Raw genomic sequence first — 456,467 nt, forward strand, 5'->3', positions numbered from 1 at the left:
CTGGCCCTTGCCGGCGATGATCTGGCCGTCGTTGCCCACCTCGCTGCCCAGCAACAGCACGTAGCCGCCACCGCTGGTGGAGCTGCTCGGCGCCTGGGTACGAATCTGCGCGCCGCGCTCGACCAGCACCTTGCCGGCGGCATTGGTGAAGGTGGCCTGGCTGGCGCTGCTGTCGACGTAGAGCCCGCGCTGGGTGAACTGCTCGTCACTGACCTGGGCGGCGGCGGCCACCAGGTTGCGCACGTTGACCTGGCTGGTGCCGTTGAACACCACACCGTTGCGGTTGATCAGCATCACCGTGCCGGGCGCCTCGATCTGACCATGGATCTGGCTCGGACGGGCGGCGGGGTCGTTGACCCGGTTGAGCACGGCCCAGTCCGCCTGCTGCTCGAAACGCACGGTGGTGTCGCGCCCGACGTTGAAGGTCTCCCAGTTGAGGATGGCCTTGTCGGCGGTCTGTTCGATGCGCACCTGGGTCTTGCCATCGGCCTGGCTCTGCTGCGGTGCCTTGGCATTGAGCCAGCCCTGGGTCAGCGGGTTCTCGTCGACCTTCAGGCCACCCTCGCCCAGGCCGTTGGGCACAACCTGCGGCTGCACCTGGGCCAGGGTCCGGCCATTGGCCTGGGCCGCCTGCTGGGCGGCGATGGCCGCCACCGTGTTGTTGAGGTTGTTCACCGAACGCTGGAACTGCTGGTTCAGGCGCTGCTGCTGGGCCAGCGGTGGTGGCGATCCCGGCAGCACCTGCCCTGCCCCCCCGGCACCGGCGGCGCCGCTCGGAGCATTGGAGGCGCCCTTGGCGGCGAACCAGCCCGAGCTGAACGGCTGCGCCGCGTGGGCGCTGCCCGCCAGCATCAGCAAGGCGATGGCCTGGGCCAGTGGCTTGAGCCGCGGCGGCTCGCCGCGACGCTGGATGGCGGAGGCTGAAAGGGCTGGCTTGGGCATGCCGCGCGACATCGCAGGGTTCCTTGTGCTGGTTCTCGAGATCAGGGGATGGCGGTCGTGATGCCGCTTTGCCATAAGGCGCTCCGGCGACCGGGGGACCGAAGCTTTGTCATGCAAAGTTCATGGGGCTGGGGTATGGCGAACGCCTGCACCCGGCGCAATGCCGGTGCTCGTGCTGCCAGGTCGACGCAAAATGAAAAAAGCCCCGGCGTCACCCACGGGTGCCGCCAGGGCCCATGCCCACGTCCGAGGACGCGGGCCACCGGGGTTTTGCCTGTTACGAGCGACCGATACCGTTGCACACGTTGGTGTTGGCGATATCCAGGCCTTCGTTGCCTGCGTTGGTCAGGAAGGCCTTCTTGATTTCATCGGCGAAGGCGACCGGAACCGGCACGAAGGAGTGGATACCGATGGCCAGGTCGTGGTTGCCGCTGTACAGGTCGTTGAGGAAGCCACGAACAGCGGTGGCGTCGGCGGCGTCCTTGTAGCACTGGCCAACCAGCAGGTTGGTGTAGCCGACGATCGGGTAGCCAGTGGTTGGGACCGGCTTGTCGCTGGCGCCACGGCCGAAGGTGACAGCCCAGCTGGCCGGGTTGGCGCGGTTGGCGGTCGGGGCGGTGGCGCTGGCCAGGGCGGCCTGGGCGTTGTCGACGGTCGGCAGTACGGCGGTGCCGCTGGCCAGCTTGCTGACACGGGCCACCTGGGCGTTGTTGGCGGTATCGACGAAGTCAGGGCTGACGTAGCCGATGGCGCCGTCGGTGGCATTGACCGCATTGATCACGTCAGCGCTGCCGGCCACGCCCTGCCAGGTGCTCGGCTCGGTGCCGACGTTGGCGCTGGTGAAGGTGCTGCTGACCGAGAAGGCGGTCGGGCAGCTGTCGTTGAGGAAGCGCGCCAGCAGCTCGGTGGTGCCGCTGCTGCCGTTGCGGTAGATCACCTTGATCGGGGTGGTGTCGGCGGTGCCGAGCAGTTGGCCCCAGGTGGAGATGCTGCCGGAGAACACGCCGCACAGCTGCGAAGCGTTGACCTGCAGATCGCTGACACCATTGCGGTGGTAAGGGATGGTGACGGTGGTGCCGACGGCCGGGATCTGGATCAGTTTGCCCCAAGTCGCGGCGCGGTTGGTGTCGTAGGTCGACAGTTCGCTGGCGCTGAGCACCGAGTCGGAACCGGCGAAGTCGACGTTGGTGCCGGCCGGCTGGTTGATCGACGCAGGGGCGTTGGTCAGGAAAGCGGTCTTGCCACCGCCGCTGCCCACGCCGGTGTAGCTGAAGCCGCTTGGCAGGATGCCTTCCCAGGTGGCGTTGCCGTTGTACAGCGGCTCAGGCAGGGTGGCGCCGCCACCGACAACAGCAGCCATGGATTGGGCCGAAGCCAGGGTAGCAGCCACCAGGGAGGCGGCGATCACAGTACGCTTAAACATGAAGCAATCTCCTATCGTCGTGTTCGTACGTTGAGTGGGTCGCGCATTGCTGTGGCCACAGGCTGCATACCCTGATCCAGAGGGGCTGGCGGCCTGTCCACGGAGGCAACATTCGCAGCTTGTGGTGACAGGCAGAGGAAAAAACATCGGGAGTTCGGCGGGGAAAAGCTCGGGTGTCGGGGGGCGTTTTTTGCGCTCGCGGCTGGGCAGACAGTGAACAGGGCAAACGGTACCGGAGGGATCGATCAGGAGGATGGCGGATCAGGCACTCGGGAGTTTGTAGCAGGTGAGAAAAAAGATTTTTCCAGTGCGACCACTTCACAGTGGCCGGTGGCTCATGTTGGGGGGAACCCGCTCCCGCAGCGCCCGGCTGCGGGAGCGATCACTTAGGGCGCGGCAACCTCGCTGGGCGTCGCCAGTTGCAGGATCTCGCTGGTGTAGGCCCACTCTTGCTGGACCTTGTCCGGGTGCTCGTTCAGGCGGATGCCGTAGGACGGAATGATCTGCTTGATCTTCGCCTGCCACTCGGGCGTGGCCACCTTGTCCTTGAACACCTTGTTCAGCAGGTCGAGCATGATCGGCGGCGCGGTCGAGGCGCCCGGCGAGGCACCGAGCAGCCCGGCGATGCTGCCATCCTTGGATGTCACCACTTCGGTGCCCAGCTTCAGCACCCCGCCCTGGTTCTCGTCCTTCTTGATGATCTGCACCCGCTGGCCGGCCTGCCACAGGCGCCAGTCGGCCTTCTTCGCCTCGGGGAAGTAGGTCTGCAGCGCGGCGAAGCGGTCATCGTCGGACTGCATCAGCTGGCCGATCAGGTACTGCACCAGGTCGAACTCGCGCACCCCGACCCGCACCATCGGCCAGGTGTTGTGCAACGACATGCTGGCGAACAGGTCGAGCAGCGAACCTTCCTTGAGGAACTTGGTGGAGAAGGTGGCGAACGGCCCGAACAGGATCATGCGCTTGCCGTCGAGCACCCGGGTGTCCAGGTGCGGCACCGACATCGGCGGCGCGCCGGTGGCGGCGATGCCGTAGGCCTTGGCCATGTGGCGCTGGGCGATGGCCGGGTTGTCGGTGACCAGGAACGAGCCGCCCACCGGGAAGCCGGCATAGTCCTTGGCCTCGTCGATGCCGGACTTCTGCAGCAACGGCAGTGCCGCGCCGCCGGCGCCGATGAACAGGAATTTGGCGTCGGTGGTCGAGGTGCTGCCGTCCTTGAGGTTCTTGTACTCGACGTGCCAACTGCCGTCGTCGTTGCGGGTGATGTCCTGCACCTCGCTGGACAGCTTGAGGTCGAAGTTGGGCCGGGTCTGCAGGTAGCCGACGTACTGGCGGGTGATCTCGCCGAAGTTGACGTCGGTGCCGATGGGCGTCCAGGTGACGGCGAGCTTCTGGTTCGGGTCGCGCCCCTCCATCATCAGCGGCACCCACTTGGCGATCTGCGCATGGTCCTCGGAATACTGCATGGGTTTGAACAATGGGCTGGCCTGCAGCGCCTCGTAGCGCTTCTTGAGGAAGCGGATGTTGTCGTCGCCCCAGACGAAGCTCATGTGCGGTGTGGTGTTGATGAACGAGCGCGGATTCTTCAGCACCCCCTGCTTCACTTGCCAGGCGAGGAACTGGCGGGTGACCTGAAACGACTCGTTGATCTCCACCGCCTTGCTGATGTCGATCTTGCCGTCCTTCTCCGGGGTGTAGTTGAGTTCGGCCAGCGCCGAGTGGCCGGTGCCGGCGTTGTTCCAGCCGTTGGAGCTTTCCTCGGCGACCTTGTCCAGGCGCTCGACCATCTCCATCGACCAGCCCGGCTCCAGCTCGTTGAGCCAGACCGCCAGCGTGGAACTCATGATGCCGCCGCCCACCAGCAGCACATCTACCCGCTTGCCTTCGGCGGCGTGGGCGTGAAGGCCCAGGGCCAGGACCAGTGCCGCGACTGCCCACCTGGGCGTTTTGCTGATGTTCATGTGCTCTCCCGTGTTGGTCGTTCCGTGCGTCTGCGGAAACAAGCTTAGCCGACTGATTTAATCGGGTATGGTCAGGATGCTGGTTATCACCTGTACCGGCCCTATCGCGGGGCAAGCCCGCTCCCACGCTGGAACACTGTTCCCTGCGCGACAGCGCAGCCCGGAAGGGCTGTGTGATCTCCTACAGGGAGCAGAGTTGCAGGCATCACCAGCGTGGGAGCGGGCTTGCCCCGCGATAGGGCCGGTACAGGCAGCCGATAATCGCACGCTTTATACCGCTCAACATTTGACCAAACTAACCAGATAGTACAATTATCGAGGTATCCAAAAACAACAAAGCGATGCCCCGTCATGACACCCCGAATCCTCGTGCTCAACGGCCCCAATCTCAACCTGCTGGGCACCCGCGAACCCGCCCAGTACGGCCATGAAACCCTTGCCGACCTGGCCCGACTGTGCGCCGACAGCGCCAGCGAACTGGGCCTGGAACTGGAGTTTCGCCAGACCAACCACGAAGGCGAGCTGCTCGACTGGATCCATGCCGCCCGTGGCCGCTGCCACGGCATCCTGATCAACCCCGCCGCCTGGACCCACACCTCGGTGGCCATCCGCGACGCCCTGGTGGCCAGCGAACTGCCGGTGATCGAGGTGCACCTGTCCAACGTGCACAAGCGCGAGCCGTTCCGCCATCTGTCGTTCGTCTCCAGCATCGCCGTGGGGGTGATCTGCGGCCTCGGCAGCCAGGGCTATTGCATGGCCCTGGGCTACTTCAGCAAATACCTGCGCGAGCACGCGGCATGAACGGCGCGGGTATCCTCGCCGGCCTCATCGGCCGTGGCATCCAGGCCTCGCGCACCCCGGCGCTGCACGAGCATGAAGGCGACGCCCAGGGGCTGCGCTACCTGTACCGGCTGATCGACGCCGACCAGCTGGGCCTGGACGACAGCGCCCTGCCCGCGCTGCTCGATGCCGCCGAGCGCACCGGTTTCACCGGGCTCAACATCACCTTCCCGTTCAAGCAGGCGATCCTGCCGTTGCTCGACGAGCTGTCGGACGAAGCCCGTGGCATTGGCGCGGTGAACACCGTGGTACTGCGCGATGGCCGGCGGGTGGGCCACAACACCGACTGCCTGGGTTTCGCCGAGGGCTTGCGGCGCGGCCTGCCTGGGGTCGCGCGGCAGCACGTCGTACAGATGGGTGCTGGCGGCGCCGGCGCGGCAGTGGCCCATGCGCTGCTGGCCGAAGGCGTCGAGCGGTTGCAGCTGTTCGAGGTGGACCGGGCCCGTGCCCAGGCACTGGTGGACAATCTCACTGAGCGTTTCGGCGCCGGTCGTGCCGTGCTCGGCGAAGACCTGGCTGGCGCGGTGGCCGACGCCGATGGCCTGGTCAACACCACGCCCGTGGGCATGGCCAAGCTACCCGGCACCCCGTTGCCGCCCGCACTGCTGCACCCTCGACTATGGGTGGCGGAGATCATCTACTTCCCCCTGCAGACCGAGCTGTTGCGCCATGCCCGCGCCTTGGGCTGCCGCACCCTGGATGGCGGCACCATGGCGGTGTTCCAGGCGGTCAAGGCCTTCGAGCTGTTCAGCGGACGCCCGGCCGATGCCGAGCGCATGCAGGCGCACTTCGCCAGCTTCTGACCACCAGGAGGTCCATCGCGGGTCTGTCGACTTGCCCGCGATCGCCCGTCAGGCCTTGATGTAGCGCATCACCGCTTCGCAGATCACCTGCTTGTGACGCTGCTTGACCTGTTCGTCGGCCAGGTCGATCTGGAAGATATCGCCGAAGGTATGGCGGTTCGACACCCGGTAGAAGCAGAAAGAGCTCATCAGCATGTGCAGGTCGATCACCTCGATCCCCGGGCGGAACACGCCCTGCTCCACGCCACGGGCGAGGATCTTGCCCAGCGCATCGAGCACCATGCTGCTCATTTCGCGGATCACCGGCGACTGCTTGACGTACTCGCCGTAATGGATGTTCTCGGTGCAGACGATGCGCACGAAGTCGACGTTGTTGGCGTGGTGATCGAAGGTGAACTCCACCAGGCGCTGGATCGCCTGCTCGGGCGCAAGCGAGTCGAGGTCCAGGCTGTGCTCGGTCTTGCGGATGTCGCCGTAGAGCTTGACCAGGCATTCGACGTAGAGCTGCTCCTTGCTGCCGAAGTAGTAGTAGATCATGCGCTTGGAGGTGGCGGTGCGCTCGGCGATGGCGTCGACCCGGGCGCCGGCCAGGCCCTGCTGGACAAACTCGGTGATGGCGGCCTGGAGAATGTTCTCGCGGGTCTTTTCCGGGTTGTTCTTGCGCGATCTGCGCAGCCCTTCGACTTCAGGCTTGGCTACCGAATCACTCATACCGACTCACAGGCTCGTTATAGGAATCCGGGCGATTATCCGTGAGCCGGGCGGTGCAGGGAAGCGTGGTGTTGGTCGAGAGTGCGCGGTCCCTGTAGGAGCGGCCTTGTGCCGCGAAAGGGCCGCAAAGCGGCCCCGGCGATCCTTGCTTGAACGCTGAAATCCTGGGGCTGCTACGCAGCCCATTCGCGGCACAAGGCCGCTCCTACAGCTACAGCACCGACTTGCGCGCCTTGGCCATCGCCGCCAGGCGCACCGCCACGTTGGCCGCGCCATACCCGGCGTAACCGCCCTTGCGCTGCAGGATCTCGAAGAAGAAGCGCCCCTCGAACGGTTCGGTGTACACATGGAACAGCTCGCCGCCCTGGGCATCGCGGTCGTACAGCACGTTGTAATACGCCAGCTCGCTGAGGAACTCGTCATCGAAGTCGAAGCGCGCCGCCAGGTCGTCGTAGTAGTTCAGCGGGATCTCCAGCAACGGCACGCCGGCCTCCTTGGCCCTGGCCACCTCGCGGAAGATATCGTCGCAGTCGAAGGCGACATGGTGCACGCCCGAGCCGCGATAACTGTCCAGGGCATGGGCGATGGCGGTGTTGCGGTTCTCCGAAATGTTCAACGGCAGGCGCAGGCTGCCGCACTGACTGCGCAGGGCACGGCTCTTGACCAGGCCATAGGGGTCGGGCAGCACCACCTCGTCGTCGGCGGTGAAATCGAACAGGCTCTTGTAGAACAGCACCCAGCTGTCCAGCGCCTCGGCCGGCAGCGCCAGGGCCATGTGGTCGATGCGCTTGAGCCCGCCGCTGGCCTGGGCGTTCCGGTCCAGGTGGAAGTCGGTGTCGTAGAGGGTCGGGCCATCGCTGTCCGGCTCTACCAGGTACAACAGACTGCCGTCGGGGGCGCGCACCGCCGGGATCTCGCGCTCATTGGGGCCGACCAGGCCACGGAACGGCTGGCCACGGTAGGCGGTGGCGCGCCGCAGCGCGGCCTGGCCGTCGTTCACCCGCAGGGCCGTGGCACACAACGACGGGCCATGGGCCTCGAAGAAGTTGTGGGCGAACGAGTAAGGCTCGGCGTTGAGCACGATATTGATATCGCCCTGGCGCAGCAGGCGCACCGCCTTGCTGCGGTGTTCGCCGACCTCGGCGAAGCCCAGGCGCTTGAGCCACACACCCAGGCGCGCGCCTACCGCCTCGTCGACGGCGAATTCAAGGAACTCCACGCCGTCGTAGCGGCTCGCGGGCGGCGGCGCGAACAGCACGCCAGGCTCGGCAGCCCGCGCCTCACGCTCCAACTGAAGGCGGGTCTTCTCCTCCAGATACAGCAGCGAACGCAAGCCGTCGGCGGCATTCTGCCGGGGCGGTGCCGCACGGAAACCGTCGTTGAAAATCTCCAGCGACAGCGGACCGCGATAGCCGGTGGCCAGAATCGGCGCGAGGAAACCCGCCAGGTCCATCTCGCCCTGCCCCGGGAAGCAGCGGAAGTGGCGACTCCACTCCAGCACATCCATGGCCAGGATCGGTGCGTCGGCCATCTGCACGAAGAAGATCTTCTCGCCGGGAATATCGCGGATACCGCTGGGGTCGCCCTTGATCGACAAGGTGTGGAAGCTGTCGAGGATCACCCCCAGCGCCGGATGATCGGCCTGGCGCACCAGGCTCCACACCTGCTGCCAGGTGTTGACGTGGCGGCCCCAAGCCAAGGCCTCGTAGCCGATACGCAGGCCGCGGTCACCGGCATGTTCGGCAAGCAGGCGCAGGTCGTCCACCAGCAGTTGCTCATCGCCCAGGGCGTCGGGCTGGACATTGCTGCACAGCAGCACCAGGTCGGTGCCCAGCTCCTGCATCAGATCGAACTTGCGCTCGGCGCGGTCGAGGTTCTTGTGCAGGCGGTCGCGGCGGCAGCCTTCAAAGTCGCGAAACGGCTGGAACAGGGTGATCGCCAACCCCAGGTCCGCGCACAGCTGGCGGATCTCGCGGGGGCTGCCGGCGTAGTACAGCAGGTCGTTCTCGAAGATCTCGACGCCGTCGAAACCCGCGGCGGCAATGGCTTCGAGTTTTTCCGGCAGGGTGCCGCTCAAGGAAACGGTGGCGATCGAACGGTGCATGGCGGGTGTTCCTTGTTATTGAGGGAGGCCAGGGCAGGTCCGGCCCTATCGCGGGGCAAGCCCGCTCCCACAGGTGTTGCGTTGTTCCCTGTAGGAGCGGGCTTGCCCCGCGAAAGGGCCAGTCCCGACAGCATCTGTCTGGCACGATCGATTATTCGCAGGTAAAGTCGCCCCGGCAATGCACTTTGTACGAAACAGTTAGTTTTCGTTCGATTACCGAACAAAACCCGTTCCGGCGAATTGATTCACCCACCCCCGTGAACAACCATGAACACCAGTCGCAGGCCCCGCCGGCCCTTCTCGCTGCCACGCCGGTCGTTCGGCGGGCCCCGCGCTGCAACGCCCAACGTCACCACATAATAAGTTCAAGAAAACGGGTACCGACCTATGCATACCTTGCTCGCCCTGCGATCCGCGCCGCCGCGTTCGTCTTCTCCCTACAGCCCCGTTGCCGTGCCCCGCGCGCGCTGACCATCCGGCCCCTGACAAGAACAACGGAGACAACATGGCCCGCTCAAGCTCCCAAGCCAAGAAAGCCACCGCCAGCGGATGGATCGGCTCTGCCCTCGAGTACTACGACTTCTTCATCTATGCCCAGGCCGCAGCGCTGATCTTCCCGCAGATCTTCTTCCCCTCCGCCGACCCGAAAATGGCCATCATCGCCTCGCTGGCCACCTACGGCGTGGGCTATCTGGCGCGCCCGATCGGCGCCTGCGTGCTCGGCCACTGGGGCGACACTCGCGGGCGCAAGAACGTGCTGCTGCTGTGCATGTTCCTGATGGGCCTGTCGACCATGGCCGTGGGCCTGCTGCCCACCTACCACGACATCGGCCTGCTGGCCCCGGCGCTGCTGGTGGTGCTGCGCCTGGTCCAGGGCTTCGCCGTGGCCGGCGAAATCTCCGGAGCCAGCTCGATGATCATGGAGCACGCGCCGTTCGGCCGCCGCGGCTACTACGCCAGCTACACCCTGCAAGGCGTGCAGGCCGGCCAGGTGATGGCGGCGGCGGTGTTCCTGCCGCTGGCCTACTTCATGCCCAGCGAGGCCTTCAACGAGTGGGGCTGGCGCATCCCGTTCCTGATGAGCGCGGTAGTGCTGATCGCCGGTTTCATCATCCGCAAGGAAGTGCACGAGACCCCGGCTTTCGTCCAGGAGGAGAAACAGGACAAGGTCGCCAAGTCGCCGATCAGCGAAGCCTTCCGCCACAGCTGGAAGCACATGGTGCTGGTGATGTTCATGGCGCTGATGAACGTGATTCCGGTGGTCGCCACCATCTTCGGCGCGGCCTACGCGGTGCAGCCGGCCTACGGCATCGGCTTCGACAAGAGCGTGTACCTGTGGATCCCGGTGGTGGGCAACATCGTCGCGGTGCTGGTGATCCCCTTCGTCGGCAACCTGTCCGACCGGATCGGCCGTCGCCCGACCATGATCGCCGGCTGCCTGGGCTCGGGCCTGCTGGCCTTCGCCTACCTGTACGCGATCAGCATCCAGAACGTGCCGCTGGCCTTCGCCGCTTCGATTCTCATGTGGGGCATGGTCTACCAGGGTTACAACGCGGTGTTCCCAAGCTTCTACCCCGAGCTGTTCCACACCCGCTACCGCGTCTCTGCCATGGCCATCGCGCAGAACATCGGCACCATGATCACCGCCATGCTGCCGGCGCTGTTCGCCGCCGTGGCGCCACCGGGTTCGGAGCATATCTGGCTGGTGGTCGGCGGGCTGGCGTTCCTGGTCACCTGCGTGTGCGCGTTCGCCGCGTACCTGGCGCCGGAGACCCATCGACTGGCCATGGAAGACCTGGGCAACCCACAGGCGCGGCCGATGGATCGCGAGGTCTATGAATCCGGCCGCAAGGCCACCGCGAAAGTGATGAGCCACTGAGGGCCCGGCCAGTCACCTGACATTATTGCCAGGTGACTGGTATTTCACAAACTGCTCTGCTGTGGGCGAGGGTTAAACCACAGGAGCAATCCGATGAACGTGCGCAATTGGAAAACAGCGTGGGCGGGGGTATTACTGGCGATGGTCACGGTAATTTCCGCGCAAGCGGCCACGCCACTGTTTACTGTAGAAACCGGGCAGGATACCGCCCAGTTGAAGAAGACCGCGACAGGTTACCTGGCCAGGTTGTTGGCTGAACCTGCCAACGTCGAGATCAAGCTGGTCAAGGTGGATACGAAGTTGGTCGATCCACAGACTCAGGCTATCGCCGTCTCGACACCTGATGGCAAAACCGTAGAGTTCCACTTGCGCCCCTCCAAGCCCCTGGCCAGCGGATTTGACAGTTGGGTAGGTTACAAGGCCTCCGAGTGGAAGAAAAAACCCGCCAGCCAAGCGAAGAACGAAATCGATTACGATCCGCGCTACTATCTTTCCCTTGTACGCCAACAGGACAAGGTCGTCGGTAGACTGATCGTCGATGGGCAGCTCTATCGTCTTGACTACATAAACCCTGGCCAGCAGGCACTCATTAAGGTTGATGAGTCGAAACTACCGCCGGAATCCAAACCGTTGCCGACCCCAGGGGCCAGCGAAAAAATCCCACCCTCCGATAAGACCAAACGCCCTGACTACTACTTCGTTCGTGTGCTGCTGGTATCGACCAAGCCTGTGCGCGAGAGCAAGCCAAACTACAAAGAGGAACTGATTGGTGCGTTACAGGATGCCAACCAGTACTTTGCAAACAGCAAGATGAACGTCATCTATGAACTTGCCGCTATCTACGACTCCAACTACGAAGGCGACGGTAGTGACCTGGACGAGCTGAAAAGCAAGGACACCGAGCTGGGCAAGATGGTCTGGAAAAACCGCGGCGCGCTGGGCGCAGACCTGGTCTCGCTGTATGGCACCTTCACCGAGTTCTGTGGGGTCGCGTACAGCTGGTCGACCAAGGAGACCGCGTACAGCGCCATCAGTTGCCCTTCGTCACTGGCCCATGTACTTGGCCAGAACTATGGCGGCACCGTTGGTTGGGACCCTGCGCCTTCCAATCCACTCAACCATGGCTACAAACACGAGACCGCCCCTGAGTTCCATACCCAGATGGTCACCGCCCACGGCGCCCTGCCCAACTTCTCCAACCCCAGGGTGGAATATCAGGGCAAGCCCATGGGGGACGCGCTGCATGACATGGCGCAGTTCATTGAGGACAAGAGGGCCGAGTATGTGAGCAGTTTCTACGGCCCGCTCAATGCAATCAGTCTGTCGCTATTTGAACAACCGGACTCCCAGGGAAAGGAATGCTACCTTCAGATTCGTTCCGGGCAACCCATGAATATTTCCAGCGCGTGCGATGAGCAACCTGTGCGGTCCTTCAGACTGACCAATATCGGCATCGCACAGCGACTTTGCCTCTATGATGGACCAGGAGAACGCCACGTGTGCTACACGAGAACCGCCGAAGGTGCAGATGATGTCAGCGTCAAGAATATTGACGACGCAAAAGATGTGCCCACCGGTTACACTCGTACGCAGAAAGGCGGAGCACTGAATGGCGCCGTTGTAGATGCCCTGCATGGAGGTAATGCTGTCCTGCTGTTTGCTGAGAAAAACTTCAAAAGCCCGATGTGTGGCTTTAGCACTTCCTTTGCCGAATACCTGATAACTGAAGAAGTCGGCTGCCCTCACGACGCCGGTGGTAAAGCGCGTTCCGCACGGATTTTTACTGACTCATCAGATAGCAGCACTTACTACTGGAGTTTCTACAACGAAGATCGTAGTCGGAAATTAAACTTCAAAGGTCCGCTTTATGGGAAGTTTGGGATAGCCGACTTCGATTCCCCCGATGGTATTCCAGCCACTATCGAGAGGACTCAGACAGGCGGTGCCATGAACGGTAACGTATTCCGCTTCCGGTTCAACAATGGCCCGTCCAGATGAGTGAACCTCTGAGCACGTTCAGTCATTGAAGTCGGCGGGGCCGCAATGCGGCCTCCTGCCTTCAATCAGGCAACCGATACCGTTCGGCAAAATACTGCCGAAAGAACTCCACCGCCACCCGCACCTTGGCCGAGCCGGCCAAGGGCGCGGTGTACACCGCCCAGATGTCCGCCGCCTGCTGGTAATCCGGCAGCACCTGCACCAGCCGTCCCTCGGCGATGCTGTCGTGCACGTCCCACCACGAGCGCAGCAGGATCCCCCGCCCGTCCAGGCACCACTGGTGCGCCACCTCGCCATGGTTACTCGACAGCCCGCCGGTCACCCGCACGCTCTCCTCGCCCTGCGGCCCTTCCAGGTGCCATAGCCCGAACGGGTGGTCGCGCTCCTTGATCACCAGGCAGTCATGGCTGGCCAGGTCCGCCAGCACCCGCGGCGTACCATGCTCGGCCAGGTACGCAGGCGCCGCGCACAACACCCGGCGGTTGCGCGCCAGGGGCTTGGCGATCAGGTGCGGGGCGATGACGTTGCCCACGCGGATATCCAGGTCGACGCCTTCGGCGATCAGGTCCACCAGGCGGTCGTGTACATCCAGGCGGATGTCCAGACGCGGGTAGCGCGCCGCCAGTTCCGACAGCGCCGGGGCGACGAAGCGCCGGCCCAGGCCCAGGCTGCTGGCGATGCGCAACTGCCCGACCGGCTCGCGCTGGCCGGCGTTGAGATCGTCGTCCATGCGCTGCAGGGTCTCGAAGATCTGCTGCGCCCACTGGTATACCCGCTCGCCCTCCTCGCTCACCGTCACCCGCCGGGTGGTGCGATGCAGCAGACGCACGCCAAGGCTGTCCTCCAGCAGACGGATGCGCTTGCTGACGAACGCCGCCGACATGCCGCGCTCGTCGGCCACCGCGGCGAAGCTGGCGCGGCGGGCCACCTGCAGGAAGATATCGAGGTCGTCCAGATTCGGCAGATTATTCACGATTCGTGCACCAAGAATTGATGGATTGCCGGATTATCTCCGAAGCACAGCCTTATAGCATGACCGCATCTTCCCTGAACACGAGAGGCGCCCCATGACAAAGACCTTCAAGATCGCCGCCATCCCCGGTGACGGCATCGGCAACGAAGTCCTCCCCGAAGGCCTGCGCGTGGTCGAGGCCGCCGCCCGCAAGCACGGCCTGAACCTTGAGTTCGAGTTCTTCGAGTGGGCCAGCTGCGACTACTACCTGGCCCACGGCAAGATGATGCCCGACGACTGGTTCGACCAGCTCAAGGGCTTCGACGCCCTGTACTTCGGCGCCGTCGGCTGGCCGGACAAGGTCCCGGACCACATCTCGCTGTGGGGATCCTTGCTCAAGTTCCGCCGCGATTTCGACCAGTACGTGAACATCCGCCCGGTGCGCCTGTTCCCCGGCGTGCCCTGCCCGCTGGCAAACAAGCAGCCCGGCGACATCGACTTCGTGGTGATCCGCGAGAACACCGAGGGTGAATATTCGTCCCTGGGCGGACGCATGTTCGAAGGCACCGACAACGAGTTCGTGCTGCAGGAGTCGGTGTTCACCCGCCGTGGCGTGGACCGCATCCTCAAGTACGCCTTCGACGTGGCGCAGACCCGCGAGCGCAAGCACGTCACCTCGGCGACCAAGTCCAACGGCATGGCCGTCAGCATGCCCTACTGGGACGAGCGCACCGCCGCCATGGCCGCCCACTACCCCGAGATCAGCTGGGACAAGCAGCACATCGACATCCTCTGCGCCCGTTTCGTGCTGCAGCCGGAGCGCTTCGACGTGGTGGTGGCCTCCAACCTGTTCGGCGACATCCTCTCCGACCTCGGCCCGGCCTGCGCCGGCACCATCGGCATCGCGCCGTCGGCCAACCTCAACCCCGAGCGCAAGTTCCCGTCGCTGTTCGAGCCGGTGCACGGTTCGGCGCCGGACATCCATGGCCAGAACATTGCCAACCCGATCGCGATGATCTGGTCCGGCGCGCTGATGCTCGAGTTCCTCGGCCAGGCCGACAATGACGCCCGCTACCAGGCGGCCCATGACGACATCCTCAAGGCCATCGAGACAGTGATCGCCAACGGCGACACCACCCGCGACATGGGCGGCAGCCGCTCGACCCAGGAAGTGGGCAAGGCCATCGCCGAGCTGCTCGGGGCCTGAGTCGGCGTCAGGTCATCGCGGGGCAAGCCCGCTCCCACAAAGAAGCGATGCGTCTTACTGTACGTGGGAGCGGGCTTGCCCCGCGATAGCGCCAGCCCAGACAACACCCAACCATCCGGATTGTCCGACGATCCTATTGCCACCCACTTCGATTCAATGCAGAATCTGTAAACCAAAAGATACTTGTTATCCATCGGTTAACAGAAAGGAAAACCCAGCCTCGATACGGACTTCCCCAACGCCTGACGCCTACTACAAAAAAAATGCTCCAGGAGACAATTGATGTCCCCCAATAACAAAAAGATCGACGTGTTCCTGATCGCCGTGAGCCTGTTGGCCGTGCTGCTCACCGTGATCGGCCTTGCTGCCTTCCCCGCCCAGGCCGAAAGCCTGGCCAACCAGCTGTTCGAGGTGGCCACCCGCACCTTCGGCACCAGCGTCCAGGTCCTGGTGTTCGGCAGTTCCCTGGCCGTGCTGTACCTGGCCTTCAGCAAGTACGGCAACATCCGCCTGGGCGCCGGCAAGCCGGAGTATTCCACCACCACCTGGGTGTTCATGTTCATCTGCGCCGGCATGGGTTCCTCGACCCTGTACTGGGGCGTGATGGAGTGGGCCTACTACTACCAGACCCCGGGCCTGAACATCGCGCCGATGTCGGCCAAGGCCCTGGAGTACAGCGTTAGCTACTCGTTCTTCCACTGGGGCATCAGCGCCTGGTCGATCTACGCCCTGGCCTCCTTGGCCATGGCCTATCACTTCCATGTGCGCAAGAAGAGCGGCCTGAACCTGGCCTCGATCATCGAGGCGGTCACCGGCTTCAAGGCCACCGGCCCCGTCGGGCGCGCCGTCGACCTGATCTTCCTGCTGACCATGATGGGCGCGCTGACCGTGTCGCTGGCGCTCACCGCCTCGACCCTGACCCGCGGCCTTGCCGACCTGGCCGGCACCCCCAACACCTTCACCGTGCAACTGCTGGTGATCGGTGCAGTGGCGCTGCTGTTCTCGCTGAGTTCGTACATCGGCATCGACGGCGGCCTGCAGCGCCTGTCGAAGATGGTCTGCATCGGCGCCCTGGTATTCGCGGCCATTGTCCTGCTGGTCGGCCCGACCCAGTTCACCCTGAACAACACCGCCAATTCCATCGGCCTGATGCTGCAACATTACGTGCAGATGAGCCTGTTCACCGACCCGGCCGGCGACGGTGCCTTCACCCGCAACTGGACGGTGTTCTACTGGCTGTGGTGGGTGTCCTACGCGCCGGGCGTGGCCATGTTCGTCGCCCGCGTCTCGCGTGGCCGGCTGATCAAGGAAGTGGTGTTCGCCCTGCTGCTGGGCGGCAGCTTCGGTTGCTGGTTCTTCTTCGGCGCGCTGGAAAGCTACAGCATGCACCAGTTCATCAACGGCCAGATCGACGTGCCCAAGCTGCTCGGCACCCTCGGTGGCGAAGCGGCGGTGACTGATCTCTTGCTGGCCCTGCCATGGGGCACGCTGTTCCTCGCCGCGTACCTGTTCATCATGGCGGTGTTCTGCGCCTCGCACATGGATGCCGCCGCCTACGCCGTGGCCGCCACCAGCACCCGTAACCTGCGCGAGGGCGAGGACCCGAGCCCGACCCTGCGCCTGTTCTGGTGCGTGGTGCTGACCCTGGTGCCGCTGGCCATGCTGTTCGCCAAGGCCTCGCTGTCGACCATGAAGACCGCCGTGGTGCTCACCGCGATCCCGTTCATGGTGATCCTGCTAGTGAAGATCTACGGCTTCTTCAAGTGGCTGGCGGCCGACTACGGCCAGGTGCCGGCGTACCGCATCGAGGAAGAGGCCACCCGCCTGGCCGGCGAAGAGCCCCAAGCGCAAGCGCCTCGCAGCGCGGCAGTGGTGCACTGAGTCTGGATTTGTCGTGGGAGCGGGCTTGCCCCGCGATATGGGCTGCCATCGCTATCGCGGGGCAAGCCCGCTCCCACGCCAGCAAAACCTGACACAAATTTTTTTGCCCAGATTGTTAACCAACAGATACGCGTTAACCAATAAGAACCGAGATAGAGCCATGAACGATTTCAAACGCCTGCCCGCCGACTTCTGCGCCAACCCCGAAGAGGCCTTCACCCTCCCGGCAAAGTTCTACACCCAGGCCGCCGTCTTCGAGCACGAGAAGGAAGCGATCTTCGCCCGCAGTTGGATCTGCGTCGGCCACCGCAGCGAAGTCGCCGAAAAAAACGCCTACATCACTCGCCAGGTGATCGGCGAAAGCATCATCGTCGTGCGTGGCCGCGACGACGTGCTGCGCGCGTTCTACAACGTCTGCCCGCACCGCGGCCACCAGCTGCTCGAAGGCAGCGGCAAGGCCAAGAACGTCATCACCTGCCCGTACCACGCCTGGACCTTCAAGCTCGACGGCGAACTGGCCCACGCGCGCAACTGCGAGAACGTGGCCAACTTCGACAAGGACAACTCCACCCTGGTGCAGCTGCGCGTCGAAGAGTACGCCGGCTTCATCTTCATCAACATGGACAACGACGCCGGTTCCGTCGAAGACCAGCTGCCCGGCATGCAAAAACGCATGCGCGAGGCCTGCGCGGTGATCGACGACCTGCACCTGGCCGCACGCTTCGTCAGCGACACCCCGGCCAACTGGAAGTCGATCGTCGACAACTACCTCGAGTGCTACCACTGCGCCCCGGCCCACCCCGGCTTCTCCGACTCGGTGGACGTCGGCCAGTACAGCCATAGCCTGCACGGCAACTGGACCTTGCAGTACGGCCTGGCCAAGCCGTCGGAGCAGTCGTTCAAGTTCGATGAAACGGTCAAGGATCCGTCCTTCGCCGGCTTCTGGGCCTGGCCGTGCACCATGTTCAACGTACCGCCAGGGGCCAACTTCATGACCGTGATCTACGAGTTCCCGGTCGATGCCGAAACCACCCTGCAGCACTACGACATCTACTTCCTCAACAAGGACCTCAGCGAGGAGCAGCACAAGCTGATCGACTGGTACCGCGAGGTGTTCCGTCCCGAGGACCTGCGCCTGGTCGAGAGCGTGCAGAAGGGCCTGAAGTCCCGCGGCTACCGCGGCCAGGGCCGGATCATGGTCGATTCGCAGCGCAGCGGCGTGAGCGAGCACGGCATCGCCCACTTCCACAACCTGATCGCCGTCGCCCACCTGGACGACTGAACACGCTCCCCGCCCCGCGCCAGGGCCTGGCGCGGGGCTTCGTTGTCGAGGTACGCCATGGCCAAGCAATACGAAATGTTCAAGGTGCGCGTGACCGACGTGGAACAGGCCACGCCGCAGATCAAGCGCTTCACCCTGGCCCGCGCCGACGGCGCCGCCCTGCCCGCCTTCAGCGGCGGCAGCCACGTCATCGTGCAGATGCAGTCGGCCTGCGGCAGCCAGTTCAGCAATGCCTACTCGCTGATGAGCGACCCGCGCCAGTTGCACAGCTACCAGATCGGCGTGCGCCTGGAGGAGCAGTCCAAGGGCGGTTCGGCGTTCATGCACCAGCAGGTCGAGGTGGGCAGCGAGCTGACCATTTCCACCCCCAACAACCTGTTCGCCCTCGACCCCAAGGCGGGACGTCACGTGCTGATCGCCGGCGGCATCGGCATCACCCCGTTCCTGGCGCAGTTGCACGAGCTCGAAGGCAGCACTACCCCCTACGAGCTGCACTACGCCTTCCGCGCCCCCGAGCACGGCGCCTTCCAGGGCGACCTGGCGCAAGGCCCGCATGCTGGCAACACCCGCTTCTATATCGACAGCCTGGAGCGCAAGCTCGACCTCGCCGCGCTCTGCGCGGGGCTGGCCGATGACGCCCATCTCTATGTGTGCGGGCCCAAGCCGCTGATCGACGCGGTGATCGCCAGCGCCGCCGCCGCCGGCATCGCCGAGTCCCGCGTGCATTGGGAACAGTTCGCCGCCGCCGCGCCGACCGCAGGCTCGGCGTTCACCGTGGTACTGGCGCGCTCCGGTACCGAACTGGCCGTCGAAGAAGGCATGACCATTCTCCAGGCCATCGAGAAATCCAAGGCCGCCAAGGTCGAGTGCCTGTGCCGCGAAGGCGTGTGCGGCACCTGCGAGACGGCGATCCTCGAAGGCGAGGCCGAGCATTTCGACCAGTACCTGAGCGACGAGGAGAAAGCCTCGCAGCAGACCATGATGCTGTGCGTCTCGCGGGCGCGCTCGGCGCGGTTGGTGCTGGATCTCTGAACCTTGGCGGCGGATCGCCTGCCCGCGCGGATTCGCCGGTGAGATGTAACTGAATAGTGCCGATAAGCGCTGAAAAGGAAAATCAGAGAAACGTCCTACGCGGATTTGGGAAGCACTGTCGACCACCCACAATCCGTTCCTCGCTAGTGTTTCAGGTCTGCGTAACGTCGCCCGTGGCTGGCTTCAACAGCCAGCCACGGGCCTGCACGACGGTACGGCCATTGCCAGCGAGGACCTTATGCGAAATTCCCCCGGACCACTTCAGCAGGTAATCAACAGCCCCGACGAGGCTCTCGGCCATCAGCTCGACAAACCGGCCATCCAGCACGACTGCTCCAAAGTCGTCGCCGCGCTGCCCCAGTCTCGGAGCTATCCATGACCCTCAGCCTCAGTCAATCCATCCTGGACGCACAACGCCAAGCCATCCCCGTCCCCAAGCCCCGCTGTTCCGCCTGCCAGCGTATCGGCTTGCCCATCCTCCTGCTGCGGACCGCCTACGCCCCCAGCCCCAAGACCCTGAGCACGCGCAACCTGCCCAACTACAACGGTATCGCCGGCATCCCCATGCACAACGAACAGTTGCGCATCCTGCGCCAGGGCTATGTCTACGTGCTGCTCGACCAACGGGTCTGGCACGCCTACCAGGTCACCCCCGAAGGGGCACTGCGCCAGTTCCCGGCCTTCCAGCCACCCCCGCAAGCCGGCAACCCCTTGTCCACGGCCTGCCGGCAAGAACATCACGATGTCATCGCGTCGTTCATCAACATCAACACCCTGCTGTACTCGACCGCCTGGATCGCCTTCGCCAACGACCCCTGGCCCAAGCCCGTGCTGGACCAGTACAAACATGCCATCGCGAACAACGACCCCGAGCTCACCAGCCGCTTCCAGGCTCTCGACCTTAAAGCGGCCCGCGAAGCGCCCGGCAGCGTGGGACGGGCCATGCACGCAGACCGCCTGCAACTCGACGAGGTCCTGGAATATGCCGTGCCAAGCACCGGCCCCTTCACCAGCGTCCATGGCTTCTACCCTCGCCTCGAGCGCCTGGCGGCCACACGCACGTACATCGCTGCCCTGATACAACGCGAAGAGCTCGCCGATGGCGTGCTCGCGCTGACGGTGCCAGACCCCGTCGGCATGGTCCAGGAGTGCAACGCGCAACGCCTCGCCTGGGTCCAGGCCCTGCAGGTCTGGCGCGCCGAGCCGCAACGGCACTTTGAGCATTTCACCTCCCTGGCCCTGCTCGGCATCCGCGAGCTGAACGCCACGCTGGCCGCCGGCGAGGCCGCCGCCGAAGTCGAGCGAGAAGCACGCGAGGTCGAGCGCTGGAACAGCAGGCCCCTGCTCGCCGCCAAGGCCCCCCTCCCCGCCGTGGATGTCGAGGCCCAGTTGCCGCGCCGGATCGAACGCAAGCAGCAGGAGGCACGGGAGCGCTTCGAGGAACGCTACGACGAGGGCGAACGCAGCGCCTTCGCCAGCGCCTACGAGACCGAACTGCACAACCGCCAACAGCTGATCGACCAGCTGGCCACCTTGTATGCCGAGCTCTACGCCGCCCCGGCGTTTCAACGCATCGCCTACAACGACTACAGCGCCATCGACTGGCGCTCGACGGAGTACTTCGTGCGCATGATGGGCACCTGCCTGTATGGAGGTCCCAGCGAAAACCAACCACAGGACGGCGCCGCGCTCGGCGCGAGCCAACGGCTGTGGCAACAGGAACTGGAAAACCCCGACAGCCTGCTGTACCAGGCCCTGGTCGCCAAGCACCAAGGGCTGCTCCGGCAACTGCTGGAGGCCTTGACCAGCCAGGACCTGAGCAAGGTCTACGACACGGTCAAGGGCCTTACCACCAGCTATGAGGGCCAGCAGTTGATGGTCAAGCCGGTGCGCGACGCCATCGGCCAGCTGCTCGCCGCCACCGCCAATGCCGGCAACACCCTCCACCAACACCTGTCCGCCGGCGCCCGGCAGATGATCGGCTACGTGCACAGCGCGGCGCTGCTGCGTTTTGCCGGGCAGCACATGACGCAACTCGTCGTGCCGCTCAGGGCAGGCGAATACCTGAAGCTGCTCAACGAAGGCCTGCAGGCGCGCACCGATGCGCTGCTGGGCCAGCTGGACCAGGCCTTTCGCAAACCCGCCGCGCACAAGGTCAACGCCATGCTGCTCAGCGGCGCCATCACCGCGGCGGTGTCCGGCAAGCACGGCAAGGTCGTGGAGCTGGTGCTCTGGACTATGGAGAGCGCCGAGGACCTGCAGGCCCGGTTGCAGCACCTGCAGGCCAGCGCGGGTACCGGCGCTGGCGAGGCGTTGCGCAGCGTGCGCATAGGGGCAGACAGCCTGCAATACCAGGCCGCCCACAGCCTGCGCCTGCTCAGCCTGAGCGCGGAGCAGACCCGCGCCCTGGCCCGTGAAGCCATGGGCAATCTGCGCAGTGGCTTGTCTGGCCTGGGGCCGGGCCGCGCGGACTTGATGTTGAGCCTGGGTGGGTTGTGGTTCCAGCAGGACAGCCTGCGCAGGAATCATGACGCGCTGAACGCGACCCCAGGCAATGCGGAGGCCGAAGCGCTGGCAGCGGTGTGGTCGTCGTCCATTGGGGTTTTGGGGTTGAGTATTGAAGCGACAGGGAAAGCGATCGAGATATTGCGGCCTGCCCGGGCCGCCGTGACGGCGGGTTCGACATTGATGCAGGGGACGCAACTGGTGAAGTACGGTGGTGCCATTGCTGCCGTGGCCGGTATTGCAGATGGGGCTAATTATTTATTAGCCGCTCAACGAACAGCTTCCCAGAAAGACAAACCATCGAAGAATTTCTATACCGCAGCTGGATTTATTTCACTCCTATCAGCAGGAGCAGGAGTAAGCACGCTTATATTCGGATCTGGTTTCCTAGGGCCTGTAGGAATAGCACTAGCACTTTCACTAACGGCCTACACGTTTGCAACAATCGCTAAAAAAAACGAATCGTCCCCACTGGAAATCTGGGCACGCCAGTCCAGGTGGGGGCTGCCGGTGTCACATCGTGAATGGCAAGTAGCAGAAGACAACGACAACGCTATAGGTGCTCTCAACGCAGCCTTATTAGGCATCACTGCGCATGCCTCAATAGACATAACATTCAAAGAAACACACCCTCCGAAAACGATAGAGCCGTTCGTTACGCTCAGGGACAGCTTCTCGGTCCCACTCGAAACACGCCTGAACTACACAATCACCATTCCTAACTTTGTTCACGGACAGGCAAGATACGAATGGAAGCTGATAGTTTATTCACCGGGTAGAAACACAGTACCGACCGTGTACTCAGGAGACAGCGATAAGGAAAAAACCGAGTCATATGAGAACACTGGCAACCCAGAGGATAGTTCTCAACAAGGAAAGACCCTAAGAATAGAAGGAAGCACATCAACTGCGAACTCAAAAACCATCGACGCTTTTGAGTTAACAGTCAGCTATTGGCCTGACAAGAACGACAGCACAAACCTAGCGAGACTAGTAAAAAAACAAGACAAACTAGATACAAGGAGATAAAAATGAAACGACCCGCCCTAATTCCTCCATGCCCAGGCTGGAAAGAGGACTTCAATCGTCCAAACGACCTTCCCAAGGTCAAGCCTAACCCCGGATTAGTAAATGCAAACCACCAGGAAGACACTTATTTAGAAACTTCCCGACACTCCCTAAACATGCGAGGATTGCTATTCATATGCATCCCAACAAGCCTCCCTGCGTTAATACTACTCCCAGACATACTACTGGAAAGCCTGACCGATAGAAATTACACATTTTTTCTCATCGGGCTAATCATACTATTGATTGCAATCTGGCAAACAACTCTATTTCTACGCCTACTTCGCCTCACTCCACGTGATGAACCGATACGATTTAACCGCGCCCGACAAAGAATCTACGCTTACAATTTTTCTTACTGCTGGTGGAACCCTTTCATTCCATGGCCAGTAAAAACAGTCAGCTACGATTGGAAAGATGTACGCGCTGAGCGCTGGAAAAAGCAGGGCGTCACGCATCAGGGTTCGCACGTCGTAAAGGTCGGGATCATGCTGTCAATCGTGGAGTCGGGCACAAACAAAGTCATCGACCGATTCCCTTTAACCAACCTGGTTGATGAAGAGTCAGTTTGGGCCTATATATGCACTTACATGCAACATGGCCTCTCCGCTGTTCCACCCGCCCCTCTCAACAGAGATCACAACGATCTCCTCTGGTGCCAGTTCGCCATGCGTCTGGCGCCAGAGGTTAAGTGGCCTAAGAAGATAGACCACGAATCTCGAACCGCCCCGCAGGCCACTCCACCTGTAAAGGTGGCGTTGTCATGAAACATGCCTTTATCTGAATATTAGTTACTGGTCCGACAAAATAGCGCCAAAACCTTAGTCAACACTACAAAAAAGCACAATTGGACATAACGAGACAACCATGAAAAATAGGCCTGCCCTAGTTCCTCCGTGCTCTGGCTGGAAAGAAGACTTCAATCCTCCGGGGTCGCCCCGTAGAATCGAGCCTTCTCCCAACCTAATAATCTCCAACTATCAAGACAACATCTATCTAGAAATACCTCGAAACTCGGTCAACACAGGGGGACTGCTATTTCTATGCCTGCCGCCCAGCATACTTTCAATATTTATAGCTATAACAATAATAACAGACAGCATCCAGGACAGCGCTTACAACTTCTTACCTATTGGATTTGCAGCACTATTATTCGCAACCTGGCAGACAACCTCATTTGCTCGCCCAATCCGCTCCGCCCCCCGCGACGAACCCATACGATTCAACCGGGCCCGTCAAAAAATCTACGCTTACAACTTTACTTTCTGTTGGTGGAACCCTTTCATCCCATGGCCAATAAAAATCGTCAGCTACGACTGGAAGGATTTACGCGCCGAACGTTGGAGAAAACAGGCTGTCACCCACCAAGGCTCGCACCTCGTGAAGACAGGGATCATGTTGTCCGTCGTCGAACCGGGCACCAACAAGGTCATCGACCGGTTCTCTTTGAGTAATACGTACGGGGAAGAGTCCATCTGGGCCTACATCTGCACTTACATGCAACATGGTCTCGATGCTGTTTCACCTGCCCCACACAATGAAGATCACAACCTTCTGCTCTGGTATCAGTTCGCCAAGCGTCTGGGAGCAGAGGTCAAGTGGCCAGAAGCGATAGACCGCGAATCGCGAACGGCTCCACAAACCGCTCCACTGGCTGAGTTGCCATGAAGCCTGTCGTCTTCGTCGATCATCGAGACTGGTGCCACGCCAGGGAGACACGAGGAGCCTTGGCGGCGTCATGATAGAAGGTGATCCGAGCTGGCTAGTCGAGTCGCATCGAAGAAGCCCGCTCACCGTCAGCATTACTGGCTGCAACGCTGCCCCAGTTAAGCGGGACTACCTACCGTCAATCACAGAAAAGTAAACACCTCCGCCGCCGCCAACCGCGACTTGCTCAGCCCGGCATTGAAATCCTCCTCGCTGCGATAGCCCAGGCTCAGCAGCACCACGCTGGTGAAGCCCTGCTCGCGCAGGCCCAGTTCGGCGTCCAGGGCCTTGGCGTCGAAGCCTTCGATCGGCGTGGCGTCCAGGCCATGGGCGGCGGCGCCCAGCAGTGCGGTGCCCAGGGCCAGGTAGACCTGCTTCTCCATCCAGTGCTGCAGGTCCTTGAAGTCATGGCGGTGCAGGTCGACGTAGCCGCGGCGGGTCTGGTCCTGGCCGTCACGGGCCTGTTCGGTACGGAAGCGCCCGTCGGCGGCCTCCTGCGCCAGCACCGCCTGCAGGTGGGCTTCGGTCATGTTGGTGCGGGCGGCGAACACGATCACATGGGAGGCGTCGCGCAGCTTCGGGCTGTTGTAGGCGAAACGCTCATCGGTGGCCTTGGCCAGGCGCGCCTTGCCTTCGGCGCTGTCGGCCACGACGAAGTGCCAGGGCTGCGAGTTGACCGAGGACGGGCTGTGGCGCAGCTGCTCGAGCAACGCATCGATGGTGGCCTGGGGAATCCTGCGGCTGGCGTCGTAGGCTTTGGTGGTGTAACGGCGTTTGGCGAGGGCAACGGTATCCATCTACGGCAATTCCTCAAAGGGATCGTGAATGAGCCGCATCTTATCTTCCCGGCGGCAAAGAAAAACCAGCACAATGCAGCAACACTTTCATCCCTGGAGTGAAAATGCTGCGCATCAACGATCTCGAACTGTTCGCCCGTGCCAGCGCCCTGGGCAGCTTTACCGCTGCGGCCCACGAGGCCGACCTGCTGCCCGGCCAGGTGGCGGCTGCGATCAAGCGCCTGGAACGCGAACTGGATGTGCGCCTGTTCGCCCGCACCACCCGCAGCCTGCGCCTGACCGCCGAGGGCGAGCTGTACCTGCCCACCGCCCAGCGCGTGCTCGATGCCCTGCGCCAGGGCCGCGAGGACCTGCACGGCAGCCACAGTTGCCTGCGCGGCGTGCTGCAGGTGGCGGCACCATCAGACATGGGGCGCAACCTGCTGCGGCCCTGGCTCAGCGCGTTTCGTCGCGAGCATCCGGGGCTCGGCCTGCGCTTCTTTCTCTCCGACCAACTGGCCGACCTCTACCGCGACCCGGTGGATGTCGCTATCCGCTACGGCCAGAACGAGGACGCCAACTACATTGCCCTGCCCCTGGCACCGTGGAACCGTCGGGTGCTGGTGGCCTCGCCCGACTACCTGGCCCGCCATGGCCGGCCGGACAGCCCCGACGACCTGCAGCAGCACGACTGCCTGCTGTACCTGCAACAGAGCCGGGTCTACGACAAATGGCGGCTGGGCAACCGCACCGTGCAGGTGCGCGGGCCGCTGTTCAGCGACGACGCCGACGTGGTGCGGCGCTGGGCGCTGGAAGGCGAAGGCATCGTCTACAAGTCGTGGCTGGATGTCAGCGCCAATGTTGCCGCCGGCGAGCTGGAGGTCCTGCTGCCCGAACACCCCGGCGAGCTGACCCCGGTGACCCTGGTATGCCCGCACCGCAAGCAGCTCACCCCGGCGGTGGCCCAGCTGCACCTGTGGCTGCGCGAGCGCTTCGCCACGCTGCGCCCGGAGGGCATGTTGCAGCCGCTGTCGCCGGGCGTATAGTGCATCCACCCCCAACTGCAAGGAGCTGTCATTCATGCCGAGCCTGGAGTTTCTCGTTACCGCGCTGATCATCGTGCTGATTCCCGGCAGCGGGGTCATCCTCACCGTCTCCAGCGCCCTGGTGGCCGGGCGCCGCGCCTGCCTGTGGACCGCCACCGGCTGCACCCTGGGTATCGTCCCGCACCTGCTGGCCTCGGTGCTGGGCCTTTCGGCCTTGCTGCACACCAGCGCCCTGGCCTTCCAGGGCCTGAAGTTCGCCGGCGTCGCCTACCTGCTGTACCTGGCCTACGCCACCTGGCGCGACCGCGCGGCCTTCGCCGTGGACACCCAGGCCGCCCCAGCCAGGGCCGGCCAACTGGTGCTCAAGGCCTGCCTGCTGAACATCCTCAACCCCAAGCTGACGCTGTTCTTCCTCGCCTTCCTGCCGCAGTTCATCAGCCCCCAGGCCGGTTCCGCGACCGTGCAGATGCTCGGCCTGAGTGCGGTGTTCATGGCCATGACCTTTGTCGTCTTCGTGATCTACGGCCTGCTCGCCCACCTGTTCCGCCGCGCCGTGATCGACTCGCCCCAGGTACAGGCCTGGCTACGGCGCAGCTTCGCCGCCTCGTTCGCCGGGCTCGGCATCAACCTGGCATTCGCCCAGCGCTGACGGCTGCACAATCGTTCTAAACGCCCGGGCCGTTTCTGCGTTAAGGTCGTCTACCGACACCCACACGGCCCGCGCCCATGAGCAACTGGATCGACCTCAGACAGGACGCCGACACCGGCATCGAGTCGGTCCGCGCCCATTTCACCGGCCATGCCTACGACCCGCACTGGCACGACAGCTTCCTGGTCGGGGTGACCGAACAGGGCGTGCAGCAATTCAACTGCCGCCGCGCACGCCACAACAGCACCCCCGGCCAGGTGTTCGTGCTCGAGCCGGGCGACCTGCACGACGGCCATGCACCCACCGTTGAGGGTTTCACCTACTCGACCCTGTACCTGGATGCCAACTGGCTGGAAACCGAGCTGCGCGCCCTGTTCGAACACGCGCCCTCGGGCGCCTTGCCCAGCTTCGGCACCCTGCTGCACCAGGATCCGCGCCTGGCCGGGGCCACCGCCCGGGCCTTCGAGACGGTGCATTACAACGACCTGCGCATCGTCCGCCAGACCGCCCTGGACGACCTGCTGGCCTGCCTCACCGGCCACCTGCACTGGCGCAAGCGCCTGGACCCCGATCCACGCTTGCCGTTGTGCGCCCAGGTCGCCCGCGATTACCTGCACGCACACCTGGACCAGGACATCGGCCTGGTCGAGCTGGCGCAGGTGTGCGGCGTCGACCGCTTCCGCCTGACCCGGGCGTTCAAGGCGGCTTTCGGCCTGGCGCCGCATGCCTACCTGATCCAGCTGCGCCTGGCCCGTGCACGGCGGCGGCTGGCCCTGGGTGAAACGCCGGCCAGCGTCGCCACCTCCCTGGGCTTTGCCGACCAGAGCCACTTGGGCCGCTGGTTCCGCCGCGCCTACCGACTGACCCCGGCGGATTACCGCAAGCGCTGCTCAAACCTTCCAGACTGAACCGGCGCTCGCCGCGACCATGGCGCTTCGATCACTCGGAGCCTTGACCATGTCACACACGCTGTTGCCCTTCATCCTGTTCGCCCTGGCCGCCAGCATCAGCCCCGGGCCGACCAACCTGCTGATTCTCGCCCACGGAGCCAGGCGCGGCCTGCGCGCCAGCCTGGCGCCGATCGTGACGGCCTGCTGCGCGGCGGCGGCAGTGGTGCTGCTGGTGGGCCTGGGGCTGGGCGAGGTGCTGCTGCGCTACCCGCTGGCGCAGCAGGCCATGAGTTGGGTGGGCGCCCTGTGGCTCAGCTGGCTGGCCTGGAAGATGCTGCGCAGCGCCGGTGCGCCGCTGCAGGCGGGCAGCGATAGCGGCCTGGACCCGCTGAGCGCGGCGACCCTGCAGGTGGTCAACCCCAAGGTGTGGGTGACGGCGGTGGCAATGGTCGGCCTGTTCGCCGGCCCGGCACTGCCGATGTGGTGGTTGAGCCTGGTGTTCCTGCTGATCGCCCTGCCGAGCATGACCGCGTGGGCGCTGATGGGCATCGGCAGCGCCCGCTGGTTACGTTCGCCCCAGGCGCTGCGGGTGTTCAATCAGGGCCTCGCCGGCCTGCTGCTGGTGTCGGCGTGGTCGGCCTTGCTGGTGTGACGCGGCGGGCATCGGCCTTCAGCGCGCGGTAGCCGCGCGCAGACGCAGCCCCAGGCGCGGCCCGAACACATTGATCAGCAGCCCGAGCATCACCAGCAGCGCGCCCCAGCCCTGGGCCTCGCTCAGGCGCTCGCCCAGCAACACGGCCGAGGAGCTCAGGCCGACCACCGGCACCAGCAGCGAGAACGGCGCCACCTTGCCCGCCGGGTGGCGCGACAACAGGGTGCTCCACAGGCTGTAGCCGACCATGGTGGCGACGAAGGCCAGGTAGGCCAGGGCCAGCACCGAGCTCCAGCCGATGTTGGCCAGGGCATGGCCGATGCGCTCGGGCCCTTCCAGCCACCAGGACAGCGCCAGGAACGGCAGCGGCGGGATCAGCCCGCCCCAGATCACCAGGGCGACCAGGTCGACCTTGCCGAAGCGCCGGGTGATGATGTTGCCCATGCCCCACATGGCGCCGCCGCACAGGGTCAGCACCAGTGCGAGCAACGGCACGTGGCCGTTGTCCTCGCTGCCGATCACCGCCAGGCCGCCGGCGGCCACCAGCAGGCCCAGCACGCTGGCCAGGCGCAGCCGCTCGCCGAGGAACAGCGCGGCAAAGCCCAGGGTGAAGAACGCCTGGGACTGCAGCACCAGCGAAGCCAGCCCCGGCGGCATGCCACTGGCCATGGCCTGGAACAGAAAGGCGAACTGGCCCAGGGAGATGGTCGCGCCGTAGGCGATCAGCCAGCGCCAGGGCAGGTTCGGGCGCTTGATCAGGAACACCGCCGGGAAGGCCACCAGCAGAAAGCGCAATGCCCCCAGCAGCATCGGCGGCAGGCCGTCGAGGCCGACCTTGATGACCACAAAATTGACGCCCCAGGCGATGATCACCACCAGGGCGATCAGCAGGTCCTTGAGTGGCATGGCACGCATTCCTTCTTCAGGCTTGTTATATACATATTTGGTTACAGCATAAGGGCATCGCGCCGCCTCGGACCAGCACAGTTGCGCGCCAGCCTTGCGCAACAGTCGGCTGTGATGGCTGCGGAACACTCATGAAAACCCTGCGCAAGCTTCACTTGACCAGACTTGTATATACATGCTCATATCGGGCTTCGGCCATCCGCCCTGCGTCCCGCCGATAGCCGCCGCCTTTCACAAAAACAACGAAGCGGAGCCCTCCCCGATGTCCAGCAAACCCGTGATCGAGCGCCGCTCGATCGACTACATTCCCGAGTCTGAACGCCATGGACGCGTCTACAGCCAATTCACCCTGTGGCTGGGAGCCAACCTGCAGATCACCGCGATCGTCACCGGCGCCCTGGCCGTGGTGCTGGGCGGCGATGTGTTCTGGTCGTTGATCGGCCTGCTTCTCGGGCAACTGGTCGGCGGCGCGGTGATGGCCCTGCACGCCGCCCAGGGGCCGCGCCTGGGGCTGCCGCAGATGATCTCCAGCCGGGTGCAGTTCGGCGTGTACGGCGCGGCCATCCCCATGGCCCTGGTGTGCCTGATGTACCTGGGCTTCACCGCCACCGGCACGGTGCTGTCCGGCCAGGCCATCGGCCAGTTGCTGAGCATCAGCGACAGCGCCGGCATTCTGATCTTCGCCGGGGTGATCGTGCTGGCGACCCTGGCCGGCTACCGGGTGATTCACTGGATCGGTCGGGTGGCCAGCGTGCTGGGGATCATCGCCTTCGTCTACCTGTTCAGCCGCATCCTGATGCTCGCCGACATCGGCCAGCTGCTCGACAACCGCCACTTCAGCTGGGCCAGCTTCCTGCTGGCGGTGTCGCTGGCGGCGTCCTGGCAGATCGCCTTCGGCCCGTACGTGGCCGACTACTCGCGCTACCTGCCCAGCCATACCTCGCCGCTCAAGACCTTCCTCGCCGCCGGCCTGGGCTCGGTGATCGGCGCCCAGGCCTCGATGATCCTCGGCGTGTTCGCCGCGGCCATCGCCGGCGGCCAGTTCTCCGGGCGCGAAGTAGCCTACATCGTCGGCCTGGGCGGCGCCGGCACCACGGCGGCGCTGCTGTACTTCTGCATCGCCTTCGGCAAGGTGACCATCTCCACCCTCAACAGCTACGGCAGCTTCATGTGCATCGCCACGATCATCAGTGGTTTCCGGGGTCACCTGCAGATCAGTCGGGTACAGCGACTGGTGTTCGTGCTCGGCATCGTCGGCGCCGCGACCCTGGTCGCCCTGCTCGGCCAGCATTCGTTCCTCAGCGCGTTCAAGTCGTTCATCCTGTTCCTGCTGACCTTCTTCGTGCCGTGGAGCGCGGTGAACCTGGTGGACTACTACTTCATCACCAAGGAACGCTACGACATCCCGGCACTGGCCGACCCTGACGGCCGTTACGGGCGCTGGAACTGGCCGGGCATCGGCGTGTACACCTTCGGCGTGCTGGTGCAGATGCCGTTCATCGACACCAAGCTGTACACCGGGCCCATGGTCGCGCACCTGGGCGGCGTGGACGTGTCGTGGCTGATCGGCCTGGTGGTGCCGAGCGTGCTGTATTACTGCGTGGCCCGCCGCCGGGCGGCCGAGGCGCCGGCCGGGATCATCGTGCCGGAGGGGCGCTGAGCCGGGTTGCTCACACATATCCTGCATGAGATCGCCCAGCCCCTCGGGCTGGGCTGTCGCACATGAAATGGTGTCCCTGTGGGAGCAACTGTCTTGCTAACTTTTAGAATCTGGCGCGATCCCTGTGGGAGCGGGCTTGCCCGCGAACACGGGCGAAGCCCGTGCCATCCACCACGGTGTCGGCTTCGCGGGTAAACCCGCTCCCACAGGTTCTCTGCCCGCCGGCCCAGCCAGATAGGCTGGGCGATCTCTTACGGGACACTGTCATCTTTCGGTCAAGCAACTGTCGTAATCTGCGGCGCAACTCTGTGCCACGGGTCTTCGGCATGCCTCGCCTGCTTCTCCTTCTGCTGTGCCTGCTCCCGGGCCTGGCTTGCGCCGGGCCCGCGCAACTGCGTATCCAGGGCTCCAACACCATCGGCGCGGCCCTTGGCCCGGCCCTGGTGCAGGGGCTGCTGCAGGCTCAGGGCGCAAGCGCCATCGAGCACCGGCCCGGCGCCACGGCCAACGAGACCGAGGTCCACGCCCGCGATCCGGACGGCCAGCCCGTGCGCATCGACATTGCCGCCCACGGCACCAGCACCGGCTTTGCCGCGCTGGCCCGGGGCGAGGCCGACCTGGCCGCGGCCTCGCGGCCGATCAGCGACAGCGAGGCGCAACAGTTGCAGGCCCTGGGCAACCTGCGCAGCGCGGGCTCGGAACAGGTGATCGGCCTGGATGGCGTGGCGGTGATCGTCCACCCGAACAACCCGCTCACGCAACTGAGCACCGAGCAACTGGCCCAGGTGTTCTCCGGCCAGCTGCAGCGCTGGGAACAGCTGGGCGTGCCCGGCGGGGCGATCCACCTGTATGCCCGCGATGATCGCTCCGGCACCTTCGAAACCTTCAAGGCCCTGGTACTTGCCCCTCAGCAAGCGGCACTGACCACCCAGGCGCGGCGCTTCGAGTCCGCCGACGAACTGGCCGCCCAGGTCATGGCCGACCGCCAGGCCATCGGCTTCAGCGGCCTGGCCACGGTCCACCGGGCCAAGGCACTGGCCGTGGCCGAGGGCGATGCACCGGCGCTGCCACCCAGCCGTGCCCTGGTGGCCAGCGAGGACTACCCGCTGTCGCGTCGCCTGTTCTTCTACCTCCCCGCCCACCCCACGCCGCTGGCCAAGGCGCTCGCCGAGTTTGCCCAAAGTCCCGCCGGCCAGGCCATCGTCGCCGAGCAGGGTTTCGTTTCCCAGCAGATCAAGCCACAGCAGATCGCGGCCCAGGGCGACATGCCGCCACGCTATCGGACACTGGCCGGCGAGGCCCAGCGCCTGAGCGTGAACTTCCGCTTCCAGGAAGGCAGCGCCGGCCTCGACAACAAGGCCCTGCGCGATGTGCAGCGGGTCGGCGACTACCTGCGCCAGGCCGGCAAGCTACAGGGCAAGGTGGTGCTGGTGGGCTTCGGCGATCCCAAGGAGACACCGGGCCGCGCCGCGCTGCTGTCGCGCCTGCGGGCCATGGCGGTGCGCCGCGAGCTGGCCCGCGCCGGGGTGCAGGTCAGGGACGTGGTGGGCATGGGCGACGAACTGCCGGTGGCCGGCAACGACCTGGAGCAGGGGCGCCTGCGCAACCGCCGGGTCGAGGTCTGGGTGTACTGACCCGCTCAGCCGCCATCGGGCAGTTCGATCCGCGCCACCAGCCCACCGCCAACGCGATTGCGCAGGGTCAGCTCGCCGCCCTGCTCGCGCACGCTGGCACGGGCGGCCGAAAGGCCGAGGCCGACGCCGCCGGTATCGCGGTTGCGCGAGCCCTCCAGCCGGTAGAACGGCTCGAACACCTGCTGCAGGGCCTCCTCGGGAATACCTGGCCCGCTGTCGCGAACCTCGATGACGATCAGGTGAGCGGCGCGGCGCAGCGTTATCTGCGGATCGCGGGCATACTTCATGGCGTTTTCCACCAGGTTGACGACCACCCGCTTGGTCGCCAGCGGGCGGCCGTCATGCACCAGGTGCGCCGGGCCCTTGAAGGCGATGTCAAGGTGCTGGTCGCGGTAGTCGTCAACCAGGGTCTGCAACAGCTCCGACAAATCATAGGCCGTGCGCTGCTCCAGTTGCGTGCCCTCGCGGAAAAACGCCAGGGCCTCGTTGATCATCGTCTGCATCTCGTCGACGTCGCGGATCAGCTTGCGCTGGTGGTCCAGGTCCTCCATGAACTCGCTGCGCAGGCGCATGCGCGTCAACGGCGCGCGCAGGTCGTGGGAGATGGCCGCGAGCATGTGGGTGCGCTCGCGGAGGAAGTGCTGGATCTGCGCCTGCATGGTGTTGAAGGCGATGATTGCCTGGCGGATTTCCTCGGGGCCCTCGCTGGCGATGGGCGGCGCCTGCAGGTCACCGCCGAAACGCCGCGCCGCACTGGCGAAGCGTTGCAGCGGCGCGGCCAGCTGGCGGGTGGCGAGCCAGGCCACCAGCAACGTCGCCACCAGCCCCAGACCGATGACCACCGCCAGGCGCGCCGTCGCGCTCATGCCCCAGCTGCGCTCCGGCGGCACGAACAGCAGCCAGCTGTCATCAGCCAGCGCGACCAGCGCCACGTAGTGCGCCTCGGCGCTGCCCATGGGCCAGTCATCCGGGTTGTACACTTCGATCGGCCGCGAGGGCCCCAGCAACTGGGCCATCGCCGGCACCTGCCCGGAATTGAGCATGGTGCCCGGGCCAGGCAGGCCAAAGTCGTCACGCCGGGTACTCCAGGTCACCCGCAGCGTTGGCGTGCTCGCCGCCTCGGCCAGTTGCCCGCGCAGCGTCGCCGGCGCGGTCTCGATCACCCGGGTGGTCACGGCTATCTGCTCGAGCAGGCCGGTGCGTTCGATGGGCGGGCGTGCCCAGCTGCCGGCAACCTGGACGAACAGGGCATTGAACGCCAGCGAGGCAAGCAATGCGGTGAAAATGGTCAGGGCGATGCGCTTGCGCAGAGTGTCGCGACCCAGCAGGCGACGGATCACGAGCGGGTCACCGTGGCGCTGAACAGGTAGCCGCCATTGCGCACGGTGCGAATCAGGTCCGGGCGCTTGCTGTCGGGCTCGATCTTGCGCCGCAGACGGCTGACCTGCACGTCGATGCTGCGGTCGAAGGCGTCATGGCCGTGGCCACGGGTCAGGTCGATCAACTGCTCGCGGGTGAGGATGCGCTGCGGGTGCTCGAGAAACACCACCAGCAGGTCGAACTCGGCGCCGGACAGCGGCACCATCACCCGCTCGGGCGAGCGCAGCTCGCGGCAAGTGATGTCCAGCTGCCAACCGGCGAAACCGATCACCGGTCGCGCCGCCTCGCCCCGCGGTGGCTGTTCACCAACCCGGCGCTGCACGGCGCGCAGGCGGGCCAGCAGTTCACGTGGATCGAACGGCTTGGTCAGGTAATCGTCGGCGCCCAGTTCCAGGCCGATGATGCGGTCGCTCAGCTCGGCCATGGCGGTGAGCATGATGACCGGCACGCCAAGCTGCGCACGCAGCTTCTGACACAGGCCCAGGCCACTTTCGCCGGGCAGCATCAGGTCGAGGATGATCGCATCCGGGCGCTGCCGGGCGATGGCGGCCCACATCGCCTGCCCCTCGGCGGCCAGGTCCACCTCGTAGCCGTGCTGGACGAAGAACTGCTTCAGCAAGGCGAGGATTTCGACGTCGTCATCGACGATCAACAGTCTGCTCACGGTGATACCGATCCGGGAAAAAAGGCGTATCTAAAACCATTGCGCCACGCGGGTCATTTATTTCAATCGCGCAACATTTCGTCATGCACGACACAAAGCGGACATCACCTGGCAACGATAACCCTTCACCCTGCCAGCCTTCCATCACCGAGGGCTTCCCATGACAATAGCCGACAGCCGCAACAGCACCGATGGGCACGAAGGTTCGATGCCCCTGATCCTCAGCCAGCGCAACACCACCCGCGGGCACACCGGATCCCTGATCGTGCAGCAGGAGAGCCTGGAGCTGGCGGACAACCAGGGCTACATCACCCTGCGCCGGTACTTCGAGCATTACGACCCCGCCAGCGGCGAATGGGTCGAGTACAGCCACACCGTGCCAATTCGCGACCTGGTCCACTGGTTGATGGCCCACGGGCAACTGCGCATCCACTCCTCGCAGGAAGTCGGCACCCAGGCCTGGCAGGCGGCAATCCCGGAGGAGCGCCATCCATGAGCCGGCGTCACCTCATGGCGCTGGTGCTGACGTCCACCCTGGGCCTGTCCGCGTGCGGCAGCAACAAGCCGGCACCGACCGGCTACCTCAAGGATTACGGATTACTCACCCCGCACCAGGCGCCTTCGGGCGCAACGGTGCTCAGCTGGGCCGACCCGAAATGGCCAAAGGGCCGTTACATCGAGGTCTACCTGGCACCCAGCCGGTTCTACCCGGCTCCCGAGCCGAGCACGCGCATCCCCCAGGCCACCCTCGCCAGCATCACCCACTACTACGATGCGGTACTGCGCAACGAACTGGGCAAGGTGATGACGGTGGTCGACCGGCCCGGCCCCAACACCCTGGTGGTCAGGCCGGCCATCACCCGCATCAGCGCCGACACCCAGGGCCTGCGCTTCTACGAGTGGCTGCCGATCACCCTGGTCGCGGCCGGGGTGAGCAGCGCCACGGGCATGCGCGACCGGGACAGCGCGATTGCCAGCGAGCTGTCGTTCGAGGCGGGCGCAAGCGGCAAGGTGGTCGGCGAGGCGATGCTCACGGGTACCGGCGTACCGCTGGACAACGACCGCCAGGTGATGACCGCCGACAACGTCAAGGCCGTGCTCGACGGCTGGGCCGTGGACCTGCGCCAGGGCTATGCGGCACCGCTCAGGTAGCGTGACGCTTCACAGGACAAGCCCAGCTCGCCTGGTCAGGCCTTGAGCGTGGCCATGTCGATGACGAAGCGGTACTTCACGTCGCCGGCGATCATCCGCTCGTAGGCCTGGTTGATGTTACGGATGTCGAGCCTTTCGATATCGCAGCTGATCCCGTGCTCGGCGCAGAAGTCGAGCACCTCCTGGGTTTCGGCGATACCGCCGATCAGCGAGCCTGCCAGCACCCGGCGCTGCATCACCAGGTTGGCCGCATGTACCGGTGGATCAACCGGTTCGATCAGCCCGACCAGGATGTGCACGCCGCCAAACTTCAGGGTTTGCAGGTAGGGGTTGAGGTCGTGCTGCACCGGGATGGTATCGAGCAGGAAATCGAAGCGGCCCGCCGCACTGCGCATCTGTTCGGCATCGGTGGAGACGATCACATGGTCGGCGCCCTGGCGACGGGCTTCCTCGGCCTTGGCCGCGGAACGGGTGAACAGGGTCACTTGCGCGCCCAGGGCCTTGGCCAGCTTGATGCCCATATGGCCCAGGCCACCCATGCCCAGCACGCCCACCTTGTGCCCGGGGCCCACGCCGTGGTGCTTGAGGGGCGAATAGGTGGTGATGCCGGCGCACAGGATCGGCGCCGCGCTGGCCAGGTCCATGCCCTCGGGAATGCGCAGGACGAAATGCTCACTGACCACGATGCTGCTGGAGTAGCCGCCCATCGTGTTGCCGCCGTCGACCCGGTCGGGGGTGGCGTAGGTCATGGTCGGGCCTTCCAGGCAGTACTGTTCGACGTCCTGGCGACAGGCCTCGCACTGGCGGCAGGAATCAACCATGCAGCCGACGCCGACCAGATCACCGACCTGGTAACGGCTGACCTGCGCGCCCACCGCGCTGACCCGGCCGACGATCTCGTGGCCCGGCATCAGCGGGTAGACGGCGATGCCCCATTCATTGCGGGCCTGGTGGATATCGGAATGGCACACGCCACAGTAGAGGATCTCGATGACCACATCGTCGGGCCGCGGGCTGCGGCGCTGGAAGGTCATGGGGGCCAGGGGGCTGGCGGGGGATTGGGCGGCGTAACCGATGGCGGTGTACATGGGGCACCTCGTGCAAGTGAAACGATTCAGGCGACGCATTCTGCGCGCCGGGACCAGCCTCGCCCACCGCCGATTCTCCAGTATGCATGCCTGATTCTCCGGACCTTGCTACCAACCTCTGGCATGACCCCGCGAATCTGCGAAGATGCCAGTGTCCGATTCTCTGCCCGGGTTCACCATGCACCTGACTCACCATGTGGATGCCAATGCCACGCTCTGCTCACTGATTCGCGCCCTCGCCACAGGCCCGGGGTTCGTGCCCACCGCGCTGCCCCAAGTCCAGGTCCTGACCTGGGACCACTACGTGGCCAGCACCCCGCAGATCTACGAACCCAGCCTGATCATCCTCGCCCAGGGCAGCAAACTGGCGCGCCTGGGACCACGCACGTTGGAGTACGGTGCCGGGCATTACCTGGTGCAGGCGCTGTCGGTGCCGTTCATGTGCGAGACCTTCGCCACGCCCCAGGCGCCGCTGCTGGGCGTGGCGGTGGACATCGACCGCGCCCTGCTCGGCGAGCTGGTGCAAAGCATGGACCTGGCGCCGGATGCCGCGGTGCAGGCACAGACGCCACAGTCGATGACTTCGGCGGTGCTGGACACGGCCATGCGCGACAGCGTCGAACGCCTGCTGCAGTGCCTGCAGGACCCGCTGGACGCCAAGGTGCTGGGGCCGGCGCGGGTGCGCGAGGTGCTCTATACCGCCTTGCGCGGGCCACAGGCCGGCGTGCTGCGGGCGCTGGTCGAGCAACAGGGGCATTTCGCCCGGATCGGCGCGGCCCTGGCCTACCTGCGCGAGCACTACGCCGAACCGCTGGGGGTGGAAGAGCTGGCCAGCCGGGCGAACATGAGCGTGTCGACCTTCCACGAACACTTCAAGCGCTGCACCGACCTGGCGCCGATGCAGTACCTCAAGCGCCTGCGCCTGCTCAAGGCGCAGCAGATGCTGATCGGCGAAGGGCTGGGCGTGGCCCAGGTGGCGCATCGGGTCGGCTATCAGAGCACTTCGCAGTTCAGCCGCGAGTACAAGCGCCAGTTCGCCCGCAGTCCGGGGGAAGAGCAGCCGTACCAGAGCCTGCCGGCCTGACCGGGGCCGTCGTAGCAGACTGCAAGAGCAGGATGCGTGGGAGCGGGCTTGCCCCGCGATCACCGGCGCAGCCGGTGCCATGCCCCCCCATCGCGGGGCAAGCCCGCTCCCACGCAGGTCACGCGATCCACTACAAAAATCACTTGCAGGATGATCGCCTACTGGCGCAAAACCATCGCCACAATGGTCGCCTGCAGCTCGCGCTTGGCCACTTCTGCCGTCAGCTCCCCGGCCGCCGCCGCCAGGGACAACGCATCCGCCGCCCCCACCAGCACCCATAGCCCGGCCACGCCGATATCGCCACCCGGCGCGAACGGCAGCAGCGCTTCGCGGCACTTGTCCATGAACGGCCCGTCATAACCACGCTTGAGCGCCTCCAGCTCCGGCGAGCCGGCCAGCGCGGCGCTGACCCCGGGGATCTCCCGGCCCTGGGTCGCCACACAGTCCACATAGGCCTCGGCAATCACCCAGGCCCGCTCCGCCAGGCCGGCCGGGCAGCCGACCAGGGCCTTGTCGAGCATGGCGGTCTGGCGGGCGTCGTATTCCTGGTAAAGCGCCAGCAACAAGCCGTTGCGGGTCTCGAAATGGTCGTACACCACCGGCTTGGTCACCCCGGCCTGCTCGGCCAGATACCCCAGACTCAAGGCATCGGTGCCCTCCTCGCGTACCAGCCGCCAGGCCACATCCAGCAACTGGCGCCGGCGCTCCTCGCGGGACAGGCGTTTGCGCGGCGCGGTCTTTTCCTCGCTCGACATCGCTTACCTACCAAAAGCAACTTACTAAGCGTAACTTACCTCGAGTATATAACGCTCCCGGTGTCCCTGCATCCTGATTCTGGAGATTCCACCATGCATGCCCTGATCGTCATCGGTCACCACGACCCCGACTCCCTCACCCACGCCCTCGCCCAGCAGGTCGCCGAAGGCCTGCGCGCGGCCGGCCATACCAGCGAGTTCGCCGACCTGGCCAGCGAAGGCTTCGACCCACGCTTCAGCCTGGCCGATCACGCCGTGCATCGACGCCTGGGCAAGCCGCCGGCCGATGTGCTGGCCGAACAGGCGCGCATCGAGCGGGCCGACACCGTGGTCATGGTCTACCCCATCTACTGGTGGTCGCTGCCGGCCCTGCTCAAGGGCTGGGTCGAGCGGGTGTTCAGCAACGGCTGGGCCTTCGACCAGGCCGCCGACGGCAGCACCACCAAGCTGCTGCACGGGATGACAGCGCACCTGGTCGGCGTGGCCGGCGCCGACGCCGGCACCTTCGAGCGCCATGGCTATGGCGAGGCCATGCGCGTGCAGATCGAGCACGGCATCTTCGACTACTGTGGTGCCCGGGTCATCAGTTCGACCCTGCTCACCGACAGTGAAGGCGCAGCTCCCGCCAGCCTCCTGCCGCAAGCCCGCCAACTGGGGCTGACCCTGTTCGCAGGCCAGGAAGCTGCGGCCTGATGCGGTACCGCGCGCCGCTGCGCAGGCAGCGGCGCGAATTGTTGTGCCATGCCCCATTGCGAGGCGACGGACCTCCCGGCTACCATTGAGAACGATTCACACTCACAACTGGATAGCCACCGTTGGACAGCACCTCGACCCGCAAGCTGGGCTTCTTCTTCAGCGACCACCATCGCTGGCTGCTCCAACACATCCACAAACGCCTGCGCAACCGCGCAGACGCCGAGGACACCGCCGCCGAGGCGTTCTGCCAGATGCTCGGTGCCCAGGTCGATCCGGACAGCATCCAGCAACCTCGCGCCTACCTGTCGACCATCGCCCGGCGGCTGATCTTCGACCGCCACCGTCGCCGTCAACTGGAACTGGCCTACCTCGAGCGCCTGGCGCTGCTGCCTGAACAAGTCGCCCCATCGGCCGAAGAACAATTGCTGCTGATCGAAGCGCTGGTGACCATCGACCAGGTGCTCGACGGCCTGCCGGCCGTGGTCAAGGCCGCTTTCCTCTACAGCCAGCTCGACGGCATGAGCTATGTCGAGATCGCCGCCCGCCTGCAGATCTGCGAACGTACCGTCAGCCGCTACATGAAGCAGGCCCTGCGCCAATGCTACCTGTGCGAAGTACAACCATGAGCGCCCGCAGCCTGGACTCGATCGGCGAGCAGGCCATCGACTGGATGGTGGCGCTCAATGCCCGCACGCCAAACGATGCGCTGTTGCGCCAGCTGGAGCAGTGGCTGCGCCAGGACCCGGCGCACCAGCAGGCCTGGGACCGGCTGCAACAGCGTCTGGGCAAACCCTGCGCGGCCCTGCGCGCCCTCGAACAACGGGCCCCCGGGCAGGCCGCCGAGGTGCGCCGGGTGCTGCTGCAACCGAGCCATTCACGTCGCGAAGTACTGGGCGCCCTGGCCAGCCTCGGCCTGCTCGGCGGGGCGCTCTGGGGTGGCTGGCGCAGCGACGCCACCCAGGGCTGGCTGGCCGACCTGCACACCGCCAGCGGCGAGCGGCGCAGCTTCACCCTGGCCGACGGCAGCCGGCTGAGCCTCAACAGTGCCAGCGCCGTGGACCTGCGTTTCGATGCCCGCCAACGCCTGGTGTTGCTGCGCCATGGCGAGCTGGTCATCCAGGTCGCCGCCGACGCCGCACGACCATTGCGCGTGCGTACCGCGCAGGGCCAGGTCCAGGCCCTCGGCACGCGCTTCCTGGTCCGCCAGGAAGACACCGCCACCCGCGTGGTGGTGCTCGAACACAGCGTGCGCCTGAGCTTGCCCGACGGTCGCTGGCAAGACCTGCAACAAGGCCAGGCGGCGCTGCTGCGCAGCAACGGCATCGAGCGCCTGGGCAGCGAGCAACAACAGCGCGCGGCCTGGGTGGAGGGCCGCCTGGAAGTGCTCGACGAACCGCTGCATGTGGTGGTCGACGCCCTGCGCCCCTACCAGCGCGGCTACATGCGCCTGGCCCCGGCGGTGCGCGACTTGCGGGTACAGGGCGTGTTCCCGCTCGACCAGCCGCAACAAGCCCTGTCGGCACTGGCCGAAACCCTGCCGGTCAGCATCGAGCACTTCGGCCCCTGGCTGACCTTGATCGGCCCAAAAACGGCTGCGTGAAACTTTTTTTGAAAATCATTCGCAAAGGTGTCCGGTTTTCATTTCTCGGCCCACCTATCTCCTGACAACTCACAACATCCGGGAGATTTCCGTGCGCAACCCCTGGCCCATTGCCGCCGTCCTGACCAGCTTCAGCCTGTTCGCCCAGGCACAGACCCTGTCGTTCGACCTGCCCGCCGCGAGCCTGGCAACCACCCTCAACCGCATCGCCAGCCAGAGCGGCACCATCATCGCCCTGGAACCTGGGCTGGTACGTGGCAAGCAGGCCCCCGCGGTGGTCGGCCAGATGAGCGCCGAGCAAGCCATGCAGGCCGCGCTGGCCGGCAGTGGCCTGCAATTGCGCATCACCGGCAGCGGCCACTTCAGCGTGGCCCCCGTCAGCCAGGGCGGTGAGGCGCTGGAGCTGGGCAGCACCAGCATCACCGACAACTACCTGGACGCCACCAGCGAAGGCAGTGGCTCCTACGCGGCGCGGGCGGTGACCCTGGGCAAGGGCGTGCACACCCTCAAGGAGATCCCCCAGTCGGTGACGGTGATCACCCGCAAGCAGCTGGACGACCAGGGCTTCACCGACCTGCAGGATGCGCTCAACCACACCACCGGCCTGGTCGGCGCCCAGGGCATCGGCCCTGGCGTGGTGGTGACCTCGCGAGGCTTCCAGATCGACGACTGGCAGTACGACGGCGTGCCGATCCCGCGCAACAACTACTCGCTGGGCAACTGGGCGACCCAGGACCTGGTGTTCTTCGACCGGGTTGAAATCCTGCGCGGCGCCTCCGGCCTGCTGCAAGGCACCGGCAGCCCGGGCGGCGCGATCAACCTGGTGCGCAAGCGTGGCCAGGCCGCACCGACCGTCACCGTCACCGGCAAGGCCGGTTCCTGGGACCACTATGGCCTGCAACTGGACGCCGGCGGCCCGCTGACCGCCGATGGCCGGGTACGCGGGCGGATGGTCGCCGACGAGGACCAGAGCGACAGCTTCATCGACTATGCCTGGAGCAAGTCGCACTCCCTGTACGGAGCGCTGGATATCGACCTGAGCGACGACACCACCGTCGGCGCCGGCATCAGCTACAACCGCCAGCAGTCGCGGCCGATGCTGCGTGGTATCCCCCGCTATGCCACTGGCAAGGCGGTCGACCTGCCCCGCTCGACCTTCACCGGTGCGCGCTGGAACCGTGCGCAAACCGATGTCACCACCTACTACCTCGATCTTGAGCACCGCTTCGACGACGACTGGACGTTCAAGGCCGCCGCCGTGCGCATGGACGAGACCAACACCTCCATCCACCAGCGCACCCAGACCGTCGGCGAAGGCCTGGAAGCGGACGGCAGCGGCGTCGAGTACGCCAACTGGATCACCGATTTCCACAACACCAAGCTGGGCCTGGACATGAACCTGGTCGGCCACTTCGATACCGGTGCGGTGGCGCATGAGGTAACCGTGGGCGGCAACTACTCCAAGCTGACCTCAGATGATGAGTACTGGCGCACCTTTGGCGGCAACGACAACATCTTCGACATTGACCATGACCGCCCCGAGCCCAGTCGCGACGAGCTGCTCGCCGCGCCCACCGGTCGCCATGAGCACAGCGGATACGACATTCGCCAGAAAGGCCTGTATGGCGCCTGGCGCATCAAGCCGACCGATCGCCTGACGCTGATTCTCGGCTCGCGCGTCAGCTGGTACGACTACAGCTACGCGAGCACCACTTATCGGGGGCTCAACCCGGGCCAGGTCAATCCCACCAGCCGCATGACCGAGTCGGGCGAAGTCACACCGTACGCCGGCTTCGTCTACGACCTGACCCGCGAATGGGCCTGGTACGCCAGCTACACCGATGTGTTCGCCCCGCAGACCGAACGCGGTGTCGGCAATGTGCCGCTCAAGCCTGTGATCGGCAGCAACTACGAAACCGGCTTCAAGGGCGAGCTTCTCGATGGCCGCGTCAATGCCTCGCTGGCAGTGTTCCGCTATGACCAGGAGAACCGCGCCGTCACCGACACCGCCTCAGGTTTTGCCTGTGACGGCTGGTATTGCTCCAATGCCGCGGGCAAGGTGCGCAGCCAGGGGATCGAAGCCGAGGTCAGCGGCGAGGTGCTCAGCGGCCTGCAACTGTTCGCCGGCTACACCTACAACACCACCAAGTTCCTCGACGATCCGGAAAACGAGGGACGGGTGTTCAGCCAATGGACCCCCAAGCACATGCTGCGCGCCTGGGCCGACTACACCTTGCCCGTGGACGGCCAGCGCTGGAGCACCGGGCTGGGCTTTACCAGCCAGAGCCACACCCTGGGTTACGAGCGCACCTATGAGGTACCCGGCTACACCGTGTGGAATGCCCGCCTGGCCTACCAGCTGACACCGGAGGTAAGCCTGGCGGTCAACGCCTACAACCTGTTCGACAAGAAGTACTGGGTGGCAGGCTTCAACCAGCTCAACGGCAGCAACAACTTCGGCGAGCCGCGCAACCTGATGTTCTCGGTCAAGTACACGCCTGAGTTCTGATCGCCGCTCACGCGCTCAACGGCCATTGCGCCAAGGGCCAGTAACGGCCCTTGCGCGATTCGTAGAGCGTGAAGTGCCGCGCGGCAAGGAAGAATTCCGGTGCCGTGCCGGCCTCCGGCGGCTGGCCACGAAAGTCCCTGGCCAGGGTCAGGTGCGGGCGGTACTCACGGTTTGCCACCTCCACACCCAGGGGCAACAGTGCCTGCTGCAGGCCATACACCAGCTGCAGCAGCGCCGCAGGCGTCTGCTGCGCCTCCAGCACCAGCGCACCGGCCCGCGGCCAGACCTGCAGGCGGTCGAGCAGCAAGCGTGGTAGTGCGACCGGCCGCCTGAGCTGATCGACCGCCGCGCAGATCGCCGGCACCTGCTCGGCGTCCACGTCACCGAGGAACAACAAGGTGACGTGGAAATTCTCCGCGGGCACCGGTTTGCCGCTGCGCAGGTTCAGCCCTCGACGCCACTGCGCCAGGGCACGGCATTGTTGGTCGCTGACCGGCAAGGCGAAGAACAGCCGTTTGAACGGCGCGCCACTGGGGCGCGGATCCTGGACCATGTGAATCTCCCTGACAGCGGTTCGAGCCATCGAGTGTAGTGCTTTACCCAGTCGTAACGGCGACGCAAGCTGTTGAATCGTTTGCGCAACCTGTCAGCCATTGCACCTAAGTCGGTCAGACAAGACGTAACAATAAGTACAAACCCGCGCCACGATTGTTTATGCTGGCGGGCTTACGCCATGGCGCATGGCCATTTTTCGACAAGTAAACGTCCATGAAAATTGCACTCGTACTGATCTTCGTCCTCTCGATCGCCTATGTTCACCTGCGCGGTCGGGTTCGTCACAAGCTGACCCGCCAGCTGGGCGATCATTCCAGCTTCCTGGCCCCGGTCAACGCCTTCCTGTACCTGTTCTCCAAGCATCCGGCCAAGCCGTACCTGCCGGTCAGCGCCTTCCCCGAGCTGCAGGTGCTGCAGGACCACTGGCAGGAGATCCGCAAGGAAGGCCAGCAGCTGTTGCAGGCCGGCGAGATCAAGAAGTCCGACAACTACGACGACGTCGGTTTCAACTCGTTCTTCAAGACCGGCTGGAAGCGCTTCTACCTGAAATGGTACGGCGAGAGCCACCCGTCGGCGATGACCCTGTGCCCGCGCACCACCGAACTGCTCGCCGGCATCGGCACGGTCAAGGCGGCGATGTTCGCCACCCTGCCGCCAGGCGCCAAGCTGGTGCGCCACCGTGACCCGTACGCCGGTTCCTACCGCTACCACCTGGGCCTGGACACGCCCAACGACGATGGCTGCTACATCGACGTGGACGGTGAAAAGTACTCCTGGCGTGACGGCGAGGGCGTGGTGTTCGACGAGACCTACATCCACTACGCCGCCAACACCACCGAGCACAACCGCATCATCCTGTTCTGCGACGTTGAGCGCCCGCTCAAGTACCGCTGGGCCGCGGCGTTCAACCGCTGGTTCAGCCGCAACGTCATGGCCGCCGCCGCCGCGCCCAACGATGCCAGCGACAAGACCGGCGGCATCAACCGCCTGTTCACGCGCATCTACAAGATCCGCGAGCGCGGCAAGGCGATGAAGAAGCGTAACCGCACCCGCTACTACCTGGAGAAGTGGGCGGTGGTCGCGGCGCTGGTGCTGGTGTTCATCTACATCTGACGCCGGAGCAAACCCGCTCCCGCAATGTGCGAGCGGGTTTGCCCTGCCCCGGATACTCTGGCCCCATGAGCAACTGAATCTGGCTTGCTGTGCTGCCATCCTCGGCCATGCTGCCTGACGAAATCAGCGACAAAAAAGCCGCTTTCGATTGCTCGAAAGCGGCCCTTGCCTTGGTGCCGACAGTTCAGCTGTCGCCTTGCTCCCGCTTCACCGGCAACTGCCCATCGATCATCGCCTTGGCCATGCCGCTGAGGTAGTACGTCGCCCGCATCAGCGTCTGTGCGTCTTTCGGCTGGCTCAACGCCTGGTAGGTCAGCCCGGTGATGCAGCCCAGGATGATCGTTGTTTCCTGCAGCACGTCCTCGGTCGGCAACCCCGGGATCGCCTGTACCCAGTCACGCACCGAGTAGCGCTTGGTGCGGCCTGCCAGGCTGACGATCTTCAGATCTGCGGTGCCCTTTGCGTGTTCGTCCTTGTCCATGACCTTGCCCCCTGGAAAAAGAAAGAGCCCGTCGCGGTTCATCCCTCGGAGCCGCCAGACCAAACCGCGCGATCCCTGCGCGGTAAGCTGCCCAGTGGCCCGGTCGACCCCGGAGGGTGAAGCGCGACGAGCAGGCCGAGACTAAAGCGAGCGCCAATCCACTACAACGGGCACCGAGGGGAAAAGGTGCCTTTAGGAAAAGGACTACATAAACAACGGAAGAAAAGCTGTAGGACCTGCAATATTCTCTGCAGATGTTGTCGGCTTAAGCCCATAGCGGGGCAAGTCGCATCGACGCACCGCCGCCCCCACAAGGGCCACGTTGGTCGGCATCGCGTGGAGCCCGCTTCAAGCATCTGCCCTGCTCCAGCACTTCAGGCTACGATGACACCTCGCCCTCCAGGCCCAGCCACCGCCATGCCCAGACCGAGCAAAGTCACCGATCCGTCCTACGAGCTGATGGACGACCACGAAGGCGCCTCGCTGATCTACCGCCAGCACGGCTTCCCCAGCCCGCTGGTGCGCTGGCACTTTCACAAGGAATACGAACTGCACCTGATCGTCGCCAGCGCCGGCAAGGTGTTCATCGGCGACTATATCGGCAACTTCGCCCCCGACACGCTGTTTCTCACCGGCCCCAACCTGCCGCACAACTGGATCAGCCAGGTCGGCCCCGACGAAGTGGTGGGCAAGCGCGACATGCTGGTCAACTTCACCGACGAGGTGCTCGAGGACGGCGGCCAGGTGTTCTCCGAGCTCACCCAGCTTGCCCCGCTGCTGGCCCGGGCGCGCTATGGCATCGAGTTCCGCGACCCGGCGCTGATCCAGGAGAGCCGCCAGCTGCTGCAACGCATCGCCGACAGCCGCGGCATGACCCGCCTGGGATACTTTTTTATCCTCATGGAGCAGCTGGCCGCCTGTGACGACTACCAACTGCTGTCCACCGTCACCTCCTCGCAGCTGGCCGACGAGCACAATGTCGAGCGCATCAACCGGGCGGTTGACTACATCTTCCAGCACTACGCCCAGGACCTGAGCCAGAACGCGGTGGCCGAGCACCTGGGGATGACGCCGACGTACTTCTCGCGGTTCTTCAAGCAGGCCGCCGGGCGCGGCTTCGTCGAGTTCGTCAACCGGCTGCGGGTGAGCAAGTCGTGCGAGCTGCTGGCCAAGGGCGAGCTGCCGGTGACCGAGGTGTGCTTCGAGTCGGGGTTCAGCAACCTGTCGAACTTCAACCGGCGGTTTTTGCAGCTCAAGGGCATGACACCTTCGGACTACCGCAGCCTGGTGACCCAGCGGCTGACCGAGCAGAACCGGGGCTGAACGTCGTACGCAATCTCTTGTAGGAGCGGCCTTGTGTCGCGAAAGGGGCGCGCAGCGGCCCCAGGGTTTCGGCGCTAACGCATAAATCGCCGGGGCCGCTGCGCGGCCCTTTCGCGACACAAGGCCGCTCCTACAGGGGAATGCAGATCCGCCAAGTCACAGCAAAAAAGTATCAGTCGAGGTGCAGGCGAGGCTTTGTCGGCGTCGTCACACAACGGTGTAATCGGCAGCGAGCGACACAAAAACAATAACGTCATCCCCGAGGGAGTTCACCGATGAACGACTCGATCAAGGCCTGCCTGGCCGCCGCCTGCCTCAGCCTGCCGCTGCACGTCCAGGCCGCCGAGACCCTGACCATCGCCACGGTCAACAACAACGACATGATCCGCATGCAGCGCCTGGCCAAGGTGTTCGAGCAGCAGCACCCGGACATCCAGCTCAAGTGGGTGGTGCTCGAAGAGAACGTGCTGCGCCAGCGCCTGACCACCGATATCGCCACCCAGGGCGGCCAGTTCGACGTGCTGACCATCGGCATGTACGAAGCCGCGCTGTGGGGCGCCAAGGGCTGGCTGGCACCAATGACCGACCTGCCCGCCGACTACAACCTCGAGGATGTATTCCCCTCGGTGCGCAACGGCCTGTCGGCCAACGGCACGCTGTACGCCCTGCCCTTCTACGCCGAAGCCTCGATCACCTACTACCGCAAGGACCTGTTCGAAAAAGCCGGGCTGAGCATGCCCGAGCAACCCACCTGGACCCAGCTCGGCGAGTTCGCCGCCAAGCTCAACCACCCCGACCAGGGCCAGTACGGCATCTGCCTGCGCGGCAAGGCCGGCTGGGGCGAAAACATGGCGCTGATCGGCACCGTGGCCAACGCCTTCGGCGCGCGCTGGTTCAATGAGCAATGGCAGCCCGAGTTCAGCGGCAGCGAGTGGAAGAACGCGCTGAATTTCTATGTGAACACCCTCAAGCAATACGGCCCGCCCGGCGCCTCCAGCAACGGCTTCAACGAAAACCTCGCGCTGTTCAACAGCGGCAAGTGCGCGATGTGGGTCGATGCCAGCGTCGCTGGCTCGTTCGTCACCGACAAGACCCAGAGCAAGGTCGCCGACCAGGTCGGCTTCACCTTCGCGCCCAAGGAAGTCACCGACAAGGGCGCCACCTGGCTGTATTCCTGGGCGCTGGCGATCCCCACCAGCTCCAAGGCCAAGGACGCCGCCAGGACCTTCGCCACCTGGGCCACCTCCGAGGCCTACGGCAAGCTGGTGGCCGAGCAGGAAGGCGTGGCCAACGTGCCACCGGGCACCCGCGCCTCGACCTACAGCGACGCGTACCTGGCCGCCGCGCCGTTCGCCAAGGTCACGCTGGAATCGCTCAAGCGCGTCGACCCCAACCACCCCACCCTCAAGCCCGTGCCTTACGTGGGCATCCAGCTGGTGACCATCCCCGAGTTCCAGGCCATCGGCACCCAGGTCGGCAAGCTGTTCGCCGCCGCGCTCACCGGGCAGATGAAAGTAGACCAGGTGCTGGCCTCGGCCCAGCAGTCCACCGAACGCGAGATGAAACGCGCCGGTTACCCCAAGTAGCTCGCACCGCCGTAGACCGCGCCAGCCTGCGGCGCGGTGACCGCCCCTTTCCGAAGCACACGGAGTCGCCATGAATACCTCGGCCCTCGACACCCCGAGCCTCGCCACCGCGCGCCCCGGCAAACGCCGCGTCGGCCCCGGCTGGTTCCTGGTCAGCCCTTCGGTGGCGCTGCTGCTGTTGTGGATGATCGTGCCCCTGGGCATGACCCTGTATTTCTCGCTGATCCGCTACAACCTGCTGTACCCGGGCGAAAACCAGTTCGTGGGCCTTGAGAACTTCGCCTTCTTCGTCACCGACGCCGGCTTCATGCCCGGCGCCCTCAACACCCTGACCCTGGTCGGCAGCGTGCTGGCGATCAGCGTGGTGCTCGGCGTGCTGATCGCCGCGCTGCTGGAGGCCGGCGAGTTCTGGGGCCGCGGCGTGGTGCGGGTGCTGCTGATCTCGCCGTTCTTCATCATGCCCACGGTCAGCGCGCTGCTGTGGAAGAACCTGATCTTCCACCCGGTGTCGGGCATCCTCGCCGCCGTGTGGCGCCTGTTCGGCGCGCAACCGGTGGACTGGCTGGCGCACTACCCGCTGCTGTCGATCATCCTGATCGTGTCGTGGCAGTGGCTGCCGTTCGCCATCCTGATCCTGATGACCGCCATGCAGTCGCTGGACCAGGAACAGAAGGAAGCCGCGCGCCTGGATGGCGCAGGCCCCTTGGCGATCTTCTGGCACCTGACCCTGCCGCACCTGGCCCGGCCGATCGCCGTGGTGGTGATGATCGAGACCATCTTCCTGCTGTCGGTGTTCGCCGAGATCTTCACCACCACCAGCGGCGGCCCCGGATACGCGTCCACCAACCTCGCCTACCTGATCTACAACCAGGCGCTGCTGCAGTTCGACGTCGGCATGGCCTCGGCCGGTGGCCTGATCGCCGTGCTGATCGCCAATATCGCCGCCATCGTGCTGGTTCGCATGATCGGCAAGAACCTCACCGCGCGCAGCTGAGGAGCCCGCCATGCTGACACTCAAGCAAACCCGCACCTTGAAGAACGCGCTGCTCGGCCTGCTGTGCTGGGCCATCGCCCTGGTGATCTTCTTCCCGATCTTCTGGATGTTGCTGACCAGCTTCAAGACCGAGCTGGACGCCTTCGCCACGCCGCCGCAGTTCATCTTTGCGCCGACGCTGGAGAACTACCTGCACATCAACGAGCGCAGCGACTACTTCGCCTACGCCTGGAACTCGGTGCTGATTTCGTTCTCCGCCACCTTGCTATGCATGCTGATCGCGGTGCCTGCGGCCTACTCGATGGCCTTCTTCGAGACCCGCCACACCAAGCGCACGCTGCTGTGGATGCTGTCGACCAAGATGCTGCCGCCGGTGGGCGTCTTGATGCCGATCTACCTGCTGGCCAAGCAGTTCGGCCTGCTGGATTCGCGCCTGGCGCTGATCATCGTCTACACCCTGATCAACCTGCCGATCGTGGTGTGGATGGTGTACACCTACTTCAAGGACATCCCCGTGGACATCCTCGAGGCCGCGCGGCTGGATGGCGCCGGCACCTGGCAGGAGATCGTCCGCGTGCTGCTGCCGATTGCCCGCGGCGGGCTGGCTTCGACCTTGCTGCTGTCGCTGATTTTGTGCTGGAACGAGGCGTTCTGGTCGCTGAACCTGACCTCGTCCGCCGCCGCGCCGTTGACGGCGCTGGTGGCTTCCTATTCGAGCCCTGAAGGGCTGTTCTGGGCCAAGCTCTCGGCCGTCTCGACCCTGGCCTGCGCGCCGATCCTGATCTTTGGCTGGATCAGCCAGAAGCAGTTGGTGCGCGGGCTTTCGTTTGGGGCTGTCAAATGATCCCGAGGCCCCTGATTTTGCGTATGGCGTGGGAGCGGGGCTTGCCCCGCGATCACCGGCTACGCCGGTGCCATCCACCGCGCCGCCTGCATCGCGGGGCAAGCCCGCTCCTACGCCAGCCCTTTCCACGCCAGCCCCTTTCCACGCCTCCCTTTCCACGGCTCTGACAAGGACACCCCCCATGGCTGACCTGAAAATCCGCAACCTGCACAAAGGCTTCGATGGCCACGCCATCATCAAGGGCATTGACCTGGACGTGCGCGACCGCGAGTTCGTGGTGTTCGTCGGCCCCTCCGGCTGCGGCAAGTCCACCCTGCTGCGCCTGATCGCCGGCCTCGAGGAGGTCAGCAGCGGCAGCATCACCCTCGACGGCGCCGACATCACCGACACCGCCCCGGCCAAGCGCGACCTGGCCATGGTGTTCCAGACCTACGCCCTGTATCCGCACATGACCGTGCGCAAGAACCTGTCGTTCGCCCTGGACCTGGCCGGGGTCGGCAAGCAAGAGGTGACAGCCAAGGTCGACAACGCCGCGCGTATCCTCGAACTGCAACCGCTGCTCGAACGCAAGCCCCGCCAGCTCTCCGGCGGCCAGCGCCAGCGGGTGGCGATCGGCCGGGCGATCGTGCGCAATCCGAAGATCTTCCTGTTCGACGAGCCATTGTCCAACCTCGACGCCGCCCTGCGCGTGCAGATGCGCCTGGAACTGGCGCGGCTGCATCAGGAGCTGGCCGCGACCATGATCTACGTGACCCATGACCAGGTCGAGGCCATGACCCTGGCCGACAAGGTGGTGGTGCTCAACGGCGGGCGCATCGAGCAGGTCGGCTCGCCGCTGGAGCTGTACCACCATCCGGCCAATCTGTTTGTCGCGGGGTTTCTGGGGACGCCGAAGATGGGCTTCTTGCGTGGACACCTGAGCCGTAATCAGGGCAACCAGTGCGAGGTCGCGCTGGAGTGCGGCGCTCGCATCGCCCTGCCGTTGTGTGCGGGGGAGTTGCATACCGGTAGCCAGGTGACCCTGGGGATTCGTCCCGAGCATCTGAACATTGATCGCGCCGGGCAAGGTATCCAAGGCTCGTTGCAGGTGACTGCCGATGTCAGCGAACGACTGGGCAGCGACAGTTATTGCCATGTGCGCGCGGCCTCCGGGGAGATGCTTACCGTGCGGGTGCGCGGGGACTTTGCGCCGGGGTTTGGTGAGGGGTTGGAGCTGGGCTTTGATCCGGGCCATTGCCATTTGTTTGATAGCAATGGGCAGGCGATCGACAAGCGATTGCGGCAGGTGGCCTGAGGTGTTCGCCGAGAGGGTTGTGGCGCCTATGAGATCGAGCGCCGCGCGGGCGGCGCTCGATCTCAAGAACGCCACAAGGCTCCCGCCAAGCACCTCGCCGCCATCACGCGATCCAACATGACCTCGATAAGGAATGCCCCCAACATGAAACTCAACCACCCCAACCTCAACCACCTCCCCCCCTCCGTCGCCCGCCCCAGCTACGACCCAACCCAACTGCGCCAGGGCATCGCCCACATCGGCGTCGGCGGCTTCCACCGCGCCCACCAGGCCGCCTACACCGACGCCCTGATGAACTGCGGCGAAGGCCTTGACTGGGCCATCTGCGGCGTCGGTTTGCGCAGTGAAGACCGCGCCATGCGCGACGCCCTGGCCGGCCAGGACCACCTCTACACCCTGTTCGAACTGGGCGACCAGCCCGACACCAAGGTACGCGCAATCGCCGCCATCAACGGCATGCTGCTGGCCGAGGACGGCGCCGAACCGCTGCTCGCCAAACTGGCCGAACCCGGCATCCGCATCGTCTCGCTGACCATCACCGAAGGCGGCTACTGCATCGACGACAGCACCGGCGAGTTCCGCGCCGACCTGCCGCAGATCCAACATGACCTGGCCAACCCACAAACCCCGCAAAGCGTCTTCGGCTACCTCTGCGAAGCCCTGCGCCGCCGCCGCGAAACCGGCACCGGCCCGTTCACCGTGATGTCCTGCGACAACCTCCCGCACAACGGCGACGTCGCCCGCAAGGCCTTGCTGGCCTTCGCCCAACGCCTCGACCCCGACCTGGCCGACTGGATCGCCAGCCACGTCAGCTTCCCCAACGCCATGGTCGACCGCATCACCCCGATGACCAGCCCCGCCCACCGCCAGCAACTGCGTGAGCGCCACGGCGTCGACGATGCCTGGCCGGTGGTGTGCGAGCCGTTTTTGCAATGGGTGGTGGAAGACAACTTCGTCGCCGGCCGCCCGGCCTGGGAAAAGGTCGGCGTGCAGTTCACCCGCGACGTCACGCCCTATGAAGAAATGAAAATCAAGCTGCTCAACGGCAGCCACCTGGCCCTCACCTACCTGGGCTTCCTGCAGGGTTACCGCTTCGTCCACGAAACCCTCGCCGACCCGCTGCTGCGCCGCTACATGCACGCCTTCATGGACCAGGACGTAACCCCGCAACTGGCCCCGGTGCCCGGCATTGATCTTGAGCGCTACAAGCAAAGCCTCGGCGAACGCTTCGCCAACCGCGCCATCGCCGACCAGCTGGAGCGCGTGTGCTCCGACGGCTCGTCGAAGTTCCCCAAGTTCATCGTGCCTACCGCCAACCGCCTGATCGCCGACGGCAAGCCGCTGGAGCGCGTGGCCCTGGTGGTGGCCGCCTGGGCCCTGTACCTGCGCGGCGAAGACGAGCACGGCACCCGCTACAGCATCCCCGACCCCCGCGCCGCCGACTGCCAGGCCCGGGTGGTGCAGCGCGACGGCCTGGCCGCCCGGGTACTGGGCGACGAGGCGATCTTCGGTAGCGCCATCCCTGCGTCCAAGGCTTTTGTCAGCGCCTTCGAGCGCCTGTACGACAGCTTGCGCGAAGTCGGCGTGAGTGAAACCCTGCGCCAGGTCCTCGGCGACTGACACGGAGTGTTTCGAAATGGACGGATTGTTCCTCGGCATCGACTGCGGCACCCAGGGTACCAAGGCCCTGGTGCTGGACGCCGGCAACGGCCAGGTGCTCGGACTGGGCAGCGCCGCCCATGCGCCGCCCCAAGGCCGCGATGGCAGGCGCGAGCAGGCCCCCGCCGACTGGCTGGAGGCCCTGCGTGCGGCGGTGTCCGCTGCCTTGCGAGAAGCCGGTGTGGATGGCCAGGCGATCCGCGCACTGGCAGTGTCCGGCCAGCAGCACGGCCTGGTGATGCTCGACGCTCAAGGCCAGGTGCTGCGCCCAGCCAAGCTCTGGTGCGACACCGAGAGCGCGCCCGAGAACCAGGCACTGCTCGATGCCCTCGGCGGCGCCCTAGGCTCGCTCGAACACCTCGGGCTGGTGATCGCGCCGGGCTATACCCTGTCCAAGTTGCTGTGGACCAAGCGCCAACATCCCGAGCTGTTCGCCCGCCTCGCCCAAGTCCTGCTGCCCCACGACTACCTGAACTACTGGCTCACTGGTCGCGCCTGCACGGAGCCCGGCGACGCCTCCGGCACCGGCTATTACGATGTGCGCCGACGGACCTGGGCGCCCGATGTCCTTCAGCACATCGAGCCGGGCGAGCGTCTTTTGGCGGCGCTGCCTGAGTTGGTCGAATCCGGCGATTGCATCGGCATCCTGCGCGAACAGATCGCCACTGCACTCGGCCTGAGCCCACAGACCTGGGTGGCCACGGGCGGCGGCGACAACATGCTCGGCGCCATCGGCACCGGCAATATCGCCCCCGGCATGATCACCCTGAGCCTCGGCACCTCCGGCACCCTGGCCGCCTACGCCGACCAGCCCCACGTCAGCGCCCAGGGCGAAGTCACGACCTTCTGCGCCTCCAGCGGCGGCTGGCTGCCGTTGATCTGCACCATGAACCTCACCAGCGCCTGCGCCCTGGTGCGCGACTTGCTGGAGCTCGACCTCGACCATTTCACTGAGCTCGCCGCCCAAGCCCCGATCGGCGCCGACGGCCTGCTGATGCTGCCCTTCTTCGACGGCGAGCGCGTGCCCGCGTTGCCCGAAGCAACCGCCAGCCTGCACGGCATGACCAGCGCCAACCTGACCCGCGCCAACCTCTGCCGTGCCGTGCTCGAAGGCATCTGCTTCAGCCTGCGCCATGGCCTCGACCTGCTGCGCGCCAGCGGCCTGCCAGGCAGCGAAATCCGCCTGGTCGGCGGCGCGGCGAAAAGCCCGCTGTGGCGCCAGATACTGGCCGACCTGCTCGGCCTGCCGGTGGTATGCCCCCAACAGACCGAAGCCGCCGCCCTGGGCGCCGCGATCCAGGCTGCCTGGAGCCTCGGTCGCCAACTGGGCCAGGGCGACAGCCTCGAAACCCTGTGCAAACGCTGCGTCGCCCCCGACGAAAGCACCCGAACCCTGCCCCGCCCGGCGCAACAGGCCGAGTACGAGGTCGCTTATCAACGCTACCGGGAGCAACTGCCTGCGCGCTGAGTGCGGGTATCCTTCCCTAATCTTTCGTTCTGGAGAACTGCATGTACCTGGTGTGTGGCGAGGCCCTGTTCGATGTCTTCAGCCTGGAAAACAGCAGCCGCAGCAGCGAGCTGGGGTTTACCGCGATTGCCGGCGGATCGCCGTTCAACGTGGCCGTCGGCCTGCGCCGGTTGGGCGTGGCGTCGGCGTTGTTTGGCGGGTTGTCCAGCGACTACCTCGGTGCCCGGCTACGCCGGGTGCTGGACGAGGAACGGGTGGACTGCCGCTACGTGGTGACCAGCGATGCGCCGACCACCCTGGCCATGGTCGGGCTGGATGCCAATGGCTCGGCGCAGTATCAGTTTCGCGGTGAAGGGTGTGCGGACCGGCAGGTGACCCTGGCGCATCTGCCGGAGCTGGATGAGCGTGTGCGGGGGTTGCATGTGGGCTCCTACACCCTGGTGGTGAAGCCCGTGGCCGATACCCTGATGACGCTGGTAGAGCGCGAGCGGGACCGGCGGCTGATCAGCCTGGATCCGAATGTGCGGCTTGATCCGCAGCCGGATGTAGCGCTGTGGCGGCGGCAGGTGGAGGCTTTTGCCGGCCATGCGCATGTGATCAAGGCCAGTGAGGAAGACATCGCCTTGCTCTATCCGGGGCGGGAGACTCGTGATGTGGCGCGAGGCTGGCTTAACGAACGCTGCCGGTTGGTTTTTGTCACTCACGGTGCTGACGGTGCCAGTGTGCATTGCGCACAGGGTTCATGGCAGCGCCCGGCGGATACCTCATTGCCGGTACACGACACCGTTGGCGCCGGTGACACCTTCCAAGCCGCCGTGCTCGCCCACCTGGCTCGCCTCGGTGCAGACAGCCCGGCCGGTGTGGCGAAGCTCCCCCATGAAACCATTGATGCAATCCTCGCCTACGCGATCCGTGCCGCCGCGATCACCTGCTCACGGGCAGGCCCGGATCTGCCTTTCGAACGCGAACTGCCGCCCATGCGCTCATGATGCCAGCAGCCTGGGCTGGCCCCGCGATGAGGCACGCCCAGGCTGTCCATGAGCGCCAGCGCTCTCAGTTGTTCGGTGCGCCACTGGCGATCCAGGCCTGCACGGCCTGTATCAGCTGGGTGTCGGCTTGCGCCTGGCCGAAAGGCATCGCCACACCCTTGCCCCCCACCGACAACTGGTCGCCTGTGAGTTTGTGCAGCAGATAGCTGGCCTGCGGATCGCCGGGCACGACACGCTTGAGCGTGCTTTGTACCGAAGCGATGCCCACCAGCTGCCGATAGGCGCTACCGCGCTGCAACACCAGATCTTCCGGGGCCGAACCCTGCAGATGGCAAGACACGCAATAGGTGTCGAGCATGGGCTGGATAGTCTTCCTGAAACTCGGCACCTCGTCGGCCAGCACCGGCGAGGCAGACGTCACCAGTGCACACAGCCATGCCACGCGCCAACGCCGCGCGCAAACGCCGATGCCGTCCATTCATGCCTCCCTGATCGGTTCGCGGGCCGCGTGGTCGCCGGCCAGGCGACCGAACGTCATGGCCGTGCCAAGGGTCGCCCCCGCCGCCCAGTAGGTATCGTGGGCGGGGCTGGCGATGCAGTTGCCGGCACCATACAGGCCAGGGATGGGCTGGTCATCGTAGCCGAGCACACGGCCATGGCTGTCGATTACCGGACCGCCATTGGTATCCAGCGTCACCGGGCACATGATGATCGCGTAGTACGGCCCCTTGCCCGCCAGCGGAAACATGGTGAAGTTTTCCTTTTCGTTGGCCGGGTGGCGCGGGTCCTTGCGCGGGGGGCTGGGGTAGAAATACATGTAGTCGCGGTCGTAGGCGAACTTGCCGCGCTGGTGGTCCTCGTCGCTGCCGCTCTCGGCGAAGCGGTTGAAACGCGCCAAGGTCTCCTTCATCTGCGTGGCGAAGCCCGGGTCCAGGCGCAAGCCACCAGTGTGACTGGCCAGCGAGGCCAGGCGTTCATCGAGGGCCTTGGCCAGCTCGGCGAAAGTCTCGCCGCGCAGCACATAACGCTCGGTGGTACCCGGCGCCGGAATGGGGGGATGACCGGCAAACAGGTCGGCCGTGCGCTGGTCGTAGACCATGAACATCAGCAGGTTGGGATAGCTGGCTGTGCTCGGGTCCCAGGTGAAATGCACCTTTGAGCGGTCATGGTAGTTGCGCTTCTCGTTGACCACGCGACGCCCGTAGCGGTTGACCAGGATCATGCTGTCGCCTGGCGGTACCCAGATTTCCCGAGGTACGCTGGGGAAGGCGATGGCTTCCTCGAGCAGGGTCTGGGCACGCCAGGCGCCACCCATGTTGCCCAGCTGTGCACCGATGGCACCGCCGATGCGGATGAAATCGCCCGTGCAGGTGGGGATGCCGCAGCCACCGAACACCGGGTTGACCTGATACTGGGCGCGCAACTGGCGGTTGGCGGTATAGCCGCCCGTACCGAAGACGACCCCTCGGCGCGCGCGCAGCAGCACCTGGCGTGGCTCGTCGTTGTCGTCCAGGGTGGACACCTGCAGGCCAATGACTTCGCCACGGGCGTTGGTCAGCAGGCGTTCGGCGCTGCTGGCCAGGCGCACCGGGATTGCGCGGCTGTCGAGCGCGCCACGCAGTTGGCGCATGAGCTCCGCTCCCAGGCCGAGACTGTTGTCCGGCTGTTTCGGCCCCAGCGCCCGGCCGCGCAGGCCAACCGAGCCGGCGATGACGTCACCGTAGTCGGGCTGGTCAGGCACATCGTCCGGGAAGATCGAGTAACGCATCGACTGCAGCGCATTCATCTGCGCGAGCTTGTCGATGGTCGGCGACGCTTCGCGATAGAAGGTGCGCATCAGCTCATACGTGGCTTGCGGGATGCCCAGGGTGGGGTGATCCGGGTTGAACAGCTGGGGGTAGCTGTAGCGGGCCATGTAGGCCAGGCAGGCGGCCTCGCTGTCCGCAAGTCCCTTGGCCTTCATGTGGAAGTTGTCGGGAATCCAGTAGGCGCCGCCCGACTTGGCCGAGGTGCCACCGAAGAACGGAGCTTTCTCCAGCACCACGACCTTGGCACCGGCCTCATGGGCAAACAGTGCGGCGCTGACACCGGCGGCACCACTGCCGACGACGATGACATCGAACTCCTCGTGCCACTGCGGGGATTGTGGCGTGGCCGCCCGGGCGCTGGCGGCCATGCCCAGGGAGGAGACGGCGGCACCGGCGGCGCTGGCCTTGAGCAGCGAGCGCCGGGAAATACGCGAAGCATTCTTGGACATGCGGGTTGTTCCTTGATTCGAGAGCTGCGACGGGAGCGCGATCAGAAGCAGGCGCGTACCACACCACCGTCCACGCGCAGGGCGGATCCATTGATCGAGGCGGCCTGCTCGCTGCAGACGAAGGCCACCGCCGAGCCGATCTCGGCCGGCTCCTGGAAGCGCTGGATCAGCGAGCTGGGGCGCAGGGTGCGGAAGTATTCCTCGGTGAAGGCTTCCAGGTTGCCGCCGCCCAGGCCCTGGACGAAATCGCGCACACCGTCGGTCAGGGTCGGTCCGGGCAGCACGGAGTTGACCGTGACACCGGTGGCGGCGCAGGTCTCGGCCAGGCCGCGGGCAATGGCCAGCTGGGCGGTCTTGGTCATGCCATAGTGGATCATTTCCCTGGGAATCTGGATGGCGCTTTCACTGCTGATGAACACGATCCGCCCCCAGTTGCGCTGCTTCATGCCGGCCAGGTACTGACGCGACAGACGCACTCCGCTTAGCACGTTGATGTCGAAGATCTCCTGCCATTGCTCGTCGCTGATCTCGTCGAACTCGGCGGCTCCGTACACCCCCAGGTTGTTGACCACGATGTCGACCTGAGGATGCGCCTGGTGCAGGCGCTGAACCGCATCGGCACGACTGAGGTCCGCAACGAACGGGATCAGTTCGGCCTGGTGCTCGCCGACGCGTTGGCGAAGGCCGGCAATGGCGGTATGCACGGCATCGGCGTCACGGCCATTGATGATCACGTTGACGCCTTCGGCATACAGTGCCTCGGCAATGGCCAGGCCGATGCCTTTGCTCGATCCGGAGACGACGGCCAGGCGGGGTTGACTGAACAGTTTCATGCAAGCTCCTTGTGCAGGTGTTCGTGAGTGCTGTGGGTGCGCGCCGTGGGCAGGAGTTGCTCGAGCACCTGCGCCAGTACCTGGCGCGGCGTCCCTTCGGCCTTGGCGGCCCAGGCGACATGGCCGTCCGGGCGGACCAGGGCCAGGTCGGTGTCGGTGAAGCCCACGCGGTTACGCAGGTCGAAGTAGATATCGTCGAAGCCGTCGGCTGCGCTCAGGCGCAGCCCGTGCAGGGGTATGCCGCGCGCTCGGGCCAGCTCGCCCGCCGCCTCGACCCAGGCACCTGCCTGACTGCCGGCAATCAGGGTGAAGCGGCCCTTGCCCAGCAGGGCCAGGGTCGACACGCGCTCGCCCCGACGCGTCACCCAGGCATGGGGGAAGCGTGCGCCGGCGACCACCTGCGAATGGTAGGCGCCCGCCAGCTCGTCGAGCGGTTCGGGCGGCGCGTCGGCCGCTTCGAGGATGGCGGCGGAGCGATAACGCAGATTGCTTTCGACGCCGAGACAGTTGAACTCGTAGTTCTTCTGCCAGATGGCCTGGGCCAGCCGCTCACGGACCTGAGCACCGCCGACGTCGTCAGCGAATACCGCCTGCAGGTCCAACTGCCCCTGCTGGCCGTCCGGCTCGAGCACCGCCAGCAGCTCACGGGTCTGACCGATGCTGCGGATCGCCCGGGTGACGATCTGGCGGCCGATCGGCGCACGCTCATCACTGTAGCTGTGAAGCAGGCGTGGAGCGGCGATGCCCTTGAGCACGTAAGCAAGCTTCCAGGCCAGGTTGTAGGCGTCCTGGATCGAGGTGTTCGAGCCCAGGCCGTTGTTCGGTGGATGCCGGTGCACCGAGTCGCCGGCACAGAACACCCGCCCGCTGGCGTACTCGGTGGCATAGGCGCGGTTGACGGTCCAGGTGGAAATCGAGCTGATGTCCGGCTCGACATCGTCGGTCCCCAGGACCTTGCGAATGATGTCCGCCGCTTCGGCATTGCCCAGGCGCGGGGCCGGCTGGTTGATGTCGTAGCTCCAGACGCACAGCCATTCATTCCACGGGCGCACCATGCGCAGCAGGCCGACCCCCAGCCCGCCGATACGGGCTTCCGGGTTGAGCATCCAGAAAAGGGCGCTGGGGCGGTGGGCGACGTAGCGGCTGAGGTCGGCCTTGAACAGGATGTTGATGCTGCCGGCCAGGCCCATCTCGCCGGACATCGGTAGCCCGATGGCTTCGGCCACACGACTGCGGCCGCCATCGGCACCGATCAGGTACTTGGCGCGAATGGCGAACTGCTCGCCGGTCAGGTGGTCGAGCACCTGGGCCGTGACGCCCTCCTCGTCCTGCTCGAGCGAGAGGAACTCGCTGCTGAAACGGATTTTCGCCCCGGCCTTGACCGCGTTGGCCACCAGCACCGGCTCCAGGAAATTCTGCGGGATATCGCAGATTTCGTGGGGGCTGGTGAGGCGGTATTCCGACAGACGCTCGGGGGCCGCGCCCCAGGAGCGGATGCGTCCGATCTCGCGTCCGGTCAGCGACTCGCAGAGGATGCTGTCACCGATCAGGTGATTGGGCACGGCATCGCGCAGTGCTTCCTCGACCACTCCGGCGTCGTCGAGGATCTCCATGGTGCGCTGGTTCATGATGTGCGCGCGTGGGGTGTCGGCCAGCCAGGGGTATTTGGTCACCACCAGGGTCTGGATACCGTGGCGGGCGAGAAACAGCGCGGCCGAGGCGCCGGCCGGGCCGCTGCCGATGACGAGGACTTCGGTTTCAATCATGGTCTCTTCCTTGAACATGTGGGCACTGCCCGCACGCGACAGGCTTCAGGGGCGTGGTCAAGCGAACTTCTGTGCCAGGCGCAGGGCCAGTTCCAGCGATTGCTCACGATTCAGGCGTGGATCCACGCTGCTGCGGTAGTTGCGCGGTAGGTCGGCTTCGGTGAGGTTGCCCGCGCCGCCCAGGCATTCGGTGACGGCTTCGCCGGACATCTCCAGATGCACGCCACCCAGGTGACTGCCGTGGGCGGCATGCAACTCGGCGGCCTGTTCCAGCTCGGCGAGAATGTGCTCGAAGTAGCGGGTCTTGTAGCCGTTGCCGAGACTGCAGGTATTGCCGTGCATCGGGTCACACACCCACAACACGCGACGTCCCTCGCGACGCACCGCGTCGATCAGCGCAGGCAAGGCGTTGCCAATGGTTTGTGCGCCCATGCGGGTGATCAGGGTGAGACGGCCAGGTTCGTCGTCCGGATTGAGGCGTTCGATCAGGCGTAGCAACTGGTCGCTGCCGGTTGCCGGACCAACCTTGACCGCGATCGGGTTTTCGATGCCGCGCAGGTATTCGACATGGGCCCCCTCGAGGTCGGCGGTACGCACACCGATCCACGGGAAGTGGGTCGACAGGTTGAACCAGCCATGATGGGACGGCACATAGTGCGTCAGTGCCTGTTCATAGGGCAGCAGCAGGGCTTCATGGGAGATATGCAGGTGCGCCGATGGCTCGCTGCCGCCACCCTCCTGGCGCAAGGCCTCGAGCAGTTGCAAGGCTTCGCGCAGGGAGCCCAGCAAGCGTTCCTGGGCATCGGCCCGGGGGCTCTGGCGCAGCCAGTCGAAGGCCCAGCGCGACGGCTGGTACAGGTCGGCAAAGCCTTTGCGCATCAGCGCGCGGGCCAGGTTCAGGGTCAGTGCCGAGCGGGCATGGGCCTGCAGCATGCGCTGCGGATCGGGTTCGCGCGCACTGGCTTCGAAACGGTGCCCGTTGACGATATCGCCGCGGTACACCGGCAGTTCGACGCCATCGATGCATTCGCTGTCGGCCGAGCGTGGCTTGGCATATTGGCCTGCCAGACGCCCGACACGGATGATCGGGCGACGCAGGCCATGGGTCAGCAGCAGCCCCATTTGCTCCATATGTTCCAGGCGCGTGTGTATCGCCGCGCCGGTGCAGTCCTCGAAGCGTTCGGCACAATCGCCGCCTTGCAGCAGGAACAGCTTGCCTTCCTGGGCTCGCGCCAGCGCCTGCTTGAGCTGGACCACTTCCTCGGCCATGACCAGCGCCGGCTGCCGGGCGAGCTCCTCCAGGGCCTGCTCCATGGCCTGGCGGTCGGCATAGCGGGGTTGCTGCAGGGCGACCCGTTGTTGCCACGACGCCGGTGACCAGTCGGGATCACGGCGTGGTTCAGCGATATCGGCAGTGAACGGCACCGTTGCGCTGCGCGAAGGAGGAACAGCGTCTTGCAGATTCAGAGAAACCATGGGGATCCTGCTCTCAAGTTGGGTGGACGAAGGCACTGCACTCACAGATGTTGCGTCAGCGCTCCGGCAGGCCGGGCAAGGGGCCGTGCAGCGGGAGACGGGGCACGGCCCTCGTGGTGCCAGAAGCCTGACAGGAAGCACTCGGCAATCAGCAGCGGCGCGCCGTGACGGTGGAACAGCGAGCGTCGCGCCAGCCAAGGACCGCTGTCGTCAAGGCAGCGCGACAGCCTGCCCAAGGGCTCGTCCAGGGCCAGCACGCCCCATTCGAACGGCCCTCGGACGATGTCCGGGTCCTGATACAGCATCATGCCCAGAGGCTGGGAGCCGTAACCGTCAAGCACCGCCCAGCCCTGGTCGAGGGCACCGAGCGGAGCGATGCTGCGCGCCAGCACACAGGGGCGTTGATCAAGGCGCATCAGCACCGTGCGCACCCACAGCGGGGTGCCGGCGGCGATGCCCAACGCCTGGGCATCGGCGACGCAGGCCTGGGTCGGGTACTGATCGATCAGCTCGAGGCGATATTGGCCCAGCGCCTTGAGGTGCAGGGTCAGCGAGCCGGGCAGGAACAGCCAGTGGCATTGTTCGGTGGAAAGCCAGGGCAAGGGCGCACGCTGCCACTGGGTGCACGAGTCGGTGTTCATCACTTGAATCCCTTCAAGAGGCGCGCAAGGCGGTGGTCAGGCGCAGGTAGTCCGTGGAGTGTTCGTCTGGGTCACGCTGGCATAGTCCGGCAAGGCCAGGCGGCGGGCTTCGGCAAAACTCATCAAGGCGTCAAAGTCGGCGAACGGCAGGCCATCGGCACGCCGGTCGGCCTCGTGGATCAGTGCGTCGGGCAGCTCTTGACGGTCGCCGAGCACGATGGCCGAGGTCAGCGGTTTGCGCTGGGCCTCGTACTGCTGCAGGGCCTGCTCCAGTGAATCGCCGCTGGCCAGTGCCTCTGCCAGGCAGTGGGCATCGAGAACGGCCTGGCCGGCACCGTTGGAGCCCACCGGCACCATGGGGTGCGCGGCGTCGCCGATCAGGGTGATGCGCCCCACCGTCCAGCGTGGCAGCGGATCGCGGTCGGCCATCGGTGTCTGGATGATCGGCTGGTTGCTGCGCATGAGCAATTGCGGGATGTCCAGCCAGTCGAAACTGCGCGAAGCGAAGAAACGCGCCAGGTCCTCGAGGCGGTCGGGGGCGAACTCCGGGTCGTGCTCGAACAGCGCACGGTCCAGTTCGGCGACCCAGTTGATCAGTTGCTCGCCACGTTCGTTGACCTGGTCGCGAATGGGGTAGATCACCAGCTTGCCATGTGGCTGGCACACCGATGCGCACCATGCTGGCACCGCTCAGGAACGGCGGCGCCACCGTCACCCCGCGCCACATGTGCACGGCCCGGTCGACCGGGGCCAGGTGCTCGCCGAACAGGCTGCGACAGACCTGCGAACGCACGCCGTCCGCACCGATCAGCGCACTGCAGTGCACCTGGACCAGGGGGGCCTGCGGCCCTTGGGAAAAGGTGGCGATCACACCCTGGTCATCCTGGACGACATCGCGCAGCGTGTGCCCGGTCAGCAGGAAGTCGGCGCCCAGGCGTTGGCGGGCGGCGTCCAGCAGGGTCTGCTGAAGCACCCCGCGGTGAATGGACAGCTGCGGCACCGAGTGACCGTTGCGCAGCCCCAGCGGCAGGCTGTGCAGGCGTTGGCCATATCGGTTGAAGAACACCATCTCCTGGGTGGTGACGGCATTTTCCTGCAACTTTTCCAGCAAGCCAAGTTCGGCAAACACTTTCATCGCATAGGGCTGAAGGTTCAAACCTACGCCCAGCGGCTCAATGTTTTTTGCCGACTCGTAAACTTTTACCCGGAAGCCTCTTTTATGCAGTGAGAGTGCGAGCGTAAGCCCTGCTATCCCCGCGCCGACAATAATCATTTGATTCATGACGTGCTCTACGCGCTGTATGGAGTTTAAGTATTGAATTGTTCTATTTGTTCCCAGGAATCCTAGCATGTGCATTTTTTTATAATCAAGGCGTTGATTTCAGTTGTTTATTCCAGTGATTTTTGAATATTTTTCCACAATTTAGGCGTTTCCAGGCCGGCCGTTGCGGAAACGACAAAACTGTTTCAATTTTCAGGCAATAATTGGAAATGCAACCAAATGAGGACGCAATGAGCAGCACACACACTCAATTGCAGGCGCGGGAAAAGTGACTGAAGAGTCAGCGATAACAGGCGGGCACAAAAAAGCCAGCGGCATAACTTAAAGTTCTGGGCGCCGGCAGTAATGAAATAATTGAATTAATTATGATCGAGGAACAAGGGCGTCAAATGCCGGGAAAGAAAGCGCAGCATGATGTCGACCTTGGGCAGCAGTTGCCGACTGCGTGGCCAGATGAGGTGTACCGGCAGCCCGGGTGTCGAGAGGTGCGGCATGATTTCCACCAGATCACCGCGCTGCAGTTCGTCGCGGATCATCCAGGTCGCCAGCTGCGAAATGCCATAGCCGCCCTTCACCGCCTGCACCTGGGCCTCGCCGCTGCCGACGATGATCCTGCCATTCATGGTGCGCCGTTCGATCTGGCCATCGGGGCCACTGAACATCCAGGGGCTGACACTGCCATCGGCGCGGCCATACATCACGCAGTCGAACTGGTCGAGTTCATGTCCGTGCTGGATGTTCAGATGCTGGCGCAAGTACTGCGGCGCCCCGCAAAAGATCAGGCGCTCCTGGCCGATCTGCTGGTGCGCCAGCAAGTTCGACAGCTGGTCGACGCTGCCAATGCGCACCGCCAGGTCGATCCCCTCCTCTATCACATCGACGAAGCGGTCGGTGAACGAGGCATGCAGGCGCAAGCGTGGATTGTGCTCGGTGAAGTTCAGCAGCAACGGCAGCACATGTTGCTTGCCGAAGGTCACCGGCACATCGATGCGCAGGCGTCCGGCCGGTTCCTGGCGCTCTGCGGCCAGGACCGTCTCGGCCTCCTCCAGCTCGGCCAGGATACGTGCGCAGGTGCGATAGAAGGCCTCGCCCGTGTCGGTCAGGGAAAGGCTGCGGGTCGTGCGCTCGAACAGTCGGGTGCCCAGCCGGCCTTCAAGGCGGGCAACCCCCTTGCTCACAGCCGAGGTCGAAAGGTTGAGTTGCGCGGCGGCGGCGGTGAAGCTGCCGGCGTCCGCAGTGGTGACGAAAACTTCGATGCCTTTGAGGTGCTCGGTAAGCCTCATTGAAAGTCCTTTTACTGCCGCGCCCGCGATGGGCGCACACGCTTCATGCGTAGATTGCGAGGGGCTCGCCATCCGCCCTGCGAGGGCGGACAGCGTAGTGACGGCGGTCAGGGTAGCAGCAAGCGCAACAGGTCGAAACCGAACTGCCCTCCTCGTCAGGCGAACTGGGGCAGCACATGCTCGGCGAGTTCATCCAGAACCGCCTGTACAGGGCGTCTACTGATGCGCAGGTTCAGGGCGATGTGCGAAACGCCCTGCTCGCGCTGGCGCAGCCAGAGATCGAGCAGGGCCTGCCGTCCGCCACGCAGCCCCCGCCCCGCTCGCAAGGGTGCGCCCGGGTCCTGCTCCAGATCGAAGAACGCGCCGTAGCCATACGGCTTGAACTGCCCCGGCTCCTGGCAGGCGCGCCATTGCTCGAGGACCCAGGGCAAGGCCTGGGCATCGCTCTGGTGCCAGATCCAGCCATCGGTGTGCTGGGCCAGCCAGGAAAGCTCCTGACCGCAGCGACCCACGGCCAACGTTGGCAACCTGCCAGTGACCGGTTTGGGGACCAGGTCCAGGGTGCCGTCCAGCGTGCCATGGAAGTGCGAGTAATGCACCGGGTAGTCCTGGCTCACCACGCTCTGCAGCATCTGGTAGGCATCCCGGTAGCGCTCGGCACGCTGCTGGTAGTCCACGCCGAACGCCGGGTACTCGCTGGGTCGGTCGCCTGTGGACAAGCCCAGCAGGAAACGCCCTTGCAGCAGCTGGTCGACACTGCAGGCCTGCTTGGCGACCAGCAGCGGGTTGCGCAAGGCCAGGATGATCCCGGCAGTACCAATGGCGATGCGCTGGGTATGCGCCGCCAGCCAGCCGGCATAGACCATCGGATCATGGACCTGGGCGACGTCCCCGAAATCCGGGTCGTGAAACGGCACGTCGCGCAACCAGATGGCGGAAAAGCCCAGGGCCTCGGCATGCTGTACCAGCTGCAGGTGCTGGCGCAGCGGTGGAACGGCACTGTCGGGATAGGCCTCCAGCGGCGCGATCAGGCCGAAGGTCAGTTGTCCCGGGCGGAACACCCGGGCATACGCAGGGTGAGCAGCCAACGCAGCGTCCATTCCAGGGTACGCCGGCGTGCCGTGGGCCGGCAGGGTGTGCGGCGCGGTCATCGGCGCAGCGTCCCGGCGCGCTCGAGGCCCGCATCGGTGGCGCGGCGCTCCTTGAACTGCACCAGCAGCAGGCAGATCACCGCAGCGGCCAGGGCAATCGTGGCGGCGATGTAGCCGAGGCTGGCCAGGCCGGTCTGCTCGATGCTGTAGCCCCCGATGATGGCACCCAGGCCGATGCCGGCGTTGGCGGCAGAGACGTTCAGGGTGCCGGCAAGGGCCTGGGCGTGGCTGGCGGCTTTCATCACGCGTACCTGGCACACCGGATACAGCGCGGTGTAGGCGATGCCCCAGACGGTCAGCGCCACCGCCAGGCCGACATACGAACCGGCCAGGGGAATGCTCATTGACATGCCTGCGGCCAGGATCAACACGAACACCGCCGTGGCGCCCAGCGGGTTGCGGTCGACGAAGTGACCGCCTAGCCAGTTGCCGACCAGGCCGATGGCACCAAAGCCCATCAGCCACCAACCCACTGCCACCGGCGCGATACCGGCCAGGCGTTCGAGCATGTCAGCCAGGTAGGTGTAGGCGGTGAACATGGCGGTAAACACCACCACCGAGAGCACGATGTTGCCGATGAAGCGGCCATCGCGCAGGATGCGCATCTGCTGGCCGATGCTGCTGCGCTCCGGACGGGCCAGGGTCGGCATGTACAGCGCGAGCAACAGCAGCATCAGCAGCGACAGCGCGGACAGCCCCCAGAACGCGCCACGCCAGCCGATCAGGTTGGCGAACACCGTGCCCAGCGGGATACCGAACAGCGTGGCCGCAGCGATGCCCAGGTAGACCTGGGCGACGGCGCGACCGGCCCGATCGGGGCCAACCAGTTGGCTGGCCGTTTCACTGGCCGTGCCCCAGAACACCGGCAACAGCAGTGCCGGGATGAACCGGGCAATGCACAGCACCCAGATGTTCGGTGCCACGGCCGCCAGGGCGTTGGAGGCGGCGAAAATCAGCATGATCACCATGAACAGCCGCTTGCGCTCGAAATGGGCCAGGGCGGCAGTCAGGGGCGGGCCGAACAGCATCACGGTAAAGGCGAACAGCGTCACCAACTGGCCGGCGGCGGAAATGGAAATGTCCAGGTCCCGAGCGAGTGCCGGCAGCAGCCCGATGATCAGAAATTCGGTGGTGACGATCACGAAGGCGGCGATGGCCAGCAGCGTGATAGAGAAGGCGCTGTGTCGCGACCCCGAAGCGGACGTGGGAGACGAAGTGGCGTGTGTCATGGCAATGCGATCCAGGCAAGGTAGATCGCGCTAGTCTAGGAAAGCAAAAAATTCCTATCTCGGGTAATTATTCCTCTGATTGTTTCCCCAATTTCCACAATCTCCCTTGCCCTTGTGCAAACCTGAGCCACGCAGCACTTGCTGACCGATCACCCCAGCCAAAGCCGAACAGGGCGGCCATCCTGAGGCGGTATCAGACGCTGTTCGCTTGGCGCCGGCGTTGTCGGCGGCACAGGCGACGACTCAGTTCCGCATCAGATATCTCGATGGGCCACTGGAGCCCACTTGCTGCAAAACGGTACAGGTAGTCTCCCGCACTTGAATGATGTTCGCTGGGTTGTCCAGCAACTATCGCGGTGCCCGGCTGCGCCGGGTGCTGGAATAGGAGCAGGTGGATTGCACTAGGGGGAGCATGATCTTTCGCAATGCGCCTGAAGCCTCACCCGGCAACCCCGAGCGGCATCACCTTTTGCCCAGCAATTCAGAACGGCCAATCACCTCACCGCTGCGTTCGGGCCTGCCCGGCCCAGAAAAGCCAGCGCCCGCAATAGCGGCATCCAAACCTCGAAAATGTGGAGCCGCTTTCGGGCTGCGCAAGGCTTCCATGCCGACGTTCCAGGCATGCACCATGTTCTTGGCAACCTCACGCCACGCAGGTTCGTTTTTCGACGCTTCGATGACTTCCTTTCCAACCTCCACGGCAGACTCGCAAAGCTGCTCGATCATCGCCGCGTACTGCCGTGGCGAGATGCTCAGAACACCTTTGAAAAATGACTCCAGTGAGCGCCCAGGTGTCCAGGTCTGCCTTCCACCAACGGAGAGTCCAGGCGGATTGTTGGCGAAGCGAGGGTAGGCTTGCGTGGTAACCAGATCAAAGACTGGCGTGAATGCCACATCAGTCAGCGAGGTGTAAAGCAGCGCAATATTCTTCGAGTGGCAGTCCGCATTGCGCACCACATAGTTGGTCAATAGCTGCCAGCCACGTACCCCCCACCAAGCCCAGCATCGACAGATCGGTACCATCGAGCAGCGGGCCGAACGCTTCGCGGATGACGTTCAGCAAATACCCTTCAGGAAGGTTCTGCCGGAAGAAAGGAAACAAATCACGGGGCCAGCGCCAAGGCGCTTCACGAACAGGCAGGGCCAAGCTGACAAAGTCCTCCCGGGCTGTTCCGGGAAGATAGTGCAGTACATATTCGTCACGGTCCCGATAAAGCTTGGCCACGTGCCTTGAACGGACATGGACGTCAAGGATCATGGTCAAGCAACCCCAGACCGTTGGTCCTTGAGGATGTCCTCGACCGTACGTGCGTGACCAGCCTTCACCAGCTTCAAGTCATAGCCTGCGGCTTCCAGGAGCCGGACAAGCGCCAAGACACTCATGTCCCCCTTGGCCAGGGTCTCCATCCTCGCCACTGTAGAACGGGAAACACCCGCGCGGCTGGCCAACGCATCTTGGCTTAGCTTTGCTTCACGCCGGACGGTTTTAAGCATTTCAGCGACATCATAGAGAGAGGACATTTGTAGCTCCGGGCATCAAAAAGAAGCGTTTCTCCGAATGATGTAGCCCTTGAGCCACATAGCGACAACCTCTCATCCAGATAGCTTTGTGTCACATAGGCTACAAAATTTGTAGAGATCCTCACTTTAGTAGCTCAGGGGCCACAATATTAGAGAAACGCTCAAGATTAGCTTGCGCCCGGGCCCGAAGATGAGCCGTCCGATTCAGCAACGATGCCGGGATGGGCTGGATACGTTCCGGGTGCTCGGTCATGTCAGCGTGCACAAGCTCGAGAAAGGCTTTTTTAGCCTCCTGCGCTTCGCGCTCGGCTAGAAGAGCCACTTTCACCCTTGATTTGGACATGGTTTGCTCCTTAATCCGGCCCCTGCGACAACTGCCGCCTGTGCGGTCTGCCCAATGGAATGTACAGCAGAATCACTTGAGGGAAATGAGGCACAAGCCCACCGTTACATGTTTCAGAACGGGACTACATACCCATTGCCGATCGATGGGCACAGGCGCTTGCTCTAAACCGCACCTGAACGCCGCAGGCCTTTAGCCATTAGCACAACCGCCCTAATCGACCCTACTCACCCAGCACTCGTATAGTCCCCTCTGGCTTACAAAAACCAGGAAAGGACTCCATGGGCCACAAACTCCCACCCCTCTGCCAATGGCTGGCCATCCTGGCCCTCACCTGCAGCACCCCAGCCCTGGCCGCACCCGCCTCCGGCGACTACTGGATCATCTACGGCAAAGGCGAACGCCTGCACAACGAGGTCTACGTCGCCGATGCCGCCGGCATCCTGCAAAAGCCCGGTGGCGTGCAATCGGCCCAGGTCATGCAGCTGTTCGAAGACCCGGCCTTCCCGACCCTCGCCGCCTACGAGGTGCAGGTCAAATGCAAACAGCGCCAGATCCGCCTGGACAGCGCCCGGGCGATCCGCCGCTTCGACGGCGCAGTGAGGGATGTGAAAACCAACGCCAAAGACTGGGTCGCACCAAAGGACTACTGGTTGCAGCGCACCTTCGCCTTCGTCTGCGCCCCCGATAACCGCGCGCGCAACCAGATGCTGTCGATCGGCAAGATGCCAGCAGCGAAGATGGTCGCCACCATCCAGGCCATGTTCATCCAGTTGATCGGCATCCAGGCCAACAGCCAGGCGGTGCAGGAGCTGGACGACATGCTGGCGAACACCCCACGATGAGCACGCGCCACCTGCTGGTCCTTGGCCTGTTGCTGCCTGCGCTGGCCGGCTGCATCCCGACCCTGCCGGAGCTGATGGCGGGCAACCAATGGCAAGGGCGCGACGCCAAGCAGGCCATCGACTTCTTCAGCCCGCCCATGCGCATGGAGCCGTTGCCCGGTGGCGCTGGGGTGCAGTTGGGCTGGTACCGCGATACCACCTACGTGCAAAAGGAGGTGGTCGGCAGCACCGCCGAGATGCAAGGCAACGTGATGGTCCATACCAATTACTGGGACGACGTGGCCCATCCTGGCGGCTGCACGATACTGATGTCGGTGAACAAGGCGCGGCAGATCAACGATTTCTCCACCAAGGGCCGGTGTAACGGCGTGAACCTGGCGCCATAGCGGCTAGCCGAAACGTGGCAGCGGACTTGTTGGAGCGGGATCGTGGGAGCGGGCTTGCCCCGCGATAGCGCCCCCCCAGGCAACCAAGCCCTCAGCCAGATACCCTCCCCCTACTCAGCCCCCCGCCCAACCATCAACCCATGATTCACATCCTGGGCCAACGCCTTGGCCATGCCACTGAGGTAATGCACCGCCGTCAGCAGCGTAGGCAGATGATCAGTCTCCACCATCGCCAGATCACTGATCTTGTGCACCGCACACATCAGCACGGTCGCCTGCTCCACCGCATGGTCCACCGGATGGCCCGCCACCACGCTGAACAGCGGGTCCTGCACACTCACCTGCGCGCCTTCGCCGAAATGCCCGACGCCGGTGGTGGCGAGTTTCTTGATGCGCGGGATTTGCAATTCCTTATCCATACCATACCTCCTGCGGCCCCGCGAACGGCGCGGGGCCTGATCGGTGAACATCAAGTGCGAGCCCAGGCTCGCCAGGTCAGTGCCGGGATTGCACGCGGCTCAGCGCCACCTCCACCAGGGTGCGGGCGCTGTCGATTTCGTGCATGGCGGCGAGGGTCAGGACCTGGCCTGGGGGTTTGGCGTGGAGCAGGACAGTCTGCTGGCTGACGGTCAGGGCGCAAACGAGGTATTCGGAGATCTGGACCAGGAGGTCTTCGAGGGTGTGGGTGGTGTATTTGTCGTGTTGGGGTGGATCGGGGACTATTTTCAGCATGGTAGAGCTCCTATTTTCAAATGGAGCTACCGTTCTCTGCTGTCAAACAGAAAGGTGGCAGCTGTACGCGGGTTGACAGACCGGGAAAATAGGAAACCGGCGCACCGAGGTGCCCCACGTACAGCCACCATAGACGGCTATGCACGCGCGTTACTATCTTCCCGGTCTGTCAAAACCGGTCGCTGAATTGGCAGCGACTTGGCGAGACTAGATGGGTGATGCAGCGGCTGCAACGGGCTGTAAGGGGGTAGGAGTATGTTTCGGAAACGGACTACAAGGAAGAGGGAAAATCCGATTCCGTAGACCCTGGGCACGCCTGCTGCCACAACGAATATGAACCTGAAACGCATACGAACTCTCGCGCGGACGCTACGATCGCAGTGGCGCTTTGCCAGTTTTTCTTGAACCGTTTGATCACTTTGGCGACGATGGGGAAATTTCCTACAAACATCGGCGACAAAGGGCAGCGCACGTGGCGATCAAAGCTGTATCGAAGGAACGTATTGATGAGGCTTTGCTGGAATTTGACCGCGACTTTAGAGGAAGACGAGAGTGGCATGGTTGGGAGACGAACCCTGCCCACCGCTACGCGATTGCTGTAGGGGGTACATCGTACCCAGCAAAGAAAATAGTCTCCTTGGCTACCGGCATCGCAGTTAACCAATTCCCAGGCGGACACCTCACAAACCGCTATTTAGAAAAGCGTGGATTTTCCATCATCGAGCTGCAGAGCACTGGTCTAGAACCAGTCCTGCAGTTCGAGCCTGGGGCCATTTACGATCGCGTGAGTGAAATCAACGGACCATTCGGGGGTAGCCGGCAGAGCGGCATAGCGGCATCCGCTACCTACCCAGCGATTTTCTTGTTTACAGGCGATAGTGGCGAGCAATATGGCTATGCCGACCGCTGGGACAACGGTGCGTTTCTCTACACCGGTGAAGGGCAGCGTGGGCCTATGACATTGAATCGTGGCAACAGAGCTGTTGCTGAGCACGCGGAGACAGGTCGTGCGCTTCATCTGTTCAAATCGCTCGGCAAAGGAAAAGGTAATCGTTACATAGGTGAGTTCTGCTGCGCCGACGTCTTTGAACGAATCCAACCGGATGTTGATGGCAAGGACCGCACTGCTCTTGTATTCAGATTGGTACCTGTGAGTAGTCCAGAGCTGGATATCGAAACTGAGTTGGAGACAGCGGTTGAACTCGCAGATTCGTTAGCTGCGGCTCGGATAGCTGCTCTGGCTGCCTGTAAGCCGGTAACGAATGCAATGGACCAATCAGCACAGCGCAAAATTTACCAACGTAGCCGAAAGGTCGCTCACTACGTCCTCATGCGTGCCAAAGGCTTATGTGAAAGCTGTGACAAGCCAGCTCCTTTTTTTAAGAAAGATGGAACCCCATACCTGGAGCCGCATCATGTAAATCGGCTCTCCGACGGTGGCCTCGACCACCCTCGGTACGTAGGTGCTGTGTGCCCATCCTGTCATCGCGAGATTCACTCAGGTGTACATGGTGTGTCGCTTAATGAGCAGTTGAAGCAGCGACTTAATGCAATTGAAGGCTAAGTTGATTGACAACGCTGCCGGTACCTAGAGGCACGTGTCACTCGGCTAGATCAGCCGATAATCACGGTGCAAAACGCCAAGCTCATCCAGCCCTCGCGCGAGCATCTGACTGTACCCCTGGCGATCATGGATAAAGGGAGAAAAGAGACTGTGGCCAAGCCATTCCTCGAAGCCATTTTGAGCCACGTTTGCCAACGCCATACCCACCGAGCGCACGTCTTCGAATCTCCCGTGCTGCAGGTCATCTTGGTTGAGGTTGTCGTAGACGTACCAAGTATCGTCATCGAGCTCTGACCAACGCTTGAACGATGCTCGCCTCACTTGGCACGGAACGCAGCGACCACAATGTTTATAGCCGAACCGCTGGAAGCGCCCACAACTGGTGGATGCCACGGCATGCTGCTTGAGCAAATCCTGATTTTTGCAGCCCACCATCATTTCGCCTTTCGTGAGCAAAGCATAGGGATTGCGAATCTGAACGTTGATGCCAGCAGCATCAAATATCTGTTGGAGCCGCCCCAAGTATTCGGGATGCGCAGTGCGAGTGCTCAGGCTACCGACCCGGGACATGGTCAGCGGTGGATTGATTGCGATAAACCCGTTCTCGCAGATATACAGCGGTACGGTCTCGCCACGATGGTAGCGATCGAGCGAAGTCGCTACGGCTAGGCCAAATGCCAAAAATACGATCGAGCGCGCGCGCTGGGACGGCTCTTGCTGCCCGGGCGACCTGGCCACGTGGTTGAGACCGATCCGGTTCAAACCAAGACTCTGTGCGAACAGATCCTGCTTCTCACCATCGCCTCGAACAATCTGGCTCACTGCGTAGGGTTTCACCCCCTGTTCGACCAGGTCAATTGCGCCAATCAAGCTGTCTAGACCACCAGAGAGCAGCACCACCGAATCTTCAACAGGATGCAGTACCTGCATCTGTGCCGGCGGCCCAAAACCACCAGGGTGAAAAGCCAGTGTCCACTGATCCGTTGTGAGGAACCGCAACGCCGCCTCCAAGGCACGAGCCTGCGCATTCCAAAACACCGGATCCAGCACAGCAATTTCAAGGCTGATCTGGCGAGTCCAGGCATCAGCACTTTTTGCTCTCAGATCAGTGAAATCAGCAGCCACCACTGAAAGCGCGATACTCAGAAAGTCCCAGGCTTGAGGGCTGATTTCCAAATGGGCCCTATCCAGCAGTTCCCGAGCATAGCCACCAACGCTGACCTGCCCATCCTCCGCTTTACCGTAGATCACCACTTGCATGGCGCCATCCATACCCGGCACCGTGAATCCAACTGGACCGCACACAAACCTCATTCTACGTACCCCTCAAAGACTTCAAAGGTGTCCTGCAGCGCCTGGGTAACAACCTGAGAAATCCTCCCAGTAGTCAAGGGCGTTCTGGCGTTTGCGATCTTGCGGAACGACGCGCTCACGCATTCTTTGATGTAGTCCTTGATCTCCTTCAATCGACGCATTGCGACGGATGCTGAAGGCGCTTTTTCCTGGATCGTCTTGCACATATCGAGCTCGTACCGATGGAAGACGTCCATCGCTGTGAAACGCTCAATCGCAAACGTCCGCTGCTCGGCTGACAGGTTGAGTAGGTCAGCGTCTGGGTAACGCACAAGAACATCGGATAGCGAGCCACGGATCGAGGCACGCTCAGCCTCCGCATCCTGAGTACCGTCTACTGGGCGCACGGCTTCAACCAGTGCATCCATCACTTCGGAGGCAGAGCGACCTTGCAGAAGGACTCGGTCAAGTACACCGGGGCCGGCTTGCTGGCTGCCATCAGCGACCGACTCAAGCGCACTGCCGAAGACCCCGGCGATCGACGCGGTGCCTCCAAAGCGAGCCGTGGTGGTTTTTGATCCACCATATCCATGGCGCACATATTCCCGCAGGCTCTTGCGCAAGCTATTGCGATTACCGCTGCTTGCGAAGTCACCGAGCCCCCGCCGCGCCCCCTTGAATCGTGCAGGAGGTGCTAAGGGTGACGGTGCCTGGGGTACCTGTCCTGGGTCATCGGCTTGGTCACTACCATCCTCGGACTCGTCCTTGTCTGGCTCGTATGGCCTGTCATCTTGTGGATCTGCATCCGGTGGCTCGGGCGGCTTTGGCGGCACAGGAGGCAGCGGAGGAGTCCAAGGTGGTACGTACGGTAGGCCCTTGCCAGGCGGATCGTTATTTTGTGAGGTTCCCATCAAACTTCCTTATTGCAGCCTTCACCGGCGGACTGACTTCAGCCGTCTTCCAAAATTCGTACACTGACTTCGCCCAAACCTCGTCTGTAAGCTTCGGCACAATGCCCGCCTGGATTTGTGCCGGCGGACGAGCTTTCAGAAACGCAGCCAATCGAAGCCCCTGCTGAGCATCAAGTCGTCCGACTACGAGCAAGGCCTCCAGGATGTCAGGTACTCCCCACTCTTGCTCAGCACCTGCTTTGTCTAGCAAACGATCCATCACCACGTTGATATCGACAGGCGCTATGAGTGCCAACCTATCCTTGAGCTGCTCAGCCATGTCAGGGGTAGCGAGCAGTGCGGTAAGCAGCTCGGCAGCTTCCGAAGACAGTCGGTCTTCGTCTGTGATGATCGGAGCATGCTCACGACTGACGTAGATTGCCCCCCGCAGATCTTTGTCTGCCAACGCTGGAGGCAGGGCGAGCCACTCTTTGACGAAAGGAAGATCCCAGGGCTGCTGGAGCGCTAGGGCTTTGCCCAACTTCATATCAGCTTCCCACTCGCCAAGCAGCACGGGCTTGCCGTCCTTGTGGGATGCCACCGCCTTCATCAGTTCTTCGTAGGCCTTTGGGTTACCGCTACGCTCGAAAAGCATCAGCTTGACCAGCACCGCTTCATCGACACCCACCCCTTGGGCACGAGAGATGCTCATGCGGATAGACAGGGCGTTCAGGAAGCGCTTGATTAGTCGAGGGTTTCCCTGGATACCTGAGGCAGACGTCATGACTGCAGCCAGGCGCTCAGCGGTGTCGAACTTGCCGATCAGGTCTGTGGGGTAGTCGCTATACAAGCTCTGCATGAACGCGCGATCCACCCGGTTGCCCTGCCAGGTTGTCCGAAGCTGTCCGCGCACCTGAACCCGAATTTCTTCGACGACCTCTTTGGGCAGCTTACTGTTCTCCAGGAACAGCATCATCATGTACGCCCTGACTTCCTGGGTACCCAGGGGAGGAACACGAATCGGCACCTGAATCAGTTTGTCGAAATAGCTGGTCACCAAGACATCATCGGGCACGCCGCTAAAGTGCTTGCGCACCGCGTGCTTGATCATCTCGTTGTCCGCAGCGATAACGAACGCTGTATTGCGTAGGAACAGGAAGAGTCGAATCGCTTCCAGCGTAGAGATAGTGGTCTCGGGCAGGCAGCGATCCAGGTCGTCGATCAACACGACCAGGGTGACCCCCAGCTCTTCCAGGATGGTCTCGAAGTTATCCCTGAGTGCCTGGATTTCCTTCGGCGGAGACTTTTTGGCAGGTGCGCTACTCCATAGCTTACCGGCCTCATCCTTGGCTTTTTCGGCGGTGTCGTGCAATGTCTCGATGGCATCCTGATCAACCTGCCCAGATCGAACTCGGTCAACAAGGCCGATGATCTCGCCTAACAGGCCCGGAGCGGGTACTCCCGTAGCAAAGGACAAGGCCGTGCTGCCGGCGAGCTTCGCAGCCCGAAGCCAATTTACCCGTGAAAGCAGCTCAGAAACTTTATCTAGACCTTTCGCGCGCTTCTTGGCCTCGGCTTCCAGACGCGTGGCGATCACGTCCATCAGGGCAGCGCGGGCGTCATCGTAGCCTTGGTACAGCCAAGCGTTGAATTCGACGAATACAAAGTCCTTCGCAGGCTTCTCCTCGACTTGGGGCGGATCTTTGAGGGACGCCTGGATCAACTTGATCATGGACGACTTGCCCGCGCCCCACGCACCAGACACACCGATGGAAATTGGGCGGCCATCAGCTTGGTAGACGATCTCAGCGACTGTGTCAGCGACCCCAGAAAAATTTAGGAAGTCTGTTTCCGTCTCGTTATCTACCCACATGGAAACCCTCCCTGGACGTCTTCAGCGTGAAAGCTTTCCGAGTGAAAGTTGTCAGCGTGAAGCAATGGCCACCATGCAGCATAGTAGCCTTTGCAATTGGCCAATGGCCACCACCTAAGGTAGCAATGAGATGATGAAACATTTCGTTACGTGAAGGTTAGTCAGGAACAGGTCGCACACGACTGTTACCTGCACTCCAGCATCTATGCGTGCTGGCTCATCTATTACCTGGTGTGCTTGCCGCTGCAGCGGTGTAGGAGCACACGTGTAGCCCCGCAGTTCCGCTTACGACTCAAAGCAGCCGGTCGACGTGTCTACAAAACCAAGGGCGATTCACTCTTTACGTTACGAGTAGCCTTTCTTCCTCGAGCCCGCGATCAGATTTCTATAATCCGCCGCTCTCCTGCCTCAATCAACTTGGTGATAAAATCCGGATCGTCAGATGTCTTGGGCACGTGTGATGAGCTGTTGATACGAATCAGGTGTGCCTTGATCTCGTGAGCAATGCGCGCTGCGTCCTTTTCAGACCACCATTGGGTGAGCTGTTCAGCAATCCGATCGGCACCGTAGCCAATCTTGGCGATCTCAAGCAGAAGCCTTGTAGTGAGCCGCAGGTGGCTATCGAAGCTCGCGAACAAGTACTGCGACTCTGTCCGATCAGGATCCTGGTTGATCAGGTGGATGAATTCACTCAGGTGGGTGATGTCCCAAGCCGCGTTTCTCACCCCAGCAATTGCAGCCGCTCGATCCTTTGAGTTCTTGTCTTTGAACACATTCTTGCGTGAGGGCGAATGCGTCCCCAGGTACACACAGGCAAGCATGACCGCGGGCCCGGCGAAGACGAAGTCAGTGCGCATCCAATCCAGGAGGTGAAGCATTTTGTCCAGTGCTTTGCCCTTGGCAAAATCGAGCTCCAGGATCTTCAGCGCGGCGATGTAGTTTCTGTTCCACCGCTTGATTGGCTTGGCCATATCTTGCAGTTGAACCGGGTGAGGCTCATAAGTTCGCGATACCCCGTCACACCGTCCCAGCGCCACATTCAACATGTCCTGGGGTGGAGCGTTATCAGCGGCTCTAAACCAACCCAGCTCCTGCTCAGCCTCAGCATTGCCGGCGTGATGCGCCAGCTCATGGAATGAGATTCCTGGCTCAAACTGGATTTCCAAGAGGTGCGCAAACGACAGCAATGCAGCACAGTGTCGAAGCTGCCTATCGTTTACAGTCTTTCTGCCACGAGCCAGCTGAGCGATGCGAGAAGCGACGTTGCGATCTGGCAGAATAGCTGTTCTCACACCCTCCTGTTGGGCGTAGACATAGCCGACCGGGTCGTACAAACCGACCTCAGGAGGAATGAAGCTGGGCAACAGAAAATTTGCTTCCTGCAGCAGTGGAATGACCAACTCCAAGTCATCGAGTGGAAAATCATTAGGTACCGCCCAATAGGCGGATTGTTGATTCGACTTCATGAATTCACTGCCACCTACAACTCTAAACAATTAAGTCTCAAATAACCTTCAAGGACGTGCGCCTAATTTCAGAAGATCCCGAATCTGCGGCCCACTGGCTTAATCCTTTGGAAATTCGAACGCCTGGAACACATGAGGTCGCATTGAACGTTCTTGCAAAATACCTAGCTCATCGCACTGCTCACGCAGGATGTCGAGCTCCTCTTGGGTAGCAGGCTCGGGGAATGCCATGTAAAGCAAATCCTGAGAGGAGGCGCGGGAGGAGAAGGGTTCAGACGTGAGCCCAACTGCCTCAACGATGTCGGGATATCGCAACCGCAGGCCATTGCAGTAGGTGACAAGGAAATCAAGACGCTCTTCCCTGAAGGCCTGGTATTCCATGGCTGGATCACGAGGGACGATCGTGAAAACGTAGTACCGCCCCGGGAGCGTTGGACTCGGCATAATGCGCGTCGACTGACTACCTAGAGGCACGGACTTCCGAAGTACATCGTGAAGCGCGTCCCCTAATACACGACGCGCAAACCGGTTCTCCATCGCAAGCGCCCTCACGAGTTGCTCCTTCTCGTCAGTGGTGTAGCTCTCGCCGTCGATCGCAACGGCTTCATTAGAGCGTATGTATTTGGACTGAAACTCGATGATAACGTCCCAGAAATAACTGAGTTGGTTGGCTTCGTTTCGAGCGTTACGCTCTCCACTCGAATTGAATTTCTCCCAATCGCCCTCAGTGAGCATGATCATGGACGAGTCAGGAAAATCACGAGGCAGCGTATGCTTTCCCTGCTGCATGCTGGTTTGGTAGAGCGTGATGAGCTCTTCTTCGCCTGCAACGCTCACGCACTGAGCACTGCTGAGGAAGCGCTCTTTCTCAGAGAAGTACGCTACCAGATCCGGTACCGTGTCCAGCTCTGAGAGAAGTACATCTAGGGTCAACTCATCCAGCACATGGACGAAGCGATCCTTACCCGCCGGCCAACCCACCGTGAACGGCGTTTCCAGATGCTCCTGCTTGTCCACCAAGGTGGTGTCGATCATTAGACTGCCGCTGCTTTCCCCGCCCCAATGGGAAACCGCCGCGTCGAAAGATCCCCGCGTTACGGCAATACGGTGGAAGACTGCTTTATTCATGTCAGACAGACGGTAGGGAAAAGGTACGGTACATTGCTTATCTAGGAACAGCCGGCCGGGGTGCTCACGGATAAATTTCTCAGCGCCAAGCAGCTGGGTCACCGACGCGTGGATCGCCCGTTTGTACCAACGCCCCCATGAAACCAAAGGGTCAGGGTGGGTTGGATACTCACAATGCTTATCCGAGAAAATCAGGATGTGATCGCCGAAGACGACGAAGAGATCGCAAAGCTCCTTTCCGTCGCCCGAGGCCGTTTTCTTCCCTTCGTCGGTGTGGACGTTCCCATAGCACCAAAGACTTAGGAATGCCTTGCGCGCTAGCTTGCTTAGATAGCGTTCAGACTCGGTTTTGGGCTCAACCTCGATCGCAGCTTCCCACGGTGTTTTCACAGACATGACAGGGCTCCTGGCATAGAGAAGTGATCATAGCGTTTCGCTTGTATCGACGTCACCGATCAGTCCATAAGTCCTCCTTCCCTTTCCAGCCCTCTCATCCCGTGGAGCACCGATAACAACCCGCGAACAGAGCCACTGATACATCGGCGAGGTGAGCCCCCCCGCACGGGCTTGATCCAGTTTGAGTACACAACTCATGCTAGAAATTCACAGAGAGTGGAAAATTAAACAGCAATGCTGTTTCCCTACACAGAAAAACAGAACTCCTGTTCACGATTTGTGGAGTCAATACACGAAAAGTGTATAGCGCCATCAAAACGTGTATTTCTATACATATTGAAAAAACCTCCCACACATTGCACCCCTTGTAAATCGAGGCCTCCAGCGATTTTCTAATAAATTGCTTGCCCATCAAGATTTTCTCGCTAGAGTATTCTCCACACGAGTCAGATCCATAGGTTAGCCAAGAGGCCGGCCTCGCTACGCACTTTTTAAATCAACTGGGGAGCCCGCTAGTGGGAGAGTGGTCGAAAAGTATTGGTGAGCACGGGGAAGACATCGTCTTCTCTTTCCTTAAATTCATCGGTTGGAAAGCAGCAGTCCGGGGCATTGACGTCAGCTGCATCCACCCTGATGGGCACAAAAAGTCGGCATCAGCATCCGAGCGGACAAGCCACGGCATTGACTACGTGTACACGGGACAGTCCCCCCTAGAGGATGGCGTCCTCAAGCACCTCTGTATCTCGTCAAAATTTTCGACTAAGGCATACCTACGCCCCTTGGCGAACACCTTCAAAAGCCACTTCAGCGACCTAGCGACAGCCATTGAGTGCTTCAAACGCTCATCGCAGAAAAAAAAGCTCAACGCTGGTTATACCGGGATCGGCGCGGAGGTTGTAGCGGGCGTGTTGTTCTGGATCAACGGGGAGGACGTCAAAGATTTCGATGCCGTCTCTGAGGTTGCGTCCAGCAAGAAGCTGGACGACTCCAGTTTCGGTACCATCTATGTGGTCGACAACCGTCGCGCCTGCTTCCTGTACGAGTCCATCTCGTACATGCGCAACACATACGGCGCCGCCAACGTTAAATTCCTCTACCCCTCCACTGGCAAGAATGTTGACCCGTCCCAGCGTATAGCTGCCGGTGACGTACTGCCCGCTGAATACCTAACAAGCGGGATCATTCCCTTCTTCCTCCAAGTAGGTGATGCGAAGAGCCTGGCCATCTGCTGCGACGATGACTTTAGCGAAGAAGGTCTACGCCGGCTGATCGGCTATTTGTCCTCGGTAGCGTTGGATTTCCCGCAGAAGGTGATCATCGCGTTCCCTGATTACAATTTCGGTGATCATAGCCGCCAGGCTGCCCTGGCCAAGGGATCTATCGCCAACAAACACTTTGCCGAACTGGTTGAAGTGGTCAGCTACCGCTCGGACTTTAGGGGGATTGCGTAATGCATTTGGATGATGAAAATGCGATCTTGCCCCAAGGCGAAAATCTTAGGGCCTATCTCGTCCAACCCTTTGTGTCCAAGGGCGATCTGAAGCATCTGCTCCGCCGTCGCGGCATCTTCATGTCGCAGCAGGATAAGGAACAAAGTATCCCCTCGCTGACACTATCACTGCTCAAGCCCAGCGAATTCGTGGAACTGCAGCAGCTGTATACCGCGAAAGAAGACAACCCCAAGATCACAACGCAGATCATCGAGTGGTCAGGCACTAAAACCTTGATCAGCAGCATCCCCGACGACATCGACGTCAACAAGGTGCTGGATCTGGATTTCAAAAATTTCAAAGTCCTGAATGCACCCAGCTTCTACCCAGTTCCCAACAGCGACGATGCCATCCGAATGGATTTCGAAATCGAGCGCTTGGATCGCTCCAAGAGCTGGGCTGATTCGCATAAGCGGTTCAAAGCCTCTATCGAAATCCAGAAGAGTAAAGACAAAGACGAGCTGATCATTATCAGTACCCATACCGCCCCAGAGACGAAGCAAACGAACCGGGCCGTATCAAGGCATCTGATCAACCACTTCAAGGTCGAGGGCCAGATCGCTCAGAAGGCCAAGGTGCGGCAAATCCGTTTTCGCGACTTCACAAATGCAAAGCGGTTTGACTATTTATTGGGACTCACGCGCGACAGCAGACACTCGTCAATCACCTTTAAAGAGGTGGTGGACATCGGTCTGGTACCAGACGAAGACCACACGCTCCCAGAGCAGCTGGAATGGATGGAGGAACGAATTCGCGGACTGGATTTGCGCGGTACGGGCCTTGAGGACTCTGACTTTTTAAGCAACCTCGCCTATCGGCCTTGCCTACTGATCCACCGCTTGGACGCCAAGTTCAGGTTCAGCCTCTCCGGAATGGACGGACACTGCGTTATTTCGCTCGGCTTCCCCGACTTCAACAATGGTCATAATCGAGATAGCGAAATCGAGCTGCGTATCAAAAAAATTGACTTCGATGAGCCTCGCCGCACCTTGGATAAGAACGAAGCCAAGCAAACGATCCTCAAAGAGCTCGAATTTGAAAAGATCGAAACCTTCAAAAAACTTGCCAACCTCGAAGAGCCAGCCTAACGCGGCCAATGCACTTTCATATTAAGCAGGGTACTGGGTTATTCAGCCCAGCGCAGCCAGCAGCTGACGCCCTGCCTTACTGACTTCACGGGCACAAAAAACGGCCACTCTGGCCGTTTTTTGCCTGCGGGTCAGCGATTCATGGAATTTGAATTCAAATAACGAAATTTGCAGGTTGTTTTGATAGGCTTTCGGAAAAGCCCTGGTCGGCATCAGCCCACGCCTGTCAGTATGTGCTTGCGAAAGAGTCAAGGAATACTCACCTGATCCGCTCCTAGGCTGGGCACGTCCAGAAACTTGCAATCGAGAGCAGGCAGCTTGGAATCTCAAGCCTGTGGAGCAACGCGCTGCAGAATGAGAAATGCAAGCCAAATAAGATTTACCCAATGTTTTGGCGACATAATAGCCAACCAATCCTGGGGTTGTGACGGATGTCCGAGAGGGGGATCGACTCGTCGCCGGCTCTGCGAACTGAACAGTACCTCCTAAGGTGGAGGCAGTCTGGGGACGCCTGAGACGTCAAAATTATCGGTGGGGCAAAAATGCTAACCATCGAAAAACGTCCAAACATAAAAAAATCCAGTCACCGCTAAGTGACTGGATTTTTTGGAGTATTTTGGTCGGGACGGAGTGATTCGAACACTCGACCCCTTGCACCCCATGCAAGTGCGCTACCGGGCTGCGCTACGCCCCGACAAGGCGGTTCTCAATGTTGCCGAGAACGAGAAGAAATGTACCCTAACCTTTTGATTAATGGAAGCTTTTTTTCAAAAAACTTTCCACTCATCGGCTTTGGTCACTTCTTGAGCACCACCAACACATCCTCCAACTCCGCAATCATCTGCCGAATCAGCTGCTTGTACTGGCTGGACTCATCCTTGACCTCATCACTGGAGAGCCGTAACCGCGCCCCGCCAATGGTAAAGCCCTGGTCATACAGCAAAGCCCGGATCTGGCGGATCATCAGCACATCCTGGCGCTGATAATACCGCCGGTTGCCACGGCGCTTCACCGGGTTGAGCTGCGGAAATTCCTGCTCCCAGTAGCGCAGCACGTGCGGTTTTACCGCACAGAGCTCGCTGACTTCACCGATGGTGAAGTAGCGTTTGCCCGGGATGGGGGGCAGCTCGTCGTTATGGCTTGGTTCCAGCATAGGCCTCTACCCGGGCTTTCAGCTTCTGCCCTGGACGAAAGGTGACGACGCGGCGCGCGGTGATCGGGATCTCTTCCCCTGTTTTAGGGTTGCGGCCCGGCCGCTGGCGTTTGTCGCGAAGGTCGAAGTTGCCGAAACCGGACAACTTGACCTGCTCGTTGTCTTCAAGCGCGTGCCGAATTTCTTCGAAAAACAGCTCGACCAGCTCCTTGGCCTCACGCTTGTTAAGCCCCAGCTCCTCGTACAGCCTTTCGGCCATCTCAGCTTTCGTCAGAGCACCCATGCCGTTATTTCCTTAACGTGGTGTTCAACCTTTGTTCAAGCGAGGTGAGGATGGTTTGCAGGGTTTCATTCACCTCATCGTCGTTAAGAGTGCGCGATGGATGTTGCCAGGTCAAGCCGACGGCCAGGCTTTTTCTATCAGGATCAATGCCTTTACCCTGGTAGACGTCAAACAGCCTGAGGTCTGTGAGCCATTCGCCTGCATTGTCACGAATTACTTCAAGCACCGAGCTAGAAGCTACATCACGACCCGCGATCAAGGCCAGGTCACGGCGGGTTTCCGGGAACTTGGACAGCTCGCTGAACTTCGGCAGGCGGCCTTCCACTACGTCACCGAGCACCAGCTCGAAGACGAACACCGGGCGGTCGAGGCCGAGGGTCTTGGCCAGCTCCGGGTGGATGGCGCCGAGGTAGCCGACTTCCTTGCCGTCGCGCTCGATGCGGGCGGTTTGGCCGGGGTGCAGGGCTGGGTGCTTGCCGGCGACGAAGCTGAAGTCGCTCAGGGCGCCCGAGTAGCCCAGCAGGGCTTCCACGTCGGCTTTGACGTCGAAGAAGTCGATGCCGTCGCGACCGTTCGCCCAGCCTTCTGGCTGGCGGCTGCCGGTGACGACGCCGGCGATCATTGGCTGCTGCTTGAGGTCACCGAGCTGGCCGACGAAGCGCAGGCCGCTTTCGAACAGGCGCACGCGGTCTTGCTGGCGGTTGAGGTTGTGCTGCATCGCCTTGACCAGGCCCGGCCACAGCGAGGCGCGCATGGCGGCCATGTCGCTGGAGATGGGGTTGGCCAGCAGCAGCGGCTCGACGCCTGGGGTGAACAGCTCGAACAGTTTCGGGTCGATGAAGCTGTAGGTGATGGCTTCCTGGTAGCCGCGGGCGACCAGCAGGCGGCGCAGGTTCGGCAGCTCGCCGCGGGTTTCCGGGCGGGCTTGCGGGGCCAGGCGGGCCTGCGGGTAGCGGACCGGCAGGTTGTTGTAGCCGTACAGGCGGGCCAGCTCTTCGATCAGGTCGACTTCCAGGCTGACGTCGAAGCGGTGGCTTGGGACAGTGACCGTCCACTCCCCTGCCCCATTGGCGCTGGTTTTCAGCTCCAGGGCGTTGAGCAGCTGCTCGACCTGGGCGGCGTCCATCTGCATGCCGAGCATCTGGGTGATGCGTTCGGCGCGCAGGGTGATTGGCGCGATGTTCGGCAGGTGCTGCTCGCTCACGGTCTCGACTACGGGGCCTGCTTCGCCGCCGACGATCTCGAGGATCAGGGCGGTGGCGCGCTCCATGGCTTCACGGGCCAGTTGCGAGTCCACGCCGCGCTCGTAGCGGTGCGAGGCGTCGGTGTGCAGGCCGTAGGAACGGGCCTTGCCAGCGACGGAGATCGGCTCGAAGAAGGCGCTCTCGAGGAACAGGTCGCGGGTCTTCTCGGTGTTGACGCCGCTGTGCTCGCCACCCATCACGCCGGCAATGGCCAGGGCGCGGGTGTGGTCGGCGATCACCAGGGTGTCGGCGCGCAGGGCGACTTCCTGGCCGTCCAGCAGGACCAGCTTCTCGCCCTCCTCGGCCATGCGTACGCGGATGCCGCCGTTGATTTCGGCGAGGTCAAAGGCGTGCATCGGCTGGCCGAGCTCGAGCATCACGTAGTTGGTGATGTCGACGGCGGCGTCGATGCTGCGCACGTCGCTGCGGCGCAGGCGCTCGACCATCCACAGCGGGGTCGGCTTGCTCAGGTCGACGTTGCGGATCACGCGGCCCAGGTAGCGTGGGCAGGCGGCCGGGGCGCTGACTTCGACCGGGCGCACTTCGTCGTGGGCGGCCGGTACGGCCGGCACCACCGGGCGGGTGACCGGTACGTCGTACAGGGCGCTGACGTCACGGGCAAGGCCCGCCAGGGACAGGCAGTCGCCGCGGTTCGGGGTCAGGCCGATCTCGATGCTGGCGTCGTCCAGGTTCAGGTACTTGCGAATATCTTCGCCAACCGGGGCGTCAGCCGCCAGTTCCAGCAGGCCGTCGTTCTCTTCGCTGATCTGCAGCTCGGAAGCCGAGCAGAGCATGCCGAACGACTCGACGCCGCGCAGCTTGGCCTTCTTGATCTTGAAGTCGCCCGGCAGTTCGGCGCCGATCATGGCGAACGGGATCTTGATGCCTGGGCGGGCATTCGGGGCGCCGCAGACCACCTGGAAGGTCTCTGCGCCGTTGCTCACCTGGCACACGCGCAGCTTGTCGGCGTCCGGGTGTTGTTCGGTGGTGAGGATCTCGCCCACCACGATGCCGCTGAACTGGCCGGCAGCGGGGGTCACGCTGTCGACTTCGAGGCCGGCCATGGACAGGCGGGCGACCAGTTCGTCACGGGAGACTTGCGGGTTTACCCAACCGCGCAGCCACTGTTCACTGAATTTCATGCTGTTCTCCTGAAAGTTGCGTCGATTGGGCCTAGCGGAATTGAGCCAAGAACCGCAGGTCGTTGTCGAAGAACAGACGCAAATCGTTGACGCCATAGCGCAGCATGGCCAGGCGCTCGGCACCCATGCCGAAGGCGAAGCCCTGGAACTCTTCCGGGTCGATGCCGGACATGCGCAGCACGTTCGGGTGGACCATGCCGCAACCCATCACTTCCAGCCAGCCAGTCTGCTTGCAGACGCGGCAGCCGTTGCCGGAACACATCACGCACTGGATGTCGACTTCGGCGGAAGGCTCGGTGAAGGGGAAGAACGACGGGCGGAAGCGCACGGCCAGTTCTTTCTCGAAGAACACCCGCAGGAACTCTTCGATGGTGCCCTTGAGGTCGGCGAAGTTGATGCCACGGTCGATCAGCAGGCCTTCGACCTGGTGGAACATCGGCGAGTGGGTGATATCCGAGTCGCAACGGTACACACGGCCTGGGCAGACGATGCGGATCGGCGGCTGGGTGCTTTCCATGGTGCGCACCTGGACCGGCGAGGTGTGGGTGCGCAGCAGCATGTTGGCGTTGAAATAGAAGGTGTCGTGCATCGCCCGGGCCGGGTGGTGGCCGGGGATGTTGAGCGCTTCGAAGTTGTGGTAGTCGTCTTCGACCTCGGGGCCTTCGGCAATGCCGTAGCCGATATGGGTGAAGAACTGCTCGATGCGCTCGAGAGTACGGGTGATCGGGTGCAGCCCACCGGTGGTCTGGCCACGGCCTGGCAGGGTGACGTCGATGCATTCGGCGGCCAGGCGAGCGTTGAGCTCGGCCTCTTCAAAACCGGCCTTGCGTGCGTTGAGCACGTCGGTGACGCGTTCCTTGGCGTCGTTGATCAGCGCGCCAACCTTGGGGCGCTCTTCGGCTGGCAGGTTGCCCAGGGTCTTCATCACCTGGGTCAGCTCGCCTTTCTTGCCGAGGAATTGAACCCGGATCTGTTCCAGGGTAGTGATGTCTTCAGCGCGTTCCACGGCCTCGAGGGCTTGGGCGACCAGCGCGTCCAGGTTTTCCATGTACAGACTCCAGATACGAAAATAGGGGAAGAGCTTTTGAAGGCTCTTCCCCTATCCGATGACGTTTTACACCCGACGGCGCAGGCGCCGCCGGATGATTGTCGTGGGTACTTAAGCCAGTACGGCTTTAGCCTTCTCGACAATCGCAGCAAACGCCGCTTTTTCGTTCACTGCCAGATCGGCCAGAACCTTACGGTCGATTTCGATCGACGCCTTTTTCAGGCCAGCAATCAGACGGCTGTACGACAGACCGTTGGTGCGGGCACCGGCGTTGATACGAGCGATCCACAGTGCGCGGAACTGACGCTTCTTCTGGCGACGGTCGCGGTAGGCGTATTGGCCTGCCTTGATGACCGCTTGCTTGGCAACACGGAATACGCGCGAACGTGCACCGTAGTAACCTTTAGCCAGTTTCAGAATTTTTTTGTGACGCTTACGAGCGATAACGCCGCGCTTAACACGAGCCATGAGTAACTTCCTCTATCTTAACCAGAATTAACGAACGCGCAGCATGCGCTCGACTTTTGCCACGTCAGACGGGTGCAGCAGGCTGGCACCGCGCAGTTGACGCTTACGCTTGGTCGACATTTTGGTCAGGATGTGGCTCTTGAAAGCGTGCTTGTGCTTGAAGCCGGAAGCCGTCTTCAGGAAGCGCTTCGCAGCACCGCTCTTGGTTTTCATTTTTGGCATGTTGGAACTCCGCATTCGAATAAAAATTACACAATAATCATCAGGCCTGCCGTGCCCGGGAGATTACTTCTTCTTTTTGGGGGCGATGACCATCATAAGCTGGCGTCCTTCCATCTTCGGATGCTGCTCAACGGTGCCGTATTCCACGAGGTCAGCTTCGACCCGCTTCAACAGCTCCATGCCCAGCTCCTGGTGGGCCATCTCACGGCCGCGGAATCTCAGAGAGATCTTGGCCTTGTCCCCATCGCTAAGGAAACGTACCAGGTTGCGTAGTTTTACCTGGTAATCCCCTTCTTCCGTCCCTGGACGAAACTTGATTTCTTTGATCTGGATCTGCTTCTGGTTCTTCTTGGCTTCGTTGGCCTGCTTCTTCTTCTCGAAGAGGTGCTTGCCGTAGTCCATCACCTTGCAGACGGGCGGTACCGCGTCTGCAGAGATTTCCACCAGATCCAGCTTCGCTTCATCAGCGATACGCAGCGCTTCATCAATCGAGACGATGCCAATCTGCTCGCCGTCAGCACCAATTAACCGAACCTCGCGTGCCGAGATATTCTCGTTGATCGGGGCTTTCGGTGCAGTTCGTTTATCGTTTCTCATTTCACGCTTAATAGTCATTACTCCGATTCTTGGCGACCACGCCGGGAAACCGCTTGCGACAGCAGCTCAGCGAACTGCGCGACGGGCATCGAGCCCAGGTCTGCGCCTTCGCGGGTGCGCACAGCGACGGTTTGCGTTTCGACTTCGCGATCCCCTATAACCAAAAGATAAGGGACCCGCAGCAACGTATGCTCGCGGATTTTAAAGCCGATCTTCTCATTTCTCAAGTCCGACTTGGCACGGAATCCGCTACCGTTCAGGTCTTTTTCCACCTCGAGGGCGAAATCGGCCTGCTTGTCGGTGATGTTCATGATCACCGCCTGGGTCGGCGCGAGCCAGGCCGGGAACACGCCGGCGTAGTGCTCGATCAGCATGCCGATGAAGCGCTCGAACGAACCGAGGATGGCGCGGTGCAGCATCACCGGGCGCACGCGGCTGTTGTCTTCGGCGATGTAGCTGGCGTCCAGGCGCTCCGGCAGGTTCGGGTCGTACTGCAGGGTGCCGCACTGCCAGTTACGGCCGAGGCAGTCGCGCAGGGTGAACTCGATCTTCGGACCGTAGAACGCGCCCTCGCCCGGCTGGTATTCCCACTCCAGGCCCGATTCGTTCAGGGCGTCGGCCAGGGCGCCTTCGGCGCGGTCCCACAGCTCTTCGGAGCCCACGCGCTTGGCGGGGCGGGTCGAGAGCTTCATGGCGACGTCGGTGAAGCCGAAGTCCTTGTATACGTCCAGGGTCAGCTTGATGAAGTCGGCGGCTTCTTTCTTCACCTGGTCTTCGGTGCAGAAGATGTGCGCGTCGTCCTGCACGAAGCCACGCACGCGCATGATGCCGTGCAGGGCGCCGGACGGCTCGTTACGGTGGCAGGCACCGAACTCGGCCAGGCGCAGCGGCAGGTCGCGGTACGACTTGAGGCCCTGGTTGAACACCTGCACGTGGCACGGGCAGTTCATCGGTTTTACCGCGTAGTCGCGGTTTTCCGACGAAGTGGTGAACATGTTCTCGGCGTAGTTGGACCAGTGGCCGGAACGCTCCCAGAGGATGCGGTCGACGACCTGCGGGGTCTTGATTTCCTGGTAGCCGTTTTCACGCTGAACCTGGCGCATGTACTGCTCGAGCACCTGGTACACGGTCCAGCCGTTGGCGTGCCAGAACACCATGCCTGGTGCTTCTTCCTGCAGGTGGAACAGGTCGAGCTGCTTGCCGATCTTGCGGTGGTCGCGTTTTTCGGCTTCTTCGATGCGCTGGATGTAGGCGGCCAGCTGCTTCTTGTCAGCCCAGGCGGTGCCGTACACGCGCTGCAGCTGCTCGTTCTTGGCGTCGCCGCGCCAGTAGGCGCCGCTCAGCTTGGTCAGCTTGAACGCTTTGAGGAAACGCGTGTTCGGCACGTGCGGGCCACGGCACATGTCGACGTATTCTTCGTGGTAGTACAGGCCCATGGCCTGTTCATCCGGCATGTCCTCGACCAGGCGCAGCTTGTAGTCTTCGCCACGCTGGGTGAACACGTCGATGACTTCGGCGCGCGGGGTCATCTTCTTGACGACGTCGTAGTCCGTGTCGATCAGCTGCTGCATGCGCTTTTCGATGGCGGCGAGGTCGTCCGGGGTGAAGGGACGCTCGTAGGCGATGTCGTAATAGAAGCCTTCGTCGATCACCGGGCCGATCACCATGCGGGCGGTCGGGTACAGCTGCTTCACCGCGTGGCCGATCAGGTGGGCGCACGAGTGACGGATGATCTCCAGTCCCTCTTCATCTTTAGGGGTGATGATCTGCAGGGTGGCGTCGTGGTCGATCTTGTCGCAGGCATCGACGAGCTTGCCGTCGACCTTGCCGGCCAGGGTGGCCTTGGCCAGGCCCGCGCCAATCGAGGCGGCGACTTCGGCTACGGATACCGGCTGGTCGAACGTGCGTTGACTGCCATCGGGAAGAGTAATAACGGGCATGGCGCCTCCTCTCCTAGTGGTGACCCCTACCAAAGGTCACGTGGGTTGGGATGAGCCAGTACAAGATCCGCCCTGCCTTTCCCGCGGGAAAGCCTGCCTCACAGTGGCAGAGACCTTTCGGCCTGCCAGGGACGAACCAGAGTGACTGGAAGGTAAAAGTTGCAGGCCGCCAGTGGCGAGCCGCAAGCCGAGCATGCTAGCACGCGGGTTGCACCCGGTCGCAGAAATATTTGGAAATTACGCCGCCGGGGTGAACTTGTGCAGAAAATTTCCTATCAGACCTTCTGAAGCAACCTACTCTTGATGAGACCTTTACCCAAGGAGTGTTCGGTTATGCGACTTCAGTCCCTTCTGGCTGCCTGCGCCGCAAGCGCCCTGCTGCTGCCGCTGGCTGCCAACGCAGGCAATTTTCCCGCCGGCAAGGAGGCGCCCTACATGGCTCAATGCCAACAGGTGGCGAGCGGCCAGGGCGTGGACGCGGCGACGGCGAAGAAGCACTGCGAATGTGGCGCCAAAGTGATCAAGGAGAAATTCACCGACAAGGAAATCAATGACCTCACCACCGCGGAGGATGGCGTTGACGCCAATCTGATGCAGAAGGCCCAGCAGGCAGTACGGGCCACCTGCACCGCAAAATAGGCAGGGTTGACTGGCCATTGCACGCATCTTTTGCGCTGGATCAACATCCTGCGAAGGTAAAAGGCGCTAGATACGCAGAAATGGACTATAGTGTCGTCGGTGCTACTGAAGCTACGGCGACATTGCACCCCGATAAAAAATCATGTTTCTGGAGATTCACCCCATGTCCAATCGCCAAACCGGCACCGTCAAGTGGTTCAACGATGAGAAAGGCTTCGGCTTCATCACTCCTCAAGGCGGCGGCGACGACCTGTTCGTACACTTCAAGGCCATCGAAACCGACGGTTTCAAAAGCCTGAAAGAAGGCCAAACTGTTTCCTTCGTAGCCGAAAAAGGCCAGAAGGGCATGCAGGCCGCGCAGGTTCGTCCGGAGTAATTTTCGGATAGCTGCAAAAAAACCCGCCACTTGTGGCGGGTTTTTTATTGCCTGCGCTGCAGCCCGGCGGAATCGGCTACCTTGAACGGTCAGGTTGACCAGTCCCGTGTAGGAGCGGCCTTGTGTCGCGAAAGGGGCGCACAGCGCCCCCGGCAATTTCTGCTTTGACGCCGAGATCCCGGGGCTGCGTTGCAGCCCTTTCGCGACACAAGGCCGCTCCTACAGGGGGCCAATTCTGGGCTTGGATCAGCCGCAGTTGACCCGGGTAACCACACCCTTGTCGTCGACATTCAGGTTCAGCCGCTCGGAACGGTATTCCAGGGTGATCATGTCGTGGGGCTTGAGGATGCGCGCCATCTGCGAGCCACTGGCCTTGCGCGCCTGCTCCAGCAGCTCTGGCGAGGCCAGCTTGCCGATGGTGAAGTCGGCGCCACTGGCTTCGCAGCGGCCGTCATTGCCGGCCGGGGTGGCCTGGGCACTGCTGCCGCCCGAGGTGCCACCGGTGCTGCAACCTGCCAGAACGGAAGCCACCAGCAAGGTCGCCAGGGAAGCGCGGGTACGGAACATGAATCCTCCTAAATAAATCCGGGAACTGCCTGATGCGACAATTCCTCCAGGCATTTGTTGCACAACCGCACGATTCTGCCTGACTCGGCCACTTGACGCGAAAGGCAATCGTGACCGGATTTTGCACCGAACCGTCGGTTCGGCCAACCGCGCTCCTTATGCTTAAGTCGCAGGTCCCGTCACGCAAAGGCATGATTTACTGCAAGAAGCGGAGCGCGAAACGCCTCCCCTTCGAACGCCAGGACGCGGTATTCGACCTATCACCAGGCCCCAGCGAGAACCGCCCCATGAGCAGCCACAGCATCGACGCCGATATCAAGGTCAAGTGGGACGAGGGCCAGAGCGCCTACAGCCCGAGCACGCCCGAAGAACTGATGCTGATCGCCGTCGACCTGCTGGTGCGCGACCGCGGTGGTGACGCGGCGCGCAGCTTCATCGAGCAGCTGCTCGAGCGCCACGCGCCGCAGGGGGCTATTTCAATCGAGCCAGGCGGGCGCTGAGCAGGTCGAAGAAGCCCTGGGCGTTGCCCTCCTTGATCCACGTCACGTTGGCCGGTTGCTTGAGCACGCCATACCAGTCGGCGACGGTCTGGCCGAAGGTCGGGCCTTCGCGGCTGTCGACCACCATGTACACCTGCCGGCCTTCGAACAGATCAGGCTTGAGCAGGTAGGCAATGACGCTGGCGTCGTGCACAGGGCCGCCGGGCATGCCGTAGTTGTCCATGTCGAACTTGATGTAGGCGTTGAGGATGTCCACCACCAGCTTGCTGGCGTTGTTGTTCACTGCCGCCAGCTGCTTGAGGCGGGCGTCGCTGGTGAGCACCTTGTGGGTGACGTCCAGCGGCAGGTAGGTCAGCTTGACGCCGCTGGCCAGCACCACCTCGGCGGCGTGGGGGTCGGCGAACAGGTTGAATTCGGCAGCCGGGGTGATGTTGCCGCCGTTGAAGTGGGCACCGCCCATCACCACCACTTCCTTGATGCCGTTGACGATCTCGGGCTTCTGGATCAGCGCCAGGGCCAGGTTGGTCTGCGGGCCGAGCATGGCGATGGTGATGCTGTGGGGTTCGGCGCTGCCCAGGGTGTCGATCAGGTACTGCACGGCGTTGCCGTTGGCCAGGGGCTTTTTCGGTTCGTGGACCTTGACGCCGGTCAGGCCTTCCTCGCCGTGGACGTTGGCGGCGTAGATCGGCGTGCGTACCATCGGCCGCCCTGCCCCGGCGTACACCGGGATTTCTTCGCGGCCGGCCCATTCACGGGCCAGGCGGGCGTTGCGCGAGGTCTTTTCCAGGCGCACGTTGCCGGCCACGGTGGTGATGGCGCGGATTTTCAGCTCCTCGGGCGAGGCCATGGCCAGCAGCAGGGCCACCACGTCGTCGGCGCCGGGGTCAGTGTCGATGATCAGGTCGCGGGGCGCGGCCATGACGGCGGTGGCGGCTAGCGCGGACATGAGGACGGCTCCTTGGAGCAGGGATTTGAGGGACATTCAGCACTCCTTGTTGCTAGGGGATGGATTCAGGGGTGGCCGCTTTGTGGCCTATCGCGGGTCAAGCCCGCTCCCACGCCAGCACCGCATAAGTGTTCTGGCGTGGGAGCGGGCTTGACCCGCGATCGAGGGCAAAGCCCTCGCATTCGGTCTAGAAGGTAACGCCAGCCACCAGGGCAATATTGCTATAGGGCTTGCACTCCCCCGTACGCACCACGGCTCGAGCCTGGCGACACAGGGTCTTGAAATCGGCATGGCTGAGCACCTGGCGCTGGCCCAGCTCGCCGCCGGCATGCAGCTGCTCGACCTCGGCCAACCCCGGCGGCAAAGCCTGGAACACCTCTTCGGCCAGCACATGCCGCTCGACCTGCATCTCGCTCAGCACCACACGCAGCACGCTGGCAAAATCCGGGATGCCCGGGGTCAGCGCCAGGTCGATCAGTTCCACGCCCGGCGGCACCGGCAAACCAGCGTCGCCGATCACCAGGATGTCACCGTGGCCCAGCCCGGCGATGGTGCGCGACAGGGCGATGTTCAACAGCGGCGTCTTCTTCATGGCGTCAGCTCCCGCAGGTACGGAATCGACGGCTGGGCACCGGCGCGGGTGACGGACAACGCAGCCGCACGCTGGCCGACGATGATCGCCTGCTCTTCCGGCAGCCCCCGGGCCAGGCCCGCGGCGAACCCGCCGACAAAGGTGTCGCCGGCCGCCGTGGTGTCCACCGCTTCGACCTCCGGCGCCGGAAAGTGGCGACCCTCGCCATCATCAACCAGCAGCGCGCCCTGGGCACCGAGGGTGACGATCACCTTGCCCGCGCCCATCTTGCGCAGGCGCCGGCCAGCCCGGCGCGCGCTGTCCAGATCGTTGACCGGCAGGCCAGCCAGGGCCTCGGCCTCGCTCTCGTTGGGGATCAGGTAATCGATGTGGGCAAACCACTCCACCGGCAGCGGCCCGCTGGCCGGCGCCGGGTTGAGGATTACCTTCTTGCCCAGCTCGCGGCCACGGGCCAGGGTCCAGGCCACGGTGGCCGTCGGCACCTCCAACTGGCAGATGATCACCTCGGCCTGCTGCAGCAGGCTGTCGAACCGGCGCACCGACTCAGGCCCGAGCAGGCCATTGCCGCCCGGGATAATGACGATGGCGTTCTGGCTGGCGGCATCCACCACGATCAGCGCCACGCCACTGGAGACGCCACTGCACACACCAACGCCCTGGCAGTCGATGCCCTCCACTTCCAGGGCTCGACGCAGCTGCTGGCCATAGGCATCGTCACCGACGTTACCGACCATCGCCACGCTGGCCCCCAGGCGCGCCGCGGCCACGGCCTGGTTGGCACCCTTGCCGCCAGGCACGGTGAAGAAACTTTCGCCGGCCAGGGTCTCGCCGCCCCGGGGCAGGCGCTGGGCGCGGGCCACCAGGTCCATGTTCAGGCTGCCGACCACAACCACCTTGGCATTCATGGGTATTCCTTAACGGTAATCGTTGAACAGGTCCGGGCGCGGCCCGGTGGATTCACGCAAGACGATGCGCGGGGCGACGATGCGCTGCTCGGCGGCGCCGTCGCGCCGCGGCGTGACGATGCGCGACAGCAGCAGGCCGGCGGCGCTCTCGCCCAGCTCGCGGATCGACTGGCCGACGGTGGTCAGCGACGGGTACACGTAGCAGCTCAGCTCAATGTCGTCGAAGCCGATCACCGACAGCTCTCCAGGTACGTCGATATTGCGTTCGGCGGCGGCGCGCAACACGCCGAAGCCGATCATGTCGTTGCCGGCGAAGATCGCCGTGGGCCGCTCGCCATCGAGCAGGCGCGCCGCGGCGGCATGCCCGCCGGGGCTGGTGAAGTCGCTGTGCAGCACATGGCCTGGGGCGATGCGCACATCGGCCTCGGCCATCGCCCGGCGGAAACCGGCCAGGCGCAGCTGGCTGACACCGGTGTCCACCGGGCCGCCGATGGTGGCGATCTCGCGGTGGCCCAGCTCCAGCAGGTGGCGGGTGGCCAGGTAGGCGCCCTGCTCGTGGTCGATGCGCACCAGGTCGGCCTCGACGCCGTCCAGGGCGCGGTCGACGATGACCATCGGCGTGCGCACGCCGCCGAGGCTGTCGAGCAGGTCCTGGTCCTCGCCCACCGAGGCGACGATCAGCCCGTCGATGCGCTTTTCCAGCAGCACGCGCAGGTAGCTGCGCTGCTTCTGCGGGTTGTCGTCGGAGTTGCACAGGATCACGCAGTAGCCGTTGCGCTCGCAGGCATCCTCGATACCCCGGGCCAGCTCGGCGAAGTACGGGTTGACGCTGTTGGGCACCAGCAGGCCGATGGTGGCGGTGCTGCGCGCCTTGAGCGAGCGGGCCACGGCGCTGGGCACGTAGTCGAGCTCGGCGATCGCCGCCTCGACCTTCAGGCGCACGTGCTCGCTGACCGGGCGGGTCTTGTTCAGTACATGGGACACGGTGGTGTAGGAAATCCCCGCCAGTGCCGCGACGTCTTTGATGGTTGCCATGGTTTCAGTTCCGCCGGTTCGCGCGCCGGCTGCGGTAAGTGTCGAGTACCACGGCGATGACAATCACCGCCCCGGTGATGATGCGTTTGGTCGGCTCCGAGGCGCCGATCTGGGCCAGGCCAGCGGCCAATACCGAGATGATCAGCACGCCGAAGAAGGTGCTGATGACCGAGCCGCGCCCGCCCATCAGGCTGGTGCCGCCGATCACCACGGCGGCGATCACCTGCAGCTCGAGGCCGGAGCCGGCGTTGGGGTCGGCGGCTTCCAGACGGGATATCTGGAACAGCGCGGCGAGGCCGGCGAGCACGCCCATCAGGGCGAACACCAGGATCTTGTACGGGCGCGGGTCGATGCCAGCCAGGCGCACGGCCTCTTCGTTGGTGCCGATGCCGATCAGGTAGCGACCGAACACGGTGCGGGTCAGCACCAGCTGGGCGGCGACGATCACCAGCAAGGCAATGATGAAGGCCGGCGAGATGCCAAAGGCGATGGGGTTGGAGAACCAGGCGAAGGCATCGCCAATGTAGGCAGTGCGCGAGTCGGTGAACTGGTAGGCCAGGCCACGGGCCATCTCCAGCACGCCCAGCGAGACGATGAACGAGGGGATGCGCCAGGCCACGGTGATGCTGCCGGTGACGGTGCCGGCCAGCGCCGCCACGGCCATGCCCAGCAGCGCGGCGGGCAGCACGCTCCAGCCCCAGCCGAGGATCGCCACGCTGACCGTCGAGGCGGCCAGGGCCAGCACCGAGCCCACCGACAGGTCGATGCCGCCGATGATCAGGATGAAGGTCATGCCCACCGCCAGCACCATCAGGTCGGGGATCTGGTTGGCCAGGGTGCTGAAGGTGGCGTAGGACAGGAAGTGGCTGCTCAGCATCGAGAACAGCACGATCATCGCCAGCAAGGCGCCGGCCAGGCCCAGGTAGGTACCCAGGCCGAAATAGGTGCCGCTGCGGCGCACGGGCGCGCAGCCCGAAATGTTTGTTGTGGTTTTCATGCGTCCATCCTGGGGGCTGCGTCGTGCAGCAGGGCATCACGTTTCTGGTAGCCGGCGAAGGCGGCGGCAAGCAGTTGGTCCTGGGTCCAATGATCGCGGTCGAAGGTGTCGATCAGGCGTCCGGCGCTGAGCACGGCGATGCGGTCGCAGATCAGCATCAGCTCGCGCAGGTCGCTGGACACCACGACGATGGCCTTGCCCTGGCGGGCGAGCTCGGCGAGCAGGCCATAGATGTCGAACTTGGCGCCGACGTCGATGCCGCGGGTGGGCTCGTCGAACAGCAGCACCTGGCAGTCGCGCTCCAGCCAGCGGCCGATCACCACTTTCTGCTGGTTGCCGCCGGACAACTCGCCCACGGCCTGGGCGGGGCTGGCACTGCGGATGCGCATGGCGCCGATCTGGCGCTCGGCCAGTTCGCGCTCGGCGTCGCGGTCGAGCACGCCGGCGCGGGACACGGCGCCGAGGTTGCCCAGGGCAATGTTGGCGCTGATCGACTGGCTCAACAGCAGGCCTTCACCCTTGCGGTCCTCGGTGATCAGGGCAATACCGGCCTTGACCGCGGCCTTGGGCGAATCGATGTTCACCGGCACCGGCGGCAGGCCGAGGGCGACCTGGCCGCTGTCGGCGCGGTCGGCGCCGTAGATCAGGCGCAGCAGCTCGGTGCGCCCGGCGCCGATCAGGCCGGAGATGCCGAAGATTTCCCCTGCCCTGACCTCGAACGACACCTCGCGCACCTTGTCGCCACGGCTGAGCTTGTCGACCTTGAGCAGCGGCGCGCCGATGCTGCGCTGGCCGAGGTCGATATGCTCGCCCAGCTCGCGGCCGACCATCAGGTTGACCAGTTGCTCGCTGTTGTAGCGCTGGATCGGCTCGGCGCACACCAGCTTGCCGTCGCGCAGCACGGCGATGCGCTGGGCCACGCGCTGCAGCTCTTCGAGACGGTGGGAAATATAGACGATGGCCACGCCGCGCTGGCGCAAGCGCTCGATCTGGGTGAACAGCAGCTCCACCTCACGGGCGGTGAGCATCGCCGTGGGTTCGTCGAAGATCAACACATGGCAGTCGCCGATCAGGTTGCGGGCGATCTCGACCATCTGCTGATGGCCGATGCCCAGCTCACCCACGGGGGTATCGGGGTCGATGGCGTCCAGGCCGACCTGGGCCATGGCCGCGCTGGCCAGCTGGCGCAGGCGCTTCTGGTTGACCCAGCCGAGGCGGCTGGGCAGGTTGTCGAGGAACAGGTTCTCGGCCACGGTCAGGGTGGGCAGCAGGTTGAGCTCCTGCATCACCATGCGCACGCCGAGACGCTCGGCCTCTGCGCGATTGCCGGGGCTGTAGGGCTCGCCGCGATAGATCATCTGCCCGGTGGTGGGGATCTCCAGGCCGCTGATCAGCTTGGACAGGGTCGACTTGCCCGCGCCGTTCTCGCCGGTCAGGGCCAGCACCTCGCCGCCGCGCAGCTCGAGGGTGACGTCGCCGAGCACGGGCTGGGCGTAGGTCTTGCCCAGGCCGCTGACGGCTAGCACGGTTTCATTGGCCGGTACTGACATGGCCATTCTCTCCTAGGACGAAGCATGACGCGTTTATAAGGCGGGCTTTCGTGGGAGCGGGCTTGCCCCGCGATAGCGTCAGGGCAGATACCCTTGTTGCATCTTCCGACGCCATCGCGGGGCAAGCCCGCTCCCACGCCCCTGCGATATCACTTCACTGGGTAATCAGCTCGACCGGCGTCTGGATGACATTGTCGGCATCCACGCCCGGCTGCTCGCCCTTGAGCATCTTCAATGCCGCCTGGATGCCGAACACCGCCTGCTGGCTGGCCGCCTGGTCGAGGGTCGCGAGCACGCGGCCATCCTTGAGCATCGGCTTGATGGCATTGATGTTGTCGTAGCCGACCACCTGCACCTGGCCGGTCTTGCCGGCGGCGCGCACGGCCGAGACGGCGCCCAGGGCCATGCTGTCGTTGCCGGCCAGCAGCGCCTTCAGATCGGGGTATTCGTTGAGCATCGAGGCGGCCACGGCGTTGCCCTTGTCGATCTCCCAGTTGCCCGATTGCACCGAGACGATCTTCATCTGCGCGGCTTGCATGGCGTCCTTGAAACCGGCGGTGCGCTGCTGGGCGTTGGTGGTGGTCGGCACGCCTTCGATGATGCCGACCTGGTCACCGGCCTTGAGCTTCTTGGCCAGGTAGTCACCGACCTCACGCGCACCCTTGCGGTTGTCCGGGCCCACGAACGGCACACTGATGTTCTTGCTCTTGAGCACGGCGGGGTCGAGGCGGTTGTCGATGTTGATCACGGTGATGCCGGCGTCCATGGCCTTCTTGATCACCGGCACCAGCGCCTTGGAGTCGGCCGGGGCGATGACCAGGGCCTTGGCGCCGGTGGCGATCATCTGCTCGACGATGCGGATCTGGTTGCCGGTGTCGGTCTCGTCCTTGATGCCGTTGGCCACCAGGGTGAAATCGTTGGGGTGGTCTTTCTGGTAGGCCTTGGCGCCGTCTTCCATGGTGCGGAAGAACTCGTTGGCAAGGGACTTCATCACCAGGGCGACCTTGGGCGCTTCCTCGGCGTGGGCGGTGGACAGGGAGAAGATCAACGAGGAGAAAACGGCGAGGGCCAGCGGACGGCCGGGGAACGGCAGTTTCATGGAAATGACTCCGAATCTTGTGGTTTTTATCGGATCGCAAACGTTTGCGGTAACCAACTATGGAAACAGGCGCCGGTTTTGTCAAATCCATTGCGTAGGCAGCCACAGCTACGCGCGTCGGATTATCCGCAATTCGTCCGAAAAACCGAACACCTTTCCTGCAAAAATTCGGTCAACCGAACAAATGCACTCCCCCTGACCCTGTGGTCGCTTCGAGTACCCCCAGTCAAAACAGGGGTTTCAAGATGAAATACGACGAACGGTAGTTGCTGGTACGAAATCTGCCTTTACCCCAGTGCGACATAACGCACATCTCCTCCAGGAAGAGAGAAGCAGAAATGATGAAAACCGCTATCAAGACCTTCGCACCGAGCGCCCTGGCGCTGCTGCTGGTACTGCCGACCACCGTTTCCGCCAAGGAAGCCGCGCAACAACAGAAACTCGCCAACGTGGTGATCCTCGCCACCGGCGGCACCATCGCCGGCGCTGGCGCCAGCGCGGCCAACAGCGCCACCTACCAGGCGGCCAAGGTAGGCATCGACAAGCTGATCGCCGGCGTGCCAGAGCTGAAGGACCTGGCCAACGTGCGCGGCGAGCAGGTGATGCAGGTCGCCTCGGAAAGCATCGGCAACGATGACCTGCTCAAGCTGGGCAAGCGCGTCGCCGAACTGGCCGACAGCAAGGACGTCGATGGCATCGTCATCACCCACGGCACCGACACCCTGGAAGAGACCGCCTACTTCCTTAACCTGGTAGAGAAGACCGACAAGCCGATCATCGTGGTCGGCTCGATGCGTCCGGGCACCGCGATGTCCGCCGACGGCATGCTCAACCTGTACAACGCCGTGGCCGTGGCCAGCAGCAAGGACGCCCGCGGCAAGGGCGTGCTGGTGACCATGAACGACGAGATCCAGTCCGGTCGCGACGTGAGCAAGGCAGTCAACATCAAGACCGAAGCCTTCAAGAGCCAGTGGGGCCCGCTGGGCATGGTCGTGGAAGGCAAGTCGTACTTCTTCCGCCTGCCAGCCAAGCGCCACACGGTCAACTCCGAGTTCGACATCAAGACCATCAGCAAGCTGCCGGCCGTGGACATCGCCTACGGCTACGGCAACGTGACCGACACCGCCTACAAGGCGCTGGCCCAGGGTGGCGCCAAGGCGATCATCCACGCCGGCACCGGCAACGGTTCGGTGTCGTCGCGCGTAGTACCGGCGCTGCAGGAACTGCGCAAGGAAGGCGTGCAGATCATCCGTTCGTCCCACGTCAACCAGGGCGGCTTCGTGCTGCGCAACGCCGAACAGCCTGACGACAAGAACGACTGGGTCGTGGCCCACGACCTGAACCCGCAGAAGGCGCGGATCCTGGCCATGGTCGCGATGACCAAGACCCAGGACAGCAAGGAGCTGCAGCGGATCTTCTGGGAATACTGATCGGCATGCGCCTCGGGCTGGTGTGTTGAACATACCGGCCCTATCGCGGGGCAAGCCCGCTCCCACGAGAGCCAGACAGGCTTTGTGGGAGCGGGCTGGCCCCGCGATGCTTTCGATGGAACCAATCCCTCTACCACGGTCTTATACGGCTTTCATCCTACCTGCTGTTGCGAAACGGCTTACAGTGAAATACTGTATGCGCATACAGCAAAACAAGGAACAGCCCCGTGGCCAAACCCGCCTCCGCGTCGCCAAGCCCTTATGAACTCCTGGGTCAGCGCATCCAGAAGATCATCAACAGTCCCACCGCCCAGCGCAGCCGCGCCGCCCTGATCTTCCGCCTGGAGCACGAGTCGCCCGACGACTGGGCAACCCTGCTCGAGGAAATCGCCGAGAACGACAACGTCACCCTCGCCCACCGCGACGATGGCGGCGTGCAGATTTTCTGGACCGTGCCGAAGGAAGACTGATTGCGCATGAGAGTTTCGCTTTTCGCCGCCTGCCTGCTGCTGCTTGCCCCCCTCGCCCACGCCGACGCCCCGCGCACCTTCCAGGAGGCCAAGAAGGTCGCCTGGAAGCTGTACGCGCCGCAGTCCACGGAGTTTTATTGCGGCTGCAAGTACAAGGGCAACAAGGTCGACCTGGCCTCCTGCGGCTACGCGCCACGCAAGAACCTCAACCGCGCCTCGCGCATCGAATGGGAGCACATCGTCCCGGCCTGGCAGATCGGCCACCAGCGCCAGTGCTGGCAGGACGGCGGGCGCAAGAACTGCACGCGCCACGACAAGGTCTACCAGCGCGCCGAGGCCGACCTGCACAACCTGGTGCCGAGCATCGGCGAGGTCAACGGCGACCGCAGCAACTTCAGCTTCGGCTGGCTGCCCGAGCAGCATGGCCAGTACGGCAGCTGCCTGACCCAGGTCGACTTCAAGGCCAAGAAGGTCATGCCGCGCCCGTCGATCCGTGGGATGATCGCGCGCACCTACTTCTATATGAGCAAGCAGTACGACCTGAGGCTGTCCAGGCAGGACCGCCAGCTGTTCGAGGCCTGGAACAAGACCTACCCGCCGCAGGCCTGGGAGCTGCAGCGCAACCAGCAGGTGGCGTGCGTGATGGGGCGCGGCAATGAGTTCGTCGGGCCGGTCAACCTCAAGGCCTGCGGCTGAGGCCCCTCAGGCCAGCGTCTGCAGGTAGACGCTGGCCTGCTGGTAACGGCACAGCCGGGCCAGGTCCGCCGGGCCTGGGCAAGGGATGCGCGAGAGATCGCTGTTGTCGGCCAGGTCGGCCAGCTTGACCTGGCGCGCCAGGGGGTCGACGCCCAGGCGGATAACGAAGGCCTCGTAGCTCTCGCCTTCGCGACGGCTAAGCGCCAGCAGCGCGGCGAGGATCTTCAGCGGGAAACCTTCACGGGCGAGGTCGGACAGGGTCAGCGGGGTGTCTTCCAGCACGTCGTGCAGTACCGCGACGATGCGTTGCTCCGGGGTGATCACCCGTTCCATCACCCGCAACGGGTGAAGGATGTACGCCGCACCGCCTTTGTCGAACTGCCCTTCATGTGCCTTGATGGCCATCGCAATGGCCCGCTCCAGCGTCGCCATGAGGCGCTCCCCCATTCAACCCCCACAGTAGACAGCATAGCTGCTGCTGCACGGGCTGGCCGGGAAGCAACTCCGCCTGTTCTGACGCCATCATGGGACAAGCCCGCCGATCTAGCTGGAACAGCGTGGGAGCGGGCTTGCCCCACGATGGGTTGTATGGCACCGGCTTCGCCGGTGATCCGGGCGGTGCGGCGTTCCGACAAGCCCGCTCCCACAAGGTTACAGCCCAGCGAGCTTGCCCCCTACAGCGATCAGCGCTTGACGCCGTGCTGGATGACGATCGAGTCGGTGCCCAGCTTGGCCATTACCTCGGCCTTGCGCGCATCAGCCTCGGCCTTGGCCGGGAACGGGCCCATCAGCACCACCGGCTTGCCATCGCGGTACTCGACCCAGGACGGAATGCCCTTCTCGATCAAACGGGCAGTCATGTCGGTCAGGGCGCCCATGTTCGGCCCCTGAATCACCTCGACGTCCCAGCCCTCCGGCGCCGGCTGGTCGGCCAGCGCCTCGGCGCGGCGCTGCAGGTCGGCACCGCCGCAGATCTCGCGGATGCGCAGGTTGTTGCCGGTTTCGTCGATGAGGATTTCGTACTGGCCGTCATGCTTGATCGCCACGTAGCTGCGATAGGCCTGGTACTGCCCGGCGTCGTCCTTGCCGCGCACCTGGCCGCAGATAGAGCCCTGAGTGTCGAAACGCACGTTGGCGAACTTGGCCGTCTTGGGGTTGCTCAGGTGCTCGGCCACCTGCTTGTGCACGCCTTCGACCTCGTTGTTACAACCCGCCAGGGCCAACACCGCCATTACCACCGCCAGTTTGCGCACGCCTGTACCTCCAGATTCGAAGGGGCGGATTCTAGCATGGCCGGGAACATCCCCTCATGGCACTTCTGTCGCAGGCTTTGTCTGTTGCCTGTGGCCCTCGACCTGGCCGAAGATGTCGCCGCGCCACAATGGACAGACAGCGACACAAGGACCTCAGGTTGGAACCTTCAAACGCCACAGCCACCCCTGCCAGCACGCCCGAACTGCCGCAAGAGTGGCCCACGCACCTGCAGCCCGACGCCAGCATCAGCCCCGACACGCGCATCTACCCGCGTACGACCTTCGTGCTTGATTTCGCGATGCCGGCGGAATCCTTCGAACAGCTGTGCTGGTGGCTGCTGAGCAAGGAACAACCGCTTGGCGGCTGCCACCGTCTCGGGAAAAGCGGCACCCGGCAAGGCGGCATCGACCTGTTCGCCCATGACGAAGAAAGCCCCGACCGACTCAACGTCTTCGAATGCAAGGCCTGGAAGGACTTCACCAGCAGCGAGCTGACGGGCGCCATCGATGCCTTCCTGAATGGCCCCTGGCCTTCGCTCACGCGCTCGTTCACCCTGATCCTGGCGCAGCGCGAGATCGGCACGCTGGCCAGTCGCTGGATCAATGAGAAACAGCGCCTGAAAGCGGCAGGGATCGAAGGGCGGCTGTGGACCGCCCATGAGCTGACGCAGAAACTGCAGCATCACCCCGACGTGCTGTCGAAGTTCTTCCCAGGCGCGCATATCGAGACGTTCGGCAACCTGTGGATGGAACGCGTGGGGTTCTCAGAGCTGGTTGCCAAATCCATCTTCGACCCGCGCCCCTACGTGGCACGCAAAGCCAGGGCATTCGTCGAACGCCCCGGCAGGCTGAGCGACCACCTGGCCGCCGCCAGGCATGCGCCCGATAGCGCCTGCAGCCCCGATGCCTTCACCCGCATCGGCCATCACGGCCGCCACTGGTACTACCGCGGCCCCTGGTTTTCGCTGAGCGTGTTCCTGCCGGACCTGACCTCGTCCCGCGCCACCGCCGCCTTCGACTTCCACCAGCACGACCTGCGCGGCGTGACCATCACCGTCAGCCACGAATGGCTGCTCGAGCGCTTTCTGTTTGCCAGCGGCGCGCCACTGGACAGCCAGTCGCGCCCGTTCATCGTCGGGCTGATGCCAGGCGACAAGGACCGTTACCTGATCGACCTGCCCAACAGCCGCCTGATACTCGAAGAACCCGTGGTCCAGGCACTCGCCGATGTCGCCGACGCGCTCACGGTGGTGATGCGCGACACCTTGCAGGCACTGGAACGCAGCCTGTCCGCCAGCGGATTTGCGTTTATCGCCCACGGGGGCTCGCACCGGGTGAAGATCGGCTCGCTGCGCAAGCACGCCTGGCGCTACATCGCCCGCTTCTGCGAGGCGCACGACTACGCCGCAGGCACAAGCCCCTGGCACATGTTCGACGCCCACCCGAGCATGCTCAAGCCCTGCCACGCACAGGCAACCGACCGCCACGACAGCGGATACCACGCGCTGATCACCACCCATACGTCGACCGACGCGTTTTCCAGCGATTGGCTGGACCTGCTGTGGACGCCCCACGACCTCAGCGAACGCGAACCCTCGACCAGAGGCTGGTGGCCCTGCCAGGACACGCTGGACTGGCTCGACCAGGAACTGCTGCCCGAGGTCAGGCGCTGGACCTGGGAGCGCGAATTCGGCTCACGCTGGCGCCGATTGCGCTACGCCAGGGAGGCTCGCAACTTCGCAGGCTATCTGGATTATCTGCTGACGATCGGGGATGTGCGCGAACGAGCACTGGTAGAACAAGGCAACTGGCAGGCGGACCTGCCGCACGCCATCAACCGACTCGAGCGCTACTATGCAGGCCGCTCGGCAGGACACATCGACAAGGAAGATGTCGTCAACCTGTACCGCGCAGTCGCCATGATGGCAGGCCACAAGCGAGGGCTGCCCAGGTATCTTGCCCGGTCGCTGAGCCTGGAACCGACAGACGATCACGAAGCGCTGATGGCATCGATCCACCGCCACATCGAGACGTCACAAACCGTCGTCAACAATACAGTGGTCGAATATGCGCTGAAGGCCCTGGGCGCTCAGTTCGACGGCCCAGACTGCCCTTTGCAGCCCAATGAACGCCAGCAGATGCTGGACTGGTTGCTGCCGCTTGCCCATACGTGCGATGACGGTGCACTGGTGCGACGCCACAGCAGCAAGCGCTGAGGCCGCACCGGGGCGTCTTTTCCTGCGCAAAACAAAAAGGGCGATCCTTGCGGATCGCCCTCTTCTGATTTGGTAGGCACAATTGGACTCGAACCAACGACCCCCACCATGTCAAGGTGGTGCTCTAACCAACTGAGCTATGTGCCTGTCGTGTGGTGCGCATATTAGTGATCGAATGCGTACCTGTAAAGCGTTTTTTTCAAAAAAATCAAAAACTTTGCGAAACTGCTTAATGCCAGCCCTGCCAGGCGACGCAATCCCTGTAGGAGCGGCCTTGTGCCGCGAAAGGGCTGCGTAGCGGCCCCAGTATTTTTGCGTCAAAGCAGAAATTGCCGGGGCTGCTACGCAGCCCTTTCGCGGCACAAGGCCGCTCCTACAGGGGCCGTGCATGGCCGTAGAGCACCAGAATGCAAAAAGGGCGATCCTTGCGGATCGCCCTCTTCTGATTTGGTAGGCACAATTGGACTCGAACCAACGACCCCCACCATGTCAAGGTGGTGCTCTAACCAACTGAGCTATGTGCCTGTCGTGTGGGGCGCATTCTACCCGATCCAGATACCCTGTCAACACTTTTTTTCACGCTAAGCTACTGAATCTTAAACTATTTATAGGAAGGCCAGGTTTCAGGGGGGCGTAAAGGATTTTCACCGGACGACTAGCGGGTGTTTATTATTATTGATAGCATCGGTACATTCGTTAAAAATATAAAACACGAGGTTCCTCGAGCATGGCTAACACCCCCTACCCCCAGTCCTACTACGCCGCCTCGGCCAACCCGGTGCCGCCACGTCCGGCGCTGCAGGGTGAGGTGGAAACCGATGTGTGCATCATCGGCGCCGGCTACACCGGCCTGTCCAGCGCCCTGTTCCTGCTGGAGAACGGCTTCAAGGTGAGCATCGTCGAGGCCGCCAAGGTCGGTTTCGGCGCTTCGGGCCGCAACGGCGGCCAGATCGTCAACAGCTACAGCCGCGACATCGACGTCATCGAACGCACCGTCGGCCCCAAGCAGGCGCAACTGCTGGGCCAGATGGCCTTCGAAGGCGGGCGTATCATCCGTGAGCGCGTGGCCAAGTACGACATCCAGTGCGACCTGAAGGACGGCGGCGTGTTCGCCGCGCTGACCAGCAAGCAGATGGGCCACCTGGAATCGCAAAAACGCCTGTGGGAGCGCTTCGGCCACAACCAGCTGGAACTGATGGACCAGAAGCGCATCCGTGAAGTGGTGGCTTGCGACAGCTATATCGGCGGCATGCTCGATATGAGCGGCGGCCACATCCACCCGCTGAACCTGGCCCTGGGCGAAGCCGCCGCGGTCGAGTCGCTGGGCGGCATCATTTATGAGCAAACCCCCGCCGTGCGCATCGAGCGTGGCGCCAACCCTGTCGTGCATACCCCGCAGGGCAAGGTCCGCGCCAAGTTCATCATCGTCGCCGGCAACGCCTACCTGGGCAACCTGGTACCGGAACTGGCGGCCAAGTCGATGCCGTGCGGCACCCAGGTGATCACCACCGAGCCGCTGGGCGACGAGCTGGCGCGCACCCTGCTGCCGCAGGACTACTGTGTCGAGGATTGCAACTACCTGCTCGACTACTACCGCCTGACCAGCGACAAGCGCCTGATCTTCGGCGGTGGCGTGGTGTACGGCGCGCGCGACCCGGCGAACATCGAGGCGATCATCCGTCCGAAGATGCTCAAGGCCTTCCCGCAGCTGAAGAACGTCAAGATCGACTACGCCTGGACCGGCAACTTCCTGCTGACCCTGTCGCGTCTGCCGCAGGTCGGTCGTATCGGCGACAACATCTATTACTCCCAGGGTTGCTCGGGTCACGGCGTGACCTACACCCACCTGGCGGGCAAGGTGCTGGCCGAGGCCCTGCGCGGCCAGGCCGAGCGCTTCGACGCGTTCGCCGGCCTGCCGCACTACCCGTTCCCGGGTGGGCAGATGCTGCGCGTGCCGTTCAGCGCCATTGGTGCCTGGTACTACAGCCTGCGCGATCGTCTGGGCTTCTAAGACAGTTCGGGGCCGCTTTGCGGCCCCGGCAAGTCCAAGTCGGACGCCAATTATCAACATATTGAAAGGGCTGGGTCTCAATTCCCGAGACTGGTGACCGCCTGTTTCGCCGCGATCTCCTGCCCGGCACGGGCCAGCTCGTCCGCCGCCTGCAACCAACGCTGGCGATCCACCTGGGCCGGCAGTTGCCGTGGCGACTGCAGCAGCACCGCCCAATTGCCCTCCTTGGCCCACGCCGACTCGAAATCATCGAAGGCCATCAACTGGCGCCGATGCATCCCTGAGCGCAGCAGCACCCGCTGCTTGTAGCGGTCGTAGCCGATCAGCACCGCATAGCGCGGCTCGCTCCACCAGGCCGAACCTTCCTGATAACGCAGCAGCACCGGATAACCGGCGGCCACCTGCGCGAGCAGCGCGTCCAGGTGCTTGTCCAGCGGGTAGACCACCCGACCGTACTCGCGGGCTACCCGGGGAATGCCGGTGTCCAGCGATTCGGCGGCCTTGGGCAGGCCCAGCGCCTTGTCGAGCAGGCCCGGGGTGATCGGCGCGCCCTGTTGCGACAGCACCGCGGCCAGGGCCATCGAGCCACTGTGGTTGGCGTTGCCGCGGTAGAACGGCACGCTGCTGATCTCGACCCGCTGTGGCAGGCCCTTGAGCGCAGCCGGTGGCGTGCCGGCGCAGCCAGACAGGGTCGCCGCCACCAGGCAGGCGACCAGCAGGCGACGTGGGCCCAGGGCCCGAAACTTGGAGAGCTTTTGCAACGTGGACACTCGCTTGTTCCGCGGCCAGGCAGGCGGCGCCCGACCAAGAACCCCGATCATAGGATGCCGGCGTCCGCGGGTATAGCCCGGCGCGGTCTTGGAACGAAACGGCCCAAGGACTAGACCTTCGGTCAATGGAACGTCACAGCCGACAGGCTAGACTGAAGCTGTGTCTGGATGGCGAGCACGGCTCGCCAGAGAGAAGGAGGCACACATGAGCCTGACAATGGCAATTCTCGTGTTGGTCGGCATGTGGCTCAGCGTCGCGGCGGCCATGCTCTGGGGGGTGTTGCGCATCGTGCGCCGGCATTCCCACCCTCATCACCTGCCACCACAGGCCGTGGCCAAGGCCCCATCGGTGCGCCGTGCCAGGCGCCATGCCGGGGCGCATTGACAGCATCTACAAACTTCAAGCCATGAACGACAAGAGGGAGCCTAGGCTCCCTCTTGCTTATCACTTGCAGCTTGCGGCTCAGTTGCCCTCGGCCGCCTCACGCTTCAAGCGCGCCCGGCGCGCCAGGATGTTGAGGATCTCGATGGCCGTCGAGAACGCCATGGCCGCATACACATACCCTTTCGGTACATGGGCGCCAAAGCCTTCGGCGATCAGGGTCATGCCGATCATGATCAGGAAGCCCAGGGCCAGCATCACCACGGTCGGGTTGTCGTTGATGAACTTGGCCAGCGGGTCGGCGGCCACCAGCATCACGATCACGGCGCTGATCACGGCGATGATCATGATCGGCAGGTGCTCGGTCATGCCCACGGCGGTGATGATGCTGTCGATCGAGAAGACGATGTCCAGCAGCAGGATCTGGAAGATCGCCGCGGTGAAGCCGATGGTCACGGCGTTGCCGGCCTTGGACTCTTCCTTGGCGCCATGCGGGTCGACGCTTTCGTGGATCTCCTTGGTCGCCTTCCACAGCAGGAACAGGCCACCGGCGATGAGGATCATGTCCTTCCACGAGAACGTGTGGCCGAACACCTCGATCACCGGCTCGGTCAGCTGGACGATCCAGGCCACGGTGCTGAGCAGCGCCAGGCGCATGATCAGGGCCATGCTGATACCAATGCGGCGTGCCTTGGAACGATAGGCCTCAGGCAGCTTGTTGGTGAGGATGGAGATGAAGATCAGGTTGTCGATGCCGAGCACGACCTCCATGGCCACCAGGGTGGCGAGGGCAACCCAGGCGGTGGGGCTTGCGGCGAGTTCCAGCAAATATTCCATTGGTCAGTCCTGCTCTCAGATGTCCTGGGTGTCTTTCTTGTCGTCTTCGGCCTTGGCCTTCTCGGCATCGCTGCCGATGGCGTCGCTCAGGGCCTGCTGGGCGGCGTCGTTGGTCTTGTCGATGGCCTGCTTGGCGGTTTCGGCGGCCTGGTCGAGCATCTGCTGGGCGGATTTCTCGGCCTGGTCGCAACCGGACATGGCGAACAGGGCCAATACCAGCACCAACGGTGTACCAATGGATTTGAGTTGTAGCATGAGGTCCTCGCTTGTCGAATTCCGGGCGGCGCGTCGTGCGCCTGATGGGGAGGCATTCTAAAGAGGCTGAAACATCCGGAAAATTCGTTTTTTCGGCGTGTATACTTCGGTTTTCCCGAACTGAGACAGGCCATGCTCAACTACCGTCAGCTCCATTATTTCTGGGCCGTGGCCAAGACCGGCAGCATCGCCCGCGCCAGCGAGCAGCTGAACCTCACCCCGCAGACCATCAGTGGGCAGATCAGCCTGTTCGAGCAGACCTGGAACCTGGAGCTGTTCCAGCGCGTCGGCCGCCAGCTGGAGCTGACCGAGACCGGGCGCCAGGCACTGGTCTACGCCGAGCAGATGTTCCAGATCGGCGGCGAGCTGGAAGCCATGCTGCGGGCCGGGCCGCAGGAGCAGATCCTGTTTCGCGTGGGGGTGGCCGACGTGGTGCCCAAGTCCATCGTCTATCGCCTGCTGGCGCCGACCATGGAGCTGGACGAAGTGCTGCGCATCAGCTGCCGCGAGGACAAGCTCGAACGGCTATTGGCGGACCTGGCGATCCAGCGCCTGGACCTGGTGATCTCCGACAGCCCCATGCCCAGCCACCTGGACATCAAGGGCTACAGCCAAAAGCTCGGCGAGTGCGGCCTGAGCTTCTTCGCCACGCCCGCGCTGGCCGAACGCCTCGCCCGACCCTTCCCCGCCTGCCTGGACGACGCGCCGTTGCTGATCCCCGGCCAGGAGACCGTGGTGCGCAGCCGGCTGTTGCGCTGGTTGGCCGAGCAGCAGGTGCAGCCGCGCATCGTCGGCGAATTCGACGACAGCGCGCTGATGCAGGCCTTCGGCCAGTCGGGCAGCGGCATCTTCGTCGCCCCCAGCGTGATCGCCGAGGAAGTCTGCCGCCAGTACGGGGTGCGCCTGATCGGCCAGACCGAGGCGGTGAACGAGTCGTTCTACGCCATTTCGGTGGAGCGCAAGGTCAAGCACCCAGGGATCCTGGCGATCACCGAGGGCGCGCGGCGGGAGCTGTTCCACTGGTAACCCGACGGGTACACAGGGTACGTGGGAGCGGGCTTGACCCGCGATTCAGGCGAAACCGCTTCGGCCAGTGATCGCGGGGCAAGCCCGCTCCCGCGCTATGCCCCGCAGGTCTGTGATAAAGTCGCGCGCTTTCACGTAATCGGATTGCGCTGCACATGACCCCCATCCTCCGCCTCATCAACCGCACCGGCCTGGTGACGCAGATCTGCATCGGCCTGGTGGCCGGCATTCTCCTCGCCCTGCTCGCCCCCGCCGTGGCCCGTGACCTGGCGTTCCTCGGCAAGGTCTTCGTCAGCGCCCTGAAAGCCGTGGCGCCGGTGCTGGTGTTCATCCTGGTGATGGCCTCGATCGCCAACCACCGCCATGGCCAGGAAACCCACATCCGCCCGATCCTCTGGCTGTACCTGCTGGGCACCTTCGCTGCGGCGGTGGTGGCCGTGGCGGCGAGCATGCTGTTCCCGTCCAACCTGGCGCTGACCACCAGCGATGCCGCGCTGAGCGCCCCCGGCGGGATCGGCGAGGTGCTGCAGAACCTGCTGCTCAGCGCCGTGGACAACCCGGTCAACGCACTGCTCAACGCCAACTTCATCGGCGTGCTGACCTGGGCCATCGGCCTGGGCGTGGCCCTGCGTCATGCCAATGAAACCACCCGCACCGTGGTCGAGGACCTGTCCAACGGCGTCACCCTGATCGTGCGCGTGGTGATCCGCTTCGCCCCGCTGGGCATCTTCGGCCTGGTCAGCGCCACCCTGGCGCAATCGGGCCTGGACGCGCTGCTCGGCTACCTGCACCTGCTCGGTGTGCTGATCGGCTGCATGCTGTTCGTGGCGCTGGTGATGAACCCGCTGATCGTGTTCTGGAAGATTCGCCGCAACCCCTACCCGCTGACCCTGCTGTGCCTGCGCGAGAGCGGCATCACCGCGTTCTTCACCCGCAGCTCGGCGGCCAACATCCCGGTCAACCTGGCGCTGTCGGAAAAGCTCGGCCTGCATGAGGACACCTATTCGGTGTCGATCCCGCTGGGCGCGACCATCAACATGGCCGGCGCGGCGATCACCATCACCGTGCTGACCCTGGCCGCCGTGCACACCCTGGGCATCCCGGTGGACCTGCCGACCGCGGTGCTGCTCAGCGTGGTGGCGGCGGTCTGCGCCTGTGGCGCCTCGGGCGTGGCCGGTGGCTCGCTGCTGCTGATCCCGCTGGCCTGCAGCCTGTTCGGCATCCCCAGCGAGATTGCCATGCAGGTGGTGGCGGTCGGCTTCATCATCGGCGTGCTGCAGGATTCGGCGGAAACCGCGCTGAACTCCTCCACCGACGTGCTGTTCACTGCGGCGGCGTGCCAGGCCATGGAGCAGCGCAGCGCCTGAGGCCGCTGTCGTTGGTCAAGCCCGCTCCCACGCCCTGTGGGAGCGGGCTTGCCCCACGATGCCCCCGGTGATTGCTTAAGCTCGGCGCTTTACCTAGGCTAGTGGCCTTTTCCTCGCAATGAGACAGGGCCATGTCAGAACACGAAACCACCGGCGAAGGCCGTTTCAGCAGCATCGAGATCCGCGTGCTCGGTTCGCTGATCGAGAAGCAGGCCACCAGCCCGGAAACCTACCCCCTGACCCTCAATGCCCTGGTCCTGGCCTGCAACCAGAAGACCAGCCGCGAACCCGTCATGAACCTCTCCCCCGGCCAGGTCGGCCAGGCCCTGCGCGCCCTGGAGAACCAGGAAATGGCACGCCTGCAGATGGGCAGCCGCGCCGACCGCTGGGAGCAGCGGGTCGACAAGGCCCTGGAGCTGGTACCGGCGCAGCTGGTGCTGATGGGGCTGATGTTCCTGCGCGGCCCGCAGACCCTCAGTGAGCTGCTGACCCGCAGCAACCGCCTGCACGAGTTCGATGACACCGAACAGATCCAGCACCAGCTGGAGCGCCTGATTTCACGCGGTCTGGCCCTGCACCTGCCACGCCAGGCCGGCCAGCGCGAAGACCGTTACACCCACGCCCTGGGCGACCCGGCCGAGATCGAGGCGATTCTCGCCGCCCGCCAGCAAGACGGCGGCACCCGCTCCGCCAGCGCGGCGGACGAGCGCATCGAGGCGCTGGAAGCCCGAGTGACGGCGCTGGAGGCGCGCCTGGCCCAGCTCGAAGGTTGATTCAGGGCTTTTCGGCGTCGGGGAAATTGCGGCAACTCTTGCGTTCGGCCAGCTCCCGCTCACTGGGGCGCTGGTCGACGAACACGGTGCGGCCGTCGGCGTAGATTTCCAGGTAGCCCCAGTGCAGGTCCTGCTCGGTCTGCCCGGGCTTGGGCGGGACGAGCCACCAGGGTTCGCGGCTGATCAGGTTCATGAGTGGGCTCCAGTGGGGCTGGCGGTAACTTGTGCGGTAACTATAGACAGCCAGGCCTGGCACTCCCGCGCGGATTGTTCCTCCGAGGACAATTATGAAGTGCCCGGCGCACCGATTCTCCCTGCCCGGCGACGGGTCTAATCTCGGTCCTGCAAACCCACTTCCCGCAAGGATCGACCACGATGTCCCGCCCACCACTGCCCCCCTTTACCCGTGAAACCGCCATCGAGAAGGTGCGCCTGGCCGAAGACGGCTGGAACAGCCGCGACGCCGCCAAGGTGGCCCTGGCCTATACCCTCGACACCCACTGGCGCAACCGCGCCGAGTTCTGCAGCAGCCGCGAAGAGGCCCAGGCCTTCCTCACCCGCAAGTGGAACCGCGAACTGGAGTACCGCCTGATCAAGGAGCTCTGGGCCTTCACCGACAACCGCATCGCCGTGCGCTACGCCTATGAGTACCGCGACGACAGCGGCCAGTGGTACCGCGCCTACGGCAACGAGAACTGGGAGTTCGCCGAGGACGGCCTGATGCGCAACCGCCACGCCAGCATCAACGAGCAGCCCATCAGCGAGGCCGAGCGCAAGTTCCACTGGCCGCTGGGACGCCGCCCGGACGATCATCCTGGGCTGAGCGACTTCGGTTTCTGAGGAGCGACGCCGGATCTGCGGGGCCGCTCGACGGCCCCGTTTCAGCTTTAGGAAACGGACTACGTGAGCCTGGGAAACCGTGAGCGCAGCGTTGTGCCAGACTGCAGGGCAACTCCACTCCAGGACAGCCCGATGAGCCCTCTTGATGCCCTTGAGCAACAGATTCCTCTACTCGCCACCCTGGCCACGCACTCGGCCTACCTACGCGCCGTGCAAGACAGCCCATGCGGCATTCTGTGTGTCGACAGGGGTGAACTGGTACGTATCGAGGCTGATGGTGCCCGGACAGTACTGGGCAAGGCCAGTCCCCGACGCAAGGTCAGGGTCGGTGAAATGCTCAGCGTAAGCAGGGTCGATGGCACGACAGCCAGCAGGCGTGTAGCGGCCCCAATACATTCAAGATGCCTGTAGGAGCGGCCTTGCCGAGGCGTCGGACCGGCCGGAAAGGGGTGCGAAGCGCCCCCAGGATTTGTGCCTCAAGCTGATATCGCCGGGGCCGCTACGCGGCCCTTTCGCGACACAAGGCCGCTCCTACAGGGGAACGCGCATGGCCGTCTTTCGCCATCACTCGCTTAACGTCCCCCCAACTCCCCGATCTTCTCCAACCGTGCCCGCACGATATTGCGGCTGATGTTCAGCAACCGCCCGGTCTGCAACTGGTTGCCATGGCAATAACGGTACGCCGCACGGAACACAGTCTCTTCGATGTGCTCGTACAGGTCCGGAATATTCTGCTCGAACAATGCCAGCAAGGCGCTTTCCAGGCTCACCGGCGCCACCGCGCCCGGCGCTGGCAACCCGGTCACCTCCGGCTGCCCCAGCGCCTGTGGGCGCATGTCCACCAGGTGCAGGTCCCCCGGCGCCACCTGCTGCTGGCGGCACACCAGCAGCGCATGGTGAATGGCGTTCTCCAGTTCGCGGATGTTGCCCGGCCAGCTATGCGCCAGCAGCTTGCGCTCGGCCTCGATGCTCAGGCTGGCGCGCTCGTAACCCAGGCGCCGGCAATGCTCCTCGATGAAGAACTCGGCCAGCGGCAGGATATCCCCGGGCCGTTCGCGCAGCGGCGGCAGACGGATGGTCGCCACGTGCAGGCGGTAGAACAGGTCTTCACGAAAGTGCCCGGCCACCACGGCGTCGGCCAGGTTGACGTTGGTCGCCGCCACCAGGCGCACGTTGATCGGCACCGGGGTGCGCGAGCCGAGGCGCACCACTTCACGCTCCTGCAGCACCCGCAGCAGCTTCACCTGCATGTTCAGCGGCAGGTCGCCGATCTCGTCGAGAAACAGCGTCCCGCCGTTGGCGGCCTCGAACCAGCCGGCCTTGTTCGAGGTGGCGCCGGTGAAGGCACCCTTCTCGTGGCCGAACAGCTCGCTCTCCACCAGGGTCTCGGCGAAAGCGCCGCAGTTCACCGCGACGAAAGGCTCACTATGACGGCGACTGAGCTTGTGGATATGGCGGGCCACCAGTTCCTTGCCGGTGCCGGTCTCGCCAATGATGAGGGTGTTGGCTTCGCTGGGGGCCAGGCGCTCGATGCGGCTGAGCAGCTCCTGGGAGCGCGGATCCTTGAACACGAGCACGGTGGCGCGCACGGATTTGGTCAGCTCGCGGGCATTGGGATGGGTAATCAGCGACATGGGGGCATTCCTGGCAGTGTGTGCGCGCCCTCATAGTGCATGAAACAAGTTAGATCGAAAAATTATTAATAAATATTTATATATTCGATTAGTGAATACATAGAAAACCAATCGTTGCAGTGCTGCTGGAGCAGCAACCGGTCAGCAACGGCCTGCCTGCCGATCAGCACCCCGAACCGCGCGCCAATGCCTTCGCTGTAGCGCGTAACCCATGCCGCACAAGGGCTGCAGCCCTGCCCGCAGCGCCCTGGCATGCATTTCGCTCCTGCCTGACAAACACCTGGGCCGCACAAACACGCGGCCCGCACACTGTCGGGAGTGCAACATCATGAAAATCCTCTGGCGCCATGGCCTCGCCCTGCTCGGCCTGCTGTTGAGCCTCACCACCTGGGCCGGCGAGGCGCCCAAATCCGTGCGCATTGCCATCGTCGCCTTCACCCAGGGCGGCGTGCCGGTGTTCGGCGGCATCCCCGGGCGGGTGATCGAGGATGGCTGGCTCGCCCAGCAACTCGCCCAGCGCGGCATCAGCCTGGACTGGGTCGCCCTGCCCCACGCCGGCGCCGGTCCGCAGATCAACGAAGGCTTCAGCAACGACAGCCTGGACTTCGCCGTGCGCGGCGACCTGCCCTCGGTGATCGCCGGCGCCGGCAACGTGCCGGGCAAGCTGGTGGTGCCCGGTGGCAGCGGCAACAACGTGTACCTGGTGGTGCCGGCCAACTCCAGCGCCCGCAGCATCCAGGACCTCAAGGGCAAGCGCCTGGCCCTGCACCGTGGCCGGCCATGGGAGTTCGCCTTCAGCAACTTCCTCGTAAGCCAGGGGCTGCAACTGAACGACTTCAAGATCGCCAACCTCAACCCGCAGGTCGGCGCGGCGGCGGTGTCGGCGGGCAAGGTGGATGCGGCGGTGCTGCTGAACGAGGCCTATGCCCTGGAAGACAAGGGCGTGGCGCGCATCCTCTGGTCGACCAAGCAAGGCGCCGACGACTGGCGGCTGGTCTCGGACTTGTGGGCCACCGACCGTTTCGTCGAGCAGCACGCCGACCTCACCCAGCTGGTGGCTACCGCCTGGGTCAAGGCCGCCTGGTGGATCTCCCAGGAGCAGAACCGCGACGCCTACTACAAGCTGTCGTCCCGCGCCGGCGTGGCCGAGAGCGTGCTGCGCCGCGACGACCAGGACGACCCGGTGGCCTGGCAGGCGCGCTGGGCGCCGAAGAGCGATGCCCAGCTCAAGGCCCATTACCAGGCACTGGCCCGCTACGCCCTGGACAACCGCCTGATCCGCACGCCCTACGACATCGGCCCGGACCTGGCCACCGGTTTCACCCGCCAGGCCCTGAGCGACCTGCAGCTCACCCATTACTGGCCGTCCCTCGACGCCCAGCTCAGCCAACACTGATCAAGAGATCCGCCCATGAAACTGCCCGTTACATTCGCCCTGGGGTTGTCAGCCCTGGCCTTGTCGATCGCCGCCGTGGCCGCCGACACCTTCGCTCCCAAGCCCGACCCGCAGCAGGGCGACGGCCGGGTCTCGGCCTTCTACACCTGGAGCAAGGCCATCCCGGCCCCCCCCGGCAAGCTGCTGCGCAGCGAGCCGCTGGACAGCGCCCTGAGCCTGCCCAACGCCGCCAGCGCGCAACGCATCCTCTACACCTCGCTGGACGGCATCGACGGCAAGACGCCGATCGTGGTCTCCGGCGCGCTGTTCATCCCCAAGGGCAAGGCGCCCGCCGGCGGCTGGCCGGTGGCCAGCTGGGGCCACGGCACCGTGGGTGTCGCCGATATCTGCGCGCCGTCCTGGGCCGGCCGTTCGTACCGTGATGTGCAGTACCTCAACCGCTGGCTCGACGAGGGTTATGCCATCGTCGCCACCGATTACCAGGGCCTGGGCGTGCCCGGCGGCCACCCGCTGCTGAACAACCGCATGGCCGCCTACGGCATCCTCGACGCGGCCAGGGCCGTGGTCGCCGGCGTGCCGGGCCTGGCCAACAAGGTGCTGATCGTCGGCCAGTCGCAAGGCGGCGCCGGGGCCTTCGCTGCCGGTGCCTATGCGGCCACCTATGCGCCGGACCTGGGGGTGAAGGGCAGCATCGGCACCGGGGTGATCTACACCATCGGCGCGCAGAACGTCGGCGAGCAGGATGTGAACAAGGTCGACCCGGCGCTGGCCTACGGTTTCTACACCCTGCTGGCGGCGCAGCAGCACGACCCGAGCATCGACCCGCGCGACTTCTACACCGACAAGGCCCTGCCGCTGTTCGAGCAGGCGCGCAGCAGTTGCCTGTCCGCCCTGGTCAGCGATGTGGTCGGCAGCGGGCTGACCCCGGCCAATGCCAAGAAGGACTACCAGGGCGACCAGCTCAAGGCCTGGCTGGCCCAGGTGTCGTACCCCACCCTCAAGCTGGCGCAACCGATCTTCATCGGCACCGGCGCCGAGGACAAGACCCCCGCCGCCAGCACCCAGGTGGCGCTGATGCAGGACGCCTGCAAGGCCGGCTCCGTGGTCCAGGGCCACCTGTACAAGGGCCTGGGCCACAGCGAGACGGTCAACGCCTCGCTCAGGGACTCGATCCCGTTCGCCCGCCAGGTCATCAGCGGCCAGCCTGTCACCCCGATCTGCAACCCCAGTGTCCAGTAAGCCAGGAGCACGACCATGAGCCTTGAATTCTTCACCCGCCTGCCGCTGCACGGCGAGACCCAGTTCCTCCCGGGCGACCCGCGCAACCGCGGCGACTGGCATGCCGGCGGCCCCAGCACCGGGGCCGTCTCGGGCTTCGCCGTGGGCGATCACTTCAGCTACATCGACTACCTCGGCCAGGTGGCCCGCGCCGCCGAGATCAACGGCTTCGGCGGCGCGCTGATGGTCAACGCGCCGACCGGCGAGGAGCCGTGGACGGTGTGCTCGCTGCTGGCCCGCGAAACCCGCACGCTGAAGTTCGTCACCGCCTTCCAGCCCTACCACTACACGCCCTGGGTGGCGGTGCAGCAGGCCGCCACCTACCAGCGCGCCACCGGCAACCGGCTGGTGTGGAACATCATCAACGGCGGCTCGGACGCGATCCAGCGCCAGGTCGGCGACTTCGAAGGGCACGATGAGCGCTACGCCCGCGCCACCGAGTTCATGGACGTGGTGCGCGGTTACTGGCACAACCCCGACTTCCACTACCAGGGCCGCTACTACAGCGCCGAAGGCGGTGGCCTGCGCGGGCCGTTGAAGAAGGCCGAGCTGCCGCTGATCTGCACCGCGGGCTCGTCCGAGGCGGCGCGGGAGTTCGCCGCCCGGCACGCCGACTTCTACCTGATGCGCGCCGAGCACCCCGACGAAATCGCCGCGCTGATCGCCGACATCCGCGCACGCGCCTTGAAGCACGGGCGCCGCGATATCCGTTTCGGCCTGTCGATCGATGTCATCACCCGCGACACCGAGCACGCCGCGCTGGCCGAGGCCAAGCGCTTCTTCGACGAGGGCGTGGCCAAGGGCACGGTCAAGGCCCGCGCCGCCCATGCCGGGCTGCGCACCGCGCGCAAGCTGAGCTACGAGCACGAATACGCCGAGCAGGACGAAGCGCGTGCCTTCGACGACTTCTTCATCCATCCCAACGTGTGGACCGGTTTCGGCTACATCGGCATCCCGCCGGGCTGCGCCCTGGTCGGCAGCCACGCCAACGTGGTGGCGCGGATCCGCGAATACCATGCCATCGGCATCGACCTGTTCTTCCTCGCCGGCTACCCACACCTGGAGGAGGCCTACCGCCTCGGCGAACACATCCTGCCGCATTTCCGTGAGCAACGCGCCCCGCTCACCCGTCCGAGCCAGGCCTGACCTCGGCGCAGCCAGAGCGCTCGCTGTTCAGTGCCTGGCGCTTCGAGAATATCTGGCTAAAAGGCTGGGCACTGCCCCCTGTAGGAGCGGCCTTGTGCCGCGAAAAGGACGCGCAGCGGCCCCGCGATATTTGCGTCAACGCTGAAATCCTGGGGCTGCTGCGCAGCCCTTTCCGGCCGGTCCGACGCCTCGGCAAGGCCGCTCTCATGGAACAAAACACAACTCTTTGATTTGACTGGGGCAGCGTGGGAGCGGGCTTGCCCCGCGATGCGGCGTTTGGCACCGGCTACGCCGGTGATCGCGGGGCAAGCCCGCTCCCACGCTGGAACTCTGTTCCCTGCGCGACAGCGTAGCCCGAAGGGCTGGGCGATCTCCTACAGTGCTCGCGTCAACGCCCAACCGCAGGCGCAGGTGGCCAAGCTGGCAGTTGCAAACGTACGGAGGTCGCGGCTGGCCTGCGCAGCCTTCACCTGATGCATTGCCGCAGCGTGTCCACGGCAGGGCGGGGCGCACGCCCCAGAGGATCTTGACCTCCATGGGCGTGCTCCATGCGCGAAAGGTGGGGAATCAGTTGCGCCGGTCGATGCCGGGCACCAGGCCCAGTTCGCTGGCGCGCTCGTACAGGCCGCTCATCTTCCACTGCTGGGTGAGCACACCCGGGCCGTAAGGACGCGAGCCGCCGAGGGCGTCGGCGAGCAGCTGGATCTGCGCGCCCTCCTCCAGCAGCAGGATGAATTCGGCGGTGGCACGCAGGCCCTGCTTGCCCCACACGGTGGCGCCGCCGTTGGCCTCGAGAATGGCCAGGTTGAACGGGTTGGCGGCGATCTGCTCGAGGATGAAATCCACCTCGGCCTGGCGGCGGTCGATGTACACCGGCAGCTCGCGGGCCAGCTGGTAGCGCTGCACCGGCACGTAGTGGAACGGCAGGCTGCGGTGGGTCTGGGCCCAGGCGCCGAGGTACGGGCTGTGCACGTGGGACACGGTAGTGATGTCGGCGTGGGTCTGGAACAGCTTGGTGTAGCGGCCCAGCCCTCCCTTGCCCTTGCCGAGGATGACATTGCCGGCGAAGTCGCTGACCGTCGCCTCCAGCGGCTTGCGATAACTCCACGGGCCGCCGTAGTTCACCGACACCAGCAGTTCCTCGCCGGGTACCCGCTCGATGAAGCCGACGGTGCCGTTGGCGGTGATGGTGCGGGTTTCGCGGAACACGCTGAAGGCCGCTTCGGCCTCGGCCAGCACCTGGTCGGTGAAGGCTTGCAGCTCGGTGCTGAGGGGGCGTTCGTTGATCAGTACGGTCATGGTCGGTCTCCGGTATCAGGCGCGGCGCTGGGCCAGCAGGTCATGGGCGGCTTGCAGGGGACGGTGGTCGACCCAGTCGGCGAGGTCGAAGTCGCGTTCCAGGAAGCCATGCAGGTTGAGGAAGGTCTTCTGGGTGTCGAGGTAGGCCAGGCGCTGGGGCGACAGGTCCGGTGCCAGGGTGGTGTGGAAGTCGCCGCGATAGGCTTCGGCCACGCCCTGGCTGCCGGCGCGGGTCTCGTCCTCGAGAATGCCGTTGAGCGCGTCGCGGTTGCCGGCGGCCCAGTCGGCGGCGCGCAGGGTCTGGGCGAGGAAGCGCGTCACCAGGTCGAAATGCTCGTCGAGCAGGCGCTGGTGCACGGTGATCGGCCGCGGCGTGCCGTTGTTGATGCGGTGGCGCGGATCAGGCAGGACATCGAGGTCGATGCCCACCACCAGGCCCAGGCGGCGGGCGGCATCGGCGGCGGCGGCACCCTTGACGTACACCGCATCCACCTCGCCGCGCACCAGCGGATCCAGGCCCGACCACAGCCGTTGCAGGCCCAGTTGCGGGGTGCCGGCATCGAACTGGTCGAGCAGCGCCACCTCCACCAGGTGCACGTCATCGAAGCCCAGGCCGGCCGAGGCCAGCGCGCCTTTGTAGCCATGCAGGCTCATGGCCCGGGCGATGCTGCCGGGGCGGTTGTCGCCCCAGGCCGGCAGGGCCAGGCGCTTGCCGCGCAGGTCTTCAGGGCGGCGGATGTCGCTGTCGGGGCGGACCAGGATGGTCTGCCACTCCTCGATCCAGGTCAGGCCGATCAGCCGTGTCGGCGCACCGGCGGCGCGGGCGGCCAGGGCCGGCAGGTTGCCGCCCTCGCGGAACAGGCCGGGAAGCTGGTGATCGTAATGGTGATGGCCGAGCTGGCGGGCCTCCTGCAGGGTATCGATGGGCAGGCCGTCGGCGGCGAATTCATCTTGCAGCCAGCCGAGCTTGTAGGCGATGCCCGAGGCAGTGGGTACCGGGCAGCGGGTGAACCAGAGGCGCTCCAGGGTTTCAGGTTTGGGAGTGGCTTGTGCGAGGGTCATGGGTGGCTCCTTGGACGTCGTGCAAGGACCGTTGCAGCGCTCGTGCCAAGGGCTGGGATGCCCGGAATACCGGGCTTTTCGGTGATGGCCAGGGTGGCGACTGCTGACCAGGATGCAGGATTGCGGCGCGGGTGTTGCCTGATCAGCAGAAGCGACAATCAGAGGTGCTGCTGGAGCAGCAAGGGTGCGCTGAAAGCCCGGTACTGCGTGGACTTCAGGGCTGTGGCAAAGAAGTTGCTCTGGCGTTTGCAGGCATCGCGGGGCAAGCCCGCTCCCACACCGACCCGCGATGGGCCATACACTGCCACCGAGGTAACCCATGACCACCATCGAACACCCGCCAGCCCGGCGCATCACCCGCGAATCCGAAGCCATCGACATCGCCCGCCAGGTCGCCGGCGAAATCGCCGCCCTCGCCGCCGACCCGGGCAACAACCGGCAACTGCCCCGCCGCCAGGCCGAGCTGCTGTCGAGCAGCGGCCTCACCGCCATCGGCGTGCCCACGCAGTTCGGCGGCCTCGGCGCCTCGGTCGCGACCATCGTCGAGACCGTGCGCCTGGTCTCCACCGCCGACGGCGGCGTCGGCCAGCTGCTGCAGATCCACAACGTGATGCTGCGCGGCGTGCTCGGCGGCTACCCCGACGAGGTCCGCGACCGCGTGCTGGCCGATGTGCTGGCCGGCAAGCGCCTGGGCAATGCCCTGGCCGAGGTCGGCGGCAAGAACAAGTTCGCCCTCAAGACTCGCGTCGAACGCCGCGCCGACGGCAAGCTGGTGCTCAACGGCAGCAAGTTCTATTCGACCGGCGCCTACCTGGCCGACTGGATCTCGCTGACCGCCGCCAGCGAGGACGGTGGCGCCGGCGTGCTGCTGCACCGCGACACCCCCGGCCTGACCCTGGTCGATGACTGGGACGCCTTCGGCCAGCAGCACTCGGTGAGCGGCACGGTGAAGTTCGACGAGATCGTCCTCGACGAACGCTTCGTCACCTTCCGTAGTGGGCCGATGAAGCGCACCGGCCTGACCTTCCCGCAGATCCTTCACGCCGCCATCGACAGCGGCATCGCCGCCGGCGCCCTGCAGGCGGCGATGGACTACCTGCGCGAGCACGCCCGGGCCTGGGTCGAGAGCGGCGTCGAACGGGCCAGCGACGAGCCGCACATCATCCGCCAGGTCGGCGAATACGCCGTGGCCCTGCGCGGCGCCGAGTCGGTGCTGCGCGAGGCGGCGCGGGTGTTTGACGCCCATGAGCGCGACCCGGCGGACAAGGCGCTGGAGGATGAGCTGATCCTCTCGGTGGCCACCGCCCGGGCGCATGCCGATGGCGCCGCGCTGAAGATCGCCAGTGACCTGTTCTCACTGCTGGGGGCCAGCGCCTCGCTGAGCAAGTGGAACCTGGACCGGTTCTGGCGTGATGCCCGGGTGCACACCACCCACGACCCGATCCGCTGGCGCCTGCACAACGTCGGCAACTACTACCTCAACGGGGTGGATCCGGGGGAGTACACGGCGGTGCTCAATGCCAAGGAAGCGCAAGGCGCTACACGTCGCTGACGCCATCGCGGGGCAAGCCCGCGATGAGGCCCGCCCCACCACCAGACCCGAGCCCTGCATGACCTCCAGACACCCCCTCCTGCGCGCCCTGGCCATCTACCGCGAGATGCCCTGGCGCTTCACCCTGGTCACCACCCTGTACATCGCCGGCAACCTGGGCCTGGCCTGGCAGCAATGGCTGATCGGCCACGCGGTCGACGATGTCGGCGCCGGCCGCGCCGTGACCCGCCTGGCCGACGGCAGCCTCGACGCCAGCCTGGGCTGGCACTGGCTGTGGACCCTGCTGGCCATCGCCCTGGCCCGCGGCCTGCTGCAGTACGCCGCCGCGGTGCTGTCGCTGGTGCTCAGCCAGGCCCTGCTGACACGCCTGCGCGAACGCATTCTCGAACAGGTCCAGGCCCTGCACCTGGGCTACCACTGGCGCCATGGCATGGGCGAGCTGGTGACCCGCACCACCCGCGACGCCGACAAGGTGCGCGATGCGCTGATCACCTTCTGGCGGCAGATCGTCGAGACCCCACTGGTGCTGCTGGCGGCAGTCGGCCTGCTGGCCTGGTACGACCCGCTGCTGGGCCTGGTGCCGCTGCTGTTGACCGGTGTCGGGCTGTGGCTGTTCGTGCGCCAGACCGAACGCCTGGTCGGCCTCGACCGGGCAGTGGCCACGGCCTACGACCAGGTCAGCCAGGACCTGGCCGAAGGCATCGGCGGTGTGCGGGTGATCAAGGCGTTCGGCCTCGAGGACCGACGCATCGCCCGCTTCGCCGAGCAGGTGACGCTGTTCAGCGGCCATGCCCGCACGGCGCTGGCCTACGCCAGCTCGCGCATTCCCCTGCCTCAGGCGGTGGTCGCCCTCGGCCATGTGTGGATCCTGGTCTACGGCGCCCACCAGGTGGCCGCCGGGCGCCTGGGCATCGGCGAGCTGGTGACCTCGCTGCTGGTGGGCACCACCCTGGTGTTTCGCATCGAAGGCATCGGCCGGGTCATGCAAACCTTCGCCGACGCCCGCGCCAGCGCCGAACGCATCTGGCAACTGCTCGACGAGCACCCAGCCATCCGTAGCGGCCAGGGCGCGCTGCCAGCAGGGCCACTGGGCCTGAAGCTGGAACAGGTGCGCGTGGCCGCGCCGCAGGCCGACCGCGACCTGCTGCACGGCTGCTCGCTGCAGCTGCGCCCCGGCGAGGTGGTGGCGCTGGTCGGCGCCACCGGCAGCGGCAAGAGCCTGCTGGCCAGCCTGCTGCCGCGCCTGGCCGAAGTGGATGGCGGCAGCGTGCGGGTCGGCAGCGACACCCATGGCTGGCACGATGTGCGCGACCTCGACCTGGCGGCCTTGCGTCGCCGGGTGCAGGTGCTGCCACAGGAAAGCTTCCTGTTCAGCGACTCGCTCGCCGCCAACCTGCGCCTGGCCGCGCCCGGCGCCAGCGACAGCGAGCTGCGCGAGGCCCTGCGCCAGGCCGCCGCCGAGGACGTGCTGGAGCGCCTGCCCCACGGCCTGGATACGCCACTGGGCGACCGTGGCGTGACCCTTTCCGGCGGCCAACGCCAGCGCCTGTGCCTGGCCCGCGCCCTACTCGGCGCGCCCGACATCCTGTGCCTGGACGACGCCACCAGCGCCCTGGACGCCCAGAGCGAGCGCCGCGTGCTCGACAACCTGCACCGTCAACGCAGCCAGACCGGCCGTGCGCCGACCCTGCTGTTGATCACCAGCCGCCTGTCCACCCTGCTGCTGGCCGACCGCGTGCTGCTGCTCGACGGCGGGCGCATCAGCGCCAGCGGCAGCCACGCCGAGCTGACGGCGAACAACGCCCATTACCGCGACCTGCTGGGGATCGAGCATGGCTGAAAGCGATATCGACATCGAACAACGCCTGGCCCGCCAGGCCCTCGACCGCGGCATGCTGGGCCGTTTGCTGCCGCTGCTGCGGCCGATCCGTGGGGCGATCCTGAGCGTGATCGGCCTGGAGCTGCTGCTGGTGTTCACCGTGTTCCTGCGGCCGTGGTTCGTCCGCGAGCTGCTCGACCGCGGGCTGATCCAGAACGCCGGCCGCTGGCTGCTGGACGAGCGCCTGGTGCTGTGGCTCGGCCTGGGCCTGGCCGCCAGCTGGCTGGGCCGCTTCCTGCTGGCGGGCATCTCGCAGTTGATTGCTGGCGGTGCCGCCATCGGCGTGCTCAACACCCTGCGCGTGCAGGTGTTCGCCCATGTCCAGGCGCTGTCGGTGAGCTACTTCGACCAGACCCGCGCCGGGCGCATCATCGCCCGTGCCGACCGCGACGTCGACGCGCTGGAGCCGTTGCTGGTGCAAGGCCCGCCGGAGCTGCTGGGCGCCCTGTTGCGCTGCGGCCTGGCCGGGGTGATGCTGTGGCGCATCGAGCCGAGCTTCTTCTACAGCCTGGCGGCCACCGTGCCACTGCTGGCACTGGCCACCTGGCGCTTCAAGCGGGTGTCGCAGCGCAACTGGGCCAAGGTCGCCGAGCAGCGCAGCCGCTTCACCGCGCACCTGGTCGAAAGCGTCAGCGGCGTGCGGCTGATCCAGCAGTGCGGGCGCGAGGCCAGCAACCAGCGGCGCTACCGGCAGCTGCTGGAGGTGTTCAACCAGGCGCTGATCCGCGGCAGCCTGCGCACCGGCTGGTTCGCGCCGTTCACCGCGCTGCTGGGCACGGCGGGCATGGCCGTGCTGTTGCTGGTGGGCGCCTTCGGCCTGGCCGAAGGCCGGGTGAGCGTCGGCCAGGTGGCCGAAAGCCTGTTCTACGTGTTCCTGTTCCTCGGCCCGCTGCAGGAGCTGTCGGACCTGTTCGAGCGCTACGCCACCGGCAGCGCCTCGGCGCAGCGCATCTTCCTGCTGCTCGACACCCGCGCCCAGGTGCTCGACCCCGCGCAACCACAGGCGCTGGGCCGGGCCCGTGGCCAGGTGGACTTCGCGCAGGTCGGCTTCGCCTACAACACCAGCGCACGCCCGGTGCTCGACGGGCTCGACCTGCATATCCCGGCGGGCGAAGTGCTGGCCATCGTCGGCCCCTCGGGGCATGGCAAGAGCACCCTGGTGCAGTTGCTCACGCGCTTCTATGACGTGCAACGCGGGGCGGTGAAGCTCGACGGCATCGACCTGCGCGAGCTGGCCCAGCACGACCTGAGGCGCAACGTCGGCGTGGTGCTGCAGGACAACGTGCTGTTCAGCGGCACCCTCCTCGACAACCTGCGCCTGGCCCGGCCCGGCGCCGACGACGCCCAACTGATCGCCGCCGCCCGCGAACTGGGTGCCGACGAGGTGCTGGAGCGCCTGCCGCTGGGCTACCACACCGAAGCCGGCCCGCTGGGCAGCCACCTGAGTCACGGTCAGCGCCAGCTGGTGTGCCTGGTGCGCGCCTATCTGGCCGACCCTGCGGTGCTGGTGCTCGACGAAGCGACCTCGGCGGTCGACGTGCACACCGAGCGGCGCATCCAGCAGGCGCTGCGCCGGCTGTGCCAGGGGCGCACGGCGATCATCATCGCCCACCGCCTGGCGACCATTCGCGACGCCGACCGGATCGCCGTGGTGCGCCATGGGCGGGTGGTCGAGCTGGGCCGGCATGCCGCGCTGGTGGAGGCCGGCGGGGTGTATGCCGGGTTGTACGAGGCGTATCTGCGCAGTGCCGGGGAGGTCGCCATCGAGCACTAGGTTGCCCTTACCGGCCCCATCGCGGGGCAAGCCCGCTCCCACGCCAGACCTGCAACGACACAATTGGCGTGGGAGCGGGCTTGCCCCGCGATAGGGCCCTGCTGCTGCTCATGCAATCACTGCTGCCCGGCTGCTGCCACAGCAACACCTCACCCTCGCCATCCCTCGCAGTTCCCGCCCTGCAGCGCCATGGCACAGCCGTTGCACCACCCTCCCCATCGACCACCTCCCCTTCAGGAGCCCCCATGACCACCGAATTCTTCTGGCGCCTGCCCCTGGGCACCGACGGCCCGCAACTCTCCACCGATCGCCACACCCGTGGCAACCCGCAGCACCGCCCGGGCCACATCGCCCCCGGCCGCCTGCCCAGCGGCGAGGCCGACGGCTTCACCTACATCGACTATATCGCCCAGGTGGCCAAGGCCGCCGAGCTGGCCGGTTTCGAAGGCGCCCTGCTGCCCACCGGCCCCGAGCCGTGGATCGCCGCCGCGGCGCTGGCCCGCGAGACCCGGCGCATCCGCTTTCTGATCGCCTTCCAGGCCACCTGGACCCTGCCCGCCTACGCCGCGCAGCAGGCAGCGATCCTGCAGAACCTCAGCGGCGGGCGGCTGGACTGGAACATCATCACCGGCGGCAACCCGGCCAGCCAGCGCGCCAACGGCGACTTCCTCGAACACGACCTGCGCTACAAGCGCACCGGCGAATTCCTCGACGTGATCCAGGGCCTGTGGGCCAACGACAGCTTCTCCTACGAAGGCGACATCTACCGCCTGGAGCACGGCAGCCTGCCGCCGGGCCTGGCCCACGAGCGCAAGCCCGGGGTGTACTTCTCTGGCTTCTCCGACGCCGCGCTGGAGGTCGCCGCCCGCCACGCCGACGTCTACCTGAACTGGGCCGAGCCGATCGACAAGCTCAAGCCGCACCTTGAGCGGGTGCGCGAACTGGCCGACAAGCAGGGCCGCACGGTGCGCTTCGGCCTGCGCGTCGACCTGTTCGCCCGCGAAACCGAAGAGCAGGCCTGGCGCGAGCTGCGCCAGCAGTTCGAACGCCTCGAAGGCAAGAGCAGCGCCATCGCCAAGGGCTTCGTCACGGGCTCCGACTCGGTCGGCGGCGCCCGCCAGGCGGCCTATCACCAGCACCTGCAGGACTTCGACGAACTGAAGCTGGCGCGCAATCTCTGGGCCGGCTTCGCCAAGGCCAAGCCCGGCCCGACCGTGGGCCTGGTGGGCAGCCACCAGAACATCGCCGAGCGCCTGGCCGAATACCGCGACGCCGGCTTCTCGACCTTCATCCTGGCGGCCAACCCGCACCTGGAAGAGGCCCTGCGCATCGGTCAGGAAGTCCTGCCGCTGGTGCAGCAGGCCGCCGCCACGCCGCTCAAGGCCAGCGCCTGAGGAGAACGACCATGAGCCAACCCCTCGACACCCTCTGGTACACCCGCTGTCCGGTGCCCACCGGCCTGGGCATCGCCGTGCAGCAAGGCTGGCTGCAGCAGGACCTGTCCGCTCTGGGTACCCGCGTGCAGTCGCTGCGCGAAGCCGACGAACAGGCCGTGCGCGAATCGCACTTCGACCACACGCTGCGCAATTCGGTGCGCCACGGCGGCAGCATCCCGGCGATCTGGGCCCGCGCCCAGGGCCGCGAGACCCGCGTGATCGGCCTGTCCTGGGCCGACGAGGCGCAACTGATCCTGACCCGCCCGGACAGCGCCATCCACACGGTGCAGGACCTCAAGGGCCGGCGCTTCGGCCTGCCCGACTGGAGCGCGGCGCAGATCGACTTCACCCGCGCCCAGGCCCTGCGCGGCCTGGAAAACGCCCTGAAGCTGCACGGCCTGCAGGTGGGCGACCTGCAACTGGTCAACTACCGCTACCACGGCACCTTCAGCGACCGTCCGGTGCGCAATGTCGCCGGCACGCCGGTGTCCACCGGCCAGGGCGAGGGCCGCAACCTGGAGCTGGCCGGCCTGCTGCGCGGCGAGGTGGACGCGATCTTCCTCAAGGGCGCCAGCGCCGTGCAACTGGCCCACGCCTTCGGCCTGCGCACCGTGATCGACACCGGCAGCCACCCCGACCCGCTGATCCGCAGCAACAACGGCACGCCGCGCACGCTGGCGGTGGACAGCCATCTGCTCGAACGGCACCCGCAGGTGGCCCGCACGCTGCTGTCCAGCGTGCTGCGCGCCGAGCACTGGGCGCAGCAGCACCCGGACGAGACCCGTTGCTACCTGGCCCGCGAAACCAACAGCAGCGAATACTGGGTCGGCGTGGCCTATGGCAATGACGCCCACCTGCGCCTGCGCACCGCCCTGGACGAACAGGCCATCGACGCGCTGCAGGACTTCGTGCAGTTCCTCGCGCGCTGGCGCTTCATCCCGGCCAGCTTCGCGGTGCGCGACTGGATCGACCGGCAGCCTCTGGACGCGCTGCTTGCCGCCCCTTCTGCCATGGACAGGAAACCCGTCGCCTTATGAGCAAGCCCCTGGAAACCCTCTGGTACACCCACAGCCCGGTACCCACCGGCCTTGGCATCGCCGTGCAGTCCGGGCGCCTGGCCCAGGCCTTCGCGCCGTTCGGCACGCGCATCCAGTCGCTGCGCGAGTCCAGCGAGCGCGAGGTGCGCGAGGCCCACTACGACCACCACCTGCAGAACTCGGTGCGCCACGGCGGCAGCATCCCGGCGATCTGGGCCTACGCCAGCGGCGTCGAGACCCGGGTGCTGGGGCTGAGCTGGATCGACGAGGTACAGCTGATCCTCACCACTGAAGAAAGCGGCGTACGCGGCATCCGCGACCTGAAGAACCGCCGCTTCGGCCTGCCCAAGTGGGCCAACGTGCAGATCGATTTCACCCGCGCCCAGGCCCTGCGCGGCCTGGAGAACGCGCTCAAGCTCGAAGGCCTGAACGTGGCCGACGTCGAGCTGGTCGACTACCCCTACGGCGGCACCTACAGCGATGAACCCAAGCAGCATTTGTACGGCTCGGAGGTGGCACTGGACACCCGCCGCGTGAGTCGGCGCAACAACGAGCTGATCGGCCTGCTGCGCGGCGACATCGACGCGATCTTCCTCAAGGGCGCCCACGCGGTGCAGCTGGCCCACGAGTTCGGCCTGCGGGTGGTGGTCGACACCGGCAGCCACCCCGACCCGCTGATCCGCAGCAACAATGGCACGCCGCGCACGCTGACGGTGGACGCCCACCTGCTGCACGAGCATTTCGAGGCCAGCCGCACCCTGGTCGACACCGTGCTGCGCACCGAGCAATGGGCCTGGGCCAACCCCGAGGACACCCGGCGCTTTCTCGCCCGCGAGCTGAACACCAGCGAGTACTGGGTGGCGGCGGCCTATGGCGAGGATGCCCACCGGCGCCTGCGCACGGCGCTGGATGGCCGCTCCATCGCGGCGTTGCAGGACTTCAGCGAATTCCTTCATCGCTGGGGGTTCATCCCGCGGCGCATCGATGTGCGCGAGTGGATCGATTCGAGCGTGCTGGAGCAGGTGATCGGCTCCACCTCGCGATTGGCTGTCTGATCGCATCACGGGGGCGTGGGAGCGGGCTTGCCCCGCGATTGGGGCGGCCCTGCTGCCCCAGCAACACCCGCCAAACACCCCACTGCTGCAGCATCCGCACCGACCGCTTGAAAGACCAATAAATACGAATAAAAACAGTGTATTACGAGCTTGGCATAGTCCCTGCTCTGTCCTCCCCAACAACGCGTTCACTCGGGGAGACTCCACATGCACCAGCGCCATCCACTAGCCCGCCAGATCAGCCTCGCGCTACTGCTCGGCAGCACCGCCAGCCACACCTTCGCCGCCGACGAGAACAAGACCGAGCCGGCCCTGGAGACCGTCACCGTCACCGCCCAGCACCGCGAACAGACCCTGCAGGAAGTGCCGGTGGCCGTATCGGCGATCAAGGGCACGCAACTGGTCGCCGACGGCGTGCGCTCGATGGGCGACATCACCACCTTCGTGCCCAACGCCTCGGCCAAGAACCCCGACGGCGACGGCCGCCCGCGCTGGTACATCCGTGGCCTGGGCACCGGCGACACCGGCGCGGCGACGGTCTACCCGGTGGGCATCTACGCCGACGACATCTACCTCAACGCGCCCATCGCCGGCGGCGGGCCGCTGTTCGATCTGGAGCGCATCGAGATCCTGCGCGGCCCGCAGGGCACCCTGTACGGCAAGAACACCACCGCCGGCGCGGTCAACGTGATCTCGAAGAAACCGACCTTCGACACTGACGGCTATGGCACGGTCGGCTTCGGCAGCAAGAACGAGCGCATCCTCAACGGCGCCCTCGGCGGTACGCTGGTGGACGAGAAACTGGCCGGCCGGGTGTCGCTGTATTCCGAGGAACGCGACGGCTTCCAGCACAACGATTTCGACGGCAACAGCTACGGCGACGTCAACAAGAAGGCGGTGCGCCTGCAGTTCCTCGCCCAGCTCAACCCGGACCTGGACGCCCTGCTGAAGATCCACAGCCGCCAGTTCAAGGGCGATGGAAGCAACGGTTCGCTGCCAGTGGGCCGCTACTATAACGTCGGCTATGAGCGTCCCGGTGGTCGCGATATCTCGCTCAACATCAACGAGGACTACCGCCTCGACCACGACGGCGCCTCGCTGACCTTCAACTGGTACCTGGGCGACTACACCCTGACTTCGATCAGCGCCTACGACGACATCCGCAACCGCTCCACCACCGACGCCGACTACACCCCCTACGAGGTCAATGGCGCCTCGATTACCGACAACCGTTATCGCCAGTGGTCCCAGGAACTGCGCCTGGCCTCGCCGGAGGACCGTTCTCTGCACTGGCTGCTCGGCGCCCACTACTTCCACGAAGACCTCGACAGCGCCTCGCAGCGCATCGTCACCCCGGGCCCGACACCCAACGGCAGCGGCTCCAACCAGGTCGGCAGCACGGCGTTTCGCGACCTGGGCTTCGACCATCGCACCGACAGCTACGCGCTGTTCGGCAACCTCACCTACGACTTCACCGACGACTTCAGCGTGACCGGCGGCCTGCGCTGGACCCAGGAGAAGAAGGACATCGACCTGGACCTGGTGCAGCTGACCCGCGCCAGCGCCAACGGCCCGCTGATCCCCATCGTCGGCGTTGGCAGCAACGGCAACCGCCAGCAGGACAAGACCTGGGAAGCCTGGACCTACGACCTGACCCCGGAATACCGCATCAACGACAACCTGCGGGTGTTCTTCCGCTATGCCCATGGCTTCCGTTCCGGCGGTTTCAACACGGGGCTTTCCACCAGCCTGGCGCAGCTGACCACGGTCGATCCGGAAGAACTGGACGCCTACGAGCTGGGGCTCAAGTCCGAGTGGTTCGACCGGCGCCTGACGGTCAACGCCAACGTCTTCTACTACGACTACTCGGACATCCAGGTAAACCTGCTGACGGTCAACAACGGCGTGCTCACCACCGCCCTGACCAACGGCGCCAAGGGCAAGGTCAAGGGCGCCGAGCTTGAGATCGAGGGTCAGCCCACCGAACGCCTGCACCTGCGCGCGGCCGTGTCGTTCCTCGACACCGAGTACACCGATTTCAAGAACACCAACCCCACCACTGGCGCGGTGACCGGCGACTACAGCGGCAACAGCTTCGTGCGCTCACCACGCAACGTGGTGTCGCTGGGCGCCGATTACACCCTGCCGCTGGACGTGCCCGGCCGCGTGGTAGCCGGTGGCGATGTGAGTTTCCGCGACAAGGAGTACTTCCTCGCCGACCGCCAGAGCAGTGCCGACGAGACCCTCAGCCAGCCGCACTACACCCTGGCCAATGCGCGCCTGAGCTGGTTCAGCGCCGACGACAAGCTCAGCGTCACCGGCTTCGTCAACAACCTCACCGACCGCCGCTACCAGGTGCATGGCCGGCCCAACGGTGGTGCCGGGCAGTACGTGATCACCTACGGCGACCCGCGCACCGTGGGGATGAGCGTTACCAGCCGGTTCTAGGTCGCCCTTTACGGCCCTATCGCGGGGCAAGCCCGCTCCCACGCCAACGCTGGCGTTGCAGGTCTGGCGTGGGAGCGGGCTTGCCCCGCGATAGGGCCGGCACAGCCCACACATCTTCTCAGCAGGAATCCCCATGCCCCACCACACCCCCTTGGCCCTGAGCCTGGCCATCGGCAGCATCGCCGTGCCCGCGCTGGCCGCCGAACCCACCGACCGCCTCGACACCGTGGTCGTGGTCGGCACCCACCGCAGCGACCTCACCGCCCTGCAAAGCGCCGCCCCGGTGGACGTGCTCAGCGGCGAAAAGCTCCAGGAAACCGGCGCCCAGGACCTGTCCGGCGCCCTCACCGCGCTGTCGCCCTCGTTCAACTACCCGCAGTCGCCCCAGGGCGCCTTCGCCGGTTCCATCGCCCAGGGCGCCTCGCTGCGCGGCCTGGCCTCCGACCAGGTGCTGGTGCTGGTCAACGGCAAGCGCCGCCACACCAGCGCCAACGTCACCCGCCAGGGCCTGGCCAACGGCCGCGGCGCGGCGGCGGTGGACCTGAGCCTGATTCCGCTGGCGGCAGTCGAGCGGGTGGAGATCCTGCGCGACGGCGCCGCCGCCCAGTACGGTTCGGACGCCATCGCCGGGGTGATCAACATCGTGCTCAAGGAGCGCGACGAAGGCGGCAACCTCGGCTACCGCTTCGGCGGCTACGACAAGGGCGACGGCCTGCAGCGCAAGCTCAGCGGCTGGAAAGGCTTCGCCCTGCCCAACGACGGTTTCCTCACCCTGGCCTTCGACGCCGGCAGCCAGGACCCGGCCAGCGACACCCGCGACGACAACCGGATCTTCTACCCCGGCTCCACCAGCACCAACACTGCGCGCGAGCAGAACAACCGCTACCGCAACTGGCGCTGGGGCTCGGGCAATGTCTCGGACCAGTACAACTTCACCGCCAACGCCGAAATGGGGCTGAGCGATGGCCTGAGCGCCTACGGCCTGGCCACCTACGCGCACAAGAACACCGACGCCGAGAACTTCTTCGACCCGCCCACCACCCTGCGCAGCAACTACGGCAGCGTGGCCCTGGCGCGCTACCCGGACGGGCGCCTGCCGATCACCCGCTACGGCCTGGAGGACTACGCCGTCACCGGCGGCCTGCGCTACGAGGACGAGACCCTCGGGCACTTCGACCTGGCCCTGAACCATGGCAACAACCGCGTCGACTCCACTGACCGCGATGCCATCAACCCCAGCTGGGGCACGGCCAGCGCCTCGACGATCTACACCGGCCGGCGCGAGGCCGACCAGACCAACCTGACCCTGGACTGGACCCGCGACTTCGCCACCGACCTGCTGTTCAAGCCACTGACGGTGTCCGCCGGCCTGGCCTGGCGCGAGGAGAACTACCAGCTCAGCGCCGGTGACGCACAGGGCTGGCAGAACGGGCCGCTGTTCAACACCGTCGACCCGCTGACCGGGCGACGCATCCCCGGCTACTACTCGGGCATCACCCAGGTCGACGCCGCCTCCCTCGACCGCCGGGTGATCGGCGCCTACTTCGACCTCGAAGGGCAGATCACCGAGCAATTCCAGGCCGGTTTCGCCCTGCGCAGCGAGCACTACTCCGACTTCGGCGACACCACCAACGGCAAGCTGTCGCTGCGCTACGACTTCACCCCCGAGATCGCCGCCCGGGCCAGCGCCAGCACCGGCTACCGCGCACCGTCCCTGGTGCAGTCGGGGCTGTCGTCGTTCAGCGTGCAGGTGGTCGAGCAGCCGCCGGGCAGTGGCAACTGGGTCGAGGTGCAACAGCGCACCCTGCGCGCCGACAGCCCCGAGGCGCAACTGCTGGGCGGCAAGGCGCTCAAGCCCGAGGAGTCGACCAACTTCTCGGTCGGCCTGGTGTGGCGCCCGCTGGCCAACGCGTCGCTGACCGTCGATGCCTACCGCATCGACATCGACAACCGCATCACCCTGTCCGACCAACTGCCGGCGTCGGTGGTCGGGCCGATCTTCGCCGGCACGCCCTACGCCAATATCCAGAGCGCGGCGTTCTACAGCAACATCGCCGACACCCGCACCGACGGCATCGAACTGGCCGGGCACTACCAGCTCGACCTCGGCGCCTGGGGCCGGCTGGACCTCAACGGCGGCTATGCCCGCACCAACACCCGCATCACCGGGCTGGACGATGTCGGCGGCATTGCCGGCAACCAGATCATCGGCCGCAACACCCAGGGGCTGATCGAGGACGGCACGCCCAAGGACAAGCTGACCCTGAGCGCCAACTGGCAGTACCAGGGCTGGAGCGTGAGCGTGGCCCAGCGCCGCTACGGCCAGTGGCAGAACCGCAACGCCGCCAACCCGGCGCTGGACCAGACCTTCGGCGCGCAGTGGGTGACCGACCTGGACGTGGCCTACCGTTTCGGGCTGGGGCTGACCTTGTCGGTGGGTGCGATCAACCTGTTCGACAGCCACCCCGACAAGCTCGAGGGCGTGCAGCTGTATGGTGTGCAGAAGTATTCGATCACCAGCCCCGAAGGGGCGCAGGGGGCGTTCTACTACACCAGCTTGAGCTATGACTTTTGAGGGGGTTGGGGTGGCTTGGTGCAAGACGATAGTCTTGCAGCGTTCTCGAGATCGAGCGCCGCCCGCGCGGCGCATCGCGACGCAAGGCCGCTCCTACATCTGTTTCGGGCCAGTCAATCCTGTGCCATTACCGGGTCCGCCTTGTTGGTATGACGCGGTTTCAGCGTGGGCACCACTGGCGCCTCACCTGTCTCAAGACATGCACCAAGGCGGGCAACCATGGCCTGACAGGTTCGGCACGTTGCAACAAATAATGAAATGGCTACCCCCGCCCCACCCTGTGTCAGCCCTCTAAGCTTTCACAGGGTGCCTATCGGAGTGCAACGCCATGAACACTGTCGCCATCATCGCCATCGACCTGGGAAAGTTGAGCTTCCATGTACACGCTCAGGATGATCGGGGTCATGAGCTCTATCACCGCAGGTTCAACCGTGAGTCACTCATCCGCCACCTTGCCAATCTTGCGCCCTGTACGGTGGCGATGGAGGCCTGTGGTGGCTCTCATTTCATGGCGCGAGAGGTGACGAGACAGGGTCATACGCCCAAACTTATTCCCGCACAGTTCGTTCGCCCCTACGTGAAAAGCAACAAGAATGACTTTACCGATGCTGCCGCTATCGGTGAGGCGGCAACCCGCGATCAGATGCGCTTCGTGCCTCCCAAAACCGAGGCCCAGCAGGCGCTGGCGATGCTCAATTCACTGCGCGACAGCTTCATCAGAGACCGTACTGCCACCATGAACCGCATCCACGCTTATTTGCTCGAGGTGGGGGTCAGTTTGGCACCCACCTTCAAGGCGGTCCGGGAGCTCCCCATTCTGCTGGACGACAGTACCTTCTCACCGTTGATCAAGAAGCTGTTGCTGGACCTACATGCCCACTTCCGCTATCTCGATGATCGGATCAAGGCTCTGGACAAGGAAGTGCATAGCCAGGCCGTTAGCGATGATCTTGCTTCCCGTTTGATGTCGATACCTTGTATTGGCCCGATCACCGCTACCGCCCTGGCTGCGGAATTGGGTGATGGTAAGCAGTTCCGCTGTGGGCGAAATTATTCAGCCTCCATAGGCCTGGTTCCCAGGCAGCACACGACAGGCGGCAAACCTTGCCTGGGGCGAATCAGCAAGCGGGGCGACGGCAATCAGCGACGACTGCTGATCCAGTGCGCGAGGGTCTATCTGATTGGGCTGGAGCGCAAAACCGGCAAGCTGGCGGACTGGGTACGTGGCTTGCTACGTGTTCACCACCCCAACCTGGTGGTGTGCGCTATCGCCAACAAACTGGCCCGAATCGCCTGGGCCATCACGGCACACCACAGCGAATTTGATGCAGGGTCAAGCGCCATGAACGCTTGACCCTGCAGACACACGAGTAACAACCCACCTGGTTTTGCGATGCTGCACACAGATGACGTGAACGGTATACCGGCCTGGCGATCAACCTGAGCTCCTACTCGGCTTCAGAAGCCGAACAAATATCTAGGCTCGTCGGGCGCGATTTTCATCGAGGCGCGGGACCAACCTCCCACACGACGCCGTATAGATTGACGCAAACCAAACTCACGCACATCTCAGTACAGTATTGCAGAAATGGGGGTAACCATAGATGTAGGAGCGGCCTTGCGTCGCGATGCGCCGCGCGGGCGGCGCTCGATCGCATAGGCGCTACAACTCTCTCGCCAAACACATCGCCCTCCCTCAAGACGCGAGGATAAAGTCCGCCACCGTCACGCTGGTCGCATCCCCCACCCCGACCAGGCGGATGGAGTCAGGCCCCCCGAAACTGACCAGCGTATCGGCGCCCACATCGGCAATGCTGACACTGACGGCAAAGCTCGCCGCGGTAATGCTCAGCGCCGTGATATCCAGCCGGTCCTGCCCGCCTGCCGGAGCGGCATCGAAGCCGAACACCTGGTCGGTGCCGAAGCCTGCGGCGAACTGGAAGATATCGTTGCCGTCGTTGGCCACCAGCGAGTCGTTGCCGGCACCACCGCTGACGATGTCGTCACCGGCCCCGCCATCGACGAAGTCGTTGCCGTTGCCGCCCTGCACGACATCGTTGCCGCCACCGCCCAGCACCGTGTCGTTGCCATCGCCACCGACCACCACATCGATGCCGACGCCACCGTCGAGGTTGTCGTTGCCCGCCCCGGCCTGCAGCGTGTCGTTGCCGACACCGCCATTGAGCGTGTCATCGCCCTCCCCGCCGTCGAGACTGTCGTCACCGCCACCGCCGTTCAGGCTGTCGGCGCCGAGGCCACCGATCAGCTGGTCGTTGCCGGCATCGCCGTTGAGCGTGTCGTTGCCGGCGTTGCCGACCAGGGTGTCGTTGCCGCCGTCGCCACTGAGGGTGTCGTTGCCGGCACCACCGGTGATGACGTTGTTCAGCCCGTTGCCGCTGCCGACGAAGTTGCCGACGCCGGTGTAGGTCAGGTTCTCGACGTTGGCGCTCAGGCTGTAGCTGGCCAGCGCGGTCAGCACGGTGTCGATGCCGCCACCACCCGCCTCGACCACCACATCCGAGGTGGAGTCGACGACATAGGTGTCGTTGCCGGCCCCACCCACCATCCGGTCGCCGCCGGCGCCACCATTGAGCTGGTCGTTGCCGGCCCCACCAGTGAGGGTGTTGGCCAGCACGTTGCCGAAGCCTGTGAAATTGCCGCTGCCGGTGAAGGTGAGGTTCTCGACGTTGGCGCCAAGCTGATAGCTGAGCAGGCTGGTCTGCACCAGGTCGGTACCAGCACCGATGGCCTCGACGACACTGTCGCCGGCATTGTCGACCACGAAGGTGTCGTTGCCCAGGCCGCCGTCCATGGCATCCGCGCCAACGCCACCGTTGAGAGTGTCGTTGCCGTCCTCGCCGAACAGCAAGTCAGCGTCGTCACCGCCGTTGAGGATGTCGTTGCCCGCCCCACCAAACAGCTGGTCCACCGCGCCCAGGCCATTGAGCGTGTCGTTGCCGCCCAGACCGCGCAGTACATCGTTGCCGGCGCCGCCGGTGAGGGTGTTCGCCGCGTTGGTGCCCACCAGGGTGACGCCGGTCAGCAGGCGCACCGCCGTGGTCGCGGCGGAGGTCACGGTTTCCTGGGCGCCGAAGCCGTCGGTGTAGCGCACGATCACCCGCAGTTGCTGGTTGCCCTGGGCGAAGCCCGGGGTGTAGCTCGCCGTGGTGGCGCCGGCGATGTCGACGAAGATGCCGCCCACGCCCTGCTGCCACTGAAAGCTGAAGGCGCCCAGCCCGTCGAGGTCGGCGATGCCGGCTGTCGAGGCGGTCAGCAGTTGCCCCTGGTCCGGCGTGGTGTCGCTGATCAGCACCGTGCCGGTCGGCGCGTCGTTGACGTTGGCCACCGGGCCGAGGATGTCGGAGGCGGCGCGCTCGGCCACGCCGAAGGTGTCCACGTAGCCCACCTGCACCCGGACATGCTGGCCGACCTGGGGCTGGCCAAGGGTGAAGGTACTGGCGGTGGCACCGGCGATATCGACCCAGCCCGCGCCGTTGTTCATCTGCCACTGGAAGGTGAACGGCGCGCTGCCGATGCCGTCGGCGTCGACGATGGTCGCCGGGTTGGCGCTCAGCACCTGGTTCTGCACCAGCAGCCCGGCCACGGCGGGCCCGCTGCTGGGCGCGCTGTTGGCCGAGGAGTCGACGATCTCCAGTGTGCCCTTGGCGTCCTGGTACACCGCCCGCACGCGGATGTTCAGGCCGGCGACATCGTCCGCCACCCGGTAGGTGCTGCCGATCGCCCGCGAGACCTCGCCGGCGGCGACGAAGGTAATGTCCTCGTAGACGCCCGTGCCGGGGATGTTCTCCACCTGCCAGTAGTAGGCCACCGGCCCGCTCAGCGCGCCGCTGGGGTTGCTCGCGCCCTGGTTGTCGGCGTCATGCACCGCCAGGTCGCTGACCCGCAGCAACTGCCCGGCCACGGGCGTGTCATCGCGCAGACCGGTGGCATCGTCGACGATCGCCAGGTGGCCGCTGGGGCCGTTGTTCAGCGCGCTGCCCACGCCGGAAGCCTGGGCGCCGTCGGCGAACTGCAGACGCTCGATGCCGGTCAGGCGATCGACGCCGTCGCGTCCGACCACCGTGTCGGTGACGATCACCGTGTTGCCTTCGACGACGATGCGGTAGTCCGTGGCGATGCCGGAGAACAGCGCGGTGTCGTACTGGTCGGTACCGCTGAGGATCTCCCGCACGATCACCAGCTGGCCGGGGTTGTAGGTGCCCTTGAGCATCAGTGGCACCATCGGCTCCATGCTGTCGAACGAGGCGATCTCCGGCCCGCTGCCGTCGCTGTTGGCACGCACGCTGATGCGCACGTTCAGCCACTTGTCGCCGTCGAGGATATCGTCGCCGCCACGCCCTTCGATCAGGTCGCTGCCACTGCCGCCGAGGATGATGTTGCCACCGTCGTAGAAGGTCGCGCCAACAGGCAGCAGCCCGGCCAGGCCGTTGATCAGGCTGATGTTGGTGAGCACGCTGCCGGTGGCCCCGGCGGTCGGCAGCGAGGTGGCGTCCTCGTTGTCGCCGCGCAGGAAGTCACCGTGCGCCGAGCCCGACAGGCCTTCCATGATGTCGAAGCGCACCAGCGCCGAAGCCCCCGAGCCCGGTACCGGCGGCACATCGAAGAAGCGGTCGCTGTAGTCGACGGTCACACCCTGGGCCAGCCCCTTGAAGGTCGCCCAGTCATAGCCGGAGCCGCCGATGTAGCGATCGCCGAAGCCGAGGCTGCCGACCATGATGTCGTCGCCGCCTTCACCGTTGAACTTGTCGTTCTCGTTGCCGCCGACGAACACGTCGTTGCCGATCACCGGATCGTTGCCGAGAGGGTCGAAGTTGTCGCCGGGGGCGCCGTCCGAGGTGCCCTTCTCGATCCAGTCGTCGCCTTCGTTGCCCATGTCCTGCTCGTTGGCCTTGCTGCCGAGGATGAAGTCGTTGCCCTGGCCGCCGATGGCCTCGGAAGCATCCTCGCCGGTGACGATGAAGTCATTGCCGAAGCCGCCGATGATCAGGTTGACGCCATTGCCGCCATGCAGCACATCGTTGCCGTCGCCGCCCTGGATGTTGTCGTCGCCGCCCATGTCGCTGATGATGTCGTCGCCGGCACCGCCGCGCAGCTGGTCGTTGCCGTAGCCGCCTTCGATACGGTCGTTGCCGCCGTCGCCCCAGACCGTGTCGTCGCCTTCGCTGGAGACGAGGATGTCGTCGCCCTGGGTGCCGCCCAGCACGATGTGCTGGTCACCGGCATAGCGGATGTAGTTGCTGTCGGGCCCGACGGTCAGCGGGCTGTCGCGGAACACCACCTGCTGGCCGTTGTCGCCAAGCGGGTCGGCGTTGCCCAGGCCGTCGTTGTACTGCTTGCTGCGGTCCAGCTCCAGGTAGAACCCGGGGTCGGAGAACACCAGGCCTGGCAGGTGCGTGGCCGAAGTGTTGGCCATGATCAGCTTGGCGAACGAGTTGCTTTCCAGCTCGGCGTTCATTGACAGGCCGGCGGTGCGCTCCAGGTAGTAGAAGCGGTCACCGTCCTGCAGTTTCTCCAGCTGGTTCTCGAACACGAAGTTGAAGGTGCTGCCGAGCATGCCGCCGAACGGGGTCTTGGCCTCGGCCAGGCCGCCAATCCACAGGTCGATGGCATCGACGCCGGTCACGGTCACGCCCTTGAGGTCATCGACAGTGCCCAGCACCCCGTCCTTGCCCGCCAGCGTCACGTTGGCCCAGCTGCCGCTGCCGTTGAGGAAGTCCAGGCGGTCGGACGGCGCGTCCGCGCCACCGAACACCAGGGCCAGGGCCGCGGCGCGCTTGCCGTCGAGGGTGGTGGCCGAGGTGATGGAGCCGTGGGTGCCGTAGGCGGCGATGAAGTTGATCAAGGACTCCGGGTGCTTGAGGTGCTGCACCAGGTCGACCCAGCTGGTGTACGGCTTGAGCTGGGTATCGCCGGTCTGCCCGAAGATGTCGCGGCGCACGGCGTTGAGCGAGGGGATGCCGACATCGCGGCCACGGGCGATGTTGATCGCCGGCAGGTCCAGTGGCAGGCCGAGCAGGTTGTTGCGCAGCGCCTCGGTGACGAACTCGTCGATCTCGTTGCCGGCCTGGCGGGTCACCCCGCGCACGATGGCACTGGTTGCCTCCTCGGGGGTCACGCCGCTGGCGGCGTAGGCCAGCGGGTTGAGGAACGCCGCGATCAGGCCCATCTGCTGCTCGGGGTTGGCGCTGGCCGGGTCGCCGATCACCTTGAAGTCGATGTCGAAGCGGTCGACGGTTTCGGTCAGCATCGAGTGGCCGAAGCGGTACACGGTGTGCGCGAACTCGGCGACGATCGAGGCATCGAGGTCGACGTCGTAGACCTGGGTCGGGGCGAAGAACAGGTCGACGCGCGGCTGGATGGTGCGGGCGAATTCCTCGAACACCAGGTGCTGGTACTGCATCTCGGTGCCGAACTTGGCCGCCTGGAACAACCGCTCGCCGTTCCACACCAGGGCATCGATCTCGGCCTGGCTGGCGGGCAAGGCGCTGACCGGGGTCAGCAGCCACTCGTTGAGGAAGGCCAGGTCGCCCGAGTCGAGCACGGTGTCCTGGGTCTGCGCCACCAGCCGGTTGTGCTCTGAGTGGAAGATCGCATGCACGGCGGTCAGGCCGATGTTCTCGTTGACCCGGCCATCGCCGGCGATGTAGTGGGCGTCCAGCAGTTCGTTGTCGTAGGCCAGGTTGGCACCGGTGTGCGGATTGACCGGCACGGCGTTGCCGGTGGCGCTGTCGGCATCCGGCGCGAGCACGCCACCGATGGATACCGGCACGGCATTGTGAGCGATGTCGGCAAGGAACTGATGGCCGGTGCGCACGGCGTTGGTCAGGTCGATCGGCGCCAACGGGTTGCCTTCGACCAGCACATCATCGGCGGTGCCGCCCAAGCCGTCGGCGCCCTTCATCACCACCATCGGATAGCCATGCGGCCCCTTGATGAAGTTGCCGTAGGCATCGGTGGCCAGCAGCGGCACGTTGTCGACGTCGGCGTCGGTCAGGTGGATGCCGAGGATGTCGTTGGCCTGGGCCTTGACCACCTTCCAGGTGGCCATGCCACCGATCTCGCTGTCGTCACCACTGCCGAACTTGCCGTCGGCGCCCAGGTCGCGGTTGGTGATAAGCCGGCCGGTGGCGATGGGGCCGCTGGCGCTGAGCTGGTAGCCGCGCAGGAACACCTGGTGCGAGGGGTGCGAGCTGTAGGTCTGGTTCTGGTCGACGAACGGCGTGGTGGTGTTGGTGTGCTCGTGAATGTCGTCGGCGTTGCCGAGGATGCCGTCCGGCCCCGGCAGGTTGGTGGCCCGGGTCAGCACCATGAAGTTGGCGGCGCCGCCCGGCACGTACAGCGGGTCGTCCGGCTGCAGGGGAATGAAGATGGTTCCCGAACCGCCCTTGGTGACCAGGTCCAGGCCGTGGTCGAAGAATTGGCCGAAGAACGTCATCCAGGCGTTGAACGGCGCCGACAGCCCGGCATCCGCCGAGGTGTTCTCGAACAGGAAGACATCATGGTCGTCGCCGGTGCCGAACTGGCCGTCCATGCCGGGGCTGGCGACGACCCGCACACCGTCCTTGAGCTGGTCGTCGTTGCCCGGCGTGCCGAAGTCCAGCACGCCGTTGGCGCCGGGGTCGTAGGCGCTGGCGTAGGCCGCTGGGTTGTTCGAGGTCTGGTCGACGATCAGGTTGCTGATGGTGCGCGGCTCTGAGTCGAACACGTAACCGCTGGTCTGCTGGTACGACGAGCCGGGGATGGCCGGCGAGCCGGGGCCGAAGAACCCGGCGGGCGCGCCCTCGGCGGCATTGAACACCGGGTCGGTCAGGCGCGGGAAGACATTGTCGGCGGCGCCATACTCGGTGTGGTCATGGCCATTGAGGTTCATCAGGTTGTTGTTCGAGCCGTCGACCGCGCGCAGGCCCAAGGGCGCGCGGATGTTGGGGATCAGCGAGAGGATGTCCTGCCCGGCGGCATCCGCTTCGGCGATCTTGATCTGGGCGAGGATGAAGTTGAGGTCGGAGCGGACCATGTGCAGGCCCTCGCCCCCCGCGCTGGCATCGACCACCGGCGTGGGCGCGGTCGGCACCACCGGCGCGCCGGCCTCGACCACGGTGGTGGGCGCGCTGAACAGCACCTCGGTGGTGCCGTGGGCGTCCTGGTAGATCGCCTTGACCCGCAGCGACAGGCCGACCAGGTCCGGCGACACCTTGAACGCGGTGCCATCGGCGCTCTGGAACGCCAGGTCGCCGGCCGGCAGCAGGATGATGTCCTCGAACACACCGCTGCCGGGGTCGGCCTCGAACTGCCAGAAGTAGGACACCGAAGCATTGGCCAGGGTGCCCAGCGGGTTACCCGCCGTGACGTTGTCGCCGTCGCGCACCCCGGCCATGCTCACGCTGAGGATATCGCCCACGGTGATCGCGCCACCGTTGCCGTCACTGAGGCTCGGGCTGCCGGTCGGCTGCGCGTTCAGCCCCGGCACCAGCACGCGCTGGGCATCGGCGAACTGCAGGCGCTCGATGTGCAGCAGGGTATCGGTGCCGTCACGCCCGGCCACGGTATCGGCCACGGTCCACACATCGTCCGCCAGGTCGGCGGTGCCGCGGGTGTCCTGGGTCACCACGTACTCGGCCTGCACCCCGGAGAACACCGCGGTGTCGAAGGCCGCGCCGCCAGTCGAGGTGCCGGGCAGGATTTCCCGGATGGCCTTGAGCTGGCCGGGGTTGTAGGTGCGGTCGAGCATGAACGGGATCATCTCGACCATGCTGTCGAAGCTGGCGATCTCAGGCCCGGTGTGCTCGAGGTCATCGGCGGCGTAGACCGCGATACGCACGTTGAGCCACTTGTCGCCGTCGATCAGGTCGTCGCCGCCACGGCCCTCGATCAGGTCGCTGCCATTGCCGCCCAGCAGGATGTTGCCGGTGGCAAAGCCGGTGGTCGGCAGCCCGGCGTCGGCGAGGAACTGCGCCAGCCCGCGGATCAGCGCGACATTGCTCAGGGCGCTGCCGGTGGTGCCGCCGTGGTTGAGGATGGTGACCGCATCGACATCGTCGCCCTTGAGCACGTCGGCAAAGCGCGAACCGGATAGCCCCTCGACCTCGGCGAAGCGATCGAGGATCGACGCCGGCGAAGCGCCGACCGGGTTGAACACCCCGGCGTTCTGGTTCGGCGCGTTGCCATGGGGCTGCGCCAGCGCGGCCAGGCTCAGGTCGGCGGTGACGCCGACCTGGTCGTTCTTGTAGGTGATCCAGTCGAAGCCGGACATGCCGTCCATCTTGTCCTGGGCATCGCTGCCGACAAAGATGTCGTCGCCGCCCTCGCCGATCATTTCGTCGAAGCCGCCGCCACCGACGAAGATGTCGTTGCCCACCACTTCATCGGTAAGCAGCGGCGCGAAGTTGTCGCCCGGCGCGCCGTCCTGGGTGCCCTTCTCGATCCAGTCATCGCCTTCGTTGCCGGTGGGCGGCAGGTTGGTCTTGGCGCCGAGGATGAAGTCATCGCCCTGGCCGCCGAAGGTGGTGCTGATGTCCTCGGTGGTGATGATGAAGTCCTGGCCGTCGCCGCCGAGGATCAGGTTGCCGGCGGCAAGCATGCTGCCGGCGACGATCACGTCGTTGCCGGCGTTACCTTCCAGGCGGTTGTCGCCGAACGAATCGGTAATGATGTCGTCGCCTGCGCCACCGAGCACGGCATCGTTGCCGGCGCCGCCCTCGAGGTAGTCGTTGCCGCCATCGCCATAGAGCGTGTCGTCGCCTTCGCCGGAAAGGATGATGTCATCGCCCGAGGTACCGCCGAGCACCACGTGGTCTTCGCCGGTGTAGTGCAGGTAGTTGTCGTCCGGCCCGACGGTGTCGGGGTTGTCGCGAATGACCAGCGGCACGATCTCCACGCCGTTGATCTCGATCCCTCCGGTGGGGTCGGCGCGACCGTCGCCGCCAAGACCGGTGAACTGGTTGGCCTGGTTGACCTCGAGGGTGAAGGTCGGGGTGAGGAACACGGTGTTGGACAGGTGGGTGACATCGGAGTTGGCCATGATCAGCTTGGCGAACGAGTTGTTCTCCAGCTCAGCGCCGAAGTTAAGGCCGGCGGTACGCGACAGGTAATAGAAGCGGTCGCCGTTCTGCAGGGCCTCCAGCTGGGTCTCGAAGACGAAGTTGAAGGACGAGCCGAGCATGCCGCCGAAGGGCATCTTCTGCTCGGCCAAACCGCCGACCCAGAAGTCGATGGCGTCGACCCCGGTCACCGTCACCCCGCTCAGGTCGTCCGCGGTGCCCAGCACGCCATCCTTGCCGGCCTTGGTCACGTTGGCCCAGGCGCCGCTTCCGTTGAGGAAGTCCAGGCGGTCGGACGGCGCGCCGCTGCCGCCCAGCACCAGGGCCAGGGCGGCGGCGCGCTTGTCGGCCAGGGTGGTTGCCGAGGTGATCGAGGCGTGCGTGCCGTAGGCGGCGATGAAGTTGACCAGCGACGCGGGGTGCTTGAGGTGGTCGGCAAAGTCGACCCAGCTGATGTAGGGCTTGAGCTGGCTGTCGCCGGTCATGGCGTAGAACTCGCGGCGCGACTCGTTGAGCGAGGGGATGCCGGTGTCGCGGCCACGGGCCAGGTTCAGCGCCGGCAGGTCCAGGGGCAGGCCGAGCAGGTTGTTGCGCAGCGCCTCGGTGACGAATTCGTCGATCTCGTTGCCGAGCTGGCGGGTCACGCCACGGATGATCGCCCCGGCCGCTTCATCGGCGGTGGCGCCGCTGCCGGCGAAGGCCAGCGGGTTGAGAAAGGCGGCGATCAGGCCCAGTTGCTGGTCCGGGTTGTCCGGGTCGCTGAGGATCGGGTTGAACGCCGGGTCGAAGCGGTCGACGGTCTCGGTCAGCATCGAGTGGCCGAAGCGGTACACCACATGGGCGAACTCGGCGAGGATCGCCGGGTTGATCGAGGTGTCGTAGCCGCTGGGGGCGAGGAACTCGTCGATCTGTGGCTGGATGGTGCGGGCGAACTCCTCGAACACCAGGTGCTGGTACTGCATCTCGGTGCCGAACCTGGCCGCCTGGAACAGGCGTTCGCCATTCCACACCAGCGCCGCCACCTCGGCGGGCGTTGCGGGCAAGGCGGCCACATCGTCGATCAGCCACTCGTTGAGGAACGCCAGGTCGCCCGAGGCGAGGATAGTGTCCTTGGTCTGCTGGACCAGGCGGTTGTGCTCGGCGTGGAACACGTGGTGCACGGCGGTCAGGCCGATGTTCTCGTTGACCCGGCCGTCACCGGCAATGTAGTGGGCGTCGAGCAGTTCGTTGTCGTAGGTCAGGTTGTTGCCGCCCGGGCCCATGGGCTGGGCATTGCCCACGGCACTGTCGGCATCGGCCTGCAGCACCCCGCCGACCAGCACCGGCTCGGCGTTGTGGGCGATGTCGTCGAGAAAACCATGGCCGCTGCTCACGGCATTGACCAGGCTGATGGGCGCGGCGCGGTTGCCTTCGACCAGCTGGGTGACGTCGTCGGCGGTGCCGGCAATGCCGTCGGCGCCATTGCCCACGCGGATCACCACCTGCGGCATGCCGTTGGGTCCGCGCAGGAAGTTGCCATAGGCGTCGGTGGCCAGCAGTGGCACCCGGTGCACGTCGGCGTCGGTCAGGTTGATGCCGAGGATGTCGCGGGCCTGGGCCTTGACCACGACCCAGGTGGCCATGCCGCCGTTCTCGCCGTTGCCATCGTCGCTGGTGCCGAACTTGCCATCGGCGCCCAGGTCACGGTTGGTGATCAGCCGCCCGGTGGCCACCGGGTGACCAGCCGCGTCGAGGGCGTACTCGCGCAGGAACACCTGGTGCGAGGGGTGCGAGCTGTAGGTCTGGCTCTGGTCGACGAAGGGCGAAGTGGTGTTGGGCTGGCCGTCGTCGGCGGTACCGACCACGCCATCGGCGCCGGCAGTGCGCACGGCACGCGGCAGCACCATGAAGTTGGTCGGGCTGTTGGCCACGTACAGTGGGTCGTCCGGTTGCAGCGGGATGAACACCATCTGGCTGCTGCTCTTGGTGACCAGGTCCAGGCCGTGGTCGAAGAACTGGCCGAAAAAGGTCATCCAGGCGTTGAAGCCGGCGGTCAGGCCGACGTCCGGCGACTGGTTGGGGATGAAGAACACCTCTTTGTCATCGGCGGTGCCGAACACCCCGTCGATGCCGGGGCTGAGCACCGGAGCGGCGCCGCCGTTGGCGTCGACCGCGGCCGGGTTGTTGGCGGTCTGGTCGACGATCAGGTTGCTGATGGTGCGCGGCTGGCTGTCGCTCACCGTGCCGGTGCCGGCATACGCCGCGCGGTACTGGGCATCCATCAGGCGCAGGAAGGCGTTGTCCGAGGCGCCGAACTCACTCTGCCCGGTCACCAGGTTGTTGTAGCTGCCATCGACGGTGCGCAGGCCGAACGGCACCTGGCTGTTGGGCAGCAGGTCGATGAGGCTGGCGCCCTTGGCGTGGGCCTCGGCGATGAAAATCTGCTGGAGGATGAATTGCAGGTCGGACTTGCTGAAATTGGCCATGATGGTTGACCTCTGTCTGTCGGGAGCGAGGCGCAGGCGCCCGTCGCGCCCGGTCGGTGGCGTGCACGGTCATGCAGTTGGTTTTTTTATGGCGAATACGGGTGCGCGACAGCGTTACCCGTCGTGCGGGCTACGTGCCTCGGATTCGCGAAGGTTCAGGGCTCGCCGTCGCTCAGGCGCGGCGCTCCCGGGCCCGGGGCGGGCCATGGTTTCTCGAATGGCAGGGGAACGTCCTGTAGAGCCCATTCACTCGGTACAAGAACAGGAGACGAGTCATGTTCTGCTCCCACAGGAATGTCGACAAGGATTCGCGAGGGGTCGGGGCGACAGCTGGCCTGCGGCGAAAGTTCCCACGAACTGATTAAGACTAAAGTTGCGCGGCAAAATATTGTCAATATCTCGTCAGCAAAAAATGTCGCGCATCGATAATGCTTATCAAGCCACTGTTTTTAATAGGAACTTGAAGGAATCAATAGAGCAAAAAGATATTACAAGATATTTCTACGCAACCTACTCTGCTGTTTGTGGGCTCCCTGCAGCGTATTTGGAATAACCCGCCAAAAGAGCGACAAAACCTTCTGCAGGCCAGCAACCACAAGGCTTTTAGCCCGACCACCGCAACGGCGGCCGGCATTTTTCGCAGAGGGAGGCTCCCCCGATGACCAGGCAGACAGGTACCCGCTCCGAGCTGGCCGAGGCACTGTTTCAACTGCGACGCAGTTTCTATGCCCTGGCGGTGTTCAGCGGGGTGATAAACGTCATGATGTTGACGCCCGCCGTGTACATGCTGCAGGTATACGACCGCGCGCTGGTCAGCCGCAACCTCACGACCCTGGGCATGCTGACGGTGCTGGTGGTGGGGCTGTTCCTGCTGATGACCACCCTGGAGATGCTGCGCAGCCGGGTGCTGGTGCGGGTCGGCAACCGCCTGGACATGGCGCTCAACCGGCGCCTGTTCAGCGCCGCCTTCGAGCGCAACCTCAGCCGTGCCGGTGGCAGCCCCGGCCAGGCCCTGCAGGACCTGGCGCAGGTGCGTCAGTTCCTCACCGGCAACGGCCTGTTCGCCTTTTTCGACGCGCCCTGGACACCGATCTACCTGCTCGTCGCCTACCTGATCCACCCGCTGCTCGGCCTGGTCACGCTGGTCGGCTCGCTGATCCTCGCGGCACTGGCCTGGCTCACCGAAAAGGCCACCAAGCAGCCCCTGGGCGAGGCCAACCACGCCGCCCTCGCCTGCGCCCATTACGCCAACAACAACCTGCGCAACGCCGAGGTGATCGAGGCCATGGGCATGCTGGCGTCGATCAGCCAGCGCTGGTTCCAGAGCCACCTGCGCATCCTGCAGATGCAGACCCTGGCCTCCGACCGCGCCGCCGTCATCGGCAGCATCGGGCGCTTCGTGCGTATCACCCTGCAGTCGCTGATCCTCGGCACCGGGGCCCTGCTGGCGATCGAGGGCAAGATCACCCCGGGCATGATGATCGCCTGCTCGATCCTGACCGGCCGGGCCCTGGGCCCGGTGGAACAGGTGATCGCCGCGTGGAAGCCACTGCTCGGCTGCCGCCTGGCCTGGGGCCGGCTCAACGGCTTGCTGCAGGACTATCCGCAGCGCCCGCCGAGCATGTCGCTGCAACGGCCGCTGGGCATGCTGGCGGTGGAGAACGTGTATGCCGGCGCGCCCGGCACCGGCAGCACCATCCTGCGCGGTGTCAGCCTGGGCCTGACCCCGGGTGAAAGCCTCGGGGTGATCGGCCCGTCAGCCTCGGGCAAGTCGACCCTGGCGCGGTTGCTGGTCGGGGTGTGGCCGGCCCAGGCCGGCAAGGTGCGCCTGGACGGCGCCGACATCTTCACCTGGAACAAGCGTGAACTGGGCCCCTGGCTCGGCTACCTGCCCCAGGATGTCGAGCTGTTCGAAGGCAGCATCGCCGACAACATCGCCCGCTTCGCCGAGGTGGACAGCGAGGCGGTGATCCGCGCCGCCAAAAGCGCCGGCGTGCACGACATGATCCTGCGCTTTGCCCAAGGCTACGACACCCGCCTGGACAGCGACGGCGGCCCGCTGTCCGGCGGTCAGAAGCAGCGTATCGCCCTGGCCCGCGCGCTGTACGGCGAACCCAACCTGATCGTGCTGGACGAACCGAACGCCAACCTCGACGACCTCGGTGAGAAAGCCCTGGTCGACGCCCTGGCCGAACTCAAGGGCCGCGGCGCCACGGTGGTGCTGATCTCGCACCGCCCCAACGTGCTCTGCGCCGTCGACAAGGTGCTGATGCTGCGCGACGGCGCCGTGCAGATGCTCGGCAGCCGTGAAGAAGTGTTCGCCGCCCTGCGCACGGCCAGCGTGATCCCCGCTGGCGCCGCGACCCCGCTGGCCGCCGTCAAGGTACGGGAGTGACCGATCATGATCCATTCCATGCAAACCGAACTGCTTCCGGCCGACGCCAACCCGATCGACCTCGACGTCGGCAAACCCGTGCGCTGGGGCCTGTGGCTGATGCTCGCCGGCTTCGGCGGTTTCCTCCTGTGGTCATGGCTGGCGCCCCTGGACGCCGGCGTGGTCGCCACCGGCACGGTCAAGGTCACCAGCAACCGCAAGGCCGTGCAGCACCTGACCGGCGGCACCGTCGAGGCGATCCTGGTGCACGAGGGTGAGCGGGTGAACAAAGGCCAGGCGCTGGTGCGCCTCGACGCCCTGCATGCGCTGGCCGAGCAAGGCGCGGTCAGCGCCCAGTACATCGTCAGCAAGACCGTGGAGAATCGCCTGGAGGCCGAACGCGACGGCCACGACACGGTGACCTTCGCCCCTGCCCTGCTGCGCCAGTTCGAAGACGATCCTCGGCTGTTGGCGGCCATGGACCTGCAACAGCACCTGCTGGCGACCCGGCGCGCGGGCCTGGCCGGCGAAATCGGCATCCTCGAGGAGAACATCGCCGCCTCGGCGGTGCAGCTCAAGGGCCTGCAGCAGGTGTATGGCGCCCGCGCCTCGCAGATCGGCTTCCTCGGCCAGGAACTGCAAGGCACGCGCATGCTCGCGGCCGAAGGCTATGTACCGCGCAACCGCCTGCTGGAGCTTGAGCGCAGCAACGCCGACCTCTCCGCCGGCCAGGCCGAGAACCTCAACAACATCGCCCGGGTGCGCAGCCAGATCAACGAGCTCAGGCTGCGCGTCCTGCAGCGCCGCCACGACTACCTCAAGGAGGTGCAGTCGCAGCTGACCGACACCGCCAAGGAAAGCACCACCCTGGCCGACCGCCTGCGCGCCCTGGACTACGAAGTGACCCATACGATCATCCGCGCGCCCATCGACGGCATGGTCCAGGCCTTGAGCATCGCCACCGTCGGCGGGGTGGTCCAGCCCGGCAGCCGGATCATGGAGATCGTCCCGCTCGACGAGCCGCTGCAGGTCGACGCGATGATCCCGGTGCAGGCCATCGACCGCATGACCCCGGGCCTGGCCGTGGACATCGCCTTCCCCGCCTTCAACCACGCCAGCACGCCGAACATTCCCGGGCGCGTGCTGACCGTCTCCGCCGACCGCCTGCTCGACGAGGAGAGCAAGCAGCCGTTCTACCTGGCCCAGGTGGAAGTCACCGCCGACGGCATGGCTTTGCTCGGCAGCAACCATATCCGCCCCGGCATGCCCGCCACCGTCACCATCAAGACCGGCGAGCGCAACCTGCTGAGCTACCTGCTCAAACCCCTGCTCGAACGCGTCGACGCCGCGTTCAAGGAGCAATGAGATGAATCGCCATTGCCTTGGCCTGTGCCTGCTGACGCTGGCGTTGCCGGCCGGCGCCATGGACCTCAAGCAGGCCTGGGACCTGCTGCAGTACCAGGGGCCGATCTACCGCGCCGCGGTGCATGAACAGCAGGCCGGCCTGGAAAACCGCGCCATCGGCCAGGCCGGCCTGCTGCCGCAGGTCAACGCCTCGGCCTACGCCAACCGCATCGACGGCAGCCAGCGCCAGCACGGCATCGACAACGACCTCGACTATGACGCCACCGGCGCCAACCTGCGCCTGCGCCAGCCGCTGTTCAACAAGCAGAAGATGGCCGAATACCGCCAGGGCCAGCAACGCGCCGACTACAGCGTGGCGGTATTCGACGCCAAGAGCCAGGACGCCGCCGTGCGCCTGGCCGACAGCTACTTCGACGTGCTCCTGGCCAGCGAGACCATCACCCTGGCCCGGGCCAAGCTCGGTGCCTTCGAGGAGCAGCTCGGCTCGGCCAGGCGACGCATGCAGCTTGGAGCCGGCACCATCACCGACATCGACGAGTCCCTGGCCCGGCTCGACCTTGCCGAGGCCGAGCTGATCGAGGCCCAGGACAACCTAGCCAACGCCAGCCGCAAACTGGCCGAGTACATCGGCGAGACACCCGTGTCGCTGACCACCCTGCAGGCGGACTTCGCCACCCCGCCGCTGCTACCGGACAACCTGCATGACTGGCTGGCCAGGGCCCAGGCCGACAGCCCGGTGATCCAGGCGCGCCGGCACAGCTACGCGCTGGCCGAGGAAGAGGTCAAGCGCGCCAAGGCCGGCCACTGGCCGACCCTGGACTTCGTCGCCGGCTACACCGCTGGCAAGAGCCAGTCGATCTCCGAGCTGAACCAGCGCAACCACTACAGTTCGATCGGCCTGGAGCTGAACATCCCGCTGTACAGCGGCGGCGGCGTCAGCGCGCTGAGCCGCCAGGCCAGCGCCAACAGCGCCAAGGCCCTGGACGAGCTCGATGCCACGCGACAGGAAGTCATCACTGGCACCACCCGCGAGTTTCGCGGCGTGCAAAGCGGCGCCCTGCGCGTGCACGCGCTGGAAAAGGCGGTGGCCTCCAACGAACGCTCGCTGCTATCGGCACGCAAGGGTTTCAGTGCCGGCGGCACCAGCACCAACGCCGATGTGCTCGACGCCGAGGAGCTGCTGTTCGTGGCACGGCATGACCTGTTCGAGGCCAAGCTGCGCTACCTGATGTCGCGCCTGCGCCTGGCCTCGGCGGTGGGCAGCCTGGGGGATGACGACATCGACCAGATCAACCGGTACCTGGGGCCGGAGTTGTTGGTGAACAACTAGATTGAGATACAGCCCGCGACATCGGCCCACAGTTTGGCGATACTGCTCAGCCCTCATCCATGAAAAGGACTTCGCTGATGAAGCGACTGCTTGCCCTCACCCTCCTCACCCTGGCCATCGCCGGCTGCGACAAGGCCGACCAGACCACCGCGGCGACCGGCCAATGCGCCAAGGACACCGACTGCAAGGGTGAGCGCATCTGTGAAAGCGGCCAGTGCGTCAACCCGCAGCCTCAGGCCGCGCTATTGGCCAAGCCTACCGTCAGCGCACCGCTGGCGCCGAGCATCGCCTATGAGCCGCTGCCGATCAGCGACGAAGGTGCCGGTCCGTTCAGCGTCCAGGGCATGGAAATGGGCACCGCGTTGAACTACCAGTCCCGGGCAGGCGTGATGAACGTCATGGAGTCCGTCGTCGCCGACGCCGAAGGCACCGGCTACGTCGCCATCGAGAAAGCCTACGCCTTCGGCCCGAGCCGCTATGTGCTGGTGGTGTCCACGGGCGAAGGCGGCAATGCCTGCCCGGCGTCCACCTATGTCTTCAGCTTCGATACCAGCGGCGAGTACGTGGACGGCAAGGCTGAGGTGGACGGCTGTTCGGAAATGGTCGAAAGCATGGCCGAAGGCAACAAGCTGACCATCAAGAAGGATGGCGCCGCGACCGTGGTGTACAACGGCCAGGTGAAGTGAGTGGGCTCAGGCCGGCACCACGTTGGCCCAGTACCCCAGTACCCGCTGGATCCGAACCGGCAGGGTCTCGGTCAGCAGCATCAGGCTGGCATCCGGTTGGTCGAGGGACAATGACCTGCTGACCTGCAATCGCGCGATCTGCGGGTCGCACCTGAGCACGCCTGGGCGATAGTTGTCGAGTTCCTCGAGCACCTCGGCCAGGGGCATGCGCTCGGCCACCAGGTGTCCGTGGGTCCAGGCGCCGGCCCCGACTGGCAACGCAACACTCGGGATGCTGCCCGTGTCGCCGAACAGTTGCTGCCACCCGGCTTCCAGTGCCAGCGGAGCGGCCGAACCCCACGCGATCGATGCCACGCCATCAAGCATCTGCACCAGGGTCGCGGATGCTTGTTGCTGGACGATCAAGCGCGCCGCCTGCCCCGGCATGATCCGTACCTGGGTGGTTCGCAGGCTGACACCGGCGCCCTGTGTCACCTCCAGCAGCACCCGCCCACGTTGCAAGGTCACGGCGCGGCCAGCGTTGTCCAGTGCGCTGCGGCTGTCCAGTAGCACCGAAAGGCCCGGTGCCAGTCGCCAACCGCGTCGTTGTCCGGTGCCGGTGGCGCAATCGCTGAACAGCGTTGGCAGCGCGCCACCTTGGTTCACGCCATAGCCACTGGCGAGAAGTACGCCGGTCGCGGTCAGGCTGCCGAGCAGCGTTCGCCGCGACACCTTCGCCCGGCCACCCTGGGGCTGGGAGTCACGGTTCTGGATCAGGTCCAGTGCCGGGTCGCGGTGGGTTGAAGACATGCGGCGACTCTCTGGGGAGGGCGAAAAGGTGCTTATGATAATTCTTATCATTTACTTTTTGCCAGTTGCTTCGGCTCGCTCTGGGGGTGTTCGCCACAGCCCTTGCAGCGCCTATGAGATCGAGCGCCGCCCGCGCGGCGCATCGCGGCGCAAGGCCGCTCCTACATCTGTTTCGGGCCAGTCAATCCTGTGCCATTACCGGGTCCGCCTTGTTGGTACGACGCGGCATCAGCGTGGGCACCACTGGCGCCTCACCTGCCTCAAGACATGCACCAAGGCGGGAAACCATGGCCTGACAGGTTCGGCACGTTGCAACAAATAATGAAATGGCTACCCCCGCCCCACCCTGTGTCAGCCCTCTAAGCTTTCACAGGGTGCCTATCGGAGTGCAACGCCATGAACACTGTCGCCATCATCGCCATCGACCTGGGAAAGTTGAGCTTCCATGTACACGCTCAGGATGATCGGGGTCATGAGCTCTATCACCGCAGGTTCAACCGTGAGTCACTCATCCGCCACCTTGCCAATCTTGCGCCCTGTACGGTGGCGATGGAGGCCTGTGGTGGCTCTCATTTCATGGCGCGAGAGGTGACGAGACAGGGTCATACGCCCAAACTTATTCCCGCACAGTTCGTTCGTCCCTACGTGAAAAGCAACAAGAATGACTTTACCGATGCTGCCGCTATCGGTGAGGCGGCAACCCGCGATCAGATGCGCTTCGTGCCTCCCAAAACCGAGGCCCAGCAGGCGCTGGCGATGCTCAATTCACTGCGCGACAGCTTCATCAGAGACCGTACTGCCACCATGAACCGCATCCACGCTTATTTGCTCGAGGTGGGGGTCAGTTTGGCACCCACCTTCAAGGCGGTCCGGGAGCTCCCCATTCTGCTGGACGACAGTACCTTCTCACCGTTGATCAAGAAGCTGTTGCTGGACCTACATGCCCACTTCCGCTATCTCGATGATCGGATCAAGGCTCTGGACAAGGAAGTGCATAGCCAGGCCGTTAGCGATGATCTTGCTTCCCGTTTGATGTCGATACCTTGTATTGGCCCGATCACCGCTACCGCCCTGGCTGCGGAATTGGGTGATGGTAAGCAGTTCCGCTGTGGGCGAAATTATTCAGCCTCCATAGGCCTGGTTCCCAGGCAGCACACGACAGGCGGCAAACCTTGCCTGGGGCGAATCAGCAAGCGGGGCGACGGCAATCAGCGACGACTGCTGATCCAGTGCGCGAGGGTCTATCTGATTGGGCTGGAGCGCAAAACCGGCAAGCTGGCGGACTGGGTACGTGGCTTGCTACGTGTTCACCACCCCAACCTGGTGGTGTGCGCTATCGCCAACAAACTGGCCCGAATCGCCTGGGCCATCACGGCACACCACAGCGAATTTGATGCAGGGTCAAGCGCCATGAACGCTTGACCCTGCAGACACACGAGTAACAACCCACCTGGTTTTGCGATGCTGCACACAGATGACGTGAACGGTATACCGGCCTGGCGATCAACCTGAGCTCCTACTCGGCTTCAGAAGCCGAACAAATATCTAGGCTCGTCGGGCGCGATTTTCATCGAGGCGCGGGACCAACCTCCCACACGACGCCGTATAGATTGACGCAAACCAAACTCACGCACATCTCAGTACAGTATTGCAGAAATGGGGGTAACCATAGATGTAGGAGCGGCCTTGCGTCGCGATGCGCCGCGCGGGCGGCGCTCGATCTCATAGGCGCTGCAAGAGCTGCGGCGAACACCTCCCGAAGCAACCACCCCTCCAGAACTTTTTCCATTTTCCCGGTCTATTGGGTGAGTGCATTCCTCGGTTGCTCCAACAGCCACCGAACGCACGCTCACCTGCCATTCAGAGGTTGTCTTCTCTCATGAAATTCCCTGCCCAATGCATGCTGCTCGTTGGCCTGTTCGCACTCGCGGCCGCAGGCTCGGCATCCGCCGCACCGATGAAGACTTCGACACCTCACACCCTCGACCTGGCGGACCGCCAGGCCAGCGAAAACCCTTGGCCAAGCCTGGCCAGCGCACCCTCGGCAGCGCTGCTGGCCCATGACGACCGCTACCGGCACGACGAGCGCTGGCACGATCACCGCGACGACTGGCGTCGGGAACAGTGGCGCCGCGAACAATGGCGCCGGGAGCAGCACCGCCGGGAAATGGAACGCCAACGCTACTGGGAACGCCATCACGAGCGCGCCTTGCGTCATCGCTATGACGACGACCACCGCTACTATCGCCGCTGAACAGCCCACGCGCTGCCTGCTTCCCTCTGGAACAAAACATAACGTGCTGATTTAGCTTGCACAGCGTGGGAGCGGGCTTGCCCCGCGATGGGGTTGCGCGATACATACGGAAATACGTATATTCGATTTTCCATATGTATAGGCCATCACCATGCTCACGCCTCCCGAGGTATTCAAATGCCTCGCCGACGAGACTCGCGCCCGTGCCACCTTGCTGATCGCCCAGTCGGGCGAGCTGTGCGTCTGCGAGTTGATGTGCGCCCTCGGCGACAGCCAGCCGAAGATCAGCCGCCACCTGGCCCAACTGCGCAACTGCGGCCTGTTGCAGGACCGCCGCCAGGGCCAGTGGGTGTACTACCGCCTCGCCCCACAGCTCCCCGCCTGGGTGCATGACCTGCTGCAACTGACCCTGCGAGCCAACGAAACCTGGCTGCACGACAACACCACCCGCCTGCAGCACATGGACGGCCGCCCGCAACGCGCCGCCTGCTGCTGAACCTGCCCCCGGAAAACACCCATGCTGATCGCGATCGCGGTATTCGTCTTCACCCTGGTGCTGGTGATCTGGCAACCCCGTGGCCTGGGCGTGGGCTGGAGCGCGGCACTCGGCGCGCTGATCGCCCTGGCCGTCGGCGCGGTCTCGCTGCAGGACATCCCGGCGGTCTGGGCCATCGTCTGGAACGCCACGGCCACCTTCATCGCCATCATTATCATCAGCCTGCTGCTCGATGAAGCCGGCTTCTTCGAATGGGCCGCCCTGCATGTGGCGCGCTGGGCCAATGGCAGCGGCTACCGCCTGTTCGCCTTCTGCGTGCTGCTGGGCGCGGCGGTGTCGGCGCTGTTCGCCAACGACGGCGCCGCGCTGATCCTCACCCCCATCGTCATGTCGATGCTGCTGGCCTTGCGCTTCTCGGCCGCCACGACCCTGGCGTTCGTCATGGCCGCTGGTTTCATTGCCGACACCGCGAGCCTGCCGCTGGTGGTGTCGAACCTGGTCAATATCGTCTCGGCGGACTATTTCGGCCTGGGCTTCGGCGAGTACGCCGCGGTGATGGTCCCGGTGAACCTGGTCAGCGTCGCCGCCACCCTCGGCGTGCTGTGGCTGTTCTTCCGTCGCGACCTGCCGCGTCACTATGCCCTCGATGCGCTCAAGGCCCCCGAATCGGCGATCCATGACCGCGCCACCTTCGTGGTCGGCGGCTGGATGCTGCTGGTGCTGCTGGTCGGGCTGTTCGCCCTGGAACCGCTGGGCGTGCCGGTCAGCGCGGTGGCGGCGGTGTGCGCGGCGATGCTGTTCGCCGTCGCCGCCCGCGGCCATCGCATCTCCACCCGTCGCGTGCTGCGCGAGGCGCCCTGGCAGGTGGTGATCTTCTCGCTGGGCATGTACCTGGTGGTGTACGGACTGAAGAACGCCGGCCTCACCGACCTGCTCACGCAACTGCTCGACCGCCTGGCCGCGCACGGCCTGTGGAGCGCCACCCTCGGTACCGGCCTGCTCGCCGCCTTGCTGTCGTCGGTGATGAACAACATGCCCAGCGTGCTCATCGGCGCCTTGTCGATCCAGGCCAGCGATGCCCAGGGTCTGGTACGCGAAGCGATGATCTACGCCAACGTCATCGGCTGCGACCTGGGCCCCAAGATCACCCCCATCGGCAGCCTCGCCACCCTGCTCTGGCTGCACGTGCTGGAGCGCAAGGGCATGCGCATCACCTGGGGCTACTACTTCAAGGTCGGCATCCTGCTGACCCTGCCGGTCCTGTTGATCACCCTCTCGGCCCTGGCCTTGCGCCTGAGCCTTTGATACCCGGAGCGCCCCATGCGAGTCCTGTTCATGTGCACAGCCAACAGCTGCCGCAGCATCCTCAGCGAAGCCCTGTTCAACCACCTGGCGCCGCCGGGCTTGCAGGCCGTGAGCGCCGGCAGCTTTCCCCGGGGCCAGGTGCTGCCGCGCAGCCTGAGCACCCTGCAACAGGCCGGCATCGCCATCGAGGGGCTGAGCAGCAAAGGCAACGATGCCTTCGCGGACAACCCGCCGGACATCGTCATCACCGTGTGCGACAAGGCCGCCGGAGAAACCTGCCCGGTGTACTTCGGCCCGGCGCTGAAGTGCCACTGGGGGCTGGCGGATCCGTCCGAGGTGGTGGGCGACGAGCAGACCATCGACGCCGCCTTCCGCGCCACCCTGGCGCATATCGAACGGCGCTGCCGGGCGTTGCTTGCCCTGCCCTTGGCCAGCCTTGGGCGGGATCAGCTGGAGGGTGAGCTGGAGCGGATCGGCAGGCTTTGAGGGCTGGTCCTTTCGAGGTGTTCGACGGTAGCTTTGCAGCGCTCTTGAGATCGAGCGCCGCCCGCGCGGCGCATCGCGGCACAAGGCCGCTCCCACATCTGTTTCGGGCCAGTCAATCCTGCCCCATTACCTGGTACGCCTTGTGGGTACGCCGCGGTTTCAGCGTGGGCACTACTGCCGCCTCACCTGTCTCAAGACATGCACCAAGGCGGGCAACCATGGCCTGACAGGTTCGGCACGTTGCAACAAATAATGAAATGGCTACCCCCGCCCCACCCTGTGTCAGCCCTCTAAGCTTTCACAGGGTGCCTATCGGAGTGCAACGCCATGAACACTGTCGCCATCATCGCCATCGACCTGGGAAAGTTGAGCTTCCATGTACACGCTCAGGATGATCGGGGTCATGAGCTCTATCACCGCAGGTTCAACCGTGAGTCACTCATCCGCCACCTTGCCAATCTTGCGCCCTGTACGATGGCGATGGAGGCCTGTGGTGGCTCTCATTTCATGGCGCGAGAGGTGACGAGACAGGGTCATACGCCCAAACTTATTCCCGCACAGTTCGTTCGCCCCTACGTGAAAAGCAACAAGAATGACTTTACCGATGCTGCCGCTATCGGTGAGGCGGCAACCCGCGATCAGATGCGCTTCGTGCCTCCCAAAACCGAGGCCCAGCAGGCGCTGGCGATGCTCAATTCACTGCGCGACAGCTTCATCAGAGACCGTACTGCCACCATGAACCGCATCCACGCTTATTTGCTCGAGGTGGGGGTCAGTTTGGCACCCACCTTCAAGGCGGTCCGGGAGCTCCCCATTCTGCTGGACGACAGTACCTTCTCACCGTTGATCAAGAAGCTGTTGCTGGACCTACATGCCCACTTCCGCTATCTCGATGATCGGATCAAGGCTCTGGACAAGGAAGTGCATAGCCAGGCCGTTAGCGATGATCTTGCTTCCCGTTTGATGTCGATACCTTGTATTGGCCCGATCACCGCTACCGCCCTGGCTGCGGAATTGGGTGATGGTAAGCAGTTCCGCTGTGGGCGAAATTATTCAGCCTCCATAGGCCTGGTTCCCAGGCAGCACACGACAGGCGGCAAACCTTGCCTGGGGCGAATCAGCAAGCGGGGCGACGGCAATCAGCGACGACTGCTGATCCAGTGCGCGAGGGTCTATCTGATTGGGCTGGAGCGCAAAACCGGCAAGCTGGCGGACTGGGTACGTGGCTTGCTACGTGTTCACCACCCCAACCTGGTGGTGTGCGCTATCGCCAACAAACTGGCCCGAATCGCCTGGGCCATCACGGCACACCACAGCGAATTTGATGCAGGGTCAAGCGCCATGAACGCTTGACCCTGCAGACACACGAGTAACAACCCACCTGGTTTTGCGATGCTGCACACAGATGACGTGAACGGTATACCGGCCTGGCGATCAACCTGAGCTCCTACTCGGCTTCAGAAGCCGAACAAATATCTAGGCTCGTCGGGCGCGATTTTCATCGAGGCGCGGGACCAACCTCCCACACGACGCCGTATAGATTGACGCAAACCAAACTCACGCACATCTCAGTACAGTATTGCAGAAATGGGGGTAACCATAGATGTAGGAGCGGCCTTGCGTCGCGATGCGCCGCGCGGGCGGCGCTCGATCTCATAGGCGCCGCAACACGCTCGTCGAACCCCAGGGAAAATGGCAATCTAAGCAACAGGATGTTCAAGGGAGTCATGTCGTCATGGCAGCACTGGATCGCATATTTCATGGTCTTCACCAGTAAGGGCTGCTGCTCCTGGCCAACGTGTCAGACGCCGGCGGCGCGCGCCTGGTCGAGCGCCAGGCCAGCCAGGCCGATGGTTCCTGAACGCTAGGAAAACGCTGCACGTGTTCAAACTGACTGCGAAATACCTGGCCCTTATCGGTTCCTGTGCGCTGGCGAACGCCCTCCTCTACCTGAACAACCTGTGGGTGTTCTACAAGGAAGGGGAAGAGTTCTACTACCTTGGACTGATCATCCTCGGCCTGGCCCTCGTTGCCTTGCCGGCGTGCCTGCTCTGGGGCATCGGTGTCCTGCGCCGTGAGCCGGTGCATACGCTCCACAGCCGAGGCATAACCCGGCACCCGCCTGCGCAACAACCATCGTCGAGCTGCTGGGGCGGTTGCCGTTTCCACCCGACAGGGGCACTGAAGCAGCCGACAGTCTGCTTGCCCACAGGTAGTGTGCCGCGCCCCCGAGCCTGTGTATGCTGCACGGGCGCGGCAAGCGGCCCCCGGCGGCTTGCAGGACCTCGCGCCGCCGCCCTGCGTGATCGGACCATGACCGGGCTACCCGTATCGGACACCCCTGCCCTATGCCCGTCGACCTGCAAGCGCTCTACCCCAGGCTGATCCACCTGATGCTGGACACCGTGTTCGTGGTCGACCGGGACGACACCATCGTGTTCGTGAGCAACGCCTGCGAAGCCTTGCTCGGCTATCGCGCCGACGAACTGACCGGCACCCCGATCACCCGCTACATGCACCCGGACGATCTGGAAACCACCCGCGCCTCGATCGTCCGGGTCATGGACGGCACCCCGCACTTCGACTTTCGCAACCGCTATGTGCGCAAGGATGGCGAGATCGTGCATATCCTCTGGGCGGCCTTCTGGTCCGACGAGGTGGGCGCGCGGATCGGCGTCGCGCGCAACATCACCGCCCTCACCCAGGCCGAGCAGGAACTGCGCTTTCTCGCCCATCACGACCCGCTGACCAAGCTGACCAACCGCTCGCTGTTCAACGACCGCCTGGCCACCGCCCTGCGCGCCGCCCGTCAGCAGCAGCGACGGCTGGCCCTGCTGTTCCTGGACGTCAACGACTTCAAGGGCATCAACGATGTGCACGGCCACGCGGCCGGCGACCGCGTGCTGTGCACCATCGCCCGACGCCTGCAGGACAGCGTGCAGGAAGCAGACACCGTGGCGCGGATCGGTGGCGACGAGTTCATCGTGCTGCTGACCGATGTGCCGTCGGAGGACGCCGTGTACGAGGTGGTCGAGCAGATCGCCATGGTCATGGAGGAGCCGCTCGGGGCCGAGTTCGGCGATGTCAGGATGCCGTCCTGCAGCATCGGCGTGGCCTGCTATCCCAGCGATGGCGAGGATGCCGACACCCTGCTCAGCCATGCCGATGGCGAGATGTACCGCAAGAAGCGGCGGCGAGTGCGGGTGGGGTGATGGCCTGTTGTGGCCTCATCGCGGGGCAAGCCCGCTCCCACGCTGATGAGCACGCGCAACCACTCGTGGGAGCGGGCTTGCCCCGCGATGTGGCCCGCACACTTGCTCAGCCCTTCCAGGCCTCCACCACGATCCGCGTGGCCGCCGCGATCGTCTCGCTGTTCCACGGCGCATCCTGTTTCGTGCCTCGGCTGAACACCACCAGGATCCACGGCGCCTGGCCCTTGGGCCAGATGACCGCGACATCGTTGGCCACGCCATAGTCACCCGAGCCGGTCTTGTCGCCCACCACCCAGTCCTTCGGCAGCCCGGCACGAATGCGCGTGTCGCCGGTGGTGTTGCCCTTGAGCCAGGCCTGCAGCTGTTGTTGCGCGGCGGCGGGCAGGCCATCGGTGAGCAGCAGGCGCTGCAGGGTCATGCCCATGGCCAGGGGCGTCGTGGTGTCACGCGGATCACCCGGCAAGGCGGTGTTCAGCGTCGGCTCGTTACGGTCGAGGCGGAAGGTCGGATCGCCCAGGCCACGGACGAACGCCGTCAACCCGGGTGGACCACCGACCAGTTCGAGCAGCAGGTTGCCGGCGGTGTTGTCGCTGTACTGCACGGCGGCGGCGCACAATTCGGCAACCGTCATGCCAGGCCCGACATGTTTTTCGGTCACCGGCGAGTAGACCACCAACTGCTGGGTGCCATAGGCGATGCGCCGCGCCAGCAAGCCCGGCTCGGCCTCATTACGGTGCAGGACAGCGCCGGCGAGTACGGCCTTGAAGGTACTGCAAAAGGCGAAGCGCTCTTCGCCGCGCCAGGCCAGCTGCCGACCGCTGCCGGTGTCCAGGGCCCACAGGCCGATGGTACTGCCGCTGGCCGCCTCAAGCTTTTGCATCGCCTGGCGCAACGGATCGTCCGCCCAGGTGGGCAGGGTCAGCAGGGCCGAGCAGCCGAGCGCGCCCTGGAGCACGCGGCGGCGGCTGAGGGTGGGGATCATGCAGGCATTCCTTAAGAAAATGAGCAAAACGCGAAGGCTAGAACGTTTTAGCACCTGAGCCAAGCACCGCCTTGTCCCTCCAGCAGGACCAGCCATGCCGTGGGAAAGCGGATTCTTTTCGCGCCACTGCCCTGGCCACCCTTGCGTTGACCGGCAAAAGGCAGGACAGTAACCGGGTGTTCCCGCAATGAAACGGAGATTCGCCTTGACTACCGATCGCCTGAGCCTGCTCCAGTTCGAGCAACTCAGCCTGAAGCCCGCCGCCGCCAGCCAGTTCGCCCTCTCGCTGAAGGACCTCGAACAGCTGACACTCCCCGAGCGCTACGCCTATCGTGCTGCCCACTACCTGGGCGACATGGCCGAGGCAGAGAACAGCCAGCAGCTGGCTGTCGCCAAGGAGCAGGGCATCGGTTTCACCCAGGGCCTGCTCACCGCCGCGGCCATCGAAGACGCCCTGGCGAAAAGGCTGATCGAGGTCTTCAATAACGCGAGCGAGCGCGCCTCCAAGCTGCTGCCACAGTAACGGTAGTTGCCTTCCCGAGCCCGGCGCCTGTCCGGGCTCATGCCTGATCCTGCCCTACCAGCTTCTGCGTCTCGCCTGGCCATCGTCCAAGGAGTCCACATGCCACTGGTACGCATCGATATCAAGCGCCACCCCGACCCGGCTCATCTGCGCACACTCGGCCAGATCGTCTACGCCTGCATGCGGCGAACGATCAATGTGCCCGAACACGACAATTTCCAGATCCTTACCGAACACGACGGCGACCACCTGGTGAGCGACCCGCAGTACCTGGGCATCCAACGCTCCGACGGCCAGGTGTTCATCCAGATCACCCTCAACGAAGGCCGCACCCTGGAGCAGAAGAAGGCGCTGTACCAGGCCATCGCCGAAGGTTTCGAGCGCGAGGCCGGCGTGCGACCGGAGGATGTGTTCATCAACCTGATCGAGGTGCGCAAGGAGAACTGGTCGTTCGGCAACGGTATCGCCCAGTACGCCAGTTGACGGCAGTGGGCAGCCTGGCACCGTCCTTACCATGGCCGCAGGAGCCTCCGATGATCAGCGAACTGTCCGTTCATGTCCTGTTCCGCAGCCTGTGCTATCCGCTCGGTTGGCCACTGGTGAAGCTGGCCACGCTGGGCAGGTACCCATCCAGGGGCGCCTGGTACACCGAGCGCGCCGAGGCCGAGTGGACAGCTGCCATCGGCCTTGTCGTACTCTTGCTGCTACTGATGCTGTTGCTGGGACAATTCGACGTTGCGCCTTTCCCCTGATCCGCTGGAGCCCATCATTGACCAACACGCCCTTCTTCCCCTTGCAGACCCTCGCGGCCGAGTTGCTGCCCCACCTGCCCGCCGACAGTAACGACGGCTCCCACGACCTCGCCCATCTGCAACGGGTCTGGAGCAATGTCCGGCGTATCCAGGCCAGGGAAGGCGGCGACCTCGAAGTGCTGCTCGCCGCCACCGTGCTGCACGATTGCGTGGCAGTGGAAAAGAACTCGCCCCTGCGTGCGCAGGCCTCGACGCTGTCGGCCGAACGCGCCGCCGCGATCCTCGCCGACATGGGCTGGCCGCAACCGCGCATCGAGCAGGTGACCCATGCGGTGATGACCCACAGCTACTCGGCGGGCCTTTCGCCGCAGAGCCTGGAAGCGAAGATCCTCCAGGACAGCGATCGCCTGGACTCCATGGGCGCCGTCGGCATCGCCCGCTGCTTCTATGTGTCCGGGCGCATGGGGTCGGCGCTCTACGACGTCGAGAACCCCACTGCCGCAGGCCGGGACTATCGCGACAACCGCTTCACCATCGAGCATTTCCAGACCAAGCTGCTCAAGCTCGCCTCGGGCTTGCAGACCGGCGAAGGCGCGCGCCTGGCCGCGCTCAGGCATCAGCGGCTGGCGTCGTTCCTGGCCGAATTCATGGAGGAAATCGGGGTGGATCCAGCCTGCGCCCTGCCCACCCAGGCTTGAAGGGCACCAGCGCGCCCTTCTGCGAAAATCCGCTTTACCTGTCTATAACTTCATGGTTCATCATCGCCCCACTGCATGAGGGGAAGACCGGTGTATCGCATTTCCGAACTGGCGGCGAAGGTGGGCCTGAGCCGCTCCACGCTGCTCTATTACGAAAAAATCGGGCTGGTGTCCTCGCGGCGCCAGGCCAATGGTTATCGCACCTACAGCGAAAAGGACCTGCAGCAACTGCGGCTGTTGCAGCAACTACAGGCCGGCGGCCTGAGCCTGAAGCAATGCCAGGCCTGCCTGGAAGCTCGCCTGGACCGCGCAGCCCTGCTCGAACGCCTGCACACGCTGGACGAGGAGATCGCCGCCCGGCAACGCTCGCGTGACCTGCTGGCGGCGATGCTCGGCTTGTCGTCCATGCGCCCCTGGCACCAGGCCCTCGAGCAGCAGGCGCCCGGCGCCCACCTGGCGTGGCTGCGCCGGCAGGGATTCAATGAAAAACAGGCCCTGCGCCTGAAATGGCTGTCCCGCGACATGAACGAACACGACCGCTACATGGCCGACTTCGAACGCATTTTCGATGGCCTCGATTACCTCGGCCCGGGCTCGGCACAGGATTCACTCAAAGCACTGCACGCCCTGCCCCAAGCCCCCGCGACACTGCTGGACATCGGCTGTGGTCGTGGCGCCTCCAGCGTGCTGCTGGCCGAACACAGCCAGGCGCACATCACTGCGCTGGACAACGACGAGCACAGCCTGGGCTGCCTGCGCGCGACCCTGGTCGCCAAGGGCCTGCAGGCGCGGGTCACGCCGATTTGCGCGAGCATGACCCAGCTGCCGTTCGCGCCCCGGCACTTCGACACGATCTGGGCCGAGGGCTGCGCCTACATCATGGGCTTCGACAACGCCCTGGCGTACTGGCGCGCCTTTCTCAAACCCCAGGGTTACCTGGTGGTCAGCGACCTGGTGCGGGTGGCCGACCGGCTCACTCCCTCGGTCGAGGCGTTCTGGCAGGCCGCCTACCCCGACCTGCACAGCGTCGACACGCGCCTGGCCGCCATCGCCCGCCTGGGCTATCGCACCCTGTCGCACTTCCCCTTGAGCGAGCAGGCCTGGAGCCACTATCTGGAGCCGCTGCGCGAACGCGTGGCCAGCCTGGCGGACGAGGACTTCGCCTCCCAGGCCCTGGCCGACATCCGCCGCGAACTCAAGATCCACGAAAACCACCTGGGCGAGTACGGGTATCATCTGTTCGTCATGCAGACGCGCTGAACCCGCCCCAGGACATGGAGTCACCATGAACATCGAAAAACTGCAGAACCGCCTCGCCTTCCTGCGCCAGGCCGAACAACTCAAGAGCGTGATCCGCAGCGCCCACACCTCCAGCGGCCGCGCCGAAAGCACCGCCGAGCACACCTGGCGGCTGTGCCTGATGGCCATCACCTTCGCCGACGAACTGGGCGATCTCGACCTGCTCAAGGTGCTGAAGATGTGCCTGGTCCACGACCTGGGCGAGGCCATCAGCGGCGACGTCCCGGCCGTCAGCAAACAGGGCTTCCCCGACAAGAACCGGCAGGAACGCGAAGACCTGCTGCACCTGATGTCGAGCCTGGACGCCGCCCTGCGCGACGAGATCATGGCGTTGTGGGAGGAATACGAGGCCGCCACCTCGGCCGAGGCGCAGGCGGTCAAGGCCCTCGACAAGCTGGAAACCCTGCTGCAACACAACCAGGGCCGCAACCCGCCGGGCTTCGACTATGCCTTCAACCTCGACTACGGCAAGCGCTATACCGCCGCCACGCCGCTGTTCGAGGCCCTGCGCGGCCTGATCGACGCCGACACGCGCCGGCATCTCGACAATGACATCAGCCTGCGCGACGAGCGCCCGGAGGACACCGCCACCATCGGCCAACTGACCGAGGCCGCCTTTGCCAACGCCGAACACAGCAGCCACACCGAGCAGTTCATCGTCGCTGCCCTGCGTCAGGCCGGACAACTGACGGTGTCGCTGGTGGCGGTGGAGGCCGGCGCCATCGTCGGCCATGTGGCGATCTCCCCGGTAAGCCTGTCGTCGGGCGCCAAGGGCTGGTACGGACTGGGACCGGTCTCGGTGCTGCCGCAGCGTCAGGGCCAGGGCATCGGCTCGGCGCTGATCAACGCCGCGCTGGCCCGCCTGCACGGGCTGGGTGGCCAGGGCTGCGTGGTGCTGGGCGACCCAGGGTACTACGGCCGCTTCGGTTTCAAGGCCCAACCGGGCCTGAGCTTGCCGGGCGTGCCGGCCGAGTACTTCCAGGCCCTGGCCTTCAGCGGTGATGTGCCGAAGGGCAGCGTGCAATACTCCACGGCGTTCGAGGCAACCGCCAACGCGTAAACGCGATCACTGTAGGAGCGGGCTTGCCCCGCGACGGCGTCGGCAGCCACAACCTTGTCACCCGTGCCGACGCTATCGCGGGGCAAGCCCGCTCCCACGCTGAAACCCTGTTCCCTGCGCGACAGCGCAGCCCGGAAGGGCTGTGTGATCTCCTACAGGTTGCGCATCAGCACGCGAGCCAACGCGAACAGATGTGCTCCGCAGCCAGCAACCATCGTCTACCTGAACGTTTTCGAACGCGCCTTTCCTTCGCACCAGGTTTCCCGATGCAAGCACTCCTGCAAGAGATCCTCGACCACGTCCGCCCCCTGCTCGTCCAGGGCCAGGTGGCGCAATACATCCCCGCCCTCGCCCAGGTCGACCCGAACCAGCTGGGCATCGCCGTGCAGAGCCTGGACGGCCAGTTGCACTGCGCGGGCGATGCCCACACGCCGTTCTCGATACAGAGCATCTCCAAAGTGTTCAGCCTGGTGCAGGCGATCAACCACAGCGGCGAGGACATCTGGTCGCGGCTGGGCTACGAGCCTTCGGGCCAGGCGTTCAACTCGCTGGTGCAGTTGGAGGTGGAAAAAGGCCGGCCACGCAACCCGTTCATCAATGCCGGGGCGCTGGTGATCTGTGACATCAACCAGTCGCGCTATGCCACGCCCACCCTGTCGATGCGCGACTTCGTCCGCCGCCTGGCGGCCAACCCGCGCATCGTCAGCGACACGGTGGTGGCCGAGTCGGAATACCAGCACCGCGCGCGCAACGCGGCCATGGCCTACCTGATGCAGGCCTTCGGCAACTTCCACAACGATGTCGACGCGGTGCTGCGCAGCTACTTCCACCACTGCGCGCTGTCCATGAGCTGCGCCGACGTGGCCCGCGGCTTCGCCTTCCTGGCCAACAGCGGCTACTGCCCGCACAGCGGCGAGCAGGTGCTCAGCCCGCGCCAGGCACAGCAGGTGAATGCGATCATGGCCACCAGTGGGCTGTATGACGAGGCCGGCAACTTCGCCTACCGGGTCGGCCTGCCAGGCAAGAGCGGCGTGGGTGGCGGCATCGTCGCGGTGGTGCCAGGGCGCTACAGCATCTGCGTGTGGTCGCCAGCGCTGAACGCCTCGGGCAACTCGCTGGCGGGGCTGCGGGCGCTGGAGCTTTTGAGCGAGCGGATGACCGGGTCGGTGTTCTCGGCGGTCTGAGCGCCCCCTACAGGGTCGGGCTGTCGCGCCAGGCCGAGGGGCTCTGTCCGGTCCAGCGCTTGAACGCCCGGCGAAAGCCGCGCACATCGCTGTAGCCCAGCGCTTCGGCAATGCGTTCGATGGGCATGTTCGGGTTGCCCAGCAGGCTCGTTGCCCGCGATTGGCGCACCTGCTCCTGCAAGCCTTCGAAGGTCACGCCGTGCTCGGTCAGGTGCCGGCGCAGGGTACGGCTGCTCATGTTGAGGTCGGCGGCGACACTGTCGATCCGGCAGCCCCCGGGCAGGTCGCGGGCGATGGCGCGCTCCACGCTCTGCAGCAGGCTGGCCTTGTGCTGCAGCGGCGCGCACTCCAGCTCCAGCAGTTTGAGCGCCTGGCGCAGGGCGACCGGCTGATGCCCGGGCAACGACTGGTCGAGCCAACGGCTGGCGATCACCATGCGGTTGTGCAGGCAGCCGAACGCTACTGCCGGCCCTAACAGATGCACGTAAGTGTCCCGGTAGGCCGGCGCGGGATGGGTGAACTCGAAACGCAGCGGCTGGAACTCGGTACCGATCAGCGTCCGGCCGTAGACCATCAGGCTGGCGAAGAACTCCTCCACCGCGAACACCTGGATCTCGGCGTTGGGCAGCCGGCAGTCGACCTCGATAAAGGTCTCCCGCTCGTCCTCGTGAAGACTGTAGACCGCGATGCCGCCGCTGGCGTGCTGGTAGCGCGCGCCTACCTCGAAGGCATCGCGCAAGGTCCTGCACAACGACAGCACGTGGCCGAGCAGGCCCAGGGTGCCCAGTACATTGCGATGCCCGACCCACAGCCCCAGGCCCTGCCCGGGCAAGGCCTGCAGGGTGCGCTGGATCAGTGCCACGGCCTGGCGACAGGCGATGCGCTGGGCCGGGTCCTGCAGCTCGGCCGGGGTGAAGCCCAGGCCTCGACACAGCCGCTCGCCGTCCAGGCCACGGTCGCTGGCGAGCTGGAGCAAGGTCTGCAACATGAACGGCGAGGCCAGCGCCAGGTCGAGTTGCGGGTCAAGGGGGGTACTGGGCATGAAAGGCTGCTCCCGGGCCGAGGCGCCTGAGGTTCTTGTTGTCGGGGGCACTGCGCTCGGCGCCGTCATGATATCGCGCTGGGACGCGCCCCGACGGCGAGAGTAACAAAATATTGCAGAGTGTCCGGCAAAGCCCCCCTGCCTGTCCGGCACGGCCCTGCGCCCCCAGGCGGCCAGCGCTTATTTGTATAGGGCGGCACAACGCCGCTCGCCCACAACAATAAGAACGAGCCCGACCATGAACCCGACCCGCCTCGCCTGGCTGCCCCCGGCAGCCGCCTGCATGCTCAGCGCCAGCCTCGCCCTCCCGACCCATGCCACCGAAAACGGCGTGGACAACATCGGCCCCGGCACCGACGGTTTCTTCGTCCTGCCGCTGAACGTCGACCAGCTGCCGGCGCACATGTTCGCCTTCAATCTCTACTACAACCACTACCAGGCGCGAAAACTGGACATCAGCTCGCTCGGCGGCAAGGTCGAGCAGGTGAAGATCACCTCCGATGCGATCATCCCGCGGCTGGACTACCTCAGCCCGCTGCGCCTGTTCGGCGGGCGGGTCGGCGGCTACGTGGCGCAGCCCTACATGCGCCAGCAGGTGGCGATGTTCGGCCAGCGCAGCCGCCGCGAGAGCCAGGGCGACGTCACCATCGCACCGATCATCCTGTGGGACATGGGCGCGGACCTCACCCTGGGCGCGGCGCTGGAGATCACCCTGCCCACCGGCGACTACGAAGCCACGCGCATGGCCAACACCAGCAACAACTTCTACACCTACAAGCCGCTGCTGTCGGCGACCTGGCTGCCCAGCGAGCGTAGCGAGCTGTCGGTCAAGGCCACCTACAGCTTCAACGAAGAGAACCATGACACCGACTATCGCTCGGGGCAGCTGTTCCACTTCGACTATTCGGCCAGCTATCGGGTGACCGACAACCTGCGCCTGGGGGTCAATGGCTACTACGTGAAGCAGACCACCGACGACAAGCAGTTCGGCCGGACCGTGAGCTTCATGGGTGAGGATGTCGATGATGGGGTGCGCGGGCAGGTGTTCGCCATTGGCCCGGCGCTGCATTACACCTTTCTCGAGTACGCCAGCATCGAGGCGCGCTGGGCCAAGGAGTTCGCGGTGCGCAACAGGCCGGAGGGGGAGATGCTGTGGGTCAAGCTGAGTTTGCCGTTTAGTTTGTGAGGCCCGATCAGTTGCTAATTTCAGCGTTTACGTCTTGATCGCCGGGGCTGCTTTGCAGCCCTTTCGCGGCACAAGGCCGCTCCTACAGGGAGTGCGGTCGCCTGTAGGAGCGGCCTTGTGCCGCGAAAGGGATGGCCGCCCATTCAGGGAAATGCATGAATTTATGGACTGCGCAGCAACCCGCTACGCATACACCGGCCAGCGCTCGACAATCCGCCCATCGCGTACCGCCAGCAGGTCGCCGAACTGCAGCAGGATCGCCTCGGACTGGGTCGGGCGCAGGAACACCTGGTCGTCGACCTGCAGGCCCACCGCCGCCGAGCCGTTGAGCATTTCCTGGTTGGAGCTGCGCCCATAAAGGCCGTTGAAACGCAGTCCCCTGGGCGACTCGGGCTCGGCCAGCCAGTTGCCGCCATAAATGAAGAAGGTCTCGCGCTGATTCGGGTCCCACCAGGCGAACAACGCCGACTTGCCGTCCAGCGCCGGAATCTGCACCGCACCCGTGCGCTTGATCACCGGCGTGGCAATATAGGCCGCCGGCTGGTGGTCCTGCAGCGACGGCAGGTCATAGTGGGTGGGCTTGAGCAAAGCCGAACCCACCGATACCTCGCTACTGGTGCGCTCGTACTCGTGCATCCGGTAGCTAGGGCTGCCGGCGGTGTTGAGGGTCAGGTCCGTACGCCACAACCCGGGATAACGGCTGCGGGCGTGGTCGACGAAGCCGTCGTACAAGCCCATGACCTTGGCGAACAGCGCCTGTGGCGATCCGAGGATGCCCGGTACGCCCATGCCGACGAAGGGGTCGTAGCCCATGAAGCCGGCGAAGGCCAGGTGCCGGGGATTGGCGGCGATGATCGCCAGCATCCGCTCCAGCTGCGCCGAGTCCTTGACCCCGCCCCGGTGCAGGCCGACATCCAGCTCGATATTGATCCGCAGCCTTGTACCCAGTCCCTGGGCCAACGCCAGGTACTGTTGCAGCCGCTCGGGGGTGTCGAGCAACCATTGCAGTTGCCTGGCCGGGTCGAAAGCGCCGCGGTGCTCTTCGTAGAACAGCTGCGCCGAACGCACCGGCAGCGGCTTGCCCAGCAGGATGTCGGCATCCGGGAAGCGCAGCGCATCGTGGTTGAGAAACGGCTGGTGGAACGACATCAGCCGGCGGGTATCGGCACGCCGGGCGATGTAGTCGAGCAACTGCGGCGAGGGCAGCGACTTCTCCACCAGGCGCAGCTGCTTGCCGGCGCGGCGCACCGACTGGGTCACCACATCGATGTTGTGGTCCAGGCGGTCGAGGTCGATCAGCATCACCGGGCGCATCGGCCCGTGCTCGCGCAGCTCGCGCTGCAACCTGGCGAAATAGTCATCGTGCGGCGCCCCTTGGGCGCCAGGGCGCAGCCAGGCGCCGGCAGCGGCCAGCAGCACACCGGCGCCCGCTGCGCCGACCAGGAATTTGCGTCTGTTCATCACCTCTCCTTGTGCTCAGGCAACGCCGAGGATCGAGGCCAGGTGGCCATTGAGGAACTTGCCTGTCGGGTCCAGCGCCTGACGCACCTCGGTGAATGCCTTCCAGCGCGGATACAGCGGCTGCAGGGTGCGCGCATTGAGGGTGTGCAGCTTGCCCCAGTGCGGGCGCCCGGCGTATTTCCAGAAGATCGGCTCGATGGCGGCGAAGAAGTTGTGGTGGTCCATGCTGTAGTGCTGGTGCACCGAGATCGAGCAGCTGTCACGCCCTTCGAACATGCTCAGCGGGATATCGTCGGCCTTGACGTAGCGGTACTCGATGGGGAACCAGGTTTGCAGGTCGCGCTCACGGATCAGCGCGAGGATCTCGCGCAGGCAGGCCGGGCCGTGCTCGGCGGGCACCGAGTACTCCATCTCGTTGAAGCGCACGTTGCGCACATTGGCGAAGATCTCGTACGAGTCACCGACCCGCTCGTCGAAGCTGGCGACATGCCGCAGGCTGTTGAGCAGTACGCGCCGGGCTTCAGGAAAGTCGCTGCCGTACTTGTCGAGCTTCTCGATCAGGCTGACGAATTCGTTGCCACTGCCGCCGGCCGTATCCTGGTCAGCGGTGGCGGCATCCTTGGTTTCATTGAGGGCGATGGACAGCGCATAGTCGGAATGGGTGATCACCAGCATTTCCCAGTGCTGGTTTTCCCGGGTGTTCTTCTCCACGTCCTCCAGCAACTCGTCGGTGCGGGCGATCCATTGCCGTTCGCGCAGGCGGAAGGCCTCGCGGTTCTGCAGGCGGATCCGGGTGGCCACGCCCAGTGCGCCGAGGGACACCCGCGCCGCGGCGAACACCTCGGGGTGGCGATGGCTGTCGCAGTCGAGGACCTCGCCGCTGGCCGTGACCAGTTGCAGGCCGGTGACCTTCGAGGAATACGAGCCAAAGCCGACGCCGGTGCCATGGGTCGAGGTGGCGATCGCGCCGGCCAGGGTCTGGTAGTCGATGTCGGCCATGTTCGGCAGCGCCTGGCCGACCGCCTTGAGCGCCGCGCCCATCGCCGACATCGGCGTGCCGGCAGCGAACTCGGCCTGCAGGGTGGCGGGGTCGTGGTCGAGCAAACCGCTGAAATAGCCGAGCGACACTAGAGTGCCGTCGCTGGGCACCAGGGCGCTGAAGGAATGCCCCGAACCGACCGGACGCACCCTGCCGGGGGCCTGGAGGATGGCCTGGGCCAGTTCGTCAAGGCTCTGCGGCGCCAGCCGCGCCTCCGGCAGGCAGCTCTGCGCGCCGGACCAGTTGCGCCAGGGGATCAGCCGCGGCGCGCGCAGCAGTTGCGCCAGTGCCGGGTTGGCGGAAAGCGCGAGCAACGCGCAGGCCGCGCCGGAGTGTTGCAGCCAGCGACGACGGGAAAGGTGAATCGTCATGGGAGTACCTTGCGCTCAGTGGAGGGGCTGGCCGGACATGTAGCCGATCAGGGCAAGGAACTGCGCCTCGCTGCACTGCATGCACAGGCCCATGGGCGGCATGCCCTGGTAGCCGTTGATGCTGTGCTCCAGCAGGCGGTCGACGCCCTGGGCCAGGCGCGGGGCCCAGGCCGCCGCGTCGCCTGCCAGGGGGGCGCCGGACGCTGGGTTGGCGTGGCAGGTCTGGCAGGTGCTGGCGTACAGCGCGGCCAACGCAGGGTCCGCGGGGGGGGCCTGGGTGACGGCGGGTTTGCTGTCGTCCCGGCAACCGCCGAGTAGCAGGGCCAGGGTGGTCAGGACGGCTGCAGGTAGCAGCGGTGGGAAAAGCGCCATGGTGCTCCCCTCTTCTACCGTGCTTGGGCACGGCGTTTTCTTGTGGTGGGTAGGAAGCAACAGTAAGGCGGGGACAGGCTGGGGGTTCAGGGCAATGGCGGACAGCGAGGGGGGTGGGATCGGACAATCCTGCAAAGCGGGATTAGCCCGCTTGCAGGGGGCAGAAGATGACGAGCCTGCTCCCACGCAGACTCTCATGGAACAAAACATAATTCTTTGATTTGACTGGAGCAGCGTGGGAGCGGGCTTGCCCCGCGATTCAGGCGGTGCGGTGCATGGCACCGGCTTCGCCGGTGATCGCGGGGCTAGCCCGCTCCCACGTTGTCTCTCTTCAGGTTGGGGGCACGAGGCGCGCCCTGTCAGCCCTTGTTGGTCAGTCCGTCAACCTGGCCTTCGACCGTCACCGGCCCGACCTTCAGCTTGCCGCCCTCCAGCGACACGCTGGGTAGGCCCGCCTCCGGCAGCTTGGGCAGGTCGAGGGTGGCCTTGACCTGGTAGCCGAGCGGCTTGACCTCGGCCCCGAGCGTGGTACCGCCCTGCTCCACGCCCTTGACCTGCAGCCCCAGCCCACGCTGCGCCGCGATGCCCGACGCCTGCGTGACCCCGGCCTTGCGCACGAACTCGCCCTGGGCATTGAACGATGGCGTGTAGTCGAAGCCTGGCTTCTCCTGGCCCTCCTTCGCCTCGCCCGGCTTGCCGGCCAGGCCCGCGCCCAGGTCGACCCGCACCGAGGTGGTGGTGTCCTGGCGTTCCGCGACCGTCAACCCGCCCGCCAGCTTGCCGCCGACCTGCTGGCCGTCGACCCGTGCGCCGCTGAGTTGCGCCGCACCGTCACTGTTCAGGGTCACCTCGCCAGCGGCGATATGGCTGTTCTGCTGGGTGGTGGCCTGCAGATGATCCACCTGCACCTTGCCGCCCAGGTCGAAGTCATGGGACGAGCTGACCTGTTGCCCGGCGTCCGTCGGCGTAGTGCGGCTCAGGTTGCTCCCGGCCTTCACCTCGACGCCCCAGTTGGTACGGCCCTGGGTGGACTGCGCCGACTCCAGCGCCAGGCCACCCTCGCCTGCGCCGACGTTGACGGCCGTGGCGCCGACCTGGGTGCCCTGCAGATGCACCGACTGGCCGGCCAGGTCCACGTTGCCGCGGCTGTTCAACTGGCCGCCGGTCAGGGTCTGCGAACGTTCGTTGGTCTGGCCCACATTGAAGTTGCCGCCCAGCTTGCCGCTCAGGTCACGGCCCTGCTCACCGGTGGCGGCCTTGCCACCGAGATTGAGGCCACCGCCCAGATGGCTGCCGCTGACGGTGCGGGTGTCGCTGGCGGCCTGCAGGTCGAGGGCGCCACCGGCCTTGAGTTCGACCGGGCCGTTCGCGTCGATGCGCGTGCCCTGCAAGGTCTGGTCGCCAGCACTGCCCAGCCGCACCGGGCCGTTGCCGCTGATGCTCGCCACCTGGGCCTTGCTGTCGACACTGTGCTCGCCGGCATGGTCAAGCTGGAACCCAGCGCCCAGGTCGACCTTGTCGCCCACCGGCAAGGTGCCCACGGTCAACGAACCGCTGCCACCGAGGCTGCCGGTGTCGCGACGCGCCTGGTTGCTGGCCTGGTCCAGGGCCAGCTTGCCGCCGGTGTTGACAGCCACCGCGCCCTGGCCACCGTCGAGACGGCTGCCTTCGAAGCGGGCATCGCCACCGACCTGGATGTTCAGGCCCTGGCTGCCACTGAAAGCGCCGACCACGGCAGTGGATGCATCTTCGTTCAGGCGCTTGCTCCCGCCCGAACCATTGGCAGTCACGTTGAGGTCCTCGCCGGTCTTGGTGTAGATCCGGGCGGACACATCAGCGTTCACCTGCTGCTCGCTGCGGCTGTGGGTGTTGCTGGCCGCGTCGGCCTGCAGCGAACCGGCCTTGACCTCCAGCGCGCCGCCGTTGGCGTTGTAGCGGGTGCCCTGGTCTTTCAGCGCGCCGGCCACCTCCAGCTGGACGCCCTGGCCGTTGAACTGGCTGACCACCGCGGTGCCGGTCTGCTCGCCCTGCTGCTGGCTGGCATGGCCCACGGCCAGGTCGACGCCCAGGTTCGGCGTGCCGAGTTTGCCCAGGGCCGCGGTCAGCGAAGTCTTGCCGTCCAGCACGTCCTTGACGTCGTTGAGCGGCAGCTTGCCGTCAAGGGCATCCTTGACCGACACCTTGCCGTCCACCACGTCCTTGACCGCCCCGGCGATCGGCCGGGCGATGTCCTTGTACTCGACATTGACACCGACATCCGCCGTCCAGCTGCTCTGCTGGTGGCTGCTGTTGGTGGTGTCGCGGGCCGCGCGGTTGTCCACCTGGCCTGCGCTGATGCTCAGGGTGCCGGCGCTGTTCACCTGCGCGCCCTCGCTGGCCAGGGTATCGGCCTTGATTTTCACGCTGCCGGCGCTGTCGAGGCCGGTGGTCTTCGCCGTGGTGCTGCTCGAGGCGTCCTGCTGGGTGCCATGGGCGAAGTCGACCCCGGCGCCGGCACGGTCGAGGCCAGCGGTGAGGTAGACGCCACCGCCGGTATGGCTGCTGTCGCGGGACTCGCTGCGGCTGTCCTGCTCGGCCAGCAGCGACACCTGCTTGCCGGCCAGGGTGGCATCGCCCGCGGTGGACTTCACCGCAGCGCCCTTGACGGTCAGGTTACCACCGGCGGCCAGCTGTACTTCGCTACCGCTGAGGCTGGAACCCTGCTGGCTGACCTGGCTGCCAGCGGCGCTCTGGCGATCGCTCGCATAGCCGACGCCAGCACGATACTGCCCGGAGCCCGGCGCGGTCTCCTTGGCCGAAGCAACGAAGCCACGGCTGCTGCTGGCGCTGTTGTGTTCGCGGGTGTCCTGGGCCGAGGCGACCTTCAGATCCCCCGCCGCCTCGGCGTTCAGCGCACCGGTGGCCTTGACCGTCGAGCCGACCACGTCGATGCCCTCGGCGCTGCTCAGGCCGACGCTGCCACCGGCCACCAGCTCGCTGCGCACCGCGGTGCTTTCCCGGCTGTTCTGCTTGGCTTCGTTGTGGCTGACGCCGAAGAACTTGCTCTGCTGGTTCTGGCTGTCACGCTGGTCGGTGCGCGAGGCGTTGCTGATCTGCACCTGCTTGCCGGCGATGCGGATGTCCTGGCCACTGGTCAGCTGGGCACCTTCGGCCAGCACCGAGGCCTTGGCGTGCAGTGCGATGTCGCCACCCTTGAGCTGGCTGGTGACGCTGCGCTGGGTTTCATTGCGGTTGTCCCAGTCGGCCTTCCAGAAGCCCTTGGTGTGCTTGCCCTGGTCGGTCTGCACCTGGCGCTCGGTGGCGGCGGTCAGGCGCAGGTCGGCACCGCTGTCCAGCCGCAGTTTGCCGGGCGCCTCGAGGCTGGCGGCGCTGAGGGTGAGGTCCTGGCCGGCGTGCAGCCCGGCATCACGCTGGGCCACGACCCGGGTGGCGTGCTCGCGGGTGTCGCTGTCGGTCTGGGTGCGCTGGTAGGTCTCCCAGTCGATGCCCAGTGCGCCGCTGCGCCAGTTCTCGCGTTTTTCCTGGAGCTTGCGGCTTTGCACGGTGCTCAGGGTGAGATTGCGTCCGGCGTCGAGCTTGACGTCGCGCCCGGCCACGTCGGCAGCGGCCAGGGTCAGGTCCTGGGCACCATGCAGCTCGACATCGCCCTGGCTGCTGCGCACGCCGGCACGGGTCGCCTGCAGCGAGTCGGCCACGGCGGCGCCGCTGATATTCAGGTCACCCGCCGAGTCGATACGCACGCCGTCGCGGCCGTCGATCTGCCCCGACCCGACCCGCACACCAGCGCCCTGCGCGGTGCTGACGATATTGATGCGTCCGGCCTGCATCGCGCCGAACAGGCTGGCGTCGATACGCTGCTCGCCACTGTTCGCGCCGTGGTCGACAACCTTGGCCTGGCCGCTGGCATAGTCCACCTGATTGCGGCCCACGGTGAGGTTGAGCTGGTCACGGGCATCCAGGCGACCCTGGCTGTCGATGCGCGGGGCGATCAGGTTGACCGAACCGCCGTCGTTGCGCAGGCCGGCGCCCTGCACCTGCAACTGGCCGCTGGCGTCCTGGGTGCCCAGGGCCTTGAGCCGGCCCGCGTCCAGTTCAGGGCGGCCCACCACCAGGCTGGCATTGGGCGCGTTGATGAAGCTGGCGCCGTTGACCGAGATGCCGTTGGGGTTGGCCAGCACATAGTCGGCGGCGCGGCCGAAGATTTCCTGGGCGCCATTGATGGCGGAGGCGTTGCGGCTGACCACTTCGTTGAGGATCACGCTCGCCGCCTGGCCCTGGAACTGCGGGTTGGCCGCCAGCTCACCGGCCAGCTGCGAGTGGCCGGCCTGCAGGGCGTTGTTCAGTACCAGGCCCTGGCGGTCGACGTTGTAGTCAAGGAACTGGTTGTGCGACAGGCCCGCGCCGTTGGGCGCGACGATATTGACGATGGGCACGCCGCCCTGGGTCTGCAACTGTGCCGTGCCCCCGGGGCCGGGGGCGACCACGACGCCGCCGGCCAGCGCCTGGGGCAGGCTCGCGGCCAGGAACAGGCTGGCTATCGCCCAGCGCAGCTTGCCTTGCGGGGACAGGTTGAAGGTAAAGGGGGTCTTGGGCATAGGTCACTCTCCATGTCGGTACTGCTAATTCGGTGCGACTCAAATCTGCACGGCGGCCCTGAACAGCCAGACTTCAGGCTCGCGGTGGTAACCGCTGGGGGTGGTCAGGCTGCGCTGGTAGTCAACGTCCAGCTGCAGCGCCTTCCAGCTCAGGTTCAGGCCCAGGCTCGCGCCGCTCAGGCGCTGGCTGGCGGCGCCGTGGTCGGCCTTGATCCAGCCGTGGTCCAGCCCCAGCCGCGGGGTGATGGTCAACGGCCCCTGGGGCTGCAGCGGCAGGCGCAGGGTGTTGCGCCACACCGCCCCGCTGGCCCCGGACAGGCTGCTGAGGCGATAGCCGCGCACGGCGGAATCGTCGGTGCCGAGCAACTGCTCGATGGCTGGCAGCGGGTCGGGGCTGTACTGCAGGTTGAACTGGCTCTGCCACTGCCAGGGTTGGCCCAGCAGCTGACCATTGCGCCACTGGCCGAGGCCGGCGCGGTACTTGCGAAACTGCGCCATGGGCAGGTCGGGCACCGGCCGATCGGCATCGTCGTCGGCGCCAAACCAATGCAGTCCCTGGGCGTAGTTGAGGTCCAGATTCCACACCGCGCTGTCGAGCCAGAACAGATTGAGCCCGGCCTCGGCCACCGTCAGCGTCGGGCTCTGCACGTCCAGGCGGACCTTGGCGAATTCGCTGTCGACGTCCTTGTGCGCCAGTTGCAGGCTGGCGCTCAGCTGATGACGCTGGTCGCGCCACAGCACGCGCTCGCCGCGCAGGCTGAGCTGGTCGGTGATGCCGGTGCTGTGCAGGGTCAGGGTGCTGAGCTTGATCGGCGAGCGGTACTCGGCATGGCTGGCGAACAGGCTGAAGGTCCAGTAACCATAAGGAATCGCGTAGTACAGGCTGGCGTTGCGGCTGTAGCGATCGCCCTGGTTGAGGGTATCGCTGGCCGACAGGCTGAGCAGGTCATTGAGCGCCAGCGGGTTGTCCAGGCTCAGGCTGAGCACGCTGCGGTCACGGCCGGTGCTGGCGCTGCCGAGATTGTCCAGGCCCAGGCCCACGGAAACCCGTGGCTGGCCTGCGCTGCGCGGGCGCAGGATGATCCGCGAGGCGCCCGGCTGGCTGCCGGGGGCGATGTCGGCGGTGAGGTCGACCGAGCGCAGGCGGTTGAGCTGGTCCAGGCCCTGCTCCAGGTCGCGCAGGTTCAGCGGCTCGCCAAGCATGCCGGGGAAGGCCCCGGCCAGGGACACCGGCAGGCGCTGGTCGGCCAGCTCGATGGCCTCCAGGTAGCCTTCGTCCACCAGGATGTCCAGCGACTGCCCGGCCGCCGGGGCGCTGCTCAGGTAGGGGCGGCTGGCGATATAGCCCTTTTCCAGGTACAGCGCGGTGATGCCCGACAGCAGCTGGTTGATCTGCCCCACGCCCATGCACGCGGCCACCAGGGGGTCGATGCGGGCATCGAGGGTGGCGCGGTCGATCAGCGTGACACCGCCGATGCGCACCCCAGCCAGCGGCCAGCAGCGCGCATCCGGGGCCGAGGCCTTGGGTGTCTGTGGGGTGGTGTCGGGCGCGGTGAACGCGCCGCGTTGCAGTTGCCGGCGGCGTTGTTCCAGTTGCAGTTGCTGCAGGTCGTGTTGCTGCTGTTGCTGTTGGCGCAGCACTTCCTGGCCGGGGGTAAATGTCTCGGCATGCAGGTTGCCGGCGCACAGGCAAGCCAGTACGACAGACAGCATTAATTGACGACGATCAACAGCAGACAGGTACGACATACAACACCCATTCGCAGGCAAAGGCACAGCGAGAATCGCAGTACTTGGAACTTCCCAGCACGGTCACCGAGGGTTATCGGCACACGCGCTATAACTTTAGAAAGTTGAGCGTTGTTTGTTGAAACGCTCGCGGAAAAGTTAACGACTGCTAATTACCACATGGCTCTTGGCATGACCGTAGGGTCACTGGACAGCCTGTGGTAAAGCCGGTATATGGGTTGACGAGATCGAATTGTCCAACAATCTAACTTGATGACTGTCTGGCCCCACGGTACTTGTAGAAACGAGTGAGAGACACCGGACTTTAGTCGTACGCGACCTGCTGGTTAAACTTTCCGGCTTGCGAGCAGAAGGAAAGTCTGGCGAACATCAATAGAAAGCTCAACGTCGTATCACTGATCAAATTTTCTGTACACCGGACTACTCCACCAGATAAAGGGGGTGAGTATCACACAAGGGGTGAGCGCTATTCAGCACCCGCTCCAGCAAGCAACGTTCTAATTCGGTGAAATACGTCGCCCCGAAGTCGAAAAAGGTCCCGGCTGGATTTCGCTGTACATGGAACAAGCCGACAAGGTTATCGCCATCACGTTCGAAGATCAGTTCCAGATGCGACTCGGCTCGCGTACTACCGACAAGATAAATGTACCCCGCCACCTCTGCCCAACCGCACCAGCTCAGTTCCGCCCATAACTGCAGGCTGCCATTCTCGGTCGCTGCTTGAGGCAACGCCCAAGCCCCGGTACCGTTTGCCCATCCACACAAGGCCGGTAGCAATCGCTCCAGGGACAGAACCTCCAGCATGTGTCCGCGCAGACCGAAATGCACAGAGTCGATCGTCGATTCAGGGGCAGCATCGAGTGCAACCACCCTGGCGTGCAGCACATGGCTAAAGGCGATTTCAGAAGGTTGCTCACTCCAGCCATTGAGGTCGGAAACACTTGGGCACCAGATGAGCCGAACGGTTTCATCAACCTGAATGCGCTCATTGCGCTCGAAATAAGCGAGCGTGAACGCCCCGACAACCGGCAACAGCGCATCGAGACGCACCTGCGGGGCGCTGTGATCGACTTTGCTGTCATTGGGCCAGAACAGTGGCCAGTAAGTCTGCATCAGAGCACATCCTCAACCGCCCATGCTCTTGGTCAACGCGTCGCTCCCCTTGGGCGGGTAGACCACCTCTCGGGTATCGAGGTCGCGAATCTCGGAGGTGATGGTGATGGTCATCGTCTCTCGCCCGGGCGGGCCGTTGATGGCATCGACGGTGTCAAAATCGACGATGTAGCGCTTGCCTGCACGGAACTCGACGTCGCGCGCGGTGAAACCGCATTTGCCGCCACCGGTGCCCAGCGCGTTCATCGAGGCCCAGCACCAGCTCAGCGAGTGCTTGCCCGGCGTCAGCCGCAGCGCCTGCTTGCCCGCGATATCGAGGATCGAGCGGCGCCCGGCCCCCTCGAGCAACTGGTCATCGACATGGGTGGCCAGCAGCAGGCGATGGAACGGCACGCCCAGGGCGCGGTAGCGGATGGTGGCGAAGTACACGACCGGCGCGTCGGCCTGGTTGCCGGACAGATCATAGGGCGTCATCGTCTCAGGCGCCCAGTCACCCTGGTACTCCTTGTAGTGGTAGTTGGAGCAGGCTCCGAGCAGGGCGGCCAGTGACAGGGCGACAACCGATTTGAGGCAGGACGACAGACGCATGGTTCTTCCTTGATGAATGCGGGTGCAAGGATAGCGGCTGCGCAGGCAAAAAATCAAAATGCCATCACCCTCGTCGATCATGCACAGCAGTGTATGCTTCGCGCAAAGGTCCGCCCCTCCTGCCCCTGAAAAGGACATCGTCATGCGCCGCCTGGACTGGCTGAAACACCACATGGCCCACAGCGACACCCTTGCCCAGTGGCTGCACCAACAGTTCCACTATGAATACGCGAACGTGCCGCTGCCCGACTGGCAACGCGAGTTCGCCGAAGGCCAGCACAACGGGCAATGGCAATGCCTGGTCGCCCTGGACGGCGACCGCCTGCTGGGCAGTGCGGCCCTGGCCAGCGATGACCTGCCCGGGCGCAGCGACCTCGGTCCCTGGCTGGCCTGCGTGTTCGTCGCCCCAGAGGCGCGTGGGCAAGGCCTGGCGGAGCAACTGATCGAAGGTATCTGCGAGCATGCCCGCAGCAACGGAGTTGCCACGCTCTACCTGCATACCCATGACCAGGATGCGTATTACGCCAAGCGCGGCTGGACGCACATGGAACCGTTCGAGGCCTGGGGGCACAGCCATTGGTTGATGTCTCGCACGCTTTGACAAACAACGCCCTCAAACCTTGCGCCCTCCCCTGTAGGAGCGGCCTTGTGTCGCGAAAGGGCTGCGCAGCAGCCCCGGCGATTTATGCGTCGCCGCTGAGATCCTGGGGCTGCTTTGCAGCCCTTTCGCGACACAAGGCCGCTCCCACAGGGATAACAGTTCCCCGCGCGACAGCGCAAACGCAAAGGGCTGGGTAATCTCCTACAGGGACGCAAATGCCCTCGCAGGGAATTATTTAGCGCGCCGTTGTATCTGACCTTAGGTACAAGGCTGGCCAAACCATGGCCATGCCCCAAGCCTTCAAGGACAACGGCCCATGAAATCACGCAGGAAACCCGTCAAGCCCATCGGTTTGAAGGACATCACCATCGTCGACGACGCCAAGATGCGCAAGGCCATCACCGCCGCCGCCCTGGGCAATGCCATGGAGTGGTTCGACTTCGGTGTCTACGGCTTCGTCGCCTATGCCCTGGGCAAGGTGTTCTTCCCCAACGCCAGCCCCGGCGTGCAGATGATCGCGGCCCTGGCCACCTTCTCCGTGCCATTCCTGATCCGCCCGCTGGGCGGGCTGTTCTTCGGCGCCCTGGGCGACCGCTACGGACGCCAAAAGGTGCTGGCCGCGACCATCGTGATCATGTCGCTGAGCACCTTCGCCATCGGCCTGATCCCCTCCTACGCCAGCATCGGCATCTGGGCGCCGATCCTGCTGTTGCTGGCGAAGATGGCCCAGGGCTTCTCGGTGGGCGGCGAATACACCGGCGCGTCGATCTTTGTCGCCGAGTACGCCCCGGACCGCAAGCGCGGCTTTCTCGGCAGCTGGCTGGACTTCGGCTCGATCGCCGGCTTCGTCCTCGGCGCCGGCGTGGTGGTACTGATCTCGACGGTGCTCGGCGAGGAGCAGTTCCTCGAATGGGGCTGGCGCCTGCCGTTTTTCCTGGCCCTGCCGCTGGGCCTGATCGGCCTGTACCTGCGCCATGCACTGGAGGAAACCCCAGCGTTCCAGCAGCACGTCGACAAGCTTGAGCAAGGCGACCGCGAAGGCCTGGCCAGCGGCCCGAAAGTATCGTTCAAGGAAGTCGCCACCCAGCACTGGCGCAGCCTCCTGACCTGCATCGGCGTGGTGATCGCCACCAACGTCACCTACTACATGCTGCTCACCTACATGCCCAGCTACCTCTCGCACAACCTGCACTACAGCGAGGACCACGGTGTGCTGATCATCATCGCGATCATGGTCGGCATGCTCTTCGTGCAGCCGATCATCGGCCTGCTCAGCGACAAGTGGGGACGCAAGCCGTTCATCATCATTGGCAGCGTCGGCCTGTTCCTGCTGGCGATCCCGGCGTTCATGCTGATCACCAGCGGCAAGCTGGCGGTGATCTTCGCCGGCCTGCTGATCCTCGCCGTGCTGCTGAACTTCTTCATCGGCGTGATGGCCTCGACCCTGCCGGCGATGTTCCCCACCCATATCCGCTACAGCGCCCTGGCCAGCGCCTTCAACATCTCGGTGCTGATCGCCGGCCTCACCCCGACCTTGGCCGCCTGGCTGGTGGAGACCACCGACAACCTGTACATGCCGGCCTACTACCTGATGGTCATCGCCGTGATCGGCCTGCTCACCGGCCTGACCATGAAGGAGACCGCCAACCGCCCGCTGCGCGGCGCCGCCCCGGCCGCCTCGGATATCGAGGAAGCCCGCGAGCTGCTGCAGGAGCACCACGACAACATCGAGCAGAAGATCGAGGACATCGACGCACAGATCGCCGAGCTCGAGGCCCGGCGCCAGACCCTCGCGCAACAGCATCCGCGCATCGATTGAGGCTACTTGCGCATTCCGCCGGATTGCTTGCCTGATCCTCTGAATCTGTGGGGTGTATCGGTTGCGCAATGGGCCCCTGTGCTAGCGTTTCTGGATTGGGGAACAGCGTATTCCCCGCTTCCACAACCGATGATCAGCAGGTGAGCCCATGGAACTACGAATCAACCAGCAGACCTACCAGGTCGAGGCTGACGCCGACACGCCCTTGCTCTGGGTGATCCGCGACGACCTGGGCCTGACCGGCACCAAGTATGGCTGCGGCCTGGCCCAGTGCGGCGCCTGCTCGGTGCTGGTGGACGGCAACGTGGTGCGCGCCTGCGTCACCCCGGTGGCCGGCGTGGTCGGCCGCGAGGTCACCACCATCGAGGCCATCGAAAACGACGCGGTTGGCAAGCGCGTGGTCGCCGCCTGGGTCGAGCACCAGGTGGCCCAGTGCGGCTACTGCCAGTCCGGCCAGGTGATGGCGGCCACCGCGCTGCTCAAGCACACGCCCAAGCCCAGCGCTGCGCAGATCGACGCGGCCATGGTCAACCTGTGCCGCTGCGGCACCTACAACGCCATCCACGCCGCCGTGCACGATCTCGCCGAAGGGGGTAAAGCCTGATGAGCACACGCATCGATACCCCCGAAGACTTGCTGAAACTGCCAGCAGGCGAAACCGTCAACCTGTCGCGCCGGCGCTTTTTGGTCGGCACCACCGTGGGCGCGCTGGTGCTCGGCTTCGGCCTGCCAGTGGGTGCACCGCGCGTACAGGCCGCCAGCGCCACGGAGCGCGGTACCCAGGTGCCGGCTTTCCTGGAGCTGCGCCCGGACGGCAGCGTGCGTCTGCTCAGCCCATTCATGGAGGGTGGGCAAGGCGTCAACACCGCCATGGCGCAGATCGTCGGCGAGGAGCTGGACCTCGAGCCTGCCCGTTTCCTGGTCGAAAGCGCGCCCGCCGGCGAAGCCTACGTGGTCATGGAAAACGGCCTGCGCATCACCGGCGGCAGCATGTCGGTGCGCATGAGCTACCCGACCATGCGCCGCCTCGGCGCCCTGGCCCGGGCCATGCTGCTGCAAGCCGGCGCCCAGCAGCTGGGCGTGCCGGTGAGCGAGCTGACCACCGAGCCGGGCAAGGTGGTGCATGCCGCTTCGGGCCGTTCGCTCGGCTACGGTGAACTGGCCGAAACGGCCATGGACCTGCCGGTGCCGGACCCGGCCAGCGTCACCTTGCGCGACCCCAGCCAGTTCCGCTGGATCGGCAAGCCGGTGCAACGCCTCGACGCCTACGACAAGTCCACCGGCAAGGCCATCTACAGCATCGACATCAAGGTCGACGGCATGCTCCACGCCGCCGTGCAGCATGCGCCGCGCCTGGGCATGAGCGTCGGCGGACTGCGCAACGAGGAACAGGTCAAGGCCATGAAGGGCGTGCACTCGGTGCACCAGCTGCCCGGCGCGGTGGCCGTGGTCGCCGAACGCTGGTGGCACGCCAAGCGCGCGGTCGAAGCGCTGCAGGTGGACTGGAAGGAGGCGGCTGCCGACAGCCAGGTGCGGCCAATGCCCGCCGATTTTTCCACTGACGGCTGGCGCGACCACCTGGCCGCCCAGACCGGGCCGAGCCGCGACGAGGAAAACCAGGGCGACGTAGCTGGCGCCCTGGCCAGCGCCAAGACCACCGTCGAGGCCACCTACCACAACCAGTACCTCAACCATGCTCAGCTGGAACCGCCCTCCGCCACCGCCCGTTTCAACCCCGACGGCAGCCTGGAGGTGTGGCTGCCGAACCAGGCCCAGGACATGTTCCGCGACGACATCGCCAAGCGCACCGGCCTGGACCCTGCGCGGATCACCCTGCACTCGCCACTGCTCGGCGGCTTCTTCGGCCGCCACTTCCTGTACGACTCGGCCAACCCCTACCCGCAGGCCATCGCCCTGGCCAAGGCCGTGGGCCGGCCGGTGAAACTGATCTGGAGCCGCGAAGAGGAGTTCCTGCGCGATGCCATGCGCCCCATGGCCGTGGTCAAGTTCCGCGCCGGCCTGGACGACAAAGGCCTGCCGGTGGCCATCGAGGCGATCAGCGCCACCGAAGGTCCGACCGAGGCGCTCGCCGGCAAGCAGGGTGACAAGGTCGACCCCACCGCCCTCGAAGGGCTGTCGGGCAAGGCCTACGCCATCGCCAACAAGCGCATTGCGCAGATCTACGTCAAAGGCCCGGCCATGCTCGGCTACTGGCGCTCGGTGGGCAACTCGCTGAACGACTTCTTCTACGAGTCGTTCCTCGATGAACTGGCCGACAAGGGCGGCCATGACCCCTACGAGCTGCGCCTGCAACTGCTGCAGGGCAACCCTCGCCTGACCACCCTGCTACAGGCGGTGGCGGAATTGTCCGGCGGCTGGAAACGCGGCCCGTTCACCGCCGAGGACGGCAGCAAGCGCGCCCGTGGCGTGGCCATGGCCTCGCCGTTCGGCTCGGAGGCGGCGGTGATCGCCGAGGTATCGCTGGAGGGCGGCCAGGTCAGGGTGCACGACATCTGGCAGGCCATCGACCCAGGCAGCATCGTCAACCCGGCGATCATCGAAGCCCAGGTCAACGGCGCGGTGTCCCTCGGCTTGTCCCAGGTGCTGCTGGAGGAAGCGGTGTGGCTCAACGGCATGCCACGGGCGCGCAACTATGACCTGTACCCGGTGCTGCCGCCATCGCGCATGGCCCGGGTGCATGTGCGCATCGTCGAGAGCGGGGCGAAGATGGGCGGTATCGGTGAGCCACCGCTGCCGGCGGTGGCGCCCGCGGTGGCCAACGCCGTGGCGCAGCTCACCGGCCAGCGCGTGCGCAGCATGCCCCTGAGCCGCCATACCTTCAGCTGACACGACAAGGACAGCCCATGAACAACAGCCGATTCGCAAGAACCGCAGGCTGGCTGGCCTTGCCGTGCCTGGTCGCGGCAGGCCTGCTGGCCTGGTACGTCACCCGCGAGCCCGCCTCGCCCTTCAGCGCCACCGACAGCGCCAACGCCGCCCTGGTCAGCCGTGGCGAGTACGTCGCCCGGCTCAGCGACTGCGTGGCCTGCCACAGCCTGCCGGGCAAGGCACCGTTTGCCGGCGGCCTGGAAATGGCCACGCCGCTGGGCGCCATCCATGCCACCAATATCACCCCGGACCGCGAGCACGGCATCGGCGCCTACAGCCTGGCCGACTTCGACCGCGCGGTGCGCCAGGGCGTCGCGCCGGGTGGGCGACGGCTGTACCCGGCCATGCCCTACCCGTCCTACGTCAAGCTCAGCGACGACGATGTGCGGGCGCTCTATGCGTTCTTCATGAAGGGCGTGCAGCCGGCCGCCGAGGCCAATGTCCCCAGCGACATTCCCTGGCCGCTGAACCTGCGCTGGCCCATCGCCCTGTGGAACGGCCTGTTCGCGCCGACCAGCGCCTATGCGCAGAAGGCCGACCAGGACCCGCTGTGGAATCGCGGCGCCTACATCGTCCAGGGCCCCGGCCACTGCGGCAGTTGCCACACACCTCGGGGCCTGGCCTTCAACGAGAAGGCCCTGGACGAGAGCGGCGCACCGTTCCTCGCCGGCGCCCTGCTCGATGGCTGGTACGCGCCGAGCCTGCGCCAGGACCACAACACCGGACTCGGGCGCTGGAGCGAGCCGGAGATGGTGCAGTTCCTCAAGACCGGACGAAACAAGCACGCGGTGGTGTACGGCTCGATGACCGAGGCGTTCAACAACTCCACGCAGTTCATGAGCGACGACGACCTGAACGCGATCGCCCGCTACCTCAAGTCGCTGCCCGGCGACCCGGGGCGTGACGGCGCACCCTGGCAGTATCAGGCGGTAGCCGCGGGGCTCGACACGCCGGGGGCGCATACCTACGCGACCCGCTGCGCCAGCTGCCATGGCCTGGACGGCAAGGGCCAGGCCGAGTGGATGCCGCCGCTGGCGGGCGCCACCTCGATGCTGGCCGCGGAAAATGCCTCGGCGATCAACATCACCCTCAACGGCTCGCAGCGCATCGTTGCCGCCGGGGTGCCGGATGCCTACCGCATGCCGGCGTTCCGCGAGCAGTTATCGGACCAGGAGATCGCCCAGGTGCTGAGCTTCGCCCGCAGTGCATGGGGCAATCACGGCGGCGCGGTAGAGGCCAAGGCGGTGGGCACGTTGCGCGGGCATACCGACCCGGCCAGCAGCAGCCCGATCATCCTGCATATGCGCTGAGCAGCGCTGTGGGAGCGGGTTCACCCGCGAAGCCGGTGACGCGGTGGATGGCACCGGCTCTGCCGGTGTTCGCGGGTAAACCCGCTCCCACAGGGATCGCGCCAGATTCTAAAAATTGAGCAAGACAGTTGCTCCCACAGGGATCGTGTCAGCTTTTAGACATTGAGCAAGACCGTTGCTCCCACAGGCACTCGGCAACACGAGGTTTCATACACCATGGAAAGCATCGACCTGCTGGTCCTGCGCACCACCCATGACTGGCTCCAGGCCGGCCACCGCGTGCTGCTCGCCACCGTCGCCCGCACCTGGGGCTCGTCGCCGCGTCCGGTCGGTTCGATGATGGCCCTGCGCAACGACGGTCGGGTGGTCGGCAGTGTATCCGGCGGTTGCATCGAGGACGACCTGGTCCACCGCTACACCACCGCCTACGGCGGCCCCGGCCTGCCCGAAGGGGCACCCGAGGTGATCCGCTACGGCATCAGCGCCGACGACGCCCACCGCTTTGGCCTGCCGTGCGGCGGCACGCTGGAGCTGATCCTCGAATTCATGCCCGCCGCCGCCTCGCTGCGACAACTGCTGGAGCAGCTCGACAGCGGCCAGCTGATGCGTCGCCAACTGACCCTGGCCGACGGCGCGGTCAACCTCGAACCCACCGCCACCCCGGAACAGTTCCGTTTCGACGGCCGGCAGATGACCAACACCCTCGGCCCCGGCTACCGCATGCTGCTGATCGGCGCCGGCGCGCTGGCCGAGTACCTGGCGACCATGGCCCTGTTCAACGGCTTCAGGGTGGCGGTGTGCGACCCTCGGCCCGAGCACATGGCCACCTGGTCGGTCGCCGGCGTCGAATACCTGAAGGGCATGCCGGACGATGTGGTACGCGACTTCAAGGCCGATCTGCGCACCTGCATCATCGCCGTCAGCCACGATCCCAAGCTCGACGACCTGGCGCTGCTAGAGGCCCTGCATGGTCCGGCATTCTACATCGGCGCCATCGGCTCGCGACGTAACAGCCAGCTGCGCCGCGAACGGCTGATCGAGCACTTCGGCGAAACCGAGCAGTCGCTCGAACGGCTGCATGGGCCCATTGGCATCTACATCGGCAGCAAGACCCCGGCGGAAATCGCGGTGAGCGTGATGGCCGAAGTACTGGCGGCGAAGAACGCCGTGAGCTTGCCGGGGGCGGTGAGTGTGTCCGGGGCCAAGCGCGAGCGTGATCATCAACCTTTGTAGTGTCTGAACCGGCCTCATCGCGGGGCAAGCCCGCTCCCACGTTGGTACCGCTGCCTGACAGTCGTGGGAGCGGGCTTGCCCCGCGATGAGGCCAGCATTGGCCACACACCTGCCAACCAGTGTCTATGCTTCTTCTCGCATACACCCACCGGTATCGACCACAAGGAAGACAGGCCAATGACTGCCACCCTCGCACGCGCTGTTGCTTTCGCCTCGCTAGTGTCCGCCGCCAGCCTCACCGCCCACGCCGCCGAACTGCCCATCGCCAGCGAAGCGCTGGAAAGCCATGTCACCACTGAAGTGACCAGGATCGACCTGCCCAACCGCCAGGTCACGGTGAAGGGTCCCCACGACAAGGACGTGACCTTCCAGCTCACCGAACAGGCCAAGGCCCTGCCCAATCTCAAGGTGGGCGACCAGGTCGATATCAAAGTGACCCGTGCCATCGCCTATGTGCTCAACACCAATGTCGGCGGCGCTCCCAAGGCCTCCGAGGAATCGGGCACCATCCGCGCCACCAAGGACAACCCCAACCCGGGTGGCGAGGCGTTCCGTCAGGTCAAGGTCACCTCGCAGATCAAGAAGATCGACCTGAACACCCACGAAGTCACCCTGCTGCCACCAGAAGGCAAGCTGCAGGTGGTCAAGGTCGAGGACCCCGAACTGCAGGCACGCATGAAGAATCTCAAGCTCGACCAGACCGTAGAAGCCATCTATACCGAAGTGCTGAGCGTGGAGACCTCACGCCCAGCCCAGTAAAACCTTTGGCCGGCCCGCGCATCGAACATCATGTGAGCCCTTCCCCCCCTTCAGGAGGTTTCCCATGGCGATGCGCCTGGCCGTGCCGTTTTGCTGCTGCCTCACCCTCGTGCTCATGGGCTGCACCAGCGCCCGCGATGAGCCGCCGCCCACCACGCAGCAGGTCGAACTGCAGCGCTACCAGGGCACCTGGTACGAACTGGCGCGCCTGCCGATGTTCTTCCAGCGCCACTGCGTGCAGTCCGAGGCCCATTACGGCCTGCGCGAGGACGGCCGTATCGACGTGACCAATCGCTGCCTGGAGCAGGACGGCCAGTGGAACGAAGCCCTAGGCGTCGCCGAGCCGCAGGTGGCCGGACGCACCGACAAGCTCTGGGTGCGCTTCGACAACTGGCTCAGCCGCCTGGCACCGAACCTGACAAAGGGCGAGTATTGGGTGCTCTACCACGACCCGGACTATCGCGTGGCACTGGTCGGCCACCCGAACCGCGAGTACCTGTGGCTGCTGTCGCGCTCAGCGACCGTCAGCGCCCAGACCCGAGAACAGCTGCTGGAGCTGGCACGCCGGCAGGGCTATCCCACCGACCAACTGATCTGGCGACAACCAGCCCCCCAGTGACGGCCGCCATCCGCCCCTGTAAGGTGAGCCACCCGGCTCACCCAAAGGATTGCGTGCAATGATCACCTGCCACCTCAAGTACATCATCGACCCCTACCAGATCCCGGCCTTCGAGGCCTACGGCAAGCTGTGGATCGGCCTGGTCAACCGCATGGGCGGCACCCACCACGGCTACTTCCTGCCCAGCGAAGGCGCCAACAATGTTGCCTACGCCCTGTTCAGCTTCCCCAGCCTGGCCGCCTACGAGCAGTACCGCACAGCCTCGGAAACCGATCCGGAGTGCATCGCCGCCTTCGCCCTGGCCAACGAGCAACGCTTCATCCTCAGCTACGAACGCAACTTCCTGCGGCCAGTGCTCGATTGACCTTCACAGGCCCGCGAAAAACCTGGTACGCATCACCGGCGTGCAGGCCCGGCGCAGGGTTTCAATAACGCGCTTTCGGCTGCCAACCCTGCAGGGTCTCGATGAAACTGTCCAAAGGCAGGCGCAGCGCAGGCCAGTCCTCCCTGTAGTGGTGTTCGATCACCACGGCGTCCTCTTCGAAGGCAACGTGGTAGGCGTTGCCGCTGTAGGCCTCCACCACTCGGTTGCGACGTGCGGCCAGGGCCTTCTCGAGCAAATGCTCAAGTGCCACGGCCGTCACCTCGTCGTCGAGAAACTGCTGCAGGCCTGGGGGGCGGGGATTGGACATGAGCAGGCTCCTTTGCCAGGGATACGGAAGAGCCGGGCATGATGCCCGGCCCTGGTGAGGGTGACGCAGGATCAGTAGTCAGGATAGGCGGTGGTCACCACCGTGCCAGCCCCATTCAGATATCCGACGATGTTGAACGATGCGCCAGGGTTGCCCGCCACGCAATGCGCCCCCGACGGCCCGCGGAACTCGTTGCCGTTCAGCGAGGTGCGGTTGTTGTAGGCATTCTGGATGGCCGCCACCACATTGGCTTGCGAGCAGCTGTCCGGGAACATGGTGGAGATGGACTTGCTCGCGGTCACGCCGTTCTGGGTGATGTTGAAGCTGCGCAGGACATAGATCCCGGCCGGCCCGACCGGCGTATTGGTGGTCGCCGCGGTGAAGGCCACGGTGGCGGGCAACTGTCCGCCAGGCCTGCTGTGGAAGCCCTTGGCCCGGTTGTTGGCCACCTCGCCGCAGAACACATGCTGTTGATTGACCGCCGGCACGCCGCCCGAATTGGGCTGTGGGCATGCCACGGCGGCCTGGGCGGACGCCACCGGCACCAGGCTGAACGCCAGGCTGCCGATGACCGCCAGCCCAGCCAGCGCGACGCGTGCATGTGGGAACACGAAAGTCTTTTTCATCATGAAGCTCCTTTTTTACGGTGACAGGACGTTGTTGTCCTCGGGTTCCGCCGCTGCCGGCGAAAAGGGGGAATGGGGTTCAGCCGACCAGCAGCCACCTGGCCCGGGCGAGGTATGCGGCGCGGTCGTCCAGGCCGTTGAAACCGCCATTGACCCGGCGGGTAACCTCACGCAGGTCATCCTTGTCGGCCCAGTCGTTGAGCTTGCGGTTGGCCCAGAACCAGCCGGCGACGTCCACCGCCAGGGCCGGGTCGCTGCTGACCAGGGAGGGGTCGTCCTTGTTCTCGAAATCGCGCTTGCAGTACTGGCCGTACTGGCGGTAGTTGGCGCGACCGGTCAGCTGGATCAGCCCGCGCCCCTTGAAGCGCGGCCCGTCGCCCGGTTGCAGGTTGCCCAGGTCCTTGCGGCCCTCGTAGGCACTCCCGCTGGCCAGCTCCTCGGTGTAACGCAGGCAGCCGCTCTCATGGGCGATCTGGGCAAGGAAGTGGGCGATGCGCAGCGGCGTGTCTATGCGGTAGCGGGTCAGCACGTCGAGCACCGGCTGGTGGAAGGCATCGATACGTGTGCCGCTGGCATTGATCAGCGCCAGCCACAATTTGGGCGCGACCAGCCCACCGGGCAGGCCCACGCGCAAGGCGGCCAGGGTCGCATCGCCCGGCGCCACCGGCTTGCCCTGCGGGCTGCCGATAAGCTGCTGGAAGTTGTCCAGCGCACTGCGCGTGCCGCCCCCCCACAGGCCATCGATGCCAAGCGCGCAGCTGAAGCCGCGTTGACCGCTGTTGAGGTTGAGCAGCAGCTGCAGGCTGCGCACATCGGCGGTGGCGTTGTTGCCGCCCGTCCCTACGGTGTTGGTGATGCACATGGTCAGCTCCTTTTTTCGGGCAAGCCGCTCCCCGTGGGGCAGCGGCCAGGCCGTGCCTTGATGGCGAAGCGAATGGATGTCGGTTGCTTGTGGCGGCTACCTGGCGGGCGGCACCAGGGTGGCGCTGTAGGCGAGCTTGTTGGCCTGGGTGAACAACTGGATCTGCAGGCCGTCACTGCCCTGGCGACTCTGCAGGTAGCCCAGGGTCAGCGGCCCGCAGCGGCCCGCCCCACCGCCTTTGAGGCTGTAGCTGCGCTCCGGCCCGTCTGCGCCGTTGAACTCCAGGGCGAAATCGCACGCCCATCCCGCGCCGAAGCGCACCTTGCCGGCGTTCTTGCCCAAGCCTGCGCCAGGATCGATGTTCAGCAGCACCGGCACGTTGGTGCCGTTGTCCTTGAATGTGCCCTGGTACTCGTCGGCCCACGCCGATCCCAGGCCGGCCAGTGCAAGGGCACCGGCCAGTGCGGTTGCCAGATGTCTCATGGTGACTCTCCTTGTTGGGTGATTCATGGGTTCAGAACGCCAGCACCAGCCCCGCCCACTTGGCGATGGCCAGGGCCAGGTCGGGCTGGATCGCCCCCAACGCCACCAGCGCCGACAATGCGGCCGCGCCGATGGCGCACAGCACGCGTTTGCCGGTGGACATCCGAGCCGGTTGGCCTGGTTTGTTCTTGAGAATCGTGCGCATGGTTCGGGTCTCCTGGGTTGAAAGCAGCAAACGCATCGAGCGCTCAGTCGGCCTGGCCATCACCGGGCCTCCCGTAGTGGCCGAACAGCTCGCCATCGAGGCAAACGACAATCGCCTCACCGGCATCGCCGGGCACGTTGATACTCAGCTCATGCAAGGTTTCATTGCGCCGTGGCGCGCGACCGACACGCAGCGCCAGACTCCCCGGCGCATCGCCGGGCTCGAGGGTGGCGGCCAGCACCACCTGCATCTCTGCGATCCGGATCCCCGGCCAGCGTTGCCCGGTGGCGTGCCGCGCGCACTGCACGGCGCCGCCCAGCGCGTGGACGAACTCTGCGAAGTGGTTCATCACGAGGCCTCCTGTTCGTCGGCCAGCCAGAACGGCCGACGGGCGAAGCCCACGTGGTAGATGAGTGACTGCAGCACCACCTGGTGCTCGCCGATGTTGAGCAGGTTGAAGGTTTTCTCGATGCCGACGATGCGCCCCTTGGGCGGTTCGCTGAGGCAGCGGTTGAGCAGCGCGGTCTGCGCCTGGATCAGCTCGTGCGACGTCAGCTTCTCCGGATCGGTGCTGCCGACGACGATGCGTTTCACATATCCCACGTCCGTTAGATCGAACATCACGGAACTCCTTTCCGGAAAAGTCTGACGGCCAACCCCTGGCTAGCGCTCACACGACCACAGGGCTGGCATTGGGCCGATCACCGCTTACTGCTGGGTGATGGCTTTGGGCGCGACCGACTGCGAGATCATGTCCAGCACCCGGGCCAGTCCTTCCGGCATACCGTCGTCGGCCGCGTGGACCTCGACGTGATACTTGGCCGACTGGTCGGTCGAACGGGTGTTCTCCTTGTGCGAAGACACCGAGCCGGAGATGTTGACCTTGGCGCTGAACGGCCCCCAGCCCACGCTGGCCTCGGCCGACATCGCCGCCTGGGCGTCGGTGGCTTCGCGCGATTGCTCGGAGTTCTTCACCTCCATGTCGAAGGTGATGTCGACCTTGTTGATCGACAGGTTCGGCACCTTGACCACCGCCAGCAGCGGGACTTCGAGCTCCACCCGTTCCATCGGGATGGTGCCGTCGTCGGGCTTGCTGGTGGACGGACGGTCGAAGCGGAAGCTGACCGTGCGTACATCGCCCACCGCGTTGGGGTCGGTCGGGTTGTTGGGGTCAGGCAGGAAGCCGATTACCTTGATGAAGTCGGCGGTGGCATTGGCCAGGCGGACCTGGGCGTCGCAAGCGGCTGTGAGAGGACCGCCGATCAGGTCGCCCATAGGCAGGCCGCGGAACTGGTCACCCATCGAGAAGTTAGCCATTTGTGTTTCTCCTAGATCAATTTATCGAGGTTTTGCAGCAGCCGAGCCATCCCCTCCGAAGGGGGCTGGGTTTCGACTTTGAGGGTGACGCGCGCCAGCGGCCCGCCTTCACCATTGCGGCGAACGCCCAGGTCGACGTTCAGAGCCTTGTGGGTCTCGCTCGGCCAGCCCGAGTCGTCATCACCGGCAGTCGCCGGGCCGACGTTCGCGGCCGAACCGTCATCGGCGTTCAGCCCTACCTCGAACGAGATTTCCATGTCCTTCACGGCCATCAGCCGCGCCCCCACCAGCGACAGCAGCGGGACCCGTACCACGCGCTCCTCGCCTTCCTTCGCCTCGGGCGAATGGGACGGCAGGCGCACATCGATGCTGACCGGCCGGTTGTCCTCGTCGAAGTACTGGCGCACGGTCGACACCTGGAAGCGCTGGATCTTGTCCTGCGCCTCGGCGACCGCGCCGGCGATGCTCTGGATGAGGTGATGGAGGGATTGATTCGCCACGACCGACGCTCCTTGTCTCATGCGGTGCCGATGCCGTCCGGGTGGCTTCGGTATGCCCCACGCGTTGCAGGGTTCAGGCCCTGACGACGGCACCGGGTTGGATGGATGGTTGGGTTACCAGGTGAGCCCAGATTACGGATGGGCCTGGGGCGTGTCCGGGGGCGTGCGTCCCGGAAATCGGGTCAGCCGTCCCGAATCAATGACTGGCCAACTCGCGCAGCCAGCGCACCATCGATGGCGGCTCGCCGACCTGCGCATCCGGGCAGGCCAGCTCGCCTCGCTGCAAGGCGGTACGCGCCGCGCGTGGAGACAGGCCGAAGGCCTTGCGGAACACCTTGCGCAAGTGCGCCTCATCGGTAAAACCATGGTCGTAGGCCAGGTCGCCGATGCGCCTCCCGGCATTGCCGGGCTCGCCCAACGCTTGCAGGTAGCGGCGCAGGCGCCGTTGCAGCAGGTAGTGGCGCACCCCGCCGAATCGCTCGAATGCCCGATACAACTGACTGCGCGAGGTACCCATGGCCTTGGCCAGCACCGTCGGGGTAAGGTCGTTGCGTTGCAGGTTGCGCTCGATGTAGCTGCGCGCCCGTCGGCCGAGGTCGCCCTGTGTGGGCGAGGCCCTGACCTGGCGGCCAGCTGCCGCGCTGATCAGGCAGGCACCGATCACTCCCACCAGCGGCTGGCTCAGGTGTAGCAATTGGTCCTGGGTCAGTTGCGGCGCGGCCGTGGCGAGCGACGACAGCAGGCTGGCGAGCAGGCGCCCCATCGGGCTCTCCCGTCCCAGACGCAGCCCATGCAACTGCCATGTGGGGTGCGCCAGCGCGGTACGGGGTATCACCAGGCTCAGGCCTTCGCCGCCGGCCATGGCAAAAGCCGCCGGCTGTGTCAGGTCCAGCACCACCACATCCCGCGCCCGCACGCGCATGCCATTGCCAGCGGCCAGGCCACGTTGCAGCGGCAGGTGCAGCACATAGTGATCGAGGTCGCACCCGTCCAGACGGTGCGCGTCACGGCCATAGCGGGCTCCCTCCAGGTAACCACGGCACAACAAAAATCGCTGGCAATGAAAGACCTCGAGCGAGGCACTGAATGCATCGCCTGCCCTGGTCGCCGTGCTGAAGAGCACGTCGGCCGCCAGGCGCCAGGCACGCAAGTGCTCCGTTGTGATGTGCAGGAGGGGCAGTTGCGTGTCGCGGGGGGCGGTGCTGGTGCGCTCGGCTTGCGTTACGTGAATATCCATGTGTTTCGGCTCTTCTATCCATAGTCGAGCCGGAAAAGTGGTTCACTTCCGATTAGCCTGTAGCCTTTTGCCATTATTCGTGTCAGGTATCTGCCATCAACCTGTCGTCGAGAAACACGGCAATTTTCACAAAACAACACCTGCTCCCCGCGAAACAGATATTTTTTCTGTAACGAAAATGTAAAATTCGTTTTCGCATACCTATAACAAGTTGGGAGCTTCACATGTTTGCCTTCTTCCGCCCTGCCGCGCACCAGGCGCCGCTGCCCGACGAGCGCGTCGACAGCACCTATCGTCGCCTGCGCTGGCAAATCTTCGCCGGGATCTTTTTCGGCTATGCCGGCTACTACCTGCTGCGCAAGAACTTCTCCCTGGCCATGCCCTACCTGATCGAGGAAGAGGGCTACACCCGTGGCCAGCTGGGCGTGGCGATTTCCGCCATCGCCATCGCCTACGGCCTGTCCAAGTTCCTCATGGGCCTGGTCTCGGACCGCTCCAACCCGCGCTACTTCCTGCCCTTCGGCTTGCTGATCTCGGCCGGGGTGATGTTCATTTTCGGTTTCGCGCATTGGGCCACGTCCAGCGTGACGATCATGTTCGTGCTGCTGTTCATCAACGGCTGGGCCCAGGGCATGGGCTGGCCGCCGAGCGGGCGGACCATGGTGCACTGGTGGTCGCAGAAAGAGCGCGGTGGCGTGGTCTCGGTGTGGAACGTCGCCCACAACGTCGGCGGCGGCCTGATCGGCCCGCTGTTCCTGCTGGGCCTGGGCTGGACCAACGACTGGCACGCCGCCTTCTACGTGCCCGCCGCCGTGGCGGTGCTGGTGGCCGTGTTCGCCTTCGCCACCATGCGTGACACCCCGCAGTCGGTCGGCCTGCCGCCGGTCGAGCAGTACAAGAACGACTACCCGGAAGGCTACGACGAAAGCCACGAGCAGGAGTTCAGCGCCAAGCAGATCTTCGTCGAGTACGTGCTGCGCAACAAACTGCTGTGGTACATCGCCCTGGCCAACGTGTTCGTCTACCTGCTGCGCTACGGCGTGCTCGACTGGGCGCCGACCTACCTGAAGGAAGCCAAGCACTTCAGCGTCGACACCACCTCGTGGGCGTACTTCTTCTACGAGTGGGCCGGCATCCCCGGCACCCTGCTGTGCGGCTGGATGTCCGACAAGATCTTCCGCGGCAACCGCGGCCTGACCGGCATCGTGTTCATGGCCCTGGTGACCGTCGCCACCCTGGTGTACTGGCTCAACCCACCGGGCAACCCGACCGTCGACATGATCGCGCTGTTCTCCATCGGTTTCCTGATCTACGGACCGGTGATGCTGATCGGCCTGCAGGCGCTGGAGCTGGCGCCGAAGAAAGCCGCCGGCACCGCGGCCGGCTTCACCGGCCTGTTCGGCTACCTGGGCGGCTCGGTCGCGGCCAGCGCGGCGATGGGCTACACCGTCGACCACTTCGGCTGGGACGGCGGCTTCGTGCTGCTGGTGAGCGCGTGCGTGCTGGCGATCGCGTTCATGGTGCCGACCCTTTGGCACACCAAGGCGGCAAGTGCTGGTCGCGAGGCGGTGGCCTGACCACTGCGGGGCGCGCCTTTGAATTGGCCCGGATGAGCGGCCTTGCGCGCTTCACTTGAGAAAGGTTTGTCGTTTATCGGGGCCGCTTTGCAGCCCTTCGCGGGCAAGCCCGCTGCCACAGCGGTTCGCGCAATACCTGTGGCAGTGGGCTTGCCCGCGAAAATGATGTTTGACCGCGCTACAGGTTCGAGACGGGTAGCTTCTCGATCTCATCCAGGCTGGGGTTGCTCCGCTCGATCTCACTGCGCATCTTGTCGAAGGCCGCCTGTGTGGCTGGCGGTTGTACCTCGCGCACTTCGACCACTGCGCCTACGACCTCGTCTATCGACTCACTTGTGAACAGTCCATCCGATACGGTTCTGGATATCACTCGACCGTCACTTATCAATTCGGCCTCCTTTCCGGGCGGCAGCGCCGCTTTGAATTGCGCGAACTCAGTATCGAAGGTTGCCTTTCGTATCCTGGGGATCTTGACGAACTCCGGCTCCGCCCAGCGCGGTCCGAAGTGATACACCGCGCCATACATGACCTTGGCTTGAGTCTCGCCGATTCCAGCGGCTCTCATGCCCGTATAAAAAGCCCTATGGGTATCCTGCCAGCTCCTCGTTCGCTTCACGCACGCCACATCGTGGATGATGGCCGCCTGCCGATACTGGCCATCCAGCGGCCCCCCAACCACGCCCCAGGCTACTTTCGGTATCGAAGCGCCATCGGATACCGTGTCTTTGGGCGCCAGCCAGAACAGTTTCCCCGGCCTGGGCCCGGTATAGGTGAAGTCCTGAAGCAAGCGAATATCTCGATTGGTCTTCATTAACTCGACATTGAGGGGGCTGGAAAACTTGCCCCAATCCTGGGCGATAGCACCTGAGCTGAGCACGAGCATCACAGCCAGTAGATCCACTCTCATCTTGACACCTCCCTGTTCATGCGGACTGACAGACTCTTCCAAGCATAGAATCAAAAAGCCACTAACCACTCTGCGCCGACAGGCAACTCATGCGCACGCCCGGTCTCTGGGATCAACCAGGCATATCGGACTTCGTGACATCCGGCGCCTGCGCTGGCGCGCTGTACCAGCGCTCGGGCGGCACCCGTTTCTCCTGTGCCGGGTCGCCCAGGTAATGCGGCGACATGATCTGCACGCCGTATTCGTTGAACACATCCTGGATATTGGCGTGCAGCAGGCTCAGCAGCTCCGCCCGCGGCCTGGGCTCGCTCGGCACCGCCTGGGCGACCAGACGGTATTCCGGGTAGAAGTCCGACAGCCCGGTCTGGAACACCTGCGGCCTGGGACTGGCGAGGATGCCGTCGGTGCGCCGTGCCGCCTCGGTCAGCATCGCCTCCACCTGGCGCCAGGGCGTGTCGTAACCAATGGTGACCACGGTATCGACGATATAGCCCGCCCCCTGTACCGCCCTTGAATAGTTGCGGGTCACGGAACCTGTGATCATCGAGTTGGGCAAGGTCAGCACTTCGCCCAGCCCGGTGCGGATGGTGGTGTTGAACATCCCCACCTCGGTCACCGTCCCCTCGTGCTCGCCGACCCGCACGTACTCACCGGCCTTGAGCGTGCGCGAATAGGTGAGGATCAGCCCCGCCGCCGCTTGGCCGACCACGCTGGAGGCGCCCAGGGAAATCATCAGGCCCAGCAGCACCGACAAGCCCTTGAACGCATCGGTGCCCGAACCCGGCAGGTACGGGTAGGCCATCACCAGGGCGAACAGCCAGATGGCCAGGGAGGTCAGGCGCGTGGTCGGTTGCAGGGTCTCGCCGGTCAGCCAGGGCACGCTGCCGGGGCGCGCCAGGCGCTCCAGCAGGCGGCGACTGAAGCTGCTGATGCCACGGGCGATGAAGAAGATGGTGATCGCCACGGCGATGCCCGGGATGGCATGGACGATCCCGTCGAGCAGGTAGCGCAGCAGGTCGAGCAGGTGCAGGTTGAGGCTCTCGCCCCAGGGGCGGGTGTAGGGGAAGCGCGACAGCACGAAGCTCAGCCACTGGTAGCTGAACAGCGCCACCAGCAGCCAGTAGAACAGGCGCAGCAAGCGGTCGACCAGGGCATAGACGTACTGCATGTCGAACAACGGCAGTTGCCCCACCTTGAGCTGGTAGGCCCGGTTGCGCATCAGCCTGGGCAAGAGGCCAGTGAGCTTGCGCCGGGCAACATGAGTGGCCTTGAGCAGCGCGAGGTAGATCAGCGTGGCCAGCAGCGAGTAGCCCAGGGCCACGAACAGGAAATGCAGGCTGCGCGCCTCGCCGGTTTCGTCCACCACCTGGCGCAACACCATGGCGGCCTGCTCGGCGGCCGCCCGGGTATCGCCCGAGCCGCCCGGCAGGTCCTGCGGGGCGACGATGAAGGCGCGCCGGTCACCGATCAGGACCAGTTGGCTGTCCATCATCGGATCGACCCGCACCTGCAGCCCCTCGGCACCGCGCAGGGCCTCGTCGACCACCGCCCGGGCGCGCTGCGCACGCACTGTCGGGGGTTCGCCGAGCACACTAGCGTGGAAGGTGAAGACCGTGCGGTTGGCCACCGTCAACTGCGCCGCGACAGGTGCTGTGCCATCGGCGTCGTCGGCCATGGCGGCGGGGATCAGCGACAACAGCGACAACAGCAGGTAGTACAGGCATTTCATCAGGCAGCTCCCTGGCCTTGCGTGACCTATAGCACGCAAGCGTAGCTGCTCGTTGCGGGGGCTTCAGGCTGTCTGGTGTCCGCCGTAAGCCTTGCAGTGCCTATCAGATCGAGCGCCGCCCGCGCGGCGCATCGCGACGCAAGGCCGCTCCTACATCTATGGTTACCCCCATTTCTGCAATACTGTACTGAGATGTGCGTGAGTTTGGTTTGCGTCAATCTATACGGCGTCGTGTGGGAGGTTGGTCCCGCGCCTCGATGAAAATCGCGCCCGACGAGCCTAGATATTTGTTCGGCTTCTGAAGCCGAGTAGGAGCTCAGGTTGATCGCCAGGCCGGTATACCGTTCACGTCATCTGTGTGCAGCATCGCAAAACCAGGTGGGTTGTTACTCGTGTGTCTGCAGGGTCAAGCGTTCATGGCGCTTGACCCTGCATCAAATTCGCTGTGGTGTGCCGTGATGGCCCAGGCGATTCGGGCCAGTTTGTTGGCGATAGCGCACACCACCAGGTTGGGGTGGTGAACACGTAGCAAGCCACGTACCCAGTCCGCCAGCTTGCCGGTTTTGCGCTCCAGCCCAATCAGATAGACCCTCGCGCACTGGATCAGCAGTCGTCGCTGATTGCCGTCGCCCCGCTTGCTGATTCGCCCCAGGCAAGGTTTGCCGCCTGTCGTGTGCTGCCTGGGAACCAGGCCTATGGAGGCTGAATAATTTCGCCCACAGCGGAACTGCTTACCATCACCCAATTCCGCAGCCAGGGCGGTAGCGGTGATCGGGCCAATACAAGGTATCGACATCAAACGGGAAGCAAGATCATCGCTAACGGCCTGGCTATGCACTTCCTTGTCCAGAGCCTTGATCCGATCATCGAGATAGCGGAAGTGGGCATGTAGGTCCAGCAACAGCTTCTTGATCAACGGTGAGAAGGTACTGTCGTCCAGCAGAATGGGGAGCTCCCGGACCGCCTTGAAGGTGGGTGCCAAACTGACCCCCACCTCGAGCAAATAAGCGTGGATGCGGTTCATGGTGGCAGTACGGTCTCTGATGAAGCTGTCGCGCAGTGAATTGAGCATCGCCAGCGCCTGCTGGGCCTCGGTTTTGGGAGGCACGAAGCGCATCTGATCGCGGGTTGCCGCCTCACCGATAGCGGCAGCATCGGCAAAGTCATTCTTGTTGCTTTTCACGTAGGGGCGAACGAACTGTGCGGGAATAAGTTTGGGCGTATGACCCTGTCTCGTCACCTCTCGCGCCATGAAATGAGAGCCACCACAGGCCTCCATCGCCACCGTACAGGGCGCAAGATTGGCAAGGTGGCGAATGAGTGACTCACGGTTGAACCTGCGGTGATAGAGCTCATGACCCCGATCATCCTGAGCGTGTACATGGAAGCTCAACTTTCCCAGGTCGATGGCGATGATGGCGACAGTGTTCATGGCGTTGCACTCCGATAGGCACCCTGTGAAAGCTTAGAGGGCTGACACAGGGTGGGGCGGGGGTAGCCATTTCATTATTTGTTGCAACGTGCCGAACCTGTCAGGCCATGGTTGCCCGCCTTGGCGCATGCCTTGAGACAGGTGGGACGGCAACGATGCCCACACTGAAACCGCGTCGTGCCAACAAGGCGGCCCAGGTAATGGCACAGGATTGACTGGCCCGAAACAGATGTAGGAGCGGCCTTGCGTCGCGATGCGCCGCGCGGGCGGCGCTCGATCTCACAGGCGCTGCAAGGCTTGCGTCGGACACCTGGCGGCCCTTACTCGGTCCATGTCATAGAGCATGGCCCGCCGCAGGCGGATTGCGGCATCCATCCGTCTCAGTCCCTGCCTACCGGCCACAGCACCGCCTGGGCAGCCACTACATATCCCTTGCTGCTATCGAAGGTCACACTGGGCGAACCATAAAGCTGATAGCCCAAAGCCAGGCTCTCGGAAATACGCTGGCAGAAACTGGCGTCGTCCTTGCCGGTGATCAGGCGATAGACCGGCAGGCCGTTGGGTGGGGTCGAGGGCATCTGAGTATTCCTTTCATGGCAGGCGTCTATCGCGTGCGCGGCCGGGCATCATGCCATAGCTGCCACGTCGATTCGCCTCGGTGGGGCCTGAGCGGGCATGCTCCATACGGATGGCACCGGCTGCGCCAGTATCGCGGGACAAGCCCGCTCCTACAGGGTCTTTGCTTGGCTGGAAATCCTGTCTCAGACACTGCACAGCACCTGTACGAGATCCCAGTCCGTCGGGCTGCGCTGTCGCGCAGGGAACTGTCCCCCTGTGGGAGCGGCCTTGCGTAGCAGCCCCAGGTTCTCAGTGTTGATGCAAAGATCGCCGGGGCCGCTCTGCGGCCCTTTCGCGACGCAAGGCCGCTCCCACAGGGCCTAGAAAAATCAATAAGTTACTGTTTGTTCCATGAGGGCGGACTTGCCCCGCGATAGCGCCAACACGGCCACCCACGCAGCCAACGTCAATCATCGCCAGACATGCCCACTTCAACCACTGCATCCCACGCAGGATGCACAAACTCAATGGTGCGTCTGCACCTGCGCAGGCACTGGCACCTGCACCTGCGCCAACGCGGAGTCCAGCAACGCGCGCACGGTTTCCATCTCGTGCACCGCCGTCAGCGCCAGCGTTGCACCGAGCGAATGCGGATGTGAGGCCAGCACCGACTGATGGGCCACGATCAGGGCGCAGCGCACGTATTCCGCTGCCTGGATCAGGGTGTCTTCAAGGTGATGAGGGGAAGGATTGGATGGCGGTGGATCGGGGACGATCTTCAACATTTCGACTTCTCCTGCGGTAAGGATACGCCGCCATCCTTCCTTTGCAGTGGAGTGCACCTGGGGCCTGGCAACGGCGTCCTTCTTCTTTGGCTCGGGTTTGCAGACCCGATCGCTGAATTGGCAGCGACCGGGGGAGCCTAGGTTATGGGGAGAGCCGTAGCAATGGCTGAAAGGCGGTAAAAGGATGATTCGGAAATGGACTACAAGCAATGAGGAAAAACTGATTGCCCAGCGTCAGAAGTCGCAGGCTCAGTCACCGCCCTTCGCCCGATCCCGCACCGGACACTGCGCCCGGTGCAGGTTCAACGCCGTATTGATGATCCCGATATGGCTGAACGCCTGCGGGAAATTCCCCAGCATGCGCTTCCCCGCAGGGTCGTACTGTTCCGCCAGCAGCCCCACGTCATTGCACAAGCCCGTCAGTCGCTCATACAGCACCTGCGCCTCGTCCTGCCGCCCCAGCAGCACATACACATCCGCCAGCCAGAACGAACACACCAGGAACGTCCCCTCCCCCGGCGTCAGGCCGTCGCTGCAATTGTCGCTGTCGTAGCGCAGCAGCAGGCCGTTGCGCAGCAGGCGCCTTTCGATCTGTTCCAGGGTGCGCAGAAAGCGTGGATCGTCGGCCGGTAGAAAGCCGGTCAGGGCGATCTGCAGCAGGCTGGCGTCCAGCTCTGTCGAGCCGTAGGCCTGGACGAAGTGCCGGCCGCCGGCGTCCAGCCCGCACCGGCAGACCTCGTCACGGATCTGGTCCGCCACCTGGCGGTAATGCCGGCTGCGCTCACGCCCTTCCTCAGTGGTGTCGGCCAGGCCCGCCGCCCGGTCGAAGGCGACCCAGGCCATGACCTTGGAGTGCACGAAATGCTGGCGACCGCCCCGCACCTCCCACAGCCCCTCGTCCGGCTCGCGCCAGATGCCTTCCAGGTACGGCAGGATCGCACGGGCGATGGCCGCGCCGCGCGGGTGGCGCGGCAGGCCGCCCTTGATCGCCTGGGTCATGGCGTCGGCCAGTTCGCCGTAGATATCCAACTGCAACTGGCCGGCGGCGGCATTGCCGACCCGCACCGGCTGCGAGCCCTCGTAACCCGGTAGCCAGGGCAAGGTAAATTCGGGCAGGTCACGTTCCCCCGCCAGGCCGTACATGATCTGCATCTGCTCGGGATTGCCGGCCACCGAGCGCAGCAGCCATTCACGCCAGGCCTGGGCCTCGTCGAAATAACCCAGGTTCATCAGCGCCAGCAGGGTCATGGTGGCATCGCGCAGCCAGCAGTAGCGGTAGTCCCAGTTGCGCTCGCCGCCGACACGCTCGGGCAGCGACGTGGTGACGGCGGCGACCATGCCGCCGGTAGGCGCGTAGGTCATGGCCTTGAGGGTCAACAGCGAACGACGCACCCGGTCGGTGTAGAGCCCGACATCAGGGCAGCGGGCGGCGAAGGCCCGCCACTGCTCGAGAGTCTGTTCGAAGTCGTGGTCGATATCGCAATCAGGCTGCACGGGCAGGTGCGAGGCCTGGTGGCAGAGGCTGAACACCTGGCGCTGCCCTGCGCACACGCGAAAACGGGCGACGCTGTGGTGGTCGCGGCCATGGGTTTCGGTGCTGCTGCGCAGGATCAGCCGATCAGGACCGGCGACGGCGCTCAGGGTCAGCGGATCGATCTTTTCCACCCAGGGCACGCTGCGGCCGTAGTCGAAGCGCAGCACCAGATCCATCTCGAAGGCCGTCTCGCCGGCCAGGCCCTCGACGATGCGCAGCACGGCGTTGCGCTCGCCCAGGGGCATGCAGTCGAGCACCCGGGCGCGGCCACTGGCGGTGGTCCAGGTGGTTTCCAGTACCAGGGTGTCGTCGAGGTAGCGGCGAGTGCTGTGCTCGACGGGGTCGCTGGGGGCGATGCGCCAGCGGCCGTTTTCCTCGCTGCCCAGCAAGGCGGCGAACACCGCGGGGGCGTCGAAGCGCGGCAGGCACAGCCAGTCGAGGGCGCCGTCGCGGTTGACCAGGGCGGCGCTGCGGCAGTTGCCGATGAGGGCGTAGTCTTCGATCGGGGCAGGCATCGGGGATCCTCTGGCGGGTTGGCCTGGGTTTGGATGCTTCGCTGCGGCTGGTCGTTCCACTGAACGTTGGGGTGAAGCCCTGCGCTGCGAAAAATCCTACATGAAATCAAGACCTTTCCTGCTGATAGGTCTCCGCCCGCTTCACCCTAGAATAAGAACGCCGACGCCTAATGCCAGTCAGTTAGCGCTTCATCGCACTTGTTGGGGCTGCTTTGCAGCCCTTCGCGGGTAAACCCGCTCCCACAGGATCGCGCAAACGCTGAATCGAGCGCTGGACTTGTGGGAGCGGGTTTACCCGCGAAGGGTCGCTTAGCGACCCCAATGGCTAAACCCACTGCACTCAATTCGCCGCTTCATGGATGAGCAGACCACAGTGAGCTTCACATGGAAAAAAAACCTCAGCCGCTGCAAGGTGACCTGGCCGATATCGTACTGAACAGCGCCCACGGGTATGCCTACTTCGAGCTGCTCGAAGCACTCCATCGCCTGCACGGCGATGACCTGGAAAAGCGCCCCCTCTCACCCGAGGCACGCCGGCGCCTGCGACTGCAGGTCTCTCCCAGCCTGGCCTTCCCCGCCGCCGATGTGCAGCGTGCAGAGCGTCTCGCGCAAGATCGTTACCGCATCCAGGCCAACTTCCTGGGCCTGCACGGCACGGATTCGCCGCTGCCCAGCTACTACCTCGAACAGGTCGCCTACGAATACGTCCAGGACATCGGCCTGCGTCCGGCGTTCTTCGACTTCTTCAATCATCGCCTGCATACCCTGTTGCACCAGGGCTGGCGCAAGTACCGCTACTACCGACGCTTTCAGCCAGGCGCCCGGGACCGCTTCTCGCGCTATCTGTTTGCCCTGATCGGCCTGGACGACGCGCAACTGCGCGGCGCCACGCCGCTGCCCTGGAGCCGCTTGCTCAGTTTCGTGGGCATCGTCGCCAGCCACAACCGCTCGCCGAGCATGGTGGCCGGCATGATCGCGCACTGCTTCGACCTCAAGGAAGTCGCCATCCGTGAGTTCGAAAAGCGCACCGTGCCGATTGCGCCGAATCAACGCAACAGCCTGGGCGCGCGCAACTGTCAGCTCGGCGAAGACTTCCTGCTCGGTTCCAGCACCCAATCGCGCAGCAGCAAGTTCACCATCGTGATCGGCGGCCTGGACCAGAAGCGCTTTCGCGACTTCCTGCCCAGCGGTGATGACTTTGCCAAGCTGGGCAGCCTGGTCGACTTCCTGCTTCGGGATGCCGGTGCCTACGACCTGGAACTGCGCATGCGCGCCGAAGAAGCGCCGCCCTTCAGCCTGAGGTCCGAGCACGGTACCCACCTGGGCTGGACCAGCTTCATCGCCGATCGACATGACGCCACACCGCCACCCGTGCGCATCAGGGTACGCGCATGAGTACAAATGTACTCTTATGGAGCAAAGCACAATTCTTTGATTTGACCGGGGCAGCGTGGGAGCGGGCTTGCCCCGCGATGCGGCGTTTGGCACCAGCTACGCCGGTGATCGCGGGGCTAGCCCGCTCCCACGCTAGAACTCTGCTCCCTGCGCGATCCCCTACTCCTATGCAGCGGCAGCGCCTCTACTGTTGCACCACTTCGCTACCTGGAGCGTCACGCAACAGCCGCTGCGGCAGTGCGAACCCGGCGAACAGTGGCCGCGTGAAGGGGTTGTTGGCATCCCTGGCGTGGAATCGGTAGCGCACCACCTCACCGGCGATGTGGAAGTTCAGGTCCACGCTGGTGCGGGTCCGGGCATTGAGACTTGCGCGGCTGAGCAGGCGGTAGAACGACCACGGCCCCTGGTACCCCAGGCTGAGGCTGGTGCCTGTTCCGCGCTGCAGGGTGACGCGGCTCGACCCGTTCTCCCCGGCAGGGCCGGGCCAGGTCATGCCCATGGGGGCCCTGCTCACCCCTGCAAGCCCATGCAGTTGCCCATCCAGGTCAAAGACGCTGCCCTGCACGCCACGGCTGACCGCCAGCGCTTCCAGGGCGAAGCCCACGTTCAATTCCCCGCGATGGTCGAAGAACGCATCGCGGATTGTTTCTGCCTGCTTGAGCTGGGCCAGGACCTCGGGACGCACCAGGGAACGCTCATCGGTACTTGAGTACAAGGCATCGAGGTTGTCTTTCAGGAACAGCGTGAGGTACTGCTCCTCGAAGCGCTTGAGCTGGCCCTGCGGGCCAAGGAACGCGACAAAGTCCTTGAGCGAGACATCCGGCCCGGCAGGGTCGAACGGATAGCGCCATGCCAGGCGCTCGCGATAGATGCTGTACACCTGCGCGTCCCAGCGCCGCTCCAGTTCACGCAGGGCCATGACCATCAGCACCTGGGAGGTCTGCTCCGCCAACTGGCGAACATGCCGGTTGAGCGGCTCCGGCAGGCCGCCGGCAATGCGTTGCAGGTTGCGAATGGGGTCCGGGTCCTGCTCCGAGAAACGGCTCAAGGCCACCGCCAGGGCGGCCTTGCCGCGGTTGGGGTGGTCCTGCACCGCCTTGGCGTAGTCGTACACGGCGCCGATGGCCTGCAACGTTTCATCGTAATACGACGGCTTGTCGCCCTGCACATCGAGCAGGCCGGACAGGCCGGCAAAGGCTCGGGCGATGCCCATGGCCTGGATGCGGGCCTGCCGGTCCGCCAAGGCCTCTTCACTGCCGCCCGCTGCCGGCGGGTAGATCTGGGTATTGCCGCGCACCGTTTCCAGCAGCCTGCGCAGTGGCGCGGCAGGCCCTGTGACCTGCTCCAGCACGCTCAGGGCATGGGCAAGGTCATTGAACTGGGTCACCGAAAAGCGGTTCAGCACGCGTCGCCAGCTGTCGATGTAGTCGGCGCTGTACAAGGCCCGCAGGCGCTCCGTCAGGGCCTGGCGATCAACCTGCGAATAGTCCGCCGCCTGCCGCTCACCCAGCACCCACTGGTCGATCAAGGCCAGGTCGGCCAACTGCTCGCTGTGCTGGTCGAAGTAGTCGCGATAGCCACGCGCCGTCAGCAAGGGCGCCAGCGCCAGGTTGGCATCCACCGCTGCCTGGTGGTCACGGCCGGCCAAGGGCACATAGACGATGTCGAATGCCGGGCCGATTTCGTTGCGCAGGTCCAGCTCGCCGTGCAGTTGATCCCGCGCCTGCTGCTTGAGGGCGATGTAGACCCGCTGGGCCAGCGGCAACTTGCGCAACTGCTGCTGCGCCTCGCCGACGACCTGGCGATACGCAGGCAGCTCGACATCGGCATAGGCCAGGGCGTACTTGAGATGGCCCATCAGCGCTGCCTGCAGTTGCCCTTGCCCCGGATACGCCTTTTGCCACGCCCGCGCCATCCACTGCTCGACCAGCGCCGGCCGACGCTGGCCGCGCTCCTCGATCATGCGGTAGACGCGCAATGCCGCCAGTTGCTCGTCGCTGCCGGGCACGGCCTGCTGGATGGCCGCGGCCACGCCCCCGGCGATCGCCGGCAGGAAACGCAGGGACAGGGCATTCAGGTAGGCCTGGTCCACCTGCGGGCCGATCGCCTTGCCCTGGTACAGGCCCATGTCGGTGAGCATCGTCCAGCCCGAGCGATAATCGCCATACAGGCTCACCGCATCGCGAATCTCATCCAGTGGCAGCAGCAGGCTGCGCCCGGTCGGATCGTCCTTGGCATCCGCGTGGGTGTTGCTGAACGCCCGGCTCTTGGCCAGGACATGCTCAGCCTTGTCACGGTTGACGCCATGGAAGTAGACCCAGCCACTGCTCACGGCCAGCCCAAGGCAGCCCGCCGCCACGGCGCCGCCCTTCAACAGGCGGGCCTTGTGCTGGGTAACTTTCTGGTTGTCGCCCGCCAGCCCCGCCTCGGGGTACACCACGCGCTGCAGCAGCTGCTGCGCGAAGTACGCCACGCCAGCGCCCTGCGGCCTGCTCGACAGGGCCGGCGGGGCGAAGGCGAAAGCACGGGCCGAAGCGTCTGCCAGCAGATTGCGCACTTCACCGCGCTGGTAGACCGAGGAAAAATACACCCCCCGCACCAGGGCCGGCGTGGTGTAACGGTCACTGCCCAGCACATCGCCGAGAAAGTCCCGCAGGATGTGCTGCGCACCGCTCAACTCGCGGAGCAGCGCGTAGGCACGCTTGCGCCCGGCACGGGGCTCATCGACTGCGGCCTCCATCAGGCGCTCGCCGAGGCGGGCGAGGAAGGCCAGGTAGGCCTGGCTCAGTTCCTCCAGCCAGGCATCGAAATCGCGCACCGAATCAAGGCTGAAGGTGAAGCCCTGAGCCTGCTCGCGTTGCTGGGCCGCCATCCTGGCGAACAATGCGTCGAACCCCTCCAGCAGGTCGAACTTGCTCAGCACCACGTAAAGCGGCAGGCGTGTGCCCAGCTCGGCCCCCAGCTCCGTCAGGCGAGCCCTGAGCACGAACGCCTGGTCGCGCCGCTGCCCGGGCGTACCGGTAAACAGCCTGACCATGTCCACCACCAGCACCACGCCATTGAGCGGGCGCCGGCTGCGATTGCGCGCCAGCCAGCCGATCATGTGGCGCCACAGGCGTCGCTCGAGGTCCATCGGCAAGCCCGGCGGTTCGCCAGACCCGACTGCTGTCTGCCCGTCTTCCCCGTCCGACTCGGCATCACCGGCCATGGGTTCGACCGGCACGGGCCGCTCAGGCTGGCTGATGAACACCCCGGGAGGATCGATCAGCACGGCCTCGTCGCCGACCCACCAGTCGATGGCGAAGGCCAGGTCAGGGTCGCTGGCGGATCGCCGAGCCGCGCTGCGCTCGGTGCGGGTCAATGCGAAGCGCTGATCGCCGCGGCTGACGAAGCTTGACTTGCCGGCGTTCTCGTCACCGAGCATGAGGTACCACGGCACATCGTACAGATGGCCCCGTCCGCCCTGGCAGTCACGCAACCGGGCCAGGCTGGCGTCGAGCAAACGCTGCTGGGCCTGAAGATGTACCAGGCAGGGATCCACTTCTTCACGTGCCTGGCGCTGGCGTTCGCGGACGATCTGGCGGTTGCGGCGGTGCACCAGCACGCTCCAGGCCAGCAACGGCAACAACACCAGCGCCAGGGCCAGCGCGACACGCAGCGACAGCTCGGCCAGGGGCTGACGATCGTGCCAACGCCACGTCGGCCCCCACCACCATAACCAGACCAGCGCGGCGGCCACGCCGAGCATCAGCGTCATGACGAGCACAGGCGCGGCGTGGCGCTGCAATAACGATAAACCCCGAAGCAGACTGTCCTTTTCAACCTTCATGGCGGCAAACCCTACCCACTGCATCCTGATGAGTTCCAACGCCATTGCGGCGCATGAGCGCAAAGACAGTAACAGCACTTAAAAATACAGTTCAATCAAATTAACCGAGAAACACCAGCTAACATTTTTTATGCAGACATGTCGCACTTACTTGCAATAGAAAATATGCACAGTCATTTTCACCGCGCGCTTGCAGAACAGCAACTATCGGAAACCTCCTACAAACTTAATTCACAACCACTCAACTTTTTAAACAAACCTCCAGATAGAGCCTCAAAACAATAAACATGAAGTTTAAAGACTGGTTCATGCACGAGAAGGCAACCCTCCGCGAGCTGGGCGACGATTTCGTCGAGGACGAGCCACGGCTGGCCCCGTTCCTCGGTGCCAACAGCTCGGCGGCGGATGTCGAGCACCTGATGGAAGGCTTCGCATTCCTGACCGCACGGCAGGCGATGAAGGTCGAGGACCACCTGCCCGAGATCACCCATCCGCTGCTGCAGCGGGTCTACCCCAATGTCCTGCGGCCCTTGCCCAGCCTCACGCTGATGCAGTTCCAGCCCATCGAACACGCCTTGAGCGAGACCCAGGTGCTGGCCAGGGGCACGTCGGTGTTCTCCCGGCCGGTCGAAGGCGTGAGCTGCGAATTCCGCACCTGCTCGGAGCTGGCCTTGGCACCGCTGCGGATCAGCGCCATCACGGCACAGCGCGGCACCGATACGCCGGTGCTGCGCATCGACCTGGAGGCGTTGTCCGAGCAGCCGCTGCGGCGCATGCGCTGCGAGCACCTGTGCTTTCACCTGGCCGACGACACGCGCCATGCGTTGAGCTTGTACCTGTGGCTGGCGCGGCACCTCGACAAGCTCTACCTGCATGTCAACCAGCAGCGCCTTGCCCTGCCGCCGACGGTGGCCTTCGTGGGTTTCGAGCCGAAGGAGTCGCTGTTGCCCAGCCCGGGCGAGCAGCTGGACGGCTACCGCATCCTGCAGGAGTACTTCCTGTTCCCCGAGCGCTTCCTTGGCTTTCGCATCGACGGCCTGGCAGGCCATTGGCCCGATGAGCCGGCGCAACACCTCCAGCTGGAGCTGCGCTTCGACGCCCCCTTCCCCGCCGACCTGCGGATCGACCGAACGTCGATCCTGCTCAACTGCGTCCCCGCCATCAACCTGTTCAGCACCCCGGGCGACCCCATCGTCCTGAACGGCGAGGAAATCTGTGAGCCGCTGCGGGTGAGCCGTCGCAACGGCCCCGACCCGGAGATTTTCAGCGTCGATCGGGTCAGCAGCCGACAGCAGAACGCCAGGACCCCGCGCAGGCACTTCAAGCCTTACGAATCCCTGGAGCCCAGATTTCCGCTGGCGGAACAGGACCCTCCCCGCTACTTCAAGGTGGATATCGAGCAGGATCCGATCAGCGACCAGGTGCGCCACCAGATCCGCCTGGTGCATCACGACCTCTCGCCCTACCTCGGCCAGCTGGAAGCCCTGAGCATCGACCTGACCTGCAGCAACGGTGCCCTGGCCCGGCAACTGGACGTTGGCCAGATCGACGCCATGACCCAGGACACCCCATCGTTCGTCACCTATCGCAACCTGACCCGCCCCACCCGCAGCTACCCGCCATTGCTGCAAAGCGCCGGGCATGGCGAACAGCACTGGGCGCTGATCTCCAACCTGGCCCTGAACAACCTGTCGCTGTCCTCCCCGGCCGCCCTTGCCTCGGTGCTACGCGCCTACGACCTTGTCGCCCCGCATGACCTGCAGCAGCAACGCCGGACCGCCAGGCGCCTGGAGGCCATCCGCCAGGTAGCCAACGAACCCTGTGACTGGCTGATCAAGGGCCGTCCCGTGCGCGGCATGCGCACCACCCTGCACATCGACCCCGCAGGGTTCGACTGCGAGGGCGAGCTGCAGCTGTTCGGCAATGTGCTGTCCCACTTCATGGCGTTGTATGCCAGCGGCAATGCATTCCATCAGCTGCAGATCACCAATGCCAGCAACAACAACCGCCAGCTGTGGCCCGCCCGTACCGGGCGGCAGCCGGTGATGTGACCAGGAGGTCCGTGTATGGCTGTCAACGCACATACGTCCTATGACAAGGACAATCGAACGGTTCGTGAGTCTCCCCCGATCAGCGAACTGTTCCCCCCGGTCGACGAACTGGGTTTCGACACCTGCTCGAACACCAACAACCCGCTTCTCGACATTGCCTCGCCCCTGCTTGGCCTGGTCGTTCGCCTGGAAGGCACCGAGCGCTACGACCACGTCGAGCAGCTCTACGCCTATGTGAAGAACCAGATCCACACGATGGTCGAGCAGGTGCGTCGGCTCGAGCACCACGATGCCCGTGATCCCGTGGTGTTTTCCTACTGTCTGTGCTGCGTCGTCGATGAGGCGGTGATGGCCACGCCCTGGGGCGTCGACTCGCCGTGGAAGGCGCAGTCATTGCTCGGCGCCATCCATCAGGAAACCGGGGGCGGCGAGCGCTTCTTCAACGTCCTCGAACGGCTGCTGGAAGCACCCGAAGGGCGCCACGACCTGTTTGTCTTCCTGTTCTGGTGCCTGGCCCTGGGTTACCAGGGCAAGTACGCCAACCAGACCCGGGGCGATGACGAGCTGGACCTGTGGCTCAAGCGGCTGCATGAGCAGATCGTTGCCCAGCGCGGGGTGGCGCGCCCGTGCGAACCCTTGACCGACCCGCTGGCGAATGTCGCGCCCCGCCACTACCGAATGAAGCGCCAGGTGCCCTTGGTGGACGCCGTGGGTGGTGGTTGGGGTGTGCTGCTGCGCAATCTACCTGTACCTGGCCAGCACGCTCGACGGCATTACCCGGCAGGTACTGGCGTCGCTGGAGGCGATGTTGCCGCCTTGAGGCGGGGCACTTTCGAGGTATTGAAAATTGATGTCCGGCTTGGAATTGCCGGGGTCGCTTTGCGACCTTTTCGCGGCACAAGGCCGCTCCTACAGGTTACCGCGATCCCTGTAGAGGCGGCCTTGTGCCGCGAAAGGGCTGCAAGGCAGCCCCGACGAGTCCAAGCCAGACACCAATTTTCAAACCCTTGAAAGCACTGGCCTCGAGGGCCAGTTATTCCTGTGAATGAATCGTCGCCCGCCTTGGTGCATGTCTTCAAATAAAAGAAGGCGCACTAACGCCCGAGCTCGGGCATTGGTGTCTTATCCAGAAACATATAAGCGGCCTTTATAGAGAAACTTCCTACAGCCCTTTAGGAAGCAACTTCGGCGACACGGAACGGATTCCTCGCTACGGTCCTTCGTGCACTTACCGCACCTATCCAACAACTGCACTGGACACCACAAACCTGCCCGAAGGAATGATCAGCAGGAGTACGCATGAGCAACTTGCACGATATCCGTTTCACCTTCAGCACCCCCGCCGACGCGACGATCGCCTTCGACGTGGTCGCCTTCGAATTCACCGAAGGCGTCAGCGAGCTGTATCGCCTGGACATCGAGCTGGTCAGCGCCTCGGCCGACGCAGACTTCGCCACCCTGCTCGACCAGCCCGCCGCCCTGACCATCTGGCAGCAGGAACAGCCGGTGCGCCACATCCATGGCCTGATCAGCCGCTTCGAACAGGGCAAGACCGGCCATCGCCGTACCCGCTACCGCGCCATCATCGAACCGCAACTGGCCCGCGCCGGCCTGCAGTCGGACTGGCGCATCTTCCAGCACCGCTCGGTGCCGGAAATCCTCGAGGACCTGTTCAAGGCACGCCAGTGGGGCTCGCTTGCCCAGCGCCTGGCACACCCGCACGCGCACCGCGAATTCTGCGTCCAGGCCGGCGACCTGGACCTGGACTTCTTCTGGCGCCTCTCGGCCGAGGAAGGCCTGGTCTCGATCTTCGAGCACGAGCCCGGCGGCCACCGCGTGGTCCAGGTCGACCGCGTCAACGGCTTCGGTCGCCTCGAGGGCGAGCCGGTGCTGTTCGTCGCCAATGAAGGCGGCCAGGCCGCCCAGCCGTGCCTCAGGCAGTTCAGCTACAGCGAACAGGTGCGCAGCAGCTGCCAGGTGCAGCGCGACTACACCTTCACCCACCCGCGCTACAACCTCGAGCAGACCCAGCGTGTGCCAGACACGGGCAACCAGGGCAACGACTACGAGCGCTACGACTACCCGGGCCGCTACAAGCACGACACCCGCGGCAGGCCATTCACCCAGGTCCGCGTCGACGCCCTGTTCAGCGATGCCCGTGTCGCCGAGGTCGAAGGCGACGATGCGCGCCTGCAACCCGGCATTGCCTTCCAGATGTCCGGCCATGCCCGCGAGGACATGAACATCCTCTGGCGGCCGATACACCTCAAGCACACCGGCCGCCAGTTCACCGTGCTGGAGGAGGATGCCGCCGAGGCCGAGCAAGGCACCACCTATACCCTCACAGCCACGCTGGTGCCGGCCCAGGTCGACTGGCACGCCCCGGCCCGGCCCAAGCCGCTGATCGAAGGCCCGCAGATGGCCAAGGTGGTCGGCCCACCCGGCGAGGAAATCTACTGCGACGAACATGGCCGGGTACGCGTGCAGTTCCCCTGGGACCGCCTCGGCCAGGACAACGACGCCAGCTCGTGCTGGGTGCGGGTGACCCAGGGCTGGGCCGGCGCCACCTGGGGGCAGCTGGCGATCCCCAGGGTCGGCCAGGAAGTGCTGGTGAGTTTTCTCGACGGCGACCCCGACCAACCGATGATCACCGGGCGCAGCTACCACGTCGTCAACCGCACGCCGTATCGCCTGCCCGAGTTCAAGGCCGTGAGCCCGATCCGCAGCAAGGAGCACCACGGCCAGCGCCACAACGAGCTGCGCCTGGACGACACCACCGGGCAGATCAGCGCCGCGCTGATGAGCGACCATGACCACTGCGCCCTGCACCTGGGCTACCTGACCCACCCGCGCCACGGCGGCGGCCAGCCCCGCGGCCAGGGCTTCGAGCTGCGCAGCGACAGCCACGGCGTGGTGCGTGCCGGTGGCGGGCTGCTGCTGACCAGCGAAGCGCGCCCGCGTGCCAGCGGGCATCACACCGACCTTGCGGAAACCGCCGAGCGCCTGAAGACCGCGCAGGAATATCACCACAGCTTCGCCAGCGAAGCCCGCGAGCACCAGGCACAGGACGCCGGCGACCAGGACGAAGTGAGCCAGGCGCTAGCCGCGCAGCATGACGCCATCCGCGGCGCGGCGGGCAACCCACAGGCCAACCGCTTTCCCGAGCTGGCCGAGCCGCAGCTGGTGATCGCCAGCCCGGCCGGGATCGCCACCAGCACGCCCGGCTGCACCCATATCGCCAGCGGTGAACACCTGGGTCTGAGCAGCGGCGGCCACACCAGCCTGGCCATCGGCAAGCGCCTGCTGATCAGTGCCAGCCGGGGCGTACGGCAGTTCGTGCAGAGCATGGGCTGGCGCCTGGTGGCCGCCTCCGGCGACATCGACCTGCGCGCGCTGAAGGACAACATCAACCTGCTGGCCAAGCTCAAGGTCAGCGTCACGGCAGAGCGCATCACCCTCAGTGCCAAAGAGGAACTGGTGATCCAGGCCGGGGGCAGCAGCACCACCTACAACGCGAGCGGCATCGTGCACGCCACCGCTGGGCCGTACACCGCGCATGCGACTGACTTCATCTACAAGGGCTCGAAAAGCCAGGCATCGGCGTTTCCCGAAGACATCAAAGCGGGCAATGGCAACCTGGAACTGTTCCAGCACTACGCGAACAACCATGCATTCAAGGGTGCCAAGTACGAGGTTGAGGAGGATGCACTGGGCCAGATCGTCAAAGGCACCTTGGACGAGAATGGGTTTGCCGCGATATCCGGACTCGCATCGGGGCCAGTACTAGTCCGGTTTGGCCGTGATCAGACCAAAGCCGTTTCCGCGGCAGCCTTTGCGCAACAGCCTTCCGATCAAAGCACGCCCCTCAGCCCCGCAGCGGCGATGCAGGAAGCTGTGAGCCAACTCATCCAATCAGGCGAGATGGACGCTCACGATGCCAAGCGTTTCTTCCAATCCGCCCTGAAGACACCGCTCACTACTGCCGCCCCGTCGAAAGAGCTCCCGCTCCCCACTGCAAGGACAAACCAACATGGGTAGGTGCAGCGGGGTGGTTGCCCCTAGAGAGACCTTCGATGAAGAAGACGTAAAAGTCGGGACCGAGATGCTGGCTGAATGGCTCACGGATCTCACGGGAGACACCGTCAACTGGAGGACCGTTATTTCCGTAGGCGAGATGCTACCTGTCGCCGGGTCCATCTTTGCCGCGACAGATGCCATTGGCGACATCATCGAACTGGCCAAGGGTGACGATGCCTATCGGGCTGACCCGTTCAACTGGGTAGGCTTGGGTATCAATCTGTTTGCGCTCGCACCACTCCCTGGCGTCGGCCCCGCACGGGTGGTCATGCGCCCAGCACTGAAATCGCTGAGAACCGCATCCAGGGACGGCATTCCTCAAGCGCTTCTCAAAGCCATCGAAGGCGCACTTGCCCATGTTTGCCCGGGCGAGCTTGAAGCGTTCATCGGCGAGATCGAATCCAGGCTGCAGAGCATTCTGACCAGCTTTGCCGAGAAGATTGTCGAGGTGTGCAGGTTCCTCGCCGACTTGATCCGCTCGGTGGCAGATGGAACGGTGAAGGATGTTGCCCTGACGGCCCTGTTCCCAGGTATACGGTTGGTGGCAGAAGCCTCTGACTACTTCAAACGAAAGACCGGGTTTGGCTTCAGCAAAAATGAACTGGGCTTCGGAGAAAGCGAAAAGCTACGCGCCCTGCTTGAACCTGTCGCGCAAAGCCTCGAAAGCATCGGCCGGATGGCCGGTGACAAGATCGTTGCCATCGGTAACAAGGCGGACCCAGGCAGCATCGCCTCTATCCTGAGCGTGCTCAGCCTGGCATTGAGCAGAAGAGCGAACACACCGAGACGAAGCAACATCGCACCTGGCTCAACCAGCCAAAGCCGCAGCGTGCAGGGGCGCCAGGCCACCGAGGCGGCGCCTGGCCAGCGGGCAACCAAGGCAGACCCGAACTGCAAAAAGCGCGGGGCAAAAGCGGGTACCAACTGCAGCATCAGTTTCGCCACGGGCAGCGAAACGATCGTGCATACCGATTTCCAACTGCACGGCGTCTTCCCCATCGAGTGGAACCGCACCTACCGTTCTTCGCTTGCAGCATTTGATACCGGGCCATATGGCGCGCGCTGGATCACGCCGTTCGCTGCTCGCTTCGATCTCAACGACGACCAGCTCACCTACCATGGCACTGACGGCCGCAGTCAAACGTACTCACTGCCGAAGCTCAACGCCAGCCACTACGATGCCATCGAGAACGTGGTTATCGCTCGCATCGCCAAAGACACCCTTGCCCTGCTTCGCGGTCATGAAAGCCAGGAGATCTACCAGCGCTACGGCAACCAGTTCCGCCTGAGCGCCATCAGGAACAAGGGTGGTTCCAGCATTGCCCTGCACTACGAACATCGCGTGGCCGACATTGCCGTCCTCTCCGACCTGGTGACCTACCAACACGACACACCGCACCAGCATATTCACACGCAGGTTGATGACCAGGGCCGCATCATCGCGCTGTGGCTGATGCACGAAGGCCAGCCGCAACGCCAGCTGGCGTCCTATACCCATGACCCCCAAGGCGACCTGTGCAGCGCCAGGGACGAACATGGCGCCGAATGGACCTACCAGTACAAGCACCACCTGATAACGCGCTACACCGACCGCACCGGCCGGGGCATGAACCTCGAATGGCTCGGCGAAGGCGCTGATGCCAAAGCGGTGCGCGAGTGGGGCGACGATGGCAGCCTGGACACCCGCTTGAGCTGGGACCCGAACATCCGCCTGACCCGCATCGTGGATGCCAACGGCCATGAAACCCAGCACTTCTGCGACATTCTCGGCTACCCCTATCGCATCATCCATCCCGACAGGAACGAGGAGTGGCTTTACCGCGATGCCGCCAAGAACGTCACCCAGCACATCCATACCGATGGCAGCAGCGATGTCTATGCCTACGACGAGCGCGGTAACCTGCTCCAGCACACCCGCCCGGACGGTTCATCGATCCACCATGCCTATGACGATCTGGACCAGCGCTTCAAGACCCGCGATGCCGAGGGCGGCTTGTGGCGGTACGACTACGACCAGCGCGGCAACATCATCGAAACCCAGGACCCGCTGGAGAACAAGACCCGCTACACCTACAACAGCGACAACCTGCCCATTGCCATCACCGATGCCAATGGCGGTGAGAAGAAGCTGGCGTATAACCGTGACGGGCAGCTGACGAGCTACACCGATTGCTCAGGCAAGACCACGCAGTGGAAGTACGACGCGCTCGGGCAGCTGACCAAGCTCATCAACGCCGCCGGCGAGGTGACCGAATACCAGTACGCAGCGGGTCAGCTGGTGTCGCTAGTCCACCCCGACAAGACCATGGAACGCTTCGAGCGTGATGCCGAAGGCCGCCTGCTCAGCCACACCGATGCACTTTACCGTCGCACCGCATGGACCTACAACGAAGCCGGGTTGATCTACCAACGCCTCAACGCCAACGACACCACCCTCACCTACCACTGGGACAAGCTCGGCCAGCTCGTACGCCTGCACAACGAGAACAACAGCGAAGCCAGTTTCAAGTACGACCCCGCAGGTCGCCTGCTGAAGGAAACCGGCTTCGACAAGGAAACCACCCACTACCTCTACGACAACGGCAGCAACCTGCCCACCCGCCGCGTGGATGGCGACAGGACCACCCATTTCGAATACGACCCCATGGGCCGGCTCATCCAGCGCAAGGCCGCACGGCGTGGCGGTGAAAAGTGGGAGGTTGAAACCTTTGCCTACGATGGCAATGGCAACCTGCTGGCGGCCAACAACGGTATCTGCCGGCTGCACTGGTTCTACGACGCGGCAGGCAACAATACGCGCGAGCATCAGTGGCTGGATTACCTGGTCAAGCCACAGGTTGCCGTGTTCAGGCACGAGTACGATGCCCTCAACCAACGCATCGCCACCACACGCCCCGATGGCCACCGGGTCAGCTGGCTGACCTACGGCAGTGGCCACCTGCTCGCGCTCAAACTCGATGACCAGGAGCTGATCAGCTACGAGCGTGATGACCTGCACCGGGAGATCGGCCGCGTGCAAGGCAATGGCCTGGTCCAGCGACAAACCTGGAGCCCGAATGGCCAGTTGCTGGAGCAGACACTGGCCAGGCTAGGAGAGTCCAAACGCATCGCGGCGCGCAGCTATCACTACGACGAAGCGGGTCAGTTACACCACATCAAAGACCTGAACCGCGGCAATCTGCACTATCGCTATGACCCGGTGGGTCGCTTGCTGGAAGCCAGCCGCAACTACGAGAAAGAGACGTTCGCCTTCGACCCGGCCAGCAACCTGCTGGACCCCGAGGCACCACCGGGGCCCAATCCGCACTCGCCACGCAAGCTGATGGATAACGTGCTGCGCAGCTACTGCGGCGCGCAGTACCGGTATGACGAACGCGGCAACCTGCTGGAGCGGATTGAGAACGGCAAGACCGGCAAGTTCACCTGGGACCTCTATGACCGGCTGCGGCGGTACGAAGATGACCGGCTGATTGTCGAGTTTGGCTACGACGCGTTAGGTCGCCGTGTGTACAAGGATTCGCGCTCGAAGTACCGCAATCGGGTACAGGCAGGGACGGTCTGGAACGAGAACGCGCGGCGTGCGCTGGATGAAAAGCTGGGCTGCGATCTGACGTTGTTCATCTGGGACGGCGACACGCTGGCGTTTGAGCAGCGCGGTCGGGATGGCAAGGGGCGGACTACGCACTATGTGTTTCAGCCTGGGACCTTCGTTCCGGTCGCGCAAGGCGTGATGAATCATATTGAGGAAATGCTGTATCAACCGAGGTATGAGTTTCCGTATGACATCGATCGCGACCCGGTCTGGCAACAGCAAGCGGCACCGAGATCTATTGAGAAGGTTGACTGGTATCAATGCGATCACCTTGGAACACCTAGAGAACTCACCAATGATTTTGGACACATCGCTTGGAGCAGCGACCACAAGGCCTGGGGGCAAACAAATACAAATCTTGGCAACAGCTCTAACGGCGAGATGTACAATAGCCAATGGCGTTTCCAAGGACAATATTTTGACATCGAAACAGGCCTGCACTACAACCACCATCGATACTACAACCCCAACACAGGCAGATACATCACCAAGGATCCAATTGGATTCATAGGCGGGATTAATTTATACAACTACGCCCCAAATCCTACCGAGTGGATTGACCCATTAGGACTAGCGCGGAATTGTCAGCAGGGGAGATATGCGGACCTTACTGGACAAGGCCATGAAGGAGACAGCTTAGATGCACATGAATTCATACGACACCAAGCACTCCGGCAGATGGGAGTAACGTCTTCCGCTGCGCGAAACCCCAACAACCCCTCGATTGCCATTCCACGCTCCATGCATACAGCCGCACACAGAAATGAGTCCGCGCTGGCTGAAAAGCACTTAAACTTAGGAGTCAATCAATTCGACTTCAACAGTTCTGGCACACCCAGCAAACGACAAATGGATGTTTGGCAAGGCGCTCTTAGGCAAGCAGGCGTGCCAGCATCACAGGCAAGAAGACTTAGGGTTCAAGCCAATCAATTCATAAATTGCAATTGTTTCTGCCCATAGGAGTTTATAAATTTGAAGAAACTAACATTCTCAGTCCCTCCAAAAAAAGATGAGGCCTTCCTAGGGGGAAGTCCGCGCCTGCCCAAAAATATAGCATGGCCGCATGACTCACAAGGCTGCCCACTAATGCACCTAATCAGCCTACCCGCAAGCTTTGTTAATGATAATAGTCATGAGATCTCAGTAAATCACGAGCTTACCATCTCTGTATTCACCCCCTTCGACATTAACCCTCTAAATCACATCCATAAAGCAATGAATGAAAATGGCATTGCTATTGCCTACACAGTCGCGAACACTGAAAGAAGTGAACACCCCTTCCCCCTCAAAAAAATCCCCATTGGGACGGAGGAGACAAACGAACAAGACAGCAGTGAAAATGGGATATCGAAAGTAGGGGGAATACCATGCTGGATACAAGACGACGAGAGCAACGGATTGGTTTTCTTTATGCAAATCGATGAATACGATCTAGACGCGCTATTCCCAGACCACAGAGGTCTATTTGCAGGAGGCATGAGCTACCTGCTTTTATCTCCAAACGTCTCTGAGAACGGCATTGAAGCCGGACTCTTAAAAATACAAACTTCCTAAAATGGGAAATATTATGAGCCACATCGTTCGCCTTGGCGATAAAACAGATCATGGAGGGTACGTAGTTGAAGGTATCCCGCATACAAACCTCAACGGCAAACCAATGGTCGGCAAGGGCAACATGCTCTTCTGCCCTTTATGCAAGGGCGAGTTCCCAATCATGGAAGGCAGCGACACCTACCGCGTGAATGGCATCCCCGTTGCACTCAACGGCATGAAGACCGCGTGCGGCGCCAGCCTGATCGCCAGCGCATCACATGGCAGCGTCCATTGCTGAGCCAACCAGCCCAAGTGGGGTAAACGAACAACAGACATCCAAGCAGTATGTCTGTGGCCTCCGCTCCAAGCCTGCCCTGCTTCGCGGCCATGAAAGCCTGGAGAACTACCAGTGCTACGGCAACCAGTTCCGCCTGAGCGCCATCAAGAACAATCCCATAGGGGGCCGAAATAGAAACAAACCGACCTATATAAAATGCGCAGAAAGGCAATTGAGAAGATGAAAAAGCCTATCAAAAAGAAGCCAGCCCCAGGCGACATTTACGCAGTGCCTTTAAATGAAGGAAAGACAAAATTTGGCTACGTGCGAATGTACATCGAGCCTAATATCGCAATTTTGCCAATAATATCTATAGGTGGCCTCATTAAAATCAGCGACATAAAAAATACCGACACCCACACAGACTGCTTATCATTCCGAACGGCCATTGAAAAAAACGAATGGCCGCAAATTGGAAATATTCCTTTTAATGATACAGACTCCGCTTGGCCCGGTCCCAAAAAGCAGGTCTCAAAGATCAGGCCAGATCTTCGAATGGTCATCCATAAAGGTCATTTGATATCAGAAAAAGAATTCGGCGAATACGACTCGTTCCCAGAGTTCAAAAAATTTAACGACCTACAACTGATCAGCCAAATTTTAGTTTTAGAGAACGAATTCAGCACGATAATCGTAGCTGATTATTAATCCTCTCCAAAGAGACCTTCGACAATGACAAATATCGTGAGACTGGGGGATACAACTGACCATGGAGGAAAGGTTATCGAATCTATTTCACACACGAACCTCAATGGCAAGCCAATAGCAGGCAAAGGCAACCTTGTTCTATGCCCGCTCTGCAAAGGCGAGTTCCCAATCATCGAAGGCAGCAGCACCTACCGCATCAATGGCATCCCCGTCGCGCTCGATGGCATGAAGACCGCCTGCGGAGCGCGTCTGGTTGCAAGCGCATCCCATGGCAGTGTCGAACGCTAAGCCTCCGGGGGCGTTGCAGAGGCAACCCTCTGCCGCCCGACGCTCATCGAAGGCCCGCTCCCACGCCACGCTCAACACTTGGACTGTGCCGCTGGCGAGACGCAGGAACATTGATCCACGACATGGGTTCGCAAATGCCCTGTGCTAGAAATAGGCCGGTCAGTAGGCGTCACCGGGGCTGCTTCGCAGCCCATCGCCGGCAAGCCGGCTCCCATGGATACAGCGCAGGCTCAGGGAATGCACGCGCCCTGTGGGAGCCGGCTTGCCGGCGAAAGGCCGCAGAGCGGCCCCCTTTCGCTTGACTGACAGGCATCAGGCCAATGGCTGCTTACAAGGATGAGCACGCCTCCACTCATGCGCACATACCGCGCGGGATCAATCCCCTCAACAAGGACGTTATATGAAGATCGTCGGACTTTCCGCAATACTGCCGTCACGCCAAGTCACCAACCAGGACGTCATCAACCTGGTCGAACAACACTCCAGGGACACCTTCCAGGAGGACTTGCCGAAAACCTTGAAGACCATCGGCAAGTTGCTGGAAAAAAGCGGCAGCGACACCCGCCATTGGCTGGCAGATGACGAGACGCCGATGGCACTCATGGAAACAGCGTTCGACGCGGCGCTGGCCCAGGCCAATATCAGCAAGGCCGACCTGGACCTGCTGATCTATCCCAACGTCACCCGCGGCTTTATCGAGCCGGCCAACAGTACCTTCATCGCCAAGGCGCTGGGCCTGAACTGCCGCAACTTCGATGTGGTCGACGCCTGCAACGGCTGGGTGACGGCCATGGACGTCATCAACAGCAAGATGCAAGCCGGTGAAATCCGCTACGCCGCCATCGTCAACATGGAGTTCGGCATGTCGGAGGGCGGGCCGGTTATGCCCAAGAACTTCTCGTTGCAGTCGCCGGCCGAACTGGCCTACAAGTTCCCGAGCTTTACCATTGGCGAGGCCGCCGTCGTCACCATCCTGAGTAACGAGGCACCGGGGAACTTCAAGTTCTCCTATATCAATAGGCCCGACCTGAGTGACTTGTCGACGATCTCCTTGCCGGACTGGAAGCTGTTCTGCAACGAGGACGATATCGCCAAGATCGAGCCTACCGGTGGCCAGTACCAGTTCAACTCCTATGCCGCCGCCCTGCACGAAGACGGGCGCAACGAAGCGATCAAAGTCTTCAACCTGCAGAAACTCACCGCGGACGACGTGCACAAGGTGTTCATCCATACCGGCTCGCCAAAGATGTGGGAACACATTGGCCAGATGATCGGCGTCGATCACAAGTTGCATCACGTCGGACACAAGACCGGCAACATCATTACCGCGTCGATTCCCTTCGGCATCTTTGATGCCATGAGCCGCGGCGAAGCCGAGCCAGGCCAGTTCTGCATGGGCTGGGCGGGCAGTGGCGGGATGGTGTTCTCGGCGCTGTCGTTTACCTTGTAGGGCTGCTCTGAAGACCTGCCGCCGTGCTGCAACGGCGGCAGGTCGCTATCCCCGCTGGCGTCATCACCCCAGCGTGTGCCACTCGCGCTTGTCCCGCGCCAGCAGCTCGTCGCCGGCCTCGGGGCCATCCTCCCCCGCCGCATACCCGTGCACTTCGCCGCCCTCGGCCGCCCAGGCATCGAGGAACGGTTGCACCGCGCGCCAGCCGTTCTCGATGTTGTCGGCACGCTGGAACAGGGTCTGGTCACCGGTGAGGCAGTCGTAGATCAGCGTCTCGTAACCGGTCGCCGGGGTCATCTTGAAGAAGTCCTTGTAGGCGAAGCCCATCTCGACATTCTCCATCACCAGCTCCGGCCCCGGGCGCTTGGCCTGCAGGTCAAACCACATGCCTTCGTTGGGCTGGATCTGGATCTTCAGGTAGTTGGGCTTGGGCCGCTCCAGCTCGCTTTCGCGAAACTGCGCGTAGGGCGCCGGCTTGAAGCAGATGGCGATCTCGGTATCGCGCACGCTCATGCGCTTGCCGGTGCGCAGGTAGAACGGCACCCCGGCCCAGCGCCAGTTGTCGATCATCACCTTGAGGGCGACGTAGGTCTCGGTCTGGCTGTGCGCGGCGACGTTGGCCTCCTCGCGGTAGCCGGGCAGCTGCTTGCGGCCCTGCTTGCCGGCGCGGTACTGGCCACGCACGGAATTGCGCAGGGCCATCTTCTGCGACCAGGGGCGGATGGCGCCGATCACCTTGGCCTTTTCACCGCGCACGGCGTCGGCGCCGAAGGCCGCCGGCGGCTCCATGGCGACCATGGCCAGCAGCTGGAACAGGTGGTTGGGCACCATGTCGCGCAGGGCGCCGGTGTTGTCGTAGAACGCCCCGCGCGTCTCGACGCCGACGGTCTCGGCGGCGGTGATCTGCACGTGGTCGATGTAATGATTGTTCCAGAACGATTCGAACAGGCCGTTGGAGAAACGGCTGACCAGGATGTTCTGGACGGTCTCCTTGCCCAGGTAATGGTCGATGCGGTAGATCTGCCGCTCGTTCATCACCTTGAGCAGGCGGGCGTTGAGCGCCTCGGCGCTGGCCAGGTCAGTGCCGAAGGGCTTTTCCACCACCACCCGGCGAAAGCCCCCGCCCGACTCGTCGAGCAGGCCGGCATCGCCCAGGCGCTGGGCCACCTCGGGGAAGAAACGTGGCGAGGTGGCCAGGTAGAAGATGGCGTTGCCGTGGCGCGTCTTGTCGATGCGCCGGGCCAGGGCCTGGTAGGTCTGGGGATCGAGGAAATCGCCGGTCTGGTAGTCCAGGCGCTTGGCCAGGCGTGCCCAAAGTTTTTCGTCCAGGCACTTGCCAGCGTCGCGCTCGGCCATGAAGGCACGCAGGCGCTCGGCGAACGCCTCGGCCGTGGCGGCGTTGTGGTCGACCCCGACGATGCGCATGTTGCGATCGAGCAGGCCGTCACGGCTGAGGTTGTACAGCGCCGGCATCAGCAGGCGCTTGACCAGGTCGCCGCTGGCGCCGAACAGGAACAGGGTGCACGGCGGCGCAGCGGGGATGGTCGATTTGCTCATTCAGTCCTTCTTCTTCTCGACGTGGCCGCCAAAGCCCAGGCGCATGGCGGAAAGGATCTTGTCACCGTAGGTGCCCTGCTGCTGGCGCGAGCGGAAACGGGCGAACAGCGCGCTGGACAGCACCGGCACCGGCACCGCTTGCTCGACGGCGGCGTCGATGGTCCAGCGGCCTTCGCCGCTGTCGGACACCGAGCCGCTGAATTCGGTCAGTTGCGGGTCGGCGACCAGCGCGTCGGCGGTCAGGTCCAGCAGCCAGGAGGTGACCACGCTGCCGCGGCGCCACACTTCGGCGATCTCGGCCACATTCAGGTCGAAGCGCTGGTCCTCCGGCAGTTCCGGGCCACCCTTGCTGCGCAGCAGGTCGAAGCCTTCGGCGTAGGCCTGCATCAGGCCGTACTCGATGCCGTTGTGCACCATCTTCACGTAGTGGCCGGCACCGGGCGGGCCGGCGTGGATGTAGCCGTGCTCGGCGCGCTCGTGCTCGCCGCTGCGGCCCTGGGTGCGCGGAATGTCGCCGACGCCCGGGGCGAGGGCCTTGAACAGCGGCTCCAGGCGCTCGAACACCGCCTTCTCGCCGCCGATCATCATGCAGTAGCCACGGTCCAGGCCCCACACGCCGCCGGAGGTGCCGACGTCGAGGTAGTGCAGGCCACGCTTGCCCAGCTCGGCGGCGCGGCGCACGTCGTCCTTGTAGAAGGTGTTGCCGCCATCGATGATGGCGTCGCCCGGCTCGAGCAGGTCGGCCAGCTGGGCGATGGTCTGCTCGGTGATTTCGCCCGCCGGCAGCATGACCCACACTGCCCGCGGCGCCTTGAGTTTCTGCACCAGCGCACCCAGGTCGTGGGCGCCCACGGCACCTTCGCCTTCCAGGGTGGTGATGGCTTCGCGGTTGCGATCGTGGACCACAGTGCTGTGACCTGCGCGCATCAGGCGCCTTGCGATATTGCCGCCCATGCGGCCAAGCCCGATGATTCCCAGTTGCATGTGACGACGCTCCCGTTGGTTTTGCTTTACAACAATTGACGATTTCAGATTAGTCCAGCGTTCTGGCGTAGGGTTCACCGACGAACGGGGCGACAACGATAAACAAAAAAGTTCCCAAGGGCCTGCGAAGAATTCAGAATGCGCGCCGCGCGAAGCGACTACGCTTCAAATTGTCACCAGCCATGCGAGGTGTGCCATGGGTACCCTGATGCCAGCCACTCCCACCCAGACCCTCTACGTCACCGTGCGCCGCGACGAGCTGCGCCAGTTGAAGGACGAACGTGACCAGCTGCGCCAGCAGGTCGCCCAACTGAACCTGCTGCTGGAGCAGGCCCGCGTGCAAGGCAAGGCCGCCGGTCTCTGATTCACCCGTCCCGTGTGGGAGCACCCTGGCTCCCACCCTCTCGCTGACGCCCTTTCCTGTTGCCGTATCGCGCCCGTCGCGGGTCGAACCCGTTGCGTTGTGCTGCGACCCTCATATTTTGCAACAACTCGCCAACGTTTGCGCGGGCAAACGTCCTCGAGAAAAATGACCAACGGGTCACTTTTCTCGCATTTCGTCTCCTACACTCCAGTTTCGGCCCGCGTTTTGCTCATAAAAAAGTGACGTAAAAAAGTCGAACTTTGCAGAACACGGGCAGGTCAGGACTTAAGTGGGCCGACGCAAAAGGACTTCCTCACGTCAGGCCCGCCCACCCCAACCAGTCCATACGTCTTTCGGCCGGAATGCCGAACGTGCCGTGCCTGCGCGCACGAATCTGGGGCAAGGACCGCACTACGAAGATGCAACAACGATCAGAGAGCACACCCACGAGCCAACGTTAAGCACACACCAGAACAAGGGACGGAGAGAAGTATGATCAGTGCCGCTGTCGAACCTCACGTAGAGTCATTCAACCCGGATAACCGCGAGCCCCTGCCATCGGCGCTCGCCCCGACAGTCAAGGCACCCGGCGCCCAGCGCCAGCACAATCCGAACAAGCGCAAGATCCTGTTCGTCACCTCGGAAATCGCCGACCTGGTCAAGACCGGCGGCCTGGGCGACGTGTCCTCCGCCCTGCCCCGCGCCCTGGCGCACCTGCACGACGTGCGGGTGCTGATCCCCGGTTACCGCCAGGTCATGGAAAGCGACAACCCCATCCATATCGTCGGCGAACTGGGTGGCCACGCGGCCCTGCCGCCGTGCAGGATCGGCCGCATGGACCTGGCCGACGGCCTGGTGATCTACGTGCTGATCTGCCCCGAGCTGTACCAGCGTGACGGCACCCCCTACGGCGCCAACAACGGCCGCGACTGGCCCGACAACCATATCCGCTTCGCCCGCCTGGGCCTGGCGGCGGCGGAAATCGCCGCCGGCGAAGGCATGGCCCACTGGCGCCCCGACCTGGTGCACGCCCATGACTGGCCGGCCGGGCTGGCCCCGGCCTACATGCACTGGCGCGGCCTGAGCACGCCGACCCTGTTCACCATCCACAACCTCGCCTACCAGGGCGTGTACAGCCGCGGCTGCAGCCCGGAGCTGGCGATCCCCGACCACGCCATGCAGCAGGAAGGCATGGAGTTCTACGGCAAGCTGTCGTTCCTCAAGGCCGGGCTGGCCTACTCCAGCCACATCACCACGGTCAGCGCCACCTACGCCCGCGAGATCACCACCCCCGAGTTCGGCTGCGGCCTGGACGGTTTTCTTGCCAGCAAGGCCCAGCAAGGGCTGCTCGGCGGCATCCCCAACGGCATCGACGAAAGCTGGGACTCGGCCACCGACCAGCACCTGCACCACAACTTCAGCCTCAACGACTGGGCCGGCAAGGCGCGCAACGCCCAGCAGGTGCGCGAGCTGTTCGAACTGGAGCCGTCGGACGGGCCGCTGTTCGCCGTGGTGTCGCGGCTGGTCTACCAGAAAGGCCTGGACCTGACCCTGGGAGTGGCCGACTACATCGTCCAGCAGGGCGGCCAGATCGCCATCATCGGCCGTGGCGAACCCGAGGAGGAACAGGCCATGCGCGAGCTGGCCCTGCGTCATCCGGGCCGTATCGGCGTGCGCATCGGCTTCAACGAGACCGACGCCCGGCGCATGTTCGCAGGCAGCGATTTCCTGCTGATGCCGTCGCGCTATGAGCCCTGCGGCCTGAGCCAGATGTACGCCCAGCGCTTTGGCTCGCTGCCGGTGGCGCGCAACACCGGCGGGCTGGCCGACACCATCGAGAACGGCGTAACAGGCTTTCTGTTCGACGACTCGACCGTCGACAGCTACCGCGAGGCCCTGGCCCGCGCCTTCTATGTGTACGGCAAGAAGAACCTGCTGAACGCCATGCGCTGCCTGTCGATGACCCAACCGTTCAACTGGTGCCAGGCGGTGGAACCCTATGCCCGGCTGTACGAAGACCTGGTCAGGCAGGCACAGCACGCCCACTACTGAGCGGAGAGGCGGCGATGCACAAGCATGGCGCACAGTTGCTGGACGCCACGTCGGCGCGCTTCGCCCTCTGGGCGCCGGATGCGCGCAACGTGAGCGTGGCGATCGGGCAGCGGCCGCCTCTGGCGCTGCGGCCCGACGGCGATGGCTGGTACACCGGTGTCGGTCCCTGCCAGGCGGACGAGCACTACCACTATTGCATCGACGATGAGCTGCAGGTGCCCGACCCGGCGTCGCGCTATCAGCCCGAGGGCGTGCACGGCCCCAGCGCGCTGGTGGATGTCGGCGCTTATCCGTGGCGGCACCCGTGGCAGGGCCGACCCTGGCACGAGGCGGTGATCCAGGAGCTGCACGTGGGCCTGCTCGGCGGCTACGCTGGCGTGGCCAAGGTGCTGCCGCGCCTGGCCGAGCTGGGCATCAGCGCCATCGAACTGATGCCCCTGGGGCAGTTCCCCGGCGTGCGCAACTGGGGCTACGACGGCGTGCTGCCGTTCGCCCCGCAGCACAGCTACGGCACGCCGCAGGCGCTGTGCGGCCTGGTCGACCAGGCCCATGGCCTCGGCCTGATGGTGCTGGTGGACGTGGTCTACAACCACTTCGGCCCCGACGGCAACTACCTGCACCGCTACGCCAGCCCGTTTTTCCGCGAGGACCGGCAGACGCCCTGGGGCGCGGCCATCGATTTTCGCCGCGCCGAGGTGCGCGAGTACTTCATCCAGAACGCGCTGATGTGGTTGTGCGACTACCGCTGCGACGGCCTGCGCCTGGACGCGGTGCACGCCATCGACCAACCGGACTTTCTCGTCGAGCTGGCGCAGCGGGGTGCGCGCCGCCGTCGAGCCCGGGCGGCAGGTGTGGCTGGTGCTGGAAAACGAGCACAACCAGGCCGCGCTGCTGCAACAGGGCTTCGACGCGCAATGGAACGACGACGGCCACAACGCCCTGCATGTGCTGCTGACCGGCGAGACCGAAGGCTACTACGCCGACTACAAGGACCGACCGATCGACCAGCTGGCCCGCTGCCTGGCCGAAGGCTTCGTGTTCCAGGGCCAGCCCGACCGCCACGGCACACCCCGGGGCGAGCCCAGCGGCCACTTGCCACCGAGCGCCTTCGTGCTGTTTTTGCAGAACCACGACCAGGTCGGCAACCGCGCCCTGGGCGAACGCCTTACCCGCCTCTGCCCGCCGCCGGCCCTGCGCGCTGCCACCGCGCTGTTGCTGCTGGCACCGATGATCCCGCTGCTGTTCATGGGCGACGACGACGGCAGCCGCGAGCCGTTTCTGTTCTTCACCGATTTTCACGATGAGCTGGCCGACGCGGTGCGTGAGGGACGGCGCGGCGAGTTCGCCCATTTCGACGCTTTCGCAGACCCGCAAAAACGCGAACAGATCCCCGACCCGAATGCCGAGGCGACCTTTGCCTCGTCCCGGCCCCGGCATCAGGATGTGCTGGCCGGCTGGCACGGCCTGTACCAGCAACTGCTCGACCTGCGCCGGCGCCACGTCGTCCCGCACCTGCCCGGCACCCGCGCCCTAGGCGCCGAGGTGCTCGGCGACCAGGCGCTGACTGCCCGCTGGCGCCTGGGCAACGGCTGCGAGCTGCGCATCGACCTCAACCTCGCCGCCCAGCCCCAAGCGGTGGCGCTGCCCACCCTGCAACGGCGCCTGTACGACAGCAGCGACAACGCCCACCCCGACTCGACCCTTGCCGCGCACAGCTGCGTGGTCAGCCTGCTGCCCCCCGACCAGGAGACGCCATGAGCGAACAGCCCCTCCACCGCCTGGCCGCGCGGGTCGGCCTGGCCCGCGACTGGATCGACGCCAACAACCGCCCGCAGCAGGTCAGCGACGAGGTATTGCGCTGGGTGCTCGCAGGCCTCGGCCACCCGGCCGACGATGCCGCCGCCATCGCCGCCAGCCTGCGCGCCGTCGAGCAGGCCGAGGACAGCGAACACCTGCCGCCGCTGCTGACCGTCGATGTCGGCCAGCCCCTGGACCTGCAACGCTATTTCAGCGCCGACCGCCAGGCACTTTGCACACTGGAAGACGGCAGCCAGCGCAACCTGGCCCTGGACGCCGAGGCGCGCCTGCCGGGTGAGCTGCCGCTGGGCTACCACCGCGTGGATATCGATGGCCGCAGCTTCAGCGTGGCCGTGGCGCCGCCGCGCTGCCATGCCCTGGAGGACCGCGTCGAGCAGCAACCGCCGCGCTGCTGGGGCATCGCGGCGCAGCTGTACAGCCTGCGCCGCCCAGGCGATGGCGGCTACGGCGACTGCCTGGCCCTGGAGCAACTGGCGCGCAACGCCGCCGAGCGCGGCGCCTGATGCCCTGGCGATCAGCCCGATCCACACTCTGTCGGCATTCGACCAGCGCCACTTCAGCCCCTACTCGCCCTCCAGCCGGCTGCTGCGCAACGTGCTCTACGCCAGCCCCGGTGTCGTCTTTGGCGAGCGCGAGGTGCGCATGGCCATCGAGGCCTGCGACCTGCAGGCGACCCTCGACACGCTGGAACAGCAGGCCCTGGTGGACTGGCCACGGGCCGCCGACGCCCGCCTGCGCCTGCTCGAGACGCTCTACCGGCAGTTCAGCCAGGGCGAGCATCCGCTTCGCCAGGATTTCGACAGTTTCCGCGCCAGCGCCGGCGAGCAACTGGAGCACCATTGCCGCTTCGAAGTGCTGCATGCCGAGGCGGTCAGTACCGGCCTGGGCGCCGACTGGCGCCGCTGGCCCAAGGCCTGGCACGATCCCTACCACCCCGAGGTCGAGGCCTTCGCCAACGCCTACCCGGCGCGGGTCGAGTTCCATGCCTTCTGCCAGTGGCTGACCGAGCGCAGCCTGCAACGGGCCCAGGACGCGGCGCGCGGCAACGGCATGGCGGTGGGCCTGATCGCCGACCTGGCGGTGGGGGCCGACGGCGCCGGCAGCCAGGCCTGGAGCCGCCAGGACGAACTGCTGGCCGAGCTCAAGGTCGGCGCACCGCCGGACATCCTCAACCGCTCCGGCCAGGACTGGGGCATCTGCGCCTTCTCCCCCGAGGGCCTCAAGCGCAACGGCTACCGCGCCTTCATCGAGATGCTGCGGGCCAACCTGGCCCATGCCGGCGGCCTGCGCATCGACCATGTGATGGGCCTGCGCCGGCTGTGGCTGATCCCCCGTGGAGCCACACCCAGCGAAGGCGCCTACCTGGACTATCCGCTGGACGACCTGCTGCGCCTGCTGGCGCTGGAATCGGCGCGGCACCAGGCGATCATCCTCGGCGAGGACCTGGGCACCGTGCCCGAGGGCCTGCGCGAACGCCTGGCCGACAAGGCCGTGCTGGGCATGCGCGTGCTGCCGTTCGAGCAGGCCGCGCCCGGGCAGTTCAAGCCGATCCTCGACTGGCCGGACAACGCCCTGGCCACCACCGGCACCCATGATCTGGCGCCCCTGGCCGGCTGGCTGGTGGGTCGCGACATCGACTGGAACCATCGCCTGCAACTGATCGACGCCGCCACCGAACTGCACTGGCGCCACACCCGGGCCGTGGAGCGCGACGGCCTGCGCCGCACCCTGGAGCAGAACTACGGGCCACTGCGCGGCGACGACGCGCTGATCGACGCGGCGATCCGCTACATTGGCCATACCTGCGCGCCGCTGGTGCTGGTGCCGCTGGAGGACCTGCTGGGCTGCGACGAGCAGGCCAACCTACCCGGCACCACCGAAGGCCACCCCAACTGGCGCCGGCGCTTCCAGGCGCCGGTACGCGACCTGCTCGACGACGAGGACGCCGCCCGCCGCCTGGAGCTGCTGGCCCAGGCCCGCGAACAGGCCTGGGAGCGTGATCGATGAAACCGTTGACCGCCACCCTGCGCCTGCAGCTGCACAGCGACTTCACCCTGGATGACGCGGTGCCGCTGGTGCCCTACTTCGCCCGGCTAGGCGTCAGCCATCTGTACGCTTCGCCGATCCTCACCGCCCGCGCCGGCTCCCGGCATGGCTACGACGTGGTCGACCCGACCCGGGTCAACCCGGAGCTTGGCGGCGAAGCGGCGCTCGAACGTCTGGTGGCCGCCCTGCGCCAGCACGGCATGGGGCTGATCCTCGACACCGTGTCCAACCACATGGCCGTGGGCGGCGCCGACAATCCCTGGTGGCAGAGCCTGCTGGCCTGGGGCCGGCGCAGCCCCTATGCGGAATTCTTCGATATCCAGTGGCATTCCAGTGATCCGTTGCTGGCCGGGCAGCTGTTGCTGCCGTTCCTTGGCAGCGACTACGGCGCGGCTCTGAAGAGCGGCGAAATCCCACTGACCTTCGACGCGCCACAGGGGCGTTTCGAGGTGACCCACCATGAACATCGCTTCCCGATCTGCCCGCTGGACTACGGGCGGATCCTTGGTCAGGCCGAGGATCCGCGCCTGCAGGCACTGGCCGCGCACTTCAGTGCCCTCGGCGAGACCGGCGACCCGCTGGCCGAGGCCCTGCCCCTGCACCGCGAACTGACCCGCCTGAGCGCTGCCGGCGCGAACCTGCAACCTGCCCTCGACGCCTTCGACAGCCGCACCGAGGCCGGCTTCAAGCGCCTTCACCTGCTGCTCGAGCGCCAGACCTACCGCCTGGCCAGCTGGCGCACCGCCGCCGACGACATCAACTGGCGGCGCTTCTTCGACATCAACGAACTCGGCGGCCTGCGCGTGGAGCGCGCGGTGGTGTTCGAGGCCACCCATGCCAAGCTGTTCGAGCTGATCGAACGCGGCCTGGTGGACGGCCTGCGCATCGACCATATCGACGGCCTGGCCGACCCGCGCCGCTACTGCCGCAACCTGCGCCGCCGGGTCGACCGCTTGCTGGCGCGACGGCCACTGGATGCCGCGCTGGCACACTTCCCGATCTATGTGGAGAAGATCCTCGGCGCCGACGAACACCTGCACCGTGACTGGCTCACCGACGGCACCACCGGCTACGAGTTCATGAACCAGGTGTCGCTGCTGCAGCACGATCCCGCTGGCGAGGGGCCGCTGGGCGAGCTGTGGAGCGCCGTCAGCGAGCGACCTGAATTCACCGAGGAGGTGCGCAGCGCCCGCCACCTGGTGCTCAACGCCAGCCTGGCCGGCGACTGCGAGTCGGTGGCCCAGGCCCTGCTGCAGGTGGCCCGCGACGACCTGATGACCCGCGACCTCACCCTCGGCGCCATTCGCCGGGCGCTGCAGGCGCTGGTCGAGCACTACCCGGTGTATCGCACCTATATCAACGCCTGTGGCCGCCCCGCCGAGGACGAGGCGTTCTTCCAGCAGGCGCTGGCCGGGGCGCGCCAGTCGCTGGGCGAAGCCGACTGGCCGCTGCTCGAGCAGCTCGAGCGCTGGCTCGGTGGCCAGCCGTGGCGCCGCCTGCCACCGGGCCGACCGCGCAAGCACCTGCGCCATGCCTGCGTGCGCTTCCAGCAACTGACCGCGCCCAGCGCCGCCAAGGCCGTCGAGGACACCGCGTTCTATCGCTCGGCCCGCCTGCTGTCGCGCAACGACGTGGGCTTCGACGCCGAGCGTTTCAGCGCCGAGGCCGCCTGGTTCCACAACGGGGCCCAGCGCCGCCTGCGCGATTTTCCCGACAACCTGCTGGCCACCGCCACCCACGATCACAAGCGCGGCGAGGACTGCCGGGCGCGGTTGGCCGTGCTCAGCGAACACGGCCCCTGGCTGGCCAGCCGCGTCGAGCACTGGCGCGAACTGGCCGCGCCGCTGCGCGAGGCACTGGACGATGGCGAGGCGCCCAGCCCTGGCGACGAACTGCTGCTGTTGCAGACCCTGCTCGGCAGCTGGCCGCTGACCCTCGACCTGCAGGATCCGGCGGCCCTGCGCGCCTATGCCGAACGCATCCGCCAATGGCAGCGCAAGGCCCTGCGCGAAGCCAAGCTGCGCAGCAGCTGGGCCGCGCCGAACGAACGCTACGAGCAGGCCTGCGCAGCCTATGTCGACGGCCTGCTGCTGGACGAGGAGAACCAGCAACTGCGCCAGTCCCTGCACGAGGCGGCGCGCCGCCTGGCCTGCCCCGGCGCGTTGAACGGCCTGGCCCAGTGCCTGCTGCGCATGACCACGCCCGGCGTGCCGGACCTGTACCAGGGCAACGAGTACTGGGACTTGTCCCTGGTCGACCCGGACAACCGCCGACCGGTGGACTACCCTGCAAGACGGGCCAGCCTGGACGACGCCACGCCGCTGGCCGAGCTGCTCACCCACTGGCGCGATGGCCGTGTGAAACAAGCCCTGGTAGCCCGGGTGCTGGACGCCCGCCAGGCCCACCCTGAACTGTTCCAGCGTGGCGCCTACCTGCCGCTTGCCGTGCGCGGGCGCCATGCCGACAAGGTGCTGGCCTTCGCCCGCCTGGGCGAGGACGCCCGCGCCATCATCGTCGTACCGCGGCTGGCCAGCACCCTGCTGGGCCCGGCCGCCACCCCGTTGATCCCGGCACAGAACTGGGACGATACCCGGCTTGTCCTGCCGTTTGCCTTGTCGCCTGCCAACTGCTCGGGACTTTTCGGCGGCGGTGCTGTCACCCCTTCAAGGGAGCTGATGTTGAGCGCCGTGCTGATGGAGTTTCCAGTCAACCTGTTGATTGAACATGCCTAACTGCATTCAGGAGCGTCGAGATGAGTGTCGAAGAAAAGCGTATTCGCGAGTTTGCGTATCAGATCTGGGAGTCGGAGGGTAAGCCGGCGGGCCAAGAGGACCGTCATTGGCAGATGGCGCGCAAGCTGGCCGAGGCCGAGGCATTGGCGCCAAAGGCCGCGCCTCGCAAGAAGGCGGCGGCCAAGCCGAAGGTAGCGGCGCCGGTGGAGAAACCGGTGGCAGCCAAGAAACCGCGGGCGGTGAAAAAGCCCGCTGCCGGCTGATTACTCCACTGGCCTCTTCGCGGGTAAACCCGCTCCCACAGGGGAGTTGCATGCACCTGTGGGAGCGGGTTTACCCGCGAAGAGGCCCGCATTGACACCCAGGCAACGCCCCGGACCATGAGGACCGCCATGAGCCCCCGCACCCCGAAGAAGACCCGCTCCGTCGCCCCGTCGCGCATCCGCGAAGGCCTGCCCTTTCCGCTCGGCGCCACCTGGGACGGCCTGGGGGTCAACTTCGCGCTGTTCTCGGCCAACGCCACCAAGGTCGAGCTGTGCTTGTTCGACGCCAGCGGCGAGGAGGAAATCGAGCGCATCGAGCTGCCCGAGTACACCGACGAGATCTACCACGGCTACCTGCCCGACGCCCACCCGGGCCTGGTCTACGGCTACCGTGTGCACGGCCCCTACGAGCCCGAGAACGGCCACCGTTTCAACCCCAACAAACTGCTGATCGATCCCTATGCCAAGCAGCTGGTCGGCACGCTGCAGTGGTCCGAGGCGCTGTTCGGCTATACCATCGGCCACCCCGACGCCGACCTGTCGTTCGACGAGCGCGACAGCGCGCCGTTCGTGCCCAAGTGCAAGGTCATCGACCCGGCTTTCACCTGGGGCCGCGACCAGCGCGTGTCGATCCCCTGGGAGCGCACGATCATCTACGAGGCTCACACCCGCGGCATCAGCATGCGCCATCCGGCGGTGCCTGAGCACCTGCGCGGCACCTTCGCGGGGCTTGCCAACGACGAGCTGCTGGCGCATATCAAGGAACTCGGCGTGTCGAGCATCGAACTGCTGCCGATCCACGCCTTTGTCAACGACCAGCACCTGCTGGACAAGGGCCTGAACAACTACTGGGGCTACAACAGCATCGCCTTCTTCGCGCCCCATCCGCGCTACCTGGCCAGCGGCAAGATCGCCGAGTTCAAGGAAATGGTCGCGCACCTGCACGACGCCGGGCTCGAGGTGATCCTCGACGTGGTCTACAACCACACCGCCGAGGGCAACGAACGCGGCCCGACCCTGTCGATGCGCGGCATCGACAACGCCTCGTACTACCGCCTGATGCCCGACGACCGGCGTTTCTACATCAATGATTCGGGCACCGGCAACACCCTCGACCTGAGCCACCCCCGGGTGCTGCAACTGGTCACCGATTCGCTGCGCTACTGGGCCGGCGAGATGCACGTGGACGGCTTTCGCTTCGACCTGGCGACCATTCTCGGCCGCTATCACGACGGCTACAGCGAGCGTCACGGTTTTCTCGTCGCCTGCCGCCAGGACCCGATGCTCAGCCAGACCAAGCTGATCGCCGAACCTTGGGACTGCGGCCCGGGCGGCTACCAGGTGGGCAACTTCGCCCCCGGCTGGGCCGAGTGGAACGATCGCTTCCGCGACACCGTGCGCAGCTTCTGGAAGGGCGACGAAGGCATGCTCGCCGACTTCGCCTCGCGCATCACCGCCTCGGGCGACCTGTTCAACAACCGTGGCCGGCGCCCCTATGCCTCGGTCAACTTCGTCACCGCCCATGACGGTTTCACCCTGCGCGACCTGGTGTCGTACAACGACAAGCACAACGAGGACAACGACGAGAACAACCAGGACGGCACCAACAACAACCTGTCGTGGAACTGCGGCGTCGAAGGCCCCACCGACGACCCGGCGATCAATGCCCTGCGCATGCGCCAGATGCGCAACTACTTCGCCACCTTGCTGCTGGCCCAGGGCACGCCGATGATCGTCGCCGGCGACGAGTTCAGCCGCACCCAGCACGGCAACAACAACGCCTACTGCCAGGACAGCGAGATCGGCTGGGTGAACTGGGACCTGGATGAGGATGGCAAGGCGCTGATGGCCTTCGTCAGGCGCCTGACCCGCCTGCGCCTGGCCTACCCGATCCTGCGCCGCTCGCGCTTTCTGGTCGGCGACTACAACGAGGCGATCGGGGTCAAGGACGTCACCTGGCTGGCCCCGGATGCCAGCGAGATGACCGTCGAGCAGTGGGAGGACCCGCACGGGCGCTGCCTGGGCATGCTGATGGACGGCCGCGCCCAGGTCAGCGGCATCGCCCGGCCGGGCGCCGAGGCAACCATGCTGTTGATCGTCAACGCCTATCACGACGTGGTGCCGTTCACCTTGCCGGCGGTGCCGGAGGGCGACTACTGGAGCTGCCTGGTGGACACCGACCGGCCAGAGCTGCGCAAGCCGCAGCACCTGGCGTTCGACACGGTGTTCGAGGTCAAGGGGCGGTCGTTGCTGTTGCTGGTGCTGCAGCGGGAGGAGGACTGAACCGGCAATGGGCGTTTTCGGTCCTACACTGCGTGGGATAGGGCTTCGTGGGAGCGGGCTTGCCCCGCGATGAGGGCCGAGAAGGCCATCGAGCTGTTCAGTTGGCCCCCATCGCGGGGCAAGCCCGCTCCCACGAAACCCGCCCCCGCAACGGGATTTACCAACAGGAGCCGTCGTGAGCAGTCCAGGTTTCGCCAACGTCAACCAGGCCCCGGCCGTGCATCGGGTCAAGGTGCTGACGGTCAACACCCACAAGGGCTTCACCGCCTTCAACCGGCGCTTCATCCTGCCGGAGCTGCGCGAGGCGGTGCGCAGCACCGAGGCCGACATCGTGTTCCTCCAGGAAGTGCTCGGCAGCCACGACCGCCATGCCGCGCGCTACCCCGGCTGGCCACGGACCTCGCAGTACGAGTTCCTCGCCGACAGCATGTGGAGCGACTTCGCCTACGGCCGCAACGCAGTCTACCCAGACGGCCACCACGGCAACGCGCTGCTGTCCAAGTACCCGATCATCGAACACCGCAACCTCGACGTGTCGATCACCGGCCCCGAGCGCCGCGGCCTGCTGCACTGCGTGCTGGACCTGCCCGGGCAGCGCCAGGTGCATGCCATCTGCGTGCACCTGTCGTTGCTCGAGCGTCACCGCCAGCAACAGCTGCACCTGCTGCGCCGACTGCTCGACGCCCTGCCCGCCGACGCCCCGGTGATCATCGCCGGCGACTTCAACGACTGGCAGCTGCGCGGCAACCACACCCTCGGGCTGCAGCACGGCCTGCACGAGGCCTTCGAGCGCCACCACGGCCTGCTGGCCCGCACCTACCCCGCGCGCCTGCCGCTGCTGCGCCTGGACCGCATCTACCTGCGCAACGCCGACAGCCACGCACCAAGAATCCTTGGTAACAAGCCCTGGACCCACCTCTCCGACCATCTGCCGCTGGCGGTGGAAGTGCGGTTGTAGCAACGATTCGGCATAGCCGCGAGGCGGTAAATCACCATTATCAATATGCGCCTTTCAAAATTACGCAAATTCAACAAGTTAAATAGTCAAACAGACATTTTTCGACCTTTTCACGCTTTCTTGACGCAAGCGCCGTCCTCTCCTTAGCTGAACAGTAATCACCAGACGTAAAAACTCGTGCCGGGCCTCTAGCGCGCGCCCTCGTGCGCTCTGCAGAAGGCTGGTGCGCTGGTACCTGTCGCCCCCTGTTCTTGTCGTACAGCTCGTGACATCAGGCCAGGTCTTGGGCTGTTCACTCATACATCAACAGGAGATCCGCCATGAAAAGCACCTCGAACCCCTCGCGCTTCGACGCTTTTTTCTGTGCGGTTTCCACGTCGCTGCTCTTGGCAACCCCGGTGGAAACCTTCGCCTTCGAATCGCAGGAGGGCGAACCCTTCGCCCCTGTCCTGGCGCAGCCCGAGGTGCCGCGATTGTCGCTCGATCCGGTCAGCGCCAGCGGCCTCAACCAAGGCCTGCTCAGCGCCTTCTCCGAGCGCATGGGTGAACGTCACGGCCAGCCCGACAGCGACCATATCGCCAGCCAGTGGGCGCAGTTCTTCCCCGGCGCGCCGCGCCCGGGCGCCCAGCCGCCGGCGCAGGTGGAGGCGCCCAGCCAGCAGATGATGATCGGACCGGACTTGTTCGTGCGTGAAACCAGCGGCGGCAACGTGCACCGCGCGGGGATCTTCGTCGGCCACAACAACCTGCAGAGCACCTTCAACGGCATGCGCCCGCTTTTGGGCGACAAGCAGCGTGACGCGGTCAACCTCAGCGGCGAGAGCCTGGGCGTGTACTGGAGCATGACCCACGAGCAGGGCTGGCACGTGGACGCCGTGGCCATGGGCACGCGCATCGACGTCAATGGCCGCTCCCAGGCCGGCCAGCGGCTCGACGACAGCGGCCACGCGATGACCTTCTCGGTGGAAGGCGGCTACCCCATCGGCCTGGGCGCCGGCTGGGTGATCGAGCCCCAGGCGCAGTTGATCAACCAGCAGTTCTTCCCCGGTAGCCAGGTGCAGGAGGAAACCCTGCAGGCCTTCGACAGCCAGCCCAGCTGGAGCGGCCGGGTCGGTGCCAAGCTGTCGGCGCGCTACGAAGTGCGCGGCATGCCCATCGAACCCTATGTGCGCACCAACGTCTGGTACGACTTCAGCAACGCCGACCCGGTGAAGCTGGACCAGGTCGACAAGATCTCCAGCTCGCGCAGCGCCGCCACGGTGGAACTGGGCTTGGGCCTGGTGGCCAGGGTGACGCCGAACGTGGCGCTGTTCGTCAGTGCCGACTACAGCTCCGATGTGGATGACAATGACCTGAACGGGTTGATTGGCAGTTTGGGGGTCAGGATGCGTTGGTAAGCAGGTTCGGCCCTATCGCGGGGCAAGCCCGCTCCCACGGATGCACATCGTGGGAGCGGGCTTGCCCCGCGATAGGGCCATCAGGCCGGCTTCATCACCAACACCCCCAGCGGCGGCAGGTTCAGCGCCAGCGACAATGGCTGGCCATGGCTGGCGATCGCTTCGCTGGCTACCGCCCCCAGATTCCCCACATTCGATCCGGCATACAGCTCGGCATCGCTATTGAGCAATTCTTGCCAGTGCTCGCCAAACGGCACGCCAATGCGGTAACCCTCTCGTGGCACCGGAGTGAAGTTGGCCACTACCAGCAGTGGCTCGCCCTGGCTGCTCCAGCGCAACCAGGCATACACACTGTTGTGCGCGTCGTCGCCGATCAGCCACTGGAAGCCCTGGGGCTGGCAGTCCAGCTCGTGCAACGCCGGCAGTTCGCGGTACAGGCGGTTGAGGTCGGCCACCAGCTTCTGCACGCCCTGGTGCTCGGAGTACTGCAGCAGGTACCAGTCCAGTTGCTGGTCATGGTTCCACTCGCGCCACTGGCCGAACTCGCAGCCCATGAACAGCAGCTTCTTGCCCGGGTGGGTCCACATGAACGCCAGGTAAGCCCGCAGGTTGGCGAACTTCTGCCAACGATCGCCGGGCATCTTGTCGATCAGCGAATGCTTGCCGTGGACCACCTCGTCGTGGGAGATCGGCAGGATGAAATGCTCGGAATAGGCATAGATCAGCCCGAAGCTCATCTCGTTGTGGTGGTAGGTGCGGTGCACCGGGTCGTTCTGGATGTAATGCAAGGTGTCGTGCATCCAGCCCATGTTCCACTTGTAGGCGAAGCCCAGACCGCCCTGCTGCACCGGCTGGCTGACCCCGGGCCAGGCGGTGGACTCCTCGGCGATGATCAGCGCGCCCGGCGCTTCGTGGGCGGCGACGCCGTTGAGGTGGCGGATGAAGTCGATGGCCTCGAGGTTTTCGCGCCCGCCGTGGCGGTTGGGCACCCATTCGCCGGCCTTGCGCGAATAATCGCGGTAAAGCATCGAGGCCACCGCGTCCACGCGCAGGCCGTCGATGTGGAAGTGCTTGAGCCAGTGCAGCGCCGAGGCCAGCATGAAGCCGCGCACCTCGTTGCGACCGAGGTTGTAGATCAGCGTGTTCCAGTCCTGGTGGAAGCCTTCCAGCGGGTTGTCGTACTCGTACAGCGCGGTGCCGTCGAAGCGCGCCAGGCCATGCTCGTCGGTGGGGAAATGCGCCGGCACCCAGTCGAGGATCACACCGATGCCGCCCTGGTGGCAGGCGTCGACGAAGAAGGCAAAGTCCTCGGCGCTGCCATAGCGCGAGGTCGGCGCGAACAGCGACAGCGGCTGGTAGCCCCAGGAGCCGCCGAAGGGGTGCTCCATGATCGGCATCAGTTCGATATGGGTGAAGCCCAGCTCCTGCACGTAGGGCACCAGGCGCTCGGCCAGCTCGCGCCAGTTGTAGAAGCGCGCGACTTCGCCGGCATCGTCCAGCTCGCAGCGCCAGGAGCCGACGTGCAGTTCGTAGATCGACAGCGGCGCGCTGTAGGCATGCCGTTGGGTGCGCTGCTCCATCCACTGGCCATCGCGCCAGTCGTGGGCCAGGGCTCCGGCCACCTTCGAGGCGGTGCTCGGCGGCAGTTCGGTGGCACGGGCCAGGGGGTCGGCCTTGAGTGGCAGCACGCCGTCCGCGCCCAGTACTTCGAACTTGTAGGTTTCGCCCACGCCGAGCCTGGGCACGAACAGCTCCCACACCCCGGCACCGTGGCGCAGGCGCATGGGGTGACGGCGGCCGTCCCAGTTGTTGAAGTCGCCGACCACCGACACTCTCCGGGCATTGGGTGCCCACACCGAGAAGCACACGCCCGCGACGCCTTCGACAACGGTGGGCTGGGCGCCGAAGCGCCCGGCCAGGTCGCGGTGGTTGCCTTCGGCGAACAGATGCATGTCCATGTCGCCCAGTTGCGGGCCGAAGCTGTAGGGGTCCTCGGTCACCTGCTCGCCGCCGGCCCAGCCGATCTGCAGCAGGTAGGCCTGTGCCTCATCGAGGTGCGCGGTGAACAGCCCCGGCACGCTGCCCTGCACCATTTCGGCAAGCACTTGCCCATCCTGGCGCGTCAGCAGTCGTGCATTCAGGGCATTAGGCAGGAAAGCGCGGACGAACAGGCCGCCCGCACCGTCGCCATGGGGACCCAGCACGGCAAATGGGTCGGCGTGCTCGGCGCGGACCAGGGCGTCGAGGTCCCGTTGCCGAAGGCCGCCGTTGTCACGCGTGGTTGCATTCATCTCACTGCCCCTTATCAAATTATTCAATGCTGGCCCATCCGGGCCCCTGTGGGAGCGGGCTTGCCCGCGAAGCAGGCGTCTTGGTACATGGCACCGGGTTTGCCGGTGTTCGCGGGCAAGCCCGCTCCCACAGAGATTCGTGTTCAACCTGGAATGGCTCACCCCTCCCCCCAGGTACTGATCAGTCCATGCAGACCATGCAAAGGCACGGCCAGCCAGCTTGGCCGGTTTTCGGCTTCATAGGTGATTTCGTAGGCGGCCTTCTCCAGGCAGAACAGCTCCAGCGCGGCGCGCTCGGCCTCGGTATGCTGCCAGGCGTGGGGCATGGCGGCGGTGGCCAGCCCGTAGGCTTCGACGAAGGCGTGACGCGACTGGTGCAGGTACTGCCGGGCGACCCGCTGCCGGGCCTGGCGCGCCGCGTCGGACAGGTCGACCGCCGAGGCGCTGCGCAGGATCATCGCAGCAGCATAGTCGAAGGAACGCAGCACGCCGCTGACATCCTTGTACGGGCTGTGTTTCGCCCGGCGCTCGTCCAGCGGGCGCGCCGGCTCGCCCTCGAAATCGATCAGGTAGGCGTCGCCCTGCACCACCAGCACCTGGCCCAGGTGCAGGTCGCCGTGCACGCGCATCAGCAGGCCGCCCCGGGCCTGCCGGGCGAGGTTGTCGACGTGCTGCTGCAGGCCTTCACGCTGTTGCTGCAGGTCGTCGACCAGGGCCTGGCTGTCGTGGTCCAGGGTGTCGCGGTGCTGGGCCAGCAGGTCGAGGGCACGGGTCAGGTCGGCGCTGATCTGCCGGCTCCAGCGCCCGCTGTCCTGGGCATCGCTCGGACGAGACTGGAACGCCTTGTCGTCGCTCGGCGCGGCCAGCAGCAGATGCATCTCGCCCAGGCGTTGGCCGAGCAAGGCGGCGAAGCCGGTCAGCTCGGCCAGGGCATCGGTATGCGCCTCCTGTTCGACGCTACCCGGTTCCATCTGGTCGCGAATCGCCCGTTCCAGGGTGTTCTGCGTCCAATCCCAGGCATCGCCCTGGTTGCTCAGGTAGCCCTGGGCGATCATCAGCAGATGGGGCTGGCCACTGTCATCGACACGGCTGACCCAGGCCAGCAGGGGCGATATATTGGCAAAGCCCGCAGCGGTCAGGTAGGCGCTCATCTCAAGCTCCGGATGCACCCCCGGGTTCACCCGGCGGATCAGCTTGAGCACCAGGCTGCCGCCGACCACCACCGAGCTGTTGGACTGCTCGGCGCCCAGGTAGCGCACCTCGCTCTGCTCATCGAGCTGCAGCGCGGCCAATACCTCGGTGCGATGGAAATGCAGCTCGCCCAGGCCATCGCCACAGGGCAGGCGCAGGCCCTCCTGGCAGCCCTTGAGCACGGCGCGAATGAACGGCTCGAGCACGAAGGCGTCGGTAATCAGCCCCACCTGACGGCCACGGCGCACCCGCGACAGCGCCAGTTGCTGGGGCAGCGCGGCGTTGATCTGCTCCTCGGGTAGCAGGCCCAAGGGCAACTGGTAATGGGTGACCACACCTTCGCTGTGCACTTGCAGCTCGGAGAGCAACACTGGCAGAGCCGTGGTGACGAAGCGCACGCCATAGCTCAGGCGTACCTGGTCAATGGGCCCTTCCTTGCCGGCAAACCAGCGGCGCTTGGGCAGGTACTGCGGCAGGATCGACGCCTGCAAGGTTTCGCGCGATGGCGATTCGAGCAGCTCCTCCATGCGCTTGCGTAGCACCAGGGTGGTCAGCTCGGGCAGACCCTCGGCAGGCTGGACATGCCAGCTCGGCATGCGGTCGTGGCTGGCCAGCAGGAACCAGTAGAAACCATAGGGCGGCAGGGTCAGCAGGAACGGCAGCTGGCCGATGGGCGGGAAGGCGCTGCCGCCGAGCATTTCCACCGGCACCTTGCCGGCGTACTGCGACAACTCCAGTTCCGCCGCCTGGGCCGCCCGCGAGACATTGGCCACGCACAGCACAATCTCGCTGTTGCCGTCGGCATCGGTGTATTCGCGGATATAGGCGAGAATCCGTCGATTGCTCGGCGTCAGCATCTTCATGCTGCCCCGGCCAAAGGCTTTCTGCTGGCTGCGCACCGCCAGCAGGCGGCGGTTCCAGTTGAGCAATGAATGCGGGTCGTGGGCCTGGGCCTCGACGTTGATGGTCTGGTAGCCGTACAACGGGTCCATGATCGGCGGCAGCACCAGGCGTTGCGGATCGGCCCGGGAGAAACCGCCGTTGCGGTCCGGCGACCATTGCATGGGCGTGCGCACGCCGTCGCGATCGCCCAGGTAGATGTTGTCGCCCATGCCCAGCTCGTCGCCGTAGTACAGGGTCGGGGTGCCGGGCATCGACAGCAGCAGGCTGGTCAGCAGTTCGATGCGTCGCCGGTCGCGCTGCAGCAGCGGCGCCAGGCGCCGGCGGATGCCGAGGTTGATGCGTGCGCGGCGGTCCTCGGCGTAGTAGTTCCACAGGTAGTCGCGCTCACGGTCGGTGACCATCTCCAGGGTCAGTTCATCGTGGTTGCGCAGGAAGATCGCCCATTGGCAGTTGGCCGGGATCTCCGGGGTCTGGCGCAGGATATCGGTGATCGGGAAGCGGTCCTCCATGGCCAGGGCCATGTACATGCGCGGCATCAACGGGAAGTGGAAGGCCATGTGGCACTCGTCGCCGTCGCCCTCGCCGAAGTACGGGCGGGTGTCCTCCGGCCACTGGTTGGCCTCGGCCAGCAGCATGCGGTCGGGGTAGTTGGCGTCGATCTCGGCGCGGATGGCCTTGAGCACGGTGTGGGTTTCGGGGAGGTTCTCGTTGTTGGTGCCGTCGCGCTCGATCAGGTACGGGATGGCATCCAGGCGCAGGCCGTCGACGCCGATGTCGAGCCAATAGCGCATCACGCCGATCACCGCTTTCAACACCTGTGGGTTGTCGAAGTTCAGGTCCGGCTGGTGCGAATAGAAACGATGCCAGAAGTACTGCCCGGCGACCGGGTCCCAGGTCCAGTTGGACTTTTCGGTGTCGAGGAAGATGATCCGCGTGCCGTCGTACTTTTGCTCGTCGTCGGACCACACGTAGAAGTCCCGGGCCTTGCTGCCGCGCCTGGCGTGGCGGGCGCGCTGGAACCAGGGGTGCTGGTCGGAGGTGTGGTTGATGACAAGCTCCGTGATCACCCGCAGGCCGCGCTTGTGGGCCTCGGCGATGAAGCGCCTGGCATCGGCGAGGCTGCCGTAGTCCGGGTGCACGGCCTTGTACTCGGCGATGTCGTAGCCGTCGTCGCGCCGGGGCGAGGGGTAGAACGGCAGCAGCCAGAGGGTGTTGACGCCAAGTTCGGCGATGTAGTCGAGCTTGCCGATAAGCCCTGCGAAATCGCCGATGCCGTCGTTGTTGGAATCGAAGAACGATTTCACGTGCAACTGGTAGATCACCGCGTCCTTGTACCACAGCGGATCGTCGATGAAGGCTGCCGGGCGGGAACGCTTGGCCATGTGCGACTCCTTTCAATTGCAGATTTGCTTGCTCGGCCTTGCGCGATCACTGTGGGAGCGGGTTCACCCGCGAAACAGACACCGCGGTGCATGGCACCGGCTTTGCCGGTGTTCGCGGGTGAACCCGCTCCCACAGGGATCGCGCAAGGCCATCACTGGGCCCTTTCGATGCGCCAGATGCCAAACGGCTGGTGCCACGGTTCGATGCGCATCCACTGGGTCTTGCCATGCCAGGTCCAGCGGTGGCCATTCATCAGGTCCTCGCCCTGGGTGTCGGCGTTATCGTCCAGCCCCAGTTCCCACAATGGCAGCTCGAAACTGCCCTCCTGGGCGTTGTACGGATCGAGGCTGATGGCCACCAGGATGACGTTGTCACGCTTGGGCGTGCGCTTGGCGAAATACAGGATCTGATCGTTCCAGCAGTTGAGGAACACCACCCCCAGGTGAGTCTGCAGGGCGCGGTTCTGCCGGCGGATGCGGTTGAGCTGGGCGATCTCGGCGACGATGTTGCCGGGCTGGGTGAAATCGCGCGGGCGGATCTCGTACTTCTCCGAATCCAGGTACTCCTCCTTGCCCGGCAGCGGCGTGCCTTCGCACAGCTCGAAGCCCGAGTACATGCCCCACAGGCCCGAACCCAGGGTTGCCAGCGCGGCGCGGATGAGAAAGCCGGGGCGGCCCGAGGTCTGCAGGAAGAACGGGTTGATGTCCGGCGTGTTGACGAAGAAGTTGGGCCGGTAGCACTGGCTCCACGGCGGCTGGTTGAGCTGCTCGAAGTATTCGCGCAGCTCCTGTTTGCTGTTGCGCCAGGTGAAGTAGGTGTAACTCTGGGCGTACCCGACCTTGCCCAGGCGCGCCATCATCGCCGGGCGGGTGAAGGCCTCGGCGAGGAAGATCACCTCGGGGTGCCGGCTGCGCACATTGGCGATCAACCATTGCCAGAACGGCAGCGGCTTGGTGTGCGGGTTGTCGACGCGGAAGGTCTTCACGCCCTCCTCCACCCAGCCGACCACCACATCGCGCAAGGCCAGCCACAGGCTCGGCACCGATTCGGGGGCGTAGAAGTCGACGTTGACGATGTCCTGATACTTCTTCGGCGGGTTCTCGGCGTAGCGGATGGTGCCGTCTGGACGCCAGCTAAACCAGCCGGGGTGCTCCGTGAGCCAAGGATGGTCCTGGGAGCACTGGATGGCGAAATCCAGGGCGATCTCCAGCCCATGCTCGGCGGCGGCGGCGACCAGTCGGCGGAAGTCCTCGCGGCTGCCCAGCTGTGGGTGGATGGCATCGTGCCCGCCCTCGGGGCTGCCGATGGCGTAGGGGCTGCCGGGGTCGCCGGGCTCGGCCTGCAAGGCGTTGTTGCGGCCCTTGCGGTGCTTCATGCCGATGGGGTGGATCGGCGGGAAGTACAGCACGTCGAAGCCCATGTCGCGAATCATCGGCAGGCGCTGGTGCACGTCGTCGAAGGTGCCGTGGCGTTCGGCATCGTCGGTGATCGAACGCGGAAACAGTTCGTACCAGCTGGCGAACAGCGCCGCCTCGCGGTCCACATCCAGGGGAAACTCGCGGCTGCGGGTGAGGTAGCTGCGGTGCTCGGCCTCGGCCATCAGCTGGGCTGCGTCAGGGTGCAGCAGCAACATCACCTGTTCATCCACCGGCAAATCCGGCAGGCGCTGTTGCAAGCGTTCAAGCTGCTCGCGCAAAAGCCCGTCGCTGCGCTCGATGCCCTGGCCCAGCAGCAGCCGGCCCTCCTCCAGTTCGAGTTTCACGTCCACACCGGCGGCGTACTTCTTCTCCAGGTCATGGCAGTAGGTGGCGAAAGGGTCGATCCAGGCCTCGATGCTAAACAGGTGCAAGCCCAGATCGGTGGGGGTGAAGTCCGCCAGCCACAGGTCGTTGCCCGGCGAGTGCATCGCCACGCAGTGCCAACGCCGGCTGTGGGCCTGGCGCCAGTTCAGGCTTACCGCCAGGCGGTCGTGGCCGTCGCTGTAGACCTTGGCCGTCACCTCGACCTTGTGCCCGCGCACCGCCTTGGCGGCGAAGGTGCCGCCGTCGAGCACCGGGCTTGCGTCCTCGATCACGATGCGCGGCGCCAGCAGCGCCTGGGACAGGCTGATGGCCTGGTCCGGGTGATCGTTGGCCATGGGCACGTTTTCGAACGGCTCTTTACCAGACATCGACCTGCTCCCCTGGGCTGGTGGCGGTAAGGGTTCAGAGCCGTGATCGGGCGCGGGGGTTCAAAAAAAATGAGCGTCGGGCGCAGGCCTGGGTCAAAGCCTGAGACACCGCTTCATTCATCCCGCGAGGCCAGGCCCATGAACATTCCCATTCCACCGGAGACACCCGACCCGAACATCGACGACCCGACCTTGCCGCCGCCGGTGCCTGAAGAGGATCCGGACGAGCTGCCGATCAAGCCAACCCTGCCGCCGACCGTGGGCGATCCGCCGAGCGAGGAGCCGCCGGTGAAAGGTAGAGGATAGACAAGGTTGTGGAATATTGACCGCCTGATCCGGCCCCTTCGCGCCCACAAGTGCCGTGCCGCCTGCGTGGGAGCGGGCTTGCCCCGCGATGAGGCCGGTCCTGACAGCACAAAGCTGCGCCCGATGCACCTGGCATTTCTGCCAGTGGCGCCCGCTCACGAAGCCACGTAAAGAGAAGCACCGCCCTCTGACGGTCACCTCCGGCATGCGCTCGCGCCTCTACATCGCCTTCCACCTGCAATGGATCCTCGCCGGCTTCCTCGAACAGAGCCTGCACCGGATCCGGCCGAACATCGCCATGGACGAACTGGGCGCCGACAGTTTCGACGTGGTGGAACTGCAAGCCATCGTGGAGGAGACATTCGGCATCTTCATTCCCCATCAAGTCCAGACCTACACCACCTTTGCCGAGCTGGTCGACCTGGTCTACAAGGCGATGCCTAGCCCCCCAGCTCCTCCACGCTGATTTCGCGCATCCGGAACTTCTGCACCTTCCCCGTCACCGTCATCGGAAACTCATCGACAAAGCGGAAATGCCGCGGCGTCTTGAAATGCGCCAGTCGCGCCTTGCACCACAGCTGCAGTTCCTCGGCACTGGCACTGTGCCCGGGGTGCAGGCGAATCCACGCCACCACCTCCTCGCCATACCTGCTGCACGGAATCCCCACCACCTGCGCCTCGGCCACCGCCGGGTGGGTGTGGAAGAACTCCTCGAGCTCACGCGGATAGATGTTCTCGCCGCCGCGAATGATCATGTCCTTGTTGCGCCCGACGATGCGCACATAACCGTCATCGTCCATCACCGCCAGGTCGCCGGTGTGCATCCAGCCGGCCGGATCGATGGCGTCATGGGTGGCCTGCAGGTTGTCCCAGTAACCGAGCATCACGCTGTAGCCCCGGGTGCACAGCTCGCCGATCTCGCCCCGGGCAACGATGCGCCCGTCGGCGTCCACCAGCTTGGTCTCCAGCTGCGGCTGGGTGCGGCCCACGGTGGTCACGCGCAGCTCCAGGCCATCGTCGGGACCTGTCTGCAGCGAGACCGGGCTGGTCTCGGTCATGCCGTAGGCGATCTGCACCTCGGCCATGTGCATCTGCTCGATGACCTTGCGCATCACCTCGATCGGGCAGGTGGCGCCGGCCATGATGCCGCTGCGCAGGCTGGACAGGTCCAGCACGGGGCGGCTGGGGTGATCGAGCATGGCGATGAACATGGTCGGCACGCCATAGAGGATGCTGGCGCGCTCCTCGGCCACGGCGCGCAGGGTGAGTTCGGCGTCGAAGGCGTCGTTGGGGTAGATCAGGGTGCTGCCGTGGGTGATGCAACCGAGATTGCCCATGACCATGCCGAAACAGTGGTACAGCGGCACCGGGATCACCATGCGGTCCTGCTCGGTCAGGCCCAGACTCTCGCCGACCATGTAGCCGTTGTTGAGCAGGTTGTAGTGGCTCAGGGTCGCGCCCTTGGGCGCGCCGGTGGTGCCGGAGGTGTACTGGATGTTCACCGGCTGGTCGAACTGCAGGCCCTGTTGCCGGGCCTCGTAGGCGGTGAGTTCCACCTGCCCTGCCCGCCCGGCCAGCGCGGTCCAGGGCAGGAAGCCCGCAGGCGGCTCGGCGGCCAGGCTGATCACCCCGCGCAGGTCGGGCAGGCGTTCGCTGGCCAGCTCGCCCACGGCATGGGCCGCCAGCTCAGGTACCAGTTCCTGCACCATCGCGTGGTAGTCGGAGGTCTTGAAGGCATCGGCGCACACCAGCCAGCGGCAGCCGGACTGGCGCAGCACGTATTCCAGCTCGCCCACCCGATAGGCCGGGTTGATGTTGACCAGGATCGCGCCGACCTTGGCCGTGGCCAGTTGCAGGATGCACCACTGGGCGCAATTGGGCGCCCAGATGCCGACCCGCTCGCCCACCTCCACGCCCAGCGCCATCAAGGCCCGGGCATGCACATCGACCTCGGCGGCCAGCTCGCGCCAGCTGTAGCGCACGCCCTGGTGGCGCACCACCAGCGCCTCGCGCTCGCCGTGAAGGGCGACGGTGGCATCGAAGGCCTGGCCGATGGTCAGGGTGAGCAATGGTTTGTCTTGACGGCCGCGCGTGTAGCTTGGTTGAGGCATGGTTGTCCCTTCTTGTGGTTGTTCTGGGCATGACTGAAGCAGGCGGCAATTACTCTGGCGCAGATTTACGTTTACGTAAAGGTGACGTTCCGATTGACAGCCCCGGAAGGCAGGTTTACGTTAACGTCAACCATGCATCACGGCGTCCGGACAGGAGCGAGGTTGTGGGAGCGTGCTTGCCCCGCGATGAGGCCGGACCAGGCAATACAGCTGGCCGTTCTGACGGGCATCGCGGGGCAAGCCCGCTCCCACAACCCCGCTCCTACAACGCCGCAGCAACCGCTCCCATTTCAAGAACAAGAAGGTGCCTCCCATGCATTACCCCAGCCTGAACTTCGCCCTGGGCGAAACCATCGACATGCTCCGCGACCAGGTGCGCACCTTCGTCGCCGCTGAACTGGCCCCGCGCGCCGCGCAGATCGACCACGACAACCTGTTCCCCGCCGACATGTGGCGCAAGTTCGGCGACATGGGCCTCTTGGGCATCACCGTCCCTGAAGAATACGGCGGCGCCGGCCTGGGCTACCTGGCCCACGTGGTGTCGATGGAAGAGATCAGCCGCGCCTCGGCCTCGGTGGCGCTGTCGTACGGCGCCCACTCCAACCTGTGCGTCAACCAGATCAACCGCAACGGCACCCACGAGCAGAAGCTCAAGTACCTGCCCAAGCTGATCAGCGGCGAGCACATCGGCGCCCTGGCCATGAGCGAGCCCAACGCCGGCTCCGACGTGGTGTCGATGAAGCTGCGCGCCGAAAAACGCGGCGACCGCTACGTGCTCAACGGCAGCAAGACCTGGATCACCAACGGCCCCGACGCCAACACCTACGTGATCTACGCCAAGACCGACCTGGACAAGGGCCCCCACGGCATCACCGCGTTCATCGTCGAGCGCGACTGGAAAGGCTTCAGCCGCAGCAACAAGTTCGACAAGCTGGGCATGCGCGGTTCCAACACCTGCGAGCTGTTCTTCGATGACGTCGAAGTACCGGAAGAAAACATCCTCGGCCAGCTCAACGGCGGCGTGCGCGTGCTGATGAGCGGCCTGGACTACGAGCGCGTGGTGCTCGCCGGCGGCCCCACCGGCATCATGCAGAGCTGCATGGACCTGGTGGTGCCCTACATCCACGACCGCAAGCAGTTCGGCCAGAGCATCGGCGAGTTCCAGCTGATCCAGGGCAAGATCGCCGACATGTACACCCAGCTCAACGCCAGCCGCGCCTACCTGTACGCCGTGGCCCAGGCCTGCGACCGCAGCGAAACCACCCGCAAGGACGCCGCCGGGGTGATCCTCTACACCGCCGAGCGCGCCACGCAGATGGCCCTGGAGGCGATCCAGATCCTTGGCGGCAACGGCTATATCAATGAATTCCCGGCCGGCCGCCTGCTGCGCGACGCCAAGCTGTACGAAATCGGCGCCGGCACCAGCGAGATCCGCCGGATGCTGATCGGCCGCGAACTGTTCAACGAAACCCGCTGAGCACAAGGAACCGGCGTCCATGGCTACCTTGCATACCCAGATCAACCCGCGCTCGGCGGAATTCGCCAGCAATAGCGCGGCCATGCTCGAACAGGTCCAGGCCCTGCGCGGCCTGCTCGCCCAGGTCAGTCAGGGCGGCGGGCCGAAGGCCCAGGAGCGGCATACCTCGCGGGGCAAGCTGCTGCCCCGCGAGCGCATCGACCGCCTGCTCGACCCGGGCTCGGCGTTTCTCGAGATCGGCCAGCTGGCCGCCCATGAAGTCTACGGCGAAGACGTGCCGGCCGCCGGCGTGATCGCCGGCATCGGCCGGGTCGAAGGCGTGGAGTGCATGATCGTGGCCAACGACGCCACGGTCAAAGGCGGCTCCTACTACCCGCTGACGGTGAAAAAGCACCTGCGCGCCCAGACCATCGCCCTGCAGAACCGCCTGCCGTGCATCTACCTGGTGGACTCCGGCGGCGCCAACCTGCCGCGCCAGGACGAGGTATTCCCCGACCGCGAGCACTTCGGGCGGATCTTCTTCAACCAGGCCAACATGAGCGCCCTGGGGATACCGCAGATCGCCGTGGTGATGGGCTCGTGCACCGCCGGTGGCGCCTATGTGCCGGCCATGGCCGACGAGGCGATCATGGTGCGCCAGCAGGCGACCATCTTCCTCGCAGGCCCGCCTTTGGTGAAAGCCGCGACCGGTGAAGTGGTCAGCGCCGAGGACCTCGGTGGCGCCGACGTGCACTGCCGCACCAGCGGCGTGGCCGACCATTACGCCGATAACGACGAGCACGCCCTGGCCATCGCCCGGCGCAGCGTCGCCAACCTCAACTGGCACAAGCAGGGCAAGCTGCAGTGCCAGGCGCCGATCGCGCCGTTGTACAACGCCGAGGAGCTGTACGGTGTGGTCCCGGCCGACGCCAAGCAGCCGTTCGACGTGCGCGAGGTGATCGCCCGCCTGGTCGACGGTTCGGTGTTCGATGAATTCAAGGCGCTGTTCGGCACCACCCTGGTGTGCGGCTTCGCCCACCTGCACGGCTACCCGGTGGCGATCCTGGCCAACAACGGCATCCTCTTCGCCGAAGCTGCGCAAAAAGGCGCGCACTTCATCGAGCTGGCCTGCCAGCGCGCCATCCCGCTGCTGTTCCTGCAGAACATCACCGGCTTCATGGTCGGCAAGAAGTACGAGGAAGGCGGCATCGCCAAGCACGGCGCCAAGCTGGTGACCGCGGTGGCCTGCGCCCAGGTGCCGAAGTTCACGGTGATCATCGGCGGCAGCTTCGGCGCCGGCAACTACGGCATGTGCGGCCGCGCCTACGACCCGCGCTTCCTGTGGATGTGGCCCAACGCCCGCATCGGCGTGATGGGCGCCGAACAGGCGGCCGGCGTGCTGGCCCAGGTCAAGCGCGAACAGAGCGAGCGCAGTGGCGAGGTGTTCAGCAGCGAAGACGAGAAGAAGCTCAAGCAGCCGATCCTCGACCAGTACGAACGCCAGGGCCACCCCTACTACTCCAGCGCCCGGTTGTGGGACGACGGTGTCATCGACCCGGCGCAGACCCGCGATGTGCTCGGCCTGGCGCTGTCCGCCGCGCTGAACGCCCCGATCGAACAGAGCCGCTTCGGCATTTTCCGGATGTGACCCATGAGCGAATTCGCCACCCTTGAACTGGTCAAGGACCCTCGCGGCTTCGCCACCTTGTGGCTGAGCCGGGAAGATAAGAACAACGCCTTCAATGCGCAGATGATCCGCGAACTGATCGTCGCCCTCGACCAGCTGGCCGAAGACGCCAGCCTGCGCTTCGTGGTGCTGCGCGGCCGTGGCCGGCACTTCAGCGCCGGCGCGGACCTGGCCTGGATGCAGCAGTCGGCGCAGCTGGACTTCAACACCAACCTGGACGACGCTCACGAACTGGGCGAGCTGATGTATGCCCTGCACCGGCTCAAGACGCCGACCCTGGCCGTGGTGCAAGGCGCCGCTTTCGGTGGCGCGCTGGGGCTGATCAGCTGCTGCGACATGGCCATCGGCGCCGAGGACGCGCAGCTGTGCCTGTCGGAAGTGCGCATCGGCCTGGCCCCGGCGGTGATCAGCCCGTTCGTGGTCAAGGCCATCGGCGAGCGCGCCGCCCGCCGCTATGCCCTTACCGCCGAGCGTTTCAGCGGCGTGCGCGCCCGCGACCTGGGCCTGCTGGCCGAGGTGTACCCGGCCGCCGAGCTGGACGCCCAGGTCGAAGCCTGGGTCGACAACCTGCTGCAGAACAGCCCGCAGGCGCTGCGCGCCACCAAGGACCTGCTGCGCGAGGTGGACGCCGGCGAACTGAGCCCGGCCCTGCGCCGCTACTGCGAGAACACCATCGCCCGCATCCGCGTCAGCGCCGAAGGCCAGGAAGGCCTGCGCGCCTTCCTGGAAAAACGCCGCCCCGCCTGGCAAGACAACAAGGAGCCGCGCTCATGAGCCGACCCACGCTGACCACCCTGCTGGTCGCCAACCGCGGCGAGATCGCCTGCCGGGTGATGCGCACCGCCAAGGCCATGGGCCTGACCACCGTGGCCGTGCACAGCGCCACCGACCGCGAGGCGCGCCACAGCCGCGAGGCCGATATCCGTGTCGACCTCGGTGGCACCAAGGCCGCCGAAAGCTACCTGGTGATCGACAAGCTGCTCGCCGCCGCCAAGGCCAGCGGCGCCCAGGCGATCCACCCGGGCTATGGCTTCCTGTCGGAGAACGCCGGTTTCGCCCGCGCCATCGAGCAGGCCGGTCTGATCTTCCTCGGCCCACCGGCCAGCGCCATCGATGCCATGGGCAGCAAGTCGGCGGCCAAGGCGCTGATGGAGTCCGCCGGCGTGCCGCTGGTACCGGGCTACCACGGCGAGGCCCAGGACCTGGAGACCTTCCGCGCCGCCGCCGAGCGCATCGGCTACCCGGTGCTGCTCAAGGCCAGCGCCGGGGGCGGCGGCAAGGGCATGAAGGTGGTCGAGGACGAGAGCCAGCTGGCCGACGCCCTGGCCTCGGCGCAGCGCGAGGCGCAGTCGTCGTTCGGCGATGCGCGCATGTTGATCGAGAAGTACGTGCTCAAGCCGCGTCATGTGGAGATCCAGGTGTTCGCCGACCAGCACGGCAACTGCCTGTACCTCAACGAGCGCGACTGCTCGATCCAGCGTCGCCACCAAAAGGTGGTCGAGGAAGCCCCGGCGCCGGGCCTCTCCCCCGAGCTGCGCAAGGCCATGGGCGAGGCCGCGGTGCGCGCCGCCCAGGCCATCGGCTACGTGGGCGCCGGCACGGTCGAGTTCCTGCTCGATGCCCGCGGCGAGTTCTTCTTCATGGAGATGAACACCCGCCTGCAGGTGGAGCATCCGGTCACCGAGGCCATCACCGGGCTCGACCTGGTGGCCTGGCAGATCCGCGTGGCCTGCGGCGAGCCGCTGCCGATCACCCAGGAGCAAGTACCGCTGATCGGCCATGCCATCGAGGTGCGGCTGTACGCCGAGGATCCGGCCAACGAGTTCCTGCCGGCCACCGGCACCCTGGCGCTGTACCGCGAGTCGGCACCGGGCGAAGGCCGCCGGGTGGACAGCGGCGTCAGCGAAGGCGACGTGGTGTCGCCGTTCTATGACCCGATGCTGGGCAAGCTGATCGCCTGGGGCCAGGACCGCGAGCAGGCGCGCCTGCGGTTGCTGGCGATGCTCGATGAGTTCGCCATTGGCGGGCTGAAGACCAATATCGCCTTCCTGCGTCGCATCCTTGCGCACCCGGCGTTTGCCGAGGCGGAACTGGACACCGGGTTCATTCCGCGTCACCAGGATGTGTTGCTGCCTGCGCCCCAGGCGCTGCCGGTGCAGTTCTGGGAGGCTGCCGCCGAGGCGTGGCTGCAAAGCGAGCCTGCTTCGCAGCGCCAGGACGACCGCGCTTCGCCATGGGCGGCCCGCGATGGCCTGCGCCTGGGCTTGCCGGCGCGCAGCAGCCTGCATTTGCAGTGCGAAGGGCATGAACAGGCAGTGGCACTGGAGCGCAGTGCGCCTTCGACTTATCGCCTGGAGGGGGAGCAGCTGTGTCATGACGTGGACGGCCTGCGCCGTCGTCACCTGGCGGTGCGTCGGGGCGGCACGCTGTACCTGCAGTGGCAGGGTGAGTTGCATGCGGTCAGTGTTCATGACCCGATTGCGGCGGCGGAAGCCAGCCACAGCCATCAGGGCGGGCTGGGTGCGCCAATGAACGGGAGTATCGTGCGGGTACTGGTGGAGCCGGGGCAGGTGGTCGAGGCCGGTACCGCGCTGGTGGTGCTGGAGGCGATGAAGATGGAGCACAGCATTCGGGCGCCCCACTCCGGGACGGTGAAGGCGCTGTTCTGCCAGGAAGGGGATATGGTCAGCGAAGGGACAGTGCTGGTCGAGCTGGAGGGGGCGTAACGGCGGCAATGTGTTCGCCGAAAGGGTTGTTTCGCCTATGAGATCGAGCGCCGCCCGCGCGGCGCATCGCGACGCAAGGCCGCTCCTACATCTATGGTTATCCCCATTTCTGCAATACTGTACTGAGTTGTGCGTGAGTTTGGTTTGCGTCAATCTATACGGCGTCGTGTGGGAGGTTGGTCCCGCGCCTCGATGAAAATCGCGCCCGACGAGCCTAGATATTTGTTCGGCTTCTGAAGCCGAGTAGGAGCTCAGGTTGATCGCCAGGCCGGTATACCGTTCACGTCATCTGTGTGCAGCATCGCAAAACCAGGTGGGTTGTTACTCGTGTGTCTGCAGGGTCAAGCGTTCATGGCGCTTGACCCTGCATCAAATTCGCTGTGGTGTGCCGTGATGGCCCAGGCGATTCGGGCCAGTTTGTTGGCGATAGCGCACACCACCAGGTTGGGGTGGTGAACACGTAGCAAGCCACGTACCCAGTCCGCCAGCTTGCCGGTTTTGCGCTCCAGCCCAATCAGATAGACCCTCGCGCACTGGATCAGCAGTCGTCGCTGATTGCCGTCGCCCCGCTTGCTGATTCGCCCCAGGCAAGGTTTGCCGCCTGTCGTGTGCTGCCTGGGAACCAGGCCTATGGAGGCTGAATAATTTCGCCCACAGCGGAACTGCTTACCATCACCCAATTCCGCAGCCAGGGCGGTAGCGGTGATCGGGCCAATACAAGGTATCGACATCAAACGGGAAGCAAGATCATCGCTAACGGCCTGGCTATGCACTTCCTTGTCCAGAGCCTTGATCCGATCATCGAGATAGCGGAAGTGGGCATGTAGGTCCAGCAACAGCTTCTTGATCAACGGTGAGAAGGTACTGTCGTCCAGCAGAATGGGGAGCTCCCGGACCGCCTTGAAGGTGGGTGCCAAACTGACCCCCACCTCGAGCAAATAAGCGTGGATGCGGTTCATGGTGGCAGTACGGTCTCTGATGAAGCTGTCGCGCAGTGAATTGAGCATCGCCAGCGCCTGCTGGGCCTCGGTTTTGGGAGGCACGAAGCGCATCTGATCGCGGGTTGCCGCCTCACCGATAGCGGCAGCATCGGCAAAGTCATTCTTGTTGCTTTTCACGTAGGGGCGAACGAACTGTGCGGGAATAAGTTTGGGCGTATGACCCTGTCTCGTCACCTCTCGCGCCATGAAATGAGAGCCACCACAGGCCTCCATCGCCACCGTACAGGGCGCAAGATTGGCAAGGTGGCGGATGAGTGACTCACGGTTGAACCTGCGGTGATAGAGCTCGTGACCCCGATCATCCTGAGCGTGTACATGGAAGCTCAACTTTCCCAGGTCGATGGCGATGATGGCGACAGTGTTCATGGCGTTGCACTCCGATAGGCACCCTGTGAAAGCTTAGAGGGCTGACACAGGGTGGGGCGGGGGTAGCCATTTCATTATTTGTTGCAACGTGCCAAACCTGTCAGGCCATGGTTGCCCGCCTTGGAGCATGTCTTGAGACAGGTGAGGCGCCAGTGGTGCCCACACTGAAACCGCGTCGTACCAACAAGGCGTACCAGGTGATGGCACAGGATTGACTGGCCCGAAACAGATGTAGGAGCGGCCTTGCGTCGCGATGCGCCGCGCGGGCGGCGCTCGATCTCAAGAGCGCTGCAAGACTCCCGCCTGACACCTCGCAGCCCCAACACGATCTGCGCGCGAACCTAGAGCACCCCGTGCATCCGCACCACAACACCAAGAAACTCGCACCCGTCCTCGCACAGCACCGTCGGATACAAGGTATTGAGCGGCCTGAGCATCCGCTGCCCACCTTCCTCGATCAACTCACGCAACACCGCCGGCTTATCGGGCTGCCGAGCCACCACCAACCTGCCCGGCGTCACCTCGATCCCCGCATCCACCAACACCCGCATGCCCAGTGGCACGCTCCTGCCACTGGCGGCATTCATCGAATCGTTCTCGACCGGCAACCAGAACGCATTGCCCGCAGGCATGTAGTCGGTCAGCTCGTGAATTTCACTGGATTGCGGCAAAGGCCCGTCCAGATCGGCCCAGCCCAGCACTGGAAGGCGAAAACTGGCATGACGCAAGGCATTGACCGATTGCGGCCGCTCTACGGCATAGACACCTCTGGTCTCGCGAACCGTGGTGTCACGCTCGACCACCATCACCCGCGCTTCGAGGTAAACCAGCCCGAGCTTTTCCAGTTTCTCGTTGACTGTCACCAGGGTGGGCCTGCGCGTGCCCCGCAGCCAATGGCCCACACCGCCTTGGGTCATGCCCAGGCGCTCGGCCAGTTGATGCTGCTTGAGGTTGTGCTCGCGCTGGTAGCGCGAGAGAAATTCGATCCAGTTTTCCATGGCTGTGAACGATACGGACTGGATGAACGGCATCAATACACATTCTGAATTATCTCAGAACTCAAAAAAAATACAAATTGACCTAACATCAACGCTCATTGTCCTCGAAGGGATTTCACAGGAGCAGTCATGAGCAATTCGACAAAAGAAGAAACAGATCTCGACGAAGAAGCAGCCCGCCGCGCCCTCGATTTCTACCTCAACCCCACCCCCACGCCCCGCGACCTGGAGCGTTCGCTATGGACCCTGCGCGATGGCGTCAGCAACGCCCAGGCCTGCGACCATGCCATGGCCCTGCTGCGTTGCGCATCGGCCACGGCACAGGAAACCGGCAACCATCTGCAGGGCACGACGCGGGAAGTAGTGTTTGCGCTGATGCACATGGTCAACATGGCCCGCGCCCTGCTCGAGCAGTGCCACGCCACGGAAAAGGCATCGATCTGAAGGGCAGCCCTTTCAAGGTTTTGATAATTGGCGTCCGGCTTGGATTCGCCGGGGCTGCTTTGCAGCCTTTTCCGGCCGGTCCGACGCCTCGGCAAGGCCGCTCCTACAGGGGCGCGCGGTCTCCTGTAGGAGCGGCCTTGTGCCGCGAAAGGGTCGCAAAGCGACCCCGGCAATCTTGAATAGGAACAGCCATATCCCAAAAATCGCAAAGCTTGAAAGGGATGGCTGTGAAGGGAGAACGTGATAGCCGACGAACGGCAAAAGCCCCGATTGCCGGGGACGAGGTGTGCGTCAGTTAGATATTTTTTGCCAATCGAAGAAAAATCATTTGACTGGCAAATGATAACGATTATTATTGCACTCAGCAGGTCGCGAGACCCGCTGGATAACCTGCAACGTCCTCAGGTCGGACGCTCAGATTATCTCCTCATCAGGCTAATCACGGTTTTTGACCCGGCTTTTTGCCGGGTCATTTTTTTTGGCTCTTCAGGCTAATGAAGATCGTTGATGGCGGCGATGATAGCAAAACTGTGTCAGGACGTGAACGCTCATTACAAATCTTTGCGGAATTAGCACTTGAGAATCAATCTCGTTTAGCTTAAGCTGATTCTGCATCAAGGAAGATGCCCCCACCCCTTTCCTTAATGAGCAAGGAGCTGTCCATGACTCGCCTGCTGCTGCCCCTCGAGCACGACCCGCGCACCGCCGAACAGCATGGCGAGGACGCGCTGCTGCATGCGCTCAAGCGCCTGCCGCGCCGGGTCCAGCAAGTCTTCCTGCTCAACCGCCTCGACCAGCAGGGCTTCGCCGCCATCGCCGAACGCCTGGACCTGCCGCTGATCAGCATCGAGCGCCATATGAACCAGGCCCTGCAGACCGCCCGCGCCCCCGGCGACGCGCTGGCCAGCATCGCCGGCCAATGGTACGTGCGCCTGCAGAGCCCGCAGGTGACAGCCAGCGAACGCATCGACTTCCGCCGCTGGCTGGATGCCGCCCCCGACCACCTGCGCGCCTTCCACGAAACCGAACTGCGCTGGCGCAGCCTGCTCGCCCCGGCGCGACAGCTCGGCCATGACGGCTGGTACCGGCAAGGCCGTGCGGCGCTGTCGCTGGGTGGCTGCTCGATTGCCGTCGGGCTTGGTGTTGCCGCCCTCGTGGCGTTGGGACTGCTGACCTGAACCCGGGGCTCAGCCCCCCGAAAATTCCTGCCCCAACCGCTCTAGCCGGTGGTTTGAAGTCATAACAGCCCCTCAAAGAGAACTTTCCTACAGCAATGTAGGAAGCCGTTGGCAAGACTTCCTCCCGCACGCCCCCTATGGTCCTAGCCTTGTGCCACGCATCGAGCGCGCTTCTCCACATTGAGGCGCCCGAGAACAATGGACAGGGACCGCCATGCTTAACCATTCCGACCTGCGCTACAGGTCAAACCCCTTCATCGCTACAACCAACTGCGAGATTGCGCCTTCCTGCTATCCGCGCCAGCGACTCATGCTGCCCCAACGATACTCAAAGGGGGTACGCCCATGACCCTCAGCAAGCGAATCGCCCATGTCATCGCCGAATCCGTCCTGCCCCACGACCAGTGCCAGGCCTGCGAACGCAAGGGCCTGCCCATCCTGCCCCTGCGTCGCGCCCTGGTCCCGGACCTGCGCCCGGCCTACCGCTACCCCTTGGCCGGCGGTGACCAGGTCGCCACCCGCATGGGGCTGCGCACCCTGCGCACCGGCTACCTGTATGTCCTGCTCGACCAGCGCATCTGGTACGCCTACGAAGTCACCGACGAGGCCCACCTGCGCCGCTTCAACCCCCTCGAGCCACCACCCGCGCCACCGCGTCTGCTCGCCCGCCAGTGCCTGGGCGAAAACCACGACATCCCCTCCTCCTTCCTCACCGTCGACACCGAGGCCTTCTCCACCGCCTGGATCGCCTTCAGCAGCGACGCCTGGCCGCCCCGCGTGCTCAATGCCTACCGCAACGCCAAGACCCCGCCCGAGCGCTTCCAGGTGCTGGACCTCGCCCTTGCCCGCAGCGCCCCCGCCCAGGTGGGCATGGCCATGACCCTCAGCGAGCTGCAGGTGGACCGCGAGGTCTTCGAGTACAACCAGCAACTGCCCGGCGCCTTCGACAGTGTCCATGGCTTTCACAGCCGCCTCCTGCGCCAGACCGCCACCCGCGGCTACCTGATCAACGCCATTGCCCGCCACCAGCTCGAACACGGCGTGCTCGCCCTGGTGCTCGACGACACCGTCGGCCTGGTCCAGGAGTACAACCACCAGCGCCTCAACTGGATCGCCCGGCGCCAGCAATGGCGCGAGGACCCGCTGCGCGCCTATCAGCTGCAGACCTCGCAGATCCTGCTGACCCTGCGCGCCATGCAATGGCCCTGGGCCGAGCAGCAGACCCCGTCCTTCGAGCCCCACAGCGGCGATGGCCCGCCGGTGTTCGTCGACCCGCAGGTCGAGCGCCAGCGCGAGGTCGAGCGCCAGCGCGAGGTCGAACGGCGCGCCCGGGACGGCGTCGCCCGGCTCGAGGAGCGCTACCACGAGCCCCTGCGCGCAGGCTTCCAGGCCGAGTACGAACGCCAGGAAGCCGAGTACCAGCGCTACATCGACCTGAACACCCAGGCCTATACCCAGCTCTGCGACAGCAGCCTGTTCCACGCCATCGAGGAACACGACTACGACGGTGACGACCGCGAATCCGGCATCGCCTACAGCAAGACCATGGCCCTGTGCCTGGCCGGTGGCGTCACCGAAGCCCCCGACGCGGACGGCGAAGCCCGCGCCCCTGCCCCGGCCAGCAGCGCGGCGCTGTGGCAGCGCTGGCTGCAGGATCCCAACAGCCCGCCCTACCGCGCCGTGCTCCTGCGCGACCGGGCCTTGCTCGCCGCGCTGCTGCCCAGTTTCTCCACCACCGACCCCACCGACTGGGGCGACAGCGAGAAGCTCTATGGGGCGCTGAGCAAGGTCATCGCCAGTGACGATGCCGGCCTGAACCTGCGTGACACCCTGCGCCAGGCCATCGCCGAGACGCAAGGCGCGATCAATGGCGCCAGCCTGCGCCTGAAGCCCCTGCTGCCGCCCGGCGTGCAGCGCGCCGTGATGCGCCTGAACAGCGCCAGCCAGTGGCTGTACAACGGCGTGCAACTGATCGAGCTACAGGTGCAGATGAAGCTCAGCGAGTACTACGCCCTGCAGAGCGCCCACCTGCGCGAGCTGCAGCACAAGGCCAGCGCGCAGACCGCCAAGGCCCGCGAGCGCATGCTCCTGGGCCTGCGCGAATTCGATGCCGAGGTGAGCGCGTCCAGACGCTGGGTGCGGCCGGTCATCCAGCACGGGCTGCTGAGCCTGGCGGTGCTCGACCCGAAGCTGGCGCACAGCGTCATCACCGTCAGCGTCTGGGTCGAGGGCACCGCCGACGTGCTGCACGAGCGCCTGGCCCAGGAAGCCGGTCTGCGCGTCAACCAGCTCAGCGACGCCGCGCAGATAAGCCTGGTCAACCTCTCGGTCGCCGCAGGAACCCTCGACGCCAACGCCCGGCAACTGCTCCACGGCATGCGCATCACCGCGAAACAGGCGGCGCAGCTGGTGCGCACCAGCTTCACCGGCATGCGCGGCGTGGCGGGCAGCTGGGAGCTCCTGCTGGCCCTGGGCGGCTTGTACCTGACCCACGACAGCCTGGCGAAGAATCTGGAAAAGGCGGAAATCGAGATCGGCGAGAAGTCCGGGGAAGCGGTGATGGCGTTGCATGGGTCCAAGCTGGCGATCCTAGGCGGCGGGATCGAGGCGCTGGGCTTGATCATCAGGACCGGCGCCACGCAGATCAACACCAGGATCCCCATGACGCCTGCGGGTACGGCACGGATGGCCACGGCCATAGAAATGGGGCGGGCAACGGTCAGGGTAGGTGCCGTCATGGGGGCCGTGGCCGGGATTTACGATACGGCACAAGCAGTGTTTGCCTCAAGGCGAACATGGGCGAATGGGGATACAACCGCTCGGAATGCTTATAGTGCGACGGCATTTATATCATTAATCGGAACAATCTATGCTATTTATGCAGTTTTCAGCCCAGCACTATTTGGCCCACTAGGTATAGCAATCACCCTCGCAATAGGTGCTTACAGCACTAAAAAGTGGGCAGAGAGCAAAGAATCAACTCCATTAGAGCGTTGGGCAAGACGGTGTTATTTCGGCAAAGCCAATGAAACCCCTGCCATCCACTGGGAGTTCCCTGAACATGCTGACATCGCCTTTGCAGCGTTAAACGCCGCCACATTGGGTGTTGAGGCGGGCGTAAAATTCGAAACCCAAAGAGCCGACCCCACGCTCACGGCTAAAATAGGATGGATTGTTCAGGCAGCCACCGAGCAAAAACTAACATTCAAGATATTGCTGCCCAATATCAATGCTTCAAGCTACAGCTATCACTGGTCCCTTACCGTTCACCGACATGGCGATGGGGTTCCGTCCAACTACACGAGCGGCGAGATCATCGCCACAGGATCCCATGCAGTTTTACATCCATTGCCAACCTCGCAGAAAAAGCCGTCGTCGCGCCCCTCTCGCAAAGTGAAAGACTACAGAGCAGATACCCTCATCCAAAACACCAGCAAAAAATCCGCAGTGTTGCACTCCGGTGATTCCACTACCACCGAGTTCATAACCGGCCACATAGAACTCACCCCAAGCCTTGGCAGGCACAGCATACAGGCTGCAACTTTAAACGTCACTTACTGGCCAGATCGTAATTCCCCAGAGGCCTATGCAAATCTGGAAATCCTGGAAACCCACAAATGACTACCTCCAATGACGACTTACCTGAGCGTATTCTAGGCTGGAAGTATGACCTACCTCTTCCCAATGAGGAGCCCACACAGAAACTCAACGCAACCTTACTACCACCCACTCCAAACAAAATAAATAATATTTATATAGAGATCCCAAGATCAACACTAAAAATCAGGGGAATCGGCCTCATCGGTGGAAGCATCGCCATGCTGCTGGGCTTACTACCAATCTTAACCTTAGTTCATACCACATTAATCGAAGGAGAGAAAATTGGATTAGACTTCGCAATAATTCTAACCATAATTACCGCTGCCTACTGGGTAACGATACCTCTCGTACGCCTGGACATTGAGCTACCGCGCGATGAGCCAATCCGTTTTAACCGGCTCCGACAAAAAGTTTATTTTTACGAGTACAGACAAGACAGGGTTCGGGTACTCAGCAAAAAGCACTGGGGGGTACGCCCTGTCGTTTATAACTGGAGCGACCTCATCGCCGAGGTCTATAGCCTTTATGCCCCGATGGGCAACGGCGGACTCGTTGAGAATATCGTCATCGCCGTACGCAAGACAGGGACCAACGAAATAATCGACCGCCTGTTCTTCAGTCATGACCTTGAGGATGGCAAGCAATACTGGGAGATCATCAGACTGTTCATGCAACAGGGCCCAGACGCACTTCCCACCTTTGTTCGCCCACCCCACGATTGGGACAATGACTTCGAACTCACCCCCATTCGCCGATTAGCCCCCAGGGTGCAATGGCCGGAAGCCATAGACCGCGAATCCCGCACCGCCCCTGAGCCCTCCACCGACTCACAGGCCACGAACAAAGTGACACCCTGAACACCTTTCGCGGTGTAGAGTACCTCCCACAACAACGCCAACAGGAGGCTGGCAATGACCGTGACGCTCTCCCCGCTGCACATCGACTGCGATTTCGACTCCGGCAATATCCTGGTCCTGGACGCCAGCAATCCTGCGCACGTCCACCTGAACATCCGCAAAGACAGCCACAGCGACCACTTCCAGTGGTTCCACTTCAAGGCCAGCGGCCTGACCCCGGGCCAGGTCCATCGCTTCAGCCTGGACAACGCCCATGAGTCCTCCTACAAGAACGCCTGGACCGGCTACCACGCCGTGGCCTCCTACGACCAGCAGACCTGGTTCCGCGTGCACAGCCAGTTCGACGGCAAGGCCCTGAGCTTCGACTTCAAGGCTGAACAGGCGCAGGCCTGGTTCGCCTACTTCGAGCCCTACCCGCGCGCCCGGCACAACCAGCTGATCGAGCGTGCCAAGCAGATCCCGGGCGTCGAGCTGCTGGCCAGCGGGCGCAGCGTGCAGGGGCGCGACATTCCGCTGCTACGCGCGGGCAATGGTGCGACCGGCAAGCGCAAGCTGTGGATCATCGCCCAGCAGCACCCGGGCGAGCACATGGCCGAGTGGTTCATGGAAGGCGTGATCGATCGCCTCGAGGCCAACGACAAGATTGTCCAGGATCTGCTGGCCAAGGCCGACCTGTACCTGATCCCCAACATGAACCCGGACGGCGCCTTCCTCGGCCACCTGCGCACCAACTTCAAGGGCAAGGACCTCAACCGCGCCTGGCAGGACGCCAGCGTCGAACTGAGCCCCGAGGTGTTTTTCGCCCAGAGCCAGATGAAACTGCATGGTGTGGATGCGTTCATCGATGCCCATGGCGATGAGGAGATCCCCCATGTGTTCACTGCGGCCTGCGAGGGCAACCCCGGCTACACGCCGCGCATCGCCAAACTGGAAGAGCAGTTCCGCAGCACCCTGTGCAGCCTGACCCCGGACTTCCAGACGAAGTACGGCTACACCCGCGACGAGCCGGGCCAGGCCAACATGACCCTGGCCTGCAATGCCGTGGGCCAGGCCCATGACTGTCTGTCGCTGACCCTGGAGATGCCGTTCAAGGACCATGACGATGCGCCGAATCCGCGTACCGGTTGGTCGGGCGAGCGGTCGAAGGCGCTGGCCGGGGCGGTGCTGGAGACGTTGCTGAAGATGGTCGGCGATCTGCGCTGAACAACACGATCTCCTATCGGAAATCGCCCTGCCCTTCAGGCTGCGCTGTCGTACAGAGAGCAATGTTGAAACATCACCAGCGTGGGAGCGGGCTTGCCCCGCGATCACCGGCGTAGCCGGTGCCATACACCACATCGCGGGGCAAGCCCGCTCCCACGCTGTCCCGGTTAAATCACAAAGTTACGTTCTGTTCCGTGGAAGGCGAGGAAGCCTACTCAAAACTGCACATCCAGAATCACACTGTCGGTATAGGTCGCCGCCGGCGGCGTGGCCTGGTCGGTGTACACCTTGGCGTTGTAGTTGAACACCTGGCTCCCGGTCCCGGTCCCCGCCCCGGGGTTCACCTCGGCATCGCTGCTCGAGCGCCGCGCCGCGCCCACCGAGCCCCAGCGCACCACGCCGGCACTCTTGAAGATGTCGTAGGCCAGGTAGTTGTTGGCGCTGGACTTCATCCGCCGGCGCCCGCCCGAGACATTCTGCCCGTCATCCAGCCCCACCGTGTAGTTGCTGCCCTTGGTGCACGACACGCTCACGCTCTGGTTCACCGTGCCAAACCCGGCCACCACCGGCGCGCTGGCGAAGCTGATGTTGGGCGTGGTGATCTGGCAGTCGTTGGTCACCGTGAGGCTGACCAGCAGGGTCTGGTTGCCGCTGCCAATGTCGCGCCCCAGGCAGATGGCACCGATACCGATGCCCGAACAGTAGTTCCAGCTCCAGGCGATATTCAGGGTTTCCTGGTACAGGCCGGCGGCGACGTTGGCGCCGACCACGGTCTTCAGGTACAGCGGCACGGTCTTGGGCGTGGTGCCGTTGAGCAGGCCGAGGGCGTCGATGATGCCGTTGCGGGCGAAGTCGAACTGTACGCCGCGGCTGATCGGGTAGCTGGTGGTATTGTTGGCGTAGAGCGTGTAGGGGATCACGTCGCCGGTCGGGCCCACCAGCCCACTGCTGGACGAGGTGAAGGTGGCATAGAAATGGTCATTGCTGGTCAACAGCGACAACAGCGAGCCGGTGCACTGCAGGCCGGCGTTGGTGGTCGAGGCATTCTGCACGGTGGTGCGCACCAGCGTCGAGTTGACCGAGCCGAAGGCCGCTGGCGCTGTGGTCACCGCCGAACACAGCGCCCAGGCCGTCCCCGGCAGCGCCAGCAGCCCCGCCAGGCAACTGCTAGCCAGTCGGTTCATTGGCACACCAGCGGGCCGATCAACGGGATCGGGCCCTGCCCTTCAGGCAGGTCAAACGCCACCTGGCACTGACCGCCATCGGCCTTGTCCACCTGCAGGCGATTGTGCGGCGCCAGGTTCTCCAGGTAGACCAGCCCATCCCAGCCCACTACCGCCTCGCCGCCGCTTTCCTGATGGCGTACCCGGCTGCCCAGCTTGAGTTCCTGCTGGTCAGCATCGACCAGCACCAGGCTCGCCGCCAGCACACGCTTGAGCGGGAACTCCAGCAGGTAGCCACTGCCACGACGCACCGCCACGCGCTGCTCCACCTGCGGCGCCAGCACATCGGCGGGCAGGTCCATCGGGTCGATCTCGTATTTGCCGCGGTAATAGCCGCTGCTGTACGGCACCAACAGGTGGCCGTTGCGATCGGTGCGGCCGATCTGCTGGTTCTCGTAGCGCACCGGCACGTCGGCGTAGCCGCTGGTGCTGACCACCACGAAGGCGTCGTCGATGCGGTTGGCGGCGAACAAACCTGCGTCCATCAGCACCAGCGAGCCACTGGCATCGGCCCAACGGGTCATCTCGCCGCTACTGCCGTAGGCGCCCACCTGCAACTGCACCGACTGCAGGCGCCAGGTCAGGTCGGCCTGGCGGTAGTCATCGCGATTGCCGCCGGTGGCGTAGCCCAGGTTGTAGCCCACCCCGCCGCCCACCGGCACCGCCTGGCTGTAGTTGACCCGCTGCAGGTCCTGGCCGTCCTTGCTGCGCTCGGCGCTGAAGGCCAGGGTGCCACGCAGGTCGAAGGGGATCACCAGCTGCGCCTGCACCGCCCACTGGCTGTCACCGACCTCGCGGTTAGCCGACAGGTACAGGCTGCTGTTGCGCCACAGCGGCTTGCTCCAGCTCAGGTTGATCAGCCGCGTGCGCGTGCCGTCGCCGGCGCGCACGTCGAAGTAGCCGGCGCCGAGGCTGCCGTAGCGGTCCAGGTTGAGGCTCAGGGTGGCCTGCTCGCTGCGCTGGCTCAGGCGGGTGAAGGGGCTGTCGACCAGCGACAGGTCGGCGTAGTCGCCGTGGCGCTGCACGCGCTGGTAGTTGAAGCCGATGCGCCGGCTGTTGTACTGGTAGCCCAGCGCCACCTGCTGCCCTGTATCGCCTTCGAAACGGCTCTGGGTCAGCGCCGCGTTGAGCACGCCGAAGGTACCCAGGCGCAGGTTGCCGCCCAGGCCGCCGAGCATCATCGACTCGGCGCTTTCGGCATGGGTTTCCAGGGTGAAGTAGTCGGACACCCCGTGGCGCAAGGTCACCGAGGCCACGCCCGGGCCATAGGCGAAATCACGCACGGCATAGTCGCGGCGCAGGCTGCCGGCGGCCACCGAGAAGTCCGACAGCCCCTTGGCCAGCAGGCTGCTGGTGACGTAGAACGGCAAGGTGGTCGACACCTGCCGGCCGAGGGCGTCGGTGGTCACCACCACGGCCTCGCCGGCGCCGTTGATGAACGGCACGTTGGTCAGTGTGTAGGGGCCCGGCTGCAGTTCGGTGCTGCTGCTCTTGTAGCCGTTGATGAACAGGTCCAGCGAGGTCGGCACGGCGGCTTCGCCGGCAAAGGCCGGCAGCGGATAGGTGACCAGGTCGGGACGGGCGCCGAAGTCGCGGGACAGTTGCAGGCCGCCCACGCGCACCGAGGTGGTCCAGGGCAGCGCGCCGGTCACCAGGTCGCCTGCCTCATAGGTGAGCAGGCGCTGCTCGTCGGTGTAGCGGAAGGTGGTGTCGTAGCGCAGGAAACCCTGGCGGCCCTGGGCCTGGGCGCCGTTGAACGACTGGCGCCACTGCCCGGTGGTCGAGAAGGTGCCCCAGTCGTCGAACAGGCGCAGCTCGTTCCAGGCGGCCAGGTAGCTGCCGCCCTCATCGGTGTCGTTGAGATAGGCGTCGTAGTTGAGCAAGGCGCCGAAGCTGCTGCGGGCGTCGCTGGCCGGGTACAGGTTGCGCTCGCCGACCTGCTGGTCGGGCAGCCAGGCCGGCGGCACCTGCAGCAGCAGGCGCTGGTTCTGGCTGTCGTAGTCGCTGTGCAGGCCGGGGATCTCGTCCAGGGCCACTTCACCCTGGGGCTCGCCCGGCAGCCTGACGCCCGCCTCGCGCAACACCTCGCTGGCCAGGTACAGGCGCCCGGCGCGCTGCTGCACCGGCACCAGCTCAGCCTTGGCCACCTGGTTCACCAGCAGGTCGAGGTACAGCGTGGCGTCGGCGATGGCGGCATGTTCCGAGGGCGGCGGCGGCAGCTCGTCGGCCACGCCCAGGCCGGGCCCCAGCACCGCCAGGCCCAGCCACAACCGGTGCGTTGCCACCCGCACCCAGCTCACACACGATTTCCAACCATTACCGGGTCCTCCCTGGCCCCTGTGATCCGTTCAAGCGCGGCTCATTGCCCCTGTTTGATGGCCTGGGCCACCTCCTGGCCGTTGACCCGCCCCTTGAGCACGCTGGCGGCGCCCGGCGTGGCCGGTGCCGGCCAGCGCATGCTGGCGCCGGGCAGCACGTAGCCAAGCAGCCCTTCGACCAGCGGCCGGTCCTGGCCGGCCTGCTGCAGTACCACATCGGTCAGCCGCGCATGCACCGGCCCCGTGTTGCGCAGCTCGACATAGGGCTTGCCCTGCACGCTCACCGCGCGCCAGCTCAACTGCGGCTTGCCCACGCCCTCGGCGCTGCGCCTGCCTTCCGGGTCGGGCTTGCCCCACAGCCCCTCGCCGTAGACGAACAGCGGCACTGAGTAGCGCATCTGCAGGCGGATCGCCGCCTTCGGCCCTTCGCTGGCGGCATCGGCCGGCAGCGGCGAAGGGATCTCGTCGATGATGATGCGGTAGGCCTGCTCCTGGCCTGCGGGCGAGCTGCCGGTGCGGGTCAGGCGGATCAGTTGCTTCTGCCCCGGCGCGATAGTGGCCACCGGCGGGCTGCCGATGATCTCGCGCTGGGCCTGGAACTGCTCCTGGTACTCGCCCTGGCGCCAGGCGAACACCCGCACCTGCAGGCTGGTCGGCGCCGAGCCGCGGTTTTCCAGCCACAGCGCGCCGGCCTTCTGGTCGGCCTCCAGCACCGGGTCGATCGGCCAGATCAGCACCGAAGTGGCCGCGAAGGCCGATGCGCAGCTGGCCAACAGCAGCAGCCCGATGATCCCACGCGCCCGTTTCGCGCCTGCCCCCATGCCCCTCTCCTTCTCGGTTATTCGCGGCGGCCTGTCACCAGGTCACCGTCACTTGCACGACATCGGTATAGGTCCCGGCCGGCAGGGTGCCGGTCAGGGTGGTACGGCCATAGACCGGCAGCTTGATCGCCGTCGGGTCGCTGTAGCTCACCGCCACGCTGCTGCCGATGCCCAGGCTCTGGCTGAACGCGGCGTCGCGGTACAGCTGGTAGGCCAGCAACTGCGTGCCCCCCGAACGCTTGAGGTTGCGCGTGCCGCTGGCGCTGTTCTGGCCGCCGTCCAGGCTCATGCTCAGGGCCACCCCGGGGGTACACTGGAAAGTCACCGTGCTGCCGCCGAGCGAGGTGCTCAGGGTGGCGGTGGACAGCGCCGAGCTGGTGCCGTAGTCGAGCACGCCATAGGCGGTCACGCCGCCGACCACCAGGCAGCCGGCGACGATCTGCGCCGTCACCTGGAAGGTGCTGGTGGTGACCGCGTGGGCACCCTGGGTCAGCGCCATGCACAGCCCGACGGCCAGCAGCCGCGCCGTGCCCGGCATGGCTCAGAAACTCAGCTCGACCGCCACCGTGTCGGTGTACACCCCGGCCGGCAGGCCGGCCTTGCCGCGGGCCTGACCGTACAGGTTGACGGTCTGCGCCACGCCGGTGCTGGTCGGCAGGGTGATGGTGCCGTCGATCGCCAGCAGCTGAGTGTGCCCAGCGTCGGTGTAGAAGTCGTAGGGCACGAAATTGCCCGCGCCATCGGCCAGGGCCCGGGTCCCGCCGGCGGACTGCGAGTCATGGGTACCGGCACGCACCTTGATCGTCGGCACCGTGCCTGCCGAGCAGAGAATGCTCATGGCCCCGCCACCGCCGCCGAGCACCTGGCCATTGGCGGTGGTGAACAGCGAGTCCTGGGTGCCGAAGTTGAGGCTGCCGAAGTTCAGCCCCGAGGTGCCGCCGCTGCCGTTGACCTGGCAGGCGGCGGTCAGCGTCAGGGTCGAGCTGATGGTGCCGGTCACGGTGGCGGCCTGGGCCTGGGCGGCCAAGGCCAGGCCAAGGCCGGCGAGGATGCAGCGGGTGAGGTGCTTGGGCATCGGAATCTCCTTGCGTGTTACCAGTCCAGGGTCACCCTGAGGGTGTCGCGATACAGCCCGGCGGGCAGCGCGCGCGGTTGCGCGACCACCACGCCATAGATGGGCACGGGCACCTGTTGGGTGCCGCTAATGGTGAAAGTACGGGCCTGGCCGATGTCGTAGCGACTGTTGCCGCCCGGGTCGATGGCCAATTGGTAGGGAATGAGTTCGCGGCCATTGCTCAGGCGGCGCACGCCGTCGTTGCCGTTCTGCCCGCCGTTGATGCGCACGCTGAAGGCGCGCACCTGCGGCGAGCAGCTGATCTGCAGGCTGCCCTCGCCGCCGGCTTCGTCGACCCGGCTGGTCAGCGGCTGGTCCCAGGTCGGCCCGCGGGCACCGAAGTCCATCAGGCCCGGGTTGCCCAGGGTGGCCGGTTGCGGGTCGCTGCTGATCTGGCAGGCGGCGCTGATCACCAGCCGTGCCTGGATGAAGCCGGTTGTGGTGCCGTGGGCCGCGCCACTGGGCAGCAGCAGCGGGCCGAGGGTCAGCAGCAGGATCGAACCACGGTGCAACGCGTCCATGAGCATGCAGCCTCCTTACCAGGTGACCGTGACTTTGAGCAAGTCGGCGTACAGCCCGGCGCGGGGCGCCCAGGCCAGCGTGTCGATCCGTGCGTAGAGGGGCAGCTCCACCGAGCCGCTGTCCGGCACCCGCGCCGATTGCGCCACGTCCACCGCCAGCGGCTGGCGCCAGGCGGCGTCACGGTAAAGGCGGTAGGGAATCGGCCGGGCCTGGGCATCGGGGCTGGCGAGGTAGCGCACTTCGCCGACGCCGCCGTGCTGGCCGCCATCGACACGCACCTGGTACGGGGTGTCCGGGTTGCATTCCAGGCGCGGCGGGCGCTGGGCGAGCAGCACGCCACTGGCCGGCGCGCCCGGGCCGTCCAGGCGCGCCACGCTGCCCAGATCGATGCGCCCCAGTGCCTGCGGGCCGGCGTCGCGCTGCTGGTTGACCAGCATGCAGCCGCGCTGCACGCGCACCTGCACTTCAACGAGAAAATCCGCTGCCATGGCGTTGCCACTCAACCACAGGCCCAACAGCATGGCCACTAAGCGCTCCGTCACCGGTCGATCCTTGTGCGTATGGGTTGAGTTTGAGCGTAGCAGCGCGATTGGATCCGGGCCGGGGTGGGCCTACCCCTCTTTGGCATTAATGAAAAGGGCTGGGTGGAGGGGTTGTCGAAAGGCCGTGGGTTGCCATGGTGTTCGCCGGGAGTGTTTTGGCGCCTGTGAGACCGAGCGCCGCCCGCGCGGCGCTCGATCTCGAGAGCGCTGCAAACCTGTCGCCAGGCACCCGGCAACCACACAGACATCCGCAGGAAAATTTCCCACCCCAGCCACGAAACCCTGGCGCCCCTCACCTTTCAAATAACCAGACCCCGGCAAAGCGGCCGCCATTCTGATACCGTTCACCAACAATATCCTGTGCATACGCATGGCCCATGCGTGGACGGACCCTAACAGGAGAGTCCCGTGACGACCGACCCGACCTCGCTCGAGCAGGCAATCGAGCGCTGTGCCCAGGAGCCGATCCAGGTTCCGGGCAGCATTCAGCCCCAGGGTTTCCTGCTGGTGCTGGACGAGACCGACCTGCGCGTGCTGCAGGCAAGCGAGAACGCCGAGCGCTGGCTGGGCGTGCCGGCCCGCGCCCTGGCCGGCCAGGCCTTCGCCGAACTGGTCGGCGAAGGCTTCGACCTGCGCCAACAGTTGGCGAACCTGCCCGACGATGAAATCTTCCCGTTCCACATCGGCGATGCGCGCCTGCACCACGGCGCGCCCTGGCCCACCGCGCTACGGGTGCTGGCCCACCGTCACGACCAGGTGCTGATCCTCGAGTTCGAGCCTCTGCGCAACCCGCCGGGCAACACCGGCAAGGACGACTACTACCCCCTGGTCCGCGCCTTCGTCAGCACCCTGCACCAGGCCACCCGGATCGACGAGCTGTTGCAGCAGTCGGTGCGGCAGATCAAGCGCATCACCGGCTTCGGCCGGGTCAAGGCCTACCGCTTCGACAGCGAGGGCACCGGCACGGTCCTGGCCGAGGACGCCGACCCTGGCTACCCCAGCTACCTGGGGCTGTGCTTCCCGGCCTCGGACATACCGCGCCAGGCCCGCGAGCTGTACCGGATCAACCGTATCCGGGTGATCGAGGACGCCAACTACCAGCCCTCGCCGCTGGTGCCGGCCGCCAACCCGCGCACCGGCAAGGCCCTGGACATGAGCTTCGCCGCGCTGCGCAGCGTCTCGCCGGTGCACCTGCAGTACATGCGCAACATGGGCACCCTGGCCTCGATGTCGCTGTCCATCGTGGTCAACGACCGGCTCTGGGGGCTGGTCTCCTGCCACCACGAGCAACCGCGCCCGGTGGACTTCAAGACCCGCACCGCCTGCGAGCTGCTGGCCAACGTGCTGTCGCTGCAGATCGAGGCCATCGAGTCGCACGACAGCACCCGCCAGCTCCTCGACCTGCGCCAGCGCATCGTGCGCATGCTCGCCGCGATGGCCGATCACGACAGCGTCAGTGACGGCCTGCTGGCCCTGCCCGAGGTGATGCTGCAGTTCGCCGGGGCCACCGGTGCGGCGATCATCAGCGCCGAACGCTGCGACCTGATCGGCGCCACGCCGCCGGCGGCGCAGGTCAACGCCCTGGCGCACTGGCTGGCGCAGCGTGGCGGCGACGCGGTATTCCATACCGACAACGTGCGGCGCGACATCGATGAGCTGCCGGAACTGGCCCGGCATGCCGCCGGCGTGCTGGCGGTGGCGATCTCGCAGATCCATTCGCATTATCTGCTGTGGTTCCGCCCCGAGCAGGCCCAAACGGTGAACTGGGCCGGCCGCCCGGAGAAGACCGTGGCCCCCCAAGGCAACCTCAACCCGCGGCACAGCTTCGAACGCTGGCAGGAGGAAGTGCGCGGCTTCAGCGCGCCCTGGGACCCGCTGATCATCGAAGGCGTGCAGGAGCTGCGCGGCGCGGTGCTCGGCATCGTCCTGCGCAAGGCCGAGGAAATGGCGCAGCTGGCCGGCGAGCTGAGACGCTCGAACAAGGAACTCGAAGCGTTCTCCTACAGCGTGTCCCATGACCTGCGCGCGCCGTTGCGGCACATCGCCGGCTACAGCGAGCTGCTCGGCGAGACCGAGGGCGCGCAGCTGTCCGAACGCGGCAAGCGCTTCCTCGGCCATATCGAGGATGCCGCGCAGTTCGCCGGCACCCTGGTGGACAACCTGCTGAACTTCTCGCAGATGGGTCGCTCAGCGCTGCGCCTGTCCGATGTCGACCTCAACACCCTGATCGATGCCATTCGCGCCGAGATGGCCCCGGACTACGCCGGCCGCGCCATCGCCTGGGAAATCGCCGAGCTGCCCAAGGTGATCGCCGACCCGGCCTTCATCAACATGGTCTTGCACAACCTGATCGCCAACGCCATCAAGTACACCCGTGGCCGCGACCCGGCGCGCATCGAGATCGGTGCCGTGCGCCACCGGCACGAGATCGAGTTCCATGTGCGCGACAATGGCGTAGGCTTCGACATGGCCTACGCCGGCAAGCTGTTCGGGGTGTTCCAGCGCCTGCACCGCATGGAAGAATTCGAGGGCACCGGCATCGGCCTGGCCAGCGTGCGGCGGATCATCGAGCGCCACGATGGCCGGGTCTGGGCCGAGGGACACATCGACCGGGGCGCCAGTTTCCACTTCACCCTACCCCTCCACCCCACGTCTGCCTGAGGCCGGACATCATGCTCAAACCCATCCTGCTGGTCGAAGACAATCCCCGAGACCTCGAACTGACCCTGCTCGCCCTGGAGCGCAGCCAACTGGCCAACGAGGTCATCGTCGTGCGCGATGGCGCCGACGCGCTGGACTACCTGTTGCGACGCAACGCCTATGCCGAACGCGATGATGGCAACCCGGCGGTGATGCTGCTGGACCTCAAGCTGCCCAAGGTCGATGGCCTGGAAGTACTCAAGGTGGTGCGCGACACCGCCGAGTTGCGCAGCATCCCCATCGTCATGCTGACCTCCTCGCGGGAAGGCCCCGACCTGCGCCGGGCCTATGAGCTGGGGGTCAACGCCTACGTGGTCAAGCCGGTGGAGTTCAAGGAGTTCGTCACTGCGATCTCCGACCTCGGCATGTTCTGGGCGGTGCTCAACGAACCACCACCCGGTTCGTTGCGCCTGAACCGACGCGGCAGCAATTGAGGCGAGCACGATGCAGCACACCCCGCTGAAGCTGTTGATGGTCGAAGACAGCGCCATGGATGCCGAGCTGATCCTGGTGCGCCTGGAGCGCAGCGGGTTGCAGGTGCAATCGCGGCTGGTGTTCGACCATGTCGGTGCCGAGCATGCCCTGCGCGAAGCCTCCTACGATTTGATCCTGTGCGACTGCGTGCTGCCGGGCTCCTCCGGCGCCGACGTGCTGGCCACCGCGCAGCGCCTGGCCCCGCACGTCCCGTTCATCTTCCTCTCGGGCATCTACGGCGAGGAGCACGCGGTGGAGATGATCCGCCTCGGCGCCACCGACTACGTACTGAAGAAGAACCTGCCGCTGCTGCCCAAGGCGGTGCGCCGGGCGCTGACCGAGGTACAGGAACGCCAGCGCCGGCGCCGCGCCGAAGAGGCCCTGGCCCAGGCCGAAGCCCGCGCGCGCATCGCCATCGACGCCGCCGGCATGGGCACCTGGGACTACCATCCGCAGGACGGGCAGATGGTCTGGGACGATCGCTGCAAGATGCTGTTCGGGCTGCCCGGCGACACCCGGATGAGCCTCGAGGTGTTCTACGCCGGCATCCATCCCGACGACCTGCCGCGCGTGCGCGACGCGGTGGAGCAGGCCATGCGCGCGGACAGCGACGGCCACTACCGCGCCGAATTCCGCATCGCCCAGACCGGCGCGCTGGAGCCACGCTGGCTGCTGTCCACCGGCCAGACCCAGTTCGTCGACGGCCTGTGCGTGCGTTTTTCCGGCGTGTTGCAGGACATCCACCAGCAGCGCCAGGCCACCCAGGCGCTGGAACAGCTCAACGAAATGCTCGGCGAGCGGGTCGAGCGCCGCACCCGCGAGCGTGACCGCGCCTGGGAGCTGTCCCAGGATCTGCTGGCAGTGCTCAACAAGGACCTGACTCCCGTGGCGTTGAACCCGGCCTGGGAGACGGCGCTGGGCTTCCCTCGCGAGCGCCTGGCGCAGATCTCGCTGCTGCATCTGCTGCCGGAGGCCGACCAGGAAAGCTTGCTCACCGAACTGGCCGCGCTGTCCCAGGGGCGCACCAGCGCCCGCTTCGTCGGCCGTATCCTGCATGCCGAAGGCCAGCAACGCTGGCTGTCATGGGTGGTGGTGCCGGACGACAACCTGCTGCACGTAGTCGCCCGCGACATCTCCAGCGAGCGCGAGGCGGTGCTGGACCTGGCCGAGGCCAACGAGCGCCTGCGCGAGCAGATTGCCGAGCGTGAACGCATCGAGGCCGCGCTGCAGCAGATGCAGCGCCTGGAAGCGGTCGGCCAGCTCACCGCCGGGGTGGCGCACGACTTCAACAACCTGCTGACGGTGATTCTCACCGGCGCCAGCTTCCTGCAGAGCGACCTGGACAAGGGATTGCTGGACAAGGCCCACAACCGCCTGCAGCACATCCGCGAGGCGGGCGAGCGCGGGGCCAAGCTGACCGCTCAGCTATTGGCGTTCTCCCGCAAGCAGCGGCTGGAGCCGGTGCCGCTGAACCTCAACCGCACGCTCTCGGGGCTGGAGGAACTGCTGCGCCGCACCCTGGGCGGCAGCATCTCGGTACGCCTGGAGCTGGACAGCGGCCTGTGGCAGGCCCTGACCGACCCGACCCAGACCGAGATGATCATTCTCAACCTGGCGATCAACGCTCGCGACGCGATGCCCGAGGGAGGCCAACTGACGTTGGCCACACGTAACACCCGGGTCAGCACTCGTGCGCAGCGCCCGGAAGAACCGGAGCCCGGTGACTATGTGGTGCTGAGCATCCGCGACAGCGGCTGCGGCATGAGCGAGGACGTGCTGGCCAAGGCGTTCGAGCCCTTCTTCACCACCAAGGACATCGGCAAGGGCTCGGGCCTGGGGCTGGCCCAGGTGTTCGGCTTCGCCAAGCAGTCCGGCGGCGGCGTGCGCATCGACACGACGCCGGGCCGCGGGACCCTGGTCAGTGTCTACCTGCCAGCGGTGAAGGCCCGCGCCGATGCCTTGACGACAGGTCAGGATGAACTGCGTCCGCCGTCCGGCCAGGGCACGGACCGGCGCATCCTGCTGGTGGACGACGACCACCTGGTGCGCGAGATGATCGGCGACCTGCTGCGCCGCCAAGGCTATGAGGTGCAGCAGGCGCATGACGGCAAGCAGGCCATGGCGCTGCTCGACGAGCGCATCGACCTGCTGCTCACCGACTTCGCCATGCCCGAGTTCAATGGTGCCCAGTTGGCCCTGGCGGCCCGCGAGCGCTACCCACGGCTGCCCGTGGTGTTCCTCACTGGCTACGCGCAGTTGCAAGGGCTGGAGTTGCCGGGGTGCCAGGTGCTGCAGAAACCGGTGCAAGAACACGCCCTCGCCCAGGCATTGGCCGAGCTGCTGGAAAACCGGTAGGCAGAAACGAAAAAATCGCCGAAAGGCGATTTAAGGAGAAGGTATAGCTTGAAAAATGGCAGGGGCGGCTGGATTCGAACCAACGCATGGCAGGATCAAAACCTGCTGCCTTACCGCTTGGCGACGCCCCTGTATCGGATCTGGCGAGTGACTGACTCACTGCCTCACTGACAACCCCCTTGCAGCGCCGTGTGTTGCTGCTTGGGAATGGCCGGCACTTTAACAACCTTTTTTCGAGGTGGAAAGCTTTTTTTTGAAAAAAACGCAGAAAAACAGCAGGTTAGTTGTACCAGCCCGAATTTGTGGGGTTTCTGCCGGCCCTCTCGCGGGGCAAGCCCGCTCCCACGCAGACGATGCTCTGCGCAATGATTTCCCAAAGGCAAAGTGTTCTGGCGTGGGAGCGGGCTTGCCCCGCGATAGTCTCCACGACAACCATTCGTCGCAATTCCCCCTCCTTGCCTCAACACAATCGCATTCCTCCCTTCCAACCAGATAGACCCCATCGGCGCATCACAAGGAGGACGCCATGCCTGTTTCCCACGACCTCTACCAGGACCTGCACTACCCCCGCGAGATCGTCCAGCAGCGACGCCAGCACGACCCGCAGCTCGACCGTCTGCTCGACGAGTACATGGACATCGACAACCAGGTGCTGGCTGCCGAGTCGATCTCGGCCGGCAACTTCCAGGACGACGACCTGCGCCATCTCAAGGAGCGCCGCCTGGCGATCAAGTACATGATCGAGCGACAGCTGGAGCACAAGGCCTGACCTATCGCATTTCACGATCATTGCCCGACAGATTCTCGATTGGTCAAAATGCCCGGCGTCGCGCAAGCTGCGCCCTGCCCCAGATCCGCCCCGAGGAGCCTGTCACTTGTCCACCTGGATTCCCGCGCCCTTGCGCCTGCTCGGCCAACGTTTGCGTCACGAGCCACCTGCGCACAGCGCCCTTGCGAACTACTTCCAGGACCGCGCGACCGAACGCGGCTACACCCTGAGTGACGGACAACGACAGGTGACCGCAGCGATGGCCACGCAGTTGGCCGCGCTCGCGACGGGCCAGGCACGCAGCCTGTACCTGCACGGTGCGGTCGGACGTGGCAAGAGCTGGCTGCTCGATGGCTTCTTCCAGGCCGTGCCGACGGCGGCCAAGCGTCGCTTGCACTTCCATGACTTCTTCGCCCGTCTGCACCAGGGGATGCATCGCCATCGGGCGCTGGACGATGCCCTGGAGGCGACCCTCGACGAACTGCTGGGGGATTGCCGGGTATTGTGTTTCGACGAGTTCCACGTCCACGACATCGGCGACGCCATGCTGCTCACCCGGTTGTTCGATGCCCTGTTCGCCCGTGGCGTGTTCCTGCTGGTCACCTCCAACTACGCCCCCGAGGGGTTGCTGCCCAACCCGCTGTACCACCAGCGCTTCCTGCCGGTGATCCGCCTGATCAACAGCCGCATGCAGGTGCTGGAAGTGAACGGGGACACGGATTTTCGCAGCCTGCCGGCCAACCATGAGCATCAGCGGTTTACCCAGGGGCATTATGTCTGGCCGGGCGACGCGCAGCAGCGCGAGCGCTTGAGGCTACCCGCGTCGCAGCCACTGCAACTGGAGGTCAACCAGCGCCCGTTGCGCGCCTTGGCCAGCGAGGGACGCCAGGTCGTATTCAGTTTTCACGACCTGTGCGAGCAGCCCACCGCGGTGATCGACTACCTGGCCCTGGCCGAACGCTATGACCACTGGATCATCGAGGGCCTGGACGACCTGGCCGAATGCTCGCAGGCGGCACAGCAGCGTTTCGTCAACCTGGTGGATGTGCTGTACGACCAGGACCGCCAGGTGACGGTGATCGGCAAGCGGCCACTGGAGCAGAGCCTGGACGGGTCGCTGGCCGACCTGATGCGCACGCGCAGCCGGTTGGGGCAGTTGCATCAGGTGGGGGCCCAACGCCCTAGCGCCTGAGCGGGCCTCTTCGCGGGTAAACCCGCTCCCACAGGGTCCGCGCAGCTCTCAAGATCGGCACCACTTCTGTGGGAGCGGGCTTGCCCCGCGATGACTTCAACCTGCCCTGGGCAGGTCCGCCAGCACCCCTTCAATCTCGCCCAGCACCGCCGGATCATCCAGTGTCGAGGGCGGCACGTAATCCTGCCCATCGGCAATCTTGCGCAGCACCGCCCGCAGGATCTTGCCCGAGCGGGTCTTGGGCAGGCGCTTGACCAGGCGCACCCGGTTGAAGCATGCCAGCGCACCAATCTGTTCCCGCACGCTGGCCACCAGCTCGCCCTGCAACTGCGCCTCGCCAATGCCCTGGCCGTCCTTGAGCACCACCAGCGCCAACGGCACCTGGCCCTTGATCTCGTCGTGCACGCCGATCACCGCGCATTCGGCCACCGCCGGATGACGCGCCACCAGGTCCTCCATTTCACCGGTCGACAACCGATGCCCGGAGACGTTGATCACGTCATCGGTGCGCCCCATGATGTAGACGAAGCCGTCCTCGTCGAGATAGCCGCCGTCGCCGGTGTGGTAATAGCCCGGATAGCTGTGCAGGTAGGCCTGCAGGTAGCGCTCGTGATCGCCCCACAGCGTCTGGCTGCAGCCCGGCGGCAACGGCAGGGTGATGACGATGGCGCCCTGCTGGTTGGGGCCCAACGGCTTGCCGTCGTCGTCCAGCACTTGCACGTGGTAGCCCGGCACCGCGCGGTTGCTCGACCCCGGCCGCGCCGCGCTGCCTTCAAGGCCAACACAGGGCGCGGTCACCGGCCAGCCGGTCTCGGTCTGCCACCAGTGGTCATGCACCGCCTTGCCGCTGACCCGCTCGAGCCATTCATGAGTACTGGAGTCGAGCTTCTCCCCGGCCAGGAACAGCTGGCGCAGCGAGCCCAGGTCGTGGCGGCGGATCAGCTCACCGTCCGGGTCTTCCTTGCGGATCGCGCGCATGGCGGTGGGCGCGCAGAACAAGCCGTTGACCTTGTACTGCTCCACCACCCGCCAGTAGGCCGAGGCATCCGGGGTGCGGATCGGCTTGCCCTCGTAGAACACCGTGGTGCAGCCGCTCATCAGCGGCCCGTAGACAATCAGCGAATGGCCGACCACCCAGCCCACATCGGAAATGCCCCACCACACATCGCCCGCCTGCATGCCGTAGACATGGCGCATGGCGTAGCACAGGGCGACCGCGTTGCCGCCGTTCTCGCGCACGATGCCCTTGGGTTTGCCGGTGGTGCCGGAGGTGTACATGATGTACAGCGGGTCACCCGCGTCCAGCGCCACCGGTGCCACCGGCTCGGCGCCGACCAGCGCATGCTGCCAGTCCAGGTCGCGCCCGGCCTGCAACTCGGCGCGCACCTGCGGGCGTTGCAGCACCAGCACATGCCGCGGCTGATGACGGGCCAGCTGCAGGGCGCGGTCGACCAGGGGCTTGTATTCGATCACCCGGTCGAACTCCATCCCGCACGAGGCCGTGAGCAGCAGCGCCGGCCGGGCATCGTCGATGCGCAGGGCCAGTTCGTTGGCGGCAAAGCCGCCGAACACCACCGAATGCACCGCGCCGATGCGGGCGCAGGCGAGCATGGCCATGGCCGCCTGGGGCACCATCGGCATATAGATGATCACCCCGTCGCCCTTGCCCACGCCCAATGAGCGCAACAAGCCGGCCAGGCGCGCGACTTCGTCACGTAGCTGGTTATAAGTGAAGGCCTGCTGTACGCCGGTCACGGGCGAATCGTAGATCAGCGCCAGTTGTTCGCCGCGGCCCTGCTCGATCTGGTGGTCGAGGGCCAGGTGGCAGCTGTTGAGGCGGCCGTCGGCGAACCAGCGGTGGGTGCCGTCGGTGTTCTGCTGCAGGATCTGGGTCGGCTTGCGCTGCCAGGCCAGCTGCTCGGCCCTGGGCCTGCCAGAAGTCGGCGGGATCGGAAATGGAATGGGCGTAGCTGTGCTGATAGGTCATTGGTTCGCAACCCGGTACTTGTTGTTATTGAAGGGCGAACCTTGAGTATGGACCGGGGTGACGGCGCCGCCATCGGACTTAAGTCGCAACCCATATGCAGATTTGCCGCACCCGAGCGCTTACAATGCTCGCCCCCGAACACAGAACAGTCCCATGCATACCCTCGACGACCTGCGCGCCGGCCGCCTGCGCGGCATCACCCGCCTGAACCTCTGCCAGGAGCTGACCGATTTCCCCCGGGAGATCTTCGACCTGGCCGACAGCCTCGAGGTACTCGACCTCACCGGCAACAGGCTGAGTGACCTGCCCGCAGACCTGCACCGCCTGACCCGGCTCAAGGTGCTGTTCTGCTCCAATAACCGGTTTACCCACCTGCCCCACGCCATCGGCCGTTGCCAGGCACTCGAGACCGCAGGTTTCAGGAGCAACCGCATCACCCGGGTCGACGCCCAGGCGCTGCCACCCGCGCTGCGTTCGCTGGTGCTCACCGACAACGCGCTGGAACAACTGCCCGAAGCCCTGGGCGACTGTGCTCAGCTGCAGAAACTGATGCTCGCCGGCAATTGCCTGCGCGCCCTGCCGCAAAGCCTGGCGCGCTGCGAGCGACTGGAGCTGATGCGCGTCGCCAGCAACCGCCTGCAAGCCCTGCCCGACTGGTTGCTGCGCATGCCACGCCTGGCCTGGCTGGCGTATGCCGACAACCCGCTGCCGCCGGGCCTGGTCGCCCCCGCCACGGACGGGCACTGCCCGGTGCTGCATTGGCAGGACATCGACCTTGAAGAAGAACTCGGCCGTGGCGCCTCCGGAGTGATTCACCGTGCCCGCCTGCGCGACCAGGATGCCCCGGTGGCGGTCAAGCTGTACAAGGGCGCGATCACCAGCGATGGCTCGCCACTGGCAGAAATGAGCGCCTGCATTGCCGCCGGTGACCACCCTCAGCTGGTGCGCCTGGCCGGACGCATCGACGACCACCCGCAACAACTGCCGGCCCTGGTGATGCAACTGATCGACGCGCACTGGTCGAACCTGGCCGGTCCGCCCAGCCTCGAAAGCTGCACCCGCGACCGCTACCCGGACAACCGCCGCCTGACCTTGCCCGCCCTGCGCCGCCTGACCGGCGGCATCGCCTCGGTCTGCGCCCACCTGCATGAGCGTGGCTTGAGCCATGGCGATCTCTATGCCCACAACATCCTGTTCGACGACGATGGCCAGTGCCTGCTGGGTGACTTCGGCGCCGCCTCGTTCCATCCGCAGGATGGCGGGGCCCAGGCCCTCGAACGCCTGGAGGTGCGCGCCTTCGGCATCCTCCTGGAGGAACTGCTGCAGCAGTGCGCCGAGCAGGAGCACGCGTTGCAGGCACTGGCGCTGCGCTGCCAACAGGCCGATGTAATGGCACGCCCGTCCTTCGCCAGCCTGGTGGCGCAATTACCCGGTTAAGCGCCCCACAACGGTGCAAAGCCTCTAGAATAGGGCACCCCTTCAGCCACAGAAGCGCCCCATGGACATCGATCAGGCCCGCACCTTCCTGGAAATCGTCCGCTGCGGCAGCCTGGTTGCCGCCGCTGAGCGCCTGTTCGTGTCACAGACCGCGATCAGCGCCCGGGTCCAGCGCCTGGAGCAGCAACTGGGCTGCCAGCTGTTCGTGCGCAGCCGCAATGGCGCCAGCCTCACCAGCGACGGCGAGGCGTTCGTCAGCTATGCCAACCAGCTGGTGCAGACCTGGGAAGCGGCGCGCCGCGACCTGCCGCTGCCCCAGGGCTGCCAGCAGGTGCTGCACGTGGGCGCCGAAGTGAGCCTGGGCAACCCGATGCTGCTCGACTGGGTCAGCGCCCTGCACCGGGAGCTGCCCGGCCACGCCATCCGCAGCGAGGTCAGCGACGGCGAATCGCTGCTGCGCAAGGTAGAGATGGGCCTGCTCGACGCCGCGCTGGTCTATCAGCCAACCTATGGCCCGGGCCTGCAGGTCGAGCAGTTGATGGAAGAGAAGCTGATCCGCGTGCGTCGGGTCGATGCGCCCGAACCGTATGTCTACATCGACTGGGGCGAGGCGTTCCGCCGCCAGCACGACGCCGCCCTGCCCGACCTGTCACGCCCGGCCCTGAGCTTCAACCTCGGGCCGCTGGCCCTGCAGTTCATCCTCGACCGCGGCGGCAGCGGCTATTTCCGCACGCGGGTGGTGCAGGCCTACCTGCAGAGCGGCGTGTTCGAGCGCGTGCCCCAGGCGCCGGAATTTACCTACCCGACCTTCCTGGTACACGCCCGCGAACGCGACAGCGAGGCTTTGCAGCAGGCCTTCAGCGTGTTGCGTCGGCTGGTGGCCGCTGGCGAAAGCGACTGGTCACAGCGCTGGGACCCGGTGATCTGAGCCCGGCGCGGCGGCGCTGAGCAGGTGTCGCTTGAGGCCGGCGATCAGGTCGGTCTGGGTGATCACTCCCACCAGGCGCTCGCCGTCGAGCACCGGCAGACAGTGCAAGCCTTGTTCACTGAGCAACGGCAGCAAGCGTTCCAGGGGCTGCGCGCCGTCGACACTGACCACCCGGCGACTCATCACCTGCTCCAGGCGCACGGTCTGGCGACGGAACAGGCCACGCCAGCTGAAACGCCCGCGGGCCATGGCGGGGCCGACCAGGTCGCTGAGGCTGACGATGCCGACCAGTCGCCCTTCCTCGAGCACCGGCAGGGTCTTCAGGTGGTGGCTGGCGAGCATCTGCCAGGCCTGCTCCAGGGTGGTGGCCGGCGTGGCGGCCTGCACGTCGCGGGACATCACCGAGCGCGCGGTGATACCGCCCAGGCTGCGCTGCAAGGCATGCTGCTCGGTGGCCAGGATGATGCGCTCCAGCTCGTCGCGGGTGACGTCGACGAACTCGCCGATCTCTGCCAGGGCCTGGTCCAGGTCTTCGCCCCGGATACCGACCCGCTCGCCCGGCAGGGGATCGTGAGTATGGTGCGGGTCCTTGCGCGGCACCGCGCCCTTCGGGTAACGCACCCCGGTCAGGCGGTTGTACAGCACCGCCACGCCCACCAGCACCAGCGCATTGAGCAGCACCGGTTCGAGCAGGTGGTCGCCCATGGCCACCAGGCCCGGATCGGCCAGTACCGCGCTCACTGCCACGCCGCCACCGGGCGGGTGCAGACAGCGCAGCAGGCACATCGCCAGGATCGCGATACCCAGCGCCGCCGCCGCGACCCACAGGCCATCACCGAAACCGTGACGCATGGCCAAGCCCACCACGCCGGCCAAGGCGTAGCTTCCCAGCACCGGCCAGGGCTGGGCCAGGGGCCCGGAGTGCACGGCGAATACCAGTACCGCCGAGGCCGCCAGCGGGCCGAGCAGGTGCAGGGCGATGGATGGGCCGTAGGCCAGGCTGCACAGATAGCCGGCGAGAAACAGGCCCAGCAGCGCGCCGACGCCGGCGCGCAGCCACTCTTTCTTGGGAATGTTCAGGGGCGCCGGAAGCAGGCGCTGAAAGCGGGATTGGGGACGCGAGGCAGACATCGAGGTATTCGGATCGTGTTCTTGTGCGGAAAAAGAAAGCCCAGCGCGACCGGCCTGGGCCCTGTGTTGCGCAATGCAGTGGCGCAAGGGGCTCCGTCCATGGAGAGATGGAAACCGCAGGGTTTCGTGGGGAGGCATTGTGCCGGGTGTGGGCAATGGCGGGCCAATTCAAAAAACTGCGGCTGAACTGCAATTTTTTTGCAGGGTTGATCCGCCTTTCTTCAGGCCATACGCCATCCCTGTAGGAGCGGCCTTGCGTCGCGAAAGGGCTGCGCAGCAGCCCCGGCAGTTTTGCATGATGTAAAGATCCTGGGGCCGCTACGCGCCCCTTTCGCGACACAAGGCCGCTCCTACAGGGGTGTGTACGCCGATCAACGCCCCTTGCGCGGCAGGTCAATGCTGACCCGCAGCCCGCCCTGTGGGCTTTCCAGCAGCGCGATGCGCCCGCCCCAGGCCTCGACGATATCGCGCACGATACCCAGCCCCAGGCCATGGCCATCGACCTGCTCGTCCAGCCGCGAGCCGCGCTCGAGCACCTGCAGGCGCTGCGCCTCAGGGATGCCCGGACCATCGTCGTCCACCCACAGCCGGTAACCCTCGGCGGTCGGCGCGATGCCCAGGCGCACCTCGCTGTCGGCCCATTTGCAGGCGTTGTCCAGCAGGTTGCCGAGCAGTTCCAGCAGGTCCTCGCGGTCCCAGGGCAGCAACAGGCCGGACGGTACATCGCGCTCAAGCAGCAGGCCTTCGCCATGGATCATGCCCAGGGTCGCCAGCAGCCCTGGCAACTCGGCATCACAGTCGAACTGCGCGCCCGGCAGCGCGTCACCGGCCAGGCGTGCGCGATTGAGCTCGCGGGCCAGGCGCTGCTGTATCTGCTCCAGTTGCTCGCGCATCTGCGCACGCACCTCCGGCAGCGCCTGCAGGCGCTCGCTGGCGGCCAGGCTGAGCAGCACCGCCAAGGGTGTCTTCAAGGCATGACCGAGGTTGCCCAGGGCATTGCGCGAGCGCCGCAGGCTGTCCTCGGTATGGGCCAGCAGATGGTTGATCTGGTCCACCAAGGGTTGCAGCTCGCTGGGGACCTCGGCGTCCAGTTGCGAACGCTGGCCCTGCTGCAGCTGGGCGATCTGCTGACGCGCCCGTTCCAGCGGGCGCAGCGAGCGGGTCACGGTGATGCGCTGCAGCACCAGCACCAGCAGCAACGCCACCAGGCCCAGGCCCAGGCCGATCTGCTGCATGTGCCGGAAGCCCTCGCGCACTGGCGAATAGTCCTGCGCCACGCTGATCGAGATGTCCTGCCCCAGGCGCCTGTAATCACCACGATAGGCCAGCAGTTGCTGGCCCTCGGGCCCCAGCTCGTGGCCGTCATCCAGCCCGGGCTTGCCGGGCTTGGGCATGTCCAGGTCCCACAGCGAACGCGAGCGCCAGGTACCCTGGTCGAAATCGATGCGGAAGTAGTAGCCCGAGAACGGCTGCTGGTAGGCCGCCGACAGCCGTCGCTCGTCCAGTTGCAAGCCGGACGGGCCGCGCACCAGCGCCACCAGCAGGTTCTCGCTCTCCTTGCGCAGGCCCGCTTCCAGGTAGCGCTGCAGACCGGCCTCGAACAGCCACAGGGTCAACTGCGCCAGGGCCAGCCCCACCACCACCAGTACCGCCACCAGGCCCAGGCTCAGGCGCGCCTGGATCGACTTCACGCGGCGCTCCCGGCGTATACGTAGCCCTGGCCGCGACGGGTCTCGATCACGCTGCGGCCGAGCTTGCGCCGCAGGTGGTTGACGTGCACTTCCAGCACGTTGGAGTCGCGCTCGGTTTCACCGTCATACAGGTGCTCGGCCAGGTGGCTCTTGGACAGCACCTGCCCCGGGTGCAGCATGAAGTAGCGCAGCAGGCGGAACTCGGCCGCGGTGAGCTGGACATCGATACCCTCGCGGCTCACGCACTGGCGCGATTCGTCCAGGTGCAAGCCGGCCGCTTCCAGCTTCGGCTGGTTGGCCAGCCCCTTGGCCCGGCGCAGCAAGGCCTGGATACGCAGTTGCAGCTCCTCGGGGTGGAAGGGCTTGCTCAGGTAATCGTCGGCGCCGGCCTTGAGCCCCTCGATCCGCTCGGCCCAGGAGCCGCGGGCGGTAAGGATCAGCACCGGGGTGGCCAGGCCGGCCGCGCGCCACTGCGCCAGCACCTCGAGCCCCGGCAGGCCGGGCAGGCCGAGGTCGAGGATGATCAGGTCGTAGGGTTCGCTCTGGCCCTGGTACACCGCGTCGCGGCCATCGGCCAGCCAGTCCACGGCGTAGCCCTGGCGGTGCAGGGCGGCGGTCAGTTCGTCGGCCAGGGGGACATTGTCCTCGACAAGCAGCAGGCGCATTCAGTCGTCTTCCTCGTCTTTGAGCAACTCGCCGGTGCGGGCGTCGAGCTTGATCTCGCGCACCACGCCGGCCGGGGTCAGTAGTTCGACCTCGTACTCGTAGCGCTCGTGCTTCTCTTCCAGCTCCGCCTCCAGCAGCCGCGCCCCGGGGTAACGCCCCAGGGCGGACTCGAGCAGTTGCTCCAGCGGCAGGATGATGCCCTTTTGCCGAAGGGCCAGGGCTTCATCCTGATCCAGGTCGCGCGCGGCGGCCAGCGAGCAGACGGTCATCAATGCGAAGGCAAGATAGCGCGTCGTTCGCGGTAGATCGCCCATCAGTTGTCCCGGGCGTCCCGCAGCACTTCACCAGTCTTGGCATCGACGTCCACGTCCCACTCGGCGTTCTGCGCATCACGCAGCTCGACCTTGAGCACGTAGCGGCCATAGGTGTTTTCCAGCTCGGAATCGGTGATGGTGGCGCCCGGGTGCTTGGCCTTGGCGATGTCTGCGATTTTTTGCAGCGACTGAACGGTACCGGCCTTTTCCAGGCCACTGATCTCGTGAGCCGGCACATCGGCCAGGGCAACGCTGGCGCCAAACGTCAGGGCAGCGGCAGTAACAAGGGCAGTCAAAGTTTTCATGAGGTTCTCTCCAGCGAGATATGTAATTTGTCTACGGGGTTAAGATTAACCACCGGTCCTTAACTCAACCTGAAAACAGCTGGCCGCATGATAGCGCAGCTCCCAGTGCCACACACATGCGCGCGGCTCTTCAGACAGTTCGCAATCCCAGCAGGTGATCGCTCAGGCAACTGTGCCCCTGTGGGAGCGGGTTTACCCGCGAAGAATCCAGCGCGGTGGATGGCACCGGCTGCGCCGGTGTTCGCGGGTAAACCCGCTCCCACAGGCACCGCGACAGTACCGGCAAAACCTCTATACTGCCCGCCTGCCCCACCCGAGACCCCGCCATGAGCGCCATCCACATCAAGTACCCCGCCCTGACCTTCAAGGCCGGCCAGCGTGCCCTGCGGCAGATCCGCGAGCGCGGCCTGCGGGCCGAAGATGTCGGTGTGCTGCCGGGCGCCGCCGGCGGCCCCAAGCCGCTGGGGATCCAGGGCCTGGACCTGGCGTTGTTCGGTGAATGGCTGCCCAGCGCGCCGCGCCAGCGTGCGCTGATCGGCGCCTCGATCGGTGCCTGGCGCTTCGCCAGCGCCTGCCTCGACGACCCGGTCGCCGGCATCCGCCGCCTGGGCGAGCTGTACACCGAGCAGGACTTCGCCAAGGGCGTGACGCCGAAAGCGATCAGCCAGAGCTGCCAGCGCATGCTCGACGACCTGCTGCAAGGCCGCGACGGGCAGGTCCTGGCCAACCCGCACTACCGCCTGAACATCCTGGTGGTGAAGAGCCATGGCCAACTCGCCCACGACCACCGCGGCCGCCTGGGCATGGGCCTGTCCTCGGTGATTGCCAGCAACCTGCTGGGGCGCTCGCGCCTGGGCCGGCATTTCGAGCGGGTCATCCTCCACGACCAACGCGCCACACCGCCGCTGGAGCCACTGACCGACTTCCCGTCGCGCAGCCTGCCGCTGGACCTGGCCAACCTGCGCCACGCCCTGCTCGCCTCGGGCTCGATCCCCATGGTCATGGAAGGCGTGCGCGACATCCCCGGCGCCGGCGCCGGCACCTACCGCGACGGCGGCCTGCTCGACTATCACCTGGACCTGCCCTACCTGGGCGACGACCTGGTGCTCTACCCGCACTTCACCGACAAGGTGGTGCCCGGCTGGTTCGACAAGGCCCTGCCCTGGCGCAAGGGCGACGCCACGCGCCTGCAGAACGTGCTGCTGATGACCCCGTCGCCGCAGTACCTGGCCGCCCTGCCCTACGGCAAGCTGCCGGACCGCAACGACTTCAAGCGCTTCATGGGCGATGCGCCGGGCCGCAGGCGCTACTGGTACCAGGCCATGGCCGAAAGCCGGCGCCTGGGCGACGAGCTGTTGGAGCTGATCGCCACCGGGCGGTTGCAGGATCGGTTGCAAGCCTTGTAGCGGGCATGCTGGTAGACTGCGCGCATCGTTGATTCACACAGAGTTATGCCAGCGTGGAAATCTTTAAGGAATTTACCTTCGAATCGGCTCACCGCCTGCCCAACGTCCCTGCCGGCCACAAGTGTGGTCGCCTGCATGGCCACTCGTTCAAGGTCGCCCTGCACCTGACCGGCCCGCTCGATCCGCACACCGGCTGGATCCGCGACTTCTCCGAGATCAAGGCGATCTTCAAGCCGATCTACGAGCAACTGGACCACAACTACCTGAACGATATTCCCGGCCTGGAAAACCCCACCAGCGAAGTGATCGCCAAGTGGATCTGGGAGCAGGTCAAGCCGCTGCTGCCGGAGTTGTCGAAGGTGCGCATCCATGAGACCTGCACCAGCGGGTGCGAGTACACCGGGGACTGATCTGCACCGGCCTTTTCGCGGGTAAATCGCAGCGGCGAACCGCCGCTGCGATTTACCCGCGAAAAGGCCAGCACTATCACCCCAGAGCTTCAGTCCTGCCCGCGATCCAGGGCATCACGCAGAAAGCTCGGCGCGATATAGCGCTGGTAATGCGCCTCCGACAACAGGAAGAATTCCCGGTCGATGGCATCGCGCAACTGCGGCAGGTCCCAGTCGCGGAACTCCGGCAGCAGCGCCATCCCGTACGCCTCCAGATCACGAATCATCCGCGCCCCACGGGCGATCAGCTGATACGCCCAGCAATACTCCGACTGCTGCGCCACGAAACGGATCGAGCGCTGCTCCAGCTGCTGGCGCAGCAGCTCTTTGTCGAACACTTCCAGCTTGGCCATCATCACCTGCACCAGCAGTTGCTCCAGGCGCAGCCACACGGCGCGCTTCTGCTCGTCGTCGTAGCCGTTCCAGTGGATCACTTCGTGGTGAAAGCGCTTGCAGCCGCGGCACACCAGGTCGCCGTAGACCGTGGAGCACAGGCCGACGCAAGGGGTCTTGATGGATTGGTTGGACATGTAGAAACAACGGCTTGGCGGTGGAACACCGGTTCATGTTAGCCCTTTGTCTAACCAGGGTCACCCGTTAAAGTCATCTTCGCCGCCTTACCTTCGGCTTATTTTTGCCGTAGAATCACTCCGCCTTTTCAAGGCAACAATGTCCGTTGGAAGCTGTTTTCAAAGCGTCACGAGCACAGTTCATCCGGTAGAACGGCGTTGGCCCTGTCCATGCAAGCGCGCATGGCCATGGCCAACCCCTCATCAGCCTTCCGTTCTACAGGCGTAAAACTTTGAAAGCAGCTTCTGTAAGGATTCTCTGCGACCCTGGCTTGCCGGCTCAAAAAGCCGTCTTGAGCGCATGGGTGCATGGAATGCTGGATGAGCGTCCCGGACTCCCTTTAGGGACCACTGATGAGGGTAATAACTGTGCTTGAAGCCTACCGCAAACACATCGAAGAGCGTGCCGCTCTGGGTATCGTGCCCCAGCCGCTGAACGCCGAACAAACTGCAGGCCTGGTCGAGCTGCTGAAAAACCCGCCGGCCGGCGAAGAAGCCTTCCTCGTAGACCTGATCACCAACCGCGTTCCGCCAGGAGTCGACGAAGCCGCCTACGTCAAGGCCGCTTTCCTCTCCGCCGTCGCCAAGGGTGAAACCAAGTCCCCGCTGATCGACCGCAAGCACGCCACCGAGCTGCTCGGCACCATGCAGGGCGGCTACAACATCGAAACGCTGGTCGCGCTGCTGGACGACGCCGAACTGGGCGCCGTCGCGGCCGAACAGCTCAAGCACACCCTGCTGATGTTCGATGCCTTCCACGATGTGGCCGAAAAAGCCAAGGCGGGCAACGCCCACGCCAAGGCCGTGCTGGAGTCCTGGGCTGCCGGTGAGTGGTTCACCAGCCGTCCGGCAATCGCCGACAAATACACCCTGACCGTGTTCAAGGTGCCTGGCGAAACCAACACCGACGACCTGTCCCCTGCCCCAGATGCCTGGTCGCGCCCTGACATCCCGCTGCACGCCCTGGCCATGCTGAAGATGGCCCGCGACGGCATCGAGCCTTCGCAGCCAGGTTCGGTCGGCCCGCTGGCCCAGATCGAAGCGGTCAAGGCCAAGGGCTTCCCGGTTGCCTACGTCGGTGACGTGGTCGGTACCGGCTCCTCGCGTAAGTCCGCCACCAACTCGGTGCTGTGGTTCTTCGGCGACGACATCCCGTTTGTTCCGAACAAGCGCGCCGGTGGTTTCTGCTTCGGCACCAAGATCGCCCCGATCTTCTACAACACCATGGAAGACGCCGGCGCCCTGCCGATCGAATTCGACTGCACCAACCTGGGCATGGGCGATGTCATCGACGTCTACCCGTTCAAAGGTGAAGTACGCCGTCATGGCAGCGACGAACTGGTCACCAGCTTCGAGCTGAAGACCGAAGTACTGCTCGACGAAGTCCGCGCCGGCGGCCGTATTCCGCTGATCGTTGGCCGTGGCCTGACCGAGAAAGCCCGTGCCGAACTCGGCCTGGGGGCTTCCGACCTGTTCAAGAAACCCGAGCAGCCAGCCGCTTCGACCAAGGGCTTCACCCTGGCGCAGAAGATGGTCGGCCGTGCCTGCGGCCTGCCGGAAGGCCAGGGCGTGCGTCCAGGTGCCTACTGCGAGCCGAAGATGACCACCGTCGGTTCCCAGGACACCACGGGCCCGATGACCCGCGACGAGCTGAAAGACCTGGCGTGCCTGGGCTTCTCCGCCGACCTGGTGATGCAGTCGTTCTGCCACACCGCGGCCTATCCGAAGCCGATCGACGTCACCACCCACCACACCCTGCCAGACTTCATCCGCACCCGTGGCGGCGTGTCGCTGCGCCCGGGCGACGGCATCATCCACAGCTGGCTGAACCGCATGCTGATGCCTGACACCGTCGGCACCGGTGGCGACTCGCACACCCGCTTCCCGATCGGCATCTCGTTCCCGGCCGGATCCGGCCTCGTGGCCTTCGCCGCCGCTACCGGCGTCATGCCGCTGGACATGCCGGAGTCGATCCTGGTTCGCTTCAAGGGCAAGCTGCAGCCTGGCATCACCCTGCGTGACCTGGTCCATGCCATCCCTTACTACGCCATCCAGAAGGGCCTGCTGACCGTCGAGAAGAAAGGCAAGAAGAACGCCTTCTCCGGCCGCATCCTGGAGATCGAAGGCCTGAACGACCTGACCGTCGAGCAAGCCTTCGAGCTGTCCGACGCCTCGGCCGAACGTTCCGCCGCCGGTTGCACCATCAAGCTGCCAGAGAAGGCCATCGCCGAGTACCTGCAGTCCAACATCACCCTGCTGCGCTGGATGATCGGCGAAGGCTACGGCGATGCCCGCACCCTGGAGCGCCGCGCCCAGGCCATGGAAGCCTGGCTGGCCAAGCCTGAGCTGCTGTCGGCCGACGCCGATGCCGAATACGCCGAGATCATCGAGATCGACCTGGCCGACGTCAAGGAGCCTGTGCTCTGCGCGCCGAACGACCCGGACGATGCCCGCCTGCTGTCCTCGGTACAGGGCGAGAAGATCGACGAAGTGTTCATCGGTTCGTGCATGACCAACATCGGTCACTTCCGCGCCGCCGGCAAGCTGCTGGACAAGGTCAAGGGCGGTATCCCGACCCGTCTGTGGCTGGCCCCGCCAACCAAGATGGACGCCCACCAGCTGACCGAAGAAGGCTACTACGGCATCTACGGCAAGGCTGGCGCGCGCATGGAAATGCCAGGCTGCTCGCTGTGCATGGGTAACCAGGCACGTGTGCAGACCGGTTCCACCGTGGTCTCCACTTCGACCCGTAACTTCCCGAACCGTCTGGGCGACGCCACCAACGTGTACCTGGCCTCGGCCGAGCTGGCTGCAGTTGCTTCGATCATCGGCAAGCTGCCGACCGTCGAAGAGTACATGCAGTACGCGAAAGACATCGACAGCATGGCTGCCGACGTTTACCGCTACCTGAGCTTCGACCAGATCGCCGAGTTCCGCGAAGCGGCGGCCAACGCCAAGATCCCGGTGGTTCAGGCGTAAGCTGAGCAGTACGCTGTAGAAGAAGACCCCGGTAGCGATACCGGGGTTTTTTTGTTGGATTTACGACCCTGTCGCGGGGCAAGCCCGCTCCCACGCCAGTATTGATCTCCACGCGTGGGAGCGGGCTTGCCCCGCGATTGTCATCAGATTATGAACAGATCGACAAACCGGTGCACCGGCATGGCCTCCAGCGCCTGCTGATCCTTGCACACGTCCAGGATCGCCTCACAGCGCTGCCGCGCAAACCGCGTCGCCAGGTTCTCGCGGAACTTGGCCTCGAGCAACGGCATCCCCTCCTCCCGCCGACGCCGATGCCCGATCGGGTACTCCACCACCACCTGGGGGGTGTGCGAACCGTCCTTGAAGAACACCTGCACGCCATTGGCGATGGAGCGCTTGTCGGCCTCCAGGTACTCGCGGCTGAAACGCGGCTCCTCGACGATCACCATCTTCTCGCGCAGTCGGTCGATGCTCGGGTGCGCGGCATGGAAGGCATCCTCGTAGTGCTCGGCCACCAGCTCGCCGAAGATCAGCGGCACGGCGGTCATGTACTGCAGGCAGTGGTCACGGTCTGCGGCGTTGGCCAGCGGGCCCTCCTTGGAAATGATGCGGATTGCCGACTCATGGGTGGTGATGACGATCCGGTCGATCTCGTGCAGGCGGTTGCGCACTTGCGGATGCAGGGTCACCGCGGCTTCGCAGGCGGTCTGGGCGTGGAACTCGGCGGGGAAACTGATCTTGAACAGCACATTTTCCATCACGTAGCTGCCCAACGGCTGCGGCAGGCGCAGTTCACGCAGCGGCTCGGGCTTGAGCGCCAGGTCCTTGTTGGTGTGGCTGAACGACACATCGTAGAAGCCCCACTGCCTGGCGGTCAGCGCGCCGGGCACGCCCATCTCGCCGCGCAGGGCGATATCGGCCAGACGCACGCCGCGGCTGGAGGCATCCCCCGCCGCCCATGACTTGCGCGAGCCGGCATTGGGCGCATGGCGGTAGGTGCGCAGGGCCTGGCCGTCGACGAAGGCGTGTGACAGCGCCGACAGCAGTTGCTCGCGATTGGCGCCCATCAGCTTGGCGCAGACCGCCGTGGAGGCGACCTTGACCAGCAGCACATGGTCCAGACCGACCCGGTTGAACGAGTTCTCCAGCGCCAGCACGCCCTGGATCTCGTGGGCCATGACCATGGCATCGAGCACCTCGCGCATGACCAGGGGCGCCTCGCCATTGGCCACGCGCTTCTGCGACAGGTGATCGGTGACCGCCAGGATGCCGCCGAGGTTGTCCGAGGGGTGGCCCCACTCCGCCGCCAACCAGGTGTCGTTGTAGTCCAGCCAGCGGACGATGCAGCCGATGTCCCAGGCGGCCTTGACCGGGTCGAGGCGGTAGCTGGTGCCAGGCACGCGGGCGCCATGTGGAACGATGGTGCCCTCGACCAGCGGGCCGAGGTGCTTGGTGCATTCGGGGAAGCGCAGGGCCAGCAGGCCGCAGCCCAGGGTGTCCATCAGGCAATGGCGGGCGGTGTCCAGGGCTTCGGGGGAATCGACTCGGTAGCCGAGCACGTAGTCGGCGAGGGTCTGCAGGACTTGGTCGTAGTCGGGGCGGGTGTTGAGGTCTACGTTTGCGCTCATTCGTGGCTCCTTGAAAAAGGGCTGCTTTGCAGCCCATCGCGGGGCAAGCCCGCTCCCACGCCAACCGTATATTTTGCGTGGGAGCGGGCTTGCCCCGCGATGGGCCAGAAAAGCCGAGCGCTGATGGTGCGTTTAGAAGCTATCACCGGGCACGCGCACCCAGCCCTCCATCAGCACCCGAGCACTTCGGCTCATGATTGCCTTGGTCACGGTCCATTGCCCGTCCACTCGACGCGCCTCGGCCCCGACCCGCAACGTCCCGGACGGATGACCGAAACGCACGGCACTTCGTTCGCCGCCACCGGCGGCAAGGTTGACCAACGTACCCGGGATCGCCGCGGCGGTGCCGATGGCGACTGCCGCGGTACCCATCATCGCGTGGTGCAGCTTGCCCATCGACAGCGCGCGCACCAGCAGGTCGACGTCCTCGGCGGCGACAACCTTGCCACTGGAGGAGGTATAGCCGGTCGGCGCCGCGACGAACGCCACCTTCGGCGTGTGCTGGCGCCCAGCGGCCTGGTCGATGTGCTCTATCAGCCCCATGCGCACCGCGCCATGGGCACGAATGGTCTCGAAACGCTGCAATGCTGCGGCATCGCTGTTGATCGCGTCCTGCAGCTCGGTACCGGTATAGCCGATATCGGCGGCGTTGACGAAGATGGTCGGGATGCCGGCGTTGATCAGGGTCGCCTTGAAGGTGCCGACGCCCGGCACCTCGAGGTCGTCGACCAGGTTGCCGGTGGGGAACATCGCCCCGCCGTCACCATCCTCGTCGGCGGCCGGATCGAGGAACTCCAGCTGCACCTCGGCGGCCGGGAAGGTCACGCCGTCGAGCTCGAAATCGCCGGTTTCCTGCACCTCGTCTTCGGTGATCGGCACATGGGCGATGATGGTCTTGCCGATGTTGGCCTGCCAGATCCGCACGGTGGCGATGCCATTGCGCGGGATGCGGCTGGCATCGACCAGCCCGCCGCTGATGGCGAACGAGCCGACCGCGGCGGACAGGTTGCCGCAGTTGCCGCTCCAGTCGACGAAGGCCTTGTCGATCGAGACCTGGCCGAACAGGTAGTCGACGTCGTGGTCGGCCTTGATGCTCTTCGACAGGATCACCGTCTTGCTGGTGCTGGAGGTGGCGCCGCCCATGCCGTCGATCTGCTTGCCGTACGGGTCGGGGCTGCCGATCACCCGCAGCAGCAGGGCGTCACGGGCCGGGCCAGGAATCTGCGCCTGCTCGGGCAGGTCCTGGAGGCGGAAGAACACGCCTTTGCTGGTGCCGCCACGGAGGTAGGTGGCGGGGATTTTTACTTGGGGTACGTGGGCCATGTTCCGATGTTCCTCTCTCGTTCGTGGGAGCGGGCTTGCCCCGCGATGAAGCCAGGCCTGCCGACAGCGTTGAGCCTGCGAATGCCATCGCGGGGCAAGCCCGCTCCCACGAGACCTATGTGCTGATGTGTATTACGCGGCGCCTTCCAGGAAGTCCTGGGCAAAGCGCTGCAACACGCCACCCGCCTCGTAGATCGACACCTCTTCGGCGGTATCCAGGCGGCAGGTCACCGGCACCTCGACACGCTCGCCGTTGCGTCGCGTCACCACCAGGGTCAGCGTCGCCCGCGGCGTGCGCTCGCCGAGCACGTCGTACGTCTCGCTGCCATCCAGGCCCAGGGTCTTGCGGTCGGTGCCCGGCTTGAACTCCAGCGGCAGCACGCCCATGCCCACCAGGTTGGTGCGGTGGATACGCTCGAAGCCTTCGGCGACGATGGCCTCGACACCAGCCAGGCGCACGCCCTTGGCCGCCCAGTCACGGGACGAGCCCTGGCCGTAGTCGGCACCGGCAACGATGATCAGTGGCTGCTTGCGCTGCATGTAGGTCTCGATGGCCTCCCACATGCGGGTCACCTTGCCTTCCGGCTCGATACGCGCCAGCGAACCCTGCTTCACACTGCCGTCGTCCTTGCGCACCATCTCGTTGAACAGCTTGGGGTTGGCGAAAGTGGCACGCTGGGCGGTCAGGTGGTCACCGCGGTGGGTGGCATAGGAGTTGAAGTCCTCCTCTGGCAGGCCCATCTTCGCCAGGTACTCACCCGCGGCGCTGTCGAGCATGATCGCATTGGACGGCGACAGGTGATCGGTGGTGATGTTGTCCGGCAGCACCGCCAGCGGGCGCATGCCGCGCAGGGTGCGCTCACCGGCCAGGGCGCCTTCCCAGTACGGCGGGCGACGGATGTAGGTGCTCATCGGGCGCCACTCATACAGCGGCGCGACCTTCGGCCCCTTGTCCTCCTCGATGGTGAACATCGGGATGTACACCTGGCGGAACTGCTCGGGCTTGACCGAGGCGCGCACCACGGCGTCGATCTCTTCATCGCTCGGCCAGATATCCTTCAGACGAATCTCCTTGCCGTCGACCACGCCCAGCACATCCTTCTCGATATCGAAGCGGATGGTGCCGGCGATGGCATAGGCCACCACCAACGGCGGCGAAGCCAGGAACGCCTGCTTGGCGTACGGGTGGATGCGCCCGTCGAAGTTGCGGTTGCCCGACAGCACGGCGGTGGCGTACAGGTCGCGGTCGATGATCTCCTGCTGGATCACCGGGTCCAGCGCGCCGGACATGCCGTTGCAGGTGGTGCAGGCGAAGGCGACGATACCAAAGCCCAGTTGCTCCAGTTCCTGCTCCAGCCCTGCTTCCTTGAGGTACAGCTGCACGGCCTTGGAGCCCGGCGCCAGCGACGACTTGACCCATGGCTTGCGGACCAGGCCGAGCTTGTTGGCGTTGCGCGCCAGCAGGCCGGCGGCGATCACGTTGCGCGGGTTGCTGGTGTTGGTGCAGCTGGTGATGGCGGCGATGATCACTGCGCCATCCGGCATCTGCCCCGGCACTTCTTCCCACTGGCCGGCGATGCCCTTGGCCGCCAGGTCGCTGGTGGCCACCCGGGCGTGCGGGTTGGACGGGCCGGCCATGTTGCGCACCACGCTCGACAGGTCGAAGCTCAGGGTACGTTCGTACTCGGCCTTGGCCAGGCTGTCGGCCCACAGGCCGGTGGCCTTGGCGTAGGTCTCCACCAGCTGCACCTGCTGGTCATCGCGGCCGGTGAGCTTGAGGTAGTCGATGGTCTGCTGGTCGATGGCGAACATCGCCGCGGTGGCGCCGTATTCCGGGGCCATGTTGGAGATGGTGGCGCGGTCGCCCAGGGTCAGCGCGCTGGCGCCGGCACCGTGGAACTCCAGGTAGGCGCCGACCACCTTCTGCTTGCGCAGGAACTCGGTGAGCGCCAGCACCAGGTCGGTGGCGGTGATGTTCGGCGCCAGGCGACCGGTCAACTCGACGCCGACGATCTCCGGCAGGCGCATCCACGAGGCGCGGCCGAGCATCACGTTCTCGGCCTCCAGGCCGCCGACGCCGATGGCGATCACACCCAGGGCATCCACGTGCGGGGTGTGGCTGTCGGTGCCGACGCAGGTGTCCGGGTAGGCCACGCCGTGATCGTTGTGGATCACCGGCGACATCTTCTCCAGGTTGATCTGGTGCATGATGCCGTTGCCCGGCTGGATCACGTCGACGTTCTTGAACGCCTGCTTGGTCCAGTTGATGAAGTGGAAACGGTCTTCATTACGGCGATCCTCGATGGCGCGGTTCTTGTCGAACGCCTGCGGGTCGAAGCCACCGCATTCCACAGCCAGCGAATGGTCGACGATCAGTTGCACCGGCACCACCGGATTGACCGCGGCCGGGTCGCCGCCTTTGTCGGCGATGGCGTCGCGCAGCCCGGCGAGGTCGACCAGGGCGGTCTGGCCAAGGATGTCGTGGCACACCACGCGGGCCGGGAACCAGGGGAAATCGAGGTCGCGCTTGCGCTCGATCAGTTGCTCGAGCGATGCGTCGAGGGTGGCCGGATCGCAGCGACGCACCAGGTTTTCGGCCAGTACGCGGGAGGTATATGGCAAGCCGTCGTAGGCGCCGGGCTTGATCGCCTCGACCGCGGCACGGGCGTCGAAGTAGTCCAGGGCGGTGCCTGGCAGGTTCTTGCGGAATGCGGTGTTCATATCGTTATCGGGCTCGGTCACGGTATGCGGACTGCAGGTCAGGCCACGGGGGGCGCTGCGCGCCCCTTTCGCGGCACAAGGCCGCTCCTACAGATGTTGCGCCGCCCCCTGTAGGAGCGGCCTTGTGCCGCGAAAGGGCTGCAAGGCAGCCCCAGCGGCTTCAGCTCAACGCTGCTCGATCGGCACGAACTGGCGCTGCTCGACGCCGACATACTCGGCGCTCGGGCGGATGATGCGGTTGTTGGCGCGCTGTTCGAACACGTGCGCGGCCCAGCCGGTCAGGCGCGAGCAGACGAAGATCGGGGTGAACAGCTTGGTCGGGATGCCCATGAAGTGGTACGCCGAGGCATGGTAGAAATCGGCGTTGGGGAACAGGCGCTTCTGTTCCCACATGGTCTTGTCGATGGCTTCGGAAACCGGGTACAGCACGGTGTCACCGACTTCGTCGGCAAGCTGCTTGGCCCAGCCCTTGATCACCTCGTTGCGCGGATCGGACTCTTTGTAGATGGCGTGGCCGAAGCCCATGATCTTGTCCTTGCGCTCGAGCATGCGCAGCAGCTCGGCGGTGGCCTCCTGCGGGGTCTGGAAGCGCTCGATCAGTTCCATCGCCGCCTCGTTGGCGCCGCCGTGCAGCGGGCCGCGCAGCGAGCCGATGGCGGCGGTAACGCAGGAGTACAGGTCGGACAGGGTCGAGGCGCAGACCCGGGCGGTGAAGGTCGAGGCGTTGAACTCGTGCTCGGCGTAGAGGATCAGCGAGACGTTCATCACCTTGACGTGCAGCGCGCTCGGTTTCTTGCCGTGCAGCAGGTGCAGGAAGTGGCCGCCGAGGGTGTCCTCGTCGCTGGTGCAGTCGATGCGCACGCCGTGGTGGGTGAAGCGGTACCAATAGCACATCACCGCCGGGAACAGCGCCAGCAGGCGGTCGGTCTTCTCGCGCTGGGCGTCGAAGGTCAGCTCCGGTTCCAGGGTGCCGAGCACCGAGCAGCCGGTGCGCATCACGTCCATCGGGTGGGCATCGCGCGGGATACGCTCGAGGACTTCCTTCAGCGCTTGCGGCAGGTCGCGCAGGCCCTTGAGCTTGCGTTTGTAGTCGGCAAGCTCGGTCTTGCTCGGCAGCTCGCCGTACAGCAGCAGGTAGGCGACTTCCTCGAACTCGGCGCCGGCGGCCAGGTCGCGCACGTCATAGCCGCGGTAGGTCAGGCCGGCGCCGGCCTGGCCGACGGTCGACAGCGCGGTCTGGCCCGCCACCTGGCCACGCAGGCCCGCGCCACTGAGTACTTTTGCTTCGGCCATGGTGTTTCTCCTTTCTTGAATTTGTTATCGAAGTCTTGCTGGCTAATCCTGGTGACTTGTACCGGCCCTATCGCGGGGCAAGCCCGCTCCCACGAAGCCGCTACAGGTGTTCGCTTACCCTTTCTTCTGGGCAAACAACGCATCGAGGCTCTGCTCGAAGGCGTGGTAGCCGATGGCATCGTAGAGCTCCATGCGGGTCTGCATGGTGTCGATCACGTTTTTCTGGGTGCCGTCGCGGCGCAGCGCGGTGTAGACGTTCTCGGCCGCCTTGTTCATGGCGCGGAAGGCCGACAGCGGGTACAGCACCAGCGACACGTCGACCGAGGCCAGTTCCTCGGTGGTGTACAGCGGCGTGGCGCCGAATTCAGTGATGTTGGCCAGGATCGGCGCCTTCACCCGGTCGGCGAAGGTCTTGTACATCGAAAGCTCGGTGATGGCTTCCGGGAAGATCATGTCGGCGCCGGCCTCGACGCAGGCGGCGGCCCGGTCCAGGGCGGCGTTCAGGCCCTCCACTGCCAGCGCGTCGGTGCGCGCCATGATCACGAAGCTGTCGTCAGTACGGGCGTCGACGGCGGCCTTGATGCGGTCGACCATCTCCTGCTGCGAGACGATCTCCTTGTTCGGGCGGTGGCCGCAACGCTTGGCGCCGACCTGGTCCTCGATATGAATGGCGGCAGCGCCGAACTTGCTCATAGACTTGACGGTGCGGGCGACGTTGAAGGCCGAGGCGCCGAAACCGGTGTCGACATCCACCAGCAGCGGCAGGTCGCAGACGTCGGTGATGCGCCGTACGTCGGTGAGCACGTCGTCCAGGCCGCTGATGCCCAGGTCCGGCAGGCCCAGGGAGCCGGCGGCGACACCGCCGCCGGACAGGTAGATGGCCTTGAAACCGGCGCGCTTGGCCAGCAAGGCGTGGTTGGCGTTGATGGTCCCGACCACCTGCAGCGGATGTTCGGCGGCGACCGCGTCACGGAAACGCTGGCCGGGCGTGCTCTTCACTGTCATGACTCACCTCGTGGGCTATTGTTGTCGGCACCTTGGTAGTGGCGCTCGATATTGCGTTTGGATGCGCCGATGTGGCGACGCATCAGGAGTTCTGCCAGTTCGCCGTCGCGAGCTTCGATGGCATCGAGGATGCGGTGGTGCTCGGCGAAGGCCTGGCGCGGACGGTTGGGCGTGCTGGAGAACTGGATGCGGTACATGCGCACCAGCTGGTACAGCTCGCCGCAGAGCATCTTGTAGAGGGTCTGGTTGCCGCTGCCCTGGATGATCCGGTAGTGGAAGTCGTAGTCGCCTTCCTGCTGGTAGTAGCCCTGCCCGGCCTGGAACGCGGCGTCGCGCTCGTGGGTGTCGAGCACGTGGCGCAGCTCGTCGATGGCCGCCTGGCTCATGCGCTCGGCGGCCAGTCGGCAGGCCATGCCTTCAAGGGATTCGCGGATTTCGTACAGTTCGATCAGCTCGGCATGGCTGAGCGACACCACCCGGGCGCCGACATGGGGCACGCGCACCAGCAGGCGCTGGCCCTCCAGGCGGTGAATCGCCTCGCGCAGCGGGCCGCGGCTGATGCCGTAGGTGCGCGCCAGCTCCGGCTCGGAGATCTTGCTGCCAGGGGCGATCTCGCCCTTGACGATGGCGGCCTGGATGCGCCGGAAGACGTGCTCCGAGAGGGTCTCGGTCTCGTCGTGGGGCAGCGTGGTGGCCGGGGCTGTGTCCAGCATGATTGTCGACACCTTCAAAATCAGTGACGCCAAAACTAGCCAAATAGAGAAGCGGAGTCAAAGACAAAAAGAATATTGTCGACAATCGTCTAATAACGAACTTACCCCGCGCTGATGCGGTCAGATCGCGGGCGCGCTGGCGTCAACACACCGGCGTGATAGAATGCCGCGCTCCTTCGGGAGCATGGATAGTGTGTCTGTCATCATTTCATGTTGTTGACAGATCAATGAGGACGCTTGGCCAGTCGCCTTGCCCTGAAACCTGCACAGCACCGCGCCAGGATTATGAGACTCAAACCCGCTTTATTGCTGCTCTGCCTGACCCTGCTGCCGGCGCTCGCGCCCGCGGCCGAAAAGACCGTGTACGGCCTGAACGAATACGCCCGCCTGGGCGACCTTGACCTGGAAGTGGCGGCCAAGCTCGACACCGGCGCCAAGACCGCCTCGCTCAGCGCCCGCGACATCAAGCGTTTCAAGCGCAACGGCGAGAGCTGGGTGCGCTTCTACCTGGCCATCGACGCCGCGCACAAGCACCCCATCGAACGCCCCCTGGCCCGCGTCAGCAAGATCAAGCGCCGCGCCGGGGACTATGATGCCGACTCGGGCAAGGCCTACACTGCCCGCCCGGTCATCGAACTCGACATCTGCATGGGCCAGACACGACGCACCATCGAGGTCAACCTCACCGACCGCAGCGCTTTCCAGTTCCCGTTGCTGATCGGTTCCGAGGCCCTCAAGCACTTCGGTGCGCTGGTCGACCCAAGCCTTAAATACGCGGCCGGCAAACCTGCCTGCGCCACCGAAGCTCCCAAAGCAGAGTAATTCCGATGCGCTCTCTTACCCTCCATCTGAAAGTCCTGATCACCGTCCTGGTAGTGCTGGGCATCGCGATCACGGCCTACCAGATCTTCGCCCTCGGCATCCCGGTGACCGAGGACGAGACCGACGACCTGTGGAACATCGACGCCAAGGTCGAGTTCGTCGCCAGCGCCAAGGATCCGGTCAAGGTGCAGATGTTCGTGCCCCCGCTGAACCGTGACTACGTGAGCCTCAACGAGAGCTTCATCTCCAACAACTACGGGGTCAGCGTCAACCGCGCCGACGGCAACCGCAAGGTGACCTGGTCGGCCCGTCGCGCCAGCGGCAACCAGACCCTCTACTACCGCTTGGTGCTGACCAAGCGCTACAGCAACGAAAAAGCCAAGATCAAGGGCCCGACCTTCCGCGACAGCCTGGCCGTCGAGGGCCCTGAGAAGATCGCCGCCGAAGCGCTGATGGCACCGATCCGCCAGCACTCGGCCGACGTCGAGACCTTCGTCAGCGAGACCATCAAGCGGGTCAACAATGCCAGCGACGACAACGCCAAGCTGCTGCTGGCCGGCGACAATTCGCCCATGAAAAAAGCCCAGGTCATCGACCTGCTGCTGTCCATTGCCCACGTGCCACTGGAGAAGGTCCACACCATCCGCCTGGTGGCCGACACCCCGCAGAGCCCCGAACTGTGGCTGCGCAGCTTCAATGGCAACGACTGGCTGTACTTCAACCCGGAGACCGGCGAGCAGGGCCTGCCCAGTGACCGCCTGCTGTGGTGGACCGGCGACGACAACCTGATCACCGTCGATGGTGGCAAGAAAGCCAACGTCACCTTCAGCATGAACAACAGCGAGATGAACGCCATCCGCCTGGCCAAGCTGACCGACGAGAACACCGACGCCGACTTCCTCGAATACTCGCTGTACGGCTTGCCGCTGCAGACCCAGCAGACCTTCATGATCATGGTGATGATCCCGATCGGCGTACTGGTGATCCTGGTGCTGCGCAACCTGATCGGCATCCAGACCCTGGGTACCTTCACCCCGGTACTGATCGCCCTGGCCTTCCGCGAGACCCAGCTGGGCTTCGGCATCATCCTGTTCACGGTGATCACCGCCCTGGGCCTGTCGTTACGCTCGTACCTGGAACACCTGAAACTGCAAATGCTGCCACGCCTGTCGGTGGTGCTGACCTTCGTCGTGGTGCTGATCGCGGCCATCAGCCTGTTCAGCCACAAGCTGGGCCTGGAGCGCGGCCTGTCGGTGGCACTGTTCCCGATGGTGATCCTGACCATGACCATCGAGCGCCTGTCGATCACCTGGGAAGAGCGTGGCGGCGGCCATGCCATGAAAGTGGCCGTCGGCACCCTGTTCGCCGCCTCTATCGCGCACCTGCTGATGACCGTGCCGGAAGCGGTGTACTTCGTCTTCACCTTCCCGGCGGTGCTGCTGATCCTGGTGGGCTTCATGCTGGCGATGGGTCGCTACCGCGGCTACCGCCTGACCGAGCTCGTGCGCTTCAAGGCATTCCTGAAGAAGGCTGACGCCTGATGTTTGGCCTGATCAAGACGTGGAAAGCCCTGGAGGCCCGGGGCATCATGGGTATCAACCGTCGCAACGCGGACTACGTGTTGAAGTACAACAAGCGCCACCTGTACCCGATCGTCGACGACAAGATCATCACCAAGGAGCGCGCCCTGGCGGCCGGCATCCATGTGCCGGAGATGTACGGCATCATCGAAACCGAGAAGCAGATCGAGAAACTCGACGAGATCATCGGCGGACGCAGCGACTTCGTCATCAAGCCGGCCCAGGGCGCCGGCGGTGACGGTATCCTGGTGATCGCCGACCGCTTCGAGGACCGCTACCGCACGGTCTCGGGCAAGATCATCAGCCACGAGGAAATCGAGCACCAGATCTCCAGCATCCTCACCGGCCTGTACTCGCTGGGCGGGCACCGCGACCGCGCGCTGATCGAGTACCGGGTCACCCCGGACCAGATCTTCAAGAGCATCAGCTACGAAGGCGTGCCGGACATCCGCATCATCGTGCTGATGGGCTACCCGGTGATGGCCATGCTGCGCCTGCCGACCCGCCAGTCCGGCGGCAAGGCCAACCTGCACCAAGGCGCCATCGGCGTGGGCGTGGACCTGGCCACCGGCCTGACCCTGCGCGGCACCTGGCTGAACAAGATCATCAGCAAGCACCCGGACACCACCAACGCGGTGGACGGCGTGCAACTGCCGAACTGGAACGGTTTCATGAAGCTCGCCGCCAGCTGCTACGAGCTGTGCGGCCTGGGCTACATCGGCGTGGACATGGTCCTGGACCAGGACAAGGGCCCGCTGATCCTCGAGCTCAACGCCCGCCCCGGCCTGAACATCCAGATCGCCAACGACTGCGGCCTGACCCAGCGCACCCACGCCATCGAGGCGCACCTGGAGATGTTGGCCAAGGAAGGTCGCAGCGAGGATGCCGAGCAGCGCGTGAAGGTCTCGCAAGGGCTGTTCGGGCACGTCAACCCACTGTAACCGCGCTCCATGTAGGAGCGGCCTTGTGCCGCGAAAGGGCCGCAAAGCGGCCCCGACAATCTCTGCATCAACGCGGAAATCCCGGGGGCTGCCTTGCAGCCCTTTCGCGACACAAGGCCGCTCCTACAGGGGAATGCGCAAATCCGGATGGCGAATGTCGCTGCCAGCGCTAGGCGCATTTCCCGCACAGGTCTACAATCGCCCACCTCGCTTGTTCATCGCCGTCCATCCTGATGCCGACCTGTACGCTCCACCCCCTGCCCTACCAGCCCGACCCTGCCTTCTACTTCGAACGCCTGCGCCGCGCGCCCGGCGCGATCCTGCTCGACAGCGCCCGCCCAGGCGCCGAACGCGGCCGCTACGACCTGCTCAGCGCCTGGCCGTTGCAGCAGTTGCAGGCACACCCCGACGAAGACGGCCGCGACTACCTGCAGCGCCTGCGCCAGGCCCTGGCCGACCTGGGGACGGCACAACTGCCCGAGGGCATCGAGCTGCCGTTCGCCGGCGGCCTGATCGGCTACCTGAGCTACGACTTCGGCCGGCGCCTGGAGCAGCTGCCGACGCATGCGGTCGACGACCTTGGCCTGCCCGACGCCCGGCTGGGGCTGTATGCCTGGGCACTGGTGTCCGACCATCGGCTGTGCAGCAGCCAGCTGGTGTTCCACCCAAGCCTGCCCGAGGACGAGCGGCAACGGCTCATCACGTTGTTCGAGGCCAGCACCCTGGGCGATAGCGGTGACTTCCACCTGCTCGCGCCGATGACCGGTGATCTTCGCCCCGAGCAATACCGGGCGGCGTTCGACCAGGTGCAGCGCTACATCCAGGCCGGCGACTGCTACCAGATCAACCTCACCCAGCGCTTTCGCGCCCCCTGCCAGGGCGACCCGTGGCACGCCTACCAGGCCCTGCGCGCCGCCTGCCCGACGCCGTTTTCCGGCTACCAGCAGCTGGATGAAGGCACGGCGCTGCTGAGTTTCTCCCCCGAACGCTTCATCCGCGTCAGCCAGGGCGCGGTCGAGACCCGCCCGATCAAAGGCACCCGCCCACGCGCCGCCGACCCGGCCGAGGACGCGCGCAACGCCGCCGAGCTGCTGGCCAGCCCCAAGGACCGCTCGGAAAACCTGATGATCGTCGACCTGCTGCGCAACGACATCGGCCGTACCTGCCAGACCGGCTCGGTGAAGGTGCCGGAGCTGTTCAGCCTGGAGAGCTACCCCAACGTTCATCACCTGGTCAGCAGCGTGGTCGGCCGCCTGGCCGCCGACAAGGACGCCCTGGACCTGATCGCCGGCAGCTTCCCCGGCGGCTCGATCACCGGCGCCCCGAAGATCCGCGCCATGCAGATCATCGACGAGCTGGAGCCGGCGCGCCGGGCGCTGTATTGCGGCTCGCTGCTGTATGTCGATGTGCGCGGCGAGATGGACAGTTCCATCGCCATCCGCAGCCTGCTGGTCAAGGATGGCCAGGCCAGTTGCTGGGGTGGCGGCGCGGTGGTGGCCGACTCGGACTGGCGGGCCGAATATGAAGAGTCGATCGCCAAGGTACGAGTGCTGATGGAGACCTTGCAGGCGCTGTGAGCCCGTGGGAGCGGGCTTGCCCCGCGATCGCCAGGCGTCTGCCCCGCCATTTTTTGTTACCATCTGACCACTACGAGCGCACAGCGCCACTCAACCGATGGAAACCGCCTGATGAGCCAACCCTTCGACGTCGCCGCCCTGGCCGCGACCTACGCCAGCAAGTCCCCGCAGGAGATCCTCAAGCTCGCCTTCGAGCATTTTGGCGATGACCTGTGGATCTCCTTCAGCGGCGCCGAGGATGTGGTGCTGGTGGACATGGCCTGGAAACTGAACAAGCAGGTCAAAGTGTTCAGCCTCGACACCGGCCGCCTGCACCCGGAGACCTACCGGTTCATCGACCAGGTGCGCGAGCAGTACAACCTGCCCATCGAGATCCTCAGCCCGGATCGCGACAAGCTCGACCCGTTCGTCAAGGAAAAAGGCCTGTTCAGCTTCTACAAGGACGGCCACGGTGAGTGCTGCGGCATCCGCAAGATCGAACCGCTGCGCCGCAAGCTGGCCACCGTCAGCGCCTGGGCCACCGGCCAGCGCCGCGACCAGAGCCCCGGCACCCGCAGCCAGGTGGCGGCGCTGGAGATCGACAGCGCCTTCTCCACCCCGGAGCGCACCCTGTACAAGTTCAACCCGCTGGCGCAGATGACCAGCGAGGAAGTCTGGGGCTACATCCGCATGCTCGAGCTGCCCTACAACAGCCTGCACGAGCGCGGTTTCATCAGCATCGGCTGCGAGCCCTGCACCCGCCCGGTGCTGCCGAACCAGCACGAGCGCGAAGGGCGTTGGTGGTGGGAAGAGTCGACGCAGAAGGAGTGCGGGTTGCACGCCGGCAACCTGATCAGCAAGGCTTGAAACAGCAGGGGCCGCTTCGCGCCCCTTTCGCGGCACAAGGCCGCTCCTACACGGAAAACGTGATCCCCATGTAGGAGCGGCCTTGTGCCGCGAAAGGGCCGCAAAGCGGCCCCAGCTATTTCAGATCAGTGCACCGGCAGCTCGACCCCTTCGAACAGCTCTTCGAGCTCCTGCTTGTTATGGCACTGGATCGCCTTGGCCATCACCTCACGAGTCAGGTGCGGCGCGAACTTCTCGATGAAGTCGCACATGAAGCCGCGCAGGAAGGTGCCGCGACGGAAGCCGATCTTGGTGATGCTGGCCTCGAACAGCTCGCTGGCGTCCAGGCACACCAAATCGCTGTCGAGCTTCGGGTCGACCGCCATCTTGGCCACGATGCCCACGCCCAGGCCCAGGCGCACATAGGTCTTGATCACGTCGGCGTCGGCGGCGGTGAATACCACCTTCGGCGTCAGGCCACGGTGATTGAACGCTTCGTCGAGCTTGGAACGGCCGGTGAAGCCGAACACGTAGGTGACGATCGGGTACTCGGCCACCGCTTCCAGGGTCAGCTTCGGCAGCTTGGTCAGCGGATGCCCCTGGGGCACCACCACGCAGCGGTTCCACTTGTAGCACGGCATCATGATCAGGTCGCCGAACAGCTCCAGCGCCTCGGTGGCGATGGCGAAGTCGACGGTACCGTCGGCCGCCATCTCGGCGATCTGCATCGGCGAACCCTGGTGCATGTGCAGGGCGACTTCCGGGTACTGCTTGATGAAGTTGCTGATCACCGGCGGCAGCGCGTAGCGCGCCTGGGTGTGGGTGGTGGCGATCGACAGGGTGCCCTTCTTCTCGTTGGAGAATTCCTGGGCGATCTGCTTGATGCTTTCGACCTTGCGCAGGATCTCGCCGGCGGTATTGATGATGCGCTCGCCCGCCGGGGTGACGCGGGTCAGATGCTTGCCGCTGCGGGCGAAGACCTCGACGCCCAGCTCGTCCTCGAGCAGGCGAATCTGCTTGCTGATACCCGGTTGGGAGGTGTACAGGCTCTGCGCCGTCGCGGAAACGTTGAGGTCATGGTGCGCCACTTCCCAGATGTAGCGCAGTTGCTGAAGCTTCATAGATATCCCTCAAAGGCGGTAGGTCACCGGCGCGCCGGCAGCGACGAGTTATAACTATATTAGTGGCTTGAGAAATAAATCTAGAACTATTTTGTTACGTTCGCTGGAAAAAGTCCTACCGCTAGGTTCACGATTTCCTACGTCCAAGATGGTGAGCCAACGGCACCATGTACACCGGCACCGGTGACAGTTGCAGCAGCCGCACCGCCGTGCGGCCGATCGGCACATCCACCCCCGCGCCGGCGCTGTGGCTGCCGAAGATCAGCAGGTCGACCGACAACCGCTGGGCCTGCTCGAGGATCACCTGGGCCGGATCGCCCTGGCGCACCCGCACCGCGCGGATCAATGCCAGGTCGGCCGGCTCGGTCATCTCGTCGCGAAAGTTCTCCAGCACCCGCTGCTCGATATTGGCCATGACCGTGTTGACGCCCTCGCTGTGCAGCGCATCGAGGGTCTGCTCATCGAGGTAGCTCTGCAGCAACGATTCGGCGAACTGGCCCATGGGCTCCACGGCATGAATCACATACAGCTCTGCGTTGAAGGTCCGCGCCAGGGCCAGGGCGTGCTGCATGATGAAGGGCGCATAGACACCGAGGTCAGTGGCAAACAGCATGGAACGGATCATTCGACCTCCTCGACTGCCGCGACGGCAGAGCAAGCTTGAGCTTAGCAGCGCCATCGGCGGTCGCCTGGCCGTCCGGCGCACAGCCGCCGCGGGCTTCAGGCCTGCCGATTACGCCGGTCGATGAACGCCAGGGCCTGGTACAACGCCTCCATGCGCGGCAACGCGCAACCGGCCGCGCGGGCCCGGGCCAGGGGCTCGGCATAGATCGCCTGCAGCTCCAGCGGCCGCTGCTGGACATGGTCGTGGTACATGCTCGGCCAGTAGTCCGGCATCTTCTCGGTGATTCGGAACAGGTGCTCGGCATAGCCCGCCGGCAGCTCGCGGCCACAGGCCTTTGCGCCCGCCACCACTTCGGCCATCAACGCCTGGATCAGCGCGCGGCTGTCGGCATCGCCCATCAAGGGCGTGGTGCTGGCCTGCAGCAACACCGAAAGGCCGTTGTAGGGCACGTTCCACACCAGCTTCTGCCAGCGCGCCTGATCGAGGTCGGCCATGGCCTGGGAATCGATGCCCGCGGCCCGGAACAGCCCGGCGCCCTCCTCCACCACGGCAGCCCCGCCGTCCTGCGCAGGACCACTGTGATAGCCCAGGTTCACCGCGCCCAGCGACTGGTGGCGGATAACACCGAGGCCCTCGCGATTGACGCAGATGAAGCACAGGCCGCCGAGCAGGTGCAGGTCCGGGCGCAAGGCCGGGCGCAACTGCTCCTCGACGCCAAGGCCGTTCTGCAGCAACACCACCCGGGCATCGGGCGCCGCGGCCTGCACGATCAAGGGCGCCAGCTCCGCGTTGCTGGTGGCCTTGGCACCCACCAGCAGCCAGTCGCAGGGCGGCATGTCGGCGGCAGAGGCGTAGGCCTGCACCGGCATGTGCACCTGGCCATGCACCGCGCTGTCCAGGCGCAGCCCCTGCTCGCGCACGGCCTGGTATTCGCTGCGCAACAGAAAGTGCACGTCGAAGCCGGCGCGGGCCAGCATCAGGCCGTAGAAGCCACCGATTGCGCCGCTGCCGATGATGCCGATGCGAGGATTGCCAATGCGAGGATCGAGGGACGCCATGCCGTGCTCCTGAGCGAGAGTCATTGTTGTGGGTCAGCCACTATACCCGCGTGCCGGCCATCGCGACCAAATCCTCCCAGCCGACATCGAACCGCCCGCAAACGCCACCCGATGGGCAAAAACCCCGTATCGACGGGCCCCAGCCCATTGTCGCGCCCCCGCTAACGCGCTAAGGTTCGGCCTCCCCGCTGCGAATAATCTGCTGCTGGGCCGCACGGGGATCGCTGGCGGCCGGCACCCGTGACCTGACGAGTAACACGATGGCTGATTTACCGATCGATGACCTTAACGTTGCCTCCAACGAGACCTTGATCACCCCCGATCAGCTCAAGAAGGAAATCCCCCTCAGCGCCAAGGCCCTGCAGACCGTGACTGCCGGCCGTGAAGTGGTGCGCAACATCCTCGACGGCAAGGATCATCGCCTGTTCGTGGTGGTCGGCCCCTGCTCGATCCACGACATCAAGGCCGCCCACGAGTACGCCGAGCGCCTGAAGGTGCTGGCCGAGGAAGTCTCCGACACCCTGTACCTGGTCATGCGCGTGTACTTCGAGAAGCCGCGGACCACCGTCGGCTGGAAAGGCCTGATCAACGACCCGTACCTGGACGACTCGTTCAAGATCCAGGACGGCCTGCACATCGGTCGCCAACTGCTGCTGGACCTGGCCGAGAAGGGCCTGCCCACCGCCACCGAAGCGCTCGACCCGATCTCCCCGCAGTACCTGCAGGACCTGATCAGCTGGTCGGCCATCGGCGCCCGCACCACCGAATCCCAGACCCACCGCGAGATGGCCTCGGGCCTGTCCTCGGCGGTCGGTTTCAAGAACGGCACCGATGGCGGCCTGACCGTGGCCATCAACGCCTTGCAGTCGGTGTCCAAGCCGCACCGATTCCTGGGCATCAACCAGGAAGGCGGCGTGTCCATCGTCACCACCAAGGGCAACGCCTATGGCCACGTGGTGCTGCGCGGCGGCAACGGCAAGCCCAACTACGACTCGGTCAGCGTCGCCCTGTGCGAGCAGGATCTGGTCAAGGCCAAGATCAAGCCCAACATCATGGTCGACTGCAGCCACGCCAACTCCAACAAGGACCCGGCCCTGCAGCCGCTGGTCATGGAGAACGTCGCCAACCAGATCCTCGAAGGCAACCAGTCGATCATCGGCCTGATGGTCGAGAGCCACCTGAACTGGGGCTGCCAGGCGATTCCGAAAAACCTCGACGAACTGCAGTACGGCGTGTCCGTCACCGATGCCTGCATCGACTGGGCGGCCACCGAGAAGACCCTGCGCAGCATGCATGCCAAGCTCAAGGATGTACTGCCCAAGCGCCAGCGCGGCTAAAAGACGTGCAAACGAAAACGCCGGGCAATGCCCGGCGTTTTCATGTGTGCCGTGTCAGGCCTTGCTCGAATGCCGCTGCTGACGCTCCATGTAGCGCTCGACGTAGGAGCACGACGGGATCACCGTGTAGCCCATCTGCTCGGCGTACTCCAGCGCCCTCTCGGTGAGTGCGGCGGCAATCCCGCGACCGCGCAGGGCATTGGGGACGAAGGTGCGATAGATGTCCAGCGTCTGCTTGCCCAGGTCCATGTACGTCAGATAGGCCCGGTGACCGTCCACGGTGGTCTCGAACTGATGACCGGCCTGGTCATGGTGGATGGTCAGCGTTTCGCTCATCACTACTCCTCGCAGGTCTTGTCGGCAGACCCTTACCTTACCGATATGGTTTATCCGGCGGAGGAACCTCTACGCCACCTGTTGCCCCTTCGACAGCAGCGCGACCGGGATCGTTCTGCATCGATGGCCCCCTCAAATAGTAGGCGGCACCAGCGAGAATGCTCAAGCTGTGCAGAATGAAAATGCTGACAGCCATCCGCCCGAGGCCCGGCAACAGCAACCGGATGTTCAAGGGCTAAGACGCCGGTCGACAGTTAAAGTCACCCTTAGTTCAACAAAAAAGTTCCTGTACTACAATCGCTTGCGAAGGCTGGCCAGGATTTTCACACTTTGTTTACAAACCCCGTCGCCGGGGCCGTCCACAGCATTTTTTTTGCAGTTCTTGCGCTCAGTCAGTTTACTTACTACAAGTAATGGGTACTATGTACGCCGGCCAGTTTCTCTTTTCCGAGAGATGGCTATTTAATAGAAAGTCCTTGAAGGGGAACACGATGAACAACGTTCTGAAATTCTCTGCTCTGGCTCTGGCCGCAGTTCTGGCTACCGGTTGCAGCAGCGTATCCAAAGAAACCGAAGCTCGCCTGACTGCTACCGAAGACGCAGCAGCTCGCGCCCAGGCTCGTGCAGACGAAGCCTACCGCAAAGCTGACGACGCTCTGGCAGCTGCTCAGAAGGCTCAGCAGACCGCTGACGAAGCCAACGAGCGCGCTCTGCGTATGCTGGACAAAGCCAGCCGCAAGTAATAATCCTCACGGATTGTTATGGAGCCGACCCACTTGTGGGTCGGCTTTTTTATTGCCTGCAAAAAAGCCAGGTGATGCCGCCCAAACAACTGGGGCCGCCTGGCGACCCACCCCGGGACAAGCCTACGCCTAAAGGCATGGCGTTTACCGTACCTGTAGGAGCGGGCTTGTCCCGCGATGGGCCGCAAGGCGGCCCCAAAGTGCCCCGCTAGTTGCCAGCGGGCAATCGCTTACTGCAGTTCTGGCGGAATGCTCGACACCATCGGCGCGCTTGCACCATTGGTTGGCACGGCGATCTCGACCGGCATGCCGTCTTCGGCCGCCACCACATCGCGAACCATGTCCCAGTTCATGCGCAAGTTGTTGGCCAGGTCTTCACGCTTGAGCAACGCATTGATGACCGCGGTGTGCTTGTCGACCACCGACGGATTGCCGTGGTCGTCCAGCGGTGTATGCGCCTCGAGATAGACCTTGCCGGCACTGATGCCGAACTTGTACGGCTCGTTGATGATGCGCACCGGGGTACCCACCGGAACCATCTTCGACAAGGTCAGCACGTTGTTGTTGAGCATGCGGAAGCAACCGTGACTGGTGCGCATGCCGATGCCGAACTTCTTGTTCGAGCCGTGGATCAGGTAGCCCGGTACACCCAGGGTGAACTTGAACGGCCCCAGCGGATTGTCCGGCCCTGCTGGCACCACCGTCGGCAGGATGTCGCCATCGGCGGCGTGCTCGGCGCGAATCGAGGCTGGCGGGGTCCAGGTCGGGTTCGGCGTCTTGGCGGTGATCTTGGTGTTGGCGATCGGCGAACCCCAGCCCTCGCGACCAATACCCAGCGGGAAGGTGTGCACCACGTTCTGCCCTTTCGGGTAGTAGTACAGGCGATATTCGGCCAGGTTGATGACGATGCCTTCACGCGGGCCCGGCGGCAGGATGTAGCGGGTCGGCAGGACGATTTCGGTACCGGCGCCCGGCAGCCAGGGATCGACGCCCGGGTTGGCGGCTATCATCTCGAGGTAGCCGAGGTCGTTGGCGGTGCCGATGTCGGCGAAGGTGTCCTCGTACTTGGCCTTGATGGTATGGACCTGGCCGACGACGTCTTCACCGGGAGCTGGCAACGGCAGTTCCAGCGCAACAGCGGGGCCTGTCGCCAGCAGGGCGGCCAGGGTCAGGCTACGGGTGACGGCGGGAAAGCGCGGCAACATCCGGGAAATCCTTCGAAAGATCAGTCAAGACAACGATTGTACACCCGCGCCCAAACGAGCGGGAGGCGCAAGCGTTTCAGATGATGAAAGGCGCTCAGAGTTCCGGCCACACCGGGCGCATGCCGCGCCGCTGGGCATCGAGGATCGCCCGGCACAGCGGGCACAGGCGCTCGTCGCGGTAGATCGCCCGCTCCACACCCGACCAGCGCGGCTGCGCCGGCAGCAGGCCACCGCACAAGGTACGGTCGACCGGCACGCCCAGCTCGAGCTGGCGGGCGGCCAGGTGGATGCGCACTTCCTGGCAGGCAAACAGGTCGAGCTGCTCATCGGGCTCGATCAGTTGATAGGCGTACAGGGACCAGGCGGGGCGCGGCATCGGGGGCACTCGAAACGGGGGGCGCAACATTAGCCGAAAGCGGCCCCCGATAAAAGCGTCACAGCAAGGGTTTTATCGCCGGCCAGGCATTTTCCAGCAGGCGCTGCTGGGCGGTCGCCGCCGGGTGGATGCCATCGGCCTGCATCAGCTCCGGCACCCCGCCCACGCCTTCGAGGAAGAACGGCACCAGCGGCACCTTTTTATCGGCGGCCAGCTGTTCATAGACCTGGGCGAATGCCGTGGTGTAGCGCACGCCATAGTTCGGCGGCAGGCGCATGCCCAGCAGCACCACCTTGGCACCGGCCTGGCGAGACTGATCGATCATCGCGGCAAGATTCTGTTGCAATTGTTGCGGCGGCTGGCCGCGCAGGCCATCGTTGCCTCCCAGCTCCAGCACCACCAGGTCCGGCTTGTGTGCCGCAAGCAGCGCCGGCAGCCGCGCCTGGCCACCTGCGCTGGTGTCGCCACTGATCGAGGCATTGACCACCTGGTCGTCGAAACCCTCTTTCTTCAACTGCTGTTGCAGCAGGTTGACCCACCCCTGGCGGGTATCCAGGCCAAAACCGGCGCTGATACTATCGCCGACAACCAGCAGCGTTCCCGCCGCCGCGCCCTGGGCCAGGCAACACAGGGCCAGGCCGGCACTCAACCACCACATTCGCATCGGATTCTCCATGGGCCCCAGCATTCTCGTTGCGCAGAACCTTAGCAAAGTGGTCCCCAGCGCGGAAGGCGACCTGACCATCCTCCACGCCCTCTCCCTCGACCTCGCCCAGGGCGACAGCCTGGCCATCGTCGGCGCCTCCGGCTCCGGCAAGTCCACGCTGCTGGGGCTGCTCGCCGGGCTCGACCGGCCCAGCGCCGGCAAGGTGATCCTCGCCGGCCACGACCTCGGCCTCCTCGACGAGGACCAGCGTGCCCGGGTGCGCGCCGAGCACGTAGGCTTCGTGTTCCAGTCGTTCCAGTTGCTCGACAGCCTCAACGCCCTGGAGAACGTCATGCTGCCGCTGGAGCTGGACGGTCGGCGCGATGCCCGCGAACACGCCCGCGACCTGCTCGAGCGGGTCGGCCTGGGCAAGCGCCTGAGCCATACCCCGCGCCAGCTCTCCGGCGGCGAGCAGCAGCGGGTGGCAATCGCCCGCGCCTTCGCCGCGCAGCCGGCGGTGCTGTTCGCCGACGAGCCCACCGGCAACCTCGACAGCCACACCGGCGAGCGCATCAGCGACCTGTTGTTCGAGCTGAACCAGGAGCGCGGCACCACCCTGGTGCTGGTGACCCACGACGAGCGCCTGGCCAAGCGCTGCCGTCGCCTGATCCGTCTGGATGCCGGTCGCCTGGTGGCGCCCCTGGAGCCCTGATGACCCGCCTATCGTTCCCGCGACTGTGTGTTCTGGCCCTGCGCCAGTTGCTGCGCGATGCCCGCGCCAGCGAAGTACGCGTGCTGTTCTTCGCCTTGCTGGTGGCGGTGGCGGCCAGTACCGCCATCGGCTACTTTGGCGCCCGCCTCAACGGCGCCATGCAGTTGCGCGCCAGCGAGTTCCTCGGCGCCGACCTGGTCCTGCAGGGCAGCGCCCCGCCCAGCGCGCAGCAGATCGCCGATGGCACGGCGCTGGGCCTGAGCCATGCGCGGGTGGTGGAATTCACCAGCGTGGTCGGCGCCGACAACGGCATCCAGCTGTCCAGCATCAAGGCCGCCGACCCCGCCTACCCCCTGCGCGGCCAGTTGCGCAGCGCGGCGGCGCCCTACGCCGAGGAAACACCTGGTGGCGGCCCCGCGCCGGGCGAAGCCTGGGTCGAGCCGCGCCTGCTCGCGGCGCTGGGCCTGGCCATCGGCGACAGCATCGACGTGGGCATGAAGACCCTGCGCATGAGCCGCGTGCTGACCTACGAGCCCGACCGCGCCAACAATTTCTACAGCCTGACGCCACGGGTGCTGATGAACCTCGCCGACCTCGACGCCACGGGGGTGATCCAGCCCGGCAGCCGGGTCAGCTACCGCGACCTGTGGCGCGGCGATATCGATGCCCTGCAACAGTACCGGCAGACAGCGGAACAAAGCCTGGCAGCCAATCAGCGCCTGCTCGACACCCGCGACGGCAACCGGCAGATCGGCGGCGCCCTGGGCAAGGCCGAGCGCTACCTGAACATGGCCAGCCTGGTGGCGGTGCTGCTGGCTGGCGTCGCCGTGGCCCTGTCGGCCAGCCGCTACGCCGCGCGGCGCCTGGACGCCAGCGCCCTGTTGCGCTGCCTGGGACTATCCCGGCACCAGGCCCTCGGCCTCTACAGCCTGCAACTGGCCATGCTCGGCGTCGTCGCAGCGCTGGCCGGCGCCCTGCTCGGCTGGCTGGCGCAGCTGGGGCTGTTCCGCCTGCTCGAAGGCCTGCTGCCCAGCCAGGTGCCACCCGGCGGCCTCACCCCGGCGCTGGCCGGCATCGGCACCGGGCTGGTGGCCCTGGCCGGCTTCGCCCTGCCGCCGCTGGCGGCCCTTGGTCGCGTGCCGCCGCTGCGTGTGCTGCGCCGCGACCTGCTGCCGCTGCCACCGAGCAGCTGGCTGGTGTATGGCGCCGCCCTGCTCGCCCTGGGTCTGATCATGTGGCGCCTGAGCCTGGACCTGCTGCTGACCTTCGCCCTGCTCGGCGGCGGGCTGATCGCCGCCTTGCTGCTGGGTGGATTGCTGTTGCTCGGCCTGCGCAGCCTGCGCCGGTTGCTGGGCGGCGCACCGCTGGCCTGGCGCCTGGGGCTCGGGCAACTGCTACGCCACCCGCTGGCCGCCGCCGGCCAGGCCCTGGCCTTCGGCCTGATCCTCCTGGCGATGGGCCTGGTCGCCCTGCTGCGCGCGGAACTGCTCGACACCTGGCAGGCGCAGTTGCCCAAGGATGCGCCCAACCATTTCGCCCTGAACATCCTGCCCGACGAGCGCCAGCCGTTCACCGAGCGCCTGGCCCAGATCAACGCCAGCGCCGCACCGCTGTACCCGGTGATTCCCGGCCGCCTGACCCATATCAACGAGCAGCCGGTGCGCCAGCTGGTCAGCAAGGAGTCCACCGGCGAGCGCGCCATCCAGCGCGATCTCAGCCTGACCTGGGCCGCCGAACTGCCCCAGGGCAATGCCCTGAGCGCCGGCCAATGGTGGCAGCAGGCGCCCGCCGGTGATGAAGTCCCCGGAGTTTCCGTGGAAGCGGAGCTGGCGCAGAGCCTGCACCTGCAACTGGGCGACCTGCTGACCTTCGACATCGGCGGCCAGCAGCGCCAGGCCCGGGTCAGCAGCCTGCGCAGCGTGCACTGGGACAGCTTCCAGCCCAACTTCTACATGATCTTCCAGCCGGGCACCCTGCAAGGCCTGCCCACCACCTACCTCACCAGCTTCTACCTGGCGCCGGGCCACGACGAGGAGATCGTCGCCCTGTCCCGGGCCTTCCCGGCGGTGACCGTGCTGCAGGTCGACGCGCTGCTGGCGCAGCTGCGCAGCATCCTCGCCCAGGTCACCCTGGCGGTGGAGTATGTGCTGCTGTTCGTGCTGGCGGCGGGGCTGGCGGTGCTGTTTGCCGGCCTGCAGGCGACCCTCGACGAGCGCATCCGCCAGGGTGCCCTGCTGCGGGCGCTGGGGGCGGCGCGCCCGTTGCTGGTCAAGGCGCGGCGCATCGAGTTCGGCCTGCTCGGCGCGGCCAGCGGTGTGCTGGCGGCACTGGGGTGCGAGCTGATCACCTGGGCGCTGTACCGCTACGCCTTCGACCTGCACTGGGCACCGCATCCGTGGCTGCTGGCGCTGCCGCTGGCCGGGGCGGTGCTGGTGGGCGCAGCCGGGGTGATCGGCACGCGTCGCGCGCTCAATGCCAGCCCGTTGGCGGTGTTGCGCGAGGGGTGAATATTCGGAGGCTTACGCTTCCCCTGTAGGAGCGGCCTTGTGTCGCGAAAGGGCCGCATAGCGGCCCCGGCAATATCAGCTTGATGCGCAGATCTGGGGGCGCTTCGCACCCCTTTCGCGACACAAGGTGAACTGGTCAAGTAATTTTGGACACCGGTTAAGGTTCATGCCGCTGCCTTGAGCTTTTCCTCCATGGCTACTGGCGTTTCATAGCCGTTGTAGCTGTGGAGGCGCTTGAGGTTGTAGCGCATCAGATAAGCCTGGATATCCACTCGTGCCTGCGCTTCGGTCTCGTAACCCTCTGCCGGCACCCATTCTGATTTCAATGCTCCGAAGAATCGCTCCATGGCAGCGTTATCCCAGCATTGGCCTCGATGGCTCATGCTCTGGTTCAAGTTGTACTCATCGAGCGCGGCTCTGAATTTATGGCTGGTGTACTGACAGCCCTGGTCTGAATGAAACATTACGCCCGCCGGCCTACCCCGCGATTCAGCGGCCATGCGCAGGGCGTTACAAGCTAAGTTGGCATCTGCAATCATCGAGAATGCCCAACCCACTACGCGACGGGCATAGAGGTCAATCACGGCGGCTAGGTACAGCCAGCGCCTGCCAACCTGGATATAGGTCACATCGCCACACCAAACCTCATTGATCGCCGAAACCTTGAAATTGCGCTTCAGCTGATTCTCGGCGATCAACGCTTCTGCCCCTGATGACCGATAGCGGTGCGGCCTGCGCTGTTTGCACTTCAGGCCAGCTTCACGCATTAGCGCACGCACCTTGTATCGTCCTATTTCATGGCCTTCGTGCCGCAATTCCTGCGCCAGGGTTCGCGAGCCAGAAGCACTTCGCGATGCGTTGAAGTGCTTGATTACCAGCAGGCGTAGCGCATCTCTTGCCGGGTTTTCACGTCCTTGCCGTTTGCGCCACGCATAGAAACTGCTGCGCTTAACCCCAAGCACGCGGCAGCAGTCGACAACAGGGTATTGCTCACTCAGCTCGTTGATCAGCGAGAACGATCTTTGGAGTCCCGAAGCAGGAGAGCACTGGCCTTTTTTAGGATTTCGATATCCCGATCCTTTTGCCGAACCAGCGCTTCGAGTTCTTCAATTCGTTGCTGCTCGGGTGTGATCGCTTTGGCTCCAGCAGGAACCTTACCGGCTCTCTCTTCACGCACCTGATCAACCCAGCGGCGAAGCGCGGTAGGGCCCAGCCCAAGGGCTGCACAGACCTCAGGAACTGACTGCCCACCATCCAGCACCATTTCGGCAGCTTGGACTTTGTATTCTCTTGAATAAGATTTACGCACTGATTTTGCCTCCAATTGGGCGCCATCATAGCGCCCGATGAAGGTGTCCAAAATCATTAGGCCAGTTCAAGGCCGCTCCTACAGGGATCGGGTATGGCCTTGAGCTCTGCGCCAGCTAGAGGTTGTAGCGGATGCTGTTCACATACCAGGTCGCCTCGCCCGTGGGCGTGTGCACCAGCACTTCGTCACCCTCCCCCTTCTTTAGCAGGGCCCGGGCCATTGGTGAGTCGATGGAGATGTAGTCGTTGCGCCCGTGGATCTCGTCATAGCCAACGATGCGAAAGCGCAGCTGCTCGCCGTCATCGTTCTCGATCTCCACCCAGGCACCGAAGAACACCTTGCCTTCCTGTTGAGGCGAGTACTCGACCACCTTGACGTCTTCCAGGCGCTTGCGCAGGTAGCGCACGCGGCGGTCGATCTCGCGCAGCAGCTTCTTGTTGTACTGGTAGTCGGCGTTCTCGCTGCGATCGCCCAGCGATGCCGCCCAGGTGACCTTCTGGGTGATTTCCGGGCGATAGACCCGCCACAGGTGGTCAAGCTCCTGCTTCAGCGCAGCATGGCCTTCAATGGTGATGATGTTGGTGCTCAACGACTGTCTCCTCAGTGCATCCGCAGCGGGCGACAGGCGCCCACCGGGAGACCGAGCTTAGCGAAAAAAGGCTGGACGCGACACGCCGCTCAACGGCGGGTGATCAACCCCTGGCGGGCAATGCGGGTGAGCTGGCCGATGACCTCGGCGGCCTCTTCTGCTGCGGGCGCCTGGATCACAGCCAGGTCGAAGCGGTCGTTGCCGTACTGGTCGAGCTGTTCACAGCTGTCGGAGAACTGGATGAGGAAGGCACAGGCCTGGCCCTTGCGTCGGGAAAAGCCATCGAGATTGCGCAAAAGCGTGGGTTGATGCTGGCCGCCGAGCAGGATGCGCGGGGTACGGGAAGCCTGGTTCTTGGCCAGGGGGGTCAAGCAGACACTGGTACGTGGGCAACTCATGGAGTCTCTCTCCGCCTCGCTGTTCCCGCTGGGCAGCGGTGGGAGGCGTCACCGAACCAGCGCTTTAGCGGTATTTCGGATGACCCGTCGGGGCCTCTCCTGCGCCCCGCAAGTAGCTGTTTAAATCGGCGCAATCGGTATGCTAGAGGCAGACGCATGAAGTTACAAGCGCTTGTGCAAAAGCAATCGCGGGGCCAGCCCGCTCCCACAAGCTTCGTGGGAGCGGGCTGGCCCCGCGATTGACGATCAGCGTGCGATCAGGCGGTCCAGCGACAGGCGACCGGCACCCTCGATCAGCACCGCCACGGTACCGGCCATCAGCGCCAGGGCGAACTCGTAGCCGTTGTTGGACATGAACAGCCCGTTGCCGATATGCACCGAGAAGATCGCCACCACCAGGGTCACGCTCAGTGCCAGCGCCGCCGGGCGGGCCAGCAGGCCGACCACCAGGGCCAGGCCGCCGAAGAACTCGGCGCTGCCGGACAGCAGGGCCATCAGGTAGCCTGGGGCCAGGCCGATGCTTTCCATCCACTGGCCGGTGCCTTCCAGGCCGTAGCCACCGAACAGGCCGAACAGTTTCTGCGCGCCATGGGCCATGAAGATGATGCCGACCAGGATACGCACGACGCTCAGGCCATAACCGGCGCGGGTGGTGAACAGGGCATTGAGGGAGTGATTCATGTTTGCTTCCTTGTTTGAGCAGGTGTGTGTTGGATGAGCGCCATCTTAATCAAATCATCGAATAAGAAAATCGCAATAATCGCGTAAATTCTATCGAGTAATTAGATTTATCTAGCGCTTCGCCACACGCTCCAGGGAAGCCCGCTCTCGGTTGAACGCGAGGAAGTACTTGTTGACGCTGTTGACGAAGTTCACCGGCCCCATGCCCACCTGCTCCATGGCGATGCGCTCGGTCTGGAAGAACCACTGGTTGCCATTGAGCCCACGCCGCCGTGCTTCGGCACGCATGGCCTGGACCCGCTCCGGCCCGAGGTTGTAGGCGGCCAGGATGAAGGCCATGCGCTCGCGCTCGTTGAGCTGCGGGCTGGCGAAGAACTTGCGGCGGATCAGTGCCAAATAACGGGCGCTGGCCTGGACATTGCCGTCCACCGTGGCGGTGTTGCTCACCCCCACCCGCTGGGCCGCCGACGGGGTGATCTGCATCAGCCCGTGGGCGCCACCGGTGCCGCGTGCCTTGGGGTCGAGGGTCGACTCCTTGAACGCCAGGGCGGCCAGATTCAGCCAGTCGAACTGCTGATCGCCACCGTGCTTCTGCAGCACCGGGCGCACCGACTCCAGGCGCTGGCGATCCTGTCGAGCCAGCGGGTTGTGCACCCGGTACTGGCGCCGGTAGATGCGTTCGAAGGCCGCGTCCTGGTTGTCCGGCGCGCGGTAGGTGGCGAGAAAGCGATCCACCGCCGCCTGCAGCATCGGCGCGTCCTGGCGCACATACCAGCGCATAGCCTGGGGCGGGGCCAGCTGCAGCTTGCTGTCCACCCGCAGGCGCGGCATCACCCGCGCCCAGCGCTGGGCGATCGGCCGCTCCACCACGGTCAACGGGTAGATGCCGGCCTGGACCATCTCCAGCACATCCTCCACCGCCAGCGTCGGGTCGACCCATTCCACCTTGATCGGTGCCCGCTTGCGCAGGACCAGCTGCTGGTTGATCGCCTGGATCGCCGCGCCCGCGGCACTGGCTGTGGTCAGGGCGACGGTGCGCCCGGACAACTGCTCGGGGCGGCTGTAGCCGCGCTCGCCCTTGCGCCCGACCAGTTGCAGCGGCACCTGGTCGACCACCGGGGCACTGACGCCAACTCCGCGCACCACGCTCGGGTCGAGCAGCTCGCCGGGGGCGGCAAGATCGCCCTCGCCGCGCTGCAATGCCGCAAGCAGCTGCTCCTTGGCGCGGGGGATGATCTTCAGGGTGATTTCCTGGCCGTCGGCGACCCGGGCATTGAGGGCATGCTCCAGGGCGCGCAAGCGGTAGTACTCGACCCCTACCGGCTCACCCTTGACCTCGCCGGAGCTGTTGCGGCTCTGGTTGACCAGCACCCGCAGCACCTTGCTCGAACGGATCTGCGCCAGGTCACGCGCCTGGCTGGCCGGCACATGCTGTTGCGGCCCGGCTTCGCCGGCAGCGGCCGGCACGGCGGCCAGCGGCCCGGACAGCAACAGGCAAGTCAAAAAGGTTCGCAACATGGGGATAAGGGTCCGAGAGCGGTTGGCGGGCACCATGTGCTGTGATCGATCCGTGATAAATGACCGCAACAGACCACGGCAAACGTTTGAAGTTCTTGGTTTTTTCTCGATATCCCGGTTTTTGCTATGCTGGCCGCCCCGCGGCACGAGGTAGCACCATGCAACTGATCGATATCGGCGTCAACCTGACCAACAGCAGTTTCCACGACCAGCAGGCCGCCATCGTCGAGCGCGCCGTGGAGGCCGGCGTGGCACAGATGGTCCTTACCGGCACCAGCCTGGACGTCAGCACCGAGGCCCTGGAACTGTGCCAGCGCCTGGACGAACCTGGCCAGCGCCTGTTCAGCACCGCCGGGGTGCACCCTCACGACGCCAGCCACTGGAGCAGCGGCAGCGAACGCCAGCTGCGCGAACTGCTCGCCCAGCCACGGGTGGTGGCCGTGGGCGAATGCGGCCTGGACTTCAATCGCGACTTTTCCCCGCGTCCGGCCCAGGAAAAAGCCCTGGAAGCGCAGTTGGCACTGGCGGTCGAACTGCGCCTGCCGGTGTTCCTCCACGAGCGAGAGGCCAGCGAGCGCCTGCTGGCAATCCTCAAGGACTACCGCGACCAGTTGCCCGCCGCCGTGGTGCACTGCTTCACCGGCGAGCGCCAGGCGCTGTTCGCCTACCTCGACCTGGACCTGCACATCGGCATCACCGGCTGGATCTGCGACGAGCGCCGCGGCACCCACCTGCATCCCCTGGTCGGCAACATCCCCGAGGGCCGCCTGATGCTCGAAAGCGACGCGCCCTACCTGCTGCCCCGCAGCCTGCGGCCCAAGCCGAAGAACGGCCGCAACGAGCCGGCCTTCCTGCCCGAGGTGCTGCGCGAGGTGGCCCTGCACCGCCATGAAACCGCAGCGCACACCGCCGCCCACACCAGTGCCTGCGCCCGCGCGTTCTTTGGCCTGCCTGGGGTTTCTTGACGCATATCAACAAGGCCCCTGGCCTTGGCGGGCACAATGATGGCACCTTGCCAATAATGTTTCCGCCAACTCAGAGAAGACCTACCATGGGTGCCTGGCTTAGCAACGTTTCCCTCAAATACAAGTTCTGGGCCGTCAATGCCGTGGCCTTCGTCACCACCCTGATGCTGGTGCTCTACGCGGTGTACCTGGAGCAGCAGGCCCGCGCCAGCGGTGCCCAGGCGCAAGCCCAGGCCCAGGCCGAACTGCTGGCGGCCTGGCCCGCCGGGCAGGCCCTGCCCGCCCAGGCCAACCTGATCACCTGGCGCAATGGCCAGACACCACAGTTCGCCGGCGAACCCCTCGAAGCCCTGCGCGACGGCCAGGGCTGGGTCGAGCTGCCCGGTGCCTGGATCCTCGGCGACAACCCGCTGCGCGGCGCCCAGGTGCTGCGCCGGGGGGATCAGCAGCTTGCGTTGATCGCCCAGTCGCCGAGCCTGCGCCAGGTCTATTTCGACCGCTTCAGCAACTACGCCGTGTGCGTGCTGATCCTGATGCTGGCGATGCTCTGCGCCTCGCAGTTGTTGATCCGTTTCCTGCTCAGCCAGCTCAACACCCTCAAGGACGTGATGCTGCACGTGGAGAAGACCGGCGACCTCTCGGCCCGGGTGCCACTGGCCTGCGGCGACGAAGTCGGGCAGATGGCCGGCGCGTTCAACGCCATGCAGACCACCTACCACCGCGTGGTCAGCACCGTGGCGCGCACCGCCGCGCAGCTGGACTCCGGTGCCGCGCGCCTGGCTGGCAGCATGGACGAGGTGCGCCACGGCATGATCGGCCAGCAGAGCGAGACCGACCAGGCGGCCACCGCGATCAACGAGATGACCGCCACCGTCCACCACATCGCCCAGCATGCCGGCGCCACCCGTGACCTGTCGCAGACCGCCGACACCCTGGCCGGCAGCGGCCAGGCCGTGGTCAGCCGCGTGCAGGACTCGATTGCCGGGCTCTCCAGCGGCGTGCAGCAGACCGCCGAGATGATCCGCCAGCTGGCCGATGACAGCCAGAAGATCAACGGTGTGGTCGGGGTCATCCACAGCATCGCCGAACAGACCAACCTGCTCGCCCTCAACGCCGCCATCGAGGCGGCCCGGGCCGGCGACCTGGGCCGCGGCTTCGCCGTGGTCGCCGATGAGGTGCGCAACCTGGCCAAGCGCGTGCAGACCTCCACCGACGAGATCACCACCATGGTTGCCGACCTGCAGGCCGGTACCCGCGACGCGGTGGATTTCATGCAGGAAAGCTCGTACAAGGCCGACGATTGCGTCAAGCAGGCCCGCGAAGCCGGCGAGGCCCTCGCCGAAATCACCAGCGCCGTGGCGCAGATGCGCGAAAGCAACACCCAGATCGCCGTGGCCGCCGAGCAGCAGAGCCAGGTGGCCGAGGAGATGAACCGCGCCGTGGTCAGTATCCGCGACGTGACCGAGGAGACCGTGCAGCAGACCGTGGGCTCGGCCACCACCAGCAGTGAACTGGCGACCCTCGCCGGCGAGCTGAACAAGGCGATCGGCCAGCTAAAGCTGTGACCCGCGCCGGCTATGGCCACCATAGCCAGCCTCGATTGGCCCCCGCCCGGGGGCCGCACTAAGCTTTGGACAGGCCCCAGAGGATCTGTCCATGAGCAAGCGACTGCCCAACCTGCCCGCCTGGCAATGGCGCGGCTACCACCATAACCATCGCCACCCCGCCAACCTGGTGCTGCACCTGATCGCCGTGCCGCTGTTCATCCTTGGCGCGCTGCTGGTGCTGTCGGGGCTGTTCGGGCTGGACCTGTCGCAGATCGCCGTGGGCATCATCGCCCTGGTGGCCGGGCTGGGTCTGCAACGCCAGGGGCACCGCCTGGAAGCCGAGCAGCCCGAGCCGTTCAGTGGCCGCAAGGACGCCGTGCAACGCCTGCTCACCGAGCAGTTCATCACCTTCCCGCGCTTCGTGCTGAGCGGTGCCTGGTGGCGGGCCTGGCGCGAGCGACACAAGCATCGCCACTGACTGAAAGACATCGCGGGGCAAGCCCGCTCCCACGCTTGAACTCTGTACCCTGCGCGCCAGGCTAGGCGATCTCCCACAAGCGCCACAGGGCGGCGTGGGAGCGGGCTTGCCCCGCGATTGGCTTGACGAAGATGGCTCAGGCGAACACAGTCACCGTCTGCCGGCTCAACGCCAGCAACTCGCCCTCTGCCGTCCACAACGCCGCGGCCGCATGCCCATAGCCATCACGGGCATACTCGGTCTCGACCACATAGCGGCACCAGTCGAGGGTCGACAGCTGCGGCGTGGGCTGCACGAACTCGATGGTCCAGGTCAGCGTGCTGCCAGCGGCGGGCTGCTTGAGATACGGCAGCAGGCTGGGCGGCCAGGCATCGACCAATGCCAGCAGGTGCGCCACCCCGACCGGCTCCTCGGCGGCATCGCGCAGGCGCACCCAACCACCCATATGGCGCGAGTCGTTGCCACTGAACGGCAGGCCGCCCACCGCCCAGCGAAACGCCACGTGCTGCATGAACTGCGGTGTAATGCCCTTGATAAAGGGCAACTCCGGCGCTGCCTCCTGCAGCGGCTTCATCGGCATCGCGGTGGGCGCGTCGACCGCCACCACGGAAGGGCGACCGGCACCGAAGCTGCCCTGCACCAGCGTCACCACCTGGCCATCCTGCACGGCGCGCCCCAGCAAGGTGCTGACCGCCTTGCCCTCGCGCAGCACCTCGACCTCCAGACTGATCGGCACATCCGGCGCCGCCGGGCCGACGAAGGTGATGGCCAGCGAACGCACCGGGCGGTCGTCGCCCAGCTTCTGGCGCATCGCTTCGTGCACCATCGCCGCCATCAGGCCGCCGAACACCGCGCGCCCCTGGGCCCAGCCGGCGGGCACGCTGATTGCCTCGGGGTGCGCGCGGGCGGCTGCCAGCAATTCTGTGAAGTTCATGTGCCAGGGCTCCTGCGCCAAAAAAACCGATAGTAACCAGCGATCACGCCAGCCACAGCCCGCATATCGGTCATTTGCCGGGACTAACGGCGCGCCAGGGCCTTTTGCAGTGCTTCGAGGGTGAGGTCGGAGCGTGCCTCGGCGGCATGCAGCTCATGCTCCCAGGCCACCTTGCAGCCGAGCAGGTCGCTGTGCTCGCGCACCTGCAGCAACCACTGCACGCGGTCATGCCAGTCGCCCAGGTCGCCCTGGGCCGCCTTGAGCAGGCGCTGCAGCTTGTTGCCGGCGTGTTCGAGTTGCGGGTAGGCCTGGTCGCCATAGCGCACCCGCTTGATCAGCAGGCGCAGGCGGTGGCGGTCGTGGGCAGGATCCGCCAGGGCCGTCTGCAGCTTGTGCCATTGCTTGTGCAGGCGCTTGTCGATGCGCTGCTCCAGCTTCGCCGCCAGCCCTTCACGGCCGGCGGCACGCAGGAACATCGGAAACGCATCGAGAATCGCCAGCACGCGGTTGAGCTGGGCGCTGGCCGCAACACCGGCATAGATGCGCGCCCTGCCCTCCTGGCGCCGCTCGCCTGCCTGTATGTGCCCGCGATGAGTCAACTGCGCCGCCAGCACCTCGCGGTCTCGCAGCGGCGTAGTCAGGGTGCCCAACGCTCCGGCCGACTGTTCGAGCTGCTCGACGCCCGGCAGGCCACGCAACGGCCGCAGCAGGCTGCGCAGACGCCGCAAGGTGATGCGCAGGTCGTGCAACGCCTCGCGGTCGGTGTCGGCGGCCAGGCGCTCGCGGCAAGCCAGCAGGCGCACCTGCAGGGCAAGGATCTGGCCGACCACATGATCGAGCATGGCGGACATGGGCAGCTCCTCGGTCAACGCCCGGCGCGGGATTCACGAATATAGAAACGGGCCTTCTCGGCCTTGCGGGTACAGCCCTCGAAGCCTTCGAACTGCTGCTGGGTCTTGGCGCCGGTCAACAACGACAGCGCCTTGGAGTAACTCACGGTGCCGGCAAAGCCTTCGGCCTTGGCCAGGTCCAGTTCCTTCCAGGCGGCATCGAGCTGGGTCGCGCAACTGTCGCGATAGGCCGTCTTGCCCGCGCAGCCGGCTAGGGCCAGGGCAATCAGAGGAAGGGTGATCCAGGCTTTCATCGGTAATACCTCGAGGGTGAAAAACTAAGGTGGCCGTTCGACGGCAAAGCAAACGAAAAGTGCCCTGCTCAGCGTAGTCCAGCGCGGACTACATTGAAGCACAGGTGGTAATGGGTGCATTGTTGGACCATGGTGGCACAGCGGCGGGGGAAAAGGTCATGGGCAAACGCGTGGCATTGGTGCTGGGCTCCGGTGGTGCCCGGGGATACGCGCACATCGGCGTGATCGAGGAAATCGAACGACGCGGCTATGAGATCGGCTGCATCGCCGGCTGCTCGATGGGCGCGGTGATCGGCGGCATCTACGCCGCCGGCAAACTCGACGAATACCGCAGCTGGATCGAGAGCCTGGACTACCTCGACGTGCTGCGCCTGGTGGACGTCAGCTTCCGCCTGGGGGCGATCCGTGGCGACAAGGTGTTCGGGCAGATCCGCAAGATCGTTGGCGAAATCAACATCGAGCAATTGCGCATCCCCTACACGGCGGTCGCCACCGACCTGACCAACCAGCAGGAGATCTGGTTCCAGGAGGGCTGCCTGCACCAGGCCATGCGCGCCTCGGCGGCCATTCCCAGCCTGTTCACCCCGGTGGTGCAAGGCAACCGCACGCTGGTCGATGGCGGCATCCTCAACCCGCTGCCGATCGTGCCGGTGGTGTCCAGCCACTGTGACCTGATCATCGCCGTCAACCTCAACGCCACCAACCAGAAGCAATACCAACTGCCGGTGATCGAGCGCCCGGCGGCATTCAAGATGCGCTTCGATGCCTTGATCAGTTCGCTCGGCTCGCGCCTGCCGTTTCGCCGCAAGCCGGCCGAACAGCTGATCCGCCTGGAGCAGGAAATCACCGCCGAGGGGCTGGCCAGCCCCAACCCGTGGCTCGCTGAAAGCGCCGCCCCCGAGGGCCAGCAGCCGGCGGCCGCGCCGCAGAGCGAGGGGGCGCCGAAATCGGCCACGGGTTCGTTCATCGTCGACAACGTCGGCCCCGCGTCCCTGCTCGACCTGATCAACCAGAGCTTCGAGGTGATGCAGACGTCATTGGCCCAGTACAAGATCGCCGGCTACCCGCCGGACATACTGATCAACGTGCCCAAGCGCGTGTGCCGGTTCTTCGAGTTCTACAAGGCGCCGGAGCTGATCGCCCTGGGGCGGGAGGTTGCGCGGGATACGCTGGACAATCATGAAGGGGTTCGGCGGTAGCTACGCGCGCGATCCCTGTAGGAGCGGCCTTGTGTCGCGAAAGGGGTGCGCAGCAGCCCCGGCGATTGCAGCGTCAACGCTGAAATCCTGGGGCCGCTTCGCGCCCCTTTCGCGGCACAAGGCCGCTCCTACAGAGGGAGAGAGAGGAGGCAGCAGAGCGTTCCGAACATCGGAAACGAAACAGGCCGCATACGCGGCCTGTTTCGTGATCAGCGCACCACTCAGTAGCGCGTGATGTCGGCACTGCCTTCAAGCAGCTTGCGATAGGCCGCGAAGTCCTGCGAACCGGCACGCGAAGCGAGGTAGCGACGGATCTGCGCCTTCTCTTCGTCGGTGGCGGCGGCGCCTTCGTTGACGCCCTTGAGCTGAAGGACCACCAGGCTGCCGTCGCCCAGGACCACGCTGCCGTAGACCGGCTTGTCCTTGGCCGCAGGCTTGCCGAGGCGGAACACCGCCTGCAGCTCGGCCGGGTCGATACCGTCCTGGCCGCGGGTGACCGCTTCGTGGACTTTCCAGCCCTGGCCTTCGGCCTTGGCCGAACCCTCACGCAGACCGGCGATCAGCTTGTCGGCCTTGGCCTTGAGTTCGGCAATCGCCTTCTCCTTGGCCAGGTGCTCGCTGATGTTCTTGGCCACGGCATCCAGCGGCAGTTGCTCAGGCTTGCGGTGTTCCTTGACGCGCAGTACCACCACGGTCTCCGGATCCAGCTCGATGGCGTTGCTGTTGGCGCCCTCTTCCAGCACCTGCTCGCCGAACGCAGCCTGGATCACCGCGCGGTTGGCGGTGATGCCTTCGCCGCCCTCGCGACCGAAGGCCGCCGAGGTGTGCACCTTCAGGCCCAGGTCCTGGGCCGGCTGGGCCAGGTCGGAGGCTTCGAAGGCGGTGTCCTCGAGCTGCTTGGTGGCCTCGACGAAGCGCTGCTCCACCTGCTGGGTCTTCAGCTCGTGGGTCAGCTTGTCCTTCAGGCTGGCGAAGCTCGGCACATCCGGCGCCTGCACGCCCAGCAGCTTGATCAGGTGGTAGCCGAACTCGGTGCGTACCGGTGCGGACACCTGGTCCTTGTTCAGCTTGTACAGCGCGTCCTCGAAGGCCGGGTCGTACACGCCAGGGCCGGCGAAGCCGAGGTCGCCACCGGTGTTGGCCGAACCCGGATCCTGGGAGAATTCCTTGGCCAGCTTGGCGAAGTCCTCACCCTTGTCCAGGCGCTGCTGGATCTCTTCGATGCGGGCCTTGGCCTTGGCATCGTCGGTCTTGTCGTTGACCTCGATCAGGATGTGCGCGGCATGGCGCTGCTCGCCCAGGTTGGCGATCTCCTTCTCGTACAGGGCCTTGAGCTCGCCGTCGTCGACCTTGACCTGGTCGAAGAAGGCCGACTTCTTCAGCTCGAGGTAGTCGATGACCACCTGATCCGGGGTCATGAATTCCTTGGCGTGCTGGTCGTAGTGCGCCTTGACCTCGTCATCGCTCACCTTGACCGCGGCCGGGTCGGCCTTGAAGGTCTGTGAAGCGAAATCGCGGGTCTGCTTCTCGAGGCGGGCGAAGGCCTCGACCTGCTTGTCGGTGACGAAGCTGCTGCCGGCAAGGCCGGTGCGCAGCTGGCCGATCAGCATTTCCTGGGCGAGCATCTCGCGGAACTGCATGCGGCCGTAGCCCATCTGGCGGATGACCGAGTCGAAGCGCTCGGCGCTGAACTTGCCATCGACCTGGAATTCAGGCGTCTGCAGGATCAGCTGATCCAGCGCGGCCTCGGAAAAAGCGAACTTGGCGTCTTCGGCACCCTGCAACAGCAGCTTGCGATCGATCAGCCCCTTGAGCGCTGCTTCGCGCAGCATCTTCTCGTCCAGCAGCGCAGGGTCGAAATCCTTGCCCAGCTGTTGCATCAGCTGGCGGCGCTGCATGTCCACGGCCTGGCTCAGCTCGTTCTGGCTGATGGTCTGGCCGTTCACCTTGGCGGCGTCCTGGCTATGGCTGGCGGCCTGGAAAATGGCCTCGAAGCCGGTCAACGCCATCAACACGACGATTAGGCCGATGATGGTCTTGGCAATCCAACCTTGTGAATTGTCCCTGATATTCTGCAGCATGCGTCCCCCAGAAACGGCTGTACCACTGCGTCGACAACCGCGGAGCGTGGGTAGAATCCTGATAGAAGAAAGGCGCATCCAGTGGATGCGCCTTCTCGAAGCGAGCGTGCCAGCGGGAACGTTTGCGACCCGCCGTCACGCGGTCGGCCCTGACGATGCCGGGCCGGCTGAAAGACGACTTAGTTGACGGCGTCTTTCAGGCCCTTGCCAGCCTTGAAGCCTGGAACCTTGGCGGCAGCGATCTTGATTGCCTTGCCGGTTTGCGGGTTGCGGCCGGTGCGCTCGGCGCGCTCCTTGACCGAGAAGGTACCGAAGCCAACCAGTACCACATCGTCACCTTGCTTCAGGGCGCCGGTGACGGATTCGATGACTGCGTCCAGCGCACGGCCGGCTACAGCTTTCGGGATGTCAGCAGATGCGGCGATAGCGTCAATCAGTTCCGACTTGTTCACTCTAAGTCCCCTTATTTCTCTATTGAGTTTGTTTCTAAGTATGTAATGAAAAGCTTAATGAAACGAGCGCTGGGTGGCCTGTTGACACTGGCGTGCCGTTTTATAGCAAGGGGCCGAAAATGCTGTCAACCAAAGCCCCCCAGCGAAATACGTACTAGTGCGTGCTGATTCTTTCCTTAGCATCGCCGTCGCGCTTCTCATCTTTCGCGACAATCTCCGGAGCCACATCTGGCAAGGGCTCCGGGGCGTATTGCAGCGCAATTTGGAGGACTTCGTCAATCCATTTGACCGGTTTGATCTGAAGATCCTGTTTGATATTTTCCGGAATCTCCTTCAGATCGCGAACATTCTCCTCTGGAATGATCACCGTCTTGATCCCGCCGCGGTGTGCCGCCAGCAGTTTTTCCTTGAGGCCACCGATGGCCAGGACCTGGCCGCGCAAGGTGATCTCACCGGTCATCGCCACGTCGGCGCGTACCGGGATCTGGGTCAGGGCCGACACCAGCGCGGTGCACATGCCGATACCGGCGCTCGGGCCATCCTTGGGCGTGGCGCCTTCGGGCATGTGGATGTGAACGTCGCGCTTCTCGTGGAAGTCTGCGGCGATCCCCAGGCTCTGGGCACGGCTGCGCACCACCGTCTGCGCGGCGGTGATCGACTCGACCATGACGTCGCCGAGCGAGCCGGTCTTGATCAACTGGCCCTTGCCCGGGATGACCACGGCCTCGATGGTCAGCAGTTCGCCGCCCACCTGGGTCCAGGCCAGGCCCGTGACCTGGCCGATCTGGTCCTGCTGCTCGGCCAGGCCGTAGCGGAACTTGCGCACCCCCAGCAGCTGCTCGAGCTGCTCGCCGCTGACCTTGACCTTCACCTGCTTGGCCCCGGTGTGCTCCTTGACCACCTTGCGGCAGACCTTGGCGATCTGGCGCTCCAGGCCACGCACGCCGGCTTCGCGGGTGTAGTAGCGGATGATATCGCGGATGGCCGAAACATCGACCTCCAGCTCGTCCTTCTTCAGGCCGTTGGCCTTGACCTGCTTGGGCACCAGGTACTTGACCGCGATGTTGATCTTCTCGTCCTCGGTGTAACCCGGCAGACGGATGACTTCCATGCGGTCGAGCAGCGCCGGCGGGATGTTCATCGAGTTCGAGGTGCACAGGAACATCACGTCCGAGAGGTCGTAGTCGACTTCCAGGTAGTGGTCGTTGAAGTTGTGGTTCTGCTCGGGGTCGAGCACCTCGAGCAACGCCGAGGCCGGATCGCCGCGCATGTCGCTGCCCATCTTGTCGATCTCGTCGAGCAGGAACAGCGGATTGCGTACACCGACCTTGGTCATTTTCTGAATCAGACGACCGGGCATCGAACCGATGTAGGTGCGACGGTGGCCACGGATCTCGGCCTCGTCACGCACGCCGCCCAGGGCCATGCGCACGAACTTGCGGTTGGTGGCGGCGGCGATCGACTCGGCCAGCGAGGTCTTGCCCACGCCGGGCGGGCCGACCAGGCACAGCACCGGACCACGGATCTTCTTCACGCGCTTCTGTACGGCGAGGTACTCGAGGATGCGTTCCTTGACCTCTTCCAGGCCGTAGTGGTCGGCATCGAGGATTTCCTCGGCCTTGGCCAGGTCCAGGCGCACCTTGCTCTGGGCCTTCCACGGCACCTGCACCAGCCAGTCGAGGTACGAACGCACCACGGTGGCCTCGGCCGACATCGGCGACATCTGCTTGAGCTTGTTCAGCTCGGCCTGGGCCTTGGCCAGGGCGTCTTTCGGCAGGCCGGCGGCGTCGATGCGCTTTTTCAGCTCCTCGACTTCGTTGTGGCCTTCGTCGCCATCGCCGAGCTCCTTCTGAATGGCCTTCATCTGCTCATTCAGGTAGTACTCGCGCTGACTGCGCTCCATCTGCTTCTTGACCCGGCCACGGATACGCTTCTCGACCTGCAGCAGGTCGATCTCGGCGTCCAGCAGCGCCAGCACGTGCTCGACGCGGGCCTGCAGGTCGACAATCTCGAGGATCTCCTGCTTCTGCTCGATCTTCAGCGCCATGTGCGCGGCCATGGTGTCGACCAGGCGACCCGGCTCCTCGATGCTGTTGAGCGAGGACAACACTTCGGCGGGGACCTTCTTGCCCAGCTGCACGTACTGCTCGAACTGCGACAGCAAGGTCCGCACGAACACTTCGGACTCGCGCTCGGCGGTCTCGGTTTCGTCGATCAGGCTGACTTCGGCGCGGATATGGCCGTCGACTTCGTTGAAACGCTCCACGGCGCCGCGCTGCTCACCCTCGACCAGCACCTTGACGGTGCCATCGGGCAGCTTGAGCAGTTGCAGCACGGTGGCGACGGTGCCCACGCGATACAGGGCGTCTTCGCCCGGATCATCGTCGGCCGGATTCTTCTGGGCCAGCAGGAGGATCTGCTTCTCGCCCGTCATCGCGGCCTCGAGGGCCTCGATAGACTTCTCACGCCCCACGAACAGTGGGATGACCATGTGCGGATAGACGACGACGTCACGCAATGGCAAAAGAGGCAAGTCGAGGGTGGTCTTCATGATTTCGCCTCTACAGCGGCCTTGGTGGCCGGAAACCGTTGGAAATGGTGCTTGGGGCTAATGTGGGGGCAGCCCTGGGAAATTACAAGCGCCCAGGCCATGAAATGCAAAAAGGGGCCTGAAAGGCCCCTTCTTGCGTGCTGCCCCTTGCCCGATCAGGCGTCGGGGGCGGCCTTGGCTTGCGGCTCGCTGTTCTCGTAGATGAGCAGCGGCTGCGACGAGCCTTCGATGACGCTCTCGTCGATCACCACCTTGCTGACATCCTTCTGCGAAGGAATCTCATACATGGTGTCGAGCAGCACGCCCTCGAGAATCGAACGCAGGCCGCGGGCGCCAGTCTTGCGCTCCAGAGCCTTGCGTGCCACGGCCTTGAGCGCATCGCTGCGGAACTCGAGGTCGACGTCTTCCATCTCGAACAGCCTGGCGTACTGCTTGGTCAGCGCGTTCTTCGGCTCGGTGAGGATCTGCATCAGCGCAGCCTCGTCCAGCTCGTCCAGGGTCGCCAGCACCGGCAAGCGGCCGACAAACTCCGGAATCAGGCCGAACTTGACCAGATCGTCCGGCTCGACCTCACGCAGCGACTCGCCGACCTTCTTGCCCTCTTCCTTGCTGCGCACTTCGGCACTGAAGCCGATGCCGCCTTTGGTCGAGCGGTTCTGGATGACCTTTTCCAGGCCCGAGAAGGCGCCACCGCAAATGAACAGGATATTGCGGGTGTCGACCTGCAGGAACTCCTGTTGCGGGTGCTTGCGGCCCCCTTGCGGCGGCACGGAGGCCACGGTGCCTTCGATCAGCTTCAGCAACGCCTGCTGCACGCCCTCGCCCGAGACATCACGGGTGATGGACGGGTTGTCCGACTTGCGCGAGATCTTGTCGATCTCGTCGATGTAGACAATGCCCATCTGGGCCTTTTCCACGTCGTAGTCGCACTTCTGCAGCAGTTTCTGAATGATGTTCTCGACGTCCTCACCGACATAACCGGCTTCGGTCAGGGTGGTGGCGTCGGCAATGGTGAACGGTACGTTCAGCAGGCGCGCGAGCGTCTCGGCGAGCAGCGTCTTGCCCGAGCCGGTCGGCCCGATCAGCAGGATGTTGCTTTTGCCCAGTTCGACTTCGTCGCCCTTCTTGTCACGCTGGTTCAGGCGCTTGTAGTGGTTGTACACCGCTACTGCCAGCACCTTTTTCGCGCGCTCCTGACCAATGACGTACTGGTCCAGGATTCCGCTGATTTCTTTCGGCGAGGGTAACTTGTGCGCGTTGCTCTCGGCCTGGGCTTCCTGCACCTCCTCACGGATGATGTCATTGCACAGGTCGACGCACTCGTCGCAAATAAATACCGAGGGGCCGGCAATCAATTTACGCACTTCATGCTGGCTTTTGCCGCAGAAAGAGCAGTAGAGCAATTTGCCGTTGTCCTCGCCGTTACGGGTGTCAGTCATTCGATCGATCCAATCCGGTAGGCTTGAAACACAAGATGAAGGCAATCGCTGGCTTTTTCAAGTCCGCGCTCGGGCGCAATCAGCGCCCGAACGCTCTGGCGCATTGCTTCAGGATGCCAGTTGCCGCTTGTCGTAGACCGAGTCGATCAGGCCGTACTCGGCCGCGCGCGCGGCGCTCATGAAGTTGTCGCGCTCGGTGTCGCGTTTGATGGTCTCGAGGTCCTGACCGGTGTGGTGGGCCAGCAGCTCGTTCAGGCGCGCCTTGATGTTGAGGATTTCCTGGGCGTGGATTTCGATGTCGGTCGCCTGGCCCTGGAAGCCGCCCAGCGGCTGGTGAATCATCACCCGCGAGTTTGGCAGGCAGTGGCGCTTGCCGGCGGCACCGGCCGCGAGCAGGAAGGCGCCCATGCTGCAGGCCTGGCCGATACAGATGGTCGAGACGTCCGGCTTGATGAACTGCATGGTGTCGTAGATCGACATGCCGGCAGTTACCGAGCCGCCCGGGGAGTTGATATAAAGATGGATATCCTTGTCCGGGTTTTCCGCCTCAAGGAACAGCAACTGCGCCACCACCAGGTTGGCCATGTAGTCTTCTACGGGGCCGACCAGGAAGATCACGCGCTCCTTCAGGAGGCGCGAATAGATGTCGTAGGCACGTTCGCCACGGGCGGACTGCTCGATAACCATCGGGACCAGACCGCCTGCGGCCTGGATGTCAGAGCTTTGCTGAATATAAGAATTGCGGGACATGTCCTGCACTCGCTCCCAAATAGTCATGGCTTGAATACGCACAAGCCAGCGCGAAGGCTGGCTTGTGGGGTTTCCTACGAGAGTAGCCTGTTACTCAGCGTCGGCAGCAGCCTGTGCTGGTTTGACGGCTTCTTCGTACGAGACCGATTTGTCGGTCACAGTCGCTTTCTGCAGGACAGTATCTACAACTTGCTCTTCCAGCACAACCGAACGGACTTCGTTCAGTTGCTGGTCGTTCTTGTAGTACCAGGCGATGACCTGCTCAGGCTCCTGGTAGGCCGAGGCCATCTCTTCGATGACTTCACGAACCTTGGCTTCGTCCGGCTTCAGGTCGAACTGCTTGACCACTTCGGCGACGATCAGGCCCAGCACGACGCGGCGCTTGGCTTGCTCTTCGAACAGCTCGGCCGGCAGTTGGTCAGGCTTGATGTTGCCACCGAACTGCTGGACAGCCTGCACGCGCAGACGGTTGACTTCGTTTTCCAGCAGGGCTTTCGGCACGTCGACCGGGTTGGCGGCCAGCAGACCGTCCATGACCTGGTTCTTGACCTTGGCCTTGATGGCCTGGCGCAGCTCACGCTCCATGTTCTTGCGAACTTCGGCGCGGAAGCCTTCCAGGGTCGATTCCTTGATGCCGAACTGGGCGAAGAAGGCTTCGTTCAGCTCTGGCAGCACAGGGGCCGATACGCTGTTGACAGTGATGGTGAACTCAGCGGCTTTGCCAGCCAGGTCGAGGTTCTGGTAGTCCTCTGGGAAGGTCACGTTGACCACGCGCTCTTCACCAGCCTTGGCGCCTACCAGGCCGTCTTCGAAGCCCGGGATCATGCGGCCGGAACCCAGCACCAGCTGGGTGCCTTTGGCCGAACCGCCGGCGAAGGCTTCACCGTCGATCTTGCCGACGAAGTCGATGTTGACCTGGTCGTCGTTTGCAGCGGCGCGCTCGACGGCCTCGAAACGGGTGTTCTGCTTGCGCAGGACTTCCAGCATGTTGTCCAGGTCGGCGTCAGCCACTTCGGCGCTCAGGCGCTCGACGGCGATCGACTCGAAACCGGCAACGGTGAATTCAGGGAAGACTTCGAAGATGGCGACGAACTCGAGGTCCTTGCCCTTCTCGAACGACTTCGGCTCGACGGCAGGCGCGCCCGCCGGGTTCAGCTTCTGCTCGACGATGGCTTCGTAGAAGGAAGCCTGGACCAGGTCACCGAAAGCCTCTTGGCGGGCATCGGCTTCGAAACGCTGGCGGATCACGCTCATTGGCACCTTGCCCGGACGGAAGCCGGCAACCTTGGCGCGCTTGGCAGTCTGCTGCAGACGCTTGTTGACTTCGTTCTCGACGCGCTCGGCCGGAACGGCGATGGTCATGCGGCGCTCGAGAGCGGAAGTGTTTTCAACAGAAACTTGCATGGATATTCCTCGTTGCACAGACGTTAGCCGGCGATAGCCCGACTCCAGAATCAAGGGCAAACATTCTAGTGACTCATCAAGCAGAAGTCACCCCACCTGGATTGTCGGCGAGCCGCGCCGGTCGATTTCCTTGAAAGGCCCGCCCGCCTTGGCGTCGAGCCTGTTTCATTCACGGCCGCGCACGCCCTTGTGGCGTGCGCGGTTGTAAAACCTTGTCAAACAAACAACAGCCAGAACGATCGTCCGCCTTACTGCGGATCGAGGTCGTTGAACTGGCAGTATTCTTCCCAGGCCATGCCCAGCGCCTCGGCCACCTCGCGATGCGTCTCCAGGCGCATGGCCTGCAGTTGCTCCGGCGACTCGGCGATCAGTTGCAAGGCATACTCCCAGGGCTCGACGCCCTGCTCCTGCGCCGCATCCTCGAACGCCCACTCGATCTGCTGGGCCTGCTCACGAGCATCCAACTCGCGGATCTCCTCGAGCAGCTGCGGATTGGCCTCGGCGAAACGTTGCAGCGCCAGGGCCTGGCGCGCTTCTTTTGCGATCATCTGCGCTATTCCTCTGCCGGCATCTCGGCCAGCCCTTCAACCGGCTGAAATCTATCAGCTTTTATCGCTCCGCCACCAGTAGCCACGAGGGCCGTACGGCAGAAACGAAAAAGGCGCCCGATCATCCGATCCGGGCGCCTTCTTCAAATATGGGGTGGACGATGGGAATCGAACCCACGACAACCGGAATCACAATCCGGCGCTCTACCAACTGAGCTACGCCCACCATAATGCAGTGTTGCGGTACAGCCTTACAGAAACATGGTGCGGACGAAGAGACTCGAACTCTTACAGCTTGCGCCGCTGGAACCTAAATCCAGTGTGTCTACCAATTTCACCACGTCCGCATGAAACTCAAAAACAAAGGCGCCGGATCATTCAATCGAGGCGCCCCTGCAGAATCTGGGGTGGACGATGGGAATCGAACCCACGACAACCGGAATCACAATCCGGCGCTCTACCAACTGAGCTACGCCCACCATATTGCGGTACTGCTTACTTGCCCAGGCCTTAATGGCGCACCCGGCAGGACTCGAACCTGCGACCATCCGCTTAGAAGGCGGATGCTCTATCCAGCTGAGCTACGGGCGCTTAAGCTTACAGTCCAGCCGAACAAACGAACCGCTTATTCTGCCCGACTTTGCCAACCCGTGCCAGGCAGTGCCCGACAAGTGCGGCGAATCTTATAGGCGACCCCGCAGGTCGTCAACACCTTTCGCAAAAAAATTTAAATTATTGAAGGGGTTAGGGGATTTGCCCGACCACCCGCCTTTGCCCTTGGGCCGTGTCGTGCGAGAATGCGCGCTTCTTATATATGTTCCCTTCTCGATGGTTAATCACGCGTCTATGACTGCACACCTAATCGATGGCAAGGCGATCGCCGCCAACCTGCGCCAGCAGATCGCCCAACGTGTCGCCGAGCGTCGCCAGCAGGGCCTGCGCACGCCAGGCCTGGCGGTGATCCTGGTCGGTACCGACCCGGCCTCCCAAGTCTATGTCTCGCACAAGCGCAAGGACTGCGAAGAGGTCGGCTTCATCTCCCAGGCGTTCGACCTGCCCAGCGAGACCACGCAGCAAGCCCTGACCGACCTGATCGATCGCCTCAACGATGACCCGGCCGTCGACGGTATCCTGCTGCAGTTGCCGCTGCCCGAGCACCTGGACGCCTCCCTGCTGCTCGAGCGCATCCGCCCGGACAAGGACGTGGACGGTTTCCACCCCTACAACATCGGCCGCCTGGCCCAGCGCATCCCGCTGCTGCGCCCGTGCACGCCGAAGGGCATCATGACCCTGCTGCACAGCACCGGCCAGGACCTGTACGGCATGAACGCGGTGATCGTCGGCGCGTCCAACATCGTCGGCCGGCCGATGGCCATGGAGCTGCTGCTGGCCGGCTGCACCGTCACCGTCTGCCACCGCTTCACCAAGGACCTGGCCGGCCACGTCGGCCGCGCCGACCTGGTGGTGGTCGCCGCCGGCAAGCCGGGCCTGGTCAAGGGTGAGTGGGTCAAGGAAGGCGCCATCGTCATCGACGTCGGCATCAACCGCCAGGACGACGGCAAGCTGGTCGGCGACGTGGTCTACGAGACTGCCCTGCCCCGCGCCGGCTGGATCACCCCAGTGCCGGGCGGCGTGGGCCCGATGACCCGTGCGTGCCTGCTGGAAAACACCCTGTACGCGGCTGAAGAGCTGCACAAGTAGGATGTTCCGGCAATGACGCAACGGCGCCTCTCGAGGCGCCGTTTTCGTTTGTGCACTTCATCCTCGTGGGAGCGGGCTTGCCCCGCGATGGCGATGGGGCTGCCGACGCCATCGCGGGGCAAGCCCGCTCCCACGAGTGCTATATCAGCCGATTCCGCTGCCAAGCTAGCCATTTCAGCTGGACCGGCTGCCCACCCTCCACGCTTCAGCCGGGATTGCCTCGCGATCCCTCTGACAATGGTCACACAGCCCACCCGTGGATGCGTGCCCAATGCAAACAACAAATACCGTCCTCATGATTCGCCCGGCGCGGTTCGCCTTCAACCCCGACACCGCCGCCAACAACCGCTTCCAGCAGGCGCCTCTGGACCCGCAGGCCGCCAGCGAAAAGGCCCTGGAGGAGTTCGACGGCTACGTCGACACCCTGCGCCAGCACGGCGTCGATGTGCTGGTGGTGCAGGACACCCCCGAACCCCATACGCCCGACTCGATCTTCCCCAACAACTGGTGGAGCAGCCACGCCGACGGCAGCCTGGTGCTGTACCCGATGGAGGGCGAGAACCGCCGCCTGGAGCGCAGCAAGGGCGTACTGGGCGTGCTGCAGGAGCGCTTCGCCATCCAGCGCACCATCGACCTGAGCCCGCTGGAACAGCAGAATCTGTTCCTCGAAGGCACCGGCAGCATGGTCCTGGACCGCGAGCACCGCATCAGCTACGCCTGCCACTCCGGGCGCACCCACGAACGCGCCCTGCGCCAGTTCGCCGAGCGCCTGGACTACCGCCTGTGCCTGTTCCACGCCATGGACCGCCGTCAGGCGCCGATCTACCACAGCAACGTGATGATGAACGTCGGCCGCCAGCTCGCCGTGGCCTGCCTCGACGCTCTGCCCCACCCCGATGAACGCCGCACCCTGGAGCATTCGCTGCGCGACACCGGCAAGCAGGTGCTGGCGCTGAACTTCGACCAGTTGGAGAACTTCGCCGGCAACATGCTCGAAGTCCACGACCGCGACGGCCGCTCCCTGCTGGTCATGTCGCGCAGCGCCTGGAAGGCGCTCGACACCGACCAGCGCCGCCAGGTCGAGCGGCACAGCCACCCATTGGTGGTGAACATCGACCATATCGAACGCATCGGTGGCGGCAGCGCGCGCTGCATGCTCGCCGAAGTCCACCTGCCCTCGCGCCACTGACTCGACAAGGAGAATCATCATGACCCGCTACATCGACGTGCACGACCTCGCCCACCTGGTCAACCGCAAGGGATTGCCCACCTGCCTGGCCGAGATGGCCGAGTACATCCGCCAGGACTACCTGCGCTGGCACGACTTCGAGAAATGCCCGCGCCTGGCCAACCACTCGGCGGACGGGGTGATCGAACTGATGCCGGTGTCCGACGCCAACCTGTACGCCTTCAAGTACGTCAACGGCCACCCGAAGAACACCCACAATGGGCTGCTCACAGTGATGGCCTTCGGCGCCCTGGGCGATGTCGACACCGGCGCGCCGGTGCTGCTCAGCGAGATGACCCTGACCACCGCCATCCGCACCGCCGCCACCTCGGCCCTGGCCGCCCGCTACCTGGCGCGCCCGGACAGCAAACGCATGGCGCTGATCGGCAACGGCTCGCAGAGCGAATTCCAGGCCATCGCGTTCCATACTTTGCTGGGCATCGAGGAGATCCGTCTGTTCGATATCGACCGCAAGGCCTCGGAGAAACTGGCGGCCAACCTGGCCGGTTTCCCGCAGCTTAAGCTGATGATTGCCGGCAGTGTGACCGAGGCGGTGCGCGGCGCCGACATCGTCACCACGGTCACCGCCGACAAGGCCTACGCCACCATCCTCACCCCACAGATGATCGAGCCGGGCATGCACCTCAATGCCGTGGGCGGCGACTGCCCGGGCAAGACCGAGCTGCACCGCGACATCGTCGAGCGGGCGCGGGTGATCGTCGAGTACGAACCGCAGAGCCGGATCGAGGGCGAGATCCAGCAGATGCCGGCGGACTCGCCGACCACCGAGTTCTGGCAGGTGGTCGAGGGGATCGCCGCCGGCCGTGAGAGTGCCGCGCAGGTGACGCTGTTCGACTCGGTCGGCTTCGCCCTGGAGGACTACTCGGCGCTGCGCTATGTGCTGGATGTGGCCAGGGCGCTGGACATCGGGCGCGACATCGCGCTGGTACCACAACTGGAGAATCCGAAGGACCTGTTTGCCCTGCTGCAGCCGAAAGCGGCGCAACGCAAGGCCAGCGCCGCCTGACAGGCCCTGCACAACCCCTGTGGGAAATCGCCCAACCCTTCGGGCCACGCTATCTCCCAGGAAGCTAAGCGGCAAGCCTCAGCAACGTGGGAGCGGGCTTGCCCCGCGATCACCGGCAACGCCGGTGCCATACACCGCATCGCGGGGCAAGCCCGCTCCCACGCAGTTCCGGTTTAATCAAAAGATTTCGTTTTGTTCCATGAGGACGATCCCCTCGCTCGGGCACCGCCATGACAGAAACCGCTGTCGCACTTCCGTAAATCTTTGTCGCAGCAGCCGATTCGGCTGCAAAAAGAATCTTTACAGCCGAATCCGGCAGCCCGCGCGCAGGCAAACGACACAAAAAACCTGTCTATCTCGCGCATTCTGAGCCCGACCCATGAGTCACCGACGGACCTACACGCGCTAATCGCCCTACTACCAATAACAACACCCAGGGACCCAAGACCATGCCCTCCATGCGAAAACGCCTCGGCGTGCTGCTGTTCTCGTTGTGCGCCACCACCCTCACCCAGGCCAAGGAGTGGACCGAAATCCGCTTCGGCGTCTTCCCCGAATACCCGCCGTTCGAATCCGTCGCCGCCGATGGCAGCCTGCAGGGCTTCGACATCGACCTGGGCAATGCCATCTGCGCCAAGCTGCAGGTCAAGTGCACCTGGGTGCACAACGAATTCGACGGCATGATCCCCGCCCTGCGCGCCCGCAAGTTCGACGCCATCATGTCGTCGATGGCCGTCACCCCGGCACGGCTGAAGCAGATCGATTTCAGCGACCGGCTGTTCCTCAGCCCCACCTCGGTGATCGTGCGCAAGTCGGCCGACTTCGGCGACAGCGCCGAATCGCTCAAGGGCAAGCAGGTCGGCGTGCTCCAGGGCTCGCTGCAGGAGGCCTACGCCCGTGCCGTGCTGGCGCCGTTGGGCGCGCAGGTCAAGGCCTACCAGGGCCAGGACCAGAACTACGCCGACCTGCTCAATGGCCGTCTCGACGCCACCGTCACCGACAAGCTCGAAGCCCAGCTGAATTTCCTTTCCAAGCCCGAAGGCGCCGATTTCAGGAGTGGCCCGGCGATCAAGGACCCGACCCTGCCGCTGGACATCGCCATGGGCCTGCGCAAGACCGACCCCGAGCTCAAGGCCCTGCTCGACAAGGGCATCGCCATGATCCACGCCGACGGCACCTACGCCGAGATCCAGAAGAAGTACGTCGGCGACCTGGATATCTATAACGAGTGAGTTCCCACCGGCCTCTTCGCGGGCAAGCCCGCTCCCACAGGTAACCACCAGCCTTCGGCCTGCGCACATCCTGTGGGAGCGGGTTCACCCGCGAAGAAACCACCGCGAGATCCCCGTCATGCACGACTTCCTCACAAGCGGCCTGCAAGGCTTCGGCCCGCTGCTGGCCCAGGGCACCTGGATGACCGTCAAGCTGGCCCTGCTGTCGCTGGCGCTGAGCCTCGCGCTCGGCCTGATCGGCGCCAGCGCCAAGCTGTCGCGATCCCGGCTGCTGCGCCTGCCAGCCACCCTGTACACCACGCTGATCCGCAGCGTCCCGGACCTGGTGCTGATCCTGCTGATCTTCTACAGCATGCAGATCTGGCTCAACGACCTGACCGAGGCGCTGGGCTGGGACTATGTCGAGATCGACCCGTTCGGCGCCGGGGTCATCACCCTGGGCTTCATCTATGGCGCGTACTTCACCGAGAACTTTCGCGGCGCCATCCTCAGCGTGCCCGCCGGCCAGCTGGAGGCCGCCACTGCCTACGGCCTGAGCCGGGCACAGCGGTTTCGGCTGGTGCTGTTCCCGCAACTGATGCGCTTCGCCCTACCGGGGCTGGGCAACAACTGGCTGGTGCTGCTCAAGTCCACCGCGCTGGTGTCGATCATCGGCCTGGCCGACCTGGTCAAGGCCGCGCAGAACGCCGGCAAGAGCACCAACGACGTGTTGTTCTTCCTGTGCCTGGCGGGCCTGGTGTACCTGCTCATCACCACCCTGTCCAACCGCCTGCTCAAGCACCTGGAGCGGCGCTACAACATCGGCATCAAGGAGCTGGCGCGATGATCGAACTCCTTCAGGAATACGGCCTGGCCTACCTGTACCACGACGGCAGCGGCCTCTCGGGCCTGGCCATGACCCTCTGGCTGTTCCTGGCCAGCATGGTGCTGGGTTTCGCCCTGTCGCTGCCCCTGGCCCTGGCACGCACCTCGCGCCACGCCTGGCTGCGCCTGCCGGTGCAGCTGTACACCTTCGTGTTCCGCGGCACGCCACTCTATATCCAGCTGCTGATCTGCTACACCGGGCTCTACGGCCTGCAGGTGGTGCGCGAGCATGCCCTGCTCGACCAGTTTTTCCGCAACGCGCTCAACTGCACCCTGCTGGCCTTTGTGCTCAACACCTGCGCCTACACCGTGGAGATCTTCGCCGGGGCCATCCGCAACTTGCCCGCCGGCGAACTGGAAGCGGCCCAGGCCTACGGCCTGCGCGGCTGGAGGCTCAACCTGTTCCTGGTCCTGCCGGCGGCCCTGCGCCGCTCGCTGCCGGCCTACAGCAACGAGCTGATCCTGATGCTGCACGCCACCTCGCTGGCCTTCACCGCCACCGTCGCCGACATCCTCAAGGTGGCCCGCGACGCCAACGCCGCGACTTTCCTGACCTTCCAGGCCTTCGGCGTGGCCGCCCTGCTGTACATGCTGCTGTCCTTCGCCCTGGTCGGCCTGTTCCGCGTGGCCGAACGGCGCTGGATGCGCTTCCTTGACCCTGTACGAGGCTGAACCCATGACCGCTACCGCACTGCCACTCACCACCTTCGAACAGGCCCCCAAGGCGCGAGCCCATGCCGGCACCCTCAAGCTCAGCGTCGACGGCCTGCACAAGCACTACGGCGAGCACCAGGTGCTCAAGGGCGTCTCGCTGCAGGCGCGCAAGGGCGACGTGATCAGCCTGATCGGCGCCAGCGGCTCGGGCAAGAGCACCTTCCTGCGCTGCATCAACTTCCTCGAAAAACCCAACGCCGGCAGCATCACCCTCGACGGCCAGACCCTCGACCTGAGCAAGGGCACCCCGCCAGCGGCCCAGCTGCAAAACCTGCGCACGCGCCTGGCCATGGTGTTCCAGCACTTCAACCTGTGGAGCCATCTGACGGTGCTGGAGAACATCTGCCTGGCGCCGCGCAAGGTGCTGGGCATCAGCGCCGGCGAAGCCGAGGCGCGGGCGCGCAAGTACCTGGACAAGGTCGGCCTGCCGGCCCGCGCCGCCGACCAGTACCCGGCGTTTCTCTCCGGCGGCCAGCAACAGCGCGTGGCCATCGCCCGGGCGCTGGCGATGGAGCCGGAAATCATCCTGTTCGACGAGCCCACCTCGGCACTGGACCCCGAGCTGGTCGGCGAAGTGCTCAAGGTGATACAGACGCTCGCCGAGGAAGGACGTACCATGCTCATGGTCACCCATGAAATGGGGTTCGCCCGCCAGGTGTCGAGCCAGGTGCTGTTCCTGCACCAGGGCCTGGTCGAGGAAAGCGGCAGCGCCGAGATCCTCGACCGGCCACAGAGCGAGCGCCTGCGGCAGTTCCTCTCCAATCGTCTGAAGTGAAGTCACGCCGCATATGGATACCAAGGCCATCACCCCCGCCGCCGCACCGCTGGATCGCATCGACGAAGCGATCATCGACGTGCTGCGACACCAAGGAAGGATCACCTACGAGAAGCTCTCCACCCTCGTGCACCTGACCCCCAGGCCCTGCCTGGAACGGGTGCGCAAGCTGGAGCGGCGCGGGGTGATCCGCGGTTACGGGGCCATCATCGACCTGCAGCAGGTCTCCCCCGGGTTGTCGTTGCTGGTGCTGGTGGCGTTGTCCAACCAGAGCGGGCGCTCGGCGCAGCGGGCCTTCGAGGCCACCGTGCGCGCCTGCCCGCAGGTCTACGAGTGCCAGCTGATCAGCGGGCATTTCGACTACAGCCTGCGCATGCGCTGCCGCGACATGGAGCACTACCGGGTGCTGACCGAGACCTGGATGAACAACGACGAGCTGCATATCGACAAGCTGGTGGCGCATCCGGAGCTGGCGGCGGTGAAAAGCACAGCGCCGCAGGCGTGAACGCTCCATTGCTCCTACAAGAGACTTCCCAGTTCTTCGGGCTGGGCGGTCACGCAGGCAACGGAGTTGCAAATCATCAGCGTGGGAGCGGCGGTGCGCCGATGCGACTTGCCCCGCGATAAGGCCTCGCCTGTGATCGCGGGGCAAGTCGCATCGGCGCACCGCCGCTCCCACGAGTTCCCCCCCGCCGGCCCTCAGCGCCACGCCTGGGGCTGCCGGTAGTCCAGCACCCACTGCGCCACCGCCTCCACCGGCATCGGCCGGGCGATGCCGTAGCCCTGCGCCAGCTCGCAGCCCAGCTCCATCAGCAGCCGCCCTTGCTCGACGGTCTCCACGCCCTCGGCCACCACTTCACGGCCGAACGCCCGCGCCAGGCCAATCACCGCACCGGTCAGGGCCAGGTCGTCATGGTCATGGAGGATGTCGCGCACGAAGGACTTGTCGATCTTGATGGTCTGCGCCGGCAGGCGCTTGAGGTAGCTCAGCGAGGAGTAGCCGGTGCCGAAGTCATCCAGCGAGAAACGCACGCCCAACGCCCGGCAGGCATCCAGGCAGCGACCGACACGAGCCAGATTGTCGATCGCCACCGATTCGACGATTTCCAGATCCAGCAGCGCCGGGGGCACGCCTGGGTGTTGCCCCAGCAGCCGTTTCAGGCGCTGGGCGAAGTCGCCGCGCTGCAGCTGGCGGGCGGCGATGTTGACGCTCAGTGACCAGTCTCGCCCGGACAGCTGCCACTGCTGCAACTGGGTCAGGGCCTGGTCGATGACCCACTCGCCCAGCTCGACGATCAGGTCGGTCTGCTCCACGAAGGGCAAAAACTCCCCCGGCGGCACCGGCCCCTTGGACGGATGCATCCAGCGCAACAAGGCTTCGAAACCGATCACCTGACCGCTGCGCATGTTCACCTTGGGCTGGTAGTGCAGGCACAGTTCGCCCTGGCGCAGGGCCTGGCGCACCCGCGCCACGGTCTGGTGGGTGGCCTTGAGCTCAAGCTCCTGGGACACGTCGAACAGGTGGTAGCGGTTGCGCCCGCGCTGCTTGGCCACGTACATGGCCTGGTCGGCATGGCGCACCAGGGTGTCGGCGTCCTCGTCATCCTGCGGGAACAGCGTCACGCCGATGCTCGCGCTCAGGCTCAGCGACTGCTCGCGCACCACATAGGGCGCGGCCAGCGCCTGGAGAATGCGCTGCAACGCCGCATGCAACTGCTGCGGGCCTTCGATATGGCGCAAGATCAGCACGAACTCGTCGCCCGACAGCCGCGCCACCGCATCGCCGCCGCGCAGGATGTTCTGCAGGCGCTGGGCGACTTCGACCAACAGCAGGTCGCCGGTGGCATGGCCGTAGCCGTCGTTGACCGCCTTGAAGCCATCGAGGTCGAGCATGCACACCGCCAACGGAATACTCTCCCGGCGGGAGAACGCCAAGGCCTGGTTGAGCAGGTCGGACAGGTAGGCGCGATTCGGCAGGCCGGTCAAAACGTCATGCCCCACCCGCCACTGCAGGGTGTGCAGCAACTGGCGCTTCTCGGTCACGTCGAAGCGGATCGACACGTACTTGCGCACCTGGCCGGTGTGCGGGTCGATCAGCGGCACCATGGTGCTGTCCACCCAGTACAACGAGCCGTCCTTGGCGCGGTTGCAGATCTCGCCCTTCCACACCCGGCCAGCAGCCAGGGCGCGCCACATCTCGAGGAAGAAGGTCGGTTCGTGCAACCCGGAATTGAGGATGCGGTGGTTGGCCCCCAGCAGTTCCTCGCGGCTGTAGCCGGAGATGCTGCAGAACTGCTGGTTGACGTAGGTGATGCAACCGCGCAGGTCGGTCTCGGAAAAGATCGCGGCCGCATCGACGGCCGCGCGGTAGTTGTCGTCCATAAGCCTCGCAACCTAGCGGTTGAAGCGCTCCACCAGGGCGCGCAGCCCGGCGCACACTTGCTCCAGTTCCGCGCCGCGCACGGCGGCGGCATTGGCGCGGCGGGCGCTCTGCTGCACCGTGCCGGCCACGCCGTTGATCTGCCGCGAGACATCCTCGGCCACGCTGGACTGCTCCTGCGAGGCCGCGGCCATCTGCTGGCTCATGTCGCTGATGCGCTGCACCGCGTGCTGGATGCCCTGCAGGGCCTCCCGGGTCAGGGCGACCTGGGTCACGCCCTGCTGCGCGCCTTCCAGGCCTTGGCTGGCGATGCTCACCGCCTGCTCGGCACCGCCGCGCAGGCTGTCGATGATCGACTGGATATGCAGGGTCGACTGGCGGGTCTTGTCGGCCAGGGCGCGCACCTCGTCGGCGACCACCGCGAAGCCGCGCCCCTGCTCGCCGGCGCGGGCCGCTTCGATGGCGGCGTTGAGCGCCAGCAGGTTGGTCTGCTCGGCGATGGCGCGGATCATTCCGGCTGCCTCGGCAATGGCGCCGGTCTGACCGGCCAGCTCGTTGACCGCCTGGTTGATCTGCCCGACCGTGCCGGCCAGGCTCTGGATCGCCGCGCCGCTGGCGTCGGCCACCTGGCTGCCCTGCCCGGCCAGCAGGTGCGCGGTGTGCGCCTGCTCGGCAGTCAGTTGCACGTGGCCGGCGACCTCGCCGATGGAGGCGGCCATCTCGGTCATGGCGGTGGCGGTCAGATCGGTTTCGGCACGCTGTTCGAGCAGTGCCGACTCGGTGCTGCGCGACAGCCGCCCGGCATCCTGGGCGGCGCCGGCCATCTGCGCGGCGAGGTCGCTCAGGCGGGTGAGCGCGGTCTTCAGGCGCGCCTCCTCGCTGATCAGGATCAGCTCCAGTTGCCCGGCGGCACCGGGCAGGTCGCTGTAGGTCAAGGCCGCGACCGGGTCGCTGAAGGTGTTGTCGGCAACCTGAACGATGCGCCGCAAGTGGCGCCCCATGCGGCTTTGCGCCCACAGGCCGACACCGGCGAACAGCGCTAGGGTCAGGCCCTGGGCGGGCAGTTCAGGCAAGATCTGGTTGGCGCCAATGGCCACGGCCCCCGCCAGCAGCGGCAGCGCCATGGCCCGCCCCAGCAGGGCCAGGCGCCGGGTCGGCGACAGCGCCGCCTTGCCGTCACGCAGCCGGGCGTACAGGGCTTCGGCGCGGGCCACCTGCTCGCGGGTCGGGCGCACGCGCACCGACTCGTAGCCGACCACCTGGCCGTTGTCGAGCATCGGCGTGACGTAGGCGTTGACCCAATAGAAGTTGCCGTTGCGGCAGCGGTTCTTGACGATGCCCATCCAGCTGCGGCCGGCCTTGAGGTACTGCCACATCAGCTCGAACACCGCCTCGGGCATGTCCGGGTGGCGCACCAGGTTGTGCGGGCTGCCGATCAGCTCGTCCTGGCTGTAGCCGCTGATGGCGGCGAACTCGGCGTTGCAGTAGGTGATCAGGCTGGCCGTGTCGGTCGCCGAAATCAGCCGCTGGTGCTCGGGAAAGCTTTGCTCGACCGGATTGACCGGCAGGTTCAGACGCACGATGAGACTCCATTCATACACGGCCCGACGCATGGCCTGACAGGAGGCCAGGGGCGCCGGAACCGTTCATCCTGGATCAGTTCCAATGTCCGACAACGCTTGCACACGGGCCGGCAAATGGCCGGATCGCCCTGGACGACTACTTGAATGACTGATCAATCAAAGCAGCGAATTCTACGAATTCCATCACATTTTGCAAATAAAGGTGACGAATCATGGCGTTGCGCCATATCGACATATATCGTTAAGTGCTTGATTCTAAATGGGAATTGAGCGATGACGAGAACAGGTCTAGGTCCAGCCCTGCGCCGCTACCGCAAACTGGCGGGCTTCACTCAGGCGCAACTGGGCGAGCGAACCGGCTTCGACCCCAAGACCATCAGCCGTTTCGAAACCGGCACCTACACCCCCAGCATCGAATCGCTGGTGAGCTTCGCCGAGGCACTGGGGATCAAGCCGAAAGTGTTCTTCAGCGACCCTGACGATGAAGACGAACAACGCGCCTACCTTTTCGGCGTGATCCACAACGCCCCTCCCAAGGACCTCGGCAAGCTGATCGCCGCCGTCGATCAGGTGCTGGCCAAGCCGTGAAATCCCCCCGTGCACCACGCTAGAGCAGAAGCACCGTCACTGCACCACAACTGGTCAGACCGGTAAGACCGAAATCACTTGCAAAGTAAAAAAAATCGGCGTTTTATGGCTCGGCAGTGAACAAACCGGTAAGACCACAATAATTAAGTCCTGCGCTCTTTCGCTCCGTGTGGCTTGGGGGGCAAGGACACCGACCAGAGACTCCTCCCATGCTCAAATGGTGTTCGCGTTCGATCTTCCTCCAGGTTGTGCTCGGCCTTGCCCTCGGCATTGTCTGCGGCCTGAGCTTCCCCGACCTGTCCCTGCAACTCAAACCCCTGGGCGACGGCTTCATCAAGCTGATCAAGATGCTCATCGGCCTGATCGTGTTCTGCGTGGTGGTCAGCGGCATTTCCGGCGCCGGCGACCTGAAGAAGGTCGGGCGCATCGGCCTGAAATCGGTGATCTACTTCGAAGTGCTGACCACCCTGGCCCTGGTGATCGGCCTGGTGTTCGCCTTCTCCACCGGCATCGGCAGCGGCGCCAACATCCACCTCGACCAGCTGTCCAGTGCCGACGCCGGCGCCCTGGCCGAGCGCGGTGCGCACATCCACGGCACCACCACCTTCCTCATGGACCTGATCCCCACCTCGGTGGTGGGCGCCTTCGCCGACAACAACATCCTCCAGGTACTGCTGTTCTCGGTGCTGTTCGGCAGCGCGCTGAACCTGGTGGGTGAGTCGGCCTCGGGCATTTCGCGGCTGATCAACGAACTCAGCCACGTGATCTTCCGCATCATGGGCATGATCGTGCGCCTGGCGCCGATCGGCGTGTTCGGCGCCATCGCCTTCACCACCAGCAAGTACGGCCTGAGCTCGCTGCAGCACCTGGGTGGCCTGGTGGCGCTGTTCTACCTGACCTGCGCCGGCTTCGTGCTGATCATCCTCGGCACGGTGATGCGCCTGTCGGGCCTGAGGCTGCTGCCGCTCATCAAGTACCTGCGCGAGGAGCTGTCCATCGTCCTCGGCACCGCCTCCTCCGACGCCGTGCTGCCCCAGGTGATGCGCAAGCTCGAGCACCTGGGCATCGGCAGTTCCACCGTCGGCCTGGTGATCCCCACCGGCTACTCGTTCAACCTCGATGGCTTCTCCATCTACCTGACCCTGGCCATCGTGTTCATCGCCAACGCCACCGGCACGCCACTGGCGATGACCGACCTGCTGACCATTCTTCTGGTGTCGCTGGTGACTTCCAAGGGTGCCCACGGCATCCCAGGCTCGGCCCTGGTGATTCTCGCCGCCACCCTCACCGCGGTACCGGCGATCCCGGTAGTAGGCCTGGTGCTGGTACTGGCCGTGGACTGGTTCATGGGCATCGGCCGGGCGCTGACCAACCTGATCGGCAACTGCGTCGCCACCGTGGCCATTGCCCGCTGGGAAAAGGACATCGACCTGGAACGCGCCCACAACGTGCTGGCCAACAAGCCTGGCTTTGCCCCGATCACCCGCAAGCAGGGCCAACCTCATCAACAGGAATTCTAAGCCCAAGGCCGCCGGCGCCCAGCGCCGGCCGGCCAAGCGCAAAGATGCCGCGTCAACCAAGGAGCGAACCGTGATCAGCTCTTCGACCGTAGTCAATTCAGTGGTGGAGAAACTCCGCCAGGCCCTGGCCCGCGGTCAGTGGCGCAGCGGCGACATGCTGCCCGGCCAGCGCGAGCTGGCCGAACAACTGGGGATCAGCCGACCGAGCCTGCGCGAGGCGGTGATCGTCCTGGAAACCCTGGGCCTGGTGCGCTCGATGCCCGGCAAGGGCGTGCTGGTGCTGGATGCCGACGCCGCCCAGTCACAGGAAGCGGACACCGTCGCCGAGGCCAGCCTGGCCGATGTGCTCGAGCTGCGCTACACCCTCGAACCCTTCATCGCCGGGCTGGTGGCGCAATCGGCCGGCAGCCAGGACATCGGCCAGCTGCGCCTGACCCTGATGGACATGCGCGAAGCCCTCGATGCCGGTGACAGCGAGGCCGGCATCAACGCCTACATCGCCTTCCATGAGGCGCTGTTCGCCCTGACCACCAACCCGATCTTCCAGAGCGTGGTGCAGCAGACCGGCAATGCCCTCAAGCAGAGCGCCGCCATGCTGCGCAACTCGCCCGAGCACCTGGCTGCGCGCCTGAGCGAGAACGAAGCGGTGGTGCGCGCGATCCGCGAGCGCAACAGCGCCAAGGCCAGCCAGCAGATGCGCCAGCACATCCTTGCCGAGGGCCAGCGCATGGGCATCGCCCTGAACATCCCGGACGACCAACCAGGCACCTGAATAAAGAAGGAGAGCGACCATGACCGCCTGCGCCCAAGCCGCCCCCCGCCTGCCTGCCCTGCTCGGTGCCGGCGAGACCCGCCTGTCGGCGGAACAGATCTACCCCCGGCTGTTCGACGCCATCCTCGAACAGCGCCTGCCCCCCGGCAGCGCCCTGCCCGAGCAGGCGCTGGGCAATGCCTTCGGCGTCAGCCGCACGGTGATCCGCCGGGTGCTCGGGCGCCTGTCCGACCAGCAGGTGGTGGTGCAGCGCCCCAGCCATACCGCGCACCTGGCCGCGCCCGACCCCGAGCAGGCGCGCCAGGTGCTCAGCGCCCGGCGCCTGGCCGAGACCACCCTGATCGGCCTGGCCACCCAGCGCGCCCGACCGGCGCAGATCCGCCAACTGCGCCAGCTGGTCGAGCGCGAGCGCCAGCACCATGAGCGCGGCGAACGCTGCACGGCGATCCGCCTGGGCGGCGAGTTCCACATGAAGCTGGCGCAGATGGCCGCCAACGCACCGCTGGCGCGCTTCCTCAACGGCCTGGTGCCAATGACCTCGCTGATCATCGCCCGCTACGAGTCGCCGTGCTGCGAGCACTGCGCGTGGCAGGAGCACGCGGCGATCATCGATGCGGTGGAAAGCGGCGACGGCCAGGCTGCGCTGAGCTTGATGCACGAGCACCTGGATCGCCTGGAGGGCAAGCTGGAACTGGACGGGCCCAGGGGAAACCGTGCCGGATGATCAGGCGGCGGGATCCGGGCGAGACTCCCGGGCATCCCGGCATCCCGTCGGGCTTGTCCTGCCGAAGGTGCCATGAACACTACTGCAACCATTCCAAAATCAGCCAGCCATTCGCTCGATAGCGTTCCCACGACCCCGCCAGAGGCCGCGCCCGCGCCAAGACCAAGCCCGGCGGGTGGCGAACTCAGCGCGGCAATGTCGCTGGACACACTGGCCAGTGACGAGTCGTATGTACTGTTCGACGAACTTGGGCGGGTCCTGTGTGCCCAGCAGCAAGGATCCTGGGGCTGGGCCTACCTGGGCGATTTCGACACCTACAACTCGGATGTGCTCTACATCGCCGTATCGGCCGCAGGCGGTGGGCGCCTTGCCACGCTGGACGTCTCGGCGAACGATCGCCCCTGGAACCTTTACGCCAATGGCCCCATCGGCAGGGACCCTTGGTTGTTCGCCTCCGGCCAAGGCTGGCCAGGTTACCCGCGGATCAACCTGTGCCCCGTAAGCAACGGCAACAACGCCCAGCAATTCACCCTGCAGGTCGAAATCGACGGCGAGCGCAAAGCCTTCAAGGCCGGCAGCAGCACCTGGGACTGGCTGTACCTGGCAAGCCCCGCAAAGGAACCCACGCGCTTCACCCTGCATCGTTACCATATCACCGGCCAACGCCTGTTCGACCTCATCAAGACGACCTGGCCGAGCGTTGCCGCCGACGCACTTTGTGAAGCCGACAGTGCCTACCAGGCCATCTCGTCACACCACGCCAGGCAGATCTGGCAGGACGCGGGCCTTGGCCGCTGCCGCTGGCGCAGCGAAAGCTTCGACTGCGACGACTTTGCCTTTGTCTACAAGGGCCAGGCCTCGCTCGACGCCTACCACGGCAATGCAACCTACCCCTACGCCGTGGGCTGGATCGCTGGCGCATGCGGCAACGAGGCGCACGCGGTGAACCTGTTCCTGGACCTGGATGGCCATCTCAAGACCCTGGAGCCGCAAACCGGCGAAATCATGCTGGCGCAAGACTGGCCCTATGCGCCGTACCAGGTACTGATCTGAGACCTGTCACTTTTCACCTGCTGCATCGACCGAGCTGAACGCCACCGAGTCGACGCCAGGCAGGATCGACACTTCGTCCCCCAACGACCATTCCGCCACCCGCGCCGCCAGGGCGGCGGGCACGCCCGGCGAGCCGCCTGGGCCGGGCGGCACGTCGTAGGTGGCGTGGGCGTCGTGCGCCAGCAACACCTCGAAGCCCCGTTGCAGCGCGGCGCGGGCGGTGGCGGCCAGGCACATTTCCGAGAGCAGGCCGCACAAGGCCAGGCACTGGACTCCCAGCTCATCCAGCAAGGCCTGCAACCCGGTCTCGACAAAGCCATCGTCCTCGGTCTTGAACAGCACGTGCTCGCCACGGGCCGCCGGGAAATACAATTGCCAGCCGGCCGTGTGCGGGGCGTCCGGGGTATCGGGGGCGCCGTCGTTCTGCAGGAAGATCACCGGCACGCCGGCCTGCCGCGCACGTGCCAGCAAGCGGGCGATGCTCGTCTGCAGGGCGAGATGAGCGGGAACGGCGTCGGGCCCTTCCATGAACGCGCATTGCACGTCCACCAGCAACAGGGCCTCGGCCTGGGGGATCGGTTCAGCGGGCATGCGACGCTCCAGTGCGAGAGATGAAAGGCCGAGCATAGCGCAGCCCCAGGGAGCGCCGTACCATGACCGCCGATTCATCACAGGGTCTTGGAGGCCAATATGAAGCACGCTATCGCGCCAGTGGGCGCGGAACATTTCGATCGGCTGGCCGATCTGTGGGAGGCCTCGGTACGGGCGACCCATGACTTTCTTCCCGATGGCTATATCGAGCGTCTGCGCCCGCTGGTGCGCGAGCAGTACCTGGGGTTTGTCGAACTGCGCGCCTGGCGGGACAGTGAAGGCCATATCCAAGGGTTTGCCGGGGTGCATGACGGCAAGCTGGAAATGCTCTTCATCGACCCCGCCTGCCGTGGCCAGGGCATCGGCAAGGCGCTGCTGGCCGGCGTGGTCGAGGAACTGGGCGTGCGTGAGGTGGACGTCAATGAACAGAACCCGCAAGCAGTGGGGTTCTACCTGAAACAGGGGTTCGTTCAGGTGGGCCGTTCCGAGGTGGATGGCCAAGGCGATCCGTATCCATTGCTGCACTTGAAGCTGGAGGGGTGAGCATGTCATTCACGCCTGCAAAGGGGGCCGCTTTGCGGCCCATCGCGGGGCAAGCCCGCTCCCACAGGTACTGCGTGGTGGTCTCTGTGGGAGCGGGCTTGCCCCGCGATGAGGCTGCCAAGACAAACCTATACTTCGGATAACCACCCAGCCTCTCGCCAAGGGGGCAATCCGCGTGAAATCAATCCTCGTGATGTTTGCGCTCTGCCTTCTGCTGGCCCTCGCCGGCTGCGCCGGCAAACGCCCCCCGGCCCCGCCGCCACCGCAGAACCTGCCCCCCGCCGTCTGGCAACGCATCGACCAGGACATCATCGAGGCCTCGGTCGCTGCCGCAGGCTCGGCCAACGACTATGCCCGACGCTCCATGCGCGTGTGGAAGGAGCAGGTGCAGCAACGCACCGAGAACGACTTCATCCCCTGGTTCACCGGCTACTGGACCCAACAATGGCTCACGCTCAAGGTGGCCTGGTACACGATGAACAGCGGCAACGGCAACGAGCCGCCGGAAAAGCGCCTGGGCTTGTACCTGCAGGCGCAATACCGCGAACGGGTGATCGACCCGGTGGCCGAGCAGATCAACCCCGAGGGCATCCGCGACCGTGCCAGCGAGCTGTACCTGCAACTGCTTGGCCAGCAACTGCCGGCGATCATCCAGCGTTACAACGCGCCGCCCGAGCAGTTCAGCCGGCGCCTGAACCGCATCCCGATCATCGCCCTGGGGCCGCCGGACGCACGCAACGCCTCGCTCTACCAGTTGCTGCGGGCCAAGTCGCTGGACCAGCAACCGGCCTGGCAGTCGCTGCGCCAGCACCTGCACCAGCAGGCCGCGAAGGGCCCTGGGCAGACCGAGGCGGGGCTGTCGTCGGTGGCCACCCAGGCCAGCGAGAAACTCGGCGCCACCCTGGCCCCGCGCGGCGCCGCCAGCGCGATCGCGGCGGCGGTGGGCAAGGCGGCGGGGGCGTTGATCTCGGTGGCGGCAACCGGCTACGGCATCATCACCCATGACCGCGAGCAGCCGCAGATGGTCGAGCAGTTGCGGGTGATCCTCAATGTGGCGCTGAACCAGGAATGGCAGGAGCTGATGGAGAACCGCCAGAGCGGGGCCATGGCCGGGGTATACTACCTGTCGGGGCAGGTGGAGGACAGTTTACTGGGTTATCGAGCGCCCTGATCCGAAGCCAACACGCTCCTACAGAAAGCTCAGGCTGGCGCCATTGCCGAGGTCGGCAGCCCAAAGATCCGGTCGAACGCCCAGTTGTAGACGAACGTGTAGCACGGCACCAGGATGATGAACGCCAGGTCCACCAACAGTGCTTCCAGCAGGGTCATGTCCAGCCACCAGGCGATCAGCGGGATCAGGTACACCACCAGGGTCAGCTGGAAGCCGATGGCATGCGCCACCCGCCGGCCCAGGCTGCGGCCGCGCTTGGCCTGGCGGCTCTCCCAACGCTCGAACAAGGTGTTGTAGATGAGGTTCCAGACCATGGCAATGGTGGTGATCATCACTGCCAGGGGGCCGGTGTGCGAGGCCTGGGTGTCGGACAGGTAGGCCAGGCCCAGGGTCGACATGCACAGGCCGATCAGTTCATAGAAAGTCACGTAGACCAGTTTGCGTTTGAGTCCTTGCACGGGATTACCTTGCTGCGGGGATGACGAAGGCGCGCAGGATGCATCAACACACTTGACAGAAAAAGTCGGCAGCTTTCAGATTTACTGAAAGGAGACTGCCATGAACTTTTCCAGCGACACCATCCTGCTGTTTCTCGCCGTGCTCGACCGCGGCTCGTTTTCCGCCGCCGCTCGGGCACTCGGGCGGGTGCCCTCGGCGGTGAGCATGGCCATCGGCAACCTCGAAGCGGAACTCGGCTACCCGTTGTTCGAGCGCGGCTCGCGCGAGGCGCGCCCGACTGCCCAGGCCCAGGCCCTGGAACCCCATGCCCGGCTGATCGCCGAACAGCTCGGGCTGCTGGAAGTGCACGCGCTGGAGCTGTCGCGCGGGCTGGAAAGCAGCCTGGCCATCGCCGTGGTCCCGGACATCGACCAGCGCCCGTTGCTCGACGCCATTACCCGCCTTGGCGAGCGCTACCCGCTGCTGGACATCGAACTGCTCGCCGCGCCCCAGGAGGAGGCCCTGCAGTTGCTCGACAGCGGTCGCGCCGGCCTGTGCCTGGCCTTCGCCGGGTTGCAGGTGGACCCGCGGCGCAGCTTCCAGCACATTGCCATGGAATCGCTGGTGGCCACGCTGTCGCCGCAGCATCCTGCCCTGCGCGAAGGGCGTATCCGCCACCTTGAAGACCTGGTCAACCTGCGCCAGATCCTGGTGCGCAGCCGTGACCTGCCGCTGTCCGACCCGCGCTCGCTGATCGGCACCTCGCACTGGCGCACCGACAGCCTGGATCTTGCCGTGCAGATGGTCGAGGCGGGCCTGGGCTGGGGCGACCTGCCACTGTCGCGGGTCGCGCCGCTGATCGACGCCGGGCGCCTGGTGCGCCTGGAATTCCACAACACCCGCAACGAACTGCAACTGCCGGTGAATGCCTTCTGGCTCAAGCAGCAACCCCTCGGCCAAGCGGCGAGGGCCTTGGTGAGCCTGTTGGCTTCGAAATGATTTGTCACCCTGTTAGGGCAATTGCGCCAAGCACTGCGACATTTAGTCTTTCAACATTTTTCAGATTCGGCCGATAGCGTTGCAACAGGCTCCGCCATTCGTGCCACAAGCACGCGGCGCCCTCCTTTCACTGGCTCAAGGTCTCGAAACATGAACCTGAAATTCCGCCACAAGATCCTGCTCAGTGCCTGCGCCGTCGTCGTACTGGCCTTTGCGCTGTTCACCCTCTACAACGACTACCTGCAACGCAACACCATCCGCCAGAACATCGAATCCTCGGTGCGCCAGGCCGGCGCGCAGACCGCCAGCAGCGTGCAGAACTGGATGAGCGGACGCATCCTGGTGCTGGAGAACCTGGCCCAGGACATCGCCCAGCAAGGTGCCGGCAGCAACGTGCCGGGCCTGGTCGACCAGCCGTCGTACACCAGCAACTTCCAGTTCACCTACTTCGGCCAGAACACCGGTCTGTTCACCCAGCGCCCCGACGCCAAGATGCCCGATGGCTATGACCCGCGCCAGCGTCCCTGGTACACCCAGGCCGTGGCCGCCAACCAGACCATGCTGACCCCGCCCTACATGGCGGCGGTAGGTGGCCTGGTGGTGACCATCGCCATGCCGGTCAAGGCCAAGGGTAGCGGCGAGCTGATCGGTGTGGTCGGCGGTGACCTGAGCCTGAACACCCTGGTCGACATCATCAACGCCGTCGACTTCGGCGGTATCGGCCACGCCTTCCTGGTCGACCGCAATGGCCAGGTGATCGTCAGCCCGGACAAGGACCGGGTGATGAAGAACCTCAAGGACATCTACCCGGGCTCGCCGCTGCGCGTGGAAACCGGCATCCAGGAAGTGAGCCTCGATGGCAAGGAGCGCATCATCTCCTTCGCCCCGGTCGACGGCCTGCCGTCGGCGCAGTGGTACATCGGCCTGTCGATCGACAAAGAAAAAGCCTACGCCCCGCTGAGCCAGTTCCGCACCTCGGCCATCATCGCCATGCTCATTGCCGTGGCCGTCATCGCCGGCCTGCTGGGCCTGCTGATCCCGGTGCTGATGAGCCCGCTGACCACCATGGGCCGCGCCATGCAGGACATCGCCGAAGGCGAAGGCGACCTGACCCGCCGCCTGGCCGTGCAGCAGAAGGACGAGTTCGGCGAGCTGGCCACCTCGTTCAACCGCTTCGTCGAGCGTATCCACGCCTCGATCAGCGAAGTGTCGTCGGCCACCCGCCTGGTGCATGACCTGTCGGAAAAAGTCGTTGGCGCCTCCAACGCCTCGCTCTCCGGCTCCGAAGAGCAGAGCATGCGCACCAACAGCGTCGCCGCCGCCATCAACGAATTGGGCGCCGCCACCCAGGAGATCGCCCGCAACGCCGCCGATGCCTCGCAGCATGCCAGCGGCGCCAGCGAGCAGGCCAACGGTGGCCGCCAGGTGGTCGAAGAGGCCATCAGCGCCATGACCGCCCTGTCCGAGCGCATCAGCGAGTCCTGCGAGCAGATCGAGACCCTCAACGCCAGCACCGACGAGATCGGCAAGATCCTCGACGTGATCAAGGGCATCTCTCAGCAGACCAACCTGCTGGCGCTCAACGCCGCCATCGAGGCCGCCCGTGCCGGTGAAGCCGGCCGTGGCTTCGCCGTGGTCGCCGACGAAGTGCGCAACCTGGCCCACCGCACCCAGGAGTCGGCCGAAGAGATCCACCGCATGATCACCAGCCTGCAGGTCGGCTCGCGCGAGGCAGTGCACACCATGAACACCAGCCAGGTCTCCAGCGAAGAGACCGTGCAGGTGGCCAACGAGGCCGGCGAGCGCCTGGCCAGCGTCACCCAGCGCATCGGCGAGATCGACGGCATGAACCAGTCGGTGGCCACCGCCACCGAAGAGCAGACCGCCGTGGTCGAGAGCCTGAACCTGGACATCACCCAGATCAACGCGCTGAACCAGCAAGGGGTGGAGAACCTCAACGAAACCCTGCGCCACTGTGACGCCCTGAGCCAGCAGGCCGGGCGCCTGAAGCAACTGGTCGGCAGCTTCCGCATCTGACCTGCCGCCCGCTCCCGCATGCACTGCGGGAGCGGGCTTGCCTCAGGCCACCACCACCTTCGCCCCCCTGCCCCGCCGCAACCACCCCACCAGCACCGCCGTCATCAGCACGAACCCCAGGTAGCCGAACAGCGGATACACCTGTCCTACCAGGCTGATGAACCCCACCAGGCTGCAGACGAACCCCACCCCACCGGCCACCACCGCCCCCCAGCGAAACTTCACCGTGCCCGCCGGCAGCAATCGCGACAGGAACGAGAACAGCGTCCCCACCGCCGTGTTGACGATCATCCCGAAGATGATCAGGCACATCACCAGCCCGAGCAGCGGCGACACCTCGCTGGCAATCGACAGCATCGGCATCGGCAGCGCGGCCACGCTGTCCAGGCGCGACAGCAGCCCCGCGCTCATCACCAGCATCAGCCCGCCCAGCGCCGCGCCGCCCAGCAGGCCGCCGACCACGGCAACCCGTCCATTGCGTGCCGAGCCGCCGAGGATCGCCAGGATCGGCGCGCCGGCAACGATGTTGTAGGAGACATACAGGAACGCCCCAAGCAACCAGTGATGGGTGCCCGCCTTCTGCTGGCTGGCCACCTGGTCGAGCGCCACGAAACTTAAGCTGCGGGTACACACCGCATACAGTGCGATGGCCGAGGCCACCAGGATCAGCAACGGGGTGATCGCGCCGATGGCCACCATCACCTTCTGCACATCCAGGCAGACGATGGCCACCACCAGCACGGTAACCAGCACGCTGCCGGCCAGCGCCGGAATGCCGAACTGCTGTTCAAGCAGTGCACCGCCACCGGCGAGCATGACCACGGTCACGCCGAACATGAAGAAGGTAATGAGCCAGTCGACCAGCACGCCCAGGTGGCGACCGCAGATGGCCTGGATCACCTCCTTGTGCGAGGTGGCCTTCAGGCGGTTGCCCAGCCCCGCCAGGGCCATGCCGAGAAACGTGAACAGCGCGGCGCTGACCAGCGCGCCGACCAGTCCCCAGACGCCGAAATCGACGAAGAACAACAGCAGTTCCCGCCCGGACGCAAAGCCCGCCCCCACGATCACGCCGACGAATGCGCCGGCGATCTTCAGCTGCTCTTGCATGTGCACCTCTGGTTTTTATTGTTGTGTCGGGTCGTTGCAGGGGTTGTTGTGGGAGCGGGCTTGCCCCGCGATGGCTGTATCGCGGGACAAGCCCGCTCCCACAGTGTCAGTTGTCCTGACCGATGTAGGCCTGCACCTCGATCTCCACATCCACCCCCAGCGCCAGTGCCGAGGCCACCGTCGAACGCACCGGCAGCGCCGCGCCGAAGAATTCCTTGTAGACCTCGTTGAAACCGGCGAAATGGCTCATGTCCGACAGCCACACGGTGCACTTCACCACCTGGTCGAAGCGCGCACCGCACGCCGCCAGGCTCTCGGCGATGCGCTCACAGGCTGCTCGGGTCTGTGCCTGGATATCGCCACGCACCACCTCACCGCCCGGGCTCATCGGCACCTGCCCAGACAGGAACAGAAAGCCCCCGGCCTTCACCGCACGGGAGAAGGGAAACGGCAGGCTGCTGGGGAAACGCTGGATTTCATTGCTCATGGGATGCTCCATTCAGGGTTGGATGAAACGGGCCGGGGACAGCCGTGCTGGCTCGACCCCTTGGCTGTCAAGGCTGGCGCACAGCGGCAGGCCCAGCAACAGGTCGGCTGCCAGGCGCGAGGCCCCGGCGGCGGACTGGATACCATAGCCGCCCTGGGCCGCCAGCCAGAAGAACGCGGGTGAAACCGGGTCGAAGCCGATCACCAGGTCGCCATCGGCGACGAACGAACGCAGCCCCGCCCAGCTGTGGCTGGGCCGGCGGATCTCGAGGGTGGTCATCGCCTCGATGTTGTAGATCCCCAGCGCCAGGTCCAGCTCTTCGGGCGCGGCGTCCTGGGGTTCGACCGGGTCGGCGTTGGCGGGCGAGCCCAGCAACTGGCCAGCATCGGGCTTGAAGTAGAAGCTCTCGTCGACGCCAATCACCGCCGGCCAGCGGGCGAAGTCGTGCTGCGCCGGGCCGGGGAAGGTGAACGCGCTGCGCCGGCACGGCTGCAGACCGACCTTGCCGACCCCGCACTGCTCGGCCACCCGATCGGCCCAGGCGCCGGCGGCATTGACCAGCAGCCGCGCCCGCAGGCGACTGCCGTCGGCCAGCTCGACATGCCACAGGTCATCCAGATAGTACGCCTGCACCAGCTCGGCATTGCAGCGCAGCTCGCCACCGGCCTGGCGCAGGCCGCGCAGGAAGCCCTGGTGCAGGGCGTGCACATCGAGGTCCATCGCCCCGGTCTCGTGCACGGCGCCGGCCAGCAGCTCGCCGCGCAGGCTCGGCACCAGCTCGAGCGCCGCCGCGCTGTCGAGCAGGCTGACGGCGGTGCCATTGGCCAGGTTCTGGGCGTAGGTGCTTTCCAGCAGGTCGTGCTGCTCATGGCTGGCGACATACAGGCAGCCACGGGGTTCGAGCAGCGGGTGTTCGCAGAAGCCCGCAGGCGGCTGCTCGTAGAACGCCCGGCTGGCGCGGGTCAGGGCCTGGATCTGCGGGGTGCCGTAGGCCTCCATGAACATCGCCGCCGAGCGCCCGGTGGCGTGATAGCCCGGCTGCGTCTCGCGTTCGAGCAGCAGCACCTGGCGCTGGCCGGCCAGTCGGTAACCCAGGGAAGCGCCAGCGATGCCGGCGCCAATGATCAGAATATCGTGGACCTGTCCCATGCACGCTCCTGCGGCGCTAATTATCATTTGTGAGAATTCTAATATATGAGAATTTAGAAATACGCAAGGCACCAAGGTAAGATGCCCGACCACAGCATAGCCCGAGAGCCCCGATGCCCGACGCCCCCACCACCCGCACCCCGCTCGATCGCAGTGAAGTCGGCGCGCGCCTGCGCCAGGTGCGCAAGGCCCGGCAGATGACGCTCAAGCAGCTGTCGGCGCTCAGCGGCGTGCCGCTGTCCACCTTGTCGAAAATGGAGCTGGCGCAGGTCTCGGTGAGCTACGAAAAACTGGCCGCCGCCGCCCGCGCCCTGAACCTGGACATCGCCCAGCTGTTCCGCGCCAGCGGGCCGGTGGGCGAACCGCAGCCGGCCACCGTGGTGGTCGATTCGCTGGCGACGGTGGCGGGCTATTCCACCGGCACCTACGACTACTACCCGATTGCCGGCGCCTTCCCCGAGCGGCGCATGACCCCGGCCTATGCCCGCATCATCGCCCGTGAACGCGGCCAGTTCGACGATTTTATCCGCCACCCCGGCCAGGAGTTCGCCATGGTCATCAGCGGGCGCGTGCGCATCGAGTTCGAGACCGGCGAGGCAGTCAGCATCGGCCCGCGGGAGACGGCGTATTTCGACAGCCAGGTGGGGCATATCTACCTGTCGGAGAGCGAGGATGGCGGCGATGCGCAGGTGATGGTGGTGATGACTGATCGTTAGTGCAGTTCCTCTGAAATCCCCCTGTCGTCGACAACCCGATGAAAGTTCAACACGAATGATGCAAGTGATGGTGCCTCGACCGAATGGCGCCATCAGGCCCCGACCGAAGATGTGTTGAACCGATTGTAATACATATGGTGTTAGTCAGATCCGTCGCTACCCTACCTGGTAATTTTATCAGGTTACAGCTTGGTACAATTAAGCGACTATCGCCTGGCGATCATAAGAAACAACAAGAGCAGAACGGTCAATAGAAGCCTCCCGAGTGAAGATGAAGGTTTTTGTATTTAGATTGTTCTGAAAATCCCAGGAGAAGAATCATGTCAAAAGCTGACACCAGCAAGAAAACTTTGCCAGAAGGGCGATACAGCCCAATGCCGGAAAACGGAAGATTCACCGTAGCCTTCATCATGGAACATGAGGTCGAATTTATCGCACCTCCATACCCAGGCATAAAGGTGGGTGATCAGTTAAAGCTCCGACAGGTTCAAATTGGCAGTGGCAATCACGAAGAGGTAAACGAATCCGAAGTCCCTCAAACATTATTCGAATTCGAGCACATCGTTACGAGTAGCGATGTAGGCAAGGAATGGAGAGTCGTTATCCCAAAAACTTTCCTGCTAGCAGGGAATCACTTCGGCCATGGACATTCCGTGTGGTCTGTCAATGGTATGGAAGAAAGCACTTCCGGCCCCCATGTCATCTTCGACACTCGGGGAGCCTCCTAACCACCTCACGTGAATCAACGCCGCATTGCACACTTGGCCTACGAGCTTGCTTCACGCTGGCGACATCGACCACTCGGGCACCATTGGGAAGCACGCTCGCGCTTGTTTCGGTCATCGGTTATAACCTAATAACCAACAAGTCTATTTGGCTATAAAAAAATCTATATGCTGGCATCCATCCGATCACGGGCAAGCTGGGCGTCGAGTAGCGTATGGATGTAGGTTCTTTCGGTTTCACCATTGCGGGCCTGGTTGTGGGCTTCATCGTCGGCATGACCGGCGTCGGCGGCGGTTCGCTGATGACCCCGATCCTGCTGTGGTTCGGCATCAACCCGGCCACCGCCGTGGGCACCGACCTGCTCTACGCCGCCATCACCAAGGCCAGTGGCGTCTGGGTGCATGGCCGCAACAAGAACATCGACTGGAAGATCACCGGCTGGCTGAGCCTGGGCAGCGTCCCGGCCGCCGCGCTGACCCTGTGGTTCCTCAGCACCCTGCACGCCGACACCTCCGCGCTCAACGCCATCATCAAGCAAGGCCTGGCGGTGGTGCTGATCCTCACCGCCCTGGCAATCCTGTTCAAGTCGCGCCTGCAGGCCTTCGCCAGCAAGCATGCCGGCGATCACTACCACCTCAGCGACCGCACCCTGAACATCCTCACCGTGATCACCGGCGTGGTGCTGGGCGTGATGGTCACCCTCACCTCCATCGGCGCCGGCGCGCTGGGGACCGTGGCACTGTTCCTGCTGTACCCGTTCCTGGTCACCCGGCGCCTGGTCGGCACCGAGATCGCTCACGCCGTGCCATTGACCCTGGTGGCCGGCCTGGGTCATGCCGGCATGGGCAACATGGACTGGTCGCTGTTGGGCTACCTGCTGCTGGGTTCGCTGCCGGGGATCTACCTGGGCAGTCACCTGACCGGACGCATCTCCGACCGCGTGCTGCGACCTTGCCTGGCGACCATGCTGTTGCTGATCGGCTACAAGCTGGCGTTCTGAGCCAAGATTCAGGCCATGCACACGCCCTCTGTAGGAGCGGCCTTGTGTCGCGAAAGGGCCGCATAGCGGCCCCGGCAATATCAGCTTGATACGCAGATCTGGGGGCGCTTCGCGCCCCTTTCGCGACACAAGGCCGCTCCTACAGGGAACGTGTCAACCAAGGCGCCATAGCACCGGCCAGAACTCCGGTTTCACGTACCCACAGCGATCCAGCCGGGCCACGCGCTCCAGGCGCATGCGCTCACCATCGTAGCGCCACTGCTGGATCAGCCCGCAGCCTCGCTCGAGCTGGCTCTTGTCCGCAACATACAGTTGACCGCTTCGCGCATCGAACGCCGCGTAGCCACTCAGGCGCGGAGCCAGTAACGGCGTCGGCGCCTCGAAGGCCATTTCACTGATCTGGTAGGGCGCGGCACGAGACACCCGATACAGGTAATTGGCGCAGAACTCGCCACTGCACCCCACGTTGAGGATGACCAGGACATTGGCATCGTCCAGCGGGTGAACCTCGTAATGACTGTTGCTCATGCCCTCTACATCGCCTTCGACCTTCGCCTGGCGCTTCACCGCCCTGCCGATCTCATGGGCCTGCTCGTCGTTCATGCCCGGCGCGGCGACGAACCGTGGCAACGCCGCCGCAGCAGGAGCGTCAGGCACTTCGGCAGCCGGGGCGTCACCCACCCGCACCAACGCATCGACATGCCCTACCCGCCCCTGAACCGCATCGATGGCCAACAACGCGCCACTGATCCCCTGCAACGACGCGACCAGCTCGCCATCCTCGGTCAACGAACTCAGACGGTTGCCATTGCGTATCTGACGGATCAGCGCCAGTGCCGCATCACCTTCGAGCTGCAGGTCGAAATCGTACTCACGTTCGATCCGCCGCCATTGGGCCAACAGTTCCTGGCCATCGAGTAACACCTGGTCGGCAAACGCCGGCCCGACACGCAGCGTCAGCTCGAGCTTGCCCCGCGGCCCCGCCTCGCGTCGGACGATGGTCTTCAGGCCGCTCATCAGCTCGTCGTCGATCGCCAGTAACGCGGTACAGGCGCGGGTGTTGTCACAGCCTACCGCCCAGTCCTTGACCTGCCGGTACAGCGGTACCGCTTCGAGTGCTGTCTGGGCGCTTTCGGCCTGCGCGGCCAGTGGCGCCATGAGCGCCATGAGCGCCAGCAGCAGTGCCGCACGGTGGTGTTTCATCCATTGCATGGTGTTGCCCCTGACGTCCCTTTCACGTTTTCAGCCTTCGCTGCGCCATAGTACCGGCCAACTGTCCGGGCCCAGCTCGGCACAGCGGTCCATCCGCGCCAACCTGACCAGGCGCATGCGCTGGCCGTCGTAGCGCCAGCTTTCCTCGACCCCGCAACTGCCGGGATAGTCGTCCTTGGCATAGCTGTAGAGCTCGCCCTTTTTGGGGTAGAACTCGATGGCGTCGCGCATCCGGCTGATCAGCACCGGGCTGGACGGCGCCTCGAACTCCAGCGGTCCAAGGGCATAAGGCGCCTCACGCGACACCTTGTACAACGCGTAGAGGCAATGGAAGTCGTTGCAGTTGTAGCTGAGCAGCGCCAGGGCGTGCTGGTCGTCCAGGGCATGCAGCTCAAGCTTGGGGGCCTCATCGAATTCGTTCTTCAACTGGTCTTCGGCGGCCGCCTTGGCCATCACTACCGGGTTGATGCCCGCCAGTTCCTGCTCGCTAAGGGGCGTGGCTGCAACAAAGGCCGGCCCCCGGGGCTTGGCCGGGATGGGCAACTGGGCGTCGGCGACGCTGTCACCGGGTCGCACCAGCGCGCTGTAGTGGCCGACCCGGCCCTGCACCGCATCCATCAGCAGCAAGGCGGCGCTCAGGCCTTGCAGCGAACTCACGCGCTCCCCTGGCCGGGTGTCGTCCACCAGGCGCTGGCCATTGCGCAATTGCCGCAACACGGCGTAGGCATCGGCGCCTTCCAGTTCCAGGGTGGTCTCGACGCCACGGGTCATGCGCCAGGGGGCGACCAGCAGCTGGCCGTCGAGCAGGGGCTCGCCCGACCAGTCGGTGCTGCCCACCAGGGTCAGGTGCAGGTTGCCCCAGGCGCCCGCCTCGCGCTGCACCAGCATGCCCACCCGCATCTTCTCCGGATGATCGGCCAGCACCGCGGTGCAGAAGCGCGTGTTGTCGCAGCCCACCACCCAGTCCTTGATCTCCCGGTACACCGGTACCGGCTCTGGCTCCGCCGCGCCGACCAGGCCGGGTAGCAACGCCAGCCCCAGGGCCAGCCAGTTCCTTGTTGTTGCGCGCATCTTCCTGCATTCCTGTAATAGCCGAGAACGCCCCACTCCAGAGGCGGCGCAATGATTCCACAGATCAGAAACCAGGTGCGGAAAATCGACAGTAGTGGTTGTGCCACGGGATCTGGCAGTATCGGATGCGTCATGTTCAGAGCCTGCGCCATGTCCGCTACCGTCAGCCCGCTGTTGCTTGCCTTGCGCGAAGGTACCCGCGCCTGCCACGAAGGGCTGGAGGCGCGCCTGCCGTTTTTCAGCGAAGGCTTCGACCGGGCGGCCTATGCGCGCCTGCTTGCGGCTTACCACGGTTTCCATGCGCCGCTCGATACCTTGCTGGCCGAGTACCAGACTTCTGAGCGCAACAAGACACCCGCCCTGTCCCGCGATCTGGACGCCCTGGCTATCGATGTCGAATCGCTGCCCTTGTGCCACACCCTGCCCCGTATTGACGATGAAGCCTGCGCACTCGGTGTGATGTATGTACTGGAAGGCTCCACCCTGGGCGGCCAGGTACTCAAGCGAGCCATGGCTGAACGCCTGGACATCGACGCCGACAGCGGCGGTGCGTTTCTCGACGTCTACGGCGCGCATACCGGCGCACGCTGGCGCAGCTTCCTCGATCGACTGGCTGGCGCAGATCCGGAGCCTGCCGCCCAGGCCCGGACGGTAAAGGCAGCGGTCGAGACCTTCACCTGCTTCGAACGATGGCTTGAAGAGCGACGCGTGCTGGCCTGCTGATCCCCCGCGCTTGGGCCTTACCTACGGCACTTGTTCAACAGCGATGTCACCACGGGCGTCATGCTGATCGCCGCCCCGCACAAACCACCGCATAGCAGCGCGAAGCCCAGCGCCCGCAACGGGTGCAAGGTATTGAAGAATGCCAGTACCAACAGCATCAGCAACAACGCCAGCGCGTAGCGGATTGACGTTCTTGGAATTGCCACCATCAGCAGGTTGAAGAGCACGAAAGCGTAGAACACCATCATCGTTGCCAAGCCAACGCTGACGCCTCGCGCCATCGGCGGGCCGATATACTGCCGGTACAGATCGAAGCCCAGCCTCAAGAGGAAGGGAAACGCCACACAGGCCAGTGCGTGCAGCAGGAAACGGGAAAGCAACGGCAACATTCGTCCTTGATCCTGGAGCCGGCCATGGTTTGCGCAGGGCCGTGAGTGAGGAAAACGGATGCTAATGGCCGGAATGGCCGCCAGCAAGCCACAGTATTGGCCGGCAACCCCTCGTGACAAAGACCTGCTTTTCCAGCTTGGCGCCACACAGCAGAATCCCTACGTCAAAGACGTAAGGATGCGGTATGCTGACGATCATCGAAGCGCCACTGTTTTCGAAGCTGTGGCCCGACTACTGGACCGCTGACGAACATGGCGCGTTCATGCACCACTTGGCCAACAACCCTGATGGCGGCGCAGTCATCCCCGGCTCCGGTGGCTGCCGCAAGGTACGCTGGCGCATCGAAGGCCAAGGCAAGCGCGGCGCCGTGAGGGTCATCTACACCGCCCAGCTAGACAATGGTGTTCTGGTAGCACTGCTTATCTACGGCAAGAGCGCCACCGAGAGCATACCCGCGCATGTACTGCGCCAGATCGTGAAGGAACTGAACCATGCCCCTGACTGAAAAAGAACTGATGCAGCGCGATGCCAAGCGCAATATCGCAGAGGAGCTGCTTCAGTCCATTCGCGATGTCAAAGCCGGACGATTTGGCGCTGTACACCAGGTCGAGGTGACCGAAGCCGCAGAGGCCCGCAGCAAGACCGGCTTGTCCCAGCTGAAGTTCGCCGAGCTGCTCGGCGTCTCCGTACGTACGTTGCAAGAGTGGGAACAAGGCCGGCGCACGCCTTCGGGAGCTGCACGTACGCTACTGCATATCGCATCTGTACGACCGGATGTGTTTCATGAAATCCTGCAGGATCGCCCCACATAGCAAGGGCGCTGGACAGCCTGATAGCGAGCCCCGACATGAACGTCATTGCCTGTGATCTGCACCACCTGGACGCCGCCGCGGACCTCTTCAACCAGTACCGGATGTTCTACCAGGAAGCGGATGACCTCCCCGCTTCCCGCACATTCCTCAAGGCCAACCTCGAAACCGGCAACTCGCGCATCTACCTGCTGCTGGACGCCGACGGCCAGGCCATCGCTTTTGCCCAGTTGTACCCGGCCACCTGCTCGCTGGCGATGAAGCGCTTCTACTGGCTGTATGACCTGTTCGTTGCTCCGCACGCCCGCAGGGGTGGTCATGCCCGTTACCTGATGCAGCAACTGACCGAGATTTTCCAGGCCGAGGGCGCGCAGCGGTTGAGCCTGGACACCGCCCGGAGCAACCTTGCCGCCCAGGCACTGTATGAATCGCTGGGGTATGTGGCCGAGCAGGACTTCGTGACCTATCACAAGATGCTCGATTGCTGAGACTTGTCGGGGTGTTCGGCGGGAGACTGGCAGCGCCTATCAGATCGAGCGCCGCCCGCGCGGCGCATCGCGGCACAAGGCCGCTCCTACATCTATGGTTACCCCCATTTCTGCAATACTGTACTGAGTTGTGCGTGAGTTTGGTTTGCGTCAATCTATACGGCGTCGTGTGGGAGGTTGGTCCCGCGCCTCGATGAAAATCGCGCCCGACGAGCCTAGATATTTGTTCGGCTTCTGAAGCCGAGTAGGAGCTCAGGTTGATCGCCAGGCCGGTATACCGTTCACGTCATCTGTGTGCAGCATCGCAAAACCAGGTGGGTTGTTACTCGTGTGTCTGCAGGGTCAAGCGTTCATGGCGCTTGACCCTGCATCAAATTCGCTGTGGTGTGCCGTGATGGCCCAGGCGATTCGGGCCAGTTTGTTGGCGATAGCGCACACCACCAGGTTGGGGTGGTGAACACGTAGCAAGCCACGTACCCAGTCCGCCAGCTTGCCGGTTTTGCGCTCCAGCCCAATCAGATAGACCCTCGCGCACTGGATCAGCAGTCGTCGCTGATTGCCGTCGCCCCGCTTGCTGATTCGCCCCAGGCAAGGTTTGCCGCCTGTCGTGTGCTGCCTGGGAACCAGGCCTATGGAGGCTGAATAATTTCGCCCACAGCGGAACTGCTTACCATCACCCAATTCCGCAGCCAGGGCGGTAGCGGTGATCGGGCCAATACAAGGTATCGACATCAAACGGGAAGCAAGATCATCGCTAACGGCCTGGCTATGCACTTCCTTGTCCAGAGCCTTGATCCGATCATCGAGATAGCGGAAGTGGGCATGTAGGTCCAGCAACAGCTTCTTGATCAACGGTGAGAAGGTACTGTCGTCCAGCAGAATGGGGAGCTCCCGGACCGCCTTGAAGGTGGGTGCCAAACTGACCCCCACCTCGAGCAAATAAGCGTGGATGCGGTTCATGGTGGCAGTACGGTCTCTGATGAAGCTGTCGCGCAGTGAATTGAGCATCGCCAGCGCCTGCTGGGCCTCGGTTTTGGGAGGCACGAAGCGCATCTGATCGCGGGTTGCCGCCTCACCGATAGCGGCAGCATCGGCAAAGTCATTCTTGTTGCTTTTCACGTAGGGGCGAACGAACTGTGCGGGAATAAGTTTGGGCGTATGACCCTGTCTCGTCACCTCTCGCGCCATGAAATGAGAGCCACCACAGGCCTCCATCGCCACCGTGCAGGGCGCAAGATTGGCAAGGTGGCGGATGAGTGACTCACGGTTGAACCTGCGGTGATAGAGCTCATGACCCCGATCATCCTGAGCGTGTACATGGAAGCTCAACTTTCCCAGGTCGATGGCGATGATGGCGACAGTGTTCATGGCGTTGCACTCCGATAGGCACCCTGTGAAAGCTTAGAGGGCTGACACAGGGTGGGGCGGGGGTAGCCATTTCATTATTTGTTGTAACGTGACCATGCCTGATAGGCCATGGTTGTTAGCCTTGTGCGCTCGACGCGATTTTTTGGCGGGCATTGCCGCCGCCCAACTCGTCTCAAGACATGCACCAAGGCTGGCAACCATGGCCTGACAGGTTCGGTACGTTGCAACAGATGTAGGAGCGGATTCATCCGCGATGCGCCGCGCGGGCGGCGCTCGATCTGATAGGCGCTGCAAGGATTGCGGCGGACACCTGGCGGCCCTCATACAGTCAACAACCTTGGCGCCGAAAGTACCTGAGCGACCCGATCAACCCCGCTCTATCCCATCCAGCACAGCCGACGTCAAGGCCAGCCCTTTCTCCAGGGAGTTCTCCGTCGCCACCAGCAAACTGCGCAGTGGTTCGCTGGCTTTTTCCAGGGCCATCGCGTTGGTTTCGTAGGCCGCCTGCAAGGCCGCTACCGCGCACACCAGCGCATCCTCGCCATCAATGCCGGCATGCACCGAGAACATCGGTGGATGGGCGTCGTGGCAAGTGCCGAAATGGGCGTTGGCCGTGGTGGGCCGGGAGGTTCGGGTGGTCGTATCGAGGGTCATGGGCGAACCTCCCGGGGCAAGGGGCGGGGTGGGTCGGGCACGATTTTCAGCATGGTTCAGCACTCCTGTACCGTCATGGGAAAACTGCCTGAATCCGCTTGCACTCGAATAGGTGGCAGCTATACGCAGGTGTGCAAGACCGAGGGTACAGGAACTCGGCAGGCCCAAGGGCCTCCCACGCATAGCCGCCATTGGAGGGCCAGAACCGCAGACTGCCGGCAAGGCCCAAAAGCGCTTTCGCGTTGTACCTGTACGGGCTTGCACACCCGGTCGTTGAATTGGCAACGACAGGACAAGACTAAGGAGCGCGACTGGCCAGAACAACAGCTGAAAGGCCGTAAAAGCATGCTTGGGAAACGTCCTACGTGAAATAGGGAAAGTCTTAGTAATCCGCTTGAAACAACTGTCTTGGCCTCATCGAGGGGCAAGCCCGCTCCCACGCATCTCCTCCTATTTGCCCTGCTACTTGCCCTGAAAGTCAGGACAATTTCTAATTTTCCTGTACACGAAACATCTACTAAAGGTTTATATTCCGCCCGCCGAAACAGAAAAGGTAGCAAGTGGCCACCACTCCATCGAAGCGGCCATGTACACCCTTCACTCTCACGGATGGGCGTCACCATGAAAATAAAAAACAAACTGATCCTGGCCTTCGTACTGGTGGCCTTCATCCCGGTGGCCCTGGTCGGCGGGATCTCGGTGCTGAACATCCGCAGCGAGGCGGTCGACCAGTTCCTCGACGGCAGCACCCGGGAAATCCGCCAGATCGACGGCAACATGCGCCAGTTCTTCGATGGCACGCTGCAGAACGTCGATCAAATGGCCAAGGATCCTGTATACACCTCGGTTACCTCGCTCAAGGACTACACCGGCGCCGACGCCGCCAACCAGCCGATGCCCGAGGCCGCGCAGCGGGTGATCGACGCCTTCGCCCGCTACGGCACCACCCACCCGGCGGCGGCGATCCTGTCCATCGGCCTCGAGGACGGCAGCTACGCCAAATGGCCGGACGACCCGCAACTGGCCAAGTACGACCCGCGCACCCGCCCCTGGTACAAGGCCGCCATGGCCAGCCCGGACAAGACCGTGCGCACCGCCGCCTATTACTACGACAAGGATGACGTGGCCCTGGTCGGCACCGCCCGGGCGCTGCTCGACGAGGCCGGCAAGGCCAAGGGCGTGTTCGTGGTCAGCGTGTCGCTGAAGAACCTCACCGAGCTGGTCAAGAGCATCAAGCTGGGCGACAGCGGCTATGTGATGCTGATCGAGGACGGCACCGTGCTGGTCGACCCACGCAACGCCAGCCACGGTTTCAAGCAGCTCAAGGACCTCGGCGTACCCTACGCGCAACTGGCGGCCACTTCCCAGGGCTCCACCGACGTGGTTATCGACGGCGTGCGCTACATGGCCAACGTGTGGACCTCGCCAGGCCTTGGCTGGCGCTTCGTCGGCCTGATCGAGTACGACGAGGTGATGGCCGCGGCCACACGCATGACCTATGTCACCGCGTTGATCGTGGTGGTGCTGGCCCTGGTCTTCGCCCTGGTGGCGGCGGCGTTCTCGCGGGTGATCGTCAAGCCGATCGGCCAGGTCAGTATCGGCCTGCAGTCGATCGCCGAGGGTGAAGGCGACCTGCGCCGCGACCTGCAGGTGCAGGGCAAGGACGAAACCGCCGAGCTGGCCGGCTGGTTCAACAAGTTCCTCGCCGCCATCCGCCAGCTGATCCAGCGCATCGGCGCGGCCTCGACCAACCTGCACGAAGCCTCGCGCAGCAATAGCGAGATGGCCGGCAACATGAACGAGGCCGCCGGGCGCCAGCGCGAGGCGGTGGAGCTGGTGTCCACCGCGTTCAACGAGATGGTCGCCACCGCCAACGAAGTGGCGCGCTCGTGCAGCAGCGCCGCCGACGCCGCCGAGCACGGCCACCGCCGGGTGGCCGAGGGCAAGCAGCAGATCGAGGCGACCACCGACAACGTCAATCGCCTGGGTCGGCGCCTGAGCGAATCGTCCCAGGCCATGGTCGAGCTGGAGGAAGGCAGCCGCAGTATCAACCAGATCCTCGGCACCATCCGCGCCATCGCCGAGCAGACCAACCTGCTGGCGCTCAACGCCGCCATCGAGGCCGCCCGGGCCGGCGACCAGGGCCGTGGTTTTGCCGTGGTGGCGGACGAGGTGCGGGCGCTGGCCAAGCGCACCGCCGACTCCACCGGCGAGATCGACCAGTTGCTCAACACCCTCGGCGGCAAGACCCAGGAGGTCTCGCAGAAGATGGAAAGCTGCCTGGACCTGTCGCGCGCCAGCGTGTCGTCGATCGAAAGCGCGCGGGACAGTTTCGAGGGCATCCAGCTCTCGGTAAACGAGATCCGCGACCAGAACCTGCAGATCTCCGCCGCCGCCGAGGAGCAGCACAGCGTGGCCGAGGAGATCAACCGGCATATCCAGCAGATCTACGACGAGGCACGGCTGGTAGAGGGGCTGGCCAGCTCCGCCCAGGCCGACTCCGGCAGGTTGGCGCAGTTGTCGGATGAGCTGAACGGGCTGGTGGGACGCTTCAAGTCGTGACCTTTGGCTTGAGCCTTTACGCGGCCCCTGTAGGAGCGGCCTTGTGCCTCGAAAGGGCCGCAAAGCGGCCCCGGCAATCTGTGCATCAACGCTGAAATCCCGGGGCTGCTCCGCAGCCCTTTCGCGGCACAAGGCCGCTCCTACAGGACTTGCGTATGGCTCGGCTACAGTGAACTCGACGCCACCCTCGAGAGCACCATGCCCAACCACAGCCCCATCCCCCGCAGCGTCTGGGCTTTAGGCTTCGTCTCGTTGCTGATGGACATCTCCTCCGAGATGATCCACGCCCTGCTCCCGCTGTACATGGTCACCGTGCTCGGCACCTCGGTGCTGGCCGTGGGCCTGATCGAAGGCGTCGCCGAGGCGACGGCGGCGATCACCAAGGTGTTCTCCGGCGCCCTCAGCGACCGCCTGGCCAAGCGCAAGCTGCTGACGGTGATCGGCTACGGCCTGGCCGCCGTGACCAAGCCGGTGTTCCCGCTTGCCCCCGGGCTGGAATGGCTGACCGCGGCGCGTTTCGTCGACCGTGTCGGCAAGGGCATCCGCGGCGCGCCTAGGGATGCGCTGATCGCCGATGTCACCCCCGCCGAGCTGCGCGGCGCGGCATTCGGCCTGCGCCAGGCGCTGGATACGGTCGGGGCGTTTCTCGGGCCATTGCTGGCGATCCTGTTGATGTGGCTGACCGCCAGCCACTTCCAGACGGTGTTCTGGGTGGCGGTGATTCCGGCGTTCATGGCGCTCTATGTGCTGGTAGCCTTCGTCCGCGAGCCCGAAAAACCGGCTGCGCTCGGCACAGTGGCCATGCCTCTGGCACTTCGCGAACTGGCCCGGCTAGGCAACGGTTACTGGCGTCTGCTCTTCCTGGCCACGCTGTTCACTTTGGCGCGCTTCAGCGAAGCGTTTCTGCTGCTGCGCGGCCAGGCGCTTGGCCTTGCCGCCTTGTGGGCGCCAGCGGTGCTGGTATTGATGTCGCTGGCGTATTCACTGTCGGCCTATCCTGCCGGGGCACTCTCCGACAAGGTCGGGCGACGGGGTGTGTTGATACTCGGGCTGGCCCTGCTGGTGCTGGCCGATCTGCTGCTGGCCTGGTTGCCGGGCCTGCCCAGCCTGGCCCTGGGCGTGATCCTGTGGGGGCTGCACATGGGGTTTACCCAAGGCGTGTTCAGCGCTTTGATCGCCGACAGTGCACCCGAGGATCTGCGCGGGACAGCATTCGGCGTGTTCAATCTGGTGACGGGGGTGGCGTTGCTGGTGGCCAGTGTGCTGGCCGGAGGGCTGTGGGACTGGGTGGGGTATCAGGCGACGTTCATGGCGGGGGGCGTGTTCGCCGCTACCACAATGGCAGGTTTGTGGTTCATGGCTGATCGTGGGAGCGGGCTTGCCCCGCGATGAGGCCGGCAGGAACAACTTCATTGCCTGACCTGACGCCATCGCGGGGCAAGCCCGCTCCTACAGGGTCATGGCTGCCGGCTGCTGCTCCAGCAACGACCATCCCCCCTGCCCGTCCACCTCCAGGCGATGGGAGTGGAACCCCGCCAAGGTACTGCGGTGCCCGACACTGACCAGCAGCGTCGCCGGCAGCTCCGCACGCAGCAGCGAATACAGCGCATGCTCCAGCCCTTCATCCATCGCCGAGGTGGACTCGTCAAGGAACACCACCTGCGGCCGGTTGAACAGCACCCGGGAGAACGCCAGGCGCTGCTGTTCGCCCAGCGACAGAATCCGCGACCAGTCGCGCTGCTCGTCCAGCCGTTCGGCCAGATGCGCGAGATTGACCTGGCGCAGGGCCTGCTGCATGCGCGCATCGTCGCCGGCCGCGCCCTGTGCCGGATAGGCGATGGCAGTGCGCAGGTCGCCCAGTGGCAGGTACGGGCGCTGCGAAAGGAACAGTGCCTGCGTCCCCAACGGTCGCCTGACCTCGCCCTCGGCATAAGGCCACAGGCCCGCCAGGGCGCGCAGCAAGGTGGTCTTGCCGCTGCCCGAAGGTCCTTTGATCAGTAGCGCCTGACCGCTATGCAGGCTTAGATCGAGATCAGCGATCAACGCATGGCCATCGGGGCGTCGCACCTGCAAGCCATGAATCCCCAATCCATGAGCCTGATCCACGGTGGCCACGCGCGGCAAGGCGCTGGCCTGCTGGTTGGCATCGAGAAAGCCTGTCAGACGATCGAGGGTGGCTCGGTACTGGGCGAAGGTGTCGTAGGACTCCCGGAAGAACGACAGCGAATCCTGCACCTGGCCAAACGCCTGGGCGGTCTGCATCACATCGCCGAGCTTGATCGCGCCGCTGAAGAAGCGCGGCGCCTGGAGGATGAACGGGAACACCACCGCTACCTGGCTGACGCCCAGGTTGAAGCCGCTGAACTTGAGGTTTCGAAACACCAGCGCCCAGGCGTTGCCGATCAGCGCGAAGAAGCGCCCGAGCAAGGTGCCCCGCTCCACCTGCGCGCCCTGGTAGAAGGCGATGTTCTCGGCGTTCTCGCGCAGGCGCATCAAGGCGTAGCGGAAGTTGGCGGTGAGTTTCTCGTTGAGGAAGTTCAGGCGGATCAGCGGCTGGCCGAGGCGGAAGGCGATCCAGGTGGCGACCAGCACATAGACATACACGGCGAACACCATCGCCCGGGGGACTTCGACGCCGGCCACTTCAAGCGGCGCCGACAGGCCCCAGAGAATGCCGGTAAAGGCCACCAGCGACACCAGCGCGCTGACCGCCCCCAGCGCCAGCGATACGGAGCCGCTGACGAAGGCGTTCACATCCAGTTCGATACGCTGGTCGGGGTTGTCCACCGGCTCGCTGAGGAACTGCCCACGGTAGTAGGCATCGCCGTGCATCCAGTCGGCGGTCAGGCGCTCGGTGAGCCACACCCGCCAGCGGATGTTGAACGCCTGGGTGACGTAGAAGGCGAACAGCGAGCGCAACACATGAATGGTCGCCAGCACCGCGAACACCCCGAGCAGGTACCAGAACGCGGTCTGGTCCAGTGCCTGCAGGGCGCTGTAGAAGCCGTTGTACCAGAACGAGAACAGCACGTTCAGGCGCACCGCGAACAGCGTCAGGACCAGCAGCAGCGCAAAAGCCAACAAGGGCCGCCAACTGCGGCGCAAGCTGAAATAAGGTCCGGCCAGTTGCCAGAACTGAGCCCCCCAGCGGGTGTAGCGCACAGCCAGCAAGGCGGTAATGGTGAAGCAGACAAGGGTGACCAACGAGGCGATTGCCAGCCAACTCAGGCTCTCTTGCAGGGCCTGGTGCCAGTTCATGTCCATGGTGCGCGTCCGTAGAGGCTATTTTTGCGAGCGTAGCACCGGACCTGCATTAACCCTGCAAACATGACGGACATTTCATCTTGAATCTGTTCCGGCCCATCGCGGGGCAAGTCGCATCGGCGCACCGCCGCTCCCACAAAAACGCCAAGCGGGGTTCGTGGGAGCGGGCTTGCCCCGCGATGGGCCGGAACAGGCTAAATCACCGCCTGGCCCAATGCCTCCCTGACCTTCTGATCCAATCCCTCTCCTGCGTGGGCCTCGGTCCACTCCTGCAACTGCCGACGCATCGCCGGCGTCCAGAAGCTCTGCAGATGCTGCCTCACCCCCTGCACCGCCTTGGCATGATCCGGCTCGCTGTCGAAGTAATGGGCGATCTGGTTGGCCATCTTCACCAGATTGTCACTGCTCATCGGCGCACCTCCGCCGCTTCCGCTTGCCGGCGCTCCTTGAGCAACCTGCGCTGCTCGTCACTGAAGCGCTGGTAGCGTTTCTGCCACTCCGACGGCTGGAACACCTTCGCCACCTCCACCGCAGTGACCTTGTATTCCGGGCAGTTGGTGGCCCAGTCGGAGTTGTCGGTGGTGATCACGTTGGCGCCGGACTCGGGGAAATGGAAGGTGGTGTACACCACCCCCGGCGCCACCCGACCGCTGACCCTGGCACGCAGCACGCTCTGCCCGGAGCGACTGCCTATACCCACCCAGTCGCCGTCGCTGATACCCCGACTCTCGGCATCGCTGGGGTGGATCTCCAGGCGGTCCTCGTCGTGCCAGGCGACGTTGTCGGTGCGCCGGGTCTGCGCGCCGACGTTGTACTGGCTGAGGATGCGCCCGGTGGTCAGCAGTAGCGGGTAGCGGCTGTTGACCTTCTCGTCGGTGGGCACGTAGCCGGTGAGCATGAAGCGCCCCTTGCCGCGCACGAACTGGTCGATGTGCATGGTCGGCGTGCCGTCGGGCGCGGCGTCGTTGCACGGCCATTGCAGGCTGCCGTGGCGGTCGAGTTCGGCATAGCTCACCCGGCGGAAGGTCGGGGTCAGGCGGGCGATCTCGTCCATGATCTCGGAGGGATGACGGTATTGCATGGGGTAACCCAAGGCACCGGCCAGGGCCACGGTGGCCTCCCAGTCGGCCTTGCCGGCCAGCGGCTCCATCACCTTGCGCACCCGCGAGATGCGCCGCTCGGCGTTGGTGAAGGTGCCGTCCTTCTCCAGGAACGAGCTGCCTGGCAGGAACACATGGGCGAACTTGGCGGTCTCGTTGAGGAAGATGTCCTGCACCACCACGCACTCCATCGCCAGCAGCGCGGCCGTGACATGCTGGGTGTTGGGGTCGCTCTGGGCGATGTCCTCGCCCTGGCAGTACAGCGCCTTGAAGCTGCCGTCCAGCGCGGCCTCGAACATGTTGGGAATGCGCAGCCCCGGATCGGGCTGCAAGGTCACGCCCCAGGCCTGCTCGAACTCGGCGCGCACACTTTCGTTGGAGATATGCCGGTAGCCGGGCAGCTCGTGAGGGAACGAGCCCATGTCGCATGAGCCCTGCACGTTGTTCTGCCCGCGCAGCGGGTTCACCCCAACCCCTTCGCGGCCGATGTTGCCAGTGGCCATGGCCAGGTTGGCGATGCCCATCACCGCAGTGCTGCCCTGGCTGTGCTCGGTCACACCCAGGCCGTAGTAGATCGCCGCGTTGCCGCCGGTGGCGTAGAGCCGGGCGGCGGCGCGGATCTGCTCGGCGGGCACGCCGCACACCGGGCCGAGCACTTCAGGGGCGTTGTCGGGCTGGGCGACAAAATCGCGCCAGCGGGCGAAGTCCTCGGGCTCGCAGCGGGCGTCGATGAAGTGCTGGGCCAGCAGGCCTTCGGTGACGATCACATGGGCCAGGGCGTTAAGCATGGCCACGTTGGTGCCCGGGCGCAGTTGCAGGTGCAGCTCGGCGCGGGCGTGGGGCGAATCGACCAGGTCGATGCGGCGCGGGTCGATGACGATCAGCCGGGCGCCCTGGCGCAGGCGACGCTTGAGCTGTGAGCCGAACACCGGGTGCGCGTCGGTGGGATTGGCACCGATCACCAGCACCACGTCGGCCTGCATCACCGAGTCGAAGCTCTGGGTGCCGGCGGACTCGCCCAGGGTCTGCTTCAGGCCGTAGCCGGTCGGCGAATGGCAGACCCGCGCGCAGGTGTCGACGTTGTTGTTGCCGAAGGCCGTGCGCACCAGCTTCTGTACCAGGTACGCCTCTTCGTTGGTGCAGCGGCTGGAGGTGATGCCACCGATGGAATCGCGCCCGTACTTGAGCTGGATCCGCCGGAACTCGCTGGCGGCATAGGTGACCGCCTCGTCCCAGCTGACCTCCTGCCACGGGTCTTCCAGGCGCTTGCGGATCATCGGTTTGGTGATGCGGTCCGGGTGGGTCGCGTAGCCCCAGGCGAAACGCCCCTTGACGCAGGCATGGCCATGGTTGGCGCCGCCGTTCTTGTCCGGGACCATGCGCACCAGTTGCTCGCCCTTCATCTCGGCGCGGAACGAGCAACCCACGCCACAGTAGGCACAGGTGGTGATCACCGCCCGTTCGGGCTGGCCGAGCTGAACCAGGCTCTTCTCGCTCAGGGTGGCGGTCGGGCAGGCCTGCACGCAGGCGCCGCAGGACACGCATTCGGAGCTGAGGAAATCGTCGCCGCCGGCCGCCGCCACCCGTGAGTCGAAGCCACGCCCGGTGATGGTCAGGGCGAAGGTGCCCTGGATCTCCTCACAGGCACGCACGCAGCGGTTGCAGACGATACACTTGCTCGGCTCGTAGTCGAAGTACGGGTTGGACACGTCCTTCTGTTCGCTCAGGTGATTGGCGCCGTCATAGCCGTAGCGCACCTCGCGCAGGCCGACCTGGCCGGCGACGGTCTGCAGCTCACAGTTGCCGTTGGCCGAGCAGGTCAGGCAGTCCAGCGGGTGGTCGGAGATGTACAGCTCCATCACGTTGCGCCGCAGGTCGGCCAGGCGCGGTGTCTGGGTGCGCACCACCATGCCTTCGCTGACCGGCGTGGTGCACGAGCCCGGATAACCGCGCATGCCGTCGATCTCGACCATGCACAGGCGGCACGAGCCGAAGGCCTCGAGGCTGTCGGTGGCGCACAGTTTGGGAATGCTGGTGCCGAGCATGGCGGCGGCGCGCATCACCGAGGTGCCGCCGGGCACGCTGATCGAACGGCCATCGATGACCAGGCTGACCTGCACCTCGCTGACCCGTTCCGGGGTGCCCAGGTCGATGTCGCTGCGGGGGTCGAAGTAATTGATCATTGCGCGGCCTCCAGGCCGAAATCGGCGGGGAAGTGCTTGAGGGCGCTGACCACGGGGTACGGGGTCATCCCGCCCATGGCGCACAGCGAGCCGTATTGCATCGTGTCGCACAGGTCGCGCAGCAGGCCGGCCTGGCTTGCGCGGTAGGCCGGGTCGGTACTGGCGATCAGCCGATCGACCACCTCCACGCCGCGCGTCGAACCGATCCGGCACGGCGTGCACTTGCCGCAGGATTCCTCGGCGCAGAACTGCAGGGCGAAGCGGGCCATGCCCGCCATGTTCAGGGTGTCGTCGGCCAGCACCACGCCACCGTGGCCGAGCATGGCCCCCAGGGCGGCGAAAGCCTCATAGTCCAACGGGGTGTCGAACTGTGCGGGCGGCACCCAGGCGCCCAGCGGGCCGCCGACCTGCGCCGCCTTGATCGGCCGGCCACTGGCGGTGCCGCCGCCGTAGCCTTCCACCAGCTCGCGCAGGGTCAGGCCGAAGGCGCGCTCCACCAAGCCGCCATAGCGGACATTGCCGGCCAGCTGGAACGGCAAGGTACCCGTCGAGCGGCCCATGCCGAAGTCGCGGTAGAACGCCGCGCCCCTGGCCAGGATGATCGGCACCGAGGCCAGGGTAAGCACGTTGTGCACCAGGGTCGGCTGGCCGAACAGGCCCTCGAGCGCCGGCAACGGCGGCTTGGCCCGGACGATGCCACGCTTGCCCTCGAGGGATTCGAGCAGCGCGGTTTCCTCGCCGCAGATGTACGCCCCGGCTCCCACCCGCACCTCGAGGTGGAAGGCCACGCCGTTGCCGGCGACATCCAGATAGCCGGCCTCGCGGGCCAGCAGGATGGCCTCGTTCAAGGTACGCACGGCATCCGGGTATTCCGAGCGCACATAGATGTAGCCCATGCTCGCCCCCACGGCGAGGCCGGCGATAATCATGCCCTCGATCAGCAGGAACGGATCGCCCTCCATCAGCATGCGGTCGGCGAAGGTGCCGGAGTCGCCTTCGTCGGCGTTGCACACCACGTACTTCTGCCCGGCCATTGCCTGGCGCACGGTACGCCACTTGATGCCCGCGGGGAACGCCGCGCCGCCCCTGCCCCGCAACCCGGAGTCGAGCACCGCGGCGACCACTTCGTCACCGTCCAGCAGGGTGGCCTGGCGCAGGCCTTCAAAGCCGCCGTTGGCGTGATAGTCGTCCAGCGACAGCGGCCGGGTGATGCCGGCGCGGGCGAACAGCAGGCGTTGCTGGGACTTCAGGTAGGGAATCGCTTCGACCGGCCCCAACGCCAGGGCATGGCTGCCGGGATCACCCGCCAGGGCATCAAGCAGCCCGGGCACATCCTCGGGGGTGACCGGCCCGAAGCCCAGGCGGCCTTGGGCGGTATCCAGCTCCACCAGCGGCTCCAGCCAGTACAGGCCACGGGAGCTGGTGCGGTTGATATCCAGCGTTAAGCGCCGCTGCGCGGCTTCGCGGGTCAACGCCTCGGCCACCTGGTCGGCACCGACGGCGCAGGCCAGCGAATCGCAGGGGATGCACAGGTTCAGCATGCCTTCACCTCCTCGCGGCAAGCGGCCACCAACGCCTGCAGGCGTTCGGGGGTGACGCGGGCGTGGAGCCGGCCATCGAGTTCCAGGGCCGGCGAGCAGGCGCAGGCGCCCAGGCAATACACCGGGCGCAGGTCGAGCGCGCCATCCTCGGTGCGACCGTGGTCGTCCAACCCAAGCTGCTCACGCAACTGCGCGGCCAGCGCCTCGGCGCCGCGGCTCTGACAGGACTCGGCGCGGCACAGACGCAGGGTATGGCGGGCCGCCGGCGTGGTACGGAAATCGTGATAGAAGCTGATCACCCCGCGCACCTCGGCCTGGCTGAGGTTGAGGGCATGGGCGATCTCGGCGACGGCGCTGTCGGGAATGTAGCCGGCGCCGGCCTGGATGGCGTGGAGGATCGGCAACAGGGCGCCGGGAGTGTCCTGCTCACGGGCCAGGACGCGTTGGATCAACGGCAGGTGGTTCAAGTCATCAGGCATACAGCAGACCTCGGCATCCCGGGGCGGCCCGTTGGCGGGCGGCGGTCCGGCGGTGTTCAGCTGCGGTGCGGGCCAGGTCACGGTGGCGGCAGGCCGGGCACCCTCGTTGTCCCTGGCCGGGCGTCTTGCTGCGCTCGGTCCACGGGCATCCTCAGAGCATGGCAGTTATTGCGCGAGGGGGTTGTGCGCGGGCGACCCGGCGCGTCCTGAAACCGACCATTGGAGGTGCCATCATCAAAGGTACAAAACGTAACTTTGTGATCAGGCTGAAATTGCGTGGGAGCGGGCTTGCCCCGCGATCACCGGCGAAGCCGGTGCCAGGCGACACATCGCGGGGCAAGCCCGCTCCCACGCTAACGAGACCTGCAATGTCGTTCCCTGCGCGACAGCGCAGCCGGTCAGTCCAGCACTACATGGGGCAGGAAGCGCGAGCTGTCCTTGGTGATCAGCGAGTCGTCTTCACGAATGCCGATCCCCGAGGCCAGGTCGCCGATCACCCAGGAGCCGATCAGGGAGTAGCTGTCGCCGAACTTCGGCAACGGCGCGAAGCCCTGGAGGATGTACGGCGCATCGTCGTAGGGACCGTCCTCGAACACCCGCTGGTCGTCGTCGGTGCGAATATCCACGTTGGCGCCCTCGCGGGAGAAGTACGGCTTGCGCACCCAGCCCTTGGGCACCGGGCGCCGAGGGTCTTCGTCGAGGAACGCCGGCAGCAGGTTCGGGTGCCCTTCGTGCCACTCCCACAGCAGCGGCAGGATGCCCTTGTTGGAGATCAGCGACTTCCAGGCCGGTTCCACGAACTGGGTATCGCAGCCGGCGATGGCCTGGCCGAAGTCCTCGTGGAAGATATGCTCCCAGGCATGCAGCTTGAACAGGCGCGGAATCGGCCGGCCTTCGAGGTCGACGAAACGCCCCTCGCCGTTCAAGCCGATGTCCTCCACATCGATGTGCCGGGTACTGATACCCACGTGCCCGGCCATCTTGCGCAGAAAATCCGTGGTGCCACGGTCTTCGACCGAGCCGGCAATGGCCGAGAAGTAGAACGGGCTTTCGCGCTCGAAGGCGCCAAAGGCCCGCACCAGGTCCTCGGCCAGGGTGTTGAACTGGCTGGCATGGGCCGGCAGCACGCCGCGCTCGATCTGCTGCTCCAGCCAGATCAGCTGGAACGCCGCCGCCTCGTACAGCGAGGTCGGCGTGTCGTAGTTGGCCTCGATCAGCTTGGCCGGGCCGTGGCCGTCGTAGCTGAAGTCGAAGCGCCCGTAGAGGTGCGGATGCCCCTCTTTCCACGAACGGCGCACCAGGTCGAAGAACGCCGGCGGGATCGCCAGGCGGGTCATCAACGCCTCGCTGTCGACGATGCGCTCGACCGCATCCAGGCACATGGCGTGCAGTTCCTGCGTGGGCGCCTCCAGGTCACGGCTGACCTGGGCCTCGCTGAACTGGTAGTAGCCGCGCTCGTCCCAGTAGCGCTCACCGTCGATGGTGTGGAAGGAAAAACCTTCGCGTTCGGCGGTGGCGTGCCAGTCCGGGCGTTCGTCGATGCTGATCTTGCGCATGCTCAACCGCCGAAGCTGAAGCCGCCGCTGCTCTTGCCGCCCCAGCCGCTGCGCGCAGTGGCCTGGCTGCCGAAGCCGCCGCGGGAGATCGACGAGGACACACTGGAGCGGGTCGAGGTTTTGGATCTGTAACTGCTACCGCCGGAGCTGCCGGAGTAGTAGCTGCTGTAGCTGCCGCCACTCTGCTGGGCCTGGTCGGAGCGCTCGAAGCGCTTGCCCTGGTCGATCTGCTGGCCGAGGGTGGTGGTGCGGTAGTCGCCGCGGCTGTCGCGGTACTGGTACACCGGCTGCGAGTAGTACTGGCGGCTCCCGCCACTCATCATCTGACCAAGCAGCAGGCCGGTGAGCAGGCCGTTGAAGTTGCTGCCACCGCTGACGGCCTGGCCGCTGTTCTCGACCTGGGCGCGTGCCGCGTCGACCTGCGACTGGCTGACTTCGCCCGACACCGCCAGCTCGAACCCACCCAGGCGCGGCATGTAGCGGCCGTCGCTGGTGACCTGGCAGTAGTCCGGCACGAAATCGGCCTCGCAGGCCGCCTTGTCGCCATAGGTCGGGGCGACCCGGCGGTGATCGGCCAGCGCCTCCATGTAGGCATCGGAACACACATCCACCGGCATCTTGTCATCGACGCAGGCCTGGACAGTGGTGTAGTTGCTGCGCTTGCTGACCGTGTAGGTCTCCTCGGGCGCGCTGCACGCGGTAAGCGCCAGCGGCAGGGAGCTGGCCAGCACCAGCTTGACGGAACTTCGTCTCATGTAGGGCTCCTTGCGCGCAAACGGCTCAGACCGACGGGGTCATGCAGGCCGAGTTGAGGAAGCCCACGCTGATCGCCACGGCGGCGGCGTAGATCGCGGCGGCCATTTCGCCCTTGGCGATTCGGCTGGCCAGGCCCTTGAGCACCAGGCTGGTGATGCCGAAGGCCAACAGCTGCACCACCGCGGCGATCACTACCCAGACCACGAAGTCGAGCAGGCTGACGCTGTAGGCGATGATGTTGCTGGCCGGCAGCGAGAAGCCGATCAGCGCGCCGCCCAGGGCAATGGCCGCAGCGCTGTTGTTGTCGCGGATCAGGGCGAACTCGCGGTGCGGGGTGAGGTGCGTATAGATGAACTGGAATACCCAGAACAGCACCAGCGCCACGCTGATGTAGAGGATGAAGCCGATCACTGCCTGGGCGTTGAGCGACATGCGAAGAGCGTCGAGCATGGTGAATCCTTGTCAGATGACGTTGAAGTCCGTTGATTGCAGGGTGACACCCACCGAAGTGGTCAGGCTGACATTGCCGTCCTCGTCCTCCTCCACCGACAACAGGAGGAATTCGCGGCGATCGGTCAGGCCGGTTTCGCGGGCATACAGCATCGACAGGTGCTGGATGCGGTAGCTGGTTTCGGGGCTGGTGACCCACTCGCTGATCGGCGTCAGCTCGGTCTGCCCTTCCTCGCTGCCCCACTGGCGGACGAACTCGTAGCCTTCATGCTCGTAGTACGGCAGGCCGATGTTCGACTCAGGACCGACCAGGCGCTTGAGTTCGGCGTCGCTGCTGACCGGCACCACGCTGTAGTAGCCGAACAGGATGATATCGCGCACATCGTCGGCCGACGCGCCGTTCATCACCACCTGCAGCCAGTAGTCCTCGTCTTCCATGTAGAAGCGCGCCAGGCGCACCGACTGGCCGAGGTCGACCTCACCGACGGCCCAGACCACTTCCTGACCGGGCACTTCCAGCTCGCTATGGCCATCGAGCAGCAGCTTGAGCGAAGGGTCGAGCTTGAGCATGCGCCCGCTGCCCAGGCCGAACGGCAGGTTGCCTTTGACTGGGCTGCCGGCGGCAGGTTTGGGGGCTTCGAAGCCCATGAAGCGTTTCAACCAACCCACGGGGCATCTCCTGGGTGAGAGGGTGACGGAACCGGAGCCAATGCAGGTGCTGAAGCGAACAGGCAGAGCCTGTGGGGAGAAGGCGACATTGTAGATCCCTTGGGTCGCGGCAGTCCTTTGGCGGGGGCGACACGATACTGCTTTTCGTGCGCCCCGCCAACGGGTCTGGGGCAAGGTTTTGCGCCAGCCGGGCCGGCCTCATCGCGGGGCAAGCCCGCTCCCACAAAGTCGCTGCAGATTTTACCCGTGGGAGCGGGCTCCCACAAAGCCGGTGCAGATTTTACCCGTGGGAGCGGGCTCCTACAAAGCCGGTGCAGATTTTACTCGTGGGAGCGGGCTCCTACAAAGCCGGTGCAGATTTTACTCGTGGGAGCGGGCTCCTACAAAGCCGCTGCAGATTTTACCCGTGGGAGCGGGCTTGCCCCGCGATAGGGCCGGCCCACTCAGCGGATCACTCCGCCGGCTTCGCCGCCTTGGCCTTCAAGCGCGCCAGCACATCATCGGCGCCGCTGTTGCTGGCGCCGATCCCGGCCGCCTTCAGGCGTGCCTCCAGGTCGCTACCGTCAGCCTTGCCCGCCAGCTCCGCCGCCGCTTCCAGCTCGGCAGCACGCTCGCTCTGACGCTTCTTGATGCGGTCCAGCGAGCCGACCGCCGTTTCCAGGCTGCCATTGGCGCCGCCGGTGGCCGACGCCGCGCTCACCTGGGCACGCTGCACGCTCTCGCGGGCCTTGACCAGGTCCACCTGCTGCTTGAGGCCCTTGATCTGCGCCTCGGTCTTGCTCACGGTGGCGGTCAGGGTCGCGACCGACGCGCCGAACTGGTCGGCCAGCGCCTGCTCGGAATCGCGCTGGTTGGTCAGGTCGGCGATGCGCGCCGCGCATTCGTGGGCCAGGCCTTCCTCGCCCTTGTCCAGGGCAGCGATGGCTTTCTGTTCCCAGTCGCCGATGGTCTTGTCGAACTCGGTGATGCGCTGCTGCGCGGTCTTGTGCTTGGCCATGATCTTGACCAGCTGGTTGCGCGCATCGATCAGGTTGTTGTCCGCGTCGCGGATCTCCTGGTCGAGGATGCGCAGGGCCTGGGAGTCGACGATCGCCTCACCGACTTCCGAAGCGCCGCCACGCAGGGCGGTGACGATCTTTCTCAACAAACTCATGGGGCAATCTCCGGAATCAGTGGGTGAAGTAGTCTTCGAAATCTTCGGCGGCGGTGATGACGTTGTCGGCCAGGGTGTGGATCTCCTGGACGATGTTGTCCAGCGACGAGGCCGCGCTCAGGGCACCGAACATGGTGTACACCAACTCGCCCGAGGGCAGCGTGTGCAGGCCGATCGACGACAGCGGGAAGACATCGCGGGTGCGCAGCACCGCATCGTTGAAGGCTGCCGCATCCTTCACCTGGCTGGCCTCAACCAGCAGCGTGTCGACCAGGATCTGCTCACCGGCCACGGCGATGTACAAAGGCAGGCCGTCCAGTTCGTTCATCACCAGCTTCAGGCTGGGTTCGGCGCCCTGTTGCAGGGACAGGCCGATCACGCCGCCGCGTACATCCTCCAGGCCCTGGAGGGCGCCGTGCAGCGATTCGATCGTCCAGTGGTTGTGCTCGGTCATGAAATCCTCCGTTCTGACCTGTTTGCCCGTGAGGGGCTGACGTAAAGCCTTCTCGATACCGCGCAAGGCGGCGGCATGCTCTGGCAGGATCCACAACTCACGCTTGACCAGGCCCGCGGCCTTGAGCCGGGCGCGCATGTCACGCATGTAGTCGGTGGAGCTTTTCTTGCCTGCCATCGAGGGGTGTCCTTGTCTCACATGTGAGGTACGTTACGCCTGGATTGTGACGTTCGCAAGTCTCACATGTGAGCCAGCTCGGCAGAACGAAGCGGATGACTCAGAGCGCCAGGATCGCCTGTGCCAGCGCCCGGTCCGACACGCCAGGCTCATCCAGCACCTGGCGAATCCGCGCAAACGCCGCCTCCATGCGCGCACTGCGAATGGCGCCATCGCTGGCGACGAACGCCGCAGCGTCATCCTTGGCGGCAAGGACTATCTTGTCATCCTTGAACGAGCTGCTGGTGCCTTTGCTGGCGCTCATGCTCAGGCTGACGGTCATGTCAGTGGTCATCACGAAACTGGTGGCCTGGGCCTGGCTGGTGAGCAGGCAAGCGAACAGACCGAGCAGGTGGAACGGCTGCGGGATATTCATGAAACTCTCGAGGTGGCTTGAGGGGAGCGCACCCTAGCAATGACGCGCCTGCTGCAACTTCATGAGCTTTGCAAAGGATTGTTAAAAAGTGCGAAGCCGATCACCCAGAAGCTTGCCCGACACCGTTAACAGTCTTTGACAGTTTCCCGACAAAGCTGCCAAAGATTGCCGCAGAGCCGCTCCCTAGCATGGCGCCATCAATCCTCATCGAGTGTCGCCATGTCTGTATCGAATCGTTTGCTGCCCCTCTCCTGCGCTTGCCTGCTGCTGTGCGCCACCGACCTGCGCGCCGGGGACTGGCAGTATCGCCTGAACGCCGGCATCGCCAATGCCCCTCGCTACAGCGGAGCCGGCGAACGGGCCACGGCACCGCTGCTCGGTGGCAGCATCACCAGCCCCGCCGGCTTTTTTCTCGACACCAGCAAGGGCCTGGGCTGGGCTCACGAAGGCGACACGTTCGACCTTGGGGTGCGAGTGGGCGCCAGCACCGCGCGCAAGGATCATCGCTCCGGCTTCGAAGGTTCGGACAGGCTCGACGGCATGGGTTCGATCAAGTCGCGGCCGCAATTGGGGCTCGACGCTGCCTACCACCTCGGCCCATTGACGCTGGCCGCCAACTTCGAGCACGCCCTGGAGCAGGACAAGGACAAGCCCGACACCGGCTCGGCCTACAACCACCTGAAACTGAGCCTGGGTATGCAACTGTACAAGGGCCGCATCGGCGAGTTGGTGGGCAGCGTCAACAGTCAGTTCGGCGACGGCGACTATATGCGCACCTGGTATGGCGTAAGCCAGGCCCAGGCCGCAGGCAGCCAGTTCCACGCCCACGATGCCCGTGGTGGCCTGATCAGCCGCGGTGGCGAGCTGTCCTGGAGCATGCCCTTCGACGAGCACTGGCACATGGCGACCGTGCTGGCGGCGGACTACCTGAACGACGATGCTGGCGATAGCCCTCTGGTCGAAAAGCGCCTGCAAACCTCACTGGTTACCCAGATGACCTATACCTTCTGACCTTTTTCAGGCGTCCGGGCAGTCTCGCCCCGGACAGGCCAGATCATGCGCAAGGACGCGCCCCCAGCCGCCGCATCGCCCACCTGCGCGTAACCGCCGTGGGACTGCGCCACCCGCCGCACCAGCGCCAGCCCAAGGCCAAAGCCCCCGGTACGCCGGTCACGACTGCTGTCGAGCCGCGAGAACGGTTCGAAAATCCTGTCCCTGCCCGCCACCGGCACACCCGGCCCGTCATCGTCGACCTGCAGCCGGTACTCACCGCCGCTGCATGACAGCGAGACGTGGATATGCCCTTTGGCATAACGGATGGCGTTGCGCAGCAGATTGATCACGGCCCTGGCCAAGAATCGCGGCTCGATACTCAAGGTCTCGACCTGACACGGTGCCAGATGAATCTGCACGCCGCTGGCCTCGGCTTCCAGGGTTACGCTGGCAATCACGCTGTCCAGCCAGCTGCCGGCTTCGACCGATTGCAAGCTCATGGCGGTCGCTCCGTGCTCCAGGCTGGCGTAGGTCAGCAGCTCGGACACCATGTCTTCCAGCTCACCCAGGTCGGCGTACATATCGCCGATCAACTGGTGGGCGCTGGCCGGGTCCGGCAGTTTCCTGAGCTGGTCGAGCTCGAAGTTCAGGCGTGCGATGGGTGTGCGCAACTCATGTGAAACCGCGTTGGTCATTTCGCGCTGGTTGGCGATCAGCACTTCGATACGCGCGGCCATCAGGTCGAAGTGCCCCGCCACATCGCTGATGCTCGAACGCCGCGGCATGCGCACACGCGCCGACAGGTCGTTGTCGCCGAAGCGCTGGGCGGCCAGGCGCAGTTTCTCCAGGTCGCGCCAGTGTGGCCGTACCCAGAAATACAACACCACCCCCAGCAGCAGTGCCAGCATCAGGTAGGCCGTGCCGATGTATACCGGCATGAAGTTGGGTTCGCGCGGCAGCTTGACGCTGAGCAACTGGTCGCCGTCATCGATGCGGCTGAACAGCTGGGTGTACTGCTCGCGCAGCACCAGCTGGCCCTGGGCCAACTGCGCGTATTCACGCTCGCTCAGCGCCAACTGGTCACGCCGCACAAGATCCAGCCCCAGACCGTAGGCCGGTCGCAATCGCTCCAGGCGCTGTGCGCGCTGCTCGCCCTGTACGCCACGCAGTTGTTCGACCAGCGCGTGAACCGTGCCGCGAAAGGTCTCGCGACTGGCCGCCTCCATCTGCGGGGCGAGCAGCGCATCCAAGGTATGCTCGACCGTCTGCAGCGCCACCACCAGGCCAACCGTCAGTATCAGGTACAAGCCCAGGAACAGGCGCAGCATCTAGCGCTCCCAGGCGAACGGGTTGAACAGGTAGCCCTTGCCCCAGACGGTCTTGATCCGCGTCGGTTCACGCGGCGTGTCGTTGAGCTTGCTGCGCAGCTTGCTGATGTACACATCGACGCTGCGGTTCATGCCATCGAAGTCGATGCCGCGCATCTTGTTGAGGATATCGTCGCGAGACAGGATCACCCCGGCATTGCCGGCCAATAGCTGGAGCAGGTCGAACTCCATGGTGGTGCACTCGACCGGCTCGCCCCCCAGGGTCACCTCGCGACACACAGGGTCTATTTTCAGTTCGCCGAACTCCAGCGCCCCGCCCGTGCTGCCCTGTGGCACATGACGGCGCTGCAAGGCGCGCAAGCGCGCCAGAAGTACCGGTGGTTTGATGGGTTTGATCACATAATCGTCGGCACCGGACTCCAGGCCCAGGATATGGTCCAGGTCATCCTCGCGGGCGGTGAGGATCACGATTGGCGTGTCGCTGAGCGCGCGGATCTCGCGGCAGACATGCAAGCCATCCTTTCCGGGCAGCATCAGGTCGAGTACCACCATCGACGGCCGGAACTCGACGAACGCCTGCCGCGCCAGGTCGCCGCGATGAACTTCGCGCACTTCGAAGCCATGTTGCGACAGGAAGGTCGCGATCAGCCCGCAGAGCTTCACGTCGTCCTCCACCAACAGCACCTTGCCTGGGCCAGAGCCATCCATCATCACGCGTTCCAGTCCTTAGAGAAGTGCGTGCATTATGCCCTTGCGAAGGTGTCACTACCATGTCGGCCCGCGCCCTATCCCGCCACCCGCACCAACCGCTGCAACCCCTCGATCACCTGCGGATCGCGCACTTCGAGCACGTCCATCTGGATCCGCGCAATCACCGCCTTGAGCAGCTCGGTCTGGCTCATCCGGGTCTGCTGCAGCAGCGCCAGAAAGTCCTCGGCCATGTGTGCGTTGACCTTCATCGACAAGCGCCGGGTCGCCCCCGATGTCTGTAACCCACGCTGACGCCGCTGCGCCTCCAGGGCCGTCACGAAGGCCTCGTGGCCAGGCTGCAAACCCATGCCCTGGCGGGCCTGCACCAGCCACTGGAAGTAATGGGCCAGGAACAGCTTGCGCAGGTGCGCGCCCGCCTCGCTGCACACGGCCTGCATCGCCGCATCCAGCACATCGAGATAGACCGCCGGTAGCCGCGCCTCGATGGACTTGAGCTGCTGCTTGCGCGCCTCGCGAATCGCCGGGGTGGACTGCGGCGGGATGGCCACTACCATGTCGCAGCCATCGCACACGCCCACCAGGATATCCCGCGCGATGCCCTGGCCATCGCTGAAGGGCACATCGCGCCGGGTGTAATGCATGGCGACCAGCGCCTGGCAATGCTCGCACAAGGCCTGGCCGGTATCGCCTTCGAACAGGATCTTCATGGTCGGGATACTCATTGGTGAACGCTGATGAACCACGTCTGGGGTTCGATGAAATAGAACTTGATGTACCAGCCGCGGCGCTTCAGCACATGGACCTCGATGGCCGGCACGGCGTGGTGCGGGCTACTGCTGTAGTGGCTGCCGTCGCAAGCATTGATGATATCGATGACTTCGCCTGCGCCGACCTCCCCGATGGCCAGCAGAGTCTTGACCTCGATATCACCCCGTGAGACGTGCAGGTAATCCCCGGATTCGAGCGCGGCGACTACCGCGCGCCTGACTGCCCTGAAGCCCTTTGGCATGACCCTTCCTCACGATACGAAAATCATCGTACAAAATCCTGAATGAATCCACCTTCAGGTCGATTCACCCGACCAGCGGCGCATCAGCCATGTCGAGATGCGGATGACACGTGCGGATGAACTATGGCTTGACGGGATTAGCTGGGTTGGACGCCTGTGTAACAGGTGCTTTCGAGGATTAGCCGGATGTTTCAACAAGGCTGGGCGGTCAGCAATATCACCTTCGCCGCCGGTCCGATCGCCCCCGCCTTACTCATCAGAGAATTATTTCGATTTTTTATAAAGGAGCGGCTTGCAATAGCAAATAGCTAGCACGAGTATCGGATCCGAATCCGGCAAACATGGACCGTTTACTTCAAATGCACCGTTCCCGTAAAAACCGTCTTGCCCTGCAGATTGCCCTTGTCGTTTCCAGTGGCGCTTCGCTGCACGCCCAGGGGGCGGAGTATTTCATCGACACCCCCACCTTTGTTCCCCAGCAGCTAGGCAACATCGACAGGCTGAACATCGGTAGCACCGGCAGCGTCATCGTGGCCAACGGACAAGCCGTGACATTGAATAACCACGGCTACATCCCCTCGGTCTCGATCGACAACGCGGGCTCGATAATCTCCACCGGTTCCAGGGCGATTGATACCCTCGATCTGCCCAACACCACAGGCTACTACCAGATAAACAACAGCGCTGGCGGGCTGATCCAGGGCAACGGCGACGCCATCCGCATCAACAACACCACCTCCTACGGCTCCCTGGATATCGTCAACAGCGGCACTATCAGCTCCGCCTTCGGCCAGGGCATCAACCTTGATGCAATGGTCGGCAGCAGCTACTACACCACCCACGTCACCAACGCACGCGGCGGCGTGATTCGTGCCTATGCCGCCGACGGCATGACCACGGGCTCGAATGCCAGGATCGACAATTTCGGCGAGATCTCCAGCGATGGCTTCGACGGCGTCAACCTGCGCGCCGCAACCGGTACCTATGTCACCAACCATGGACAGATCGATGGCGGTCGGCATGGCGTCAACGCCGATGCAAATGGAACGCTCAGCACCTTCGGCACGGTCATTGGCCGCAACGACGCCGGGTTCAATTCGTCTGGCGACAGCAACGTCTTCAACCAGGGTGGACTGATCGTCGGTGGCGCCAATGGCGCGCAGGCCTACGGTGACGGGGATGGCGTGCGTATCGCCGGCATCGGCGAGGTCTCCAACAGCGGCACGATTCGCGGCGAAGGTGCCGCTGGCCTCGATCACAACGGCATCGCGAACACCAGCGAGGGCGTCGTACTCGGCGGCGGCCGGCTGGTCAACGGCCCGGACGCCCTGATCGTCGGCGCTGACAACGGCGTGACGATCGGCAGCGCGCGCAACCGCGATGGCGCGGCGCTGGGCGGCACCTGGGTGAGCAACGTCGGCACCATCCAGGGACTGAACGGCCATGGCGTCAAGTTCGTCGGCGCGTTCGACGACACGCTTGTCAACGATGGCCTTATCAGTGGCAGCAATGGCCTGGCGCTGGACCTGGGCGGCGGCAACGACCTCCTCCAGGTCTCCACACGGGGCCGCTTCGAAGGCCTCGTCGATGGGGGCAGCGGCCATGACACCGTGGAGCTGGGGCGCAAATACGACTGGTCAGGCAGCGGCAGTTTCGGCAACAGCCGCAATTTCGAGTCCCTGCAGGTTCTGGGCGGAACCTGGACCGTCACCAGCCAGGGCGATTTCAGCGAAACCAGCCGGGTGTTCGACTACGCGCACCTGGTCAACCAGGGCGCCCTCAACGGCACCGTGGATGTCGATCAATGGGGCACCTATGCCGGCGGCGGCTCGGTCGGCCATCTCAATGTCAACGGCACGCTGTACAGCAAGCCCGAAGGCGCCACCCGGGTCATCGGCAACCTGACCCTGGGCAACCAGGCAATCGTCGATATCGGCGTCAACCCCGATGGCAGCAGCGGCGCGCTGCGGGTGGGCGGCACCGCCTACCTCAATGACGCCAGCCTGCGCATCACCCCCAATTTCGGTGATACGCCATGGCCATGGCACAGCCACTACACCTTGCTCGAAGCCGGCCAGGTCGTCGGCCGTTTCGCTCAGGTTCAGGATACTTACTATGCGTTCCTGACTCCGGAGCTAAGCTATACCGACACCCGCGTGAACATGACCTTGACGCGCAACGACGTGGAGATGACCGAGTACGCCACCACGCCTAACAGCCAGCGGCTGGCCGAGAGCATCCGACCGAACGACTACTGGTGGGAGAGCGACCCCAACACCCCGGTTTACGGCGCCCTGCTCTACGCCAGCCCCGCCACGGCCAGTTCGGCCCTGGAGCAACTGGCCGGCAGCGGCAACGCCAACCTCGGTGCCGCGATTCTCGGCAGCAGCGCCCAGGTCGGCACGAGCATGCTCGCGGCCATGTACCAGATGGGCAGCGGCGCAGGCCTGGCCCTGGCGCTCGACCCGGTGCAGGCCCCGAGCGTCGCAGCCACCGGCGTGCCCAGCGAGCTGCGCAACCTCAACGACCCGCACGCCCGTGGCCGGGTGTGGCTGCAGGGCATCGGCGGCTATGGCAAACTGGATGGCGCCCACGGCAGCGCCGGCCTGGAACAACGCACCCAGGGCACCCTGCTCGGCGTCGACTGGGCGCTAGACGACACCTGGCGCCTCGGCGTGCTGGGCGGCTATTCGAAAACCCGCCTGGACAGCGGTGCCGACGAGGGCACCCTGGACAGCTGGCACGCCGGCCTCTATGCCTTGCGCCAAAGCGGCCCGCTGGCCCTGCGCCTGGGCGCCGCCTACAGCCGGCACGACGGCGACAGCAAGCGGCGCATCGAATTCGAGCGCTTCAGCGAGCGCCCCAAGGGCGACTACGACGCCGACAGTCAGCAGGCCTTCGTCGAGCTGGGTTACAACCTCGGCAGCGGCCGCCTGAATGTCGAGCCCTTCGCCAACCTCGGCTACCAGCGCTATCACCGCGACAGCTATCGGGAGACAGGCGGCATCGCCGCGCTGGACGTCGACGGGCAGAGCCAGGACAACTTCAGCAGTACCTTCGGCGTACGCCTGGCGCACTTGAGCCAACTGGACAACGGCATCAGCCTGACGCCACGGGCCAGCCTCGGCTGGCGGCATGTGTATGGCAGCGTGGACAGTGAGGTGCGCCAGGCCTTCGTTTCCGGCGGCAGCGCCTTCAGCGTCGAAGGCACCGCGCTGGATCGTGACAGCCTGATGCTCGAGGCCGGGTTGGGGATTGGCCTGTCGGCACGGCACAGCCTGAACCTGGGGTACAGCGGCGAGCTGGGCAGTGATAGTCGCAACCAGGCGCTGACGGCGCAGTGGCAGATGATGTTCTGAGACCGCCCCTGCGGGTAAGCGAACAGTGGGAAACATGAAGGAGCAGGGCTGAGCTTGGCTACGGGTCAAGCCCTCTCTGCCTGGAGCTACGTGTCACTCATTGATCCCGCGGCTCCCAGTGGAGACCCGCCCATGCGCCAAGCACGGCTTGCAGGGTCGCCAATGGATTTTCCGAGCGGAGCCTTGATAGGATTGAGGTTTGGTTGGAACAACAATAAAAATGCTGAATTCTATACAGATCCTGCGAGCCATCGCAGCATGGATAGTGGTGTTCCATCACTACATGCAGATCACCTACAACTTTAAATTGATGGACCCGCTATCCGTTGCGCTGCAACGCTACGGTGCCATCGGGGTCGACCTGTTCTTTGTCATCAGTGGATTCGTCATCTACCTGTCGGTGTCCAGGAAACCTGTCACGCCCCTGGAATTTGCCAAGCACCGAATCGCTCGCGTGGTCCCGGCCTACTGGTTATTCACGTCCATTACCGCAGCGTTGCTGATCTGCCTGCCAGGCGTCATTCCCTTCACAGGGTTCGAGCCGTTGTTTTTCCTCAAGAGCATTTTCTTCATACCGGCCCTGAACCCCTCCGGCATAGAGTATTTCCCGATCGTGACCGTCGGCTGGACGCTCAACTACGAAATGATGTTCTACGGCGTATTTTTCGCTTCGTTGTTTCTCCCCGGGAAGTATCGTATCGCCGCACTCTTCCTCGGCATCCTTGCGCTGCGCAAACTCTTGCCGGAACTGGGTGGCGCGTTCGAGTTCTACAAGCACAAGATCGTCTATGAGTTTCTCTTCGGCGTGACGGTCGGTATCCTTCACCAGCGGGGCACATTCAACTCGATCCGGCCCTGGGCCGCCCTTGCCCTTCTGGCAACAGCACTGTTCGTCATCGCCAGGTTCGGCGAAGCCACCCACAACCCCTTCAAGTGGGGAATCCCCTGCGCGCTGATTGTCATCTGCGCGATTTCCCAGGAGCGGCTGCTGCACAACATGACCTGGCTGAATGCACTGGGTAACTGGTCGTACTCCACCTACTTGTGCCATATCCCGATTCTCAGCCTGATGCTGGAATTGCAGAAGAATACGGATCTGCCTCCAACCGCGACCTTGATCGGTTCGCTTGCCCTGATAGCCCTGGTTTCCGCGATCAGCTTCAACCTGGTGGAAAAACCGGTTGCAAGGCTCGCGAAGCGAACCGACAGGCGCCAGACTGACAGCCCTGCGCTCGGAAACTGAGTGTTCGCCCACGGAGCTGGCGGGTGACTCCCACGCATGGGAACCACCCGCCGCCTCCGTCAGAACGCGTAGACCAACGTCGCCGTGGCACTACGCGGGGTGCCATACCAGCCACGCGCGCCGATCGCCGAGTAGTACTTCTCGTCCAGCACGTTGTTGAGGTTCAACGAAACGCTGGTCTGCGGCGTGAACGCGTACTGCGCCATCAGGTCGACCACGCTGTAGGCGTCCTGGGTGAACGTCTCGCCATGGGGCCCCGCTTTCTTCTTGTACTCCATGCCCTGCCAGCGCACGCCGCCGCCGACTTTCAACTGCGGCAGGGACTGCAGTTGATAGCTGGTGAAGAGCTTGAAGGTGTCGCGCGGCACTTCGGTGAGCAGGCGTTTGCCTTCGGCGTCCTCGGCCTGGGCATAGGTGTAGCTGGCGGAAACTTGCCAGTCGGGCAGGATCTGCCCGGCCGCCTCCATCTCGAAACCACGGGTCTTGGTGCCGGACTCGGCGCGGTAGGCCTGGTTGCCGTCCGGTGCCAGCTTGTCGCCGTCGGCCACGGCCAGGTTGTCCTGCTGCACTTCGAAGACACTGAAGGCGGTGGTCAGGCGCTTGTCCCAGAACTCGCTCTTGATACCCAGCTCGTAGTTCACGCCCTCCAGCGGTTCGATATAGCCACCACTGGCATCCTGCCTGCTCTGCGGCTTGAAGATGGCGGTATAGCTGGCGTAGGCCGACCAGTTCTCGGCGAAGTCGTAGATCAGCCCCACGTAGGGCGTGACCACCCCGGTCTCGCTGCGCGAGGTGCGCGTGGTCGCACCGGTGGCCAGGGTGGTATGGCTTTCGTCGCGCTTCCAGTCGATCAGCCGCGCACCGGTAATCAGCGCCAGGTCATCGGTCAGGCTCCAGCGCACCGAGGCCACCAAACCGTCCTGGGTTTCATCCAGCGCATCCTCCGTGGACTTGGTGTGGATGGCCGCAGGGATTGCCAGCGAACCGTCCCAGGTGTGGATGTTGTCGATGGTCTGGAACGACCACAGCGGGTAACCGTTGTTACGGTAGTAGGCGCGGTAGTGACTGGCGCCCAGGTACCCCTGGTGCTCACGGGAAAACAGCTCGAACGGACCGGAAGCCGACAGGTCGAACGACGTCTGCCGCGGGTCCCCTGCCCAACGCCCCGTCCAGGTGCTGATGCCGCTGCCGTCGGGCTTGACGGTGCCGCTGGCGGCGGTGGCAAAGGCGTCGTCATAGCTGCGGCGACTGTGCTCGGCGTTCAGCTTCAGTTGCCAGCCGTTGTCCAGCTGGTGCTCCAGGGTGGTGAACAGGGTCTTCGCGCTGCGCTTGTGGTAGCTCCAGTCCGACGCCGAGTTGAACGAACGTGACGGGTTGAAGTGGCTGCCATCGGCGTTGTACATCGGAAAACCGTGGTTGCCCGCGCCGTCGTTGTCCATCTCCTGGTACTCCGCGCCCACGGTCAGCAGGGTGCTGTCGGTGACGTCCCATTCCAGCACGCCGTAGGCTACCTGCCGTTCCAGCGACTGGCGGTCGACATTGCTCTTGCTGTCGGTGGTCGAGGCCACGAAACGCCCACGCACATGGCCGCTTTCCGACAGTTTGCCGGACACATCCAGCTCGGTGCGGTAGTTGTCCCAGGAGCCGGCCTTGAGGGTCAGTTTGCGTTGGGTCTCGACGGTCGGCTTCTTGCGAATCAGGTTGACCGTGGCACCGGGATCGCCGGTGCCCGACATCAGGCCGGTGGCACCACGCACCACCTCCACGCGGTCGTACGACACCATGTCGGCGAGATCATCGCGGAATCCGTAGCTATCCGGGCGGTTGACGCCGTCGACCTGGATGCTGCCGACCTGGAAACCCCGCACATAGATATGATTGGCGTCGCTACCGGCCGGCCCCATGCTGTCGACGACCACACCCGGTGTCTGCTCGAGCACCTGGGTCACGTCCGTGAGGTTCTGGTCCTCGATCTGCTGGCGGGTCACCACGCTGACGGACTGCGGCGTCTCTCGCGCCGACAGGCGCAGGCCGGTCGCGGTGTTGGCAGAACCCGTGGTGTAGCTGCCGGTGCCTTCGGTGGTGCTGCCCAGGCCCAGGGCATCGACACTGGTCGCGCCCAGTTCGACGGCGCCGTCGTTCTGCACCTTGCTCAGCACATAGCGTTTTTCGCCCACCTGCTGCACCCGCAACCCGGAGCCCTGCAGCAATGTGGCAAAACCTTGCTCCAGCTCGAAGCTGCCCTGCAGCCCCGATGAATGCAGCCCGGTGGTTTCGTCGTTGCTGAAGCTGATGGTCACGCCGCTGGCGGCGGCGAACTGGCTGATCGCAGCGGCCAGGCTGCCGGCCGGGATATCGTAGCGCTGCGGGGCGGCCCAGGCGGTCGAGGTCGCCAGTGCGCCAGCGCAAAGGCTCAATGCAAGGGTCGCCTGGCGGATGCTGCAGGCTAGCGAGGTACGGCGTGCGGACATGAAAAGGGGTTCCTGTACTGGTTGGCATGGGCACGCTTGAAGCGCGCGCCCTGAAGAGCCGAAGCAGCGTGAGAAATCTGCTACCCCAAATGCGAAAAATTCTCGAATGTTGAGACAGGATGAGCAATCACCCAGACTTTCAACCTGTGTTGTCGTACAGGATTCGAGGCGTGGGAGCGGCGGTTCGCCGCTGCGACTTGCCCCGCGATGCGATGGCAGCCTTGACGCCCTCATCGCGGGGCAAGCCCGCTCCCACGAAATGTGCATTCGGTAGGGCGGCCGGACCACCCTACCCCACTCCAAGCGGCTCCAGCCGCACCCAATAGCGCGTCACGCGCCGTGCCCGAACCGGCAACGCATCCTCCAAACTGGCCAACGCGACATCGGTATCATCAAGATTGAACGCCCCCGACAGCCGCAACCCGGCAACCTCCTGCGCGCACCCCAGATACCCAGGCCGATAGCGCCCCAACTCACGCACCACATCGCCCAGGCGCCAATCAACGCTGACCAGCATGCCCTGTGCCCAGGCCTGGGCGCCGGGGGTCAGGGGAAGCAACGGCCCGATGCTATCGGCAGCGAAGCTCAGCCCATACCCGGCATCGATACGCACCACTTGCGACGCTTGCCCTGGCCGCACTTCCACGGCATGGGCAGCCACCGCCACGTGGCTCGTACCCGCGTCCTGACGCACACTGAAGCGGGTGCCGAGGGCACGAATCACACCTTCGGCGGTGCGCACGCTGAGCGGACGCGGGTCCTTGGCGGTCTCCACCAGGATCTCGCCTTGGCGCAGGTGGATCAGCCGCTGGCCAGCGTCGAAGCGGATATCGACGTGGCTGTTGGTATTGAGGTCCAGGCGCGTGCCATCGGCCAGGGTCACTCGGCGCCGCTCGCCGGTCCGGGTCGAGTAATCGGTGCTCCACGGCGAGCGCCGGTAACCCTGCCAACCCACCACACCGGCACCGAGCAACAGCACCAGGGCCTTCACGGCATGGCGCCGATCCCGTCGGGCGATTTCCAGGGTCTGCGCGGCGCCACTGGGCACGTTGCCCAGGCGGCCTTGCAGCTCCTCCAGCCGCGCCCAGGCGGCGGCATGGCGAGGGTCGGCGGCGCGCCAGGCTTGCCAGGAGGCGCGGGTGGCGGCGTCGACGTTGCTGTCGTGCAAGCGCACGTACCAGTCCACGGCCTCGGCAAGAATGGCTTTCATGCCCCCTCGACCAGCAGGCAATGCATCAGCCCGCGCGCCAGGTGCTTGCGCACGGTGCTCACCGAAACGCCGAGGCGTTCGGCGGCCTTTTCATAGCTCAATCCGTCCAGTTGCACGGCAAGGAAGATCGCCCGGGTGCGTGGGCCGAGGCCGTCGAGCATCCGGTCGATGGCCATCAGGGTATCGAGGATGGCGGCGTGGGTTTCGGCGGAAGGTGCGTAGTGCTCCGGCTGCAGCGCCAGGGCTTCGAGGTAGGCGGTTTCCAGGCTGCGGCGGCGATAGAGGTCGATGACCAGGCCCCGGGCGATGGTGGCCAGGTAGTGACGGGGCTGGTTGAGGGTGCCGGCAGTGCGCGCCAGCAGCACGCGGATGAAGGTGTCCTGGGCCAGGTCGGCGGCATCGGCGGAGCTGTTCAGGCGTTGGCGCAGCCAGCCGTGAAGCCAGGTGCTGTGCTCGCGGTAGAGCGTTTCCAGGCCGCAGTGGACAGTGCCGGCGGGAACAACGGTGGACATCACGCCCTCCCCCAAAAGATTACCAGGTGCGAATAAGAATTTGTCGCAAGTGTACTGAGTGAGGGCGGGATTGGGAATGGTGGCAAGGCAAAGACGGGTTGCGGAATTGAAAGCGGTTCAGAGGGTTTCACCACAGCCAACCGGAGCAGATATCGGTCTATTCCATCCGCGGCCTTTGCATGGCGAAAGGCTCCTGCGCATTTAGATTCATGCCCTGTCACACATGGTAAGCACTATCATTTATGATGCATTAATGCATAAACATGCATTGAACGCTTATCTGTGTTTTTATACATCATCGAGATGCATTGGGGCTTATCTCGATGCCGCAACGACACGAAAAAACCAAACCGTCCTTGCCCCTCCCATCAAAGAGTTTTACTCGGCACTATCACTTGCCATGCATGTGTTTTAACCAAGGTGTCCCGCCTGAACAACAAATGCAGAACGGATCACTCGTCAAATAGCGTCCAGCCATGGCTAATATCGCCAAATGCTTTTGCCGTGAAAGTCAAGACCAGTTCCGTTGGATCGAAGCCTTTGTGCAACCAGTGCCCGGGCGTCGGCCCTCTCGTTATCACATATTCCAATCGATACTGAGCAACAGCGCCAGCACCGAAGGAAGTCGAATTCAGCTCAAAGATATCGCCCTAATTGAAAGCCCATAGCGCTTTGACGAGATCATCATCAGTTACAACGCCTTCAGTCGCGTCGATCAGATACCGTTTATGAAGCTTTTTTGAAGCCTGGTACTTTTGGCCATGGATCAAGAACCTCAAGGCAGACAATTCAGGGTTACTAACTACCGCCCAAACAGAGGAAGACGGGGCCCTGCAATCTGACGGCCCCGGCTCCTCTCCCTACGTACGCCTTCGCCAAAAGTCCAGACAGTTCACCTGAACATATTCACGTGCCGTCAGGAAAACACGACCAGTCCTCAATCCGCTGCCAGGAATTGCCGGAACCCACACTCCAATATCCGCTCTCTACCCGTGTGCTGTTTCAAGGCCACATCGAACCCGGAATGGCGGGCGCTATCCATGATCGCCAACGCCTTGGCGCACTCCGCTTGACCTACCCTCGCGTGTAGATAGGTATCTTCCGCTATGAAGGCATGGTCAGGGAACATACTTGGCTTTTCGGTCACCGCATAGATGAAAAGCGCCCCCCAAGAATCGTACAGCACATCAAAAGGCGGTCTCGTGCAGTCAATGTTCCTGTACTGTTTCATCAAGTAATAGCGCTCCCAGCCAACACTCCCCCCCAGTCTCGGGTAGTCCGAATCCAGATGACTATTTCGGGCAATAATACCTTGCCCGGAAAAAGCGACTGCCATGCCCTCGGAAAACCAAAGGGGAAGGTATGTATACGGTTCGACGCCATGAAGATGAGACTGGAAGAAATGTACCATCTCGTGATGAATCAACTGTTCGACCTTGGCAGGTGAATCTGACAACGCTTCGCTAAGTGCTTGCGCAGTCGAAAATGTCACATGAATGCCTACCAGGTTACCTGTATTGCCCTTGAAGCCACCCACATGAAATTCGCACACAGGTGATGCATGGTCATCTTGACTAGAGAACTGCACTTTGCAGGCCGCAAAGGCCCGAGCGGCCATGGCCCTCAGCACATCTCGGGTCGAGGCATTGAAGCTGGTTTCCGGGTTGAATCTAAATTGCATGTCCTATCCCATGTGTGACGACCTGAGGTCCTACTAATCTGGGGACAGATTAAGCAAATGCAAGCAGGCCAATGTTCAAGAACAAAAAAACTTCAAAAAGAGATCGACGTTCAGAACAACCCACCCAAGGTAAAAGTTCCACCCCCGCCCGCCTGCAAGCCAACGTTGAACCCGCCAGCGAGAATCACGCCCTTGGCCGAACGCAGCAGGCGCTCGGTGGTGTCTTGCGGCAGGACAAGCTGGCCTACCGGAATCGTCACGGCGGCGGTCATGGCCAGCAGCTTGGTATCCAGGCCGAACAGCATGCCCGACAAGCTGCCCCCACCGATCAGGCCCAGCCCGCCCTCGATGAATACACAGGCGCCCTTGAAGTCCTCGCGGTTCAGCCCGCGGGCAGCGATAGAGTCGGCCACCAGCACTTTGCCCTTGGCATAAAAGTCTTCGCTTGCACCCGCCGCCCCGACGCTCTGACCCCGCACCTGCAGGTTGACCTTGCCGAAGCGTGGCAGGCGTGCGCCAGCACCGACGCCGACACCGACCGAGCCGTAGCGGTACTGATGCAAGGCACCAGCGGGGTCTTTAAGGGTCAGCATGCCACCACCGGCTGCCACGAATGCCACCGTCAGCCCGCCACTGCTGGCGGTCTCGTATTGCCAATCACTGGTACTGAGGGTCAATGGGAATTGCAGTCGCATCTGAATCTCCTTGTATAGGGCCGCGCCGGGTGGCGGCGGCAAGTCCATGCGACCAGCTGATGGCCGCTCCCTGGGATAGGCACGATGACTGAGGCATCAGCAGGCTTGCGCTGCACGCTTCTATGCGTGCAATGCTGGAAAGTCCGGACAGGAAAGCGCAGCCGGTCCTTGACCAGCCTGAGGAGAGATGGGGCAGATTGCTCTGGGCGAGCGATAGCGTCCTGGCCATGACAAGTCCCTTGCATCGTCCGTGACATGCCGGGCCATTGCAACGAACCTCTGGGGTAGTGTCAACCCTGTCGAATCTGTCAGGCACCGGCTCAGTCAGAAATCTGAACGCCGCAGTCGAGCGCCGAAGCTGCCAGCTTGGCGATCTCAAGCCTACCGTCCGGCTCGCCACCATCCTCGATCATCCAGGTCGCTGACAACCCTGCCCATGCCAGCACCCATTGCAAAAGCCTGCGACGATCAATACCGGCAGCAGCCGAGATAATCGCTATCCGACGTGCAAAGACCGCCGGTGCCAGCGCGCTTGCATCGTCGGGGTTGCAGAGGATATTGGCGTAATCGAAGCCTCGCTCGCCATACAAACCCTTGGGATCGATGGCGAGCCATCCAGTCGGCCCGAAATCCAGCACATTGCCGTGATGGATATCGCCGTGCAGCACCACCACATCCTGCGGTTCGGCCAAAAGCGCCCTCGCCGCCCTGGCACTGTGTTCCAACACCCCGCCGTGAGTCGCCGCCGCACTCCACAACGCTTCGAACCATTGCACCAGCGGAGCCAGCGCAGGCATTGGCTCAGCACGTGGGGCGTGTAGGCGAGCTACCACCGCACAGAGGATCCGCGTAGCCTCGTCATCCCGGCCATCGGCAACCATCTGCGCGAGGGATGCTGAGCCTTGCGCCCGCGTCATCAACAACGCCTCGCCATCGTGAGCCAGCACCGGGGCCGCACCATCACCGCCCCACCAGGCCATGAGCTGGTTGCCAGCCTGCTCTTCGGGTGATTGCGCGATTTTCAGCATGGCAGGTGTATCGCCCTGGCGAACCGGGAGAAGATGGCCGTTCAACGAAACGAACGCATCCCCGTCGAGGGTCAGCCCCCATCGTTTCAGGTAGTGGTCAAACATGGTTTCATTACTCGCAATTCACTTGTGAACGGGGCTCGATGAGCCGGTGAACATCCATCGATGCCGTTCATTCGGAAATGTCTATCCTGACGCGACGATTACCCGAGTACCAGCAGATGCTATCCGCACACCAAGCCAGCGCCATCGTCCTCGACCTTCATAAAGACATCATCCGAGATGGCCGCCCGGAACGGTTCGTCATTCAGTCCTGTGAACTCACCGCGAAGGGTGACTACTGGGTAGTTCGTTGCAACAGCGAGGACTGCGTGGTGCATGGCAAGACCGAGTACTGCTACGTCGGCGTCAACGCCCATCTGGTCGATGTCAAAAGCGGCGCGCTCGAAACGGTCGCCAGCTGCTTCTCTATTGAGGAATACCTGCGGGACAAGGACGACCTCCATGCCGCAGCGGGCAAAACCTATGTGCTGGCGCCTTCGTTTACTCGTGAAAGCAGAACGGCGGTGATCAACCTGCGACAGAAGCTCGCCTACTCCTATCCCGACACCCTGTTCCTTCTGAAGGGGGCAGGCCGACTGTGGTTCAAGGGTATCCGCCGGCAACTTGAAGATGCCCGGCAACTGCTCGCCATCGAAGGTATCACGACGCAGATCGAGCTACATGCCGAGCCACTGGACGCCATCGAGATAGGGCCGGAAACCTGGTACATCGAGGCGGTATTCAATGCGCTGCGCAGGAAGCCACTTCACCATGGCGAAGCTGCTGAATGATGTTTTGTTCGATATAACCTGCCCTGCAACTGCCTCAACGGGAGAAGTCTGCCAGTAACGTCTTGACCGCCCCAGGCCCCATGGCACTCAAAACCTGCGTGGCGGCCTCGCGCATCGGTTGCCAGTGGCCACGCTGAAAGATCGACCGATCATGGCAAGGCAGGTCGCCGTCGCCCATCGACGCATAGAGCGCCCATACGCGGTTCAATGGCGCCGCAATCGAATCAGGCAAGGTATTACCGACGACCTGAAGCGCGTCCTGTACATGACGCATCCTGGCGTTCCACACCTCGCAGGCCAGGCAACCCGGCAGTGCTTGCTCCTGCTGTGTTGCGGTCATGGCAACGAACTCCAGCACCGGAATCAAACGCGCTATCGCGTCGACAGACTCAAGTTCGTCTGCGCCATACCATTGGCAAATCAGGTCGACAAAATCAGGCATCTCGCTGGCCTTTGAGGTTGAGGTGTATCAGCAGGAACACGGGTGTTCGGCATGGAACACTACCTTGCACGCGTTGTACACCCATTGCCCAAGCCCTTTGCCAGTCACTACTTATAAAGCGCTCAGAAAGACAGCGAGAATCAGATTAAGCCCCTTCCTTGTAGTCCATTTCCCAAACATACTTCTGCCGCCTTTTTTCCGTTGCGACTGCTTATTCCGCCGGTCTGTCAACCCACGTACAGCTGCCACCCTAATGTTTGACAGCAGGCAGGTGGCAGCCCTTCGATAGGAATAAGTACATGCTCAAGATCGTCCCCGACCCACCCCACAACCACCACTCCCTCGAAGACACCCTCATCCAGGCCACCGAGTACGCCCTGTGTGCATTGACCGTGGCCCATCATGCCGTACAGCTCAAACCCAGATCGCCCGCCGCGATGCTGATGATGGCGTCGATGCATGAGATGGAAGCTCTACGCGTACTGCTGGAATCGGCATTGATCCAGGTACAGATGCCGAACGCGCAGCCGCGTCCGTTGCACTAGACCCCAAAGTCTGTGGCACCTGAGCTGACGCCATCGCATCCCACCGTGGGAGCGGGCTTGCCCCGCGATAGCGTCAGACCAGGCAGCGAAAAACTTCAGGGAGATTCAATCATGACCACAGACACCACCACGCCCCACACCACCGTGGGCAAGACCAAGTTCTACCAGGGCGAAGGCCAGACCGACCCGCTGTTCTGTATCGAACCCGGTATCCCTTGCCAGCACGCCCGCGACCAGGCCTCTGAACTGATGGGCTGCGTACGCGACCTGACCATCACCGGGATCATGGAGGAAAAACCGCAGATGCTCTGGGCGGCGTACTACCTGAGCGCACTGGCCAAGGCGCTGATGGATGATGCGGAACTGGGCATGAGCCACTGAAGCGGGAGAAGGCTGGGCTTACCTTGCAGCAGATAAGCCCTCTGGACCAAAGCGGCGAACTGGCAACAGCGAATGGATGCAATCAAACGTTGATGGCATGCCCGGAAAGTTACCGTATAAAAAAACAAAAGAGCCGCGCAGAGCGCGGCTCTTTTATTTTAGCTGACTGCCCTTTTACAGTGACTGCAGAGAAATACTGGCACTCGTAGAGTCTTGCTGACTATCAGCGTCCATCCAGACCCACTGCGTGCCGTCGCCTTGCAAGTTATTGCTGACACTTTGAATCTGAGTCGCAACAATGGTGACAGCGCCTTGCTCCGAAGCCGTAGGTCCAATATTAGTGACTTGACCAGACAGCAGACCATTGGAGGTTTCATTAACAACAAACACAGTAGCAGCCGCCTCCCGGAACTGGCACGAAATAAACTGAGTAATTTTGCTAACAATGGTCAGATTCATCCACTTTGACGGAGGAACCGAATAATAGCGATTATATTTATTGAACGGATACTGCTCACCATTAGCCTGCAGCTGGTTATTGTTCAGCCCGCTTGTATTGGTCGGCATGCTGGTACTGCCCAGCCACAGCTCGACCTGTGCGATGCCACTGTTGCTGGGCAGCGAAACCGAGATGGTCTGGGTATCGGTACCCGAAACAAAGCCCAGCGAAGCCAAGCCGGCATTGGCAGTGGTACCTGGAACAGTAATGCGTGCAGGGGGTTGGCTATTGCTCCATACCACATTGACAGTGGCGTTGTTGTCACTACCTGCAGAGTTATAGATGAAAATCCCGTAAATCTGGCCAGGGCGCAACGTCGTGCAGGTAGCCGTATCACCCGGAGTCAAGGTAATCCGTTGGCCACCGTTCCAGTTTATTTGTGAGGCTGCGATAGCGAAGCTTTCCATGGGATAGTCCTTTAGTAGATGCAGCATGATAGACGCGCGTACGTCCCTAACATCCGTTGCGCGACTACGAGATTAGCCATCGCAAAAAAATATGCTACGGAGCGCTTAGAATCATTGGCAATTAGTGAGTAGTGGCTAAAAGCCATTCACCCCCAATTAAAACCTAAGTAACACTCATACCAAAGTAAGCACTGGAATAGCACTTTCTACAACAGGCTGAAATCTATTACGTTTCAGCGCCCGTTGAAAATATTAGGCCTGTTGGCTTTCACGATAGACATGTATGCGATAGCGGTTGATCGTTTTATTCGAACTATCGTCCAGCCATAGGTATCGCTTAGCGCTGTACGAAATCCCGACAACGCCAATCGCGCGCCTGGGGCAATCTGATCGGCACGATGCGCCAATGCTTCCGCCATGGGTTGTCTGGTCTGGCGCATTCGCGGGGCCAGCCCACACAAGGGTGATGCTTGTAACGCTGTTCACCTTCGAACCGGCCAGCACCTGCTCGCCGATCAAACCGGACGAATCCCGCCATGCTTGAGAAACTGGCAGCCATTCACTCTTTTCATCGCCAGCCAGCGCCCCCGCCGCCTGGTCTCGCTGAGTTGGTGTCCCAGGTTTATAAATTCTCTAGCCGCCACACTCAAGGGTTTCGACCACTCCGGGGCCCACGTCTCGGATGAGCATGAACGTCCTTTGCCAAAATTGCTCGGTTAGCTGCTTTTTCGGCTGGCTGTGGCTTCCTTTACGGCGCGAAAAAGCGTTGAAAATTTTCCCGATCATCGCTATCCCCTATCTCCGTCTAAAGGAACATCATAGACAGGAAAAATATCCCATTGCCATCACAGTTCTTTGACCGCTGCTGCCGCGAGCCAGCACGGTACGCATGGCTTTCAAAATGAAAACCGAGGAGTCATCGGTGCTAGATCGGATCGCGGAATGGAAGCGGGTTTTTGAGACCGAGGAGAACGCCATTACTAAGGCGTTGAATCAAATGGCGTGGGACATCGCAGCGTATTCATGTGTCGTAGAGATGGTGCGCCAAGCTCCCACGGTCTGCGGTGAAAAGCAGCTAAACGTTTTGATCATGGACATGCTAGCGAGCGGATTTTGGGCAGGTACGATGCAGGGTATCCGCAGACTCGTAGAAGTCGAACCTATCCGCGGACCGAGGAGCGTGTGCTCATTAGGTAGCTTGATCGCCGACATCCGCGCCTCGCGTGGAAAGCTCACACGCCTGGTATACGTCAGGGATATCGCGGAGCTGAATTACAACTACCACAGCACACACGCAGCTTATGACACCTTTACCACTGAGCAACTCCAACAGGGAAAGCGATCGTACTGGGTGCCCACGAAATACCACTATGAGCTTGCGGTTAAGCGTCACGAGGAATTCGACTGGCTAAGCGGAGTGAGCGCAGGTACATCTAGGCCAGATGATCTAATACGGGTTGAGGTATTCGACATGCTGGAGGCCCGCCTAGGCCGGCTATCGTCCATCATAGAACATGTGAACGTGGATATCGCCCACACTGCCACTGAGGCCAGTCGTCAAGGGCGCATGCTAGAGCGCTGGGGTCTGGCAGATGCCAAGCAAGCTTTGCGTGAAATTGCAGAAATCGCCCAGGTGGTGGGCTCCTGGTTCTGCTACAGCGGCACTGGCACTGTTTTGCCATCCGCCAATTTCGATCAGTTCGCTCATTTGGACAGCCCCTTATTTCAAGGTGACCGTGCCATGCTGCAGGAGATATGGACGGACTTTGATCGCGAAGCACAATCATGGCAACTAATCGATCCCACAGAGTGGATGCAGAGCCAATAGCAAACATAGAAAGAATCTGAAAGGCGCTTGGCCAACCTCGCTAGGAATCCAGCCCCTGGATAACCTCGCACAGACTGTCGACCTCAGTACCCATTAGCTCATGCGTACAGCTTTGCCAAAATAATGGATGAATGATTGACCGGACCAGGGCCCTCATGCGTCCTTTGCGCCATATCCGGCATGGCACTTGGGGCATTCCCACTGACCGACAAATCGGAATTCGCTGGCCAAGTCGGTCAAGCGCATCTTGCGCTCATCGCTGTCCCAGCAGGCAGTGCAGAAGCGACCGGCCTCGCCTTCAAAGGTATAGACCCCCTCAGAGTTGTAGGTGGGTTTACCTTTATCTCGCTGCTCGATCAGCTGCTTCAGCCTGACTATCTCCTCTTGCGCCGATGCCAATTTCATCTTCAACTCCCCAGATTCAAGCTTCGCATCAGCCAAGGCGCTATGAAGATCTGCCAGTATCATTTTGAAATCCGCGTCTTCGACCTTTTTCGAGAGGTCTCGCAGCTTACCTGACGCTTCAAGCGCCTGCTGAATCAGAGCCATCAAATCCATAGAAATACACCACCTTGCTTAGTAATATCGGTTGAACGCACGCAGTTGGATGATTGTAGGCGTGAAAACGAAAAAGGTCGGACCTTTAGCCACTCAGCCAGCCTGTACCAGGAGGCCGCGCCTGATGGCGATCTTGACCATCTTCATCGTGCTGGCGGAAACTCATCGACGACTTCAATCTTGGAGCTGATTATGGATGAGCATCGCGATCCACCTGTACGACTCGACTATTTCCGCTTAGTCAAACGCCTCAACGAGCATCTGGCCAGCCTTGGTCAGGAGCGTATAGATGAGGACATACAGGAAGCTTGGGCCGGGTACTTCCAGGAAATGGTCATCACGCAGGACGAAATCGACATTATCGGTCCTTGGTACAACAAGCATTACTCCATAGGTCTCTCGATTCCTTCGCTACGTCAGTACTTGGAGCATCTCCGTAGACACTCCACCTTGCCAGACCAGCGTATCACTGGCGGAGCCGAAAGCGATGCGGTCGCCATCCTAGAGGCATGCGCAATACTCGGACTCGATCGATATAGGCTTTCCGACGCGCTTTTCCAGGCTGCCGCATTGGTTCATCACGCGGCCTATCGTGTGGAGCTTCCAAACATTGATCCAGAATACATCCGGCAGGAGATAGAGGGCCGCGCACGGCTCGCAGATTACTTCTCTCGTGACATTCTCAATGAGGCCCAGAAAGGAGTCGGAGCCGCAGCGAAGCTGGGAAGAATGCTTTTTCCACGGCATTGAGCATTATTTGAGCCCCCTAGTGATGCGCCAGGGTAGGAGGAGCATTTGAGTGCGTCGGCGAGTTAAGCAAGGCCCTAGTAGTGATTGCAGAGCGAACCGGCCTGAAAATAGTCGAATGAAGCCGCCAACAATCAGATTTTACCCCTTCCTTGTAGTCCATTTCCCAAACATACTGCTGCCGCCTGTTTTCCGTTGCGGCTGCTCTGTGGGCGCTCTAGTCTCGGCCTGTCGTTGCACATCAGCGACACAGCTTTGACAGGCTGTAACGGTAGAATCACGCAGGCAGTCTCCGTTCAATGGTGGCTGTACGTGTGGGCACGCTTGCGTGCGCCGGAACTTTTGCGTGATTTACCGCCGGTCTGTCAACCCACGTACAGCTGCCGCCCTTCTGTTTGACAGCAGGTTGGTGGTGGCACCGTCAACGGTAAATCACCATGTTAAAGATCGTCCCCGACCCACCCCACAACCACCACTCCCTCGAAGACACCCTCATCCAGGCCACCGAGTACGCCCTGTGTGCACAGAGCGTGGCGCATCAGGCCGTTTTACTGCAGCCCAAGTCACCCGCCGCGATTCTGATGCTGGCCTCCATGCATGAGATGGAGGCACTGCGTGTGCTACTGGAGTCGGCATTGATCCAGGTACAGATGCCGAACGCGCAACCGCGTCCGTTGCACTAGATCACAAGGCATGTGGTGCCTGAGCTGACGTCATCGCGGGGCAAGCTCGCTCCCACGCCATTGCGTGCCGACGTGGGAGCGGGCTTGACTCGCGATAGCGATAGACCAGGCAGCGGAACACTTCAGGGAGATTCAATGATGGCAACAGATACCACCACACCCCACACCACCGTGGGCAAGACCAAGTTCTACCAGGGCGAAGGCCAGACCGACCCGCTGTTTTGCATCGAACCTGGGATCCCTTGCCAGCATGCGCGGGATCAGGCCTCGGAATTGATGGGCTGCGTGCGCGACCTGACCATCAGCGGGATCATGGAGGAGAAGCCGCAGATGCTTTGGGCGGCGTATTACCTGAGCGCATTGGCCAAGGCGCTGATGGATGATGCGGAGTTGGGGATGAGCCGCTGAAGGTCAACCCGTTTAAAGTGTTGAGCATTGGCGTTCGGCTTGGAACTGCCGGGGTCGCTTTGCGACCCTTTCGCGACACAAGGCCGCTCCTACAGGGGCGCGGTCACCTGTAAGTTCACCTTGTGTCACGAAAGCCGCAGAGGCTGATTGGCCGTGCCGAACACTCCGGGGGGAGGCACCAGCAAGCCGCTCTCACGCGGATGATGCTTGCAACGCTGTTCACCTCCGAACCGGCCAGCACCTGATTCGCCGATCAAACCGGACGAATCCCGCCATGCTTGGTAAACTGGCAGCCATTCACTCTTTCCATCGCCAGCCAGCGCACCCCGCCGCCTGGCTTCGCTGAGTTCGTGTCCCAGACTTATGCATCCTCAAGCCGCCACACCCGCAACCTTGCGCCCCGAGCCATCCCGCCGCTTCTCCGTGGCACCCATGATGGACTGGACAGATAGACACTGTAGATTCTTCCTGCGCCTGCTCTCCCAGCACGCCCTGCTCTACACCGAAATGGTCACCACCGGCGCCCTGCTGCACAACGACGCCCAGCGCTTCCTGCGCCATGACCAATCCGAGCACCCGCTGGCCCTGCAGCTGGGCGGCAGCGTGCCGGCGGACCTGGCCGCCTGCGCGCGCCTGGCCGAGGACGCCGGCTATGACGAGGTCAACCTCAACGTCGGCTGCCCCAGCGACCGGGTGCAGAACAACATGATCGGCGCCTGCCTGATGGGCCATCCGGCGCTGGTGGCCGATTGCGTCAAGGCCATGCAGGACGCGGTCGGCATTCCGGTCACGGTCAAGCACCGCATCGGCATCAACGGCCGCGACAGCTACGCCGAGCTGTGCGACTTCGTCGGCCAGGTGCGCGACGCCGGGTGCCGCAGCTTCACCGTGCATGCGCGCATCGCCATCCTCGAAGGCCTGTCGCCCAAGGAGAACCGCGAGATCCCGCCGCTGCGCTACGACGTGGCGGCGCAGCTGAAGGCCGACTTCCCGGACCTGGAGCTGGTGCTCAACGGCGGTATCAAGACCCTCGACGAGTGCCGCACCCACCTGCAGACCTTCGACGGCGTGATGCTGGGACGCGAGGCGTACCACAACCCGTACCTGCTGGCCGAGGTCGACCAGCAGTTGTTCGGCAGCGCGGCGCCGGTGGTCAGCCGGGCCGAGGCGATGGAAAAGCTGCGTCCGTACATCGTCGCGCATATGCAAAGCGGCGGCGCGATGCATCACATCACCCGGCATATCCTCGGGCTCGGCCAGGGCTTCCCGGGGGCGCGGCGCTTCCGGCAGTTGCTGTCGGCGGACATTCACAAGACCAGCGAACCGCTGAAGGTGCTGGACCAGGCTGCCGAGCTGTTGCAGGGGCGTTGAGGGAACCTGGGGCGGGGTTGGCACTCGAAGGGTTAGCCTTTTACTGCGGCCCTGGCGTTGACCGGGGCTGCTTTGCAGCCCTTCGCGGGGCAAGCCCGCTCCTACACAAGGGAGCGCGCTGCTTCGAAGGGTTTCCCGATACGCCTGCGACGGGCCTTGAGTGGCTGTCGGGGCTCGGGTAATGTCGAGTCATTGCACAGGACAGAGCACGCCCATGACCTCCAAGCTGGAACAACTCAAGCAGTTCACCACCGTCGTCGCCGACACCGGCGACCTGGACGCCATCACCCGCCTCAAGCCGGTCGACGCCACCACCAACCCTTCGCTGCTGCTCAAGGCCGCCGCCATCCCGGGTTACGCCGACCTGCTCAAGCAGGTCAAGGCCGATGCCAAGGGCAATGTCGACCTGGCCTGCGACAAGTTCGCCGTGTCGGTGGGCTCGGGCATTCTCAAGGTCATTCCGGGGCGCATCTCCACCGAGGTGGACGCGCGACTGTCGTTCGACGAGCCAGCGCTGCTGAAAAAGGCCCGTCAGCTGATCGAGCTGTACGAAGCGGCCGGTGTGTCGAAAGACCGCGTGCTGATCAAGCTGGCCTCCACCTGGGAAGGCATCCGCGCCGCCGAGAAGCTGGAGAAGGAAGGCATCCAGACCAACCTCACCCTGCTGTTCTCCTTCGCCCAGGCCCAGGCCTGCGCCGATGCCGGGGTGTTCCTGATCTCGCCGTTCGTGGGGCGCATCTACGACTGGTACAAGAAAAGCACCGGCAAGGAATACGTCGGCGCCGAGGATCCGGGCGTGCAGTCGGTCACCCGCATCTACGACTACTACAAGACCAACGGCTACAACACCGTGGTCATGGGCGCGAGCTTCCGCAACATCGGCCAGATCGAGCAACTGGCCGGCTGCGACCGCCTGACCATCAGCCCCGAGCTGCTGCAGCAACTGTCGGACGACCAGGGCGAACTGCCACGCCTGCTCAAGCCGGGCAGTGCCGGCGAAGCCAAGCAGCAGTTGAACGAAAGCCAGTTCCGCTGGGCCATGAACGAAGACGCCATGGCCACCGAGAAGCTGGCCGAAGGCATCCGCCAGTTCGCCCGCGACCAGGAAAAGCTGGAAGCGCTGATGGCTGGCTGACAAAGCCTGATACATCTTCGGCTTGATCGACGGGCGGTTAATGCAGAGCATTTCCCGCCCGTTTTTCGTTGGGGTGGCCATTCCCTGTGGGAGCGGGCTTGCCCCGCGATAGGGCCATCAGCATCACACGAACCTGAGCCATCCATGCCCGCCACCGCTTCGCTCCCCCTCGTCCTCGCCGGCCCCATCCTCCGCCGCCTGGAACCGCAACGCCTGGCCATCTGGCTGGTCGGCTCGCAACCGCTGCAACCCGAATTTCTCCTCGACCAAGCCGGCATCGGCGCCACCACGCGCTGCGAGGTGATCGCGGTCGGTGAGCACGCCTTCATTCACCTGCTGGACATCCACTTCGACCACCCGCTGCCCAGCAACGTGGCGCTCGACTACGACCTGCGCCTGGCCAACGGCCAGGGCATCGCCGACTGGGCCCCACACCTGCTCTACCCCGGCGCCAGCCGCCCCAGCTTCGTGCTGCGCGACCGTCTTGACCAGTTGCTCCACGGCTCCTGCCGCAAGCCCCATCACCCGGCCGCCGACGGCCTGCTCTGCGCTGACCGCCTGCTTGCCGCCGATCCGCGCCCTGAAGCGCGCCCCGCCGTGCTGCTGATGAGCGGCGACCAGATCTATGCCGACGATGTCGCCGGCCCCATGCTGCGTGCCATCCACGCGCTGATCGAGCGTCTGGGCCTGTTCGACGAAGCCCTCGACGGCGCCCTGGTCGACAGCGGGGCCGAACTCTATCGCCACCCGGCCTGCTACTACCACCGCGCCGACCTGCTGCCGGCCCAGGAAGGCAACGAAACCCTGCGCGAACGCTTCTTCGGCGGCAAGCGCAAACCGATCTTCTCGTCCAGCAACGCCGACAACCACCTGGTGACCTTCGCCGAGGTCATGGCCATGTACCTGCTGGTCTGGTCGCCGCTGCCGTGGGCCCTGGTGCGGATGGACATGCCAGAGGGCCTGACCGAGCAGCGCCAGGCCCGTTATCAGCGCGAACTGCCGCTGATCGAGGCTTTTCGCGACGGCCTCGGCCAGGTGGCGCGGGTGCTGGCCCACCTGCCCTGCCTGATGATCTTCGACGACCACGACATCACCGACGACTGGAACCTGTCGGCGCAATGGGAACAGACCGCCTACGGCCACCCGTTCTCGCGACGCATCATCGGCAACGCCCTGCTCGGCTACCTGCTGTGCCAGGGCTGGGGCAACGACCCGGACGGTTGCGCGGCGCTGGTCGGGCAATGCCGGCAACTGAACGAGGCGCGGGACGAGCTGATCGGCGAGCTGCTGCGCTTCCAGGGCTGGCAATACGCGCTGCCCAGCGATCCGCCGCTGCTGGTGCTGGACACCCGCACCCGCCGCTGGCGCAGCGAAAGCAGCCTGGGCAAGCCCTCCGGCCTGCTGGACTGGGAGGCGCTGAGCGAACTGCAGCAGGCGCTGCTCGACCATCCTTCGGCGATCATCGTCTCGCCGGCGCCGATCTTCGGGGTCAAGCTGATCGAGACCGTGCAGCGGGTGTTCAGCGCCCTGGGTTACCCGCTGCTGGTGGATGCGGAGAACTGGATGGCCCATCGCGGCGCGGCGCAAGTGATCCTCAACATCTTCCGCCATTCGCGCACGCCAGGGCACTACGTGGTGCTGTCGGGCGACGTGCATTACTCGTTCGTTTACGAAGTGCTGATCCGCCACCGCCAGCGCAGCCCGCACCTGTGGCAGGTGACCAGCAGCGGGATCAAGAACGAGTTTCCCCGGCGCCTGCTGGATGTGCTCGACCGGCTCAACCGCTGGCTGTATTCGCCACGCTCGCCGCTCAACTGGTTTACCAAGCGCCGGGAAATGGAGGTGGTACCGCGCACGCCCAGCCGCAGCAAGGCCGGGGAGCGACTGTGGAACAGTGCGGGGTTGGGGCAGGTGTTCTTCGATGGCCAGGGGCGGCCGGAGCGGGTGTATCAGTTGAATGCGGATGGCTCGCCGGCTACGGCGTTCCTCCAGGACTGACCTCATCGCGGGGCAAGCCCGCTCCCACAATGAACACCATTGTTTCCTGCGGGAGCGGCGGTGCGCCGATGCGACTTGCCCCGCGATGGTATCGGCAGGTCCAGCGCAGGATCAGGACCGCTCGAGCGCGCTCACCAGGTCGTGGAACGCTTCACGGTTGGAGTCATTCAAGCCCATGAGGATCTTGTGCGCCTCCAGCACCTTGGAACGCACCACGCTCTCGTCCTGATCCTGGGACGGCAGGTCGGTCAGGCATTCCGGGCACGGCACCGGGCGGTCGACGATGTTGAACACCTGGTCGAAGCCCATGGACTGCAGCAGGCGGGAAATGTCCGGGTTGGTGGTGACCACGGTCGGCAGCAGGCCGACTTTCTGCCGGGACAGGATCGACAGCTTGGCCAGCAGGCCGAGGGTGGTGCTGTCGATGCTCTCGGTTTCGGTCAGGTCGATGACGATGGCCGAGAAGTTCAGCGCGGTGAAGATCTTCTCGATCGTCGCATCCAGCGCCGAACACAGGGTCAGGCGCACTTCACCGACAAATTTCAGAACGAAGGTCCCGCTTTGTTCGGCGAACTGGATTCTACCAGTACTCATTCAAGGTTCCTGCTCAACACCAATAGGGCGATATCATCCGGCATCTCCCCAAGCGTAGCCAATTCGAATCGTTGGCGCAGCCCCTCCAGGCTACCACCCGCCGCCTTGACGATTTCCGGCAAGGCCGCTTCCTTATCTTTGAGTGTGTCCCCGGGCAAAAGGTCCAGAATGCCATCGGACATCAGGGTGAGGCTGAACTGCGGTGGCAGCTCCAGCACCTGGTCCTGGTAACTGGCCTCGTCGAACAACCCCACCGGCAGGCCGCGGCCTTCCAGGTAGCGGGCCTGGCCCGGGGTGTACAGCACCGGCAGCGGCAAGTGGCCGCCGACGCTGTAGGTGAGCAGGCCGGTGTCCTCGTCGATGACGCCACCGACCATGGTCACATGCTTGCCCAGCTTGCAGTTGATCAGCCCGCGGTTGATGTGGCTGAGCACCTGTGAAGGCTTGAACTCGCGCATCTTGCCGCCACGCTTGAATTCGAACAGCAGGCGCGTGGTCATGAACTTGAGCAGCACCGTGACGAACGCCGACGAGGCACCGTGGCCGGAGACGTCCGCCAGGTAGAAGGCGATGCGCCGGTCATCCACGCGGAAGTAGTCGGCGAAATCGCCCGACAGGTACAGCGACGGGATGATCTGGTGCTCAAAGGCGAACTCGCCGGCCACCCAGGGGTTTTCCGGGAGCATGTTCATCTGCACCTGGCGACCGGCGGTCTGGTCCTCCTGCAGCAGGTGCAGGCTGGCCTCCAGCTCGCGGTTGGCCGCTTCGAGCTTCTCCCGGTAGCGCTGGTTCTCCAGCACCAGGCGCGAGCGGTCGAGCGCGCGGCGCACCGAGTGCTCGAGCACGGCCAGGTCTTCCAGGGGCTTGATCAGGTAGTCCGCCGCGCCCAGGCGCAGGGCTTCGACCGCGTCGCTCATGACGCCGGCACCGGACACCACGATCACCGGCAACTGCGGCGCGCGCTCGCTGATCCGGCGGATCAGTTCGAGGCCGCCCATCTGCGGCATGCGCAGATCGCAGATCACGAGGTCGGGCTGGTGTGCTTCGAAGACCTGGAGGCCCTGCTGGCCGTTGCCGGCCTGGAGGACGCTGAAGCCGCTGTCTTCCAGATAGGCGGCGAGACTGGCACGGACCACCTCGTCGTCATCGATGATCAGCAGCGTTGCACTGGGTTTCTGCATGTGGGCGAACGGCGCCAGATTTGGGTTGGCGTAGCGGCTGTGAAGGACCGACAGACGGCTACTGGAATGCTCTCTAGCCACTCTCTATTTGAGTTGTAGGACAAGAAGACTGGTCCGGCAAATAGCGAGGTGCCCTGTAAGGCGCTGACGGTACTCCCATCCGCCTGGCGTTTCAAGCATGGCAAGGAAGACTTCCGCGCACTTTACAGGGCAAATCACCCGGCGTTATAAGAAAGCACATCGGCGCAACCTGACGAAAGGATGCAAGCATGTTCCAGCCTCCCGTGGATTACAGCGAAAAACGCGATTTCATACGCATGCGCATTGAAACCGAGGTCAGCCTGCTGCACGCCGGCCAGGTGATCAGCGCCGTGTGCATCGACCTCTCCAGCAGCGGCATGCAGGTCCAGGCACCGCAGCGGTTCAAGGTAGGCGACCAGCTCGAGGTGCGCATCGACTCCGACCATGCCGCCCTTGCCGGCCTGCATGCCAGCACCGAGGTGGTGTGGATCGCCGACCAGCCCGGCGGCGCGCAGAAGTTCGGCCTGCGCATCCTGGCCATGCATTGAACTGTTACGAAAAAGGCGACCCGAAGGTCGCCTTTTGCGTGAGCCGGTCGATCAGAAGTCGTCTTCGACCTGGCCGTCCTTGACCTTGAACTCGCGGTTCTGCAGGTAGGCGTTGCGCAGGAAGATGTACTTGTCGCCCTGGATCAGCTTCTCCGCCGACAGCAGGCTGGCGCGGGTGTCGATCACGTCCATCGCGAAGATCGAGTTGCGGGTCGGCACATGGTCGATGTAGCGGTAGGGTTCGGTGTAGGTGTCCGGGTACTTGGCCAGGCCGTCACGCACGGTGCTCGGGCCAAGGAACGGAATGACCACGTACGGCCCGCTGGGCACGCCCCAGTAGCCGAGGGTCTGGCCGAAGTCCTCGTCGTTGCGCTGCAGGCCCATCTTGGTGCCGACATCGAAGAAGCCGCCCAGGCCGAAGGTGGTGTTGACGATCAGCCGCGCCGTGTCGATGCCCGCCGCTCGAGGCTTGAGCTGCAGCACGTTGTTGGCCAGGTTGGTGACGTCGCCCAGGTTGCGGAAGACGTTGTGGATGCCATCTTCGAGGAACTGCGGGGTGACGTACTGGTAACCCTGGGCCAGCGGCTTGAGGGCATAGGTGTCGAGGACATCGTTGAACCTGAAGATCGGTCGGTTGACCGACTCCCACGGATCCTCCTCGGTGGCCGCCTGGGTGGCTGCCACGGGCGCCAGCAGCAAGCTGGCGCAGACACAGGCCTGGGTGACTCGCTCGATCACTCCGGCACCGATCCTACGCATAGATGTTTCTCCATCGGATTTCACGGCGGCAACGGCCTTTGGCGCGCTGCTCGATAGGGCGCAAGTATACTGGCTTGCTGGCTGAGCGGTAGTTTTACATATCTCTGTCAAGATTTTGTGAACAACTGTAGTCGTCATCCCTTGGTCACAATCGCCGGGTAGCTTGCGGGGTATTTAGGGACGTTGCCATGCAAGACGCACCCGCCTTCACCGCCGTGCTGTTCGGACTGCGCGGCTGTCTGGTCCAGGCAACCGACGGCGGCACCCTGCCCGCCCCCGGTGCCCTGGACTCCCTTCACCATCTGCGCTCACAGGCCGTGCCGTGCATCTGGCTCGACGAACTCAGCGTCGCCCAGGGCAAGCGCCTGAGCAGCGTGCTGCCCGACTGGCTGCCAGGCCACTTGGTCAACGGCTGCAAATGGCCAGCGCCCAACGCCTGCTGGCAGGCGCTGATGAGCCTCGACAGCCAGCGCCTGGACGGCTGCGTGCTGGTCAGCGGCGAGCCGCGGCTGCTGCAGGCCGGGCTCAACGCCGGCCTGTGGACGGTGGGCCTGGCGGCCTGCGACCTCGGCTCCAGCCAATGGCAGGCCATGAGCCGGCAGGAACAGGAGCGCACCCGTGGCAAGGCCACCCTGGCGCTGTTCGGCCTGGGCGTGCACTCGGTGATCGATCACCTGGAATCCCTCGACACGTGCCTGGCGGCACATCGCCCAGCGCCGGCACAAGGGCGAGAAACCCTGATACATCCCCGTTGATGCGGGTCATGCAAAGCAGCGGCAGGTGGATTACGCTAGAAGGCAGGCCAGAACCTTTGCCGCTTCGCCGAGGTCCATGGTTTGCCAAGCCATTGATGGAGAACGAACAATGCCTGCCCGCGAACTGCAAGAGCGCCTTAATAGCCTGCGCGAGCAACTGGATCGCAATGTGCCGCTTTCGGAAGAAGAGCTGGCCAGTCTGCATGAGGAGGCTAGGCAGATCGAAGCCCAGCTCAAGCTTGAGGAAGCCACGCCCGACAACAACCTCGTCGACGGCGTGAACCTCGCCATCGAACGCTTCGAAGCCGATCACCCCGACCTCACGGCGACCCTGCGCAGCATCGTCAACTCGCTGCACAGCATGGGGATCTGAACCGAATGGGGCCGCAAACGCGGCCCCATTACATTACTGACGCACCAGTCGCAGATTCTGCGGGCTGATCGCCCCGGTGCTGCGGTACGGGTTGATATCCAGCCCGCCACGACGCACATACCGCGCATACACCGTCAGGTGCTCAGGCTTGAGCAGGTTCTTCAGGTCCAGGTAGATCCGCTCCACGCATTGTTCGTGGAAGTCGGCATGCTGGCGGAAGCTGATCAGGTAGGTCAGCAGGCTGGCATGATCCAGCGCCTGCCCCTTGTACTCCACCACCACGCTACCCCAGTCCGGCTGGCCGGTGACCGGGCAGTTGGATTTGAGCAGGTGGCTATGCACGGTCTCTTCCACCACGCGCTCCGACGCGCAACGCAGCAGCTCCGGTTGCGGCTGCTCGTAGTTGCTGATGTTCACATCCAGCGCATCGATGCACTCGCCCGGCAGCGCAGTCACGCCCTGCCCCTCGACCTCGGCCAGGGTGCTGACCTTGACCCCGACAGGCTTGCCGGCTGCGGCGGACAGGTCCTGCACCAGGCACGCCTGCAACGCCTCCAGCGACTCGAACACCGTCTGGTTCAGCGAGTTGAGGTACAGCTTGAACGACTTGGACTCGATGATGTTCGGCGAATCGCACGGGATGGCGAACTCACCGATGGCCACCACCGGCTTGCCCGAGGGCAGCAGCCAGGACAGCTCGAAGCAGTTCCAGAAGTCCACGCCCTGCCACGGCAGCGCATCGCCGCTCACGCCCAGCTCGGCCCATTTGGCCAGGCGGGGAATCGGGAACAGCAGCGAGGGGGTGTAGGTGGCGATGTATTCGCTGGACTTGCCCAGCGGGGAGTGTTCGGCGGCGGGATGCATGGAAACTGACCTGAAGGTTCGAAATTGCCCCTAGTCTACCGGTTTTGCACCCCGCCTTGGAGCCGTTGTCACTCGATGGTCAGCGGGCCGACCATGCCTGCCTGATAGTGGCCCGGCACGTTGCAGGCGAACTCGATGGGCGCCGACTTGCGGAAGGTCCAGGTCAGCTCGGCGCGCTGGCCGGGCTGCAGCAGCACGGTGTTGCCGCTCGCATGACCGTGGCCAGCGCCCATCTGGCCGTGGTCCATCTGGCCATGGTCCATGCCTTCGTGGTTCATGCCGGCGGTGAACATCTTGCCTTGCATGGCGATCATTTCCTTCTGGTGCTCGGCGTGCATGGCCTTGTCGCCCAGGTTGAACTCGTGGGGCAGCTTGCCTTCGTTGACCAGCACGAAGCGCACGGTCTCGCCGGCCTTGACCTTGATGTTCTTGGGTTCGAAGGCGATGTCCTTGAGCACCACCTCGACGGTGCGGGTGGCCTTGGCCGCCTCGGCCGGCTCGCCGAAGGCGAAGGGTTTGCCGCTGTCGGCGAAGCTCGGCAGGCTGACCAGTGCGAGGGCGGCGGCGAAGAACAGGTGTTTCATGGATGACTCCGGGTCGTTCTGGGAGAATGAGGCCATTCTCGAAAAGGCTGGCTGGCAGCTGGCTGACGGGAAGATTACAACTTTGTCAGCTTGGGCAGGCCGCCGGATCGTCACGTATCATTTCGTCACCATGATTGCGCCTTTCAAGGTGATGATAATTGGCGCCTGACTTGGAATTGTCGGGGCTGCTTTGCAGCCCTTTCGCGGCACAAGGCCGCTCCTACGCAGAGCGCGGTCACCTGTAGGAGCGGCCTTGCCGAGGCGTCGGACCGGCCGGAAAGGGTCGCAAAGCGACCCCGGCAATCTTGAATAGGAGCCGCCATATCCCAACAGTCGCAGAAACTGCTAAAGGGATGGGCCTTAAGGGGCGCTCGCACAAAATCCACTCCACCCAGAAAACCATTCAAATCGCCTTATCACAAGGACTGCCATGAAACTGCTGATCGTCGAAGACCAGGCCAAGACCGGCCAGTACCTGAGCCAGGGCCTGAGCGAAGCCGGCTTCGCCACTGAGCTGGCCAACGACGGCGACAGCGGCCAGCACCTGGCCCTGACCGGCGACCACGACCTGCTGATCCTCGATGTGATGCTGCCGGGGCGCAACGGCTGGCAGATCCTCCAGGCCGTGCGCCAGGCCGGGCTGGACACGCCGGTGCTGTTCCTCACCGCCCGCGATGCCGTCGAGGACCGTGTCCACGGCCTGGAGCTGGGTGCCGACGACTACCTGGTCAAGCCGTTCGCCTTCTCCGAGCTGCTGGCCCGGGTGCGCAGCCTGCTGCGCCGAGGCGCCAGCGCCAGCCAGGACACCTGCCTGAGCCTGGCCGACCTGCGCCTTGACCTGATCCGCCGCCGCGCCGAGCGGGCCGGCCAGCGCGTCGACCTGACCGCCAAGGAATTCGCCCTGCTCGAACTGCTGCTGCGCCGCCAGGGCGAGGTGCTGCCCAAGTCGCTGATCGCCTCGCAGGTGTGGGACATGAACTTCGACAGCGACACCAATGTCATCGAGGTGGCCATCCGCCGCCTGCGCCTGAAGATCGATGACCTTCACACCACCAAGCTGATCCATACCGTGCGCGGCATGGGCTACGTGCTCGAGGAGCGCCAGGACTGATGCGCCGCCTGTCCCTCGGCAGCCGCCTGGCGCTGCTGTTTGCCGCCTGCACCGCCAGTGTTTCGCTGGGCGCCGGCCTGCTGTTCAGCCGCGCCAGCGAGCAGCACTTCGTCGAGCTCGACCAGCAGCTGCTCAGCGGCCGTCTGTCGCTGATGCGCAGCCTGCTTGACGGCGTCACCAGTTCCGAGCAACTGGCCACGCGCCTGCCGGGGCTGCTCAACGAGTTGAGCCACCAGTCCGACCTGGCCTTGCGCGTGCGCGCGGTCGACGGCACCACCTGGTTCGCCAGCCGCAGCGACCTGCCGGACGCCCCGAATCAGCCCGGCCTGGCCACCCTGCATACCCAGGGCATCGACTACCGCGGGCTGAGCCTGCCGCTGGACGAAACCCGGCCCGCCTCGCCGCAGCTGACCCTGTTCCTCGACATCACCCATCACCAGCACTTCCTGCAAGGCATGCAGCGCCTGATCTGGCTCACGGTCGGCCTCAGCGCGCTGGTCACCGCGCTGCTGGGTGCCTGGGCCGTGCGCCGTGGCCTGAAGCCGCTGCGGCGGATGGGCAAGGTCGCCGCCAGCGTCAACGCCCGCTCGCTGACCACCCGCCTGCCGGCCGCCGAGATGCCCGAGGAGCTGGCCGAGCTGGCCGGCACGGTCAACGCCATGCTGCAGCGCCTGGACGACGCCTTTCAGCGCCTGTCGGCATTCTCCGCCGACATCGCCCACGAATTGCGCACACCGCTGTCCAACCTGCTGACCCACACCCAGGTCACCCTCACCCGCCCGCGCAGCCTCGAGGAGTACCGCGAGGCCCTGCATGGCAATCTCGAGGAACTGCAGTGGATGGCCCAGTTGGTCAACGACATGCTCTACCTGGCCAAGGCCGACCATGGCCTGCTGATGCCCAATAGTCAGGCGCTGGACCTGGCGACCGAGGTCGATGCGCTGCTGGAGTATTACGCGCCGCTGGCCGAGGAAGCCGAGGTCAGGCTGTCACGCGAGGGTCAGGCGCATGTCGAAGGCGACCGGCACATGCTGCGCCGGGCCTTGTCGAACCTGCTGGACAACGCCCTGCGCTTCACCCCGGCGGGTGGCGAGATCCGTGTGAGCCTTGCGCCGGGGTTGCGCATCGAGGTGGCCAACAGTGGGCCGGCGATCGCCCCGCAACTGCTGGAGCGGCTGTTCGACCGTTTCTATCGGGCAGACCCGGCGCGCCAGGAGGGCAGCAGCGAGCATGCGGGACTGGGGCTGGCCATCACCCGCTCGATCGTGCAGGCGCACGGCGGGAAGATTAGAGCGGAGTGTGCAAATGGGTGGACGCGGTTCGTGATCGAGTTGCCTGAGTAGGCCTCATCGCGGGGCAAGCCCGCTCCCACGCCAGACCTCATATTTCCGGGCATCATAGTCTGGCGTGGGAGCGGGCTTGCCCCGCGATAGCGCTTACTCGTAACGCAACGCCATCGCCGGCTCGATCTGCGAGGCGCGGTACGCAGGGTAGATGGTCGCCAGGAAGCTCATCACCAGCCCGGCCACGCAGATGATCGCCACATCGCCCCACTGCAGTTCCGACGGCAGGCTGCTGATGAAGTAGATGTCGGAGGTGAAGATGTGCTGCCCGCTGACCCGCTCGACCCAGCCGACCACCGCGCTGACATTCAGCGCCAGGATCACCCCGAGCACGCCGCCGATCAGCGTGCCGACGATGCCGATCAGACTGCCCTGGACCATGAACGTGCCCATGATCTGCGCCGGCGTCGCGCCGATGGTGCGCAGGATGGCGATATCCGCGCCCTTGTCGTTCACCACCATCACCAGGGTGGCGATGATGTTGAAGGCGGCCACGGCGATGATCATCATCAGCAGCAGGCCGATCATGGTCTTTTCCATCTTCATCGCGCTGAACAGGCTGCCCTGGGTGTGCGACCAGTCATCGGCGCGGTAGCCGTCGCCCAGCCCCGCTGCGATGGCCTTGGACACCTGCGGCGCGGCATACAGGTCATGCAGCTTCAGGCGAACGCCCTGCACCTGGCCCGGCGCCCAGCGCTGCATCTCGCCGGCGTCGGCGACATGGATATAGGCCTGGGAGCCATCCAGCTCGGCGCCGACCTTGAAGATGCCGACCACGGTCAGGCGCTGCATGCGCGGGGTGATGCCGCCTGGCTCCTTGCTGATTTCCGGAACGATCAGGGTCAGCTTGTCGCCGGTGTTCAGGCGAAAACGCCGGGCGGTCAATTCACCGATCACCACGCCGTACTCACCGGGCACCAGCGCCTGCAGGCTGCCCTGGACAATATGCTGGGTGACGATGGAGACCTTGCCCTCCTCGGCCGGGTCGATGCCGGCGACCTGGATCGGCTGCATCGCCCCCTTGTACGAGAGCATGCCTTCCATTTCGGTGATCGGCGCCGCGGCCATCACCGCCGGATTGCCTTCTGCGGCGCTGGCGACCTTGCGCCAGTCATCCAGCGGTTGCGCGCCAAGGATCGCGGCATGGGGCACCAGGCCCAGCACGCGCGAACTCATCTCGCGCTGGAAGCCGTTCATCACCGACAGCACCGTGATCATCGCCAGCACGCCAAGCGACAATCCGATCATCGAGGTCATGGAGATGAACGAGATGAAGTGGTTGCGACGCTTGGCACGGGTGTAGCGAGCACCGATGAACAAGGACAAGGGTCTGAACATGAACAGGGATACCCAATCTAAGTGTGAACCGGGACGCCTCGGGGCGCCCCGCGCAGGCGATTCAGATCGCCACCAGGCGCCCGTCTTCCAGGCTCAGCACGCGGTCCATCTGGCGCGCCAGGTTGAGGTCGTGGGTCACCACCAGGAAGGCGGTCTGCGAATGCGTGGACAGCTCTCGCATCAGTTCCTGGATACCCATGGCCGTGTGGTGGTCGAGGTTGCCGGTGGGCTCGTCGAGCATCACCAGGCCCGGGCGGTTGACCAGGGCGCGGGCGATCGCCACGCGCTGGCGCTCGCCACCGGACAATTCGGCCGGCTTGTGATTCAACCGGTGCCCCAGGCCGACGCGCTTGAGCAGTGCCTCGGCGCGCTCGCGGGCCTCGGCGATCGGCGTCTTGCCGATCAGCAGCGGCATGCAGGCGTTTTCCAGGGCGGTGAACTCCGCCAGCAGGTGGTGGAACTGGTAGACGAAGCCCAGGGCGCGGTTACGCAGCAGGCCACGGGCCCGCTCGCCCAGCGCCGACAACTCCTCGCCGGCCAGCCAGACACTGCCCTGGGTCGGCGTGTCGAGGCCGCCGAGCAGGTTGAGCAAGGTACTCTTGCCCGAGCCCGAGCTGCCGACGATGGCCACCCGCTCGCCCGGGTGCAGCTCGAGGTTCAACCCCGACAGGACCTGAACCGACTCCGGGCCTTCTTCGTAGCTCTTACCCAGGTTGCGGCAGCTCAACACGGCTTTATCACTCATGCGCGACTCACTCATAACGTAGCGCCTCCGCCGGCTGGGTGCGCGAGGCGCGCCAGGCCGGATACAGGGTGGCGAAGAAACTCAGGACCAGCGCCGCGCCACAGACCATGTACACGTCCTGGGCCTGGATCTGCGATGGCAGGTAATCGATGAAGTACACGTCGGCATTGAGGAACTTGTGCCCGATCAGGGTCTCGATGCCGGCGATGGCCGCGCTCACGTTGAGCGCGCCGAGGATGCCCAGCACCGCGCCGATCAGCGTGCCGACCACGCCGATCACCGTGCCCTGGACCATGAAGATGGCCATGATCTGCCCGGGCGTGGCGCCCAGGGTGCGCAGGATGGCGATGTCGCCGCGCTTGTCGTTGACCACCATCACCAGGGTGGAAATGATGTTGAACGCCGCCACCGCGACGATCAGCAACAGCAGCAGGCCGATCATGGATTTCTCCATGCGGATCGCCTGGTACAGGTTGCCGTGGGTGCGGGTCCAATCACGCGGGTAGAACTCCTGCTCGCCCAGCTGCTGGGCGATGGCCCAGGCGGCACGCGGGGCCTGGAACAGGTCGTCGAACTTCAGGCGCACGCCCTGGACCTGGTCGGCCTTCCAGCGGTGCAGGCGCGACAGGTCGGCGATGTTGGTCAGGCCCAGGTAGCCGTCGATCTCGCCGGCGCCGACGTGGAAGGTGCCGACCACGGTGAAGCGCTTCATGCGCGGGAACATCCCCGCCGGGGTGACGCTGACCTCGGGGGCGACGAAGGTCAGCTTGTCGCCGATACCCACGCCCAGCTTCTGCGCGGCCTTGTCGCCGATCATGATGCCCCACTCGCCCGGAGCCAGTTTGTCGAGGCTGCCGTCGAGGACGAACTTGTCGATGATCGACACCTCGCGCTCGCGGGCCGGGTCGATGCCGTTGAGCAGCACCTTCTGCACCTTGCCTTCATGGGTCAGCAGGCCCTGCATCTGGGTGAACGGCGCGACCGCCAGCACCTGCGGATTCTGCTTTACTTTAGAGGCGAGGGCCTGCCAGTCGTCGATCGGCTGGCCGGTCTCCAGCGTGGCGTGGGGGATCATCCCCAGCACGCGGGTACGCATCTCGTGGTCGAACCCGTTCATCACCGAGAGCACCACGATCATCACCACCACGCCCAGGGCGAGGCCGATCATCGAGGTGAGCGAAATGAACGAGACGAAGTGATTGCGGCGCTTGGCACGGGTGTAGCGCGTACCAATGAATACGAATAGAGGTCTGAACATGTCGGGGCTTGTTCGGATGAAAGGGAACGTCCTTGTGGCGAGGCGCCTGCGGCGGCTTTACACTCGGACCACCGCCGTAACCTTGGGTTCGCCATGACGACATTAGACGAAGAAGATCGCCGCGAATACTACCGCATCGAAGATCGGATCGCACTTCAAATCAGCCCCCTCAGCGCGGCCGAAGCCCTTGAAACAGAACTGTTGCAGGATGATTCCGAGCTGTTCAACCTGCTCAGCGAACTGCACCTTTCGGACTTCGAGTCGCAGCACCTGCTACGCCAGTTGAGCGAGAAGGACCGCACCCTGGCCGCCTTCCTGCGCGCCCAGAACAAACGCCTCGACCTGCTCAGCGCCGTGGTCGCCCAGACCCTGATCGGCGAGATCGGCCAGCCGCAAGCGGTGATCATCTCCGAAGGCGGTATCGAATTCGCCCAGGCGCAGAAGATCGCCCCCGGCACCCGGGTCAAGGTGAAGATGGTGCTGATGCCCCGCGCTCACGGTCTGCTGCTGCGCGGCCGGGTCACCCACTGCGACCCGCGCCCGGATGGCGACTACGAGGTAGGCACCGAGTTCATCGACATGACCGACGCCCAGCGCCAGCTGCTGGCCCGCTATATCCTGCAGCGCCAGCAACAGCAACGCCGCCAGGCGCTGGAACAGAACGACCCCGCTTCCTGAAGCCCTTTTCTCTGATTTGAAGGAACGAACGTGACCTTGATCTATGGCCACCGCGGCGCCAAGGGCGAAGCGCCCGAGAATACCCTGCAGAGCTTTCGCCAGTGCCTGTCCCATGGCGTGGACCGCTGCGAACTCGACCTGCACCTGTCGGCCGACAACGAGCTGATGGTGATCCACGACCCGACCCTCAAGCGCACCACCGGCAGGCGCGGCAAGGTGGTCGAACACACGGCGGCAGACCTGGTGACCTACGACGCGCGCAAGGGCGGCCCGGGCCATGTGCAGCCCTGCCCTATCCCGCGCCTTGAAGAGCTATTCGAAAAATGCGCCTTCGAGCACTGGCAGCTGGAGGTCAAGAGCGCCTCGCGCACCCGCGCCGCCAGCACCGTGCTGGCAATCCGCGAACTGGCCCAGCAGCATGGCCTGCTGGACAAGGTGACCATCACCTCGAGCTCACGAGAAGTGCTGGGCGCCGCCCTGGAACTGGTGCCCGACATCAAGCGCGGACTGGTTGCCGAGTACGCCTGGCTCGACCCGCTGAAGGTCGCGCAGAACTACGACTGCGAGATGCTGGCGCTGAACTGGACGCTGTGCACCCCAGAGCGCCTGATCAAGGCGCAGCGCCAGGGTCTGCACGTGTCGGTATGGACGGTCAACGAACCGGCGCTGATGCGCCGGCTCGCCGACTTTGGCGTGGACAGCCTGATTACAGACTTTCCCGGTTTGGCCAGGACCACCCTCGGGTAGGGCTGAAATCGGTCTCCCCGACCGGCTCAGGCCACCGGTCGGAGCCGCTCAAAAAAGCCGGTTCAGACCATCATAGGCAGCCACCCGATAGGCCTCGGCCATGGTCGGGTAGTTGAAGGTGGTGTTGACGAAGTACTTCAGGTTGTTCTGCTCGCCCGGCTGGTTCATCACCGCCTGGCCGATGTGGACGATCTCCGAGGCCTGGTAGCCGAAGCAGTGCACGCCGAGGACTTCCAGGGTCTCGCGGTGGAACAGGATCTTCAGCATGCCTTGCGGCTCGCCGGCGATCTGTGCGCGGGCCATGCTCTTGAAGAAGGCCTTGCCCACTTCGTAGGGCACCTTGGCCTGGGTCAGTTCCTGCTCGTTCTTGCCGATCGAGCTGATCTCCGGAATGGTGTAGATGCCGGTCGGCACGTCGTTGACGAAGCGCCAGCTGCCGTTGTCGACGATGCTGCCGGCGGCCGAGCGGCCCTGGTCGTGGGCGGCGCTGGCCAGGCTCGGCCAGCCGATCACGTCACCGGCGCCGTATATGTTCGGCACGCTGGTGCGGTAGGTCTCGTCGACCTCGATCTGGCCACGGCTGTTGACCTTGATGCCGATGTTCTCCAGGCCCAGCTTGTCGGTGTTGCCGGTACGGCCGTTGCACCACAGCAATGCGTCGGCCTTGATCTTCTTGCCCGACTTCAGGTGCAGGATCACCCCGTTGTCCAGGCCTTCGACGCGGTCGTATTCCTCGTTGTGGCGCACGGTGATGTTGTTGTTGCTGAAGTGGTAGCTCAGCGCCTGGGAGATTTCCGAGTCAAGGAAGCTCAGCAGCTGGCCACGGTTGTCGACCAGTTCGACCAGCACACCCAGGCCGCTGAAGATCGAGGCGTATTCGCAACCGATCACCCCGGCGCCGTAGACGATCAGCTTGCGCGGGGTGTGGCTCAGGCTGAGGATGGTGTCGCTGTCGTAGACGCGCGGGTGGTGGAAGTCGATGTCGGCCGGACGGTACGGGCGCGAGCCGGTGGCGATGATGATGTGCTTGGCGTTGAGCTTCTCGACCACGCCGTTGGGGCAGACCACTTCGACGGTCTGCTCGTCGGCGAAGCTGCCGGTGCCGACGAACACATCGACGCGGTTGCGCGCGTAGTAGCCGGTGCGCGAGGCGACCTGCTTGCTGATGACCTTCTCGGCGCTCTTGAGCACGTCGGGGAAGGAGAACCAGCGCGGCTCGCCGATGGCACGGAACATCGGGTTGGTGTTGAACTGCATGATCTGCCGCACGGAGTGACGCAGCGCCTTGGACGGGATGGTGCCCAGGTGGGTGCAGTTGCCGCCGACCTGGCGACGGCTGTCGACCATGGCCACCTTGCGCCCTGCTTTGGCGGCGTTCATTGCCGCGCCTTCTCCGGCCGGGCCGGAACCCAGCACCACTACGTCGTAGTTGTAGACAGCCATGCGTACTCCTTCAGAACTGGCCCGCCGGCCGGTTGGCCGCGGGGCGCGATCATGTCGCCGGGGCGCCATGAGAAAATTCGGGTGCAGTCTAATCAAGCGTGAACGCCGCGCACATTAACCCTTGGTCGCGTCGTAGGCCATTATTGCCTGCACTACATGTCGTTTCACCGTTTCCCTGGCATTGATCATCCGTGGCTTGCCTTTCACTCGCCTTTCATTACCCGCTCGAAGGCCGGCGTGGAACGGGAGACGAAACCACCCTCGACCCGGGTCACCAGCACTGCGGCGATGCCGTGGGCGATGGCGAAATCCCAGCCTTGCTGCTGCCCGAGGATCAGCAACAGGGTCGAGTAGCCGTCGGCTTGCAGCGCCGAGGCGTCGAGCACCGTCACCGCCGCCAGGTCGTGCTCGACCGGGCGCCCCAGACGGGCATCGAAGGTGTGCGAATAGCGCCGGCCATTGTCGTCGAAATAATGCCGATAGTCACCCGAGGTCGACACGGCCATGTTCTCCACGTCGATGACCTGGCGGGCGATCTGGCGGTCCTCGCGCGGCAGCTCCAGCGCCACCCGCCAGGCACTGCCGTTGGGCTTGCGTCCCACGGCCTTGAGCTCGCCGGTGGCTTCGGCGAGAAACGCCTCGATGCCCATGGCGCGCAGGCGCTTAGCGATCAGGTCGACGGCGTGGCCGGCGGCGATGCTGTTGAAATCCAGCTCGATGGGAGCGTCCTTGCACAGGGTGTCACCCTCGATGCGCAGGTGACGGTAGCCCACGCGCTGGCGAGCACGGGCCAGCGCCTGCGGGTCAGGCACCTGCATCTCGCGGGCCTGGGGGCCGAAGCCCCAGAGGTCGAGCAGCGGCTCGACGGTGAGATCGAAGGCGCCTTGGCTCTGCTCGGCCAAGTGCTGGCCGAAGCTGGCCAGCTCGAACAGGTCGGCGTCGATGGGCAGGCACTGGTTGGCCGCAAGCTGGTTGAAACGGCTGACGGTGGAGTCGCCGCGGTAGGTGGAGTAGCGGGCGTCGATGGCCTGGAGGATGGCCTCGACCTCGGCCTGGACCTGCTCGGGCGCCGGGCCGCCGGGTTGGCGCACGTACTGGATGCTGTAGCTGCTGCCCATGGTCGGGCCGCCGAAGCGCTCGAGGGTGGGGGTTGGCTCACAGGCGGACATCAGGATGAGGATGAAGATTAAAAGCGCGCGCAATCTTTAGATCTCAAGTGTCAGGACCGGCCCTATCGCGGGGCAAGCCCGCTCCCACGCTGGTGATGCTTGTCGTTCTATTACCTGCGCGGCAGCACTGCCGGCTCACGACTATAAAGATCGCACATCGGCCGACGTGGGAGCGAGCTTGACCCGCGATAGGGCCATCGAATCCTGCAAAAAAAACGGGAACCCGAAGGTTCCCGTTTTTTCAACGCATTACAAGCGGATCAGCGTGGAAACGCTGGCGGGTTCACACCGGCCATGTCTTCCATCACGCGTACCACCTGGCAGCTGTAACCGAACTCGTTGTCGTACCACACGTACAGGACAACGCGGTTGTCGTTGCAGATAGTCGCCTCGGCGTCGACCACACCGGCGTGGCGCGAACCAACGAAGTCGGTCGATACCACTTCCTGGGAGCTGACGTAGTCGATCTGCTTGTGCAGCTCCGAGTGCATGGCGGTCTGGCGCAGGTACTCGTTCAGCTCTTCGCGGTTGGTGGCCTTCTCGAGGTTCAGGTTGAGAATGGCCATCGACACGTTCGGCGTCGGCACACGAATGGCGTTGCCGGTCAGCTTGCCCTTGAGCACTGGCAGTGCCTTGGCGGCGGCGGTGGCGGCACCGGTCTCGGTGATGACCATGTTCAGCGGCGCGGCGCGGCCACGACGGCTGCCCTTGTGGAAGTTGTCGATCAGGTTCTGGTCGTTGGTGAACGAGTGAACGGTTTCGACGTGGCCGTTGACGATGCCGTACTGGTCGTTGATGGCCTTGAGCACCGGCACGATGGCGTTGGTGGTGCAGGACGCCGCCGAGATGATCTTGTCGTCGGCGCTGATGTCGCCGTGGTTGATGCCGTGCACGATGTTCTTCAGCGCGCCCTTGCCAGGTGCGGTGAGGATCACGCGGGCGGCGCCCGGGCAGGCCAGGTGCTGGCCGAGGCCGTCGGCGTCACGCCATACGCCGGTGTTGTCGACGATCAGCGCATCGTGGATGCCGTACTGGGTGTAGTCGACTTCGCTCGGGCTCTTGGCGTAGATCACCTGGATCAGGTTGCCATTGGCGGTGATGGTGTTGTTGGCTTCATCGATGACGATGGTGCCGTCGAACGGACCGTGCACCGAGTCGCGGCGCAGCAGGCTGGCGCGCTTGACCAGGTCGTTCTCGGCGCCCTTGCGCACGACGATGGCGCGCAGGCGCAGGCCGTCGCCGCCACCGGTCTTCTCGATGAGGATGCGCGCCAGCAGGCGGCCGATACGGCCGAAACCGTACAGGACGACGTCGGTGCCCTTGCGTGCGGAAGCGTTCTGCTGACCCACGACGTCGGCCAGTTCGTCACGGACGAACTGCTCGGCGCTGCGGCCGTTGCCTTCGACCTTGAACTTGTTGGCCAGCTTGCCCAGGTCCACCGAGGCGGCGCCCAGCTTCAGCTCGCTCATGGCCTTGAGCAGGGGGAACGTCTCGTGGACGGACAGCTCGGTCTCGTCGGTCTGACGGTGACGGGCAAAGCGGTGGGCTTTGAGGATCGAGATAACCGAACGGTTGATCAGGCTGCGGCCATAGATCGAGCTCACCACGTTGTTGTTGCGGTAGAGCTGACCGATAAGCGGGATCATCGCTTCAGCCAGGGCTTCACGATCGATCCACTCACCAAGACACTGGTCGGGCTTCTGAGTCACGGTAACCTTCCACATGTAGGGGAACAAAAAAGGGGCTACATTATGACGCCCCTCGGCGTATCGGGCAATGAGCGCCTGTCGCCGACGCCAGACCCCGTCGTCATGCCCTCGCGAGCCTGACAGCGAGCCCCGTCACCGGTACAATCGACCTCTTTGCCGCAACGCTTGGAGTCCGATCTCCCGTGTCAGTTCTGCGCCTACCGCAAATGTCGGCCACGGCCGGCAAACAAACCTGGGGCAACCTGCCCGGCGCCGCCTTGAGCCTGGCCATCGCCGAGGCGGCCAGTACCGCCGGTCGCTTCACCTTGCTGCTGACCGCCGACAGCCAGGCGGCCGACCGCCTCGAGCAGGAGCTGCGCTTCTTCGCGCCGGCGCTGCCGGTGCTGCCGTTCCCCGATTGGGAAACCCTGCCCTACGACCTGTTCTCGCCGCACCAGGACATCATCTCCCAGCGTATCGCCAGCCTCTACCGGCTGCCGGAGCTGGACCACGGCATCCTCGTCGTGCCGATCACCACTGCCCTGCACCGCCTGGCCCCCACGCGCTTCCTGCTGGGCAGCAGCCTGGTGCTGGACGTCGGCCAGAAGATCGACGTCGAGCAGATGCGCACGCGCCTGGAAGCCAGCGGCTACCGCTGCGTCGACACGGTCTACGAGCATGGCGAGTTCGCCGTGCGCGGCGCGCTGATCGACCTGTTCCCCATGGGCAGCAAGCAGCCGTACCGCATCGACCTGTTCGACGACGAGATCGAGACCCTGCGCACCTTCGACCCGGAGTCGCAGCGCTCGATCGACAAGGTCGACTCGATCCGCCTGTTGCCGGCGCGTGAGTTCCCCATGCAGAAGGACGAGGTTACGCGCTTCAAGGCGCGCTTCCGCGAACGCTTCGACGTGGACTTCCGCCGCAGCGCGATCTTCCAGGACCTCACCAGCGGCATCATTCCCGCCGGTATCGAGTACTACCTGCCGCTGTTCTTCGAAGAGACCGCCACCCTGTTCGACTACCTGCCGGCCGACACCCAGGTGTTCTCCCTGCCGGGCGTGGAGCAGGCCGCCGAGCACTTCTGGAACGACGTGCGCGGGCGCTATGAAGAGCGCCGCGGCGACCTCAGCCGGCCACTGCTGCCGCCGGCGGAGCTGTTCATGCCGGTGGAGGACTGCTTCGCCCGCCTCAAGCAATGGCCACGGGTGGTGATCGGTGCCGACGACGTCGAGCCCGGCGTTGGCCGCGAGCGCTTCCCGGCCCGCGCCCTGCCCAACCTGGCGATCGAGGCCAAGGCCAACCAGCCGCTGGCGGAGCTGGCGAACTTCCTCGACCAGTTCCCCGGCCGCGTGCTGTTCACGGCGGAATCGGCGGGCCGGCGCGAAGTGCTGCTGGAGCTGCTCGAACGCCTGAAGCTGCGCCCGCACACCGTCGACGGCTGGGCCGACTTCGTCAGCGGCGGCGAACGCCTGGCGATCACCATCGCGCCGCTGGACGACGGCCTGCTGCTGGACGCCCCCAGCCTGGCCCTGGTCGCCGAGAGCCCGCTGTTCGGCCAGCGCGTGATGCAGCGCCGGCGCCGCGAGAAACGCGGCGAGGCGGCCAACGACGCGGTGATCAAGAACCTCACCGAGCTGCGCGAAGGCGCCCCGGTGGTGCACATCGACCACGGCGTGGGCCGCTACCTGGGCCTGGCAACCCTGGAAATCGACGGCCAGGCCGCCGAGTTCCTCACCCTCGAATACGCCGAGGGCGCCAAGCTCTACGTGCCGGTGGCCAACCTGCACCTGATCGCCCGCTACACCGGCAGCGACGACGCCCTGGCGCCGCTGCACCGGCTGGGCTCCGAAGCCTGGCAGAAAGCCAAGCGCAAGGCTGCCGAACAGGTGCGCGACGTCGCCGCCGAATTGCTCGACATCTACGCCCGCCGCGCCGCGCGCAAAGGCTACGCCTTCGCCGACCCGGCCGCCGACTACGCCACCTTCAGCGCCGGCTTCCCGTTCGAGGAAACCCCCGACCAGCAGGCCGCCATCGAGGCGGTACGCACCGACATGCTCGCCGGCCAGCCGATGGACCGCCTGGTCTGCGGCGACGTCGGCTTCGGCAAGACCGAGGTGGCCATGCGCGCCGCCTTCATCGCCGTGCACGGCGGGCGCCAGGTCGCATTGCTGGTGCCCACCACCCTGCTCGCCCAGCAGCACTACAACAGCTTCCGCGACCGCTTTGCCGACTGGCCGGTGAAGGTCGAGGTGATGAGCCGCTTCAAGTCGGCCAAGGAAGTCGCCAGCGCCGCGGCGGACCTGGCCGAGGGCAAGATCGACATTCTCATCGGCACCCACAAGCTGCTGCAGGACGATGTGCGCTTCAAGGACCTGGGCCTGGCCATCATCGACGAGGAGCACCGCTTCGGCGTGCGCCAGAAAGAGCAGCTCAAGGCCCTGCGCAGCGAGGTGGATATCCTCACCCTGACCGCAACGCCGATTCCGCGCACGCTGAACATGGCGGTGTCGGGCATGCGCGACCTGTCGATCATCGCCACCCCGCCGGCCAGGCGCCTGTCGGTGCGCACCTTCGTCATGGAGCAGAACAAGAGCACGATCAAGGAAGCGCTGCTGCGCGAACTGCTGCGCGGCGGCCAGGTGTACTACCTGCACAACGACGTCAAGACCATCGAGAAGTGCGCTGCGGAACTGGCCGAACTGGTGCCCGAGGCGCGCATCGGCATCGGCCACGGGCAGATGCGCGAGCGCGAACTCGAACAAGTGATGAGCGACTTCTACCACAAGCGCTTCAACGTACTGATCGCCTCGACCATCATCGAGACCGGCATCGACGTGCCCAGCGCCAACACCATCGTCATCGAGCGCGCCGACAAGTTCGGCCTGGCCCAGCTGCACCAGCTGCGCGGCCGGGTCGGCCGTAGCCACCACCAGGCCTACGCCTACCTGCTGACGCCACCGCGCCAGCAGATCAGCGCCGATGCCGAAAAGCGCCTGGAGGCCATCGCCAACACCCAGGACCTGGGCGCCGGCTTTGTCCTGGCCACCAACGACCTGGAGATCCGTGGTGCCGGCGAGCTGCTCGGCGAAGGCCAGAGCGGGCAGATCCAGGCGGTCGGCTTCACTCTGTACATGGAAATGCTCGAGCGCGCGGTCAAGGCCATCCGCAAGGGCGCCCAGCCGAACCTCGAGCAGCCGCTCGGCGGCGGCCCGGAGATCAACCTGCGCCTGCCGGCGCTGATCCCCGAGGACTACCTGCCCGACGTGCATGCGCGCCTGATCCTCTACAAGCGCATCGCCTCGGCGGCCGACGAAGAGGGCCTCAAGGACCTGCAGGTGGAAATGATCGACCGCTTCGGCCTGCTGCCGGAGCCAACCAAGAACCTGATGCGCCTGACCCTGCTCAAGCTGCAGGCGGAAAAGCTCGGCATCAAGAAAGTCGACGCCGGCCCCAACGGCGGCAAGCTCGAGTTCGAGGCCGAGACACCGGTCGACCCGCTGACCCTGATCAAGCTGATCCAGGGCCAGCCCAAACGCTACAAGTTCGAAGGTGCGACCCAGTTCCGCTTCCTGGTGCCGATGGAACGCCCCGAAGAACGTTTCAACACCCTGGAAGCGCTGTTCGAGCGCCTCACTCCACAAAATCCATAAGGAAGCTTCATGCGTGCCATCCGTTGCCTGACCCTGCTGCTGGCCCTGCTCGCGCCGGCTGCCTTCGCCGCAGGCCCCTACCAGGTGGAAATGATCCTGGTGCGGCAGAACGCCGTGCCGGCGATCACCAGCCCATTCGCCCCGGAAGACTGGAGCGCCGGCGCGCCACGCCTGGAAAAAGGCGCCGAGCGCCCGACCGGCCTGGGTGACGAAGTCACCCGCCTGCAGGCCACCGCCGACTACACCGTGCTTCTGCACAGGGCCTGGCAGCAGGACGGCGATGCCGTCGCCGTGAGCGCCGGTGACGAGCAGTTCGGCCACTTCCCCATCGAAGGCAACCTGACCATCAAGGAAGGCCGCTTCATCGCGGTCGATGCCAGCCTCTGGGTCAACCAGCTCGACGCCAACGGCAGTGTGCTGCGCAGCGAGCAGTTCAAGCAGAGCAACAGCAACATGAAGGCCGGCCAGCTGACCTTCCTCGATGGCGGGCACCTGGCGCTGCTGCTCAAGGTCTCGCCGGCCGGCATGCGCAAGATCCCGCTGCCGGATCCGGAAATGATGGAGCAGTGAAACCGTGAACGCCGATGTGCAGAAGCTGGCAGCCGAGAATCCGAGCTGGAAGCGCGATTTTTCAGCGGCCACCCTGCAACGTGGCGAACGCTACGCCGAACAGGGCCTGGTGCAGATCCAGTCCCACGGCGACTCGCGCATCGAGTCCACCTGCCACGGCAGCGGCGGCAACATCTACCGCCAGCGGATCATCATCACTGCCGGCCCCTCCGGGCAATGCCATGTGCGCGGCGACTGCTCCTGTCCGGTGGGCACCAACTGCAAGCACTGCGCCGCAGCGCTCTATACCCTGGCCAACAGCCACGGACACGGCGCGGCCAACAGCGACCAGTTGCCCCATCACCTGCAGCACTGGCTGCAGGGGCTGGAGCCGCCCACATCCCGACAGGGCGACGCCGAAGACAAACGGGGCCGCATGGTCTGCTACCAGCTGGCGCTCAACGACGACCACAGCAGTTGCGCATTGCGTGTGCGCAAGGGCACCCGCGAAGAGCACGGCATTCGCTACAGCCGCATCCAGTCGCTGTACGAACTGCTCTACGAGCCCCCGAAGTTCGTCAAGGAAGAGGACCTGCGCATCCTTCGCCAGCTCTCGGCGCAGACCGCGCCCTACGGCCACGAGCGCGGCTATGCGCTCAAGGGGCTCGAGGGCGGCGAGTTGCTGCAGCGGGCGCTGGACACCGGGCGCCTGATGTTCATCGAAGACCTGCCCCTGCTGACCCAGGGCGCGCCTCGTCAGGCGGACTTCCGCTGGGTACGCCTGGGCAACGGCGACTACAGGGGCATGTGGTACAACGGCGAGGAACCGCTCAATTGCGTGCTGCCGCTGGTGCCGCTGTACTACTTCGACCTCGACACCCATGAGGTCGGCAGCGTTTCCCACGACCTGGATCCGCACACTGCCCTGCAGCTGTCCCTTGCTCCCGATGTACCGGAACACCTCATCGTGCCCCTCAGCCACAAGCTCAACGCCCTCAACCATCACCTGCCGACGCCCACCACCGTGCAGCAGGAGCAGCTCGACGACATCGCGCCGACCCCGCACCTGACCCTCGGCAGCCTCGAGTTCAGCGCCTACACACCCAAGACCGGGCGCATGCAACGGCAGATGCAGCACCGCGCCGCACTGGCGTTCGACTACGACGGCCTGCGCGCCAGTGGCGGCGACGACAAGCCGCTGAGCCGTCTGGTGGGCAGCACCAGCCAACGCATCCGCCGCCAGCCCCAGGCCGAGCAGGCCCTGCGCAAGGCATTGCGCGAGCATGGCTTCAAGCCCGCCACCCGCCAGAGCAAGGCCCTGCCCGACAGCGCCGGCGAGATGTACCAGCTGCCCGACGACGAAGCCTGGCTGCGCTTCGCCCGCGAGGGCCTGCCGCGCCTGCGCGAGGCCGGCTGGGCCATCGATGTGCACCGCGACTTCGCCTTCAACCTGCACGAGGTCGACGACTGGTACGCCACCATCGACGAAGCGCCGGGCCATGAGTGGTTCGACCTGGAGCTGGGCATCGTCGTCGATGGCCAGCGCCACAGCCTGCTGCCCATCGTCCTGCAACTGCTGCGCGCCAGCCCCGAGCTGCTGCGCCCCAGCGAACTGGCACGGCGCAGTGACGACGAACACCTGCTGATCGACCTCAACCGCGCCCGCCACGACAGCCCGGCGCTGCGGGTCGCCCTGCCCTACGGGCGGATCAAGGCAGTGATGGGCACCCTGGGCGAGCTGTACCTGCACAACGACGCCAGCGGCCCGAGCCTGCGCCTGGAGCGCGCCGACGCCGCGCGCCTGAACGACATCGACCACCTGCCGTTGCAGTGGGAGGGAGGGAGTCATGTGCGCGACCTGGGCCGGCGCCTGCGCGACGCCCGCGACCTGCAGGTGGCGCCGCCCAAGGGCCTGAACGCCACCCTGCGCCCCTACCAGCAGCAAGGCCTGAACTGGCTGCAGGCCCTGCGCGAAATGGGCACCGGCGGCATCCTCGGTGACGACATGGGCCTGGGCAAGACCCTGCAGACCCTGGCCCACCTGCTGCTGGAGAAAGAAGCCGGGCGCCTGGCCCACCCGGCGCTGGCGGTGATGCCCACCAGCCTGGTGCCCAACTGGCTCGACGAGGCCCGGCGCTTCGCCCCCGACCTGCGCGTCCTGGCCCTGCACGGCCCCGGGCGCAACAAGCACTTCGCCAAGCTGGCCGACTACGACCTGGTGCTGACCACCTATGCCCTCGTCCCCCGCGACCTGGAACACCTCAAGGCCCAGCCCTGGCACCTGCTGGTGCTGGACGAGGCGCAGAACATCAAGAGCAGCACCAGCAAGGCCGCCCAGGCCGTGCGTGAGCTGCAGGCCAACCAGCGGCTGTGCCTGACCGGCACGCCGATGGAGAACAACCTCGGCGAACTGTGGTCGATCTTCCACTTCCTGATGCCCGGCTGGCTGGGCGAGAGCAAGCGCTTCACCCAGGACTACCGCACCCCGATCGAGCGCCACGGCGACGCCGAGCGCATGGGCCACCTGGCCAGCCGTATCCGCCCGTTCCTGCTGCGCCGCACCAAGGAGCAGGTGGCCACCGAGCTGCCGGCCAAGACCGAGATGATCCACTGGGTCGAGCTCAGCGACGCCCAGCGCGACACCTACGAGGCGGTGCGGGTGGCGATGGACAAGAAGGTCCGCGACGAAATCGCCCGCAACGGCGCCGCCCGCAGCCAGATCGTCATCCTCGACGCCCTGCTCAAGCTGCGCCAGGTATGCTGCGACCTGCGCCTGGTCAAGGGCACCGAGACCAAGGGCACGTTCGCCGACAAGGGCAAGCTGGGCAGCCTGCTGGAGATGCTCGAGGAGCTGCTCAGCGAGGGGCGCAAGGTGCTGCTGTTCTCGCAGTTCACCTCGATGCTGGCACTGATCGAGTTCGAGCTGGAAAAGCGCGGCATCCGCTACAGCCTGCTGACCGGCGACACCCGCGACCGCCGCGCACCGGTGCAACAGTTCCAGAACGGCGACAGCGAGGTGTTCCTGATCAGCCTCAAGGCCGGTGGCACCGGGCTGAACCTGACCGCCGCCGACACGGTGATCCACTACGACCCGTGGTGGAACCCGGCCAGCGAGAACCAGGCCACCGACCGCGCCTACCGCATCGGTCAGGACAAGCCGGTGTTCGTGTTCAAGCTGATCACCCGGGGGACGGTGGAGGAGAAGATCCAGCAGTTGCAGCAGGAGAAGGCGGCGCTGGCGGCCGGGCTGCTCGATGGCGGCCAGGCCGGGCAATGGCGGCTGGGCGATGACGAGATCGAGGCGCTGTTCGCACCGTTGCCGGGCAAGCGCGGGCGTTAAGCCTGGCTTTTCCCGTGCTGGCCTCTTCGCGGGTTTACCCGCGAAGAAGCCAACGCGATCAATCGACCAGCTGGGCTTCCTTCAACGCCCCCAACGCCTCCAGCCAACGCGGCTGCTGACGGTAATCGGTACGCGCAAAACCCTGCCCGCGCATCCGTGCGATCCGTGGCGACGGCTTGACCTTCATCCGCTGCGCCGCGCTCAACGCCAGCTCCGCGGCCGCCCGGTCGTTGCACACCAGGCCCATGTCGCAGCCGGCGCTCAGGGCCGCCTCGATACGACTGGCGGCATCGCCCACCACATGGGCGCCGGCCATGGACAGGTCGTCGCTGAAGATCACCCCGTCGAAGCCCAGCTCGCCGCGCAGGATGTCCTGCAGCCAGCGCCGGGAGAAGCCGGCCGGCTGGTTGTCGACCTGCGGATAGATCACATGGGCCGGCATCACCGCCGCCAGCTGGCCGCTCAGGCGGGTGAACGGCACCAGGTCGGTAGCGCGCAGCTGCTCGAGGCTGCGTTCGTCGACCGGGATCGCCACATGGGAGTCGGCTTCGGCCCAGCCGTGGCCGGGGAAGTGCTTGCCGCAGGCGGCCATGCCCGCGGCGTTCATGCCGCGGATGAACGCGCCGGCCAGTTCGGTGGCACGCTGCGGATTGCCTTCGAAGGCGCGGCTGCCGACCACGGCGCTGCGCTGGTGATCGAGGTCCAGCACCGGGGCGAAGCTCAGGTCCAGGCCCACCGCCAGCACCTCGGTGGCCATCAGCCAGCCGCACTGCTCGGCCAGGTACTCGGCATTGGCGTTGTCGGCGATCGCGCGCATGGCCGGCAGGCGCACGAAGCCCTGGCGCAGGCGCTGGACCCGCCCGCCTTCCTGGTCCACGGCGAGGATCAGCTCGGGGCGAATCGCGCGGATCGACGCGCACAGCTCGCGCACCTGGCGCGGGCTGTCGATGTTGCGGGCGAAGATGATCAGGCCGGCCACTTCGGGCTGGCGCAGCAGATGGCGGTCTTCGGCGGTCAGCCATTTACCGGCGATATCCACCATCAGGGAGCCTTGCAGGCTGGCAGTCATAGGGAATCCTTCATGGGAGGTCCAGGGGCGCTTGGCCGTGGCGCAGGCGCACGCAAACATCGGACAACGAAGTGCCCGATGGTTCAGTGGCGAAGCGGCCGTGCTGGCGGAAAATGCGGCGGGAGACAAGGTCAGGCATGCGCGCTAGCTTAGCGCAAGCGCCCTGCCCCGCCCAGTACTCAGGCCTTGGCGGGGGTGGCGGACTTGCTGCGCGGACGCAGCTGCGCCGTGGCCATGGCCTCGTCGGTGACGCCGCTGTCGGCGCGCATGCCAGCGGCCAGGAACGGCACCATCAGGCGCATGACCTGCTCGATCGAGGTGTTGATGCCGAAATCGGTCTCGGCGATGGCCCGCAGGGCCTTGATCCCCGACATGCTGAACGCCGCGGCGCCGAGCATGAAGTGCACGCGCCAGAACAGCTCCAGCGGCGGGATGCGTGGCGCGGCCTCGTTGACCAGCAGCATGTAGCGGCGGAACACCTTGCCGTACATGTCTTCCAGATAACGCCGCAGGTGCCCCTGGCTCTGGCTGAAAGCCAGGCCCAGCAGGCGCATGAAGATCGACAGGTCGTTGTTGCTGCGCGGCTGCACGGCCAGGGCCTGCTCCACCAGCATCTCCAGCAGTTCCTCGAGCGAGGCCTTCTGCTCGGGACGCGCCTGGCGGCGCTCCAGCTCGCGCTCCAGGCTTGCGCAGAACGGCCCCAGGAAGCGCGAGAACACCGCCTGGATCAGGGCCTTCTTCGAACCGAAATGGTAGTTCACCGCCGCCAGGTTGACCCCGGCCTTGCTGGTGATCAGCCGCAATGAGGTTTCCGCGAACCCGCGCTCCGCGAACAGCTGCTCCGCCGCATCGAGGATGCGTTCAACGGTTTCCGATTGGGCCATGACTACTCCGCCTGACAAACAGTTGTTTGAAACATACGTTTCAGGCCTGCCGATGTCAAGGCTGGGTGACCGGTCGGTCGCCATTTAAAAGCGCCAAGAGTCAGGCTGCAAGCGACAAGATGCGTCGGTGTTTCGATCTTTCTTGGCCTGGATGGCTTGCAGCCCACGATCCACTGTATATAATTCCAGTCACTGTATAAAAAGACAGAGCCCTCGCCCATGCTGAAACTGACGCCACGCCAAGCCGAGATTCTGGCCTTCATCAAGCGCTGCCTCGAAGACAACGGCTTCCCGCCGACCCGCGCCGAGATCGCCCAGGAGCTGGGCTTCAAGTCGCCCAACGCCGCCGAGGAACACCTGAAGGCCCTGGCCCGCAAGGGCGCCATCGAGATGACTCCTGGCGCTTCCCGCGGCATCCGCATTCCCGGCCTTGAGCCAAAGCACGAGGACAGCGGCCTGCCCATCATCGGCCGGGTCGCCGCCGGCGCGCCGATCCTCGCCGAGCAGCACATCGAGGAATCCTGCAACATCAACCCGGCCTTCTTCCATCCCCGCGCCGACTACCTGTTGCGCGTACACGGCATGAGCATGAAGGACATCGGCATCTTCGACGGCGACCTGCTGGCCGTGCACACCACCCGCGAAGCCCGCAATGGCCAGGTGGTGGTGGCCCGCATCGGCGACGAAGTGACCGTCAAGCGCTTCAAGCGCGAAGGCAGCAAGGTCTGGCTGCTCGCCGAAAACCCCGAATTCGCCCCCATCGAAGTTGACCTGAAGGAACAGGAACTGGTGATCGAGGGCTTGAGCGTCGGCGTCCTGCGCCGCTGAACCAGGAGGCGTCATGCAGCCGTTCACCCATGCACCCCAGCAAGCCCAGCTGCCGCTGTTCGAGGCCTTTCTCGCCCAGCCGGTGCTGCCCGGCCTCAAGCCCGCCCCGGTGGCGCGCAGGAGCAGCCAGCCCGAGCTGTTCAGCGAACTGGCCCTGCGCGGTGCGCCCGGGCACTGCCAGAGCCTGCTGGCGCCGGTCCTGCGCGAACTCAGCGAAGAAGACGACAGCCGCTGGCTGACGCTCATCGCCCCGCCCGGCAGCCTCACCCAGGCCTGGCTGCGCGATGCCGGCCTGAACCGTGAACGCATCCTGCTGCTGCAACCTGGCGGCAACCAGACCGCCCTGCAACTGGCCTGCGAAGCCTTGCGCCTGGGCCACAGCCACACCGTGGTCAGCTGGCTGGGCACCCTCAACGGCAGCGCCCGGCAACAGCTTCAGCGCGCCGCCGCCAGCGGAAACGCACAAAGCCTGAACATCCGCCTCGGCTGATGTTCAGGCTTTGCCTGTCAAACGCTTGAAACCCTGAGCCTGTAACCTGCCTCAGTGAAGGACGCGCGGCCCTTCTTCACGCTCAAGCTCACCCTCGACGAGGCGGCCGGCCATCTGCACGCCGACGCTGAGCATGGCCTTGGCCACTTCCACATGCTGTCCTTGCAGGAATGCCTTGGCATCCTCGGAGAAATCCAAGGTCACCAGGGAGCCTTCATCCTCGGCACGGCGCAGCTCGATCCGGCCATCAGGCAACTCGACAATTTCTAGAAAGGACGTTGACATAAAGGGCCTGCTTTTCACGAAAGGCCATCAGTGTACCAGCCATGGCGGCGGTCAGCACTCACTCAGCGCTTCGCGGAATCGTCTCACCAGGCTTTTCAGGTTCTGTCGCCAGGCTTCAAGCTCCTCCCGGGATAGCTCGGCCGGCTCGGGCTCGTCCAGATTGACGGCCTGGATCAGCGGCTGGGTGACGTCGCCCTTCACGGTTTTCTTCGCGACCGGCGGTCGGAACAAATCGGCATAAGCGGCCAGCAGGCGCGCCAGCCAGGTTTCCGGCTGGCGGGCCAGTTCGAGCAGCTCGGCCATTTCCGGGATCGCCACGCTCTGCAACACCTCGTCGCTGAACAGCAGTTCGGCCCGTGACGCCGAGGCCTGGGGCAGACGGTAGAAGCCGGCGATCTCGTGGCACAGCCCCAGCAGCGCGCCATACAGGTGGAACAGCGCCGATTCGCGCTCGGCCTGAAGCAAGCCCTGGGCGTTCATGGCCTGGCTGTCAGCGGCCTTGGCCATGGATTCCAGGGCAAGGCCGGCGAAGAACAGTTTCTGGTTGGTGCGGGTGTAGAGTTCCTGGGCCATTTCGACTGACTCCTGAAGGCTGCAAGGCGATACCCCAGTTTCCGGGATTGGCCGACTTTACCGCAAGCACAAACGATCGCGGGGCAAGCCCGCTCCCACGAACACGCAACAGTTTCGTGGGAGCGGGCTTGCCCCGCGATGAGCCTGAGACTCAGATCAGCGCTTGTCTTCGACCTTCCACGCCTTGCCGTCGTAGAACGCCTTCCAGCCGGTCGGCTTGCCGTCGACTTCGGACTGCACGTACTGCTCCTTGGTCTTGCGGCTGTAGCGAATCACCGTCGGGCGACCGTCCGGGTCCTTCTGCGGCGCTTCGCAGAGGAAGTGGTACTTCGGATCGATCTCGTGCTTGTGCGGGACGATCTCCAGCACCAGCGGCGCGCGGGTTTCGCGGTTTTTCGGGAACTGGCTGGCAGCCAGGAACAGGCCCGAGGCACCGTCGCGCAGCACGTAGGTGTCGTCGACCTTCTCGCACTTGAGCTCCGGCATGTCCACCTTGTCCATCTTCGGCGGCGCCGCCTCGCCGCTCTTGAGCAGCTTGCGGGTGTTCTTGCAGGCGGCGTTGGTGCAACCGAAGAACTTGCCGAAACGGCCAGTCTTGAGCTGCATCTCGCTGCCGCACTTGTCGCACTCCAGGCTCGGGCCTTCGTAGCCCTTGATGCGGTAGCTGCCTTCCTCGATCTCGTAGCCGGCGCAGTCCGGGTTGTTGCCACAGATGTGCAGCTTGCGCTTCTCGTCGAGCAGGTAGGCGTCCATCGCCGTCGAGCAGATCGGGCAGCGGTGCTTGCCGCGCAGCACCAGCGACTCGGATTCGCCCTCGTCGTCGGCGGCGATCTCGTCGCCCGGCACCAGGTTGACCGTGGCCTTGCAGCGCTCCTTCGGCGGCAGGCTGTAACCCGAGCAGCCGAGGAACACGCCGGTGGAGGCGGTACGGATCATCATCGGCCGGCCGCATTCCTTGCAGGCGATGTTGGTCAGGGTCGGCTGGTTGGCGCGCATGCCGTGCTCGCTGGACTCGGCCGTCTGCAGCTTCTTGCTGAAATCGCCATAGAACTCGTCGAGGACGTTCTTCCAGTCACGCTCGCCCTGGGCCACGTCGTCGAGGTTTTCTTCCATGCCGGCGGTGAAGCCGTAGTCCATCAGGTTGGCGAAGCTCTCGGACAGGCGCTCGGTGACGATGTCGCCCATCTTCTCGGAGTAGAACCGGCGGTTGTGCAGCGTTACATAACCGCGATCCTGGATGGTCGAGATGATCGCCGCGTAGGTCGACGGACGGCCGATGCCGCGCTTTTCCATTTCCTTGACCAGGCTGGCTTCGGTGAAGCGCGCCGGCGGCTTGGTGAAGTGCTGGCTGGGGTCGAGCTGGATCAGCTTGAGCGCCTCACCCTGGGCCATTTCCGGCAGCACGTCGTCTTCGCCCGGCTTGCTCTGCTGCGGCAGGACACGGGTGTAACCGTCGAACTTGAGGATGCGGCCCTTGGCACGCAGCTCGAACTCGCCGGCCACCACGGTGACGCTGGTGGACAGGTATTGCGCCGGCGGCATCTGGCAGGCCAGGAACTGGCGCCAGATCAGCTCGTACAGGCGCTCGGCGTCACGCTCCATGCCGCTGAGCTTGGTCGGATGGGTGTTCACGTCCGACGGACGAATCGCCTCGTGCGCCTCCTGGGCGCCTTCCTTGCTGCCGTAGACGATCGGCGCGGCGGGCAGGTACTGCTTGCCGAATTCTTTCTCGATGTAGCTGCGGGCCATCTCGACGGCGTCGGTCGACAGGTTGGTCGAGTCGGTACGCATGTAGGTGATGTAGCCGGCTTCGTACAGACGCTGGGCCATCATCATGGTCTTCTTCACCCCGAAGCCCAGGCGGTTGCTCGCGGCCTGCTGCAGGGTGGAGGTGATGAATGGCGCCGACGGCTTGCTGCTGGTCGGCCGGTCCTCGCGCTTGCTCACGCTGTAGCTGGAGGCCTTGAGCTTCTCCAGCGCGGCCATGGCCTGGGCTTCGTTTAGCGGCTTGAAGGCCTCGCCCTTCTCGCGGGCCACCTCGAAACGCACCTTGGCGTTCTTGGCGGTGCCCAGGTCGGCGTGGACTTCCCAGTACTCTTCCGGGTTGAACGCGCGGATCTCGCGCTCACGCTCGACCACCAGCTTCACCGCCACCGACTGCACGCGGCCGGCGGACAGGCCACGGGCGATCTTGGCCCACAACAGCGGCGAGACCATGTAGCCGACCACGCGGTCGAGGAAGCGCCGCGCCTGCTGGGCGTTGACCCGGTCAATATCGAGCTCGCCCGGCTGGGAGAAGGCTTCCTGGATAGCCTTTTTGGTGATCTCGTTGAACACCACGCGCTTGTAGCGGCTGTCGTCACCACCGATGGCTTCGCGCAGGTGCCAGGCAATGGCTTCCCCCTCGCGATCCAAGTCGGTTGCGAGATAGATGGTGTCGGCATCCTTGGCCAGGCGGCGCAGCTCCTCGATCACCTTCTCCTTGCCGGGAAGGATCTCGTACTTGGCCTTCCAGCCTGCTTCCGGATCGACGCCCATGCGCGCGACCAGGGTGCGGCGTGCCTTTTCCTTCGGCGACAAGGCCGGAGCCTCGGCCGCGGCCTTGCCGCGCTTGGCCGCCGGTTCCTTGCTCGCACTGGCGGAACCGCTGGTGGGAAGGTCACGGATGTGGCCGATACTCGACTTCACCACGTACTGGCTGCCCAGGTACTTGTTGATGGTCTTGGCCTTGGCCGGGGATTCCACAATGACCAGCGATTTGCCCATGGATCGGAGTATTCCTGAATCTGAAGATGAAAAACGCGTCAGGTGCCGGACGCGGCACCGCTATATATAGTGGCAAAAGAGTGAGGTCAAGCGTGGTCGATCACTCGTGCGCCTTGCCAAGCCGCTCGCCCAGCCCCTCTTCGGCCTTGACCAAAGCAAAGCGTGGCACCTGCTCGCCGTCAACCTCGACGGACTCCTGGAACATCGAAAGTGGCCTGACCCAGAAGCTGTAGTCACCATACAGGCACTGGTAGAAGACCATCCACTCTTCGCTCTCGGAATGGCGCGCCGCGCTGAACACGCGGTATTCAGGGCCTTTGTAATGCCGGTACACACCAGGTTGTATCTGCATGTCACTCGCCCTCTTGAACAAATCCTGTAAAAAACAAAAGCCGGGGCACATGGCCCCGGCTGCTGTCCCGCAACGCGATCAGACGCGTTCGAAGACAGTGGTGATGCCTTGGCCCAGGCCGACACACATGGTGGCGACGCCCAGGGTACCGCCATTCTGCTTCATGACGTTGAGCAGAGTGCCGGAGATCCGCGCACCGGAGCAACCGAACGGGTGGCCCAGAGCGATGGCGCCGCCGTGCAGGTTAACCTTCTCATCCATCTTGTCGAGCACTTTCAGGTCCTTCAGCACCGGCAGGGCCTGTGCGGCGAAGGCTTCGTTGAGCTCAAAGAAGTCGATGTCGGCGATGGACAGGCCAGCGCGCTTGAGGGCTTTCTGCGTCGCCGGAACCGGGCCGTAGCCCATGATCGCAGGGTCCACGCCGGCCACCGCCATCGAACGGATCACCGCCAGTGGCTGGATCCCCAGGTCCATGGCGCGCTGGCCGGACATGACGATCATGCACGAGGCACCGTCGGTGATCTGCGACGAGGTACCCGCGGTGACGGTGCCACCTTTGGGGTTGAACGCAGGCTTGAGCGACGCCAGGCCTTCGAGGGTGGTTTCCGGGCGAATGGTCTCGTCGTAGTCGAAGACCTTCAGGAAGCCGTTCTCGTCGTAACCCTGCATCGGGATGATCTCGTCCTTGAACTTGCCTTCGACCGTCGCCTTGTGGGCGAGCTGGTGCGAACGCAGGCCGAACAGATCCTGCTGCTCACGGGTGATGCCGTGCATCTTGCCGAGCATCTCGGCGGTCAGGCCCATCATCCCGGAAGCCTTGGCGGCGTGCAAGGACATGTGCGGGTTGGGGTCGACGCCATGCATCATGCTGACGTGGCCCATGTGCTCGACACCACCGACCACGAACACATCACCATTACCGGTCATGATCGCCTGGGCGGCGGTGTGCAGCGCGCTCATCGACGATCCGCACAGGCGGCTGACGGTCTGGGCGGCGGAGGTGTGCGGGATCTGGGTCATCAGCGAGGCCATGCGGGCGATGTTCCAGCCCTGCTCCAGGGTCTGGTTGACGCAGCCCCAGATCACGTCCTCGACTTCCTTCGGATCGACCTTGTCGTTGCGCTCCAGCAGCTTGCTGATCAGGTGCGCGGACATGTCCTCGGCACGGGTGTTGCGGTGCATGCCACCCTTGGAACGGCCCATCGGCGTGCGACCGAAGTCGACAATCACCACGTCTCTTGGATTCAGGCTCATATCAATATTCTCGCTCTAGCTCGTTGGGCGCTCAGTTGAAGAAGCGCTGGCCGTTCTTGGCCATTTCGCGCAGCTTCGCAGTGGGGTGGTACAGCGGCCCCAGGTCGGCGTACTTGTCGGCCAGTGCGACGAACTCGGCGACCCCGATCGAATCGATGTAGCGCAGCGCGCCACCACGGAAGGGAGGGAAACCGATGCCGTAGACCAGGCCCATGTCGGCTTCGGCGGCAGTCTCGACGATGCCGTCTTCCAGGCAACGCACGGTCTCCAGGCACAGTGGCACCATCATCCAGTTGATGATGTCCTCGTCGCTGACTTCACGCTGTTCGAAGATGACCGGCTTGAGCACGTCGAGCACGCTGGCGTCGGCGACCTTCTTCGGCTTGCCGCGCTTGTCGGTCTCGTAGGCATAGAAGCCCTTGCCGTTCTTCTGGCCCAGGCGGTTGGCCTCGTAGAGGGCGTCGACGGCGGAGCGACGGTCGTCCTTCATGCGGTCCGGGAAGCCTTCGGCCATCACGTCGCGGCCGTGGTGGCCGGTGTCGATGCCGACCACGTCCATCAGGTAGGCCGGGCCCATCGGCCAGCCGAACTTTTCCATGACCTTGTCGATGCGCACGAAGTCGACGCCGGCGCTGACCAGCTTGGCGAAGCCGCCGAAGTACGGGAACAGCACGCGGTTGACCAGGAAGCCCGGGCAGTCGTTGACCACGATCGGGTTCTTGCCCATCTTCTTGGCGTAGGCCACGGTGGTGGCGACAGCCACTTCACTGGACTTCTCGCCGCGGATGACTTCGACCAGCGGCATCATGTGCACCGGATTGAAGAAGTGCATGCCGACGAAGTTTTCCGGACGCTTGAGTGCCTTGGCCAGCAAGTTGATGGAGATGGTCGAGGTGTTGGAGGCCAGGATGGCATCTTCCTTCACCTGGCCTTCCACTTCAGCCAGTACCGCTTGCTTGACCTTCGGGTTCTCGACCACGGCCTCGACGACGATGTCGACGTTGGCGAAATCGCCGTAGGACAGGGTCGGGCGAATGGCATTCAGTGCCTCGGCCATCTTCGCCGGGGTCAGGCGACCCTTCTCGACGCGCTTGCCGAGCAGCTTGGAGGCCTCGTTCAGGCCCAGCTGGATGGCTTCCTCGCGGATGTCCTTCATCAGGATCGGCGTGCCCTTGACCGCCGACTGGTAGGCGATGCCGCCACCCATGATGCCGGCGCCGAGCACGGCGGCCTGCTTCACGTCGTGGGCGATCTCGTCGTGGGCCTTGGCCTTGCGCTTGAGCTCCTGGTCGTTCAGGAACAGGCCGATCAGGCTCTCGGCGACCGAGGTCTTGGCCAGTTTGGCGAAACCTGCGGCTTCGACTTCCAGGGCCTTGTCACGGCCGAAGTTGGCAGCCTTCTGGATGGTCTTGATGGCCTCGACCGGCGCTGGGTAGTTCGGGCCGGCCTGGCCGGCGACGAAGCCCTTGGCGGTCTCGAACGCCATCATCTGCTCGATGGCATTGAGCTTGAGCTTTTCCAGCTTGGGCTGGCGCTTGGCCTTGTGGTCCAGCTCGCCGCTGATGGCGCGCTTGATCAGGTCCAGGGCACCGGCCTGCAACAGCTCGGGGGCGACCACGGCGTCGACGGCGCCGACCTTCAGGGCGTCCTCGGCGCGGTTTTCCTTGCCCGAGGCGATCCATTCGATGGCGTTGTCCGAGCCGATCAGGCGCGGCAGGCGCACGGTGCCGCCGAAGCCTGGGTAGATGCCCAGCTTGACTTCCGGCAGGCCGATCTTGGCGCTGCTGGACATGACCCGGTAGTCGGCGGCCAGGCACATCTCCAGGCCGCCACCCAGGGCGATGCCGTTGATGGCGACAACGGTCGGCACCTGCAGGTCTTCGAAGTCATTGAAAATGCGGTTGGCTTCCAGGTTGCCGGCGACCAGTTCGGCCTCGGGCAGCTTGAAGTTGTCGACGAATTCGGTGATGTCGGCGCCGACGATGAACACGTCCTTGCCACTGCTGACGATCACGCCCTTGATCGAGGCATCGCCCTTGATCACGTCCACGGCCTGACGCAGCTCGTTCAGAGTGAGACGGTTGAACTTGTTGACGGACTCACCCTTGAGGTCGAACTTCAGTTCGACGATGCCGCTTTCAAGAGCCTTAACCGTGATGGCTTTACCTTCGTAAATCATCAACTGATCTCCACGATATGGAAGCTGAACAGTACACGTCGAACGCTGGTGCAAGAGCCGGTCTACCGGTCCCTCGCCCCAGGCACACCCGTCGACGCGCTAATCGGGATTCTGTAAGAGCCGTCTGACATACAAACGCTCAATTCATACGCCCGTTTGACTTGGGTGTGCACACATTCTCCGAAATGAACGGCGTTGTCAAATGCTCGCGAACACCGTGAAAACGCGACTTTCCAGTCATCTTCTACCCTCCGGGTACGAAAACTGATGACAGTGATCGCCGACCATTCATGTCAGCGATAGACCATCACCGACCGCGGACGGCGTTTTTTCTAAACGCATCCGCCAACGATGGCTACACTGGGGTTGCATGAAAGTGTTTCCGGCCTGCCTGGCCTTTTTCTGCGCTGCAGAACGCAAAACGGCGCGCAAGAGCATGGTTGCTCCTGCGCGCCGTTTTGCGTTGGCCAGGTTCAGGCGAGGGTATCGAGGGCCTGGGCAATATCCTGCAAAACAGATTTATCGCCCCGCTCGCTCCAGTACAGGGCGATCATGCGCCGGTCGGCCTCGACCTTGTAGACGGTTTCCGGCAGGCGGGCAAAGACCTCGGCCAGGCGCGGGTCCTCGCAGGGCTCGCGCCACTGGTTCCACCACACGCCAGGGGTGATCTGCCAGTAGCACCAGCAGTCTTCGCGGCCCTTGCGCCGTGCCCGGTGGTATTGCGGACAAGGGCTGGGCGGCTCCTTTTCCAGCCAGTGCGGCCACTGCTGCGGCGCCAGCTGCATGGCCAGACCCATGCGCCGGCCCTCCAGGCGCAGGCTCATCTGCTCGCCCTGCTTGCGCGACTGGCGCAGCCAGGCCAGCGGGCTGAGCATCAGCGCAAGGATTGACACCACCAGCCATACCGTCATATCTGTAGACCTTATAAAGCGTTGCAAATGAGCGGGTTATCCAGGATTCACGAACGCCCGGCCCG

General features: G+C 64.7%; 390 protein-coding genes, 8 tRNA genes and 7 pseudogenes (1 of these 405 only partly in view). 199 read left to right on the top strand and 206 right to left on the bottom strand.

Features of this window, described 5'->3' with window-relative positions; genetic code table 11:
* From ACZ899_RS08800 to mqo, 3 genes are all read right to left on the bottom strand, one after another.
* Positions 1-954, bottom strand: the start of a protein-coding gene (locus ACZ899_RS08800; RefSeq protein WP_234562405.1) for a filamentous hemagglutinin family protein. 11,298 nt of this gene lie to the left of the window's left edge; only the first 954 of its 12,252 coding nucleotides appear in the window; it begins with the start codon at positions 952-954; its stop codon lies beyond the left edge, outside the window.
* A gap of 265 nt (positions 955-1,219) precedes the next feature.
* On the bottom strand, positions 1,220-2,365 hold the full coding sequence (locus tag ACZ899_RS08805; RefSeq protein ID WP_203647159.1) for a substrate-binding domain-containing protein: 1,146 nt from the start codon (positions 2,363-2,365) through the stop codon (positions 1,220-1,222).
* Between the two features lie 386 nt (positions 2,366-2,751).
* A complete protein-coding gene (gene mqo / locus ACZ899_RS08810; RefSeq protein WP_203647160.1) occupies positions 2,752-4,326 on the bottom strand; it encodes a malate dehydrogenase (quinone) in 1,575 nt (524 codons plus the stop codon).
* A 351-nt stretch (positions 4,327-4,677) separates the two neighbouring features.
* Here mqo and aroQ point away from each other — a divergent pair, with 351 nt between their 5' ends.
* A complete protein-coding gene (gene aroQ, locus ACZ899_RS08815; RefSeq protein WP_203647161.1) occupies positions 4,678-5,127 on the top strand; it encodes a type II 3-dehydroquinate dehydratase in 450 nt (149 codons plus the stop codon).
* On the top strand, positions 5,124-5,969 hold the full coding sequence (locus tag ACZ899_RS08820) for a shikimate dehydrogenase (RefSeq protein WP_203647162.1): 846 nt from the start codon (positions 5,124-5,126) through the stop codon (positions 5,967-5,969). Before aroQ ends, ACZ899_RS08820 begins: the two co-directional genes overlap by 4 nt.
* Before the next feature lie 48 nt (positions 5,970-6,017).
* Here the strand turns inward: ACZ899_RS08820 and ACZ899_RS08825 are convergent, their stop codons facing one another.
* A complete protein-coding gene (locus ACZ899_RS08825) occupies positions 6,018-6,680 on the bottom strand; it encodes a TetR/AcrR family transcriptional regulator (RefSeq protein ID WP_203647163.1) in 663 nt (220 codons plus the stop codon).
* Between the two features lie 211 nt (positions 6,681-6,891).
* Positions 6,892-8,784, bottom strand: a complete 1,893-nt coding sequence (quiC, locus tag ACZ899_RS08830; protein ID WP_203647165.1) for a 3-dehydroshikimate dehydratase QuiC — start codon at positions 8,782-8,784, stop codon at positions 6,892-6,894.
* Positions 8,785-9,289: 505 nt separating this feature from the next.
* Here quiC and ACZ899_RS08835 point away from each other — a divergent pair.
* Together ACZ899_RS08835 and ACZ899_RS08840 are read left to right on the top strand one after the other, a co-directional pair.
* A complete protein-coding gene (locus tag ACZ899_RS08835; protein WP_234562406.1) occupies positions 9,290-10,663 on the top strand; it encodes an MFS transporter in 1,374 nt (457 codons plus the stop codon).
* A 93-nt stretch (positions 10,664-10,756) separates the two neighbouring features.
* Positions 10,757-12,661, top strand: a complete 1,905-nt coding sequence (locus ACZ899_RS08840) for a hypothetical protein (RefSeq protein ID WP_234562407.1) — start codon at positions 10,757-10,759, stop codon at positions 12,659-12,661.
* A 61-nt stretch (positions 12,662-12,722) separates the two neighbouring features.
* Here the strand turns inward: ACZ899_RS08840 and ACZ899_RS08845 are convergent, their stop codons facing one another.
* Positions 12,723-13,634 (bottom strand): LysR substrate-binding domain-containing protein, encoded by a 912-nt coding sequence (locus tag ACZ899_RS08845; protein WP_186711960.1) that lies wholly within the window; start codon positions 13,632-13,634, stop codon positions 12,723-12,725.
* A gap of 94 nt (positions 13,635-13,728) precedes the next feature.
* Between ACZ899_RS08845 and ACZ899_RS08850 the strand changes: the two genes are divergently transcribed.
* From ACZ899_RS08850 to ACZ899_RS08880, 7 genes are all read left to right on the top strand, one after another.
* Positions 13,729-14,820, top strand: a complete 1,092-nt coding sequence (locus tag ACZ899_RS08850; RefSeq protein WP_234562408.1) for a tartrate dehydrogenase — start codon at positions 13,729-13,731, stop codon at positions 14,818-14,820.
* Between the two features lie 282 nt (positions 14,821-15,102).
* Positions 15,103-16,701, top strand: coding sequence for a BCCT family transporter (locus tag ACZ899_RS08855; RefSeq protein WP_234562409.1), 1,599 nt, complete (start codon positions 15,103-15,105; stop codon positions 16,699-16,701).
* 160 nt (positions 16,702-16,861) lie between these two features.
* Complete coding sequence (locus tag ACZ899_RS08860) at positions 16,862-17,983, top strand: aromatic ring-hydroxylating oxygenase subunit alpha (protein WP_050706148.1); 1,122 nt, start codon at positions 16,862-16,864, stop codon at positions 17,981-17,983.
* Positions 17,984-18,040: 57 nt separating this feature from the next.
* Positions 18,041-19,015 (top strand): PDR/VanB family oxidoreductase, encoded by a 975-nt coding sequence (locus tag ACZ899_RS08865; RefSeq protein ID WP_234562410.1) that lies wholly within the window; start codon positions 18,041-18,043, stop codon positions 19,013-19,015.
* Between the two features lie 375 nt (positions 19,016-19,390).
* Positions 19,391-22,549 (top strand): T6SS effector BTH_I2691 family protein, encoded by a 3,159-nt coding sequence (locus ACZ899_RS08870; RefSeq protein WP_485627591.1) that lies wholly within the window; start codon positions 19,391-19,393, stop codon positions 22,547-22,549.
* 2 nt (positions 22,550-22,551) lie between these two features.
* Positions 22,552-23,355: a DUF6708 domain-containing protein gene (locus ACZ899_RS08875; protein ID WP_234561375.1), complete on the top strand. Its 804-nt coding sequence runs from the start codon at positions 22,552-22,554 to the stop codon at positions 23,353-23,355.
* Positions 23,356-23,455: 100 nt separating this feature from the next.
* The gene (locus ACZ899_RS08880; protein ID WP_234561374.1) at positions 23,456-24,256 is read left to right on the top strand and encodes a DUF6708 domain-containing protein; all 801 of its coding nucleotides are present in this window, start codon (positions 23,456-23,458) and stop codon (positions 24,254-24,256) included.
* A gap of 182 nt (positions 24,257-24,438) precedes the next feature.
* On the opposite strand, the gene nfsB is transcribed toward ACZ899_RS08880, so the two are convergent.
* Positions 24,439-25,092: an oxygen-insensitive NAD(P)H nitroreductase gene (gene nfsB, locus ACZ899_RS08885; RefSeq protein WP_110733882.1), complete on the bottom strand. Its 654-nt coding sequence runs from the start codon at positions 25,090-25,092 to the stop codon at positions 24,439-24,441.
* A gap of 104 nt (positions 25,093-25,196) precedes the next feature.
* Between nfsB and ACZ899_RS08890 the strand changes: the two genes are divergently transcribed.
* From ACZ899_RS08890 to ACZ899_RS08905, 4 genes are all read left to right on the top strand, one after another.
* A complete protein-coding gene (locus tag ACZ899_RS08890) occupies positions 25,197-26,117 on the top strand; it encodes a LysR family transcriptional regulator (RefSeq protein WP_203647177.1) in 921 nt (306 codons plus the stop codon).
* A 34-nt stretch (positions 26,118-26,151) separates the two neighbouring features.
* Positions 26,152-26,766 (top strand): LysE family translocator, encoded by a 615-nt coding sequence (locus ACZ899_RS08895; RefSeq protein WP_234561373.1) that lies wholly within the window; start codon positions 26,152-26,154, stop codon positions 26,764-26,766.
* Positions 26,767-26,843: 77 nt separating this feature from the next.
* Entirely contained in the window at positions 26,844-27,674 is an 831-nt protein-coding gene (locus ACZ899_RS08900; RefSeq protein WP_232857106.1) for an AraC family transcriptional regulator, read from the top strand.
* Positions 27,675-27,723: 49 nt separating this feature from the next.
* Complete coding sequence (locus ACZ899_RS08905) at positions 27,724-28,308, top strand: LysE family translocator (RefSeq protein WP_232857107.1); 585 nt, start codon at positions 27,724-27,726, stop codon at positions 28,306-28,308.
* 18 nt (positions 28,309-28,326) lie between these two features.
* Here ACZ899_RS08905 and ACZ899_RS08910 read toward each other — a convergent pair whose 3' ends face one another.
* The gene (locus ACZ899_RS08910) at positions 28,327-29,214 is read right to left on the bottom strand and encodes an EamA family transporter (RefSeq protein WP_234561372.1); all 888 of its coding nucleotides are present in this window, start codon (positions 29,212-29,214) and stop codon (positions 28,327-28,329) included.
* A gap of 262 nt (positions 29,215-29,476) precedes the next feature.
* Here ACZ899_RS08910 and ACZ899_RS08915 point away from each other — a divergent pair, with 262 nt between their 5' ends.
* Positions 29,477-30,874 carry a purine-cytosine permease family protein gene (locus tag ACZ899_RS08915; protein ID WP_203647185.1) on the top strand — a complete coding sequence of 466 codons (1,398 nt, stop codon included), beginning with the start codon at positions 29,477-29,479 and terminating at the stop codon, positions 30,872-30,874.
* 326 nt (positions 30,875-31,200) lie between these two features.
* Positions 31,201-32,508, top strand: coding sequence for a phosphate ABC transporter substrate-binding/OmpA family protein (locus ACZ899_RS08920; protein WP_234561371.1), 1,308 nt, complete (start codon positions 31,201-31,203; stop codon positions 32,506-32,508).
* 5 nt (positions 32,509-32,513) lie between these two features.
* On the opposite strand, the gene ACZ899_RS08925 is transcribed toward ACZ899_RS08920, so the two are convergent.
* Together ACZ899_RS08925 and ACZ899_RS08930 are read right to left on the bottom strand one after the other, a co-directional pair.
* Complete coding sequence (locus ACZ899_RS08925; RefSeq protein WP_234561370.1) at positions 32,514-33,848, bottom strand: ATP-binding protein; 1,335 nt, start codon at positions 33,846-33,848, stop codon at positions 32,514-32,516.
* Positions 33,845-34,558, bottom strand: coding sequence for a response regulator (locus ACZ899_RS08930; RefSeq protein ID WP_232857155.1), 714 nt, complete (start codon positions 34,556-34,558; stop codon positions 33,845-33,847). Before ACZ899_RS08930 ends, ACZ899_RS08925 begins: the two co-directional genes overlap by 4 nt.
* 154 nt (positions 34,559-34,712) lie before the next feature.
* Here ACZ899_RS08930 and ACZ899_RS08935 point away from each other — a divergent pair, with 154 nt between their 5' ends.
* Together ACZ899_RS08935 and ACZ899_RS08940 are read left to right on the top strand one after the other, a co-directional pair.
* Positions 34,713-35,048, top strand: a complete 336-nt coding sequence (locus tag ACZ899_RS08935) for a hypothetical protein (protein ID WP_234561369.1) — start codon at positions 34,713-34,715, stop codon at positions 35,046-35,048.
* Positions 35,045-35,704 carry a DUF3313 domain-containing protein gene (locus tag ACZ899_RS08940; RefSeq protein WP_234561368.1) on the top strand — a complete coding sequence of 220 codons (660 nt, stop codon included), beginning with the start codon at positions 35,045-35,047 and terminating at the stop codon, positions 35,702-35,704. The genes ACZ899_RS08935 and ACZ899_RS08940 overlap by 4 nt, the downstream gene beginning before the upstream one ends.
* 35 nt (positions 35,705-35,739) lie before the next feature.
* On the opposite strand, the gene ACZ899_RS08945 is transcribed toward ACZ899_RS08940, so the two are convergent.
* Entirely contained in the window at positions 35,740-36,792 is a 1,053-nt protein-coding gene (locus tag ACZ899_RS08945; RefSeq protein WP_234561367.1) for an NAD(P)-dependent alcohol dehydrogenase, read from the bottom strand.
* Between the two features lie 178 nt (positions 36,793-36,970).
* Between ACZ899_RS08945 and ACZ899_RS08950 the strand changes: the two genes are divergently transcribed.
* A complete protein-coding gene (locus ACZ899_RS08950; protein WP_234561377.1) occupies positions 36,971-37,876 on the top strand; it encodes an AraC family transcriptional regulator in 906 nt (301 codons plus the stop codon).
* Positions 37,877-38,034: 158 nt separating this feature from the next.
* On the opposite strand, the gene ACZ899_RS08955 is transcribed toward ACZ899_RS08950, so the two are convergent.
* The gene (locus tag ACZ899_RS08955; RefSeq protein WP_234561366.1) at positions 38,035-38,631 is read right to left on the bottom strand and encodes a TetR/AcrR family transcriptional regulator; all 597 of its coding nucleotides are present in this window, start codon (positions 38,629-38,631) and stop codon (positions 38,035-38,037) included.
* A gap of 93 nt (positions 38,632-38,724) precedes the next feature.
* On the opposite strand from ACZ899_RS08955, the gene ACZ899_RS08960 reads away from it, so the two are divergent.
* From ACZ899_RS08960 to ACZ899_RS08975, 4 genes are all read left to right on the top strand, one after another.
* The gene (locus tag ACZ899_RS08960; protein ID WP_234561365.1) at positions 38,725-39,324 is read left to right on the top strand and encodes an NAD(P)H-dependent oxidoreductase; all 600 of its coding nucleotides are present in this window, start codon (positions 38,725-38,727) and stop codon (positions 39,322-39,324) included.
* 122 nt (positions 39,325-39,446) lie between these two features.
* Positions 39,447-39,953, top strand: coding sequence for a sigma-70 family RNA polymerase sigma factor (locus ACZ899_RS08965; protein ID WP_084941537.1), 507 nt, complete (start codon positions 39,447-39,449; stop codon positions 39,951-39,953).
* The gene (locus ACZ899_RS08970; RefSeq protein ID WP_234561364.1) at positions 39,950-40,927 is read left to right on the top strand and encodes a FecR family protein; all 978 of its coding nucleotides are present in this window, start codon (positions 39,950-39,952) and stop codon (positions 40,925-40,927) included. The genes ACZ899_RS08965 and ACZ899_RS08970 overlap by 4 nt, the downstream gene beginning before the upstream one ends.
* 91 nt (positions 40,928-41,018) lie before the next feature.
* Positions 41,019-43,436, top strand: a complete 2,418-nt coding sequence (locus ACZ899_RS08975; protein ID WP_234561363.1) for a TonB-dependent siderophore receptor — start codon at positions 41,019-41,021, stop codon at positions 43,434-43,436.
* A 7-nt stretch (positions 43,437-43,443) separates the two neighbouring features.
* On the opposite strand, the gene thpR is transcribed toward ACZ899_RS08975, so the two are convergent.
* Positions 43,444-43,989, bottom strand: a complete 546-nt coding sequence (gene thpR, locus ACZ899_RS08980; RefSeq protein ID WP_234561362.1) for an RNA 2',3'-cyclic phosphodiesterase — start codon at positions 43,987-43,989, stop codon at positions 43,444-43,446.
* A 215-nt stretch (positions 43,990-44,204) separates the two neighbouring features.
* Here thpR and lpxO point away from each other — a divergent pair, with 215 nt between their 5' ends.
* A complete protein-coding gene (gene lpxO, locus ACZ899_RS08985; RefSeq protein WP_028691801.1) occupies positions 44,205-45,104 on the top strand; it encodes a lipid A hydroxylase LpxO in 900 nt (299 codons plus the stop codon).
* A 184-nt stretch (positions 45,105-45,288) separates the two neighbouring features.
* On the opposite strand, the gene ACZ899_RS08990 is transcribed toward lpxO, so the two are convergent.
* Positions 45,289-45,585: a DUF3077 domain-containing protein gene (locus ACZ899_RS08990; protein ID WP_203647204.1), complete on the bottom strand. Its 297-nt coding sequence runs from the start codon at positions 45,583-45,585 to the stop codon at positions 45,289-45,291.
* Positions 45,586-46,002: 417 nt separating this feature from the next.
* Here ACZ899_RS08990 and ACZ899_RS08995 point away from each other — a divergent pair, with 417 nt between their 5' ends.
* From ACZ899_RS08995 to ACZ899_RS09030, 8 genes are all read left to right on the top strand, one after another.
* Positions 46,003-46,908, top strand: coding sequence for an AraC family transcriptional regulator (locus ACZ899_RS08995; RefSeq protein ID WP_232857120.1), 906 nt, complete (start codon positions 46,003-46,005; stop codon positions 46,906-46,908).
* A 275-nt stretch (positions 46,909-47,183) separates the two neighbouring features.
* Positions 47,184-48,494, top strand: coding sequence for an ABC transporter substrate-binding protein (locus tag ACZ899_RS09000; protein WP_234561361.1), 1,311 nt, complete (start codon positions 47,184-47,186; stop codon positions 48,492-48,494).
* A gap of 70 nt (positions 48,495-48,564) precedes the next feature.
* The gene (locus ACZ899_RS09005) at positions 48,565-49,488 is read left to right on the top strand and encodes a carbohydrate ABC transporter permease (RefSeq protein ID WP_203647207.1); all 924 of its coding nucleotides are present in this window, start codon (positions 48,565-48,567) and stop codon (positions 49,486-49,488) included.
* A gap of 10 nt (positions 49,489-49,498) precedes the next feature.
* Positions 49,499-50,332 (top strand): carbohydrate ABC transporter permease, encoded by an 834-nt coding sequence (locus ACZ899_RS09010; RefSeq protein WP_011533227.1) that lies wholly within the window; start codon positions 49,499-49,501, stop codon positions 50,330-50,332.
* A 181-nt stretch (positions 50,333-50,513) separates the two neighbouring features.
* Positions 50,514-51,626: an ABC transporter ATP-binding protein gene (locus ACZ899_RS09015; protein ID WP_234561360.1), complete on the top strand. Its 1,113-nt coding sequence runs from the start codon at positions 50,514-50,516 to the stop codon at positions 51,624-51,626.
* A gap of 144 nt (positions 51,627-51,770) precedes the next feature.
* Positions 51,771-53,246, top strand: coding sequence for a mannitol dehydrogenase family protein (locus ACZ899_RS09020; protein WP_234561359.1), 1,476 nt, complete (start codon positions 51,771-51,773; stop codon positions 53,244-53,246).
* A gap of 16 nt (positions 53,247-53,262) precedes the next feature.
* Positions 53,263-54,753, top strand: a complete 1,491-nt coding sequence (xylB, locus tag ACZ899_RS09025; RefSeq protein ID WP_234561358.1) for a xylulokinase — start codon at positions 53,263-53,265, stop codon at positions 54,751-54,753.
* Between the two features lie 41 nt (positions 54,754-54,794).
* On the top strand, positions 54,795-55,742 hold the full coding sequence (locus tag ACZ899_RS09030; RefSeq protein WP_234561357.1) for a carbohydrate kinase family protein: 948 nt from the start codon (positions 54,795-54,797) through the stop codon (positions 55,740-55,742).
* 64 nt (positions 55,743-55,806) lie between these two features.
* On the opposite strand, the gene ACZ899_RS09035 is transcribed toward ACZ899_RS09030, so the two are convergent.
* From ACZ899_RS09035 to ACZ899_RS09105, 15 genes and pseudogenes are all read right to left on the bottom strand, one after another.
* Complete coding sequence (locus tag ACZ899_RS09035; RefSeq protein ID WP_232857126.1) at positions 55,807-56,220, bottom strand: hypothetical protein; 414 nt, start codon at positions 56,218-56,220, stop codon at positions 55,807-55,809.
* Positions 56,221-57,999 carry an FAD-dependent oxidoreductase gene (locus ACZ899_RS09040; RefSeq protein WP_232857127.1) on the bottom strand — a complete coding sequence of 593 codons (1,779 nt, stop codon included), beginning with the start codon at positions 57,997-57,999 and terminating at the stop codon, positions 56,221-56,223.
* A gap of 41 nt (positions 58,000-58,040) precedes the next feature.
* Positions 58,041-58,832, bottom strand: coding sequence for an SDR family NAD(P)-dependent oxidoreductase (locus tag ACZ899_RS09045; RefSeq protein WP_203647217.1), 792 nt, complete (start codon positions 58,830-58,832; stop codon positions 58,041-58,043).
* Positions 58,829-60,598: an FAD-dependent oxidoreductase gene (locus tag ACZ899_RS09050; RefSeq protein WP_203647219.1), complete on the bottom strand. Its 1,770-nt coding sequence runs from the start codon at positions 60,596-60,598 to the stop codon at positions 58,829-58,831. The genes ACZ899_RS09045 and ACZ899_RS09050 overlap by 4 nt, the downstream gene beginning before the upstream one ends.
* Before the next feature lie 57 nt (positions 60,599-60,655).
* Entirely contained in the window at positions 60,656-62,074 is a 1,419-nt protein-coding gene (locus tag ACZ899_RS09055; RefSeq protein ID WP_203647221.1) for a 3-deoxy-7-phosphoheptulonate synthase class II, read from the bottom strand.
* Positions 62,075-62,115: 41 nt separating this feature from the next.
* Entirely contained in the window at positions 62,116-62,715 is a 600-nt protein-coding gene (locus tag ACZ899_RS09060; RefSeq protein ID WP_232857128.1) for a chorismate--pyruvate lyase family protein, read from the bottom strand.
* 36 nt (positions 62,716-62,751) lie between these two features.
* The gene (locus tag ACZ899_RS09065) at positions 62,752-63,381 is read right to left on the bottom strand and encodes an FAD-dependent monooxygenase (RefSeq protein ID WP_485627592.1); all 630 of its coding nucleotides are present in this window, start codon (positions 63,379-63,381) and stop codon (positions 62,752-62,754) included.
* Positions 63,382-63,541: 160 nt separating this feature from the next.
* Positions 63,542-64,072, bottom strand: a pseudogene (locus ACZ899_RS09070) (FAD-dependent monooxygenase); the annotation flags it as partial.
* 284 nt (positions 64,073-64,356) lie between these two features.
* The gene (locus tag ACZ899_RS09075) at positions 64,357-65,280 is read right to left on the bottom strand and encodes a LysR family transcriptional regulator (protein ID WP_203647229.1); all 924 of its coding nucleotides are present in this window, start codon (positions 65,278-65,280) and stop codon (positions 64,357-64,359) included.
* A gap of 155 nt (positions 65,281-65,435) precedes the next feature.
* Positions 65,436-66,380 (bottom strand): LLM class oxidoreductase, encoded by a 945-nt coding sequence (locus ACZ899_RS09080; protein WP_203652672.1) that lies wholly within the window; start codon positions 66,378-66,380, stop codon positions 65,436-65,438.
* Positions 66,381-66,427: 47 nt separating this feature from the next.
* Positions 66,428-67,666: an MFS transporter gene (locus tag ACZ899_RS09085; protein WP_420713664.1), complete on the bottom strand. Its 1,239-nt coding sequence runs from the start codon at positions 67,664-67,666 to the stop codon at positions 66,428-66,430.
* Positions 67,667-68,122: 456 nt separating this feature from the next.
* Positions 68,123-68,629, bottom strand: coding sequence for a HipA domain-containing protein (locus ACZ899_RS09090; protein WP_234561356.1), 507 nt, complete (start codon positions 68,627-68,629; stop codon positions 68,123-68,125).
* Complete coding sequence (locus tag ACZ899_RS09095) at positions 68,556-68,918, bottom strand: HipA N-terminal domain-containing protein (RefSeq protein ID WP_232857131.1); 363 nt, start codon at positions 68,916-68,918, stop codon at positions 68,556-68,558. The genes ACZ899_RS09090 and ACZ899_RS09095 overlap by 74 nt, the downstream gene beginning before the upstream one ends.
* Before the next feature lie 2 nt (positions 68,919-68,920).
* Positions 68,921-69,181, bottom strand: a complete 261-nt coding sequence (locus tag ACZ899_RS09100) for a helix-turn-helix transcriptional regulator (protein WP_232857133.1) — start codon at positions 69,179-69,181, stop codon at positions 68,921-68,923.
* Between the two features lie 121 nt (positions 69,182-69,302).
* The gene (locus ACZ899_RS09105; RefSeq protein WP_234561355.1) at positions 69,303-69,524 is read right to left on the bottom strand and encodes an AbrB/MazE/SpoVT family DNA-binding domain-containing protein; all 222 of its coding nucleotides are present in this window, start codon (positions 69,522-69,524) and stop codon (positions 69,303-69,305) included.
* A gap of 281 nt (positions 69,525-69,805) precedes the next feature.
* Here ACZ899_RS09105 and ACZ899_RS09110 point away from each other — a divergent pair, with 281 nt between their 5' ends.
* A complete protein-coding gene (locus ACZ899_RS09110) occupies positions 69,806-70,369 on the top strand; it encodes a hypothetical protein (RefSeq protein WP_234561354.1) in 564 nt (187 codons plus the stop codon).
* Complete coding sequence (locus tag ACZ899_RS09115; protein ID WP_234561353.1) at positions 70,366-70,755, top strand: hypothetical protein; 390 nt, start codon at positions 70,366-70,368, stop codon at positions 70,753-70,755. The genes ACZ899_RS09110 and ACZ899_RS09115 overlap by 4 nt, the downstream gene beginning before the upstream one ends.
* 110 nt (positions 70,756-70,865) lie before the next feature.
* Here the strand turns inward: ACZ899_RS09115 and ACZ899_RS09120 are convergent, their stop codons facing one another.
* Together ACZ899_RS09120 and ACZ899_RS09125 are read right to left on the bottom strand one after the other, a co-directional pair.
* A complete protein-coding gene (locus ACZ899_RS09120; protein ID WP_234561352.1) occupies positions 70,866-71,174 on the bottom strand; it encodes a DUF3077 domain-containing protein in 309 nt (102 codons plus the stop codon).
* A 76-nt stretch (positions 71,175-71,250) separates the two neighbouring features.
* On the bottom strand, positions 71,251-71,487 hold the full coding sequence (locus ACZ899_RS09125) for a hypothetical protein (RefSeq protein ID WP_069017822.1): 237 nt from the start codon (positions 71,485-71,487) through the stop codon (positions 71,251-71,253).
* A gap of 472 nt (positions 71,488-71,959) precedes the next feature.
* On the opposite strand from ACZ899_RS09125, the gene ACZ899_RS09130 reads away from it, so the two are divergent.
* Positions 71,960-73,051, top strand: coding sequence for an HNH endonuclease (locus tag ACZ899_RS09130; RefSeq protein ID WP_234561351.1), 1,092 nt, complete (start codon positions 71,960-71,962; stop codon positions 73,049-73,051).
* A gap of 45 nt (positions 73,052-73,096) precedes the next feature.
* On the opposite strand, the gene qatC is transcribed toward ACZ899_RS09130, so the two are convergent.
* The 5 genes from qatC to ACZ899_RS09155 form a co-directional block, all read right to left on the bottom strand.
* Positions 73,097-74,365 carry a Qat anti-phage system QueC-like protein QatC gene (gene qatC / locus ACZ899_RS09135; RefSeq protein WP_326491846.1) on the bottom strand — a complete coding sequence of 423 codons (1,269 nt, stop codon included), beginning with the start codon at positions 74,363-74,365 and terminating at the stop codon, positions 73,097-73,099.
* A complete protein-coding gene (qatB, locus tag ACZ899_RS09140) occupies positions 74,362-74,967 on the bottom strand; it encodes a Qat anti-phage system associated protein QatB (protein ID WP_225933217.1) in 606 nt (201 codons plus the stop codon). Before qatB ends, qatC begins: the two co-directional genes overlap by 4 nt.
* Positions 74,968-75,235: 268 nt before the next feature.
* Positions 75,236-77,107, bottom strand: a complete 1,872-nt coding sequence (locus ACZ899_RS09145; RefSeq protein ID WP_234561349.1) for a KAP family P-loop NTPase fold protein — start codon at positions 77,105-77,107, stop codon at positions 75,236-75,238.
* A 377-nt stretch (positions 77,108-77,484) separates the two neighbouring features.
* Positions 77,485-78,573 (bottom strand): hypothetical protein, encoded by a 1,089-nt coding sequence (locus ACZ899_RS09150; RefSeq protein WP_234561348.1) that lies wholly within the window; start codon positions 78,571-78,573, stop codon positions 77,485-77,487.
* A gap of 99 nt (positions 78,574-78,672) precedes the next feature.
* Complete coding sequence (locus ACZ899_RS09155) at positions 78,673-80,097, bottom strand: hypothetical protein (protein ID WP_234561347.1); 1,425 nt, start codon at positions 80,095-80,097, stop codon at positions 78,673-78,675.
* A gap of 515 nt (positions 80,098-80,612) precedes the next feature.
* Between ACZ899_RS09155 and gapS4a the strand changes: the two genes are divergently transcribed.
* Both gapS4a and gapS4b read left to right on the top strand, forming a co-directional pair.
* Positions 80,613-81,548, top strand: coding sequence for a GapS4a family protein (gapS4a, locus tag ACZ899_RS09160; RefSeq protein WP_442799964.1), 936 nt, complete (start codon positions 80,613-80,615; stop codon positions 81,546-81,548).
* The gene (gene gapS4b / locus ACZ899_RS09165) at positions 81,548-82,675 is read left to right on the top strand and encodes a GapS4b family protein (protein WP_234561345.1); all 1,128 of its coding nucleotides are present in this window, start codon (positions 81,548-81,550) and stop codon (positions 82,673-82,675) included. The genes gapS4a and gapS4b overlap by 1 nt, the downstream gene beginning before the upstream one ends.
* A gap of 42 nt (positions 82,676-82,717) precedes the next feature.
* On the opposite strand, the gene ACZ899_RS09170 is transcribed toward gapS4b, so the two are convergent.
* The 10 genes from ACZ899_RS09170 to thrS all read right to left on the bottom strand — a co-directional run bounded on the left by ACZ899_RS09170 (position 82,718) and on the right by thrS (position 90,772).
* Positions 82,718-82,888 carry a hypothetical protein gene (locus ACZ899_RS09170; protein ID WP_234561344.1) on the bottom strand — a complete coding sequence of 57 codons (171 nt, stop codon included), beginning with the start codon at positions 82,886-82,888 and terminating at the stop codon, positions 82,718-82,720.
* A gap of 404 nt (positions 82,889-83,292) precedes the next feature.
* Positions 83,293-83,369: transfer RNA gene (locus ACZ899_RS09175), tRNA-Pro, on the bottom strand.
* Between the two features lie 102 nt (positions 83,370-83,471).
* Positions 83,472-83,828: a MerR family transcriptional regulator gene (locus ACZ899_RS09180; RefSeq protein WP_011533210.1), complete on the bottom strand. Its 357-nt coding sequence runs from the start codon at positions 83,826-83,828 to the stop codon at positions 83,472-83,474.
* Positions 83,809-84,111, bottom strand: coding sequence for an integration host factor subunit alpha (gene ihfA, locus ACZ899_RS09185; protein ID WP_009394049.1), 303 nt, complete (start codon positions 84,109-84,111; stop codon positions 83,809-83,811). Before ihfA ends, ACZ899_RS09180 begins: the two co-directional genes overlap by 20 nt.
* 4 nt (positions 84,112-84,115) lie before the next feature.
* A complete protein-coding gene (gene pheT / locus ACZ899_RS09190; protein ID WP_050706419.1) occupies positions 84,116-86,497 on the bottom strand; it encodes a phenylalanine--tRNA ligase subunit beta in 2,382 nt (793 codons plus the stop codon).
* A 31-nt stretch (positions 86,498-86,528) separates the two neighbouring features.
* Positions 86,529-87,545 (bottom strand): phenylalanine--tRNA ligase subunit alpha, encoded by a 1,017-nt coding sequence (gene pheS, locus ACZ899_RS09195; RefSeq protein WP_186661675.1) that lies wholly within the window; start codon positions 87,543-87,545, stop codon positions 86,529-86,531.
* Positions 87,546-87,656: 111 nt separating this feature from the next.
* Positions 87,657-88,013: a 50S ribosomal protein L20 gene (gene rplT / locus ACZ899_RS09200; RefSeq protein ID WP_003250671.1), complete on the bottom strand. Its 357-nt coding sequence runs from the start codon at positions 88,011-88,013 to the stop codon at positions 87,657-87,659.
* 27 nt (positions 88,014-88,040) lie between these two features.
* Positions 88,041-88,235: a 50S ribosomal protein L35 gene (rpmI, locus tag ACZ899_RS09205; protein WP_003250667.1), complete on the bottom strand. Its 195-nt coding sequence runs from the start codon at positions 88,233-88,235 to the stop codon at positions 88,041-88,043.
* 63 nt (positions 88,236-88,298) lie between these two features.
* Positions 88,299-88,850 carry a translation initiation factor IF-3 gene (gene infC, locus ACZ899_RS09210; protein ID WP_172670897.1) on the bottom strand — a complete coding sequence of 184 codons (552 nt, stop codon included), beginning with the start codon at positions 88,848-88,850 and terminating at the stop codon, positions 88,299-88,301.
* Positions 88,850-90,772: a threonine--tRNA ligase gene (gene thrS / locus ACZ899_RS09215; protein ID WP_232857146.1), complete on the bottom strand. Its 1,923-nt coding sequence runs from the start codon at positions 90,770-90,772 to the stop codon at positions 88,850-88,852. Before thrS ends, infC begins: the two co-directional genes overlap by 1 nt.
* A gap of 333 nt (positions 90,773-91,105) precedes the next feature.
* On the opposite strand from thrS, the gene ACZ899_RS09220 reads away from it, so the two are divergent.
* A complete protein-coding gene (locus tag ACZ899_RS09220) occupies positions 91,106-91,411 on the top strand; it encodes a hypothetical protein (protein WP_110738971.1) in 306 nt (101 codons plus the stop codon).
* Positions 91,412-91,574: 163 nt separating this feature from the next.
* Complete coding sequence (locus tag ACZ899_RS09225) at positions 91,575-91,787, top strand: cold-shock protein (protein ID WP_007956027.1); 213 nt, start codon at positions 91,575-91,577, stop codon at positions 91,785-91,787.
* Positions 91,788-92,033: 246 nt separating this feature from the next.
* Here the strand turns inward: ACZ899_RS09225 and ACZ899_RS09230 are convergent, their stop codons facing one another.
* A complete protein-coding gene (locus tag ACZ899_RS09230) occupies positions 92,034-92,354 on the bottom strand; it encodes an I78 family peptidase inhibitor (RefSeq protein WP_232857147.1) in 321 nt (106 codons plus the stop codon).
* A 287-nt stretch (positions 92,355-92,641) separates the two neighbouring features.
* On the opposite strand from ACZ899_RS09230, the gene ACZ899_RS09235 reads away from it, so the two are divergent.
* Positions 92,642-92,854: a hypothetical protein gene (locus ACZ899_RS09235; RefSeq protein ID WP_232857148.1), complete on the top strand. Its 213-nt coding sequence runs from the start codon at positions 92,642-92,644 to the stop codon at positions 92,852-92,854.
* On the opposite strand, the gene ACZ899_RS09240 is transcribed toward ACZ899_RS09235, so the two are convergent.
* The 7 genes from ACZ899_RS09240 to ACZ899_RS09270 form a co-directional block, all read right to left on the bottom strand.
* The gene (locus ACZ899_RS09240; protein WP_234561343.1) at positions 92,826-93,836 is read right to left on the bottom strand and encodes a nucleoside hydrolase; all 1,011 of its coding nucleotides are present in this window, start codon (positions 93,834-93,836) and stop codon (positions 92,826-92,828) included. The genes ACZ899_RS09235 and ACZ899_RS09240 overlap by 29 nt on opposite strands.
* A 151-nt stretch (positions 93,837-93,987) precedes the next feature.
* A complete protein-coding gene (rbsD, locus tag ACZ899_RS09245; RefSeq protein WP_110738967.1) occupies positions 93,988-94,392 on the bottom strand; it encodes a D-ribose pyranase in 405 nt (134 codons plus the stop codon).
* Complete coding sequence (gene rbsK, locus ACZ899_RS09250; protein ID WP_234561342.1) at positions 94,389-95,297, bottom strand: ribokinase; 909 nt, start codon at positions 95,295-95,297, stop codon at positions 94,389-94,391. Before rbsK ends, rbsD begins: the two co-directional genes overlap by 4 nt.
* A gap of 9 nt (positions 95,298-95,306) precedes the next feature.
* Positions 95,307-96,332 carry a LacI family DNA-binding transcriptional regulator gene (locus tag ACZ899_RS09255; protein ID WP_234561341.1) on the bottom strand — a complete coding sequence of 342 codons (1,026 nt, stop codon included), beginning with the start codon at positions 96,330-96,332 and terminating at the stop codon, positions 95,307-95,309.
* A gap of 4 nt (positions 96,333-96,336) precedes the next feature.
* Positions 96,337-97,329 (bottom strand): ABC transporter permease, encoded by a 993-nt coding sequence (locus tag ACZ899_RS09260; protein WP_234561340.1) that lies wholly within the window; start codon positions 97,327-97,329, stop codon positions 96,337-96,339.
* The gene (locus ACZ899_RS09265; protein WP_234561339.1) at positions 97,326-98,879 is read right to left on the bottom strand and encodes a sugar ABC transporter ATP-binding protein; all 1,554 of its coding nucleotides are present in this window, start codon (positions 98,877-98,879) and stop codon (positions 97,326-97,328) included. Before ACZ899_RS09265 ends, ACZ899_RS09260 begins: the two co-directional genes overlap by 4 nt.
* Positions 98,880-99,033: 154 nt before the next feature.
* Positions 99,034-99,978, bottom strand: coding sequence for a sugar ABC transporter substrate-binding protein (locus ACZ899_RS09270; RefSeq protein ID WP_234561338.1), 945 nt, complete (start codon positions 99,976-99,978; stop codon positions 99,034-99,036).
* A gap of 341 nt (positions 99,979-100,319) precedes the next feature.
* On the opposite strand from ACZ899_RS09270, the gene ACZ899_RS09275 reads away from it, so the two are divergent.
* The 3 genes from ACZ899_RS09275 (at position 100,320) to ACZ899_RS09285 (ending at position 102,574) form a co-directional block, all read left to right on the top strand.
* Positions 100,320-101,408: an asparaginase gene (locus ACZ899_RS09275; RefSeq protein WP_050705237.1), complete on the top strand. Its 1,089-nt coding sequence runs from the start codon at positions 100,320-100,322 to the stop codon at positions 101,406-101,408.
* A gap of 227 nt (positions 101,409-101,635) precedes the next feature.
* Positions 101,636-101,878 carry a DUF1654 domain-containing protein gene (locus ACZ899_RS09280; RefSeq protein ID WP_050705218.1) on the top strand — a complete coding sequence of 81 codons (243 nt, stop codon included), beginning with the start codon at positions 101,636-101,638 and terminating at the stop codon, positions 101,876-101,878.
* A 6-nt stretch (positions 101,879-101,884) separates the two neighbouring features.
* Positions 101,885-102,574, top strand: coding sequence for an endonuclease (locus tag ACZ899_RS09285; RefSeq protein WP_050705217.1), 690 nt, complete (start codon positions 101,885-101,887; stop codon positions 102,572-102,574).
* A gap of 6 nt (positions 102,575-102,580) precedes the next feature.
* On the opposite strand, the gene ACZ899_RS09290 is transcribed toward ACZ899_RS09285, so the two are convergent.
* The gene (locus ACZ899_RS09290; RefSeq protein WP_203647254.1) at positions 102,581-103,006 is read right to left on the bottom strand and encodes a bifunctional (p)ppGpp synthetase/guanosine-3',5'-bis(diphosphate) 3'-pyrophosphohydrolase; all 426 of its coding nucleotides are present in this window, start codon (positions 103,004-103,006) and stop codon (positions 102,581-102,583) included.
* 251 nt (positions 103,007-103,257) lie between these two features.
* Complete coding sequence (locus tag ACZ899_RS09295) at positions 103,258-103,827, bottom strand: SPOR domain-containing protein (RefSeq protein WP_234561337.1); 570 nt, start codon at positions 103,825-103,827, stop codon at positions 103,258-103,260.
* Positions 103,828-103,883: 56 nt separating this feature from the next.
* On the opposite strand from ACZ899_RS09295, the gene ACZ899_RS09300 reads away from it, so the two are divergent.
* Positions 103,884-106,043, top strand: a complete 2,160-nt coding sequence (locus ACZ899_RS09300) for a hypothetical protein (protein ID WP_234561336.1) — start codon at positions 103,884-103,886, stop codon at positions 106,041-106,043.
* A 70-nt stretch (positions 106,044-106,113) separates the two neighbouring features.
* On the opposite strand, the gene ACZ899_RS09305 is transcribed toward ACZ899_RS09300, so the two are convergent.
* Positions 106,114-106,190: transfer RNA gene (locus ACZ899_RS09305), tRNA-Val, on the bottom strand.
* Positions 106,191-106,491: 301 nt separating this feature from the next.
* Positions 106,492-106,568: transfer RNA gene (locus ACZ899_RS09310), tRNA-Val, on the bottom strand.
* A gap of 202 nt (positions 106,569-106,770) precedes the next feature.
* Between ACZ899_RS09310 and ACZ899_RS09315 the strand changes: the two genes are divergently transcribed.
* Entirely contained in the window at positions 106,771-108,054 is a 1,284-nt protein-coding gene (locus ACZ899_RS09315) for an NAD(P)/FAD-dependent oxidoreductase (RefSeq protein WP_203647257.1), read from the top strand.
* A 77-nt stretch (positions 108,055-108,131) separates the two neighbouring features.
* Here the strand turns inward: ACZ899_RS09315 and ACZ899_RS09320 are convergent, their stop codons facing one another.
* A complete protein-coding gene (locus tag ACZ899_RS09320; protein ID WP_203647258.1) occupies positions 108,132-108,875 on the bottom strand; it encodes a peptidase C39 family protein in 744 nt (247 codons plus the stop codon).
* 154 nt (positions 108,876-109,029) lie between these two features.
* Between ACZ899_RS09320 and ACZ899_RS09325 the strand changes: the two genes are divergently transcribed.
* Positions 109,030-109,209, top strand: coding sequence for a hypothetical protein (locus ACZ899_RS09325; RefSeq protein ID WP_203647259.1), 180 nt, complete (start codon positions 109,030-109,032; stop codon positions 109,207-109,209).
* Between the two features lie 78 nt (positions 109,210-109,287).
* On the opposite strand, the gene ACZ899_RS09330 is transcribed toward ACZ899_RS09325, so the two are convergent.
* On the bottom strand, positions 109,288-110,043 hold the full coding sequence (locus ACZ899_RS09330; protein ID WP_203647260.1) for a TerC family protein: 756 nt from the start codon (positions 110,041-110,043) through the stop codon (positions 109,288-109,290).
* A 15-nt stretch (positions 110,044-110,058) separates the two neighbouring features.
* A complete protein-coding gene (locus tag ACZ899_RS09335; RefSeq protein ID WP_198745280.1) occupies positions 110,059-110,298 on the bottom strand; it encodes a hypothetical protein in 240 nt (79 codons plus the stop codon).
* Between the two features lie 132 nt (positions 110,299-110,430).
* Between ACZ899_RS09335 and nhaR the strand changes: the two genes are divergently transcribed.
* The 3 genes from nhaR to ACZ899_RS09350 all read left to right on the top strand — a co-directional run bounded on the left by nhaR (position 110,431) and on the right by ACZ899_RS09350 (position 113,464).
* Positions 110,431-111,324, top strand: a complete 894-nt coding sequence (gene nhaR / locus ACZ899_RS09340; RefSeq protein ID WP_203647262.1) for a transcriptional activator NhaR — start codon at positions 110,431-110,433, stop codon at positions 111,322-111,324.
* A 155-nt stretch (positions 111,325-111,479) separates the two neighbouring features.
* Entirely contained in the window at positions 111,480-112,691 is a 1,212-nt protein-coding gene (gene sstT, locus ACZ899_RS09345; protein ID WP_234563018.1) for a serine/threonine transporter SstT, read from the top strand.
* 131 nt (positions 112,692-112,822) lie between these two features.
* Positions 112,823-113,464, top strand: coding sequence for a YceH family protein (locus tag ACZ899_RS09350; RefSeq protein ID WP_234563017.1), 642 nt, complete (start codon positions 112,823-112,825; stop codon positions 113,462-113,464).
* 1 nt (position 113,465) lies between these two features.
* Here the strand turns inward: ACZ899_RS09350 and ACZ899_RS09355 are convergent, their stop codons facing one another.
* A complete protein-coding gene (locus ACZ899_RS09355) occupies positions 113,466-113,657 on the bottom strand; it encodes a hypothetical protein (RefSeq protein ID WP_110738951.1) in 192 nt (63 codons plus the stop codon).
* 182 nt (positions 113,658-113,839) lie between these two features.
* Between ACZ899_RS09355 and ACZ899_RS09360 the strand changes: the two genes are divergently transcribed.
* Positions 113,840-114,304: a nuclear transport factor 2 family protein gene (locus ACZ899_RS09360; protein ID WP_203647265.1), complete on the top strand. Its 465-nt coding sequence runs from the start codon at positions 113,840-113,842 to the stop codon at positions 114,302-114,304.
* 572 nt (positions 114,305-114,876) lie between these two features.
* On the opposite strand, the gene ACZ899_RS09365 is transcribed toward ACZ899_RS09360, so the two are convergent.
* Positions 114,877-115,938: a sigma-54 interaction domain-containing protein gene (locus ACZ899_RS09365; RefSeq protein WP_203647267.1), complete on the bottom strand. Its 1,062-nt coding sequence runs from the start codon at positions 115,936-115,938 to the stop codon at positions 114,877-114,879.
* A 328-nt stretch (positions 115,939-116,266) separates the two neighbouring features.
* On the opposite strand from ACZ899_RS09365, the gene ACZ899_RS09370 reads away from it, so the two are divergent.
* From ACZ899_RS09370 to ACZ899_RS09380, 3 genes are read left to right on the top strand one after another with little or no spacing between them, the layout of a single operon-like run.
* Positions 116,267-117,334: an ABC transporter substrate-binding protein gene (locus tag ACZ899_RS09370; RefSeq protein ID WP_203647268.1), complete on the top strand. Its 1,068-nt coding sequence runs from the start codon at positions 116,267-116,269 to the stop codon at positions 117,332-117,334.
* Positions 117,335-117,349: 15 nt separating this feature from the next.
* On the top strand, positions 117,350-118,573 hold the full coding sequence (locus ACZ899_RS09375; protein WP_234563016.1) for a lipase family protein: 1,224 nt from the start codon (positions 117,350-117,352) through the stop codon (positions 118,571-118,573).
* Positions 118,574-118,588: 15 nt separating this feature from the next.
* Complete coding sequence (locus ACZ899_RS09380) at positions 118,589-119,758, top strand: LLM class flavin-dependent oxidoreductase (protein WP_234563015.1); 1,170 nt, start codon at positions 118,589-118,591, stop codon at positions 119,756-119,758.
* Between the two features lie 567 nt (positions 119,759-120,325).
* Here the strand turns inward: ACZ899_RS09380 and ACZ899_RS09385 are convergent.
* Together ACZ899_RS09385 and ACZ899_RS09390 are read right to left on the bottom strand one after the other, a co-directional pair.
* Positions 120,326-121,057: a class II aldolase/adducin family protein gene (locus ACZ899_RS09385; protein ID WP_234562990.1), complete on the bottom strand. Its 732-nt coding sequence runs from the start codon at positions 121,055-121,057 to the stop codon at positions 120,326-120,328.
* Between the two features lie 15 nt (positions 121,058-121,072).
* On the bottom strand, positions 121,073-122,119 hold the full coding sequence (locus ACZ899_RS09390; RefSeq protein ID WP_234562989.1) for an ABC transporter substrate-binding protein: 1,047 nt from the start codon (positions 122,117-122,119) through the stop codon (positions 121,073-121,075).
* Between the two features lie 319 nt (positions 122,120-122,438).
* Here ACZ899_RS09390 and ACZ899_RS09395 point away from each other — a divergent pair, with 319 nt between their 5' ends.
* The 9 genes from ACZ899_RS09395 to ACZ899_RS09435 all read left to right on the top strand — a co-directional run bounded on the left by ACZ899_RS09395 (position 122,439) and on the right by ACZ899_RS09435 (position 137,229).
* Positions 122,439-123,671 carry an acyl-CoA dehydrogenase family protein gene (locus ACZ899_RS09395; RefSeq protein WP_234562988.1) on the top strand — a complete coding sequence of 411 codons (1,233 nt, stop codon included), beginning with the start codon at positions 122,439-122,441 and terminating at the stop codon, positions 123,669-123,671.
* A gap of 58 nt (positions 123,672-123,729) precedes the next feature.
* Positions 123,730-125,511: an ABC transporter ATP-binding protein gene (locus ACZ899_RS09400; RefSeq protein ID WP_234562987.1), complete on the top strand. Its 1,782-nt coding sequence runs from the start codon at positions 123,730-123,732 to the stop codon at positions 125,509-125,511.
* Positions 125,504-127,324 carry an ABC transporter ATP-binding protein gene (locus tag ACZ899_RS09405; RefSeq protein WP_234562986.1) on the top strand — a complete coding sequence of 607 codons (1,821 nt, stop codon included), beginning with the start codon at positions 125,504-125,506 and terminating at the stop codon, positions 127,322-127,324. The genes ACZ899_RS09400 and ACZ899_RS09405 overlap by 8 nt, the downstream gene beginning before the upstream one ends.
* A 245-nt stretch (positions 127,325-127,569) precedes the next feature.
* A complete protein-coding gene (locus ACZ899_RS09410; RefSeq protein WP_234562985.1) occupies positions 127,570-128,718 on the top strand; it encodes an LLM class flavin-dependent oxidoreductase in 1,149 nt (382 codons plus the stop codon).
* A gap of 11 nt (positions 128,719-128,729) precedes the next feature.
* Positions 128,730-129,797, top strand: coding sequence for an ABC transporter substrate-binding protein (locus ACZ899_RS09415; protein WP_234562984.1), 1,068 nt, complete (start codon positions 128,730-128,732; stop codon positions 129,795-129,797).
* A complete protein-coding gene (locus tag ACZ899_RS09420) occupies positions 129,794-130,852 on the top strand; it encodes an ABC transporter substrate-binding protein (protein WP_234562983.1) in 1,059 nt (352 codons plus the stop codon). The genes ACZ899_RS09415 and ACZ899_RS09420 overlap by 4 nt, the downstream gene beginning before the upstream one ends.
* Positions 130,853-131,059: 207 nt before the next feature.
* A complete protein-coding gene (locus tag ACZ899_RS09425; RefSeq protein WP_234562982.1) occupies positions 131,060-133,300 on the top strand; it encodes a TonB-dependent receptor in 2,241 nt (746 codons plus the stop codon).
* A 133-nt stretch (positions 133,301-133,433) separates the two neighbouring features.
* Positions 133,434-135,875: a TonB-dependent receptor plug domain-containing protein gene (locus ACZ899_RS09430; RefSeq protein WP_234562981.1), complete on the top strand. Its 2,442-nt coding sequence runs from the start codon at positions 133,434-133,436 to the stop codon at positions 135,873-135,875.
* Between the two features lie 328 nt (positions 135,876-136,203).
* Positions 136,204-137,229 (top strand): IS110 family RNA-guided transposase, encoded by a 1,026-nt coding sequence (locus tag ACZ899_RS09435; RefSeq protein ID WP_485627223.1) that lies wholly within the window; start codon positions 136,204-136,206, stop codon positions 137,227-137,229.
* A 342-nt stretch (positions 137,230-137,571) separates the two neighbouring features.
* On the opposite strand, the gene ACZ899_RS09440 is transcribed toward ACZ899_RS09435, so the two are convergent.
* Positions 137,572-148,398 (bottom strand): peroxidase family protein, encoded by a 10,827-nt coding sequence (locus ACZ899_RS09440; protein ID WP_234562968.1) that lies wholly within the window; start codon positions 148,396-148,398, stop codon positions 137,572-137,574.
* A 658-nt stretch (positions 148,399-149,056) separates the two neighbouring features.
* Here ACZ899_RS09440 and ACZ899_RS09445 point away from each other — a divergent pair.
* The 4 genes from ACZ899_RS09445 to ACZ899_RS09460 all read left to right on the top strand — a co-directional run bounded on the left by ACZ899_RS09445 (position 149,057) and on the right by ACZ899_RS09460 (position 154,153).
* Positions 149,057-150,793, top strand: a complete 1,737-nt coding sequence (locus ACZ899_RS09445; RefSeq protein WP_110739527.1) for a type I secretion system permease/ATPase — start codon at positions 149,057-149,059, stop codon at positions 150,791-150,793.
* 6 nt (positions 150,794-150,799) lie between these two features.
* Positions 150,800-152,137 carry an HlyD family type I secretion periplasmic adaptor subunit gene (locus tag ACZ899_RS09450; protein WP_442800117.1) on the top strand — a complete coding sequence of 446 codons (1,338 nt, stop codon included), beginning with the start codon at positions 150,800-150,802 and terminating at the stop codon, positions 152,135-152,137.
* A gap of 1 nt (position 152,138) precedes the next feature.
* The gene (locus ACZ899_RS09455; protein WP_234562970.1) at positions 152,139-153,467 is read left to right on the top strand and encodes a TolC family outer membrane protein; all 1,329 of its coding nucleotides are present in this window, start codon (positions 152,139-152,141) and stop codon (positions 153,465-153,467) included.
* Between the two features lie 77 nt (positions 153,468-153,544).
* On the top strand, positions 153,545-154,153 hold the full coding sequence (locus tag ACZ899_RS09460) for a hypothetical protein (RefSeq protein WP_203647283.1): 609 nt from the start codon (positions 153,545-153,547) through the stop codon (positions 154,151-154,153).
* A gap of 6 nt (positions 154,154-154,159) precedes the next feature.
* Here the strand turns inward: ACZ899_RS09460 and ACZ899_RS09465 are convergent, their stop codons facing one another.
* A complete protein-coding gene (locus tag ACZ899_RS09465; protein ID WP_234562971.1) occupies positions 154,160-154,942 on the bottom strand; it encodes a FecR family protein in 783 nt (260 codons plus the stop codon).
* A 396-nt stretch (positions 154,943-155,338) separates the two neighbouring features.
* On the opposite strand from ACZ899_RS09465, the gene ACZ899_RS09470 reads away from it, so the two are divergent.
* The 7 genes from ACZ899_RS09470 to ACZ899_RS09500 all read left to right on the top strand — a co-directional run bounded on the left by ACZ899_RS09470 (position 155,339) and on the right by ACZ899_RS09500 (position 162,695).
* Positions 155,339-156,364, top strand: coding sequence for an IS110 family RNA-guided transposase (locus ACZ899_RS09470; protein WP_485627223.1), 1,026 nt, complete (start codon positions 155,339-155,341; stop codon positions 156,362-156,364).
* Positions 156,365-156,821: 457 nt separating this feature from the next.
* Positions 156,822-157,196, top strand: a complete 375-nt coding sequence (locus tag ACZ899_RS09475) for a hypothetical protein (RefSeq protein ID WP_234563130.1) — start codon at positions 156,822-156,824, stop codon at positions 157,194-157,196.
* 151 nt (positions 157,197-157,347) lie between these two features.
* Complete coding sequence (locus ACZ899_RS09480) at positions 157,348-157,692, top strand: metalloregulator ArsR/SmtB family transcription factor (RefSeq protein ID WP_110739533.1); 345 nt, start codon at positions 157,348-157,350, stop codon at positions 157,690-157,692.
* 21 nt (positions 157,693-157,713) lie between these two features.
* Positions 157,714-158,997, top strand: a complete 1,284-nt coding sequence (locus ACZ899_RS09485) for an arsenic transporter (RefSeq protein WP_234563131.1) — start codon at positions 157,714-157,716, stop codon at positions 158,995-158,997.
* A 15-nt stretch (positions 158,998-159,012) separates the two neighbouring features.
* Positions 159,013-159,483 (top strand): arsenate reductase ArsC, encoded by a 471-nt coding sequence (locus ACZ899_RS09490; protein WP_234563132.1) that lies wholly within the window; start codon positions 159,013-159,015, stop codon positions 159,481-159,483.
* A gap of 327 nt (positions 159,484-159,810) precedes the next feature.
* On the top strand, positions 159,811-160,836 hold the full coding sequence (locus ACZ899_RS09495; protein ID WP_485627593.1) for an IS110 family RNA-guided transposase: 1,026 nt from the start codon (positions 159,811-159,813) through the stop codon (positions 160,834-160,836).
* Positions 160,837-161,831: 995 nt separating this feature from the next.
* Positions 161,832-162,695 (top strand): sensor domain-containing diguanylate cyclase, encoded by an 864-nt coding sequence (locus tag ACZ899_RS09500; protein ID WP_234562454.1) that lies wholly within the window; start codon positions 161,832-161,834, stop codon positions 162,693-162,695.
* Between the two features lie 106 nt (positions 162,696-162,801).
* On the opposite strand, the gene bla is transcribed toward ACZ899_RS09500, so the two are convergent.
* Entirely contained in the window at positions 162,802-163,677 is an 876-nt protein-coding gene (gene bla, locus ACZ899_RS09505; RefSeq protein ID WP_442800033.1) for a class A beta-lactamase, read from the bottom strand.
* A gap of 205 nt (positions 163,678-163,882) precedes the next feature.
* On the opposite strand from bla, the gene ACZ899_RS09510 reads away from it, so the two are divergent.
* From ACZ899_RS09510 to glsB, 8 genes and pseudogenes are all read left to right on the top strand, one after another.
* Positions 163,883-164,200 (top strand): hypothetical protein, encoded by a 318-nt coding sequence (locus tag ACZ899_RS09510; protein WP_203647290.1) that lies wholly within the window; start codon positions 163,883-163,885, stop codon positions 164,198-164,200.
* A gap of 99 nt (positions 164,201-164,299) precedes the next feature.
* Positions 164,300-164,683 (top strand): tautomerase family protein, encoded by a 384-nt coding sequence (locus tag ACZ899_RS09515; RefSeq protein WP_234562453.1) that lies wholly within the window; start codon positions 164,300-164,302, stop codon positions 164,681-164,683.
* A gap of 50 nt (positions 164,684-164,733) precedes the next feature.
* Entirely contained in the window at positions 164,734-164,952 is a 219-nt protein-coding gene (locus ACZ899_RS09520; protein WP_189657284.1) for a hypothetical protein, read from the top strand.
* 17 nt (positions 164,953-164,969) lie between these two features.
* The gene (locus tag ACZ899_RS09525; protein ID WP_234562452.1) at positions 164,970-165,650 is read left to right on the top strand and encodes an HD domain-containing protein; all 681 of its coding nucleotides are present in this window, start codon (positions 164,970-164,972) and stop codon (positions 165,648-165,650) included.
* Between the two features lie 90 nt (positions 165,651-165,740).
* On the top strand, positions 165,741-166,910 hold the full coding sequence (locus ACZ899_RS09530; RefSeq protein ID WP_234562451.1) for a MerR family transcriptional regulator: 1,170 nt from the start codon (positions 165,741-165,743) through the stop codon (positions 166,908-166,910).
* 25 nt (positions 166,911-166,935) lie between these two features.
* Positions 166,936-167,493, top strand: a pseudogene (locus tag ACZ899_RS09535) (HD domain-containing protein); the annotation flags it as partial.
* On the top strand, positions 167,467-168,009 hold the full coding sequence (locus ACZ899_RS09540) for a GNAT family N-acetyltransferase (protein ID WP_442800034.1): 543 nt from the start codon (positions 167,467-167,469) through the stop codon (positions 168,007-168,009). The pseudogene ACZ899_RS09535 and the gene ACZ899_RS09540, both read left to right, overlap by 27 nt.
* A gap of 266 nt (positions 168,010-168,275) precedes the next feature.
* Positions 168,276-169,193: a glutaminase B gene (gene glsB / locus ACZ899_RS09545; protein ID WP_028691427.1), complete on the top strand. Its 918-nt coding sequence runs from the start codon at positions 168,276-168,278 to the stop codon at positions 169,191-169,193.
* A gap of 7 nt (positions 169,194-169,200) precedes the next feature.
* Here the strand turns inward: glsB and ACZ899_RS09550 are convergent, their stop codons facing one another.
* Entirely contained in the window at positions 169,201-170,235 is a 1,035-nt protein-coding gene (locus ACZ899_RS09550; protein WP_234562450.1) for an AraC family transcriptional regulator, read from the bottom strand.
* Between the two features lie 283 nt (positions 170,236-170,518).
* On the opposite strand from ACZ899_RS09550, the gene ACZ899_RS09555 reads away from it, so the two are divergent.
* A complete protein-coding gene (locus ACZ899_RS09555; RefSeq protein ID WP_232856931.1) occupies positions 170,519-171,421 on the top strand; it encodes a SphA family protein in 903 nt (300 codons plus the stop codon).
* A 183-nt stretch (positions 171,422-171,604) separates the two neighbouring features.
* On the opposite strand, the gene ACZ899_RS09560 is transcribed toward ACZ899_RS09555, so the two are convergent.
* From ACZ899_RS09560 to ACZ899_RS09590, 7 genes are all read right to left on the bottom strand, one after another.
* A complete protein-coding gene (locus ACZ899_RS09560) occupies positions 171,605-172,882 on the bottom strand; it encodes a DSD1 family PLP-dependent enzyme (protein ID WP_442800032.1) in 1,278 nt (425 codons plus the stop codon).
* Positions 172,883-172,897: 15 nt separating this feature from the next.
* Positions 172,898-174,292 carry a D-arabinono-1,4-lactone oxidase gene (locus tag ACZ899_RS09565; protein ID WP_234562449.1) on the bottom strand — a complete coding sequence of 465 codons (1,395 nt, stop codon included), beginning with the start codon at positions 174,290-174,292 and terminating at the stop codon, positions 172,898-172,900.
* Positions 174,293-174,307: 15 nt separating this feature from the next.
* Positions 174,308-174,664, bottom strand: a complete 357-nt coding sequence (locus tag ACZ899_RS09570; protein WP_203647298.1) for a c-type cytochrome — start codon at positions 174,662-174,664, stop codon at positions 174,308-174,310.
* Positions 174,665-175,023: 359 nt separating this feature from the next.
* The gene (locus tag ACZ899_RS09575; RefSeq protein WP_234562448.1) at positions 175,024-179,259 is read right to left on the bottom strand and encodes a hemagglutinin repeat-containing protein; all 4,236 of its coding nucleotides are present in this window, start codon (positions 179,257-179,259) and stop codon (positions 175,024-175,026) included.
* A 39-nt stretch (positions 179,260-179,298) separates the two neighbouring features.
* A complete protein-coding gene (locus tag ACZ899_RS09580) occupies positions 179,299-180,972 on the bottom strand; it encodes a ShlB/FhaC/HecB family hemolysin secretion/activation protein (protein ID WP_442800031.1) in 1,674 nt (557 codons plus the stop codon).
* A 456-nt stretch (positions 180,973-181,428) separates the two neighbouring features.
* The gene (locus ACZ899_RS09585) at positions 181,429-182,121 is read right to left on the bottom strand and encodes a hypothetical protein (protein WP_234562446.1); all 693 of its coding nucleotides are present in this window, start codon (positions 182,119-182,121) and stop codon (positions 181,429-181,431) included.
* A gap of 12 nt (positions 182,122-182,133) precedes the next feature.
* Positions 182,134-182,709: a hypothetical protein gene (locus ACZ899_RS09590; RefSeq protein ID WP_234562445.1), complete on the bottom strand. Its 576-nt coding sequence runs from the start codon at positions 182,707-182,709 to the stop codon at positions 182,134-182,136.
* Positions 182,710-182,851: 142 nt separating this feature from the next.
* Between ACZ899_RS09590 and ACZ899_RS09595 the strand changes: the two genes are divergently transcribed.
* The 9 genes from ACZ899_RS09595 to ACZ899_RS09635 all read left to right on the top strand — a co-directional run bounded on the left by ACZ899_RS09595 (position 182,852) and on the right by ACZ899_RS09635 (position 192,303).
* Positions 182,852-183,310, top strand: a complete 459-nt coding sequence (locus ACZ899_RS09595) for a GNAT family N-acetyltransferase (protein ID WP_234562444.1) — start codon at positions 182,852-182,854, stop codon at positions 183,308-183,310.
* A gap of 316 nt (positions 183,311-183,626) precedes the next feature.
* A complete protein-coding gene (gene proP / locus ACZ899_RS09600; protein WP_203647303.1) occupies positions 183,627-185,129 on the top strand; it encodes a glycine betaine/L-proline transporter ProP in 1,503 nt (500 codons plus the stop codon).
* 148 nt (positions 185,130-185,277) lie between these two features.
* Positions 185,278-185,733 (top strand): (2Fe-2S)-binding protein, encoded by a 456-nt coding sequence (locus ACZ899_RS09605; protein WP_203647304.1) that lies wholly within the window; start codon positions 185,278-185,280, stop codon positions 185,731-185,733.
* Positions 185,733-187,976, top strand: coding sequence for a xanthine dehydrogenase family protein molybdopterin-binding subunit (locus ACZ899_RS09610; RefSeq protein WP_232856913.1), 2,244 nt, complete (start codon positions 185,733-185,735; stop codon positions 187,974-187,976). Before ACZ899_RS09605 ends, ACZ899_RS09610 begins: the two co-directional genes overlap by 1 nt.
* Before the next feature lie 17 nt (positions 187,977-187,993).
* The gene (locus tag ACZ899_RS09615) at positions 187,994-189,328 is read left to right on the top strand and encodes a c-type cytochrome (RefSeq protein WP_234562443.1); all 1,335 of its coding nucleotides are present in this window, start codon (positions 187,994-187,996) and stop codon (positions 189,326-189,328) included.
* A gap of 216 nt (positions 189,329-189,544) precedes the next feature.
* On the top strand, positions 189,545-190,561 hold the full coding sequence (locus ACZ899_RS09620) for an XdhC family protein (protein ID WP_234562442.1): 1,017 nt from the start codon (positions 189,545-189,547) through the stop codon (positions 190,559-190,561).
* Between the two features lie 177 nt (positions 190,562-190,738).
* On the top strand, positions 190,739-191,320 hold the full coding sequence (locus ACZ899_RS09625) for a hypothetical protein (RefSeq protein ID WP_203647308.1): 582 nt from the start codon (positions 190,739-190,741) through the stop codon (positions 191,318-191,320).
* Between the two features lie 64 nt (positions 191,321-191,384).
* Positions 191,385-191,939: a lipocalin family protein gene (locus ACZ899_RS09630; RefSeq protein ID WP_232856920.1), complete on the top strand. Its 555-nt coding sequence runs from the start codon at positions 191,385-191,387 to the stop codon at positions 191,937-191,939.
* Between the two features lie 58 nt (positions 191,940-191,997).
* Positions 191,998-192,303 (top strand): NIPSNAP family protein, encoded by a 306-nt coding sequence (locus ACZ899_RS09635; RefSeq protein ID WP_203647310.1) that lies wholly within the window; start codon positions 191,998-192,000, stop codon positions 192,301-192,303.
* A gap of 61 nt (positions 192,304-192,364) precedes the next feature.
* Here the strand turns inward: ACZ899_RS09635 and ACZ899_RS09640 are convergent, their stop codons facing one another.
* The 10 genes from ACZ899_RS09640 to ACZ899_RS09685 form a co-directional block, all read right to left on the bottom strand.
* Positions 192,365-192,631, bottom strand: a complete 267-nt coding sequence (locus ACZ899_RS09640; RefSeq protein WP_203647311.1) for a hypothetical protein — start codon at positions 192,629-192,631, stop codon at positions 192,365-192,367.
* 71 nt (positions 192,632-192,702) lie between these two features.
* Entirely contained in the window at positions 192,703-193,257 is a 555-nt protein-coding gene (locus tag ACZ899_RS09645; protein ID WP_203647312.1) for an EndoU domain-containing protein, read from the bottom strand.
* Between the two features lie 79 nt (positions 193,258-193,336).
* Complete coding sequence (locus tag ACZ899_RS09650) at positions 193,337-194,119, bottom strand: glycoside hydrolase family 19 protein (protein WP_203647313.1); 783 nt, start codon at positions 194,117-194,119, stop codon at positions 193,337-193,339.
* Between the two features lie 96 nt (positions 194,120-194,215).
* Positions 194,216-194,602: a hypothetical protein gene (locus ACZ899_RS09655; protein WP_186732609.1), complete on the bottom strand. Its 387-nt coding sequence runs from the start codon at positions 194,600-194,602 to the stop codon at positions 194,216-194,218.
* Between the two features lie 31 nt (positions 194,603-194,633).
* Positions 194,634-194,807 (bottom strand): hypothetical protein, encoded by a 174-nt coding sequence (locus ACZ899_RS09660; protein ID WP_225933215.1) that lies wholly within the window; start codon positions 194,805-194,807, stop codon positions 194,634-194,636.
* 43 nt (positions 194,808-194,850) lie between these two features.
* Positions 194,851-195,156, bottom strand: a complete 306-nt coding sequence (locus tag ACZ899_RS09665; RefSeq protein WP_232856924.1) for a hypothetical protein — start codon at positions 195,154-195,156, stop codon at positions 194,851-194,853.
* Complete coding sequence (locus ACZ899_RS09670; protein ID WP_050706449.1) at positions 195,156-195,428, bottom strand: hypothetical protein; 273 nt, start codon at positions 195,426-195,428, stop codon at positions 195,156-195,158. Before ACZ899_RS09670 ends, ACZ899_RS09665 begins: the two co-directional genes overlap by 1 nt.
* Before the next feature lie 87 nt (positions 195,429-195,515).
* Positions 195,516-196,124: a DUF2589 domain-containing protein gene (locus ACZ899_RS09675; RefSeq protein ID WP_050706450.1), complete on the bottom strand. Its 609-nt coding sequence runs from the start codon at positions 196,122-196,124 to the stop codon at positions 195,516-195,518.
* 11 nt (positions 196,125-196,135) lie between these two features.
* Positions 196,136-196,624, bottom strand: a complete 489-nt coding sequence (locus tag ACZ899_RS09680; protein ID WP_232856925.1) for a DUF2589 domain-containing protein — start codon at positions 196,622-196,624, stop codon at positions 196,136-196,138.
* Between the two features lie 196 nt (positions 196,625-196,820).
* Positions 196,821-197,861, bottom strand: a complete 1,041-nt coding sequence (locus ACZ899_RS09685) for a helix-turn-helix domain-containing protein (RefSeq protein WP_234562441.1) — start codon at positions 197,859-197,861, stop codon at positions 196,821-196,823.
* Positions 197,862-198,085: 224 nt separating this feature from the next.
* Between ACZ899_RS09685 and glpT the strand changes: the two genes are divergently transcribed.
* Positions 198,086-199,438, top strand: a complete 1,353-nt coding sequence (gene glpT / locus ACZ899_RS09690) for a glycerol-3-phosphate transporter (protein WP_234562440.1) — start codon at positions 198,086-198,088, stop codon at positions 199,436-199,438.
* Positions 199,439-199,616: 178 nt separating this feature from the next.
* Here the strand turns inward: glpT and ACZ899_RS09695 are convergent, their stop codons facing one another.
* The 6 genes from ACZ899_RS09695 to ACZ899_RS09720 form a co-directional block, all read right to left on the bottom strand.
* The gene (locus ACZ899_RS09695) at positions 199,617-200,345 is read right to left on the bottom strand and encodes a DUF1353 domain-containing protein (RefSeq protein WP_234562439.1); all 729 of its coding nucleotides are present in this window, start codon (positions 200,343-200,345) and stop codon (positions 199,617-199,619) included.
* Positions 200,346-200,457: 112 nt separating this feature from the next.
* Positions 200,458-202,074 carry a mechanosensitive ion channel family protein gene (locus tag ACZ899_RS09700; RefSeq protein ID WP_442800030.1) on the bottom strand — a complete coding sequence of 539 codons (1,617 nt, stop codon included), beginning with the start codon at positions 202,072-202,074 and terminating at the stop codon, positions 200,458-200,460.
* A 406-nt stretch (positions 202,075-202,480) separates the two neighbouring features.
* Positions 202,481-203,506, bottom strand: coding sequence for an IS110 family RNA-guided transposase (locus ACZ899_RS09705; protein ID WP_203646634.1), 1,026 nt, complete (start codon positions 203,504-203,506; stop codon positions 202,481-202,483).
* Positions 203,507-203,886: 380 nt separating this feature from the next.
* Positions 203,887-204,084 (bottom strand): DUF1737 domain-containing protein, encoded by a 198-nt coding sequence (locus tag ACZ899_RS09710; RefSeq protein ID WP_234563115.1) that lies wholly within the window; start codon positions 204,082-204,084, stop codon positions 203,887-203,889.
* Positions 204,085-204,588: 504 nt separating this feature from the next.
* Positions 204,589-204,849, bottom strand: a complete 261-nt coding sequence (locus ACZ899_RS09715) for a hypothetical protein (protein WP_234563116.1) — start codon at positions 204,847-204,849, stop codon at positions 204,589-204,591.
* Between the two features lie 249 nt (positions 204,850-205,098).
* Positions 205,099-206,898 (bottom strand): glycoside hydrolase family 15 protein, encoded by a 1,800-nt coding sequence (locus ACZ899_RS09720; protein ID WP_234563117.1) that lies wholly within the window; start codon positions 206,896-206,898, stop codon positions 205,099-205,101.
* Between the two features lie 384 nt (positions 206,899-207,282).
* Between ACZ899_RS09720 and tssG the strand changes: the two genes are divergently transcribed.
* Positions 207,283-208,293: a type VI secretion system baseplate subunit TssG gene (gene tssG / locus ACZ899_RS09725; protein ID WP_234563118.1), complete on the top strand. Its 1,011-nt coding sequence runs from the start codon at positions 207,283-207,285 to the stop codon at positions 208,291-208,293.
* A gap of 184 nt (positions 208,294-208,477) precedes the next feature.
* Here the strand turns inward: tssG and tssM are convergent, their stop codons facing one another.
* Entirely contained in the window at positions 208,478-212,050 is a 3,573-nt protein-coding gene (tssM, locus tag ACZ899_RS09730; RefSeq protein ID WP_234562066.1) for a type VI secretion system membrane subunit TssM, read from the bottom strand.
* A 359-nt stretch (positions 212,051-212,409) separates the two neighbouring features.
* Here tssM and tssF point away from each other — a divergent pair, with 359 nt between their 5' ends.
* From tssF to ACZ899_RS09775, 9 genes are all read left to right on the top strand, one after another.
* Positions 212,410-214,173, top strand: coding sequence for a type VI secretion system baseplate subunit TssF (gene tssF, locus ACZ899_RS09735; protein WP_267967196.1), 1,764 nt, complete (start codon positions 212,410-212,412; stop codon positions 214,171-214,173).
* Positions 214,174-214,188: 15 nt separating this feature from the next.
* Positions 214,189-215,184 carry a type IVB secretion system protein IcmH/DotU gene (gene icmH, locus ACZ899_RS09740; protein ID WP_485627594.1) on the top strand — a complete coding sequence of 332 codons (996 nt, stop codon included), beginning with the start codon at positions 214,189-214,191 and terminating at the stop codon, positions 215,182-215,184.
* 288 nt (positions 215,185-215,472) lie between these two features.
* Positions 215,473-218,211, top strand: coding sequence for a type VI secretion system Vgr family protein (locus tag ACZ899_RS09745; protein ID WP_485627595.1), 2,739 nt, complete (start codon positions 215,473-215,475; stop codon positions 218,209-218,211).
* Positions 218,212-218,275: 64 nt separating this feature from the next.
* Complete coding sequence (locus tag ACZ899_RS09750) at positions 218,276-222,802, top strand: RHS repeat-associated core domain-containing protein (protein ID WP_326491854.1); 4,527 nt, start codon at positions 218,276-218,278, stop codon at positions 222,800-222,802.
* 12 nt (positions 222,803-222,814) lie between these two features.
* Positions 222,815-223,396, top strand: a complete 582-nt coding sequence (locus ACZ899_RS09755) for a hypothetical protein (protein ID WP_234562059.1) — start codon at positions 222,815-222,817, stop codon at positions 223,394-223,396.
* 13 nt (positions 223,397-223,409) lie between these two features.
* A complete protein-coding gene (locus ACZ899_RS09760) occupies positions 223,410-223,673 on the top strand; it encodes a PAAR domain-containing protein (RefSeq protein ID WP_234562057.1) in 264 nt (87 codons plus the stop codon).
* Between the two features lie 219 nt (positions 223,674-223,892).
* Positions 223,893-224,360: an Imm26 family immunity protein gene (locus ACZ899_RS09765; protein ID WP_234562055.1), complete on the top strand. Its 468-nt coding sequence runs from the start codon at positions 223,893-223,895 to the stop codon at positions 224,358-224,360.
* A gap of 24 nt (positions 224,361-224,384) precedes the next feature.
* Positions 224,385-224,648 (top strand): PAAR domain-containing protein, encoded by a 264-nt coding sequence (locus ACZ899_RS09770; protein WP_234562051.1) that lies wholly within the window; start codon positions 224,385-224,387, stop codon positions 224,646-224,648.
* A gap of 400 nt (positions 224,649-225,048) precedes the next feature.
* Positions 225,049-226,098, top strand: a complete 1,050-nt coding sequence (locus tag ACZ899_RS09775; protein ID WP_234562049.1) for a 3-oxoacyl-[acyl-carrier-protein] synthase III C-terminal domain-containing protein — start codon at positions 225,049-225,051, stop codon at positions 226,096-226,098.
* Positions 226,099-226,161: 63 nt separating this feature from the next.
* On the opposite strand, the gene zwf is transcribed toward ACZ899_RS09775, so the two are convergent.
* Both zwf and gnd read right to left on the bottom strand, forming a co-directional pair.
* Entirely contained in the window at positions 226,162-227,655 is a 1,494-nt protein-coding gene (gene zwf, locus ACZ899_RS09780) for a glucose-6-phosphate dehydrogenase (RefSeq protein WP_234562047.1), read from the bottom strand.
* A complete protein-coding gene (gene gnd / locus ACZ899_RS09785; RefSeq protein ID WP_256206016.1) occupies positions 227,656-228,675 on the bottom strand; it encodes a phosphogluconate dehydrogenase (NAD(+)-dependent, decarboxylating) in 1,020 nt (339 codons plus the stop codon).
* Between the two features lie 160 nt (positions 228,676-228,835).
* On the opposite strand from gnd, the gene ACZ899_RS09790 reads away from it, so the two are divergent.
* The 9 genes and pseudogenes from ACZ899_RS09790 (at position 228,836) to ACZ899_RS09830 (ending at position 242,552) form a co-directional block, all read left to right on the top strand.
* Positions 228,836-229,003 carry a DUF6026 family protein gene (locus tag ACZ899_RS09790; RefSeq protein ID WP_220037411.1) on the top strand — a complete coding sequence of 56 codons (168 nt, stop codon included), beginning with the start codon at positions 228,836-228,838 and terminating at the stop codon, positions 229,001-229,003.
* Between the two features lie 492 nt (positions 229,004-229,495).
* Entirely contained in the window at positions 229,496-231,055 is a 1,560-nt protein-coding gene (gene glgA, locus ACZ899_RS09795; RefSeq protein ID WP_234562045.1) for a glycogen synthase GlgA, read from the top strand.
* Positions 231,056-231,069: 14 nt separating this feature from the next.
* Positions 231,070-232,813: pseudogene (gene treZ / locus ACZ899_RS09800) on the top strand (malto-oligosyltrehalose trehalohydrolase).
* Positions 232,810-234,880 (top strand): annotated as a pseudogene (gene malQ, locus ACZ899_RS09805) (4-alpha-glucanotransferase). Before treZ ends, malQ begins: the two co-directional pseudogenes overlap by 4 nt.
* On the top strand, positions 234,877-237,651 hold the full coding sequence (locus ACZ899_RS09810) for a malto-oligosyltrehalose synthase (RefSeq protein ID WP_234562039.1): 2,775 nt from the start codon (positions 234,877-234,879) through the stop codon (positions 237,649-237,651). Before malQ ends, ACZ899_RS09810 begins: the two are co-directional and overlap by 4 nt.
* Before the next feature lie 20 nt (positions 237,652-237,671).
* Complete coding sequence (locus tag ACZ899_RS09815) at positions 237,672-237,914, top strand: DUF2934 domain-containing protein (protein ID WP_203647330.1); 243 nt, start codon at positions 237,672-237,674, stop codon at positions 237,912-237,914.
* A 129-nt stretch (positions 237,915-238,043) separates the two neighbouring features.
* Positions 238,044-240,197: a glycogen debranching protein GlgX gene (glgX, locus tag ACZ899_RS09820; protein WP_234562037.1), complete on the top strand. Its 2,154-nt coding sequence runs from the start codon at positions 238,044-238,046 to the stop codon at positions 240,195-240,197.
* Positions 240,198-240,372: 175 nt separating this feature from the next.
* Positions 240,373-241,155 (top strand): endonuclease/exonuclease/phosphatase family protein, encoded by a 783-nt coding sequence (locus ACZ899_RS09825; protein WP_203647332.1) that lies wholly within the window; start codon positions 240,373-240,375, stop codon positions 241,153-241,155.
* Between the two features lie 320 nt (positions 241,156-241,475).
* Positions 241,476-242,552, top strand: coding sequence for an autotransporter domain-containing protein (locus ACZ899_RS09830; RefSeq protein WP_234562035.1), 1,077 nt, complete (start codon positions 241,476-241,478; stop codon positions 242,550-242,552).
* An 80-nt stretch (positions 242,553-242,632) separates the two neighbouring features.
* Here ACZ899_RS09830 and glgB read toward each other — a convergent pair whose 3' ends face one another.
* The 3 genes from glgB to ACZ899_RS09845 form a co-directional block, all read right to left on the bottom strand.
* Positions 242,633-244,843 (bottom strand): 1,4-alpha-glucan branching protein GlgB, encoded by a 2,211-nt coding sequence (glgB, locus tag ACZ899_RS09835; RefSeq protein WP_234562033.1) that lies wholly within the window; start codon positions 244,841-244,843, stop codon positions 242,633-242,635.
* A 158-nt stretch (positions 244,844-245,001) separates the two neighbouring features.
* Positions 245,002-248,319: a maltose alpha-D-glucosyltransferase gene (gene treS / locus ACZ899_RS09840; RefSeq protein ID WP_234562030.1), complete on the bottom strand. Its 3,318-nt coding sequence runs from the start codon at positions 248,317-248,319 to the stop codon at positions 245,002-245,004.
* A 152-nt stretch (positions 248,320-248,471) separates the two neighbouring features.
* Positions 248,472-250,490: an alpha-1,4-glucan--maltose-1-phosphate maltosyltransferase gene (locus tag ACZ899_RS09845; RefSeq protein ID WP_234562028.1), complete on the bottom strand. Its 2,019-nt coding sequence runs from the start codon at positions 250,488-250,490 to the stop codon at positions 248,472-248,474.
* Positions 250,491-250,628: 138 nt separating this feature from the next.
* Here ACZ899_RS09845 and ACZ899_RS09850 point away from each other — a divergent pair, with 138 nt between their 5' ends.
* Positions 250,629-250,796 (top strand): hypothetical protein, encoded by a 168-nt coding sequence (locus ACZ899_RS09850; RefSeq protein WP_186713531.1) that lies wholly within the window; start codon positions 250,629-250,631, stop codon positions 250,794-250,796.
* Positions 250,797-251,001: 205 nt separating this feature from the next.
* Positions 251,002-251,262, top strand: a complete 261-nt coding sequence (locus tag ACZ899_RS09855; RefSeq protein ID WP_234562026.1) for an acyl carrier protein — start codon at positions 251,002-251,004, stop codon at positions 251,260-251,262.
* On the opposite strand, the gene ACZ899_RS09860 is transcribed toward ACZ899_RS09855, so the two are convergent.
* A complete protein-coding gene (locus tag ACZ899_RS09860; RefSeq protein ID WP_234562024.1) occupies positions 251,237-252,907 on the bottom strand; it encodes an AMP-binding protein in 1,671 nt (556 codons plus the stop codon). The genes ACZ899_RS09855 and ACZ899_RS09860 overlap by 26 nt on opposite strands.
* A 313-nt stretch (positions 252,908-253,220) precedes the next feature.
* Between ACZ899_RS09860 and ACZ899_RS09865 the strand changes: the two genes are divergently transcribed.
* Genes ACZ899_RS09865 through ACZ899_RS09880 form a run of 4 tightly spaced genes read left to right on the top strand, consistent with a single transcriptional unit; the run spans position 253,221 to position 258,776 of the window.
* On the top strand, positions 253,221-254,384 hold the full coding sequence (locus ACZ899_RS09865; protein WP_110733342.1) for an isovaleryl-CoA dehydrogenase: 1,164 nt from the start codon (positions 253,221-253,223) through the stop codon (positions 254,382-254,384).
* A gap of 19 nt (positions 254,385-254,403) precedes the next feature.
* A complete protein-coding gene (locus ACZ899_RS09870; RefSeq protein ID WP_234562022.1) occupies positions 254,404-256,011 on the top strand; it encodes a carboxyl transferase domain-containing protein in 1,608 nt (535 codons plus the stop codon).
* A 3-nt stretch (positions 256,012-256,014) separates the two neighbouring features.
* Positions 256,015-256,824, top strand: coding sequence for a gamma-carboxygeranoyl-CoA hydratase (locus tag ACZ899_RS09875; RefSeq protein WP_232855901.1), 810 nt, complete (start codon positions 256,015-256,017; stop codon positions 256,822-256,824).
* Entirely contained in the window at positions 256,821-258,776 is a 1,956-nt protein-coding gene (locus ACZ899_RS09880) for an acetyl-CoA carboxylase biotin carboxylase subunit (protein WP_234562020.1), read from the top strand. Before ACZ899_RS09875 ends, ACZ899_RS09880 begins: the two co-directional genes overlap by 4 nt.
* Positions 258,777-259,117: 341 nt before the next feature.
* Here ACZ899_RS09880 and ACZ899_RS09885 read toward each other — a convergent pair whose 3' ends face one another.
* Together ACZ899_RS09885 and ACZ899_RS09890 are read right to left on the bottom strand one after the other, a co-directional pair.
* Positions 259,118-260,143, bottom strand: coding sequence for an IS110 family RNA-guided transposase (locus ACZ899_RS09885; RefSeq protein WP_203646634.1), 1,026 nt, complete (start codon positions 260,141-260,143; stop codon positions 259,118-259,120).
* A gap of 341 nt (positions 260,144-260,484) precedes the next feature.
* On the bottom strand, positions 260,485-261,141 hold the full coding sequence (locus tag ACZ899_RS09890; RefSeq protein WP_234562638.1) for a LexA family protein: 657 nt from the start codon (positions 261,139-261,141) through the stop codon (positions 260,485-260,487).
* A gap of 129 nt (positions 261,142-261,270) precedes the next feature.
* Here ACZ899_RS09890 and ACZ899_RS09895 point away from each other — a divergent pair, with 129 nt between their 5' ends.
* The 5 genes from ACZ899_RS09895 to ACZ899_RS09915 all read left to right on the top strand — a co-directional run bounded on the left by ACZ899_RS09895 (position 261,271) and on the right by ACZ899_RS09915 (position 268,423).
* Positions 261,271-261,585 (top strand): DUF6124 family protein, encoded by a 315-nt coding sequence (locus tag ACZ899_RS09895; RefSeq protein WP_050706480.1) that lies wholly within the window; start codon positions 261,271-261,273, stop codon positions 261,583-261,585.
* A 662-nt stretch (positions 261,586-262,247) separates the two neighbouring features.
* Positions 262,248-262,763: a DUF4880 domain-containing protein gene (locus tag ACZ899_RS09900; RefSeq protein WP_234562633.1), complete on the top strand. Its 516-nt coding sequence runs from the start codon at positions 262,248-262,250 to the stop codon at positions 262,761-262,763.
* Positions 262,764-263,108: 345 nt separating this feature from the next.
* Entirely contained in the window at positions 263,109-266,384 is a 3,276-nt protein-coding gene (locus ACZ899_RS09905; protein ID WP_234562632.1) for a T6SS effector BTH_I2691 family protein, read from the top strand.
* Complete coding sequence (locus ACZ899_RS09910; RefSeq protein WP_318533427.1) at positions 266,381-267,220, top strand: DUF6708 domain-containing protein; 840 nt, start codon at positions 266,381-266,383, stop codon at positions 267,218-267,220. Before ACZ899_RS09905 ends, ACZ899_RS09910 begins: the two co-directional genes overlap by 4 nt.
* Positions 267,221-267,274: 54 nt before the next feature.
* Entirely contained in the window at positions 267,275-268,423 is a 1,149-nt protein-coding gene (locus ACZ899_RS09915) for a M14 family metallopeptidase (protein ID WP_234562631.1), read from the top strand.
* 215 nt (positions 268,424-268,638) lie between these two features.
* On the opposite strand, the gene ACZ899_RS09920 is transcribed toward ACZ899_RS09915, so the two are convergent.
* The 7 genes from ACZ899_RS09920 to ACZ899_RS09950 all read right to left on the bottom strand — a co-directional run bounded on the left by ACZ899_RS09920 (position 268,639) and on the right by ACZ899_RS09950 (position 274,963).
* Positions 268,639-269,607 carry a Csu type fimbrial protein gene (locus tag ACZ899_RS09920; RefSeq protein WP_234562630.1) on the bottom strand — a complete coding sequence of 323 codons (969 nt, stop codon included), beginning with the start codon at positions 269,605-269,607 and terminating at the stop codon, positions 268,639-268,641.
* Positions 269,604-271,937 (bottom strand): fimbria/pilus outer membrane usher protein, encoded by a 2,334-nt coding sequence (locus tag ACZ899_RS09925; RefSeq protein ID WP_234562636.1) that lies wholly within the window; start codon positions 271,935-271,937, stop codon positions 269,604-269,606. Before ACZ899_RS09925 ends, ACZ899_RS09920 begins: the two co-directional genes overlap by 4 nt.
* 68 nt (positions 271,938-272,005) lie before the next feature.
* Positions 272,006-272,785, bottom strand: a complete 780-nt coding sequence (locus ACZ899_RS09930; RefSeq protein ID WP_203647344.1) for a fimbrial biogenesis chaperone — start codon at positions 272,783-272,785, stop codon at positions 272,006-272,008.
* A 34-nt stretch (positions 272,786-272,819) separates the two neighbouring features.
* Positions 272,820-273,284 (bottom strand): Csu type fimbrial protein, encoded by a 465-nt coding sequence (locus tag ACZ899_RS09935; protein WP_234562635.1) that lies wholly within the window; start codon positions 273,282-273,284, stop codon positions 272,820-272,822.
* 42 nt (positions 273,285-273,326) lie between these two features.
* On the bottom strand, positions 273,327-273,860 hold the full coding sequence (locus tag ACZ899_RS09940) for a Csu type fimbrial protein (RefSeq protein ID WP_203647345.1): 534 nt from the start codon (positions 273,858-273,860) through the stop codon (positions 273,327-273,329).
* Positions 273,861-273,877: 17 nt separating this feature from the next.
* The gene (locus ACZ899_RS09945) at positions 273,878-274,411 is read right to left on the bottom strand and encodes a Csu type fimbrial protein (RefSeq protein ID WP_234562634.1); all 534 of its coding nucleotides are present in this window, start codon (positions 274,409-274,411) and stop codon (positions 273,878-273,880) included.
* Between the two features lie 24 nt (positions 274,412-274,435).
* The gene (locus tag ACZ899_RS09950) at positions 274,436-274,963 is read right to left on the bottom strand and encodes a Csu type fimbrial protein (protein ID WP_203647346.1); all 528 of its coding nucleotides are present in this window, start codon (positions 274,961-274,963) and stop codon (positions 274,436-274,438) included.
* 408 nt (positions 274,964-275,371) lie between these two features.
* Between ACZ899_RS09950 and ACZ899_RS09955 the strand changes: the two genes are divergently transcribed.
* From ACZ899_RS09955 to ACZ899_RS09965, 3 genes are read left to right on the top strand one after another with little or no spacing between them, the layout of a single operon-like run.
* Positions 275,372-277,624, top strand: coding sequence for an ATP-binding protein (locus tag ACZ899_RS09955; protein WP_234562629.1), 2,253 nt, complete (start codon positions 275,372-275,374; stop codon positions 277,622-277,624).
* An 11-nt stretch (positions 277,625-277,635) separates the two neighbouring features.
* On the top strand, positions 277,636-278,097 hold the full coding sequence (locus ACZ899_RS09960; protein ID WP_050705090.1) for a response regulator: 462 nt from the start codon (positions 277,636-277,638) through the stop codon (positions 278,095-278,097).
* 10 nt (positions 278,098-278,107) lie between these two features.
* Complete coding sequence (locus ACZ899_RS09965) at positions 278,108-280,492, top strand: hybrid sensor histidine kinase/response regulator (RefSeq protein ID WP_203647347.1); 2,385 nt, start codon at positions 278,108-278,110, stop codon at positions 280,490-280,492.
* A 56-nt stretch (positions 280,493-280,548) separates the two neighbouring features.
* Here the strand turns inward: ACZ899_RS09965 and ACZ899_RS09970 are convergent.
* A tRNA-Gln gene (locus ACZ899_RS09970) sits at positions 280,549-280,623 on the bottom strand.
* Between the two features lie 395 nt (positions 280,624-281,018).
* Here ACZ899_RS09970 and ACZ899_RS09975 point away from each other — a divergent pair.
* Positions 281,019-281,261 carry a hypothetical protein gene (locus tag ACZ899_RS09975; protein ID WP_050705088.1) on the top strand — a complete coding sequence of 81 codons (243 nt, stop codon included), beginning with the start codon at positions 281,019-281,021 and terminating at the stop codon, positions 281,259-281,261.
* A 106-nt stretch (positions 281,262-281,367) separates the two neighbouring features.
* Positions 281,368-282,453: a cell division protein ZapE gene (gene zapE, locus ACZ899_RS09980; protein ID WP_234562628.1), complete on the top strand. Its 1,086-nt coding sequence runs from the start codon at positions 281,368-281,370 to the stop codon at positions 282,451-282,453.
* Positions 282,454-282,549: 96 nt separating this feature from the next.
* Here zapE and ACZ899_RS09985 read toward each other — a convergent pair.
* Positions 282,550-284,440: pseudogene (locus tag ACZ899_RS09985) on the bottom strand (propionyl-CoA synthetase).
* Positions 284,441-284,593: 153 nt separating this feature from the next.
* Here ACZ899_RS09985 and ACZ899_RS09990 point away from each other — a divergent pair.
* Together ACZ899_RS09990 and ACZ899_RS09995 are read left to right on the top strand one after the other, a co-directional pair.
* The gene (locus ACZ899_RS09990) at positions 284,594-285,877 is read left to right on the top strand and encodes a leucine-rich repeat-containing protein kinase family protein (protein WP_234562626.1); all 1,284 of its coding nucleotides are present in this window, start codon (positions 284,594-284,596) and stop codon (positions 285,875-285,877) included.
* A gap of 61 nt (positions 285,878-285,938) precedes the next feature.
* A complete protein-coding gene (locus ACZ899_RS09995) occupies positions 285,939-286,805 on the top strand; it encodes a LysR family transcriptional regulator (RefSeq protein WP_234562625.1) in 867 nt (288 codons plus the stop codon).
* On the opposite strand, the gene ACZ899_RS10000 is transcribed toward ACZ899_RS09995, so the two are convergent.
* The 5 genes from ACZ899_RS10000 to ACZ899_RS10020 all read right to left on the bottom strand — a co-directional run bounded on the left by ACZ899_RS10000 (position 286,779) and on the right by ACZ899_RS10020 (position 290,912).
* Positions 286,779-287,936: an HPP family protein gene (locus tag ACZ899_RS10000; RefSeq protein ID WP_234562624.1), complete on the bottom strand. Its 1,158-nt coding sequence runs from the start codon at positions 287,934-287,936 to the stop codon at positions 286,779-286,781. The two genes, ACZ899_RS09995 and ACZ899_RS10000, sit on opposite strands and share 27 nt — an antisense overlap.
* A 371-nt stretch (positions 287,937-288,307) precedes the next feature.
* Positions 288,308-289,627 carry a sensor histidine kinase gene (locus ACZ899_RS10005; protein ID WP_234562623.1) on the bottom strand — a complete coding sequence of 440 codons (1,320 nt, stop codon included), beginning with the start codon at positions 289,625-289,627 and terminating at the stop codon, positions 288,308-288,310.
* The gene (locus tag ACZ899_RS10010) at positions 289,624-290,292 is read right to left on the bottom strand and encodes a response regulator transcription factor (protein WP_234562622.1); all 669 of its coding nucleotides are present in this window, start codon (positions 290,290-290,292) and stop codon (positions 289,624-289,626) included. The genes ACZ899_RS10005 and ACZ899_RS10010 overlap by 4 nt, the downstream gene beginning before the upstream one ends.
* On the bottom strand, positions 290,293-290,607 hold the full coding sequence (locus ACZ899_RS10015; RefSeq protein ID WP_203647354.1) for a PepSY domain-containing protein: 315 nt from the start codon (positions 290,605-290,607) through the stop codon (positions 290,293-290,295). It lies immediately after the preceding gene.
* Positions 290,607-290,912, bottom strand: coding sequence for a PepSY domain-containing protein (locus ACZ899_RS10020; protein ID WP_234562621.1), 306 nt, complete (start codon positions 290,910-290,912; stop codon positions 290,607-290,609). Before ACZ899_RS10020 ends, ACZ899_RS10015 begins: the two co-directional genes overlap by 1 nt.
* Before the next feature lie 326 nt (positions 290,913-291,238).
* Here ACZ899_RS10020 and ACZ899_RS10025 point away from each other — a divergent pair, with 326 nt between their 5' ends.
* The gene (locus ACZ899_RS10025) at positions 291,239-292,318 is read left to right on the top strand and encodes a patatin-like phospholipase family protein (protein WP_234562620.1); all 1,080 of its coding nucleotides are present in this window, start codon (positions 291,239-291,241) and stop codon (positions 292,316-292,318) included.
* Between the two features lie 53 nt (positions 292,319-292,371).
* The gene (queD, locus tag ACZ899_RS10030; RefSeq protein ID WP_011533154.1) at positions 292,372-292,728 is read left to right on the top strand and encodes a 6-carboxytetrahydropterin synthase QueD; all 357 of its coding nucleotides are present in this window, start codon (positions 292,372-292,374) and stop codon (positions 292,726-292,728) included.
* An 89-nt stretch (positions 292,729-292,817) separates the two neighbouring features.
* Here the strand turns inward: queD and ACZ899_RS10035 are convergent, their stop codons facing one another.
* Positions 292,818-293,297: a DUF1289 domain-containing protein gene (locus tag ACZ899_RS10035; RefSeq protein WP_203647356.1), complete on the bottom strand. Its 480-nt coding sequence runs from the start codon at positions 293,295-293,297 to the stop codon at positions 292,818-292,820.
* A 408-nt stretch (positions 293,298-293,705) separates the two neighbouring features.
* Here ACZ899_RS10035 and acnB point away from each other — a divergent pair, with 408 nt between their 5' ends.
* The gene (acnB, locus tag ACZ899_RS10040) at positions 293,706-296,315 is read left to right on the top strand and encodes a bifunctional aconitate hydratase 2/2-methylisocitrate dehydratase (protein WP_203652677.1); all 2,610 of its coding nucleotides are present in this window, start codon (positions 293,706-293,708) and stop codon (positions 296,313-296,315) included.
* A 143-nt stretch (positions 296,316-296,458) separates the two neighbouring features.
* On the opposite strand, the gene prpD is transcribed toward acnB, so the two are convergent.
* From prpD to ACZ899_RS10070, 6 genes are all read right to left on the bottom strand, one after another.
* On the bottom strand, positions 296,459-297,943 hold the full coding sequence (gene prpD / locus ACZ899_RS10045; RefSeq protein WP_234562717.1) for a 2-methylcitrate dehydratase: 1,485 nt from the start codon (positions 297,941-297,943) through the stop codon (positions 296,459-296,461).
* A gap of 132 nt (positions 297,944-298,075) precedes the next feature.
* A complete protein-coding gene (gene prpF / locus ACZ899_RS10050) occupies positions 298,076-299,266 on the bottom strand; it encodes a 2-methylaconitate cis-trans isomerase PrpF (RefSeq protein ID WP_234562716.1) in 1,191 nt (396 codons plus the stop codon).
* Between the two features lie 132 nt (positions 299,267-299,398).
* The gene (acnD, locus tag ACZ899_RS10055; RefSeq protein ID WP_234562715.1) at positions 299,399-301,987 is read right to left on the bottom strand and encodes a Fe/S-dependent 2-methylisocitrate dehydratase AcnD; all 2,589 of its coding nucleotides are present in this window, start codon (positions 301,985-301,987) and stop codon (positions 299,399-299,401) included.
* Between the two features lie 165 nt (positions 301,988-302,152).
* Positions 302,153-303,280: a bifunctional 2-methylcitrate synthase/citrate synthase gene (gene prpC / locus ACZ899_RS10060; protein ID WP_234562714.1), complete on the bottom strand. Its 1,128-nt coding sequence runs from the start codon at positions 303,278-303,280 to the stop codon at positions 302,153-302,155.
* Positions 303,281-303,394: 114 nt separating this feature from the next.
* The gene (prpB, locus tag ACZ899_RS10065) at positions 303,395-304,285 is read right to left on the bottom strand and encodes a methylisocitrate lyase (RefSeq protein ID WP_232855879.1); all 891 of its coding nucleotides are present in this window, start codon (positions 304,283-304,285) and stop codon (positions 303,395-303,397) included.
* On the bottom strand, positions 304,282-304,998 hold the full coding sequence (locus ACZ899_RS10070) for a GntR family transcriptional regulator (RefSeq protein WP_203647361.1): 717 nt from the start codon (positions 304,996-304,998) through the stop codon (positions 304,282-304,284). Before ACZ899_RS10070 ends, prpB begins: the two co-directional genes overlap by 4 nt.
* A 285-nt stretch (positions 304,999-305,283) precedes the next feature.
* Here ACZ899_RS10070 and rloA point away from each other — a divergent pair, with 285 nt between their 5' ends.
* From rloA to ACZ899_RS10095, 5 genes are all read left to right on the top strand, one after another.
* Positions 305,284-305,820: a retropepsin-like aspartic peptidase RloA gene (rloA, locus tag ACZ899_RS10075; RefSeq protein ID WP_110738108.1), complete on the top strand. Its 537-nt coding sequence runs from the start codon at positions 305,284-305,286 to the stop codon at positions 305,818-305,820.
* Positions 305,821-305,825: 5 nt separating this feature from the next.
* Positions 305,826-307,361: an osmotic stress tolerance membrane protein RloB gene (rloB, locus tag ACZ899_RS10080; protein ID WP_203647362.1), complete on the top strand. Its 1,536-nt coding sequence runs from the start codon at positions 305,826-305,828 to the stop codon at positions 307,359-307,361.
* Entirely contained in the window at positions 307,361-308,341 is a 981-nt protein-coding gene (locus ACZ899_RS10085) for an alpha-L-glutamate ligase-like protein (RefSeq protein ID WP_234562713.1), read from the top strand. Before rloB ends, ACZ899_RS10085 begins: the two co-directional genes overlap by 1 nt.
* A 233-nt stretch (positions 308,342-308,574) precedes the next feature.
* On the top strand, positions 308,575-309,918 hold the full coding sequence (pabB, locus tag ACZ899_RS10090) for an aminodeoxychorismate synthase component I (RefSeq protein WP_234562712.1): 1,344 nt from the start codon (positions 308,575-308,577) through the stop codon (positions 309,916-309,918).
* 111 nt (positions 309,919-310,029) lie between these two features.
* The gene (locus tag ACZ899_RS10095) at positions 310,030-310,764 is read left to right on the top strand and encodes a phosphoadenylyl-sulfate reductase (RefSeq protein ID WP_050705067.1); all 735 of its coding nucleotides are present in this window, start codon (positions 310,030-310,032) and stop codon (positions 310,762-310,764) included.
* Between the two features lie 125 nt (positions 310,765-310,889).
* On the opposite strand, the gene cysB is transcribed toward ACZ899_RS10095, so the two are convergent.
* The 3 genes from cysB to ACZ899_RS10110 all read right to left on the bottom strand — a co-directional run bounded on the left by cysB (position 310,890) and on the right by ACZ899_RS10110 (position 313,547).
* On the bottom strand, positions 310,890-311,864 hold the full coding sequence (gene cysB / locus ACZ899_RS10100; RefSeq protein WP_011533140.1) for an HTH-type transcriptional regulator CysB: 975 nt from the start codon (positions 311,862-311,864) through the stop codon (positions 310,890-310,892).
* A gap of 127 nt (positions 311,865-311,991) precedes the next feature.
* Positions 311,992-312,489 (bottom strand): universal stress protein, encoded by a 498-nt coding sequence (locus tag ACZ899_RS10105; protein ID WP_110738113.1) that lies wholly within the window; start codon positions 312,487-312,489, stop codon positions 311,992-311,994.
* Positions 312,490-312,584: 95 nt separating this feature from the next.
* Positions 312,585-313,547 carry a putative 2-dehydropantoate 2-reductase gene (locus tag ACZ899_RS10110; protein WP_234562711.1) on the bottom strand — a complete coding sequence of 321 codons (963 nt, stop codon included), beginning with the start codon at positions 313,545-313,547 and terminating at the stop codon, positions 312,585-312,587.
* 260 nt (positions 313,548-313,807) lie between these two features.
* Between ACZ899_RS10110 and ACZ899_RS10115 the strand changes: the two genes are divergently transcribed.
* Entirely contained in the window at positions 313,808-314,884 is a 1,077-nt protein-coding gene (locus ACZ899_RS10115; protein ID WP_028692615.1) for a 3-deoxy-7-phosphoheptulonate synthase, read from the top strand.
* 54 nt (positions 314,885-314,938) lie between these two features.
* Here the strand turns inward: ACZ899_RS10115 and ACZ899_RS10120 are convergent, their stop codons facing one another.
* Entirely contained in the window at positions 314,939-315,220 is a 282-nt protein-coding gene (locus ACZ899_RS10120) for a GNAT family N-acetyltransferase (RefSeq protein ID WP_203647366.1), read from the bottom strand.
* A 491-nt stretch (positions 315,221-315,711) separates the two neighbouring features.
* Between ACZ899_RS10120 and oprI the strand changes: the two genes are divergently transcribed.
* Complete coding sequence (gene oprI / locus ACZ899_RS10125; protein WP_003259780.1) at positions 315,712-315,963, top strand: outer membrane lipoprotei OprI; 252 nt, start codon at positions 315,712-315,714, stop codon at positions 315,961-315,963.
* 230 nt (positions 315,964-316,193) lie between these two features.
* On the opposite strand, the gene ACZ899_RS10130 is transcribed toward oprI, so the two are convergent.
* The 3 genes from ACZ899_RS10130 to ACZ899_RS10140 all read right to left on the bottom strand — a co-directional run bounded on the left by ACZ899_RS10130 (position 316,194) and on the right by ACZ899_RS10140 (position 318,208).
* Positions 316,194-317,168: a L,D-transpeptidase family protein gene (locus ACZ899_RS10130; protein WP_203647368.1), complete on the bottom strand. Its 975-nt coding sequence runs from the start codon at positions 317,166-317,168 to the stop codon at positions 316,194-316,196.
* Positions 317,169-317,262: 94 nt separating this feature from the next.
* Positions 317,263-317,544 (bottom strand): hypothetical protein, encoded by a 282-nt coding sequence (locus tag ACZ899_RS10135; protein WP_028692618.1) that lies wholly within the window; start codon positions 317,542-317,544, stop codon positions 317,263-317,265.
* 58 nt (positions 317,545-317,602) lie between these two features.
* Positions 317,603-318,208 (bottom strand): arylesterase, encoded by a 606-nt coding sequence (locus ACZ899_RS10140; RefSeq protein WP_203647369.1) that lies wholly within the window; start codon positions 318,206-318,208, stop codon positions 317,603-317,605.
* Between the two features lie 10 nt (positions 318,209-318,218).
* On the opposite strand from ACZ899_RS10140, the gene ACZ899_RS10145 reads away from it, so the two are divergent.
* Both ACZ899_RS10145 and ACZ899_RS10150 read left to right on the top strand, forming a co-directional pair.
* On the top strand, positions 318,219-318,902 hold the full coding sequence (locus tag ACZ899_RS10145; protein ID WP_203647370.1) for an ABC transporter ATP-binding protein: 684 nt from the start codon (positions 318,219-318,221) through the stop codon (positions 318,900-318,902).
* Complete coding sequence (locus ACZ899_RS10150) at positions 318,902-321,409, top strand: ABC transporter permease (protein WP_234562710.1); 2,508 nt, start codon at positions 318,902-318,904, stop codon at positions 321,407-321,409. The genes ACZ899_RS10145 and ACZ899_RS10150 overlap by 1 nt, the downstream gene beginning before the upstream one ends.
* Positions 321,410-321,573: 164 nt before the next feature.
* On the opposite strand, the gene ACZ899_RS10155 is transcribed toward ACZ899_RS10150, so the two are convergent.
* From ACZ899_RS10155 to ACZ899_RS10180, 6 genes are all read right to left on the bottom strand, one after another.
* On the bottom strand, positions 321,574-322,419 hold the full coding sequence (locus tag ACZ899_RS10155; protein WP_324256565.1) for an IS3 family transposase: 846 nt from the start codon (positions 322,417-322,419) through the stop codon (positions 321,574-321,576).
* Positions 322,416-322,775, bottom strand: a complete 360-nt coding sequence (locus tag ACZ899_RS10160; protein WP_075043813.1) for a transposase — start codon at positions 322,773-322,775, stop codon at positions 322,416-322,418. The genes ACZ899_RS10155 and ACZ899_RS10160 overlap by 4 nt, the downstream gene beginning before the upstream one ends.
* 58 nt (positions 322,776-322,833) lie before the next feature.
* Complete coding sequence (greB, locus tag ACZ899_RS10165) at positions 322,834-323,307, bottom strand: transcription elongation factor GreB (RefSeq protein WP_203647372.1); 474 nt, start codon at positions 323,305-323,307, stop codon at positions 322,834-322,836.
* Positions 323,308-323,396: 89 nt separating this feature from the next.
* The gene (locus tag ACZ899_RS10170) at positions 323,397-323,705 is read right to left on the bottom strand and encodes a hypothetical protein (protein ID WP_050705060.1); all 309 of its coding nucleotides are present in this window, start codon (positions 323,703-323,705) and stop codon (positions 323,397-323,399) included.
* Between the two features lie 246 nt (positions 323,706-323,951).
* Complete coding sequence (locus tag ACZ899_RS10175) at positions 323,952-324,386, bottom strand: DoxX family protein (RefSeq protein ID WP_203647373.1); 435 nt, start codon at positions 324,384-324,386, stop codon at positions 323,952-323,954.
* Positions 324,387-324,497: 111 nt separating this feature from the next.
* Complete coding sequence (locus tag ACZ899_RS10180; RefSeq protein WP_234562917.1) at positions 324,498-325,904, bottom strand: MltF family protein; 1,407 nt, start codon at positions 325,902-325,904, stop codon at positions 324,498-324,500.
* 158 nt (positions 325,905-326,062) lie between these two features.
* Between ACZ899_RS10180 and ACZ899_RS10185 the strand changes: the two genes are divergently transcribed.
* The 3 genes from ACZ899_RS10185 (at position 326,063) to ACZ899_RS10195 (ending at position 328,894) form a co-directional block, all read left to right on the top strand.
* Entirely contained in the window at positions 326,063-326,869 is an 807-nt protein-coding gene (locus tag ACZ899_RS10185) for a TatD family hydrolase (protein WP_203647375.1), read from the top strand.
* 86 nt (positions 326,870-326,955) lie between these two features.
* Positions 326,956-328,434 carry a methyl-accepting chemotaxis protein gene (locus ACZ899_RS10190; protein WP_203647376.1) on the top strand — a complete coding sequence of 493 codons (1,479 nt, stop codon included), beginning with the start codon at positions 326,956-326,958 and terminating at the stop codon, positions 328,432-328,434.
* A 91-nt stretch (positions 328,435-328,525) separates the two neighbouring features.
* Positions 328,526-328,894, top strand: coding sequence for an Mpo1-like protein (locus ACZ899_RS10195; RefSeq protein ID WP_203647377.1), 369 nt, complete (start codon positions 328,526-328,528; stop codon positions 328,892-328,894).
* A 136-nt stretch (positions 328,895-329,030) separates the two neighbouring features.
* On the opposite strand, the gene ACZ899_RS10200 is transcribed toward ACZ899_RS10195, so the two are convergent.
* The 3 genes from ACZ899_RS10200 to ACZ899_RS10210 all read right to left on the bottom strand — a co-directional run bounded on the left by ACZ899_RS10200 (position 329,031) and on the right by ACZ899_RS10210 (position 330,972).
* Positions 329,031-329,828, bottom strand: a complete 798-nt coding sequence (locus ACZ899_RS10200) for an acyl-CoA thioesterase (RefSeq protein WP_203647378.1) — start codon at positions 329,826-329,828, stop codon at positions 329,031-329,033.
* 83 nt (positions 329,829-329,911) lie between these two features.
* Entirely contained in the window at positions 329,912-330,679 is a 768-nt protein-coding gene (locus tag ACZ899_RS10205; protein WP_234562918.1) for a CHAD domain-containing protein, read from the bottom strand.
* Between the two features lie 14 nt (positions 330,680-330,693).
* The gene (locus tag ACZ899_RS10210; protein WP_046854892.1) at positions 330,694-330,972 is read right to left on the bottom strand and encodes a hypothetical protein; all 279 of its coding nucleotides are present in this window, start codon (positions 330,970-330,972) and stop codon (positions 330,694-330,696) included.
* A 158-nt stretch (positions 330,973-331,130) separates the two neighbouring features.
* Between ACZ899_RS10210 and ACZ899_RS10215 the strand changes: the two genes are divergently transcribed.
* Positions 331,131-332,171, top strand: coding sequence for a patatin-like phospholipase family protein (locus tag ACZ899_RS10215; protein WP_203647380.1), 1,041 nt, complete (start codon positions 331,131-331,133; stop codon positions 332,169-332,171).
* A gap of 221 nt (positions 332,172-332,392) precedes the next feature.
* Here ACZ899_RS10215 and ACZ899_RS10220 read toward each other — a convergent pair whose 3' ends face one another.
* From ACZ899_RS10220 to ACZ899_RS10270, 11 genes are all read right to left on the bottom strand, one after another.
* Positions 332,393-334,252, bottom strand: a complete 1,860-nt coding sequence (locus tag ACZ899_RS10220; protein WP_234562919.1) for a SurA N-terminal domain-containing protein — start codon at positions 334,250-334,252, stop codon at positions 332,393-332,395.
* A gap of 179 nt (positions 334,253-334,431) precedes the next feature.
* Positions 334,432-334,704 (bottom strand): nucleoid-associated protein HU-beta, encoded by a 273-nt coding sequence (gene hupB / locus ACZ899_RS10225; RefSeq protein WP_011533117.1) that lies wholly within the window; start codon positions 334,702-334,704, stop codon positions 334,432-334,434.
* A gap of 154 nt (positions 334,705-334,858) precedes the next feature.
* A complete protein-coding gene (gene lon, locus ACZ899_RS10230; protein WP_203647382.1) occupies positions 334,859-337,255 on the bottom strand; it encodes an endopeptidase La in 2,397 nt (798 codons plus the stop codon).
* Positions 337,256-337,410: 155 nt separating this feature from the next.
* Entirely contained in the window at positions 337,411-338,694 is a 1,284-nt protein-coding gene (clpX, locus tag ACZ899_RS10235; protein WP_050705049.1) for an ATP-dependent Clp protease ATP-binding subunit ClpX, read from the bottom strand.
* A 108-nt stretch (positions 338,695-338,802) separates the two neighbouring features.
* Positions 338,803-339,444, bottom strand: a complete 642-nt coding sequence (clpP, locus tag ACZ899_RS10240) for an ATP-dependent Clp endopeptidase proteolytic subunit ClpP (protein ID WP_043213484.1) — start codon at positions 339,442-339,444, stop codon at positions 338,803-338,805.
* A gap of 90 nt (positions 339,445-339,534) precedes the next feature.
* Positions 339,535-340,848, bottom strand: coding sequence for a trigger factor (gene tig / locus ACZ899_RS10245; protein ID WP_203647383.1), 1,314 nt, complete (start codon positions 340,846-340,848; stop codon positions 339,535-339,537).
* A 248-nt stretch (positions 340,849-341,096) separates the two neighbouring features.
* Positions 341,097-341,396 carry a DUF6388 family protein gene (locus ACZ899_RS10250; RefSeq protein WP_028692638.1) on the bottom strand — a complete coding sequence of 100 codons (300 nt, stop codon included), beginning with the start codon at positions 341,394-341,396 and terminating at the stop codon, positions 341,097-341,099.
* 150 nt (positions 341,397-341,546) lie between these two features.
* Positions 341,547-341,622 (bottom strand) — tRNA-His (locus tag ACZ899_RS10255).
* Between the two features lie 36 nt (positions 341,623-341,658).
* Positions 341,659-341,743, bottom strand: a tRNA-Leu gene (locus tag ACZ899_RS10260).
* Between the two features lie 56 nt (positions 341,744-341,799).
* Positions 341,800-341,875, bottom strand: a tRNA-His gene (locus ACZ899_RS10265).
* A gap of 35 nt (positions 341,876-341,910) precedes the next feature.
* Positions 341,911-341,987, bottom strand: a tRNA-Arg gene (locus ACZ899_RS10270).
* Between the two features lie 255 nt (positions 341,988-342,242).
* Here ACZ899_RS10270 and folD point away from each other — a divergent pair.
* The 8 genes from folD to ACZ899_RS10310 all read left to right on the top strand — a co-directional run bounded on the left by folD (position 342,243) and on the right by ACZ899_RS10310 (position 349,442).
* Positions 342,243-343,097 carry a bifunctional methylenetetrahydrofolate dehydrogenase/methenyltetrahydrofolate cyclohydrolase FolD gene (gene folD, locus ACZ899_RS10275; protein ID WP_050705047.1) on the top strand — a complete coding sequence of 285 codons (855 nt, stop codon included), beginning with the start codon at positions 342,243-342,245 and terminating at the stop codon, positions 343,095-343,097.
* 271 nt (positions 343,098-343,368) lie between these two features.
* Positions 343,369-344,286: a citrulline utilization hydrolase CtlX gene (ctlX, locus tag ACZ899_RS10280; RefSeq protein WP_234562639.1), complete on the top strand. Its 918-nt coding sequence runs from the start codon at positions 343,369-343,371 to the stop codon at positions 344,284-344,286.
* 19 nt (positions 344,287-344,305) lie between these two features.
* Positions 344,306-345,352, top strand: coding sequence for an ornithine cyclodeaminase (locus tag ACZ899_RS10285; RefSeq protein ID WP_234562640.1), 1,047 nt, complete (start codon positions 344,306-344,308; stop codon positions 345,350-345,352).
* Between the two features lie 449 nt (positions 345,353-345,801).
* Positions 345,802-346,584 carry an ABC transporter substrate-binding protein gene (locus tag ACZ899_RS10290; protein ID WP_420713645.1) on the top strand — a complete coding sequence of 261 codons (783 nt, stop codon included), beginning with the start codon at positions 345,802-345,804 and terminating at the stop codon, positions 346,582-346,584.
* A 118-nt stretch (positions 346,585-346,702) separates the two neighbouring features.
* Positions 346,703-347,410 carry an ABC transporter permease gene (locus ACZ899_RS10295; RefSeq protein ID WP_232855866.1) on the top strand — a complete coding sequence of 236 codons (708 nt, stop codon included), beginning with the start codon at positions 346,703-346,705 and terminating at the stop codon, positions 347,408-347,410.
* Positions 347,407-348,120, top strand: a complete 714-nt coding sequence (locus tag ACZ899_RS10300; RefSeq protein ID WP_050705042.1) for an ABC transporter permease — start codon at positions 347,407-347,409, stop codon at positions 348,118-348,120. The genes ACZ899_RS10295 and ACZ899_RS10300 overlap by 4 nt, the downstream gene beginning before the upstream one ends.
* 4 nt (positions 348,121-348,124) lie before the next feature.
* Positions 348,125-348,937, top strand: coding sequence for an ABC transporter ATP-binding protein (locus ACZ899_RS10305; protein WP_230962600.1), 813 nt, complete (start codon positions 348,125-348,127; stop codon positions 348,935-348,937).
* 13 nt (positions 348,938-348,950) lie between these two features.
* Complete coding sequence (locus ACZ899_RS10310) at positions 348,951-349,442, top strand: Lrp/AsnC family transcriptional regulator (protein ID WP_050705041.1); 492 nt, start codon at positions 348,951-348,953, stop codon at positions 349,440-349,442.
* 194 nt (positions 349,443-349,636) lie between these two features.
* Here the strand turns inward: ACZ899_RS10310 and ACZ899_RS10315 are convergent, their stop codons facing one another.
* Complete coding sequence (locus ACZ899_RS10315) at positions 349,637-351,319, bottom strand: putative bifunctional diguanylate cyclase/phosphodiesterase (RefSeq protein ID WP_234562641.1); 1,683 nt, start codon at positions 351,317-351,319, stop codon at positions 349,637-349,639.
* A 12-nt stretch (positions 351,320-351,331) separates the two neighbouring features.
* Positions 351,332-352,897 (bottom strand): methyl-accepting chemotaxis protein, encoded by a 1,566-nt coding sequence (locus ACZ899_RS10320; RefSeq protein ID WP_232855861.1) that lies wholly within the window; start codon positions 352,895-352,897, stop codon positions 351,332-351,334.
* Between the two features lie 276 nt (positions 352,898-353,173).
* Between ACZ899_RS10320 and ACZ899_RS10325 the strand changes: the two genes are divergently transcribed.
* The 5 genes from ACZ899_RS10325 to ACZ899_RS10345 all read left to right on the top strand — a co-directional run bounded on the left by ACZ899_RS10325 (position 353,174) and on the right by ACZ899_RS10345 (position 357,557).
* On the top strand, positions 353,174-353,488 hold the full coding sequence (locus tag ACZ899_RS10325; RefSeq protein ID WP_203647389.1) for a helix-turn-helix domain-containing protein: 315 nt from the start codon (positions 353,174-353,176) through the stop codon (positions 353,486-353,488).
* 209 nt (positions 353,489-353,697) lie between these two features.
* Entirely contained in the window at positions 353,698-355,008 is a 1,311-nt protein-coding gene (locus tag ACZ899_RS10330) for a C4-dicarboxylate transporter DctA (RefSeq protein ID WP_110738147.1), read from the top strand.
* A gap of 70 nt (positions 355,009-355,078) precedes the next feature.
* Positions 355,079-355,780, top strand: a complete 702-nt coding sequence (locus ACZ899_RS10335) for a FadR/GntR family transcriptional regulator (protein ID WP_203647390.1) — start codon at positions 355,079-355,081, stop codon at positions 355,778-355,780.
* Positions 355,781-355,799: 19 nt separating this feature from the next.
* Entirely contained in the window at positions 355,800-356,504 is a 705-nt protein-coding gene (locus ACZ899_RS10340; protein ID WP_234562642.1) for a GntR family transcriptional regulator, read from the top strand.
* A 195-nt stretch (positions 356,505-356,699) separates the two neighbouring features.
* Positions 356,700-357,557 carry a lectin MOA-related protein gene (locus tag ACZ899_RS10345; protein WP_234562643.1) on the top strand — a complete coding sequence of 286 codons (858 nt, stop codon included), beginning with the start codon at positions 356,700-356,702 and terminating at the stop codon, positions 357,555-357,557.
* A 6-nt stretch (positions 357,558-357,563) separates the two neighbouring features.
* Here ACZ899_RS10345 and ACZ899_RS10350 read toward each other — a convergent pair whose 3' ends face one another.
* Positions 357,564-358,148, bottom strand: a complete 585-nt coding sequence (locus ACZ899_RS10350) for an isochorismatase family protein (protein WP_232855859.1) — start codon at positions 358,146-358,148, stop codon at positions 357,564-357,566.
* 99 nt (positions 358,149-358,247) lie between these two features.
* Here ACZ899_RS10350 and ACZ899_RS10355 point away from each other — a divergent pair, with 99 nt between their 5' ends.
* Together ACZ899_RS10355 and ACZ899_RS10360 are read left to right on the top strand one after the other, a co-directional pair.
* Positions 358,248-358,691, top strand: coding sequence for a GNAT family N-acetyltransferase (locus ACZ899_RS10355; protein ID WP_234562644.1), 444 nt, complete (start codon positions 358,248-358,250; stop codon positions 358,689-358,691).
* 193 nt (positions 358,692-358,884) lie between these two features.
* Positions 358,885-359,862, top strand: coding sequence for a hypothetical protein (locus ACZ899_RS10360; protein ID WP_186713717.1), 978 nt, complete (start codon positions 358,885-358,887; stop codon positions 359,860-359,862).
* 29 nt (positions 359,863-359,891) lie between these two features.
* Here ACZ899_RS10360 and ACZ899_RS10365 read toward each other — a convergent pair whose 3' ends face one another.
* Entirely contained in the window at positions 359,892-360,320 is a 429-nt protein-coding gene (locus ACZ899_RS10365; RefSeq protein WP_234562645.1) for a PACE efflux transporter, read from the bottom strand.
* A 100-nt stretch (positions 360,321-360,420) separates the two neighbouring features.
* Between ACZ899_RS10365 and ACZ899_RS10370 the strand changes: the two genes are divergently transcribed.
* The 3 genes and pseudogenes from ACZ899_RS10370 to ACZ899_RS10380 all read left to right on the top strand — a co-directional run bounded on the left by ACZ899_RS10370 (position 360,421) and on the right by ACZ899_RS10380 (position 363,336).
* Positions 360,421-361,299 (top strand): LysR family transcriptional regulator, encoded by an 879-nt coding sequence (locus ACZ899_RS10370; protein WP_234562646.1) that lies wholly within the window; start codon positions 360,421-360,423, stop codon positions 361,297-361,299.
* Positions 361,300-361,449: 150 nt separating this feature from the next.
* Positions 361,450-362,481: pseudogene (locus ACZ899_RS10375) on the top strand (HAMP domain-containing protein); the annotation flags it as partial.
* 114 nt (positions 362,482-362,595) lie between these two features.
* Positions 362,596-363,336, top strand: a complete 741-nt coding sequence (locus ACZ899_RS10380) for a methyl-accepting chemotaxis protein (RefSeq protein WP_371263136.1) — start codon at positions 362,596-362,598, stop codon at positions 363,334-363,336.
* A 42-nt stretch (positions 363,337-363,378) separates the two neighbouring features.
* On the opposite strand, the gene ACZ899_RS10385 is transcribed toward ACZ899_RS10380, so the two are convergent.
* The 3 genes from ACZ899_RS10385 to ACZ899_RS10395 all read right to left on the bottom strand — a co-directional run bounded on the left by ACZ899_RS10385 (position 363,379) and on the right by ACZ899_RS10395 (position 366,079).
* Positions 363,379-364,443: a YkvI family membrane protein gene (locus ACZ899_RS10385; protein ID WP_234562647.1), complete on the bottom strand. Its 1,065-nt coding sequence runs from the start codon at positions 364,441-364,443 to the stop codon at positions 363,379-363,381.
* A gap of 106 nt (positions 364,444-364,549) precedes the next feature.
* The gene (locus ACZ899_RS10390; protein WP_110738477.1) at positions 364,550-364,930 is read right to left on the bottom strand and encodes a RidA family protein; all 381 of its coding nucleotides are present in this window, start codon (positions 364,928-364,930) and stop codon (positions 364,550-364,552) included.
* Positions 364,931-364,942: 12 nt separating this feature from the next.
* Positions 364,943-366,079 carry an NAD(P)/FAD-dependent oxidoreductase gene (locus tag ACZ899_RS10395; protein ID WP_234562648.1) on the bottom strand — a complete coding sequence of 379 codons (1,137 nt, stop codon included), beginning with the start codon at positions 366,077-366,079 and terminating at the stop codon, positions 364,943-364,945.
* Between the two features lie 113 nt (positions 366,080-366,192).
* Between ACZ899_RS10395 and ACZ899_RS10400 the strand changes: the two genes are divergently transcribed.
* The 3 genes from ACZ899_RS10400 (at position 366,193) to ACZ899_RS10410 (ending at position 368,521) form a co-directional block, all read left to right on the top strand.
* Positions 366,193-366,795: a helix-turn-helix domain-containing protein gene (locus tag ACZ899_RS10400; protein WP_234562649.1), complete on the top strand. Its 603-nt coding sequence runs from the start codon at positions 366,193-366,195 to the stop codon at positions 366,793-366,795.
* Positions 366,796-367,115: 320 nt separating this feature from the next.
* Positions 367,116-367,523, top strand: a complete 408-nt coding sequence (locus ACZ899_RS10405; protein WP_234562650.1) for a hypothetical protein — start codon at positions 367,116-367,118, stop codon at positions 367,521-367,523.
* Positions 367,524-367,735: 212 nt separating this feature from the next.
* Complete coding sequence (locus ACZ899_RS10410) at positions 367,736-368,521, top strand: sulfite exporter TauE/SafE family protein (RefSeq protein ID WP_050705024.1); 786 nt, start codon at positions 367,736-367,738, stop codon at positions 368,519-368,521.
* Between the two features lie 153 nt (positions 368,522-368,674).
* Here ACZ899_RS10410 and ACZ899_RS10415 read toward each other — a convergent pair whose 3' ends face one another.
* Positions 368,675-369,733: a DUF1176 domain-containing protein gene (locus ACZ899_RS10415; protein WP_234562651.1), complete on the bottom strand. Its 1,059-nt coding sequence runs from the start codon at positions 369,731-369,733 to the stop codon at positions 368,675-368,677.
* 30 nt (positions 369,734-369,763) lie between these two features.
* Positions 369,764-370,804 carry a DUF1176 domain-containing protein gene (locus ACZ899_RS10420; RefSeq protein ID WP_186733416.1) on the bottom strand — a complete coding sequence of 347 codons (1,041 nt, stop codon included), beginning with the start codon at positions 370,802-370,804 and terminating at the stop codon, positions 369,764-369,766.
* Between the two features lie 132 nt (positions 370,805-370,936).
* On the opposite strand from ACZ899_RS10420, the gene ACZ899_RS10425 reads away from it, so the two are divergent.
* A complete protein-coding gene (locus tag ACZ899_RS10425) occupies positions 370,937-371,527 on the top strand; it encodes a biliverdin-producing heme oxygenase (RefSeq protein ID WP_234562652.1) in 591 nt (196 codons plus the stop codon).
* 17 nt (positions 371,528-371,544) lie between these two features.
* Here the strand turns inward: ACZ899_RS10425 and ACZ899_RS10430 are convergent, their stop codons facing one another.
* Positions 371,545-371,916 (bottom strand): hypothetical protein, encoded by a 372-nt coding sequence (locus ACZ899_RS10430; RefSeq protein ID WP_234562653.1) that lies wholly within the window; start codon positions 371,914-371,916, stop codon positions 371,545-371,547.
* Between the two features lie 185 nt (positions 371,917-372,101).
* Between ACZ899_RS10430 and ACZ899_RS10435 the strand changes: the two genes are divergently transcribed.
* Genes ACZ899_RS10435 through ACZ899_RS10445 form a run of 3 tightly spaced genes read left to right on the top strand, consistent with a single transcriptional unit; the run spans position 372,102 to position 373,214 of the window.
* Complete coding sequence (locus ACZ899_RS10435) at positions 372,102-372,422, top strand: transcriptional regulator (RefSeq protein ID WP_203647405.1); 321 nt, start codon at positions 372,102-372,104, stop codon at positions 372,420-372,422.
* The gene (locus tag ACZ899_RS10440) at positions 372,409-372,729 is read left to right on the top strand and encodes a helix-turn-helix domain-containing protein (RefSeq protein ID WP_232855850.1); all 321 of its coding nucleotides are present in this window, start codon (positions 372,409-372,411) and stop codon (positions 372,727-372,729) included. Before ACZ899_RS10435 ends, ACZ899_RS10440 begins: the two co-directional genes overlap by 14 nt.
* A gap of 35 nt (positions 372,730-372,764) precedes the next feature.
* Complete coding sequence (locus tag ACZ899_RS10445) at positions 372,765-373,214, top strand: GNAT family N-acetyltransferase (protein WP_232855849.1); 450 nt, start codon at positions 372,765-372,767, stop codon at positions 373,212-373,214.
* A 342-nt stretch (positions 373,215-373,556) separates the two neighbouring features.
* Here ACZ899_RS10445 and ACZ899_RS10450 read toward each other — a convergent pair whose 3' ends face one another.
* Both ACZ899_RS10450 and ACZ899_RS10455 read right to left on the bottom strand, forming a co-directional pair.
* Positions 373,557-374,582, bottom strand: a complete 1,026-nt coding sequence (locus ACZ899_RS10450) for an IS110 family RNA-guided transposase (RefSeq protein ID WP_203646634.1) — start codon at positions 374,580-374,582, stop codon at positions 373,557-373,559.
* Between the two features lie 366 nt (positions 374,583-374,948).
* The gene (locus ACZ899_RS10455) at positions 374,949-375,236 is read right to left on the bottom strand and encodes a hypothetical protein (RefSeq protein ID WP_203647408.1); all 288 of its coding nucleotides are present in this window, start codon (positions 375,234-375,236) and stop codon (positions 374,949-374,951) included.
* A gap of 621 nt (positions 375,237-375,857) precedes the next feature.
* Between ACZ899_RS10455 and ACZ899_RS10460 the strand changes: the two genes are divergently transcribed.
* Both ACZ899_RS10460 and ACZ899_RS10465 read left to right on the top strand, forming a co-directional pair.
* Positions 375,858-377,798 (top strand): methyl-accepting chemotaxis protein, encoded by a 1,941-nt coding sequence (locus ACZ899_RS10460; protein WP_234561545.1) that lies wholly within the window; start codon positions 375,858-375,860, stop codon positions 377,796-377,798.
* Positions 377,799-377,996: 198 nt separating this feature from the next.
* Positions 377,997-379,190: an MFS transporter gene (locus ACZ899_RS10465; RefSeq protein ID WP_234561544.1), complete on the top strand. Its 1,194-nt coding sequence runs from the start codon at positions 377,997-377,999 to the stop codon at positions 379,188-379,190.
* A 57-nt stretch (positions 379,191-379,247) separates the two neighbouring features.
* On the opposite strand, the gene ACZ899_RS10470 is transcribed toward ACZ899_RS10465, so the two are convergent.
* From ACZ899_RS10470 to ACZ899_RS10525, 12 genes are all read right to left on the bottom strand, one after another.
* On the bottom strand, positions 379,248-381,062 hold the full coding sequence (locus ACZ899_RS10470; protein WP_234561543.1) for an ABC transporter ATP-binding protein/permease: 1,815 nt from the start codon (positions 381,060-381,062) through the stop codon (positions 379,248-379,250).
* Between the two features lie 194 nt (positions 381,063-381,256).
* Positions 381,257-381,472, bottom strand: a complete 216-nt coding sequence (locus tag ACZ899_RS10475; protein ID WP_234561542.1) for a formate dehydrogenase subunit delta — start codon at positions 381,470-381,472, stop codon at positions 381,257-381,259.
* On the bottom strand, positions 381,469-384,345 hold the full coding sequence (fdhF, locus tag ACZ899_RS10480) for a formate dehydrogenase subunit alpha (RefSeq protein ID WP_234561541.1): 2,877 nt from the start codon (positions 384,343-384,345) through the stop codon (positions 381,469-381,471). Before fdhF ends, ACZ899_RS10475 begins: the two co-directional genes overlap by 4 nt.
* On the bottom strand, positions 384,342-385,886 hold the full coding sequence (locus ACZ899_RS10485) for a formate dehydrogenase beta subunit (RefSeq protein ID WP_234561540.1): 1,545 nt from the start codon (positions 385,884-385,886) through the stop codon (positions 384,342-384,344). Before ACZ899_RS10485 ends, fdhF begins: the two co-directional genes overlap by 4 nt.
* Complete coding sequence (locus ACZ899_RS10490; RefSeq protein WP_203647415.1) at positions 385,880-386,365, bottom strand: formate dehydrogenase subunit gamma; 486 nt, start codon at positions 386,363-386,365, stop codon at positions 385,880-385,882. Before ACZ899_RS10490 ends, ACZ899_RS10485 begins: the two co-directional genes overlap by 7 nt.
* Positions 386,366-386,763: 398 nt before the next feature.
* The gene (locus tag ACZ899_RS10495) at positions 386,764-387,921 is read right to left on the bottom strand and encodes a glutathionylspermidine synthase family protein (RefSeq protein WP_234561539.1); all 1,158 of its coding nucleotides are present in this window, start codon (positions 387,919-387,921) and stop codon (positions 386,764-386,766) included.
* A gap of 2 nt (positions 387,922-387,923) precedes the next feature.
* Positions 387,924-388,676 carry a DUF1190 domain-containing protein gene (locus tag ACZ899_RS10500; RefSeq protein ID WP_203647417.1) on the bottom strand — a complete coding sequence of 251 codons (753 nt, stop codon included), beginning with the start codon at positions 388,674-388,676 and terminating at the stop codon, positions 387,924-387,926.
* A 25-nt stretch (positions 388,677-388,701) separates the two neighbouring features.
* Positions 388,702-389,127: a DUF350 domain-containing protein gene (locus ACZ899_RS10505; RefSeq protein ID WP_028692698.1), complete on the bottom strand. Its 426-nt coding sequence runs from the start codon at positions 389,125-389,127 to the stop codon at positions 388,702-388,704.
* Positions 389,128-389,139: 12 nt separating this feature from the next.
* On the bottom strand, positions 389,140-389,796 hold the full coding sequence (locus tag ACZ899_RS10510) for a DUF2491 family protein (RefSeq protein ID WP_203647418.1): 657 nt from the start codon (positions 389,794-389,796) through the stop codon (positions 389,140-389,142).
* A gap of 451 nt (positions 389,797-390,247) precedes the next feature.
* Positions 390,248-390,949, bottom strand: a complete 702-nt coding sequence (locus tag ACZ899_RS10515) for a PspA/IM30 family protein (protein ID WP_234561538.1) — start codon at positions 390,947-390,949, stop codon at positions 390,248-390,250.
* A 16-nt stretch (positions 390,950-390,965) separates the two neighbouring features.
* A complete protein-coding gene (locus ACZ899_RS10520) occupies positions 390,966-391,580 on the bottom strand; it encodes a YjfI family protein (RefSeq protein WP_234561537.1) in 615 nt (204 codons plus the stop codon).
* A 100-nt stretch (positions 391,581-391,680) separates the two neighbouring features.
* A complete protein-coding gene (locus ACZ899_RS10525) occupies positions 391,681-391,995 on the bottom strand; it encodes a DUF2388 domain-containing protein (protein WP_234561536.1) in 315 nt (104 codons plus the stop codon).
* 219 nt (positions 391,996-392,214) lie between these two features.
* Here ACZ899_RS10525 and ACZ899_RS10530 point away from each other — a divergent pair, with 219 nt between their 5' ends.
* A complete protein-coding gene (locus ACZ899_RS10530; protein ID WP_232855837.1) occupies positions 392,215-393,006 on the top strand; it encodes a MipA/OmpV family protein in 792 nt (263 codons plus the stop codon).
* Here the strand turns inward: ACZ899_RS10530 and ACZ899_RS10535 are convergent.
* The 4 genes from ACZ899_RS10535 to ACZ899_RS10550 all read right to left on the bottom strand — a co-directional run bounded on the left by ACZ899_RS10535 (position 392,994) and on the right by ACZ899_RS10550 (position 396,036).
* Positions 392,994-394,316 carry an ATP-binding protein gene (locus tag ACZ899_RS10535; RefSeq protein ID WP_234561535.1) on the bottom strand — a complete coding sequence of 441 codons (1,323 nt, stop codon included), beginning with the start codon at positions 394,314-394,316 and terminating at the stop codon, positions 392,994-392,996. The genes ACZ899_RS10530 and ACZ899_RS10535 overlap by 13 nt on opposite strands.
* Positions 394,317-395,024, bottom strand: a complete 708-nt coding sequence (locus tag ACZ899_RS10540) for a winged helix-turn-helix domain-containing protein (protein WP_232855918.1) — start codon at positions 395,022-395,024, stop codon at positions 394,317-394,319.
* Positions 395,025-395,101: 77 nt separating this feature from the next.
* Complete coding sequence (locus tag ACZ899_RS10545) at positions 395,102-395,734, bottom strand: hypothetical protein (RefSeq protein ID WP_234561534.1); 633 nt, start codon at positions 395,732-395,734, stop codon at positions 395,102-395,104.
* An 11-nt stretch (positions 395,735-395,745) separates the two neighbouring features.
* Positions 395,746-396,036: a hypothetical protein gene (locus ACZ899_RS10550; protein WP_234561533.1), complete on the bottom strand. Its 291-nt coding sequence runs from the start codon at positions 396,034-396,036 to the stop codon at positions 395,746-395,748.
* Positions 396,037-396,395: 359 nt separating this feature from the next.
* On the opposite strand from ACZ899_RS10550, the gene ACZ899_RS10555 reads away from it, so the two are divergent.
* Complete coding sequence (locus tag ACZ899_RS10555) at positions 396,396-399,395, top strand: autotransporter family protein (protein WP_234561532.1); 3,000 nt, start codon at positions 396,396-396,398, stop codon at positions 399,393-399,395.
* 220 nt (positions 399,396-399,615) lie between these two features.
* Positions 399,616-400,638 carry an acyltransferase family protein gene (locus ACZ899_RS10560; RefSeq protein ID WP_267967155.1) on the top strand — a complete coding sequence of 341 codons (1,023 nt, stop codon included), beginning with the start codon at positions 399,616-399,618 and terminating at the stop codon, positions 400,636-400,638.
* Between the two features lie 59 nt (positions 400,639-400,697).
* Here ACZ899_RS10560 and ACZ899_RS10565 read toward each other — a convergent pair whose 3' ends face one another.
* The 6 genes from ACZ899_RS10565 to ACZ899_RS10590 all read right to left on the bottom strand — a co-directional run bounded on the left by ACZ899_RS10565 (position 400,698) and on the right by ACZ899_RS10590 (position 408,340).
* Positions 400,698-403,109 carry a TonB-dependent siderophore receptor gene (locus tag ACZ899_RS10565; protein WP_234561530.1) on the bottom strand — a complete coding sequence of 804 codons (2,412 nt, stop codon included), beginning with the start codon at positions 403,107-403,109 and terminating at the stop codon, positions 400,698-400,700.
* Between the two features lie 289 nt (positions 403,110-403,398).
* Positions 403,399-404,319, bottom strand: a complete 921-nt coding sequence (locus ACZ899_RS10570; protein ID WP_326491849.1) for a FecR domain-containing protein — start codon at positions 404,317-404,319, stop codon at positions 403,399-403,401.
* A complete protein-coding gene (locus ACZ899_RS10575) occupies positions 404,316-404,831 on the bottom strand; it encodes a sigma-70 family RNA polymerase sigma factor (RefSeq protein WP_234561528.1) in 516 nt (171 codons plus the stop codon). Before ACZ899_RS10575 ends, ACZ899_RS10570 begins: the two co-directional genes overlap by 4 nt.
* Positions 404,832-405,768: 937 nt before the next feature.
* Positions 405,769-406,512, bottom strand: coding sequence for a hypothetical protein (locus tag ACZ899_RS10580; protein WP_234561527.1), 744 nt, complete (start codon positions 406,510-406,512; stop codon positions 405,769-405,771).
* Between the two features lie 110 nt (positions 406,513-406,622).
* The gene (locus ACZ899_RS10585) at positions 406,623-407,207 is read right to left on the bottom strand and encodes a hypothetical protein (RefSeq protein ID WP_234561526.1); all 585 of its coding nucleotides are present in this window, start codon (positions 407,205-407,207) and stop codon (positions 406,623-406,625) included.
* A gap of 320 nt (positions 407,208-407,527) precedes the next feature.
* Complete coding sequence (locus tag ACZ899_RS10590; protein WP_234561525.1) at positions 407,528-408,340, bottom strand: aminoglycoside phosphotransferase family protein; 813 nt, start codon at positions 408,338-408,340, stop codon at positions 407,528-407,530.
* 77 nt (positions 408,341-408,417) lie between these two features.
* Here ACZ899_RS10590 and ACZ899_RS10595 point away from each other — a divergent pair, with 77 nt between their 5' ends.
* On the top strand, positions 408,418-409,068 hold the full coding sequence (locus tag ACZ899_RS10595) for a hypothetical protein (protein WP_234561524.1): 651 nt from the start codon (positions 408,418-408,420) through the stop codon (positions 409,066-409,068).
* A gap of 34 nt (positions 409,069-409,102) precedes the next feature.
* On the opposite strand, the gene ACZ899_RS10600 is transcribed toward ACZ899_RS10595, so the two are convergent.
* Positions 409,103-409,510, bottom strand: coding sequence for a hypothetical protein (locus tag ACZ899_RS10600; protein WP_234561523.1), 408 nt, complete (start codon positions 409,508-409,510; stop codon positions 409,103-409,105).
* A 299-nt stretch (positions 409,511-409,809) separates the two neighbouring features.
* On the opposite strand from ACZ899_RS10600, the gene ACZ899_RS10605 reads away from it, so the two are divergent.
* Both ACZ899_RS10605 and ACZ899_RS10610 read left to right on the top strand, forming a co-directional pair.
* Positions 409,810-410,055, top strand: a complete 246-nt coding sequence (locus ACZ899_RS10605) for a hypothetical protein (protein WP_234561522.1) — start codon at positions 409,810-409,812, stop codon at positions 410,053-410,055.
* A 111-nt stretch (positions 410,056-410,166) separates the two neighbouring features.
* On the top strand, positions 410,167-410,436 hold the full coding sequence (locus ACZ899_RS10610) for a DUF3077 domain-containing protein (RefSeq protein WP_186733448.1): 270 nt from the start codon (positions 410,167-410,169) through the stop codon (positions 410,434-410,436).
* Positions 410,437-410,610: 174 nt separating this feature from the next.
* Here ACZ899_RS10610 and ACZ899_RS10615 read toward each other — a convergent pair whose 3' ends face one another.
* Positions 410,611-411,342 (bottom strand): hypothetical protein, encoded by a 732-nt coding sequence (locus ACZ899_RS10615; protein ID WP_046856331.1) that lies wholly within the window; start codon positions 411,340-411,342, stop codon positions 410,611-410,613.
* Between the two features lie 889 nt (positions 411,343-412,231).
* Between ACZ899_RS10615 and ACZ899_RS10620 the strand changes: the two genes are divergently transcribed.
* Positions 412,232-413,170, top strand: coding sequence for a hypothetical protein (locus tag ACZ899_RS10620; RefSeq protein WP_234561521.1), 939 nt, complete (start codon positions 412,232-412,234; stop codon positions 413,168-413,170).
* A 153-nt stretch (positions 413,171-413,323) separates the two neighbouring features.
* On the opposite strand, the gene ACZ899_RS10625 is transcribed toward ACZ899_RS10620, so the two are convergent.
* A complete protein-coding gene (locus tag ACZ899_RS10625; RefSeq protein WP_234561520.1) occupies positions 413,324-413,728 on the bottom strand; it encodes a hypothetical protein in 405 nt (134 codons plus the stop codon).
* Between the two features lie 192 nt (positions 413,729-413,920).
* Between ACZ899_RS10625 and ACZ899_RS10630 the strand changes: the two genes are divergently transcribed.
* From ACZ899_RS10630 to ACZ899_RS10655, 6 genes are all read left to right on the top strand, one after another.
* Positions 413,921-414,478 carry a hypothetical protein gene (locus ACZ899_RS10630; protein ID WP_234561519.1) on the top strand — a complete coding sequence of 186 codons (558 nt, stop codon included), beginning with the start codon at positions 413,921-413,923 and terminating at the stop codon, positions 414,476-414,478.
* Between the two features lie 434 nt (positions 414,479-414,912).
* Positions 414,913-415,158 carry a hypothetical protein gene (locus ACZ899_RS10635; RefSeq protein ID WP_069016657.1) on the top strand — a complete coding sequence of 82 codons (246 nt, stop codon included), beginning with the start codon at positions 414,913-414,915 and terminating at the stop codon, positions 415,156-415,158.
* 138 nt (positions 415,159-415,296) lie between these two features.
* Entirely contained in the window at positions 415,297-415,566 is a 270-nt protein-coding gene (locus tag ACZ899_RS10640) for a DUF3077 domain-containing protein (RefSeq protein WP_234561547.1), read from the top strand.
* A gap of 363 nt (positions 415,567-415,929) precedes the next feature.
* Positions 415,930-416,937 carry a tRNA dihydrouridine(20/20a) synthase DusA gene (dusA, locus tag ACZ899_RS10645; protein ID WP_234561518.1) on the top strand — a complete coding sequence of 336 codons (1,008 nt, stop codon included), beginning with the start codon at positions 415,930-415,932 and terminating at the stop codon, positions 416,935-416,937.
* Between the two features lie 214 nt (positions 416,938-417,151).
* Positions 417,152-418,072: a transaldolase gene (tal, locus tag ACZ899_RS10650; RefSeq protein WP_234561517.1), complete on the top strand. Its 921-nt coding sequence runs from the start codon at positions 417,152-417,154 to the stop codon at positions 418,070-418,072.
* Positions 418,073-418,216: 144 nt separating this feature from the next.
* Positions 418,217-420,070 (top strand): alkaline phosphatase D family protein, encoded by a 1,854-nt coding sequence (locus ACZ899_RS10655; protein ID WP_234561516.1) that lies wholly within the window; start codon positions 418,217-418,219, stop codon positions 420,068-420,070.
* A gap of 111 nt (positions 420,071-420,181) precedes the next feature.
* On the opposite strand, the gene rssC is transcribed toward ACZ899_RS10655, so the two are convergent.
* Together rssC and rssB are read right to left on the bottom strand one after the other, a co-directional pair.
* Positions 420,182-420,664, bottom strand: a complete 483-nt coding sequence (gene rssC / locus ACZ899_RS10660; RefSeq protein ID WP_023631332.1) for an anti-sigma factor antagonist RssC — start codon at positions 420,662-420,664, stop codon at positions 420,182-420,184.
* The gene (gene rssB, locus ACZ899_RS10665; protein WP_028692716.1) at positions 420,661-421,845 is read right to left on the bottom strand and encodes a two-component system response regulator RssB; all 1,185 of its coding nucleotides are present in this window, start codon (positions 421,843-421,845) and stop codon (positions 420,661-420,663) included. Before rssB ends, rssC begins: the two co-directional genes overlap by 4 nt.
* Positions 421,846-422,114: 269 nt before the next feature.
* On the opposite strand from rssB, the gene ACZ899_RS10670 reads away from it, so the two are divergent.
* Positions 422,115-422,414, top strand: a complete 300-nt coding sequence (locus ACZ899_RS10670; protein WP_234561515.1) for a PilZ domain-containing protein — start codon at positions 422,115-422,117, stop codon at positions 422,412-422,414.
* Positions 422,415-422,465: 51 nt separating this feature from the next.
* Here ACZ899_RS10670 and ACZ899_RS10675 read toward each other — a convergent pair whose 3' ends face one another.
* Complete coding sequence (locus ACZ899_RS10675) at positions 422,466-423,173, bottom strand: MlaA family lipoprotein (protein WP_234561514.1); 708 nt, start codon at positions 423,171-423,173, stop codon at positions 422,466-422,468.
* A gap of 188 nt (positions 423,174-423,361) precedes the next feature.
* On the opposite strand from ACZ899_RS10675, the pseudogene pcrP reads away from it, so the two are divergent.
* A pseudogene (pcrP, locus tag ACZ899_RS10680) lies at positions 423,362-423,914 on the top strand (HAD superfamily inactivated hydrolase PcrP).
* Positions 423,915-424,037: 123 nt separating this feature from the next.
* Complete coding sequence (locus ACZ899_RS10685) at positions 424,038-424,301, top strand: DUF4404 family protein (protein ID WP_203647444.1); 264 nt, start codon at positions 424,038-424,040, stop codon at positions 424,299-424,301.
* Positions 424,302-424,334: 33 nt separating this feature from the next.
* On the opposite strand, the gene queF is transcribed toward ACZ899_RS10685, so the two are convergent.
* The gene (queF, locus tag ACZ899_RS10690) at positions 424,335-425,165 is read right to left on the bottom strand and encodes an NADPH-dependent 7-cyano-7-deazaguanine reductase QueF (RefSeq protein ID WP_234561512.1); all 831 of its coding nucleotides are present in this window, start codon (positions 425,163-425,165) and stop codon (positions 424,335-424,337) included.
* A gap of 68 nt (positions 425,166-425,233) precedes the next feature.
* Positions 425,234-425,749, bottom strand: a complete 516-nt coding sequence (locus ACZ899_RS10695; RefSeq protein ID WP_234561511.1) for a cupredoxin domain-containing protein — start codon at positions 425,747-425,749, stop codon at positions 425,234-425,236.
* Here ACZ899_RS10695 and ACZ899_RS10700 point away from each other — a divergent pair.
* The 3 genes from ACZ899_RS10700 to ACZ899_RS10710 all read left to right on the top strand — a co-directional run bounded on the left by ACZ899_RS10700 (position 425,748) and on the right by ACZ899_RS10710 (position 428,203).
* Positions 425,748-425,918, top strand: a complete 171-nt coding sequence (locus ACZ899_RS10700; RefSeq protein WP_234561510.1) for a hypothetical protein — start codon at positions 425,748-425,750, stop codon at positions 425,916-425,918. The two genes, ACZ899_RS10695 and ACZ899_RS10700, sit on opposite strands and share 2 nt — an antisense overlap.
* Before the next feature lie 261 nt (positions 425,919-426,179).
* Complete coding sequence (locus tag ACZ899_RS10705) at positions 426,180-426,860, top strand: heavy metal response regulator transcription factor (RefSeq protein WP_203647448.1); 681 nt, start codon at positions 426,180-426,182, stop codon at positions 426,858-426,860.
* A complete protein-coding gene (locus tag ACZ899_RS10710; RefSeq protein WP_326491848.1) occupies positions 426,860-428,203 on the top strand; it encodes a heavy metal sensor histidine kinase in 1,344 nt (447 codons plus the stop codon). The genes ACZ899_RS10705 and ACZ899_RS10710 overlap by 1 nt, the downstream gene beginning before the upstream one ends.
* Before the next feature lie 93 nt (positions 428,204-428,296).
* Here the strand turns inward: ACZ899_RS10710 and ACZ899_RS10715 are convergent, their stop codons facing one another.
* The 3 genes from ACZ899_RS10715 to ACZ899_RS10725 all read right to left on the bottom strand — a co-directional run bounded on the left by ACZ899_RS10715 (position 428,297) and on the right by ACZ899_RS10725 (position 431,544).
* The gene (locus ACZ899_RS10715) at positions 428,297-429,541 is read right to left on the bottom strand and encodes a lipoprotein-releasing ABC transporter permease subunit (protein ID WP_110738516.1); all 1,245 of its coding nucleotides are present in this window, start codon (positions 429,539-429,541) and stop codon (positions 428,297-428,299) included.
* 61 nt (positions 429,542-429,602) lie between these two features.
* Positions 429,603-430,286, bottom strand: a complete 684-nt coding sequence (gene lolD, locus ACZ899_RS10720; RefSeq protein ID WP_177330835.1) for a lipoprotein-releasing ABC transporter ATP-binding protein LolD — start codon at positions 430,284-430,286, stop codon at positions 429,603-429,605.
* A gap of 7 nt (positions 430,287-430,293) precedes the next feature.
* Positions 430,294-431,544 (bottom strand): lipoprotein-releasing ABC transporter permease subunit, encoded by a 1,251-nt coding sequence (locus ACZ899_RS10725; protein ID WP_186733461.1) that lies wholly within the window; start codon positions 431,542-431,544, stop codon positions 430,294-430,296.
* Positions 431,545-431,637: 93 nt separating this feature from the next.
* Here ACZ899_RS10725 and ACZ899_RS10730 point away from each other — a divergent pair, with 93 nt between their 5' ends.
* Together ACZ899_RS10730 and ACZ899_RS10735 are read left to right on the top strand one after the other, a co-directional pair.
* Positions 431,638-432,222 (top strand): PilZ domain-containing protein, encoded by a 585-nt coding sequence (locus ACZ899_RS10730; protein ID WP_062574607.1) that lies wholly within the window; start codon positions 431,638-431,640, stop codon positions 432,220-432,222.
* Positions 432,223-432,252: 30 nt separating this feature from the next.
* Positions 432,253-432,969 carry a glycerophosphodiester phosphodiesterase gene (locus ACZ899_RS10735; protein ID WP_203647451.1) on the top strand — a complete coding sequence of 239 codons (717 nt, stop codon included), beginning with the start codon at positions 432,253-432,255 and terminating at the stop codon, positions 432,967-432,969.
* A 48-nt stretch (positions 432,970-433,017) separates the two neighbouring features.
* Here the strand turns inward: ACZ899_RS10735 and sthA are convergent, their stop codons facing one another.
* The 3 genes from sthA to ACZ899_RS10750 form a co-directional block, all read right to left on the bottom strand.
* Positions 433,018-434,412 carry a Si-specific NAD(P)(+) transhydrogenase gene (gene sthA, locus ACZ899_RS10740; RefSeq protein WP_023631920.1) on the bottom strand — a complete coding sequence of 465 codons (1,395 nt, stop codon included), beginning with the start codon at positions 434,410-434,412 and terminating at the stop codon, positions 433,018-433,020.
* A gap of 203 nt (positions 434,413-434,615) precedes the next feature.
* Complete coding sequence (locus ACZ899_RS10745) at positions 434,616-435,614, bottom strand: FAD:protein FMN transferase (RefSeq protein ID WP_234561509.1); 999 nt, start codon at positions 435,612-435,614, stop codon at positions 434,616-434,618.
* Positions 435,615-435,841: 227 nt separating this feature from the next.
* Positions 435,842-437,305 (bottom strand): glyceraldehyde-3-phosphate dehydrogenase, encoded by a 1,464-nt coding sequence (locus ACZ899_RS10750; RefSeq protein WP_110738521.1) that lies wholly within the window; start codon positions 437,303-437,305, stop codon positions 435,842-435,844.
* Positions 437,306-437,472: 167 nt separating this feature from the next.
* Here ACZ899_RS10750 and mfd point away from each other — a divergent pair, with 167 nt between their 5' ends.
* From mfd to ACZ899_RS10765, 3 genes are read left to right on the top strand one after another with little or no spacing between them, the layout of a single operon-like run.
* Positions 437,473-440,922 (top strand): transcription-repair coupling factor, encoded by a 3,450-nt coding sequence (mfd, locus tag ACZ899_RS10755; RefSeq protein WP_234561508.1) that lies wholly within the window; start codon positions 437,473-437,475, stop codon positions 440,920-440,922.
* Between the two features lie 9 nt (positions 440,923-440,931).
* A complete protein-coding gene (locus tag ACZ899_RS10760; protein ID WP_203647454.1) occupies positions 440,932-441,492 on the top strand; it encodes a CsiV family protein in 561 nt (186 codons plus the stop codon).
* A gap of 4 nt (positions 441,493-441,496) precedes the next feature.
* Positions 441,497-444,811, top strand: coding sequence for a DEAD/DEAH box helicase (locus ACZ899_RS10765; RefSeq protein WP_234561507.1), 3,315 nt, complete (start codon positions 441,497-441,499; stop codon positions 444,809-444,811).
* A gap of 58 nt (positions 444,812-444,869) precedes the next feature.
* On the opposite strand, the gene nagZ is transcribed toward ACZ899_RS10765, so the two are convergent.
* Positions 444,870-445,868 (bottom strand): beta-N-acetylhexosaminidase, encoded by a 999-nt coding sequence (gene nagZ / locus ACZ899_RS10770; protein WP_181427853.1) that lies wholly within the window; start codon positions 445,866-445,868, stop codon positions 444,870-444,872.
* 191 nt (positions 445,869-446,059) lie between these two features.
* Positions 446,060-446,764 carry a TetR/AcrR family transcriptional regulator gene (locus ACZ899_RS10775; protein ID WP_203647455.1) on the bottom strand — a complete coding sequence of 235 codons (705 nt, stop codon included), beginning with the start codon at positions 446,762-446,764 and terminating at the stop codon, positions 446,060-446,062.
* Positions 446,765-446,983: 219 nt separating this feature from the next.
* Between ACZ899_RS10775 and lexA the strand changes: the two genes are divergently transcribed.
* Both lexA and sulA read left to right on the top strand, forming a co-directional pair.
* On the top strand, positions 446,984-447,592 hold the full coding sequence (gene lexA, locus ACZ899_RS10780; RefSeq protein WP_234561506.1) for a transcriptional repressor LexA: 609 nt from the start codon (positions 446,984-446,986) through the stop codon (positions 447,590-447,592).
* A gap of 13 nt (positions 447,593-447,605) precedes the next feature.
* Complete coding sequence (gene sulA, locus ACZ899_RS10785; RefSeq protein ID WP_234561505.1) at positions 447,606-448,082, top strand: SOS-induced cell division inhibitor SulA; 477 nt, start codon at positions 447,606-447,608, stop codon at positions 448,080-448,082.
* A 51-nt stretch (positions 448,083-448,133) separates the two neighbouring features.
* Here sulA and ACZ899_RS10790 read toward each other — a convergent pair whose 3' ends face one another.
* The 7 genes from ACZ899_RS10790 to ACZ899_RS10820 all read right to left on the bottom strand — a co-directional run bounded on the left by ACZ899_RS10790 (position 448,134) and on the right by ACZ899_RS10820 (position 456,402).
* Positions 448,134-448,367 (bottom strand): hypothetical protein, encoded by a 234-nt coding sequence (locus ACZ899_RS10790; RefSeq protein ID WP_203647457.1) that lies wholly within the window; start codon positions 448,365-448,367, stop codon positions 448,134-448,136.
* A 51-nt stretch (positions 448,368-448,418) separates the two neighbouring features.
* Complete coding sequence (locus tag ACZ899_RS10795; RefSeq protein ID WP_203647458.1) at positions 448,419-448,940, bottom strand: DUF6586 family protein; 522 nt, start codon at positions 448,938-448,940, stop codon at positions 448,419-448,421.
* 156 nt (positions 448,941-449,096) lie between these two features.
* Positions 449,097-451,706 carry a type I DNA topoisomerase gene (topA, locus tag ACZ899_RS10800; protein ID WP_234562013.1) on the bottom strand — a complete coding sequence of 870 codons (2,610 nt, stop codon included), beginning with the start codon at positions 451,704-451,706 and terminating at the stop codon, positions 449,097-449,099.
* Positions 451,707-451,806: 100 nt separating this feature from the next.
* Positions 451,807-452,058 carry a DUF1653 domain-containing protein gene (locus tag ACZ899_RS10805; protein ID WP_050704830.1) on the bottom strand — a complete coding sequence of 84 codons (252 nt, stop codon included), beginning with the start codon at positions 452,056-452,058 and terminating at the stop codon, positions 451,807-451,809.
* A gap of 78 nt (positions 452,059-452,136) precedes the next feature.
* On the bottom strand, positions 452,137-453,312 hold the full coding sequence (gene fadA, locus ACZ899_RS10810; protein ID WP_028692741.1) for an acetyl-CoA C-acyltransferase FadA: 1,176 nt from the start codon (positions 453,310-453,312) through the stop codon (positions 452,137-452,139).
* Between the two features lie 31 nt (positions 453,313-453,343).
* Complete coding sequence (gene fadB / locus ACZ899_RS10815) at positions 453,344-455,491, bottom strand: fatty acid oxidation complex subunit alpha FadB (protein ID WP_050704828.1); 2,148 nt, start codon at positions 455,489-455,491, stop codon at positions 453,344-453,346.
* A gap of 473 nt (positions 455,492-455,964) precedes the next feature.
* Positions 455,965-456,402, bottom strand: a complete 438-nt coding sequence (locus ACZ899_RS10820; protein ID WP_203647461.1) for a hypothetical protein — start codon at positions 456,400-456,402, stop codon at positions 455,965-455,967.
* Positions 456,403-456,467 lie beyond the last annotated feature (65 nt).

Source organism: Pseudomonas sp. TE31087, assembly GCF_057284075.1.

What these genes read in the sequence shown, in the direction of transcription:
- ACZ899_RS08805 (WP_203647159.1), bottom strand. Translation starts at nt 2,365, where the DNA reads ATGTTTAAGCGTACTGTGATCGCCGCCTCCCTGGTGGCTGCTACCCTG.
- mqo (WP_203647160.1), bottom strand. Translation starts at nt 4,326, where the DNA reads ATGAACATCAGCAAAACGCCCAGGTGGGCAGTCGCGGCACTGGTCCTG.
- aroQ (WP_203647161.1), top strand. Translation starts at nt 4,678, where the DNA reads ATGACACCCCGAATCCTCGTGCTCAACGGCCCCAATCTCAACCTGCTG.
- ACZ899_RS08820 (WP_203647162.1), top strand. Translation starts at nt 5,124, where the DNA reads ATGAACGGCGCGGGTATCCTCGCCGGCCTCATCGGCCGTGGCATCCAG.
- ACZ899_RS08825 (WP_203647163.1), bottom strand. Translation starts at nt 6,680, where the DNA reads ATGAGTGATTCGGTAGCCAAGCCTGAAGTCGAAGGGCTGCGCAGATCG.
- quiC (WP_203647165.1), bottom strand. Translation starts at nt 8,784, where the DNA reads ATGCACCGTTCGATCGCCACCGTTTCCTTGAGCGGCACCCTGCCGGAA.
- ACZ899_RS08835 (WP_234562406.1), top strand. Translation starts at nt 9,290, where the DNA reads ATGGCCCGCTCAAGCTCCCAAGCCAAGAAAGCCACCGCCAGCGGATGG.
- ACZ899_RS08840 (WP_234562407.1), top strand. Translation starts at nt 10,757, where the DNA reads ATGAACGTGCGCAATTGGAAAACAGCGTGGGCGGGGGTATTACTGGCG.
- ACZ899_RS08850 (WP_234562408.1), top strand. Translation starts at nt 13,729, where the DNA reads ATGACAAAGACCTTCAAGATCGCCGCCATCCCCGGTGACGGCATCGGC.
- ACZ899_RS08855 (WP_234562409.1), top strand. Translation starts at nt 15,103, where the DNA reads ATGTCCCCCAATAACAAAAAGATCGACGTGTTCCTGATCGCCGTGAGC.
- ACZ899_RS08860 (WP_050706148.1), top strand. Translation starts at nt 16,862, where the DNA reads ATGAACGATTTCAAACGCCTGCCCGCCGACTTCTGCGCCAACCCCGAA.
- ACZ899_RS08865 (WP_234562410.1), top strand. Translation starts at nt 18,041, where the DNA reads ATGGCCAAGCAATACGAAATGTTCAAGGTGCGCGTGACCGACGTGGAA.
- ACZ899_RS08870 (WP_485627591.1), top strand. Translation starts at nt 19,391, where the DNA reads ATGACCCTCAGCCTCAGTCAATCCATCCTGGACGCACAACGCCAAGCC.
- ACZ899_RS08875 (WP_234561375.1), top strand. Translation starts at nt 22,552, where the DNA reads ATGAAACGACCCGCCCTAATTCCTCCATGCCCAGGCTGGAAAGAGGAC.
- ACZ899_RS08880 (WP_234561374.1), top strand. Translation starts at nt 23,456, where the DNA reads ATGAAAAATAGGCCTGCCCTAGTTCCTCCGTGCTCTGGCTGGAAAGAA.
- nfsB (WP_110733882.1), bottom strand. Translation starts at nt 25,092, where the DNA reads ATGGATACCGTTGCCCTCGCCAAACGCCGTTACACCACCAAAGCCTAC.
- ACZ899_RS08890 (WP_203647177.1), top strand. Translation starts at nt 25,197, where the DNA reads ATGCTGCGCATCAACGATCTCGAACTGTTCGCCCGTGCCAGCGCCCTG.
- ACZ899_RS08895 (WP_234561373.1), top strand. Translation starts at nt 26,152, where the DNA reads ATGCCGAGCCTGGAGTTTCTCGTTACCGCGCTGATCATCGTGCTGATT.
- ACZ899_RS08900 (WP_232857106.1), top strand. Translation starts at nt 26,844, where the DNA reads ATGAGCAACTGGATCGACCTCAGACAGGACGCCGACACCGGCATCGAG.
- ACZ899_RS08905 (WP_232857107.1), top strand. Translation starts at nt 27,724, where the DNA reads ATGTCACACACGCTGTTGCCCTTCATCCTGTTCGCCCTGGCCGCCAGC.
- ACZ899_RS08910 (WP_234561372.1), bottom strand. Translation starts at nt 29,214, where the DNA reads ATGCCACTCAAGGACCTGCTGATCGCCCTGGTGGTGATCATCGCCTGG.
- ACZ899_RS08915 (WP_203647185.1), top strand. Translation starts at nt 29,477, where the DNA reads ATGTCCAGCAAACCCGTGATCGAGCGCCGCTCGATCGACTACATTCCC.
- ACZ899_RS08920 (WP_234561371.1), top strand. Translation starts at nt 31,201, where the DNA reads ATGCCTCGCCTGCTTCTCCTTCTGCTGTGCCTGCTCCCGGGCCTGGCT.
- ACZ899_RS08935 (WP_234561369.1), top strand. Translation starts at nt 34,713, where the DNA reads ATGACAATAGCCGACAGCCGCAACAGCACCGATGGGCACGAAGGTTCG.
- ACZ899_RS08940 (WP_234561368.1), top strand. Translation starts at nt 35,045, where the DNA reads ATGAGCCGGCGTCACCTCATGGCGCTGGTGCTGACGTCCACCCTGGGC.
- ACZ899_RS08945 (WP_234561367.1), bottom strand. Translation starts at nt 36,792, where the DNA reads ATGTACACCGCCATCGGTTACGCCGCCCAATCCCCCGCCAGCCCCCTG.
- ACZ899_RS08950 (WP_234561377.1), top strand. Translation starts at nt 36,971, where the DNA reads ATGCACCTGACTCACCATGTGGATGCCAATGCCACGCTCTGCTCACTG.
- ACZ899_RS08955 (WP_234561366.1), bottom strand. Translation starts at nt 38,631, where the DNA reads ATGTCGAGCGAGGAAAAGACCGCGCCGCGCAAACGCCTGTCCCGCGAG.
- ACZ899_RS08960 (WP_234561365.1), top strand. Translation starts at nt 38,725, where the DNA reads ATGCATGCCCTGATCGTCATCGGTCACCACGACCCCGACTCCCTCACC.
- ACZ899_RS08970 (WP_234561364.1), top strand. Translation starts at nt 39,950, where the DNA reads ATGAGCGCCCGCAGCCTGGACTCGATCGGCGAGCAGGCCATCGACTGG.
- thpR (WP_234561362.1), bottom strand. Translation starts at nt 43,989, where the DNA reads ATGGTCCAGGATCCGCGCCCCAGTGGCGCGCCGTTCAAACGGCTGTTC.
- lpxO (WP_028691801.1), top strand. Translation starts at nt 44,205, where the DNA reads ATGAAAATTGCACTCGTACTGATCTTCGTCCTCTCGATCGCCTATGTT.
- ACZ899_RS08990 (WP_203647204.1), bottom strand. Translation starts at nt 45,585, where the DNA reads ATGGACAAGGACGAACACGCAAAGGGCACCGCAGATCTGAAGATCGTC.
- ACZ899_RS08995 (WP_232857120.1), top strand. Translation starts at nt 46,003, where the DNA reads ATGCCCAGACCGAGCAAAGTCACCGATCCGTCCTACGAGCTGATGGAC.
- ACZ899_RS09000 (WP_234561361.1), top strand. Translation starts at nt 47,184, where the DNA reads ATGAACGACTCGATCAAGGCCTGCCTGGCCGCCGCCTGCCTCAGCCTG.
- ACZ899_RS09005 (WP_203647207.1), top strand. Translation starts at nt 48,565, where the DNA reads ATGAATACCTCGGCCCTCGACACCCCGAGCCTCGCCACCGCGCGCCCC.
- ACZ899_RS09010 (WP_011533227.1), top strand. Translation starts at nt 49,499, where the DNA reads ATGCTGACACTCAAGCAAACCCGCACCTTGAAGAACGCGCTGCTCGGC.
- ACZ899_RS09015 (WP_234561360.1), top strand. Translation starts at nt 50,514, where the DNA reads ATGGCTGACCTGAAAATCCGCAACCTGCACAAAGGCTTCGATGGCCAC.
- ACZ899_RS09020 (WP_234561359.1), top strand. Translation starts at nt 51,771, where the DNA reads ATGAAACTCAACCACCCCAACCTCAACCACCTCCCCCCCTCCGTCGCC.
- xylB (WP_234561358.1), top strand. Translation starts at nt 53,263, where the DNA reads ATGGACGGATTGTTCCTCGGCATCGACTGCGGCACCCAGGGTACCAAG.
- ACZ899_RS09030 (WP_234561357.1), top strand. Translation starts at nt 54,795, where the DNA reads ATGTACCTGGTGTGTGGCGAGGCCCTGTTCGATGTCTTCAGCCTGGAA.
- ACZ899_RS09035 (WP_232857126.1), bottom strand. Translation starts at nt 56,220, where the DNA reads ATGGACGGCATCGGCGTTTGCGCGCGGCGTTGGCGCGTGGCATGGCTG.
- ACZ899_RS09040 (WP_232857127.1), bottom strand. Translation starts at nt 57,999, where the DNA reads ATGTCCAAGAATGCTTCGCGTATTTCCCGGCGCTCGCTGCTCAAGGCC.
- ACZ899_RS09045 (WP_203647217.1), bottom strand. Translation starts at nt 58,832, where the DNA reads ATGAAACTGTTCAGTCAACCCCGCCTGGCCGTCGTCTCCGGATCGAGC.
- ACZ899_RS09050 (WP_203647219.1), bottom strand. Translation starts at nt 60,598, where the DNA reads ATGATTGAAACCGAAGTCCTCGTCATCGGCAGCGGCCCGGCCGGCGCC.
- ACZ899_RS09055 (WP_203647221.1), bottom strand. Translation starts at nt 62,074, where the DNA reads ATGGTTTCTCTGAATCTGCAAGACGCTGTTCCTCCTTCGCGCAGCGCA.
- ACZ899_RS09060 (WP_232857128.1), bottom strand. Translation starts at nt 62,715, where the DNA reads ATGAACACCGACTCGTGCACCCAGTGGCAGCGTGCGCCCTTGCCCTGG.
- ACZ899_RS09075 (WP_203647229.1), bottom strand. Translation starts at nt 65,280, where the DNA reads ATGAGGCTTACCGAGCACCTCAAAGGCATCGAAGTTTTCGTCACCACT.
- ACZ899_RS09080 (WP_203652672.1), bottom strand. Translation starts at nt 66,380, where the DNA reads ATGGACGCTGCGTTGGCTGCTCACCCTGCGTATGCCCGGGTGTTCCGC.
- ACZ899_RS09095 (WP_232857131.1), bottom strand. Translation starts at nt 68,918, where the DNA reads ATGATCCTTGACGTCCATGTCCGTTCAAGGCACGTGGCCAAGCTTTAT.
- ACZ899_RS09100 (WP_232857133.1), bottom strand. Translation starts at nt 69,181, where the DNA reads ATGTCCTCTCTCTATGATGTCGCTGAAATGCTTAAAACCGTCCGGCGT.
- ACZ899_RS09105 (WP_234561355.1), bottom strand. Translation starts at nt 69,524, where the DNA reads ATGTCCAAATCAAGGGTGAAAGTGGCTCTTCTAGCCGAGCGCGAAGCG.
- ACZ899_RS09110 (WP_234561354.1), top strand. Translation starts at nt 69,806, where the DNA reads ATGGGCCACAAACTCCCACCCCTCTGCCAATGGCTGGCCATCCTGGCC.
- ACZ899_RS09115 (WP_234561353.1), top strand. Translation starts at nt 70,366, where the DNA reads ATGAGCACGCGCCACCTGCTGGTCCTTGGCCTGTTGCTGCCTGCGCTG.
- ACZ899_RS09120 (WP_234561352.1), bottom strand. Translation starts at nt 71,174, where the DNA reads ATGGATAAGGAATTGCAAATCCCGCGCATCAAGAAACTCGCCACCACC.
- ACZ899_RS09125 (WP_069017822.1), bottom strand. Translation starts at nt 71,487, where the DNA reads ATGCTGAAAATAGTCCCCGATCCACCCCAACACGACAAATACACCACC.
- qatC (WP_326491846.1), bottom strand. Translation starts at nt 74,365, where the DNA reads ATGAGGTTTGTGTGCGGTCCAGTTGGATTCACGGTGCCGGGTATGGAT.
- ACZ899_RS09145 (WP_234561349.1), bottom strand. Translation starts at nt 77,107, where the DNA reads ATGTGGGTAGATAACGAGACGGAAACAGACTTCCTAAATTTTTCTGGG.
- ACZ899_RS09150 (WP_234561348.1), bottom strand. Translation starts at nt 78,573, where the DNA reads ATGAAGTCGAATCAACAATCCGCCTATTGGGCGGTACCTAATGATTTT.
- ACZ899_RS09155 (WP_234561347.1), bottom strand. Translation starts at nt 80,097, where the DNA reads ATGTCTGTGAAAACACCGTGGGAAGCTGCGATCGAGGTTGAGCCCAAA.
- gapS4b (WP_234561345.1), top strand. Translation starts at nt 81,548, where the DNA reads ATGCATTTGGATGATGAAAATGCGATCTTGCCCCAAGGCGAAAATCTT.
- ACZ899_RS09170 (WP_234561344.1), bottom strand. Translation starts at nt 82,888, where the DNA reads ATGCCGACCAGGGCTTTTCCGAAAGCCTATCAAAACAACCTGCAAATT.
- ACZ899_RS09180 (WP_011533210.1), bottom strand. Translation starts at nt 83,828, where the DNA reads ATGCTGGAACCAAGCCATAACGACGAGCTGCCCCCCATCCCGGGCAAA.
- ihfA (WP_009394049.1), bottom strand. Translation starts at nt 84,111, where the DNA reads ATGGGTGCTCTGACGAAAGCTGAGATGGCCGAAAGGCTGTACGAGGAG.
- pheT (WP_050706419.1), bottom strand. Translation starts at nt 86,497, where the DNA reads ATGAAATTCAGTGAACAGTGGCTGCGCGGTTGGGTAAACCCGCAAGTC.
- pheS (WP_186661675.1), bottom strand. Translation starts at nt 87,545, where the DNA reads ATGGAAAACCTGGACGCGCTGGTCGCCCAAGCCCTCGAGGCCGTGGAA.
- rplT (WP_003250671.1), bottom strand. Translation starts at nt 88,013, where the DNA reads ATGGCTCGTGTTAAGCGCGGCGTTATCGCTCGTAAGCGTCACAAAAAA.
- rpmI (WP_003250667.1), bottom strand. Translation starts at nt 88,235, where the DNA reads ATGCCAAAAATGAAAACCAAGAGCGGTGCTGCGAAGCGCTTCCTGAAG.
- infC (WP_172670897.1), bottom strand. Translation starts at nt 88,850, where the DNA reads ATGACTATTAAGCGTGAAATGAGAAACGATAAACGAACTGCACCGAAA.
- thrS (WP_232857146.1), bottom strand. Translation starts at nt 90,772, where the DNA reads ATGCCCGTTATTACTCTTCCCGATGGCAGTCAACGCACGTTCGACCAG.
- ACZ899_RS09220 (WP_110738971.1), top strand. Translation starts at nt 91,106, where the DNA reads ATGCGACTTCAGTCCCTTCTGGCTGCCTGCGCCGCAAGCGCCCTGCTG.
- ACZ899_RS09225 (WP_007956027.1), top strand. Translation starts at nt 91,575, where the DNA reads ATGTCCAATCGCCAAACCGGCACCGTCAAGTGGTTCAACGATGAGAAA.
- ACZ899_RS09230 (WP_232857147.1), bottom strand. Translation starts at nt 92,354, where the DNA reads ATGTTCCGTACCCGCGCTTCCCTGGCGACCTTGCTGGTGGCTTCCGTT.
- ACZ899_RS09235 (WP_232857148.1), top strand. Translation starts at nt 92,642, where the DNA reads ATGAGCAGCCACAGCATCGACGCCGATATCAAGGTCAAGTGGGACGAG.
- ACZ899_RS09240 (WP_234561343.1), bottom strand. Translation starts at nt 93,836, where the DNA reads ATGTCCCTCAAATCCCTGCTCCAAGGAGCCGTCCTCATGTCCGCGCTA.
- rbsD (WP_110738967.1), bottom strand. Translation starts at nt 94,392, where the DNA reads ATGAAGAAGACGCCGCTGTTGAACATCGCCCTGTCGCGCACCATCGCC.
- rbsK (WP_234561342.1), bottom strand. Translation starts at nt 95,297, where the DNA reads ATGAATGCCAAGGTGGTTGTGGTCGGCAGCCTGAACATGGACCTGGTG.
- ACZ899_RS09255 (WP_234561341.1), bottom strand. Translation starts at nt 96,332, where the DNA reads ATGGCAACCATCAAAGACGTCGCGGCACTGGCGGGGATTTCCTACACC.
- ACZ899_RS09260 (WP_234561340.1), bottom strand. Translation starts at nt 97,329, where the DNA reads ATGAAAACCACAACAAACATTTCGGGCTGCGCGCCCGTGCGCCGCAGC.
- ACZ899_RS09265 (WP_234561339.1), bottom strand. Translation starts at nt 98,879, where the DNA reads ATGTCAGTACCGGCCAATGAAACCGTGCTAGCCGTCAGCGGCCTGGGC.
- ACZ899_RS09270 (WP_234561338.1), bottom strand. Translation starts at nt 99,978, where the DNA reads ATGAAACTGCCGTTCCCCGGCCGTCCGCTGGCCCTCGCCGTTTTCTCC.
- ACZ899_RS09275 (WP_050705237.1), top strand. Translation starts at nt 100,320, where the DNA reads ATGAAAACCGCTATCAAGACCTTCGCACCGAGCGCCCTGGCGCTGCTG.
- ACZ899_RS09285 (WP_050705217.1), top strand. Translation starts at nt 101,885, where the DNA reads ATGAGAGTTTCGCTTTTCGCCGCCTGCCTGCTGCTGCTTGCCCCCCTC.
- ACZ899_RS09290 (WP_203647254.1), bottom strand. Translation starts at nt 103,006, where the DNA reads ATGGCGACGCTGGAGCGGGCCATTGCGATGGCCATCAAGGCACATGAA.
- ACZ899_RS09300 (WP_234561336.1), top strand. Translation starts at nt 103,884, where the DNA reads ATGGCACTTCTGTCGCAGGCTTTGTCTGTTGCCTGTGGCCCTCGACCT.
- ACZ899_RS09315 (WP_203647257.1), top strand. Translation starts at nt 106,771, where the DNA reads ATGGCTAACACCCCCTACCCCCAGTCCTACTACGCCGCCTCGGCCAAC.
- ACZ899_RS09320 (WP_203647258.1), bottom strand. Translation starts at nt 108,875, where the DNA reads ATGATCGGGGTTCTTGGTCGGGCGCCGCCTGCCTGGCCGCGGAACAAG.
- ACZ899_RS09325 (WP_203647259.1), top strand. Translation starts at nt 109,030, where the DNA reads ATGAGCCTGACAATGGCAATTCTCGTGTTGGTCGGCATGTGGCTCAGC.
- ACZ899_RS09330 (WP_203647260.1), bottom strand. Translation starts at nt 110,043, where the DNA reads ATGGAATATTTGCTGGAACTCGCCGCAAGCCCCACCGCCTGGGTTGCC.
- ACZ899_RS09335 (WP_198745280.1), bottom strand. Translation starts at nt 110,298, where the DNA reads ATGCTACAACTCAAATCCATTGGTACACCGTTGGTGCTGGTATTGGCC.
- nhaR (WP_203647262.1), top strand. Translation starts at nt 110,431, where the DNA reads ATGCTCAACTACCGTCAGCTCCATTATTTCTGGGCCGTGGCCAAGACC.
- sstT (WP_234563018.1), top strand. Translation starts at nt 111,480, where the DNA reads ATGACCCCCATCCTCCGCCTCATCAACCGCACCGGCCTGGTGACGCAG.
- ACZ899_RS09350 (WP_234563017.1), top strand. Translation starts at nt 112,823, where the DNA reads ATGTCAGAACACGAAACCACCGGCGAAGGCCGTTTCAGCAGCATCGAG.
- ACZ899_RS09355 (WP_110738951.1), bottom strand. Translation starts at nt 113,657, where the DNA reads ATGAACCTGATCAGCCGCGAACCCTGGTGGCTCGTCCCGCCCAAGCCC.
- ACZ899_RS09360 (WP_203647265.1), top strand. Translation starts at nt 113,840, where the DNA reads ATGTCCCGCCCACCACTGCCCCCCTTTACCCGTGAAACCGCCATCGAG.
- ACZ899_RS09365 (WP_203647267.1), bottom strand. Translation starts at nt 115,938, where the DNA reads ATGTCGCTGATTACCCATCCCAATGCCCGCGAGCTGACCAAATCCGTG.
- ACZ899_RS09370 (WP_203647268.1), top strand. Translation starts at nt 116,267, where the DNA reads ATGAAAATCCTCTGGCGCCATGGCCTCGCCCTGCTCGGCCTGCTGTTG.
- ACZ899_RS09375 (WP_234563016.1), top strand. Translation starts at nt 117,350, where the DNA reads ATGAAACTGCCCGTTACATTCGCCCTGGGGTTGTCAGCCCTGGCCTTG.
- ACZ899_RS09380 (WP_234563015.1), top strand. Translation starts at nt 118,589, where the DNA reads ATGAGCCTTGAATTCTTCACCCGCCTGCCGCTGCACGGCGAGACCCAG.
- ACZ899_RS09385 (WP_234562990.1), bottom strand. Translation starts at nt 121,057, where the DNA reads ATGACCGTACTGATCAACGAACGCCCCCTCAGCACCGAGCTGCAAGCC.
- ACZ899_RS09390 (WP_234562989.1), bottom strand. Translation starts at nt 122,119, where the DNA reads ATGACCCTCGCACAAGCCACTCCCAAACCTGAAACCCTGGAGCGCCTC.
- ACZ899_RS09395 (WP_234562988.1), top strand. Translation starts at nt 122,439, where the DNA reads ATGACCACCATCGAACACCCGCCAGCCCGGCGCATCACCCGCGAATCC.
- ACZ899_RS09400 (WP_234562987.1), top strand. Translation starts at nt 123,730, where the DNA reads ATGACCTCCAGACACCCCCTCCTGCGCGCCCTGGCCATCTACCGCGAG.
- ACZ899_RS09405 (WP_234562986.1), top strand. Translation starts at nt 125,504, where the DNA reads ATGGCTGAAAGCGATATCGACATCGAACAACGCCTGGCCCGCCAGGCC.
- ACZ899_RS09410 (WP_234562985.1), top strand. Translation starts at nt 127,570, where the DNA reads ATGACCACCGAATTCTTCTGGCGCCTGCCCCTGGGCACCGACGGCCCG.
- ACZ899_RS09415 (WP_234562984.1), top strand. Translation starts at nt 128,730, where the DNA reads ATGAGCCAACCCCTCGACACCCTCTGGTACACCCGCTGTCCGGTGCCC.
- ACZ899_RS09420 (WP_234562983.1), top strand. Translation starts at nt 129,794, where the DNA reads ATGAGCAAGCCCCTGGAAACCCTCTGGTACACCCACAGCCCGGTACCC.
- ACZ899_RS09425 (WP_234562982.1), top strand. Translation starts at nt 131,060, where the DNA reads ATGCACCAGCGCCATCCACTAGCCCGCCAGATCAGCCTCGCGCTACTG.
- ACZ899_RS09430 (WP_234562981.1), top strand. Translation starts at nt 133,434, where the DNA reads ATGCCCCACCACACCCCCTTGGCCCTGAGCCTGGCCATCGGCAGCATC.
- ACZ899_RS09435 (WP_485627223.1), top strand. Translation starts at nt 136,204, where the DNA reads ATGAACACTGTCGCCATCATCGCCATCGACCTGGGAAAGTTGAGCTTC.
- ACZ899_RS09440 (WP_234562968.1), bottom strand. Translation starts at nt 148,398, where the DNA reads ATGGCCAATTTCAGCAAGTCCGACCTGCAATTCATCCTCCAGCAGATT.
- ACZ899_RS09445 (WP_110739527.1), top strand. Translation starts at nt 149,057, where the DNA reads ATGACCAGGCAGACAGGTACCCGCTCCGAGCTGGCCGAGGCACTGTTT.
- ACZ899_RS09450 (WP_442800117.1), top strand. Translation starts at nt 150,800, where the DNA reads ATGATCCATTCCATGCAAACCGAACTGCTTCCGGCCGACGCCAACCCG.
- ACZ899_RS09455 (WP_234562970.1), top strand. Translation starts at nt 152,139, where the DNA reads ATGAATCGCCATTGCCTTGGCCTGTGCCTGCTGACGCTGGCGTTGCCG.
- ACZ899_RS09460 (WP_203647283.1), top strand. Translation starts at nt 153,545, where the DNA reads ATGAAGCGACTGCTTGCCCTCACCCTCCTCACCCTGGCCATCGCCGGC.
- ACZ899_RS09465 (WP_234562971.1), bottom strand. Translation starts at nt 154,942, where the DNA reads ATGTCTTCAACCCACCGCGACCCGGCACTGGACCTGATCCAGAACCGT.
- ACZ899_RS09470 (WP_485627223.1), top strand. Translation starts at nt 155,339, where the DNA reads ATGAACACTGTCGCCATCATCGCCATCGACCTGGGAAAGTTGAGCTTC.
- ACZ899_RS09475 (WP_234563130.1), top strand. Translation starts at nt 156,822, where the DNA reads ATGAAATTCCCTGCCCAATGCATGCTGCTCGTTGGCCTGTTCGCACTC.
- ACZ899_RS09480 (WP_110739533.1), top strand. Translation starts at nt 157,348, where the DNA reads ATGCTCACGCCTCCCGAGGTATTCAAATGCCTCGCCGACGAGACTCGC.
- ACZ899_RS09485 (WP_234563131.1), top strand. Translation starts at nt 157,714, where the DNA reads ATGCTGATCGCGATCGCGGTATTCGTCTTCACCCTGGTGCTGGTGATC.
- ACZ899_RS09490 (WP_234563132.1), top strand. Translation starts at nt 159,013, where the DNA reads ATGCGAGTCCTGTTCATGTGCACAGCCAACAGCTGCCGCAGCATCCTC.
- ACZ899_RS09495 (WP_485627593.1), top strand. Translation starts at nt 159,811, where the DNA reads ATGAACACTGTCGCCATCATCGCCATCGACCTGGGAAAGTTGAGCTTC.
- ACZ899_RS09500 (WP_234562454.1), top strand. Translation starts at nt 161,832, where the DNA reads ATGCCCGTCGACCTGCAAGCGCTCTACCCCAGGCTGATCCACCTGATG.
- bla (WP_442800033.1), bottom strand. Translation starts at nt 163,677, where the DNA reads ATGATCCCCACCCTCAGCCGCCGCCGCGTGCTCCAGGGCGCGCTCGGC.
- ACZ899_RS09515 (WP_234562453.1), top strand. Translation starts at nt 164,300, where the DNA reads ATGCCACTGGTACGCATCGATATCAAGCGCCACCCCGACCCGGCTCAT.
- ACZ899_RS09520 (WP_189657284.1), top strand. Translation starts at nt 164,734, where the DNA reads ATGATCAGCGAACTGTCCGTTCATGTCCTGTTCCGCAGCCTGTGCTAT.
- glsB (WP_028691427.1), top strand. Translation starts at nt 168,276, where the DNA reads ATGCAAGCACTCCTGCAAGAGATCCTCGACCACGTCCGCCCCCTGCTC.
- ACZ899_RS09550 (WP_234562450.1), bottom strand. Translation starts at nt 170,235, where the DNA reads ATGCCCAGTACCCCCCTTGACCCGCAACTCGACCTGGCGCTGGCCTCG.
- ACZ899_RS09555 (WP_232856931.1), top strand. Translation starts at nt 170,519, where the DNA reads ATGCTCAGCGCCAGCCTCGCCCTCCCGACCCATGCCACCGAAAACGGC.
- ACZ899_RS09560 (WP_442800032.1), bottom strand. Translation starts at nt 172,882, where the DNA reads ATGAACAGACGCAAATTCCTGGTCGGCGCAGCGGGCGCCGGTGTGCTG.
- ACZ899_RS09565 (WP_234562449.1), bottom strand. Translation starts at nt 174,292, where the DNA reads ATGACGATTCACCTTTCCCGTCGTCGCTGGCTGCAACACTCCGGCGCG.
- ACZ899_RS09570 (WP_203647298.1), bottom strand. Translation starts at nt 174,664, where the DNA reads ATGGCGCTTTTCCCACCGCTGCTACCTGCAGCCGTCCTGACCACCCTG.
- ACZ899_RS09575 (WP_234562448.1), bottom strand. Translation starts at nt 179,259, where the DNA reads ATGCCCAAGACCCCCTTTACCTTCAACCTGTCCCCGCAAGGCAAGCTG.
- ACZ899_RS09580 (WP_442800031.1), bottom strand. Translation starts at nt 180,972, where the DNA reads ATGCTGTCTGTCGTACTGGCTTGCCTGTGCGCCGGCAACCTGCATGCC.
- ACZ899_RS09585 (WP_234562446.1), bottom strand. Translation starts at nt 182,121, where the DNA reads ATGCAGACTTACTGGCCACTGTTCTGGCCCAATGACAGCAAAGTCGAT.
- ACZ899_RS09590 (WP_234562445.1), bottom strand. Translation starts at nt 182,709, where the DNA reads ATGCGTCTGTCGTCCTGCCTCAAATCGGTTGTCGCCCTGTCACTGGCC.
- ACZ899_RS09595 (WP_234562444.1), top strand. Translation starts at nt 182,852, where the DNA reads ATGCGCCGCCTGGACTGGCTGAAACACCACATGGCCCACAGCGACACC.
- proP (WP_203647303.1), top strand. Translation starts at nt 183,627, where the DNA reads ATGAAATCACGCAGGAAACCCGTCAAGCCCATCGGTTTGAAGGACATC.
- ACZ899_RS09605 (WP_203647304.1), top strand. Translation starts at nt 185,278, where the DNA reads ATGGAACTACGAATCAACCAGCAGACCTACCAGGTCGAGGCTGACGCC.
- ACZ899_RS09610 (WP_232856913.1), top strand. Translation starts at nt 185,733, where the DNA reads ATGAGCACACGCATCGATACCCCCGAAGACTTGCTGAAACTGCCAGCA.
- ACZ899_RS09615 (WP_234562443.1), top strand. Translation starts at nt 187,994, where the DNA reads ATGAACAACAGCCGATTCGCAAGAACCGCAGGCTGGCTGGCCTTGCCG.
- ACZ899_RS09620 (WP_234562442.1), top strand. Translation starts at nt 189,545, where the DNA reads ATGGAAAGCATCGACCTGCTGGTCCTGCGCACCACCCATGACTGGCTC.
- ACZ899_RS09625 (WP_203647308.1), top strand. Translation starts at nt 190,739, where the DNA reads ATGACTGCCACCCTCGCACGCGCTGTTGCTTTCGCCTCGCTAGTGTCC.
- ACZ899_RS09630 (WP_232856920.1), top strand. Translation starts at nt 191,385, where the DNA reads ATGGCGATGCGCCTGGCCGTGCCGTTTTGCTGCTGCCTCACCCTCGTG.
- ACZ899_RS09635 (WP_203647310.1), top strand. Translation starts at nt 191,998, where the DNA reads ATGATCACCTGCCACCTCAAGTACATCATCGACCCCTACCAGATCCCG.
- ACZ899_RS09640 (WP_203647311.1), bottom strand. Translation starts at nt 192,631, where the DNA reads ATGTCCAATCCCCGCCCCCCAGGCCTGCAGCAGTTTCTCGACGACGAG.
- ACZ899_RS09645 (WP_203647312.1), bottom strand. Translation starts at nt 193,257, where the DNA reads ATGAAAAAGACTTTCGTGTTCCCACATGCACGCGTCGCGCTGGCTGGG.
- ACZ899_RS09650 (WP_203647313.1), bottom strand. Translation starts at nt 194,119, where the DNA reads ATGTGCATCACCAACACCGTAGGGACGGGCGGCAACAACGCCACCGCC.
- ACZ899_RS09655 (WP_186732609.1), bottom strand. Translation starts at nt 194,602, where the DNA reads ATGAGACATCTGGCAACCGCACTGGCCGGTGCCCTTGCACTGGCCGGC.
- ACZ899_RS09660 (WP_225933215.1), bottom strand. Translation starts at nt 194,807, where the DNA reads ATGCGCACGATTCTCAAGAACAAACCAGGCCAACCGGCTCGGATGTCC.
- ACZ899_RS09665 (WP_232856924.1), bottom strand. Translation starts at nt 195,156, where the DNA reads ATGAACCACTTCGCAGAGTTCGTCCACGCGCTGGGCGGCGCCGTGCAG.
- ACZ899_RS09670 (WP_050706449.1), bottom strand. Translation starts at nt 195,428, where the DNA reads ATGTTCGATCTAACGGACGTGGGATATGTGAAACGCATCGTCGTCGGC.
- ACZ899_RS09675 (WP_050706450.1), bottom strand. Translation starts at nt 196,124, where the DNA reads ATGGCTAACTTCTCGATGGGTGACCAGTTCCGCGGCCTGCCTATGGGC.
- ACZ899_RS09685 (WP_234562441.1), bottom strand. Translation starts at nt 197,861, where the DNA reads ATGGATATTCACGTAACGCAAGCCGAGCGCACCAGCACCGCCCCCCGC.
- glpT (WP_234562440.1), top strand. Translation starts at nt 198,086, where the DNA reads ATGTTTGCCTTCTTCCGCCCTGCCGCGCACCAGGCGCCGCTGCCCGAC.
- ACZ899_RS09695 (WP_234562439.1), bottom strand. Translation starts at nt 200,345, where the DNA reads ATGAGAGTGGATCTACTGGCTGTGATGCTCGTGCTCAGCTCAGGTGCT.
- ACZ899_RS09700 (WP_442800030.1), bottom strand. Translation starts at nt 202,074, where the DNA reads ATGAAATGCCTGTACTACCTGCTGTTGTCGCTGTTGTCGCTGATCCCC.
- ACZ899_RS09705 (WP_203646634.1), bottom strand. Translation starts at nt 203,506, where the DNA reads ATGAACACTGTCGCCATCATCGCCATCGACCTGGGAAAGTTGAGCTTC.
- ACZ899_RS09710 (WP_234563115.1), bottom strand. Translation starts at nt 204,084, where the DNA reads ATGCCCTCGACCCCACCCAACGGCCTGCCGGTCTATCGCCTGATCACC.
- ACZ899_RS09715 (WP_234563116.1), bottom strand. Translation starts at nt 204,849, where the DNA reads ATGTTGAAGATCGTCCCCGATCCACCGCCATCCAATCCTTCCCCTCAT.
- ACZ899_RS09720 (WP_234563117.1), bottom strand. Translation starts at nt 206,898, where the DNA reads ATGCCTGCCCCGATCGAAGACTACGCCCTCATCGGCAACTGCCGCAGC.
- tssG (WP_234563118.1), top strand. Translation starts at nt 207,283, where the DNA reads ATGGAAAAAAAACCTCAGCCGCTGCAAGGTGACCTGGCCGATATCGTA.
- tssM (WP_234562066.1), bottom strand. Translation starts at nt 212,050, where the DNA reads ATGACGCTGATGCTCGGCGTGGCCGCCGCGCTGGTCTGGTTATGGTGG.
- tssF (WP_267967196.1), top strand. Translation starts at nt 212,410, where the DNA reads ATGAAGTTTAAAGACTGGTTCATGCACGAGAAGGCAACCCTCCGCGAG.
- icmH (WP_485627594.1), top strand. Translation starts at nt 214,189, where the DNA reads ATGGCTGTCAACGCACATACGTCCTATGACAAGGACAATCGAACGGTT.
- ACZ899_RS09745 (WP_485627595.1), top strand. Translation starts at nt 215,473, where the DNA reads ATGAGCAACTTGCACGATATCCGTTTCACCTTCAGCACCCCCGCCGAC.
- ACZ899_RS09750 (WP_326491854.1), top strand. Translation starts at nt 218,276, where the DNA reads ATGCTGGCTGAATGGCTCACGGATCTCACGGGAGACACCGTCAACTGG.
- ACZ899_RS09760 (WP_234562057.1), top strand. Translation starts at nt 223,410, where the DNA reads ATGAGCCACATCGTTCGCCTTGGCGATAAAACAGATCATGGAGGGTAC.
- ACZ899_RS09765 (WP_234562055.1), top strand. Translation starts at nt 223,893, where the DNA reads ATGAAAAAGCCTATCAAAAAGAAGCCAGCCCCAGGCGACATTTACGCA.
- ACZ899_RS09770 (WP_234562051.1), top strand. Translation starts at nt 224,385, where the DNA reads ATGACAAATATCGTGAGACTGGGGGATACAACTGACCATGGAGGAAAG.
- ACZ899_RS09775 (WP_234562049.1), top strand. Translation starts at nt 225,049, where the DNA reads ATGAAGATCGTCGGACTTTCCGCAATACTGCCGTCACGCCAAGTCACC.
- zwf (WP_234562047.1), bottom strand. Translation starts at nt 227,655, where the DNA reads ATGAGCAAATCGACCATCCCCGCTGCGCCGCCGTGCACCCTGTTCCTG.
- ACZ899_RS09790 (WP_220037411.1), top strand. Translation starts at nt 228,836, where the DNA reads ATGGGTACCCTGATGCCAGCCACTCCCACCCAGACCCTCTACGTCACC.
- glgA (WP_234562045.1), top strand. Translation starts at nt 229,496, where the DNA reads ATGATCAGTGCCGCTGTCGAACCTCACGTAGAGTCATTCAACCCGGAT.
- ACZ899_RS09810 (WP_234562039.1), top strand. Translation starts at nt 234,877, where the DNA reads ATGAAACCGTTGACCGCCACCCTGCGCCTGCAGCTGCACAGCGACTTC.
- ACZ899_RS09815 (WP_203647330.1), top strand. Translation starts at nt 237,672, where the DNA reads ATGAGTGTCGAAGAAAAGCGTATTCGCGAGTTTGCGTATCAGATCTGG.
- glgX (WP_234562037.1), top strand. Translation starts at nt 238,044, where the DNA reads ATGAGCCCCCGCACCCCGAAGAAGACCCGCTCCGTCGCCCCGTCGCGC.
- ACZ899_RS09830 (WP_234562035.1), top strand. Translation starts at nt 241,476, where the DNA reads ATGAAAAGCACCTCGAACCCCTCGCGCTTCGACGCTTTTTTCTGTGCG.
- glgB (WP_234562033.1), bottom strand. Translation starts at nt 244,843, where the DNA reads ATGAATGCAACCACGCGTGACAACGGCGGCCTTCGGCAACGGGACCTC.
- treS (WP_234562030.1), bottom strand. Translation starts at nt 248,319, where the DNA reads ATGGCCAAGCGTTCCCGCCCGGCAGCCTTCATCGACGATCCGCTGTGG.
- ACZ899_RS09845 (WP_234562028.1), bottom strand. Translation starts at nt 250,490, where the DNA reads ATGTCTGGTAAAGAGCCGTTCGAAAACGTGCCCATGGCCAACGATCAC.
- ACZ899_RS09850 (WP_186713531.1), top strand. Translation starts at nt 250,629, where the DNA reads ATGAACATTCCCATTCCACCGGAGACACCCGACCCGAACATCGACGAC.
- ACZ899_RS09855 (WP_234562026.1), top strand. Translation starts at nt 251,002, where the DNA reads ATGCGCTCGCGCCTCTACATCGCCTTCCACCTGCAATGGATCCTCGCC.
- ACZ899_RS09860 (WP_234562024.1), bottom strand. Translation starts at nt 252,907, where the DNA reads ATGCCTCAACCAAGCTACACGCGCGGCCGTCAAGACAAACCATTGCTC.
- ACZ899_RS09865 (WP_110733342.1), top strand. Translation starts at nt 253,221, where the DNA reads ATGCATTACCCCAGCCTGAACTTCGCCCTGGGCGAAACCATCGACATG.
- ACZ899_RS09870 (WP_234562022.1), top strand. Translation starts at nt 254,404, where the DNA reads ATGGCTACCTTGCATACCCAGATCAACCCGCGCTCGGCGGAATTCGCC.
- ACZ899_RS09875 (WP_232855901.1), top strand. Translation starts at nt 256,015, where the DNA reads ATGAGCGAATTCGCCACCCTTGAACTGGTCAAGGACCCTCGCGGCTTC.
- ACZ899_RS09880 (WP_234562020.1), top strand. Translation starts at nt 256,821, where the DNA reads ATGAGCCGACCCACGCTGACCACCCTGCTGGTCGCCAACCGCGGCGAG.
- ACZ899_RS09885 (WP_203646634.1), bottom strand. Translation starts at nt 260,143, where the DNA reads ATGAACACTGTCGCCATCATCGCCATCGACCTGGGAAAGTTGAGCTTC.
- ACZ899_RS09890 (WP_234562638.1), bottom strand. Translation starts at nt 261,141, where the DNA reads ATGGAAAACTGGATCGAATTTCTCTCGCGCTACCAGCGCGAGCACAAC.
- ACZ899_RS09895 (WP_050706480.1), top strand. Translation starts at nt 261,271, where the DNA reads ATGAGCAATTCGACAAAAGAAGAAACAGATCTCGACGAAGAAGCAGCC.
- ACZ899_RS09900 (WP_234562633.1), top strand. Translation starts at nt 262,248, where the DNA reads ATGACTCGCCTGCTGCTGCCCCTCGAGCACGACCCGCGCACCGCCGAA.
- ACZ899_RS09905 (WP_234562632.1), top strand. Translation starts at nt 263,109, where the DNA reads ATGACCCTCAGCAAGCGAATCGCCCATGTCATCGCCGAATCCGTCCTG.
- ACZ899_RS09910 (WP_318533427.1), top strand. Translation starts at nt 266,381, where the DNA reads ATGACTACCTCCAATGACGACTTACCTGAGCGTATTCTAGGCTGGAAG.
- ACZ899_RS09915 (WP_234562631.1), top strand. Translation starts at nt 267,275, where the DNA reads ATGACCGTGACGCTCTCCCCGCTGCACATCGACTGCGATTTCGACTCC.
- ACZ899_RS09920 (WP_234562630.1), bottom strand. Translation starts at nt 269,607, where the DNA reads ATGAACCGACTGGCTAGCAGTTGCCTGGCGGGGCTGCTGGCGCTGCCG.
- ACZ899_RS09930 (WP_203647344.1), bottom strand. Translation starts at nt 272,785, where the DNA reads ATGGGGGCAGGCGCGAAACGGGCGCGTGGGATCATCGGGCTGCTGCTG.
- ACZ899_RS09935 (WP_234562635.1), bottom strand. Translation starts at nt 273,284, where the DNA reads ATGGCGCTGACCCAGGGTGCCCACGCGGTCACCACCAGCACCTTCCAG.
- ACZ899_RS09940 (WP_203647345.1), bottom strand. Translation starts at nt 273,860, where the DNA reads ATGCCCAAGCACCTCACCCGCTGCATCCTCGCCGGCCTTGGCCTGGCC.
- ACZ899_RS09960 (WP_050705090.1), top strand. Translation starts at nt 277,636, where the DNA reads ATGCTCAAACCCATCCTGCTGGTCGAAGACAATCCCCGAGACCTCGAA.
- ACZ899_RS09965 (WP_203647347.1), top strand. Translation starts at nt 278,108, where the DNA reads ATGCAGCACACCCCGCTGAAGCTGTTGATGGTCGAAGACAGCGCCATG.
- ACZ899_RS09975 (WP_050705088.1), top strand. Translation starts at nt 281,019, where the DNA reads ATGCCTGTTTCCCACGACCTCTACCAGGACCTGCACTACCCCCGCGAG.
- ACZ899_RS09990 (WP_234562626.1), top strand. Translation starts at nt 284,594, where the DNA reads ATGCATACCCTCGACGACCTGCGCGCCGGCCGCCTGCGCGGCATCACC.
- ACZ899_RS09995 (WP_234562625.1), top strand. Translation starts at nt 285,939, where the DNA reads ATGGACATCGATCAGGCCCGCACCTTCCTGGAAATCGTCCGCTGCGGC.
- ACZ899_RS10000 (WP_234562624.1), bottom strand. Translation starts at nt 287,936, where the DNA reads ATGTCTGCCTCGCGTCCCCAATCCCGCTTTCAGCGCCTGCTTCCGGCG.
- ACZ899_RS10010 (WP_234562622.1), bottom strand. Translation starts at nt 290,292, where the DNA reads ATGCGCCTGCTGCTTGTCGAGGACAATGTCCCCCTGGCCGACGAACTG.
- ACZ899_RS10015 (WP_203647354.1), bottom strand. Translation starts at nt 290,607, where the DNA reads ATGGGCGATCTACCGCGAACGACGCGCTATCTTGCCTTCGCATTGATG.
- ACZ899_RS10020 (WP_234562621.1), bottom strand. Translation starts at nt 290,912, where the DNA reads ATGAAAACTTTGACTGCCCTTGTTACTGCCGCTGCCCTGACGTTTGGC.
- ACZ899_RS10025 (WP_234562620.1), top strand. Translation starts at nt 291,239, where the DNA reads ATGAGCGCCATCCACATCAAGTACCCCGCCCTGACCTTCAAGGCCGGC.
- ACZ899_RS10035 (WP_203647356.1), bottom strand. Translation starts at nt 293,297, where the DNA reads ATGTCCAACCAATCCATCAAGACCCCTTGCGTCGGCCTGTGCTCCACG.
- prpD (WP_234562717.1), bottom strand. Translation starts at nt 297,943, where the DNA reads ATGAGCGCAAACGTAGACCTCAACACCCGCCCCGACTACGACCAAGTC.
- prpF (WP_234562716.1), bottom strand. Translation starts at nt 299,266, where the DNA reads ATGGCCCACGTACCCCAAGTAAAAATCCCCGCCACCTACCTCCGTGGC.
- acnD (WP_234562715.1), bottom strand. Translation starts at nt 301,987, where the DNA reads ATGAACACCGCATTCCGCAAGAACCTGCCAGGCACCGCCCTGGACTAC.
- prpC (WP_234562714.1), bottom strand. Translation starts at nt 303,280, where the DNA reads ATGGCCGAAGCAAAAGTACTCAGTGGCGCGGGCCTGCGTGGCCAGGTG.
- prpB (WP_232855879.1), bottom strand. Translation starts at nt 304,285, where the DNA reads ATGACAGTGAAGAGCACGCCCGGCCAGCGTTTCCGTGACGCGGTCGCC.
- ACZ899_RS10070 (WP_203647361.1), bottom strand. Translation starts at nt 304,998, where the DNA reads ATGCTGGACACAGCCCCGGCCACCACGCTGCCCCACGACGAGACCGAG.
- rloA (WP_110738108.1), top strand. Translation starts at nt 305,284, where the DNA reads ATGAGACTCAAACCCGCTTTATTGCTGCTCTGCCTGACCCTGCTGCCG.
- rloB (WP_203647362.1), top strand. Translation starts at nt 305,826, where the DNA reads ATGCGCTCTCTTACCCTCCATCTGAAAGTCCTGATCACCGTCCTGGTA.
- ACZ899_RS10085 (WP_234562713.1), top strand. Translation starts at nt 307,361, where the DNA reads ATGTTTGGCCTGATCAAGACGTGGAAAGCCCTGGAGGCCCGGGGCATC.
- pabB (WP_234562712.1), top strand. Translation starts at nt 308,575, where the DNA reads ATGCCGACCTGTACGCTCCACCCCCTGCCCTACCAGCCCGACCCTGCC.
- ACZ899_RS10095 (WP_050705067.1), top strand. Translation starts at nt 310,030, where the DNA reads ATGAGCCAACCCTTCGACGTCGCCGCCCTGGCCGCGACCTACGCCAGC.
- cysB (WP_011533140.1), bottom strand. Translation starts at nt 311,864, where the DNA reads ATGAAGCTTCAGCAACTGCGCTACATCTGGGAAGTGGCGCACCATGAC.
- ACZ899_RS10105 (WP_110738113.1), bottom strand. Translation starts at nt 312,489, where the DNA reads ATGATCCGTTCCATGCTGTTTGCCACTGACCTCGGTGTCTATGCGCCC.
- ACZ899_RS10110 (WP_234562711.1), bottom strand. Translation starts at nt 313,547, where the DNA reads ATGGCGTCCCTCGATCCTCGCATTGGCAATCCTCGCATCGGCATCATC.
- ACZ899_RS10115 (WP_028692615.1), top strand. Translation starts at nt 313,808, where the DNA reads ATGGCTGATTTACCGATCGATGACCTTAACGTTGCCTCCAACGAGACC.
- ACZ899_RS10120 (WP_203647366.1), bottom strand. Translation starts at nt 315,220, where the DNA reads ATGAGCGAAACGCTGACCATCCACCATGACCAGGCCGGTCATCAGTTC.
- oprI (WP_003259780.1), top strand. Translation starts at nt 315,712, where the DNA reads ATGAACAACGTTCTGAAATTCTCTGCTCTGGCTCTGGCCGCAGTTCTG.
- ACZ899_RS10130 (WP_203647368.1), bottom strand. Translation starts at nt 317,168, where the DNA reads ATGTTGCCGCGCTTTCCCGCCGTCACCCGTAGCCTGACCCTGGCCGCC.
- ACZ899_RS10135 (WP_028692618.1), bottom strand. Translation starts at nt 317,544, where the DNA reads ATGCCGCGCCCCGCCTGGTCCCTGTACGCCTATCAACTGATCGAGCCC.
- ACZ899_RS10140 (WP_203647369.1), bottom strand. Translation starts at nt 318,208, where the DNA reads ATGCGAATGTGGTGGTTGAGTGCCGGCCTGGCCCTGTGTTGCCTGGCC.
- ACZ899_RS10145 (WP_203647370.1), top strand. Translation starts at nt 318,219, where the DNA reads ATGGGCCCCAGCATTCTCGTTGCGCAGAACCTTAGCAAAGTGGTCCCC.
- ACZ899_RS10150 (WP_234562710.1), top strand. Translation starts at nt 318,902, where the DNA reads ATGACCCGCCTATCGTTCCCGCGACTGTGTGTTCTGGCCCTGCGCCAG.
- ACZ899_RS10160 (WP_075043813.1), bottom strand. Translation starts at nt 322,775, where the DNA reads ATGATTTTGGACACCTTCATCGGGCGCTATGATGGCGCCCAATTGGAG.
- ACZ899_RS10170 (WP_050705060.1), bottom strand. Translation starts at nt 323,705, where the DNA reads ATGAGTTGCCCACGTACCAGTGTCTGCTTGACCCCCCTGGCCAAGAAC.
- ACZ899_RS10175 (WP_203647373.1), bottom strand. Translation starts at nt 324,386, where the DNA reads ATGAATCACTCCCTCAATGCCCTGTTCACCACCCGCGCCGGTTATGGC.
- ACZ899_RS10180 (WP_234562917.1), bottom strand. Translation starts at nt 325,904, where the DNA reads ATGTTGCGAACCTTTTTGACTTGCCTGTTGCTGTCCGGGCCGCTGGCC.
- ACZ899_RS10185 (WP_203647375.1), top strand. Translation starts at nt 326,063, where the DNA reads ATGCAACTGATCGATATCGGCGTCAACCTGACCAACAGCAGTTTCCAC.
- ACZ899_RS10190 (WP_203647376.1), top strand. Translation starts at nt 326,956, where the DNA reads ATGGGTGCCTGGCTTAGCAACGTTTCCCTCAAATACAAGTTCTGGGCC.
- ACZ899_RS10195 (WP_203647377.1), top strand. Translation starts at nt 328,526, where the DNA reads ATGAGCAAGCGACTGCCCAACCTGCCCGCCTGGCAATGGCGCGGCTAC.
- ACZ899_RS10200 (WP_203647378.1), bottom strand. Translation starts at nt 329,828, where the DNA reads ATGAACTTCACAGAATTGCTGGCAGCCGCCCGCGCGCACCCCGAGGCA.
- ACZ899_RS10205 (WP_234562918.1), bottom strand. Translation starts at nt 330,679, where the DNA reads ATGTCCGCCATGCTCGATCATGTGGTCGGCCAGATCCTTGCCCTGCAG.
- ACZ899_RS10210 (WP_046854892.1), bottom strand. Translation starts at nt 330,972, where the DNA reads ATGAAAGCCTGGATCACCCTTCCTCTGATTGCCCTGGCCCTAGCCGGC.
- ACZ899_RS10215 (WP_203647380.1), top strand. Translation starts at nt 331,131, where the DNA reads ATGGGCAAACGCGTGGCATTGGTGCTGGGCTCCGGTGGTGCCCGGGGA.
- ACZ899_RS10220 (WP_234562919.1), bottom strand. Translation starts at nt 334,252, where the DNA reads ATGCTGCAGAATATCAGGGACAATTCACAAGGTTGGATTGCCAAGACC.
- lon (WP_203647382.1), bottom strand. Translation starts at nt 337,255, where the DNA reads ATGAAGACCACCCTCGACTTGCCTCTTTTGCCATTGCGTGACGTCGTC.
- clpX (WP_050705049.1), bottom strand. Translation starts at nt 338,694, where the DNA reads ATGACTGACACCCGTAACGGCGAGGACAACGGCAAATTGCTCTACTGC.
- clpP (WP_043213484.1), bottom strand. Translation starts at nt 339,444, where the DNA reads ATGTCCCGCAATTCTTATATTCAGCAAAGCTCTGACATCCAGGCCGCA.
- tig (WP_203647383.1), bottom strand. Translation starts at nt 340,848, where the DNA reads ATGCAAGTTTCTGTTGAAAACACTTCCGCTCTCGAGCGCCGCATGACC.
- ACZ899_RS10250 (WP_028692638.1), bottom strand. Translation starts at nt 341,396, where the DNA reads ATGATCGCAAAAGAAGCGCGCCAGGCCCTGGCGCTGCAACGTTTCGCC.
- folD (WP_050705047.1), top strand. Translation starts at nt 342,243, where the DNA reads ATGACTGCACACCTAATCGATGGCAAGGCGATCGCCGCCAACCTGCGC.
- ctlX (WP_234562639.1), top strand. Translation starts at nt 343,369, where the DNA reads ATGCAAACAACAAATACCGTCCTCATGATTCGCCCGGCGCGGTTCGCC.
- ACZ899_RS10285 (WP_234562640.1), top strand. Translation starts at nt 344,306, where the DNA reads ATGACCCGCTACATCGACGTGCACGACCTCGCCCACCTGGTCAACCGC.
- ACZ899_RS10290 (WP_420713645.1), top strand. Translation starts at nt 345,802, where the DNA reads ATGCCCTCCATGCGAAAACGCCTCGGCGTGCTGCTGTTCTCGTTGTGC.
- ACZ899_RS10295 (WP_232855866.1), top strand. Translation starts at nt 346,703, where the DNA reads ATGCACGACTTCCTCACAAGCGGCCTGCAAGGCTTCGGCCCGCTGCTG.
- ACZ899_RS10300 (WP_050705042.1), top strand. Translation starts at nt 347,407, where the DNA reads ATGATCGAACTCCTTCAGGAATACGGCCTGGCCTACCTGTACCACGAC.
- ACZ899_RS10305 (WP_230962600.1), top strand. Translation starts at nt 348,125, where the DNA reads ATGACCGCTACCGCACTGCCACTCACCACCTTCGAACAGGCCCCCAAG.
- ACZ899_RS10310 (WP_050705041.1), top strand. Translation starts at nt 348,951, where the DNA reads ATGGATACCAAGGCCATCACCCCCGCCGCCGCACCGCTGGATCGCATC.
- ACZ899_RS10315 (WP_234562641.1), bottom strand. Translation starts at nt 351,319, where the DNA reads ATGGACGACAACTACCGCGCGGCCGTCGATGCGGCCGCGATCTTTTCC.
- ACZ899_RS10325 (WP_203647389.1), top strand. Translation starts at nt 353,174, where the DNA reads ATGACGAGAACAGGTCTAGGTCCAGCCCTGCGCCGCTACCGCAAACTG.
- ACZ899_RS10330 (WP_110738147.1), top strand. Translation starts at nt 353,698, where the DNA reads ATGCTCAAATGGTGTTCGCGTTCGATCTTCCTCCAGGTTGTGCTCGGC.
- ACZ899_RS10340 (WP_234562642.1), top strand. Translation starts at nt 355,800, where the DNA reads ATGACCGCCTGCGCCCAAGCCGCCCCCCGCCTGCCTGCCCTGCTCGGT.
- ACZ899_RS10345 (WP_234562643.1), top strand. Translation starts at nt 356,700, where the DNA reads ATGTCGCTGGACACACTGGCCAGTGACGAGTCGTATGTACTGTTCGAC.
- ACZ899_RS10350 (WP_232855859.1), bottom strand. Translation starts at nt 358,148, where the DNA reads ATGCCCGCTGAACCGATCCCCCAGGCCGAGGCCCTGTTGCTGGTGGAC.
- ACZ899_RS10355 (WP_234562644.1), top strand. Translation starts at nt 358,248, where the DNA reads ATGAAGCACGCTATCGCGCCAGTGGGCGCGGAACATTTCGATCGGCTG.
- ACZ899_RS10360 (WP_186713717.1), top strand. Translation starts at nt 358,885, where the DNA reads ATGTTTGCGCTCTGCCTTCTGCTGGCCCTCGCCGGCTGCGCCGGCAAA.
- ACZ899_RS10370 (WP_234562646.1), top strand. Translation starts at nt 360,421, where the DNA reads ATGAACTTTTCCAGCGACACCATCCTGCTGTTTCTCGCCGTGCTCGAC.
- ACZ899_RS10380 (WP_371263136.1), top strand. Translation starts at nt 362,596, where the DNA reads ATGCGCACCAACAGCGTCGCCGCCGCCATCAACGAATTGGGCGCCGCC.
- ACZ899_RS10385 (WP_234562647.1), bottom strand. Translation starts at nt 364,443, where the DNA reads ATGCAAGAGCAGCTGAAGATCGCCGGCGCATTCGTCGGCGTGATCGTG.
- ACZ899_RS10390 (WP_110738477.1), bottom strand. Translation starts at nt 364,930, where the DNA reads ATGAGCAATGAAATCCAGCGTTTCCCCAGCAGCCTGCCGTTTCCCTTC.
- ACZ899_RS10395 (WP_234562648.1), bottom strand. Translation starts at nt 366,079, where the DNA reads ATGGGACAGGTCCACGATATTCTGATCATTGGCGCCGGCATCGCTGGC.
- ACZ899_RS10400 (WP_234562649.1), top strand. Translation starts at nt 366,193, where the DNA reads ATGCCCGACGCCCCCACCACCCGCACCCCGCTCGATCGCAGTGAAGTC.
- ACZ899_RS10405 (WP_234562650.1), top strand. Translation starts at nt 367,116, where the DNA reads ATGTCAAAAGCTGACACCAGCAAGAAAACTTTGCCAGAAGGGCGATAC.
- ACZ899_RS10410 (WP_050705024.1), top strand. Translation starts at nt 367,736, where the DNA reads ATGGATGTAGGTTCTTTCGGTTTCACCATTGCGGGCCTGGTTGTGGGC.
- ACZ899_RS10415 (WP_234562651.1), bottom strand. Translation starts at nt 369,733, where the DNA reads ATGCAATGGATGAAACACCACCGTGCGGCACTGCTGCTGGCGCTCATG.
- ACZ899_RS10420 (WP_186733416.1), bottom strand. Translation starts at nt 370,804, where the DNA reads ATGCGCGCAACAACAAGGAACTGGCTGGCCCTGGGGCTGGCGTTGCTA.
- ACZ899_RS10425 (WP_234562652.1), top strand. Translation starts at nt 370,937, where the DNA reads ATGTTCAGAGCCTGCGCCATGTCCGCTACCGTCAGCCCGCTGTTGCTT.
- ACZ899_RS10430 (WP_234562653.1), bottom strand. Translation starts at nt 371,916, where the DNA reads ATGTTGCCGTTGCTTTCCCGTTTCCTGCTGCACGCACTGGCCTGTGTG.
- ACZ899_RS10435 (WP_203647405.1), top strand. Translation starts at nt 372,102, where the DNA reads ATGCTGACGATCATCGAAGCGCCACTGTTTTCGAAGCTGTGGCCCGAC.
- ACZ899_RS10440 (WP_232855850.1), top strand. Translation starts at nt 372,409, where the DNA reads ATGCCCCTGACTGAAAAAGAACTGATGCAGCGCGATGCCAAGCGCAAT.
- ACZ899_RS10445 (WP_232855849.1), top strand. Translation starts at nt 372,765, where the DNA reads ATGAACGTCATTGCCTGTGATCTGCACCACCTGGACGCCGCCGCGGAC.
- ACZ899_RS10450 (WP_203646634.1), bottom strand. Translation starts at nt 374,582, where the DNA reads ATGAACACTGTCGCCATCATCGCCATCGACCTGGGAAAGTTGAGCTTC.
- ACZ899_RS10455 (WP_203647408.1), bottom strand. Translation starts at nt 375,236, where the DNA reads ATGACCCTCGATACGACCACCCGAACCTCCCGGCCCACCACGGCCAAC.
- ACZ899_RS10460 (WP_234561545.1), top strand. Translation starts at nt 375,858, where the DNA reads ATGAAAATAAAAAACAAACTGATCCTGGCCTTCGTACTGGTGGCCTTC.
- ACZ899_RS10465 (WP_234561544.1), top strand. Translation starts at nt 377,997, where the DNA reads ATGCCCAACCACAGCCCCATCCCCCGCAGCGTCTGGGCTTTAGGCTTC.
- ACZ899_RS10470 (WP_234561543.1), bottom strand. Translation starts at nt 381,062, where the DNA reads ATGGACATGAACTGGCACCAGGCCCTGCAAGAGAGCCTGAGTTGGCTG.
- ACZ899_RS10475 (WP_234561542.1), bottom strand. Translation starts at nt 381,472, where the DNA reads ATGAGCAGTGACAATCTGGTGAAGATGGCCAACCAGATCGCCCATTAC.
- fdhF (WP_234561541.1), bottom strand. Translation starts at nt 384,345, where the DNA reads ATGATCAATTACTTCGACCCCCGCAGCGACATCGACCTGGGCACCCCG.
- ACZ899_RS10485 (WP_234561540.1), bottom strand. Translation starts at nt 385,886, where the DNA reads ATGCTGAACCTGTGCATCCCCTGCGATTCGCTGGCCTGCGCCGTCGGT.
- ACZ899_RS10490 (WP_203647415.1), bottom strand. Translation starts at nt 386,365, where the DNA reads ATGCCTGATGACTTGAACCACCTGCCGTTGATCCAACGCGTCCTGGCC.
- ACZ899_RS10495 (WP_234561539.1), bottom strand. Translation starts at nt 387,921, where the DNA reads ATGCGCAAGATCAGCATCGACGAACGCCCGGACTGGCACGCCACCGCC.
- ACZ899_RS10500 (WP_203647417.1), bottom strand. Translation starts at nt 388,676, where the DNA reads ATGAGACGAAGTTCCGTCAAGCTGGTGCTGGCCAGCTCCCTGCCGCTG.
- ACZ899_RS10505 (WP_028692698.1), bottom strand. Translation starts at nt 389,127, where the DNA reads ATGCTCGACGCTCTTCGCATGTCGCTCAACGCCCAGGCAGTGATCGGC.
- ACZ899_RS10515 (WP_234561538.1), bottom strand. Translation starts at nt 390,949, where the DNA reads ATGAGTTTGTTGAGAAAGATCGTCACCGCCCTGCGTGGCGGCGCTTCG.
- ACZ899_RS10520 (WP_234561537.1), bottom strand. Translation starts at nt 391,580, where the DNA reads ATGGCAGGCAAGAAAAGCTCCACCGACTACATGCGTGACATGCGCGCC.
- ACZ899_RS10525 (WP_234561536.1), bottom strand. Translation starts at nt 391,995, where the DNA reads ATGAATATCCCGCAGCCGTTCCACCTGCTCGGTCTGTTCGCTTGCCTG.
- ACZ899_RS10530 (WP_232855837.1), top strand. Translation starts at nt 392,215, where the DNA reads ATGTCTGTATCGAATCGTTTGCTGCCCCTCTCCTGCGCTTGCCTGCTG.
- ACZ899_RS10535 (WP_234561535.1), bottom strand. Translation starts at nt 394,316, where the DNA reads ATGCTGCGCCTGTTCCTGGGCTTGTACCTGATACTGACGGTTGGCCTG.
- ACZ899_RS10540 (WP_232855918.1), bottom strand. Translation starts at nt 395,024, where the DNA reads ATGGATGGCTCTGGCCCAGGCAAGGTGCTGTTGGTGGAGGACGACGTG.
- ACZ899_RS10545 (WP_234561534.1), bottom strand. Translation starts at nt 395,734, where the DNA reads ATGAAGATCCTGTTCGAAGGCGATACCGGCCAGGCCTTGTGCGAGCAT.
- ACZ899_RS10550 (WP_234561533.1), bottom strand. Translation starts at nt 396,036, where the DNA reads ATGCCAAAGGGCTTCAGGGCAGTCAGGCGCGCGGTAGTCGCCGCGCTC.
- ACZ899_RS10555 (WP_234561532.1), top strand. Translation starts at nt 396,396, where the DNA reads ATGCACCGTTCCCGTAAAAACCGTCTTGCCCTGCAGATTGCCCTTGTC.
- ACZ899_RS10560 (WP_267967155.1), top strand. Translation starts at nt 399,616, where the DNA reads ATGCTGAATTCTATACAGATCCTGCGAGCCATCGCAGCATGGATAGTG.
- ACZ899_RS10565 (WP_234561530.1), bottom strand. Translation starts at nt 403,109, where the DNA reads ATGTCCGCACGCCGTACCTCGCTAGCCTGCAGCATCCGCCAGGCGACC.
- ACZ899_RS10570 (WP_326491849.1), bottom strand. Translation starts at nt 404,319, where the DNA reads ATGAAAGCCATTCTTGCCGAGGCCGTGGACTGGTACGTGCGCTTGCAC.
- ACZ899_RS10575 (WP_234561528.1), bottom strand. Translation starts at nt 404,831, where the DNA reads ATGTCCACCGTTGTTCCCGCCGGCACTGTCCACTGCGGCCTGGAAACG.
- ACZ899_RS10580 (WP_234561527.1), bottom strand. Translation starts at nt 406,512, where the DNA reads ATGCAATTTAGATTCAACCCGGAAACCAGCTTCAATGCCTCGACCCGA.
- ACZ899_RS10585 (WP_234561526.1), bottom strand. Translation starts at nt 407,207, where the DNA reads ATGCGACTGCAATTCCCATTGACCCTCAGTACCAGTGATTGGCAATAC.
- ACZ899_RS10590 (WP_234561525.1), bottom strand. Translation starts at nt 408,340, where the DNA reads ATGTTTGACCACTACCTGAAACGATGGGGGCTGACCCTCGACGGGGAT.
- ACZ899_RS10595 (WP_234561524.1), top strand. Translation starts at nt 408,418, where the DNA reads ATGTCTATCCTGACGCGACGATTACCCGAGTACCAGCAGATGCTATCC.
- ACZ899_RS10600 (WP_234561523.1), bottom strand. Translation starts at nt 409,510, where the DNA reads ATGCCTGATTTTGTCGACCTGATTTGCCAATGGTATGGCGCAGACGAA.
- ACZ899_RS10605 (WP_234561522.1), top strand. Translation starts at nt 409,810, where the DNA reads ATGCTCAAGATCGTCCCCGACCCACCCCACAACCACCACTCCCTCGAA.
- ACZ899_RS10610 (WP_186733448.1), top strand. Translation starts at nt 410,167, where the DNA reads ATGACCACAGACACCACCACGCCCCACACCACCGTGGGCAAGACCAAG.
- ACZ899_RS10615 (WP_046856331.1), bottom strand. Translation starts at nt 411,342, where the DNA reads ATGGAAAGCTTCGCTATCGCAGCCTCACAAATAAACTGGAACGGTGGC.
- ACZ899_RS10620 (WP_234561521.1), top strand. Translation starts at nt 412,232, where the DNA reads ATGGCTTTCAAAATGAAAACCGAGGAGTCATCGGTGCTAGATCGGATC.
- ACZ899_RS10625 (WP_234561520.1), bottom strand. Translation starts at nt 413,728, where the DNA reads ATGGATTTGATGGCTCTGATTCAGCAGGCGCTTGAAGCGTCAGGTAAG.
- ACZ899_RS10630 (WP_234561519.1), top strand. Translation starts at nt 413,921, where the DNA reads ATGGATGAGCATCGCGATCCACCTGTACGACTCGACTATTTCCGCTTA.
- ACZ899_RS10635 (WP_069016657.1), top strand. Translation starts at nt 414,913, where the DNA reads ATGTTAAAGATCGTCCCCGACCCACCCCACAACCACCACTCCCTCGAA.
- ACZ899_RS10640 (WP_234561547.1), top strand. Translation starts at nt 415,297, where the DNA reads ATGGCAACAGATACCACCACACCCCACACCACCGTGGGCAAGACCAAG.
- dusA (WP_234561518.1), top strand. Translation starts at nt 415,930, where the DNA reads ATGCATCCTCAAGCCGCCACACCCGCAACCTTGCGCCCCGAGCCATCC.
- tal (WP_234561517.1), top strand. Translation starts at nt 417,152, where the DNA reads ATGACCTCCAAGCTGGAACAACTCAAGCAGTTCACCACCGTCGTCGCC.
- ACZ899_RS10655 (WP_234561516.1), top strand. Translation starts at nt 418,217, where the DNA reads ATGCCCGCCACCGCTTCGCTCCCCCTCGTCCTCGCCGGCCCCATCCTC.
- rssC (WP_023631332.1), bottom strand. Translation starts at nt 420,664, where the DNA reads ATGAGTACTGGTAGAATCCAGTTCGCCGAACAAAGCGGGACCTTCGTT.
- rssB (WP_028692716.1), bottom strand. Translation starts at nt 421,845, where the DNA reads ATGCAGAAACCCAGTGCAACGCTGCTGATCATCGATGACGACGAGGTG.
- ACZ899_RS10670 (WP_234561515.1), top strand. Translation starts at nt 422,115, where the DNA reads ATGTTCCAGCCTCCCGTGGATTACAGCGAAAAACGCGATTTCATACGC.
- ACZ899_RS10675 (WP_234561514.1), bottom strand. Translation starts at nt 423,173, where the DNA reads ATGCGTAGGATCGGTGCCGGAGTGATCGAGCGAGTCACCCAGGCCTGT.
- ACZ899_RS10685 (WP_203647444.1), top strand. Translation starts at nt 424,038, where the DNA reads ATGCCTGCCCGCGAACTGCAAGAGCGCCTTAATAGCCTGCGCGAGCAA.
- queF (WP_234561512.1), bottom strand. Translation starts at nt 425,165, where the DNA reads ATGCATCCCGCCGCCGAACACTCCCCGCTGGGCAAGTCCAGCGAATAC.
- ACZ899_RS10700 (WP_234561510.1), top strand. Translation starts at nt 425,748, where the DNA reads ATGGATGACTCCGGGTCGTTCTGGGAGAATGAGGCCATTCTCGAAAAG.
- ACZ899_RS10695 (WP_234561511.1), bottom strand. Translation starts at nt 425,749, where the DNA reads ATGAAACACCTGTTCTTCGCCGCCGCCCTCGCACTGGTCAGCCTGCCG.
- ACZ899_RS10705 (WP_203647448.1), top strand. Translation starts at nt 426,180, where the DNA reads ATGAAACTGCTGATCGTCGAAGACCAGGCCAAGACCGGCCAGTACCTG.
- ACZ899_RS10710 (WP_326491848.1), top strand. Translation starts at nt 426,860, where the DNA reads ATGCGCCGCCTGTCCCTCGGCAGCCGCCTGGCGCTGCTGTTTGCCGCC.
- ACZ899_RS10715 (WP_110738516.1), bottom strand. Translation starts at nt 429,541, where the DNA reads ATGTTCAGACCCTTGTCCTTGTTCATCGGTGCTCGCTACACCCGTGCC.
- lolD (WP_177330835.1), bottom strand. Translation starts at nt 430,286, where the DNA reads ATGAGTGATAAAGCCGTGTTGAGCTGCCGCAACCTGGGTAAGAGCTAC.
- ACZ899_RS10725 (WP_186733461.1), bottom strand. Translation starts at nt 431,544, where the DNA reads ATGTTCAGACCTCTATTCGTATTCATTGGTACGCGCTACACCCGTGCC.
- ACZ899_RS10730 (WP_062574607.1), top strand. Translation starts at nt 431,638, where the DNA reads ATGACGACATTAGACGAAGAAGATCGCCGCGAATACTACCGCATCGAA.
- sthA (WP_023631920.1), bottom strand. Translation starts at nt 434,412, where the DNA reads ATGGCTGTCTACAACTACGACGTAGTGGTGCTGGGTTCCGGCCCGGCC.
- ACZ899_RS10750 (WP_110738521.1), bottom strand. Translation starts at nt 437,305, where the DNA reads ATGTGGAAGGTTACCGTGACTCAGAAGCCCGACCAGTGTCTTGGTGAG.
- ACZ899_RS10760 (WP_203647454.1), top strand. Translation starts at nt 440,932, where the DNA reads ATGCGTGCCATCCGTTGCCTGACCCTGCTGCTGGCCCTGCTCGCGCCG.
- ACZ899_RS10775 (WP_203647455.1), bottom strand. Translation starts at nt 446,764, where the DNA reads ATGGCCCAATCGGAAACCGTTGAACGCATCCTCGATGCGGCGGAGCAG.
- lexA (WP_234561506.1), top strand. Translation starts at nt 446,984, where the DNA reads ATGCTGAAACTGACGCCACGCCAAGCCGAGATTCTGGCCTTCATCAAG.
- sulA (WP_234561505.1), top strand. Translation starts at nt 447,606, where the DNA reads ATGCAGCCGTTCACCCATGCACCCCAGCAAGCCCAGCTGCCGCTGTTC.
- ACZ899_RS10790 (WP_203647457.1), bottom strand. Translation starts at nt 448,367, where the DNA reads ATGTCAACGTCCTTTCTAGAAATTGTCGAGTTGCCTGATGGCCGGATC.
- ACZ899_RS10795 (WP_203647458.1), bottom strand. Translation starts at nt 448,940, where the DNA reads ATGGCCCAGGAACTCTACACCCGCACCAACCAGAAACTGTTCTTCGCC.
- topA (WP_234562013.1), bottom strand. Translation starts at nt 451,706, where the DNA reads ATGGGCAAATCGCTGGTCATTGTGGAATCCCCGGCCAAGGCCAAGACC.
- ACZ899_RS10805 (WP_050704830.1), bottom strand. Translation starts at nt 452,058, where the DNA reads ATGCAGATACAACCTGGTGTGTACCGGCATTACAAAGGCCCTGAATAC.
- fadA (WP_028692741.1), bottom strand. Translation starts at nt 453,312, where the DNA reads ATGAGCCTGAATCCAAGAGACGTGGTGATTGTCGACTTCGGTCGCACG.
- fadB (WP_050704828.1), bottom strand. Translation starts at nt 455,491, where the DNA reads ATGATTTACGAAGGTAAAGCCATCACGGTTAAGGCTCTTGAAAGCGGC.
- ACZ899_RS10820 (WP_203647461.1), bottom strand. Translation starts at nt 456,402, where the DNA reads ATGACGGTATGGCTGGTGGTGTCAATCCTTGCGCTGATGCTCAGCCCG.